This is a genomic window from Achromobacter sp. ACM02 (genome assembly GCF_014851605.1).
Lineage (GTDB): Bacteria > Pseudomonadota > Gammaproteobacteria > Burkholderiales > Burkholderiaceae_B > Achromobacter > Achromobacter aegrifaciens.
The window spans coordinates 1-454639 of the sequence record NZ_JACUZY010000004.1 but is presented as its reverse complement, the minus strand read 5'-3'; the positions used below and the strand labels follow the sequence as shown (position 1 = coordinate 454639).

Genomic DNA, 454639 nt, shown 5'->3' with positions numbered 1-454639 from the left:
CCGGCCTTGCGCAGCGCCTGCGCCATCACCACCGGCTGCGCCGACAGCGTACCGACGTCGGTCGCGTGCATGACCAGGATGGGCGTGTTGTCGTAGCCCGCTTCCTTCAGCAGCGCCTTGGCCTTCTCGATGTTGGACGGCACCACCATGTCCTTGCCGATGTCGCTTTCCAGCGGCGTGCCGCAACCCCACAGCGAGGCGCAGGTCTTCCAGTACTTCGGATTGCCGACCAGCGCCTTCATCACGTCTTCCTGGCCGATGGCGTACATCGCGGCCTGGCGCACCTTCTTGTTGTTGAAGGGCGGGTACTTGAAGTTGAAGCGGTACATCGTGAAGTAGCCGACCGGGCTGAGCGACTCTTCCTTCAGATCCTTGTTGCCTTCGATCATCGGCAGCAGGTCATACGGGAACTGTTCGACGAAGTCGATCTCGCCGCCCAGCAGCGCGTTGGCGGTGGTCAGCGCATCCGGCATGACGTCCCATTCGACCTTGTCGACGTTGACGACCTTGCCGCCGGCCAGGCCGCTTGCGGGTTCCTTGCGCGGCACGTAGTCGGCGTTCTTGGCGTAGACGGTCTTCACGCCCGGCTTGAATTCGATGACCTTGAACGGACCCGAGCCGGTCATGTCGGTGATGGGCTGACCGATGGCCTGTTCGGCGATGCGCTTGGGCATCATGAACGGCGCGGTGCCGGTGGGCTTGGACAGGGCGCGCAGCGCCAGGTCCGTGGGTTCCTTCATGACGATGCGGAAATTCTTGTCGTCGATGACTTCGATCTTGTCGGTGAACTTCAGCAGCGTGCGGCCCATGCCGTCGCCGGCGGCCCAGCGTTTGATCGAAGCGACGCAATCCTCGGACGTCACCGGCTTGCCGTCATGCCATTTCTGGCCGTCGCGCAAGGTCATGGTGTAGGTCTTGCCATCGGGGGAGACTTCCCACTTTTCCAGCATCTGCGGCTGGATCTTGTTGTCGGCGTCGGTGGCCAGCAGGGTGTCGTAAATCATGTAGCCGTGCCACGTCGTGATGTACGCGGTGGTGGCATGCGGGTCGGTCAGGCGCAGAGGCGAGTGCATCACCGACTTGATGACGGTCTCGGCGTAGGCGCCGTGAGCCATCATCATGGTGGCGCCGGCCAGCGCGGCCGCTCGGACGTACTTCAGCATGAATGTTCCCCTTGATGCGTGGTGAGCGGCGCCATCGCGCCGCTGCGTCGTTGGTCCGCCGCGCGGTGGCGGCGTGCGAGCTTCAGGCGGTAGCGGGCCCGCCCGAAAAGACAGGTCCGCAAGGCGCCATTCTGATGCCGGGACGCAACCGTGTCCATGGTTGTTTTGCCGCATCCATCAGCATGGAACCCGGGGCCGCGCATACCAGGATCTTTTCTGCGATGCCGGTGAAATCCGCGCGGAAGTGGGCGGAGCTCTTGACCACCAGGATCGCTGCGCGTTGCGGTTCCACGCCGGCGAAGCGGAACATCTCCTGGTCGGCCATCTGCACCTTGTTGGAGGCGACGATGATGCGTACGCCGCCTACGCGCAGGCAGGCGCTGGGGCCCAGGTCCATATGGAAGCCGCGATAGAAGGCGCCGTGCGTATCGAAGCGTCCATCTGAAGTTTTCTCGACGATGAACTCGGTGTCCAGCGGTTCATCGTCGGGAATACCCGAGTGTCCACCCAATGCAATACGTACCTTGTTTCCAGCGCCCGCGCGATGGGCCGCCAGCGCGGCCGCGGGGTCGACGATGAGGCCGATGGCGGTGTCGCGCGCATCGTGCCGGATCAGGGCGCGCAAGACGCCGGTGGTGTCCGAGCTGCCGCCCGCGCCCGGGTTGTCCTGCGCGTCGGCGATGACCACGGGTTTGTGCGCGTCGCGCGCCAGGCGCATGGCTTCCTGCACGGCTTCGTCGGGCGTGTAGAGCCTGCCGCCGAAGTCGCGTTCGGCGTTGAGCACGGCGCGCGCCATTTCGTCGGCAGCGGCGTCGGCGTCGGCTTGGGTGGCGCCATAAGCCCAAACGGTGGGCGCGCACTCGGGGAAATCGGCTGCGGGAAAACCCGTGGCGAACGACAGGCTGAGGGCGCCACGCGCTTCGATGTCACCCACCATCTGGTACAGGCTGCGCGAGGGTTCGATGTCGGTGGACTGCCAGCACAGCGAAATCAGGTAGGGCAGCGCACGCAGGGCCACGCAGGGACGCGGCGCGCCCGCCAGCCGCGCGGCCAGCAGTTCGGCTGCGCGCTGCCCGGTTTCGGCCATGTCGATGTGAGGATAGGTGCGATAGCAGACCAGCGCGTCCGCGTGGCGCACCATGGCGCGGGTGACGTTGGCATGCAGGTCCAGGCTGGCCACGACAGGCACGTCCGGACCCACCAGCTCGCGCACGCGCTTGAGCAGTTCGCCTTCGCCGTCGTCCAGGTGTTCCGTGACCATGGCGCCGTGCAGGTCCAGATAGACGCCATCCAGCGGCAGCGCCTGCGACAGCCCCTGCAGGATCATCGCGCTGATGCGTTCGAACGCATCCTTGGTGACCGGACCCGAGGGGCTGGCCGCCGCCCAGGTAGCAGGTACCAAGGTGTGCCGTCCCATGGCTTCGATGAAGCCCGCCACCGGTATGTTGGCGCCCGCCACCGCCTGGAACATGGCGGGCCCGCTGACCAGCTTGGGCCAGCCCCCGCCTTTCTCGGCAAAATCTTCCCACGCCGCGCGCGAAGGCGCGAACGTATTGGTCTCATGCTGAAAGCCGCCTATCCCGATGCGCATCAGGATTCCCCTTGTCGTTTTTGATATGAGGAAGGCGCGGCTACGCCGCGCCCGTTTCAGTTCCCGCTGCAAACGGGCACAACGCAACTAACTGGCAAGATCGTCCCAAGCGGGGTCGCGCGGATCCGGCTTTGCCGGTCCGCAGCGACGCCCCCTTGAGGGGGGCCCGCCTGAGGGGGAAGCGCGCAGCGCTTCGGGGGTGGGCTCACTTCGCTACAGGCATGGTGAACTCGGCGCCCTTAGCGATGCTGTCAGGCCAGCGCTGCATCACGCTCTTGTAGCGCGAATAGAAGCGGATGCCTTCTTCGCCGTAGGCGTGATGGTCGCCGAACAGCGAGCGCTTCCAGCCGCCGAACGAATGCCAGGCCATGGGTACCGGGATCGGCACGTTGATGCCGACCATGCCGACCTTGATCTGGCGCGCGAAGGCGCGCGCCACGCCGCCGTCGGACGTGAAGCAGGCCACGCCATTGCCGAATTCATGGGCGTTGATCAGTTCGACTGCCGAGGCGAAGTCCGGCACGCGCACCACGCACAGCACAGGCCCGAAGATTTCTTCGCGGTAGATGTTCATGGCAGGCTTGACGTTGTCGAACAGCGTGCCGCCGAGGAAGAAGCCCTTTTCGTTGCCAGGTACCTTCAAGCCGCGGCCGTCGACCACCAGCGTGGCGCCGGCGGCGATGCCGTCTTCGATATAGCCCACGACCTTGCCGCGATGCTGCGAGGTGACGAGCGGGCCCATCTCCGCATCGCCTTGCATGCCGTCCTTGACCACCAGCGCCTTGACGCGCGGCGTCAGGCGTTCGACCACCTTGTCGGCCACGTCGCCCACCGCCACCGCCACCGAGATGGCCATGCAGCGTTCGCCGGCCGAGCCGTAGGCCGCGCCCATCAGCGCGTCGGTGACCTGGTCCAGGTCGGCATCGGGCATGACCACCATGTGGTTCTTCGCGCCGCCCAGCGCCTGCACGCGCTTGCCGCGGCGGGTGCCTTCGGCGTAGATGTATTCGGCAATCGGCGTCGAGCCGACGAAGGACAGGGCCTCGACGTCGGGATGCGCGATCAGCGCGTCCACCGCCTGCTTGTCGCCGTGCACGACGTTGAACACGCCTTCGGGCAGGCCGGCTTCGGCCAGCAGTTCGGCCAGGCGCACGGACGCCGACGGGTCGCGCTCGGAAGGCTTGAGCACGAAAGTGTTGCCGCAGGCGATGGCCACCGGGAACATCCAGCACGGCACCATCATGGGGAAGTTGAACGGCGTGATGCCGGCCACTACGCCCAGGGCCTGGCGCATGCTCCAGTTGTCGATGCCGCCGCCGATCTGGTCGGAGTACTGGCCCTTCATCAACTGCGGAATGCCGCAGGCGAATTCGACGATTTCGATGCCGCGCGTGACCTCGCCCTTGGCGTCGGAGAAGACCTTGCCATGTTCGCGGGTGATCAGTTCTGCCAGTTCGTCCTGATGCTTGTCCAGCAGCGCCTTGAAATTGAACAGGATGCGTGCGCGCTTGAGCGCGGGCGTTTCGGACCAGGCCGGAAACGCGGCCTTGGCAGCGGCCACGGCCAGCGCGACTTCGTCATTCGACGCCAGCGGAATGGACGCGGTGACTTCGCCGGTGGCGGGGTTGAAGCCGTCGGCGTAGCGGTTGCTGCGGCCGTCGTAGTGCTGGCCATTGATGAAATGCGGGATCTTCTTCATGGGAACGCTCGAATCTGGGGCTTTGAAAAATGCCACAGGGCGGCCGTCGGCCGCCCAGGCGAAAAACCGCCCCTCGCGGGGCGGCGGACGATCAGGCGACTTCTTTCAGGATGCGGCCGATCTGTTCGAAGATCTGGCCGATCTGCGCCTCTTCGATGATGAGCGGGGGCGAGATCGCGATGATGTCGCCGGTGTACCGCACCATCAGGCCGCTGTCGAAGCACTTCTGGAAGACTTCGGCGGCGCGCGCGCCGGGAGCGCCCGCGCGCGGCGCGAGCTCAATGCCGCAGACCAGACCCAGGTTGCGCACGTCGATGACGTGCGGCGCGCCCTTCAGGCTGTGGGCGGCTTCCTGGAAGGCGCCGGACAGCTTGCGGGCGCGGCCGAACAGGTCTTCGCGGCGGTAGATGTCCAGCGTGGCCAGGATGGCGGCGGCGGCCAGCGGGTGCGCCGAATAGGTGTAGCCGTGGAAGAACTCGATGCCGCCGGCCGGGCCGTTGACGATGGCGTCATGCACTTCGCGCTTGACCGCGACCGCGCCAGCCGGCACGGCGGCGTTGCTCACGCCCTTGGCCATGGCGATGATGTCCGGCGTGACGCCGAAGAACTCGGAGGCCGTGGCGGCGCCCAGGCGGCCGTACGCGGTGATGACTTCGTCGAATATCAGCAGGATGCCGTGCTTGGAGGTGATCTCGCGCAACTTTTCCAGATAGCCCTTGGGCGGGATCAGCACGCCGGTCGAACCCGCCATGGGTTCGACGATGACCGCGGCGATGGTGGACGGGTCGTGCAGGGCGACGATGCGCTCCAGTTCGTCGGCAAGGTGCGCGCCCCAGGCCGGCTGGCCCTTGGAATAGGCGTTCTGCTCGATGTTGTGGGTGTGCGGCAGATGATCCACGGCGGGCAGCAGCGCGCCGGAGAAGGTCTTGCGGTTGGTCGAGATGCCGCCGACCGAGATGCCGCCGAAGCCTACGCCGTGGTAGCCGCGCTCGCGGCCGATCAGGCGGGTGCGCTGGCCTTCGCCGCGGGCGCGGTGATAGGCCAGGGCGATCTTCAGGCAGGTGTCGACGGATTCGGAGCCCGAGTTCGTGAAGAAAACCCGGTCCAGGCCCTGCGGCATCATGCTCGCGACTGCGGTCGCGGCCTCGAAGGCCAGCGGGTGGCCCAGCTGGAAGCCCGGCGCGTAGTCCATCACGCCTGCTTGTTTGGCGATCGCGGCGACGATTTCCTCGCGGCCGTGGCCGGCGTTGACGCACCACAGGCCGGCCGTGCCGTCCAGGATCTGGCGGCCGTCGGTCGAGGTGTAATACATGCCCTTGGCGGTCGCCAGCATGCGCGGGTGTGCCTTGAACTGCTTGTTGGCAGTGAAGGGCATCCAGAGGTGGGACAGGTCGGGCAGTTTGTCGGGGGCGTTCATGGCGGCTCCAGGGGACGGACAAGCGCTGGACTTGGGCGACGGTTGTGCAGCCAGCGGGATTGAAACGATTCTGGTGCGTCCGGATAGGAATGAAAATATACGATCCGCGCAAATGCGGCTAACTGTATAGTTATGAACGACACAACTGTACAGTTATCTCCGTGATCGATTTCCAGCCCAACCGCGCTCGCGGCCAGGCGCCGACCCTGGTCGAGCAGCTGGTCGCCGCCATCCTGCGCGCCATCGAAGAACAGACACTGCGTCCGGGTATGTCCCTACCCTCGGTGCGGGAGTTTGCTCGCCTGTATGACGTCAGCACCTTCACGGTGGCCAGCGCCTACAGCCGGCTGGTATCGCTGGGCTGGCTGGCGGCGCGGCCGGGCGCGGGCTATCGGGTCGCGACGCCGGACGCGCCGGCGCGCCCCGCCCAGCCGCCATCCTGGGAGCCGCCGCGCCTGAACGCCGGCTGGCTGCTGTCGGATATCTTCGCGGACCATTCCATCCCCATCAAATCGGGCTGCGGCTGGCTGCCGGGCGAATGGTTGAACGAAGAGGGGCTGCACATGGCCCTGCGCCATATGGGGCGGGTGCCGGCCATGCGTATCGCGAACTACGGCCATCCCTACGGCTACGCGCCGCTGCGCGAGACCATCGCGGCCAGCCTGAGCGCGCAGGGCATGGAGGTCGAGGCCTCGCAGGTCGTGCTGACCCAGGGCGTGACGCACGGGCTGGACATGGTGATACGCACCCTGCTGCGGCCGGGCGACACGGTGGTGGTGGAACAGCCCGCCTACGCCAACCTGCTGCAGATGCTGCGTCTGGCTGGCTTGCGGGCGGTGTCCGTGCCCCGCACGCCGGACGGGCTGGACTGCGAGGCGCTGGAAGCGGTGGTGGCTCGCCACCGGCCGAGAGCGCTGGTCGTCAACACCGCCTTGCAGAACCCGTCGGGCGCCAGCATCAGCATGGCCAATGCCTTCCGCATCCTGCAGGCGGCCGAGCGGCATGGCCTGTGGGTGGTGGAAGACGATATCTCGCGCGAACTTGCGCCCGGCGTAACGCCCATGCTGGCCGCCCTGGATGGGGCGCGGCGCGTGGTTTACCTGGGCGGCTACTCCAAGGTTATCAGTCCATCGGTGCGGGTGGGCTACGTGGTGGCGCATCGCGATCTGGCGCGCGACATCGCGCGCACCAAGATGGCGGTGGGCCTGACCTCGCCGGAGATCATGGAGCGCATCGTCCACCAGGTCATCCGCGAAGGCCGCTACCGTGCCCACATCGCCCGCACCCGCGAACGGCTGGCAGAGGCCCATGCCGGCGTGGGCGAGCTGATGGCGCAGCATGGCTTCGAGATATATGGGAGGCCGCAAGGCGGCCTCTTCCTGTGGGCCAAGGTGGCCGGGCAGTGGCGCGAACGCGGCGCCAACGGACTCGCGGAACTGGCGCTGAAGGACGGGATCTGGCTGGCGCCCGGTTCCTATTTCGAGGCGGACGAGGCCGATACGCCCTGGGTGCGTTTCAACGTCGCTTACTCGGAGGCGCCAGCGCTCTGGCGCTTCATGCGAAATGCCGGGGCGGCGGCCTGAGTCACTGGCGCTCGTAAGTCACGAAATCGTATTCGTAGCCGTTTTCGGCCGGCTGCGCTTCGCGCGCCGTTTCCTTCCATTGGAAGGCGGGCAGCAGGGGGAAGAAGGCGTCGCCTTCAACCTCGGCGCGGACTTCAGTGGCCAGCACGCGCTGGGCCAGCGGCAGGGCTTGCGCGTAGATCTGCGCGCCGCCGATCACATAGGCCGCATCGATGTCGCCGCAGGCCTGGATCGCTGCTTCGAGCGACGGCACCACGATGGCGCCCGCAGCGCTGAAATCGGGGTTGCGGCTGATCACGATGTTGCTGCGGCCGGGCAACGGCCGACCCAGCGAGTCCCAGGTCTTGCGGCCCATGATGATGGGGTGGCCCAGGGTGCTGCGCTTGAAATGCGCCAGATCGCCCGGCAGTTTCCAGGGCAGGGCATTGTCGCGTCCGATGGCGCGATTGGTGGAGTAGGCGACGATGAGGGTAAGGCTGGCGGGCATGCGGGGTCGGGACGGTAGGGGTTCGGCCGGTTGGCTACGGCAAGCGTAGCAAATTTGCGCGGCGGCTTGCGCCGCGCGGGCCGCTCAGTCGACCGCGTGTTCCAGGAATTCGGTGGCGGGCATGGGTTTGCCCAGCAGGAAGCCCTGCAGCGAATCGCAGCCCAGGCCCGTCAGGAACTTCTGTTGCGCCGGCGTTTCCACGCCCTCGGCGACGATGCGCAGGTTGAGTTGCTGCGCCAGCGCGACGATGGCCGAGACGATGGCGGCGTCCTCGTTGTCGTTCTCCAGCTGGTTGACGAAGCCGCGGTCGATCTTCAGCTCGGTGGCCGGGAGCCGCTTCAGATAGAGCAGGCTGGAATAGCCGGTGCCGAAGTCGTCGATCGAAATCGTCACGCCCAGGTTCGACAGGCGCTTGAGCACCGCCAGGCTGGCCTCGGCGTCGCGCATGGCGGTGGACTCGGTCACTTCCAGGGTCAGGCAGGCCGGCGGCACGCCATGGCGGTCCAGGGCCGAGCGTACCGTTTCCACCAGGCTGGCGTGGGCGAACTGCAGGGCCGAGATATTGACGGCGACGGTCCAGTGGCCCTGGCCGGCGTTGATCCATTCCCGCATCTGGCGGCAGGCCTCGTTGATCACCCATTCGCCGATGGACAGGATCAGGCCGGTCTTTTCCGCCGTGGGGATGAACTGGTCCGGGCCCACCAGGCCGCGGGTCGGGTGGTTCCAGCGCAGCAGCGCCTCGGCGCCGATGATGGGGCCGGCGGGCGCTTCGTACTTGGGTTGGTAGTGCAGGACGAGCTGGTTGCGCTCCTGCGCCAGGCGCAGGTCGTGCAGCAGTTCGATCTGCTCGTGCGCGTCCGCATTCATGGACGGTTCGAAGAAGCTGTAGCCAGTGCCGCCCAGGCGCTTGGCGTGGTACATCGCCGCATCGGCGTTGGTCAGCAGGGCGTGGGTGTCCTGGCCGTCGTTGGGATAGATGGCGATGCCCACGCTCGAGGTCACCATCACCTCATGCCCGTAGACAGTGACGGGTCGCGCGATGGCGTCGATGAGGCGGTCGGCGACGTTGGCTGCGTCGGTGGGTTCGATCACTTCGCTCAGCACGATGAACTCGTCGCCGCCCAGGCGCGCCACGGTGTCCTGCGTGCGCAGGGCCTGGCGGATGCGCTGCGCCAGGTCGATCAGCAAAGCGTCGCCGGTGTGGTGTCCGTAGGCGTCATTGACCGCCTTGAAGCCGTCCAGGTCGAAGAACAGGACTGCGAAGTAGCCCTTGCGGCGGCTGGCGCTTTCGATCGCCTGCTCCAGCCGGTCTTCCAGCAGGATGCGGTTGGGCAGCTTGGTCAGCGTGTCGTGCAACGCCAGTTGCACCAGTTCTTCGTTGGCCTCGGCCAACGAAGAAGCCAGGGCCGAGGTGCGCGCCTCCAGCCGGTTGTCCAGCACCGCGACCAGCAGGGCGATGGCCAGCACGCTCAGGGTCACCGCGGTCACGGCGATGGCCAGCCAGCCGGCCGAAATGCCGCTGTTGGCCGCCATGCAGATACTGCCCGCGGGGAATCCGGCGGCGGCCATGCCGGTGTAGTGCATGCCGACGATGGCGATGCCCATGATCACTGCCGCCAGCGGCCGCGACCAGACCACGCGGGGGCCGCCGTGGCGCAGCCGGTAGGTGATCCACAGCGCCGCGCCGGAGGCGGCCACGGCAATCACGATGGACAGCGCGAACCATTTGGCGTCATAGACGATGCCGGGTTCCATGAGCATGGCGGCCATGCCGAGGTAGTGCATCGCCGCGATGCCGGCTCCCATGAGCAGGGCGCCGATCATCAGCCGTCGCCGCGGCAGCTCATCCTTGCTTACGGTCCATAGCGCGAAGGCGGAGCAGCCGATGGCAATGACCAGCGACAGGACGGTCAGGGGCAGGTCGTAACCCATGGCAATGGGCAGGCTGAAGGCCAGCATGCCCACGAAGTGCATGGACCAGATGCCCACGCCCATCGCGAACGCGCCGCCCGCCAACCAGTAGCGCGCGCTGGGCAACCCGTGCGAGGCCCTGACGCGGTTGGCCATGCCCAACGCCGTGTACGACGCCAGGATGGCGACTCCTAGAGATACGAGGACGAGCGAAGGGTTATAAGTTCCGACGAGCATTTGTAGGGTCCTGTCCTTGGCGCATGCTGCCGCCGCGCGGGCTTCATATCAATTCAATTGGTAGTCTATGGTTGCAAGTCGGTCGCAAGACAGAATTCGGCGGTCGACGCTGGTGATACACGTGCTCTCTTTTTGGGAAGGGGAGTGCGGCTGAGCAACGCCTGCGGACGGCGCTGCCGGGCGGACTGCCCGGGTCGCGGCGAGCGACAGGCACGGCGCGGCAGGTGCCGGTCGGAAGCAATGGCGCGCGGGCATTTCTGGACGCGCGTCCATGGCTAAGGGATGGGTTATACCGAAAACACGCTTCCAGATGCTCACCAATCTTCACCTGCGGCCATGAGCACGCAGGCTGCCACGGTCTATACGGCCATGGCGGCGGTGAGGGGGGCGTGGTGGGTGTAGCCCGACAATGAAAAGTCGCTGGGTTCCACCTTCTCCAGCCATTCGGGCTCATAGCGTCCGGTGACCGCGAAATCGGGAATGCGGTCCGACAGCACCAGCGTGGGCGCTTCGTAGGGCTCGCGCGTGAGTTGCTCACGCAGCATCGGCAGGTGGTTTTCGTAAATGTGCGCGTCGCCGATGAAATAGGTGAACCAGCGCGGCGTGTAGCCAGTCAGTCGGCCGACCAGATGCAGCAGGGCCGCACCTTCGGTGAGATTGAATGGCGTGCCCAAACCGACGTCGTTGGAACGGATGTACAGGCACAGCGATATCTCGCGGGTCGTCGCGTTCGGCAGGAATTGGTAGAGCAGGTGACACGGGGGCAGCGCCATTTCCTCGATCTGCGCCCAGTTCCAGCCGTGGAACAGGATGCGGCGGTCGCCGGGCCGCTCATGGATGGTGTCCAGGCATTGCCGCAGCTGGTCCACCGCCTTGTAGAGCAGCACCTTGGGCACGCCGCCTTCCTCCAGATCGGAGACCTTGGCGTAGCCGCGCGACAGGGCGTCGGCGATCTGCGCCGAGCGGCTGGCGTCCAGCATCTTGTAGGCCGGCCACTGGCGCCATTGCACGCCGTAGACCGGGCCCAGGTCGTCGGGTCCTTCCCGGTACGGGTTGGCCAGCCACTGGCTGTTCTCGTTGGCATTCTGGTCCCAGACCTTGCAGCCAAGCTCGCGGAATTCCGCTGCGCTGCGCGAGGCGCGCAGAAAACCCACCATTTCGCCGATGGCGGACTTGAAGGCCAACTTCTTCGTGGTCACTGCGGGGAACCCTTTTTGCAGGTCGAAGCGCAGCGATGCGCCCGGCATGCTCAGGGTGCGTATGCCCGTGCGGTTCTCCTGCCACGCGCCGGTGTCCAGGATGGATTGAACGAGGTCCAGGTATTGTTTCATGGCGGTCCTTGCGCACGCTCGCCCGGCGGGTGACGCAGACAGCCGCCGCGAACGGATCGCGGCGGCTCTTATAAGTTAGGAATAGATGAATTACACCACGCGGGCGCGGTTCAGGCGGCGGCCGGCGTTTCCTGCGTGTCGACGATCTCGACCGAGAAGGTCAGCGCCGCAGTCTTCTCCAGCATGGCCGAGGCCGAGCAGTATTTTTCGTGCGACAGCTGCACCGCGCGCTCGACCGCGGCGCGCGGCAGGTTGTGGCCGGTAACGGTGAAGGCGAAATGGATGCGGGTGAAGACCTTGGGGTCGGTATCGGCGCGGTCGGCCTGGAGCTTGACGCTGCAGCCGCTGACGGCATGGCGCCCGCGCTTGAGGATCAGTACCACGTCATAGGCGGTGCAGCCGCCGGTGCCGGCCAGCAGCATTTCCATGGGACGGGGGGCCAGATTGTGCCCGCCGCCGTCCACGGCGCCGTCCATCACGGCCACGTGGCCGCTGCCGGTGCTGGCGGTGAAGAGCATGCCGTTCGGGCCGCCCCAGTCGATCGTGCATTCCATATTGTCGTGTCCTTGAGCTTGAGCGCTGTCAATGGCTGATGATACCTGTTGCGTACAATTCCGGGCATGAGAGCCCCGCCCCGCATCAGGGGTGTGTGCGCCAGCCTTGCCGAGGAGTTGCCCTATGTCCACCGCTCTGTCACGCCCCAGCCCCGTTTCCTTCCTGCGCCGCATCAGCCCCGTGGATGCCCTGCTGGCCGAGGCCGACCGCGCGTTGCGGGTGCTGTCCGGCAGCGCCACGGCCGGCCGTCCGTATCCGGCCACCGCCGATGAGGCGCCGCAAGCCCTGTCGGCCCAGGAAAAGCGCCACGCGGCCGGCTTGATGCGGGTGAATCATGTCGGCGAGGTCTGCGCCCAGGCGCTGTACCGGGGCCAGGCTTCGGTATGCCGCGAACCCGCGCCGCGGGCATTGCTGCTGAACGCGGCTTCCGAGGAAGTGGATCATCTGGCCTGGTGCAATCAAAGGCTGACGGAACTGGGCAGCCGCCCCAGCCTGCTGAACCCGGTTTGGTACGCGGGTTCGTTTGCGCTCGGCGTGCTGGCCAGCTACGCCGGCGTGCCGCGCAATCTGGGTTTCATGGCGGAAACCGAAAAACAGGTCGAAGCGCATCTGGAAGAACATCTGCGCACCTTGCCGGTGCAAGACGAGCGGTCGCGCCAGATCGTGCAGAAGATGAAAGAGGACGAGGCGCAGCATCGCGCCAGCGCGGAAGCGGCGGGCGGCGTGCCCTTGCCGGCGCCAGTGAAGGCCGCTATGCGGGCGATGTCCAAGGTCATGACGACTACCGCTTACTGGGTCTGAAGCAGTTGGAAAGGGAAATGTTGCAATGCGCAAAAATAGCTGCAACTTGGTGCCGCCCGCACCGTTCTGGTGCGAAATCCAGAGCGGGATAACCCGATGATGGCTAGGGTAAGCCCCGGGTGGGTTTACCCATCCGGCAAAAACCCTGTTTTTGGAACAGGCATTGATTGGCGCGGGTTTCCAGAGGAATGCTTGGGGTGTTGCGGCAAATTTGCAACGCAAAAAATCTCTTGTGCGGCAGACTAAAAAAATTCTTGCATCGCACAAAAAACCTCGGTACTATTCATTCATCGGATGTTGAAACGCAGTCGGCGCGGTGCAAAACCCCGAAAGCGTAGCGAGCAGAAGGCCAGCTCCCAACATGCCACGGTTGTCTCCTCCACCCTCCTCCTTTGGTGGATTTAGCCCGAGATCTCACGATCTCGGGCTTTTTTTTCGATGTTTTAAGTCTGTCCCCATTTAACTGGAACCGAGCATCGACCGTAGCCCTTCATGGCACTTATGCCAGGGGGCGGTCTGCGCGTTTTCCCTTGGATATTTCGCGTGCGCCAGGGCGGAAAGTTCTACAATCGTTCCATGAAATCCCTATTTCCGCGCCTGCGCGGTTTCGCCTTGGCGATCGAGCCAAATGGCAGTTCCAAGCTGGTGCTGCCGGCATGGCGCAATGCGTTACGTTCTGTGCCGGTGAATTGCACTTCCTTATTCCTCCCATATATGGGCGTTACACCTGCCTCCGATAATGGCGGGCCTGTCTCGATAGACCAACCAGAGGTGACTCGGTGACCTGGCTGTACATTTGCGTGGTCGCATTCATGGTGGGGGGACTCATCGTGGCGTCGGAGCGCTGGCATGGCGCCTTCACCGGCGACAGCGACCTCAACAAGCCCCAAGCCAACCATTCCCGCGCCACGCCCCGCGTCGGCGGGCTGGCGGTGCTCGCGGGCACGCTGGCGGGCCTGCTGGTTCTTGGACCCAGCAACATGACGCTGACCTGGCTGTGGCCCGCGCTATTCGTCGCGGCGCTGCCCGTGTTCGTGGCCGGCCTGCTGGAAGACATCACCAAGGACATCGGCGCCAGCAAGCGCCTGCTGGCAGCCTTCCTGTCGGCCGCGATCGCCTGGTGGCTGCTGGGCGGCGTCAGCCGCGTGGGCATGGCGCCGGTGGATTACGTGCTTTCCTACTGGCCGGTGTCGCTGCTGTTCACCATGTTCGCGGTGGGCGGCTGTACGCACGCGCTGAATATCGTTGACGGCATGAACGGCCTGGCCGGCATGGTGGCCACGCTGATGGCCGTCTCGATCAGCCTGGTGGCGCTGCAAGTGGGCGACGTGCCGATTTTCCTGGTGGCGGCGGCGCTGGCCTCGGCCACGCTGGGCTTCCTGGTCTGGAACTTCCCGTTCGGGCGCGTGTTCCTGGGCGATGGCGGCGCGTACTTCCTGGGCTTCATGCTGGCCGAGCTGGCCGTGCTGCTGGTGGTGCGCAATCCTTCGGTGTCGCCGTTCTACGCGCTGGCGGTGTTGTTCTATCCCGTCTTCGAAACCGGTTTTTCGATCTGGCGCCGCCGCTTCAAGCGCGGCGTGCCGGTGGACCAGCCGGATGCGCTGCACCTGCACCAGCTGGTGTTCCGCCGTCTGGTGCGTGTCACGTTCAGCCGCGGCCGGCGGCATGCGGTGCCGGCGCTGTGCAATGCGCTGGCCTCGCCTTACATGTGGGTGCTGGCCCTGATCGGCCTGGTGCCCGCGACCATCTGGTGGGACAACGCCTGGGCGCTGTGCGCCAGCCTGGTGGTGTTCGCCGCCGTCTATATCTGGCTGTACTCGCGGCTTGTGTCCTGGCGTCGTCCAGGCTGGCTGCTGCTGCCATCCGTTTTGCGGACTTCCGATTAGTTTTGGGCGCCCCGGCGGCTGCCGCCGGGGGCTCGGTAATCTTTTTCTAATCACCCGACCATATTTGAAATGCCGTAATCGTTCTACGGTGAAGGGAGAGTTATGTTGCGAATTCAGGATGTGAAACTCGCTGTTGTCGGCCTGGGCTATGTCGGCCTGCCGCTGGCTGTGGAGTTCGGCAAGAAGCGTTCGGTCATCGGGTTCGATATCAATACGCGCCGCATCGACGCGCTCAAGGCGGGCCACGACCATACGCTGGAAGTCAGCGATGAAGAGCTGAAGGAAGCAACCCAGTTGAGCTACACGGCGGACCGCGCCGTGCTTGGCCAGGCCAACGTGTTCATCGTGACCGTGCCGACCCCCATCGACGAGTACAAGCAGCCGGACCTGACCCCGCTGGTCAAGGCCAGCGAGACCATCGGCGCCGTACTCAAGCGTGGCGACATCGTCATCTACGAATCCACCGTCTACCCTGGCGCCACCGAAGAAGACTGCGTGCCGGTGCTGGAGCGCGTGTCGGGCCTGAAGTTCAACGTGGACTTCTTTGCCGGCTACAGCCCCGAGCGCATCAATCCGGGCGACAAGGACCACCGCGTCAGCACGATCAAGAAGGTGACCTCCGGTTCGACGCCCGAAGTGGCCGAACTGGTCGACCAGCTTTACAAGCAGATCATCACCGCTGGCACCCACAAGGCCTCCAGCATCCGCGTGGCCGAGGCCGCCAAGGTCATCGAAAACACGCAGCGCGACGTGAACATCGCGTTGATCAACGAGCTGGCCCTGATCTTCAACAAGATGGGCATCGACACCGAAGCCGTGCTGCAGGCGGCCGGCACCAAGTGGAACTTCCTGCCGTTCCGCCCGGGTCTGGTCGGCGGCCACTGCATCGGCGTTGATCCCTATTACCTGACTCACAAGGCGCAATCCATCGGCTATCACCCCGAGATCATCCTGGCGGGCCGCCGCCTGAACGACTCGATGGGCAGCTACGTGGTGTCGCAACTGGTCAAGGCCATGACCAAGCGCCGCATCCACGTGCAGGGCGCCCGTGTGCTGGTCATGGGCCTGGCCTTCAAGGAAAACTGCCCTGACCTGCGCAACACCCGCATCGTGGACATCGTGAAGGAACTGGGCGACTACAACGTCGATGTCGACGTGTACGACCCGTGGGTCGATTCCGAAGAAGCCATGCACGAATACGGCCTGACCCCGGTGGCCAAGCCCGAGGAAGGCAAGTATGACGCCGTGATCCTGGGCGTGGCGCACAATCAGTTCAAGGCGTTGGGTGCGGAAGGCATCCGCAAGCTCGGCAAGCCGCAGCACATCCTGTATGACCTGAAGTACGTGCTTTCGCCTTCCGAATCCGATCTGCGCCTGTAAGGACTGCCCATGACCACCCGCTTTGAGACCATCAAGAAGGAACTGTCGGCCGCGCCGCGCAAGTGGCTGGTGACCGGCTGCGCCGGCTTCATCGGTTCGAACCTGCTGGAAACCCTGCTGAAGCTGGGCCAGACCGTGACCGGCCTGGACAACTTCGCCACCGGCCATCAGCACAATCTGGATGAAGTGCGCGACTCGGTCACGCCCGAGCAGTGGGCGCGCTTTACCTTCATCGAAGGCGACATCCGTGACCTGGAAGCCTGCCGCCGCGCGGCTCAGGGCGTGGATTTCGTGTTGCACCAGGCCGCGCTGGGCTCGGTACCCCGCTCGCTGAAGGATCCGATCACCACCAACGAGGTGAACATCGGCGGCTTCCTGAACATGCTGGTGGCGGCGCGCGACGCCGAAGTCAAATCCTTCGTCTACGCGGCCTCCAGCTCGACCTACGGCGACCACCCGGCGTTGCCCAAGGTCGAGGAAAACATCGGCAACCCCCTGTCGCCGTATGCGGTCACCAAGTACGTCAATGAGCTTTACGCGGACGTCTTCGCGCGTTCCTACGGCTTCGAGTCGGTCGGCCTGCGCTACTTCAACGTGTTCGGCAAGCGGCAGGATCCCAACGGCGCCTATGCGGCCGTGATCCCCAAGTGGACGGCCGCGATGATCCAGAACGAGGACGTCACCATCAACGGCGACGGCGAGACCAGCCGCGATTTCTGCTTCGTGGAAAATGCCGTGCAGGCCAACATCCTCGCGGCCATGGCCGCGCCGGAAGGCCGCAACCAGGTCTACAACGTGGCGGTCAGCGGCCGCAGCACCTTGAACCAGCTGTTCGGCTTCCTGGTGCAAGCCCTGGGCAACCAAAACGTGGTTTATGGCAAGAAGCCGGTCTACGCCGACTTCCGCGCGGGCGACGTGCGTCATTCGCAGGCGGATGTCAGCAAGGCGGGCCGGTTGCTGGGCTACGAGCCTACGCACACCGTGCTGCAAGGCCTGGAAGTGGCCATGCCCTGGTACACGCAATTCCTGCGTTGATTTGAAAGCACTCGTCAGAAAACTCGGCAGCATCCACCCGGACCACCAGCGCATCTTCAAGGGCGCCTTCCGGGTGGCGGTGTTCCTGCTGCTGGGCAAGGCCGCCGGCGCCATCAAGGAGATGGCGGTGGCGTACCGCTACGGCGTCAGCGACGCCGTGGACGCCTACCAGTTCACGATGACCATGGCCACCTGGCTGCCGGTCACCATCGTGGGCGTGCTGTCGGTGGTACTGATCCCGGTGCTGGTGCGGCTGCGCCGCGCCGATGTCGCCGAAAGAAATCTGTTCATCCGCGAGCTGCAGGGCTGGGTGGCCGCCGCGGGCATTGCGCTGGCGCTGCTGACCTGGTTCGCCTGGCCGCAGGTCGTCGGCGTGCTGGGCCAGGGTTTGTCGGCCCGCGTGGGCGACATGACGGGCCAGCTGCTTGTCGCCTTCGCGCCGGTGTCGGCGCTGCTGCTGGTTGCCGGCATCAGCGCCGCGCGGCTGCGGGCGCAGGAAAGACACGTCAATACCCTGCTGGACAGCGTGCCGGCCGTGGCGACGCTGGCCTGGGTGATGCTGGCCGCCAGCGCCGACGGCGTCGGGCCGCTGCTGTGGGGCACGCTGGTGGGTTACGCGATCCAGACCGTCTGGCTCGCGTGGCTGGCTGCGCGCGCCGATGGCGGCTTCTGGGGCGCGCCCCGGCTGACGCTGCAATCGCCGCACTGGCCCGAACTGCTGGGCGCCGCGGGCGTGATGTTGATCGGCCAGGTGGCCATGAGTTTCGTCGGTCCGCTGGACCAGTACGCCGCCGCCAATCTGGGCGCGAACGCCAACGCCACGCTGGGCTATGCCAGCCGGCTGCTGTCGCTGGTGCTGGGGATTGGCGCCGTGTCGGTGGGGCGCGCGGCCTTGCCGGTGCTGGCCGATGTGCAGGCGCGCGGCGACACCGCTCGTGCGCGAGGCATGGCGCTTAAATGGTCGGTGCTGATGGTGGCCGCAGGCGCCGTCGCCGTCGCCGTGGGTTGGATACTGGCGCCGTGGGGCGTTTCCGTGCTTTTCCAGCGTGGCGCCTTCACCGCCGAGAATACCCAGGCCGTGGCGCATGTGTTTCGCTGGGGGCTGCTGCAACTGCCGTTCTACTTCGGCGTGCTGATCCTGGTGCAATTGCTGGCCAGCCAGAACCGCTACCGCGTGATGGCGGCCATTGCCGTCGCCAATTTCGCCCTGAAGGCGGTGTTGAATACCGTGCTGGCGCCCAGGATGGGAGCTGCCGGCATCATGCTGGCGACCAGCCTGATGTATCTGTTGTCCTTCGCGTGCTACCTGCTGGTGGCAATGCGCAAGCCTGAACCCAAAGAGGCCGATTGAATGCCCGTGACCGATACCGGCCCGGCGCCGCGCGTCCTGCTGTTCATCCACTCCCTGCATGGCGGCGGCGCGGAGCGCGTGGCCGCGGACCTGAGCGCGCACTGGGCGGGCATGGGCCGCGAGGTCATGGTCGTGACGCAGGCCAGCGCCGAGGGCGACGTCTACACGCTGCACCCCAAGGTGCGCCGCGAGGTCCTGCATACGGCGGGCGAGGGCGGTGGCCTGCGCGGCATCTGGAGCAATGTGCAACGGGTGCGCGCCTTGCGCCGCGTGGTCAAGTCGTTTCGCCCGGACATCGTGCTGGGCATGATGACGACGGCGTCGGTACTGTCGGTACTGGCCTGCGCGGGCCTGTCCTGCCGGGTGATCGCCACCGAGCATACCCATCCGCCTTCGCAGACCCTGTCGGGCTTCTGGCAACGTCTGCGCCGCCTCACATATCCGCGCGCAGCCAGCGTGGTGGCGCTGACCCGCGGCACGGCCGACTGGCTGGCGCAGCACGTGCCGGGCAGCAAGCTGGCCGTCATTCCCAACCCTGTACACTTTCCCCTGCCTCGCGCTGAACCGGTCTTGACGCCGGTGTCGGGCGACGGCCGCAAGCGCCTGCTGGCGGTGGGGCGCCTGCACGCCGACAAGGGTTTCGACCTGCTGATCCAGGCCTACGCGAAATTGGCGGCGTCGCATCCTGGCTGGGATCTGGTTATCCTGGGCGAGGGCGACGAGCGCCGCGCCTTGGAGGCGCAGGCCCGAGAGGCCGGCCTGGCGTCGCGGATTTTCATGCCGGGGCGCGCAGGCAACGTCGGCGACTGGTATGACAGCGCCGATCTGTACGTACTGACGTCGCGCTTCGAAGGGCTGTCCAATACCCTGCTCGAATCCATGGCAAGCGGGCTGGCCGCAGTGTCGTTCGATTGCGACACGGGGCCGCGCGAGATCATCCGCGAGGGCGTGGACGGCGTGCTGGTGCGCCCCAATGGCGACGTGCCCGCGCTATGCAAGGCGCTGGACGCCGTCATGCGCAATGACGCGGACCGTGTACGCATGGCGCAGGCCGCGACCGACGTGCGCGACCGTTTTTCGGCCGCGCGCGTGCTGCAGAAATGGCAAGAACTTTTTGACGGTGTGCGCGGAACCGGCCGTTGAGGCCGCGCGTCGCGCCGTTGCTACAGTGACAACGAGAACTTCATCATGTGCGGAATAGTCGGGATTTGGGGCCCTGTCGGGAACAAGGAGCGGGTGTTGGCGGAAAGCTGCCGCCGCATCCGCCACCGCGGGCCGGACAGCAATGGTTTCTGGGAGGATCCCGAGGCCGAGCTGGCGCTGGCGCATGTGCGCCTGGCGATCCTCGACCTGACCGAGGCCGGCCATCAACCCATGACGTCGGCCTGCGGCCGCTATGTCATGGTGTTCAACGGTGAAATCTACAACCACCTCGACATCCGCAAGCAGCTCGAACAATCGGCGCTGGCGCCGTCGTGGCGCGGCCATTCCGATACGGAAACGCTGCTGGCGGGCTTTACCGCCCTGGGCATCGAGGCCACCTTGCAGGCCGCGGTGGGCATGTTCGCCATCGCGTTGTGGGACCGCGCCTCGCGCAAGCTGATGCTGGCGCGCGACCGCATGGGTGAAAAGCCGCTGTACTACGGCTATTCAGGCGCCGAGCTGGTGTTCGCGTCCGAACTCAAGGGCCTGATGCCGATTCCGGGCTTCGGCCGCGAGCTCAACCGCAACGCGCTGGCGTCGTTCATGCGGCACAACTACATCCCAGCGCCGCAGTCGATTTACCAGGGTATCGCCAAGTTGCCCCCGGGCGCCTGGGTCGAATTCACGGCCGATGACACCCGCAGCCGCCGCATGCCCGAGCCGCGCGTGTACTGGTCGGCCCGCGAAGCCGCGGACACTTCCGCGCAATCGCTACTGTCTTTCGAATCCGACGCGCAGGCCACTGACGCGCTGGAAGGCGTGCTGTCCAAGGCGGTCGGCGGCCAGATGCTGTCGGACGTGAGCCTGGGCGCCTTCCTGTCCGGCGGCATCGACTCGTCCACCATCGTGGCTCTGATGCAGGCGCAAAGCTCGCAGCCCGTGCGCACTTTCGCCATCGGCTTTCACGAGAAGGGCTACGACGAGGCGCAGCATGCCAAGGCGGTGGCCACGCATCTTGGCACCGACCACACCGAACTGTACGTGACGGCAGAGGACGCGCTGGCCGTGGTGCCCACGCTGGCCGACATGTACGACGAGCCGTTCGCGGATTCGTCGCAGATCCCGACCTCACTGGTCACCCGCATGGCGCGCCAGCACGTCACCGTGGCGCTGTCCGGCGATGGCGGCGATGAACTCTTCGGCGGCTATTCGCGCTATTTCCGTGTGAACAACTGGTGGCAGCAATGCGAACGCGTCCCGGCGCTGCTGCGCAAGCCCGCCGGCGCGTTGTTGAGTGCGTCCACCCATCTGCCCGGGCGCGGCGCCTGGCGCGGCAAGGTCGGCAAGCTGGGCGAGCTGCTGCGCACCGATACGCGCGGCGAGTTCTACCGCCATTTCGTGTCGTACTGGGCCGATCCTTCCAGCGTGGTGAAGGGCGGGGTGGAGCCGGTGTCCGAATTCGCCCGGGCGATGCAGGGTTCCACTTTCGAAGCCATGATGAAGCTGGACACGGTGACCTACCTGCCGGACGACATCCTGGTCAAGGTGGACCGCGCCGCCATGGCCGTCAGCCTGGAAACGCGCGTGCCGCTGATCGATCACCGGGTGTATGAGTTCGCCTGGAGCCTGCCGCACCAATACAAGGTGCGCGGCAACACGGGCAAGTGGCTGCTGCGCCAGGTGCTGCACCGTCATGTGCCGCAAGCGCTGGTGGACCGTCCCAAGCGCGGCTTCGCCGTGCCGCTGGCCGCGTGGTTGCGCGGCCCGCTGCGTGAATGGGCCGATGCGCTGCTGGACCCGGCGCGCCTGCGCCAGGAGGGCTGGTTCGAGCCCGAGCCCATCCTGCGCAAATGGCGCGAGCACAGCTCGGGCCATCGCAATTGGGACAGCCATCTGTGGGGCGTGTTGATGATGCAGGCCTGGCTTGACCGCTACCGCGGCGGCAAGGAACAGGGAGGATCGGTTGGGAGTCTTTGACGCATGAAAATCTTGATGCTGGTCAGTTCCATGCACGCGGGCGGCGCCGAACGGGTCGCCGCCACGCTGGTCAACGCATGGGCCGAACGCGGGGATTCCGTCATTCTGACGCCCACCTACTCGTCCAAGGGCAGCTGCTTTTATCCGCTGTCGGACAAGGTCGAACTGGCCTGGCTGGCGGATCTGGCAGGCACGCGTGCGTCGGGAGCCATGGCCGCATTCAAGCGTCTGCTCGCGCTGCGCAAACACATCTGCGATTCAAAACCGGACGTGGTGGTGTCCTTCCTGACCAACGTCAATGTGGCCGCCATACTGGCTTCCCTGGGATTGAAGGCGCCGCTCATCGTTTGCGAGCGCACCAATCCGGTGGCCGAAACCACGACGGGAACGGTGTGGCGCAAGCTGCGCCGCATCCTGTATCCCCGCGCCGACATGGTGACGGTGCAGGCGGAGGATACCGCCGGCCCGTTCGCGCGGCAGGTGCCGGGCATCAAGCGTCTGGCCGTGATTCCCAATCCTTTGCCCGCGCCCTTGCTGGATGCGCCGCTGGTGCCGCAACGAGAAGACGGTGGTCCACGCGAACTGTTGGCAATGGGACGCCTGGTCACTGATAAGCAATTCGACCTGTTGATCGACGTGTTCGCACAATTGGCGCCGGACTTTCCGGATTGGAATCTGCGCATCTGGGGCGAAGGCCCTGAACGCGGCGCGCTGGAAGAGCAGGTCGCACGCCTGGGCCTGCAGTCGCGCATCAGCCTGCCCGGCCGCACCGAGGCGCCTTGGGAGGAACTTGCGCGCGGTCAGGCATTCGTGCTGAGCTCGCTGGTGGAAGGCTTCCCCAATGTGCTGCTGGAAGCCATGTCGTTGGGCCTGCCCTGCCTGGCGTTCGATTGTCCCAGCGGACCGCGCGAGATGACGCGCAACGGCGAGGACGCCCTGTTGGTGCCCGCCGGCAATCGCGATGCCCTGCGCGAGGCCTTGCGCCGCTTGTTGGGCGATGCCTCCCTGCGTCAGCAACTGGGCATGCGCGGCGCTGCCGCGGTGCGCCAGCGTTATGCGCTGGCCAGCGTCCTGGCGGAATGGGATGAATTATTCGATGCCGTGCGGGAGGGACGATGAACGCCCGGCGGCTGCGTGTCCTGCACATCATCACCGGCCTGGGGCAGGGCGGGGCCGAATCCGTGCTGTTCCGCCTGGCGACCTATCCCGGGGCTGACGTGGAGCATGTCGTCGTGTCGCTGACGGACGAAGGCATCTATGGCGAGCGTCTGCGCGCGGCAGGCGTCGCCGTGCATACGCTGGCCATGAAGCGCGGACGAGTCAGCCTGGGCGGCTTCCTGGCGCTGCGCTCGCTGATCGCGACGACGCGTCCCGATGCGGTGCAGACCTGGATGTACCACGCCGATTTGATCGGCGGCCTGGCGGCGCGCCTGGCGGGCGTGCGCGCCATCGCCTGGGGCATCCGCAATTCGGGCGAACACCTGGAGCGCAGCAGCCGCTCGGCTCGCCTGGTGCTGCGGGCCTGCGCGCTGCTGTCGGGCCGCATACCGAAGGCCATCGTGTGCGCCGCCCAGAAGTCGGCGCAGCGCCATGCCGACAAAGGCTATGACCGCGAACGCATGGTGGTCATCGCCAATGGCTATGACTTATCGCGCTATGCGCCGAATGATGAAGCCCGGCAGCGGGTGCGCGCGCAATGGGGTTTGCCGCAGGACCTGCCGGCCATTGGTTGCGTGGCCCGCTGGGATCCGCTCAAGGACCACGCCAACCTGCTGCGCGCCGTCGCCGCGCTGGTGCGCGACGGACGCGATGCGGGACTGCGCTGCGTGCTGATCGGCCGCGGCATGGATCCCGCAAACACCGAGCTGGCGTCCTTGATCGACAGGTTGGGCCTGCGGGACCGGCTGGTGCTGGCGGGACCCAGCGATGATGTGCCCGCCGCAATGAACGGGCTGGACCTGCATGTCCTGTCCAGCTGCGCGGAAGGCTTTCCCAACGTGGTGGCCGAAGCCATGGCCTGCGGCGTCTACTGCGTCGTGACGGACGTGGGCGACGCGGCCTTTATCGTGGGCGACGCCGGCGTGGTTGTGCCGCCGGAGCAGCCCGAGGCGCTGGCCCGCGGCATTGAGACGGCCCTGTGCGAAGTGGCCTCGCGCGGCCGCATGCGCGCGGGCGAAGCGGGCCGCGCCCGCGTGCTGGAAAATTTCGACCTGGCTCGCATGGTGCAAAGCTATATCGCGGTGTGGCGCCGCATCTCGGGAGTTAAAGCATGAGCGCAGGGCGCCGCCTGCTGTTTGTCGTCAACAATCCGGCCTTCTTCATGTCGCACCGCGTGCCCGTGGCGCTGGCCGCGCAACAGGCGGGCTACGAGGTGCATGTCGCCACCATGGACGGTCCGGCCGTGGCCGACATCCAGGCGCTGGGCATGACGCATCACGCCATACCGATGACGCGCAGCGGCAAGCATCCCTTGCAGGAGCTGGGTACGCTGCTGGCCCTGATACGGCTGTTCCGGCATCTGCGGCCGCAGATCGTGCATCTGGTCACGATCAAGCCCGTGCTCTATGGCGGCATCGCTGCCCGTCTGACGCGCGTGCCGGGCATGGTCGCGGCGATTTCCGGCCTGGGCTTCGTGTTCCTTTCCAATTCGCTGAAGATGAAGCTGGTGCGCGCCGTGGTGGCGCGCCTGTATCGGCTGGCGCTGGGCCATCCCAATAGCCGCGTGATCTTCCAGAACGCCAGCGACCGCGATTTGCTCAAGTCGCTGGGAGCGGTGCGCGACGCCCAGGTCGTCATGATCCGGGGCGCGGGCGTGGACCTGAATGAGTATCGGGCCCAACCCGAACCGCCGGCGCCGCCGGTCGTGGTCACCATGGTGGCCCGATTGCTGCGCGACAAGGGCGTGCAGGAATTCGTGCAGGCTGCAAGGCTGCTGCGCGAGCGCGGCTTGCCTGTCACGATGCAGCTGGTCGGCGGCGTGGACGCAGGCAATCCGGCCTCGGCGACGCAGGACGACGTGGACGCCTGGCAGCAGGAAGGCTGCGTGCGCGCACTAGGCGAACGTTCCGACGTGGCCGCGTTGTACGCCGCCTCGCATATCGCCGTGCTGCCTTCCTATCGCGAAGGCCTGCCCAAGTCGCTGATCGAGGCTGCGGCCTCCGCGCGCGCGGTCGTGACCACCGACGTGCCGGGTTGCCGCGATGCGATCGAACCGGGCGAAACCGGACTGCTGGTGCCGGTGCGCGATGTGCAGGCGCTGGCGGACGCCATTGCCCGTCTGGCCGAGGATCCGGCCTTGCGGCAGTCCATGGGCGCCGCCGGCAGGGCGCTGGCCGAGCGCGAGTTCAACATCGATCGCGTGGCGCGCATCCACGTGGAAATCTACGACGCGCTCAGCGCCTGAAATGGAAGCACCGGCGCCGGCAAGGCGCCGGTTCGCGCTTAAGGACGGCGCGTGATCGCGTCGATCCAGTAGCGGGTGGAGGGATCCTGCTGGCTGGCTTGCTGCGAATTCAACTCGTGCATGATGCCCTTGGCCAAGGCCTTGCCGAATTCAACGCCCCATTGGTCGAAGGGATTGATGCCCCATACCACGCCCTGGGTGAACACCTTGTGTTCGTACAGCGCCAGCAGCGCGCCCAGGGTATAGGCCTCCAGGTGGGGCAGCACGATGAGCGAGGAGGGCCGTCCGCCCGGATGGACGCGGTGCTGCGCCAGCAGCCGGGCGCGGTCGGGATCGCTTTCAATCGCCGAGGTTTCGGCCAGCGCTTCCTCGAAGGACTTGCCACGCAGCAGCGCGGAACGCTGTGCCAGGCAGTTGGCGATCAGCAGCTCGTGGTGGCGCGCGTAGGCGTGGTCGGGTTTTTCGCACAGGATGAAGTCGACGGGAGCGCCCCGGGTGTCCTGGTGCAGCCACTGGAAGAAGGTGTGCTGGCAATCGGTGCCCGACATGCCCCAGACGGCCGGGCCGGTGGGCACGCCGGCCGGGCTGCCGTCGGCGGTGGCGACCTTGCCCAGCGATTCCATTTCCAGCTGCTGGGCCCAGGGCACGATGTGATAGAGCCGCGAATCGTAGGGTGCAATCACCAGTGAATCGTAGCCCAGCACGCTGCGGTTTACGACGCCGGCCAGCGCCAGCTGGACGGGCGCGTTTTCCTCGATGGGCGCGGTGCGGAAATGCTCGTCCATGGCGGCGGCGCCCGCCAGTAGTTGGTCAAAGGAGTCTGTGCCCAGCGCCAGTGCGACCGGCAGGCTGATCGCCGACCATAGCGAATAGCGTCCGCCCACCCAATCCCAGATCTGGAAAATGTGATCGGGCAGGATGCCCAGGTTCAAGGCCGCCTCGACGTTGGCGGTGACCGCCACGACCTGTCTGATCGGATCCGCCACGCCGGCATCGCGCAGCCAGTTCATGGCGACCTCGGCATTGGCCAGCGGCTCAGTGGTGGTGAACGACTTGGAGGCGACAATGACCAAGGTGTCGTGCGGATCCAGGCGGCTCATCGCGTCCGCGACCGAATGCGAATCCACGTTGGAGGCGAAACGCACTTCGCGCCGCGCGCCGCCGTGGCGCAGGGCGCGCGTGACCAGCCGGGGCCCCCAGTCGCTGCCGCCTATGCCCAGGTGCAGCACGCTGCCATAGCGCCCGGCCGCGTCGGCCTGGCGCACGAATTCGCGCATGCGCTCGCGTTCGCCGAGGACGGACTTGGCCACCCTGGCGGGCGGCTGGGGGGCGCGTAGCGCGGTGTGCCAGGCGGCGCGTTGTTCGGTCCAGTTTGCGTTGCCGCCGTCGAACAGGCAGGACCGGGCAGCGTCGAAACCCTGTTGTTCAAGTAGGGCTGCCTCGGCCTTTTGCAGGTCCGGTGAATACGCCTGCGCGCTCAGGTCCAGGCGTAGGCCGGGGGCATTGAGGACACGCAATTGTTCGCCGCTGCGCGGCGCGGCGTGTGTGGCCGCGAGGAACTGTTGCCAGGCTGGGCTGTTCGATAAGGACATAGGCAAAACTAGAAAGGCAGATCGGCTTGCGGCGCGAGTTTGCTCAGTTCGCGGCGGAAGTCGGCTTGTATGCGTTCCAGCGCGGCGGGCGTTTGCGCTTCGAAACGCAGCACGACCACCGGCGTAGTGTTCGAGGGGCGCGCCAGGCCGAAGCCGTCAGGATATTCCGCGCGCACGCCATCAATCGTGATCACGCGATTCGCGCCGGGGAATTGCCCTTGCTCCTGCAAGGCCTGGACCAGGGTGAAGGGCTGGCCTTCCTCCATTTCCAGCTTCAGTTCGGGGGTGGAAACGTCTTGCGGCAGGGCTTCCAGCACGGCGCAGGGATCGGCGTCGCGCGACACGATCTCGAGCAGGCGCGCGCCAGTATAGAGCCCGTCATCGAAGCCGTACCAGCGCTCCTTGAAGAAGATGTGGCCGCTCATCTCGCCGGCCAGCGGGGCGCCGGTCTCGGCCAGCTTCGCCTTCACCAGCGAATGGCCGGTCTTCCACATCAGCGGCACGCCGCCGGCGGCTTCGACCGACAGGCCCACGTGGCGGCTGCACTTCACGTCATAGATGATGGTGGCGCCCGGATTGCGGTCCAGCACGTCGCGGGCGAACAGCACCAGTTGGCGGTCCGGCCAGACAATCTGACCCGATTTCGTCACCACGCCCAGGCGGTCGCCGTCGCCGTCAAAAGCCAGGCCCAGTTCGCAGTCGGTCTCGGCCACGCACTTGATCAGGTCCTGCAGGTTCTTGGGTTCGGCGGGATCGGGATGGTGGTTGGGGAAGGTGCCGTCCACTTCGCAGAACAGCTCGGTGACCTCGCAGCCCAGGGCGCGGAACAGCGCCGGGGCGACCGCGCCGGCCACGCCGTTGCCGCAGTCGATGGCGATTTTCATGGGCCGCGCCAGCTTGATGCCGGACGCGACGCGCGCGATGTAGGACGCCACCAGGTCCAGCTGGCGGCGCACGCCGGGCCGGGCCGCCGGGGCGCTGGCAGGGCCGTTCATGCTGGCAGCCAGCGCCTGAACGTCCTCGCCGTAGAGCGCGCGGCCACCCATCATCATCTTGAAGCCGTTGTACTTGGGAGGATTGTGGCTGCCAGTGATGGCGACGCCCGATCCCGTCTGCATGACGTTGGCGGCGAAATAGACCAGCGGCGTGGGCACCATGCCGATGTCCAGCGTGTCCACTCCGCCTTCCAGCATGCCTTCCTGCAGCGCCACCGACAGCATCTCGCTGCTCAGGCGGCCGTCGCGGCCGACGACCAGGGTCTGCACGCCTTGTTCGCGCGCGCGGGCTGCCAGCGCCACGCCCAGGGCGCGGGCGAAGCGGGCGTCGATCAGGTCGGGCACGGTGCCGCGGATGTCATAGGCCTTGAAGACCGAACCCGGAAATTGCGTGTTGTTGCCCACGACGGTTCCTTGGATGTTGGGTTCCAGCTCGGGTTCTGAAGCGGATTCTGGTAAACCCGCATATCAAAACGCGCCTGGCTAGGGATTAAACCGGAATTATCCCCCATTGGCGCTCCCCCTTCATCCGGCAGACGGCGTAGGGCTTTTTCCCTTCTTGCACCGTGGCGGGACGTCCGCCCCGATCTGGTGCGCCCACGGGCTCCCACGCGTGTTTCCGGTGCGGCGGCAGGCCGCGCTACGGGGTTTGCCCAGTGGGCTGGGCATGGCACAAAACTTGCTCGTCCTCCGAAGGTGATACGCTTGCTATGCAAGCAGAAAGACCGGGAGGGGCCATGGGCGCCAAAGTTTCTACTGTCATGTCATCCAGGGGCGCCTCAAACCGGCGGGGCCCGCCCACGGATCACGCCGGACCGGCCGCAGGCCGCGAGCGCCGGCTCGACATTCACGTGTTCGTTTCCGAGGCGGGCGGCCTGGCCACGGGCCGCGCCTGGGAACGCTGCGTATGGCGCGACGCCCGCGTGCTGATCGCCGAGTGTCCGGCGCCTCATCTGCCGGTTTCCGTGGAAAGCGCGTTGCGCGCCGTCGCCGCCGACGTGGCGCGGGATCGCGGCTGGCAGGGCATGGGCACTGTCGCTTTCGCGCTGGACGATCGCAGCGGCGTGTTCCGCGTGATCGACGCCCAGGCGCAGGCACATGCGGGCACGGCCGTGCATGACTGCGAACCGGTCGCTGCCCATGCGCTGGAACTGCGCATCGATGGTTGCGTGGACCGCCGCCTGCCATGCACGCGGCTGCTGGTGTGCGGCGCGACCCGGGGCGAGGTCCTGCGCCGCGCCTACCGCGCGCTGTCGGAAATGCCCGGCCCCGCGGGCGTCGACCGCGCTTTTCTCATGAACCGCATCGCCTCGCGGGCCTATTGTTCGGGCCTGACGGGTACGCGGCTGGATCAGGCCGTCGGCTGAAAGGCTCTGCCGGCGGGTGCGGCATGCCCGCCGTGCTGTGACCCGGGCGCTCACCCCCTACAATAGACCGCACACTCCCAGCCTGGGCTCGCCCCAGGCGCTACTTGTGCCGCGCTATGACCTTGCTGAGCGATCTACAGTCCCTTCTGGGCGCATCCCACGTGCTGACGGGCACGGACGCCGACACGTATGTGCTGGATTGGCGCCGCCGTTATCGAGGCGCCGCGATGGCGGTTATCCGTCCCGGCTCGACCGGGGAAGTGGCGGCGGCCGTGAAACTGTGCGCTACCCATGGGGTGCCGGTGGTGCCGCAAGGCGGCAACACGGGCCTGTGCGGAGGCGCCACGCCTGACCTGTCCGGCAGCGCGGTGATCCTGTCCACCACCCGCCTGACAGCGGTGCGCGCACTGGATACCGACAACGACACGATCACCGTGGAAGCGGGCTGCGTGCTGCAGGCCGTACAGGAGGCCGCAGCCGCGGCGGGCCGGCTGTTTCCACTGAGCCTGGCCGCCGAAGGCAGCTGCACCATAGGCGGCAACCTGGCGACCAATGCCGGCGGCACCCAGGTGCTGCGCTACGGCAACACGCGTGAACTGACTCTTGGCCTGGAGGTCGTGACCGCCGAAGGCGAGATCTGGCACGGCCTGCGCGGCCTGCGCAAGGACAACACCGGCTACGATTTGCGCGACCTGTACATCGGCAGCGAAGGCACGCTGGGTATCATCACCGCAGCCACGCTGAAACTGTTTCCCAGGCCCGTGGCTTCATGCACGGCATTGCTGACCCTGGACGGCATCGATCAGGCCGTCGAGCTGCTGTCGCGCGCCCGGGCGGGCTTTGGCGCGGCGCTGACCGGCTTTGAACTGATGAGCGGTGCCTGCCTGCAGTCGGTCGTTCGACTATTCCCGCAGCAGCGCCTGCCCTTCGAGGGAGATTCCGCCGCATCGCCATGGTTCGCCCTGCTTGAGCTGTCCGACAGCGAAAGCGAGGCGCACGCGCGCGAACGCTTCGAGACCGTATTAGGCGAGGCCATCGAAAGCGGGCTCGTGAACGATGCAGCCATTGCCGCGAATGTGGCGCAAAGCAAGGCGCTGTGGCACTTGCGCGAAAGTATTCCGCTGGCCGAAGCGGAGCTGGGCAAGTCGGTCAAGCATGACGTGTCGATCCCGATCTCTGCCATCGCCGGCTTCGTGCACAAGACCAACGCCTTGCTGCAGGCGCGATTTCCTGGCGTGCGCCATGTGATCTTCGGGCACCTGGGCGACGGCAATCTGCACTACAACGTGGCCCATGCGCCGGGGCAGACCGAGGCCGAGCTGCTGGCGCTGCAAGGCGACATCTACGGCGTGGTGCACGACAGCGTGCACGCGCACCATGGTTCGATCAGCGCGGAACATGGCGTCGGGCAGCTCAAGATCGACGAACTGCCGCGCTACAAGAGCGCCATCGAACTGGATCTGATGCGCAGAATAAAGCGAGCGTTGGACCCGCAAGGGCTGATGAATCCGGGCAAGGTACTGCGGGCCTGAGGTGGCGCGCACGAAAGGGAATCGCAACCATGGCAACCAGTCCCGCGGCGGGCGCGAATTACAGGGTATTGATCGTCGAGGATGATCCGGTCATCTCGGGCAATCTGTACACCTTCCTGGAAGCGCGCGGCTTTCTGCCCGATGCCGCCTACTCGGGGCCGGCCGCGCTGGAGCGGCTGAAGGAGCAGCGCTTCGACGCCCTGATCCTGGATATCGGCCTGCCGGGCATGGACGGAAACGCAGTGCTGCACACGCTGCGAAACGACATGCGCGCGGATGTTCCGGTGCTGATGCTGACGGCGCGCGACAGCCTGGAAGACAAGCTGGCCGGGTTCTCGCATGGCGCGGACGACTACCTGACCAAGCCTTTCGCGCTGCTGGAAGTGGAAGCGCGCCTGGTGGCGCTTATCCAGCGCGCAAAGGGCGCGACAGTGGACTCGGTGCGGGCCTTTGGCCCCCTGTCCTACGATACCCGCAACCGTGCGGTGTCGGTCAACGGCAGCCCCGTGCACCTCACACGCAAGGCCAGCCTCATCATCGAGGCGCTGCTGCGCGATCCCGGCAGGGTGGTGTCGCGCGAGGAGCTGGAGTCCACGCTGTGGGGCAACGAGCCGCCTTCGTCCGATGCTTTGCGCAGCCAGGTCCACTTGTTGCGGCGTGCGCTGGCCGATGCCGGTTTCGACGGTATCGAAACCATTCACGGCACCGGCTGGCGCCTCACGCTGGAAGCCGGGGCGACAAGATGAGCGGCATTTCGTCGGCGTCTGCGGGGGGTACGCTGACCCAGCGCGTGGTCTGGGCGTTGACCGGAACCGTGGCGTTGTTCGTGACGGCGCTGGCCCTGCTGGCCTACCTGACCTTCGATCAGATGGAAGACGATCTGGTCAACGACATCCTCAACACCGAAATGGACCGGCTGGTGCAGCACGCCCGGGTCAGCGACGGTTTCCTGCCGCGCGAAGGTGTGCGCGAACTGGGCGGTTCGATGCGCGCCTGGGTCAGCTTGGACGGCAATCGGCCCGCCGACATGCCGCCGGAAATCGAGTCTCTGGATAGCGGCCTGCATTTGGTGGAGCCGGGCGCCTACACCTGGCACGTGATGGTGGCCGAAACAGGACGGGCCAAGGTGTACCTGCTGTACGACGCCACCGAGAACGAAGGGCGGGTGCATGACTTCGGCCTGATCGTGCTGGGCGTGGGCGCCATTTGCGTGGTGGGCGCCTATGCGTTGTCACGGCGCGTGGCGGCCATCGCGGTCGGTCCGTTGCTGGACCTGACCGACCGGCTGGCCACCTGGGCGCCGGGGTCGCCCGATATGGCAGTGACGCGCGACGACGAGGCGGGCCGGCTGATAGAGGCCTTCAACCGGGTGCAGAACCAGGTGGACAGGTCGATTGCGCGCGAGCGCGAATTCGCGGGCAATCTCAGCCACGAGGTGCGCACGCCCTTGGCCGCGATCCGCTCGGACAGCGAGTTGATGCTGCTGACCCAGGTATTGACTCCGGACCAACGCCAGCGGCTGACTCGCGTGGTGGACAACGTGGACGATGTGATCGTGTCGCTGGAGAGCGCACGCTCCATGGCGCGGGACGAACTGCGCCCGGCGGAGTCCGTCGATCTCGGCGAATGCATGGACAACGCCTGGCGCGGGTACGAAACCCAGGCGGGGTTGACCGGGCTCGGTTTCGAAAACCGGATCGCCGCCGGTCAGGTTCGCATGCTGGATCGCTATGCCTTGTTGACCGTGTTGCGCAACCTGATCCGCAACGCGGTGGAACACGCCGCGCCCGCGACGCTGACCGCCAGCATGGCGGCCGACGGCGCGCTGGAGCTGCGCGACGATGGCAAAGGCATTGCCGCCGACGATCTGCCCTTCCTGTTCCGCCGCTATTACAGCGGCCGCATGCGGGATTCGGGCGCGGGCGGCCCCGACGAGACGGCGCGCGGTCTGGGACTGGCGATCGCCAAGCGCGTCTGCGATATGCAGGGCTGGTCGCTGACGGTCGATTCTTCGCGCCAGGGCGAGCAGCGCGGCACCTGCTTCACGCTGCGTTTTGAGGCCGCTGAGGGGCATGCGATGGCGGCGGCCGGTGGGGCGCAAGGTCAAATTTGACGAAAGTTTGACTGTCGGCGGCCTAAGCTGCCCGTTTGCCTGACGGACATCCTGTCGCCACCATGCCGCCTTTATCGCCGCCCGCGTTGCGCAAGCCGACGCCGGCATCGTATCTGTCGATCCATGTCTTTGCGATCACGCTTGCGCTGGCCTGCCTGGCTTGGTGGGCCAATGTCTCAGGATTGGATATGCGCATCGCCCGAGCGCTGTTCGATCCGGCGCTGGACGATTTTCCGCTGCGTCTGAACCGTTGGCTGGATCTGATCGGGCATCGCATGGTGTTGGCCCTGCCTATCGGGATAGGACTGGCCGCGGTGGGCGTGGCGGCGGCAAGCTATCGCATTCCGGCCTGGCGGCCGTGGCGCGGGCCGGCGCTGGCGCTGGCGGCAACTTGCCTGACCGGGCAGGTGCTGGTGAACCAACTGAAGCACTACACGACGCTGCCCCGTCCCTATGATCTGGACTCCCTGGGCGGCTACACCCCTTATCCGTCTTACTGGTGGACCTGGGTGCGGGCAGGAGGGGGCGGCGCTTTGCCCAGCGGTCATGCGGGCGCGGGCTATTCGATGTTGACCCTGTATTTCCTGGGCTGGGCGCTGGGGCGTCCGGCATGGCGCTGGTGGGGGCTGGCAGCGGGTATCGCGGGAGGAGTGGGTTTTTCCACGGTGCGTATCTTGCAGGGCGCCCATTTTCTCAGTCAGACGCTCTGGTCCGCTACCTTGATGTGGTTCCTGGCGGCCCTGTTTTTCTATCCCCTCATCGTTGCGCGTCCGGCCGTCCCGGGCTTGAACCATTAGCCATGGGACTTCCGGGACGGTTGCTCCGGGCGAAACGGCGGCATGCTGCGCGTCGCCGGCGCCATTCTGGAGCGCGGGACTCGATACCGGCCCAAAGTACAATGAGCGGCGACGCTCGGTCCCCGGCCGCGCTCAACTGTTTTCGGATCCTAGCCAATGAATGTTCCCGCCGATACTCCCGTCACGCCGCGGCGTCGTCCCCGGAACCTGGCTCAGGGGCTGGTCGAGAGCATCACGGAACGCATCCGTGGCGGGGACATCCGGCCCGGCGAAAAATTGCCGACGGAATCCGAGATCATGCGCCAGTTCGGCGTCAGCCGTACGGTGGTGCGCGAAGCCCTGTCGCGACTGCAGGCTTCGGGCCTGGTAGAGACGCATCACGGCGTGGGGACATATGCGCTGGAGCCCAGCGGCGGCGGGGATTTCCGCGTGGATCCTGCCGACATCGCCACGGTGCGCGATGTGCTGGTGCTGTTGGAGCTGCGCATCTGCCTGGAAAGCGAGGCTGCCGGCCTGGCTGCGGCCAGGCGCAGCCCGGAGCAGTTGCATGAGATGCGGCGCGCGCTGGAGGCCTTCAAGAGCGCGCTGGAAAACGACGGGGACACCGTCACGCCGGACTTCCAGTTCCATCTGCTGGTCGCGCAAGCCACGGACAACCGCTATTTCGCGGATCTGATGTCGCATCTGGGTTCGGCCATCATTCCACGCACGCGGATCAATTCGGCGAAGTTCGCACACGAGGACCGCGCCGCCTACCTGGCGCGTGTGAACCTCGAGCACGAAGACATCTACAGTGCGATCCAGCGCCAGGACGCGGAGGCCGCGCGCGCAGCCATGCGCACGCATCTGAGCAACAGCCGCGAGCGGCTGCGGCGCGCCCAGTAAGAGCGGCCGCGGGATCGTCCCAAACCGCGTTAACCTTTGCGCGTTTTCCAATTTCGAACCACGAGGCGGCATGGCTCTGCTCGGCATATACAGCGGCATTCTTTCATCTGAGCAGGCGTTGCGGCGCCAGGGGGAGGTGCTCGCATGCGCCGTCTGACTCTGCGGTTCATCATTGCGGTCCTGGCGCTGCTGACGCTGTCGCGGCTGGGGCTGGCCTTCTGGATGTGGGACCGGGTGGAGGCGGCAGGGGGGCTGGGGCCGCTGCTGCTGGGCGGCCTGCGCATCGACGTCTGCCTGATGTCCATGGTGATCGCGCTGCCGGCGGTGTTTTCGCCCTGGTTCGGGCATCGGCCGCTGGGCGCCCGCATCACCGCCTGGTGGTTCCGCGCCTGGTGGATGCTGTTCGTGCTGCTGGAGGTTTCCACGCCGCAGTTCATCGCGGAATACGATACGCGGCCAAACCGGCTTTATTTCATCTATCTGCTCAATCCGAAGGAAGTCGGTTCGATGCTGTGGCAGGGCTACAAGGGCGTGCTGCTGGCGGCCTTTGTGGTGCTGGTGCTGGCGGCCTGGCTGTCGGTCCGCCTGTTTCCGACCCGCACGCGCGATCCCTTCATGTCGTGGTGGAAACGGCCGGTGGCTTCATTCGTGATCCTGGCGCTGGTGTTCCTGGGCGCGCGCGGCACGCTGGAGCATCGTCCGATCAATCCGGCCAAGGTTGCCTACAGTTCGGACGCCATGGTCAACGCGCTGGCGCTGAATTCGCTGTATAGCGTGTTCGATGCCGCCTACCGCATGCGCGATGAGCGTTCCTCGGCCGCGATGTATCCCAGGATGGCTGTGGACGAAATGAATGCCATTGTGCGTGAGAAGGCGGGACTGACGGGGGCGCCGCTGGATGCGCGCTATCCCAGCCTGCATGAGCAGAAGGCGACGGTGCGCCGGGACAAGCCGCTGAATCTGGTCATCATCCTGCAGGAAAGCCTGGGCGCGCAGTATGTGGGCAGCCTGGGCGGGCGTGACCTGACGCCCAATATCGACCGGCTGGGCAAGGAAGGCTGGATGTTCCACCGTGCCTATGCGACGGGCACGCGTTCGGTGCGGGGCATCGAGGCGGTGACGGCGGGGTTCCTGCCCAGCGTGGCCGACGCGGTGGTGAAGCTGCCGCGTTCGCAGACGGGTTTCTTCACGCTGGCGCAGGTGTTGGGCAAGCATGGCTACCATTCGCGTTTCGTGTACGGGGGCGAGTCGCACTTTGACAATATGCGGGCCTTTTTCCTGGGCAACGGTTTCGACGAAATCGTGGATCGTCCCAAGTTCGTGAATCCGGTGTTCGAGGGGTCGTGGGGAGCGTCGGACGAGGACATGTTCAATCAGGTGGACCGGCTGCTTCGCGCGGATGGCGACAAGCCGGTGTTCACGCTGGCATTCTCGGTGACGAACCATTCGCCGTGGGAGTATCCGGAAGGGCGCATCAAGCCGGTGGGCGATCCGGCGACGGTGGATAACACTGTGCGCTATGCGGACTGGGCGCTTGGGCAGTTCTTCGACAAGGCGCGCAAGGCGCCGTACTGGGACAACACGGTGTTCCTGGTGATTGCTGATCACGATTCGCGTGTTTACGGTTCCATTCCGGTGCCGGTGCGGCATTTCCAGATTCCTGCGCTGATTCTGGGGGCGGGGATTGCGCCTCGGCAGGATGAACGGTTGGTCAGCCAGATCGATATGGCGCCTACCATGCTGTCCTTGATGGGCCTGGACAACGTGAATCCGATGCTGGGCGTGGACCTGACGCAGCGGGATCCTGATCGGGCGATGATGCAGTACGCGGATAATTTCGGGTATTTGCGGGGGGATCAATTGCTGGTGCTGGAGCCTTCGAAGGCGCCGCGGCAGTTCAGGTATGAGGCTGCGCCTGTGGGGCGGGATGAGGTTTATGCGCCGGTGGAACCTTTGGATCCTCGGCTCTCGGAAGAGGCTTTGGCGCATGCTTTGTGGGCTAGTTGGGCTTATCGGGAAGAGCGGTATCGGTTGCCTTGATGGCGGCGTGGTTTGTGCGGGATGCTGCTGGTTCTTAAGACGCTTGGAGCGTTGGGGGCCTGGGGCGCGCGGGGCAACGATTGCGGTGCGGAGCCTTCGCTCCGGACTTCCCCGTCGTCATCTTCGTCAAGGCCTTCGGCCTTTCCTTCAGATTCCCTCGGGCTTATCGACGCCCCGCACGCCCCAGGCCCCCAACGCCCCAAGCTTCGGTTTTTGAAACTTTACCGTCGCGGGGGTGGGTGGTTTGCTTGGCGTGCTTGCCGCGGGCGACGGGGCGGTGGAAGATTTTGCGGTGCCCGCTCGATCAGGCCGCCCGGGCGGCCTGATCGAGCATACGCGGTGTCTTGCGCTGTGTTGCCGTTGGTGGTGGCGCTGTGCGCTGTGCGCTGATCGTGGCTTGATTCTGCGCAAGTCGAGTTTTTGCTGAAGGTAGGAAACTGGCGCATGACTTTTCCTGAATCGTCTTCCGGGGCTGGCCGCGCTGCGCCTGCCCAATCAAACAAATCCAGTGCTCGCGCGCCTGCGCGCCGTCGCGTGTTGCCATTGCCGCGTGGACGTTTCGCCTGGGTGACGGGCGTTATCAGCACCGTCTGGCTGGCGCTCAACACGGTGTTCTGGTGCCTGCTGCTGTTCCCGCTGGCCTTGTTGAAGCTGCTGCTGCCATTCGCGGCGGTCAGGCGGGGTGTCGATCCCGTGCTCAACGGCATTGCCACGGCCTGGGTGTCCTGCAACGCCGGATGGCTGGCGCGGATCCAGGATGTGCCCTGGGATGTACAGGGCAATGACGGCCTGCGCTATGCGGACTGGTATCTGGTGAACTGCAATCACCAGTCCTGGGTGGATATCTTCGTGTTGCAGCAGTCGCTGAACCGGCGTATTCCGTTGCTGAAGTTCTTCCTGAAGCAGCAGCTGATCTATGTGCCGGTGATCGGGCTGGCGTGGTGGGCGCTGGATTTTCCGTTCATGAAGCGCCACGGCAAGGCGGCGTTGCGCCGCAATCCGGATTTGGGGCGGCAGGATCAGGAGACTGCGCGGCGGGCCTGCGCGAAGTTCTCGCTGGTGCCGACCAGCGTGATGGTGTTTGCTGAAGGGACGCGTTTCAGCCCTGCCAAGCGCGCTGCGCAAGGATCGCCGTATCGGCATCTGCTCAAGCCCAAGGCGGGCGGACTGGCGGTGGCGTTGAATGCGATGGGCAAGCGGTTTCGTTCGATGATAGACGTGACGATCGTCTATCCGGATGGTGCGCCCAGCTTCTGGGATCTGGCCTGCGGTCGTGCGGGGCAGGTGCTGGTGCGCATGCGGCAGTTGCCGGTGCCGCCGGAGTTTTGCGAAGGCAACTATTCCGGCGACAAGGCGTTCCGTACGACCTTTCACCACTGGCTGGGCCAGCAGTGGCAGGCCAAGGACGATGAGATCGAGGCGTTGACGGCGCCCGCCAGGGCGGGCGCCGGCGCGGACTAGGCGCGGATCAGGCGCGGGCGGGCAGCACGGTGCCGGAGCAGGCGCCGAAGCCTATGCGCGGATAGCCTGCCTTCACGCATTCGGCGCGGATGATGACCTGGTCGCCATCCTGCAGGAAGGTGCGCTTTTCGCCCCAAGGCAGGTCGATGGGATTCTTGCCGCCGTTGCACAGTTCCAGCAGCGAGCCGGCTTCCGAAGGTTGCGGGCCGGACAGGGTGCCGGTGCCCAGCATGTCGCCGGGTTGCAGGTTGCAGCCGTTGACGGTGTGGTGGGTGATCAGCTGCGCCACGTTCCAGTAGGCATCGCGGAAGTTGCTGCGCGACAGGAAGGCCGGCGGCTGCTTGTCGGCGCGCGATTTTTCGGTGGTCAGCAGGACTTCCATCTGCACGTCGAAGGCGCCCTTGGCGCGGTTCGCATCGGATGCCAGGTAGGGCAGGGGCTGCGGTTCGGACGGGCCGCGCATCCACTGCGTGCGGAACGGTTCCAGCGCTTCCATGGTGACGACCCAGGGCGAGATCGTGGAGGCGAAGTTCTTGGCCAGGAAGGGGCCCAGGGGCTGGTATTCCCAGGCCTGGATGTCGCGCGCCGACCAGTCGTTCAGGATGCACAGGCCGAACACGTGCGATTCGGCGTCGGCCAGGGGGATGCGGTCGCCCTGGGCGTTGCCGGTGCCGACGAAGATGCCCAGCTCCAATTCGTAATCCAGGCGGGCGCAGGGGCCGAACTGCGGCGCTTCGCCTTCATTGGCGGGACGGGTCTGGCCGACGGGGCGGGGGAACTTCTGATCCACGCCGATGCTGGAGGCGCGGCCGTGGTAGCCGATGGGCACCCACTTGTAGTTCGGCAACAGGGGATTGTCGGGGCGGAATTGCTTGCCCACGGCGGTGGCGTGGTGCACCGAGATGTAGAAGTCGGTGTAGTCGCCGATGCGGGCGGGCGTGGTGTATTCGGCGTCGGCTTGCGCGACGAGCAGGGGCTCGACCGTGCCGCGCAGGGCAGCGCCTTCGCGCAATGCGCGCGACAGCGCCAGGCGCAGGGCGCTCCAGTGGGCCTGGCCCAGGGCCATCAGGGCGTTCAGGCTGTCCGTGGCGCACGCGGCCAGGGCTTCTGCTGCTAGGCCCTCGAAGGGCTGTTTGGCGGCCAGCGCGGCCAGGTCCAGGATCTGGTCGCCGATGGCCACGCCGGGGCGGAACGACTCCGTCGAACCCTTGCGGCGGAAGGTGGCATAGGGCAGGTTCTGCACCGGGAAATCCGACTCGCCGGTGTTGGCGCTGGCGATCCAGCTCTTCAGGGACGGGTCGTGGGTTTCGTTGATGGTGGTCATGGCTGCGTGTCTCTTTCAGTGTGGTTATGCGGTGGCCGGGCGTCAGGCGCCGGGAATTACAAATGCCAAGCGGCGATGAGCTTGCGCTCATCGCCGCGGGCGTGGATGGCAGAAGGCCTGCGCGTCACGCCTTGCTGGGGTCGAAATGCTTGGCGATGCCCTGCCAGCACCGGTAGTAGTCGCCTTGCAATTCTACCGAGGCCAGCGCCTGCTCCGTGGGGCGGATGACGCGCCGCGTCTCGAACATGAAGGCCATCGTGTCGCGGATGTAGTGGGCCTTGCTGGTATCGGCGTGCGAGGCCTTTTCGAAAGTCTCGGCGTCGGGGCCGTGGCCGCTCATGCAGTTGTGCAGGCTGGCGCCGCCCGGCGCGAAACCGTCGGCCTTGGCGTCGTAGACGCCCTGGATCAGCCCCATGAATTCGCTGGCGATGTTGCGGTGGAACCAGGGCGGACGGAAGGTGTTCTCCATGGCCAGGATGCGCGGCGGGAAGATCGCAAAATCCATGTTGGCCGTTCCCGGGGTGTCCGACGGCGCGGTCAGCACCGTGAAGATCGAGGGATCCGGATGGTCGTAGCTGATGGAGCCGACGGTGTTGAAGTTGCGCAGGTCGTACTTGTACGGCGCGTGCGTGCCGTGCCAGGCCACCACGTTCAACGGCGAATGGTCGATGGAAGCGCGCCAGAAGCCGCCCGTGAACTTGGCGATGAGTTCGAAGTCGCCTTCGAGGTCTTCGTACCAGGCCACCGGGGTCTTGAAGTCGCGGGCATTGGCCAGGCAGTTCGAGCCGATGGGGCCCAGCTCCGGCAGGCGCATGGCCGCGCCGAAGTTTTCCAGCATGTAGCCGCGCGCGTTGCCGTCCAGCAGTTCAACGCGGAAGCGCACACCGCGCGGGATGACGGCGATTTCCAGCGGTTCCAGGTCGATCAGGCCCAGCTCCGTGGCCAGGCGCAGGCGGCCTTCCTGCGGCACCAGCAGCAGTTCGCCGTCGGCGTTGTAGAAGTAGCGCCCTTGCATCGAACGGTTGGCCGCATACAGGTGGATGCCTACGCCGCTGAGTTCGTCGGGGCCGCCGTTGCCGCCCCAGGTCTTCACGCCTTCCAGGAAGTCGGTGGGGGCGGCGGGGATGGGCAACGGGCTCCAGCGCAACTGATTGGGCGTGACGGGACCTTGGCCGAAGGTGCTTTGCCAGCCGGCGGCGCCGTCAAAGGCCTCGAACGGCTTGTGCTGCGCGCCGGGACGGATGCGATAGAGCCAGGAGCGGCGGTTTTCGCTGCGCGGCGCGGTGAAGGCGGTGCCGGACAACTGCTCGGCGTACAGGCCGTAGGGGCATTGCTGCGGCGAGTTGCGGCCCAGCGGCAGCGCGCCGGGCAGGGCTTCGGTAGCGCAACTGTTGCCGAAGCCGGTCTGGTATTGCAGTTCCATGGATTCCTCCTGAGCGGCGGCGCGGTGCTTGGCCGCGCGGCCTGGTGCGGGTGGCTCGTGCGGAAGGTTTCCGGAGCCCATATGGCATTGTCGGAAAAAATCCCCGCTACGGCTATGGGAATGCAAAAATAGAGACTATAAATTTTGTGAATAGTAGGGGGGCGTATGGCCGAGCTGCGCGATGTCGATCTGAACCTGCTGCTGTTGTTCCAGCATCTGCTGGAGGACCGCAATCTGTCGGCCGTGGCGCGGCGCATGGACCTGTCGCAACCCGCGGTCAGCAACGCGCTGCGCCGCCTGCGCGAAGCATTCGGCGACGATCTGTTCGTGCGCACGGCGCAGGGCATGCTGCCCACGCCGCGCGCGCAGCGCCTGGCGGGCCCAGTCAGCGAGGCGTTGACCATGTTGTCGCAGGCCCTGAAAGACCAGGACGTCTTCGATGCCGCCACCAGCACCCGCCGCTTCCGGGTGGCGATGACGGACGTGGGCGAGATCCACTTCATGCCGCGCCTGATGGAAGTCTGCGTGCAGGTGGCGCCGCAGGTGCGCATCGATTCGGTGCGGGTGCAGGGACCGGATCTGCCTCGGGAAATGGAGGCGGGGCGGGTGGATCTGGCGATCGGCGCATTCGATGAAATGGGGGCGGGTACGCTACAGCGCATGCTGTTCCGCCAGGGCTATGCGACCCTGTTCCGGCAGGCGCATCCGACGGCGCACGCCGGCATGAGCCTCAAGGCCTTCCGGGCCGAGCGCCACCTTATCGTGTCGCGCGCGGCGCCCTATGGGCAGGTCAACCAGTCCATGGAACGCGCCGGCGTCGATCTGGCCGAGCATTTCAGCGTGCCGCATTTTTCGGCCGTGCCCTACATCGTCAGCGCGACCGACCTGCTGGCCACCGTGCCCGAAAAACTTGCCGCCAGCGCCGCGCCGCCATTCGGCCTGCGCTACATGACGCCGCCGGTAAGAGTGCCGGCGCTGCAGACCAACATGTACTGGCAGCGCCGGGTGGACCGCGACAGCGGCAACCAGTGGCTGCGCGCGTTGATCGTCAATGCGTTCGCGGTCGGGGCGTGAAGGGAACTACGGCGCCACGGACGCCCGCGCTTGCCGCAGCGCCTCGCGCAGCACTTCCATGTCGCCCAGGTGGTTGGCCAGCAACAGGATCAGCGCCGCGTTGAGCTCCTGGCTTTGCTCGTTGGTGAGGTCGCGGTGGGTCTCGATCAGCGCTTCGTAGAAGTCGTCAGGCGAGACCAAGTTGGTTTCGGTAATCAGCATGATGGAGTGATCTCGAAGTTCAGGCCCGGCCCGTGGCGCGGCTGACGGCCGCGGTGACGGCGCCGGCGTCGAAGGCGCGCCAGCGGGCGGTGATGTGCTGGTCGGGGCGGATCAGGTAGGCCGTGCCGGCTTGCGCGTCATAGCGCTTGCCCAGGCAGCCTTCGCGGTCCGTGACGGACGCCAGCTCGTTGGGCAGCGCGGACAGATCGCATTGCGGGCTGGCGACCAGCACGGCCTTGACCGGCACAGGCGCCATGCGCAGCGCCTGGAGGGCAAGCAGCGTGTTGCGGTCGGGCAGGGCGTCGCCACAGAAGAACGCCAGCACGAATTCACCGTCCAATTGCGCCAGCCACCAATCTTGCGCGTTCACGGGCGCGTCCAGCGCCACCGCGCCCGGCACCATGCGGCCGCTGAAGGCGTCGGTGTCCGGCGTGTTCAGCGGCGAACCGGTGTAGGTCGCGGGCAGCGACAGGCGGCCGCTGTTGACCAGCGAGCGCGCGAACGGATGGGTCTTGGCCAGGTTCAGCACCGCGTTGCGGAAATTGCGGCTGATGTCGCTCTTGGGCGTGATGAAGTCGGTGGCGCGCGATGAATTCAGGATGTTCTCGTCGGCGGCGTATTCGCGTTCGACGGCGTAGCTGTCGATCAGTGTCTCGGGCGCCTGGCCGGCCAGCACCAGCTTCAGTTTCCAGGCCAGGTTCTCCGCGTCCTGCACGCCGCTGTTGGCGCCGCGGGCGCCGAACGGCGATACGCGGTGCGCGGAGTCGCCGGCGAAGACGACGCGGCCGTGGCGGAACTTGTCCATGCGTTCGCACGCGAAGGTATATACGCTGACCCATTCCAGCTCGAAGCGCGCGTCGGGGCCCAGCAGTGCGCGGATGCGCGGCAGCACGTTTTCAGGCTTGACGGCCTCGACCGGGTCGGCGTTCCAGCCCAGCTGGAAGTCGATGCGCCAGACATTGTCGGGCTGGCGGTGCAAGAGCACGGACTGGTTGGGATGGAAGGGCGGGTCGAACCAGAACCAGCGCTCGGTCGGGAAGTCCGCCTGCATCTTGACGTCGGCGATGAGGAAGCGGTCGCGGAAGATGCGGCCGTGGCTTTCCTGGCCGATCAGCTTGCGCACCGGCGAACGCGCGCCGTCGCAGGCGATCAGCCAGTCGGCATGCAAGGCATACGCGCCGTCCGGGGTTTCCACGTTCAGGACCACGCCGTCATCGCGCTGCTCCAGGCCGACAACTTTGTTCTTCCAGCGCAGATCGATGTTGGGTTCCTGGCGCGCCTGCTCGTACAGATAGCCTTCGGCGTAGTACTGCTGCAGGTTGATGAAGGCCGGGCGGCGATGGCCGGGTTCGGGCAGCAGGTCGAAGCGCCAGACTTCCTGCTCACGGAAGAAGACCTTGCCCACGTTCCAGGACACGCCCTTGTCGATCATGCGTTGACCCACGCCCAGGCGGTCCCAGATCTCCAGCGTGCGCTTGGAGAAACAGATGGCGCGGGAGCCGGTCGACAGGCGGAAGTCGTCGTCCAGCACCACCACGCGCACGCCCTGGCGCGCCAGGTCCAGCGCCGTGGTCAGACCGACCGGGCCGGCTCCCACCACCACCACCTGATGGCGCGCCAGCTCGCTGGCGGCCTGGTCGGCGTGTTTTTCATAGGCGAATTCCATCGCCTGAAAGTCGATGTCTCCCACGGTTGTCTCCTGTGTGGGTCATATTGTTTTTATGTCACGAAGCCGCGCGCCGCCTTGCGGCGCGCGATTCCGGTTGGTGCTCGGATGGGCCGTTGGCGGCCCGCCGGGATCAGCCTTCCAGCTGCGCCCACATCTCCAGATCGCGCTTGTCGGTCCAGATGCGCGGGTGGGTGTAGCCGGTGGCCTCGTCATAGGCGCGCGACACGTCGAACGGCATGCAGTGGTCGAAGATCACCCAGTCGCTGTAGCGCGGCTTCATGAAGTCGTAGACCTCGCGGTAGATGGTCTTCAGGTCCTTGCCCTCGGCCACGCCGCGGTTCACCGCGCCGTACAGGTCGGTCAGGAAGGCGCGCGTGCCGGCCAGGCCCTGGCGGACTTCGGTGGCGTTCTTCAGCGCGGGGCCGCGGCCCGGGACCATTTTTTCGGCTTCGAAGCCAGACAGCGCGTCCAGCGTGCTGGGCCAGTCGCGGAAGTAGGCGTCGCCGCAGTAGGGGGTGGACTGGTATTCGACCAGGTCGCCAGCGAACAGGATCTTCTGCTCGGGCAACCAGGCGATGGTGTCGCCCTTGGTGTGGCCGCGGCCCACTTGCAGCAGCTTGACTTCCAGGTTGCCCAGGTTGACCGTCATTTCGCCCTTGAACGTCATCGTCGGCCAGACCAGGCCCGGCGGAATCGATTCGGCGTTGCGGAACAGGCGGGGGAAGCGGCCGATTTCGCTGGCCTTGTCCTGTTCGCCGCGTTCGGCGATCAGGTCGTAGGTGTCGCGGCTGGCCAGGATTTCCTGGGCGTTGTAGGCCGACGCGCCGAACACGCGCACGGCGTGGTAATGCGACAGCAGGATGTACTTGATGGGCTTGTCCGTGACTTCGCGGATGCGGCGGATCACGTCCTGTGCCATGACAGGGGTGGCCTGGGTGTCGACCACCATGACGGCCTCGTCGCCGATGATCACGCCCGTGTTGGGATCGCCTTCGGCCGTGTAGGCATAGGCGTTGTCGGACAGTTTTTCGAACGAGACGACCTTGTCGTCCAGGTCGGCGTGCGAGGCGAATTGCTTGCTCATGGAGGCTCCTTCCACTTTTATAGGAATAGGGTGTGTGGAAGGAATATAGCTTGACGTTAGTTTTCGTGCAATACGTTTGCTATAAACAAATGGTCTTGTTTTTACAGGGATTTCCCGTGGATTTCCGGGGCGGCAGCGGTCAATTCCTTTGGCATTTCGGGCAATAGTAGGTGGCGCGCTGGCCTTGGACGATGCGCCGTATCGGGGTGGCGCAGACGCGGCAGGGCAGACCCTCGCGTTCGTAGACGGCGGCGTGGATCTCGAAGTAGGCGCCTGGTTCGCCGGTGGCTCCGACGTAGTCCCGCAGTGTGCTGCCGCCGGAGGTCAGGGCATCGGCCAGGGTGGCGCGCACCATGTCGGCCAGGCGCTCGCAGCGGGCGGGCGACAGTTTGTTGGCTGGCGTCTTGGGATTGATGCGGGCGCGGAACAGGCTTTCCGACGCATAGATATTGCCCACGCCCACCACCGCCATGCCGGCCAGCAGCACCTGCTTGATGGCGGCGCTGTGGTTCTTGAAATGGCGGTGCAGCCAGGCGCCGTCGAACCGTGGATCGAAGGGTTCGATGCCCAGCTTGGCCAGCAGGGGGTGGGCTTCGATGGGGCCGTCGGATTCGGGGTGCCACAGCACCGCGCCAAAGCGCCGCGGGTCATGCAGGCGCAGCACGGCCTGTTCGAAGATCCATTCGACATGGTCGTGCTTGCGCAGGAATTCACCAGGCGCGACGCTGCGCAGCGACCCCGACATGCCCAGATGCACGATCTGGGTGCCGTGTTCGAATCGCAGCAGCAGGTACTTGCCGCGGCGCGCGCATTCCAGCACGGCGCGGCCAGCGACCAGCGACGGCAGATCCTGCGGGATCGGCCAGCGCATGCGGGATTCGTGGATGACCAGGCGCGTGAGCGTCCGGCCGGTGATGACGGCGTCGATTCCCCGACGCGTGGTTTCGACTTCAGGCAGTTCCGGCATGAGCCAGTGTAAGATCATTAATTGCGTGTACGAAGATTGTGCCATCAACCGGACGGGCCGCGTGAAGTCGTCTTTCAAACCTATAAACATCGGGATCGCCGCGCTAGCGCTTGCGCTGGCAGCAATACTGACCCCGCCGGCCCAGGCCGCCGACAGCCGGACGCGCGATGCGACCGGGCCCAGGATGGCGCCCCAGAGCCGCCACCCTGAAACCGAAGTCATACGGCTGCGCCCCGGGCAGTTGCCCTATGTCTCGCTGACCGCGGACATTTTTTATCGCGTGCTCGCCTCCGAGATCGCCGCGCAGCGCGGCATGTACGGTTCCGCGGCTACCACCATGCTGGGCCTGGCGCGGGATACCGGCGATCCACGCCTGGCCCGCCGTGCCCTCGAATTCCAACTGGCCGGCGGCAACCTGCCCGGCGCCCTGGACGCCGCGCGGGTCTGGGCGCGCCTGTCTCCCAACGACGTCGAGGCCAGTTCCACCGAGCTGGCGCTGGCCGCCGCCAACGGCCAGACCAAGGGCCTGTCGCAGGCCCTGCGCAACCGCATCGATTCCTCGCGCGACAAGCCAGCCGCCATCGGCCAGGCCCTGGCCGTGCTGAGCCGCCTGAACGACCGCCGCCTCGCCCTGCGCATCCTCGACGAATCCCTGAGCGACAGCGTGCGCAAGCTGCCGGCAGCGCACCTGGCGCTGGCTGACGTGGCTTCCGCCTCGGGCGACTACACCCGTGCCGCGCAGGAGTCGCGCGCGGCCCTGGCGGCGGATCCCAAGTCGGAACCCGCGGCCCTGCGCGTGCTGGAATACGGCTACAAAGTGGACCCGCAGCGCGCGCAGACCGAGGCGCGCGCCTATATCGCCCGCAATCCCAACGCCCGCAAGGTGCGCCTGATGCTGGCCGGCCAGTTGGCCGACAGCGGCGACTACAACGGCGCGCTGGCTGAATTGCAGGCCATGTCGCGCCGTTCGCCGGAAGATTTCGACCTCCTGTTCATGCAGGCGCAACTGGCCTACAAGGCCGGGCAATTGCCGCAGGCCAAGAGCCTGTTGCAACAGTATCTGGACGTGCAGCAGCAACGCCAGCGCGCGACCGTCCCGGGCGCAACCGATGCCGGCGCCGCCGCGGCCGACGCCCATGTCTTGCTGGCCCGCATCGCCGAAGACCAGGGCCATTACGACGACGCCATTGCTGAACTGGGCCGTATCGACGATCCGACGCTGCGCTACTCGGTGCGCATGCGCCAGGCCGCCTTGCGCGCCAAGAGCGGTCGCATTGACGACGCGCTGGCCATGATCGACGCCGCCGGACCGCAGGACGAGGAAGAGCGTACGCTGGGCGTATTGACCAAGGCCCAGATCCTGCGCGACGCCGACCGCGTGCAGCAGGCTGTGTCGGTATTGGAAGCGGCCGATCAGGCGCTGCCCGACACGGTCGAGATCAAGTACGAACTGGCCATGCTGTACGAACGCCAGAACCGTCTGGCCGACCTCGAACGCATGCTGCGCCAGGTCATCGCGCTGGACCCTGATCATGCGCATGCCTACAACGCGCTGGGCTACACGCTGGCCGATCACAACCAGCGCCTGCCCGAGGCCCTGGATCTGATCACGCAAGCGCTGGAGCTCGCGCCCAACGATCCGTTCATCCTCGACAGCATGGGCTGGGTCAAGTACCGCATGGGCGATTCCGCAGCTGCTGCCGACTACCTGCGGCGCGCCTACAGTGTGCGTCCGGAAGCAGATATCGCAGCCCACCTGGCCGAGGTTCTCTGGACCCAGGGCAAGCGCGACCAGGCCGTCGAGTTGCTGCGCGCCGCGGTGGCCAAGGATCCCAAGAACAAGACTGTTCAGGACGTGGCCAAGCGCCTGGGGATCAGCCTGTGACCGCAGTGTTTCAACGTGCGCTCGGCGCCGCCGCGCCGCTGCGCTGGTTCCTGATGGCAATGCTGGCGGCGACGCTGGCGGCCTGCACCACGCCCAAACCGATCGAAGGCGCCAGCGCCGACGCGTTCTCGCGCATCGGCCGCTTCGCCATTACCGTCAACGAGGAAAGCGGCAAGCAGAACGCGGTGCAGGGCGGCTTCTCGTGGTCGGACGATGGCCGCCACTATGTGCTGGACCTGACCAACCCGCTGGGTTCGACCGAGGCTCGGGTGGAAGGACGGCCCGGCGCGGCCAGCCTGACCAAGGCCGACGGCACCCGCCTGGTCGCCGACAATCCCGATGCCCTGGCCGCGGAAGCGCTGGGCAGCAGCATGCCCGTGTCCGGGCTGCGTGACTGGCTGCGTGGCAAGCTGGCGGCCACGCCCGAAGCGACCGAAGTGTCGCGCGACGAACTGGGTCGCCTGGCGGCTTTTGAGCAGGGCGGCTGGCGCGCGCGGCTCTCACGTTACGACACGCTAGGTCCCCAATTGCTGGTGTTGGAACGCCAGGAGCCGGGCCGGCGCATCATGTTGCGTCTGGTCGTCAATCAGCCTTGAATGGCGGGCCGTCTTGGCCCGGAATCAGCGGTCGCCCGGTAAAATCGGGCGACCGCTTTTTTTTGTTTGTTCAGCCGTGACTCTCTACGACGTACCCGCTCCCGCGAAGCTCAATCTGTTCCTGCACGTCGTAGGCCGGCGCGCCGACGGCTATCACCTGCTGCAAACCGCCTTCCGCTTTATCGATCTGTGCGACACCTTGCATTTCGATGTGCGCGCCGACGGCGTCATCAGCCGCGCCACGGAGCTGCCTGGCGTGCCCGAAGAGCAGGACCTGACCCTGCGCGCGGCGCATGCGCTGCAGCGGGCCACGGGTACGAAGCAGGGCGTGCAGATCGGCCTGGAAAAGCGCATCCCGCAAGGCGGCGGCCTGGGCGGCGGCTCCAGCGATGCGGCATCGGTGCTGATCGCGCTGAACAAGTTGTGGAATACCGGGCTGTCGCGGCGCGAACTCATGGAGCTGGCCTTGCCTCTGGGCGCCGATGTGCCCGTGTTTGTCTTCGGTCAATCCGCATTCGCCCAGGGTGTAGGCGAAGACCTGACGGCGGTGACGCTGCCGGATCGTGCATATCTGGTGGCGCAGCCGGACGCCAGCGTGCCCACGCCACAAATATTTTCCGCACCTGATTTGACAAGAGATTCTTCTTCCATCACAATAGCGGTCTTTCTTGCTTCGCCTACTTCCCGCTTCGGCAGGAATGATTTGGAGCCGGTGGTCTACCGCCTTTACCCAGAAGTGCTTGGGGCATCGCGGTGGCTTGCTGAGCAGGAGGTCCTTCGTGGAACTCCAGTTCGCATGTCGGGATCTGGTGCGTGTTTATTCGCCGAATTTTCCGAACTCTCCGAAGCCGTTTTGGCAGAAGCAGAAATATCCGCTATAATGCGCGGCGCTGATAAAACATTCAGCCAAACGCATCCACGGTTTCGGTTAGTGCAGGCATGTACTGGGTTAGCTGAACATCCGTTGCGGAATTGGATTGCAAGATAGTTGGGGAGTCGCCAAGCTGGTTAAGGCACCGGATTTTGATTCCGGCATGCGAAGGTTCGAATCCTTCCTCCCCAGCCAACCGAATACATAAAAAAGCTGTTGAACACGCCTGTAAGACACTGGCCCGGGTTCAGCAGCTTTTTTATTTTCCGGGTCCGCTGGTGCATTACCTCGCATCATCTCGTTAGTGTCTTAAAACGACCATCGCATCATCCATCATGGCAAACGATAGCTTCATGATTTTCACGGGCACCGCCAATACTCGGCTGGCCGTGGACGTAGTCAACCACCTCGATATGTCCCTGGGCAAGATGACCGTCGGTCGCTTCTCGGACGGCGAAGTGATGGTCGAGATCAACGAGAATGTGCGCGGCAAGGACGTCTTCGTCCTGCAGCCCACCTGTGCCCCCACCAACGACAACCTGATGGAAATCATGGTGATGGTCGATGCCTTGCGCCGCGCTTCCGCTGGCCGCATCACCGCCGCCATTCCCTATTTCGGCTATGCCCGCCAGGACCGCCGCCCGCGCTCGGCGCGCGTGGCCATCTCGGCGAAGGTCGTGGCCAACATGCTGCAAGTGGCTGGCGTCGACCGCGTCCTGACGATGGACCTGCACGCCGACCAGATCCAGGGTTTCTTCGATATCCCCGTGGACAACATCTACGCGGGTCCGATCCTGCTGGGCGACATCTGGCGCCGCAATTTCTCGAACCTGGTCGTCGTGTCCCCGGACATCGGCGGCGTGGTGCGGGCCCGCGCGCTGGCCAAACAGCTGGAAGCCGATCTGGCCATCATCGACAAGCGCCGTCCGCGCGCCAACGTGTCGGAAGTGATGAACATCATCGGTGAAGTCGACGGCCGCACCTGCATCATCATGGACGACATGGTCGACACCGCCGGCACGCTGTGCAAGGCGGCCCAGGCCCTGAAGGACCGCGGCGCCGGCGCCGTTTACGCCTATTGCACGCACCCCGTGCTGTCGGGCGGCGCCATCGACCGCATCGAAGCGTCGGAACTGGACGAACTGGTCGTCACCGACACCATTCCGCTCTCCGAGCAAGGCCAGGCCAGCGGCAAGATCCGCCAGCTGTCGTGCGCCGCGCTGCTGGGCGAGACCATCCTGCGTATCTCGAACGCGGAATCGGTCAGCTCGCTGTTCGTCGATTAAGACGTAGCGGCCCTCGGACGGGTAGTCCGGATACAGAGTTTTGCGCCTTGCTGGTCGCGGCAAGGCGCAACAAACACGGCGCGCATTTCGCGTGCCGTGCACTAATCGGCGAAGTCTCTTCGCCATTTATTGTTTTTGGAGTTTTCCATGAAATTCAATGCCACTGCGCGTAGCGTCCAGGGTTCGAGTGCGAGCCGCCGCCTGCGCCGCGCGGGCCGCGTTCCCGCCATCGTTTATGGCGGTACGGCTGCCCCCCTGAACATCGAACTCGACCACAACGAGATCTACCACGCCCTGCGCAAGGAAGAATTCCACGCGTCGATCCTGCAAATGGCGCTGGAAGGCGCAGCCAAGGAAGAGCAAGTCCTGCTGCGTTCGGTTCAATGGCACGCCTACAAGCCGCAAGTCCTGCACGTGGACTTCCAGCGCGTGGACGCCAACCAGGCCCTGCACACCAAGGTCCCGTTCCACTTCATCAACGCTGAAGTCTCGCCGGCCGTGAAGCTGGGCGGCGCCATCATCAGCCACGTCCTGACCGAACTGGAAATCACCTGCCTGCCGGCAGCGCTGCCCCAGTTCATCGAAGTGGACCTGAAGGATCTGCTGCCTGGCGCTTCGGTCCACCTGGCCGACATCAAGCTGCCCAAGGGCGTGACGTACGTGCCCCACGGCGGTGACGCCAACCCGCTGCTGGCCGCCACGGCCGTGGTCAAGGGCGGCGCTGCCGCCGACGAAGGCGCTGCCGAAGCTCCGGCCGCCTAAGTCCTGCCGGAAAGCCCTCGGGCTTTCCACGGCTGGTACCCGAAACCCTGCGTGTGCATTTGCATGCGCAGGGTTTTTTGGTTTAAACACCCCCCATCATGTCTACTCCTATACGCCTCATCGTCGGACTGGGTAATCCCGGCCCTGACTACGAAACGACCCGGCATAACGCCGGCTTCTGGCTGGCCGACCATCTGGCGGACGACTTGCGCGCTTCTTTTGCGCTGGAGAAGTCCTTTTTCGGCATGGTGGCCAAGTCCCGTCTGGGCGCCGACAACGTGCTGCTGTTGAAGCCCAATACCTACATGAATCGTTCCGGCCAGGCGGTCGGCGCGTTGGCTCGTTTCTACAAGCTTGTGCCCGAGCAGGTGCTGGTGCTGCATGACGAGTTGGACCTGATGCCCGGCCAGGTGAAACTGAAGCAGGGCGGCGGGCACGCCGGCCACAATGGCTTGAAGGACATCCAGGCGGCCTTGGGCAGCCCCAACTTCTGGCGCCTGCGCATCGGCATCGGCCATCCCCGCACGCTGGGCCTGGCCCAGCAGGTGGCGGACTTCGTGCTGCATCCGCCGCGCCGCGAGGAACAGAAAGAGATCGAAGCGGTGATCGACCGGTGTCGCGCGGTCGTGCCGGCGATGCTGGCCGGAGATTTTCCCCTGGCGACACGCCAACTCCACAGCGGCAACGAGGCCTGATGACGGACCAGCGGCAATCGGCTTTGCTATCTGGCGGAAAACTTCGCTTTCGCAGCGAAGTTGCGGATTTCTGGCGTTTCATCCGGCACCCGCATCCGGCTTCGCGCCTGCCGGGCCGCGCGTCCGCGAGCGGGCTGGTGGCCGACTGGTGGCCGGGCCTGGGGCCTGGACGCCTGCTGGCCTGGGCCGCGCTGCTGTGGGCCGTGAACCTGTTCGCACTGGGGCCGGTGGCGGTGGCCGCCGCCGGGCTCGGCGGCGTTACGCATCGGCTCGATCCCGCCAACATCCCCTGGCTGACCGCCGTCATCTGGGCGCCCCTGGTGGAAGAGATACTGTTCCGCTATGGCCTGCGCCGTCCAAGACAGGCGCTATGGCTGATCCCGGCGATGGTGCCCGTGGTGCTGTGGGGGCCCAAGGTCTGGACCGGCCTGCTGCTGGCTGCATTCGTCATCCTGGCCTGCTGGGGCGTGCGCCAGCGTCCCGAACTGCTACGAGGCTGGGACACCACCTGGCGGCGCTATTACTTGCAGCATTTCGGCCTGGTGTTCCACCTGGTCGCGCTGACCTTTGCCGCGGTGCACCTGACCAACTTCGTCTACGGCAAGACGCCATACTGGCTGCTGCCCCTGCTGGTGCTGCCGCAATGGCTCACGGGCCTCGTGCTGGGCTGGATGCGCGTGCGTCGCGGAATCGGCGCAGCCATATTGCTGCATTCCGCTTTCAACGCTGGCCCCATTTTGATGATCTGGATCATCATGCGCTGGGTTCCCGCCGCCGCAGCCTGACCGGGGCCGCAACGGCGGCCCGGCCGGCGGGGCCTGAGCGCCCAGCCGGGGTAAACTAGAACGTTAACGATCAATACCGTACTTACACAGGATTCCCATGGCTCTGCAATGCGGCATCGTCGGCCTGCCCAACGTAGGCAAATCGACCCTCTTCAACGCTCTGACCCGCGCCGGCATCGCCGCCGAGAACTATCCGTTCTGCACCATCGAACCCAACGTCGGTGTGGTCGAAGTGCCGGATCAGCGTCTGCAGAAGCTGGCTGAAATCGTCAAGCCCGAACGCATCCTTTCCGCCACCGTCGAATTCGTCGACATCGCGGGCCTGGTCGCCGGCGCGAGCAAGGGCGAAGGCCTGGGCAACCAGTTCCTCTCGCACATCCGCGAAACCGACGCCATCGTCAACGTGGTGCGCTGCTTCGAAGATCCCAACGTGATCCACGTGGCCGGCAAGGTCGATCCCATCGCCGACATCGAAGTCATCGAAACCGAACTGGCCCTGGCCGACCTGCAGACCGCTGAAAAGGCCCTGCAACGCCACCAGAAGACCGCGCGTTCGGGCGACAAGGAATCGCAGCGCATCGTGGCTGTGCTGGAAAAGTGCGTGGCCCAGCTGAACGAAGCCAAGCCGATCCGTGCGCTGGACCTCTCCACCGAGGAAAAGGCCGACATCGCCCAGCTCTGCTTCATCACCGCCAAGCGCGCGATGTACGTGGGCAACGTGGCGGACGACGGCTTCACCAACAATCCGCTGCTCGACCGCCTGACCGAATTCGCCGCCGCGCGCAACGCGCCCGTGGTCGCCATCTGCGCCGCCATTGAATCCGAGATCGTCGACCTCGACGACGCCGACCGCCAGGCTTTCCTGTCGGACATGGGCATGGAAGAGCCCGGCCTGAACCGCCTGATCCGCGCCGCCTTCAAGCTGCTGGGCCTGCAGACCTACTTCACCGCCGGCGTTAAGGAAGTGCGCGCCTGGACCGTGCCGATCGGCGCCACCGCGCCCCAGGCCGCTGGCGTCATCCACACCGACTTCGAACGCGGCTTCATCCGCGCCCAGACCATCTCCTATGACGACTACATCACCTACAAGGGTGAGCAGGGCGCCAAGGAAGCGGGCAAGATGCGCGCGGAAGGCAAGGAATACATCGTGCAGGATGGGGACGTGATGAACTTCTTGTTCAACGTCTAAGCGAAACAGCACATCCCGCGAAGCACCCCAAAGATCGGACCTGGGTCCGATCTTTGGGGTGTTTTTTGTGGTGAGGCGTCAACAGCGATGCGCGCCGCTCCAGGAAGGGCTTTGCGAGAACGGTATGAGGGATGAGAAACAATCGGTTGCGGCGAATAGCGGGATGACTGGCAGCGGCCGGGTTGGACCGCATCAGCAGATGGTGTGATCGCACAGACGCAGGTTTTCAAGCGGCACCCAGCCCGTCTCTCCATCCCCAAGCCTGACCGCCCACACCCACCCATTCAGTTCGCGCTCTCCGCGCAGCATTTCGCCTTGCGCGACATCCAGCTCCTTGTTGGTGAAATCCTCCAGCATCGTGGCGCTGCCGTCGGCGTGGCGGTCCAGGAATTGCGCCGGCACGAAGCCGGCTTGTTGGCCTGCTGGCGTGCACAGATACCAGTCGGGCCAGCCCTCGGGGCCATCGTACCGCTCGCCGACGGTGACGCGATCTCCCTTGCGCACCAGCATGGGTTCGGGGAACTCGCTGGCGTGGGCGTGGATGACGAGGTAGCGGCGGTCGGAATTCATGGGCATTGATTGTCCGTATTGCGGTCACGGACGGAACTATGCCATGCGCTCCAGCAGCCGCGGCACCGCCGAGGCCAGCAACGCGACTCCGGAAGCCGTCAGCAGCCCCAGCACGATCTGCCGGAAGCGCGCCTCGCTGATGCCTATGTAAAGCTTCGCGCCCAGCAACACCGGCACCAGCATGGCGGCGGCGACGATGGCGAACATGGGCAGCATGGCGCGCGTGACGATGCCGCTGGCCAGATACGTGCCCATGGTCGCCAGCAGCATGGACAGGTTGAAGTTCTGGATGATGGCGCGTTGCGCGTCCTTGTCGAATCCGCGCAGGGTGCACCACAAGGTGGGCAGCGTGCCTGTGAAGCCGCCTATGCCGCCCAGCACGCCGCCGGCCATGCCGACGGCCGCATCGGCGGCGCGCCCGCCTGCGGCGATCTTCGGCAGGTTCTTGGCCAACAACATGGCGGGACACCAGATCACAAGCAGGATGCCGAGTATGGTCTTGAACCAGTCCATGTCCAGGCGCGGCAGCAGCGCCACGCCCAGCGGAATGCCGAACAGGCCGCCGATCACGAAGGGCAGCAATCGCCGCAGATCGAAGCCGCGGCGCACGGTGATGGCGGCGAGGATCTGCCCGACCAGGGCGCCGAAGACCGCGAGCGTCGCGGCCAGGCGCGGGTCCAGCACCCAGGCCCAGAACGACATCGCCACCAGGCCGAAGGCAAAGCCTGACAGGCCCTGCACGAAGCCCGCGATGACCGCACCCAGCGTCACCACCAAATACACCGAATCCATTGCCGCCTCTTTGTTCTTATGTGGGGGAGTCGGTTTGTATTCTGGATGATCCTTGTGGCTCGCGAATCGTGTTTTGCTATGGGCCGATACCGTACTTCTTATGGCGGCGGAGCCTGTGCTAGCTTGGCGCCTTGTCCGCCGCCCGCAGGAAATTCGCTTCCAGCACGCTCAGCACGCGATTCAGGGTGTCGATATCGCCGGCCGAAAGACCCTTGAGCGATTCTTCGAAGAAGGCCGCCCGCTTGGGCAGGGCTTCATCCACCACGGCCTGGCCGGCCGGCGTGAGACTGGCGTTGGTCAGGCGGTTGTCCTGCGGATCCACTGCGCGCGCGATCCAGCCCATTTTTTCCATGGCCTGCAGCTGCCGTGTGAGCGACGCGGGATCGAGCCGGCAGCGTTCGGCCAGATGCTTCTGCGAACATTGGCCGCACTCATGCAGCGCCAGCAAAATGCGCCAACGGGGCAGGGCGTGGCCGACGGTGCTGCTGAACGCGCTCTGCATGCCGCGGTAGGCCTGTCCCATGTGCTGGATGACCTGCAAGCCTTGTTGTTGTTTGGGCAAAAGCTATTCTCCGACGCCGGCCGGCTCTGGTGTGGAAGGGCGGATCAACTGGACCGGCGGCACGCGGCGCACGCACCAGAGCGCGAACACCGCAACCGCCAGGGCTATGAGTTGCCCTTCGTGGATGGCGCCGACGAGCGCGACGCGCGCGATCTCGATCAGCGAGGTTCCGTCCTGGCCTTGATGCGCCAATTGTGCCAGGAACTGCGTCTGGGCCTCGGGATTGACGAGCATCTGGGGATCATTCAGCTCTGGCAGCCAGCGGGCGGAAGCGCCGCGCAGCGTGGATTCGACGCCGCTGAAATAGCTGTGGTTGATCATGGTGCCGACGATCGCCGTGCCCAACATGCCGCCGATCATGCGCAGGGATTGCAGCAGCGCCGTGGCGATGCCCAGGTGGCTGCGGCCGGCGGTCTGCTGCGCGAAGACCGTCAGGTTGGGCATGATGAAACCCATGCCCAGCCCGGCCATCAGCATGTATGCAGCGATGAGCGCATGTGACGTATAGCTATGGGTGGTAACAATGCCCAGGCACGAGAGCGCCATCAGGATGAAGCCCGCATACAGCATGCGGTTGGGATTGCGGATGCGGGTGATGATGCGGCCGTTGACGATGCTGCCCACCGTGATGAAAACCACCATTGGCGTGATCAGCAGGCCGGCGTCCTGGGGCGACAGCCCGAAGCCGCCTTGCAGCAGCAGCGGCGCGTAGAACAGCAGCGAGTACATGGTCACGCCCACCAGCAGGGCCAGCGTGAAGAGCATGGCGAGGCCGCGGTTGCGGAACATGTCCAGCGGCAGCAGCGGGTGGGGGCAGCGCCGTTCCCACCAGAACAGCAGGGCGAAGGCTACCGCGCTGCCCGCGCCCAGCAGCAGGATGGATGCGCTAAGCCCTTCCTTGGGCAACAGTTCGACCAGCAGTTGCAGGCTGCCCAGCGCCACGGCGATGAGCAGCGCACCCTGCCAGTCCAGCCGCACGCGGCCGGTCGTGTGGTTGCGCAGATGCGGCAGATAGCGGGCGACGAACCAGAGTCCGAGGAGGCCAATGGGCAGGTTGACGTAGAACACCGAGCGCCAGCCATAGTGCTCGGTCAGCGCGCCGCCCAGGGTCGGGCCGATGGCGTTGGCGATGCCGAAGGCGGAACTGAGCATGACTTGCCACCGCAACCGCACGTGGGGATCGGGAAACAGGTCGGGGATGGACGCGAACGCCGTGCCTACCAGCATGCCGCCGCCTATGCCTTGCAGCGCCCGCGCCAGGACCAGCGTGAACATGCTGTCGGCCGCGCCGCATAGCGCCGAGGCCAGGGTGAACAATACGATGGCTGCCACCACGAACGGCTTGCGCCCGTAGTAGTCGCCCAGGCGGCCGAAGATAGGCACGGTGATGACGGAGGTAAGCAGGTAAGACGTCGCTACCCATGCATACAGTTCGAAGCCTTTGAGTTCGGCCACAATGGTCGGCAGCGCGGTGCCGACCACGGTCTGATCGATGGCGACCATCATCATGACGAAGCACATGCCCAGCATGGCAAGCAGGGTTTGGCGGAAAGGAAGCACTTGGCCGGGCGAGTGCGGGGTGCCTGTAGCGGGGGCGGACATTGTTGGATCTATCAATGATTGATGTATCAATCATTCTAGCCCTACAATCCGCGAGACAGAAAGTTGTCAGGTCCGAGGCCGGATTTCGAGACTCCGCATCGATACCGATAGTGTTGATTTTGCGCGGCCGCGCCCGGCCATCCGCGCGAAGTCGGCCCGATTTGTTACGATAGCGCTATCTGTACGCTGGCTCGGCTGGCGTCTTCATCAGGCTTTCCTTGGCAGATTCCATTTTCGGCGCCGCAGCCCCAGGCTCGGCAAGAGAGCGGGCACGCCCTGAAAGGCCGTGGCTACATGGGCCTGGCGGTTTTTCCGCAGCTAAAGCACCTTCCGCGCGCCCGGCGCAGCGGACGGCATTCAAGGATTTCCAGTCGAGGTACCGACGGGGCAGCAATGAAAACGTGGTTCAAGCGCATTTTGATAGGCCTGGTAGTGTTGGTTGTCGTGGCCGTCGTTGGCCTGGCCATCTTCTTGCTGACATTCGACCCCAACGCGTACAAGTACAAGCTGGAAGAGCTTGTCCAGCAACGCTACCAACGCACGCTGACGATAGACGGCGAGATCGAGCTGTCGCTCTTCCCGCGCATCGGGCTGTCGGTGCAGGGCGTGTCGCTGTCCGAGCCGGACAGCTCCGAAACCTTCGCCTCCATCGATAGCACCCGTCTGGCGGTCGCGGTGTGGCCGCTGCTGTCCAACAGCTTCGTGGTGGACCACGTCGCGATCACCGGTTTCAAGGCCCGTGTGGTGCGGGACAAGCAGGGCCATTTCAATTTCAGCAATCTCGTGGGCGGCACCGCGCCGATCACGGCGGCGCCGGCCAATCCGGCTGAAGCCTTGGCGGGCGCGGCGCAGAGCGCGGTGCAGGCCATCGCCAACGGCAACCTGCCGCAGCCGCGCAACAACATGCAGATCGACATCGCCGGGCTGGACCTGAAGGACGGCCAGGTGCAGCTGCAGGACGAGATCACGGGCATGGCGGTGGCGGTCACCAAGATCAACGCCAACACCGGCCGCGTCACCTTCAATCAACCGTTCGATGTGCGCATGACCGCACGCGTCGAGGGTGGCGATCCGCGCGTGGACGCCAATTTGACCGGCCAGGCCCTGCTTACGCTGGATCCGTCGGCCAAGCGCTACGCTGCGCAGAAGCTGGACCTGCGCATGGACGGCAAGCTGCCGGGGGCCGAAGCCAAGAGCCTGGCCATGCGCGGCAATCTGGCCTTCAACGGCCAGAAGTCGGCGTTGGACATCGCCGGCCTGGAAGTCGTGTTCCAGGGCGACGTCACCGATCCCGCTGCGCGCGCGACCAATGTGGATGCCAGCGTGGCCATCCCCAAGCTGGCGATCGACCCGCATAAGAGCCAGCTGCAGATCGAGAAACTGGCGATACGCGCCAAGGGCGGCGTGGCCGATGGTCCCTTCGAATTCGCCGTGGACGCGCCCGCGCTCAATATCTCTCCGGCGTCGGCCACGGGTGAGGCGCTGACGGGCCGCGTGCGCATCAGCGGCCTGGACGCGAGTTTCGGCTTGAACGGCATCAGCGGCAACGCCGGTGAGCTGGAGATCAAGGAAGCCAAGCTGGACAGCACGTCCAAGAATGGCGAACGGATCGTCAAGCTGAACTTCGCCTCGCCGCTGTCCTTGAACCTGTTGCAGCGCAGCGGCGGCCTGTCTGGCTTGCGGGGCGACGTCAACATCACCGATCCCGGACTGCCCAAGGGCAGCCTGCAGATCCCCGTGATCGGCAGCGTGACCGCGGATCTGCTGAAGGATCAGGCCACGAGCAAGATCAACGCCGTGCTGGAAGGCGGCAAGTTCGATTTGAGCGCGGACATTACCAAGCTGAGCGATGCGCCCAAGGTGAATTTCGCGCTGGTGGTGGATACGCTGGACCTGGACAAGCTGGTGCCGCCGGTTGCGGCAACGCCCGCGCAGCCGGCGCCCAAGCAGCCGGCCGAAGCCAAGAAGGAAGACGGCAAGCCCGCGCAGCCTGCAGCCCCTGCGGCGCCTGCCAAACCTGCCGACGACACGATCGACCTGTCTGCGCTGATCGGTCCCAGCGTCAATGGCACGATCAAGGTTGGCAAGCTGGTCGTGCGCGGCCTGAAGGCCGACGACGTCGGCGCCGCGGTCAAGCTGGACAAGGGCAAGCTGGATATCTCCAGCCTGACTGCCGGCCTGTACGGCGGCAAGCTGGCGGGCACTTTGTCGGTGGACGCCGCGCAGGGTAACCAGCTGGCCACCAAGATGTCGCTGGCCGGTATCGCCATCGAACCGTTCCTGATGGATCTGGCGCGCCAGAACGTGCTGAGCGGTACGGGCAGCCTTGCGCTGGACCTGAAGACAGCCGGCGCCAATGCCTACGCCATGAAGAGCGGCCTGGGCGGCACCATGCAATTGCGCCTGCGCGATGGCGCGGTCAAGGGCATCAACCTGACGCAGACGCTGCGCGAACTGAAGGCCGCCTTCAAACCGGAATCGCAGAATGAAACCGTCGCGTCCGACACCAGCAAGCAGACGGAATTCTCCGAGATGGACGCCGACCTGGCCTTCACCAAGGGCGTGGCCGCGGTCAAGCGCCTGAACGTGGTGTCGCCCCTGTTGCGCGTGACGCAGGGCGATCCGGCCACCATTGACTTCGTCAAGAGCGAATTGGACCTGGTGGCGCGAGCCCGCGTCGTCAATCCGGCAGCCGATCCGGAAGGCAAGGAACTGCTAGACCTGAAGGACGTGACCATCCCCGTGCACGTCAAGGGACCGTTCGACAAGCCGACCTATACCGTGCTCTGGAAGGACGCCATCGGCGGCATTCTCCAGCGCAGCCTGGAAAACAAGCTTCGCGAAGCGGTGACGGGCAAGGGCAAGGGCGGCGCTGCCGTCGACAAGGCTTTGAAGGGACTGCTGGGCAAATGAACGCCGAGAACTTCCAACCCGTGGCCGAGTGCGGCGTCACCACGCAGGCCGAGGCCGCGGGCTATCACCGGCAATGGCTGGTCGCCAACGATTCCGGGCAGTGGCTGAACCGCAGCCTGTGTCCGCGGCTGGCCGACGTTTCGGTCGAGCTGCGGCTGGGCTACCTGGTGCTGAAGGCGCCTGGCATGCTGCGCATGGACATTCCGCTGGACGTCATCGAAGACGACGACAGCGTGCGCTACAGCATGAAGGTGGGCGAGCAGGTGGTGGACGTGATCGACGAAGGGGAACTGGCCGCGGCCTGGATTTCCAACTTCGTCCAGGTGCCTTGCCGCATCATGAAGGTGCATCCCGATACGCCCGTGGCCGCCTGGCCGGCCTGAGCGGGCCGGGCGCAAGGGCCGTTCAAGCCTGAGCGCCAGAGCGCTTGAATTCGAAAGCCGCGTGGGCCAGCAGGCCTGCCAGAAGGCCCCAGAAGGCCGATCCGATACCCCAGAAACTGAAGCCAGATGCCGTGGCCAGCAGCGTGATGAGCGCGGCTTCGCGGCGTTGCGGGTTGGCCATGGCCGCGGCCATGCCGCCCATGATGGTGCCCAGCAGCGCCAGCCCGGCCAGCGCGGCCAGCAGGGCGGCGGGCAAGGCCTGGAAGAACACGGCCACGGCGCCGGCTACGACGCTCAGCACGACGTAGCCCAGGCCGTAGGTGGCCGCGGCGATGTAGCGCTTGGACGGGTCCGGATGCGCTTCGGGACCGGTGCAGATGGCCGCGCTGATGGCGCCCATCGTGACGCTGTGCGCGCCGAAGGGCGCGGCCAGCAGGCCCAGCAGGCCGGTGGCCGCCACCAGGCGCGAGGCGGGCGGCTGGTAGCCCGCCGCTTGCAGGATGGCCAGGCCGGGAAGGTTCTGCGAGGCCATCGCGACCACGAAAAGCGGAATGCCCAGGCTGACCGCGGCCTGCGCGCTGAAGGCGGGCGTGGTCCAGACGAATTCGGTGAGGCGCCAGTCCAGCAGGTCCAGCTGGATCAGGTTCAGGCCGAAGGCGATGGCGATGGCCACCAGCATGACGACCAGCACCGCGTAGCGCGGCGCCCAGCGCCGGCACAGCAGATAGGCGACGCACATCGCCAGCACCAGCGCGGGCTGCTGCTTGATGTTGCTGAAGACGCCCATGCCGAAGTTGAGCAGCACGCCCGCCAGCATGGCCGCGGCGATTTCGCCGGGGATGCGGCGCAGGATGGGATCGATCCAGCCGAACAGGCCGCAGGCCAACGTCAGCGCGGCGGCCAGGATGAAGGCGCCGATTGCCTCATTGAAGGGAACGCCGGCCAGCGCGGTGACCAGCAGCGCCGCGCCAGGCGTGGACCAGGCCATGACGATGGGCAGGCCCGTGCGCAGGCTGTACAAGGCGCCGCCCAGGCCGAACGCCAGGCTGAGCGAGCCGATCCAGGAGCCGATGTGCGCCGAATCCAGGCCCGCGGTATGGCCTGCCTGCACCATCAGCACGGCGGTGCCGCCGAAGCTGACCAGCACGGCGACGAGGCCGGCGGCGATGGCCGATGCGGACAGGTCGCGGCGGGCGTGGTGGCGGGAAGGAGGGAGGTTGATGCTGGACTGCGCGGCGTCGCTCATGCGGCACCGGTCAGGCGACGGTATTTGGCCATGAGCTGTTCCTGGCCTTCATTCCATTGCGGGTGCAGCTCGATGCACTCCACGGGGCACACGACCTTGCATTGCGGCTCGTCGTGATGGCCCACGCATTCGGTGCACCGGTCAGGGTCGATGACGTAATAGTCCTCGCCCATGGAGATTGCTTCGTTCGGGCACTGGGGCTCGCAAACGTCGCAATTGATGCATTCTTCGGTGATGGTCAGGGCCATGGCGGGCTGCGGTATGGGGCGGGTAGGGCTAAGCGCATTGTACCGCCGCTGCGCGCCCGGGCCGCGCAGCGCAAGAAGGGCGCTTTGCGCGCCCTTCGAGGGTGGAGCAATACCTGCGGCGGGGCTCAGCCCGGCCAGGACTGTTCGCGGCGTTCCTTGGCTTTTTCCTGGAGCCAGCGCTCGACGGACGGGAACACGAACTTGCTCACGTCGCCGCCCAACTGCGCGATCTCGCGCACGATGGTGCCGGAGATGAATTGGTACTGGTCCGAGGGCGTCATGAAGAGCGTTTCGACGTCGGGCAGCAGATGGCGGTTCATGCCGGCCATCTGGAATTCGTACTCGAAGTCGGACACGGCGCGCAGGCCGCGCACGATCACGCGCCCGCCCTGGTCGCGCACAAAGTCCTTGAGCAGGCCGCCGAAGCTTTGCACTTCCACGTTGGGATAGTGTCCCAGCACTTCGCGCGCGATTTCCACGCGCTCGTCGATGCTGAAGAAGGGCTTCTTGTTGCGGCTAATGGCGATCCCGACCACGACTTTGTCGAAAAGCGTGGCGGCACGGCGGACCAGATCCTCGTGGCCTCTGGTCAGCGGGTCGAAAGTGCCGGGATATACAGCGGTGATCATACGAGCTCCGTACCGTTATTTGTGGTTTACACCATCCTCCGAAGCTCGGATTATTGACCTATTTGCGCAATGCAGCAAATTCCAGCAGGTGGTAGTGGACCGCGCCTGCCTTGTCCTGCCGCAAGATCGTGAATCCTTCGGGGGCTTCGATGGGGCTTTCCGCCTCTACGTAGACTAGCCCATGCTCGGTCAGAATGCCCGGCAGAATCGGCCACAGGCGCGGCAGCCAGCCCTGGCCGAAAGGCGGATCCAGCAGGATCAGGTCAAATCGGGACGCATCCATGCGCTCGGCGACCTGCATGGCGTCGCCCACGTGGATGCGTATCATGTCGGCTTTGAGCTTGTCGCGCAGTGTCCGCAGCGCGGACGCGGCGGTCTTGTCCCGCTCGACCATCTGTACATGCGCCACGCCGCGCGAGGCCGCCTCGAAGCCCAAGGCGCCGCTGCCGGCGAATAGATCCAGCACCTGCTTGTCGGCGAACTCACCGCCCCACAGGTGATTGAGCCAGTTGAACAGCGTCTCGCGCACCCGGTCGGGCGTGGGGCGCAGCGTCTCCACGTCGGGCACGGCAATGGGGGTGCGTCTGTATTGGCCCCCGACGATACGAATATACTTGTTACCCATGTTTAGCCGCTTCTTCAAGAAAAAATCCCCTCCGCCCGCCGCGCCGGTTCAACCCGCGCCGCCGCCGGAGGCTGCAGACGCCGTAGCCGCGCCTGCCGAGCCCGCCGCCGTCCCGGTCACTCCCGCGCCGCCGGCGCCTGTGGCCGCCGAACCGCGCCGCGAACCGAGCATTGACCCGGGCGTCGCCGCACCGGCGGCACCGCCCGTTGTGGCGCCTGTTGCTGCGCCGCATGAGGCGCCGGCCGTGACGCCCGCGCCGGTTGCGCCGGCACCCGCTACGGTATCGGCGCCAGCGCCTGTTCCGGCGCCAGCGCCTGTTCCGGCGCCAGCGCCGGCCCCGGCATTGGCCCCCGCTCCTGTCGCGGCGCCCGCGCCGGTGGTGGCAACGCAAGCTCCGATCGCCGCTCCCGCGCCGGTTGCGGCTGCGGCGCCAGCCCCAGCCCCCGAGCCCGCCGCTGAAGCCCCCAAGAAGGCTTCCTGGCTGTCCCGCTTGAAGCAAGGCCTGTCGCGTACGGGCCAGAGCATCGGCGGGATCTTCATCGGCGTGAAGGTCGACGAGAACCTGTTTGAGGAACTCGAATCGGCGCTCATTATGGCCGATGCGGGCCTGGAGGCCACGGAAAAGCTCCTGACGGCGCTGCGCGCGCGAGTCAAGAAGGAACGCATCGAGGACCCCGCCAAGGTCAAGGCGGCCTTGCGCCAACTGCTGGCCGACCACCTGCGCCCGCTCGAGCGCGCCTTCGACCTGAAGCGCACGCAACCCCTGGTCGTCATGATCGCCGGCGTCAACGGCGCCGGCAAGACCACTTCCATCGGCAAGCTGGCCCACACCTTCCAGCGCCAGGGCGCCAGCGTGCTGCTGGCCGCGGGCGACACGTTCCGCGCCGCCGCGCGCGAGCAGCTCATCGAATGGGGCAGCCGCAACAACGTGACGGTGATCTCGCAGGACGGCGGCGATCCGGCGGCTGTGGCGTTCGATGCGGTCAACGCCGGCCGCGCGCGCGGCATGGGCGTGGTGATGGTGGATACCGCGGGCCGCCTGCCCACGCAGCTGCACCTGATGGAAGAGCTGAAGAAGATCCGCCGCGTCATCGGCAAGGCGGATGCCGCCGCGCCGCACGAAGTGCTGCTGGTGGTGGACGGCAATACCGGCCAGAACGCCCTGGCGCAGATCCGCGCCTTCGATGCCGCCATCAATCTGACCGGCCTGGTCGTGACCAAGCTGGACGGCACCGCCAAGGGCGGCACGCTGGCAGCCGTGGCCGCGGGCAGCCAGGGCGTGCGCCCGATCCCGGTGTACTGGATCGGCGTGGGCGAAAGCCTGGAAGACCTGCAGCCTTTCGTGGCCGACGAGTTCGCCGGGGCTTTGCTGGCGGATTGAGGTCCGTGGGTCCGGCGCGCATGCGCCGGAAAAAACAAAGGGACGGCGCATGCCGTCCCTTTTGCGTTCAAGCCCGCGTCACTTCCAGAATGGCTTGCTGGCGGCCAGATCGTCGAACGCTTGCTGCGCGTCGTCCGCCAGTTCTTCCAGGCGGGCGCTGATCCAGCCCAGGGCGAACCAGGCTTGCGGATGGGTGGCGGTACACGACTCGTAGTAGTCCTTGGCCACTGCCAGGTCGTTGATTTCGCCCAGCACGTCCTGCACGCGCGACAGCAGCTTGCGATAGCCGCGCAGTTTGCCCGCGGGCAGCAGCGACTCGGCGAATGCCAGGCTGTACCGCAGCCGTTTGCCGCGCTTGCGCAGTTCGTGGCGCGTGGGAATGTCGAGCGTCGCGAATTGCGTGCCCTGGTCAGCCACCTTGCTATGCCAGCGGTGCAGGCGCCGCGCAAGCTGCTTGTGCAGGCGCTGCGGATCGGGTTCGGGCGCCAGCATCGGAATGATGGTGGGTTTGACGCTGGGCGCCGCCACGCCGCCTTCCAGCCGGATGGCGGGCTCGGGCGCGGCGTCGCTGGGGGTGCCGTTGGCTATCGTCTGGCCTTCCGCGGACGGCAGGGCCGGCGGCACGTCCAGGCTCCATTCCAGCAGCTCCAGCATCCAGGCCTGGAAGGCCTTGCCGCCGGCGATGCTGCGCGCGTCCTGTTCCGGGGGCGCGGCTTCCATAGGGATGACCGGCATGCCTGCGCGCATCAGCGCGGGCGCCACGGTTTCGTTCAGCACGTCCTGGTCGCGGTTGGCGCCGAAGGCGGCGAAGTGCGTGCGCACGCCTTGCAGCAGAGTGTCTGGAATCGGCGCGATCCAGCCGTCGAACAGCTTCCAGGCCGAACGCAGCCGGCGCACGCCCACGCGCAGCTGATGCACGTGTTCGGAGTTGCCGGCGCGGTAGACGCCCTCGGTGTCGACCTCGGCCAGCACCGAGGCGTTGCGCGCGATCTGGTCCAGGCATTCCGCCGCGATGCGCGCCATGGCCTGGGGCGCCGTCATGTCTTCGCGCAGCTTGACCGATGCGGCGCCGCGCGGCGCCCAGAACTGGGCGATGGCTTGGGCGCGGCGGGCTTCGAGGTCATCGCCCGGAATGGCGTCTGCATCTGCCAGGCGCTGAGCCAACTGGGCCAGCGCATCGCCGCGTTCGGACTTGCTGCGCGGGTCCAGCACCAGGCTGTGGCGCTGCTGCCAGCCGCGAGCCGCCGCGAAGATAGCGGCGGGGCGGCCCGACACCAGTTCGAATTCCAGTTCGGAGATGGGCAGCTCCAGCGCGCCGGCGCGCAGGATGCCGGTGTCATAGGCCAGTTCCACCGTGCCGTAGCGCGTGCGGACCTTGCGCAGGAGCCGCTGCACATCGGTTTCATAACGCAGGCCCAGTTCGCCCTTGATGGCTGCCAGCGCGGCTTCGACCTCGGTGCCGGCATACACCGACAGGTCCAGCACCGGGCCCGGCCGCGGGTGATTGAGTTCGATGCGCGTGATGGCATTGATGCCAGGCATCTTCAGCGTCTGCACCCAGTCGCGGCCTTCCTGGCGCAGCCGGATGGCGATGCGCGCCCGCGCAAGTTCGCGTTCCGGCGTATCGAAATACATGGCGTGCAGGCGGATGCGGGTCGCCTCGCGCTGCTTGACCTCTCGGAGCACCGCCTGGCGCGAGGCCGCAGGCACGTGCAGTTTCAATTCCTGTTCCGACATGGCGGCGGGCGTCCAACGGCAAAAGCCGAGATCTTAATCAAACGGGGCGGGCGATTTGATGACCGGTCATATTTATTTCACATGGAGCATAAACGTGTTTGCGGCGCATCAACAACCGGGTGAGCAGCCTTGCCCGCAAGCCAGGGGGAGACGCTGGCAGCCGCATGCCGAAGCGTTGGCCGGCTTCGTTCAATTACCAAGTTTCAGTGATATGCAATGTTACGAATCGCTTTTCTAATTGTAATTGGCGGGTAACGCGCTTCGCGGCCCCGGCTTCTACCCGCGTCTGCCCGGCAACTGTTCGTGCGGGCCCCGATTACATAAGAGCCCAATGAATCATACGTATCGCATCGTCTTCAACCGCAGCGCAGGCTTGTGGAAAGTGGTAAGTGAAAATGCTCGCGGGCAGGGCAAGGGCGGTTGCCGCAGGGGGCGATCCGCGCGCGGAAGCCTGCCGTTGATGGCGATGTTGCTGGTTGCCCTGGGCACGGTCAGCGAAACACAAGCGGGGCCGCTGGTCTCCTTCACGGGCGATACCACGGTCGGATCCATGTCAAGCCCGAAGATTACGGTCTTCGTCCCGCTCTCCGTGGGTATATTCGGCGTGGGAACAGTGACTATCGCCGATGGCGGCGAGCTGTTGATGTCGCTCGGCAACACAGTGTCTCTGGCCGACTCGGCCTCGGCGGACGGCACGATCAACATCGGCGCGGCTCCCGGCGCCGCGCCCGCGGGCGCTGGTTTCCTGGTAACGCAGCGACTCGCGTTCGGCGCGGGTACCGGCACGCTGAATTTCAACACCAACAACCTCTACGACTTCGGCGCGGCGCTGGTCAGCAGCGCGGCGGGCACGCACCAGCTCAATCACTATGCCGGCTCCACGCGGCTGTCCGGTAATAGTTCAGGCTTCGTCGGCAACACCACCGTCACGGGCGGGAACCTGCAGATCCTCAACGTTCTGGGTACCGCGGAAGGACGTATCGATGCCGGGCAAGCTCCCGGCGCCACGGCCCGGGTCAGCGTGTTCAGCCCCGGCTCGACCTGGGCACTGACGGACAACCTTTTTGTCGGCGGCGCCGGACCCGGAGAGCTGAGCATCTTCAGTAGCGGCACGGTCTCGAACCAGTTTGCGACGGTGGATGCCCGGCAGAACGACGCGGCGAAAGTGACGGTTTCCGATGTCGGGTCGCTCTGGAGCAATCGCGCGGTGCTGCTGGTTGGTTCGGAAGGCGGGAGGGGCAGCGTGTCGATCCTGGCGGGGGGATATGCGACCAGCGTCGATGGCGTTGTCGGGCGCATCCAGAACGGCAATGGCGCCTTCCTGGTGTCGGGGCGCGGTTCAACCTGGATCAATAACGGCGAGCTCAGGGTGGGCGATGTGTCCGGTCAGGGCACACTGACCATCGAATCGGGGGGCTTCGTCTCGAACAAAGACAGCTATGTGGGCAGCATGAGCGGTAGCGGCAACGTTGTTGTCCGCGGCGCCGGCTCCATCTGGGACAACAGCGGCGCGATGACCCTGGGGTTCGGCGTGGGAACGGCGGCGGGTAGTGTGACGATCGCGCAAGGCGGCACCGTGAACGTTGGCGCGAGCGGCGGAGGGGCCGTGTCCCTGGCGCAGGACCGGTTTTTTATCTTTCCCACCACCGGCACGATCAATATCGGCGCGGCGGCTGGGCAGCCGGCCGTAGGCGCCGGCACGCTCAACGCCAGCGCAATCCAGTTCGGCGCCGGCATTGCCACCGTGAACTTCAACCATACCGAGTCCGCCTACACGTTTTCGACGCCGCTGTTGAGCACAGGCGCCGGTTCACATAGTCTGAACCAGATCGCCGGCACCACCTTGCTGACGGGCGCGAATAGCGCATTCAAGGGCAGGACCACGGTGTCGGGCGGCAAGCTGGTGGTGCTGGGCCAGCTGGGAGGTTCGGCCGCCGTTACAGGCGGGGTCTTGCAGTACGGAGACGGCGCCACGGGCGAGGCCAACACCCTGAGCGGCAACCTGAATGTCTCAGGCACCGGCAGCACGCTGGCGGTGCATCGGGGCGCCACGCTGGCGGTCACGGGCGACATGGAAATGGCCGATGGCACCGTGCTGGACTTGATGGCCGGCACGGGCAGCCCGCTGTTGCAGGCAAACAAGGTCACGCTGGGCGATGGCGTGGTGTTCAGGCTGAGCGGCATCGGCGACAAGAACGCGCTCGATACCGTGTTGATCGAGGCGCCCACAGGCGGCATCGACGGCGATTTCGGCGCCGTCAACGTGGGCGGCTTTACCGGAGAGGTCGACTATCTCACCGTCAACACACGCAAGTCCGCGGACAACAAGCAGTACCTCGCCACCTACGGCCTGAGCTGGACCGCCAACAGCAACCTGGCCCATGGCACTTTCACGCTGGCCGATGCGTCGAACCGGTTCACGCTGGGGGTGCCGCTTTCCGACCAGGCAGCCAATGCCGCCGCCGGTTGGGACGGCAAGAGCTTGACCAAGGCCGGCGCGGGCACGCTGGTGCTGCAAGGCGCCAACACGTACAGCGGCGGCACGGCCATCCTGGGCGGCACGTTGCAGGTCGATAGCGATGCCAACCTGGGCGCAGCTGTCGGAGGCCTGCATTTTGGCGACGGCACGTTGGCGACCACCGCAAGCTTCGACACCGCGCGCGCCGTCACGCTGGCGCAGAGCGGACGTTTCGACGTGGCGGCAGACACCACGCTGGGCCTGACCGGCGCGGTGTCGGGTGCGGGAGCTCTCGTCAAGAGCGGCGCGGGCACGATGGTCTTGAGCGGCAGCAATAGCCACGGCGGGGGTACGACGATCGCCAGCGGCACGCTGCAGATCGACCGCGATGCCAACCTGGGGGCGACGGCCGGCGGCCTGGCCTTCGGTGACGGCACGCTTGCGGTGACGACCACCTTCGACATCGCGCGCGGGGTCGCCCTGGCGCAGTCGGGGCGATTCGAGGTGACCACGGGCGCCACGCTGGGCCTGGCCGGCTCGGTGTCGGGCGCAGGCGCGCTGGCCAAGAGCGGCGGCGGCACGCTGGTCTTGAGCGGCAACAACAGCTATGGCGGCGGCACGCAGATTTCGGGCGGCCGCTTGCAGGTGTCGAGCGATGCGAATCTCGGCGCCGCGTCCGGCGGCCTGAGTTTGAACGGCGGCGCCTTGGCGACCATGGGCAGCTTCGATACCGCGCGGGCGGTCGCGCTGACGCAGGCAAACAGTTTTGACGTGGCCGCCGGCACGACGCTGGGGCTGGTCGGCGCCGTCACGGGCAGCGGCGATCTGTTCATGTCGGGCGCAGGCACGCTTCGCTTGGACAACGGGGCCAACGCCTACGGCAATACCTGGGTGCGGGCCGGCACCCTGGTCGGCCACGCCGGTTCGATCTCGGGCAACGTCGACATCGGCAGCATTGGCACGCTGGCGTTCGAGCAGGCCGCCGATGCGCGCTTTGCCGGCGCCATCTCGGGCGACGGCGCGCTCGTAAAGAAGGGCGCGGGCACGCTGAGCCTGGCTGGCAACAGTTCCTCCTACTTCGGCAAGACCACGGTGTCCGGCGGAAGGCTCGTGGTGCAAGGTTCGCTGGGCGGCTCGGCCGAAGTCACGGGCGGCGTCCTGCAATATGGCGACGGCGTAGCCGGCGCAGCCAATAGTCTGACAGGGGACTTGAACGTCGGCGCAGCGGGCAGCGCCTTGTCGGTGCAGGGGCCGGCGTCGCTGGCGGTGGCGGGCAATGTCAATCTGGCGGATGGCACAGCCCTGGATATCGCAGCCGGCGCGGGCGGCCCGTCCTTGCAGGCGGGCGGGCTGACGCTGGGCGAGGGCGTCGCCTTCGCCCTCAGCGGCATAGGCAGCGCCAGCCAGCTCGACAAGGTGCTGATTGACACCCGTGGCGGCATTCGCGGCGACTTCGGGTCGGTGCGCGTGGGCGGCTTCAGCGGCGCGGTGGATTACCTCACGGTCAACACGCGCAAGTCGGCCGATGGCCTGCAATACCTCGCCAGCTACGACCTGAGCTGGACCGCGGGCAACAATCTGGCGCACGGCACGTTCACGTTGAGCGATGCCGCCAACCGGTTCGTAGTCGGCGCGGATCTGGCAGACCAGGCGGCCAACGCCGCGACGGGCTGGAATGGACGGTCGCTGCTCAAGGCCGGCGCCGGCACGCTGGTCCTGAGCGGCAACAACACCTATAGCGGCGGCACCACGATAGCCGGGGGCACGTTGCAGGTTGCAAGCGATGCGAACCTGGGCGCGGCTTCTGGCGGCGTGGCATTCGGTGGCGGCACACTGGCGGCATCGGCGTCCTTCGATACCGCGCGTGCCATGACGCTGACCCAGGCCGGGCGCTTCGAGGTGGCTGGCGGCGCAACGTTGGGGCTGGTCGGCACAGTCTTGGGCAACGCCGACCTGATCAAGACCGGAGCCGGCACGCTGCGACTGGACAACGCGGGCAACGCCTACGGCAATACCGTCATCCAGGAAGGCATGCTGATCGGCGATGTCGGGTCGATCCGGGGCAATGTCGACAACAATGGCTCCTTGGTGTTCGAGCAAGGCGCGAACGCAACGTTCGGCGGCGCCATCTCCGGTGGCGGCGCGCTGGTCAAGAGCGGCGCGGGGACGCTGGCGCTGAGCGGCGACAGCTCGGGCTTTACCGGCAGCACCACGATTCAGGGCGGCCGGCTGGCCTTGAACGGCAAACTTGGCGGCGCGCTCAATATCGGCCAGGGCGGCGTGCTCGGAGGCCGCGGCATAGTGGGCTCGGGCGCTGGCTCGGTGGTGACCGTGGCGGCCGGCGGCACGCTGGCGCCAGGGAATTCCATCGGCACGCTGACCGTCGACGGCGATCTCGTCATCGAGAGCGGCGCGCGCTACGCCGTGGAAACCAATCCGCAGGGCGCCGATGCCGACCTCATCCATGTCACGGGCAATGCCACGATCAATGGCGGCTCGGTCGCGCATATCGGTATCGGCGGCGACTACGGGCTGCGTTCCGTCTACACGATACTGGCGGCCGACGGCGCCTTGTCCGGCCGGTTCGATACGGTGACGTCCGACTATGCCTTCCTGACGCCGAAACTCGGCTACGACTACGGCGCGGGCCGAGTGTCGCTGGAATTGGCGCGCAACGGCACCGCGATGACCACGGCCGCCGACACGCGCAACCAGCGCGCGGCGGCGGGCGCCATCGACAGCATCGGCATGGCGGCGGGCAATGGGCTTTACGACGCGTTCGCCGTGCTACCGGACGACAAGGGCTTGCTGCGTTCCAGCTTCGACCAGCTATCCGGCGAAATCCACGCGTCGGCCAAGACCGTGCTGCTCGAAGACAGCCGCTATGTGCGCGACGCCGCCAGCGAGCGCCTGCGCTCGGCCGCGGGCGCGGTCGGCGCGTCGGCGACGCCGGTGCTGGCGTCCGCAGGGGGCGGCGCCCGCCTGGCTCCGGCAACGGCGATGGGGCCCGCCAGCTGGATACAGGGCCTGGGTTCCTGGCGCCAGACCGACGGCGACGGCAATGCTGCCCAGGTCAAGAGCTCGACCGGCGGCTTTCTGCTGGGCGTGGATGCGCCGGTGTCCGATGCCTGGCGGCTGGGCCTGATGGCGGGCTACACCCGCACGGATTTCGACGTGCGCGATCGCGCGTCATCGGGCGACAGCGACAACTACCATCTCGGGGCCTACGGCGGCGGCCAGTGGGGCGCGGTGGGCCTGCGCGGCGGGCTGGCCTACAGCTGGCACGACATCGCGACTCGGCGCTCGGTATCCATGCCCGGCTACTCCGACAGCCTCAAGGCCAACTACGACGGCCGCACCGTCCAGGCGTTTGCCGACCTCAGCTATCGCATCGACACGCGCATCGCTGCGCTGGAGCCGTTCGCCAACCTGGCCTACGTCAACCTCAAGACCGACGGCTACAGCGAGAGCGGCGGCGCGGCGGCGCTGCGCGCGAACAGCCAGACCACCGAGACCACGTACACGACACTGGGTTCGCGGCTCATGTCCAGCTTCGAACTGGGCGGCGCGCAAGCCACGGCTCGCGGATCGCTGGGCTGGCGCTACGCCTTTGGCGACTTGAAGCCCACCGCCACCCAGGCTTTCGCGGCGGGCGATGCCTTTACCGTGGCCGGCGTTCCCATCGCGAAGAACAGCGCGGTGCTGGAAGCGGGGCTGGACGTGCAGGTGTCGCGCAAGGTGTCGTTCGATCTGTCCTACCAAGGACAGCTCGCCAGCGGGGCGCAAGATCACGGCGTCAGGGCAGGGGTGAGCGTGCGGTTCTGATATGTGGGCGAAAAAAAACCGCCCGTTTCCGGGCGGAGCAAAGGAACGCTGTAGGGATCCGCGGACGCGTCAGAGGATGCGTTTGCGGACCTGGGTGATGATGATTTCGGCCACGACCACCACCGCGAAGATGGCAGCCAGCACCAGCGCCACGCGGTCCCACTGGAACAGGTTCAGAGCCGTGTCCAGTGCCATGCCGATGCCGCCGGCGCCCACCAGGCCAAGTACCGCCGATTCGCGCACGTTGATGTCCCAGCGCAGCAGCACGATGGACCAGAAGGCGGGGCGGATCTGCGGCCAGTAGGCGTACCAGATCACGGATGCCTTGCTGGCGCCGGTGGCGGTGACGGCCTCGATCGGGCCGCGCTGCGCTTCCTCGATGGCTTCGCCCACCAGCTTGCCGACGAAGCCGATGGAGCGGAACGCAATGGCCAGCGTGCCGGCCAGCGCGCCGGGCCCGAAGATGGCGATGAACAGCAGCGCCCACACGAGCGAATTGACCGAACGGCTGGACACCAGGATCAGCCTGGCCAGCATGTTGACGGTCTTGCTGGGCGTGAGGTTGTTGGCCGCCAGCAGGCCCACCGGCACCGCCATCACCACGGACAGGATGGTGCCCAGCGTGGCGATGTGCAGCGTTTCGATCAGCGCGCCGTGCACGCCTTCCGGGTAGTAGGCCCAGTCTATCGGCCACATGCGCTGGAACAGATCGGCCATCTGCTCGGGCGCGTCGTACAGGAACTCCGGAATGATCTCGACGCCGCGGATCGCCTGCACGATGGCCGCGACCACCAGCAGGTAGAGCGCGAAGCGCAGCAGGCGCTGGCCCATGCTGTAGCGTTGCCAGACGCGCGGCGAACCCGGTGGATTGAAGGTGGATGCGTGGGCGTTCATTCGTCCACCTCCGCACGGCGCTTGACCGGAGTTGCGCCGCTGCCGATGCCGCGCGCTCCCGCGAAGCGGCCTTGCAGGATGCGTTCGAATCCCAGGTTGTCCAGGAACACGGCGCGCACGAAGCCGGCCAGGATTTCACCCAGCATGATGATGGCGATCAGGGTCAGCAGGATGGCGCTGACGAAATCGTAGTCAAAGCGCTGGAACGCCGAGAACAGCGTGCCGCCCACGCCGCCCGCACCCACGATCCCCACCATGGTGGAGTTGCGCAGGTTGGAGTCGAACTGGTAGGTGGCAAAGCCGATGAAGCGGGCGAATACCTGCGGCAGCACGCCGAAGATGATGACGTTGGCGAACGAGGCGCCCGTGGCGCGCACGGCTTCCACCTGCTTTAACGAAATCTCTTCGATGGCCTCGGTGAACAGCTTGCCGATGAAGCCGACCGAGGCGACCGTCAGCGCCAGGATGCCGGCCAGCGCGCCAAAGCCCACGGCCTTGACGAACAGGATGGCGACGATGACGGGATGCAGCGCGCGGCACAGGGCCACGATGGCGCGGGCGGGCCACGATACCCAGGTGGGCATCATGTTGCGCGCGCCCAGCAAACCGATGGGCAGCGCGATGATGATGCCAAGCACCGAGGCCAGCACCGCGATCTCCAGGCTTTCCGCGATGCCCTTCCACAAGGTGGCGGGCTTTTCGAAGTTGGGCGGAAACATGCGCGCCAGGAACGTGGACGCGTGCCCCATGCCGGTTTCGAAACGCGCCCAGCTGAAGTCCAGCTGCGCGCCGGCATACAGCGTGTAGGCCAGCAGCAGCAGCACGCCGGCCTTGGCGCGCCCGGACATGGCGAAGGGGCGGGCGCCCTTGGGTGGGATCATTCCAGCCAAGACTCGCCTCCGTAGATGGTCTTGAGCATGGCGGCGTCCAGCCCCTGGCCGTCGCCGTCATAGACCACATGGCCGCCGGACATGCCGACGATGCGCGTGGCGTAGCGGCGGGCGAGTTCGACGTCGTGGATGTTGACGATAACGGGAATGCCCGTGGCGCTGCCCTGTTCGGACAGCAGTTCCATGATCTCGACGGAGGTCTTGGGGTCGAGCGAGGACGTGGGCTCGTCGGCCAGCAGCAGCTGCGGGCGCTGCATCAGCGCGCGGGCAATGCCCACGCGCTGGCGCTGGCCACCCGACAGCGCATCGGCGCGCTGGTCGGCGAAACCCGCCAGGCCCACGGTGTCCAGCAGCTTGTAGGCGTGCTGGATGTCCTCGGGCTCGAAGCGGCGCATCCAGGCCTTCACGGCGGAGGTGTAGCCCAACCGTCCGGTCAGGAGGTTTTCCATGACCGTCAGGCGTTCGACCAGGTTGTATTCCTGGAACACCATGCCGATGCGGCGGCGTGCGCGGCGCAGCGACGCGCCGCGCACGCGGGCCAGGTCCACGGACCCGTCCTTCGACTGCAGCACGATCTCGCCCTTGGTGGGTTCGATCAGCCGGTTGATGCAACGCAGTAGCGTGCTTTTACCGGTGCCCGAGGGGCCGATGATGGCTGTAAGCCCCTGTCCCGCGATCTGCAGGTCGATGCCGTTGAGTACCGGCCGGCCGGCCCGGTATTCCTTCACCAGGCCGGAAATGCGTAGCGACGTCGTCATACGGAATTACTTCTTGCTCTTGGCGGATTCGCGGTCGTAGGCAGCGCGGTTGAAACTCTCGCCGCCGGATTCGGCGACCTGGCGCACGATGGCCCAGTCCTTCTCGTAGGTCACCGGGTAGAAGCGGTCGGCGCCGTCGAAGGCCTTGGACATTTCCGCGGGGAAGCGGTAGTCGTAGAAGCACTTGAGCATCTGGTCGCGGAACTTGGGCTCCAGGTCATGCGCGTAGGCGAACGACGAGGTCGGGAATTTCTCGCTCTTGTAGATCACGCGGAAGTCGGCTTCCTTGACCTGGCCGCGCTCGACCATGCGCTTGAACACGTCCGAGGCCACGGCAGCGGCGTCGTAGTCGCCGGAGTTCACGCCCATGACGGACTGGTCGTGCTTGCCGGAGAAGATGACCTTGTAGTCCTTGTCGGGAGTCAGGCCTTCCTTGGGGAACAGCGCGACCGGCGCCATGTGGCCCGAGTTCGACGAGGGGGCGGTGTGCGCGAGCTTCTTGCCCTTCAGGTCGGTCAGCTTCTGGTAGGGGCTGTCCTTCTTGACGATGACGATCAGGTTGTAGCCCTGGAAGCCGTCGGCATAGCCCTTGACCGCGAACGGCACGGCGCCCGCGATGTTCACGGCGAAGGCGGTGGGGCCGGTCGAGAAGCCGCCCACGTGCAGGCGGCCCGAGCGCATGGCCTCGATTTCCGCGGCATTGCTCTGCACCTGATAGAACACCACGCGCTTGCCCGTGCATTCGGACAGGTGCTTGGTGAAGGGCTTGAAGATGTCTTCGTAGACCGCCGGGTCTTCCACCGGGGTGTAGGTGAACACCAGGGTGGACGGGGTCTTCAGCTTGGCTGGATCGGTGGGCGTGTCGGCCACCAGGTCCTTGTTGGCGTCGCAGTACATCTGGTCCAGGTCGCCGCGGTTGGTGCAGGCGTCGGCGGCTTGCGCGGCGGACGTGCCCAGGGCGAAGGCGGCCAGCGTGGCCGCTTGAAGCAGGCGCAGAGCTTGCATCTTGTGTCTCCTCTTTCTTTGTTTGTGTGACGTGTCACTTAATTCAACCTGAATTCAAACATGGAAGAGGAGGGGACGCACTCGGGAAAGTCCCTGTGTTTCTTTTCGGCTTTTGTTCGCTTTGTTCGATTTATGTTCGTTTTTGCGCGAAATTCGCCGTTTGGCTCAGCTCCGGTAACCGAGCTTGCGCGAGATTTCCTGCGCGCAGGCCAGCAGCGGCCGGGCGATGGCGCCGTCCCAGGCCACATCGAACAGTCCCGTGGGGCCCAGGCTGGTCAGGGCCAGGGCGATATTGCCGGTGTTGTCGAAGACCGGCACCGACAGCGCGTCCACGCCTGGCAGCGGGTTGCCCAGGGCGCGCGCCATGCCGTGCACGCGGATGTCGGCCAGTTGCGCCTCGATGTTGGCGCGGGACGCCTTGCGCGGCGGTGGCATGCTGGCGATGACGGCCGTGTCGCCTTCCTCGCGCGCGATGTAGTGCTCGCTGACCTTGGGCGGCAGCCAGGCCGCGAACACCAGGCCGGTGGCCGTGTGCAGCATGGACATCACCGTGCCCTTGCGCATGTTCACGTGGACCGGGTAGCTGGCTTCGGTCATGTGGATCATGGTGGGGCCGTGCGAACCGAGCACGGCAATGCCCAGCGTGTGGCCGATTTCCGATTGCAGCTTGGCGATTTCCGGCATGGCGACGCGCACGGGGTCCAGGCGCTGCAGGCTGACCAGGCCCATCTGCAGAGCGAAGGGGCCCAGTTCGTACTGGCCGGTGATGGCGTCCTGCTGCACCAGGCCGACGCGGATGAAGCTGACCAGGTAGGGGTGCGCCTTGGCCGAGGTCATGCCGGCGCCCGCGGCCAGGTCGCGCAGGGTCAGGGGCTTGCCGGCGTCGACCAGGGCGGCCAGCAGGGGCACGCCCACCTCGATCGACTGGATGCTGCGGCGGCCGTCGTTGGCGGCCGGAGAGGAAGCGGAAGGGGATGTCGCCACGGTATGCGGACCTCAGGCCGGCTGTGCTTGGGTGGACCGCGCGGCCAGCAGCCGGTCGGCCATTTCCACGAAGCCCGCGCCGCCATGGTAGGCGGCGACGAAGGCGGGACGGTGCGTCAGGCGATGCAGCTGGGCCTGGATGTTGGCCACGCCGACCGAAATCGGGAAGTAGGCGAACATGGGTTCGTCGTTGGGCGAGTCGCCGATGAACAGGGTGCTGTCCAGGGCGCCGGCCACGTCCGCGCCGAACTCGCGCTGGAACATGGTGCGCGTCATGGTGAGTTTGTCGTAGTCGCCGAACCAGCCGTTGACGTGGATGGAGCTGACCTTGGCCTGGGCGCCGGCTTCCTCGAAGATCTGGACAATCCGGGTGATCGCTGTATCGGGCAGGGCGGGCACGTCCTCGCAGAAATCGATGGCCAGGTCGGCCACGCGGTAGTCCTGGTCGCTGGCCACGGCGGCGCCGGGCACTTCGGCCAGGACGCGGTCGCGGATGGCGTCCAGCTTCCGGCGGCTGGCCTGGCGCGAGGCGGCGTCGGTCCAGTAGTGGGTGGTCATGCGGCGGGCCTGGCGGTCATAGGCGTAATAGAAGGCGCCGTTTTCGCCGACCACGGCGCGCACCGGCCACATGCGGGCGATGTGGTCGCACCAGCCGGCGGGACGGCCGGTAATGGGCACGACCTGGATGCCGGCCTGTTCCAGGCGCTCCAGCGCCGCATAGGCGTCCGCCGGCAGGCGGCCCTCGGTGGTCAGCGTGTCGTCGATGTCGGTCAGCACGACGCGGACGGCCGCCGCGACGGTCAAAGGCATGGCCGCAAGGGCTTGCATGTGGGGTTTCCTTGGCTCGGTTTTTTAGGGGTGGTCTCCGGGCGAAAGTTTACCGGACACCCCCGGCCGGCGGGGCTGGCAGGGCCGGATAGGGGTTCCGCCTCCAGGGGCGGTAAAATCCGGGCTTTCCCGCCTGGTTTACGTGCCCGCCATGTCCGTCCAGTTGTCCCCTTTGCCCGGCTCCGAGCCGGAATCCTTCGGCATCGCCTCTGTTGCCGAAATCATCGCCGAGCTGCGCGCCGGCCGCATCGTCATCCTGGTTGACGAAGAAGACCGTGAAAACGAGGGCGACCTGGTCATGGCCGCCGAATTCGTCACGCCCGAAGCCATCAACTTCATGGTGACGCACGGCCGCGGCCTGGTGTGCCTGACCTTGACCGAAGAGCGCTGCCGCCAACTGGACCTGCCCCTGATGGCGGCCCGCAACGGCACGCGCTACGGCACCAACTTCACCCAGTCGATCGAGGCCGCCGAAGGCGTCGAGACCGGCATCTCGGCCGCCGACCGCGCCCGCACCATCCAAGTGGCGGTGGCGCGCGACGCCAAGCCCGCGGACCTGGTCCAACCCGGCCACATCTTCCCGGTGCGCGCCGTGCCCGGTGGCGTGCTGGTCCGTGCCGGCCACACCGAGGCGGGCTGCGACCTGACCGCCATGGCCGGCCTGACGCCCGCCGCCGTGATCTGTGAAATCCTCAAGCCGGACGGCACCATGGCCCGCCTGCCGGACCTGGTGCAGTTCGCCCGCGAACACGGCCTGAAGATCGGCACCATCGCCGACCTGATCCAGTACCGTAGCGAACACGAATCCATCGTCAAGCGCGTGGGCAAGCGCACCATGCAGACCGCCTGGGGCGAATTCGAGGCCGTGGCCTATGAAGACGCCGCCACCGGCTCCGCCCATTTGGCGCTGGTGCATGGTAACGTGACTCCCGACGCCGAGACGCTGGTGCGCGTGCACGAGCCGGCCTCCGTGCTGGACGTGCTGGACACCGGCGCCAGCCCGCACAGCTGGGGCGTGGCGCAGGCCTTGCAGGCCATCGCGGCCTCGCCCGCCGGCGTGCTGGTGCTGATGAACTGCCAGTCGTCCACGGAACACCTGTTTGGCCAGATCGCTGGCTGGAACGACTCCAAGGCCCAGGCCAACCCCGGCAACGCGGACCGCTACGGCCTGCGTACCTACGGGATTGGCGCCCAGATTCTGCGCGACCTGAACGTAGGCCAGATGAAGCTGCTGGCCCGGCCGCGCAAGATGCCCAGCATGGCGGGCTTCTCGCTCACCATTACGGGTTACGATTGCGACCCTCCGAATACTCCCGCAACACACTGAAGGCCGACCTATGAACCCTTACATCCTTACCCCCGACCTGAACGGCGAAGGGCTGCACATCGGCATCGTACGCGCCCGCTTCAATGAAGAAATCGGCCAGGCCGAACTCGAAGCGTGCCTGAAGGAACTGGCCGAACTGGGCGTGGACGAGCGCGACGTGATGGTCGCCACCGTTCCCGGCGCCCTGGAACTGGGCGTGGCCCTGTCCCATATGGCCGAAACGTTTGAATTCGACGCCCTGATCGCGCTGGGCGCGGTCATCCGCGGCGAGACCTATCACTTTGAAGTGGTCAGCAATGAAATGGCCACTGCAATCACCCGTATTTCCCTGGAAACCGGCATCCCCGTCGCCAACGGCGTGCTGACCGTCGACACCGACGAGCAGGCGCAGGCGCGCGCGGCCGGCAAGGGCCGCGATTGCGCCCAGGTGGCCGTTGAAATGGCCAACCTGGTGGCGGCCCTGGAACCCGAGGAAGAAGACGAAGACGACGAAGACGAGGACGAAGATTTTGACGACGAAGAAGACGACGACCAGCGCTGATAGCGCGGCGCAGGCCCGCGCCAACGCGCGCAGCGCGCGCCGCCGCGCACGCGAATTCGCCCTGCAGGGCGTGTACGCGTGGCTGCTGCGCGGCGGCGAAGGCACGCAGGACGCCGGCGAGATCGACGCCCATCTGCGCGACACCGAGGATTTTTCCGAGGCCGACGCGCAGTGGTTCAAGACCTTGCTGCATGGCGTGCTGCGCGAAGCGCCCGCGCTGCGTGAGCGTTTCACGCCCTACGTCGACCGTCCGCTGGCCGAACTGTCGCCTGTCGAGCATGGCATCCTGCTGATCGGCAGCTTCGAACTGATTCATCACGTCGAAGTGCCGTACAAGGTCGCCATCAATGAAGCCGTCGAACTGGCCAAGTCGTTCGGCGGCACCGACGGCTTCAAGTTCGTCAACGGCGTGCTCGACAAGCTGGCGGCCGACGTCCGCGCCCACGAAGTCAACAAGAGGTAGCTTCCTCTCCCCCCCGAAGCGCTGCGCGCTTCCCCCCCAGGGGGGCGCCGCTGCGGACCGGCAGAGCCGGATCCGCGCGGCCCGGATTTGGGGGGCACCTGTTTCTTGCCGCGTGAGGAGTGGGTTGGGGTTTCTTCCTGGTTGTGCGGGGCGCCGCATGATTTGTGGGGGCGGCAAGCCCCCGTAGGTTTCAATGCCGGCCTGCCGTGCCGGACTGCGGAGTTGCCTTGGCGTCCGAATTTGATCTGATCGCGCGCTATTTCACCCGCGCGGCCCCTGCCGGCCTGCTGGGCGTGGGCGATGATTGCGCCCTGTTCCCGGTCCCGCCCGGCGAACAGGTGGCCACCAGCACGGACCTGCTGCTGGAAGGCCGCCATTTCTTTCCCGATGTGGATCCGCAAGCGCTGGGGCATAAGGCCCTGGCGGTGAACCTTTCCGACCTTGCTGCAATGGGCGCACGCCCCATCGGCTGCGTGCTGGGCCTGGCCTTGCCGCGGCTGGACGAGCCCTGGCTTGCGGCTTTTGCCGCAGGCTTCCATGCGCTGGCTGCAGCTCACGGTTGCCCGCTGATCGGCGGCGACACGACGCGCAGCGCGCATGACCTTGCCATCAGCGTCACTGTGTTCGGCGCCGTGCCGGCCGGGCAGGCCTTGCGCCGCGATGGCGCCCGGGCTGGCGACGACATTTGGGTGTCCGGCGAGCTGGGGGCGGCCGACGTGGCCTACCGCCTGCTGGACGGGCAATACCCCTCTGACGCGGCGCTGCTGGCGGCGACGCGCGGCGCGCTGGAATGGCCTGAGCCTCAGGTCGCGCTGGGCCTGGCCTTGCGCGGCATCGCCCATGCCGCCATCGATATTTCCGACGGACTGCTGCAGGACCTGGGTCATATCCTGGCTGCCAGCAGCGTGGGCGCCATGCTGCATTACGCCGCGATGCCTGTGTCGCCCGCCCTGGCTGGCTTGCAAGAAGCGCCGCTGCGCCGCGCGGTGCTGGGCGGCGGCGACGTCTACCAGCTATGCTTCACCGCGCCCGCCTCCCGGCGCGAGGCCGTGCTTGCGGCGGCGGCTGCGGCCGGCGCGCGCGTGACCCGCGTGGGGCAGATCCAGGCGCAGCCGGGCCTGTCCGTGCTGGACGGCCAGGGCCAGCCTCTCGCCGAGCTGCCGGCCGGTTTCGATCACTTTCCCGCGGCCTGATCCGCCGCGTCCCAACCCGCATACCCATGCCGTCGACCGACAACCGTCCCACCTCCATGCGCGACCGAGCCCGGACCGCATACCCGCCGCTGTCCTGGGTCTGCCGCGATCCGGGCCGGCTCATCGCCTTTGGCTTTGGCAGCGGCCTGATCCGGCCGGCCTCCGGTACCTGGGGCACGCTGCTGGCCTGGGCGATCTGGGTCGCCGCCGCGCCCGCAGCCTCGGATTGGGCGATCGGCGCATTCCTGGCGCTGGCTTTTTTGTATGGCTGCTGGGCCTGCCATCGCGTCGGGCGTGAACTCCAGCAGTCGGATCATGTCGGAATGGTCTGGGACGAGATGGTGGCGTTCTGGCTGGTGCTCTGGCTGACGCCCGCGGGCTGGTTGCCGCAGGCGCTGGCGTTCGTGCTGTTCCGCACGTTTGACATCGTCAAGCCGCCTCCCATCAAGTTCTTTGACGCCCATATCAAAGGCGGTTTCGGCGTGATGTGGGACGATATCGTGGCGGCTGGATACGCCCTGCTGGTCATGGCGCTGGTCGTGCGCACAGGAGTCTTGGGATGAGCGGACAACAAGAAGGCACCCGGCCCAATCTGTCGGCCGAACAACTGGCGCAAGCCACTTCGCTGGCGCTGGTTGAACGGCTGGGCGAAACGCTGCGGCGCAAGGGCTGGATGCTGGGCACGGCCGAATCCTGCACCGGAGGCCTCCTGGCCGGCGCGATGACGGCGGTGGCCGGTTCCAGCGACTGGTTCGAGCGCGGCTTCGTGACCTACAGCAACGAGGCCAAGGTTGCTGAACTGGACGTATCGCCCGACGCCTTGCACCACTTCGGCGCCGTCAGCGAACCGGTGGCGCTGGAGATGGCCAACGGCGTGCTGCTGGCGTCTCCCGCCGCGCATGTGGCGGTGTCCACGACCGGCATCGCCGGGCCGGGCGGCGCGACGCCGGGCAAGCCGGTGGGCATGGTGTGCTTCGGCTTTGCGCAACGTTCGGGCGAAGGCATCAGCAGTCGCGCCGTCACGCACGTGTTCCCCGGCGACCGTGCGCAGGTGCGCCAGGCGGCGGTGGACTACGCGCTGCGCGGGTTGCTGGAATTGTTGGGCGCGCCGGTCAACCGGCGCTGAGAAACGGATTGCGCGGCAGGGGGCTGCCGGCCCCCATGCCCCGGATCAGCGCACTGCGTTGATCGCGTCGCGCAGGCCCTTGGCCGCCGTGCCGGCGGCCTCGCGCCAGTCGTCGCCGCCGCTGGCGTAGATGATGGCGCGGGACGAGTTGATCATCATGCCGCTGCGGGCCGCGTTGGCGCCGGCGTTCACGGTGGCGGTGATGTCGCCGCCCTGGGCGCCGATACCTGGCACCAGCAGGGGCACCGCGTCGCCGATGCGTGCGCGCACCGCGGCCAGCTCATTCGGGAAGGTCGCGCCCACCACCAGGCCGCACTGGCCATTGGCGTTCCACTTGTCGGCGACCAGGCCTGCGACGTGCAGGTACAGCGGCTCGCCATTGTCCATCTTCAGGAATTGCAGGTCCGAACCGCCGGGGTTGGAGGTGCGGCACAGCACGATCACGCCGCGGTCGCGCCACGCCAGATAGGGCTCGACCGAGTCCAGGCCCATGTAGGGGCTGACCGTCAGCGCGTGCGCCTGGTAGCGTTCGTAGGCTTCGCGGGCGTAGTTCTCGGCGGTGGAGCCGATGTCGCCGCGCTTGGCGTCCAGCACGATGGGCAGGTCAGGGTGTTTTTCGCGGATGTGCTGGCACAGCGCTTCCAGCTGGTCTTCGGCGCGATGGGCGGCGAAGTAGGCGATCTGCGGCTTGAAGCTGCAGGCATAGGGCGCGGTGGCGTCCACGATGTCGCGGCAGAACTGGAAGATGGCGTCGGGCTTGTCCTGCAGTTCGCGGGGGAAGCGCTGCGGGTCGGGATCCAGCCCGACTTGCAGGAGCGAGTTGCTGGTGGTCCAGGCGTGTTCGAGTTTTTGCAGGAAATTCATGGGAGTTCAGTGCAGTTTGACCCGCGGGCGCGTGCGCCGCATGAGCAGGCGGGCCAGGGCAAGGGAGGCGGTACGCGAGATGCCGAGCACCGCTTTGTGGTGCATCAGGTGCAGGCTCATGTACATCAGGCGTGCCAGTGTACCGCTTACGAACAGTCCCCGTCCGGCCAGCTTGCCCATCAGGCTGCCGACGCCAGCGTCCTGGCCCAGCGACACCAGCGAGCCATGGTCCTCGTAGACATAGGGCGTGGTGGGCTCGGGCGTATGGCGCAGGCGCGCGGTGAGTTTCTTGGCCAGATAGTCGGCCTGCTGGTGCGCGGCTTGCGCGCGGGCGGGCACGCTGCGGCCGTCGCGCCACGGCGCGGCGCAGCAGTCGCCCAGCGCCAGGATGTGCGGATCGGCGGTTTCCAGCCGTTCGTTCACCTCCACCTGGCCCACCCTGTTCAGCGGCAGGTCCAGGCCGGCCAGCAGGGCCGGGCCCTGGATGCCTGCCGCCCACATGCAGAGCTGGGCCGGGAACTCGCGGCCGTCGGCCGTCTTGACGCTGTCGGCGGTGACTTCCGAGACCCGGCAGGACGCTTCCACCCGGATGCCCAGTTCCGTCAGGCGGTTGGTGGCCGCGACCGAGATCTTCTCGGGCAGGGCCGACAGGATGCGCGGGGCGCCTTCCACCAGGGTGATGGCCAGATCGCGTTCGGCGCGGAAATTCGGCAGGCCGTAGGCGCTGACCACGTGGCTGGCCTCGACCAGCTCCACGGCCAGCTCGACGCCGGTGGCCCCGCCGCCCACGATCACCAGATCCAGGCGGGCCGAGGGATTGCGCACCTTGGCCTGATCCACCAGGGCCATGGCCTTGAGCATGGTCAGGCGGAACTGCTCCGCGTTTTCGGTGGAATCCAGCGTGACCGCATGTTCGGCCGCGCCGGGCGTATTGAAGAAGTTGGACGTGCTGCCCAGAGCCAGGACCAGCGTGTCGTAGGCGAGCTCGCGGCGTGGCAGGACTTCCTGGCCTTGCGCGTCGTTCACCGCGTCCACGGTGATGCGGCGGTGCTCGCGGTCGATGTGTTCCAGGCGGCCCTGCGCGAACGAAAACCCGTTCATGTGGGCCAGCATCAGGTAGGACAGGCCTTCCTGGTGGATGTCCAGCGTGCCGGCGGCCGCTTCGTGCAGCGAGGGCTTCCAGATATGGAAGGGGCGGCTGTCGACCAGCGTGATGTGCTGCCGGCCATGCACGCGGCCCAGCTTGGCCGCCAATTCCAGGCCGCCGGCGCCGCCGCCGACGATGACAATGCGCTCAGAGGAGTCGGGCGTCGATCTAGGCATCATGGCTTCCAGTATAAATAGCGGCGCATCTCCCGGGAGATGACTAGCGGTGTCAATGCATGACGAAACGGCTGATGGCCACGCCCACCCAGACCGTCCCGGCGAAGATCAGCAGCAGCATCACGGCGGCGCTGCCCAGGTCCTTGGCCCGCCCCAGGAGCGGGTGCGATTCGACGGAAAGCGCGTCGGCCAGCGCCTCGATGGCGGAGTTCAGCAGCTCCGCCGCCAGCACCATGATGACCGTGCCCACCAGGAAAAACACTTCAACCGTCGTGCGGCCGAGGAAGAACGCGGCCGGGATCATCAGGACGGCCAGCGCCAGCTCCTGGCGGAAAGCCGCCTCGTATTTGATCGCGGCCTGCAGACCCTGCAGGGAGTAGCGCAGCGCATTCAGGATGCGGCGCAGGCCCCCGGTGCTTTTGTAGGGCGAATGATGCGGATTCTGTGACATGGGTGCGGAAAATGGGCTGGGTGTGGCGGCTTTTTAACAGATATGCATTGCCCGCGAAGCCATCGCACGCATCTTTGGGCAAACCCTAATTGTGACGTATCCGGCGCGGGCGCAAGATTTGGTCAATTGGTAAGGCCACTTTACCTTTTGGCCTGAATTTTCGACTGACGCCACCGTAGTCCATGCCCATTCAGACCATCGAACCCCGCCGCCTGTATCGCCAGATCGCCGACCAGCTGCGCCTGCTGATCGAGTCGGGCGAGTTCCCCGCCGGCGCGCGTCTGCCGCCCGAGCGCGATCTGGCGCTCAAGCTCGGCGTGTCCCGCCCTTCGGTGCGCGAGGCGCTGATCGCGCTGGAGGTCGAAGGCTGGGTGGAAGTCCGCATGGGTTCGGGCGTCTATGTGCAAAGCCTGGCCGGCGGGCCGCGCGCCAGCCTGACGGCAGAGAGCCCGCTGGAAACCATACGCGCCCGCCAGGTGATCGAAGGCGAGCTGGCCGCGCAGGCCGCGTTGCGCAATACGCCCGCGCTGGTGGATGGCCTGGCCGAAGCCGTCGGCACCATGGAAGACGAGGCGCTGGCCGGCAACGTGCCGATCCGCGGAGACCGGCTGTTCCATCTGCGCGTGGCCGAGATGGCGAACAACGCCGTGCTGGTGCGCGTGGTGAGCGAACTGTTCGACGAGCGCCACAATCCGCTGTCCGTGAAGCTGGGCGACTACTTCGAGAATCCTTCCAGCTGGGCGGCCGCCATCGCCGAGCACCGCAAGGTGATCGACGCCATCCGCGCCGGCGACGACCGCGGCGCGCGCGCCGCCATGCACCACCATCTGGCCTGCTCGCACGACCGCCTCACCGCAAGCTGGCCCGGCGCGGACGTGTCCGGTCAGCTCTTGGATAGCCGGGAGCAGACGGAATCATGAGCATCGCACGCAGATGCCCGATGTTCGGAACGCCAAGGAGCAAGTCGCCATGACGCTGGCCTGTCGCATCCACGGGGCGCGCGACCTGCGCCTGGAACCGGACGAAGTTGCGCCGCTGGCGCCGCACGAGGTAGAGCTGAGGCTGGGCGCCGCGGGCATCTGCGGATCCGACCTGCACTATTTCCTGCATGGCCGCGTGGGCGCCTTCGTCATCCGCGAACCCCTCATCCCCGGCCACGAGGCTTCGGGCGTGGTGCTGCGCACGGGCGCTGCCGTGCGGTCGGTGGCGCCGGGCATGAAGGTCGCCATCAATCCTTCCCACCCTTGCGGCGGCTGCGATTACTGCCGCGCCGGCCGCGACAATCTTTGCCGCAACATGCGCTTTCTCGGCAGCGCCAGCATCTATCCGCATGTGCAAGGCATGTTCCGCGAGCGCTTCGTGATGGGCGAACGCCAACTCACGCCGGTGCCGGAAGCAGACGTTACGCTGGGCGAGATCGCCTGTGCCGAGCCGCTGTCCATCGGCCTGCATGGCGTCAACCGGGCGGGTCCCATGATGGGCAAGCGCGTGCTGGTGACGGGCGGCGGCACCATAGGTTGCATGACCGTGCTCGCCGCCAGGCTGGCGGGCGCGGCCCACGTGACCGTGGCGGACGTGGCCGACCGGCCGCTGGACATGGCGCGCCAGGTCGGCGCCGACCTGGCCGTGCGCAGCGACCAGCTCGCGCCCGCCGATCTGGCCGATATCGCCGACATCAGCATCGAGGCCGCCGGCAGCCCGGCGGCGCTGGCGACCTGCCTGACGGCGACGCGGCGCGGCGGCCGCATCGTGCAAGTGGGAACGTTGCCCGCCGAGGGCATCGCGTTTCCGGCCAACAACATCATGGCGCGGGAGCTCGACTACGTCGGCGCGTTCCGCGCGGGCGTGGAGTTCGATTGGGCCGTGTCCTACCTGCGTACGCGCAAGGTGGACGTGCGGCCCCTGATGAGCGCGCAGTTGCCGTTGTCGCAGGCGTTCGAGGCCTTCGAGCTGGCGGCGGATCGCAGTCGCAGTACCAAGGTGCAACTTGTAGTTGAAGCGTGACCCCGCTGGCGGCTCACCATGGGCCGCCACGCCGGGCATTCAAAAAACAACGAGGAGACGACATGAACCTAGGCAACGCCGTCAAGGCGCTGGTTGCCGCCCTGGCGCTCGCCGCCAGCGGCAGCGTAGTGGCGCAGACCAAGCTCAAGTGGGCCCACGTGTACGAGACATCCGAACCCTTCCATACCGCCTCCGTCTGGGCGGCGCAGGAAATCGGCAAGCGCACCAACGGCCGTTACCAGATCGACGTATACCCGGCCTCGCAGCTGGGCAAGGAAAACGACATCAACCAGGGCCTGACCCTGGGCACGGTGGATATGATCATCTCCGGCTCCAGCTTCGCGGCCAAGAGCTTTCCCCGCATCGGCGTCACGTACTACCCCTACATCTTCCGCAATCCCGAGCACCTGATCGCCTACACCAAGAGCGATATCTACAAGGAGCTCACGCGCGGCTACGACGAGAAGAGCGGCAACCACATCGTCGCCACCACCTACTACGGTACGCGCCAGACCACGTCCAACCGACCCTTCACCAAGTGTTCCGAAATGAAGGGCCTGAAGATCCGTGTGCCTGACGTGGCCGCCTATCTGGCCATGCCGCGCGCCTGCGGGGCCAACACCGCGCCGATCGCCTTCGCCGAGGTCTACCTGGCTTTGCAGAACGGCACCGTTGAGGCGCAGGAGAACCCGCTCACCACCATCGAGGCCAAGAAGTTCTACGAAGTGCAGAAGAACATCATCCTCACCGGCCATATCGTCGATCACCTGAACACGGTGATCTCGGGCAAGCTGTGGAAGAGCCTGTCCGACGAGGACAAGAAGATCTTTGCCGAAGTGGCGCAGCAGGCGGCCGAGAAGGCTTCCGCCGAGGTCGCCGAAAGCGAGAAGAAGATGGTCGAGGTGTTTCGCAAGCGCGGCCTGAACGTGGCGGAGGTGAACGTCCAGGACTTCCGCGACACCGTGCTGGAGAAAGTGCCGTTCAAGCAGTACGGCTACGAAAAATCGGATTGGGAACGGATCCAGGCCGTGAAGTAAGCGCGCCCGGGGCCGCCCCGCGGCCCCGCATCGACCCGTCCGACTCCGCACAAGGGGAACGCCATGCATTCCGATGCCAAGGCCGCCGTGATGGCGGCCGCCAGCAACAACCCTGTCCATCCCGCGGGGCACCAGCCGCCCGCCACGGCGCAGGAGATCGTCCAGAGTTTCGAGGAAGCCGATCATCACGAGGTCAGCCTGGCGGGCTACCAGCCCGAGGACTGGATCTGCCTGGGTATTTTCTGGACCATGGCGCTGCTGGTCTTCCTGCAGTTCTTTTCGCGCTATGTGCTTAACGACTCCTACGCCTGGACCGAGGAACTGGCCGTCTATTGCCTGATCGGCGTGGTGTTCATAGGCTCGGCCATGTGCGTGCGCGCCTGCCGCCACATCCAGGTGGATTTCCTGTACCGCTACCTGCCGCGCCCTGTCGGTCGCACGCTGGCCACCGTCATCGACCTGCTGCGCACGGCGTTCTTCGGTTATGCGGTGTGGCTCACCTACCGCTACATCGCGCTGGTGGGCGACGAGCCCATGACCACGCTGTTCTGGAACAAGGCCTATGTCTACTGGATGGCGTTGGCGGGATTCGTCCTGATGTTCCTGCGCTCGGTGCAGGTGTCGATCTGCAATTGGCGCCAGGGCTACTCCATCCTGGAAAACCCCGCGGCCTACGAGTCGCAGGACTAGCCGGGGCGGCCCCGGAATCCGACAACGACAACCGGAAGCGAGACATGGGCATACTGATCGGAACCTTTCTGCTGTTGATGATCTTCGGCCTGCCGGTGGCGGTGGCCATGGCAGGCGCATCGCTGCTGTTCGTGCTGATTTCGGGCAGCGTGCCCGACGTGGTGGTGGCGCAGCGCATGATCGCGGGGGTGGAGTCCTTCCCCCTGCTGGCCGTGCCGTTCTTCATCCTGGCCGGCAACCTGATGAACATCGCGGGCATCACCGGCCGCATCTATAACTTCGCGGTTGCGCTGGTGGGCTGGATGCGCGGCGGACTGGGGCAGGTGAACATCATCGGTTCGGTGGTGTTCGCCGGCATGTCGGGTACGGCCATTGCCGACGCCGCGGGCCTGGGCACCATCGAAATCAAGGCCATGAAGGATCACGGCTACGAAACCGAGTTCGCGGTGGGGGTGACGGCCGCCTCGGCCACGCTGGGTCCCATCATTCCGCCGTCGCTGCCCTTCGTCATCTACGGCATGATGGCCAACGTGTCGATCGGCTCGCTGTTCCTGGCCGGCCTGATTCCCGGCGCAGTCCTGACCGTGCTGATGATGCTGACCGTGGCCTATTACGCGCGCCGCAACAACTGGGGCGGCGACGTGTCCTTCGACTGGAAGCGCCTGGGCGCCGCCGGGCTGGAAGTCGGCATCGTGCTGGCGTTCCCGCTGGCGATCTGGCTCATGACCGAGGCCGGCATGTCGGCGAACCTGGCAGCAGGCATCGCCTTTGCCGTGTTGCTGGCGCTGGACTGGCGCTACAACTTTTCGGCGGTGATGGCGCTGATGGCGCCCGTCATCCTGATCGGCGGCATGACGCTGGGCTGGTTCACGCCCACGGAGGCCGCGGTGGCCGCGGTGATATGGGCGTTGTTCCTGGGACTGGTGCGCTATCGCTCCATGACCTTGCGGACCTTGGCCAAGGCGACTTTCGACACCATCGAGACCACGGCGTCGGTGCTGTTCATCGTCACCGCAGCCTCGGTGTTCGCCTGGTTGCTGACCACCACCCAGGCGGCCCAGGCGCTGACCGACGGCATACTCAGCGTGACCCAGAACAAATGGGTGTTCCTGCTGATGGCCAACGTCCTGATCCTGATCGTGGGCTGCTTCATCGACACTATCGCCGCCATCACCATCCTGGTGCCTATCCTGCTGCCCATCGTGCTCAAGCTCGGCATCGATCCGATCCATTTCGGCCTGATCATGACGCTGAACCTGATGATCGGTCTGCTGCACCCGCCCATGGGCATGGTGCTGTTCGTGCTGGCGCGCGTGTCCAAGCTGTCGGTGGAACGGACCACGGTCGCGATCCTGCCATGGCTGGTGCCCCTGTTCGTGGCGCTGATCGCCATTACCTATATCCCCCAGATCACGCTCTGGCTGCCCACCGCCATGGGCATGGCCAAGTAAAGAGGAAAACGTCATGACTGGAAGGCTGCAAGGCAAGACCGCCGTCGTCACCGCCGCGGGGCAAGGCATAGGCCGCGCCGTGGCCGAGGCCTATGCCCGCGAAGGCGCCGACGTGCTGGCGCTGGACATCAACGGCGGGGCGCTGGAGACGCTGGCGGGATGCCGGCGCCGCGTGCTGGACGTGACCGACGCCGCCGCCATCGGCGCGCTGGTCGCCGAGGCGGGGCCGGTGGACGTATTGTTCAACGGCGCCGGCTTCGTGCATGCCGGAACCATCCTGGACTGCGATGAAAAAGCCTGGGACTTCTCGTTCGAACTGAACGTGAAGTCCATGTACCGCATGATCCGCGCCTGCCTGCCCGGCATGCTGGCGCGGGGCGGGGGCTCCATCGTCAACATGGCCTCGGTGGCGTCCAGCATCAAGGGCGCGCCCAACCGCTGCGTCTACGGCGCCACCAAGGCAGCGGTGATCGGGCTGACCAAGTCCGTGGCCGCGGATTACGTCGGGCAGGGCATACGCTGCAACGCCATCTGCCCGGGCACGGTGGAATCGCCTTCGCTGCGCCAGCGCATCGAAGCGCAGGCCAGCGCCGGCGGGCAGACGCTGGCCGTGGTGGAGGCCGCCTTCGTCGCCCGCCAGCCCATGGGCCGCATCGGCAGCGCCGAGGAAATCGCCCTGCTGGCGGTGTACCTTGCCAGCGACGAGTCCGCCTTTACCACCGGCACCGCCCAGGTCATCGACGGCGGCTGGTCGAACTGAACATTTACTACACACATGAGGAACATGCGATGAAACTGTTGCGCTATGGTGCGAAAGGCGCGGAGAAGCCCGGAATGCTGGACGCCCGCGGGCAGGTGCGGGACCTGTCGGCGGTCCTGCCGGACATAGGCGCCGCCACGCTCACGCGCGCCGGCCTTGCGCCGCTGCGCGCGCTGGACCCGGCCAGCCTGCCGCCGGTGGATCGCCCGGGCCGCCTGGCTCCGCCCTGGAGCGGCATGGGCAAGTTCATCTGCATCGGTCTGAACTACGCCGACCACGCAGCGGAGTCGGGCCTGCCGGTGCCGGCCGAGCCTGTGGTCTTCATGAAGCCAACCTCGGCCGTGGTCGGCTGCAACGATCCTGTGGTGCTGCCGCAGGACTCCGTCAAGACCGACTGGGAAGTCGAGCTGGGCGTGGTGATCGGCGAGCGGGCCCGCTACGTCAGCGAGGCGGACGCCATGAAGCACGTGGCCGGTTATTGCGTGGTCAACGACGTGTCCGAGCGTGAATACCAGATCGAGCGCGGCGGTACCTGGGACAAGGGCAAGGGCTGCGATACCTTCGGCCCGGTCGGCCCGTGGCTGGTCACCGCCGACGAGATCGCCGACCCGCAGGCGCTGGACATGTGGCTGGACGTCAATGGCAAGCGCTATCAGAACGGCAGCACCCGCACCATGGTGTTCGGCGTGGCGCAACTGGTGTCCTACGTCAGCCGCTTCATGACCCTGTACCCGGGAGACCTGATCAGCACCGGCACGCCGCCGGGCGTGGGCATGGGCCAGAAGCCGGCGCCCGTGTACCTGAAGGCCGGCGACGAGATGCGGCTGGGCATTGCCGGCCTGGGCGAACAGCAGCAGCGCGTCCACGCCTGGGATCCTGCGCTGATCGACGGTTAGCGGCGCGAGAACGCCAGGAGGCATTCATGTCTGAAACCGATACCGCCGTCATACGCATCCACCCGGCGGACAATGTGGTGATCGCCAGGCGCCAGCTGGCCGGCGGCACGCGCCTGGCTGGCGAAGACGTCGTCGTGCGCGGCCTGGTGCCGCCAGGGCACAAGGTGGCAACGCGCGCCATCGCCGCGGGCGAGCCGGTGCGCCGCTACAACCAGATCATCGGTGTCGCGCGCTGCGACATCGCGCCCGGCGCGCATGTCCACACGCACAACCTGGAGTTCTCCGACTTCGAGCGCGATTACGCCGTGGGCGTCGACGCGCGCGCCACCGATTACGTCGACGCGCCCGCGCAGTTCGACGGCATCGTGCGCGCCGACGGCCGCGTCGCCACGCGCAACTACATCGGCATCCTCACCAGCGTGAACTGTTCGGCCACCGCCGCGCGCGCGATCGCCGACCATTTCCGTCGCGATATCCATCCGGACGCGCTGGCGGCCTATCCCAACGTGGACGGAGTGGTGGCGCTGACGCATGGCGCCGGCTGCGCCACGGGCAGCGAGGGCGAACCGCTGCGCCTCTTGCGCCGCACGCTGGGCGGCTACGCCCGCCATCCCAATTTCGCGGGGCTGCTGGTGCTGGGCCTGGGCTGCGAAACCAACCAGATCGGCGGCCTGATGGAGCAGGAGGGGCTGCGCGAGAGCGGCTTGCTGCATACCTTCAACATCCAGGAGACCGGCGGCACGCGCAAGACCGTGGAGCATGGCATTGAACTGGTGCGCGCCATGCTGGCGCAGGCCGACCGCGTCCAGCGCCAGCCCGTGCCTGCAAGCATGTTGACCGTGGGCCTGCAATGCGGCGGGTCCGACGGCTATTCGGGCATCAGCGCCAATCCGGCGCTGGGCGCCGCAGTGGACCTGCTGGTACGCCATGGCGGCAGCGCCATCCTGTCGGAGACGCCGGAGATCTATGGCGGCGAGCACCTGCTGACCCGGCGCGCCGCCACGCCCGAAGTCGCGGCCAAGCTGCTGGCCCGGCTGCGCTGGTGGGAGGACTACTGCGCCCGCAACGATGCGGAAATGGACAACAACCCCTCGGCCGGGAACAAGGCGGGCGGGCTGACCACCATCCTGGAGAAATCCCTGGGCGCCATCGCCAAGAGCGGCACGACCCGCCTGGCCGACGTGTACGAATACGCCGAAACGGTGAGGGCGCGCGGGCTGGTGTTCATGGATACGCCGGGCTACGACCCGGTGTCCGCCACCGGCCAGGTCGCGGGCGGCGCCAACCTGATCTGCTTCACCACCGGCCGCGGCTCGGCCTACGGCTGTGCGCCCGCGCCGTCCTTGAAGCTGTCGACCAACACGGCGCTGTGGCAACGGCAGTCCGACGACATCGACATCAATTGCGGCGAAGTGGTTGACGGCGCGCAAAGCGTGGCCGGCATGGGCGAGCGCATATTCCGTCTGATGCTGGAAACAGCCTCGGGCCGGCGCACGCGCAGCGAGGAACATGGCTACGGCCAGAACGAGTTCGTGCCTTGGCAGTTGGGCGCGGTGATGTAGGCGCCCGGCGTCGGCCAGGGGTTTCCAGCATTCCACAGGACTATCCATGAAGATTACCCAAGCGCGCGTCATCGTCTGCAGCCCCGGCCGCAATTTCGTTACCTTGAAGATCGAAACCGATGAAGGCCTGTACGGCATCGGCGATGCCACGCTCAATGGCCGTGAGCTGGCCGTGGCGGCCTACCTGACCGAGCACGTGATTCCCTGCCTCATCGGCCGCGATCCGCAGCAGATCGAGGATATCTGGCAGTACCTGTACCGCGGCGCATATTGGCGGCGCGGTCCGGTCACCATGTCTGCGATCGCCGCCGTGGACACGGCCTTGTGGGACATCAAGGCCAAGGCCGCAGGCATGCCGCTGTACCAGTTGCTGGGCGGCAAGAGCCGTTCGGGCGTCATGGTCTACGGCCACGCCAATGGCCGCGACATCGACGAAACCGTGGACGAGGTGCTGCGCTACCGCGAGATGGGCTATCTGGCCATCCGCGCGCAAAGCGGGGTGCCGGGCCTGAACTCGGTCTATGGCGTGGGGCGCGGCCGCATGTTCTACGAACCCGCCGACGGCTCCCTGCCGTCCGAGCACGATTGGTCCACGGAAAAGTATCTGGACCACGCGCCGCGCCTGTTCCAGCGGGTGCGCGACGCAGTGGGCTGGGACACCCATCTGCTGCACGATGTGCATCACCGGCTCACGCCCATCGAGGCCGGCCGCCTGGGCAAGTCGCTGGAGCCCTACCGCCTGTTCTGGATGGAGGACGCCACGCCCGCGGAAAACCAGGAAGCCTTCCGGCTGATCCGCCAGCACACGGTCACGCCGATCGCGGTGGGCGAAGTCTTCAACACCATCTGGGACTGCAAGGACCTGATCGAAAACCAGCTGATCGACTACATCCGCGCCACGGTGGTGCATGCGGGCGGCATCACGCATCTGCGCCGCATTGCCGATCTGGCCGCGCTCTATCAGGTGCGGACCGGCTGCCATGGCGCCACCGACCTGTCGCCAGCCTGCATGGGAGCCGCTCTGCATTTCGACCTGTGGGTGCCGAATTTCGGCATCCAGGAGTACATGCGGCACACGGACGAAACGGACGCAGTGTTTCCCCACGCTTACAGCTTCAATCAGGGCATGCTATACCCTGGCGACGCGCCGGGCCATGGTGTCGACATCGACGAAAAGCTCGCCGCCAGATATCCCTACCAACGCGCCTACCTGCCGGTCAACCGGCAGGCGCATGATGGCGCACTATGGCACTGGTAATCCATGCTCGAACGTTTGAATTCGGAGTCCCTGGCGCATCTGCCCGAGGACGTGGAATCTCCCGCCTATGACCGCAGCCGGGTCACGCCCGGCATTGTGCATCTGGGCATAGGCGCTTTCCACCGCGCCCACCAGGCGGTGGTGACGGACCTGGCCATGGCCGCCAGCGGGGACCTGAGTTGGGGCATCGTGGGCGTTTCGCTGCGCAGCCCCGCCACGCGCGACGCGCTGACGCCGCAGGACGGCCTGTACACCCTGGCGCTGCGCGACGCCGGCCCGGATGGGCAGTTGCGGGAACAGTTGCGGGTGGTCGGGTCGGTGTTGCGGGTCGTGGTGGCCGAGGAAGATCCCCAGGCGGTGCTGGAGCGCATCGCGTCCGCCCAGACGCGCATCGTCAGCCTGACCGTCACCGAGAAGGGCTACAGCCACGAACCGTCCACCGGCCACCTGCGCTGGGATGACCCGGACATCGTGCACGACCTTGCGCATCCGGTCAGGCCGCGCAGCACCATCGGCATCCTGGTGTACGGCCTGGCGCTGCGGCGCGAACGCAGCTTGCCCCCCGTCACGCTGCTGTCCTGCGACAACCTGCACGCCAACGGTGACACGCTGCGCAGCCTGGTGCTGGCCTTCGCCTTGCGGGTCGACGTGGGCCTGACCGCATGGATCGACAACAACTGCACTTTTCCGAATTCCATGGTGGACCGCATCGTGCCGGGCACGCAGGACGAAGACCGCGCGCGCGTGGCAGAGCGCCTGGGATTCGAGGACGCCTGGCCGGTGGTGGGTGAACCCTTCCTCAACTGGGTCATCGAGGACAAGTTCGCGGCCGGCAGGCCTGCCTGGGACGCGGCCGGCGCGAACTTCGTGCGCAACGCGGCGCCATACGAACGCCTGAAGCTGCGCATGGTCAACGCGCCGCATTCCGCGTTCGCGTACCTGGGCTCGATGCTGGGTCTGCGCACCAATAGCGAAGCCGCCGCGACGCCGGCGCTGCGCCGCTATGTGGACGACATGATGCGGCTGGAGCTTGCGCCCACGCTGCGCGGCGTTCCGGGATCAGGGCTGGATGAGTATCGCCAGCGCTTCCTGGCGCGCGTGTCCAATCCGGCGCTGCCTCACCTCACCCGGCAGGTCGCGATGGATGGTTCGCAGAAGGTGCCGCAGCGCCTGCTGGCCGCCATCCGCGACCGCAAGCAACGGGGCGACGATTTCAGCCGGCTGGCCATGTCCGTAGCCGCCTGGCTGCATTACCTGCGCGGATACGACGAGCAGGGCAACACTTATGCCATCCAGGATCCGCTGGCCAGCGCGCTTGCCAAACTGCTGGCGCGCGCCGAGGTGGCCGCAACGGCTTCGGCCCCTTCCCAGGCAGCGCATCGGCGAGCCACTGTGATGGCGGGATTCCGGCCTGTGTTCGGCGATCTGGGCAGCAAGCCCGCTTTTGTCGAGGCGCTGGCCCTGCAGCTGGAACGCCTGCGCACGCTGGGCGTGCTGGGCGCGCTGGAGGCCCTGGAGCAGGACGCGGCGAGGGAAGACTCGGCGCAGCCCGTGCCGGCCGCTTGACCGCTGGCGGCGCGCCGCCAGCATCCATAAGGAGCGCAGCATGGCAAGGTCGGAAGGCGTGGGCGCGGCGCATTGGCAGGAATGGGGCGAAGCGTGCTTGCGGGTCCTGGATTTCAATGAAGACGACGGCCACTGCCTGGCGTCCAGCCTGGCGCAGACCAGCCTGTGGGGCATTGACTCGCATGGCATCGCGCGGCTGCCGCACTACCTGAACCGGGTCGTCCATGGCTCCATCCTGGCGCGGCCACAAATCCGTGTCGAGCAGAGCGGGGCGGCTTGTGCGCAGGTGCATGGCGGCAGGGGCCATGGCATCGTGGTGGCGCACCGGGCCAACGAGACGGCCATGGCGCTGGCGCGCGAGGCGGGCGTGGGCGCCGTCGGCGTCAGCGACTCTTCGCATTGCGGAGCCATCGGCCTGTACACGCGCGCGGCCGCTCGGCAAGGGCTGATCGGCATGGCCTACACGCATTCCGATTCCATTGCCGCGCCGTTCGGCGGCCGGCAACCGTATTTCGGCACCAACCCCATTTCCTTCGCTTTCCCCAGACAGGATGGCGAGCCGCTGTGCCTGGACATGGCGACGACCTCAATCCCATGGAATCGCGTCATGAACGCGCGCCGCGACGGCGCAGAACTGCCCGGAGGCGTGGCGCTGGACGCCGAGGGACGTAGCGTGACCGACGCGCGGCGTGTCCGCGCCTTGACGCCCTTGGGCGGCGACTACGGCCACAAGGGCTACGGCCTGGCGATGATGGTCGAACTCTTGTGCGGGCCGCTCAACGGCAATCCCCATGGACCGCACATCGGTCCCATGTACGAGCAGCTGGATCGTCCACGCGAACTCGGGGCGTTCTTCATCGTCATCGATCCCGCCCGGTTCGCGGGCGGCGCGACGTTGGCCGCCGTGGTGGCGGGCATGGCGGCCGAACTGGCGGCGCAGCCCGGTTCGCCACGCATGCCGGGCGATCCCGAACTGGCCTCGCAGGCGCAGCGCCAGGCCGCGGGGATTCCGGTGCCGCCGGCCTTGAAGGCCGAAATGGCCGAATGGAGCGCCAGGTTGGGGCTTGCGCTGCCGCCGTTCACACCGCTGGACGGCCAGGCCTGAGCGCAGCCGTCCCGCTACGCAGGAAGCGTCAGCGGACCAGGCCGAAGAACTCCATCGTGTTGCGGCTCAGAATCTTCTGCTGCACGTCCGGCAGCAGGCCAGCGTGGGTCACCAGCTTGCCCACTTCCTGTTCGCCCAGGGGATAGGGGTAGTCGGATCCTAGCAGCACCCGGTCTTCGCCCATTACGTCGATCAGCAGGCGCAGCGCGCGCGGGTCGAACACCGCGCTGTCGGTGTAGAAGCGGTCGGTGTACGAAGAGGGCAGCTGCGGACAGTCCTGGCGGATGATGTCGCGATGGCGCCAGGCATTGTCCACGCGGCCCAGCAGGAAGGCGAAGCTGCCGCCGCCGTGCGCGAAACAGAGCTTCAGGCTGCGCGGGATGCGCTCGAACGCGCCGGACAGGATCAGCGACAGGATGCCCAGCTGGGTTTCAGCGGGCATGGAGACCAGCCACGGCAACATCCATTTCTTCATGCGGCCGTCGGTCATCATGTCCCAGGGATGCACCAGCACCGGGATGTGATCGTTGGCGCAGTGGATCAGGAACTGCACCAGGGTCTCGTCGTCCAGGTCGCGCGGGCCGACGTGGTTGCCGATCTGCACACCCAGGTGGCCGGCGGCGCGGGCGCGCGACGCTTCCTTGCAGGCCAGCTCCAGATCCTGCAGCGGCACCTGCGCCAGCGCCTTCAGGCGCGCTGGCGCATGGGCGCAGTGTTCCAGCGCCAGGTCGTTCATGCGCGCCGCCCAGTCGGCGGCGGCCCGGGCCGGATAGGAGTAGCCGAACATGATGGGCGTCGCGCAGAGGATCTGCAGGTCTACGCCGTTGCGGTCCATCTGTTCCAGGCGCAGGGCCGGGTCCCACAAGGTGGCGTCCACCGGGCGGAACGGGCGGTCACCCGCCATGATCTGGCCGCTCGAACCGTCGCCGTCCAGCCGCAGCCAGGGCGCGTTGACGGGGTCCAGTGCCGCCGCTTCCTGCCGGGTGATCGGCGGGAAGAAGTGCGCGTGCATGTCGATTTTCTGGGTCATGTGCAAAGGAAAAGAAGTCGGTCGGGCGCGTGGCGGTGTGGCGCAAGATTGGGCAAAAGGAAACGCCCCTAGGCCGGGGCCGCCTGCGCGGAGGGCGCATGCCCCTTGCCCGGATGGATCTCGCCGCAGCTGGGACAGGTGCGTTTCTCGGTGCTGGAATAAAAGGCCTGGAACAGCGGCGGCAGGTCGGTCACGATGCTCTTGAGCTGTACCTCCACGCGGTGCACCAGGCTGCGGCATTGCGGGCAATACCATTCGAAGCCGTCCAGCAAGCCTTCAGGGCGCTGGCGTTCGATGACCAGGCAGGCGCTGTCGGTCTCGGGTCGTTGCGGCGAATGCCGCACGTGCGGCGGCAGAAGGAAAATATCGCCTTCCTTCAGATCCACGCGCTCGGGCTTGCCGTCCACCCACAGCGACAGCCAGGCGTTGCCGCGCAATTGGTAGAAGAACTCTTCCAGCGGGTCGTCGTGGTAGTCGGTGCGGTGGTTCGGGCCGCCGACCACGGTGACGATGAAGTCGGCGTCCTGCCAGATCTGCTGGTTGCCGACCGGTGGCTTGAGCAGGTGCGCGTGGTCGTCTATCCAGCGCTGGAAGTTCAACGGCGGGCCATAGGCAGGCATGCGGATCTCCGGAAGTCTGGGGGGCGGACCGGGGCTGCCCCATAGCCCGCAGTCTAGGCGGGACCTTGCGGGCCTGCACAATAGAAATTACGCCGCCGGGTATGCGGCTTGTCTATGGCGGGATAACCCTGACCTGTCTGTCAACCGACGGCTTCAGCGCGCTGCGCCGCGATCTGCTTCAGATGGTCCACCAGGCGCTGGCAGGCCGGCGTCAGCGGGCGGTCCGCGCGCACCGAGTAGCCCACGTCGCCGAATGCGCCGAAGGCGTCGGTGGGCAGGCGCGCGAGCATGCCCGTGGCCAGGAACGGCGCTGCCGCGTCGTAAGGCAGCAGCGCCAGCGCGTCGCTGTGCATGAGCACGCCGATATTGGTCAGGAGCGATAGCGATTCGACATGCCGGGCCGGCAGGCGCAGGCCGGCGTCCAGGAAGCTGCGCTCGATCGAAGCGCGCAGCGGCGAGCTGGCGGCGGGCAGGATCCAGATGTGATCGGTCAGCGCGGCCAGCGGTGCGGACGGCGCGCCGGCCAGGGGATGGGCGGCGCGCGCCACCAGGCACAGCTCCTCGCGGTACAGCTTGTGATGGTCCACCGCCACGCCGGAGATCGATGCCATGTCGGCGCCGGGCAGGCGGCCCACCACGATGTCCAGGTCGCCCGTGGCCAGCGCCGGCAGCAACTGGGAGGTCGGCCCTTCGCGCACGCTGACCTGGATGCCGGGGTGCGCGGTCATCAGGCGCGCAATCGCCTCGGGCAGCAGCTTGGCCGACGCAGCGATGAGCGTACCCACCACCACATGGCCGCTGGCCCCGCCCAGCACCGCGTCGATGTCGTCGGCCATGTAGCGGATCTCGGCCATCATGGCCTGGACCCGGCGGCCCAGCACCACGGCCAGCTCGGTCGGCGTGACGCCGCGGTTGGAACGGTCGAACAGTGACGCGCCGAAGAAGGTCTCCAGTTCGTGGATGGCCTTGGTGACGGTGGGCTGGGTCAGATGCAGCTCGCTGGCGGCGCGCGACAGCGAACGGCATGCCAGCACGCGCTCGAACACCTGCAATTGGTGCAGCTTCAGCTTGCGGCTGAGCGCGTTGGGCGTGATGCGGAAGTCCGACATGCGCCGCTAGCGCACTTGCGGCTTGTAGGCGACCGCCTTGATCTCGATCAGCAGCTGCGGGTGCGGCAGCTGATGCACGGCGACGGTGGTACGGGCCGGACCGTCGGAGTCGAAGTACTCGCCGTACACCTGGTTGTAGCCGCCGAAATCATTCATGTTGACGAGGAAGGTGCTGATCTCGACCACGTCGGCCAGCGTCGCATCGGCCGTGGCCAGGATGTCGCGGATGTTCTCGATGACGGCGCGCGTCTGCACCCGGATGTCCAGCATGGCGGTGCCCATGGCGTCGACCTCGGCGCCCGCGATGCGGTTGTCGGGCAAGCGGGAGCTGGTGCCGGAGACATACAGGAAATCGCCGGCGCGCTTGATGTGCGGATACTTGCCGCGGGGCGTGGCCTTGCCGGCGACGACGGTGGCGCTGACGCCGGGCTGGGGTTGGTTCATCGCGTCTTCCTTTGCGTGGGGTGGTCAGAGCTTAATGCAGACATTGGTGGGTTCGGTATAGAAATGCAGCGAATGGCGTCCGCCTTCACGGCCGATGCCCGATAGGCCGCTGCCGCCGAACGGCGTGCGCAGGTCGCGCAGGAACCAGCAGTTGACCCAGGCCAGGCCGACCTTCATGGCCTGCGCCACGCGGTGGCCGCGCGTGAGGTTCTGCGTCCAGACGGCCGCAGCCAGGCCGTAGCGCGTGTCGTTGGCCAGTCTGATGGCTTCTTCTTCGGTGTCGAAGGGCGCCACGTGGCAGACCGGGCCGAAGACTTCCTCCTTGATGCAGCGGGCGGTCTCGGGCAGGCCGGTCCAGATCGTGGGCTGCACGTAGGCGCCTTCGTCGCGCGCATCGCCGAATATCGGCACGCCGCCGCCGGACACCACCGTCGCGCCTTCCTCGCGCGCCAGGGCGAAGTACGACAGCACCTTCTCGCGATGCTCGCGCGACACCAGCGGTCCCATCTCGGTGGCCGGATCCATGGGCCAGCCGATGCGCAGGGCTTCCGCGCGCGCCGCCAGCGCGGCGACGAAGCGCTCATAGATCGGGCGTTCGACGTAGACGCGCTCGGTGCACAGGCAGACCTGCCCGCAGTTGGCGAACACCGATTGCGTCACGCCGTCCACCGCGGCATCGAAATCCGCATCGGCGAACACCAGCGCCGCGTTCTTGCCGCCCAGCTCGAACGACACCGGCTTCACGCCCGGCGCCACGGCTCGCATGATGGCCGCGCCCGTGGCCGACTCGCCCGTGAAGGTGATGCCGTCGATGTCCGGATGGGTGGTCATGAATTCGCCCGCCGAGCCAGGTCCGAAGCCATGCGCCAGGTTCAGCACGCCGGCAGGCAGTCCGGCCTCATGCGCGACCTCGGCCAGCAGCGTGGCCGTGGAGGGCGTGACTTCGGACGGCTTCATGATCACCGTATTGCCGAATGCCAGCGCCGGCGCCACCTTCCAGGTCAGCAACAGGAGCGGCAGGTTCCAGGGCGAAATCACGCCCACCACGCCCAGCGGCTTGCGGTAGGCGTAGTTCAGCGCCTGGCGGCCATCGGGCGTATCCGTCATGTAGCTTTCCATGTCCAGCGTGCGCGCCAGTTCCGCGAAGGCGCGGAAATTGGCGGCCCCGCGCGGAATGTCGATCTTGCCTGCCCAGCCCACCGGCTTGCCGGTGTCTCCGATCTCGGCCTGCAGGAAATCGTCGAAGCGCCGCGTGATGCCGTCGGCCAGGGCCAGCAGATGATCGGTGCGCTCGGCCACCGACAGCGCCGCCCAGGCGGGCAGGGCTCGGTGCGCCGCCGCCACCGCGCGGTCGATCTGGTCGCGGTTGGCTTCGTGGACCTGGGCGACCAGGCGCCCGTCCACCGGGCTGTGCTTGTCGAAGGTGGACGCGCCGTCTTCGAAGCGGCCGTCGATGTAGTTGCGCAATTGTCGGATCGTCATGTGCAGGGCTCGGTCTGGATGCAAAATAAATACGTATACGTACTATATTGGCGGATCCGGAGAAGCGCAAGGTTTCCTCGCCATCTCCGACTTTGCGCACGCCTGCGCCTACAATCGCCAGGCGTATTCCTTGGAAGCCCGATGACCGCCAACGCCAGACCCGCCCGTGCCAAGCAGGCCGCACCCCAGGCCCTGCAGGCGTTCGACCTGACCCAGGTCGCATCCCATCTGCTGCGCCGGGCCCATTTCCGGGCCGAAGCCCTGTTCGCCCAGGCCTTTCCCGACGAAGACCTGACCCCGCGCCAGAAGGCGTTGCTTATCACCGTCTATCAGAATCCGGGCGCGACCCAGAACCGCATCGCCGAACTGATCGCGCTGGACCGCAATTCCTTCGCTGAAATGATCGCGCGCATGACCAAAAAGGGCTACGTGCGCCGTAAGCGCTCGGCCCAGGACGGGCGCGCCTATGCGCTGGAGATCACGGAAGAGGGCATTGCTCTGTTGGCGCGCATTCTGCCGCAGGATGCTGCGGTCGAGGCGGAGGTCCTGGCGCCCATCCCTGAGGATTTGCGGCCCGTGTTCCTGAAATGCCTGCGCCTGATGGCGGGGCTGGAGCAGCAGGACGATGCCTGAGCGCGTCTGATTCAGGCGTCCGCTGCAGGCGCCGAGTCCGACGCGGGCGCGCTCTTCCTGCCGAAGCGCAGCGCGAACTGGCGCGTGAACACCGCACCGAAGAAGAAGATCTGCGCCGAATAGTAGATCCACAGCAGCAGCGCGATCAGCGACCCCGCCGCGCCGTAGGCCGACACCGCTGCGCCCCGGCTGAGATAGACGCCGATGCCCCACTTGCCCACCAGGAACAGCGCCGCGGTCACGATGGCGCCCGGGATCACGTCCGGCCACGAGATCTTCGCGCTTGGCAGCAGCTTGTAGATGACCGCGAACAGCGCCACCACGATGGAGAAGGAAAACAGGCTGGAAATCCACTCCGCCACCAGGGCGAAGGACGAAGCCGTCCAGAGATCGCCGTAATAACCCCGTGCGGCTCCGAGCGCGGCGTTCACCGTCAGCGATATCAAGAGGAATAGCGCCAGCACCAGCACCAGGCCGAACGACAGCATGCGGCTGCGGACCATGCCGTGCAGCCCGCCTTTCTGGTTGGCGGAGACTTCCCACAGTTCGTCCAGGCTGGCCTTCAGTTCCGCGAAGGCCGTGGTGGCGCTGAAGATCAGCACGAAGATCGATATCAGCGCCGCGATCCAGCCCTTGCCTGATTCATGGGCGCTGGCCAGCACCGTCTGGATGACTTCAGCGCCGCGCTCGCCGGTCAGCTCGCGCAGTTGTGAGAACAACTCCGAGCGCACCGCGTCTTCGCCGAAGAACGCGCCCGCCACCGCGATCACCAGGATCAGCATGGGCGCAAGCGAAAACACCATGTACAGCGCCAGCGCCGCGCCCTTGCTGGAGGCGCGATGGGTGGACCACTGTTTGGCCGAGTCCATCAACAGCCCGCCGATTTCGGACGGACGCAGGGCGCGCAACAGGGTCGGGGGCAAACGCATGGGACTCGGCTCGTTCTGAGGGAGCCTTCATTGTAGGGACGCATGCGCTGCGGCGAAACCCGCAGATTGTGCGCAAACGTGTTCTTTGGCGAGGCCGCGTTGCGGAAAAAAGAAAAACCCCCGGGGCGAAGGACCGGGGGTTTTTCGGGATACTGCATTCCCCGGCCGGAGCCGGGGAGGCCTTGCAAGGATGGCGGGACTTAGAAGTCCATGCCGCCCATGCCGCCCATGCCGCCGGGCATGGCCGGAGCAGCGGGCTTGTCTTCGGCCAGTTCGACCACGGCAGCTTCGGCGGTCAGCAGCAGGCTGGCGACGGAAGCGGCGTTCTGCAGGGCGGTGCGGGTCACCTTGGTGGGATCCAGCACGCCTTGCTCGACCAGGTCGGTGTACTCGCCGGTCGCGGCGTTGTAGCCGTAGTTGCCCTTGCCGTTCAGCACGGTGTTGACGACCACGCTGGCTTCTTCGCCGGCGTTGGTGACGATGGTGCGCAGCGGCTCTTCCACAGCACGCAGGATCAGCTTGATGCCGGCGTTCTGGTCAGGCGTGTCGCCCTTCAGGTCAGCGATGGCTTGCTTGGCGCGCAGCAGAGCAACGCCGCCGCCAGCCACAACGCCTTCTTCCACTGCAGCGCGGGTGGCGTGCAGGGCGTCTTCGACGCGAGCCTTCTTTTCCTTCATTTCGACTTCGGTGGCAGCGCCAACGCGAATCACGGCAACGCCGCCGGCCAGCTTGGCCACGCGTTCTTGCAGCTTTTCACGGTCGTAGTCGGACGTGGCTTCTTCGATCTGGACGCGGATTTGCTTGACGCGAGCTTCGATCGACTTGCTGTCGCCAGCGCCGTCGATGATGGTCGTGTTTTCCTTGCCCACTTCGATGCGCTTGGCTTGGCCCAGTTCAGCCAGGCCGGCCTTTTCCAGCGACATGCCGGTTTCTTCGGAGATCACCGTGCCGCCCGTCAGGATGGCGATGTCTTCCAGCATGGCCTTGCGGCGGTCGCCGAAGCCAGGAGCCTTGACTGCGGTCGTCTTCAGGATGCCGCGGATGTTGTTCACAACCAGGGTAGCCAGGGCTTCGCCTTCGACGTCTTCAGCGATGATCAGCAGCGGACGGCTCGACTTGGCAACTTGTTCCAGCACGGGCAGCAGGTCGCGGATGTTGCTGATCTTCTTGTCGAAAATCAGGACAAACGGATCTTCCAGAGCGGCAACTTGCTTGTCCGGGTTGTTGATGAAGTAGGGCGACAGGTAGCCGCGGTCGAATTGCATGCCTTCGACGACGTCCAGCTCGTTTTCCAGCGACTTGCCGTCTTCGACGGTGATGACGCCTTCCTTGCCGACCTTGTCCATCGCGTCAGCGATGATCTGGCCGATGGAGGTGTCGCTGTTGGCGGAGATCGAGCCGACCTGGGCGATTTCCTTGCTGGTCGTGACCGGCTTGGATTGCTTCTTCAGTTCAGCGACGGCGGCGGCGACAGCCTTGTCGATGCCGCGCTTCAGGTCGATCGGGTTGAAACCGGCGGCAACGTACTTCAGGCCTTCCATGACGATGGCCTGGGCCAGCACGGTGGCGGTGGTGGTGCCGTCACCGGCGTTGTCGGAGGTCTTGGAGGCAACGTCCTTGACCAGCTGGGCGCCGATGTTTTCGAACTTGTCCTTCAGTTCGATTTCCTTGGCGACGGACACGCCGTCCTTGGTCACGGTCGGGGCGCCGAACGAGCGCTCCAGCACGACGTTGCGACCCTTGGGGCCCAGGGTGGTCTTGACAGCGTTGGCGAGAACATTCACGCCGCGGACGATGCGCACGCGGGCGTCGTCACCGAACAGTACTTGCTTGGCAGCCATTTCTTAGCTTCCTTCGAAAATTCGTTTGAGGCGGGGTTTACTGGACCACGGCGAGGATTTCGTCCTCGCGGATGACGAGCAGCTCTTCGCCGTCAACCTTCACGGACTGGCCGGCGTACTTGCCGAACAGCACCTTGTCGCCAGCCTTCAGGTCGACCGGCAGGATCTTGCCGTCTTCGGTCTTCTTGCCGGGGCCGACGGCCACGACTTCACCCTGGTCGGGCTTTTCAGCGGCGCTGTCGGGGATAACGATGCCCGATGCAGTCTTGCGCTCGTTTTCGAGGCGTTTGACGATCACGCGATCGCCCAGGGGACGCAAGGCCATGAGGAACTCCTGTTGCAAAAAAGAGAAGGAAATGATCGGTTAGGCCCGGGAATGCTTGTTAGCACTCACCGGTGTCGAGTGCTAATTATAGGGATGATGTTCTAGGGTTCAAGGGGGAGGGGGGGGGTTGTTACATATTGGGGAGCTGGATGGCGTCTAACTTCATTGAGGCCGAAGTTAGACGAGCAGCCGGCAAGCACGGCGACAAAGGACAGGCGTGCAAACACGGGGAGGGAAACAGCCCCAGTACGCTGTGATAGCAGCCATAATCAATTCAACCTGGCCTCGAGTGAAGGCAGGAGTTCAGGTTTGGCTCCCACATAAACCGGTAGCGGGTGGGCCGTAGCGTACTCAGTGCGGAATATCTCAATGATGACACCGGAAACGCCAGGCGACGACGCGGTACGGACCCGCAACCACGGGCCACTGCCCCAGGGTTTTCGGGCTGGATTGATTACGGCCATCACGGTATTGCTGGGCTTTTCGCTGGGTTTCCTGCGCTACTGGGGCTTCGACGCGCCGGGCGATTGGAGCGCGCTGTCCGTGCTGCCCGGCGTGTCCCTGTTGCTCGCCAGCCTGCTGCAGATAATTGCTCTCTACCGCGCCTTGCGTCTGGAGGATGAAGCCGAGAATGAATACCGGAAAACCGTGCGGTGGTTCATTACGTCGGCGATGCTGCTGTTGCTGGGTGTGACAGCGGCGTTGTGGGAGGTAGCGTGATACGCCGCCCGTGCCGCTGGAAAATTAGGGTAATCCGGGATTCTTTAAGCCTAAACTTTTGTGAAGAATGAGCGGCAGACGCGGGATCGCCGCCGCATGAGGCATCGAGGCGGTTCTCCGTGGTGCGGCATGTGACGCACCGTACGCGGGATCGCGGGGTGAGCCCCCATAGGGAGAATCGAATGCTGTTGCGTAGACGTTGTCTGGCCATGATGGTGCTGGCGCTGACTGGCTGGGCCACGGGCAGTCATGCGCAAACACCATCTCAGGCCTGGCCCGTCAAGCCCGTGCGCCTGGTCGTGGGGCTGGCGCCCGGAGGGCTGGTCGACGTGCTGGCACGCACGGTGCAGCCGCACTTGGCCGAAGCATTGAAGCAGACCGTTATCGTGGAGAATCGGGGCGGTGCGGGCGGCAACTTGGCGGGCGCCGAGGTTGTGCGCAACGGTGGAGACAACCATACCTTCCTGCTCAATCCATCGACGACCGAATCGGTCAATCCACTGATGTTCGCCAGCATGCCGTTCGATCCGCAGCGGGACCTGCGGCCGGTTGCCTTGCTGGCCAACAGCCAGTTGTTCCTGTTTGTCCGGTCCTCGCTTGGCGTCGATACGCTCGAAGAATTCGTGGAATATGCGCGCAAGCAGCCCGCTCCTCTCAATTACGGTTCGGCCGGAAACGGCACGACGCCGCATCTGGCCGGCGAGCTGCTCAAGCAGGCTACTGGCATGCAGGCTACCCATGCGCCTTATCGCGGCGTGGCGCCGGCGATACAAGACCTGGCAGCGGGCCAGATCGACTTCGCGTTTGGACCCGCCACGGTCTTTCCCATGGTGCAAGCGGGCAAACTGAAGGTACTTGCGGTGGCAAGCCGGCAACGCGCTGCCGTGGCGCCCGACATACGAACCTTTTCCGAGGTCGGCATCGACGGTGTTTTCGCAGACAGCCTGTTTGGCGTGTATGCCGCCGCTGGCACCCGCGATGACGTGGTCGATCGCATGAACGCCGAAATCAATAAAGTGCTTGCGAGGCCGGAGATCCAGGCGCGCTTTCTCGATGCGGGCGCCGAGGCGCTACCGCTGCGTGTGGCGGACTATGCCGCGCGCGTGCAGGACGAAAAGAAATTGTTCGCCCCGTTGATGAAGTCGTTGGGGCTGAAGGAACAGTAGATAGAACAACGATAAACGCTCTGCCTGCGCAGCTCATTCGACTCTACGGCGTCATCCTTCCTCGCGCGAGGCAATCTCCGCGGCAAGCTCGGAAAGCGATACCGCGCCCAAGCGTTGCAGCAAGGCATGCTCGCCTTCGCGCAGGGAATCCGCCACCAATTGGTTCGCGGCTCGTTCCACGGGGCAGGCAGGATTGTCGTCGGCTGGCCCGATGGTAAAGACCGTGCCATGGGCGATGGCTTCATGGACATCGCGCGCGGTGATGGTTTCCAGTCCCCTGGCCAGTACCCAGCCGCCGTTGCGCCCGCCCGTGGAGGTCACCATGCCGGCGGTACGCAGCGCCGCCATGGATCGGCGCACCACCACCTCATTCGTATGCAGCATCTGGGCCAGCGTTCCAGAAGTGGTCGTGCCGCCGCGCAAATGCATGTGGATCAAGACATGCAGCAGACGGGCAAGGCGGGTGTCATTGGCCATGGGATCAATTACCGTAACTACAGATGTTACGGTATTCTAGCTGCACCGGATACTTCTTGAGAGCTTGCCCGATGATCGACCTTGAAACACGCGATGTGACCGTCAACGGCATCACGCTCAATGTCACGGCCCAGGGCGAAGGTCCACTCGTCGTGCTGTGCCACGGCTTTCCCGAGACCGCTTATGCCTGGCGCCATCAGCTGCCCGCCCTGGTCCGTGCGGGATTCCGCGCCGTGGCCCCGGATTTGCGCGGTTATGGCGCCAGCGACAGTCCGGCGGATGTGGCGGCGTTCACAACATTGGATGTCATCGGCGACCTGGTCGCGCTTATCGAAAGCGAGGGGGCCGATGATGCGGTGATCGTGGGGGGCGATTGGGGCGCCAGCATCGCATGGCAGGCAGCCCAACTGCGTCCGGACCGCTTTCGGGCCGTCGTCGCCCTGGGCGTTCCCATGATGCGCAGAGCGCCGGTTGCACCCAGCCGCCTCTTCCCCAGAACCGAGTCCGCTGCGTTTTACACGCATTACTTCAACGAGCCGGGAGTTGCTGAAGAGGAGTTCGAGCGCGACATCAGCGCGACCCTGCGCGCCATCTACTTCGCGGCATCGGGCGACGCCGGGACGCGTGACGACCCCGCCACGCCCAATCCGTTTGGCATGGTAGCCGCTGGCCGTGGCCTGCTCGATTCGCTGCCTGTCCCCCAGACGTTGCCGGCCTGGCTTACTCCATCGGATCTGGCGACCTTTGTCCAAAGCTACACCGCCAGCGGTTTTCGTGGCGGCCTCAACTATTACCGGAATCTGGACCGCAATTGGGCGCTGCAGGGGGCCTTTGAGGGAAAGACGGTGGATGTGCCTGCGCTTTATCTCGTAGGGGAAAGGGATACGGGCCTGGCGATTCCCGGCATGGACCAGATCATCGCGGCCATGCCGGCCCTCGTTCCCCAACTGCGCGCTGCTGAAGTCATTCCCGGCGCGGGGCATTGGTTGCAACAGGAAGCCCCCGAGGCAGTCAACAAGGCGCTCGTCGATTTCCTGAGGAGCCTTTGACCGTGCGAAGAAGCCATACTGCAATATCGCGTTGAAACTGCGCCAGCTAAAATCCCGCATGCGCGCTGACGGCTGTCACGGATAGACAACCTCGACGCATTGCTTTTCACCGTCGCCCCGCGCGACCACCGCAGCTCACCTTCGAAGCACAGATGAAAAATACGCTGATGGCCACGCACCTGCGCCTGGTCGGCATGGCCGCGCTCTGGGGCGCGTCGTGGTCCTGGGGCAAGGTCGTCGCCCAGGCCATGGCTCCATTGGCCGCGGCCAGCCTGCGGTTCCTGTTCGCCAGCGTGGTGCTGGTTCTGTGGATGCATCGCGCCTCGGCGCTGCGCGGCCTTAAGTCCCTGACGCGCAACCAATGGCTTGGCCTGGCCGCCGCCGCGTTGGCGGGCGTCTTTGGCTACTCCAGCTTCTTCATGTTGAGCCTGCAGCTGGTGCCGGCCGGCAAGGCCGCGATCGTGGTGACGCTGAACCCCGGCGCGACGCTGTTGCTGGCGGCGATCCTGTTCCGCGAACATCTCAATCCAGCCATCCTGGCCGGCATGGTCCTTTCGGCCATCGGTGCGTATATCGCCATCGGCGGCGGGGTTTCACAAGCAGCCGCCGGCTCCGGCGTAGGCATCGGCGAACTGCTGCTGCTCGGTTGCGTGGCCTGCTGGGTGGCCTACACCCTGATCGGCCGGCTGGTGCTCAAAGGCGTGGACGCCCTGACCACCACCACGGTGACCACCGTGATTGGCGCGCTGATGCTGCTGCTCACCAGTCTGATCGTGGAAGGCGTTCCCGCCTGGCAGAAGCTGGGGCAGGCGCCGGCCAGCGCCTGGGGCAGCCTGCTGGCTTTGGCGTTCGGGGCGACCGCGATCGCCTACGCCTGGTACTTCGAAGGCGTGAAGGCGCTGGGCGCCGGCGCGGCGTCGGGCTACATCACGCTGGTGCCCGTCTTCGGCGTGCTGTTCTCCAGCCTTTGGCTGGGCGAAGCCACGCCCGCGAATCTGTTCATCGGCGCCGCCCTTGCGATCTCGGGCATGGCCATCATGCACGTCGGCCGGCGTCGCGCCGAGGCGCGACAGCGCCGATAGGCGGACCTTCCATGCAGCCCTATACCCACGACAACATGCCGGCCCAGGAAACTTGGCTGGACTGCGCGACCGCCGACGGAGGCCGGCTGCGCGTGGTGCTGCTCGCAGCCGATCAGCAGGCGGCGGCGCCGCTGCTGGAGCGGGCCCGCTCGATCGCTCAAGCGCTGGCGACGCACCGCGACGCCGCGTTGCAATTCCTCTGGCAGGCGGGACGCGACACCGGCGACCCCGAAGATCCCCCTGTGACGTTCCTGGAACACTTCACGCCATCCGACCTGATCGTCGCGGCCGACGGGGGCTACGTGCTGCACCTGGCGCCGCGCGACGCGACCTGGTTCATGGATGGCTATTGGCCGGCCGTACGCTTCGCGGCGGATGACCGGCCTGCGGACTGGATCTGCGAATCCTGATCCGAGCCACCGTATCCAAAGCGGCCTCTTGGCGCTTGGAGGCAATGCCGCGTCAGGTTCCGCACAGGCGCATGATTACACTCTGATCGTGACACGTGCGTCATTCACGGAGAAGTCGACATGGAATTGGCTCAAACATGACTAGCAACGACGGGATTCAGGTCTCGGTCTATACCCGATGGCACCAGTTGTCGGTGCCGTTGGCCTTCGCCCTGGCGGCGGGCAGCTTCATGCTGGTGGTGTTCAACCGTGGGCCGATTGTTCTGGCGGTTGTGCTGGCGGTGCTGGGGTTGCTGGCGCCGCCGCTGGTGGCGTTCAAGGGCTTTCCCACACGCAATACCGTCAAGGTGACGTCCGAAGGGCTGGAGTTTTCGCGCCGCTCCGCCGTCGCCTTCGCCCAATTGTCCCGCTGGGGCACCGACGATTATCTCAAGCTGGTCCGTCCCGGCCTGCCGACGTTGCTGGTCAGTGCAGTGGACCGGCCCACACGTGAACGTCTGTTGCGCGAGTTTGAGCAGGCCTTGGCGGCGTGGCATACGCGCCAGCCCGCCGGTACGCAGGCGGCGCGCCGCACACATTTCTATGGTTCCACGGCAGGACGCCTGGTGGGCCTGTTGATCATCGTGCTGGGGGCGGGTGTGGCTGTCATGGCGCTGAGCTTGCGCGAACCGTCGATGTCGCTGGCTATCGTTGGCGGGCTGGGAGCGCTGTTCGGATTGGCGATGCTGTTTGGCCGGCGGGGCTGAACGGTCATGGCGGCCAGGCAGGTCGAGGTGTGTGCGCAGGTCGTGGAAGCGCTTGCCGCCGCAATCAAAGATATAGTGGTGCGCTTTCAAGGCTCCCGCTTTCGCGGCGAACCAGGACTTTTCTTAGCTTCAGGATGCTTGCATGACCATGACCGCCGAACAGTTTCATCAACGCATGTGGGAAATCCTGGATCCCGTGGACACCGAGCATTTCGAGGTCGTGGCCGCGCCCGCGCCCGATGCGGAGGCGATCGCCGGGCTGGAAGCCGCTGTAGGCTTCCCGCTGCCTTCGGCGTTTGCGGCCTTCTGCCAGCGTACCAACGGCCTGTGCGTGATGGTGCGCGAGGAAGTCTGGCCGCATGCGAAGGAATTCGAAGTCGGCCCCGCCTGGACTTTCTGGCGCGGCCTGGTGCTGTTGGGCATCGATGCGCCGGAGTTGCCCGAATGGGCCAGCATCTCGGCGCAGCAGCGCCAGCTTGCCGAGGCCGGTTTGCCCGGCATCCTGCCCGTGCTGAAGGTCGTGGGTGACGGCAGCCGGATCTGGGGCGTGGATCAGGCGGGGACGGTCGTGGCGATCGATGACTTGACCGATGTGGAGCCGCTGACCGGCGACCTCACCGACCTCTACGCCGAGCAGATAGCCGATCTGCTGCAGCGCCAGCAGGATATGGCGCGGCGGCTGGCCGAACGTGCGGCGCGCAAGCAGCGCAAGCTGCCGGGGTAGCATGAGCGCAATGCTGCAAGTCACGGAAGAACCCCTGGCCGATGAGGACATCGTGCTGCTGCGCCGTGGCCGTCGCGGCAGATTCCTGACGGCCGTGTTCGCGGGGCTGATGTTCCTGCTGCTGGCGAGCAGCGCGATCATGTTCGTCGTGCTTGGCGCGTCCGATCGCAGCCTGCGCCGCGGCGCTGACGGCGTGGTGATCCTGTTGTGCACAGTGGCGATGACTTGCTTCGCGGTCTTTCTTGGACGCAGGTTGCTGCGCCTGCCGCAAGCCTGGCGCCGCTTCAATCGGGTGTTGAAGGGGCGTGTACCCAAGCAGATCGTTTCCGGGCACCTGACCGGTTTTGGTCCGGCCGGGAGTCCCGGCATCTGCTACGTCTTCGGCGAACAGCGCGTGGACGTAGCTCTGCCGTTTTGGAACGAGATCGCCAGGGACACTCGAGAAGGTTTCCGGCCTGTGACGGCCGTGGCGCTGACGGACCTACCCGTGCGCCTGCACTTGCTGACGCTGGACCCCGACGCGCCACCCGTGCTGTTGCTGGCCGAGTACCCGATGAGCGCGCAGGCCTGGAATTCGGTCGAGGAAGTCAGCAATTCCGACCGCGAGGCCGTGCGCAAGGAAGAATTGAGCCTGCGCAAGTTCTTCTACGTGCTCGCCCTGGCCCCGCTGGTCGGCAGCCTGTTCCTGGGGCCCTTGATCCTGCTGGCCGCATTCTTCGTTCTCACGGGATTCGTGCTGGGCATGCGCAGCCCCAGGCTGAAGCGGGCCCGCTACAAGCACGGGGTACGCGGCTTGGTCGAGGAAGTCGTGACCTATCGCGTGCGCGCGTCCAACTCGAACATTTCCACGCTGGTTCACAACTATCGCATCGGGGGCGTGATGTACCGGGTCGAGCATTTAGGGCAAGCTGCCGCGCCGGGCCAGCGCGTTGCCTTCGAGTATCTCGACGGAACGGGCATCATGGGGCCGAGCGCCTTGTTCTTTCGAATCGAAGACGAGCCGGTCATGACGCTATGAGCGCGGCGCGCTGCCCGCCGCATTGAACCCTGCCGGGATCTCTGCGGGCGGCGCGGGCCGAGCCGGCGACTTCATGCCTGTGCGCAACACGCTTGAGTGCTTGCGTTGTCGCCAGGCGCGTGGCGGCCATGCCCGGCCTCGGCCGGCGCCATGCCCGCAACCGTGCAGTTCCGTCCTCGTCGCTTCGCCTCGTAAAGCAGGTCGTCTGCCCGTTTCAACGCGCTGGCGAAAGGTTCTCCTGCCTGCACGACGGTCACTCCCATGCTTGCGGTGAAACAGGAATCTGGAACCTGTGGCGTCCAGCGCTGCGCCACGAAACTGGCACGGATCTCTTCGGCGATTGCGGTGGCGCTTTCCAGGCTTGCCGTGGGCAGCAGCAGCAGGAATTCTTCTCCTCCCAGCCGGGCCGCATGGATGCGGGTGTCCGTTAGCGGCCTGAGCAGGGCGCCGAATCGGGCAAGCACCATGTCGCCAAACGCGTGGCCGAAGACATCGTTGATGCGCTTGAAGTTGTCGATGTCGGCCATGATCAGCGCGGTCGGCGTTGCCGCATCCGAGAATGCGCGCCCGGAGGCAAGCAGACTATCGAGTCCTTGGCGGTTCAGCAGGCCCGTCAAGGCGTCGGTATGGGCGTGGCGACGGTACTTCTCTATGGCGTCGTAGCTCGTCGCGATGAAGACCGCGAAGGTCAGGACTATGCTTCCGAGCAGTCCGGTGTATTGGATCAGGATGCCCCAGACCGACGTTCTCCATTCGCCCGTTGAGAGCGGCGGAATCGGGGCGGCAATGTACAGGATGCACTGGCCCGTCAAGACGAGGGAGATGAAGAGGAACGCGGCGGTGAGCACCCTGTCCGACGTGGTCACGGCATGCCTGGCGAAGGACAGCGTGGCCCGCCAGGTCACGAGCGCGCAACAGGCTTGCACGAAGAACGTTTCCAGCTTCGCACTGGCAAACAGCACTACCGAGACAACTACCATCGCCGTCGAGGCAAGCAGGACCGCAGCATCGAAGTAGGGGGGAACCTGGCTGCGCCTGCGGCTCTGGAGGGCGCGACAGGCGAGGATGACGCCGCCCAGAATGAAAGCATCCTCGACAACCTGTTTATATGGGGAAAGTGCGCTGGCCTGCACCAGCATGATGGCGTAGCCTGCGCCCAGGCTGGCCAGGGCGCAGCCCCACCGGAGCGTATTGAAGCCGATGAAGCGTGCAGCGCAGAGTCCGATGGCGCACATCAGGATCGCTGCAGGCACGGACCATTCAAGAAGGGTTGCGGGCATGGTCAGGCGAATACTTGGAACGGTACACAGTCGAGCGCATGTTCGGCCGACACAATTTGTATGGAAAAAGATTACAGTGTGTTGCAATGTATCGCCAGGCCTCAACAGTCAAGGATTGTCAAGCGATGCGGCCAGCTTCGCCGGGAAGGGAAAGCCGGTATCTGCCGGACGTTGAACAGCTGGCGAGAGACGCGGCGGCTGTCAGCTGGCCGACAGGCGGGCGCGAGGGGCGCCAGCTACACTTCCGGCATCCCGCGCCAATGTCCGCCGGACCGGTCCCGTGCCCTGTGGCAAGGCGGCGGATAGGCGGCCGGTCTCCCATTCTCCCGCCATGTCGCAACCCGATTCGTTCAATCTGAAGCAGATCGCCGTGCCGGCGTTCGGCCCGTCGCTACTCTATGGCATCAGCAACGGCGCCATTCTTCCCGTGATCGCGCTCACCGCCCGCGATCAAGGAGCGTCGATAGCCACCGCCGGCCTGATAGCCGCCCTCATCGGGGTTGGCTCGCTGCTTTCCAATATTCCGTCCGCGCTGATCACCCATCGCTTCGGCGAGAAGCGCGCCATGGCTGGCGCGGCGGTGTTGAGCGTGGTCGGCCTGCTGCTCGTGATTGGCGTGCCCAACCTCTGGGTGCTGGCGTTGGCCATGCTGATGCAAGGGTGCGCGCAGTCGGTGTTTCAGCTGGCGCGCCAGAGCTACATGATCGAGGTCGTGCCGCTAGCGTACAGGGCGCGCGCCCTGTCCACGCTCGGCGGTACGACGCGGATCGGTACTTTCTTCGGCCCGTTCGCGGGTGCGGCCCTGATTCATTTCGTGGGGCTGGATGGCGCCTATTGGATTGCCATCTGCGCCATGCTCGGCGCAGGACTCATCGCCATCAAGGCGCCTGACATCGAGCCTTCGGCGGGCGCGAGCACGGGCGCGCCGCGCGCGCGCATGGGCGAGGTTGCGCGCGACCATCGCGGCGTGTACGCCACGCTCGGCGTGGGCGTGATGCTGATCAGCGCGCTGCGCGCGTCGCGCCAGGTGGTGATTCCCCTGTGGGCAGACCACCTGGGCCTCGACGCCGCCACCACTTCGCTCATCTACGGGCTGGTCGCCGCAGTCGATATGTCGGTGTTCTATCCGGCGGGCAAAGTGATGGACCAGCGCGGCCGCTTGTGGGTGGCATTGCCTTGCACGCTGCTGATGGGGCTGAGCCTGATGGCGATCCCGCTTACCGACGGGGTGGCGAGCTTCATCCTGGTGTCGGCGCTGCTGGGCTTCGGCAACGGCATCGGATCGGGCATCGTCATGACGTTGGGCGCCGACGCCGCCCCAGCGGGCGCGCGCACGCAGTTCCTCGGCATCTGGCGTTTCATGGCCGACCTTGGCTCAAGCGGCGGACCCGTGGCGCTGTCGGTGCTGACCGCCCTGGTGTCGCTCGGCGGCGCATCGTTCGGTGTCGGCACGCTGGGGCTGGTGGCGGCCGGCGTGTTCTGGCGCTGGCTGCCGCGCCGCGCGCAGGCTTGAGGGTCTTGCTCCAGGGCTCGCACGGGTCATGGGAGCCGCCCGCGTCTCCGTAGGGAAACGGAAGATACGGTGTCGGATTGAGCTTTCGCGCCGCAGTTTGTAGTCTGGCATCATATTTTTTGCGGAATGGCCGCCCCGGAGGCGCTGATGCCGACTCTCTCCTATGCAATCCTCGAAGCCCCTTCCACGCTAGGCTTGGCGACCGACGGTGTGGAATGCCTGCCTGATCAGCTGCTGGCCCACGGCCTTGCTGAGCGCATCCGTGCACGCCGCGCCGGGCGACTTGCCGTGCCTCCCAAGAATCCGACGCCGGATCCCGAGACCGGCACCCTGAACGCCAAGGCCATTGCGGCGTGGTCGCCCAAGCTTGCCGACGCGGTGGGCGCGCTGCTTGATGCGGGCGAGTTTCCGGTGCTGCTAGGCGGCGATTGCACAATCCTGCTGGGTTCCATGCTCGCGTTGCGCAGGCGCGGCCGTTACGGTCTGCTCTTCATCGACGGCAACGCGGACTTTTTCCAACCGGAGGCGGAACCCAACGGCGAAGGCGCTTCGATGGATCTTGCCTTCGTCACCGGCCATGGTCCGCCGTTATTGGCCGACATCGAAGGGCGCGGGCCGTTGGTCCGCCCTGAAGACGCCGTTGCGTTCGCGTATCGCGATCATGAGGACCAGGAAGAGTACGGCAGCCAGCCGCTCCCTGAAGCGCTCAAGACGCTTGATCTCCCCGCAGTGCGTTCGATGGGCATCGAGGCTGCTGCGCGGCAGGCAGTCGATCATCTGACGCGAGCAGAGCTGGATGGTTTCTTTATCCACCTCGACGCAGACTGTCTTGACGACGCCATCATGCCGGCCGTCGATTTCCGCGTGCCTGGCGGCTTGTCGTGGGAAGAGCTGACGGCCACGCTGCGGATTGCCCTGTCGAGCGGCAAGGCCGTTGGCCTTGAGATCACTATCTACAATCCGCGTCTTGATGAAGATGGCAGGGCCGGGCGTGGCCTGGCCGATTTGCTGGCCGCAGCCCTTGGAACAGCTGCGTCATCGGTGTAATCGTGGTGTCCGGCGGCACGCAGTCGCATCGAGTTTGCGTGCGGCTGCGGAATGCCTTTGATCAGCGCACCGCGAACCAGTCTCCCTCCAGGCTGCCGTTCATGCCGCAGAACGGCGGACCGAAGCCGTCTTTCTCGACCCCGGCGGGCGGCGTTTCTCGCACCACCAGCACAGCGCCGCGGCGCGTCAGGTCCAGCGTCCACGGCGGCCCGTCCTGATAGGTGACGATGATGCTGTCGCCTACGGCGACAGCCTTGCCGCTCAGATCGCAGACCCAGCGGCCGTTGTAGGGCTGGGCCGAATTGGCGGCCACGAGCAGTTGGCCGTCGGCGCCGCGGGTGATTTCAATTTCACCTTCGACGTTCTTCCACTTGCCGACAAAGCCGGCAGGCGGCTGCGGATCGATGGACTTCAGAAAATTCAGGCGGTAGCGCATGCCGGTGCCGATCTCCTTGACCGGCGTGCTGCCCGAAAAGGGCTCGGCATAGATATTGTCCCGCACGCCCAGGAAATAACGTTGGTCGGCGGTCAGTGATTTGACTGCCTCGGCGTCGAGCTTGCCGCGTACCGCCTTGTACTGCTGCGCGATGGCCGCGTCCTGGTCGGCCAGCGCCGGGTGGGCGCAAATGGCTTTTTCGACCGGAGTCGCGGCCTTGGCGCAGTTGAAAGAGGGGGCTGCCACGGCGCTGCCTGCCACGGCCAACGATGCTGCAAGGACCAGATGACGGATCATCTTGTGTAGCTCTCCAGGGTTATATAAGCGTTCGATGGGCCTGTCGGCGCCGAGAGGACTGCGCAGTTTACCGGCGGGGACTGTGCTTGGGGACGCCGGGATGGCCTTGTCGCTTCTGCCAAGCGCGCCCGCGCTGGCGACTTCCAAACCGAGGCCGCAGAATTTTGCGTTGGGATGTCAATCAAAAAAATATAAGCCTTTGATTCTTATTGAATTGCGTGCCAATTCGAGCGGATTCTGGCTGCGGACTCCTGATTTCTTGGCGAACGGTGCTTTCTTGAATATATAATTCATCTGATAAGCATTCGCATTTAGATATCGGAACGATGAATTGTGGCCAAGAAAACTCAGTTGACTATCTCGCTGTGCGTCCAGTGCTTTAGCCCGGCAGTCGCGCTGTCCTTGATTCTTCCCGCCAGCGCCGCCGCCCAGAACGCGGCGCAAACCACGACGCTGCAGCCCGTCACCGTGACCGCGGGTTCGGTCTCGGAGGAAGACTTGCCCGCGCCCTATGCCGGCGGGCAGGTGGCGCAGGGCGCGCGCCTGGGCCTGATGGGCAATCAGGACGTGATGGATACGCCATTCAACGTCACCAGCTATACCTCCGAGCTGATCCAGAACCAGCAGGCGCGCACGTTGGCGGACGTGATGGCCAACGATCCTTCCGTGCGGTTCACGACGTCGAGCGGACACGCCTACGAGAACTTCCGCATCCGCGGCTTCGACGTCAACCAGAACGACGTGGCGATCAACGGCATGTATGGCCTGGCGCCCATGGGGCGCACGCCGCTGGAGTTCGTCGAGCGGGTGGAGGTGCTGAAAGGCCCGAACGCCTTGTTCAGCGGCATGGCGCCCAGCGGCGCGGTGGGCGGCACGATCAACCTGGTTCCCAAGCGGGCGGAAGACACGCCCAATGCCACCTTCGGCGTGAACTGGCAGGCCGACGGCCAGCTGGGCACGACCATCGATGCCGGCCGCCGTTTCGGCTCGGCCAATGAATGGGGCGCGCGCGTCAACGGTTCCTTCAGCGACGGCGCCACCACGCTGGACGGCCAATCCAGAAAACGCGAGTTCCTGTCCGCCGGCCTGGACTATCGCGGCAGCGCCCTGAGCGCGTCGATAGACGCCTACCATAGCCAGGAGTCGTTTTCGGGCGGCACGCCGGCCATGTTCTGGTTCGGCGGTTCGGTCGTGCCCGAAGCGCCCGATCCTCGCATCAACCAGTTCAGCACCGGCTATGGCAGCATCCAGAGCAACGCCGTCATGGCGCGGGCTGAATACCGCTTCAATGACAGCGTATCGGCCTTTGCCGGTGTGGGCAGGCGCGACAGCCATCAATCGGGCCTGATCAATGGCACCCATGCGCGGCAGATCGACGCCAATGGCAATTTCACCGGCTCCATCATCGGCCAGCGCGCCTACACGGATGCCACCTCGGCCGAGGGCGGGCTGCGCACGCGGTTCAACACGGGCAGCGTACGGCACGAGCTGGTGCTCCAGGCTTCCTTGCTGAAGCTGGAGGACGGGTCGGCCACCGGGCCGGCATCGACTTTCAAGTCGAATATCTACGACCCGATCACGCCGGTCATGCCTGCGGTGCCGGGCAGCGCGCCCAAGACGGCGGAGAACACGCTGTCCAGCCTGGCGCTGGTGGATACCATGTCCTTCTTCGACGACAAGCTGCTCCTGACCGGCGGCCTGCGCAACCAGCGCGTGAAGACGACGAACTTCGACAAGACCGGCAAGACGACGGCCCGCTATGACGAGGACGCCGTGACACCGGCTGTCGCCATCGTCGTCAAACCTTGGGGACCGGACGTCTCGCTGTATGCCAACTACGTGCAGGGCCTGAGCAAGGGCGATAGCGTCACGGACACCAGCGCCAGCAACTATGGCCAGGTGTTCGCGCCCTACAAGACCAAGCAGCAGGAGCTGGGCGTCAAGTGGAATGCCGGCACTTTCACCAATACCCTGGCATTCTTCCAGATAGACAAACCCATGCTGGTGACGGAGGGCTCTACGGCCAAGCCCACGTATGCGGACGGCGGCGAGAAGCGTGTCCGCGGCGTGGAGTGGAATACCTTCGGCGAGTTGGCTGCGGGCGTGCGCGTGCTGGGCGGCGTCACTTACACGCAAGGCACGCAGGTCAAGACCTCGTATGGCCGCTATGACGGCAATACCGCGGTGGGCGCGCCGCGCTGGCAGGCCAATGCCGGGCTGGAATGGGACACGCCGTGGGTGCCCGGCGTGACGCTGAGCGCGCGCGTGCAGGCGACTTCGAGCCAGTACGCGGATGCGGCCAACAAACTGCAGATCCCGGGCTGGGGCCAACTGGACCTGGGCGCCCGCTACGCCACGCAGATCAACGGCCGGGACGTCGTGTACCGGCTGAATGTCAACAACGTGTTCGACAAGCACTATTACGCCGGCAGTTTCAGCGACACGACGCCTATCGTGACGCTGGGGCCGGCGCGCACCGTAACCGCATCCGCCAGCATCAGTTTCTGAATGCGGGATGTTTTGCCGGTCCCTGTTCCGGACAGTCGATTCGGAGCAGGGATTGGCAGGCAGGTCTCGGGCAATTCATCCTGGGGTGACCATGGAAGTCCTGATTCTTTTCAGCCTGGCGAGCCTGTTCCTGGGCAGCTTCTGTATCTATCGCGCTTCGCCCAACCAGCGATGGGGCGCCACGTCCTGGCCGGTCCTGCCCGCCCGCGTCGCTGGCATTCTGCTGCTCGCGCTGGGCGGCTGGGGTTGCCTGCGCGCATTCTCTGCCGTCGCGGCCGTGTTCGTTTTCTGCACCGCCTTGATGTTGTTCTTCAGCCTCATGCCGTACCTGGGCGTACTGGCGGGCCTGCGCGGTAGCGATACGCATGAAGCCCGTTAAGCCCGCGCCGATCCGGCGCGACTGGATATCGAAGAGCCTGGCGGGCGCATTGCTCGGCTTCGCGCTGGCCATGGGCGCCAGCGCAACGCTGGCCGCATTGACTGCCGGCATTCCGTTGGCGACGCGTTCGCAGTTGGCCATGTGGCTGGTGCCGCCCGTCTGGCTCGGCGTCGCGAGTACCGTCTACTTTTTCGCCAGCGGCCTGCGCGCGTGGATCTGGCTGGGCGGAGCCTGCGTGCTGCTCTATGGCGGACTGCTTGTCGCCAAGGCGATCTGAAGGGAGTCCGCGATCATGAGAGCCGACTACATACGCATCTACAAATCCGTCCATACCTGGACGGGCATCCTGACCGGCATGGCGCTGTTCATCGCCTTCTACGCCGGTGCGCTGACCGTATTCAAAGAGCCGCTGACCCGTTGGGCTACGCCGCCCGCAGCCGTCGCGCCCGTGCCGCTGGAAGACGCGCCCGACCTTATCGCCAGAACCCTGCAAGCGCGGCCGGATGTGGCCAAGGGGTTCAGCATCCATCTGCAGGACGCCGAGCACGTGCCGGCCCGTATGTCCTGGGAAGTCCGTGACGGGCAGGCCGACGATCACGATGAATCGTCGATCCGCCACCATGTCGCCTATCTGGATGCGCGCGGCGAGCTGCGGTTGGAGGAGGCCGCGCCCAGCGGGCTGATGCCGTTCATCGATGTGCTTCACCGCGTGGTGGGCCTGCCTGTCGACAGTGATCCCAACCGCTGGTTCATGGGCATCGTCGCATCGCTCTATGCAATTGCCCTGGTGTCGGGAGTGATCGTGCTGCTGCCGTCGCTGGTCAAGGACTTTTTCGCGTTGCGGGTTGGGAAGAACCTGAAGCGCATGTGGCTGGATGCGCATAACGTGGTGGGCATTGTTTCGCTGCCATTTCACATCGTCATGGCGCTGAGTTCCGTCGTGTTCGCGTTCCACGACGGAATCTACGATCTGCAGGACAAGCTCATGTACGAAGGCAAGCTGGAATCCGTCTTCCAGCGGTCCGGCGGCGGCGCGCCGGCTGGAGAGGTCCGGAATCCTGCAGACATGCTGACGCCGGCGAAACTGCTGGCCCAGGCGCGCGCCCTCGCCCCGGGCTTCGAGCCTTATGGGTTGCAGTATCAACAGGTCGCCAGCCCGCGCGCCATCGTACGCGTCTGGGGCAAGGACGACAGTGCGGTATCGCCGCGGGCGCGAGGCGGCTTCGTGGCGCTCGATCCCTACAGCGGGAAGGTGCTCAACCGCGACTATCTGCCGGGCGGACAGGACGCGCCCAACCTCTGGGTCAGCAGTTTCTTCGCGCTGCACATGGCTTCCTTCGGCGGCGCGGCAGTGCAGTGGCTTTATTTCCTGCTTGGACTGGCGGGCGCATGGCTGTTCTATAGCGGCAACCTGCTGTGGATAGAAACCCGCCGCAAGCGCGCCAACCGGCAGACGGGCGAGATTCCAGTGCAGCGCTTGGACACGCGGCTGATGGCGTCGGCGACAGTGGGCGTCTGCCTGGGATGCGTGTGTGGCATTTCGTTGATGATGGTCGCGTCCAAAGGGTTGAGCGGGCACGTCGGCGATCTGAATGCCTGGCTGCGGGCGCTGTACTACATGGCGTTCTTCGCCAGCCTGGCCTGGGCCTTCCTGCGCGGAGGCGCGGCGGCAGGGGTGCATCTGCTATGGGTCGCGGCAGCATTGACGCTGGCGATACCCGCGGCCTCGCTCGTGGGCGGGCTGTTTCCTGCCTCCGGGCTTTGGGCGCACACGTCGGCCGCGGCGCTGGCAGTGGACGCGACGGCCCTGGCGGCAGGGCTGGGATTTGCCTGGATGGCAAAGGCCAGCGCGCGCAGGATCGGACGGGGCGACGCGGACAGCGTATGGGCGCCCAGAAGGCTCGCCGCGCGCGAGGGATAGCGGACCGCCGCGAACGGGCCGTGAACAAACGAATGGATGAACATGCGTAAAAAGAACAGATTGGAATGGCGGGATTGGATGTCGTCGGCTGCGCTGGCGGTGTCGATGATAGGCGTGGCGCCGGGCATGGCCGCGGCGCAGTCCAGGCAGGGCGCCGTCACACCCGAGGCCCATGTGGACGAACGAATTTCGCTACAGAAGGGAGAGTTCCTCGCGGGCACCTGGGCCGCCGAATCCGGCGTGACCCTGGATCTTCTGGACAGCGCCGGGCAGCACGTACGCCGGCTGAGCGACGGCGAAAAGCCGGCCGGAGCCCTGATGCTGGTGGCGCCGGAAGATGGCCTCTACACCGTTCGCGCGCAGGGCCAGGGCCTGTTCCGCTGGGCCGTGACGGAACGCCTGCCCCTTGCGGAACAACGTGCGCCCGCGGCGGCGCTCGACAGCCCGCGCCTGACCGCGCTGGCGGCGACGCTGGCCGCGGGCGGCACGACGGATGCCTTTTGGGATGAGGTGGCGCAGCAAGGCACGCCGCTGGTCGAGGCCGTGGACGCCGGACATGACCGCGTCACATTCCTGTGGCGTGGCGCCGAACGCAATGTGCGCCTGTTCGGCGGGCCGTCGTCGGACCATGCTCAGTTGGCGCGGCTGGGCAACTCCGATGTCTGGCATGCCAGCTTCGTCGTCCCCAGGTCCACGCGCCTGTCATATCGCCTGGCGCCCGATGTGCCCGAGCTTCCAGGCTCCGGCATGGCGCGGCGCCGCGCGATCCTGGCCACGGCGCAGGCCGATCCGCACAATCCCAAGGCATACCCGGCGCGCGGCGTCGACGCGTACCAGACCTATTCCATGCTGGAACTGGCGGACGCGCCGCAGCAGCCCTGGGTCGAGCCCCGCGCGGGCGTGCGGCAGGGAACGGTGGAGACCATGGAGCTGCGCAGCGATCTCATGCGCAACACGCGCAAGATCCACCTGTACCGTCCTGCTGGCTGGCAGTCTGGCGCAGCGGACAATCACGTGCTGGTGCTGTTCGACGCCGGCGCCTATCTGGGCCGCGTGCCCACGCCCACCATTCTGGACAACATGATCGCCGCAGGCGTCATTCCTCCGACGGCGGCGCTGCTCATCGACAACCCTACGGCGGAATCCCGCAGCCAGGAGTTGCCGCCCAACCCGGACTTTGCGGACTTCCTGGCGAAAGAGCTGATGCCGTGGGCGCGCAAGCAAGGCATCAGCGCGCCTGCCGCGCGCACCGTCATCGGCGGTTCCAGCTACGGCGGATTGGCATCGGCCTATGCGGCGTTGCGCCACCCCGAAGTGTTCGGCAACGTGCTCAGCCAATCAGGTTCCTATTGGTGGTCGCCGGCGGGCGAGGAGGACCAGTGGCTGACGCGGCAATTCGTCGCGGTGCGCAAGCTGCCGGTGCGCTTCTTCCTTGGCGCCGGCCTGTTCGAGTCCGGACGCGGCGGCCAGCCGGGCATCCTGGAGACCAACCGGCATCTGCGGGATGTGCTGCGTGCCAAGGGCTATCTGGTTACGCACCGCGAGGTGGCGGGCGGACATGATTACCTGGTCTGGCGCGGGACCTTGTCGGATGGCCTGCTGGATCTGATCGGCACTGGCAAGCAGGGGGGCGGATAGTCCCGGCTTGAAAGCTGGCAGGCCTGCTCAGGAGGCGTCTTCGGACGCCTCGCCGTGCTCATCCCACCAGTCGCCCAGCGCATCCAGCAGCGGCACCAGCGTCTTTCCCGATGGCGTGAGCGCGTACTCCACGCGCCGCGGATAGCCATCGAAATCAGTGCGCTGGACGATCCCGGCCAACTCCAGCTTGCGCAGCTCCAGCGTCAGCATCCGATGCGAGATGGTCGGATTGTCGCGGCGCAGATCGCTGAAACGCTTGGTGCCTTCCTTGAGGTAATAGACCAGCAGCGTCGGCCATCTGCCGCTCAGTATCTGCATGACTTCCTCGATGGGGCAACGCGAAACCAGGTCTTTCATGGGCGGGTCATGGTGACAAAAATGTGCGTAATTTACTTAGCCTAGCAGATCCGTAGAATTCAATCCGCTGCGCAGCGTGACCCTCATCTACGGAGAAAGAAATCTTGGAACCCATTCTTGTTTATGGCTTTCCGCTGGGAAGTTCCATGGGGCTCGTCGCTGCGCTGGAGTGGCTGGGCAAACCCTATCGCCTGTGCCGCGTGGACATGCTGAGCGAAATGCGTCTGCCCTCCTATGCGCGGATCAACGCGCGCCACGAGACGCCTGCATTCGTCAGCGAACAGGGCGCGGTTTTCACGGAAACCATGGCGATTGCGCGCTGGATCGAAAACCGTGATGACGAGCGCAGGATCAGCTTTGACCCGCTGTCGCCGGAATCCGACCGCATGCACCAGTTCATGGCTTTTCTGAACACTGGTTTCACCGCCGCCTTCACCCCGCATTGGGTCGCCCTGGAAATGGATCCGCCTGATCCGGCCTTGCAGAAAACGCTGCGGGAGTGGGGGGCGCAACGCGTCATAGAACGCCATGACAAGCTCGAAGCGATGCTGGGCGAGACGCCGTTCCTGATGGGCGATCGTCCGACTCTGGCGGACGCCGTGCTGGTGGGCGTTGCGCGCTGGCTGGATTTCCATGAGGTCGCTGCCCAGTCCCGCTGGCCCAGGCTGGCGGCGCTGCGGCAGCGGCTGGAAAGCGACCCGGCGGTCAAATATGCGATCTCGTTGGAAGAGGGAGCAAGCCCCGGTTATCCGGGACTGTGCCAGGGCCATGTGCCGCTGGAAACGCTGATCGCGACGTATGGAAAGTAGACGGCCGGCCGCATCCGGCGCACGGGCGGCAATGCCCCGCCGCTGTCCGTGCGCCGTCCTCGGGTCTTTGCCCCAGTAAGACCAAAGTCCCATGCGCGGCCCGCGGACGGTAGCTATCCTGCGGGCTTGCTGCCAAGGGCAGAGCACAGGAAGGGGTGGCTCATGAGTCTGATTCTGGGTAGGACAATACTGGACAAGGTGGAGACAAATCGGGTGCGGAGCAAGCCGGAGACGCTGGGGCAGTTCTTTTCCAAACCCGCCCCGCCGGTAGGTTGGCGCATAGGCAAGCTGAGGCCAGGCCAGTCTCTCTTGCTCTGGTCGTACAACCTCCAGGGCTTGATGGTCTGGATGGATAGTGCCGGTCCCGGCAGCCTGGGGTCCGTTCCGGGCACAGAGCGTTACGTTTCGACCTTTTTCGAGTACCGGCGCGCGCCCGAGAACGCGACCCTGCATGGCGCGAAGAACGTGGCGAAAGTCTGCTATGCCGCCAGCGTCGGGCTGCTTGTGGCCGAATGCCGCCAGTTGGTGCACCGTGGGGAGTTTCTGCCGGCCAGCCACTTGAGAGCTCTGCGCGAGGAACGACCTGCGAGGGACATGGGCATGGCGCGCTCCTGCCTGCTCGTGACGAAGCGGGAACCTGTTGCCAATGCCGCAGCCGCCACTCCAGAGGCCAATGAATTCGTTTCCACCACGGGCAACCCGAAGGAAATTGTCGAGAAAATCCAGTGGATGTCAGCACAGCCCTCGGGAAATTTTCTGGCAAGGACACGCTCCCCCGCGAAGCCGGGCTGACGCGGGTCGGGCCCGCAGTTTCAAGGTTGCGCCTAAGCCATTTCTCATCCAAAAGCAGGATGGAAATTTCTGATAATTTCAAAATACTACGACTAAAGTCCGATGTAGCCCCCGAAGGCCGGCGCTATTGTTCGCACCAGCAAAGCGCAGCGCTCGCTGTGCGGTACGAGTGGTTTCTTCGGAGAGGGTCATGTCCAATAGCTTGCAGAAATGGGTGGGCCGCAACCGCCCGCCGCGGGTTCAGATCACGTATGACGTTGAAACCGGCGACGCGATCGAGAAGCGTGAATTGCCGATGGTGGTGGGCGTGCTGGCGGATCTTTCGGGTCAGCCGGCCACGCCGCTGCCCAAGCTGAAAGAGCGCCGCTTCGTCGAGATCGACCGCGACAATTTCGACGAAATCCTGGGCAAGATCCGCCCGCGCCTGGACCTGTCCGTGCCCGACACCGCCAAGGGCGAAGGCAATCTGCGCATTGAGCTGAACTTCGAGAAGTTCGCCGACTTCCATCCCGAATCCCTGGTCGAGCAGGTGCCGCGGTTGTCCAAGCTGCTGGAGGCGCGGCATCAACTGCGCGACCTGCTGGCCAAGCTGGATGGCAATGACGAGCTGGACTCCATCCTTGAGCGCATCGTGCGCAGCACCGAGGAGCTCAAGGCCGTCAAGAGCGAAGCGCAGGCTGGCGGGACGGCCGGCGATGTGGCCGAACCGGCCGCAACGGCGCCGTCGGCCTAACGCGGACAGCAACGTCAGCGCGCGCAGGGCAGGCCTTGCGCCGAAGCCGCGCGCGGGCAATTTCAATTCTCAGGGTGACGAACATGGCAAGCAAACAGACGGCCGATACGGCGGCGGTTGGAGGCAACGCAACGCAGGAAGCGGCGCAGGCGGGCGAACTCAGCCTGCTGGACCGCATCGTGCAGGAAGGCAATATGGCGGTGGAGCCGTCGCAGAATTCCTACGCGAAGAAACTGCTCGGGCAGCTGGCGTCCCAGATCCTGGACGAAGGCATGCGCACCAGCCCGGACAAGTCGGTGGTGGCGATGATCAATGAGCGCGTGGCGGAAATCGACCGTCTGCTGACGGATCAGCTGAACGCCATCATGCATGCGCCGGACTTCCAGGCGCTCGAAGCATCGTGGACCGGCTTGCACGATATGGTCCATGGCACCGAGACGAGCTCGCGGCTGAAGCTGCGGCTGTTGAACGTCAAGAAGAAGGAATTGCTGAAAGACCTGGAGTCGGCCGTCGATCACGACATGAGCCTGCTCTTCAAAAAAGTCTACGAAGACGAGTACGGCACGTTCGGCGGCAGTCCGTATTCCGTGCTGATAGGCGATTACGCATTTGGCCGGCATCCGCAGGATCTGGCGCTACTGGAACGCATCTCCAAGGTCGCGGCCGCCGCGCACGCGCCGTTCATCGCCTCTGCCGCGCCCAGCCTCTTCGACCTGAAATCGTACACGGACCTCGGCGTCACGCGCGATCTCTCCAAGGTCTTCGAAAGCGCCGAGCTCGCCATGTGGCGCAGCTTCCGCGAGTCGGAGGATTCCCGCTACGTGGCGCTGGTGCTGCCGTCCTATGCGGCGCGCCTGCCCTACGGCGCCAAGACCAAGCCGGTCGATACGTTCAACTTCGAAGAGGACGTCGACGGTTCGGATCACAGCAAGTATCTGTGGGCGAATTCCGCCTACCAGCTGGGTCTGCGCATCACCGACGCGTTCGCCAAGTACAGCTGGTCGACCGCGATCCGCGGGGTGGAAGGCGGCGGCAAGGTGGAGAGCATCGCCGCGCATGCCTACAAGACCGATGAAGGCGACATCGCGCTCAAGTGCCCGACGGAAGTGACGATCACGGACCGCCGCGAAAAGGAACTCAGCGACCTGGGGTTCATTGCGTTCGTGAACGCCAAGGGCTCGAACCAGGCCACGTTCTTCGGTAGCCAGACGGCAAACAAGCCCAAGGTCTACAACAAGGATGCCGCCAATGCCAATGCGCAGCTGTCATCACGCCTGCCGTTCGTGCTGGCCGCGTCGCGGTTTGCGCATTACATCAAGGTGATGATGCGCGACAAGGTGGGCAGCTTCCAGTCGCGTACGGACGTCGAGAACTATCTGAACAACTGGATTGCGGACTACGTGCTGATCAACCCCTCGGCCTCGCAGGAACAGAAGGCCAGCTATCCGCTGGGCGAGGCGCGCGTCGACGTCACGGAGGTGCCCGGAAAGCCCGGCGCGTACCGCGCCACCTGCTTCATCAAGCCTCATTTCCAGATGGAAGAGCTGACCGCGTCCATCCGCCTGGTGGCAGACCTGCCGGCCGCGGCTGCCTGAACTTTCGAACCGTGCGCCGCCAGCCGGCGGCGCACGCCAACCGAATCCTCTTCGAACACGGAATTCCATGGATACCATCCTGCTCAAGATCAACAACATCAAAGGCAACTCCACTCTGGACGGCCATGCCGACGCGATCATCCTCTTGGGCGCCTCGCATGGCGTGATGTTGCCGATGTCGATGGACATGGCCAACACCGAGCGCGCCCTGGGCCGGCCCAGCTTCTCGGAAATGGCGTTTACCAAGGTAATGGACCAGTCCACGCCCGCGCTATACAACGCGTGCGCGTCCGGCGCCAAGCTGAACGACGCGACCATACTCATCGGCCGCAACGAGAGCGGGTCGTTCCTGTTGCACGTGAAGTACGTACTGGGCAATGCGATGGTCTCGTCCATCAACTCCGCGCTGGGCGAGGGCGGCGGCAGCGACAGCTTCACGTTGTGCTTCAGCAAGCTCTCCATCGAATACACCCAGCAGGCCACCGCCGGCAACAAGGCTGGCACGGCATCGTTCGGCTGGGACCTGGCGACGAACAAGTCCACCGCCGCGCCCAAGAAGTAATGCCGGACGCCGCTCCCGCATGGGCGGGAGCGGCGCCGGTGCACGTACAGGAACGCCCGCAACATGCCGACCGATACCCTTTATTCGCCCGTGCCCTTGTTTGACCGCCTGGCGGCTGATGCGGAGTCGCAACTGGCGGGGGCCGACGCGCAGAGACTGGCGGTGGCCAGGGACCTGGAGCGCCTGCTGAACACGCGTTCGCGCCTGGATTTCGAGGCCTTTTCACGCTCGGCGGCAACGGTGGTCGACTACGGCGTGCCCGACTACTCGGCGCGGTCGCCGGTGTCGGCGTCGGATCGCGAGGCCGTCGCTGCTGTAGTCAAGCAGGCCATTGCCCTTTATGAACCCCGCCTGTCCAATGTGTCGGTGGACATGGCGCCCGCCGCGAACGGGATAGGCCCATGCCGGCTGGAGATCCGGGCCGACATGCGGGTCGGCGGCGCGGTGAACCACGTGGCATTCGAACTGCTGGCAGGCGCGCAGAGCGGGACGGGGGGCGGGTCATGACCGATCTGGCGTCCGATGGCATCCTGCAGTACTACAAGCGCGAGCTGTCCTATCTGCGCAATCAGGGGGCGGACTTCGCGCTGCGCTATCCCAAGGTGGCATCCCGGCTGGCGCTGCACGGCACGGAATCGCCAGATCCGCATACCGAACGCCTGATAGAAGCCACTGCGTTCCTGGCGGCCCGGGTGCACCGCGACCTGGATCAGGAGTTTCCCCAGATCGCCGCCGCGATGCTGGACAACGTCTGTCCGACGCTGGTGCAGCCCATCCCGTCGATGACCGTGGTGCAGCTGGCTCTGGACGGCAGCCAGGGAAAAGTGACGGCCGGACTGCCCGTGCCGCGGCATAGCGGCCTGGCGGCGCGGACCGAGGCCGGCGAACTTTGCCGGTTCCGCACCGCCTGGGATGCCACGCTGTGGCCCTTGAGGATAGGAAGCGCCGGCTTCTCTGAAGACCAGGCTTTGCGCCTGGAGCTGGAAAGCGATTCCGGCGTGGAACTGTCGGAGCTGGAAATCCGCACATTGCGCATCCACCTGCAGGGCGACTGGATGGTGACGATGCCGCTGTACGAGTTGCTGGCGGCGGGCGTGGCCGGCATATCGCTCTATGCCGAAGGGGGCGGCGTTGTGCCGCTGCCGTTGACGGCCTGGCGGGAAGTGGGATATGCGCCGGAAGAGAGCGTATTGCCGCAGCCGCCGAATGGATTGCCGGCGCACGGCCTGATGCAGGAGTACTTCGCATTTCCGCGCAAGTTCCATTTCTTTGACCTGGATTTGCCGCGGGGGCTGCCGTTCAAGGGGCGCCGTTGCCAGATCGCGCTGCACCTGGACAGGCAGGCTCGTGGCCTGGGCGCGATAGGCGCCCAACATTTCCGCCTGGGTTGCACGCCGGTGATCAACCTGTACGCGCAGACCAGCGAACCGGTCACGATCGACGATAGCCATTACGAATATCGCCTGGTGGCCGACAAGCGCCGTGACGAGACGACGGAAGTGCATTCGGTGCTGTCCGTGATCCTGTCCGATCCGGCGGCCGAGCGCTCGATTCCCGTGCCCAGCTATGCGGAGGTCGAGCACGCGGACGCCGCTCGCGGTACGTTGTTCTGGTCTGCCCGAAGGGAACACAGCCTGCGTGACCGCGTAAGCGGCACCGACATGTTCTTGAGCTTCGTGGATGCCCGCAACGAGATTCGCCGGCCCGTTGAACCCGTGGTCTACGCCAATCTGCTTTGCACCAATCGGCGCCTTGCCGAGCAGGTGCCAGTGGGCGCCCGCATGGTGTTCGAGCGCGTGGCGCAGAACGTATCGGTGCAATGCCTGTACGAGCCCACCGCGCAGCGCAACCCGCCCTTGGGCGGCGACGCGCTGTGGCGCCTGGTGTCGCTGCTGACGTTGAATCAGCAGTCGCTGGTGGAGTCATCGACCGGACACAAACGCCTGCAGCAGATCCTGCAGTTGTTCGCGTCTGGCAGCACGCGTGAGCAGGATCTGATCCGCGGCCTCAAGGGCGTCAGTGCGCGCCCAGTCACGGCGCATGTGGGCAAGGAGGCCTGGCGCGGCTTCTGCCACGGCATGGAAGTCACGGTGGAGTTCGACGCCGATGCGTTCGTGGGAGGATCGCCGCTGCTGCTGGGCGCAGTGCTGGCGCGGTTCTTTGCGATGTATACATCGGTCAATTCGTTCGTGCGGCTGGCGGTGCGCCGGGGCGACGAAATATGGAAGCAGTGGCAGCCCATGACGGGCTACCAGCAATCGCTATGATCGCCCGGCTGCTCTCCCGCCCGCAACGCTACAACCTGTTCCAGGCGATCGCCCTGCTGGAGCGCGCGACGCCAGCGGCCGCGCCGCTGGGCCGCGGAAATGGCGACGGCGAGGCTGTGCGCCTGCATGGGCATGTGTCGGTCGCGTTCGAGGCCAGCGACGTGCGTGCCATCGCCCGGAAACAGGACGCGGGGCGTTGGGGCCAGGCCATGCAGACACGCTACGCCTTGACTACGCCGGTGATGACACTTGCCGGCGCCAGCAGTCCGCTGCCCTTGGCGTACACCGAACTGGTGCTGCAGCGCCGGGCGTCGCGGGATCACGCCACCGCAGATTTCCTGGATATCTTCAACCACCGCTTCCTGTCCTTCTTCTACCGAAGCCGCAAGAAGCACGCGCTGGGCCTTAACGCGTCCGCGCCGCATGCGTCGGCGCTGGTGGGCTGCCTGGATGCGCTGAGCGACCTGGGCTATGCCCGCGACGAGGCCGGTCCGCAAGGCCAGCGCCTGTGGGTCAGGCACGCCGGTCTGCTGGGCGTGGCGACGCGATCGATGACCGGGCTGCTGGCGTTGCTGGCGGACCGCCTGGGCTTGAAGGTGCTGGGCCGGCAATTCATCGGGCAATGGCGGACGCTGGACGCGAAGGATCATTCGCGCCTGGGCGGAAAGGGGTTGGCGTTGAATGCGTCGCGGGCGCTGGGCCGCCGGGTATGGGACCAGGGGGCCGGGATCCGTATCGAATTCCTGGACCTGAGTCCCGCCCGGTTCGAGCGCCTGTTACCCGGGGGCGCGGACCACGAACTGGCGCTGTGGCTGATCCGCAGTCACCTCCGGAGAGACCTGAACGTGGATTTCGTGCTGCACGCGCAGCCGCGCGCCGGTGCGTGCGTGCTGGGCGGCGCGGCAGCAGCCCGGCTGGGGTGGACCAGCTGGGCCACCGCTACGCGGCAGACCCTCGCTCCGGCGCCGGTGCGCCTGACGGCGCGCATGGCGTCCGCTTCCCCATTGGCCAACCGTACATAAGGCAAATCCGGCATGGATATCGACATCCGCACGCTGCTGGCCCGGCTCAACCCGGTCTGCAAGCACGCGATGGAACTGGCGGCGCAGCAGTGCGTGCGCCAGACGCATTACAACGTGGATGTCGAGCACCTGCTGCTGACGTTGCTGGAAACCGCCGCTCCCGATCTGAAAGCGGTGCTGGATCATTACCAGATCCGGGCGGAAGACGTGTCGGCGCAATTGCAGCGCGCGCAGGAGCAATTCAAGCGGGGCAACGGCCGCACTCCGTCCTTGTCGCCGAATTTCCCTCCCATGTTCCAGGAGGCATGGCTGCTCAGTTCGATGCTGCTGGGGCAGCAGCAGATCCGGTCCGGCACCCTGCTGCTGGCGTTGCTGGAGGTCGACAGCCTGCGCGGATTGCTGCTGGAGTCGGCGCCGGGATTGCTGAACATCTCCCGGGCCGACTTGCGAGCGGCATTGCCGTCCATCCTGGCGGGCAGCGCGGAAGACGCTGGAACCTCGTCTCCCCCGTCCGGGCTGGGAGCCGCGGGCTTGCCCGCCGGCGGCGCGCCTGTCATGCCGACGCCGGGCGAGGGCGGGACGCGCCAATCGGCGCTGGAGCTGTATACGATCGACCTGACGGCCCTGGCGCGCGAAGGGGCGATCGACCCGGTGCGTGGCAGGGATGCGGAAATCCGGCAGTTGGTCGACGTGCTGCTGCGCCGCCGGCAGAACAATCCCATTCTTACGGGCGAGGCCGGCGTGGGCAAGACCGCCGTGGTCGAGGGCTTTGCGCAGCGCATCGTGCAAGGCGACGTGCCTCCGGCCTTGTGCAATGTATCGGTCCGCTCCCTGGACCTGGCGCTGCTGCAGGCCGGGGCGGGCGTGCGCGGCGAATTCGAGAACCGGCTGAAATCGGTGATCAGTGAAGTGAAGGCGTCGGCGACGCCGGTCATCCTGTTCATCGACGAGGCCCACCAGTTGATAGGCGCGGGCGGCAGCGAAGGGCAGGGCGACGCCGCCAATCTGCTCAAGCCGGCCTTGGCGCGCGGCGAATTGCGCACCATCGCCGCCACGACCTGGGCCGAATACAAGCGTTACGTCGAGCGGGATCCGGCGTTGGCAAGGCGCTTTCAGGTCGTCAAGGTGGAAGAACCCACCGAGGCGGCGGCCGTCGAAATGCTGCGCGGCATGGTGCAACGGCTGGAGGCCCATCATGGCGTCGAGATCCTGGATGCCGCGGTCAGGGACGCCGTGAAGCTGTCGCACCGCTATATCTCCGGCCGGCAGTTGCCGGACAAGGCGATCAGCGTGCTGGATACGGCTTGCGCCAGGGTGGCGATCGGCCAGAGCGCGGAGCCGGAAGAAATCGAGGCCCTTGGGCGCGCTATAGAGGCGGCCGAGAACCAGCTGCGCATACTGCGCCACGAGGCCGCCACGGGCACGGACCGTCATGACGCGATCGCGGCGACGCAGCGCCAGATAGAGGATCAACGCGAACAGCACCGCCGACTGGGAGAGAAGTTGGCAGCCGAACGCAGCGCGGTGGCTGAAATCCTGACTTGGCGTCGCCGTATCGCCGACCGCGTCGTGGCCGGCAGCGACAAGGCGGCGGACGAAGAGGACCTGGACGCGTTGACCGCCAATCTGACCCGCCTGGAAAAAGGCCTTGAGGCAGTGCAGAACGACGAGCCCATCGTGCCGGTGTGCGTGGACTCTTCGGTCGTGGCGAAAGTGATTTCCGGCTGGACCGGCATTCCGGTGGGCCGGATGCTGGCCGATGAGCTGCACACCGTGCTGTATCTGCAGGAGAAACTGTCCGGACGCATCGTGGGACAGGACGAAGCCCTGGACGCCATCGCCCGGCGCATCCGCACTTTCCGCGCGGACCTGGATGATCCTGGCAAACCGGTGGGCGTGTTCCTGCTGCTGGGTCCCAGCGGCGTCGGCAAGACCGAGACCGCGTGCGCGCTGGCCGATACCTTGTACGGCGGTGAGCGCAACATGATCACCATCAATATGTCGGAGTTCCAGGAAGCGCATAGCGTTTCCGGCCTGAAAGGCGCGCCGCCAGGATATGTGGGATACGGCCGCGGGGGCGTGCTGACCGAAGCGGTGCGGCGCCGTCCCTACAGCGTCGTGCTGTTGGACGAAATGGAGAAGGCGCATCCCGACGTGCTCGAGCTCTTTTTCCAGGTGTTCGACAAAGGGACCATGGAGGACGGCGAGGGCGTTTCCATCGACTTCAAGAACACCCTGATCCTGTTGACGTCGAATGCGTCGCAGGACGTCATCACCGATGCCTGCCGGGACGGGGCGCGGCCCTCCCCAGAGGCCCTGACCGAGCGTTTGCGCGCCCCGTTGTTGCGGCAGTTCAGCCCGGCGTTCCTGGGCCGCCTGGTGATGGTTCCCTACTACCCGTTGGGGGATAGCCAGATCAATGCCATTGTCAATCTGAAGCTGGAACGCCTGGCCCGGCGTTTCGCGCGCAACCACCACGCGAACCTGAGCTGGGACGACGCCGTGGCGCAATCGATCGCGGCGCGTTGCAAGGAAGTGGACAGCGGGGCGCGCAATGTGGACCATATCCTGACGCAGGCGGTGTTGCCGGAGCTGGCGCGCCAGGTGCTGGAACGCATTTCCGTGGCCGCGCCGTTCGGCGGCGTCCATCTGGGCCTGACGCCCGCGGGTGCGATCGATTTCCGATTCCGCGACGCGGAGACCGGATAAGCCCATGGCCGCCGATCAGACCCAAGCCCACTGGTTTGCCTCGGTATCCACGCCGTTCGGCAAGGACGTCCTGTTGCTGGAATCCTTCAGCGGGCGCGAGGCGATGTCGGAGCTGTTCCGGTTCGATCTCAGGATGAGGTCGGCCAACAAGGCGCTGGATGCGAGAGCGATCGTCGGCAAGGCCGTCACGGTGACATTGCAGCGCCCGCGTCAGCGGCCTCGGCACTTCAACGGAATCGTCACGCGCTTCGTGCACCTGGGCGCGGACCGCGGGCATGCCTACTACCTGGCAGAACTGCAGCCGCGCCTGTGGCTGCTGACGCTGGGGCGGGACCGTGCCATACACCAGAACAAGACCGCGTTGGACATCGTCAAGGAAACGCTGGGACGCTACGAGGTGGCATTCGAGACCCGGCTGGGAGCGGGCGCCTATCCGCGGCGTCCCTATTGCGTGCAGTACGACGAAAGCCCATTCGACTTTATTTCCCGCCTGATGGAAGAAGAGGGAATCTTCTATTTCTTCGACGGCGCCGATGGCAGGCATACGCTGGTGCTGGCCGACAGCCCCGCCGCGCATTCCGTGAATGCGCATGCCGCCCGCCTGCAGTGCGCGCTGGACAAGGACGATGGGGCGGACCCGGACCGCGTGCATGCGTTCGAGATGGCGCACGGCATCGTGGCGCCGGGGCATGTGCTGGCGGACTATGACTATCTCACGGCGAGCACTTCCCTTGCCGCATCGCGCAAGCCGGCGCTGTTGCCCGACGCCCGGCACTATGTCTATCCCGGCAAGTACGCCGACGCCGCGGACGGCGACCGCAAGGCCGCCATCAGGCTGGCCGCGCAACAGGCCGACGGGCAGGTGGGCAGCGGCGTCAGCGGATGCCATGGCCTGTCGGCCGGTTCCCGCTTTGAACTGGCCGGTCACCCGGACAGCGCTCTGAACGTGTCCTACGTTCTGCGGGCCGTCACGCACGACGCGACCCAGGAGGGATACCGGAACCGCTTTGACGTGCTGCCGGAGGCCGTGCCGTTCCGTCCCAGGCCTGTGACGCCCCGACCCATGGTCACCGGGACGCATACCGCCCAGGTGGTAGGGCTGGCGGGTGAAGAGATATGGACCGACGCGCATGGGCGGGTGAAGCTGAAGTTCCATTGGGATGACGGCCCCGCGCGCGACCAGGACAGCTCCTGCTGGGTACGGGTATCGCAGAGTGTGGCGGGGCAGGGGTGGGGGCATTGGTTCCTGCCCCGAGTCGGCCAGGAGGTGGTGGTGAGTTACGTCGACGGCGACCCCGACCGGCCGCTGGTGACGGGTACGGTCTACAACAAGCAGCAGACCTTGCCCGTGCAGCTGCCGGCGGAGCAGACGCAGAGCGTCATGCGGTCGCGCTCGTCCAAGCGGGGCGTGGCGGGCAATGAGATCCGCATGGAGGACAAACTCGATGCGGAAGAACTGTACTTGCATGCGCAGAAGGACATGCGGGTCGTCATCGAGGACGCGCTTGAGACGGAGGTTGGCGGTAATGAAAGCCGCATCGTCAAGCGGGGAGACCGCCGCATCGAGGTACAGAAGGGTAAGGAATCGCATGTGGTGCAGGGTGCGCGCAGCGTCGAGGTCCATGGCGAGGAAACGCACGCCAACGGGGCGGCATTTACTCAGGACGTGGCCGGCAATTACACGCTGAAAGTCAGCGGCAATCTTGTCATCGACGTCACAGGCTCCATCAGCATCAAAAGCGCGTCGACGCTGACCGCGCAAGCCGCAACCACGCTGAGCAACAAGGCGCTGACGATCGAACACAAGGCGACGGCGACGCAGACCGTCGATGGCGGCGGCCTGCTGGCGCTCAAGGGCGGCCTGGTCAAGATCAACTGAGGCGCGCCATGCATAGCTCCGATACCTCCTTGCCCGAGATCCAGATCATGGAAGAGCTGGACGAGGCCGGCCGCCTCTCGGCGCGCAGTTCCTGGCAGGCCGGCGTGGCGCAAGGCCCGATGACGCGATATGGCGCTGACGGAGAAGTGTTGCTGCAGGCGGAGTTCCGGCAGGGCCGCCTGTCCGGCTCGCTGCGGATACACGACGAATTTGGCGCGTTGCTGCGTGTAGCGTCTTACGCCGAGGGCAGGTTGCATGGCGAAGCGCTGTCCTATCGCGATGGCAAGCTGGCGTCGCGCCAGCAGTATGAGCTCGGGCTATTGCACGGACCTTGCGTGGCATATGCGCAGTCGGGCCTGGAGACGTTGCGGCAGACCTACCTGATGGGCAGGCTCGATGGCATGGCCGAATACCTGCAAGATGGTGTCGTGGTCCGCCGCGAAAGCTATCGCCTGGGCCTCCTGGATGGCGAAACGCGTGACTACGCTGCGGACGGCACGCTGTTGGCAGCGTCTCCGTACCGCGCGGGGGTATTGCACGGCATCGCCCGCCGTTACGCGCCTGATGGCGCTGCGCTGGCCGAGCGCCGTTACGTGAATGGTGCGCCGGAGCAGCCTTGGCGCCGCTTGGAGCCGGCAGACTCCGAACCGTCATCTCCCACTTTCGGCGCGCGCCTGGAAAAGTGGATCAGAGGATAGCCATGGCCCTGCAAGTGACCACGGGTTCGGCCCTGATGTGCAGCTTTGGCGCGGCGCCGTCCGTGCTGAATGTAATGCCTGCGGGCGTGCTGGCGGGGGCGTTGCCCGCTGCCACGATCATGGACCATGCGCCAGTCGCCAATGTGGCGCCTTTCGGCATGTGCAGTTGCCTGGGCAATCCGGCGGTTGCCGCGGCCACCGCCGCGGCCTTGGGCGCCTTGACGCCCATGCCCTGCATGCCCGCTACGCCCGGCCCCTGGCTGCCCGGTTCACCCACCGTGCTGATCGGCGGCAAGCCCGCCTTGCAGGACGCGTCGATGCTGCTCTGCACCTGGGGCGGACTGATCCGGATCACGGCGCCCGCGCAGGTCACGACTTTGGTTCCCTGAGGATGTGAACGCATGTCTTACGTATTCTCCCTGACTCCCCGCATGTTGACCGTCACGCTGGCCTGCGCCGTCCTGCTCTGCGTACTGCTGTTCCTGCTGGGCTTCCAGATCGGAGCCCGCCTGTCGGAACCGCCAGCCGCGCCGCCGGGTATCGCCGCCGCCGCGCCCGCCACGGTAGAGGCCGCGGCGCCCAAGGCGGACCGCCATGACTGAGTTCCCCGCTTCTTCCTTTTGGCTACTGACAGGCCGGAGCCTTGCATGTTGCACCTATTGAAAACCCTGTTCCGGTCCGTTCGTCTCGCCGTGCTGGCGACGTTCTTCTGCGCGGCATCGGCCATGTCCTGGGGCGCGGCCGCTCAGGCGCAGACCGGCGTGGTGCGGATGGACAACGGCGCCCTGCTGGCGCCTGAGTTTGCCCGGATCATCAACCGGGGGGAACTGGTGGTCGCATTGCTGGGCGTGGACCAGCCGCCGTTCTTCGAAGAACGGAATGGAAAGCTGAGTGGCTTTGACGTGGATTTCGCGCGGGAGATCGCGCAGAAGCTGGGAGTGCGGGTGCGCTTCAACCGCCAGGCCCAGACGTTCGACGGCGTGGTGACCCTGCTGGCCGAAGGCCAGGCGGACCTTGCCATCAGCAAGCTGTCGCGCACGCTATCGCGGGCGCGGGTCGTCAGCTTCAGCGCGCCATACCTGTCGCTCAAGCGCGCCCTGCTGCTCAACCGCGTCAAGTTCGCGCAACTGGCGCGGGGCCGCTCGGTGCCGGAGGTGATACGCGCCTATACCGGCACGATCGGCGTGGTGGCCAAATCCTCTTATGCCGATTACGTGACGGCCAACTTTCCGCAGGCCGATGTGCGGCAATACCCCACCTGGCAGGCCGTGCTGGCCGCGCTGGACAGCGGAGAGGTCACAGCCGCCTATCGTGACGAATTCGAGGTCAAGCGCGTGCTGAAGATCGATCCCACGGCTTCGCTGCGGTTGCGGGTCGTGACGCTGCAGGATCTGGAGGACACGCTCGGCATGGCCGTCAATGCGTCGGATCAAGCGCTGCTGGGCTTTATCAACCTGTACCTGGCGGACCGCAGCGAGCGGTTCGACGTCAACGTGGTCTTGCAGGCCACCAATCACTGAGGCAGGCGCAAGCTGGACCATCATGACTCTGAAACGACTCTACGCGATCGTCCTCAATCCCTGGCTGGTGCTGGGCAGCCTGGTGCTGGGCGGCCTCGCCGGGCTTTACCTGCCGGCATTTTCCCGCAGCCTGTCGCTGATCGGCGAGGTGTACGTCGATTTCCTGAAGATGACGACCTTGCCGTTCATGATCTCGGCGGTGATATTCAGCCTGCAGCGCCTGTTTCGCGACGGCGGCGCATCGCGTCTTTTTCTGCGCGTGCTGGCGGTCTTCGCCGGCACCGCCGCGCTGGTGGCCTTGGTCGGGGCGGCCGTGCTGCTCATCCTGAACCCCGGCGCCGACCTGTCCAGCGCGACATTGCAGGCATTCGGCCTCATCGTCGGCAGCGATTCCGCCTCCAGCGTCACTGTGATGAATCTGTACGGCGCCGATGTGCCCGCCAAGACGTTGACCCTGGCCGACCTGCTCGGCAGCCTGGTGCCGACCAATATCTTCGCCGCGCTGGCCAGCGGCGACGCCTTGAAGTCGCTGGTGTTCGCGTTGCTGTTCGGGATCGCGGTGGGCTATGTGCCTGAGCGCATTTCGGTAGGCTTGAGCCAGGTGCTCGAGACCGTGTATTGCGCTTGCCAGAAGCTGATGCACTGGCTCAGCCTGCCCCTGCCTCTGATCCTGTTCTGCATGAGCGCCTCGCAGATGGCCAAGTCTGGCATCGAGCCGCTGCAGGCGATGACACAGTTCGTTCTGGCCTTTTTTGCGGTGGCCGTGCTGCTGTTGTCGCTGGCGGTGGTGGTCATCTGGAAGCGTTCGAACCAGCCGCTGTCCGTGACGCTGGAAGCCCTGCGCGCGCCGTTCGCGCTGGCGCTGGCGACGCGCAACAGCGCGGCCTGCATGCCTAGCATGATCGAAAGCCTGGCCGACAAGCTCGGATTCGCCCGGGCTCGGGTGGAGCTGCTTGTGCCTTTGGCCGTGTCGTTGCTGCGGGTCGGGCCGATGGTCTATTACGTCTGCGCGACGCTGTTCATTGTGCAGCTGTATGGACGCCCGCTGGGCGTGGGCGAGGTGGCCACGGTGTTGCTGGTGTCGGTGCTGGCCGGCTTTGCGTCGGCCGGCATGACGGGCTTGGTGACCGTGTCGCTCATCGGGATCACCTGCGCCTATCTGGGATTGCCGTTCGAGGCCGCCTTCATTCTCTTCCTGGCCATCGATCCGCTATGCGACATGTTGCGCACCCTGATCCTGGTGATCGGCAACTCGGCGGCGGTGTCTGTCATTTGCCCGCGGCCGCTGCGGGTATAGGAGGCCGCGATGACGATGATCGGAGTGCTTGGGGGCATGGGGCCATTGGCGACGGTCGACTTCATGGGACGCATTGTTCGCCTGACACAGGGCGCGCGCGACCAGGATCATCTGCCCATGGTGGTGGCGAACCTGCCGCATACGCCAGACCGTTCTTCCGCGATCCTGGGGGATGGCCTGGATCCGTTGCCGGCGTTGTACGCGGGCGTGGACCTGCTCAATCGCAGCGGCGTCGGATTGCTGGTGGTGCCGTGCAATTCGGCACACCACTGGTACCAGCAAATGCAGCGGCGCAGCGCGGCGCCCATGCTGCATATCGGCGAGGTTTGCGCCGACGCCGTGCCGCAAGGTGGCAAGGTCGCGGTGCTGGCCACGCGCGGCACGCTGGTGTCGGGCTTCTACCAGGCGAGCCTGCGCGAACGAGGTATCGATTTCCTGGTGCCGGGCGCCGTGGAGCAGGCGCGGATCACCGCCTGCATCGCGCAGGTAAAGGCGGGAGACCTGGCGGCGGCTGCGAGCCTGCTGGAACTGGCGTTGCGGCAGCTCGAAGCCGGCGGGGCGACGGCGGCCGTGATGGGGTGCACCGAGATTCCGCTGGCTGCGGGGGCGATCGCGCACGCGCCCATGCCGCTGATCGACAGCACGCAGGAGTTGGCGGCGGCAACTGTCCGCTATGCGTTGACGCGCGGTTGGAACGTGTCCGCATGAGCGCCTTGAACCGCCTCTCCGGCAGCACCGTATTGCTGGCCTTCTGCATGGCGACCGGGGCGTTGGCGGGCGTCATGGCGCAGCCGTTGGGGCACGCCGCCTACCTGGTCGGCAAGCTCTACCTGGTGGTGGTGAACATGGCCGCCATGCCCTTGCTGGTGGTGGCGATCTTCTTCGGTTTGCGCCAGGTGCTGGATATGCCGCGCCCGGGCAGGCGGATTGCGCTGACCGCGGCCCTGGCGGTGGCGCTGGTGGGCGCGTGCGCCGTGAGCGGCACCCTGCTGGGCGCGGCCGTCATGCCGGGCAAGCACCTGAGCCCGCAGGAACATGCCCAGCTGGGCGAGCTGGTCTGGAGCGAGGGCAATGCGCTGTCCGAGAACAGCGTCAGCCTGATGGAATCGCCGGATGCCGGCGCGGCAATGGGCGATGGCGCATCGCGGCGGGAGAGCGTGATGCGTGGGCTGCTGCCCGACAACTTCTTTCGCGTGCTGGCGCAGGGGAACACGCTGGGAATTCTCGTGGCGACGCTGCTGTTCGGGTTGGCCTTCGCTTCGTTGTCGCGCGAGCGTACCGCGTTGCTCGATGGAATCTTTGAAAGCTCGTACCGGGCGTTGGGGATCATCATCGACCGGGCAAATCTGCTGATTCCGGTCCTGGCGTTTGGCGCCAGCGCGTATCTGACGTCGAACGCGCAGGCGGCCACGCTGGGCGCCATGGGCGGCTTCCTGTTGTGCTTCATGTTGTCGGCGATCGTGCTGTCGATCGCGGCGATGGCCGTCATATCGGCCCGCGCAGGCCTGCCGTTCCTGTCCGTGTTGGCGGAGATGAAAGGACCGCTGCTGGTCGGGCTGGCCTCCGGCAGCGCGACAGCGCCAGTTCCGCACGCCATCGAAGTCATGAGCGCGCGCCTGGGATTCAGCCGCGGCGTGGCTGAGCTTGCCTTGCCCTTCGGTGCGGTATTCCTGAGGGGCGGGGCGGCGCTGTATTTCGCGCTGGTGACGCTATTCGTCGCGAATCTTTACGGCAGGCCTTTGGGCGGCGCGGAGCTTGTGCTGGTGGCGGCCGGGTCGATGGCGGCGGCCTTCGTGTCGGCAGGACATGGCGGAGCGGCGAACGTGGCGTTCGCGGGCTTGACGCTGGGGCTGCTCGAGCTGCCGGTGGAAGCTGCAGGCGTGTTGTTCGTGGCCATTGACCTGTTGTGCGACGGATTGCGGACGGTGCTCAGCCTGCTATGCGTGTGCGTGGTCGTGGCCTGGGTGTCGGACGGCCTTTCGTCCGAGCGGGCGGCCGGGCGCGACGGGACGGCGGGGCGCGCTCCTTTGCAACTGGCCTTTTCCGGCATGCAGCTGATGCTGATGGGAAGTTGCATGGTGCTGGCGGGATTGCTGATCGTATTGTTGGGTATCGGGTTGGGAGCCAGGTGATGAGAGCGACGGGGTGGGCATGGCGCGCTGCGCGAGGCGGGGTATTGATGCTGATGGCGGCCCTGACGGGATGTTCCGCGTTGGGGTTGGACTATTTCAAGGGCGAAAAGCCGGCGTGGAAGCAGGTGGTGGTATCCGCGGCCACGGACGCGAATGGCGATAGTCCGGTGGCGGTCGACCTGGTGCTGGTCAGGGACGAAACCCTCTTGGCGCGCTTTGCCGAACTGACGGCAGCCAAGTGGTTCGCCGGGAAGGACGACCTGCTCAACACCTATCCGCAGGGGTTGCGCTATGAAGGTTGGGAGGTGGTTCCGGGCCAGCATCTGAGCGTACCCGGAGACAAACTCGAAGGCCCGCGCGTGGCGGGGGCATTCGTGTTTGCGCGCTATGCGGCGCCGGGCGCTCATCGGGCGCGGGTGGACGCGTTCAGCGGCCGGCTGCTGATCCGCCTGGAGAACAAGGGATTTACCGTGACGGCGGGCCAATGATGAATAGGTTTCGATTCTTGCCCGGCGCGCCCGGTGCGCATGCCAGGAGGGCCGCCGCATGACCCGCCTTCAAACTGTGGTGACGGATGCCGTGGAATGGCATGAAGGCATGCTGCTGGCGCCCCAGCACTTCCAGTTGCTGGCCTCGCGCGTCGACACGCTGGTGGCGTGGCAGATGCTGGCGGCGGCGCCCTTCAGCTGGGGCGTGCGCCGGCTGGTGCTGGACAGCGGACTGTTGCCCGCGGGCATCGTGCGGGTTCTGGAGCTGGAAGCGATCATGCCGGACGGCACTGCCATTGCCTATGCCGCGCGAACGGACACGGCGGAAAGACTGGAACTGGCGCTGGATTCCCATGCGGCGCAATTGGCCGACGGTCCGATCGACTTTTACGTGACCTTGCCCGTCGCGACCCTGGCCCGACGCGAAGGGCAAGTCCGCCGATTCCGTTCCGTGGCCGGGGCGCCGGTAGAGGACCAGGTGTCCGACGCCCCTGCGGCGGATATCTCGCGCCTGCTGCCCAACCTGGCGTTGTCCGCCGGGGACGTGCCTGCCGCGCAGTTCGTGGCGCTGCGCCTGGGATCGCTCTACAAGGACAATGAGGTCGTCAGGGTTGGCGAACGCCTGCCGCCGCTGCTGGAAGTGCAACACGACAACCCGCTCTGGGTCGCGGCCTCGGCGTTGCTGGGCCAGTTGCGCGGCAAGGCTGCCTTCATCGCCCGGCAGACGGCCAATCCATCGTCCCGGGTGGATGACCGGCTGACCCAATTGGAGCTCAGGGACAGGCTGCGCAGCCTGCTCGCAGGCTTGCCTATGGCCGAGGCCGTCCTGCGCACGCCGCATCTGCACCCCTGGACCTTGTATCTGGCGCTGGCGTCCCTGGCGGGATCGCTATGCCTGCTCAAGCCTGGCGCGATATCGCCGCCGCCACCCGACTACGACCATGCGGATCCGCTTTCCGTCTTTACGCCCATGCTGCGCTTTCTGCGGGAAGCAAGCTCCGAGATCAACGAGGATTTCCGCCAGTACAAGTTCGACTTCGACCACGGCGCCTTCGCGCTGAAGCTGCGCCCGGAATGGATAGGGGAGCGGCTCGTGATCGGCGTGCGGGGCCAATCGGACCGCGACCTGCTGGCGTGGATGGCAGGGGCGGTCATCGGGTCCCAGCCTGTCTATCCATCGTTGCGCAGCCGTCGCGTGCTGGGGGCTGTACGGCGCAATGTCGAGTACGCCGAAGAACTGGGCCTGCGTTCGGGCTCGGGATACCTGTTGTTCGAGATCCAGGCCGCCTCGGGCCTGGTGCAGGGCGATGAGCCATTGCTGATCGCCAATTCCAACGAGGGCGAAAGTGCGCAGCGGCCCCAGGAAATGCTGTTGTTCGTGAAGGGCTGAGGGAAGGGAGATCATGGCGAATCTGACACGCAATCGGCCCGATGGGGACGAAGACGACCTGGTGACCAGCCAGTTCCGCGGGTTTCTGGACGAACTGGAGAGAGTGCGGATGCGGGTGTCGGCAGGCGAGGCGCCATCGGCCGAGGCTGCGGCGCAGGAGCTCAGCCGGCACATGCTGAGCCTGCTTGAGATCCAGACATTGCAGGCACGCCGTGACAGCACCCGGTTCGACGCCGAGAACCTGGCCGACGCGCGCTACCTGAAGGCGGTCCTGGCCGATGAGATCCTGTTGAATGCCGAGTGGGCGGGCCGTGACCGCTGGACCGCCTATCTGCTCGAATCCAACTTGTTCCGCACCAACGTGGCGGGCGATCTGGTTTTCCAGCGCATCGAGCAATTGTTGTCGGGGCGCGAGCCATCGCGCCGCAGCATCGCCCGCCTGTACCTGTTTGCGCTGGCGGTGGGGTTTCAGGGCCGCTATCGCGGTGCGGATGCGGCGCAACGGCTGCGCGGCTATCGCGAGGAATTGTACGAATTCGTCTATCAGCGGCGGGCGGACCTGGGAGGCCGGGACCGGGTCCTGGCGCCGGCGGCGTACTCCAACATCCTGTCGCACGTCGCGCCGCGCAAGCTGCCGACGGTCAGCCGATGGACCTTCATCTTTCTGCTGGGCATGGCGTCGCTGCTGGCCGTGTCGGAGATCGCCTGGCTTTGGCAGTCATGGCCGGTGCGTCAGGCGCTGCACGCCGATGTTGCCCGGGACTGACGCCATGCAGATCATCCGTGACGTGATCCAGGGAGCCTTGCCATGCTGACGAGCAATCTGTTCCTGTTGTCGGTCGTCGTGCTGACCCTGGTTGTGTTTGCCGTGCTGGGCATAGTCCTGTACTTCGCCAGGCATGGCGCCCATAAGAAACCCGAGCAGGACCGCAAGGTCGTGCGGCTGCGCTCCGATTCCTTGCGCAATGCCTTCCGCCAGGCGGTCGAGCTGATCGAGGCCAACATCGCCGCGCGCGGCGAACGCTACCGCATACCGTGGATCATGGTGCTCAACGAGGGGGACGGCAGCGGCGGACTGCCGATAGCCCAGGCGGGTGTACCCAGCGTGCTGGGCTCGGAAGCCGCGGGGCCGACGTCGACGCAGGGGATTTCATGGAATTTCTTCGACCGCGGCATTGTCATTGATATCAAGGCGGCCTATCTGGACGCGCCGGGGCAGGACAGCAACGAAAAGCCCTGGGACGAATTCCTGGGTTTGTGCCGGAATTATCGTCCGCAGCGGCCCTTTGATTCGGTGGTGATCACGGTGCCTGCTGGCATGCTGCTGACCGCCGACACGGACTCCCAGCTGGAACTTGCCCGGCGGGCCAAGCTGGCGCATCGGCGGCTGTGGTTGGCGCAGAACCGGTTCGCCATGCGGTTTGCCGTTTATGTGGTGGTGACGGACTGCGAAGCCCTGGAGGGCTTCAGCGAGTTCGCGGGAGCTTTGCCGGAACCGCTGCGGGCCAGCATGCTGGGCTGGTCTTCCCCCTACGACCTGTCCACCACATATCAATCGGATTGGGTGGAGACGGCGATGCGCTCCATCACTGGCGCCGTGTCGGACGCCAGCGCGGAACTGTTCGCGGTCGACGCGGGCGTCGCGGACGCGCGCGGCTTCCTGCTGCTGCCGGCGCGCATCCAGGCTATGCAGGCGCAGCTGCAGCTATACGTGGACGAGCTGTTGCGGCCCAGCGCTTATCACGAGCCTTTTTTCTTTCGCGGCATTTATCTGACCGGAGACAGCGGAGAGCTGGCGGCGCGCACGATCGGGCGGCAAGCCGAGTCGGGGCCGCGAGTGGATGCCGGTGACGCCGAACCGTACCTGGGCGACGGCCGTGAGGCCGCGAATCCGGCGCTGGCGGACCTGTTGCGCCAACCGGCCTTCCTGCGGGACCTTTTCGAACGCAAGATCTTCCAGGAGTACGGACTGACCCGGCCTTCGCGCTCGCAACATCTGACCCGGCCCGTGCTGCACCGGGCGGTACGTTGGGGCGGCATCGCCTTGCTCGGGGTGTGGGGCGGGGGATTGATCATCGCCACGGTAGAACTGGGACGGCACAACGCGCCTCTGGTCGCAGCGCTGGAAGATACCCGGCGCGATGCGCGCGAGCGCGCCGTGGCGTTGCAACAGGGCCAGGAGCTGCCGGCGGAATGGTACCGGCGGCGCGCCCTGGCCTTGCTGACGCTGGATCAGGGGCTGCAGGTGGATTCCGGGTGGGCCGTCTTCATGCCGGGATCCTGGTCGCGCATCGACGATCTGACTCCCCGCGTGCGTGCACGCTTTGCCCGAGAGTTCGGCGAAATTGCCGTGACGGCTATCCAGCGTGAGCTGGCCGCGCGCGCGTCGCAGCTGACGGGGGTAGGACTGGACCCGGTGAGCGGCTTGCTGGCGTCGGACGGCATATGCGCTCCGTCCGCCAGTCTGGAGGGCGATGAAAGCAGCGCCGGCAGTCTGAGCATCGATGAACAGCCCGAACTGCGAGCATTGCAACGGTACGTGGCGGGCGCCGACCAGTTCGATGCGGCGCTGCGGGCTTTTCAGCATCTGCGCCAGCCGGGCGGCGGCAACGCCGACGCGCTGCGGCAGGTGGTCCGCTACGCGCTAGGCGCCGATCTGCAAGGCGATCTGGGTAACGTGCTTCCGTACTTCAGCCGCGGCCACGATCGAAACGTGCTCTACGGCATGACGCCGACGGCAGAGCAGGGCTTGGCCAGCTTGCAGCAGGCATTCGGCTGCGCGTTCGAGAAGGCGTCGGCGCAGCTGAACCGGCGCCTGTTTGCGAATAATCCGCTGCTGCTCACGGAGCGCGCCGTGGCGCAGTCCACGCGCCAGATCACGGACGCCGCCATGAACGCGGAAGACGCGGCGCAGGTGAGCGGCAGCTATCGCAGGCTGGTTACCGCGATCACCGCTCAACAGGATCTGCTGGCGGCCGGCAAGGGAGGATGGATGCGTCAGGCCGCGTTCACGCCAGGCGCCGCCTATGACCGCGCGATGGCTCGCGCTGCCCAGAACCGTCTGCTGGGGCCGGAGGCCGCAGCGGCGGCGCGCGAGCGCGACCGCGCGGACTTCGAGGGATTCAAGAGCGAAAGAGCACTGCGTCTGGACGGGCCGGACAGCGGCCTGCTGTGGCAGGACAAGGAGGCGCGCTATGTGTTGTCTCCTTCCCGGTTGGCGTTGCGCGACGCGTTCGCGGGTCTGCTGGCGCAGCCTTTCATGGCCCCGCCACGCGACCTGCAGCCGCCCGTTCTGGACGGCGGCGCGGTCATCGTCTGGAACCGCGTGCAGCTGGATCAGGCCCTGGCGTTGGGCGAGGTGCGCAAGCGCTTTCTCGCGGACGGGATGAAGAGCGTGCCGCCCACCTTGTCACCGGTGGTGGAACGGACGCTGGACGTGCAGTTCGGCAGGCTGGTGTTCGACCAGACCATGGCAGCGGCCACGCCGGCGCAGGCCGATGCGGGAGAAGACAGCGCTGCTTTCACGGCGGCGCGCAATCGCTTGCTGCGGATCCGCGCCTTGTTGGCCGAGTTGGGCGCGACGCGGCAGTCGGACACGCTGGATGCCCTGGTGTCCCGCGACGCGATGGAGCATTTGCGCCAGGTGGATCGGCGCCTGCAGCGTTCGGAGCTGTACGCGACCCGGTTCGATGCGGAAGCCGCCGCGCCGGCCGTGCGCACTTCCGTGCTGGCGATGTTCGGCGTCGCTGACGCCGCCGGCCTCGGACCCTATCTGGACCATCAGTCGGCGCGCGCCCTGACCTTGGGCGCCGAGGCCGGGGTGTACCTGGCGGCGCTGGATCCCATCAGCGCGGCCTCGCCGCTGGCTCAACGGTGGCGCGCCATCAATCAGGATCTGGAGCGGTATCGGTTGCGCAATCCAAACAGCAGCTTGCTGCGCCTGGAACAGTTCGTGCAGGCAGTGGCGGACCCGGCTTCGGGCGGCTGCAGGGCGCGCCCCGCGGGTCCGCCGCCGGCCGGCGGCGACGATTACTTCGGCGCCGTGTATGCACGTCTGTACAGCGCGCTGGAGGGACGTTGCAATCAACGGTATGTGTCCGACCTGCGCCAGCAGTGGGAGGATTTCTCCGCGACCTTCAACGTGCTGGTGGCGGGCCGCGCGCCGTTCAATGCGGGCGCGGTGGGTGCGGTTGCGCGGTATGCCAGCGTGGGAGCCATTGCCGCACAAGGCTCCGCGGGGCTGGCGTCGGCGGATTACGGGCAACTTGGCCAGACCTTGAAGCGTTATGACGGAGTGGCCGGAACATACCGGGATGCGGACGGCGAAGCCAGGGGCGCGACTCCATCCGGATCGGTCATGAGGTTCATCGACAATTTCGCGCAGGTCCGCGCCCTGTTCGCGCCCTTGTACCCGTCCGAGGATGCCGGGGTGGCCGGCTATGACCTGAATGTGGAGTTCCGGGCCAACCGCAGTGATGAATTGGCCGCCAACCAATTGATCGACTGGACGCTGAACATAGGGGGGCAGAGCCTGGCTCTGGGCGACGCGTCCAGGACCCTGCACTGGAATTACGGCACGCCGGTCACGCTGACGCTGCGGTTCGCCAAGGATTCGCCGCTGATCGCGATGGCGGACCCGCGGCAGCCCGCCCTGACGACCGACGGGCGAATCCTGACGTGGCAATTCAGCGATCCTTGGGCCTTGATCTCCATGATGCAGCGCCACCAGGCCGCCGACGCCGGGCCACGCGGAGCAGGCCCGCTGCTGCGCTTCGATTTTCCATTGGGAATGGCCAACGCGGCTGGAATGGCGCGGGTGCCGGACCTGGAAGAGGGGCGGGTGTTCCTGCGCATCGCCCTGATGCCGGCAGGCAGGAAGACGCCGCTGCAATGGCCGAACAGTTTTCCGGCGCGCGCGCCGGAATGGAGCGCGCAATGAGCAAGCACGAAGCAATGCCGCTGGAGGGGGCGGTACTGGAAGCCCTGCTGGCGCCGTTGCCGCTGGAAGGCGGCGCGGGTGCCGCGCTGCGCTATGCACCCGTGTACCAGCAGATCCAGGATGCGCGCCGGCATGACGACGCCAGTCTGCCGATGGGCGACTGGGACCGTCCGTTGCAAAAAGCGGATTGGCCGCTGGTAGCCGCGTTGTGCCAGGAGGCTCTGGCAACGCAGGGCAAGGACCTGCAGGTGGCGGCATGGCTATGCGAAGCCTGGACGCGCTTGCATGGCCTGGAAGGCCTGGCGGCGGGGATCCGTGTGCTGGACGGCCTGCTGCAGCGTTATTGGGAAACCGCCTGGCCGCGGATGGAAGACGAGGACGCGGCCGACGCGCGTTGTGCGCCGTTCATCTGGCTGGACACCACCCTGTCGCTGGCCTGCACGCTGCATCTGCCGTTGCTGCGCGCCGAAGACAGGGAGCCGCCCGAGATCAATCTCTATGATTGGGAGCGCGCCTGCAATACGTCCCGTGCGATTTCCGGCATCGAAACGGATGCGGAATCTGAATCTGAACCTGCCGAGCCTGCGCTCAGCCGGGATGCCTTGATGCCGTATGCGGCGCTACCGGCCAACCGTGCGGGACTTCAGTCCATGGTGAGGTTCGTCGACGCGGCCGCAGCTGCATGGGAAGGGCTGGAACGCAGATTGGACGAACGGCTGGGGCGCGACGCGCCGGGGCTGCGGCGTACTCCCGATGTATTGGCCCGGCTGGCGCGCGTGGCCGGCGGCCTGCTGGCCGAACACAGCATCCGGTCAGGGGGAAAGGGCGAAACCATCGCCGGCGATGCCAGGAAAGCGCCGGCGCTGACAATGCCCGGCCGGGCGCATGCGGATCAGGAGGCCGCGGCCATTCATGATCCTGTGGACGCCGGTGTCGTGGCGTCGTTGGGTCCGCTGACCAATCGCGCGCAAGCCTACCGCCAGCTATCGCGCATCGCCGATTACCTGGCGGCGATCGAACCGCACAGCCCCACGCCCTACCTGTTGCGAAAGGCAGTGGCCTGGGGCGGCATGTCATTGGCGGACCTGATGCAGGAAGTCGCGCAGGAAGAGGGGGGAATGGCGCGGTACCTGTCGCTGTTGAACGAATAGCGGAACGGTTACTTGGGTTTGCCCAGCAAGCCGCCCCGGCGCGCCAATAGTGTGGCCTGCGTGCGGTTTTGCACGCCGAGCGCAGACAGGATGGCGGTGATGTGAGTTTTGACCGTTTTCTCGGCCACGTCCAGTTGCAGCGCAATCTCGCGGTTGCCTATGCCGGCGCATATCAGGCGCAGCACGTCGCTTTGCCTGGGAGTCAATTCGCTGAGCAAGGCAATTTCATCGGTCATGGCCGCGCACGGTATGGCCGCGGCGGTGGGCGGCTGCGCGCCTGTTCCTTGCGGCGATTGCATTTCCTCCAGCGCTGCGAGCAGCATCTGGCTGCTTGCGGACTTGTGCAGGAAGCCGCGCGCGCCTGCCATCAGCGCGCGGTCGCGGTCGTTCTGGTCTTCGGAGGCGGACATCACCAGGATGCGTATGCCGGGGCGCAATTGGCGCAGGCGCTTGAGCAGCGCGCTGCCGCCGATGTCCGGCAGGTAGTAATCCATGATCACGCAACTGATATCCGCACGGGCTGCAAGCATCGCGATGGCCTCGTTGCCGTTCGATGCCAGGCAGATTTCAAGGGAGGGCGCCAGCCGTGCAATGGTCAGTTGCAGACCCTCGCGAAACATTGCGTGGTCGTCGACCATCAGCACAGCCGTCATGGGAATCTCCGGGTAGGGTGGCCAGCTGCCGGCGGGGGCGGTGCTGGCTCCGGAGCGCCGCGGAGCACCCTGCGCAGGGCAATTCGGCGATGACATAATTTGTTAAGAAATTATCAAAATATGACGTCGCGGTCAATGCGTAAGCGCGCCCGCGACAAGGGGCGGACGCCCCTTGCCTGGCCGGGCCCATGGATGCTCTTGGCGTATGGCTACGTGCGCGGCGCTTCGCCTTCCTCGCGCGCCTCCAGCTCGTTGCCCAGCACCTCGGCCGAGTCCTCGCCACGCGGCGCGGGTTCCAGCGGGCGCCGGGTGTGGCCGGCGGCGCGGGCGTCCTCGCCTTCGTCGGGCCGCTCGGCTTGCACGAAGACATTCGCCGGCGGCGCATAGCCCCGCTTGTCCTGGCCGAAGTACACCACGGTGTGCGGGTAGGGCAGTTCGATGCCGGCGGCGTCGAAGTGCTTCTTCAGCAGGCGGTTGTAGCCGCGCTGCACGGCCCACTGCATGCCCGGCGTGGTCTTGATCAGGATCCGGATGGTCACGCCCTTCTCGTTGACCGCGGTGACCCCGGCGACCGTGATGTCTTCCAGGATCTCGGGCCCAAGCACCGTGTCGGTCATCAGCTCGGCGAAGGCCGCGCGCAGATGCACGATGGCGTCGTCCACGCTCTCGCGATGCGCGATGGTGTATTCGCCCAGGTGGTACGAGAAGTCCCGCATGTGGTTGGCGACGACGTCCACGGACGAGAACGGCACCAGATGGTAGCCCCCGTCCAGCGTGCGGATGCCCACCGAGCGTATCGTCATCTTCTCCACCGTGCCGAATACGCCCGCGACCTGCACCACGTCGTTCTCGTTCATGCCGTTTTCAAGCTGGATGAAGACGCCCGTGATGATGTCCTGGACCAGCTTCTGCGCGCCGAAACCGATGGCCAGGCCGACCACGCCGGCGCCGGCGATCAGCGGTCCGACGTCGATGCCGATCTGCGACAGCAGCACCATCAACGTCATCGTCACGATGACGATCAGCGCCGCGTTGCGGAACAGCGCCAGCAGGGTGCGCTCGCGCGCGCTGGGCATGCCGCGACCTTCGCTCTGGCTGAGGCGATGCTCGATGATGCTGGCGATCACGGTCCAGGCCAGCGCCGCGATCAGCAGCACGATGACGATGTTCACCGTCATCCGGATGGCGGCGCCGCCGGCATCCGAGGCCAGCCAGCGCGACAGGTCGAAAGCGCGCCACGCGTCCAGGACCAGCAGCACCAGCACGATGCGAATGATCAGGCCGACCAGCTTCAAGGTGGCGGGCACATAGGCGTTGACGCGCGCCTCCAGCAGCGGCAGGCGCTTGCGCAGGTCGTCCGGCAGTCTGATGGGTTTGGCCAGCACGGTGTTCAGCAGCAGGATCAGCAGGCTGCCCACGCCGATGACCAGCAGGGTCTGCGCGGTGGCGCGGGCCATGAAGGGCAGGGCGTTGGTCGGGTCTACCTGGCTGACGACCAGCAGGATGGTGAAGTAGCCTATGCCCAGCACATGCCACACGCGCGCCAGAATGTGCAGCCGCGAGCCCATGAACGTCGTCGCGCTGGCGGCGCGCCGGTCGAGGTGCCCGCGCACGGTCTGGCGGTTGCGCCAGATGACGCGCACCGCATACACGTACACGGCCAGCATGATCAGCAGGTTGGCCAGCCGCCCCAGCGCGGGCGACAGCGAGGCCGAGACCACGGGATCGATCAGCAGCGTGCCGTAGCCGGCCGCGGTGGCGATGCGCAGCAGCCACGCATTCCAGTACCTGGCGTTGTCATCCGTCATGGGCAAGAGGCGCAGGTGCGGATGCTTGACGGCGAACACCGTGCGGACCAGCACCTTGACGATTTCCACCGAGACGAAGGCGCGCAGGAATACCGCGGCCAGCGTGTCCAGCGTGCCGCGGCCAGGCGTGCTCCACAGGGCTGCGGCGCCGCCTGCCATGGCGGCAAGCACCACCACGCCGGCATCGATGGCCAGCGCGCCCACGATGGCTCCGGCGCGCCGGTACAGCACCCGCATGGAGGCAGGCGCGCCGCGTTTGGGCGGCGCTTCGGGAGCGTGGCGCTGTTCGGCGACCCAGCGGTCGATGCGTCCGTAGACGTACATGGCGATCATCCGCAGCAGGATGAAGGCGAGGATGGTGGCGGCCGCGGCCAGGGCGAGAGGCTTCAGGGCATGGCCCGCGGCGTCGCCGTCCATGCGCAGGCTGCTGCCCGAGGCCAGTGCGCGCATGTCTTCCACGCCCTGCCCCATGTCGGTCGCAAGGCCGGTCAGGAAGCGCTGGACGTTGTCGGCCATGCGTTCCTGCAACCCGGGTTCGGCGGGCTGCGCGGACGCAGGGGCCGCGCCTGCGGGACGGGAAGCGGCAGGCTTTGCGCCGGTGGCCTGCGCGCGCAACTCATCCACCAGCGCCTTGCGCGCTTCGGGATTCTCCAGCAAGTCCGCCAGGGCCGCCGGAGTCAGCGCCGAGGAAGACGCCGCCGCGGCTTGCGGCTGTAGCAGCCCCGCGGCCTGGGCTTGCCAGGAAAGGGCAAGGCAACACAGCATTGTCGCCAGCAGGGCCGCCAGCCAGGGCCTGGGCCGTCGGCGCCGCCGCAATGGGGCTGCCAGGACGGCAGGCGGGAAATGAACCGATGCTGTCGTTGCGGATCTAACCACTAGTGAATCTCCTGTGCGATCTGGGCAAAAAATTGGGGGCGAAGTCGTGCCGCGCTTAAGAAATCCGGCGCGTCGCCGTTAGTGCAGATGGCTCAACTCTGGTCTGGAGCTTTTTCATGACCTCCAAATTTGTCCTCCCTGCGTTGGGACTCTTGCTTGCAGGCAGCATCGGGCTGGCGGCCCAGCAGGCAAAGTCCGCGCCGCTTGCGCCGATGCTCGTGCGCTTCACGGTTCCCAGCCTCTGCACGGTCAGCCAGGGACCGGCTCGTCCCGCGGTGCGATGTTCCCAGGGAACTCCCTGGCATGCGCAGCGGGCGGGGGGCGACCAATACTGGACAGTGGTGTTCTGACCCTCAGAATTCGATGGTCGCGGTCACCACGTCGCTGTATTGCCCGGGGGGTGGCGCCGTCTGCGCGGGCACCCGTCCATAGACTTGCACCTGCTGGATGTTGCCGGTTCCCGTGCCGGTGACGAAGGCGGTGCCCGCGGTGCCGTCGCCCCAGGGGATCGTGCGGTCCGCCGACGTGTGCAGGTCATACCTTACCAGCCGCGTGCCGGTGGCGTCTCGCAGGTAGCGCTGGCTTACGGTGCCGTTCTGGCCGCCATTCAGGCGTATCCGGTAGGCGTCGTTGTTCGTGCAGCGCACCGCCAGCGTCGTATTCGCCAGGCGCGCCGAGCGAAAGTCAGCCATCGACCCGAAGTTCAACGGGGAGGCGGAAATGGTGCAGTTGTTGGTCACGTTGGCGCGTACCGTGAAGTTATAGCTGCCGCGAGTGGTCAGCGACGAGCAGGCGGGCCGGACCAGGATGGAGAATCCGTAGTCGAAGGTTGCCACGCCGGTGAAAGTTTCCGAGTACGCGGTCGTGGCGTTGTTGGCTGTGGGTACCGTGTATTGGCCTGACAGGATCTGCCCGGTAATGGGCTGGTTGACGGTGGCCTGGCTGCCTAGCAGGGGCTGGGTGAGGTCGATGATGACGGGCGTGGATCCGTTGGCGGCCGAGCCCCACAGCGGGCTCATGGAGGAGTTCGGCGATAGCCGGTATTGCAGGCGATTGACGCCATTGGCCATCTGCCGCGGGTCTTGCACGGTCGATCCGCCGCCGATGCCCAGATTCACGCACACGCGGGCATATCCCGGGGTAAGCAGGCCCCAGGTGCAGGTCGCCGTCAGCGTGCCGGTCTGCGTTACCGATGCGCCGAGCACCGGATTGAAGTTCGGAAACGTGATGGGTGTCATGGACACGGTGCAAGTTTGCGCATGCGCGCCGTTCCCGCCCAGCCACAGGGCCGCCAGCAGCAATGCGGCCATCAGTGTTTTCATGGCCGGGCCTCCACGCATGCCACCGGCCCCAGGCGCGGCAGGCTGCCGTCGGCGGGGGCCTGGAAGTCGAACCGCGCCGTGCAGGCAAGATCCGGACCTTGGACGTCCAGATGATTGCGCTTGCCCAGGTTGCGCACGAAGGTCTGGCTGCCGTAGCCCACCACGCCCTCGGACCCGCTCTCCCTGTGCACGACCCGCGCGCCCACCGGCAGCGGCTTGCCGTTGCCGTCCACGAGATCGACGGTGGCCGCGGCCTCGTGGGTGATGCCGAACTCCGCCAGCACGCCGGATCGGGACTGGGGCACGACGTCGAGCGCATAGGCCGACACCTGCGCGTTGGGTGGCAGGTCCATGCCGTCGAGTTCCAGCGTGTTGGTCTGGTAGCTGTTCAGGTCCGGCACCACCAGGCGGCCGTTCGAGCCCGTATGGCCGATGACCCGGTTCTGATGCAGGATGGGCAGGCCGGGTTCGCCGGTGGAGACCAGCGCGAAGCCGTCGTCGATGCGCCGGGACGCTTGCGCCGCGCCATCCATGAACACGAAGGCGCCATTCACGTCGAGCTCTCCCGTGGTGCGTCCGTCGTAGCGCTGCGCGCCCAGCGTGATCTCGCCGTAGCGTCCCAGGTAGCGGCCCCAGCCTTGCTCGTAGCGGCCCGCCTCGTAGGTGCCGGCCTGCACGCCCCAGCCGAATCCGCCGCCGTAATCGGGGCTGCGGATTGCGCTGGCGTTGGTGTATGAGCCGCCGTCCTGGCGTCCGGCCATGGCATTGAACGAGGTTTCGCCCAGGGTGATGCCCAGGCTGAGGAACGCGCCGCGGCTGTCGCTGTCGTTGAAGTCCTGGTAGGCGCTCACGCTCAACGTGGCGCGGTTGCCCAGCCGCGTGGTGTAGGCCACTGAACCGATGTGGGCGGCGTCGACGCCCGGATAGCGTTGGCCGATATAGCTCAGCGATACGGTCTGCCCGCCGCCCAGGGGCACGGCCAGCGTCGCCCTGTCGCTGGCGCGCGATACGGGGATGCCGTCGTTGGCCGCCAGATCGGCGTAGTCGGAAATCGCGCGCAGGCTCTGTATGTCGATGGAGTAGCGCTCGTCCACGTACTGATAGCCCAGGCCCACCTGCAGGCCGCTGTTCCTGCCCAGGCTGCCGGCCAGCGACGCGTTGACGACGCCCGCCATGCCCAGCTTGGCCAGCATGCCGGCCCCCGCGTTGTACAGGCCGGCGCTGGCTTCGCCATGCGCTTCAACGGTCAGTGCGTTCGAGACGCCGTATTGCCAGGTGCCGCTGAGGGCGGGATCGTCCTTGTAGTCGAACGAGCGCCAGCCATACGCGCGGCGCAGAAAGCCCGCTTCGACCGAATAGCTGGACATGCCTTGCGCCAGCAGCCGCGTATCGATGTAGATGGGCACCGACTGCGACACGGGCCGGCCCAGGGCGTCGCGCGTGATGACGTTTGCCTGCCCGAAACCCGTGATGCCCGCGACGTTGTCGACCACGAAGGGGCCGCTGGGGACGTCACCCGAATAGCGGCGGATGTTGTTGATATAGACATCGACGGAGGACGGCACCACGGCGCTGCCGGCGAAGTCCGGCATGGGGAACGTGACCAGGTCGGGCCGCAATGAGAAATTGCGCCGCCATTGCAGGCCGCCCATGCGTATGGAGCGCGACCAGGCCAGCGATCCGGAAATCGTGTCGCCCACCTGGGTGGCCGTCAATGTGGCGGGGTCGGAGTGGGTCCAGCTGGAGTCGAAGCGGACATAGCGCCGCAGGTCGCGATACAGGTAAGCCGTGCCTGTATTGCTGAAGACCCCATATTGGTCGAAATAGCGTTGTTCGCTCCAGATCGCCAGCGGATTGTCGCGGTCGGTGCGTGCATAAAGATCGTAATTGATGAGCAGGCCGCGATCCGCCGTGGCCGCTGCGACGGGATTCAAGCCCCGCGCATCGATACGGTTCGCGATGCGGTACCGGTCCGGCAGGTCGAGATCGACGTCTTGCGCGGCCGCGTCGTAGCGGTACTTCAGGCCGGGGATCTCTTCCAGGGGAATCCGTGCATCGTCTGCTATTCCCAAGGCATGGGTATCGATCCCCAGGCTGCGCAAGTCCGCGCCGCGAGCCGACAGGCGGCCATGCTCGTCTTCGAATCGCGCGATCCGATGGCTGGGCTGGCCGCCGATGCTGACGTTCAGATAGACGTCGATGGCCGCCAGTCCCACGGCGGTCTCAGGGGCGGATTGCGCGCGCGCACCGCCATGGACCGCTGCGGCGGCGAGCATCAGAGTCAGCTGCATGGCGCGCGTGCAATGTTTCACTTCCCTGTATCGGCTTGCACGTCGGCCTGGACGGGAACGCTGTTCACCCGCGCGTTGACCGTGACCGCCCCGTGCACGGCGGGCTGGAAGGGCAGGGGCCACTGGCGCGCGCTGCCGCCCAGGACGTAGCCGAGCAGGCCGTCCCGCAGGCTGCGGCGCTGGCCGTTGAATACCAGTGCCACGTCGCTGAGCTGCGCGCGGTGCGTGCCGCTGTTGTCGACGCGCAGGGCCCAGTCGGGACCGTTGCGCACCAGGGTCCAGGTCAGGTGCCGCTGCGCGGGAGTTTGCGGGGCCGCGCCCACGAACACAGGCACCGAATAGCGCAGCCGCACTTGCACGCCCGTTGCGCGCAAAGGATCGGGTGGCGCGATTTCGTCGATGATCAGGCGGTACGACGCTTCGCCGGGCCGCTTGGCGGCCTCGGGCTGCAAGAGGCGCACGACTTGCGTGCCGCCCGGCGCGATCTGGATCATCGGGGGGCTGGCCACCAGGTCCGAGGTCTCCTGCAGCACGTCTTCGGTCGTGGTCTGGCTCCATGCGTACACGCGGACCTGGCCATAGATCGGTTCGGCGCCTTCGTTGCGCAAGGTCATGCTGGCGGCGCGTTCCGCGCCGTCCAGGTTCAGGATTACCGGCGAGATCTGCAGGCTGGCGGCATGCGCTTGCAGCGCCATGCCGAACAAACAGGCCCCCGCCGCCTGGCGTACGATCCCAAGCGTCGTCATGTCGATCCGCGGTCAGAAGTAGACGGTGGCCGTGACCGTCGACTGGTACATATCCGGCTTGGGGGCGGCCTGGGGCGGCACCCTGCCGTAGACGGTCAGCGTCTGGGCCGCGCCCGTGCCGGTGCCGCCCACCGTGTCCGTGCCTTGCGTGTTGCCCCAGATCGTCGTGCGGCCTGCATTCTGGTAGAGCTGATAACCCACGCTGGTGGTGGTGTTGCCTGGCGCGGTGCCCACGAGCAGGCGATTCGCGATCGTCGAGCCCGCCGCCGTGCCGGCGTCCAGGCCTACGTTGTAGGGCGTGGTGTTGGTGCAGGTGACCCTGACTGTAGTTTCCTGATTCACCGCGGCGCTCAAGAGGCCGGTAGAGGGAAAGACCAGCGGATCGGCCGCAATCGTGCAGTTTGCCTGCACCGTCAGGGAAACATTGAAAGTCGCCGTCGCGGTCCCGTTCTGGTAGACCTGAGCGGGGGCCGCGGCGGGCAGGGATAAGCCGATAGTCGCGGACAGAATCGCAGCAGAACCGATGGCCTTCATGCTCGCTCTCCTCCAAGTCAATGGCTAGCTCGACCTTAGCGGAGGGGGTAGTGCAATTTATTTCGCATTATTTCTAACTTCTTCGGTTGCTGTCTCGACCGCTGATTTTCTGCGTATTCGCCACCCTGTTGGCGTCACTGTCGCGACATGGCGGTTCTTTGTTCCGCTATTCGGTCAAAATCGAAATTAATAGACACAACTTCAAGACCTGGCGTGGGAGTGCCAAACCGGCGGGGCAAGGCCGTTCCGGCGCACAGCCCCGCATCAGCCGAAAGTAAAGGCGTAGGCTTCAACGCCCGGGTCCAGGAACTCGATCTGAAACACGCGGTCCCGGTCCGGCGTCTGTTGCCGCACCAGCTGATAAAGCTTGTGCCCCTCGATGACGCCCTCTCCCTGCTCATTGATGTCGGCCCCGTGATCCGCCAGCGGCGGCCGGCCGTCCAGCGTGACGCGGAATCGCACCGGCCGGCCGTCCGCCGCAGGGCCCAGCACCATGTGCAGGTCGCGCGCATGAAAGCGCTGGATGACGCGGCCGTTGGCGCCTGTGGCCACCGCAAGTTCCGGCTCCAGCCGCCATGATCCGGCCAGCGTCCATTGGTTGGCGCCCAGTTCGCCCGCGGGCTGGTAGACCGCGTCCTTATGCTGCCTGATCGGCGTGCCGCCCGGCGCGTAGCTCGTGGCCTTGCCATAGCCCAGGTAGCTTTCGCCCGAACGCAGCGTCGACCACTGCGGCGGCGCTTCCACGCCGCGCGCCGCGGGCCGGGCGGCATCGGCGTCGGGCAGCGTCCGGCCCGCTTCCGCAAGCAGGCGCTGGATCACGTGTTCCGTCTGCTGGTAAACGTGCTCGCCCGCGACCGTGTACCGCACGCGGCCCTGGCCATCGAGCAGATAGAAGGCGGGCCAGGACTGATTGCGGAACGCTCTCCAAATCCGGAACTCGTTGTCCAGGGCGACGGGGTACTGAATGCCCAGGTCCGCGACCGCCCGGCGCACATTGGAGGCGCTCTTCTCGAAAGCGAATTCAGGCGAATGCACGCCTATCACTTCCAACCCGGCATCCTTGTACTTGTCGTGCCAGGCCTTCAGGTAGGGGAGCGTGCGCAGGCAGTTGATGCAGGAATAGGTCCAGAAATCGACCAGCACGATCTTGCCATCGAGATCGGCGGCGTCCAACGGTCCGGAATTCAGCCAGCCGTTGGCATCCTGCAGGGATGCCAGCGGACCGTTCGCGGCTGCGAACGTCTTGGCCGGATTATTCGGGCGTAGCTGTTCGACCAATTGCTGCTCCAGCCGCGCTGCGCCCGAGGCAGAGGCGCTGGAGAGAAGCGCCGGGTTCCATCCGAGCGCGGACACGGCAACTGCGGCCATGACGGCGGCGCCGGCCACCCTGCGCAGGCCTTGGGCCGCAGGCAGGAAGCGGTGCAACGTCGCGGCCATGCCGCGTCCGAGCCAGAGCGCCGCGGCCAGCGCCACCGCCGCGCCGCAGGCGAATGACAGCAGCAGCAAGGAAGTCTGGATGTTCGCGCCGTTGAGCGCCGCGCTGGTAAGCAGCAGTCCCAGGATGGGGCCGGCGCACGGCGCCCACAGCAGGCCGGTGCCCAGGCCCAGCCCGATGGAAAGCAGCCCGGCCGCGCGCGGCGAGCCGGGAGGCGCTCCTGCCAGGCGATTGCCCAGCGCAACCAGCGGCCGGCTCATCCAGTCGCCCACGGCGGGCAACAGCAACGCAAGTCCGAAGAGCGCCAACAGTGCCATCGCGGCGTAGCGCGCGCCCTCATTGAGCGTCACGACCCAGGCGCCACCGAACGCCGCCAGGCTGGCGACCGCCGCGAATGCGACGGCCATGCTCGCGAGCAGCGGCAAGGCATGGGTCCGGAATGAACCTGATCCGCGTGCGAACACGAAGGGCAGGATGGGCAGGATGCAGGGGCTCACGATGGTGAGAACGCCGCCAAGAAAAGCTACAAGAATGATCAGCATGGGTAGGCACCGCGACGCAAGGAGAGAGGGGCGCGAGAGTCAGGACTCGCGCTTTTGCCGGCGCGCGCCGCTGTCGTTGCGCGCCGTGATGGTCTGGCAGCTCAGCGGGTTGCGCAGCTCATGCGCCAGTCCGCCGGCAAACAGGATGAGTACGAGCAGGAGCTTGCGCATGTCGGTTCCCCTTCAGGCCGCATGGACGTTGAGGGTCACATCGATGTTGCCCCGCGTGGCTTTCGAGTACGGGCAGATTTCATCGGCCGCGTGGGCAATCTGCTCGGCCAGCGCCTGGCCCAATCCGGGCAGGAACACGTTGAAGCGGGCTTGGAGCAGGTAGGCGCTGCCCGCCATGCCCAGATCCACTTCCACGTCCACCGCGCGATCGTTCGGCAGTTGCACCTTCATCTGTTTGGCAATGACGTCCAGCGCACTGGTGTAGCAGGCGGACCAGGCGCCCGCGAAAAGCTGCTCGGCGGTCGGATGCGGCTGGATGTCTTCGAAAGCCTGGACCAGGCCCGGGTTGTTGGGAGTCGAAAGACGGATATCGAGCCGTTCCTCGCCGCCCTGGGAGACATAGTTGCGAGAGAGGGTCGTATGGGTCTTGCCGGTCAAAAGGACTTTCTGGATACGGGCGGGCATGGGGAACTTCCTTGTCAGTTGGAATTTAAATCGGATTCGATTAAATCGAATGCGATTGAAGCGCATGGTAAGAAGCGCGAGTCCCGGCGTCAAGAGGCTGAAGCGAGGAAATTCGTATCAAATCGTTTACGACTGCATCGCATGCGATGTAAAGTGGCGCCATCAGGCAGACCAGATACCGAGGTGCACATGAAGCCCAAGACCCCAAACGATCCATCCCAGAGAAAGCTGGCGGAATTCCTCTGTTTCGCGGTTTATTCGACCAACCTGGCGTTCGGCCGCGTGTACCGCCCCATCCTCGACGCGCTCGGGCTCACCTACACGCAGTACGTGACGATGATTGCCCTCTTCGAAGAGGACGATCAGACGGTCGGCAGCCTGGGCGAAAAGCTCTTTCTTGAATCCAACACCCTCACGCCGATACTCAAGAAGCTCGAAGGCATGGGCTATCTGGAACGCGTGCGCGACTCGGTGGACGAGCGGCTGGTCCGGGTGCGCGTGACCGACGAAGGGCGGCGCTTGCGCGAGAAGACCGCAAGCATCAACCTGAGCGATGCTTGCGGTCTCACGGGCGATCAGTTCGCGGCGTTGAGGGAGCAGGTTGTCGCGCTGCGCGACAACCTGGTCGAGGCGGCGCGGCCGGACGGCGGTTGAACGCAGGTGGACACCTTCAACTACATGCGCGCCTTCCGGCGCATCGTCGAACTGGGCAGCCTGGCCAAGGCGGCCGAGGCGCTGGATATGTCGTCCGCCGGGCTCAGCAAGCAGTTGCGGGCGCTGGAAGCCCACCTGGGGGCCGTGCTCATCCAGCGGACCACCCGCAAGATGAGCCTGACCGACACGGGCGCGGCCTATTACGCCGAATGCTGCCGGCTGCTGGACGAACTGGACGCCCTGGAAAAATCCGTCAGGCGCGAGTCCCGCCTGGTGTCGGGGCGGCTGCGCGTGAACGCGCCGGTCTCGTTTGCCTTGAGCGTGCTGACGCCGCTGCTGGCGCGCTTTCTGCGCCAATATCCGGAACTGCGCCTGGACCTGGCGATGGAAGACCGGCTGGTCGATGCGGTGGGACAGGGCTTTGACGTGTCCATACGGCTGCGCGCGCAACTGGACGATTCTTCGCTGATTGCGCGCCGGCTGGCGTCGCTGACGCAGGTGCTGTGCGCGGCGCCGTCCTACCTCGACAGCCGCGGCACTCCGGAAAGCGTGGACGCGCTGCGCGGGCATGACATCCTCAGCTATACCTTGGCCGAAAGCCCTGGCGCGGTTGCGGACGAGGATGCAGGCCAGCAGGCGGATCCGTTGGCCGGACCCGCGCTGGTGCAGGTCAACAACAGCCTGATGCTGCGGGACCTGCTGGAAGAGGGGCTGGGCATAGGCGCCTTGCCGTCGTTCCTGGCCGCGCCCGCCATCGCCAGCGGCAGGCTGGTGCGCGTTTTACCCCAACAGCCCGCCGCGCCTCGCCATGTCTACGCGGTCTATCCGACCAGCCGCCACTTGCAGCCCAAGGTCAAGGCCTTTGTGGATTTCATGGCGGACCATCTGCCGGCGGCCATGCGCGGCGATTGTTGACGCGCAGCGAATAAAGTCCTGCCGGCGGACCCCTTATTCTCGCGCCGGCCCGTCCTTAAGCTGGCGTCCATTGAAACGAGATGGACGCCATCATGACTTCGACCTCCAATTACGCACCCGCCGCGCCGCTGACCGTGGACTTCTTCCATGACGTGGTTTGCGGCTGGTGCTATGTCATGTCTCCCCGCCTGCGCCAGGTCGCGGCCGAACTGGGCATTGCCGTGCGCCAGCGCAGCTTCGTGCTGCAGGAATCGCCTGAACAGATGTGCCAGGTGTTCGGCTCGATGCCGCGCGCCAAGCAGGTGATCCTGGGCCATTGGGAAGCCTGCGCCCGCCATGAAGACCTGCCCCGCATCGACGTCGAGGGCATGCGCGCCGAATCATTCGATTACCCCAGCGGGATGGCCGGCGCGCTGGCTTGCCAGGCCGCGCATCTGCTGGCCGGCGACGCGGGCCATTGGGACATGTTCGACGCGATTCAGCATGCCCACCTGAGCGAGCACCGTAATGTCGGCGATCACGCCGTGCTGTTGGACATCGCAGCAGGGCTGGGCCATGACCGGGCCGAATTCGCCGCCCTCATGCAGGGCGACGAAGCCCTGCTACGCGTGCAGGCCGATCGCGCCGCCGCCGCGCGGCTGGCCATCGACTCCATACCCACGTTGATAGCCGGGCCGCACCGGGCCCGTCTGCACACCATGTCCACGGCCGATCTGCGGGACAGGCTGCGGGCGCTGATGCCCGCCGCGGTCGAGGCCTGATCGCCGGGTATCGGCGCGTCGCCCACGTCTTCCTTCTTTCCATTTTTCCGTCCGCGGGACGGAAGCCAAACGCACAAGGTGCATCATGACTACCCGTTACACCCAAAAATTGCTCGGCCTGGCGCTGGGCGCCGCCCTCAGCTTCAACGCGCTCGCGCACGGCGCGCCCGCCCGGGCGCCGGCCTCCGGACAGGAGGTGGGCATCAGCCCCTGGGGACCGGACGATGAGATCGGCCGCCTCAACCTGATCACGCCCGAATCGCGCGCCGCGGTAATGTCGCGCGTGGCTGGCGGCAAGGTCTATGACCTGGCCACGGAATACTACGTGGGCATGCCCAGCTGGCAGGACGCGGGCGATCCGCACTACCAGTTCTGGATGACGCACACGCCGCGCGGCACCGAAGTCGACGATCCCATGGGCGTGGGCCGCGACATGAACGCCATGCGCAGCTACACCGGCACGGCGTTCTCGATGTACAGCCACACCGGCACGCATATCGATGCGCTCAACCACTTCGGCATCCATGGCAAGATCTGGAACGGCTTCCGGGCCGACGAGCATCTGGGCGACCGCGGCTGGAAGCGCACGGGCATCGAGAAATTCCCGCCGCTGGTGGCGCGTGGCGTGCTGATCGACGTGGCCGCGCTCAAGGGCGTGGAGATGCTTCCCGATCAGTACCGCATTACCCGGCAGGACCTGAAAGCCGCGCTGGCGCGCCAGAAGACCGAGCTGCGCGAAGGCGACATCGTCCTGATCCGCACTGGCCGCATGAAGCTGTACAACGATCCGGCGGCCTACATGGCCAAGCCGCCGGGCATGGGCCTGGACGCGGCGCGTTATCTGGTCGAGGAGGGCGGCGCCATGATTCTGGGGGCGGACAACCTCAGTTTCGAGACCTTCCCTTCAGAGGTGTCCGACGACTATGTGCCGTTGCATACCTATCTGCTGGCGCAGAAGGGCGTGCCCATCATCGAGCTGGCGGCGCTGGACGAGTTGTCGCGCGACCAGGTCTATGAATTCGCCTTCATCGGCGGGCCGCTGAAGATCCGCGGCGGCGATGCGGCGCCGCTGCGTCCGGTGGCGATGCCGCTGCGCTGATTCACTTGCTGCGTTTGACCATCGCCATGATGGTATCCATCAACTCGTCGCGCGCCTGATCCACGCTGATGTCCTGAGCCACGGCCGCGTGCGCCAGGCCGTCAGCCGCGCCCAGCATCGCCCACATGCTGGCCGGCGATATTCCCGCGGATCCGGCGTAAGGCGCAAGTATGGATTGGCATTTCTTGATGAAGGCCTGCTGGTATTGATGCTTTACTGCAGTCAGTTCCGGGGAGCCGCCCAGCGCGGCCAGCACGCCGGGAATCTCGCGGCCCTGCGTCATGACGCATTCGATGTAGCCCGCTGCGATGACCCGGGCCTTTTCTTTCAAGGCCGGCTTGCTGGCGGCGATCGCGGCGTCGATGAGCGCGGTCTGGCGGACGTCGAAGTCCTGGTACAGCGCCACCAGCAGCCCGTTGCGCGTGCCGAAGTGGTCATAGGCCACGGGCTTGGTGATGCCGGCTTCCGTGGCCAGCCGTCCCAGGGTCAGGGCGTCCGTGCCTTCGTCGCTGATCAGCTTCCAGGCGACGTCCAGCAACTGGCGTTGGCGCTCGTCGCGCGACAGGCGGCGCTGCGGGTTGGCTCTGGCGGGGCTTGGCATCTTTGCGGTCATGATTGTTGGACTTCCTCCTCGTGGATTACAGCACGCGAGGAGAAAATCTTCTGGCCTATCGTCCGGGCGGCGTCGAGATGGGCGGCGGGAAAGCCCGCGTCGGAGGGCAGCAGCAATTCCGAGGTGGCGACGTTGGCGCCGCAGTAGCCGAAGATGCCGTGGTCGATCTGCGTCTTCATGGCGCCGAAGTAGCCGTGCCGCGCATAGGTGCGCTGGTTGGCGCCGCCCAGAGCGACCAGATGCACATTGAGGCGTTGCAGCTTCTTGACCAGCTTGCCGTCCGCATCTTCGTAGGCCCAGCCTTGGGTGAACACCCGGTCGATCCAGCCCTTGAGCAAGCCCGGGAAGGACCACCAGTACACGGGGTAGACCAGCACCAGAGCATCGGCGCGTTCAAGCCGCGCATGTTCCGCGGCGACTTCCGGCAGGGGCTCCCCCTTGCCCATGGCCAGCGCGACGTCCGGCTGGGTGAACCTAGGGTCAAAACCTTCGGCGGCCAGGTCTGCGACTTCGAACGTATGCCCGGCATCGGCAGCGGAAATTCCTTCAGCGACCTGTCGCGCCACCGCGTGGGTCAGCGACGCGGGATCGGGATGTGCAACAACGATTAGCGCATGCATGGCGTCTACACTCCATCAAAATAATTAACCTACCGATAGTAACTTACTTTTGGTAGGTTGTGATTTTGACGTGAGTAGCGAGGCGGCTCCCTGGGAAGACCGACAGCCCGGCGCAAGGCGGGGAGCTTTCTAATGGCTGGGGATTTGGGCCAGCACCAGCTGCGTGGTCTGGCGCAGGTGCTGGGCCAGCAACTTGGCGGCGGTATCGGCGTCGCGGGCAAGCGCGGCTTCCAGCAGCTTGCGGTGTTCGTCGGCGACGTTGCGTTCCTTGCCCTTTTTCGAGCCGGAGGCGGCTTTGGTCCCGGAATTCAGCTGCACCGACAGGTAGCGGTAGCGCGCGGTCTGGTCGCGCAGCAGCTCGGCGATGGCGATGAGCGACTTTGAATCGCTGCCGCTGATCAGCGCCGAATGGAAAGCGGAATGCGCTTGTTCCCATTCAGCCGACAAGCCGGAGCCGTCCGTAGCGTGCAGGGGCAGGCGGCTCAGACGGTAGTGCGCGCCGGCCAGCCGCTCTTCCCAGTCCAGACTGCCGAGCGCGATAGCGCGGCGCAGCGCTTCGCATTCGATGTGGATCCGGGTTTCGGTGATGTCCAGCAGTTCTTCCGCCGACACGTCCGCCACGCGGAAGCCGCGCTGGTCTTCCGCGACCACGAATCCGCTGGTGGCCAGGCGCGAAAGCGCCTCTCGCAGCGGGATCGCGCCGCTGTCGTAGCGTTCGCAGAGATCCTTGATGCGCAGGCGTGCCCCCGGGGGCAGGCTGCCCGTGATGATGTCTGCGCGGATGTCATTGGCCAGGGCCGATGCCGCAGTCCGGAAAGGTGTGGAAACGGAGGTCATGCGAAACGATAAGGTTTTTATCTATGAAGCTCAAGTTATCCAGGGAAAACCAGAATATATATATTTTTATGAATTACATATTCTTCGTTCAACCCTCATCCATCAGGAGATCACGTGAAACTGGCCACCCTACAAATCGACGGCGCGCCTCGCGCCGCCGCACTCGTGCAGGGCCGCCTGGCGCTGCTGTCCGCTCCAGGCGTCGATCTGGGTACGCTGCTGCGCCAGGGCAAGACGCTGGCCGATCTGGAGCGCATGGCAGCCGCGGCCACGCAGTTCATCGATCCGGCTGCCGCGACCTTTCTGTCGCCGTCGATCGAACCTCCCAAGATCCTGTGCGTCGGCCTGAACTATGCCGACCACACCAAGGAAAGCCCGTACGACCAGCCCGATTACCCGACGCTGTTCCTGCGCGTGTCGACCAGCCTGGGCGCGCATGACGCGATGGTGGAGCGTCCGGCCATCAGCGATACGCTGGACTACGAGGGCGAAATGGTCGTGGTGCTGGGCAAGGGCGGACGCCGGATCGCCAAGGAACAGGCGCTGGACCACGTGTTCGGCTACGCCGTGGGCAACGAAATCTCGGTGCGCGAATACCAGTTCAAGTCGCCGCAGTGGACGGTGGGCAAGAACTTCGACGGCACGGGCACCTGGGGGCCATACGTGGTCACGGCTGACGAACTGCCGGCGGGCGGTAGCGGGTTGCGGATCGAGACCCGCCTCAATGGCGAAACCATGCAATCGTCCAACACCAGCGACATGCTGTTCGATGTGGCTACCGTGATCTCGACCGTCAGCGAGGCCATTACCTTGCAGGCCGGCGACATCATTTTCTCCGGCACCCCCGCCGGCGTGGGCTTCGGGCGCACGCCCAAGCTCTACATGAAGGACGGCGACACGGTAGAGGTGGACATCGAGCGCATCGGTACGCTGCGCAACCGCATCCGCGACGAGGCGCCGTCCGCCTAGGTTTCTCACCACGCATCCAGCGGCCCCGGCGCCATCCGCGCGCCGGGGCGCACGGCCACGATCTACTCTTGGAACTCCAGACATGCGAATCGCAACTGCTTTTGTGAAGTCGTCCGTGAGCAATCCCGCCCGGCGCCGTTGGGCCAGGCTGTTGCTGGCCGCAGGCCTGGCGTCCAGCCTGGGCGTGGCCAGCGCGGCGGATTGGCCGGCGCGGCCGGTGAAGATCGTGGTGCCGTTTGCCGCCGGAGGAACCACCGACCTGATCGCGCGGCTGATCGCAACGCCCATGTCGCAAGAGCTGGGGCAGCCGGTGGTGGTCGAGAACCGTCCGGGCGTGGGCGGGCTGCTGGGCGCCGATGCCGTCGCCAAGGCGGCGCCCGACGGCTATACCGTATTGATGGCCAACATCTCCTATCCGTTGGCCGCCCTGGTGGCGCAGGGCGCGAAGCGGCTGAACTTCGATCCCTTGGCCGACCTGCGCAGCGTGAGCGTGGTGGCCAACGTGCCGCTGGTCATCACTTCCACGCCTTCGGTGCCGGCCCGCAACCTGAAGGAATTCGCGGAACTGCTCAAAAAGAATCCTTCGACCCACTACGCCTACGGTTCCACGGGACCCGGTTCGTACATTCACGTGTTCGGCATGTGGTTCCAGGAACAGACGGGCGCGTCGATGACGCACGTGCCCTTCAAGGGTGCTGCGCCCTTGAAGGGCGAAATGCTGGCGGGCCGCATCCAGATGGGCGGCGACCAATTGTCTTCGTCGCTGAGCGACATCCGGGCCGGATCCTTGACCGCGCTGGCGGTCACCTCGCCGCAACGCTCGCCGTCCCTGCCGGACACGCCCACTGTCAGCGAACTGGGTTTTACCGGCATCGATACCGAGGGCTGGAACGGCTTGCTCGCCCCGGCGCAGACGCCCGACGCCGTCGTGGCGCGTATCGGCCAGGCGGTGTCCAAGGCCGTTCAGCAGCCCGCCATCCGCCAGCGCCTTGCCGAACTGGGCGCCGAGGCCAGCGGTTCCAGTCCCGAGCAGATGAGCGCTTTGCTGAAAAGTCAGTTCGTCCAGTTCGGCCCCATGGTGTCGCGCCTGCAACTTGAGTGATGCCGTGGCGGGGATTCCAGATCCCCGGCAGCTTTGGCTTTCCAACGAGTCCAACCAGAAAGGCCTGCAATGAAAGCACTGCGTAGCGGCGTGGCCGCGAGTCTGCAGTTCCTGATCGGCATCCTGGCGTGCGCGAACGCGCAAGCCCAGGCCGACGCGCCGCCCGTCTCCATCGTCGTTCCGCAGCCGGTGGGCAATCCCACCGACGGCGTGGCGCGCAAGCTGCAGCCGCTGCTGCAGGCCGCGCTGGGCAGGACCATCATCGTCGAGAACCAACCCGGGGCGGGCGGTTCCATCGGCACGCAACGGGTGCTGAATGCGCCAGCGGACGGACGCATGCTGTTGATCGCGTCCCAGACCGAACCCATCCTGACCCCGGCCACGATGCAGCATGTGAAGTACCGGGCGGAGAACCTGCGCGCGGTGGCGGTGGTGGCGCGGCTGCCCTACATCCTGACCGGCGGCAACGCGGTCGCGGCCAAGAACCTGGGCGAACTGACCCAACTGGCGCAGGCCCAGGGAGACAAGGGACTGAACTTCGGACATATCGGTCCGGGCTCGATGATCCACCTATTGGGCGAGCAATGGGCGCGGCAAAGCCAGTTCAAGCTCAACCACGTCGTCTACCGGGGCGTTCCGCCCGTCACGCAGGACCTGATGGGCGGTCAGATAGAACTGAGCTTCCTGCCGCTGGGCGGGTCGACGCTGGACCTGATCGAGTCCGGCCGCATACGGGCCTACGCGACGACCGGCGCCGCACCTAGTCCCAAGCTGCCCCAAGTGCCGCCCTTGTCCGCATCCAGCGAAAAGTTGCGGGATTTCGTGTACGGCACGTGGATCGCCTTTCTGGTGCCGGCCAATACGCCGGACGCGACCGTTGCCAGCCTGAACCGCGCGATCGTCCAGGCCATGGAAGACGCCGCGTTTCGCGAGTATGTTGTTTCCACGGGTATGGAGCTGGTGGCGCAGAACTCGGTGGCGGACATGCGGGACTTTTACCAGACGGAGACGGCGCTGTACCAGGGTCTGGCGCAGAAGGTCGCCGTCGAGCAATGAGCGCAGGGCAGCCTGCCGCAACCAGAACAAGATTCTTGGAGACAGACATGCAATCCAATGCGCAGACAGCGCCGCTCGCCGTGCACTCGGTGGACGAGTTCGTGTTCAGCGTTCCCGATCTCGAAGAGGCCAGGCGCTTTTATTCGAGTTTCGGCCTGGACGTGCGGGATGAGAACGGCTGCCTGGCGTTGTACACCCATGGCCATCCGCACCGCTGGGCGCGCATCTTGAAGGGCGTACGCAAGCGTCTGCTGTGGGTGAGCATGGGGATCCACGCGGACGACCTGGAACGGTTCGCCGTGCATCTGGACCGCCTGGGTATCGCCCGCCGCGACGCGCCGCAGGACGCCGACCCCGCAGGGCTCTGGATTGAGGCGCCCGACGGGCTGGCTCTGCAATTGCGGATTGCAGCCAAGTCTTCACCGTCGGCCCCCGCGCCGCAAGAGCCGCCACAGGCCAGCGGCGGCGCCGGCCGCGCGCCCGCGCGCAGCCAGGTGCGGCAGGTGCGGCCGCTGTATCTGTCGCACATCCTGTTGTTCAGCGCCGACGTGGTTCGGGCCACGCGCTTCTACGTGGATGCGCTTGGACTGCGCGTGTCGGATACCTCGGGCGATGCCATCGCCTTCATCCACAGTCCGCACGGCAGCGACCATCACCTGATCGCATTGGCCAAGTCGCATGGCCTGGGCCTGCATCACAGCAGCTGGTGCGTGCCGTCCATCGATGCGGTGGGGCAAGGCATGGAGCAGATGGGCGCGGCGGGGTATGGGGACGGCTGGGGCGTGGGCCGGCACGTGCTGGGTTCAAACTATTTCCGCTACGTGCGCGATCCCTGGGGCAGCTACGCCGAGTATTCGTACGACATCGACTTCATCGCCGAAGGACAGAAGTGGCCGTCGGGGGATTATCCGCCGGAGGATTCGCTTTATGTGTGGGGCCCGGCGTTGCCGCCGGACTTCATCACCAATCATGAGCGGGATGGCTGAGGGCTGGCGCTCCGCCCGTCAGGCTATCGCGTTCATCCCCAGGATCTCCCGCCCCGCGATCAGCGTCTGGATCTCCGTCGTGCCTTCGGGAATCATGCCGCCGCGCGTATCCCGGAAGATGCGCTCGATCGGATATTCCTCCGAGTAGCCCAGCCCGCCATGCACTTGCAGCGCCATGTTGGCCACTTCGTGGGCGGCCTCGGTGGCGTAGAGCTTGGCGATGGAGCAGGCCTGGCGCACGTCCTTGCCCGCTTCCAGCGCATGGGCCGCGCGCATGCCCAGGGCGCGCGCCGCTTCGACGCGGACCGTCATGTCTACGACGTGCTTCTGCACCAGCTGGAAGCTGCCGATGGGGCGGCCGAACTGTTCGCGCTGTTTCGCGTAGTCGATGGACATGTCCAGGGCCGCCTGCGCGGCGCCGACGGCGCCCATGGCGATGTTCAGGCGCGCGGCATCCAGGCCCTTGAGCGTGCCGGCGAGGGCCGCGCCTTCGACGCCGACCAGGTTTTCCTTGGGGATGCGCACGTCGGCGAAGCCCAGTTCGGCCGTGCCGGTGCAGCGCAGCACCATGGTGTCGAGCTTGCGCACGTCATAGTTGGCCAGGGCGCGTTCGACGATGAAGGTCGACAGCTTGCCCTCGCAGGTGGGGCTGTAGGTGCGCGCCACCACCATGGCGAAGTCGGCGTCGCAGCCGTTGGTGATCCACAGCTTGCGGCCGTTCAGCACCCACTCGTCGCCGACCAGGTCGGCCCGCGTCTGGATGCCGGCGATGTTGGAGCCGGTGTTCGGCTCCGTCAGGCCTGTGCAGGCCTTGAGGCGGCCGGCCATCAGCGGCTTGAGGTACTTCTCTTTCTGCGCCGGTGAACCGTGGGCGGCCAGGCGCTTGATGGAGCCGTTGGTGATGTTGACGATGGTGCGCAGCGACAGCCAGTGGTAGCCCAGCTCTTCCATCATCATGGCCCAGGTGGGCATGTCGATGCCGTGTCCGCCCTGGTCTTCGGGCAGGTTGCCGCCCAGGTAGCCCAGCTCCGCCAGCTTGGGCATGAGTTCGAACGGAAAGGTCCGCGCCTTTTCGTGCTGCGCGACGATGGGCGCCACTTCCGCCAGCATGAAGCGGCGGATGCTGTGCTGCAGCTCCTGTTGTTCGGGCGTCAGGTCGATGTTGCTCATGCGTTTACTCCAGCTTCAGGTTGGCGCGTTCCACCAGGTCGCGGGTGACCTCGCGGTGCTCCGCCCAGAATTTGGCGAACGCTTCGGGCGAACTGCTGACCAGCGGGGTGGCGATGCGTTCGAAGCGTTCCTGCACGATGGGCATGGCGGCGGTTTCTTCCAGCGCCCGGGCCAGCTTGTCGATGATGGGCTTGGGCGTGCCGGCGGGGACGACCACGGCCTGCCAGGTGGTGACCTTGAAGCCCGGGACGCCGGACTCGGCGATGGTGGGCAGGTCCGGCAGATCCTTGACGCGGGTGGCGCCGCTGACCGCCAGGGGGCGCAGCATGCCGTCCTTGATGTAGGGCAGGGAACTGGAGCGGCTGTCGATCATGAAGGTCAACCGTCCGGCGACCAGGTCCTGCAGCGCGGGCGCGCTGCCCTTGTACGGCACGTGCGTGAGCTTGGTGTTCAAGGCCAGCGCGAGCGAGGACGCCGCGGTGTGCGCCGAACTGCCGTAGCCCGGCGATCCGTAGGTGATCGTCGCCTGCTTGTCCGCCTTGATCGCCTTGATCAGGTCCGCCATGGTCTGGTAGGGCGAATCCTTGGGCACCACCACCACCAGCGGCGAATCGGTCAGTTGCGCGACGGGCGCGAAGGCCTGGGCCGGGTCGATCTTCAGGTCCTTGTACAGGTACTGGTTGACGGCGATGGTGGCCGCATTGGTCCAGAGGATGGTGTAGCCGTCGGCGGGCGCGCTGGCCGCGGCCAGCAGCGAGAGATTGCCGTTGGCGCCAGGCTTGTATTCCGGGATGACGGGCTGGCCGAGCTTCTTGCTCAGCTCGTCCTGCATCATCTTGAACGCGATGTCGGAAGGTCCCCCGGGCGCAAAACCGATCACCGCGCGTATCGGCTTGTCCGGCCATTCCGCGGCCGAGGCCGCCGTCGCGAATCCCGCGGCCAGCAGGGCTGCCGCAACCATCTTGCTGAACTTCATTCCTGTCTCCTGTTTTTCTGGGTTGAGCGCGCTTGCGTTGCGCGGACGGATTCTTGGGTGATCCGTTTGTTATTCGCATTGCGAATTAATAATTCGTTTAATGAATTGATGATACTGCGGCCTCGGGAGCGCCGCAATAACGGGCTTGCGGCCCGATGCCAGATCTGTTCGCGCAGGCGCATGAAAAATCCCTGCCGCGCGCAGGGCGGGGCAGGGATGCGAGGGGTGTGGAACGGCCCGTTGGCACGGGCGGGAAATCAGGCGGAATCGACCATGCGCATGAAGCGCTCGCTGGCCTGCACGCATTCCCGCTGCAGCCGCAGGACGATGCTTTCCACGGGTTCTATGCCGCGGGCAAAGCCCACCGCCGGACCCATGGACAGCATGCCTTCTTCATGCTGGCCCGCCTGATAGGCGAGGGCCTGGGTGCGTTCGCCGCTGATCAGTTCGCCGAAGTCCGCGTAGCTGCTGGCGCCCGCCTGTTCCAGCGCGGCGACCTTGCGGGCGTTTTCGTTGTCGAGGATGCGCCAGGTGTCGCCCAGGCTGCCGAGCACGGCGCGGGTACCGTGCTCGCTGGTGTCGACCACGCGCTGCTTGTACGCGGCGTGCGCCGGGGTCTCCTGCGCTGGCGTGAAGACGCTGCCCATCACCACGGCGTCGGCGCCCAGGGCCAGCGCCGCGGCGATCTGCCGGCCGTGGCCGATGCCGCCGCCCAGCGCCAGCGGAATGCGCAGCTGTTCCAGGGCATAGGCGCCGTTGAGGAACGTGGGCAGCTGGTTGCTGCCGGGGTGGCCGCCTTCTTCCATGCCGACCAGCGTGACTGCGTCCACGCCCATGTTCTGCGCCGCGACGGCATGGCGCACATGCGCGCACTTGTGGATGACGATGGCGCCAGCCTCGCGCAGCGCGGGCAGCAGCGGCGTGGGCGGCAGGCCCGCCGTTTCGAACAGGCGCACGCCCGCGTCGAGCGCGATGCGCAGCCGCGTCAGCATGGACTCGTTATTGGCCGCGCGGCGCGACAGCGTGAGGTTGACGCCGAACGGCAGGCCGCCCGTCAGTTCGCCGCAATCGCGCAGCGCCTGCCGGAAGTCCTGGTCCGTGCGTGAGCTGCGCGCGGTCATGAAACCCATGCCGCCTGCGCGCACCATGGCGGCGACCAGCCGCGCATCCGACAGCCACATCATGCCGCCCAGCAGCAACGGCCAGCGTATGCCCATCAGTTCGGTGATGCGGGTGGGCCAGCGTTGCGGAATGGCCGGAGCAAGAGGCAGGGTCACACGTGCCTCCCCATCAGCAGGATGGGCTGCAGTTCATGCGCCAACTGCCGTAGCGTGGGCCCGGCTTCATCGAGCATCAGTTGCCGGGGCAGCAGCGCCGCCGGGCCGCCGCAGCTGACCACGTAGCGTTCGCCGGCTGGCAGCTCGATGGCGGCGGCGACGGTGTTGATCTGATAGGCGGGGCGCTCGTGATAGACGAAGCCACGCTCCGGATACCGGGCGATGGCGTCGGCAATGGCCTGTTGCTCCGTGGCATCGCCGGCCTTGCCGGATGCGCGGGCCTCTTGCAGCAGGGCCTCGCGTTCCTCGGGCGAGCAGCAGGCCAGGTAGGCCCAGCCGATCGCGCTATGGAACAGCGGTATGCGCGAACCCACGCGCAGATTCATCAGCAGCGGCGAATTTCCCTGGCAGCGCAGCAGGTAGACGATGCTGTCGCCGTCGCGCCGTCCCAGCGCCACCGCGACCTGATAGCGGTCGGCCAGCGCCTGCAACATGGGCCGGATGATGTCCAGCGCTTCCTGCCCCGCCAGCGCCGCGCCGCCCAGCGCGATGGCGGCGATGCCCAGTTGCAGCTTGTCCTTGCCTGGCACGGCGGTCAGGAATCCCGTCTTTTGCAGGGTATGGCACAGCCGCCAGACCGTGGGCTGGGCCAGGCCGGTCAGATGGGCCAGTTCCGTCGTGCCCAGCATGCGCCGTTCGGCGCTGAAGCAGCGCAGGATGTCCAGCCCGCGGGCCAGCGCGGTGACGAATTGGCGGTCGGGTTCCGCGGAATCTTCGGTGGCGTCGTTCTTGGGCGCGCGAGGCGAGGCTCTTGACATGGGCAAGCTCCTTTTTTATGATCAATTCACTAAATGAATTATAAATTCGCATAGCAAATTATGCAAGATCAGGAGGACGAATGAGCGGTCAGCAGGATTGTGCGCCACAGGCCCAGGGCGTGATGTCCTGGCCTGGCGTTTGCCATTGGGGCGGGAAGGCCCTGGCCAGAACCTTGGCGGCCGCGGGCGCACGCCTGCGCCTGCCGCTGGTGGTGACCGATGCCGGCACCTGGGGCGCAACGGGCGCCGCGGTCGAAGCGGCGCTTGCCGCCATGCCGGGACTGCAATGGCATGTCTATGACGGCGTGGTGCCCAATCCCGCCATGGACCAGGTGCGGGCCGCGCTGCACATGGCGCGCGAGCAGGGCTGCGCCAGCGTGCTGGCGGTGGGCGGAGGCAGCGCCATCGACGTGGCCAAGGCGGTCTACGCCTGCCTGGCGGGCGGGTTCGATGCCGACGAATTGCAGGCGCCGTGTGGGCAAACCTGGCTGAACGCCGCCGCCGAGCCCGCCGATCCGCTCTTCATCGCCGTGCCCACGACTTCGGGCACCGGCAGCGAAAGCAGCTCGGCCGCGCTGATCCAGGGCGACGACGGGCGCAAGCGCCTGTACCGTTCCTTGCGCGCCCGTCCGGCGCTGGTGGCGCTGCAACCGGAACTCACGCTCAGCCTGCCGCCGCGCCCCACCGCGCAGGGCGGCTTCGACGCCGTGCTGCATGCGCTGGGCGCCTGGATCAATACCGATCCTTCCCCTGTCGGCAAGGCCATGGCCTTGCAGGCCCTGCGCCTGTGCATGCGGGCGCTGCCCGACGTGCTGCGCGCCCCGGACAGCCTGCGCGCGCGCGCCGACATGCAGATGGGCGCTTATATGGCGGGCCTGGCCATCGGCATGAGCAAGGTGGACGCCGTGCACGCCATGTGCACGCCGCTGGAGTCGCGCGTCCACGTGGCGCATGCGGAAGTGCTGGGTCCGATCTTCAGCGTGGTGGCGCGCCACACGGCGCAGACCGCCGCCGCGCCTTACGCCGAGGCCGCCCGCGCGCTGGGCATAGCCGCGACGGGCGACGAACAACAGGACGCCCTGGCCCTGATCGAGGCGGTCGAGTCGCTGGCGCGGCTGGCGGGCATTCCCCTGCGCTTTTCCGGCTTGGCGCTGTCTGAGCAGGACGCCGCTCAGCTGGCCAGCCAGGCCATGCTGAGCGCGTCCATGCCCATCAATCCGCGCGTACTCGCGCCGGAAGAAATCCAATCCCTATACCTGCAAATGGCCGCGTAAGGAGCGCCCGCATGGATGTCATCGATTCCCGCCCCTATGAACTGCTGATCGGGGAAAACTGGCGCGCTGGCGCCGAAGGCCGCACGTTCGATACCTGCAACCCGGCCACGGCGCAGGTGCTCGCCAGCGTGCACGAAGCCTCGGCGGCAGATGTGGACGCCGCCGTGCAGGCTGCGCACACCGCCTTTGAAACGCACTGGCGCAAGACCACGCCGGCGCAGCGCGGCAAGCTGCTGCGGCGCCTGGCCGACCTGTTCGAGCGCGACCGCGAAAAGCTCGCCTGGATCGAAACGCTGAACGTGGGCAAGCCCATTACGCATTCGCTGGATTCGCTCAAGGGCATGCCGGCGTCGCTGGAGTACTTCGCGGGCATCATTCCGGCCCTGCGCGGCGAGACCATACCGGTGGGCAATGCCGACGTGCTCAATTTCACGATACGCGAGCCGCTGGGCGTGTGCGCGCTCATCATGCCGTGGAATTACCCGATGACGCTGACCGTCAACAAGCTCGGTCCGGCGCTGGCCGCGGGCAATACGGTGATCCTCAAGCCCTCGGAAGTGACGCCGCTGTCCAGCATGGCGCTGGCGCGCTTGTTCGAGGAAGCCGGCTTTCCGCCCGGCGTGATCAACGTGGTCAACGGTCCCGGCGCCACGGTGGGCGAACGGCTGGTCACTCATCCGCTGGTATCACGGGTGTCGTTCACCGGGGGCACCGTGACCGGCGCGCGTATCCAGGCGTCCGCGGCCGCCGACGTCAAGCGCGTCACGCTGGAGCTGGGCGGCAAGTCGCCGCTGATCGTGTTCGAGGACGCGCCGCTGGACAAGGCGGCGGCCGTGGCCGCGGGCGACATCATCAAGAATTCCGGCCAGGTCTGCATCGCCTGCACGCGCCTGCTGGTACAGGATTCCGTGCGCGAGGAATTCCTTGGCCTGCTGCAGCAGCGCCTGGACGCCGTGCGCATCGGCTCGCCCGCGGACCCAGCGACCGAGATGGGCCCCCTGGTCAGCGCGGCCCAGAAGCAGCGCGTCGAGAAGTACGTGGCGCTGGCGCGGGAAGAGGGCGCGCAGCCCGTCCATTACGGCAACATGAAGCTGGAAGGCGACACGGCCAAGGGCTACTTCGTGCCGCCCACGCTGCTGCTGAACTCCCACGCGCGCATGCAGAGCGCGCAGGACGAGATCTTCGGCCCGGTGCAATCCGTGATCGGCTTTCGCGACGAAGCCGACGCCTTGCGCATCGCCAACGACACGCGCTACGGGCTGGCCGCGGTGCTGTACACGCGCGACGGCGGCCGCGCCCTGCGCATGGCGCGCGGCCTGCAGTCGGGCAGCGTGGCCATCAACACCGGCCTGCGGACGTCGTTCGATGCGCCGTTTGGCGGCTACAAGCAGTCTGGCATCGGCAAGGAACGCGGGCTGGAAGCCATCTACGAAAACACCCAGCTCAAGAACGTCAAGTACGACACCACGATCTAGCGTGGCGCCCACAGGAGACAACATGAAGTTCATCGTCAAGCTGGCCTCGGGCCTGGCCGCCTGCATGCTGGCGGCCGGCGCGCACGCGGAATGGCCCGACCGTCCGCTGCGCATGGTCATCGGTTTCGCGCCCGGGGGCGCTTCGGACATCGCGTTCAAGATGGTGCAGGACGAGCTATCCAAAAAGCTCGGCCAGCCCGTGGTGCCGATCTACAAGCCCGGCGCCAACGGCAACATCGCCAACCAGGCCGTGGCCACGGCCGAACCCGACGGCTACACGGCGCTGTGGGCCAACGTCGGGCCGCTGGCCATCAACACTTATCTCTACAAGGGCGTGCAGGTCGATCCGGGCAAGGCCTTTGTGCCGGTCACGCAATTGACCGATTCGCCGCTGGTTGTGGTGGTGCCGAAGTCTTCGCCATTCCAGACCATGCAGGACCTGGTGCAGGCGGCGAAGAAGCCCGACGCGGGGTTGTCGTACGGGTCCGCCGGGCACGGCAGTTCCATGCACGTGGCGGGCGCCGCGCTGTCGCTGGCCCTGAACGCGCCCATGACGCACGTGCCTTACAAGGGCAGCGCGCCCGCGCTGCAGGACCTGATCGCCGGGCGCCTGTCCTTCATGGTGGACAGCCGCTCCACCACCGCGCCCTTCATCAAGGAAGGCGCGCTGCGCGCCCTTGCCGTCAGCGGCGACCAGCGCGTGGCGGACATGCCCGACGTGCCCACGGTGGCCGAGTCCGGCGTGCCCGGCTTCAAAGTGACGACCTGGCAGGCCGTGGTCATGCCGGCAGGCACGCCGCAGCCCATCGTCGACAAGTTCTCCAGCGCGCTGCGCGAAACGTTACAGATGCCGGAGGTGCAGGAACGTTTTGCGCGCATCTACACGCCATTGGTGGGCAGCACGCCCGAAGCGTTCGCGGCGTTCTGGGCCAAGGAAAGAGCCGGCGCCAAGGCGCTGGTGGAGCAGGCGCGCCTGCAGGTCGATTGAACGCCGGGCCCGGGCGGGCCCGGCGTGGCAGGAACATTGAAACTCGAATGGAATGGCATCATGGATCTGGAACTGAAGGGTTGCACCGCTTTCATCACGGGCGGCGCGGGCACGCTGGGCATGGCAATGGCCAGGCGCTTCGTGCAGGAAGGCTGCAATGTGGTGGTGTGCGACGCCAATGAAGAGGCGATCGAATCCGCCTGCGCCGAACTGTCTGCCTTGGGCGGGAACGTCCTGGGCGTGCGCGCCGACGTGACCAACAAGGACGAGGTCGGCCGCGCCGTGCAGCAGGCGGTCGAGCGCTGGAAGAAGGTGGACATCCTGGTCAACAACGCGGGCTTCGCGCGCGACCGTTATCTGACCAAGATGTCCGAGGAAGATTGGCACGCGGTGCTGGACGTGACGCTGCAAGGGGCATTCCATTGCTCGCGCGCAGTGCTGCCGCTGATGATGGAACAGCGCTTCGGCCGCGTCATCAACATTGCCTCGCGCGCCCATCTGGGAAATCCCGGGCAGACCAACTACTCGGCCGCCAAGGCCGGGCTGATCGGCTTTACCCGTTCGTTGGCGCTGGAGTCCGGCAAGTTCGGCATCACCGCCAACGCGGTCGCCCCGGGCGTCATTTCGACGCCGCGCATGCAGAAGCGCCCCGACTACCAAGAGCTGACCGAACGCGCCAAGACCAACACGCCGGTCGGCCGGCTGGGCGACCCGGCCGATGTGGCCGCGACGGTTGCCTTCCTGGCATCGCGCCTGGCCGGCTTCACCACGGGCGAGACCGTGCACGTGACGGGAGGGCGTTACGCATGAGCACGCCATTCGATCTGGACGAACACCTGGGCCGCCGCCTGTACTTCGAGGACCTGGCGTCCGGGCAGTCCTGGGAAAGTCCGCGCCGCACGATCACCGAAGCGGATGTGGTGCAGTTCGCCGGGCTGTCCGGCGACTACAACGCGCTGCACACGGATGCCGTATTCGCCGCCAGCCATCCCTTCGGCCAGCGCGCCGCGCACGGCATGCTGACCCTGGCCATCGCGTCGGGCCTGACCACCCGCATGCCGGTGTACCGCCTGATGGACGGCACCCGGCTGGCGCTGACCGAACTGCGCTGCGTGTGGCGCAAGCCCGTGCTCATCGGCGACACCATCCATGTCGAATTGGGCATAGGCGAGAAGACGCTGTCGCAGAAGCGCCCCGGCACGGGCCGCGTGACCATGCTGCGCACGGTGAAGAACCAGAACGGCGAGGTCGTGGTGGAGTCGGAATGGACCACCCTGATGAAATGCCGCCCGGAGGCCGCATGAGCGCCAGTCCTTCCCAGTTTGATCCCAACGTCCGCTTCGACGATCTGGTGGAGCTGACGCGGCCGCGTTCGGTCATGATCGTGGGCGCCTCCAGCAAGCCTGGCACGCTGGGCCATACCACCGTGGTCAACGTGCTGGAGCACTCGGATTTCGACGGCGAGGTGCACCTGGTCAACCCCAAGGGCGGCGAACTCTTCGGCAAACCCTTGCATGCCAGCGTGGACGCGGTGCCGGCGCAAGGCATCGACGTGGCCTTGCTGCTGGTGCCGGCCGAATCCGCCGTCGCCACGCTGCGCGCCTGCGCCGCCAAGGGCGTGCGCTACGTCATCGTGTTCACGGGCGGTTTCGCCGAGCTGGGCGTAGCGGGGCGCACGGTCGAGGCCGAGATGCTGGCGCTGGCGCAGCGCAGCGGCATGCGCCTGTACGGTCCCAACTGCGCGGGCATGACCATGCTGGCGCCGCGCCTGGGCCTGACCTTTTCCACCGAATTCCGCAACGACGGCAGGACGGGAAAGCTTTCGCGCATCGGCCTGGTGACGCAGGGTGGCGGCCTGGGCCGTTCGCTCATGCAGGGCAACGAGCGCGGCGTGTGCTTTTCGCGCTGGTTCTCCACCGGCAACGAACTGGACCTGGACAGCGCGGACTTCATCAACTGGCTGGCGCATGACCCGGGAACCGACCTGATCTGCACCGTGATGGAAGGCATACGCAGCGGCCCGCGTTTCATTGCGGCGGCGGCGGCCGCGCGCCGCGCGGGCAAGCCGCTGATCGCGCTGAAGATCGGCCGCTCGGATTTCGGCAAGAAGGCGGCGCAATCGCATACTGCCTCGCTGGCGGGCGAGGATGCCGTCAACGACGCGGTGTTCTCGCAGTACGGCGTCATCCGTGTCGAAGACCTGGACGAACTGCTGGACGTCGCCAGCCTGATATCGCGCGTGGGCGTGCGCCGCCTGCGCAACATCTGCGTGTATTCATCGTCGGGCGGCGCGGGCGTGCTATCGGCCGACAAGGTGGGCGAAGCCGGGCTGGCCATGGCCGCGCTGGCGGATGAAACCGTGGCCGAGATGGCGCGGCACGCGCCCGCCTACGCGGCCCTGACCAATCCCGTGGACCTGACCACCAAGGCGCTGACCGACCCGGATCTGGCGCGACGCTGCCTGGCGCCGCTGTTTGCGGACCCGGGCGTGGACGCCGTGCTCTATCCCATCACCTCCAATTATTCGGCCAGCACCGAAGGGCTGGTGCGCAACATGCTGGCGGTCGCACAGGGCGGCGCCAAGGCCTTCGTGCCCGTCTGGATGAGCAGCCGCCGCGGGCCGGCGCACGACCTTCTGATCCAGGAAGGATTCGCGCCGGTCTACAGCCTGCGCAACGCCATGCAGGCGCTCAAGCGCGTCAGCGCGTACGCGGACCTGGGGGCCGACGAGGCGCCGGACGCTCCGCCCGCAGGCCTGCCGGCGGCCGCGCCTGTCGTAACGCTGCCCTGCAATGAAGCGCAGGCCAAGGCGCTGCTGGCGCAGTACGGCGTGCGCGCGCCCCGCGAATCCCAGGCGGCCACGGCGCAAGAGGCGGCGGCAGCCGCGTGCGCCATCGGTTTTCCGGTGGCGCTCAAGCTGGTGGCCGACGGCGTGCTGCACAAGAGCGAGATCGGCGGCGTGCAGCTGCGGCTGCGCGATGAAGCCGAAGTGCGGCAGGCTTTCGAGAACATTGTCGCGAACGCGGCGCGGCATCAGGTACCCGTCGCGGCCATCCGCGGCGTGCTGGTGTCGGAGATGGTGGTCGACGGCGTGGAAATGCTGGTGGGCCTGCATCGCGACGAGGTCTTCGGCCCGGTGCTGAGCGTGGGCGCGGGCGGCGTGTGGGTGGAGGTCGAGGCCGACGTGGCGCGCTGCCATCTGCCGGCCAGCCGCAAGCAGATCGAGCGCGCGCTGGACCAAACGCGCATCGCGCGCCGCCTGGCCAGCCATCGCGGCCTGCCGGCGCGCGACAGGGCGGCCCTGGTGGATGCCGTGCTGCGCATCGCGGCCTTGTTCACGGCGCTGGGAGACGACGTGCAATCGCTGGAGGTCAACCCGCTGGTGGTATTGGACGAAGGGCGCGGCGTGGTGGCGCTGGACGCCGTCATCGAATAGCAGGCCGGCGCAGCGGCCGTCCGCTGCCCGGAAAAAAAACACGGAGATTTCAGATGTTCGACAGCAAGATCGGAGGCGGCGACGCCCATACCATCCTGGTGCGAGGCCATGACCTGGTGCAGGACCTGTTCCAGCGCGATTTCATCGACGTGCTGGCCCTGGAGCTGCTGGGCGAGTTCCCCACGCCGCAGCTCAAGACCATGCTCAACCTGTTCCTGGTGAGCGCGACCGACCATGGCCTCACGCCCAGCGCCTTGTCGGCGCGGCTGACCCTGCACGGCGCGCCCGAGGCCATGCAGGGCGCCCTGGCGGCGGGATTGCTGGGCGCAGGCAGCCGCTTTCTTGGCGTGATCGAATACGCCGCGCGCTTTCTGCGCGACGCCCTGCCCAAGCAGGATAGCTACACGGACGAGGAACTGCGCCGCTATGCCGAGGAATGCGTCGCGGCTAACAAGGCGGCCAAGCGCAAGATTCCCGGCGTGGGGCATCCCATACACGTGGACGGCGATCCCCGTTGCGAAAAGATGTTTGAGATCGCCAGGGACTGCGGCTTTTACGGCAATTACTCGCGCTTTGCCGTCGAGTTGGCCGCGGCGGCCGCCCGCCAGTCGGGCCGCAAGATTCCGCTGAATGCCACTGGGGCCAAGGGCGCCATCGTGCTCGATATGGGCCTGACGCCGGAGTTGGGCAAGGCCTTGACGATGATCGGCCGTTCGGTGGGCCTGATGGCGCACATCATCGAGGAACAGAAGAATCCCATCGCCCAGAAGGTGTGGGACATGGCCGCCGGTAACGAGTGACGCGTCTGCCGGCCCGGGGTCAATCCCGGTCCGGCGCGCCCAGCGGGAACAGCGGCCGGTACGGCCGCGCTTCTTCCACGGCCCGCGCGAACGATGGACGCGCAAGCAGCCGCGCCCGATAAGCGCGCAGCACCGGATACGATTCGGCGATGCGGTGCGTCCAGTCGCCATAGAACAGCGAGGGCGCGGCGGCGCAGTCCGCCAGGGTAAAGTCCTCGCCAGCCGCCCAGGTCTTGCCGGCCAGATGCGTTTCGAGCCATGCATAGGCGACTTCCAGCTTTTCCACCGCCAGGGCCAGCGTTTCCCGCCGCTTGTTCTCGTCGCCCGAGAGCGCGCCACCTACCGCATGCTGCGTCCAGTTCATGACGTGCAGGTCGAAGAACCGATCCAGGAAGCGCACCTGCAGCGCTGTCCTGGGATCGGCGGGCAGCAGGCGCTGCGGCCCGGGATGATCCAGCTGCAGATGCTCGATGATGATGCTGGTCTCGGCGATGTTGCGGCCGCCGTCTTCCAGCAGCGGGAACTTGTGCAGGGGCCAGCGGCGCAGCCATTCGGCCGCGTGCTCTGGCGTGTCGGGGCCGATGCAGCGGAACTCGAATGGAGTGCCGTTTTCGTACAGCGCGATCAGCACCTTCTGCGTGTAGGAGGAGAAGGGATGGCCGTAAAGGGCGAGCGACATGGCGGGGGTCTCCGGGCGGAATCGCGATGGACGACGCCTAGCGTCGCCGAGACGAGAAACAATCGCAACAAATAATTTCAAACCTTTTGTGTCAGCGATCCGAGCGCCCATGCGAGGCGGCGCGGCAGTACGGGGGAGCCGCGGCCCCGCCGTTATTGGCCTGGCGGCTGCGATGCATGGCCGGGCGCTTGCGCGGGTCTGCATGAACGCCGGATCGGAGCCGGCCGGCGTGTGTTTCAGCCGCTATGCAAGGATTGCGATCTGGCCCCGAGCCAGTAGTATGCGCGCTCAACCGACCGATCCCGCTCATACCAAGGACTGATCCATGACCCTGACGCGTCCGCGACTTGCCCTGTCCGCCCTGGCGCTCGCGCTGGCCCTGTCTGGCTGCGCGCCTCATCCGTTCCTGAGCGCCGAAGGCACCAGGAACGATCCGCGCTATGCCCAGCTGCTGGATCTGATCGACGCGGCGCTGAAGGACGATATGGCCGTGGTGCTGGTGGCCGACATCATGCCGCATCGTTCGCTGAGCGACGCGTTGGAAATGACTAAATGGACCTCGCGCGTCATCTGGATGTACGAAAAGGATCCGCGCATAACTTTCAGCCGCGGCTTTCAGACCAACTCGCTACAACGGGACAAGAAGACGACCTATCTGTTCCAGGCCTTCGAGGTGCATATCCTGCCGCCGGGCAAATATCTGCTGACCGGTGGCGACGACTACAAGCTGAATGCCTTGCTTGACCAGGTCGGCGCTGCGAGCGGCAAGGAGGGTTCGGGCCGCGGCGCCAACGGCACCGCCTATCTGTCGCCCGAGCTCTATCGCGAGTTCTACCGGGAAACCAACTGGCGCGACGCTACCTATGGCACCGAGACCAAGACGCGCACGGTCTGCACCGCCGTGCACGCGGCTTCGGGCGCCTGCGTGAGCTGGGGCGAGCAGCAATACAGCGAGACCACGCAGCTCGGTGCGGCCGGCTATCGCGAAGAGACCGATTCCCGCGATATCCCCGCGATCAAGGTGCAGGCCCGCATCCCCCCGCAGCAGGCGCTGGCAAGTTTCACGCTCAAGGGCGGCCAACTGGTGCTGAGCCAGCGCATGCACCTGAAGACGCCGAGCTACAAGTACCGGCAGTCCGCCTGCCGCGCGGTCGATCCGAAGATGATCGAATGCCCGCTCGAAGATCTGACCGTCTATACGCGTCCAGCGCCCATGGAGTTCACGCAGAAGTACATCGAGCGGCTTGAGAACCTAAGCGCGGAACACCGTCAGCTTCTGGCCAGGATGACACCGATGCAGATCACGCCCTTGGGCAAGCAGGGCATGGAAGACCCGATCTGGGGTGTGCCGCTGTCGCTGCGCAAGGGCAAGTAGGCGACGAGCCTCGGGGGGCGCTGGAAGGGCCGCCCGTCATCGTAGAGAACAGGGCGGGCGCTGGCGGATTGACAGGCAAAATCCGCTTCCCGATCCAGAGCGGAACTGGAATTAGCGTTATCCTGCCGCCAGACTAGATCGTCGGCTGCCATGCCTACCGGGATGGCGCCGATGCCGCGACCGGCGAGGACTGCGCACTTGAAGCAAATCCGGCACTACCTGTTTGGCATCATCGTCTCCTTCCTGCTGGCGGGACTGCTGGCGTTCCTGGGCATCGTGTTCGTCTCCAGCCCCAATCTGGGCTGGGGCGCGCAGGCGCTGTTGAGCTATGGCGTGTTGTTCGGCGGGCCTCTGGCCCTGGTGCTGGCGCTGTGCTGGATCATCTACATGGTGCGCGATAAAGGCCAGGTGCCGGGGCGCGTCCACGCGTTGATGTTCCTGCCCACGGTGTTGGCACTTGCCATCGTGCCCGTCAGCGACTCCATCGAGCAGGGCAGGTGGGACCGTTTCCAGGCGTCGCACCCAGCGATCGAGGAAGCGCATGTCAATCTGAGCGGGCGCACGATCTGGACGGACCGGAGCGGCGGGAGCGTGTCGTCGGGCTCGTCGCCGTACCTGGAGCCCGGGTCGGTGGCTCAACACATGTTTTCGCGCTTTCGCCGCTATCCGAACCAGGGGGCCGCGGCCAGCGAGAATTTCCCCTACGACGGCGCGCGCCTGAAGGACGGCGTGGATCGCTACGTGTACTCCAGCCAGGACGGAACGCCAGGCGCGTCCGTGCCGCTGAAACGCCAGCCGTATCCGGATATGGGCAAGCTGCCCTCGGCGTCCGCGCAGGGCGAAGCGGAGCTGGTGGTTTATCACTATTACCACTATGCCGATCACGTCGAGGTGGCGCCGGGCATCGCGCGCTTCGCTGGCACCACCGACGACCGGATGGAGGCGGCCGGGATGCCCGGGGTGGCGATTTTCAGCCTGCAGAACTTGACGCCGCAGACCATCGCCCGGGTGGAGATCAACGGCCAGGCCTATGACATGGGCTCGCAGGCGGCGCGCAGCGTGCTGCGGCAGCCTTGCGATCCGGTGCGTGGCGGTAGCCCGGTCCTGCTCGATCTGGAGCAGCCCTTGCGGGTGCGTTGGCAGACGCTGGAAGAACCCGGGACCTGGCGCGAGGCGACAGTGAACGTCCCGGCCTTCAGCGCGGCGAGCGGCAAGGACCCAGGCAAGGGCCTGCAGCGCGTGCGGCTGTACTTCCTGCCGGATGAGACGGTGGCTGCCGAACGCTACAGGGAGATCCGCGCGCGCGGCGAACTCTCCGTCCGCGCTACCGGCCTGCCCGCCGCCGCGCAAGCCTATACGGGCTGCGGCGGCGCGTATTCCGGCTACAACCCGCAGACGGTGAAGCTGCTGGGCAACTGAGGCCTGCGCGCGCTACACGTCTTCGATGCGCTGCGAGGGCGCAAGGGGCGTACCGAGGTCCAGCATGGCGTAGATCCGCTGCGTGAAACGCTGCCGCCGCGTGGGCCTGCCCATGCGCCAGCGCGTGTCCAGCCATAGCAGGGGCAGGGCGAAGCCCAGCCACACGATGAAGAAGAGCGCCAGCAGGAAGACGGCCAGTTCGGGAAAGTCCCGGAACGAACCGTCGTCCGGTCCGGCGAAAAACTGCAGGCCGACCACGAACAGCCAGGCCGTCAGCATCAACGCGCCTATCAGCTTGAGCAGGCGCGCGCGCTGGCTCATGCCCACGCGGATAGGCGTGTCCCTGCCTTGCTCGCCGCCGTAGTAGCGGTGGCACATATAGCAGCGGCCATCTTCCAGATTGCGCAGCGCATAGACGGCGCGCCGGCCATCCTGGTGGACGGAGGCCGTGCGCACTGCCAATTCGACGCGGTCGCCCTCGGCCAGGAAGGGCAGCGCGTCGCCGAACGCTTCCTGGGCGATCATCGCGTAGTCCACGCCGTTGACCGTGTAGCGGTAGATGCCATAGTTCGGCCCTTTGTGAACCTGGCGCATCTCATGCGTGAGGCCGGTAAGGCGGCCCCGCACGTACCCGATGGGCGGTTCGCCCTCGTCCTGCGTCGATAGCGGCTCCAGGCGTGGCGGCTCGGGCGGCGGGGCAGGTATGCCGGCAACCGGCTTTTGCTCGGGATCGAAAAGCGCTTCGGTGGCCAGGATCAGCGGGCGGTGGCGGCGGTTGTGCCAGAGGCCGTGCATGGCCGAACCCGCCACCACCAGCGCCACCAGGGCGACGACCAGCGAGAAGACCATCAGGAACACGCGTGTGAGGCTGGCGATGCCGAGCAGCCAAGCCAGCCACACGAACGCCGCGCAGACCGCGCCGCCGATGACGACCTCGCGCCAGCCGCGCCGTTTCAGGGTTTGGTAGTAGCGCGGCGGGATGGGCTCTCCACGCGCTGGAACCGCCCAGGAGAAGACGGCCGGCCCCTCTTCGCCGTCCATCACACCCAGGCGCGCCGGCATGCCCTGCTGATGCAGGCGCTGCAATTGATTGATCTGCGGCGCTTCCAGCCCGGCGGCGATCACGCTTTCTGTTCCTACGCGCAGGAACGCATCGTGCCGCACGAGCGGCACCGCGAGGCGGATCTGGTCGATGGTTCCTTCGAGTATGCGGGCGGAGGGCTGCGCCATGACGGGGTTGGAGGATGAAAACCGTCAAGGATAGCGTAGCCGCCTGCGTGAGCTACCAAGCGTCCGGCAAAGTCCCAGGCCCTTCATGCGTGGGGAAATGCGGCAGCACTTCCTCCGCCAGTTCCTGCAGCACGTCCGCCGCGGGCCGTTGCGAGAACTGGATGCCCAGCGCGGCGTGATTGACGCCGGCCTCCTGCCATTCTTCCAGCAACGCGATCAAGCCTTTCCTGCCCGTGCGCAGCACGAAGCCGTTATGCAAGGGCGTGCGGGGATGGTCGGGGTCTTCGGCCAGGTCCAGCCATTCATTGGTCATGTGCGGCCGGAAGCCGCCGTCGGGAATCTGGGCGCGCCAGGCACGGATCTTGGCCCCCAGGCGCTTGGGTCCTGTCGATGTATCGGTGGCGTCGGGATAGGTCAGCCAGCCATCGGCGTGTTCGGCGATCCACGGCAGCGACTGCCCCGACGAACCGGTGACGATGAGTGGAATGACGCCCGCGGCGGGCTTGGGCAGGAATTCCGCGTTGCTGAAGCGCCCCAGCGGCGAATCGATCTCCAGGCGTCCTGGGCGCATCAACTGACGGAAGTACGAAACCGCCTCGGCGAAACGCGCAGCGCGTTCGTCGTGATTCAGCCCATAGGCAGGAAACTCGACCGGACGGTCTCCCGACGCAATCCCCAGCACCAGCCGGCCGCCCGACAATTGGTCGATGGTTGTCGCCGCCTTGGCCAGATCGATGGGGGGGCGCAGGGAAAAGATCGCGCTGCCCGTGGCCAGTGCAATCTTCTTCGTTTGCGCCGCCAGAAAGGCCAGGTAGGTGAACGGATCGAAGACCTGGCCGGCATCGCCGAACGAAGGGGAGTACAAGGGTACGTCGCGCACCCAGACGGCGGCAAACTCCTGCCGGTCGATCTGCCGCACAAGTTCGGCCTGCCCCGCAAGGACCGCCATGCTGCCTTCATAGAAGCGCAGCGGCAGGAAGATGCCCAGCGTCAGGCGGTCGGGCGCGAACATCCGCCGATAGCCGGGGTGCGCGGAAAAAGCGAAGTACGACGCTCCCGTCGTGCCATGGAGAGAGAGGGTGGTGTCCATTCCGACTGTCCTTGTTTCCTTCAAGCGCCCGTTGCCGGCGCGGGCAGGGTGATGCCTTTGGCGACCGCGGGCCGCGCTGCCACGCGTTCGTGCCATGCGCTCAGGTGCCGGTGATGGCTGAAATCGAAATCGATGATCCGTGCGATGTGGCTCCAGCCGAAATGCGCGATATCTGCGATGGAGTAGGCGTCGCCGGCAAGGTAGGGCTGATCGGCCAGCCTGCGGTCCAGCACCGCGAGCGCATCCTCGGTCAGGCGCTGGTAGCGTTCGAGCGCGGCGGGGTTGCGCGCCTTGTCGAACACCTCGAAGTTCACGCGTTGCCCGATGATGGGACCGACGCTGCTGGAATGGAATTGCAGCCACTTGATCGCTTCCCAGCGGCCTTGGATGTCCGTGGGCAGCAGCCTCCCGGTCTTTTCCGCGAGATACAGCAGTATGGCCGCCGATTCGAACAGCGCCACGCCGGTTTCATCATCGGTCAGTACCGGAATGCGGCCGTGCGGATTCAGGGCCAGAAAATCCGGCTGGCGGTGCTCGCCCTGCGCGATGCGCACATGGTGCAGGCGGTAGGGCAGTTCCAGTTCTTCCAGCGCGATGGTGGCCTTGTAGCCATTGGGAGAACTATCGGTGTATAGATTCAGCATGGGCTTGCTCATTTAAGATTAGCTAAATATTCAGGATCCGCGGCGGCATTGAAATTTTCTTTGTTGAGCGGGATCCGGTACAGCGATCATTTCTCACTTTTAAATTTAGGAAATCTAAAATGACGGCAACGCTTCCCCTGCAGGCGCTGCGCACTTTTGTCGAGGTAAGCCAGCGCGGCAGCATCACCGCGGCGGCGCAGGCCTTGCATGTCACGCCGGGCGCCGTCAGCCAGCAGATCCGGCTGCTGGAGGACCGGCTCGGCATCGCCCTGCTGTTGCGCGAACGCCACGGCATGCGCATGACGGAGGCGGGCGCCGAGGCGTATCCGATGCTTAGCGCGGCGTTCGCGCAGATCGACAAGGCAGTGGACATGCTGGCCGCGAAGCAGGCGCGGCAAAGCCTGACCGTCAGCACCGTGGCGACGTTCGCGGCGTCTTGGCTGGTTCCACGCCTGGGGCGGTTCAAGGAACGGCATCCGCACATCGAAATCCGGGTAGAGGCGACGCCTGCCCTGGTCGATCTGCGGCGCGACCACGTCGATGTCGCCCTGCGCCACGGGCTGGGCGACTATCCGGGACTGGATGTGGTGCCGCTGATGGCGCCGGTGCTCGTGCCGGTGGCCGCGCCAGGCTTCGCAGCGGCGCTGGCCGAACCGGCGGACTGCCTGGATTACCCGCTGCTGCACGATGCGGACCGCGCCGATTGGCCGCTGTGGCTAAGCGCGCATGGCGTGGCCCAGGATGCCCGGGCGCAGCGCGGCAATGCGTTCGATGACGATTTCCTGCTGATCCGGGCGGCGGAAGCGGGCCAGGGACTTGCGCTGGTGCCCGCCGCGCACGCGCAGGAAGAGATCGCGGCCGGACGCCTGGTCCAGGCGCTGGACAAGCCCTGGCCCGCGAGGTTCGCCTACTACGCCGTCAGCAGGCCCGGCGCGGTCCAGCGTCCGGAAGTCCGCGCCTTCATCGACTGGATCGTCGAGGAGGCCAGAGCGTGACCGCTACGGCTGCTTACGCGGCAAGGAGCTTTCAAGCCTGGAAGCGCCGCGCAGCCTGAAACAGCTGGCGCTCGCTGCCCGCGCGACCCAGCAGTTCCAGGCCGACGGGTATTCCGCTGGGCGTGAAGCCGATGGGCACGCTCAAGGCCGGCAGTCCGGTCACCGCCGCGAGCAGCCCATTGCCGCCGCGCTGGGCCTGGCCCAGCAGTGCCGGCGCGCCACGCACGCTGGGATAGGCCAGCAGGTCCAGCTGGCCTTGGTCCATGGCAGTCAACAATTCGTCGCGCAGCGCCTGGGCGCGGGCCAGCACCGCGAGGCGCGCGCTGCCGTCGGGATCGCGCAGCGCATCGCGCTCGCGCAGCAGCGGCGCGACTTCCGGGTGGGGATAACCGCCGTCCAGGATGTCGGTCAGGCTGCGCACAGGCAGACCCGCATCGCGCAGGCACAGGGCCAGCGCGTCGCGGAATTCATGGCCGGTGACGTTGGCGGCGGTCAGGCGCGCGTCTTCCAGCGCCAGCGCGACTGGCTGGATCTGTGCGCCCTCGGCTTGCCAGCCGGCGAGCGCCGCGCGGACGTGGCGCGACACCTCCAGTTCCGCGCCGGCTGGGCCGAAGAATGCTTCCAGCGTGCCGATGCGCCAGGCCCGGTCCGCGCCGCGCGCGTCTTCGCCTTGTCCCGCCATCACCGACCACAGGGCTGAGATATCAGCAAGGCTGCGGGCCATCGGGCCGACCGTGTCGAGCGTCGGCGACAGCGGCACCACGCCGGCGTTGCTGTAGCGTCCGGCCGTGGGCCGCAGGCCCCAGACCTGGTTGAAGGCCGCGGGGATGCGGATCGAGCCGCTGGTGTCGGTGCCTATCGCGGCCGCCGCGAAGCTGGACGCCACCGCGACGGCGCTACCGCCGCTGGATCCGCCGGGAACGCGGGCGGCGTCGTAGGCGTTGCGCGTGCGGCCGGATAGTGAAGAAACGTTGGTGATGCCGCAGGCCAGTTCGTGCATCGTGGTCTTGCCCAGCACCACGGCGCCGGCTTCGCGCAGCCGGCGCACGACGTCGGCGTCGCGCTGCGGGCGGCGGCCGGCCAGCGCGAGCGAGCCAGCGGTGGCGGGCATGCCCACGGTATCGATGTTGTCCTTGAGCAGAAGGGGAATGCCGTGCAGCGGCCCCAGCGCCGCCCCGCGCTGTCTTTCCCTGTCCCGATCGGCGGCCTCGGCCAGCGCCTGGCTGTTCAGCGCGATGACCGCGTTGAGCGCTGGCCCGGCCTGGTCGTGCGCGGCGATGCGCGCCAGGTAGGCGCGCACCAGGTCCATGGCGCTGAGCGCGCCCGCTGCCATGGCCGACCGCAGCTCGGCGATGCCGCGGCCAAAGACCGGGTCGCTGCCCGGCAGAGGACCCGCCAGCAGGCGCGGCGCGCTCATCGGAAGTGGCACGCCACCCAGTGCTGCCCGGCGTCCGAGCCGTCTGGCCGCTGGGTCAGGACCGGCTGCTTCTCCTTGCACACTGGCTGCGCCAGCGGGCAGCGCGTGTGGAAGCGGCAGCCGCTGGGAGGATTCGCCGGGCTGGGCGGATCGCCCTGCAGCAGCTTGCGCTGCGCGGGCTTGTGCGGATCGGGAACCGGGACGGCCGACAGCAGGATTTCCGTGTACGGGTGCAGCGGGCGCGAGAACAGCGTGTCGCGGTCGGCGACCTCGACGATGCGGCCCAGGTACATCACCGCCACGCGATGGCTGATGTGGCGCACCACCGCCAGGTCATGCGCGACGAACAGGTAGGCGATGCCCATCTCTTCCTGCAGGTCCATCAGCAGGTTGATTACCTGCGCCTGCACCGACACGTCCAGCGCGGACACCGGTTCGTCGCACACGATCAGCTTGGGCCGCAGGGCCAGCGCCCGCGCGATGCCCAGGCGCTGCCGCTGGCCGCCGGAGAACTCGTGCGGGAACTTCTTCATCGCCTCCGGACGCAGGCCGACCTTGGAGAACAGCCAGGCGATCTCATCGGCGCGTGACCGGCCGCCCGAGGTCGGGAAGTTCTGCAGCGGTTCGCCGACGATGTCGCCTGCCGTCAGCCGTGGATTCAGCGACGCGTACGGATCCTGGAAGATGATCTGCATGTCGCGCCGGCGGCTGCGCATCTGCTCGGCCGACAGCGCCAGGATTTCCTCGCCTTCCAGCCGTACGGATCCCGAGGTCGGCTGGATCAGGCGCAGCACGGACTTGCCGGTGGTGGTCTTGCCGCAGCCGGATTCGCCCACCAGCGCCAGGGTCTCGCCGCGGGCGACAGAGAACGACACGCCGTCCACGGCCTGGATGACCTTGCGGCGCGGCTTGAACCAGCCGCCCGCGCCGGGATAGTGCATCTTCAGGTCGCGCACTTCCAGCAAGGGCGTGGTCGGGGCGGCGGGCTGGTTGCGGGCGCTCATGCTTGGACTCCAGTCAGGGCGGCGCCGGGGGGCGTCGAAGCGGCCGCCTGCGGGGCCGGTTGCGCGGCGACGCGCGCCGCTTCGTGGCAGGCGACCACGTGGTCGCTGCCATGTTCCAGCAATTGCGGCGCTTCGGCCCGGCAGCGGTCGGTGGCGTAGGCGCAGCGCGGCGCGAAGCTGCAGCCTTTGCCCAGCTCGCTGGGCGCGGGCACCATGCCGGGGATCTCGGCCAGGCGTTGCGTCGACGCGTTCATCGACGGCATCGACGCCATCAGCGCCCGCGTGTACGGATGCAGGGGGCGGTCGAACAGTTCGGTGACGGGCGCTTCTTCCACCTTGCGGCCTGCGTACATCACGGCCACGCGGTCGCAGCATTCGGCCACCACGCCCAGGTCGTGGGTGATCAGCACGATGCCCATGCCCAAGCTCTGCTGCAGGCTGCGCAGCAGGTCCACGATCTGCGCCTGGATGGTCACGTCCAGCGCCGTGGTCGGTTCGTCGGCGATCAGCACTTCGGGATTACAGGCCAGGGCCAGCGCAATCATCACGCGCTGCCGCATGCCGCCGGAAAGCTGGTAGGGGTACTCGTGCACGCGCCGCTCGGGTTCCGCGATCTGCACCAGGCGCAGCATTTCCTCGGCGCGGCGGTAGGCCTCGCGGCGGCCGAGCTTTTGATGCAGCATCACCGTTTCCGCGATCTGCCGGCCCACTGTCAGCACGGGGTTCAGCGAGGTCATCGGTTCCTGGAAGATCATCGAGATCCGGTTGCCGCGGATCTGGCGCATCTGCTTTTCGGTCAGGCCCAGCAGGTCGGTGCCGCGGTAGCGGATCTGGCCGCCGGCATAGCGCCCGGGCGGCGTCGGGATCAGCCGCAGGATGGACAGCGCGGTGACGCTCTTGCCGCAGCCGGACTCGCCGACCACGCCCAGCGTGCGGCCTGCCCGCACCTGGTAGGACACGCCGTCCACCGAGCGCACGGTGCCGGACACGGTATCGAAGTAGGTGCGCAGGTTGTCGACTTCGAGCAGCACATCGCCAGGGGCGACGGCGGCGGGAGAGATTGCCATGGCGTGCTCCTAGCGTTGGTTGGTCAGGCGGGGGTCGAGCGCGTCGCGCAGGCCGTCGCCCATCAGGTTGATCGCCAGCACGGTGACGGCCAGCAGGATGCCCGGATACAGGATGGTGTAGAACGCCACCGCCACGTAGTTGCGGGCGTCGGCCATCATGTTGCCCCAGCTGGGCACCTGGGCCGGCACGCCTACGCCCAGGAACGACAGCACCGCTTCGGTCAGCACCGCGGTGGCGGCAATGAACGTGGCCTGCACCACCAGCGGCGTGACCATGTTGGGCAGCACGTGGCGCCGCAGGATCACCGGCAGGCGCGTGCCCACGGCGTGGGCGGCTTCGACGTAAAGCTGTTCGCGCAGCGTCAGCGCCAGCGAACGCACCAGGCGCACCACGCGCGGCACCTGCGGAATGGCGATCGCGATGATCACCGTGGTCAGGCTGGCGCGGATCACCGCCATCAGGGCGATGGCCAGCAGGATGTCGGGAATGGCCATCATGCCGTCCATGATGCGCATGATGATCGCGTCGGCCCAGCGCACGAAGCCCGCCATCAGGCCCAGCACCACCCCGACCGCGGTCGCGATCAGCGCCACCACGATGGCCACCACGAGCGACACGCGGCCGCCCCACACCACGCGGCTGAACACGTCGCGGCCCAGCGCGTCGGTGCCGAAGTAATGTTCGGCCGACGGCGGCTTCATGCGTTGCAGCGGATTGATGCTGATAGGGTTGTGCGTGGCGATCCAGGGCGCGGCGATGGCCAGGCCCGCCACGATCAACAGCAGCGCCAGGCCCAGGATCAGGGTGGGGTGCTTGCGTATCCAGCGCCAGCGGCGGCCGCTGGCGCTGAGCGCCTCGTGCAGCACCACGGGCGGGCTGGTGGAAATCGAGCTTTCTGACATGATTCTTTCCTGCGGCGGCTCAGTAACGGATGCGAGGATCGAACAGCCGGTAGCTGAGGTCGATCAGCAGATTGATCAGCACGTAGGTGCCGGCCGATAGCAGCAGCACGCTCTGGATCACCGGATAGTCATGGTGCTGGACCGCGTCGATGACCAGCCGGCCGATGCCGGGAATGGCGAACACCGTCTCGGTCACGACCACGCCGCCGATCAGCAGCGCGATGCCCACGCCCACCGTGGTGGCAATCGGGATGGCGGCATTGCGCAGCGCGTGCTCCAGCACAGGCAGCACCGCCAGGCCCTTGGCGCGCGCCGTGCGGATGTAATCCTCGTGCAGCACTTCCACCACGGTCGCGCGGGTCATGCGGGTGATCAGCGCGATGTACACCAGCGCCAGGTTGATACAGGGCAGGGTCAGGTTGCGCAGCCACGGGCCCACGCCCTCGGACAGGCTGACATAGCCCTGCACCGGCAGCCATTGCAGCTTGATGGCGAAGCCGTAGATCAGCAGGTAGCCGACCAGGAACACCGGCACCGAGAACGCCAGCACGGCGAACAGCATCACCAGGCGGTCGATCCAGGTGCCGGCGCGGTAGGCGGCCAGCACGCCCAGCGGCACGGCCACGATGATGGAGACCAGCATCGTGAGCGCGGCAATGGACAACGTGGGTTCCACCCGCTGCGCCAGCAGCTGCGTCACGGGCACGTGGGTGAAGATGGACGTGCCCAGGTCGCCTTGCAGCAGCTTGCCCGCCCACAGCCCGAACTGCCGCCAGAGCGGCTCGTCCAGGCCCAGCGCCACGCGCAGCTTGGCGATGTCGTCGGCGGAGGCGAAATCCCCGGCGATGAGCGCCGCCGGGTCTCCCGGCGACAGGTGGATCAGCAGGAAGACGATCACCGCCACCACTGCCATGACAGGCACGATGGCAAGCACTCGCCGGATGATGTAACCCATGGTTGTCTCGCGTATCGATTAGGCTGGCTGCGGATTACTTGTCCAGCACCCACAGGTTCGGCAGGCTCCAGATCTTTTCCGCATTCTTCAGGCTGTTGTGCGAGGCGAATGCCCGCGAATACTGGCCCACCGAGATTGCGGGGAAAGCTTCATAGGCGCGCTCCTGGAACTGGTCCAGCACGCGCTTGCGCTCGTCCGAGCTGGTGGCCGCGATCCACTGGGCGCGCAGTTCGTCCAGCTTCTTGTCGCAGGGCCAGCCCGGCAGGCTGTTGCCGCACACCGCGCCCAGGTAGGTGTTGCTGATGGGCGAGTCGACGTTGAACTCGGAAGCGGCCGACAGGAAGATGTTCCAGCCGCCCTTGTCGATGGGTTCCTTGCGGGCCCGGCGCGCGGTCAGCGTGGCCCAGTCCATGGACTGGATGTCGAGGTTGACGCCGATGTCCTGCAGCGCCTGGATGGCGACCAGCGTGGCGGAGTTCAGGTAGGCCAGGTCGGTGGGCAGCAGGATCGCGACCTTCTCGCCCTTGTATCCGGCTTCGGCCAGCAGCTTCTTGGCCAGGGCGGGATCGGGCTTGGCGTAGGGCGCCGCGCCGGCAGTGGTGTCGTTGGGGCCGCCGCAGATGAAGACCGTGGCGCAGTACTTCATGCGCAGGTCGTCCGGGTAGCCCATGGCGGCGGTGAACTTGTCCTGGTCCACCAGGTGGGCCACGGCCTGGCGCGCCTTCTCGTTGTTGAACGGCGGCATGGACTGGTTCAGGATGATGTAGCCCTGGGCGCGCTCCATCACGCCGATCTTGACGTTCTTGTTGCCGCGCAAGGCGTCGATGTAGTCCGCCGGCGCCTGTTCGATCATGTCGACTTCGCCGTTGGTCAGCGCGGCCGTGGCGCTGTTGGAATCGGGCAGCACGCGCCATTCCACGCGCGGGATGTGCGGGGTCTTGTTGCCGGCCAGGCCGTCGGCCTGGGCCTTGGGGCCGACGTAGTTCGGATTCTGCTCGAACACGATCTTGCTGCCAGGCACCCATTCGGCGCGCTTGAAGAGGTAAGGGCCGGAACCTACGACCTCGGTCAGCGGGCGGTCGGCCGGCTGCGAGGCCAGGCGCTGGGGCAGGATGAACGCGGGATAGCTGGACACCTTCGCGAGGCCTTCGAGCACCAGGTCAAACGGCTGGTCCAGCGTCAGCTTGAAGGTGTTGGCGTCCACGGCTTCCCACTTGCCGCCGGCGCGCGTGATGGCCTGGCCGATGTTGTCGCGCGCGGACCAGCGCTGCAGCGACGCGATCACGTCGGCGGTGGTCAGCGCCTGGCCGTCGCTGAACTTCAGGCCAGGCAGCAGCGTGAAGGTCCAGGTCTTCTTGTCGTCGCTGGCCGAATACTTTTCCACCATCTGCGGCTGCGGCTTGCTGTGCGAGTCCATCGCGAACAGCGTGTCGTACACCATGTAGCCGAAGTTGCGCGTGATGTAGGCGGTGGTGAAGGTCGGATCCAGCACCTTCAGGTCGGCGTGCGGCACGATGCGCAGGGTCTTGGCCTGCTGCGCGTGCGCCGGCGCGGCGCCAAGGGTGAAGGCCAGGCCGAGGGTGGCCGTCGAGAACAGGCAAAGCAGGCGTTTTTTCATCGCGCTAGGCTCCCATCTTGTTGGTGGAGGCGCCGGCGTCCGCGCGCCGGCAGGTTCTTAGAGCGGCCACTTGGGCAGCCGGATATTGCGGTACGTGAGCGTTTTCCAGTCGGGAGTGGCGACGCCCTTGCCGCCGACATAGATGATGTGGCGCGCGACTTTCGAGAACGATGCATGGAAGTGCTGCGCGGACTTGACCACCACGATCTTCCTGGAAGAAAGATCGCAGCCCAGCTGCGTGAACAGGTCCATGTTGATGGCCTGGTTGCGCAGTGAGGTCAGCACGATCTCGATGCCCTGGGTCTCGACCAGCGCGCAGTCCCCCATCGCTGCCGGCGCGCCGGACAGGCCCGTCATGATCATGTCGGCCTGGATGGCCTTGACCGTGCAGCGCAGGTCCAGAGGGTCGCCGGACAAGGGACCGACCTTGCCGCCAATGCGCAGGTCCAGCACCGCGCCGGGACCGGCGTCGAACGCAATGCGCGCCGAAACCGGATCCCACATGGGACCCAGCGCCGCGTTCGTCACGCCGCGTTCCAGCATGCGGCTCAGGACAAACGTGGCGTCGCCGGGCGCGCCGCTGCCGGGATTGTCGGGCCGGTCGGCCAGCACCACCGGACCGTCGCCGAAGGCCAGCGCTTCGTCCAGCGCCTGGTCCACGCTGCGGTAGGGCACCATGAGCTGCTCGCGCATGCCGATGAGTTCATCGGCCAGGCGGCGCGCCAGCGCTTGCGCGGCGCTAGCGTCGCCATCGGCGTAGACCAGCACCTTGGTGCCCATTTCCGGCACGTCGCCGGTGGCGAAGCCTTGCGCCGCCGAGATCGACAGGATGCCGTCGCGGCCTTCCAGCGCCTTGATGCGGCTGACGAAGCCCTGCGCCGGTTCGCGCGTGGTGTGCATGGGCACGATCATGTCGCAGTCGACCAACGCCGCGACGGGTCGCGTGCGGCCGGCCTGCGCGTCCAGGCACAAGGCCAGCAGGTCTTCCGCGCGTTCACGGATGTCGGTGTGGGGATATTCCTTGAACAGGACCAGCACCGTGGCCTGTTCCACCATCAACGGACTCAGGTGCGCATGGGGATCCAGTTCGGCGCCCACCACCACATCGGGGCCGACGATCTCGCGCACGTGGCGCAGGATGTTGCCCTCGCAGTCGTCGTAGCCGTCGGCCACCATGGCGCCGTGCAGGCCCAGCAACACCATGTCCACCGGCATCGCCGCGCGCAGGTCGGCCAGGATCTGGTCGCGCAGCGTCTCGTAGGCGGCGCGGGTGGTCGTGCCGCCCGGCTGCGCGGACGTGACCAGGCCTTCGGCCAGCGTCCAGCCGGCCTCGCGGCCGCGCTGCCGTGCCACGTACAGCGGCGCGCCTGCAAAGGTCACCGAGTCCGGATGCGTGCCCGCCGGATAGTAGTCGCGGTCCTGGAAGGAGGCGAGGCTGGTGGGCATGGGCGCGAAGGTGTTGGTTTCCGTGCCCAGGCCGGCGCTGAAGATCTTCATGGCCGGGCCTCCGGACAGGCTGCTGCATGCGCCGCGGCGCGCGCGGCGGTCCAGGTCGACGACATAGTTTTCCCCTTGTATGGATCGGATGTCCGTCACTGCCGCCACATGAGAGAGGCACTGCGTTCCGTATCGCGGATGATCGGCGGCACACCAGCGAGGCACAAATAGCTAACGTGTTCCCATGGATAACCCAAGGTTATGGTGTGCGCTTTTTCGGGGAAAATCGCGGCGAAAAGCGCGCAGATCGGCTGCTTTTAAGGGAAAACGATAGGCCGGCCGAAAGCCTTTCCGCGCGCATATGAAAGGTTATGGACAGTTCATGATTTGGAATTTGTGGGCGGGTCTGGCGGCGCTCAGAATCTGGAGCTGTTCCTGGCCGGCGGGCAAGCCGCAAGGCCGTCGCCTTTCAACCGCTAGCGGCGCGCCGCGCCCTGGAGTCGCCCCATGCGCATATTCACCGGCGCCCTCGCCACCGAAACCAATACGTTCTCGCCTTTGCCTACCGGCCTCGCAGCGTTCAAGTCGCGCGAGTATCTTCCCGGCGGCACGCATCCCGACCATATGACGTTCTACGCCGGACCGCTATGGGTTGCGCGCCAAGGCGCAAGCGCAGGAGGCTGGACGCTGGTCGAAGGGCTGGTGGCTTCGGCCCAGCCGGGCGGCACCACCACGCGCGCGGCCTACGAAACCTTGCGAGACGAGTTGCTGGCCGACCTGCGCGCGGCGATGCCGGTGGACATGGTGTTGCTGGGCCTGCACGGCGCCATGGTGGCCGACGGCTACGACGACTGCGAGGGCGACATCCTGCGCCGCGTGCGCGAGATCGTCGGCCCCGACGTGGTGGTGGGCGCGGAGCTGGATCCGCACGCGCATCTCACGCCGCTGATGGTGGAGCAGGCCACGGTGCTGGTCTTGTTCAAGGAATATCCCCACACCGATGTACTGGAGCGCGCCGAGGACCTGCTGGCCTTGTGCCTGGACGCGCAGGCCGGGCGCACGCGACCCGTCGCGGCGTTGATCGACTGCGACATGATCGTGCCCATGCACACCACGCGCGAACCGGCGCAGGGCTTCGTCAGCCGTATCAAGGCGCTGGAAGGCCGCGACGGCATCCTGTCGATCTCGGCGGCGCAGGGCTTCGCCACCGGCGACGTGCCGGAAATGGGCACCAAGGTGCTGGTCTACGCCGATGGCGACGCTAGCGCCGCGCAAGCGCTGGCGCGCCGCCTGGCCGATGAACTCATCGGCATGCGCGAACAGCTCATGGTGCCCTACCGCAGCGTGGACCAGGCGCTGGATGAAGCGCTGGCCCATGGCGACGGGCCGATCGTATTGGCCGACCGTTCGGACAATCCCGGCAGCGGCGCAGCCGGAGACTCCACTTATCTGCTGGCCAGGATGCGCGAGCGCGGCATACGCAATGCCGCCATCGGTCCCTTGTGGGATCCGGTTGCGGCGCGCATTGCGTTCGACGCTGGCCTCGGCGCGGAGCTGGACCTGCGTATCGGCGGCAAGGTCGGTCCGTTGTCCGGCAGCCCCGTGGACGCGCGCTGCCGGGTCGTGGCGACGCATGCGGACATGTACATGACGGGTAACTCCAACACCCGCATCGCCTTGGGCGACTGCGCGCTGGTCGACGTGGACGGCATCCTGGTCGTCCTGGTCTCGCTGCGTACACAGGCCTATCACACGGACCTCTTTACCCAGCTGGGCTGCGACCTGACGGCGCAGCGCCTGATCGTGGTGAAGTCCGCGCACCACTTCCACGCCAGGTATGCGCCCTTGGCCAAGGCGGTGTTGTACGTGGCCGCGCCCGGTTCCGCCAGCCCGGACTGGAGCAGCTTGCCGTACCGCAAGGCCAGGCTGCCGAAATGGCCGATTGCGTAGCGGGATTGCCATTCCGGCAATGGGCCGCGCGGCCGGCCCTCAGCCCTTGGACGGCTTTCTTTCCTGTCCGGGGACGCGCTTCTTGGGCGCGGCGGCGTCGGACCGCGGGGGGCCGTTATCCAGCATGGCGAGCAGGCCGATGATCAGCGCCTGCATGCCTTGGTCCAGTTCCACTTCCATCTCGGATTCTTCCGCCGCGCGTTCCGCCTCCACGACCGGCTCCAGGCCGGCGACCGAATACACCGTGTCGGCCACCGCCATGCCGTGAAAGGCCACCGTCGCCAGCAGGATGCGGGACTGTTCCCTGGAAATTCCGTAGGCCTTGGCGATGTGCCGCTGTTGTTCGTCGATCTTGGCGAGCATGGAAGGCGTCGCAGCCAGCCTGCGGATCACGTAGGGCGTGACGCCTGGGTGCGCCTTGACGAACTCGCGCACGGACGCGGCGAAAGTGGTCAGGTATTCCTTCAGTTCGCCGCGGTCGTTGCTACAGGCTTGCGGTATCTGCCAGCGCTTGAAGATCTCCTCGGCGACCAGGCGCTTGAGTTCCTCCAGGCTGGGCACGTGCTTGTACAGCGCCATATGGCTGACGCCCAGTGCCGCCGCGAGCCCGACGAAGGTGATGTTCGGCAGGCCCATCGCTATGCCGGCATCGGCAATCCGCTCCCGGGTGATGGTGGGAGGGCGTCCCCGCGCTGGTCGGCGCTCTGGCGGTGTCATGGCTGTTCCTGGTTCCTTGGCGTCATTCAGCCTTCACTTTAACCCGGCCCGATTTATTTAGTTTATTGCAATGAAACTAATTAGAGAATTTAGTTTATAGTGATGCAAATAATTATCACCAACATCTGGGTAAGTCGATTTCATGAGCAGTTCAGGAGCAGCCGCGGCCAAGCCTGGGAAACCCGGTCCGCTAGGCTTGGTGCTGGCCCCCGTACGCGGGCAATTGATGGCCGCCGCAGCGCTGGCCGCGGTGGGCACCATGCTTACCCTGGTGCCGCTGGCGGGGATCGCGCACATTGCCCGTATCGTCCTCGCTGGCGCCGAGCCTTCCGCGACCGCTCAAGCCTGGCCAGGAATCTGGTGGACTGTCGTCGCCAGCCTGGCGTGCATGTTCGCCGGCATGGCGCTGATCTCGGCCGGCGAATTGACGGCTCATCTGGCCGATAACCGCCTTACGCATCGACTGCGCCTGGCCGCCGCGCAGCGGCTGTCGCAGGTGCCGCTGGGCTGGTTCACCGGCAGGGCGTCGGGCGAGGTCAAGCAGGCGATGCAGGACGACATCGGCACGCTGCACAGCCTGGCCGCGCATTTCTACACGGCGGTGGGGCGCGCCGCGGGCGCTATTGCGATTTCGGTCATCTACCTGTTCGCGCAGGACTGGCGCATGGCGTTGGCGGCGTTGCTGCCGTTCCCCGGCTTCTTCCTGTTTCTGCGCCGGGCCATGAAGGCCGGCGGGGCGAACATGCAGGAATTCGTCGAGCGGCTTGGGCGCCTCAATGGCGCAACGGTCGAGTTCGTCGGCGGCATCCCCGTGGTCAAGGCATTCGGCGATGCAGGCAAGGCGCATCGCGGCTATCGCGAGGCCGTCGACGCCTTCGCCGAGGCGTTTGCCAGTTTTACCCGTCCGCTGGTGGCGGCGATGGCGCATGCCCATGCAATGGTCGCGCCGGTCACGGTGCTGGGCGTGGTGCTGGGTTTTGGCGCCTTGTTCGTCGGGCTGGACTGGATGGCGCCGGTGGATGTGCTGCCGTTCGCGCTGGTGGCGCCGGGAATATGCGCGCCGGTGCTGTTGCTGCATACGCTGCTGCACGATCTGGGCAGCGCCGCGGGCGCCGCGCAGCGCGTGCAGGCGCTGCTGGAGACGCCGGTGCTGGAACCGCTGGCGCCCGGCCAGGAACAAATCCCCGAGGGCCATGAAGTCCGGTTCGAGAGCGTGGGTTATTCCTATGGCGGGGAGCGCCGGACGCTGTCGGGCATCAGCTTCACGCTGGAACCCGGCACGGTCACCGCCATCGTCGGGCCCTCGGGCGCGGGCAAGTCCACGCTGGCGCGGCTGCTGCTGCGATTCTTCGACCCCGACGAAGGGCGCATCACGCTGGGCGGCGCCGATCTCAGGCGGATCGCGAGCGCGCAGCTCTACCGGCGCGTGGGCTTCGTATTGCAGGAAGTGCGCCTGATCCATGCCAGCGTGCGCGACAACATCGCGCTGGGCCGGCCCTCCGCGACCCAGCAAGAGATCGAGGACGCCGCCCGCACCGCCAATATCCATGAGCGCATCCTGGCGCTGCCGCGCGGCTACGATTCGGTGATCGGCGAGGACGCGCAGCTTTCCGGCGGCGAACTCCAGCGCGCCAGCATTGCGCGCGCCGTGCTGCTGGATCCTCCCGTGCTGGTGCTGGACGAGGCCACGGCGGCGGCCGACGCCGGCAACGAGGCGGCGGTCCAGGGCGCGTTGTCGCGCTTCGCCCGGGGGCGCACGGTGATGGTGATCGCGCACCGGCTGGATACGGTGATGCACGCCGACCGCATTCTGGTCGTCGAGGACGGCGCCGTCGTCGAACAAGGCCGGCATGAGCAGTTGCTGGCGCAAGGCGGCAGTTATGCCCGGCTGTGGGCGCAGGGCGGCTACGAAAACTCCGATGACAAAGAGGTGGCCGCATGCTGAAGACCTTCATGCTGTTGCTGGGCCAGGACGCGCCTGTCCTGCGCCGCTACGGCTGGATGGCCGTGGCCTACGGAGTGCTTTGCGGGCTGACTATTACCGCGCTGGCGCCGCTGCTCACGCATCTGCTTGAAGCGGACGTGAAGGCTGCCGCCCCGTGGCTGGCCGCGCTGCTGGCCGGGGTAGCGGTCTGCTGGGGCCTGCGGCGCCATGTGGAGCGGGCCGGCGTGCGCGTGGGCGTCGCCATCCTGCAAGACGCCCGCCATCGCCTCGGCGACCATGTGGCCAGCCTGCCCATGGGTTGGTTCACGCCGCAGAATACGGCTCGTCTCGGGCACGTCGTCACGCAAGGCATGATGTCTGTGGCCCAGCTCCCCGCGCATGTCTTCACGCCCGTCATCGCCGGCGTGGTGACGCCAGCGGTGCTCGTCGTCGCACTGTTTGCGCAGCACTGGCTGTTGGGCCTGATCGCATTGGCGGCGCTGCCGTTGCTGGCAGGCTTGCTGGCGCTCACGGCAAGACTGGCGCGGCGCGCGGATGAGGCTTTCCAGCAGCGCTTTGCCGATGCCAGCCAGCGCATGGTCGAATTCGCGCAGGCCCAGTCGGTGCTGCGCGCGTTCAACGGAGCTGGCGGAGGCACGCGACTGCTCGAACAGGCAGTGGAACAACAGCGCGCGTCCGGGGCGCGGGTGATCTGGCTGTCGGCCGGGGCGGCCGTTCTCAACGTCTGGGCCGTGCAGGCCGTCTTTGCCGTCCTGCTGGCCGCCTCAGCCTGGTGGCTCGACGGCATCCTGGGCAACCCGCTGGCAACCGGACAGATCGTGGCCGCGATCGTCGCGCTGATGCTTGCGGTCCGCTATATCGATGCGTTGCTGGAGGTGGTCGGCTATGGGGAGGTGCTGCGCGGCGCGCGTGGGCAACTCGACGCCATCGAAGCGCTGTATGCCGTCCCGCCGCTGCCGGAGTCCGATGCGCCACAGGAACCGCGCGATGCTTCGATCGAGTTGCGCAATGTGCATTTCCGCTACGCGGATCACGCGCCCGAGGTGCTGCAAGGTGTGAATCTGCGTATCGAACCGGGCAGCATGGTTGCCCTGGTTGGCGCGTCCGGCTCCGGCAAGACCACGCTGGCGCGGCTGATTGCGCGTTTCTTCGACGTGAACCAGGGCGGCGTGCTGGTCGGTGGCGTGGACGTGCGGCAGATTTCCAGCTTGAGGCTGGCCGGCCAGATCAGCCAGGTCTTCCAGGACAACTATCTGTTCACGGGATCCATCGCCGAAAACATCCGCGCCGGCAGGCCGGGCTGCAGCGATGCCGAGTTGATGGATGTCGCCAAACAGGCCGGCGTGGACGGCATCGCCGCGCGCCTGCCGCAAGGGCTGGACACGCCGGTAGGCGAGGGCGGCGCGCGGCTGTCCGGCGGCGAACGCCAACGCATCGCCGTCGCCCGCGCGCTGCTCAACCCTGCGCCCATCATGCTGGTGGACGAGGCGACCGCGGCGCTGGACGCGGAGAACCAGGCCATCATCACCGGGACGCTGGCGCGGCTGCGCGGGAAGCGCACGCTGGTGGTGATCGCGCACCAGCTTTCCACCGTGGCGATGGCCGACCAGATCGTGGTGATCGAGGACGGACGGATCGCCGAGCAAGGCACGCCCGCAGCTTTGCGTGAGAGCCAGGGGCGGTACGCGCAGTTCCTGGATCAGCGCAAGGCTGCCCGCGGCTGGCGCATTGCAGGGGCGCACGCCTGATGCGTGCCAGCCTGGTCGGCCTGTTCATCGTACTTTGCGGCGCGTCGCTGCTGGTGGGCGCGCGCCAGATCGCCTGGCCGCAGCTGTACTCGCTGTCGGGCGATGCCTGGCTCACCTTGACCGCAAGCCGGCTGCCGCGCCTGGCGGCGCTGGTGCTGACGGGCGTCGGGCTGGCCGTCTGCGGCGTAATCCTGCAGCACATCGTGCGCAACAAGTTCGTCGAACCCGCCACGTCGGGCGGACTGGATGCCGCCAAGCTGGGCATCCTGGTGTCGATGCTGTCGATGCCTGCCGCCGGGCCGGCGGCGCGGATGCTGTTTGCGCTGGGCTTCTGCTTCGCGGCCAGCCTGCTCTTCGTCGCAGTCGTCCGCCGCATCAAGTTCAAGAATACGGTGCTCGTGCCCGTGATCGGCCTGATGTATGGCGGCGTGCTGAGCGCCCTGGCGGAGTTCTACGCGTATCGCAACAACATCATGCAGAGCATGCAGGGCTGGATGTTGGGCGACTTTTCCAAGATCGTGCAGGGCAACTACGAGATCATCTACCTGATCCTGCCGATCGTCGTGTTGACCTATCTGTACGCGCACCGCTTCACCGTCCTGGGCATGGGCGAAGGCATGGCGGCGAGCCTGGGCCTGAACTATCGGGCCACCGTGGCGCTGGGGCTGATCCTGGTGGCCGTCACCGTGTCCGCCACGGTCATTACCGTTGGGGCTATTCCCTTTGTGGGGCTGGTCATCCCCAATCTGGTCGCGCTGCGCTACGGCGACAACCTGGGTCGCACCTTGCCCGTCGTCGCGCTGGGAGGCGCGACGCTGCTGCTGGCCTGCGACATCCTGGGCCGCCTTCTGATCTATCCGTTCGAAGTGCCTATCGGCCTGACCGCGGGCGGCGTGGGCGGCATCCTGTTCCTTATGCTGATCTTCTGGAGGCACCGGTGATGCGCGCGGTTCCCCGGCAGGCGGCATGGGTGACGGTCATCGCATTGGCCCTGGCTTTCCTGCTGTTCCGTTCCAACCTGGACTTCGACTACATCATTCCCAAGCGGCTTGCCCGGCTTGCGGCCATGCTCGTCGGCGGGATCTGCATCGCGTGGTCTTCCATCGTGTTCCAGACCATCACCGGCAACCGGATCCTGACGCCGGCCATCATGGGCTACGAAGCCGTCTACCTGTTGCTGCAATCCCTGATGGTCCTGGCCATGGGGGCGCAGAGCCTGGTCCTGCTGGGCGCAAACGGCAACTTCTTCCTGTCCGTGCTGCTGATGCTGGGCTATTCGTGGATCATCCACCGCTGGCTGTTCCGCGATGGCAGGCAGAACGTGTACTTCCTGCTGCTGGTGGGGCTGGTGCTGACGATGGTGATCGGCACCTTCACGCAGTTCGTGCAATTGAAGACCAGTCCTGGCGAATTCTCCATTCTGCTCGGCTTCACCCAGGCTTCCTTCAACAAGGCGGAGCCGGGCCAGTTGCTGGTTTCCGCGATCGTCGTCGCGGGCGTGTGCCTGGCTGGAGTCAAGACGTTGCCGGCGCTGGACGTGATCTCGCTGGGACGCGATCAGGCCATCTCCCTGGGCGTGGATTATCAGCGCGTCTTGCGGCTGCATCTGGCGCTGATTGCGGTGCTGGTCGCGGTGTCGACCAGTCTGCTGGGACCCACCGCCTTTATGGGCATCTTCGTCGCCAACACCGCCTATGCCCTGACGCGCACGCGCCGGCACCGCGCCACGCTGTCGGCCGGTTGCGCTATCGCGGTCGGCATTTTCATCCTGGCGCAGCTTGCGGTCGAACATCTCTTCAACTACCGGACCAGCGTCGGCATCCTGGTCAACCTGGTTTGCGGCGCCTGGTTCCTGGCGCTGATGGCGCGCTCGCGAGGCACCGCATGATCACGATCAAGAATCTCTCGAAGAGCTATGGCCCGAAGACGGTGCTGCGCGATGTCTGCTTGCAGTTCCCCGCCGGGCGGATGACCTCGCTCATCGGCCCCAACGGCGCGGGCAAGACCACCTTGCTGATGATGGCAGGGCGGCTGCTGGAACCGAGCGAGGGCGAGATCCTGATCGAGGGCGCCAGGGCATCGGGTATCCGTATCGGCGATTACGCCAAGCGCGTGGCCACGTTGCGTCAATCGCCCGATTTCAATCTGCGCCTGACGGTGGAGGATCTCGTCGCCTTCGGGCGGTTCCCATATAGCCGCGGCGCGTTGACGCAGGAAGACCAGCGCGTGATCGACGAGGCGATTGCGTTCCTCTCGCTGGAACCGCTACGCGCGGCCTATCTCGACGAACTCAGCGGCGGGCAGCGCCAGATGGCGTTCCTGGCCATGACGATCGCCCAGCAGACGGACTGCCTGCTGCTGGATGAACCGCTCAACAACCTCGACATCAAGCATGCGGTCCAGATCATGCGCGCGTTGCGCCGCCTGTGCGACGAGCACGGCCGCACCGTGATCCTGGTGGTGCACGACATCAACTTTGCGGCCAGCTATTCCGACCACATCGTTGCAATGAAGGCCGGGGCGGTGCATTGCGCCGGCAGCGTGCCCGAAGTCGTGACCGAGGACCGGTTGCGGGAACTTTATGGGCTGGACTTCGAGATCACGCAAGGCGCACGCGGACGCCTGTGCAACTACTTCAATCCATCAGGAGAACTGAAATGATCCTCAAGCACGGGCGCAGGGCATGGGCGCTTGCCCTGCTGGCCGCCACGACGGCCGTGATGCAGGGCTGCGGGCAGGAGGCGGCGGAATCGTCCAAGGCGGCGCGGCCGGCCGCCACCAGCCCCGCGGCGCAAGGGGCATACCAACCCGTCTCTGTGCAGCACAAGCTGGGAACCACGGTGATCGGCAAGCTGCCGCAGCGCGTGGTCGCGCTGGACATGAACGAGGTGGATTTCCTGGATCAGCTGGGCGTTCCGGTCGCCGGCATGCCGAAGGACTTCGTGCCTCACTTTCTGGAGAAGTACAAGAACGCCGCGGATGTGCAGGACACGGGCGCGATCGTCCAGCCCAATCTGGAACGGGTGCACACGGCCAAGCCTGACCTGATCCTGATCACCTCGCTGCAGGCGAACCACTACAAGGAGCTGAGCGAGATCGCGCCGACGATCCACTTCGACGTGGACTACCGCGACAGCGAAGCCAATCACATCGAGATCATCAAGGATCACCTCATCACGCTGGGACGGATCTTCGAGAAGGAAAGCCTGGCACGCGACAAGGCCGCCGCGCTGGACGCCAAGGTTCAGGAGGCGAAGCGCCTCATCCAGGACCGCCCCGAAAGAGCGCTCATCGTGCTGCACAACAACGGCGCCTTCAGTTCCTTCGGCGTCCAGTCGCGCTACGGCTTCATCTTCAGGGCCCTGGGCGTGAAGCCTGCGAGTCCCGACGCGGAGGCCGGCCTGCATGGCCAGCCGATATCCAGCGAATTCATCCAGCAGGCCAACCCCGACATCATCTACGTGGTGGATCGCACTGCCGTGATGGAGCGCCGGCCAACGCTGAACGCCGAGAGCTTGAGCAATCCGCTCTTGCGCCAGACCGCCGCCTGGCAGAACGGCCGCGTGGTCTTCGCCGATGCGCAAGCCTGGTACGTCATGGCTGCCAGCGCACAGTCGCTGGCGCTCATGATCGACGACGTTCTCAAGGCCTATCAGAACTGATGCAGTCCGGGGATCGGGGGAAATTGCCGGTCCATATGTAAATGATTCCCAGTCGCCTTATTTTGCAGGCGGCCCCAAGCTCAACCGAACGGAGCACTTCATGAGCAAACGTCGCCATAACGGCCGCGCCGCACGCCTGCCATCGCGGGTGCGGTACGCGCATTCTGGCTTTTCCCTCAACCATCTCGCCGCGGCGCTGCTCGGACTGAGCGTCGGCGCGGCATCGCCGGCGTGGGCCCAGCAGGCGGCCGAGGCAGGAGTGAAAACACTGCCGGCAGTGACTGTCACGGGCCAGGCCGAAGCGCCCGCCGCGCCCTATGCCGGCGGACAGGTGACCTACGGCGGCCGCGTGGGCTTTCTAGGCGACAAGGATTCGATGGAGACGCCATTTTCCGTCATCAGCTACACGGAAAAGTACATCGAGGACTTGCAGGCGCAGGACATCACCGACGTAATCGCCCGGACCGATCCTTCGGTGTTCAGCAACGGCGTGACCGGCGCCTGGAGCGAAAACTACTCGATCCGCGGCTTCAGCTCCAGCACTACCGATATTTCGTTTGGCGGACTGTTCGGCATGGCGCCGTACTACCGGACCACGCCGGAAATGTTCGAGCGCATCGAAGTCCTGAAAGGTCCGTCCGCCTTGCTCAACGGCATGCCGCCAGGCGGTTCCGTCGGCGGTACCGTCAACCTGGTGCCCAAGCGCGCGGGCGCTGAGCCCCTGACGCGCCTGACGGCGACCTACATGTCGGACTCGCAGTTCGGCGGGCACATAGACCTGGGACGGCGCTTCGGCGAGAACCAGCAGTTCGGCCTGCGCTTCAATGGTGTGTATAGGGACGGCGACGGCCCGGTCGACAACCAGAAGAAAAAGGCGCAGCTGGCCGCGCTGGGCCTGGATTGGCGCGGCGAACGCGCGCGCGTTTCCATCGACATGTATGACAGCGATGAGCGTGTGGACGGCGTGACCCGAGGGATCAATCTGGCGCCTGGCATAGGCGTGCCCAAGCCGCCCAAGCCTGAAACCCTGTTGAATCCGGACTGGGCCTATGTGAAGAACCAGGACAAGGCAGCCATGATCCGCGGCGAATTCGATGTCAGCGATAACCTGATGGCCTACGCCGCCATCGGTACCAGCCGGTCCGAATACACCTACAACGGCGCCATGGTGGCGCAGGTGTTCAATGAGGCGGGGGACTATCGCACCTCGATGGGCCAATTGAACATGAACGTGAAAAAGACGTCCGGAGAAGCCGGTTTGCGCGGCAAATTGCAGACCGGCGGCATCAAGCACCAGTGGGTGTTGAATGCCACGTACTACTCGGACAACCAGCGGGACTACGGCCGCAGAACAGTGCCGGGGGCGGACTGGGTCACCAACATCTACCACCCTGTGTGGGGGCCGGCCCCCGATACCAGTTGGCCGCCGATCCTGCACAGCAAGACGCGCCTGGTGAGCTACGGCCTGGCGGATACCTTGTCCTTCGCAGAGGACCGGGTGCAGCTGACGCTGGGCGCGCGGCGGCAGGAAGTGCGCACCGACAGCTACAGCGTCACGACCGGGGCGCGGACCAGCCGCTATGACGCCAGCGCCACGACGCCCGCCGCCGCGCTGCTGATCAGGGCGACCGACAACGTTTCGGTGTACGCCAATTACATCGAAGGCTTGAGCAAGGGCCAGACCGCGCCGGTCACCGCCGCCAACGCGGGACAGGTGTTCCCGCCTTACAAGACCAAGCAGACGGAAGTCGGCGTCAAGGTCGATCTGGGGGATTTCACCCATACCGTGAGCCTGTTCGAGATAAAGCGGCCCAGCAGCTATACGGACCCCGTCACCAACGTCTTCTCGTTCGGCGGCGAACAGCGCAACCAGGGCGTGGAGTGGGGCTTTTTCGGCGAACCGATGCGTGGTGTGCGCCTGATGGGCGGTGTGGCGTACATCGACCCCAAGGTCACGAAGACCGCCATCGCCGCCAACGAGGGCAAGCAGGCGACCGGTGTTCCCAAGCTCCAGGGCAAGCTGGGCGTGGAATGGGATGTGCCGGCGGTGCAGGGACTGACGTTGACGGCCAATGCAACCGCCGTGTCCAAACAGTACATCAGCGCCGACAATTCGCTATCGGTGGCGGGACGCACCACCTACGACGTAGGCGCGCGCTACGCCACCAAGGTGGCTGAGCGCCCGATCGTGCTGCGAGCCGCCATCAACAATCTGACGAACAAGGCCTATTGGGGCATGCCGCAGTTGTCGAGCCTGGCGCTGGGCGCGCCGCGCACCTTCATGCTGTCTGCCTCGATGGAGTTCTAGGCGGGCGGCTGAATGGCGGGCGGCGCTGCCGCCCGCTTCAGGCTTCGATGGTCACGATATCCCCGGCGTGCCGCGCATACTCCAGCGCATAGGCCATTTCGCTGCGGGTCTGCGCATGGAGATAGAGCCAGGGCTGCCCGCGCGCGACTTCATCGCCCAACCGCGCGTGCAGCGACACGCCGGCTGCAGGCCGTTCCGGCGCGCCGGCCAGCTTGGCCAGGCGCGACAGCTTGCGGTTGTCGATATGGGTCACGCGGCCGGCTTGCAACGCGACCAGAGGTTCGACGTGCGCGGCCTGCGGCGGTTCGCGCAGGCCGCCCTGGGCGGCGCAGATGCGGGCGAACTTCTCCCAGGCCTGGCCGCTGTCCAGGGTCCGCAGCGCCAGCGCAATGCCTTGCCCGGGCGGCGCCGCGCCGCCGATTTCGAGCACGGCGCCCGCAACCAGAGCGGCGCGTTCGCGCAGGTCCTGCGGCTGATCGGCGTCGTTGCGCAGCACGGCCAGCACGTCGCGGGCTTCCAGCGCGGGGCCGATGCCGCGGCCGACGGGCTGGCTGCCGTCGGTATACAGGCAGCGCAGGGTCAGGCCGAAATGCGCGGCGGTTTCTATCAGGTGGCCGGCAAGGCGTTCCGCAGCCTCGCGGCTGCGGACCTTGGCGGTGGGCCCGACGGGGATGTCGATCACCACATGCGTCGCCCCGGCGGCGATCTTCTTGGATAGCACCGAGGCGATCAGCTGGCCCTCGGTGTCGATGTCCAGTTCGCGTTCCACCCGCACGAAGATGTCGTCGGCCGGGCTCAGGTGCATGGCGCCGCCCCAGGCGATGCAGCCGCCCTCGGCCTGGACCACCCGTTGCAGCTGCTCGATGCCCAGGTCCACCGGCGCCAGCATTTCCATGGTGTCGGCCGTGCCCGCCGGCGAAGTGATCGCGCGCGACGAGGTCTTGGGCATGACCAAGCCGTTGGCCGCGGCGATGGCGACCACCAGCGGGGTGGTGCGGTTGCCGGGCAGGCCTCCCACGCAATGCTTGTCCACCACGATCGGCGCCTGCCAGCTCAGGCGGTCGCCGACTTCGACCATGGCTTTGGTCAGGAAGATGGTCTCGTCGACGCTCAGCGGCAGCGTGGCCGTGGCGGTGAGAAAGGCCGACAGGTGCACGTCGGTGTAACGGCCGCGCACCACGTCGCGGACAATGGCGGCAAGATCCTCTTCGCCCAGGCGGCGGCCATAGATGCGCTGGCGCACGCCGGCCAGGGACTCCAGCACCGGCGGGTGGCGGACCTGCACGCTGTCGCCGTCGCGTATGTCCAGCGCGTCCCAGGCTTCCTCGGACAGCGCCACCTCGTCGAGCGCGAGCAGGTCGCTGTCGATCTGGTAGAGCTGGGCCTGTACTTCGTGGCCGTTCGAGGTGATCAGCACTTGCGAACGCGACGCCAAACCTTCGGAACGGCAGACGTGGCAGTCCGCGCGCATCAGCGCTATCGGCTGATGCTGCGCGTGCAGGCGCATGCGCGTGGCGCGCAGCGCGGGCGGCTTCAGTTCCGGCACGCTGCTCACAGCTCGTACCTCTGGTCCTGCAGCGGGACGGTGACATGCCAGCTGAGTTCGCGCTCGATGCGTTCGCGCAGCGCTTCGGAGGCCTCGGGTTCGCCATGGACGATGAAGACCCGGCGCGGCGCTTCCTGGAAGCCGGACAGCCAGCGCATCAGTTCGTCGCTGTCGGCATGCGCCGACAGCATGGGCAGTTCGGCGATCTCGGCATTGATGGGCGTCCACTGGCCGTAGATCTTGGTTTCAGTCGCGCCATTGAGCAGCTTGCGGCCGCGCGTGCCGGCGGCCTGGAAGCCGGAGAAAAGCAGGATATTGCGATGGTCGCTGCCGAAGGCGGCGATATGGTGCAGCACCCGGCCGCCGGTGGCCATGCCGCTGGCCGAGATGATGACCTTGGGATAGCGGTTGGCCGACAGCGCCTTGGATTCTTCGACGTCGCGCACATAGGTCACGGCCGAGCAGGCGGCCTCGTATTCGCGCGGGGAGAGCTTGTGCTCGCCGGCATGGCGGTCCAGCAGTTCGGTGGCGCTGGTGGCCATGGGGCTGTCCAGGTAGACCGGGATGTTCTGCAGCCGGCCGGCCTGGCGCAGCTTCCACAGCGCATGGATCAGGGTCTGCGCCCGCCCGACGGCGAACGCTGGAATGACGACCGTGCCGCCGCGCTGCACCGTGCGTTCGATCACGGCGCCCAGGGCTTCGACGGGATCGGCCGGGTCGTGACGCCGATTGCCGTAGGTGGACTCGATGACGATGTAGTCGGCCCGTGGCACGGGCTCGGGATCGTGCATCACCGGATCGTTGTAGCGGCCCAGGTCGCCCGAGAACACCACGCGCATGCCGCCGATATCGATCTGCGCGGTCGTTGCGCCCAGGATGTGGCCGGCGCGGCGCAAGGTCAGCTTCGCGCCGCCGGGCAAGGCGGTTTCCTGGTGCAGCGCTACATCGGAAAAATGCGTCAGCGCGCGTTCGGCGTCGACCACGCGATAGAGCGGCAGCGCGGGTTTGTGCTTGGAAAAGCCCTTGCGGTTGGCGAAGTCGGCGTCCTTTTCCTGCAGATTGGCGCTGTCCAGCAGGATCAGCTCGGCGACGTCGCGGGTTGCGGGCGTGGCGTGGATCTTGCCTTTGAAGCCTTCGGCCACCAGCCGCGGCAGATAGCCGCAATGATCCAGATGCGCGTGCGTAAGCACCACCGCATCGATGTCGGCGGGCGACAGCGGCAGTCGCTGCCAATTGAGTTCGCGCAGGTTCTTCAGGCCCTGGAACAGGCCGCAGTCGATCAGCAGGTGCGTGTCGGCGTGGCTCAGGAGGTGCTTGGAGCCGGTAACGGTGCCGGCTCCACCCAGGCAGGTCAGTGTGAGCATGGTTTCCTTGTGCAGCATCAGAATGATCAGGCGAGGTCGGCGGGATTGCCCTTGCCGTCCAGGGCTTGCAGGCGCGGCGCGTCCAGCACGTCTACGCGGCGCCAGCCCGCGACGGCAGCGGCCGCATCTACTGCATGCGCCCAGGTGCAGCGGTTGGCGTACAGCATGCCGGCCACGTCCAGCGTGCCGCCGCGGCTGATGTAGCCCAGCGCCCGGGTGCGGGCCGGGCCGCCGTCCAGCCGGCGCAGCACGCCCAGCATGGGTTCGGGGCGCGTATGGCACAGCAGCACGCGCGGCAGGCCGGGCGGGAAAAGCGCGTGGACGGCTTCGTCGGACAGGACAAAAGCGGATTCGAGCTCGTCGCGCGGTGTGCGCAGTCGGCCAGGTTCCAGCACCACGGATACGCAGGATTCGTGTCCCTGCCGCGCCAGATGGGCGCGGGCTTTCAACGCCTCTTCGAGCTGGTACGCGCCGATGGCGACGAACTGCAGCACGCTGGTCTTCGGGTCGCCGGCGACGTGCGCGGCGCCCTGTTCGATCAGCGTCTGCGCGGCCTGGGCGTCGAAGCGCTGCGTGCCCTCGCGCTTGGACACGACCATGCAGGCCACCTGCGCGCGCTGCGCGTAGACCGCGCGCAGCGCCGCCGCGGCGCTGTTGCCGTCCACCGGAAAGAGCACGCGGGAGGTATCGGACATTTCACCCAGCAGGGCTTCGCCTATGGTGGGATCCTGGTGCGATTGCTCGTTCTTGGCGTTCTCCCACGTATGGGAGGTGACCACCAGCGGCACTGACAGCCAGCCCGGGGATTGTCCCAGTTCCTTCTGGCGGCGCGCGAAGATGATTTCCTGGCGCAGCAGGCCCAGCATCTTCACCGCGAAGGCCTCGTAGCTGACGATGAGGTTCAGGCCGCCCTTGTTCGCCAGCGCGGCGGCGGCCACCGCTTCCTCGTTCAGGGCGGTGATGACGGCGCCGTGCTGGTCTTCGGCCACGCCGGCCTCCGGATGGTCGACGCGGTGCTTCAGCAAGGCCAGCGTGCCGCCCATCTTGTTGCTGGCCAGTTCATCCGGATTGCCGATGCGCACGCGCAGGCGCGGATTGGCCCGCACCAGTTCGACGAACCAGCGGTCCAGCGCCGCCATGGCGCTGCCTTGGGCGCCTGCGGTTTCCCAGGCGGGTTCGGGCAGGGCAGGCGCATCGGGATGCCGGTGCGCCATGGGGTGTCCGCTTTCCAGCGGGCGTTGCTGCGCTCCGTGATTGGCCAGCGCCGCCAGCGCCGCGTCCAGTTCCGGCCCCGGGACGAACAACCGGGCCGCGCTGGCGTTGAAAGCGTCGCGGGCCGCGCTGTCAGTATGAGGGTTGCCGCCCAGCGGCAGGTTGTGCGCGGCGTTGGTGCCGGCGCCGGGAAAGCCGAATCCCTTTTCGGTTTCGGCGATGACGTAGGGTAGCCGGGCGGGGTACTGGAAGCCTGGCGCCGCGAGGCTTGCGGCCAGCGCGTCTTCCGCCGCCAGGATGGCCCAGGCGATGGCCGCCGGATCGCGGCCGTCGACGATGAGCGGATCGAAGCCGTTGTGGCGCAGGTCCTCGGCCAGCCAATGCGCGCCGCCTTCCTGCACGATCTGCGTGCGCTGCTCGATGCGGCGGCCATTGAGGATCATGACCGGCACGGCCTGGCCGCAATCCTCGGCGCGCCACCAGCGCGTGGCCCAGTCGGAGCCGCGCTGTTCTTCGAACGCGCCGTCGCTCAGAAAGGCCACCAGGTTTTCGCCCGGCAGCGGCATGTGCACGTATTGCAGGCCGGCGAAGCCCAGGTAGCCGCCTTCCGACACGGCGCCCGCCGTGTTGGGGCCGGCGTGGCTGCCCAGCGGCACGGCTGGCAAACCCCGGGCGTCGATGGCGTAGGAATAGAAGTCCGTGATCAGGCGTCCCAGCCCGGCTTCGCTGCGGTCATAGCGGCCGCGCTGCGCAGGCGACACGTCGCCGGTCAGGGCGTTGACGGCTTCGATGGCGGCCACGCAATGGCCCTGGCCCATCAGCCAGCCGCGGGTCTTGCCGCTCAACGCGTTGGCCAGCAGGTAGGCGACGAAGGCGGGCGCCATGTTCAGCGAACCGCCCGTATGGCCTTCGGGGTTGGGCTTGAAGTCTTCGGCGGCCAGCGGCGCGCCGTTCAGGTCGATGCGGCGTGCGTAGGTCATGTGCGCCACCACGTTCATGGCGGCGCAACTGAGGCGGTCGGCCGCGGCCAGCATGGCGTAGGCATCGTCCGCGCTGGCGATGCGGCCGCTGGCCGCCAGGCGTTGCACCAGCGCATCGATGCGCTCGACGGTTTCAGCGCGGTGCTGGATGGGGCCGTGGCCAGATAGCCAATGCTCGCGTAGCGTCATCGCGGGTTCCTTTCAAATCGGGTGATCAATCGCGCAGGTCGCGCAGAAGTGCATTGGCCAGCAAGGGCGCGAGTTCGATGCGGTTGCTGGGATGGGGCACCGCGTCGGTGGAAACGACGCGTTCAAAACAGGCGGATACCTGGGACCAGGCGTCCTCGGCGAAGAGCGCATGCACCACCACGCATTGCGGCGGCCGCATGCCCGCCAGCTTGCCGGCGGCCGTCACCAGGGTGCGGCCGGACGAGGCGATGTCGTCCACCAGCACCGGCGTGCAGTCGCGCCAGGCGGAGAGGTCGGGCGCTTCGATGTCGACCTGGCGGTCGCCGTGACGGGTCTTGCGCAGCACCACGTGTGGCGCGCCAATGCGCGCGGCGATGGAGCCGGCCCATTGCTCGCTTTCCTCGTCGGGGCCGACGATCAGCGGCGCTTGCACATTGCCGGCGATCCAGCTGGCCAGCCGCGGCGCGGCATGCAGCGTGGTGGTCGGGATGGTGTACAGCGCCGCCAGCGACGGATGCCGGTGCAGATGCGGATCGACCGTCAGCAGGCGGTCGAAGGTCGACGACACCAGGCGCGCGAACGACAGCGAACTCACGCTTTCTCCGTCCTGGAAGCGTTTGTCCTGGCGCATATAGGCCAGATAGGGCGCGATCAGGTTGACCTCTGTGGCGCCCAGGTCGCGCGCAGTGTCGGCCGCGAAGATCAGGCCGAGAAAGCTGGGATCCGGCCGGGCCAGCGTGCAGACGATGTCGACGGCGCGTCCGCGCGGGTCGCCATGCAGCCGTACGTAGCTTTCGCCGTCAGGAAAACGGCGGGTCTCGACGGCGCCGAGTTCACCTTGGCACAGGGCGGCAAGGCGCTTGGCGAATCCTTCGTTGCCGGGGAGCGGGAGGATAAGTCTTTGCATGAATGCCGGGTCCGCCTGATCGAGGTAAGGGAAACCGAAGAGGCCGGGTGGGCCCCGCGCAGCCCCAATGGGGCCGCGGCATTCTGATTATGGCGCAGGGGCGGCGTTTGCCGGCGTTGTCGGCCGGTCAAACCTTGATGTAACTCAAAGGTTTTATGTATGCCGCCGCGCCAGCCAGATGTTGGCGCCGCCGCAGGTCGTATCGCCTTCCACGTGGCGCACCACTTCGAAGCCGGCCTGGCGCAGCAATTCGCGGTACGCCGCGCTGTCCAGGCTGCCGTGATAGAGCGGTTGGCCTTCGAACCGGCCGATGGCTTCCCCCAGATGTGTCCCGCTGGTGTACATCAGCGCCGCGCCCGGCGCGGCAAGGCGTGCGAAGGTCTGGAACATGGGCCGCTGGTCTTCAGGCCGCAGGTGAAAGAAGCTGTGCCAGGCGATCAGCCCCTGGAAGGGCCGCAAGGGCGGCAGGCTGCGCATGTCCGCTTCAATCCAGCTGTGTCCTGGGAACGAGGCTCTTGCCCTCGCCAGCATCGCGTCCGAGGCATCCACGCCGGTCAGCCTGCAGCCGCGTTCGATCAGATGGCGGGCGATGGGGACGCCGTTGCCGCAGCCTATGTCCAGCACCTGGGGAGCGGGGCCGGGCAGCAGATCCAGGAACGCGTCCAGCCAGGCGCGTTCGGCCAGCTGCGTGCCGCGCAGTTTCTCGAAGGCGTCGGCATGTTCGCGATACAGCGTGATCACGTTGTCGGCGGGGGAGGTGGACATCGCGGCGTTCCCTAGTAGAGTTGCAAATCCCGATAAGCGAGCAACGCCCGCGTTGCACAAGGACTTCCATGAGCAAGATCGAGCGCCTGCGCCTTCCCGATGACGATCCCGCCTTTGGCGCCAACCGGATCTTCGACCTGTTCCAGTACTCGCCTGCGGTCACGGCCAATGGGCTGGTTTTCATCGCCGGGCAGATCGGATTGCGCGCTGACGGTTCCGTGCCCGAATCGGCTGCGGAGCAAGCCGACGTGGCGTTCCGGCGCATCGCCGCGGTGCTCGGCCATCTGGGCCTCGATTTTACCGACGTGGTCGAAATGGTCTCGTATCACGTCGACATCGGCGCGGACCTTGCCGGGTTCCGCGCGGTGAAGGAAAAGTACATACGGTCCGAGTTCCCGGCCTGGACCATACTCGGCGTCGCCGCGCTGGCGCGACCCGGTCTGGCGGTGGAGATCAAGGTGGTCGCGGCGGTGCGCGATTCGAAATAGGGGGGCCGGAAGCGGCGACTCGTCAGCCGGGATGGTTGATTCGTCATCTTGGACTTGTACGGCGCGCGGTGAACGGCGAATTTCTCAATTTGCCCAATTCCGCCGCTGCAGCCATGATCTCCCCGCAAGATATTCCAAAGCCCGGCCGCAACGGCCTGCGGCTTTCCAGGCTGGCATTGCTTTTGCATGCGGGAATCTCCGCCCTCTACGTCTTCGGGCGGCCGGCGTTCTCCCAGACCGCGCCGCTGTCCTATCAACTGCGCGGCGCCGACGGCGCCTGTTGTTCCAGCGGCAATCATCCCAACAATGGCCATGACGGCCAATGGGGCCAGCGCGACTTCGTGCAGACGGACCGCAACCAGCGCATCAGCGCCAATGGGGCCGGCCAGACCGGCATCCTGATCGACGTCAGCGGCGGCCATGGCGGCAACGGCAGGGATGCCAACCAAAATCACTGGGGGGGCAATGGCGGCGGCGGGCGGATCATCGACTACATCTTGTCGGCCAGCACGGTCAACGCTGCTGGCCGCGGAATAGACTTGTATTCCGCGGGCGGCAATGGCGGCCTGTGGGGCAATGCGGACGGACCCAATGGCGGTTACGGCATCGGCGGCGACGGGCATCAGGCGCGCATCACGCTCGACAACGCTACGGTAATGGGCACGGGGTTCGGCGTCGCGGTCCAATCCTGGGGCGGCGCGGGGACTGACAGCGCCATCGCCGACGGCTTCAGCGGCGCTTACACGTCCGGCCACGGCGGCAGCGCCGGACTCGCGTCCGTGATACTGCAAGGGACGAGTTCGGTGACGGCGCGCGGACCGGGGCCGGGTGATGTCAGTGCCGCGGTGGGTCTGATCTCGTCGGGCGGGCCCGCGGGCGCGGCCGAGCACACGGGCGATTTCGGCGGGCATAGCGATGCGGGCCGGGGCGGCGATGCCTCGACGGTCATGTTCACGTCCTCGGCCGGAACGTCAGTCAGCGGCCACGGCGACGGCGTGTACGGCGTGATCGCCCGTTCCATCGGCGGCAATGCGTCGACGTCCAATGGCGTTGACACCAAGGCCGCGGCGGGCGGCAATGCCGGCCAGGTCAGCGTGACCAACGGCGGCGCCATCAGGACCGACGGCAACCGGGGGATCGGCGTCTATGCGCTGACCCAGGGGGGCAATGGCGGCAACGGCGGCAACGGTTCGTGGTCCGGCGGACACGACGGCGGCGCGGGCGGATCGCCTGGCGCCATCTCGATCGTCAATACGGGGAAGATCACGGCTGGCAGCAACGGCAGCGTCGGCGCGAAAGGCATCGTGGCCAGCGTGCTGGGCGGAGAAGGCGGCCCCGGGGGCGCCAGCGGCGCTTTTGGACGGGGCGGGGACGGCGGCGCGGGCGCGGTTGCGGGCCAGGCGATCTCCATCACCAATGCGGGCGTCATCAGCACCTTCGGCAACGATGCGGCCGCCGTCATTGCCAACAGTGCGGGCGGCGGCGGCGGGCTGGCTTCGTCCAGCAACGGCATCATCGCCGTGGGCGGCGGGCATGGCGGCACGGGCGGCGCGGGAGGCGGCATCGCCATGGCCAACAGCGGCGGCATCGACACCTCGGGCGACAACAGCGCGGCGGTGCTGCTGCAGAGCATAGGCGGAGGCGGCGGCGTGGGCGGCGACGCCAACAGCACCGGCGTGATCGCGTCGGTCGCCATTGGCGGCACGGGCGGCGCGGCGGGCAACGGCGGCCTGATCCAGTTTTCCTCGCAAGGCAGGATTCTGACCCGCGCGGGCAATGCTTCGGGCGTGATCCTCCAGAGCATAGGCGGCGGAGGCGGCAGCGGCGGTTCGGCCAATGCGGTCGGCGTGGGCGTGGGGCTGAACGTGACGGTGGCGACGGGCGGCAAGGGCGGCAGCGGCGGCTCCGGCAGCACCGTGTCATTCACGCAAGCCCGCCAGGGCACGATCACGACCATGGGCGCGCACAGCAATGGCGTGCTGGCGCAAAGCATAGGCGGCGGGGGCGGCAGCGGCGGACTGGCGAATTCCCGCGTCGTCACGATCGCGCCTCAATTGGGCGACAACCCGAGCGGCGCGGTCACGGTCGCGGTATCCAACGGCGGCGCGGGACAAGGGGGCGGTGATGGCGGCTCGGCGTTGGTCACGAATGAGGGCGGCATCCGCACCTCGGCCGCGCAAAGCAACGGCGTGGTGGCCCAGAGCATAGGCGGGGGCGGAGGCAATGGCGGGGGAGTCCTGGCGCCGGTCAAGACGCCGGTCATCGGCAATTCGCTGATCGATCTGCAACTGTCCGTGCGGCATGGCGGGCAGAGTGGGCAAGGCGGCAGCGGCGGCCGGGTGCAGGCAGCGAACGCCGGCACCGGCGCCATTGCCACGGCGGGGGCCGGGTCGGCGGGCATCGTCGCGCAAAGCATAGGCGGGGGTGGGGGCAATGGCGGCATCGTCCAGATGCACGACGCTGCCAGTTTCAACGACATCCTGGGCGCGCCGGGTAGTCTCGCCGGCCTGTTGGAGAAGGCGGCGGACTGGCTGGAAAAAGGGCCGCAGTTGGCGTTCAGCAAGGCCGTCAGCCTGTCCGTCGGGGTCACGACCGGCGGCAGCGGCGGCGCGGGTAGCGCTGCCAGCGCATTCGACGTGCGCAACGATGGCGCCATCGCGACGGCGGGAGACCAGGCGCCGGGCATCCTGGCGCAGAGCATCGGCGGTGGTGGCGGCAATGCCGGGGCGATAGATTCGGCTGGGGCGTCCACGCTGCTGTCCAGCATCGATGCGCTGATCAAGGCCGCCGAGTCCGGCGCGCAGGACCTGTTCACGGTCGCGTTGCCGCAGACCAGCATCACCCACCAGACCGGCGGCAACGGCGGCGCGGCGGGAGCGGGCGGAGGAAGCGCGTCCAATCCGGCCATCGTCACCAACACGGGAACGATCGCCACGCAAGGCAGCGGCTCGGCAGGCATCGTCGCCCAGAGCATCGGAGGTGGCGGCGGCCGCAGCGCGGCCAGCGGCCAGGACCTGCAGGCGGTGGTATCGGCCGGCGCCGGCAGCCAGGCGCCCGAGATCATCGACAAGATCACCCGCATCGTCGGCATCCTGGGAACCAAGGGCGGATCGCTGCTGGGATCCCTGATCAATGTGCGCAACGGCGGCGTGGCCGGGGCCAGCGGCGCGGGCGGCGCGGTCACGGTCGACGCCGGCGCCTCGGCCAGCCGGATCAGCACGCAGGGCTATCAGGCGCCCGGCATCCTGGCCCAGAGCGTGGGCGGCGGCGGCGGCATATCGATGGTCGACCAGCCCTTGTTCCTGTGGAGCCAGACCGCCGCCACCGTCGCATTGGGGGCCACGGGCGACTCGTGGCAGAGCATGACGACGAGTATGGGCGGCGCGGTCAACGTCAGCCATGGCGGGACGCTGGCGACTGGCGCGGGCGGCTCCGCCGGGATCATGGCGCAGAGCGTGGGGGGAGGGGGCGGCGTCAGCACGCTCGCCTTGCGCAACGCCAGCCTGGCCGCGATCCAGCAGAACGCGTCCCTGTCGATCACCTTGGGCGGCGATTATCCGTCGAACAACAGCAGCGGATTCGGCCTGGCCCAAGTTGCCGGCGGCACGGTCAGCGTCGCCAACAACATCGGCCGCATCGCCACGCAGGGGTGGTTTGCGCCGGGAATTCTGGCGCAAAGCGTGGGCGGCGGGGGCGGCATGGCGGCGGTGTCGTCCAGCGCGGCGCTTAGCGGCGTCGATATCCGGCTGGGAAGCGCGGCGACCGATACGGGTGGCCCTTTTTCGAGCAGCGTGAACGGCGCGGGCGGCACGGTTGCCGTGTCGAACCTGGGCGGCAGCATCGCGACCCACGGCGCGCTTTCCTTCGGCGTGCTGGCGCAGAGCGTGGGCGGCGGCGGCGGCCTGGTGACGATGGACAACGGCTCGGGGCCCGCCTCGAGCGTGGCGAACATCACGTTCGGTTCCAGCGCGCCGATGGCCGGCCCCGGGGGAACGGTCAGCGTGACGCAGGACGTGGGCGGAAGCATCGTCACCGCTGGCGTAAATTCGCACGGCATCGTCGCGCAAAGCATAGGCGGCGGGGGCGGCATCGCCGGCCTGGCAACGCGGCCCGGGCTGGTGACCTTGAAGCCCGTCTCGTCTCCCGCGCAAGGCGGTGACGGGAACGTCGTCAGCTTGTCGATCGCGGGCCGGATCGTCACCTCGGGCAGCGGCGCCGCCGGGATACTGGCGCAGAGCGTGGGCGGCGGCGGCGGGCTGGCGGGCGACCAGTCAGCCGCGCACTACACGACCGGTCTCATACAGAACGCCGGCCTCACTGGCGGCATGGGCAATGGCGGGGCCGTCAACGTGGCCATCGGCACGGGAGGCACGGTCCAGACCTCGGGCGCGAACGCGCCTGCGATCCTGGCGATGAGCGTGGGCGGGGGCGGCGTGTTCAAGGACGGCAGCCTCTATCAGTACAGCACTCCCGGCAACGAACCGGCCTATGGCGGGCCGGTAAGCGTGGACATCGGCTACGCGGCGCAGGTGGTCGCCACCGGCGCCAATTCGCCGGCCGTGGTCGCCATCAGCAATGGCGCCTATGGCGGAGGCCGGGCCATCTCGATCAACCTGGGTCAGAACGCCCTGGTCAGCGCCAGCAGCGCATCCGGCACGGGCATCCTGGCGATCGCGCCGCTGGCCAGCGCCACCATCACCAACGCCGGCGTCATCCAGGCGCAGACCGCCATAGACGTGGCCGGCGCAGCCGTCGTCAACAACAACGGAACCGTGGCGGGCGACGTGCTCATGGGCGGCGGCAGCCTCTTCCACAACAACGCGGGCGGCGCCTTGTACAGCGGCGCCCGCTTCCAGGGCGACCTGGACAGCGCCGGCCTCCTGAATCCGGGCGGACCGGGCGTGTACACGACCACGCGCATCACGGGCGCGCTGAACCATACGGGAACCTACCGGCCCGATCTGAATTTCGGCGGCCATAACAGCGACTTCATTTCGGTGACGGGCGCATCGACCTTCGCAGGCACCGTCAAGCCGGTGCTGCACAATCCCGTGAAGAATGTATGGCTGGGAATAGGCCATTTCGCCGCCGCGCAAACCAGCATGCCCGCGACCGCCAGCGACAGTCCCTTGTTCAGCTACGCGCTGAAGAACAATGGCGCGGGCGCCCTGCGCGATCCGCTCATTTCTGTGGATGCCAACTTCACGCCCGCGGCGTTGCCGCTTTCCGCGGATCGCGCGCGGATCGCGAATTCCCTGCAGACGCTGTGGGACCAGGGGAAAGCGAGCGATGCGTCCACCTTCGACAAGTTCACGGGAGTCCAGAACGCGGACCAGTACCGCGACGCCCTGAACCGCATCGCCCACGACGGCCAGTTCGCCCGCGCCGCCAACCAGATGCATGCCTCCTACGCGTCGATGAACCGGATGATGAGCTGCCCGACTTTCGTCGGCGAAAGCACGATCCTGCGCGAGGGCGATTGCGTCTGGACCCGCCTGGACACGAACTGGACCGAGCGCAAGGCCACCTCGGACGACGAGGGGTACCGCGTTCGCCAGAGCACGCTCACGCTGGGCGCGCAACGCGAGTTCGCCACCAATTGGTTCCTGGGCGGTTCGCTGAGCTATGCCTATGGCAAGACCACGTCGGCCGCCGACTTCTCTGGCAACAGCGATACCTACGCGGGCGGCCTGGCCTTGAAGTACAACAATGCGCCGTGGCAGGTCTCGCTTGCCGTGCACGGCGGCGTGGAGAAGAGCAGGATGTCGCGCGGCACGCTGGACGGCACGGCCAGGAGCAAGCCGGAGTCGTCCTTTCTTGCGGCCAGGCTGCGCACCGCCTACGAGTTCAGCCAGCCGTCCTGGTACTTGCGGCCCTACGTGGATCTGGACGTGAATCATATCCGGCAGGACGGCTATAGCGAACAGGGCGCGGGCGCCTTGAACCTGAAGGTGCGCGGCAACGACACGACCTCGTTCATGGCTTCGCCCATGATCGAGCTGGGCGGGCGCAAGGACCTGGCCAACGGCGCGACCTTGCGCTCATACGTGGCCGGCGGGATGAGCTTTCTGAGCGGCGGCGACGTGGTCACGACGATGCAGCTCAATGGACCGGGCGCGACGCCCTTCACGTTGCGGTCGGGCATGCCCAGGACCTACGGCAACCTGTCAGCCGGCCTGGAATACGTCACGCCCAAGGGCGTGGAATTGAAGACGGAATACGCCTTGCGCGGCAACGGGGAATACCGCGACCAGTCCCTGACCCTGCGCGCCGCCTACCGCTTCTGAGCAAGCGGCGCGGCAGGGTGGAAGGCTACTTGCGGACCCAGCGGCCCAGGCCGTTGTCGTCGTAGAACTTGATGTCGAAGCCCTGGGCCCGCCCCTGGTCCATCTTGAAGACGATGGACGCCAGCGAGGCGACCAGTTCGGCTTCGCCCGCGGGCGAGAAGGCGTAGGTATCGCCGTCCCAGTGCCGCAAGGGGAAGCGCATGCCCTTGGGCCCCAGCACCAGGGTCAGCGCGCCGTTGGCCTCCTGGATCTCGGCCGGGCCGTAGTAGGGATTGTCGAACCTGCCGGTGTACTGCGACAGCGCTTTCGACGCCGCCGGCTTGGCGGGATCGGCCTGTCCGGACAGATCGGCCTGGGGTTCGAAGAACGCCTTCATGGCGCCGTTGTAGGCCGCGAACCAGTCGCGCGTGGGCTTGCCGTACAACGCAGTGTCTGTGAACGATGCCGCGACGGATTCGGCCGCGCCCACTGGCGCGCCATTGGTCAGCACCACGATGCCGATGCCGGCGGAAGGGACGATGCGGAAGGTTGTTCCCGTTCCCATCAGGAAGGCGCCGGAATGTCCCATCGAAGGACGTCCGCCCAGTTCGGTGTTGACGTTGAAACCATAACCGTAGAAGCCGGAGCGCGAGTCCAGGTCATGCGCACGGGCGCTGTATGCCTGGGGCGACAGGGCCGGCAGCAGGGCGCCTGGGGCGATCAGGGTCTTGCCCTGGTATTGCCCGTCGGCGAGCAGCAGCTTCAGCCACTCCGCCAGGTCGACGACGGTGGAGGACACGCCGCCCGCGGGCGCCTGCTGGTCGGCGTCGCGCTGGCCCGTGGGAACGAAGCGGCCGTTCTGGTAGGCGTGCAGCACGGCGCGATTGCCGCGCGCCTCGAAGTCGCCGTAGCGGTAGCTGGTCGACTTCATGCCCAATGGTTTGAAAAGCTGTTCGTCGGCCAACTGCTCCCAAGGGCGTCCGGCGGCCTTGGCCACAGCCTGGGCGCCGATGGTGGTGCTGAAGTTGGCATAGTGGTAGGACGTGCGGAAGGCGTCCAGCGGCAGCAGGCGCAGGCGGGCGATCACGTCGTCGCGGCTGAAACCCAGGTCTTCGAGGTCGTCGCCCGCCGTGCCCGGCAGGCCGGAGCGGTGCGCGAAGAAATCGCCGATCGTGGCGCGTTCGGACACGTAGGCATTGCTCAGCTTGAAGTCCGGCAGGTAGCGCGAGACCGGATCGTCCCAGGCTGCGCGGCCCTTGGACACTTCAATGGCAGCCACCGTCGCCGACAGCGACTTGGAGATCGATGCGATCTGGAACACGGTCTGCGCATCCACCGGCGCCTGTTTGCCGGCCTCGCGCGTGCCGTAGCCCTGCGCCAGCACGGTCTTGCCGTCGATGACCACGGCCACGGCCATGCCCGGAACCTGGCTGCGCTGCATGATGTCCGCGATGATTTGCGGCAGTTCCCGCAGCGCGCGTTCCTTGCTGCCTGCAGGGATGGCGACGGCGTCCGCGGGCGGATTCGGCGCGCTGGCGATGGGCACGGACTGCGACCAGGCTGCGGTGGCGCTGCCCAGCGCAAGAAGGATGACTCCGGTGACGAGCGTGTGTTTGCGGTTCATGATGGCCTCAGAATCCTGCTTGGTAAGCGATGCGGAAAACGCCCTGGTTGATGCGCAGGGCCTGGTCGCGCTGATGCGTGAGCCCGGCCTGCACGATGAAGCCCATGGGCGTGACGTAGGTGACCGCGCCTGAAATGCCCCAATCCGTATCGTCCAGCAGGCCGTACTGCGCCAGCTTCTGGCCGCTGCCGGAAAGCTTGCGCACGGCTGCTGTCGCGGTCAGCTGCCAGCGGTCGCGCGACAACGAGACCGAGGTCACGCCGTTGCCGTTGGACACGGGGGCGCCGCGAAAGGCGCTGGAATAGGTGGCTTCGTTGAACCAGCTCAGGTTCCACGAGTTGGCCAGCGGCGCGTCGTAGCGTAAGCGGGCCGATACCGTGTTGGCGCTTTTTCCTTGATCCGGATCCAGATGCAGCCGGCCCGCGTCCACCCCGCCCGACCATCCTTCCAGTCCGGGCAGATCGCGGAAGTCGTAGGAGAGAATGAAGGACTTCAATTGGTCGCTGAAGATCGGCGGCTGATCGGGCCCGATGAGGCCGCCGTCCAGGCTGAAGCGTCGGTTCATCGCGGTGTTGTCGCGCTTGAACAGCATGGCGGCCACGGAGTGCGTTCCGCGGCCCGCGGTATCCAGGGTGTAGCGTCCGCCCACCCCGATCGAGCCGCGGAACTCCGAGTTCTCGTTGAAACCCGTGTACAAGCCGTCGACCACGTGCCAGGCGTCGCCAAAGCCCAGGTCCATCTTGCCGCCGTACAGCGCGTAGTTGTCCGCCGTATAGGCGGCGAACAGGTTGTCCAGGTCCACGCCCAGGTCGGAAAACGCATTGTCCTTGGTGTCGTTGGTGGACGAGTTGAAGGTCGCCTTGGTGCGGATCGAAAACTGCCGCGTCAGTTGCAGCACCAGGGCCGCCTCCGCCGTGGGCTGCACGCTGCTCCAGTGCGAGCGGGGAAGCTGGCCGTTGTCGTCCTGCACGCCAAAGAAGCCGGTGTAGCCGGTCATCAGCAGGAAGCGGCCGTTGAGCCGTGGATAGCTTTCACCGCCGTCGCCCAGCTCGCTGTAGGGCGTGAGGAAGATCTCCGTTTTGAAGATGTCCCGGGCTTCCTGCGCGCATGCGCCTTGCGCGGCCATGCTCAGCAGCGCGGCCGCTGCGGCCTGGCGCAGCGGCCGGCAGAATCCGTTCACCGCGCCAACTCGGCCGCCAGTTCACGCACCTGGGAATGGATGTTGTTGAACATGGCGAAATTCACGCGGCTGGCGACGACGAACACGCCCAGCCCGCGGTTGGGCGACAGCACGGCGTAGGACATGAAGCCGCCCAGACCGCCGCTCTTGCCCAGCAGCAAGGGCGTGCCGTTGCGCGGCAGGGTCACCACCCAGCCCAGGCCCATGCCGTCGGCGTCGGTGACTTCCGTGCCTACGACAGACTTCAGTCCGTCATAGGGCAGCCACATCGTGTGCGCCAGCAATGACGCCTGCTTCGATTGTTTGGCGCCGTCCAGGTGCCAGCGCATCCAGCGCGTCATGTCGTCGGCGGTGGAGTAGATGCCGGCGCTGGCGTACATCACGTCCGGCACCGGCGCGTTCGGATCGGGTTTGTCGAAGGGATCCAGGCCGGTCATCAGGCGCTTTTTCTGCGCGTCGGTGAGCGCATTGGTGGTGTCGGTCATACCGGCGGGTTTCAGCACCTCGTCGGCCAGCACGGTCGAATAGTCCGCGCCGCCGGCCTTGGCCAGCGCATCGCCCAGCAGGCCGAAGCCCAGGTTGGAGTACAGCGTGGTGGTGCCGGGCACATAGGCCGGCTTGTGGCTGCCGATCCATTTCCAGTAATAGGCGCGGTCGAACGCGGCGAACGGATTGTCGGAGGGCTTGGCGTCAGGATTGGGCAGTTCACGCGGCAGGCCGGCCGAATGCGTGGCCAGGTCCAGCAGCGTCAGCGGGCGGCCGTTGGTTTCGACCTTGGCGTTTTCCGGCGCATATTTGGCCAGCGGATCCGTCAGCTTGAGCTTGTCCTTGGCTGCCAACGCCGCCAACACGTCGCCAGCGAACACCTTGGATACTGAAGCGATCCTGAAAATGGAGCGGCCATCCGGCTCCACGCCGCTGCCCGGCGCGGTTTCGCCATAGCCCTGAATCACGACCTCGTCGCCGCGCACGGCCGCGATGATCATTCCTGGCGCACCCGAGTTCAGGTACAGCTGCATGCCGGCCATGGAGACGGCATCCTGCAGCGCCAGGTCGGCCGCGCGGACCTGGCTGGCGCCCAGTGCGCAGGCGGCGCTCAAGGCTAGGGAGGTGATGCGCGGCAGTATGCGGGACGTCAGCATGCGGTTCTCTCTGCGGGACTTTGGGAACGGATGTTCCTTCGCCTGCGATGATCCCAAAAACTCGTTGCGCGGCCACTTGCGGCAGGACGAAACAACATGCCGGCATGACGAACTGCATATTTCAGAGGTGCGCCGGGTTCAGATGCCCATGCGTTCGCGCAGCGGCTTGCGGTAGGAGCGCGACACCGGCCAGGTCTCGTCCACGGCCCGCATCCGGATCAGCCACTTGTCCACGCTGCGGCGGTCCACGTCCATGACATGCAACGCGTTCGCAATGGCGGTGCGGTGCACCCGGAAGAAGGTCTGTTCCGGCAGCAGGGTCGACCATATGCCCAGCGCGCGCGAGTCCAGCACCATCGACCCGTCTTCCAGCCAGATTTCGCTGTAGTTGCCCGCCGAGCGCACGCCTACGATGGTTTCAGGCTGCACGCCGCGGACCACGCCGCGCATGCTGAGATAGATCACCGATGTGGCGCTGTCGTAGCGCGGCGCGCGGCCGCGCTCGCGGCTGTTGCCGTATTTGGCCTGGCCTATCAGGTTGGCGCATTGGTAGAGGGCGCGGACTTCGGCGGCGGACCAGGCCCGGTGCCGCACGGTGGTGTCGAAGCCGATGATGCCGTAGAGCTTCCCGTCATGGAAAACCGGCACGCTCAGCACGCTCTTGTTGCCCTGGCGCTGGAATTCGACCTGGATGGCGCGCGCGGTGCGGGGCAGGTCGTTGACGTCGTGGATGGCGACCGCCTGGCCTTTGACCATGAATTTGTGCAGCCAGGCGATCAGCGTGGTCGGCACGTCCTGGAGTTCGGCGACGAAGGGTTCGGTCTTTCCGCGGCACCATTCATGGGTATTGCGCAGGCGCAGCATGTCCGGGCGGTACTCGATCATCCATGACCGGTCCACGTCCGAGGTCTCGCCCATGTAGGCCAGCTGTTCGGAGATCGCGTCGTCGGCGGGGAGCTTGAGCAGGCTCATCGCGCAGTGGTAGAGCCAGTCCGACGAGGGATCGGGTTCAAGCAGGGTGGCGGGGTGAGTCTGGTACTGGACTGCATCCTTCACTTGCGGTTCCCCCCTGCGGCGACATGGCGCTTGGCGCGCTCGCGGGCCGGGCCCCGCGGCTAGGCTGGATTTTCCCTCTGGTAACGAGGGATGACAAGATCTGAAATCATCATCGCACCGTGGTCGGCGTCGCCGCCTGGGAGGCCTGCGTCGGCATGCGGCCCACGCTGAGCGTGCCGGGATCCTCTGCAGAGGGGCGCACCACCGCCGCCTTGTTGGCGTCGTTGGCGCCGAGCTTGGGCAGGTCGATGGGGCGCGCGGCCACGGTTTCGAAGGGGCCGCCGCCGGCCGATGGCACGCCCTCCAGGGTCACGCCGCGGGTCCAGTTGCCATCGTGGCGCGACAGCACCTCGTAGCGCTGCGGGGCGCCGGTGGCGCGGGCGACGATGTAGAGCGTGCCATTGACCAGATTGAGCGCAGGCGGCGAGGCGGCCTGGGCGTCGAGCTTGGACGGCCTGCCGTGTTCCACCAGCCACAGTTGTCCGCCGGCGCGCTCCAGCACGGCAATCATGACGTTGCCGCCGGCGTCGGCGCTAATGGCCGGGCGGCCGATATAGGGCACGCCCATGTCGGTCGGCGCGCTCCATTCCATGTCGAGATCGGTGGTGTCGCCGGTCTCCATCAGGCGGGTCAGATGGTTGTTGCCGCGCTGGCGGAAATAGAGTTCGACGCGGTCCTGGTGATTGCGGATCGCTGCCAGGCCGCCGGCGGCCTGGGGCGCGGGCACGCGGCGCCAGTCCTGCCATTCGGGGAGCTGGCCTTTGGCGGCCGGCAGTTGGCGGGTGTAGTGGAGCTCGCCGGTCCCGGTGAGCGCGAAGATGATGTAGCGTCCGTCGCCGCCCAGCGCCGCAGCGGGGGCGCCGGTCACGCCCTCCAGCGGCGGCAGGTCCTGCCAGGCGCCCCAGCTGCCGTCGACGCCGGAGGGCGTGATCCAGTGCAGCAGGCCGTCGTAGCCCAGCGCCACGGCGGCGGCTTCGCCGCGCGGCGCAACCGCCGGGATCTGGGTCACGCGCAGGCCGCCCAAGGCCTGCCAGCCTTGCCAGGTGCCGTCGTGGCGCTGTTTGTTGGCCCACACGCCGCCCAGCGGGTCGCGCGCCATCAGGCCGGCCGTGCCGTCGGTATGGGTGTACGACACCAGCGGGCCGTTGGTGCGCCCGCCCAGGCTTTGCCAACGCCGCTGGTCCGCGTCCCAGCGGTTGACGGCGCCATTGGTTTCGCCGGCAGCGAACACCACCAGGCCGCCGCGCCCGTCCGGGTAAAGCTGCGGCGCGATGTCCTGGCGCGACACGTAATAGGCGCGCTGCACCCAGGCGGCCGCGGGGCCGGCGGGCTCCTTGCAGCCGGTGGGGCCGGCGCAATAGTGGTAGTCGTTCCAGGCGTAGTGCTGGAAGGTCAGCGACTTGCTGGCGATTTCGGCCTGAGTCAGGTTGGTGGCGCGCTCCTGGCTGGGGTAATCGACGTAGCCCATCTCGGCGTAGTTGCCGGGCGCGCGCAGCATGGCTTCGCGCGCCAGCCGCGCGCTGGCGATATGGTCGGGATGGCCATGGCCGGCGCAGCGCCAGCACAGCTGCGTGTAAGGCACGGCGATCGTATCGTCGAGATGGCGTACCGTGGTCGGCGCGTACTGGCGGATCAGGTCGGCCAGCGTGTCGATCAACTGTTCGCGCGTGTAGGACTCGGCATAGGGGCCGAGCGTGTCGACGTTCTGGCCGGGTACGGATTCAGTGCGGCTCAGCGGCGTCAGGCTGCCCCAGCCCTTGCCCAGCCAGGGATCCTTCAGGCGCATGTGCCAAAGCTGCACGCGCGGATTGCCCTTGAGGGTAAAGCGCGCGATGTGCCGTCCGCCCGCGATGCCGGCGTCTTCCTTCCATTCGTCCGGTTGATGCGCCATATAGGCATAGGCGGAGCGCACGCCGCGCTCGCGTCCCAGCATGTAGGTATCGCCTTCGCCGGCATCGCTTGCGGTCAGGTAGACCAGCCGCACGCAGCCGCCTGCCTGGATGTTAGAGGCGATGTCCGGGTTCATGAACAGCAGGTCGTCGTCCAGGTGGGCGACGAAAGCCATGTCCTTGATGCCATGGCATTGCGCCAGCGTCGGCGGAGCGGCGAACGCTTGGGCGGAGAGCAGAGTGGCGACGGTACAGAGTAGCGCCCGGCCAATGGGGCGCAGCATGGCCAACAAGACGTGCATAACGGGGCGCAGCAGAAAAGGCGCGGCGCGTAAGGGGTATTGAGGTGGGACCAGTATAGCGGTGCGGGATGGCGGTAAATGGGGGCGGTACAGACGGCCCCGTGGCCCTCATTCCGGCATGGCGCGGCCGGTCCGCCCGCGCTAGCGGTTGGGCGCGGCCATGGCCTTATCGCCCTGGTACGGGCTGAGATCCAGCCCCGCCTGCTGGAAGCGCCGCACGATTGCCGGCAGTTGCTTGCTTTGGCTTGCGCCGTCGACGGCCTGGATGGCCTGGCGGCATGTTTCGATGTCCTTCGGGCAGCCGTGGCCGGGCGCCAGCAGGCTGGCGTACACCGATATGTTGACGGCCAGCTGGGACACCTGGACGGCGGTCGGCTTGCCCAGGTAGAAGTCGTCCAGGTCGCGCTTGAGGCGGGCAGTCTCCTCTTTGCCGGCAAGCGCGCCGTCGCGGCAGTCCATGAAGGTGGGTGACTCGTCGATCAATTCCATGCGGCTGCATGCCAAGGCCAGGCGTGGAGCGGGCAGGAGGCCCGCCGGCAACTGGGCCTGGACAGTCGGCGATCCCGAGGTGGCGAACGACACTATCCGTCCGTTCGTGCGCTTGCCGGCATCGACCGGGCCGGCGATCAGCATGGTCACATCCAGCGACGCAGGAAAGCGCGCAGTCGGGCCGTTGGCATAAGCCCGGGACACGGTTTCGGCGGTCGCGGCGGGCAGGCCGAGCCTTGCGCCGATAAGGCTGTTGCCGCCTTGCAGGTAGGTGTCGAGCTCGTCGCGCAGCACGGCTTCCAGCACGGCCGCCTCGGTGGCGGAAAGACTGTAGGCGGCGCTGGCCAGCGTGGGGACCAGCAGGCCCAACATCGCGCAGAGCTTTTTCATGGATACGTTGCGGCAGTGTGGTTCGGCGCGCAAGGGTAACCGGTTTGCGCGCGCAGCGTGGAGGGCGTCAGTTCGCGCCGGCGCTGGCCAGCAGCCAGTCGCGCAGGCGTTCATGCGCGGCGTCGGCGCGGACCGCATCCTTGCGCAGGCACAGGCTGAAGGCCGCGCCGCTTTCGATGAAGCCCAGCGGCGCGGCCAGCCTGCCTCGGTGCAGTTCGGCCTCCACCAGCACCGCCGGCGCGATGGCCACGCCCAACCCGGCCGCGGCGGCCTCCAGCATGTGGCCCAGATGGTCGAACTCGCGCCCCGCTTGCCGTGGCGTCAGCGCGATGCCTTGGCGCGCCGCCCAATCCTTCCAGGCGTCGGGCCGCGAACTGGTGTGCAGCAGCGGCATATCCAGCACGTCGGCCGCATCGCGGATATGCGCGGCCAGGGTCGGGGTGCAGACCGGGCCTATGGTTTCGGCGAAGAGCGGGGTGACGCCCCATTCTTGCGGCCAGGCGCGCCCGGCCAGGATCAGCGCATCCACGCGCTGCGTGTTCAACAGGGCGGCATCTGCGGCTGTCTGCAGCCTGATGCGGATGTCCGGATGCAGGGCTTCGAATTGTTCAAGCCGCGGGATCAACCAGTTGGAAAGAAAGCTGGCGGGCGCACCCACCGCCAATTCGGCCGGCTGCGTGCCGCGCCTGAGTTCGTCGCAGCGGCGCTCCAGCAGGTCGAAGGCGTCATGCGCCGCGCGCTGCAGGTCCAGGCCCGCCGCGGTCAGGTGGACGCGCCCCGCGCGCCGCTCGAACAAGGCGCAGCCCAGCCATTCTTCCAGTTGCCGGATCTGCTGGCTGACTGCGCTATGGGTCACGCAGAGTTCCTTGGCGGCCAGCGTGAAACTCGCCTGGCGGGCCGCGCTGTCGAAGAATCGCAGGGCATTGAGGGATGGCAGACGTCTCATGACTGTTAGCTGAGCTTACATATATGGGAAATAAATCATTGATTCAAATAAGTATTTTGTGACGATAGCATAAGGAAAATCCTACTCATCCTGTCACGGAAAACCTATCCATGCCACTCGCCATCCATCCGGCCGCGCCCGACAGCCGAGGCCAATTCGGCCCCTACGGCGGCCGCTACATGCCCGAAACGCTGGTCCCCGCCCTGGACGAACTTGAACGCCAGTTCAAGGCGGCGCTGGCGGACGAGGACTTCTGGCAGACCTACCGCGGCCTGCTGGCCGACTATGTGGGCCGGCCGAGCCCGCTGTTCCTGGCGCGGGGCGTTTCCGGGGAGTTGGGCGGCGCGCAGGTCTACCTCAAGCGCGAAGACCTCAACCACACCGGCGCGCACAAGATCAACAACTGCCTGGGGCAGATCCTGCTGGCGCGCCGCATGGGCAAGCGCCGCATCATTGCCGAAACCGGCGCGGGCCAGCATGGTGTGGCGACTGCCACCGTCTGCGCCCTGTTCGGCCTGCAGTGCGTGGTTTACATGGGCGCCGAAGACATGGAGCGCCAGTCCATCAACGTGCGCCGCATGCGGATGCTGGGCGCCGAGGTGCGCGCGGTGCACGCCGGCACCGCCACCCTGAAGGACGCGATGAACGAGGCCTTGCGCGACTGGATCGCCCATCCCGCCGACACGTACTACCTGCTGGGCACCGGCGCCGGACCGCATCCTTATCCCTGGCTGGTGCGCGAGTTCCAGAAGGTGATCGGGGAGGAGACGCGCCAGCAGATCGCGGCCAAGACCGGCCGCGTGCCCGACGCCATGGTGGCCTGCGTAGGCGGAGGCTCCAACGCGATGGGGTTTTTCTACCCCTTTCTGGAACTGGCAGACGTGCGTCTGTACGGCGTCGAAGCCGGCGGGCTGGGCCTGGCCAGCGGGGCGCACGCGGCCAGCATCAGCGCGGGCCACGAGGGCGTGCTGCACGGCTGCCGCAGCTATTACCTGCAGGACGAAGACGGCCAGATCGTCAACGCGCATTCGATATCGGCCGGCCTCGACTATCCGGGCGTCGGGCCCGAACACGCCTTGCTGCATGACCGCAAGCGCGTGGACTACGTGTCGGTCACGGATGCCGAGGCCGTGTCGGCCTTCCATTGGCTGACGCGCAAGGAAGGCATCCTGCCCGCGCTGGAAAGCGCGCATGCGCTGGCCTATGTGCGCAAGCTGGCGCCGCGGATGGCGCGCCACGAGATTCTCGTCGTGTGCCTGAGCGGACGCGGCGACAAGGACATGGACACGGTGACTCAATTTGGCGAGGTGGCGGCATGACCCGGCTTGATCGAACCTTGGCGGAGCTGCGCCAATCTGGACGCAGTGGGCTGGTGACCTATTTTGCGGCGGGCGATCCCGATCCTGCCGCATGCCTGGAGCTGCTGCGCGGCTTGCGCGCGGCGGGCGCGGACGTGATCGAACTCGGCATGCCGTTCAGCGATCCGGTCGCGGACGGTCCTGTGCTGCAGCGGGCCAACGTGCGTGCGCTGGCCGGCGGCCAGACCCTGAAGCGCACGCTGACCCTGGTGCGCGATTTCCGCGAGGCGGACGCGCATACGCCCTTGGTGCTGATGGGCTATCTGAATCCCATCCTGCGGCATGGGGTTGAAGGCTTCATCGAGGACGCGGCCGCGGCGGGCGCGGACGGCCTGATCCTCATTGACCTGCCGCTCGAACATGCCGACGAGATCAGCCGCGCGGCGCGCGCGCATGGCCTGCATCTGATCCGGATGTCCGCGCCCACGTCCGAGGACGCGCGGCTGGCGGGCTTGCTGCGCGACGCCAGCGGGTTTGTCTATCACATCATGCTGGCCGGCACGACGGGTGCGGACTTGCCTGACGAGCGCCGCATCGCGCAGGATCTGGACCGGCTGCGCTCGCATACCAGGCTGCCGGTGGCTGCGGGCTTCGGCGTGCGTTCGCCTGATGAAGCCCGGCTCGTCGCGCGGCATGCCGATCTGGTGGTGGTCGGCTCGCGGCTTGCGCAAGTGCTGGCGGAGCAGGGCGTGGCGGGCGCGCTGGGCGAGGTGCGGGGGCTGGCGGCGGCGCTGCGTCCCTGAGGTAACTCGTTACGTTCGTTGCGACTTGGCGTGTATAGCTTTCCTGTCGTGGAATATCATCAAATGGCCGCGCCTCGCCAAGCAAGGATGGCACGCGCGACCGTATCTGTTCCACAAAAATAGGAAGGGCCGTGACACCCGAGTCAAGTCTGGAATTTTTGCCCGAACGCGGAGAAATGGCGCAGCGGCTGCGCGAACTGGACTGGAGCAAGACTGCGCTGGGCGAACCCGGCGCGTGGCCGCAGAATTTGCGCACGGCGCTCAGCCTGTGCCTCAGTTCGCGCTTTCCCATCCTGATCTGGTGGGGCGCGGACTTCCGGATACTCTACAACGACGCCTACATCCCATTCCTGGGTGCCACCAAGCATCCGGCGGCGCTGGCCCAGCCCGGGCAGATTTGCTGGAGAGAAATCTGGGGCTCCATCGGCCCCATGCTGGAAGGCGTGTATCGCAGCGGCCAGGCAACCTGGTCGCATGACGCTCAGTACTTTTTCGATCGCAGCCTGCCGCACGAGGAAGTCTACGTCACTTTCACGTATGGCCCCATCCTGGCGGCTGACGGGGTGACGGTGGAGGGCGTGTTCTGCCCATGCACCGAAACGACGGAGAAGATCGTCAGCGCAAGACGGCTGGAGATTCTGCGCAAGCTCGGCGCGCAGCCGCTGCGCGGGCTTGGCATCAAGGCACCGGCCGAAGCCATATGCGGGGTGATGTCCGAGAGTGGGATGGACGTGCCATTCTGCCTCATCTACCGCTGTGGTGACCTTGGCCCGGAGCTGCTCGCGGCCACCGGCGTGGATGCCCCGCAAGCGCTGACGCCCGCGGCCTGGCCTCTGGGTGCTGTCGCGCAGGCGGCTCAGCCGCAGACCATCGCGCTGGCGCCGTTGGACTTGGAGCTGCCCGGCGGTCCCTGGGAGGACCTGGCCTCATGGGCCCGCCTGGTGCCCATCAGCTGGACGGCCGACGGATCGGTGTCCGGCATCATGGTGCTGGGCGTGGGTTCGCGCCGGCCTCTGGACGAGGCATACCGGGATTTCCTCGATCTGGTCGCCCATCACGCAGCCAGCGCGATCGCCAACGCGGCGGCCTATGAGCAGGAGAGCCGGCGGGCCGAGGCGCTGGCCGAACTGGATCGGGCCAAGACGACGTTCTTCTCCAATGTCAGCCATGAGTTCCGCACGCCCCTGACTCTGATCCTGGGGCCTCTGGAACAGGCGCTGGGCGAACAGGGGCAACCCCTGGACCCGGAGTCGTTACAGATGCTGCACCGCAATGCGCTGAGGTTGCAGAAACTGGTCAACTCCTTGCTGGATTTCTCGCGCATCGAAGGCGGCGCCATCGTGGCGCGGTCCAGCCCAACCGATTTAGTGCGAGCCACGACGGAGCACGCCAGCGCGTTCCGTTCCATGATAGAGGCGGCCGGCCTGAAGCTACGCGTGCAATGTGACGAACTGCCAGACGCGGTGTGGCTCGACCGCGACCTGTATGAAAAGATCTTGCTGAATCTGCTGTCCAACGCATTCAAGTACACCTTGCAGGGCGCGATCGACGTCATCCTGCGCGATTGCGGAGCCAGCGTTGCGCTGTCGGTGCGCGATACCGGCGTCGGCATCGCCAGCGATGAACTGCCGAGAATTTTTGAACGTTTCCATCGTATCGAAAACGCGGCGGCTAGAACCCATGAAGGCACTGGGATAGGGTTGGCGCTGGTGCGCGAACTGGTCGCGCTGTTGGGAGGCGCGATCGAGGTGGAAAGTCAACCGGGCGTGGGCAGCGTCTTCACTGTCACGCTGCCCAAGGGCGAGATGCCTGACCTGGCCGCGCCGGCACACGCATCGCCGTCCACGGATTCGGATGCCGGCGCATCCTTTCTGCAAGAGGCGGCGCGCTGGGGAGCGGCAGCGCCTGATGCGATGGCACGGCTGGCGCCGCAGGAGGCGGGAGGCGGGCGGCCCGCAGTGCTGTGCATTGACGACAACGCCGACATGCGCGACTACCTGCACAGCTTGCTCGCGCCCAGATACGCGCTGCGGTTCGCGAGCGATGGCGCATCCGCGCTGCAAAGCGCGCGCCGGGAACCGCCGGACCTGGTCATTTCCGATGTGATGATGCCGGGAATGAACGGGCTGAGCCTGCTGCAGGCTTTGCGCGCCGATGACCGGACCCGTTCGGTCCCAGTGATCCTATTGTCGGCTCGGGCGGGAGAAGAAGCCCGCGTGGAAGGCATGCAGGCGGGCGCGGACGACTATCTGGTCAAGCCTTTTGCCGCGCGCGAGCTGCAGGCGCGTGTCGACGCGCACCTGCGGCTCGCTCTGCTGCGCCGGGAAGCTTATACCGCGCTGCGCGCCAATGAGCGCCGACTGCGGGCCATCCTCGATCAGTTGCCCGTCGGCGTGGGCGTCTGCGATGCCAGCGGTGCGTGGATGCTGGCCAACGCGCTGATGGAGCGCTGCTCGCCGTGCACCGTGCCGTCGGCGCGGTCCGAACAGGCGGCGCGCTGGCGCGGCTGGGACGAGCACGGCGAACCCGTGCCACCCGAGAACTGGCCTGCCAGACGTGCGCTGCGCGGCGAGATGGTGGTGCCGGGAACCGAAATGCAGTACATGTCTGAGGACGGCGAGGAGCGCTGGATGCGTGTCAGCGCCGCGCCCTTGCGCGCGGATGATGGCGAACTGGTCGGCGCCTGCACCGTGGTGCAGGACGTTACCGAGCTGATGCGCGCGGAGCAGGAGCTGCGCTTGGCGCACGATCGCAAGGACGAATTTCTGGCTGTGCTGGCGCACGAACTGCGAAACCCGCTGGCGCCGTTGCACAATGGCCTGCAGCTGCTGCGGCTTTCCGGGACGGGCGACGAGCAGACGCGTCGCCTGCACGACATGCTGGCTCGCCAGGCCACCCACATGGCCCGCCTGGTGGACGACTTGCTGGATATCGCGCGTATCACCAACGGCAAGATTCTGTTGCGCAAGAACCCGGTGGATCTGACTGAAGTGCTACTGAACGCGCTGGAAACCTGCCGCGAGGCGATCGAGGCGCAAGGGCATGAACTCTGCATGGATGTACCCGAGCAGCCTTTGATGGTGGAGGCCGATGGCATGCGGTTGGCGCAAGTGGTCTCCAACCTGCTGAACAATGCGGCCAAGTACACCGATCGGGGAGGAAAGATCCGCGTCCGCGCCTATCGCGAAGCCGACGGAAACCTGCTCGTATCGGTGCGGGACAATGGCCACGGCATTCCGGCAAGCATGCTGGCCCTCGTGTTCGAGCCGTTCGCGCAAGTGGACCGCGAGCGCGGCGCGGGAGGCTTGGGCATCGGCCTGACGCTGGTCCGCCGCCTGGTGGAACTGCATGGTGGCACGGTCGAGGCGCGCAGCGAGGGGCTTGGAGCGGGCGCCGAATTCCTGGTGCGGCTGCCGGCCTCGGCACTTGCTGCGGCCGCCCCGCCGCAAGTGCAACCTGTGGCGGCGACCCGGTCGCTGGGCCGCATCCTGGTGGTGGACGACAGTCCCGACTCGGGGGACACCACGGCGCTGGTGTTGCAGGCTCTCGGCGCGGAAGTGCGCAGCGCTTGCGACGGGGCGGCAGCGCTGGCCCTGCTGGATAGCTTCCGTCCCCAGGTCATGCTGGTGGACATAGGTATGCCTGGCATGGACGGCTACGAGGTCGCGCGCCGGGTTCGCGCCGGTTCACCGGCCGGAGGCATTGTCCTCATCGCCATGACGGGCTGGGGCCAAGAGGAAGACCGGCGCAAATCCCGCGAGGCGGGCTTCGATCATCATCTGGTCAAGCCCATGGATTTCGACCGCCTGGAGCGCTTGTTGAACGATCTGCAGCACAAGCGCATCGAGACGGGATGAAGGCCGGCGCGCCGTTCTCAGTTGGCCTTCAGGTCGATGTCCCGGGCTACCTCGCCCAGGCGGTCGAAATCGGCCTGAGCGCGTTCTCGCGCCTGTGCAGGCGTGTTGGCGACGATCACCCAGCCCAGCTCTTTGAGCTTGCGCTCGGTGTCAGCAGTCCTCAGCCCCTGCACGAGCGCATCGTGAAGCTTGTCCACCACCGCATCCGGCGTGCCCTTGGGCGCGGCCAATCCGAACCAGCCCGCAGGCACCAGGCCGGTGATGCCCAGCTCCTTGGCCGTGGGGACCTTAGGATAGGCGTCGAAGCGGTAGTCGCTGGTGACGAAGAGCGCCGTGGTTTTGCCCGAATTGACGTACGGGATCTGCGAGGCGGCGTTGTCCATCATCGAATCGATATGACCTCCCATCAGGTCGTTGACGGCGGGCGCGGCGCCCTTGTAAGCCACGATGTTCAGGTTCAGTCCGGCCTGTTTGGCGAAGGCGGCCTGCGTCAGATGGGCCTGCGTGCCCAGGCCGGCATTGGCTGAAGTCAGGCCGGCCGGCTTTTGCCGCGACAGCGCCTGGAAGGCAGCGTAGTCCTGCGCCGGGAAAGCCTTGTTGACCACGAACACGAAGGGCACTTCCACCGCGACGGAGATATGGGCCAGATCGTTTACGGGCTGGTAGCGCAATTTGTAGATGTGAGGATTGACGGCGATGGTCCCACTGGCCGACAGCAGCAGCGTATAGCCGTCAGGCGCCGCGCGCACCACGTGCTCGGTGGCGATGGAGCCGCCCGCGCCGGGCCGGCTTTCCACGATGACGGGCTGGCCCAGTTGCTTCTGCAGCGATTCCGCGATCAGTCGCGTCAGGGTGTCGGAGGCGGACCCGGGCGCATATGGATAGACGATGGTGATGGGCTTGGCGGGATAGGCGTCCGCCGCGTGCACGGCGGCGGGGCCGATGCACAACAGCAAGGCGGCGAAGTGGCTGCGTAGGCGCTTCATGATTTCCCCTCATGGTTTTGGGTGGTTCGAATAATGTCTTGCACGACGGGTATGGCCAGCGCCGAGTACCAGGCCAGCTCCGCGTACATGTCGCGCCGGTACCAGCCCGCCTGATGCAGCAGGTTCAATGAGCCTAGCGTCCGCCCGTTCCAGCGCACCGGCACATTGACCGCGCTTGCGCAGCCCAGCGATGCAATGAGTTCGTGGTCGGGAAAGGCTCGCGCGCAATCTTCGCGGTCCAGGCACAGGCGCGGTTCTCCTTGCTGCACCACCGCAACGTAGAACTCGCTGTCCTCCCGTATCGGTTTGCTGCCGCCGGGGGGGTAGGCCCCAGGCTGAGTCGAGAAGCAGCGGCGGCTCAGTCCCGCTTCCCAGTCCAGCACCAGCACCGTGAACAGGCGGTAGCCGATGCGTTCCTGTAGCGCTGCGCTCAGCGCGGTCAGGCCGCTGGCGGGCTGGCCGTCTTGCGCCAGCCCGCGAACCACGGTGTTCAAGGACGAAAGGGAAGAGAAGCTTGCTGGCATGGGAGCGTGAGGTCGATTCGAGAGGTGCCCATTTTGTGCGTGAACCCCATAGACAGCCAATGAATAAACCTGAGATATCCATTACCATTTCCGCATGATTGCGCCCCTTACCGAACTGCTCTGGACGCGGCGCTTGAAGCTGCGCCATCTGGAAGTGCTGATCGCCCTGGAAAAGGCCGGAACCGTCACGGCCGCGGCCAAGGCCATGCACATGACGCAGCCAGCGCTGTCGCACTGGCTGAGCGATATGGAAGACATGGTCGGCACGCCCTTGTTTGCGCGCGGCAGGACGCTGGCCCTGACCGAGGCGGGACGCGCGCTGTGGCGTTACGCGACCCGCGTGCTGGGCGACACCGCGCGCACCGGCGAAGAGATCGAGGCGGTCAAGGCGGGCGTGGCCGGACGGCTGCATATCGGCACCATTCTGTCGGCCGCGCCAGTGCTGCTGCCGCGCGCGATCGCCACGCTGCACCAGCGCGCGCCCGACGTGCAGATCGAACTGGTCGAGGGGCTTCTGGATCCGCTGATCGAGCGTGTGGCGCGCCACGAGATCGATCTCATCATCGGGCCGCTGGATCTGCGCGCAAGCCGTTCCGGCCTGTGCGGGCAATGGCTGATGACGGACAGCTTCAGCCTGGTGACCCGGCGCGGGCATCCGCTGGCCGGGCTGGCTGCGCCTACGTGGGCGGACACGCAGGGCTATCCCTGGATCTTGCCGCCGCCCGGTGTGATGTCCCGGGTCAGGCTGGATCAGGCCCTGGTGGATGCGGGCCTGGCGCCGCCCAAGCCTGCGGTGGAAACCAGTTCGCTGGTGGCCTTGCTGTCCTTGTTGCAGGACAGGGAGTATGTCGCGACGCTGGCCAGCTCCGTGGCCCACATGTATGAGCGGCTCAATCTGATCAGCATCGCGCAGGCGCCCACGCGGCTGGAGTTCGGCCCCATCGGCATGCTGTGGGCCGCGGATTCGCCCAGCATTGTGCTGCCGTGGTTGCGCGAGATCCTGCGCGAGGAAGCGCAGAGCCTGGCGCAGGAAGGGGCCGGCCAGCCTACCTGACGGTGGCGTACTCCAGCGTCTTGGGCGTGCCGGTCAGCACGCGTGGCGTATCGCCCACCACCACCGTATCGTCCAGGCGGAAACCGCCGATGCCGTAGGCATAGATGCCCGGCTCGGCGGAATACACCTCGTTGGCCAGCAGTGGCCGCTGGCAGAACGCCATGTCCTCCGGATACTCGTGGTGGATGATGCCGACGGCGTGTCCGGTGCGGTGGCGGATGAAGCCGGCGTAGCCCGCCTTTTCGATCTCAGCCTGCGCCGCGGCGTCCATCATGCAGACGGGGTTGCCGGTGCGGGCGGCGGCGATGGCGGCTTCGTTGGCGGCCTTGGCCGCGGACCAGAGCCTGGCTTGCTCCGTCGAGGGCGTGCCGCAGAACCAGGTGCGTTCGTTCTCGATGGTGAGGCCATTCAAACGCGGGATGACGATGTTGACCAGCACGTCGCCTTCCTTGATCCGCGCGCCGCAAGAGGCGCCATCGCCATGCGGGGACGCTGAAGCCGGGCCGCTCAGCGTCCAACAGCGAATGACCTCGAACTGTTCGCCGGGGAAGCGTTCGGCGGCCTCCTGCACGAAGAGCGCGGCCATGGCGCAATCCAGTTCCTGTACCAGCCTGCCGGGCCGGATGTTCTCGCGGTACCTGTCCTGTATCCAGTCGGAGATCGATGCGGCGGCCGCCATCACGGCGATTTCCTCGTCGTGCTTCTGCCAGCGCAGCGAGCGGCATTCGGCGGTGGCGCGGCGCAGCGTCAGCTCTGGCAGCAGATGGCCCAGCTGCGCCAGCACCGGGCTGCCGCCTTCGACAGCGATGCGCGAGCGCGCCAGCCCGGCCTGCCGCAGTCGTTCGGACAGGACTTCCGGAAGCTGCGTGATCAGCGGCAGGCGGTCCGTGACGCGGGGATGTTCGGCGTAGTAGGTGATGTCGGTGATCCAGACCTTGCCTTGTTCCTGCGAGAAGCGCATGTGATGCGTCGACAGCTCGTTCATCACCAGAAAGGGCGTGCCGTCGCGCGGCACCACCGCGAAGATGGGACGCTCCCAGGGCAGGACGTCGGTGTGGAAGTTGGTGGCGAACTGGAAGAAATCCGCCGAGGTGAACACGATGGCGTCGACGGCAAGGTCGTCCATCAAGGCAGTCATTTTTTCGTGGCGATAGCGCCAGACGGCGTTGCTGAGCTTGGGCATGTCTTTCCTTTGAAGGTGGCGGTCAGTCGTTGTTCAGGCCGAGTTGGCGTATCAGCGGCCCCCAGGCGGCGCTGTCGCGCGCCACGGCTTGGGCGACCGCTTGCGGCGTGGACGGCAGCGGTTCCAACTGCAATTCCTGCAGGCGCGCCTTGACCGCGGGATCTTCGAAGAAACGCCTCGTTTCGGCATTGAGCCGTTCGATGGCGGCCGGCGGCGTGCCCTTGGGCGCGACCAGCGCATACCAGCCCGGCAGCGGAAAATCGGCAATGCCCAGCTCGCCCAGCGTCGGCACGTCCGGCACGCTGGCCGCGCGGCTCGCACCCACCACCGCTAGCGGAACCACCTTGCCGGCCTTGGCCTGCACGGCGGCGGTGTTCAGCACGTCCGCCATGAGCTGCGTCTGGTTCGCCATGACGCTGGTCAGCCCTGCGGCGGCGCCGTTGTATGGCACATGGGTCAGCCGGAATCCCTCGCGCTGTTCGAGCATTTCCACCACCAGATGCGTGGAATTGCCCTTGCCCGCGGAGGCGAAGTTCAGGCTCTCGGGATCGGCCTTGGCCTTTTCGACCAGGTCCTTGAACGAACGGATGTCGGCCTGCGGACTGGCGACGAGCAGAAAAGGAGTGTTGACCAGCAGGCTGATCCCGTCGAAATCTTTGGCCGGGTCGTAGGGCAGGTTCTTGTACATGTGCGGGTTGAACGCCAGGTACGAAATGCCACTGATCAGGACGGTGTAGCCGTCGGCCGGCTGCTTGGCGACATGGCTGGAGGCCAGGATGCCGTTGGCGCCCGGGCGGTTCTCGACCACGATGGCCACATTCAGGCGCCGCGACATGTAGTCGGCCCAGAGGCGGCCGATGACGTCGGTGCCTCCGCCCGCAGCTTGCGGCACGACCAGTTTGAGCGGCTTGTCCGGATACTCGGCCGCCGTGACTGCCGCGGCCGTCAGCAGCCCGCAGGCAAGCCCGGCTGCGCGCAGACAGCGGGCCAGCTTGGTTCGCAACATGTGCATTTTCCCATGGAATCGTTGAATGGCGCCGCTATTGAGCGGCGTGCCTCGATGGCATCCAACGGATTATGGGGAAGGGACTTATTAGTGCCCAATGAAAAAATCTGAGGGCACCATAAGCGTTACTGCATGGCCGCTTGCGGCGCATCGCCGCCGGAAGCGCCGCGGCCGCGCGATTTTCCATACAGCAGGCGCGCGCACAGGAACGCGCTGAGCGCGCCGGGCGCCGCGCCGACGGTCAGGGGGAAGCCCAGCTCTTCCAGCCAGGGCCTGCCCTGGGAGATAAAACCCGTCAGGAAAACGAAGCCATAGACGGCGCCGACCAGCGCCATCGCGGCATAGGCGCGCCAGGACGGATGCGCCGGCCGCAACGCGCCGGCCACGATGCCGCACAGCAGGGCGGGCACGAAGCCGAAAATGTAAAACCAGGGCAGGGCGTAGACCAGCATGAGCAGGTTCTCGGGATCCCGGGTCACGGCCGTCAGCGCGATGATGACGCCTGCGCCGCCGATGGGCGGCGCGGCCACGCCGTAGAGCGCGCCGCCCGCGACCAGATCGCTGCCCAGGCGCCGGCCGGCAGTGCCCATTGTGTGTTGCCGCCTGCGGCGGTAAGCGATGGCGGCGAGAGCGCCTAGAAGCAGTATGCCGGCCGAGATATAGGGGGTCATCGCGTCATGCAGAATGTGGGCGGGAGTGGCATGGCCGGCTTGCCGCGAGAAAGCGGCAAGCCGGCGCAACAGGCCTGATGATACCGTGGCGGCCGGCCAGGTTTTCCTGCGCGCGCCGCGCCCGCATCGCACGCAGCGCCATTCTGCGGCGGCGCGGCGCTCAAGTCGGGTCGTTGCCGGCGCGCGCGTCAGCGGCGCCGGCGCTGTCGTTCAATGAGCTGGCCAGCGCGGGGGCGGCCTCGTCCGCTGCGGGCTGTTGCTCCGTGCGCCGCATCAGCCGTTTGCTCACCATGGCGGCGACGAAGGCATTGCGTTGGGCCGCGTTGTAACCGGGGTGGCTGAGTTCGCGTACGTATTCGTTGATCACGGGTTTCATGGATGTTCTCTCGTCTTGAGGCCAGGCAGGGGCCGGGCGTGTTGGCTTGCATCGGCGCGGACGGCTTGCAGCAGGCGCGCCATGGTGACTTCGGCGCCGGTGTCGGCGGTAAAGAGCGCGCGGCTCCAGCGGCGCGCGCGCTGATCCGGCGCGGGCGCCGGAAACTGGACCACGAAGCGCAGCCGCCTCAGGAATGCGCTGTCCAGGTTGGACTTCAGGCTGGCGGCCCGCGACGCCAGGCCGCGGTAGGACTGCATGGGTTGCAACAGGTAGCTGACCTCGATATTGGCGTAGCGGTCATGGCTGTCCTTGACGTTCGCGCGCTTGCCGAAGAGAGCGTCGGCTTCGTCGAAGTACAGGACCGCGCCGCGCTGCTCGACCGACTCGAACAGGCGGCTCAGGTTTTCCTCGGTTTCGGCGATGTATTTGCTGACGATCCTGGACAGGTCGATGCGATGCAGCGCCAGCCCCGTATCGCGCGCCAGTTCCTCGGCAGCCTCGAAGGCCTGCGCCCGAGCGCGCGGGCCATGTTGGACGCCGGTGTCCCAAAACGCGAGGATGCGCGGTTCCGTGGGCGCGTTCATGGCGGACTTCCTTCCGTTTGCCCGGCGCGTTGCTGGACCCGGATGACCACGAACTCGGCCGGCCTGAGCGGAGCGAATCCCACCAGGATGTTGACCATGCCGCGATCCCTGTCCTGTTGCGTAGTGGTCTCGCCATCGCACTTGACCAGATAGGCATCGCGGGGCGTGCCGCCCTGGAAGGCGCCCTGGCGGAACAGTGCATTCATGAAGGCGCTGACGTTCAGCCTGATCTGCGCCCAAAGCGGCTCGTCGTTGGGCTCGAACGCGGCCCACTGCGTTCCGCGCAAGAGCGATTGTTCCAGGTGCAGCGCCAGGCGGCGCACCGGCACGTACTTGTATTCCGAGGCGAAGTGGTCCGTGCCTTGCAGGGTCCGCGCGCCCCAGCAGACCGCGCCGCGTCCGGCAAAGGTGCGCAGGCAATTGACGCCCAGGGTATTCAGGTTGCGGCTCTCGTCGTCGCTGACCGCCGCGGCCAGGGACAGGACGCCAGCGAGGCCCGCGTCGATGCCGGCTGGCGCTTTCCAGACGCCGAGGTCGGCGTCGGTGCGCGCATACAGGCCCGCGATCGTGCCGCAAGGCGCGGTCAGGCGCGGCAGGCCATTCTTCAGCGGGTCGGCCGCGCGGGTCCAAGGGAAATACAGCGCGGCATGATCGGACCTGGGCAGCGCCGCACCCATGACTGCGGCCGCCATGGAGGCCGCATCGGCCGCCGCGGGCGGCGCATCGATGATCATGAAGGCGTGCAGCTCTTTGCAGTAGGACACGGCATCGGCCAGCACGATGCTGTGCGTGATGCCGGGCAGGCATAGCAGGTTGAAGGCATGGGCATCGTCCAGCGCGTAGAGGCCCCGGCGCTGCGCGCGCTGGCCGATGAAAGCGGCATGCGCCTCCAGCGGATCGTTCTGCGCAGGCTGCGCCACGCGCACGACCCAGGCTTGAGCGCCGCCGTTCAGGAAGAATTGAAGCACCGCGTAGCCGAGTTCGCAGCCCTCGGCCAGCCCGCCGAACTCGCGTTCGTAGTCGGCGAAATCCTGGATGTGGACGGGATGGTTGAGCGGTCCGCGCATGGCCGTGCCCAGGAACGCGGCAACCGAGGTCGGCGCGCCTGCAATGGTGCGCACGCCTGCGGGAATTTCCTGGACATACACCCCGGGATGAGTCAGGGCAGGGACCATGAACTGCTCCTTTCCACGGCGACTTGATGGCGTGAACCTGCAGCAGGAGAGTCTTCGCGGGACGGCCGAAGCGCCGCGGACAGAGGGCCGGGCGTGGGCGCGACACGCCGTAGCGCGGGCGTCTGGCGGGCGTTGCGCCGCGCTTCTAGTTGGATTGCAGCGGAAAGGCAATCGGGCATAAGCAGCAGCCCTGATGAGATGTTTTATAGAAGGTCTGATAAAAGCGGGCAATAGCTTTTCAGCGGTGTTAACGTTCTGTTGCTTATTCAGAAGCCGGCCCTTGCAGGACGCCTTGCAGGCAGGCCGGTCGAGGCTTGGCCCGTAGCGGCGGCGCTGCGGGAAATCAGAGTGGCCGGGGGCCCGACTGGCGGCCGCGGCCCTCAACGAGGAGCGCGAGATGTGTAGCCTGACCCGACTGTGGCGCGTGCATGTTTTCCCGACAACATCGTCAGCGCCCGCGGACCCGCCCGGGCGCCTTTCTCGCCTCGCTCTCGCCCTTGCCGTGGCCGGCATGGCTGCCGGCGCGGGCCTGACGCCAACCGGCGCGGCGCAGGCGCAAGCCCAGGGACAGACCCCGGCGCAAACGGCGCCCGCCCAATCTGATGCGCAGGAAGAGGCCGCGCGTTCGCTGCAATGGCCGCGCAGTTTCGAGGCCGCCGACGGCACGCGCGTGGAGCTCTATCAACCCCAGATCGATACCTGGACTGCCGACCGCATTACGGGCCGCATGGCGGTGGCGGTTGGCGCCGCCAAGGGCAATCCCACCTACGGCGTGGCAGACTTTTCCGCCCGTGCCGAGGTCAACAAGCCGGCGGGTTTGGTGCATCTGTCGGACATCCGGATCGAGCGCGTGCAGGTGCCCACCTCGCCGGAAGCCGCCGCCAAGCTGCGCAGCCAGCTTGAAGCGCGCCTGCCGGCCAAGGGCGTGGTCACGCGGCTTGATGCACTGCAACTGAGCTATACGCTGTCCCAGAACAACCCGGCCACGAAAACCGTCCCGGTGGACAACGCGCCGCCGCGCATCATCTACCGCACGGTGCCGACCGTGCTGGTGCTGATCGACGGCGGACCTGTATTGGCCGAGGTGCCTGATGCCGCAGGCTGGCGCCGGGTCGTCAACACGCGCGCGTTGATGCTGGCGGACAACGCGGGCCGCTATTTCCTGCAGGCCGCTGGCCATTGGTACGAAGCGCGCACCGCCACCGGGCCGTGGACGGACCTGCCGCAGCCGCCCGAGGCTCTGCTGGCCGCCGCTGTTGCGGCGCGCCGCAAGGCCGAGCCGGACCCGATGCTGCCGCATGGCGGCAAGGCGCCGCACCGCGCGCCCGCCATCGCGGTGTCCACCGCGCCGGCCGAGTTGCTGGTGACCGTCGGCCAGCCTGAAATGCGGCCGGTGCCAGGGACTTCGCTGCTGTCGGTGGCCAATGCCGATCATGCCCTGTTCATGAATCCGGGCGACAACCGCTACTACGTGCTGGTGTCCGGCCGCTGGTTCCGGGGCGCCAGCCTGGACGGCCCCTGGTCCTACGTGCCGGGAAAGCAGCTGCCGCGCGATTTCGCCAAGATTCCGTCAAAGGATCCGCAGTCGGGCGTGCTGGCTTCGGTGCCGGGCACGCCGCAGGCCAAGGAGGCGCTGATTGCCTCCACCATTCCGCAGACCGCCACGGTGTCGCGCAGCGCGGCGAAATTGCAGGTGGAATATGCCGGCGGCTCCCCGACGCTGCGGCCCATCGAGGGTACGGCGCTGTATTACGCCGCCAATTCGCAGGTGCCGGTGATACAGGCCGAAGGCCGCTACTACGCGTTGTCGCGCGCTGTCTGGTTCGTATCGGATTCGCCCATGGGGCCGTGGCGCGTGGCTGACCATGTGCCGGCGATCATCTACGCCATACCCGTCAGCTCGCCGCTGCACTACGTCACCTACGTGCAGGTGTACGGATCCACCCCGCAGAGCGTGGTGTTCGGCTACACGCCGGGCTACATGGGCGTGGTGGCCAGTCCCGACGGCACCGTGGTGTACGGCACGGGTTACGCGTATCCGCCGGTCATCGTGCAGGACACCTGGGTGGGCTATCCGCCCAGCTATGGCTACGACGCGGCCTTCGCCACCGCGACCGGTTTCGCCTTCGGCTTCGTCGCTGGCGAGACCTGGGGCGGCGCGGCGCCCTATTGGGGGCCATACTGGGGCGCGCCTTATTGGGGCGGCGTCAACGTGAACCAGGTCGACGTCTATGGCGCCTGGGGCGGCTCCGGCGTGGTCACGCACGCGGCCGGCTGGAACGGCTGGACCGGCACCGAATGGCAGGGCACCCACGCCGAGGGCTACAACCCGCAGACCGGCGCAGCCTTCGAAGGCACGCGCGGCGCGGCCTATAACGAGTACACCGGCAATGCGGCTGCCGGGCGGCGCGACGCCTATACCAACCCGGCGACCGGCGCTTCGGGCGCTGGCAGGGCGGGCGTGGTCGCCAACGACGACGGCCAATGGGCTGCCGGCCGCCAGGACGTGCGCACCAATGCCAACACCGGCCGCAGCACCATCTCGTCGGCCACGGCGACCGGCACGGCGGGCGACGGCGTCAGCAGCGTGGACCGGCGCGGCGCCACGTACGACCGCAACACGAACAGCGGCATGGCATGGAACAACGGCAACGTGTACGCGGACCACAACGGCAACGTCTACGAGCACAACGACAACGGCTGGCAGCAGCACACCAGTTCGGGCTGGCAGCCCGTGCAGCCCAGCGCGCAGTCCGGCGGCAATTACCTGAACGGCCAGCGCCAGGCGCGCGACTATTCCGGCGACCGCATGGGCGGCATGGAGGGCGGCGGTTGGCAGGACCGCGGAATGCAGGGCGGCGGCTGGCGCGACCGCGGCATGGGGGGCGCGGAAGGCGGCGGCTGGCAGGGGCGCGGCATGGGCGGCCGGGGAGGCTGGGGCGGCGGCTTCGGCGGATTCCACGGCGGAGGTTTCCGCCGCTGAACGGCAGGCTGCCGGACCGGGCGGTACGGAAAGAGGGCGTGGCGCGCCTGCGGGCCCGCCTTCCATTCCGGCCGCATTTGCGCAGCCCTGGCGCCGCGGTCTAGACTGGCCGCTTTCCCTTCTTTCACGCACTCCGCCATGGCGCTGCATAGCTGGCTCATCTACCTGGTCGCGGTCATTGGGCTGTCGATAACTCCCGGACCGAACACGCTGCTTGCGCTCACGCATGGCGCGCTGCATGGGCACCGCAAGGCGTTGTGCACCATCGCAGGCGGCGCGGTGGGCTTTGTCGCGCTCATCGCCTTGTCCATGCTGGGCATCAGCGCCTTGCTCAAGGCCTGGGGTCCTGCGCTGACGGTATTGAAGTGGGCGGGCGGCGCCTATCTGATCTGGCTCGGTATCCAACTCTGGCGTGCGCCGGGCGTGCAGTTGCAGCCGGCCCCCGACATGCCGCGCATACGCGGCATGCGCATGTTCAGTCAGGGCCTGTTGTCGGCGATCTCCAATCCCAAGGCACTGCTGTTCTACGGCGCCTTCCTGCCGCAATTCATCGATCCGGCCCGCAGTCTGTACACGCAGTTCGCGATCATGGCCGGCACCTTCGTGGTGGTGGAGTTCCTGGTCGAGTACGTGTTGGCGCGCCTTGCGCATCGCGTGCGCCCCTGGCTGGAGCGCGCCGGCCGGCGTTTCAACAAGGTGTGCGGCGGTTTGTTTGCCGCCATGGGGGCGGCGCTGCCGGGGTCTTGATCGCCGGCGTGCTGCGTTGCCGCTTCAGTCCTCAGCGAGCCACCGCCCGGATTTCGGATCGATCGCCGCCCGGGCTCCATCCATCCGCACTTGTTCCTCATCCAGCCGCGCGGCGGTAGCCGGATCGACATCGAAGGCGATGCCGAGCGCGCTTGCGATGCGGGCGTCTTCAATAGGCAGTTCCCACGTCAGGAACAATTGCGCCAGGTCCAGGCCGGCCGCGAAGTCGGCCTCGCGAAAACCCTTGCCGTCGCGCGGGATGACGGCATGCGGCTGGCAGGTATCGAAGATCATGGCGGTGCCGCGCACGAGCGGAATGCGCAGGCCGGCGGCCGGGAAGTGCACGTCCAGGCCCCGGTCTTCGCTCAGGAACAGATTGCAGAAGGCGGCGCCGCCATATTGGCAGCCGTCATGGTGGTAGCGGGCGCCGCGGCAGGCCATGAGGGCGATGTCGGCGCTCGCCAGCACGTCGGACAGCCCCCGGTCGTGCGCCCAGTCGCGCATGGCTCGCAGGCATAGTCCGTATTCGGGCCAGCGCGCCTGCGTGCGCGCCAGCGGCATCTGCTCCACGTCCCCGGGTTCCAGATACAGGCGCGTGGCCATCTCGCGCTCCCAATCCGACAGCACGCGCGCGGGCGGCACGGGTACGTCCAGCGTGGCGGTCAGCACCGTGCCGCTGACGCTGCGGCTGCGCATGGCGTCGCCGCTCCAGTAGAAGGATGTCAGGTGGCCGGGCGTGTGGCGCGGGTGCGGAACGTGATTCATCGGACCGGAGGATACTGGAGGGCGGGATGCGCCGCGCCGGAACCCGCAAGGGAAGCGGCTGTGGAAAGCCGCTATGTTAACGGCCCTGTAGCCCACAGCCCATCATCGGCGCCCCATCGGGCGGACACCCTTACGGCGACGCTAGTTCCGCATCAGCGCGGCCAGCCGCTCGACCTCGACCGCCAGGCGGTAGGCGCGCTTCAGGTAAAGCTGGGCGTCGTGCTCCCAGGAGAAACCGATGCCGCCGTGCACTTGAATGGAGAGCTTCACCGCGCGCCGCGCCGCGCTTGCGGCCAAGCGGGCGGCCAATGCGGCAAGCTCGGCATCGGCCGAGCCACGCGCGGCCAGCAAGGCCTCCACAGCGTAGCGGCTGTTGTCGAGCCCGGTCCAGGCGTCGACCAGGGCGTGCTTGATCGCCTGGAATTGCCCGATGGGCCGGCCGAACTGTTCGCGTTCCTTGGCGTAGGCGATAGCCAGGTCCAGCGAGGCGCTGGCGGTGCCGACCAGCTGCGCCAGCAGGAAGGCCAGATGATTCTGCAGCGCGGGCAGAGCCAACGTCGAGGGCAGCGCGGCCTGCGCAACCGCGGGTCCGCACAGGCGGGCCAATGCCGTGGTGGGATCCAGGCCCTGTACGGATTCGAGCATTGCCGGGTTGTAACGCGCCAGCAGCCAGCCCTCGTCCTGACGGGTGAGGCGCAGGTACTGGGCCGTGGACCCGTAGGCGTCTATCCAGCCTTGTTCGTCGCCGGCACGGTCGCAGCGGAGGCTGGCAGGATGTGCCGCCAGGTCCAGCACGACTTCCGACAGGGCAGGCGCCTTTTCCAATAGCGCGCTGGCGAGGAATGCCGACGCGCCATAGGGTAGGGTGAGCAGCGCGCGTCCCGCCCATTCACCCATGAGCTGTGTGCCTGGGCCGTATTCGGCCTGGAAGGCTTCCGATCCCGCTTCCAGCCAGCCGCCCTCGGCCAGCTCCTTCCACAGGGCGCGCTGGGCGGCGTCGTCCGCAGGTAGCGCGCGGCGGGCGTAGGCGGCGGGATGCTGTTGTTCCAGCAGGCGGCCGAAGGTGGAGGACAGCAGTGTCCTGATTTCGCTATGCATGTTGTCCCCTGTCCTTGGGCAGGCCGAGCAGGCGTTCGCCCACGATATTGCGTTGGATTTCCGAGGTGCCCGCGACGATGGTCTCGGCGCGCGACCACAAAAATTCGCGCAGCACGCAAGCCGTGGCTGCATGCGGCGCCGCGGCTTGCGGGCCCAGGATGGCGGCTTCGTCCAGCAGCTCCAGGCGCTGTTCCCAGATGCGCTGGCGGGTTTCGCTCCACAGCAGCTTGAGCATGGCGCCGTCGATACCGGGCGTGTCGCCTGCGGCGACCTGCCGCAGCACGCGGTCCACGCGCCAGCGTATGACCTGGCACTGGTCCGCCAAGTCGCGCACGCGGCGCGTTTGCACGGCACGTTCGTCTGCGTCCAGCGGGGTCTGCGCCAGCGCCTCAGTCAGTTGCCGCAGTTCGTCCTCCAGCTGGACGACGCGCGGCAGGAAGTAGATACCGCGCTCATACTCGGCGGCGGCCATGGCGATGCGCCAGCCTTCGCCGCACTCGCCCAGGATGCGTCCTTCCGGCACCGGCGTCGCGTCGAACAGCACTTCGTTGTAGTCGGCCTCGCCCGTCATCTGGCGTATGGGCTCTACTCGCACGCCCTGGGCCTGCATGTCGATGAGCATGAAGCTCAGGCCGCGGTGAGCCTGGCTATCGGGATCGGTGCGCACCAGCGCGAAGCACCACTTGGCCAGGTGCGCCTGCGTGGTCCAGATCTTGCGGCCGCTGACGCGCCAGCCGGAGGCATCCGGCTTGGCGCGGGTGCGCACGGACGAGAGATCGGAACCGGTCTGGGGTTCGGAGTATCCCTGGCACCAGATCTCGCTGCCGTCGCGGATGCCGGGCAGGAATTGCGTCTTTTGCGCGGGCGTGCCAAAGCGCAACAGGGTGGGGGCGAGGATGGCGTGCGCGATGCTGTTGATGGGCTGCGGCGCATGCAGGCGCGCGCACAGTTCGTGGAAGGCGATCAGCGTGGCGGTGCTGAGTTCGCGCCCGCCGTACTCGCGCGGCCAGGTGAGCGCGATGAGGTCGGCCTCGCACAGCATGCGGTTCCAGGCCTGGCGGCATTCCTGGGTGTGCGAGGCGGTGACCGGATACCGCTCGCGCAGCTGGACCAGCGCGGTGCGCAGCCATGCCTCGGCGTCTTCGAGAAAATGTTCGGTGCGTATCATGGTTGGGAACAATCAGAAGTTGGGATGGAGGACGCGCGGCGTGTCCTCGATGCGGACGGGCGCATCGATCCAGCGGTTCAATTCGGAGGGCGCCAGGCCGTCCACCAGGGCGAGCGGCACAAAGGCCCCGCCGCGCACGTCGAAGATGCCGATGTCTGCATAGACGCGTCCGACCACGCCCGCGCCGGTCAGGGGCAGGGCGCAGCGGCCGCGAAGGCGCGGCGCGCCCTCGCGGGTCAAGGCTTCCATCATGACCCAGACGTTGCGCGCGCCCACGGCCAGGTCCATGGCCCCGCCCACGGACGGCATGGGATCGTCCACGCCCAGCGACCAGTTGGCCAGGTCGCCCTGGCAGGAGACCTCAAACGCACCCAGCACCGTGATGTCGATGTGGCCGCCGCGCATGATGGAAAAGGAATAGACATGATCGAAGATGGCCGCGCCTTCGGTGAGGGCGATCGACTGCTTGCTGGCGTTGATGAGATCGCCGTCGGCGGTCTCGTGGTCTTGCAGCAGGCGCATGCCGAGGATGCCATTCTCGCTGTGCAGCTGCACGCCGCGCGCGGGGTCGAGGCGGTCGGTGACCATGGTGGGCATGCCTATGCCCAGGTTGACCACGGCGCCGGCGGGCAGGTCGGCGGCCACCAAGGCGGCCAGTTGCTCGCGTGACAGTCGTTTCATTGCGGACTCCCCAACAGGCGGTGCACGAACAGGCTGGGCGTGACGATGGCGTCGGGATCGAGCGCGCCGCAGGGCAGGATCTCTTCGACTTCGACAATGGTGCGGCGGGCCGCCATGCACATGACGGGACCGAAGTTGCGCTGGGCGCGGCGGTAGACCAGATTGCCCAACTGGTCGGCCCGATGGGCGCGGATGAAGGCGTAGTCCGCGCGCAGGGGCTCTTCCAGCACGTAGCCGCGGCCGCCGAATACGCGGGTTTCGCGGCCCTCGGCCAGCGGCGTGCCATAGCCCGTGGGCGAGTAGAACGGTCCCATGCCTGCGCCGCCCGCACGGATGCGTTCGACCAGGGTGCCTTGGGGCATGACCTCCACGGCCAGGGTGCCCGCCTGCGCCCGCTCACGGATCACGTCATTGCCCGGCATGCGCGGATAGGAGCAGACGATGCGGCTGACGCGTCCCGAGGCCACCAGGGCCAGGAAGCTGGCTTCGCCCGCGCCGGCATTGTTGTTGATCAGGGTCAGGTTATCCACGCCTTGCTTGGCCAGCAGGCCGGCCAGCAGGCGCGCGGGAATGCCCGAGCCGCCGAAGCCACCGACGAAGATCACGGCGCCGGATTCGATGCCGCGCAGCGCTTCTTCCACGTTTGCACAAGTCTTGTCTTTCATTGTTCCTCCTTGGCCCAGGCTGCGCGGCCCTGGGCGCACAGGCCGCCGGCCTGATGGCAGGCCAAGGCCATGCCATCAGGCTGACGCCATAGCGATACCGCCACGTCCAGGCCGGGATAGGCCGGCGCCATGAAGCGCAGGTCCAGTTCGCCCAGTCGCAGGCCGGGCAGCTGGCCCAGGCAGGCTTCCAGGGCGCGGTTGACCATGCCCAGCAGCGCCGCGCCGTGCAGGATGGGGCGGTCATAGCCCGCCCGCCGGGCGCTGGCCGGATCAACGTGCAGCGGATTGCGGTCCGCGTTCAGGCGGTACAGCGCGCCTTGGTTGCGGCTGGTGGGCAGGACGATGATGCTGTCCGGCGGCGTCGCGGGAGGCGCGGGGATCGGAGCGGCCAGCGCGTCGCTGAGCGCGGCGTCGCCGCCCGAGTAGCCGCCGTCGCCGCGACAGATGTTCAGTTGCTCGATGACGGCGAATTCCTGTCCGGTGGCCGCGTCGCACAGCGTGCGCCGCGTCACGACGAAGGCGCCGGGACTCTTGTCGGCGATGCGCGCGACTTCCATCTGGCACAGAACCTCGCCGTGCGGCGGCAGGCGCCGCGGGAAGCGCATGCGCTGTTCGCCATGCACGACCTGGCTCCAGTCCAGGCCGTGGCGCGGATCGCGCATCCAGAAGCCGGGATAGGCCAGCACGCAGGCCATGGCGGGCAGGGCGCGCAGGCCCTGTTCGTAGATGAACCGGGTTTCGTCGCCGACAGGGTCGTCTACGGCCAGGCCCGCGCCCACGCCCAGGGCATAGAGGATGCAGTCGTCCTCGCCGTAGGCCTGGCGTTCCGGCGCGAAGGCATGGGCCTTCAGGCTGCGGTAGTCCAACGCCATGGGAGCCTCAGACCGGATCCCAGGCGAATACCTGGGCGGAGGTGTCCAGCGGCATGAAGGAGGCGCGCAGCGCGGCCATGCCGTGTTCGGCAATGCTCTCGGTGGTCCAGCCGTCCGAGCGATGCACCGAGCGTATCGGGCGCGACTGGCTCATCAGGAAAATCTCGTTCAGACGGATGGCAAATACTTGTCCGGAGACATCGGCGGACGCATCGGAGGCCAGGTAGCAGATCAGCGGCGCGATGGTTTCGGGTCCCATGCGGCGGATCTTCTCGACGTGGCGCGCCTGTTCCTCGGTCTTGGCCGGGATGGTTTCGGTCATGCGGCTCCAGGCCAGCGGGGCGATGCAGTTCGAGCGTACGTTGAAGGCGGCCATGTCCAGCGCCATGGCCTTGGACAGGCCGACGATGCCGAGCTTGGCCGCGCAATAGTTGGCCTGGCCGCGGTTGCCGATGACCGCCGAGTTGGAGGTCATGTTGATCAGGCTGCCACTGCCCTGCTCGCGGAAGTGCCGCGCAGCGGCATGGCTGAGGTTGAAGCAGCCGTAAAGATGCACCTTGACCACGGCGTCGAAATCCTCGGGCGTGAGCTTGTGGAACATCTTGTCGCGCACGATGCCGGCGTTGTTCACCACCGCGTCCACGCGGCCATAGGTGTCCGCGGCGGCCTCGATGATGCGCTGCGCGCTGGCGTACTCGGCCACCGATTCGCCATTGGCGATGGCCTCGCCGCCGGCGGCGCGGATCTCTTCCACGACCTGCGCCGCCGTGCTCTGCGAGGCGCTGGTGCCGTCCAGCGATACATTCAGGTCATTGACCACCACCCGCGCGCCCTGCGCGGCCAGCGCCACCGCCGCGGCGCGGCCGATGCCGTTGGCCGCGCCGGTGACGACCACTACTTTTCCTTCCAGCATGTCGAATCTCCTTCAGTCCATCCAATTGGTCAGCACGGTGGTGGCCTGGGCGCTCAACACCCCGCCATTGCCGTGCACGAGCGCCGTGCGCGCCTGTTTAACTTGCCGTTCGCCGCATTCGCCGCGCAGCTGGCGCACCGCTTCCACCAGGCCGAACATGCTGTACATGCCGGGATGCACGCAGGACAGCCCGCCGCCGTTGGTATTGACAGGCAGCTCGCCGCCGGGAGCGATGCGTCCTCCGGACACGAAGGCGCCGCCTTCTCCCTTGGCGCAGAACCCCATGTCTTCCAGGAACAGGATGGGATTGATGGTGAAGGCGTCGTAGAGCTGCACCAGGTCGATGTCGGCCAGCGCCACGCCGGCGCGTTCGCGCGCCAGGTCGGCGCTTTGGCCGGCGACGGTGCGTGTCAGGTCCGCCATGCAGGCGATCTGCCGGTGCGAGTGCGCCATGGCCGTGCCTTGCACATACACCGGCCGGGCGGCATCGGCGCGGTCCGCCGCCGTCACCACGATGGCGCCCGCGCCGTCGGTCACCAGACAGCAGTCGCGCGCGGTCAGCGGCGAGGAGATCACGCGCGCGCCCAGCACATCGTCGATGGACAAGGGTTCGCGCTTATAGGCTTCCGGGTTCAGCCGCGCCCAGGCGCGCGCGGCCACGGCGACCTCGGCCAGTTGCTCGCGGGTGGTGCCGTATTCATGCATGTGGCGGCGCGTCGCCAGCGCGTAGCTCGTCGGAGGGTTGAAGGGCTGGAACGGTTCCTCGTAGGGAAACGGGTCCAGCCGCGCGCGGGCGCCGGAGGTCGCCGAGACGCCGTTGCCGCCGCGCGGGGCGGCGCCGTATGCGATCACGATGTTGCGGCACAGGCCGGCCTGGATCGCCGCCGCGGCGGTCAGCAGGTGGCCGACGAAGGACGCGCCGCCGATCTGGGTGCTGTCCATGAAGCGCGGGTACAGGCCCAGGTACTCGGAAAGTTTGTTCAGCCACATCGACGAAGACAGGCTGGCGCTCATCAGGCCGTCGATGTCCTCCATGCGCAAACCCGCGTCGCGTATGGCGGCATGCACCGCCAGCGAGGTGACCTCCAGGTCGTTCAGGCCGCCCGCATCGCCGATGCCGGCCGTGGCGCAGCCGGTGATGGCGATGGCGCCGCGCAGGTTCTTGTTCCAGTCCGTCATGGCGCTTCCTTTCCGAATACTACGCGGGCGCGCTGCGGGTCGGGTCGGGCCGTCAACCGCATGCCGATGCGCGGCTCGCCTTCGTCCAGCAGCGTGGACATCATGCGGAAGCCTTCGTCCATATCAGCCAGGATCACGTTGCGCGCGGGCGCCTGCGGCGTGGCCGGAATCTCGGAATAGGAATAGAGCGTGGCGCCGGCGCGCATGGGCCGCCAGGCGTATTCCTGCGAGCGGCAGTGGGTGCAGTGCGTGCGCGGGAAGAAGAACGAGAGCCCGCAGCTGCGGCACACCTGGACCTCCAGGCGTCCCGCGCGCAGCGCCTCGGCAAAATAGGCCTCCGGCGACAGTGAGCCGATGCGGACCTCACTCATCCTTGACTCCGGCCTGGTTGATGACGGCCTGCCATTTGTCCATCTCGTCGCTGACGAACTTCTGGTACTGGGCCAGATCCATGTCGCCGGGCTCCGACCCGGTGGAGCGGATGTAGTCCTGCGTGGCGGGCTGCATCACCGACTTGCGGATCTCGCTGTTCAACGTCTGCACGATGTCGGCGGGTGTGCCGGCCGGAGCATAGACGCCCACCCAGGTGCTGAGGTCGAAACCTTTGTAGCCCAGCTCGTTGAGGGTAGGCACGTCCGGGTAGCGCGGCTGGCGCTGCGCCGAGGCGATGGCCAGGGGCACGATCTTGCCGGACTGCAGATAGGCGTTGGCGGTCACGGACTCGGCCATGCCGAAGGGCACCTGGCCCGACACCAGATCGGTCATCGCCGGACCCGCGCCGCGATAGGACACGTGCATCAGCGGCAGGCCGCTCTGCGCGCGCAGCAGTTCGCCCACGATGTGCGGCGCGCCGCCAGCGCCGGCCGTGCCATAGGGCACCGAGGCCTGCTTCTGCGCATAGGCCTTGAAGTCGGCGAAAGTCTTGATGCCCTGGTTGGCGTTGACCAGCAGGAAGTTGGGGCTGACGGCCAGCAATGCCACGGGAGCGAAGTCCTTGCGGGCGTTGTACGGCAGCTTCTTCATGGCGGGGTTGATCACGTGGCTGGTCGCGCCTACCAGGATGGTGTAGCCGTCCGGCTTCTGTCGCGACACGTACTCGGTGGCGATCTGGCCGGTTGCGCCCGGCTTGTTCTCGACCACGAAGGGCTTGCCCAGGCGGGTCTGCAGATCGGCCGCGATGCGGCGCGTCAGGATGTCGGTCATGCCGCCCGGGGCATAGGCCACCACCAGGGTGACGGGCTTGGCCGGATAGGTGTCGGCGGCGGCAATGGCGGGAAGGGCGGCCAGCAGCGTCAGCAGCTGCTTCAGGTCAGGCTTGAGTTTCATGTCGGAGGTCTCCTCGTCCTGCGGGCTGGTTTGCCCTGCTTGGTTATGGCGTCGAGGTGACCTTCCGGATGGCGCGTAGGGCGGTGTGCCTCGACGCGCTAATGATGGAAGCGGCCCATCATGCAAACAATTGATTAATTGTCATGAAGGCATTCAAGAAAGAGATGAATGGCCGGCGGCAGCGGGCTGCCCCTGCTCTGCAAGATGGGCTTCGAAAGCAGCGAGAAATGCGGCAGCGGCGCGCGACAGCCGGTAGTCGGCACGGCGCAGGACGGACAGTTCGTGCAGCGCCTGGGGCCGGTCGGCGATGCACAGCGCCTTCAGCCCCATTTCCTGGCAGACATGGCGCACGTAGCCTGGCATGACCGTGATGCCCATGCCGCCGCGGATCATGGCAAAGGCGGTGGTCAGGCTGCCGGTCTGGGCCACGCTGCGCACCGTCAGCCCCTGGTCCCGCAGGATCTGGTCCATCTTGCGGCGCACGGTGTAGCTGCCGCGCAGCAGGATGTGCGGGTAGCGCGCCAGTTCGCGCCAACGCGCCTCTTCGTGCAGCGCCAGCGGGTGGTTGGCCGGCACTACGGCATACATGGGGCCGCGGTAGACGACGCGGCAGTCCAGCCGCGGATCCTGGCTTTCCAGCGCCACCAGCCCCAGATCGGCCTTGCCGTGCAGGACATGCTCGGTGGCCTCGTCGCCGGTGAGCTCGTGCAGGTCGAAGACGATGTTGGGATGACGCGCATGGAATTGCGCCACCACGGGCGCGATCAGCGTGTGCATCATGATGGGCGAGGCCGCGACGGAGACCTCGCCGCGCTCCAGCCCGGCCAGGCTGCTCAGGCTGCGTTCGGCCGCGCGCAGCGATCCGAAGGTTTCCTGCGCGTAGGCATACAGCTCGGCCGCGCCCTCCAGCAGCTCGACGCCGCGCGCGGAGCGCTCGAACAGCGCCATGCCTATCGTCTTCTCCAGTTCGGAGCAGAGCTTGCTGACGGTGGACTGCGTCAGGTTGAGCGCCTCGGCGGCGCGGGTGAAGTTCTTCAGCTCGTACACGGCGCAGAAGGCCCGGAGCTGGCGCAGCGTGATACCCATGGTGCGACTCCCGCAAGAGGCGGCTATCGTACCCAAGCCGCCCGTGCTTCGGTATTTATTCCATTCCAGACTTATTTCATGAAAATTACTCGTTTGTTGTGATGAAACCTCGCCCTTAGCATCGGTGACGATAACCCTAGCTGGAGTTTCCATGACCGCGCCTGTTCCCGCCTTTTCCCATGCCCTCGTGACCCGCGACGAGCGCGGCGTCTACACCTTGCAGATCCACGATGCCAAGAGCCTGAACATCCTGGCCTCGGCGGTCACGTTGAGCCTGACCGAGGCCGCCCGCTGGATTGGCGCGCAGGACGATGCCCGCGCCGTCGTCATCCGCGGCTCGGGCGAGCGTGCCTTCGTGGGCGGCGCCAACATCTATGAAATGGCCGAACTCGACCCGCAGGGCGCGCGCGAGTTCATTACCCGGCTGCGCGACCTGTGCGACGCCGTGGCCGCGATTCCCGTGCCCACCATTGCCCGCATTCCCGGCTTCTGCCTCGGCGCCGGCATGGAGCTGGCCGCGGCCTGCGATATCCGCCTGGGCTCGGCGGACGCGGTTTTCGGCATGCCCGAGGTGCGCGTGGGCATTCCGTCCGTGATCCACGCCGTGCTGCTGCCGGCCATCATCGGTCCCGGCCCCACCAACTGGCTGCTGCTGACCGGCGAGACCGTGGACGCGACCCAGGCCCGGCAGTGGGGCTTCCTGGAATTCGTCAGCGAGGCCGGCGCGCTGGACGCCCTGGTCGAACGCACCGTGGCGCCCATCGCCGAAAGCGGTCCGATCGCCGTGCGTTCGCAGAAGGCCCTGCTGCGCTACTGGAGCGAGTCGACTGTCGAAGCCGGCCTGGATCGCAGCGTGGCGGCGTTCGGCGAGGCCTTCACCACCGACGAGCCGCGCCGCTACATGGCGCCCTTCGTCAATCGCAAGAAGCAGCAGGAGGCCAAGTAATGGCCGGTCCGCTCGCGGGCGTGCGCGTCATCGACCTGACGTCGGTGGCCATGGGGCCGTACGGCACGCAGATCCTCGCCGACATGGGCGCGGAGGTCATCAAGGTCGAGGCGCCCGAAGGCGACGTGTTCCGCAGCTCGGCTCCGGCCGCGAGTCCGGGCATGGGGCCGGCTTACCTGAACCTCAACCGCAACAAGTACAGCGTGACGCTGGATGCCAAGACGCCGGCCGATCGCGAAAGCCTGCTGCGCCTGATCGATGGCGCGGACGTGTTCGTGTCCAACGTGCGTCCGGCGGCCCTGGCGCGCCTGGGCCTGGACGCGGACACGCTGCGCGCGCGCAACCCGCGCCTGATCCATTGCTCGGCCGTGGGCTTCGGCCAGGACGGCCCCTATGCGGCGCGGCCGGCCTTCGATGACATCATCCAGGCCATGAGCGGCCTGGCCGATTTGCAGGGGCGCAACAGCGGCGCGCCGGCCTATGTGAACACCATCCTTGCGGACAAGGTGGCGGGCCTGACGCTGGCCTACGCCATACCCATGGCGCTGTACGAGCGCGAGCGTTCGGGTCAGGGGCAGGCGGTTGAGGTCCCCATGTTCGAGACCCTGGTCTCCTTCACGTTGATCGAACACATGAGCGGCCACAGCTTCGTGCCGCCGCGGGGACCCATGGGCTACAGCCGCGTGCTGTCGCCGCAGCGGCGTCCCTACCGTACTCGCGACGGCTACCTGGCGCTGCTGCCCTACACCGACGCGCAGTGGCGGCGCTTCTTCGCCCTGGCCGAACGTGCGGACCTGGCGGCGGACGCGCGCTATGTCGACGCAAGCGCGCGCGCGCGGCACTTCGACGAGCTCTATCAGGACCTGGCGGACATCGTCGCCTTGCGCGGTACCGAGGAATGGCTGGCGCTGCTGGCGGACGCGGACATTCCGCACTCGCGGGTGAACACGCCGGAAGCCCTGTTCGAGGATCCGCACCTGAAGGCGACGGGCTTCTTCCAGCGCGTGGAACATCCGACCGAAGGGCCGCTGGTGGCCGCCGGCATCCCGGTGCGCTTCTCGCGCACGCCGGGCGAGATCAGGCGCCAGGCGCCGCGCCAGGATGCCGATCGCGATATGCTCGAGCCTGCGCGCTGAGGCCGGCATGGCCGGCGGCGCCTGGCGGCGACTTCGACCATGAACATCACTCTCAAGCAATTGCGCGTGTTTTGCGCGCTATACGAACTGCGCAGTTTCACGGCGGCCGCGCGCGCGGCCTTCGTGACGCAATCGGCCGTCAGCAAGCTCTGCGCCGAACTTGAGGCCGAGGTCGGCCAGCCGCTGTTCGAGCGCTCCACCCGCAGCGTCACGCCCTGCGACGGCGCGGCGGATTTCTACGCCTATGCCCAGGAAATCCTGGGCACCGTGCGCGCCGCCGAGCGCAGCATGTCGGGCCTGCGCACGCTGGAGCGCGGCACGGTGGGCGTGGCCACTTCGCCGCTGATGATGGTGGGCCTGCTGGGCGAGGTGGTGGCCGACTATCACCGCGCCCATCCCAGCGTGAAGCTGGATTTGTTCGAACTTTCCACCGACGACACCATCGAGCACGTGCGCAACGGCCGCGCCGACTTCGGCATCGTCTCGGTCGAAATCCCTTCGGAAGAACTGGCCACCCGGGTCATCTATCGCGACACCATGTACGCGGTGTGCGCGCCGCGCCATGCGTTGACGCGCAAGCGTTCAGTGTCGTGGGCCGACGTGGCCGCCCATGATCACATCATGCTACGCAACGTGTATAGCGTGCGGCGCAGCCTGGACCGCGTGGCGGCCGACCTGAACCTGGAATTCCGCTACCGCATCGAGGCCGGCATGCTGACCTCGGCGTTGAAGCTGGTCGGCGCGGGCCTGGGGATAACGGTCGTGCCCGGTTATGCCTGCGATCTGGCGCGGCAGTTGGGCCTGCGCATCCTCGCCATAGACGGCGCTCGCAAGCACGGGCACGAACTCTGGCTCATCCAGCGCCGCAACGCGCGGCTGTCGCTGGCGGCTTCAGCCTTCCTGCAGGCGACCGAGGAATATCTGCGGCAGCGCCAGGCTTCAGAGAATTAATCCCAGTTTGGAATAAGTCTATGAAAATTAGTCCCTTGTTGGGATAAACGGGTCGCAAGCATCATACGGTCAGAGTTCAAGAGGCCGACCCGCGGCCCCTCACAGGAGACAAGCATGATCCGACCGTTCGGCGTCCGCCGCCGCCTGCTGGCCGCTGGCAGCCTCACCGTCCTGACCGCGCTGGCTGGCGCACTGCCGTCCGTGGCATTGGCGCAGGGCGCCTATCCTGACAAGCCCATCACCATCGTCGTGCCGTTCTCTCCGGGCAGCGCCACCGACACCAGCGCGCGCATCATTGCCGAGAAGCTCGGCCCACGCCTGAACGTGCCTGTCGTCATCGAGAACAAGCCCGGCGCGTCCGGCACCATCGGCGCCTCGTTCGTCGCGCGCGCCCAGCCCGACGGCTACACGCTGATCCTCACCAGCAGCTCGACGCACTCGGCCACGCCGGCGTTGTTCCGCAAGCTGCCGTTCGATCCCACCGGCGACTTCACCCACGTCGTGCGCATCGCCACCATTCCGATGATGCTGGTGGTGCGCGAGGACGCGCCCTACAAGTCGCTGCAGGAACTGGTCAAGGCCACGCAGGCCAAGCCCCTGAACTACGCGTATGGCTCGCCCACCAGCCAGATCGCCGGCGCCACCTTCAACACGGTGGCGGGCGCCGCGGCCAACGGCGTGCCGTACAAGAGCCAGCCGCCGGCCGTGACCGACCTGCTGGGCGGCCACGTCGACTACCTGTTCGCCGACCTCTCTGTCGTGACCTCGTTCATGCAGGCCGGCAAGCTGCGCGGCCTGGCCTACACGGGCCATGAACGCGCCAAGGAGTTCCCCAGCGTGCCGACGCTGGCCGAGCTGGGCTACCAGAAGTTCGACCTGGTCGTGTGGGTCGGCGTGGCCGTGCCGGCCAAGACGCCCGACGCCATCGTGCAGAAACTGAACCAGGAAGTCGCCGCCATCCTGCGCGAGCCGGACGTGCTGCAGCGCTTCGAATCCCTGGGCATGCAGGTCTCGCCCAACAGCGTGGCTGAACACCAGGCCTTCGCGCAGTCGCAGCGCCAGGTCTGGACCCAGCGCGCGATCGACGCGAAGATCGAACCGCAGTGATCGAACCGCAATAAACGGCGGGAAACGAACAGGGCGTCCGACGGGCGCCCTTTTTCCATGAGACGGGGTGACCGCTCCTTGGCCGCGCCCCGTGCCGGCCGCCGCCAAAACGAATAAAGTGCCAGACAGCGTCCGCCCGATCGCGGCGGGCAATCATCAAGACACGGAGACAACATGGATACGGCAGGCAAGGGCGCCAGCGTGCGCGAACAGGTCAGCGCGACGGAATGGGAGGTCCGCAAGGATCTGGCGGCGCTATACCGTTTGGTGGCGCTGTTCGGCTGGGACGATCTGATCTTCACCCACATCACGGCCAAGGTGCCGGGGACCGAACATTTCCTGATCAACCCCTACGGCATGATGTTCGACGAAATCACGGCATCGAGCCTGGTCAAGATCGATCTGGACGGGCGCAAGGTGATGGAGTCGGAGTACGACATCAATCCAGCCGGCTTCACCATCCATAGCTGTATCCACGCGGCTCGCAAGGACGCGATGTGCGTGCTGCATACGCACTCCATCAACGGCGTGGCGGTGTCGGCGCAGAAGGCCGGCCTGCTGCCGCTGTCGCAGTTCGCGTTCATCGTGCTGCGTTCGCTCAGCTACCACGACTACGAAGGCCTGGCGCTCAATCCCGAGGAACAGCCTCGCCTGGTGCGGGACCTGGGCAGCAACAGCTATCTCATCCTGCGCAACCATGGCCTGTTGACCGTGGGGCAGAGCATGGCCGAAGCCTTCCAGGCCATGCACCGGCTGGAGGCCGCCTGCATGGTGCAGGTGCGGGCCCAGGCCGGTGGCGAACTGACCTACATTCCGCCTGACATCCTGAAGAACGCCACGGTGGAATCGCAGGCCGACCGCGCGCACAAGGCCATGCTGGCCTGGCCGGGACTGCTGCGCCGCCTGGACCGTCGCAACCCGGGCTACGCGGAGTAGCCGCCGGGCGCGGGCCCCAATGGCTTGGGGCCCGCTGAAACGGATCAGTACTTGCCCATGTAATCGCGCTTGCCGATTTCCACGCCGTTGTGGCGCAGGAGGTCGTAGGCCGTGGTCACATGGAAGAAGAACTGCGGCAGCCCATAGTGCAGCAGATAGGCGCTGCCGCTCAGTTTCTTTTCCTTGGGCGTGCCGGGGCGCAGCACGATTTCGCGCGCTTCGCTCTGCGCGAACTGTTCGGGGCCGAACGAAGCCAGGTGCTCCAGCGTCTTGGCGATCAAGGCTTGCAGGCCCGCGAAGGTGGCTTCGCTATCCGGCCACGAAGGCACTTCCGCGCCAGCCAGGCGCGAGGCGATGCCCTTGGCAAAATCCGCGGCGATCTGCACCTGGCGCGACAGCGGGAACATATCGGGGAACAGGCGGGCGCCCAGGTAGGCGTCCGGATCGATGTTCTTTTCCGTGGCGTGGGCTTCCGCTTTCTTCAGCACGTCGGACAGGGCCGACAGCATTTGCGTCAGGACGGGAACGGAGGCGCTGTGCATGAAATTGCTCATATCGTGTCTCGCTTGAGAGTGGCGCCGGCGCGGAAGGCGCCGGGCAGGCCTGCGAAGACTACCAGTTGCCGGCGTCGTCATCCGTAATGCATGTTCGCCCTTGCGTCATCATGACATCATGATGTTATGATGATTTCATGCAAAACGACACCGAATACGCTCCTCTTTATGCCCGGGTGGAAATGGCCCTGGCTGCGGAAATCTCGTCCGGCAGCCTGTCGCCTGGCGACCGGTTGCCGACGGAAGACCAACTGATCGAGCGCTTCGCCGTCAGCCGCAGCACGGTGCGCAAGGCGGTGGAAAACCTGGTTGCGCGCGGGCTGGTGGAAATCCGGCGCGGCAAAGGCACGTTCGTCACGGAGCCCAAGCTGATGCAGCCGCTGACGGCCCTGAGCGGTTTCGTCGAGGACATGACCGCGCTCGGCCGCCGGGCGACCGCGCGCCTGCTGGACAAGCGCCCGGTGCCGGCCACGGAAGACGTCGCCCGCCAACTGGGCGTGGCGCGCGGCGCGCTGGTCTATCGGATCGAGCGAGTGCGGCTGGCGGACGGCGTGGCCATGTCGTTTGATGAAACCTATCTGCCGCTGGACGTGGGCGAAAAAGTCGCCAGCAACGACCTGGAGGCCGAGCCGATCTTCGACCTGCTGGAGCTGCGCTACGACTTGCCTCTGATCGAGGCCGAGTACCAGCTGGAAGCGGTGACGGCAGACGAACGCGTCGCGCAGGCGCTGGGCGTCGCCGCGGGAAGCCCGATCTTCCTCATCGAGCGCACGTCCTACACCGAGCGGCAGCGGCCCGTCGACTACGAAAAGCTGTACTACCGCGGCGACCTGATCCGCTTCAGTACCCGCCTGGCGCGCCAGCCACGCAAGCCGGCCTGAAGCGGCGGCCATGGAGACCTCGACGATCTTCTGGCTGTTCGCCGCCGCCTTCGGCGCCAGCGCGCTGGGCGGGGTGCTGGGGATGGCCAGCGGCATCTTCATCGTGCCCATCCTGACGCTGCTGTTCGGCGTGGACATCCATGTCGCCATCGGGGCCAGCATCATCTCGGTGATCGCCTGTTCCTGCGGCAGCGCCGCGCCTTTCCTGAAAGGGCGGCTGACCAACGTCAGGCTTGCCATCGTCCTGGAGACGGCCACCACGTTGGGCGCGCTGACCGGCGTGTTCCTCATCGGGATCGTCTCGACCGGATTTCTCTACGGCCTGTTCGCAGTGATCCTGGCGCTGTCCGCGCAGCAGATGCTGGCGCGCCGGCGCGAGGCCGTGGCGATTGCGCCCGGCGCCGCCAGCTGGGCCACCGCGTTGCGCCTGCACGCAAGCTTCCCCGACCGCGCGCTGGGCCGGGAGGTGCACTATCAGGTGGACCGCGTGCCGCTGGGCTTGTCGCTGATGTATGGCGCGGGGCTGATTTCGGCCTTGCTCGGAATAGGCTCGGGGGTGCTCAAGATTCCGGCCATGGATGCCGCGCTGAAGCTGCCCATCAAGGTCTCGTCGGCGACGTCCAATTTCATGATCGGCGTGACCGCCGCCGCCAGCGCGGGCGCCTATTTCGTGCGCGGCGACATCGACATAGGCATCGCCGGACCGGTCGCGCTGGGCTCTGTCGCGGGCGCTTTGCTCGGCGCCCGCCTGCTGATGGGCCTGCCGGCGGACAAGCTGCGGCTGTTCTTCGTGATCGTGCTGTCCCTGCTGGCGGTGCAGATGCTGCTGAGCGCGTTGGGCGTGCATATCCCGGGAGGCCCGGCATGACGCAGACGGTGGACAAACAGGCGCGGCGCGACCGCGCCATCGCCGGCTTGCTGTGGTACGGAACCTGGCTCGCCTCGGCCCTCATCGCCGCCGGCATGGCTGTGGATTTCCTGCTGCCCGCGCATGGCGGCCTGCGGGACCTTGGACTCGTCAAGGTCGGGGTGGCCCTGTTCATCCTGCTGCCAGTGGCGCGGGTGGCGCTGATGCTGGCCATTTTCCTGCGCGAGCGCGACTACGCCTACACGGCGATTTCCGCGCTGGTCCTGCTCATCATCGCCGCAGGCGTGGTGTCCGGACTGCGGTGAGGCCGCCGGCTTTCCTATAATCGGAGCGCGGTGCGATGGCGCATCGTCGCATACTCTCCCCAGGACTTTTCATGCTTGCCGTTACCAGCCAGGATGTCTACGTGAACACCAGCCAGGGCCGCCTTTTCGCGCGGCGCTGGGATCCCGCCGGTGAGACCGCTGCCGCAGCGCCCATCGTGCTGTTCCATGATTCGCTGGGTTGCGTGGAGCTGTGGCGCGATTTCCCTGAACAACTGGCGCAGGCCACCGGGCGCAGCGTCATCGCCTATGACCGCCTGGGCTTTGGCCGGTCCGATCCCAATACCGCCGTGTTCGAACCCGGCTTCGTGGAAGAAGAAGCGCAGGGCGGATTCCGAAGCGTGCGCGCAGCGCTGGGCATCGGCCCCTACGTGGGGTTCGGCCATAGCGTGGGCGGTGGCATGGCTGTCTGCTGCGCCGGCGTGTATGCCGACGATTGCCGGGCGCTGATCACCGAGTCCGCACAGATGTTTGCCGAAGACCGCACACTGGAAGGCATACGGGCCGCCAAGCAGAATTTCGCAGAACCCGGCCAGCTGGACCGGCTGAAGAAGTATCACGGCGAGAAAGCCGAATGGGTGCTGGGCGCGTGGATCAACACCTGGCTGTCGCCCGAGTTTGCCGCCTGGAACCTGGACGAGCAATTGCGCCAGGTGCGTTGCCCCGTGCTTGCCCTGCATGGCGAAATCGACGAATACGGTTCCCCCAAACACCAGGAAAAGATCGCGGCGCTGGCCGGCGGCCGCCCTGTGCTGCTGGAGAACTGCGGGCATGTGCCGCACCGCGAACAAAGCCGCATCGTGCTGGATGTGGTGAGCGAGTGGTTGAGGGCGGTGCCGTAACCAATCGGGTGCGCACGTACACAGTCCGCGCTTAGAATCGGACTAGCCCTTTCGCGCCGCCGCGCTCGCTTTCTTGAGGTCCCCGATCCGATGTCTGACCGTCAGCCCCTATCCCAAGCCGTCCACAATACGACGACCCGCCACGCGATTTTCATCGTGGCCACCCTCAATGAAGGCGCCGCCGCCGCCGAAACCGTGCGTGGCTGGTGCGCCGATGTCGCCGCCGTTGTCCGCACGGTGGGCACGCGCGCGCCCGAGCAGAATCTTTCCTGTGTCACCGCCTTCGGCTCCACGGCCTGGGACACGCTTTTCGGCGCGCCGCGTCCCGCCGCGCTGCACCCTTTCCGCGAGTTCGGTTCCGGCGAGCGCCTGGCCATGGCGACGCCGGGCGACCTGCTGCTGCACATCCGCGCGGACTCGATGGATTTCTGCTTCGAACTGGCCACCTTGTTGCTGGGCGGATTGGGCGATGCCGTGACGGTCGTGGATGAGGTCCATGGCTTTCGCTACTTCGACCGCCGCGCCATCATCGGCTTCGTCGACGGGACCGAGAATCCGGAAGGGCAGGAAGCATTCGACTTCACCGTCATCGGCGACGAGGACGCCGAGTTCGCCGGCGGCAGCTACGTGCTGGTGCAGAAGTACCTGCACGACATGAAGGCCTGGAATGCGCTGACGGTCGAAGGCCAGGAAGGGGTCATCGGCCGCCACAAGTGGTCCAACGTGGAACTCGACGACGACATCAAGCCCTCGTCCTCGCACAGCGCCCTGACGACCATCGAGGAAAACGGCCAGGAACTGAAGATCCTGCGCGACAACATGCCGTTCGGCCGGCCGGGATCCGGGGAATTCGGCACGTACTTCATCGGCTACGCGCGTTCGCCGCGTCCCATCGAGCTGATGCTGGAGAACATGTTCGTCGGACGTCCGCCCGGCAATTACGACCGCCTGCTCGACTTCAGCCACGCGGTCACGGGCGGCCTGTTCTTCGTGCCGTCGTCCGAGTTGCTGGAAGCGCTTGCCGAGCGCAGCCCGGCGGCCTGTGCGGACGCGGGCGAGCCTGCGGCGCAGGCGTTGGCGTCGGCGGGCAAGGCGGGCTGAGGCACAGCCACGAGCGGCCTTGGCCGCTACCGGGTAGCCGGAATTTCTGGCGCGGCCGCGACGATGGCCGCGCCAGTTTTCATTCTGGCGCGCCATTCGACAAGCTACCCGGCCGGCCGGGCGGTCTGCCTGCAACCAGCTTGCGTCCCCAAAACGATACGGACGTCCAGCAGGTGATGCTTGGTTATTCAATAACGCACCTGAGAATTGTTTGCATTACACTTTCTTCCCATTAGAAGTTTCAACATGGGAAAGGAAGCCAACATGCAACACCCCGGGCCCGCCGGCCGCACTCGTTCCGTTCGTCCACGCCTCGTCCTGCGGCGCACGCCTTGCCTGGTGCTGATGGCACTGGCCTGCGGCACTGCCACGGCTCAGGACGAGGGCGTGGCCACCTTGCAGTCCGTACAGGTGATCGGCAACGCCGACAGCACCACCACCGAGGGCACCGGTTCGTATACGCCGCGCGCCACCGCCGCCAGTACGGGGCTGCCGCTGACATTGCGTGAAACGCCGCAGTCGGTCACGGTGGTCACGCGGCAACGCATGGACGACGAGAACATGCTTTCGCTGGTTGACGTGATGGCGAGCACGCCGGGTATTTCGGTGCAGAACTATGACAGCGAGCGGTATTCGTTCAATTCCCGGGGCTTCAGCGTCAGCAACTACATGTATGACGGAATTCCGACGAGCTTCGACACCGGCTATGCCGCGGGCGAGTCATCGCTCGATCCCATCATCTATGACCGGGTCGAGGTGGTGCGGGGCGCCACCGGCCTGCTGACCGGCGCGGGGAATCCGTCCGCGTCGATCAACCTGGTACGCAAGCATGCCACCAGCCGCGAGTTCAAGGCGGACATGAGCGTCAGCGCTGGCAACTGGGACACCTATCGCGGCACGGTGGATCTGTCCACGCCGCTCAACTCCGCCGGCAGTGTGCGCGGACGCATCGTCTCGGCCTATCAGGACAATCACTCCTACCTGGATGGCTACCAGAACCGCAAGAAGGTGTTCTATGGCGTGGTGGACGCGGACATCACCTCCCGCACGACGCTGAGCGTGGGTTTCAATTACCAGGACAACGACCCGAAACGCAGCAGCTGGGGCGGCTTCCCGCTCTGGTACGCCGACGGCGGCCGCACGGACTGGAGCCGTTCGCTGAACACCGGGGCGGACTGGAGTTCGTGGGGTAGCACGACCCAGGGCGCTTTCGCCAGCCTGGAACACCGCTTCGACAATGGCTGGACTGTCAACGCGGTGGGATCGCATTCAAAGAACGAGATGGATGCCAAGCTTCTCTATCTCTATGGCTGGCCCGACCGCGACACCGGCCTGGGTGTGAACGCATCGCCGGCGTGGTACGTGGGAGACCGCAAGCAGAACAGCCTGGACGTCAAGGCATCCGGTCCGTTCACGCTGTTCGGCCGCCGCCACGAGGCTGTCGTGGGCGCCAGCTTCAACCGCCAGCACGGCGACTTCGACTACCGCTCGGCCCTGTCGAGCGCGGCCGTGGGCAATTTCCTCGACTGGGACGGCTCGTATCCGGAGCCGGAATGGAGCAGCGATTCGGTCACCGCCAATCGGTACACCACCAAGCAAACGGGCTGGTACGGCGCCTTGCGCTTCAATCTTGCCGATCCGCTCAAGCTCATCGTGGGCGGCCGCTACAGCACGTGGGAAACGGATTCGGTCGGCTTTGGCGGCGGCAGCCGCCAGTCTTTCAAGAAGAACGAATTCACGCCCTATGCCGGCCTGCTCTACGACATCAACGAGACCTACACGGCCTACGTCAGCTACACCGGCATCTTCAATCCGCAGAGCTATCAGGACCGCAGCGGCAACTGGCTCGATCCGCTCGAGGGCAAGTCTTACGAAGCGGGCATCAAGGGCGAGTTCCTGGACGGCAAGCTGAACGCCAGCGCCGCGGTGTTCCAGATCGAGCAGGACAATGTGGCCCAGGTCGATCCGGGCTACATGGTGCCGGGCACCATCAACCAGGCCTACACCGCTGCGCAGGGCACGCGCAGCCGCGGTTTTGACCTGGAGGTTTCGGGTGAAGTGATGCCGGGATGGAACCTTGCCGCGGGCTGGTCGCACTGGACTGCGCGCGACGGCGATGGCAATGCCATACAGACCGACCAGCCGCGCAGCCTGGTGCGCGTGTTCACGACTTATACGCTGCCTGGCGATTGGAACCGTCTGACGGTGGGCGGCGGCGTCAACTGGCAAAGCCATGTGTACACGATGGCCAGCGGCCCGAACGGAGAAGAGCGAGTCGGTCAGGGCAGCTATGCGATCACCAATCTGATGGCTCGCTACCGCTTCAATCGCAACCTGAGCGCCCAGCTCAATGTGAACAACCTGTTCGATCGCAAGTACTACAGCCAGATCGGGTTCTACAGCCAGGGCGCGTGGGGGGCGGGACGCAGCGCCATGCTGACGATGCGCTACCAGTACTGACGCGTGCCAGGACGGGGGGCGCAGGCGCCGCGCGCCTAGCGCTCCTGCTCCAGCGTCGCCTTCATCCGCACCATGCTCTCCTGGCTGACCATGATCACGCCGCTGGCTGGCTGGTCGATGTCCAGGATGAAGGTCAGCACCAGGGAAATAAGCGTGGCGAACAGGCCGGTCGAGATCAGCCGCCTGCGCTTGTGCAGCCCGGTGCCGTAGGCGATGAAGCCCATTGCGCCGCCGGTGACGATGAAGAGCAGATAGAAGACGGGCTCGGGTACGTGGTTTTCCAGCGCGACGCGGCGCTTTTCATTGACCTGGGCCATTTCGTTGATGGCCTGGATGAACATGACCGTGGATATCGACGGCGGGTTCTCCAGGACGCTCGCAGCCGTGCTCCGGATCTGGCGCTCGATGCGCCGCGACGTCACGCTGGCCGCGGCCAGGCGCTCCTTGTCGTTGTCGGCGTCGCTGAACTCCAGCGCCGTCGTCGTGTATTCCAGCAAGAGCTTCGCGATGGGATCGCGGGCCGCGGGAGGCAGCAGCTGCGAGCGCCAATAGGCGTTGCCGATGGCGTTGGCCTCTTCCAGCACCAGGTTCTTGCGCGTTTCGAAACGCGTCACCGACATCGCGAAGGTAAAGCCCAGCAGCAGCGCCAGCAGGCCCAGCAAGGCGGTCTGGAGCGCGCCGATATGGGTCTTGGCGGCGTCGTCGGAAGCGCGGCGGTGCCTGCGCCCCAACCGGAAGCCCAGCTCGATGATGGCCAGGCAAGCGATTACGCAGATGAAAAACACGTAGGTTTCATCAATTTCGCGCAGCACGTTGATTTCCGGTGGTTATTTGGGGATAGAGCGTATGCCGAGTGCGGCGCGGCGGGCAAGGGGCGAATAACCCGCAGCCGCGGATCGTTGCCAGGTATTTGAAAAGCTTCTTGGAGTAAGGTGTCGCTTCCCTAGTAAGCGACACCGCACGGAGCAGAAATTGAAATACCGCAAACTCGGCCGTACCGACCTGGATGTCAGCCTGATCGGACTGGGCACCATGACCTGGGGCGAGCAGAACACCGAAGCCGAGGCGCACCAGCAGCTGGACTACGCCCTGGAGCGTGGCATCAATCTGGTTGACGTCGCCGAAATGTATCCGGTGCCGCCCAAGCCCGAAACGCAGGGCCTCACCGAGACCTATATCGGCACCTGGCTGGCGCGCAGCAAGCGCCGCCAGGATATCGTGCTGGCCAGCAAGGCGGCGGGCCCCGTGCGCGACGCGAAGCGTCCGGGCCACATCCGCGACGGCAAGACCCACCTGGACCGCAAGAATCTGACCGCGGCCCTGGATGCCAGCCTGAAGCGCCTGCAAACGGACTACCTGGACCTGTATCAGCTGCATTGGCCCGACCGCACGACGGCCACCTTCGGCAAGCTGTCCTATCCCTGGGTCCAGGACGAGTACACCGTGCCGATCGAGGAAACGCTGGAGGTGCTGCAGGACTTCGTGCGCGCCGGCAAGGTGCGCCACATCGGCGTGTCCAATGAAACGCCCTGGGGTGTCGGCCAGTTCCTGCGGCATGCCGAGAACAAGAGCTTGCCGCGCATCGCAACCATCCAGAACGCCTACAGCCTGCTGAACCGCGTCTACGAGATCGGCCTGTCTGAGTACTCGCACCACGAAGGCGTGGGCCTGTTGGCCTATTCGCCGCTGGCGATGGGCATGCTTTGCGGCAAGTACCTGGACGGAGCGCGCCCGGCCGGCGCCCGCCTGACGCTCTACACGCGCTTCACCCGCTACAGCAATGAGCAGGCCGAGGCCGCCACCCGCGCCTACGTCGAACTGGCGCGCACGCACGGCATTTCGCCCACCCACCTGGCCCTGGCCTGGGTCAACCAGCGCCCCTTCGTCACCAGCAACCTGATCGGCGCGACCACGCTGGAACAGCTGAAGGAGAACATCGACAGCGTGGACGTGACCCTGTCGGCCGAGGTGCTGGAGGCGATCGACAAGATCCACGCCCGCCAGCCGAATCCGGCGCCGTGATGCGCTGATCGCCCCGTCAGCCATGGCGGCAAGAACCCATGACGCTTTCCGGGCGTCATGGGTTTTTTCATGGAGGACGCCGACCCGGCCACGGATACACTTTTTTTCCTGGCGGCTGTCGATTTCGACTGGCGCGGTTCGTCGTGTGGATGGAGCATGCAAGTTCCATCATCCACACAAGGAGACCGAGATGCGATTCATGGTTCAAGTCAGGGCCACCGCCGATAGCGAAGCAGGGGTGATGCCCACCCAGCAACTGCTGGCCGACATGGGGCGGTTCAACGAGGAACTGGTCAAGGCGGGCGTGATGCTGGCGGGCGACGGCCTGAAACCCAGCTCCAAGGGCGCACGGGTGCACTTTTCCGACAGCAGCCGGCAGGTGATAGACGGCCCCTTTGCGGAAACCAAGGAGCTGATCGCCGGCTACTGGCTCTGGGAGTGCGCCTCGCTGCAGGAGGCCATCGAATGGGTCAAGCGCTGTCCGAATCCGATGCCCGGCCCGTCTGACATCGAGATCCGCCCGCTGTACGAGGCCGACGACTTCGGCGAGGAGTTCACGGCGGAGCTGCGCGCCCAGGAGGAGCGGCTGCGCGATCAGTTGGAAAAAGCGTCCAAGCAGTGACCGCAGGGCCAGAGCGGCATGGGGAAGTTCGCAGTTATTAATATAATTGCGAATCAGTCTTATTTATAAGAAGTCGACATTTCTTCCCCTCCCGCTCTGGAGAATTCAACGTGGTCCGTCCCGCTTCCGCCAGGAAGTGCCGCGCGCGCAAGCACGCGCGGCATGCCGTTGCACCCTATGCCCTAGCCCTGACCCTGGGCATCGTTCATTCCGGGGGCGTCCAGGCCCAGGCCGCCGGCACGCCGCCGCCGACGGTCGGGGGGGATACGCAAGGCGTGGCCCAGTTGCCGGCAGTGACCGTCAACGCGACCTCGCTGGACGACACGCTGGAGCATCTGTCCGCGCCGGTGAACAGCGGGGCGCTGGGCAACCGCAGCCAGCTGGAGACGCCGTTTTCCACGGCCGTGGTCACCGCCGCGGATATCGAGGAGCGGCAGGTCCGCAAGCTGGGCGACGTGTTCGCCCTGGACGCATCCGTCACCGACAACAGCGCCTCCTACGGCGCCTGGGCCAGTTATCTGAGCGTGCGCGGCCTGCCGCTGGATTGGCAGAATTCCTACCGCATCGACGGCAAGCCCTTCCTTAGCTACGTCACCACCTTGCCTTACGAGCACTTCGAACAGATCGACCTGCTCAAGGGCGCATCCGGTTTCATGTACGGCTTCGGTTCGCCGGGCGGACTGATCAACTATGTCACCAAGAAGCCGACCGACGAGCCGGTGCGCAGCATCGAGCTGGGCTATGTGTCCAAGGGCCTCCTGCGTGAACACGTCGATCTGGGCGGGCGCGTGGGCGGCGACGGCCGCTTCGGCTATCGCCTGAACGCCACGCATGAAGAGGGCAATACCTATAACGGCGGCTCGCTGTATCGGGATTCGGTGTCGCTGGCGCTGGACGCGCGCCTGACCGACAAGCTGACCTGGGACTTCCAGTCCATCTACCAGAACCGCAAGGCGATCGGGCAGGAGCCGACCATCTACGCTGGCCAGATGGCGGGCTCGGAGCTGCCGTCGCCGGTGCGCAACGACAACGGCAGGCTGGTGGGCCAGGGCCCGTATGCCGACAATAAATTCCGCTTCTATTCGACCGGGCTGAAGTACCAGCTGTCGTCCGATTGGTCAGTGCGCACCGACTACAGCTACAGCTCCACTCGCACCCGCCGCAATGAATCGGTGCTGTTCCTGCAGAACCAGGCGGGCGACTACCAGGACTATCGCTCGGATTACGGTGAAGCCTATGCCTACAACCAATGGCAGGGCATGCTCGAAGGCAGGTTCAGCACCGGCCCGCTGAAACACCAGGTGGTGGCGGGCGCGTCCTGGCAAAAGCAGAAGAACGACTACAGCGCCAACGGCGTGTACCAGCTGCAAGGCACGGGCAATCTGCGCACGCAGAACACCAACACCTATTACAGCGAGGGCAGCCTGGACCTGTACCGCGCCGCCGAGATCACGCAGAAGGCGCTGTTCGCAAGCGACACCATCGACCTGACCGGCGGCTGGTCCGTGCTGGGCGGCCTGCGCTATACCGACTACGAACAGGTCGGTTTCGACGCCGCGGGCGTGCGCAATTCGCGCTACGACAAGAACGGCGTGCTGACGCCGACGGTGGCGCTGATGTACAACATCACGCCGCAGACCATGGCCTATGCCAGCTACATCGAGTCGCTGGAGCCGGGGTCGTCGGTGGGCAATACCTACGCCAACTTCGGCGCGCTGCTGGACCCGCTCAAGAGCAAGCAGTACGAACTGGGCATCAAGACCAACCAGGACGGCTGGGCTGCCACGGCGGCGCTGTTCCGCATCGAGAAGAAGGCGGAATACACCAACGCCGCCAATGAGCTGGTGCAGGACGGCAAGTCGATCTACCAAGGGCTGGAGCTGGGAGCCTCCACGCGCATTGCGACGAACTGGAATGTGGGCGGCAGCCTGATGTTCCTGGATTCGGAATACAAGAAGGGTTCCAGCTTCACCGGGAACCGGGTGGCGGGCGCGCCCAAGTTCGTCGCCGCGGCTCAGGTTGCGTATTCGGTGCCGCAACTGCCGGGTCTGAAACTCAGGGCCGACGTGAAGTACACCGGCAGCACCATGCTGGGCGCTTCGAATGCGGTCCAGGTGTCCGACTACGCCATCGTCAATATCGGCGCCACCTACGACACGCGCATCTACGGCTACGAAACCACGTTCCGCGCGGGCATCAACAATATGGCCGACAAGCGTTACTGGCTATACCAGTCGCCGGACTACGTGAAGGCGGGCGACCCGCGCACCTACGCCTTGAGCGCCAGCCTCAAGTTCTAGACGCCGTCACGTCCCACAGGCGGTCAGGCGCAAAGTCCTGCTGTTCGCCCTTCTTGGCGTAGCCCAGCGGATTGGCCACGATGCGGCAGCCATTCTTCACATAGTCCTGCGGACAGTGGAGATGGCCGTGCATCCAGACGTCGGCCAGGGGCAGCAGGGCGTCCAGCGCATTGCAGAACCCTGCTGTGCCGGGGGTGACGCCGTAACGCGGATCCGCGCTCGCCAAGGTGGGGGCGAAGTGGGTGATGGCCACGGTCGGCCCGTCGTGGGGCGCGCGCAGGGCGTCTTGCAGCCATTGCTGGCATAGCAGCCCCTGCTCGCGCATCTGCTCGGCCATGAAGGGCGCGCCGTTGCGGCGCATTTCGGCCTTTTCCAGATAGAAGTCCGCCGCGCGAAACGCTTTTTCGCGCTTTTTCAGGGCCGCGCCGACGGTGTCGCCGGGCGCGGCCAGCGCGTCGAAATCCGTCCACAGCGTGGTGCCGACAAAGCGCACGCCATCGATGACCAGCGTCTCGCGTTCCAGCCAGTGGATGCCGAGTTCGCCGCAAAGCTGGCGCAGCCGTGCGTGGGTCTCGTCGAAATCGACGTTGTCGTATTCGTGGTTGCCGGGGACATACACCACGGGCGTGGGCCAGCCCTTGCTCGGCGCATAGCTGCCCAGGCCGAAGTCGTCGCCCGTCATGAGCGAACCGCGGCGGTATGAGCCTATGTCCCCGGCCAGCACGAGCAGGTCGGCGCCGGGTGCGGGCCGGGCCAGGAAATCCGGGTCGGTTTCAAGGTGCAGGTCGGAGAGCAATTGGATCTTCATAGCCGCCATCTTAGGCCACTGGCGGCGCAGCCGCCGCTGCGGGAGGCCATTGTTCCATGCGACACTTTCCTGGTTCACCAGCCACACAGGAGGAATTCCATGCGTATCGCCATCATGACCGCCGCTGCCGCGCTTGCGCTGGCCGCAAGCGCGCAGGCGCAGCCGCTGGATTGCGGCAACGCGGCCACGCAGACGGACATGAGCCTGTGCGCCGACCAGGCGTACCGCAAGTCCGACGCCGCCTTGAACGCCGCCTACAAGGAAGTGACCGCGCGCCTGAAGAACGACCGGGACGCGACGACCCAGCTGCATGCCGCCCAGAAGGCCTGGCTGTTCTTTCGCGATGCGGAGTGCGCCTTCGCGTCCAGCAGCACGTCCGGCGGCAGCGCGTATCCCATGACGCTGAGCCTGTGCCTGGACAAACTGACGCAGGCGCGCACCAAGGAACTGCAGGCCTACCTGAAGTGCGAGGAAGGCGACCTGAGCTGCCCGGTGCCGGGCAAGCAGTAAGCCGCCGCATGAAGACCGATGAGATGAACAAGAACGATCCGGGCCTGATCACGGACGAGCAGGGCGTGGCGCGCTGCTTCTGGCAGCCGTCCATGCCCGACTATCACGACCATGAGTGGGGCAGGCCGGTGGCGGATGACCGCCGCCTGTACGAGAAGATCTGCCTGGAGGGTTTTCAGGCCGGCATGGCCTGGATCACGATCCTGCGCAAGCGCGAGGCGTTCCGCGCGGCCTTCGATGACTTCGACTTCGAGCGGGTGGCGCGCTACACGGAGCGCGACGTCGAGCGCCTGATGGGCGACGCGGGCATCGTGCGCAACCGTAGCAAGATCGTGTCCGCCATCAACAATGCCAGGCGCGCACGCGCCCTGGCCGACGAGACGGGTTCATTGTCGGCCTGGCTCTGGAGCCATGAGCCGCCGGCCCAGGACCGTCCCGCGACCGTGGACCTGGACTACTGGAATGGCAATCCGACCTCGCCGGCGTCGGCGGCGCTGTCGCGTGACCTGAAGAAGCGCGGCTGGACCTTCGTGGGCCCGACAACCATGTACGCCTTCATGCAGGCCGTGGGCATGGTCAACGATCACATGAGCGGCTGCGTCTGCCGCCAGACGGTCGAGGCCGCGCGCGCGGGGTTCAAGCGGCCGAAATAGGCCGCGGCAGCGGCTGGCGCGAAAAATGTTGAATTGGTTGCGATCCGCAAGTATATTGGTTGCGAATCGCAACTTTAAGGGCGCGCCATGGATCTGATCGATACCCCCATCCAGTCCCGCGATCAGACGATCCGGGATTTGCGGGAGTTCTCACGCAAACTGGTGCGCGAGCTAGGCTTCATGCGCAGCTCGCTGGCCGGCAGCGAGCTGGCCCCGTCCGCCGTCCACGCCATCATCGAGATCGGCCTGCAGCCGGGCATCCAGGCGCGCGATCTGGCGGCCATCCTCAGGCTGGACAAGTCCAATACCAGCCGTCAGGTCGCCAAGCTGGAGTCAGCCGGGCTGCTGACGCGCGAGGCCGACAGTGACGATGCGCGCTCGTCGCGGCTGTACCTGAGCGAAGCCGGCACCCGGCTGCGTATGCAGATAGACCAGTTCGCCACCGGCCAGGTTTCGCGGGCATTGCGCCAACTGGCGCCCGAGGACCAGCAATCGCTGATCCGCTTTCTTTCCCTTTACGCCGACGCCCTGTCGCACGAGAACCCCAACACCGCGCTCGTCACAGACGGCATCGCAGAGCAGATCCACGCGGGCTACCTGCCTGGCTGCATCGGCGACGTGGCCAGCCTGCATGCGCGCTATTACGCGCAGGCCTCGGGATTCGGCGTGTACTTCGAACGCAAGGTCGCGAGCGAGCTGGCCGAGTTCGCCGAAGGCCTGCCCGCCACCGGCAAGAACATCTGGCTGTACGTAGACAACGGCAGGACGCTGGCTTCCATCGTCATCGATGGCGATCTTGCCGCCCGTGACGCGCACCTGCGCTGGTTCATCGTCGACGAGTCGCTGCGCGGCATGGGCGTGGGCCGCGTCCTGCTGGAGCGGGCCATGGCGTTTGTCGACGCCCACTACGACGAGACGTACTTGTGGACCTTCAAGGGGCTGGATGCAGCCAGGCATCTCTACGAGGCTGCCGGCTTCACGCTGGCCGAGGAGTCCGAAGGCCGGCAGTGGGGCAGCGTGGTGGTCGAGCAGCGCTTTGTCCGCCGCAGCCGGCGCGCTTCAGATCACGCTGATGCGCAATTCGGCCAGTAGGGCTGCCGCCTGAGTCTTGGATATGGTGGCGCCTGCCAGGCGCGCGGCCGAATTCAGGTCCAGGCCGCCCAGGTCGGCTTCGCGCAGGTCGGCGCCTTCGAAGCGGACATTCTTCAGGATGGCGTTGCGCAGGCTGCCGCCATGGAACACGGTGTCGCGGAAATCGCTGCCGGTCAGGTCGGCATCGGAGAAGTCCAGGTGCCGCACGTCGGTCTTGCGAAACGACACGCCGCGCAGCAGCGCGCCGACCAGCAGGCATTCCTCCAGCGACCAGCCCAGGCAGGCGATGCCGTCGAAGTCGCTGCCGGTGAGCTTGCAGCCCTGGAAACGGGCGGCGGCCAGCCGGGCGCGGCGCCAGTTGGCATTGTTGAGGTCGCAGTTTTCAAAGACGGCATCGCTGGCGTCGCATGAGGCGAAATCCACCTGGCCGCCGCGGCAGCGCAGCCAGACGGAGTCCGCCAGCGTGGCGCCCTGAAAGGAAGCGCCAGCGATCGCGCAAGCGGTCATTTGCGCGCCGCGCAGATCCAGGCGCGAAAAATCCGCGTCCTGGAAGTCGCAGTCATGGAACGACAGCGGACGGCCGGCCGACTGTTCGATCAAGCCCTGCATCAGCTTGCGGTCCACTTCCTGGCCCGCCACCGTCTCGATTGCTTTTTGCGTCATGCTGCGCGTTCCTGCCTGAATTCCCGGAAAACGGACAGCCTACTGGAAGATTTCGCTTTCGACGCAGAAGGCGATCAGTTCCTGGTCGGTGCGGACGTTGAGCTTGCGCATGGCCGAGATCTTCTGGCCGCTGACCGTCTTGACGCTGCGCTTCAAGGCCTCGGCCACCTGCATCATGGATTCGCCGCGGATGAAGTGGCGCAGCACTTCGAATTCCTTGGGCGACAGGCTGTTGATGCGTTCGCCGATGAACTTGCTGCGCTCATCGGCCGCGCCGTCGCGCTGGAAGCCGGGCGGATAGTACTTGCGGCCGGCATGCAGCGTTTCCAGCGCGGTCATGATTTCGGTGAGGTTGTCGCGCTTGAGCACCACGGCGGCCACCCCGGCGTCGTAGAGCGCCGAGATGATCATGGAGTTCGACACCATGGTCAGCACCACGATCTGGACGTCCGGATAATGCCGCGTCAGGTATTTGACCAGGCGGATGCCGTCGCCATAGGTGTCGTCGCCGGGCATGGAGTAGTCGGTGATGACCACGTGCGGCATATCGCGTTGCAGGTGCTGGATCAGCGCGGTCGGCCCGGGCAGGGTGGCCGTGACCTCGAAGTTGAGGTCCTTTTCCAGCAGGTCGCGCATCCCCATCAAGACCAGGGGATGGTCGTCGACCAGGACGATGCGGAGTCTTTCCATGCGGGGGAGTGACTTCAAGCGAGCCCTTGCTTCAAGTGGAGAGAAGGCGGGCGGACTCAGGGTTGGGGGCGGAGGCAAACCCATAGCGTAGTGGTTTTTGCGTAGCGGCGCGCCCCGCGCCCGAGAACCGGGGCGGGGACCTATGCGGAATAGGGATATCGGCGGCCTCAGCCGGCCGCTTCTTCCTGCAGGCGGCCCAGCACGAAGCCGTCGACCGCGCTGGTGCGGCCGCGCCACAGCGTGGGCTGTCCGGCGATGGGGGTGCCGTCGGCAGTGAAGAACAGGGCGTCGGCGAGATGGATGTAGTTCGGCAGCGGGTCAGCGGGTTGGGGCACGCGGAAGACGTCGCCCAGTTCCGTCAGCGAGGCATGCACGGCCTTGCGAGTGGCGTCGTCCACCTTGTCCAGGGATCCCGTGAAGCTGGCGGCGAAGCTGTCGAAGTACTCTGCCCCGGACACGATGGAACCCGACACCAGCATGCCGCCCATCTGCAGGGTGACGCCGATGCTCTCGATCTGGCTGCCGTTGTTCACCAGGTTGACGAGGAATTGCAGGAAGGCGTCGGCGTCGGGAACGTTGCTCATGGCGTGATTTCTGGAAATGTTTGGAAAGCAGCCAAGATACTCGAATCGCGGGCGAAATACACAGAATGGGATAGGCCGAAAAACAGCCAAATCCGACCGCTATCCGCGCGCTTTGGGAACTGCCATTTTTTCCAGGCTGCGCCCCAGCCGTTCGCTGGCCAGACGCAGGCGGTCCTGCAGCGCCGCAGGCGCCAGCACCTCGAATTCGACGTCCAGCGCCATCAGCCAGTACACCAGCGCGTCCAGGCTGGGCACGGCGCATTGCAGTACGCAACGTGCTTCGTCCAGCGCTTCGATCTGGCCGGCGCCCGGCGGGATGCGCGTGGCCATGACGGCGCGCGGCGCGTGCAGGATCACGCGCGCGGGTTCCTGGTGCGGCGCCATGTTGACCGACCGCGAGACATAGGCGCGCAGATCGCCGCCTTCGGGCGGAGGGCGCGGCGCGAAATGCGCGCCGACTTCCGGGGCGCCCGCGATGCGGTCGATACGGAAGGTGCGCCAGTCCTCGCGCGCGGGATCCCAGGCCACCAGGTACCAGCGGTATCCGGTATGCGCCAAGCCTTGCGGCTCCACCAGCCGGGTGCTTGCCCGGCCCTTGCCGTCCGCATAGTCGAAGCCGACCCGCAATTGGTCGCGGCAGGCGGCTGCCAGCGTGGCCAGCAGGGTGGCGTCGACGGCCGCGCCGTCGCGCGGGATCGGCACGATGGCCGATCGCAGCGCGTCGACCCGGTGGCGCAGGCGCTGCGGCATGACCTGCTCCAGCTTCACCAGCGCCCGCAGCGCGGTTTCCTCGATGCCGCCCACCGTGCCCGTGGCCGCCGTGCGCAGCGTGAGCGCCACGGCCAGCGCTTCATCGTCGTCCAACAACAGGGGTGGCAGCGCCTTTCCCGCGCGAAAGGCGTAGCCGCCGGCCACGCCGCTGCTGGCATGGACGGGGTAGCCCAGTTCGCGCAGCTTGTCGATGTCGCGCCGCAGGGTGCGGGGGTGGATCGCCAGCGTCGCGGCCAGTTCGGTCCCGGCCCAATGGCGGCGGGTCTGCAGCAGCGACAGCAGGCGCAGGAGGCGGTTGCTGGAAGTAAGCATGGCGGCACGATAGCGCGTATCGAGGGCGGAATCTGTCCTCAATGGATTCTACAGTGGCCCCCGTAGTCAGCGGCAGGGGCCGCGACGCACATCCCTTGATCGAATTGGAGATTTGCCCATGTCTATCGTTTTCTATTGGCACCCCATGTCCAGCGCAACCCCGGTTGCCAGCGCGCTCGCTGAACTGCAAGTGCCGCATGAACGCATCAAGGTGGACATCAGGACGGGGGAACAGCATCGCCCCGAATTCCTGGCGCTCAATCCGAACGGGAAGGTCCCCACGCTGACAGTGGACGGCGCTCCCTTGTTCGAAACCTTGGCGATACAGCTATGGCTGGGAGAGCGCTACGGCGTGGAGCGCGGCCTGTGGCCTGCCGCCGGCACGCCCGAACGCCTGCTGGCGATGTCGTGGTGCGTCTGGTCCTATGTCAGCTACGGCGCGGCGGTGATGCGCCTGTATCTCGCCACGCAGGGCGCAGACGCGCCCGGCGGCGCCGAGGCGGAACGCGTATTGGATGACGTGGACGCGTTGCTGGCCGTGCTGGACGGCCATCTGTCGCGGCAGCCCTGGATGTTGGGCGCGGCCTACTCATTGGCCGATCTGGTGGTCGGTTCGGTGGTCGGCTACAGCGCCTATCTGGGCGCCAGGGTGGCGTCGCATCCGCATGTGCGGGCATGGATGGACCGGGTCCAGGCCCGGCCCGCCATGCAGATCGACGCTTAGCGCGCGTGGGCGGGCGCCGCGGCTTACCAGCCCCAGCAGGTGCCGGTCGCGGGCTTGCCGCAGTTGCGGTAGTTCACGGCGAACCACAGCTTGCCTGCGCCCCGCGGACTGCCATCGTTCTTGGCGTCGTTGCGCGGCAGTTCTTCCAGGGTGTCGCGCGCCTTCTTGGTGGGCGAGCCGCTGGCGGCGTCGGGCGACAGCGCGATACGTCCCAGGCCGGCAGCGTCGCGGTCATCGAAGACGATGTCGGCGTCCTTCAATGCGCTCATCTTCAGGGAGGCGTCGCGCACCGCGGCGGCATAGCTGTCATTGGCGCCGGCAGGCGCCAGGCTCTTGTCGAGCGTGCTGACAGCGAGGATCTGCGCCGGCGCGGCGGGCGCCATCATCTTGTACTGGTCCAGGCCCGGCAGCTGGCCGCCCGCGGCCTGGCGGCGCAGCCAGTCGCCCCACAGGAACTCCGCGAACTCCGGCAGGTTGCCATTGCTGTAGGCGATGTCGCGGGTGAAGTACACCAGCGAGCGGTAGCGGTCCTCTTGCATGCCGCCGGCTTCCTGGGCGCTGGCCAGCCCCAGGCGGGCGGGCAACTGGTCCACGGTGATGGGTTGGTTCTGGCCGTCGCGCAGCCAGGCGCGGCGCTCGTCGACCATGCGCTGCCAGAACGCCGCCGCATTGGGCAGGGTGCTGTAGTTGGCGTCGACCTTGACCCAGACCGGCAGCTTGGGGCCGCCATCGGCGATTTCGCGCAGCGACGAGAAGGTATGGTGGCCGTCGGTCAGATACAGGTTGCCGTCCCAGCCGACCACCACCGTCTTGAGGTTGGCCGCGTTGGTGCCCGGGGCGTTCTTGCAGGCATAGGTGGCCGGCTGGTCCAGGCGGGCGGCGCGCGCCTCGGCGATGCTCTGGAATTCCTGCGCGCGCTCGGCGCCGCCCATGTCTTCGCAGTAGTCGTCGAACTTCTTGCCGACCGTGCGGTTCAGGTAGTCCAGCTGCAGTGCCGGCTTGTCCGCCCAGGTCGGGCGTTCGAAGTCCCCTTGCCAGCGGCCGAGCTTGTAGTAGATCTGGTCGTAGCCGATGGCGGCCTGGGTGGGATGCAGTTCCTCGATGCGGACCTGGATGACGTCGCCCGGCTTGGCCTGCAGATAGGCCGTATTGCGCGGCGGCTGGGATTCTGCGGGGGGCGTTTCTTCGACGGGAGGCGGCGCGACGGTGACGGGTTCGTCGTCATGGTCGTCGCCGCCGCCGTTGCAGGCTGCGAGGGCCAGCGGCAGCAAAGCCGCGGCCAACGCATGCAACAAACGTTGCCGGCGGGCGGGAAAAGCGCGACGCGCGGGAAGAGAGGTAGAGGGCATGGTCCGTTTCAGGATCTGGTTTCAAAGATAGCCGATCATGAGGGACGCGTGTTTCCTGCAGATTGCACCGGAACGGGTTGCCACGCATGCAGCCTGTCCATCAGGCCGCGCACGACGGTGGCCTGACGGCGGATTCTGGCGGCTGCGGCGGCGGACAGGCCTTCTGCCAGTTCTTCTTCCAGCGCCTCGAAGTGCGAGGCTGGCGCGCGCATCTGCAGGGCCAGCAGCGCGCCCTGTATGCGGTGCAGCATCTGGGCGGTGGCAAGGGCGTCGGGTTTCTCGGCGGCTTGCTCCAGCGCATCGAGATCCTGGGTCATGGTGTCCTTGACCAGTTGCCGGTGATCCGGCGCCAGCGCGGCGTATACCGCGAGCGTACCCGCGGCGGGGAAAGCAGAAGTATGGGGGAGCGGTTTGTGCATGAGAGCCTCCTGGACGTACATGCGGATGACGTCAGGCTCTCGGGCGATATTAAAGAAGCCCGATACCAGGGGGCTTCGAATCGGACGGATTCGCCGACAGCGGAGCGGCCCCGCAGCCGCTCCGCTGACTTGCTTAGAACGTGTGGCGCACGCCGACGCCGGCGGCCGTGCTCTTCAGGCCGTCGATGAAGGCATAGTCCTTGCCGTACGAACCATAGGCGTACAGGTTGGTGCGCTTGGACAGGTCGTAGGTGTAGCCCACGCTCCAGACGTTCATGTTGGTGTCGCCGCCGGTCAGCTTGTCGTTGTTCGGCGACACGTGTTGCCACGACGCGAACAGGCTGCTTGCGCTGCCCAGGGGCAGAGTGGCGCCCAGCATGTAGGAGTTGGCCTTGAAGCCGTCCACGAAGCGGTTGGTGCCGAATTCATCGCTGAAGGGCGTGCCTGCCGGCAGGTCCTGGCCGACGAACCAGCCGTCGGTGGTGCGGCCGTAGGCGGCGGCGAGCTTCACGACCTCCAGGTCGTAGGACACGCCCAGCGCGTACTGGCGCGGCGTGGCGTCATGGTCGATGGAGCCGCGGTTGGAGCCGTTGAGCTGGTCGTAGGTCAGCGCGACGTTCAGCGGACCTTGCACGTAGCGCAGGCCGAAGGTGATGCCGCGGGTATTGTCGGCGGTGCGAAAACCCGTCTGGTCGGCGGTCGTGTCGTCCGCATTGAACGAGTAGCCGATGCCAAGTTCGAAGCCGTTCACCGAAGGCGTCTTGTACATCACCATGTTGTCCCAGCGCATGGTGTTGGCGGCGCTGAAACCCAGGCCCATGTTGGACTGGGTGTAGCTGGTGTAGAAGGGGTCGATGTCGGCAAGGTAGTTCGAGCCCACCGTGGCCTGGCGGCCGAACTCCAGCGAGCCCCAGGCGTCGTTGGCCAGGCCGATGGTGGCCTGGCGGCCGAACAGGCGGCCGGACTGTCCGCGCTGGCCGTTGGCCGAGTCGAATCCGCTTTCCAGCTTGAACGTGGCGCGCAGGCCGTCGCCCAGATCTTCGGCGCCGCGCAGGCCCCAGCGCGAGCCGGCCTGGATGCCGTTGATCATGCCTATCTTGCTACCGTCGTATCCATCGCCTTTGATCTTGTTGTAGCCGATGCCGGTGTCGATGACACCATAGAGAGTTACCGACGATTCTGCCTGAGCAACGCCTGCAAAAGTCGTGAACATTGCGGCGGCGAGCAGCGTCTTTTTCATCCTTGGGGACTCCTGGTTGAGGGGTGGAAAAAACAAAAGGGAACAGCACGCGAGCATGTAGCTCAGCGCTGTTCCCAGCCCTCATTGTAGGACACCGGCCGCAGCCGGCGGATTCAGCCCTTGCGGCGCGCGCGCTTTTCCTCGCGCACGAAGATGAAAACGCCGACCAGCACCATGGCTGCCAGGGCGTACCAGGTGATGGCGTAGCTCAGGTGATTGTTGGGGAAGTTCAGCACCGTCAGGCCGCCGACGGGAGCGGTGCGCCCGCTGCCGTCCTTGCCCGTCGCATCGGCGTCGATGAAGTAGGGGGCCACGTCGGTCAGGCCGCGCGCCGCGGCGATGGCGGGCAGATCGCGCGAGTACCAGAGGTTGGTCGCCGGATCGTTGTTGCGCAGGAAACCATGAGGGGGCTCGCCCATGCGCAGCAGGCCGGTGACGGTGGCTTCTTCGGGCGTTTGTTGTATGGCCGACTTGCTTTTGCGCCATTCGGGCAGCACGAAGCCGCGGTTGACCAGCACCGTGCCGCCTTCGGGCAACTGCAGCGGAGTCATGACCCAGTAGCCGCTGCCCAGCTCGGTCGCGGCCTGCACCAGGGTCTGGCGGTCGTACAGGTAGGTGCCCTTGGCGGTGACGCGGCGGTATTCGGCGTTGTCGGAAGTCAGCGCGGGCCATTCGGCCTGGGCCGGCGCCGGCGTGGGCGCCGCATGGGCGCGTTGTTCGACCTGCGCGATCAGGGTGCGTTTCCAGGCCAGCCGGTGCACCTGCCAGGTGCCCAGGGCGCAGAGGCCCGCAAAAATGGCAACAGCAAGCACCCCCAGGATGACCAGGGTAACTTTGCTGCGCGGATTACGGGAGGAGGTGTCGCGGGAAGTGGAGTCGTTTACTGCGGCCATCAGGGCATTTTCCGCATGTCGTGTGTGGACATGGGCATCATATTGGAGTCGAGGTGGTACATGATCCAGATGGATCCGCTGAGCGTGATTACGACCAGCACCAGCGTGAATATTAACGCCAACATGTTCCAGCCGCTTTCGGACTTGGTGTCCATGTGCAGGAAGTAGATGATGTGGACCACGATCTGCACCGCGGCGAACGCCAGGATCACCAGCGCGGTGGTCCGGGACTGAGAGAAGACCTGGTTCATGACCAGCCAGAACGGGATGGCGGTCAGGATGGCCGCCAGCACGAAGCCGGTCATGTAGCTTTTGAAGGTGCCATGGGCGGCGCCGTCATCGTCGTCGTGGTGGTCGTGGCCGCCGTGGCCGTGATCGGCCGGATGATCCAGGTGCGCGGTCATGGCAGCACTCCCATCAGGTACACGAAGGTGAAGACGCCCACCCAGATCAGGTCCAGGAAGTGCCAGAACATGGACAGGCACATCAGGCGGCGGCGGTTTTCGGGGATCAAGCCGTGCATCTGGACCTGGATCATCATCGTCACCAGCCACACGATGCCGAAGGTGACGTGCAGCCCGTGGGTGCCGACCAGGGTGAAGAAGGACGACAGGAAGGCGCTGCGCTGCGGGCCGGCGCCCTGGTGGATCAGGTGCGCGAATTCGTACAGTTCCAGCGACAGAAAGCCCAGCCCCAGGATGCCGGTCACGGCCAGCCAGAGCTGGGTGGCGCCGACGCGGTTGCGCCGCATTTCCAGCATCGCGAAACCGTAGGTGATGGAAGACAGCAGCAGCAGCGCGGTATTCACCGCTACCAGCGGCAGGTCGAACAGGTCCGCGCCGGAAGGGCCAGCCGCATAGTTGCGTCCCAGCACGCCATAGGTGGCGAACAGGCAGGCGAAGATGAGGCAATCGCTCATCAGGTAGACCCAGAACCCGAGCAGGGTGCCGTTCTTGGGGTGGTGTTCGCCCGGGACGTGGAACATGGGCTCCGCGGGCGGCGCGGCGCCGCCGGGCAGGTTGGGGGCCAGGGTATCAGACATTTTTCGCTAGCAACCTTGTGCGGGCGTCTTCGGCGCGCACGACCTCTTCGGCCGGCACGTAGTAGTCGCGCTTGTAGTTGAAGGTGTGAATGATGGACACCAGGATCAGCGCCGCGAACGACAGCACGGCCAGCGGCCACATATGCCAGATCAAGGCGAAACCCATCACCACGCTGATACCCGCCAGGACGATGCCCGCCCAGGTGTTCTTGGGCATGTGGATGGGAATGAAGCCCTGCTGCGGCCGCAGGTAGCCGTGCTGCTTCATCTGCCACCAGGCGTCCTGGTCATGCACGCGCGGCGTGAAGGCGAAGTTGTAGTTGGGCGGGGGCGACGATGTCGACCATTCCAGCGTGCGGCCGTCCCAGGGGTCGCCGGTGTCGTCGCGCAGCGACTCGCGGCGGCGATAGCTGACCACCAGCTGGATCAGGAAGCTGGCGATGCCGCAGGCTATCAGCAGCGCGCCGAAGGCCGCCACCTGGAACCAGATCTGCAGGGACATGTCCTCGAAGTGATTCACGCGCCGCGTCACGCCCATCAGCCCCAGCACATACAGCGGCATGAAGGCGACGTAGAAGCCCACCAGCCAGAACCAGAACGAGCACTTGCCCCAGAACGGATCGAGCTTGTAGCCAAAGGCCTTGGGAAACCAGTACGTGATGCCGGCCATCAATCCGAACAGCACGCCGCCGATGATCACGTTGTGGAAGTGCGCGATCAGGAACAGGCTGTTGTGCAGGACGAAGTCGGCGGGCGGCACGGCCAGCAGCACGCCCGTCATGCCGCCGATCACGAAGGTCACCATGAACCCCAGGGTCCACAGCATGGGGACCTCGAAGCGGATGCGGCCGTGGTACATGGTGAACAGCCAGTTGAAGATCTTGGCGCCCGTGGGGATCGAGATGATCATGGTGGTGATCCCGAAGAACGAGTTCACGCTTGCCCCTGATCCCATGGTGAAGAAGTGGTGCAGCCACACCAGGTACGACAGCACCGTGATCACGACCGTGGCGTACACCATGGACGCATAGCCGAAGAGGCGCTTGCGGCAGAAGGTGGAAACCACTTCGGAGAAGATGCCGAAGGCCGGCAGGATCAGGATGTAGACCTCGGGATGGCCCCAGATCCAGATCAGGTTCACGTACATCATGGCGTTGCCGCCGAAGTCCGCCGTGAAGAAGTTGGTGCCCACGTAGCGGTCCATGGAGAGCAGCGCCAGCACCGCCGTCAGCACCGGGAAAGCCGCCACGATCAGCACATTGGTGCACAGCGCGGTCCAGGTGAAGATGGGCATGCGCATCATGGTCATGCCCGGCGCGCGCATCTTGACGATGGTGACCAGCAGGTTGACGCCGGAAAGCAGTGTGCCTACCCCCGCTATCTGCAGGGCCCATATGTAGTAATCGACGCCCACGTCGGGGCTCTGGAGGATCCCCGATAATGGCGGATACGCCAGCCAGCCGGTACGCGCGAATTCACCGACGAACAGCGACATCATGACCAGGATGACGCCGCCCGTGGTCATCCAGAAGCTGAAGTTGTTCAGGAACGGAAAGGCCACGTCGCGCGCGCCGATCTGCAAGGGCACGATGTAGTTCATCAGGCCCGTGACCAGCGGCATGGCCACGAAGAAGATCATGATCACGCCGTGCGCGGTGAAGATCTGGTCGTAGTGGTGCGGCGGCAGGTAGCCCATGGAATCGCCGAACGCCACCGCCTGTTGCAGGCGCATCATGATGGCGTCGGCGAAGCCGCGCAGCAGCATCACGATGCCCAGGATGACGTACATGATGCCGATCTTCTTGTGGTCGATGCTGGTGAACCACTCGCGCCACAGATAGCCCCATTTGCCGAAGTAGGTGATGGCGCCCACCACCGCGATGCCGCCGATGGCGACCGCGATGAAGGTGAAGAGCAGGATCGGTTCGTGGTAGGGAATGGCTTCCCAGGTCAACTTACCGAAGATCAGCTTGGTGAGGTCTGGTTGATCAGGCATCTCGATTCCAGCAAAAAGACCGCAATTTCACGAAGCCCCGTGCGCCAGCGATCCGCTACAGGACCAGTCCTTCGGTGGCGGTGCACATCGCGCCCACATACTTGCGCGGCGCGCCGGTCAGGCCCAGGCGCTCGCGCGTTCCGGCGTCCAGCGTGGTGACATTGAGCGCGCCGGGTATGCCCATGCCGCCTTGCGCGTCGATCGCCATCGCGTCGCGCATGCACATGCGGTTGGGTTCCACGCAGCGGTTGACGATCGCCTCGAACAGGCCGGGCGCGCTGGACGCATAGCGTTGCACCGGGTTGCGTTCGCTGGGTTGCTCCAGCTTCAGGTAGGTTTCGCGGCTGAGCGTGGCGTTGGAGGCGCGGGCGTCAGCCACCCATTTGTCAAAGCCCTGCTGATCCACGCCGTGGAACTTGAAGCGCATGCCGGAAAAGCCCGAGCCGCTGTAGTTGGCGGACAGGCCTTCGTATTCGCCGGGATGGTTGATCACCGCGTGCAGGGTGGTCTGCATGCCCGGCATGGCGTAGATCTGGCCCGCGAGCGCGGGCACGAAGAAGGAATTCATCACGGTGGACGAAGTGATCTTGAACTGGATGGGACGGTCCACCGGGGCCGCCATTTCGTTCACCGCGGCGATGCCCTGTTCGGGATAGATGAACAGCCACTTCCAGTCCAGCGCCACGACCTCCACGACCAGCGGTTTGGTGCCGGCGGGCACTTCGCGGCCCTCGGACAGGCGCACAAGCGGGCGGTAAGGATCCAATTGGTGCGTGCTGACCCAGGTGAGCGCGCCCAGCGCGATGATGATCAGCAGCGGCGCGGCCCAGATCAGGAGCTCCAGCATGGTGGAGTGATTCCAGTCAGGGTCATAGTGCGCTTCCTTGTTGCTGGCCCGGTAGCGCCACGCGAACACGAAAGTCAGGAGGATCACCGGCACGATGATCAGCAGCATCAAGCCGGTGGAAATGATGATCAGGTTGCGCTGCTGCAAGGCGATGTCGCCCGAGGGCGAGAGCAGGACTGCATTGCATCCGGCGAGCAATGGCAGCGCGGCAACCAGGACCAATCCGCGGAACCTTGGGAAGGACGGCATGACCATACCCCGAAACGTAACCGTGGGAAGTAAACGCAACACTACGCTGGAAGCCGCGAAAAATCTAGGGTAAAAAGAACAAAAATGTGCAGGGCGACGCGCGCAGACCAGGGCTGCATCCCAATGACGGAGCGGCTCTGCGCGATATGGGCTGCAGGCGCGCGGGTGTGTTTCAGGATCTGTTCCGAACCTCCTTTCAGCGAGCATTCACATGGCGACCACCACGCAATATCCCGGTCATGCTCCCTCACTCCCCGCGGCCGGCGGCGGTAGCCACGCCAAGGTGGCGCCAGGGGAAATCGCGGTGGGCGTGGTGGTGGGGCGCGCTTCCGAATACTTCGATTTCTTCGTCTTCGGCATCGCCTGCGTGCTGGTTTTTCCGCAGGTCTTCTTCCCCTTCGAACCGCGGCTGGAAGGCACGCTCTGGTCCTTTGTCATCTTCTCGTTCGCCTTCATCATGCGGCCCATCGGCACGGCGCTGTCGATGGCGGCGCAGCGGCGCTGGGGGCGTGCGACCAAGCTCACCATCGCCCTGTTCCTGCTGGGAACGGCTACGGTGGGCATGGCCTTCCTGCCGGGCTACAACGTCATTGGCGCGCATGCGATCACGCTGCTGGCGGTGTTCCGCTGCCTGCAAGGGCTGGCGCTGGGCGGGTCATGGGACGGCTTGCCGTCGCTGCTGGCGCTGAATGCGCCGCCCAACCGCCGCGGCTGGTATGCCATGCTGGGGCAGCTTGGCGCGCCCGTGGGCTTCATGGTGGCCAGCGCGCTGTTCCTGTTCCTGCACGTGACGCTGACCGAAGCCGATTTCCTGGAATGGGGCTGGCGCTATCCCTTCTTCGTGGCGTTTGCCATCAATGTGGTGGCGCTGTTCGCGCGGCTGCGCCTGGTCGTCACCGAGGAATACACGCAGCTGCTGGAAGAGGGCGAACTCGAACCGATCAGCGTTGCGCAGATGGTGCGCGAGCAAGGCTACAACCTCTTCATCGGCGCATTCGCGGCGCTGGCCAGTTATGCCTTGTTCCATCTGGTCACGGTGTTTCCCCTGTCCTGGATCGCGGTCAGCGCTACCCAGCAGATCCAGGACGTGTTGATCGTGCAGATCGTCGGCGCGGTGCTGGGCATACTGGGCACCATTGCCTCGGGCTGGCTGGCCGACCGCATCGGACGGCGCACCACGCTGGGCCTGCTGGCCCTGCTGATTGCCGTGTTCGCGCTGTTCACGCCCTGGCTGCTGGGCGGCGGGCCCAAGGCGCAGGATGCGTTCATCCTGGTGGGCTTCGTGCTGCTGGGGCTGTCCTATGGCCAGGCTTCGGGCACTGTCACCGCGAACTTCACGCGGCGCTTCCGCTATACCGGCGCTGCGCTGACCTCCGACATGGCATGGCTGATCGGCGCGGCATTTGCGCCGCTGGTCGCGTTGGGCCTGTCCGCGCGTTTCGGGCTGGTGGCGGTCAGCGTCTACCTGTTGTCGGGGGCTGCCTGCACGCTGCTGGCGCTGCGTATCAACAAGGTGCTCGAAACGCGCGACTGAAAGCGTCTGCCGTTCAGCCTGCGTAGCCTTCCAGCACGTTGGCGACGTTGACGCCCACGTCCGCCACGGCGTAGCCGCCTTCCATCGTGAACACCGCCGGCAGGCCCAGGCCTGCCAGCAGGCGGCCCACGTGCAGGTAGTCGGCGCTCTTGAGCTGGAACTTGGAGATGGGATCGCCTTCGTAGGTGTCCACGCCCAGCGCGATCACCACTGCGTCAGCCTTGAAGGCGCGCACGGCGGACAGCCCTTGTTCCAATGCCCGCGTCCAGGCGGCGAAACCGGTGCCGGCGGGCAGCGGCAGGTTCAGGTTGGCGTCCAGGCCAGCGCCTGCGCCGCGCTCATCGGCGTAGCCCAGGTAGAAGGGGTACTCGGTGGTCGGGTCGCCGTGCACCGATACGGTCAGCACGTCGGCGCGTTCATAGAAGATGCTCTGCGTGCCGTTGCCGTGGTGGTAGTCGACGTCCACGATGGCAACGCGTTCGGCGCCGGCTTCCCGCAGCGCTTGCGCGGCCAGCGCCGCGTTGTTAAGGAAGCAGTAGCCGCCAAAGAAGTCAGGGCCCGCGTGGTGGCCGGGCGGGCGCGTGAGCGCCATGGCGACGCGAGGGCCGCTCGCCGCCGAAACGGCGCGCGCGGCGTCGATGGCGCAGGCGGCGCCTGCGGTGGCGGCCTCCCAGGTGCCCGCGGTCAGCGGGCAGCCGCTGTCGAACGAGAACAGGCCGACCCGCGCGGCGAAGTTGGTCGGTTCGATGTCGTGGCGGAATCCGCGCACGGGCCAGACCGAAGGCAGGATGTCGAGGCCGGCATTGGCCGGATCCAGCGCCACCCAGTCGCGCCAGGCCGTTTCCAGGAAGTCCACGTAGCGCGGGGCGTGCACGCGCTTGACCAAGCCCAGGTCCGCCGCCGATGGCGTGCGCAATGCGCCGATGCCGCGCTGGTTCAGCGCTTGCAGCACGTACTCCAGGCGCGCCGGGGTTTCGTGACAGGGCACCAGCTTGCCGCGGAACATTTCCTGTCGGCCAGCGTGTTTTTCGTGGACAGGGTTGTGGAAAATCAGCACGGCGGGGGTGTCCTCGGACGTAGAGCCTGGTGGGCGGAAGCGCAACTATAGCGGCCGCGGCGTTTGCGGCGCCATTGCGCAGAGGGGGAATTTCGGGGGGATTGGCGCCTTAGCGGCCAGTCCGCGCGGCGCATGTGGCGCCCTTGGCGCCGGGATGCGGAATCTTGCGCTCCGATTCGCCTACGCGCCGGGTCCAGGAAATGATCCGCGCCGAGCCGTCCGGGCACACCCGGTACTGCTCGAAGCCATAGGTGTCGGCGCTGTAGCGGCACGCCACGGAAATAATGGGCTTGGCCGCGTCGAATTCGGGATTGACGAAGCCGCGGCATGGGCTGGCCACTGCATCGGGATACGGGATCTCCTGGTAGCGCCCGTCCTGGGGGCGGTACAGGAAGATGCGCGAAATCGCTTGCGTACTGCCGCCAGTCTGCCCGATGACGAAGTCGAGGTAGCCGTCATGGTCGACGTCCACGTCCTGGAACTGGTCCACCTCCTCGTCGCCGGAGATGTCCGCGATTTGCTGAGCGGACCCGTCCCCCACGCGTACGCTCAGGCGCTGTTGCGGCAGCTCGGTAATGGTCACCACGGCAGGCAGGCCGGGCCGGACAGCGTACGAGTAGTCGCGCGCGGCGGCATCCTGGCCGGGCATGAAGAGCGCGGCCAGTGCCGCCAGCGACAGGAATCCTTTCATGCGGGCGCCCTCCGCGCCGTGAACTCGGTGAGGCATTATGCCGCAGCGGCTTGCGGGGAAACCAGGACTTGCCGCCCGGCGGGCGGCGCAGGATCCTGGGTAGAATTCCAAGATACGCAAGATTGCCGCGACGCGCTCCGCCCGCCATGAATTTTCCGTTTCCCATCCGCCAAGAATGTCCGCCGGGCGCCTGTATGTGTGACCGTGACCGGCTGCTGGCCGATCCGTCTGCCGACGTCCGCGTGTTGCGGCTGACCAAGGAAGAGGAAAAGCGCCTTGTGGCGCGGTTGGAGAACATCTCCAGCCTGGAGGACCTGCGCGCCATGCAGGGACGCATCCATGCGCAATTGGGCATCGTGATCCACATCACGCCCAGCGAGAACGAGGTGCGCACCTCGCGCGGCATTGCGATCCAGCTGGAGGACCAGCTGGGGTTGTGCCGCAAGACGCGCACGGCGATTCCCGCCGCCATCCGCCGCGGTTTCGATAACCGGCCCGAGATCGTCTATGCGCTCTTGAACGAGCGCGACCTGCTCAGCGGCACCTGAACGCGTTCAGGATTTCTTTGCTCCGGCGGCCGCGCCGCAGGGCGCCAGCGGCACCACGTCGGCCGGCGTGCGGCCGGCATCCGGGCGCGTCGCGTCGCGCTTCTTGCCCAGGGTGACGGGGTAGATCAGCAGCACGGCGCTCCCGGCTTCCAGCTTGGGATCCTGTTTGGTGCCATAGGCCACTGTCCAGCCGCGTACGGCCAGCGGAGCCAGGGTGTATTGCAGGGCTGAGCCCGGCGAAACGTGCGCCACCTTGCCGGCGAACAGATCCTGCTGGTGGGTTTCCGCGCCATTGGCGGTGACATAAGTGGCGATGCTGACCAGCGCGGCGCCATTGCCGGGACGTCCCAGCACGGCAGTCTTGTACTTGCCGGCAGGGATGTCGGTCAGATTGACGGTGAGAGGACCGGCCGCGTGGCCGCTGGAATCCAGGCTGACGCCGTTGACTTCGGCGCGGGCCAGGGGCGCCGTGCCGGTGTTGCGCACGCGCACGCTGTATTCCCCGGAAGTACCCGTGACCGTGCAGACCTCGACGCCGTAGGCGGAGCGCACGGGGTGCGCCTGCGCCGCCGTGGCGGCCATGGCCAGCAGGGCCGCCAGCAACAGCTTCGGGGCAGGGGAATGAACGGTGGGCACGGCACGCTCCTCTTGTAAGGGGCAGCGCGCCGGGTTGCCGCGTTGCCTGCCCTATTACACCACTTGGCGGCCGGGCGCCGCGGCTTGCTCGCGCTTGCCGGCCAGCCAGTGGAGGATCAGCGCCAGCACCAGCAGGCCGACGATGATGAAGCCCCAGAAGATCCAAGCCAGTACGGAGATCAGCGTGCCGAGGCTGCCGGCGAAGGGCAGCATCTGGTTCAGGCCCTGTGCGGCCCAGACCAGGCCGCCCTGCAGCGTCTGCAGCCAGGCGGGGTCGACCCAGGCCGCCGCCCAGGCGGGCGGAACCCATTGCGAGGTATCCAGCGCCGTGCCGGGAACCTGGGTCGTGGCGATGGTCGACAGGACCCAGTTGGTCAGCTGCAGCGTCAGCGCAACCAGCCCGGTCCAGAGTGCTGCAAGCACGGCGAAGGCGAGCCAGATGATCTTTTTCATTGAGGTGGTACTCCGATGTTTCAAAAGAGGGTCCACGATAAGGCGGATTCTATTTCTGAAAAACCAGCGTGGTTGTGACAAACATTAAGAAAAAACCGAAGTTTTTGCCTTGGCGAGCACGATCTGGACCAGCGGATGGTGCTGCCCCCGGCGATTGCGGATGGCGTGGATTTCCTCGTGCACGTCGTCGCAGCGGGCCAGGGGACGCAAGCCCCGCAGCACACCGATATCGCCGCCGCCCAGGCGGCTGAGCGGAAACACGCCCAGGCCGCGGGCCGCGAATACCGACATCAGGGCGCTGTCCTCGAATTCGCCGACCACGTTGGGATAGATGCCTTGTTCGGAAAACCAGCGGTCCAGCGTCTGGCGCAGCACGGAATGGCCGGTGGGCAGCAGCACCGGCAGGCGTTCCAGGCAGCGTGGAAAGTCCAGGGTGTCGGCCTTGCGCACCAGCTTGGCGGGACCGTACCAGTCCACTGGCGACGAGACCAGGCGGTCGCTGGTGAGGCGCAGGTTGGGGTTGGCGGGCGCGCCCTGGCCGGCCAGCACCAGGTCCAGGTGATGCTGGGCAAGTTCGCCCAGCAGTTCCTCAACCTCGCCTTCGTGGCAGGTCAGGCGCAGGTCCGGCGTGTGCAGCACCGGGCCCAGCAGGGCCTGTGCGGCCAGCTTGGAAATGCCGTCCGACAGGCCCACCGACAGCCGTATGACGGGCTTGGTGGCGGCGGCGCGGACTTCCTGGGGCAGCATCTGGCCGATCTGGAAGATCTCTTCGGCGCGGGCGAAGGCGGCCTCGCCCGCGTCGGTCAGCGCCACGCCGCGCCCGGCCGGCTTGAGCAGCTGGTGGCCCAGGTTTTTTTCCAGTTCGCGCACTTGCGCGCTGATGGTCTGGATGGCCATGTCCAGCCTTTCGGCGGCGCGGGAAAAGCCGCCTTCCTTGGCAACCATCCAGAAGTAATACAGGTGTCGATAATTGAGCATGGCAGGAATCACTTCGGTTTTTTCGAACCTTAACTCACTTTCAGGCTGATTTCTCCATCGGCCCCGGATCCGGATCATGAGCCCCTTCGAACACAAGCGGGAACATCATGGACACCTTGCTCACCTTACTCTCTGCCGATTTCTTCGGCACCCCGGCCTGGAGCTGGCTGCTATTCATCGGCATCGTGGTCGCCTTGCTGGCCTTTGACCTGGGCGTGCTGCACAAGGAAGACCGTGAGATCGGCGTGCGCGAGAGCCTGTTGCTTTCGGCTGGCTACATCACCGCGGCGCTGCTGTTCGGCGCCTGGGTCTGGTGGCAGATGGGTTCCGCCAGCGGCATGGCCTACTACACGGGCTTCATGATCGAGAAGTCGCTGTCGATGGACAACGTCTTCGTGATCGCGCTGATCTTCAGTTTCTTCGCGATTCCGCGCCAGTACCAGCACCGCGTGCTGTTCTGGGGCATCCTCGGCGTGATCGTGCTGCGCGCCATCATGATAGGCCTGGGCGCGGCGCTGGTCAGCAACTTTGGCTGGCTGCTGTATCTGTTCGGCGCCTTCCTGGTGTTCACCGGCATCAAGATGTGGATGATTGCGGACCAGACGCCGGATATCGCGTCCAATCCGATCCTGAAGTTCCTGAAGCGCCGCATGCGCGTCACGGAAGGGCTGCGCGGCAACGCGTTCTGGGTGATGGAGACCGATCCCGCCACGTCGAAGAAGGTGCGTTGGGCTACGCCGCTGTTGCTGGCGCTGGTGTTGATCGAGTTTGTGGACCTGTTGTTCGCGGTGGACTCCGTGCCGGCGATCTTCGCCATCACCACTGACCCGTTCATCGTCTACACCAGCAACATCTTCGCCATCCTGGGCCTGCGTGCGCTGTACTTTGCGCTGGCTGCGATGATCCACCGCTTCCATTACCTGAAGTACGCCCTGGCTCTGGTCCTGGTCTTCATTGGCGGCAAGATCTTCCTGGTCGGTTTCATCGGCAAGGTGCCGGCTGCCTTGTCCCTGTCGGTGACCTTCGGCCTGATTGCTGGCGGCGTGTTGTTCTCGCTGTGGAAAACCCGCTCGGACGCCTCCAAGCAGGAACTCGCGGCTGAATAATCCCGCGACCAGAGGCAAAGCGCCCGCCATATCCAACGGATATGGCGGGCGCATTTTTTGGGATTTGTCGCGCCTGTGCGGCGGGCGTAGAGTGCTGGACAGTCCAAAAGCCGCAAGGAGCCGTCATGACCAGCTGGTCCGCCAAACAGTATTCCGCCTTTGAAAACGAACGCACCCGTCCGGTGCGGGACCTGGTCGCCGCCTTGCCCAACCAGGACGTGAAGCGCGCCGTGGACCTGGGCTGCGGCCCCGGCAACTCCACCGAAGTGCTCGCCAGCCGCTACCCCGACGCCGAAATCAGCGGCATGGACAGCTCGGAGGACATGCTGCAGTCGGCGCGAAAGCGCCTGCCGGGGCTGCAATTTGAACTGGCCGACATCGCCACGTGGAATCCGCCCGAGACCTACGACGTGATCCTGGCGAACGCCGCGCTGCAATGGGTGCCGGACCACGCGACGCTGTATCCGCGCCTGGTCGGCAAGCTGGCCCCGGGCGGCAGCCTGGCGGTGCAGACGCCGGATAACCTGGAAGAGCCGGCCCACCGCCTGGCGCGCCAGGTGGCAGGCGAAGCGCCCTGGGCCGCCGCCATCGGCGGATTCAAGCATCCGCCGCGGCACAGCGCGGCCTGGTACTACGAACTTCTCAAGCCGCATTGCGGCCTGCTGGACGTGTGGCGCACGACCTACCATCACCCGCTGGCAGGCGCGGCGGCGGTCGTGGAGTGGTTCAAGGGCACGGCGCTGCGGCCCTACCTGGACCGGTTGGACGCCGCCGGGCAGGCCAGTTTCCTGGCCCGCTACCAGTCGCTGATCGAAGAGGCCTATCCGGCGCTGGCCGACGGCACGGTGCTGCTGCCGTTCCCGCGGCTGTTCATCATCGCGGGGCCGAAGCAGGGCTGAGACCCGCAGCGGGCGGTTCCCAGCCGCCGCCCAGCGAGCGGTACAGATCCACCAGCACCAGCGACACCGCGGCCTGGGTCGACACGCGGGCCTGGTCGCTGGCCAGCACCGCGTTCTGCGCGCTGAGCACGTTCACGAAGTCCGACGCGCCCGCGGCATATTGGCGTTGCGCGTTGAGCAACGCCTGGCGGGCGCTCTCGGAGGCGCGCTCCAGACTCACCCGGGTCAGTTGCTGCGCCTGGTAGGCGGTCATGGCGTTGTCGACTTCATGCCAGGCATTCAACACGGTCTTCTGGTACAGCAGCGCGGCTTCCTGAGCTTGCGATTCGCGCAGCCGCAGCCGGCCTCGCAGCCGGCCGCCCTGGAAAATGGGAATCTGCAACGCGGGGCCGACGCCGAAGACGCCGGCATTGTCGGAGTCCAGGTCTCGCAACTGCAGGGCCTGCAGGCCGAGGTTGCCCGATAGCGTGATGCGCGGATAGAAATCGCCCTCGGCCACGCCGATGGCTGCGACGGCCGCATGCAGATTGGCCTGGGCGCGGCGGATGTCGGGCCTGCGTTCGGCCAGTTCGCTCGGCAGCCCGACGGGGACTTGCAGCGGGCCGCCTGGTATCGGGCCCACCGCCGCCAGGCGCGGTTGCAGCGCGCCGGGCGGTTGCTCCAGCAGCAGCGCCAGCGCATTCATCAGCTGTTCGATGCGCAGCACGAGCGGCGGCACGCCGGCTTCGATGGAGGCGGCCTGCGCATCGGCTTGTGAAACGTCCAGTTCGGTGGCGACGCCTTCGCGCTGGCGCAGGCGGGTCAGCGCCAGGTTGCGTTCGGCATTGGCGAGCGTCTGGCGCAGCACGTCCAGCTGGTTCTGCGTGCCACGCAGCAGGATGTAGTTGCGCGCCGTTTCGGCGCGGATGGCCAGGACCACGCCGCGCTGCGCCTCCAGCGCCGCCTGGGATTGGGCGCCGGCCTGTTCGACTTCGCGCCGCACGCGGCCCCACAGGTCCAGTTCCCAGCTGGCGTCCATGCCCGCTTGCCACAGGTTGAATGAGGACTTGCCGCCGTGGCCCGAAGGGTCGGCCAGGCCGACCTCGCTGTTCTGGCCGCGCTTGTAGCTTGCGCCCGCACCGACGGCGGGCAGGCCGTCGGCTTCGGTCACGCGCAAGGCCGCGCGGCTTTGCAGCAGGCGTTCGTGGGCGATACGTATGTCCAGGTTGGCCTCGGTCGCTTCGGCGATCAAGGCGCTCAGGGTGGGATCGCCGAAGCTGTCCCACCAGGACGTGTTCACATCTTGCGGCACGGGGACGCTGTCCGCGGCGGAGGCGTCGGGTACTCGCCACTGCGCGGGCAATTGCGCCTGGGGAGCCTGAAAGTCGGGGCCCACGGCGCAGCCTGCCAAGGCGGAAAGTGTGCAGGCCAGCATGGCATTGAGCAAGCGGCGCGGGATCATTGCGTGGACTCCTCTGCCGCGGCGCCGGTATCGACCACGGCTTCGACGGACATGCCGGCGCGCAGCGGCGGCGCGCCTTCGGCCGGCGCATCCAGCACGATCTTGACGGGCAGGCGCTGCGCGACCTTGGTGAAGTTACCGGTGGCATTGCTGGGGACTACCGGTGAAAAGCTCAGGCCCGTGGCTGGCGCGATGCTCTGGACGCGGCCGCGCAGCGGCGTATCCGGATAGGCGTCGACCGTGATGGTCGCGAGCTGGCCCGGACGCATGCGGGTCAACTGCTTTTCGCGGAAGTTGGCCACCACATAGGCTTGCTGCAGCGGCACCACTGCGAGGATGGGCGTGCCCGGGCTGACGTAGGCGCCCACGCGCAGCGAGCGCCGGCCGACGATGCCATCGATAGGGGAGACGACCTGGGTATGCGACAGATTGAGTTCCGCGCGGTCCTTCAGGGCCTGCGCGCGCAGCAGCCCGGCCTGTGCCGCCTCGCGGTTGGCTTCCAGCACGTCGCGCTGCTTGCGAGCGGCTTGCAAGGTAGCTGTGTGTTCGGCTTGCCGAGCCTGCGCCATGTCCAGCCGGCTGCGCGCCTGTTCATAGGCTTGCTGGGTGCCCGCGCCCTCGCTGGCCAGCCTGCGGTGGCGTTGGGCCTCGCTTTCGGCATAGCGGATGTCCGCCAGGTCGGCGCGCGTGACGGCGACGGCCTGCTCGATCACGGCCTGCTGGCGTTCCAGGGTGGCGGCCGCGTCCGAGAGGCGCGCCGCCGCCACCGCGAGCTCGGCGCTTGCGGCAGCCAGCGCGGCCTGATGGTCGCGGTCGTCGATGCGGGCAAGCAGTTGGCCCTGCTTGACGGCCTGGTTGTCTTCGACCAGCACGGCGTCGATGAAGCCGGACACCTGCGGCGCGACGATGGTGTGATCGGCGACGACGGTGGCGTCGTCGGTGGATTCAGCGGCGCCGGTGGCGGACCATGACCAGCCCGCATAGGCCAGGAGGACCAGGGCGCCCAGAGCGCCGGCGCGGGGAAGGGGAGAAGTCAAAAGAGGGAATGGCATGATATGGACTCGATTTCAGGCCGCGGCGCGCGGAGGGTAGATCCGGGTCGCGACGAAGGGGATGAGCAGGATGAGGAGCACGGCCACGCCGGCCATGCACAGATAGAGGTCGGCGGAGGTCAGCACGGCGGCCTGCTCCTGGATGCGGCGGGACAGCGCCGCAGCGTTTTCGCCGGCCGTGCTCAGCGGAAAGTTGCCCAGCTGGTCGGCCAGCATGCTGGAGTGGTAATTGCGGCGCGAGGTGGTCAGCGCGTCCAGCAGGCCGGTGGCGGCCACTGCGGCAAAACCCTTGATGGTGTTGAACCACGATGAGGCCCAGGGGCCGTCCTGCGGCGCCAGGCCGCCCGTGGCCAGCATCAGCAGCGGGATCACGGCCATGGGCTGGGCGAAGATCTGCACGGCTTCGAGCAGATAGAACTGCTCGCGCGACCAGACGGGCGTCAGCTGCGACCCCAGCAGGCAGGATACGGCCAGCAGCCCGAGGCCCGAGGCCAGCACCCAGCGGCAATCCACCTGGCGCAGGTTGCACAGCGCCGCGACCAGCGGCAGCGCGATCAGCTGCGGCAGGCCCATGGTGAGCAGCACCGGCGCCGTTTCCAGCGGCCGGTAGCCGCGCAATTGCGCTAGGAACGACGAGGGAATCAGGATCACGCCCAGCAGCACGATCAGCACGCCGCCCAGCGTCAGCAAGGCATGGCTGAGATTGCGGTGGCGCAGGAGCTGGATCTTGAAGAACGGCAGGGGATGCGACCATTCGTTGACCATGAACAGCACCATCAGCACGCCGCCGCCGCCCAGCAGCACGGAGATCAGCGGCGAGTTGAGCCAGTCCAGCCGGTCGCCCTGCAACAGGCCGATGACCAGCATGGACAGCGCCGGGGCGCCCAGCAGCAGGCCGCGCCAGTCGAACAAGCGCAAGCGCTCGAGCTTGAGCGGATCCTGGGGCAGTCCGCGCCAGACGGCCCATGCGGCGAGCGCCGCGGGAGCGACGATCAGCCAGAAGGCCCAGCGCCAACCCAGCACCTCGGTGCAGAAGGCCGCCAGCGGTATGCCCAGGCTGGGCGCGAAGGTGGCCGTGAGGGCGTAGCCGCCCAAGCCGTAGAGCTTGATGCCTGGCGGCAGGAAGCGCAGCGCCACCGTCATGAGCATGGGCGGCAGCGCGCCGCCCGCGAGGCCTTGCAGCGTGCGCAGGAACAGCAGCACGGGCAGGTTGGGCGCAAACGGGCAGAGCGCGCCGAACAGCGCGAAGGCGGCCAGCGCCGTGACCGTGAAGCGGCGCAATGAAAACGTGACCGAGCACCAGGGCGCGAACGCCATGGCGCATACCGACGCCGCCGCGTAGACGGCGACGAACCAGGTGCCCTGGTCGTAGCTGATGCCCAGCGCGCCGCGGATGTCGGGCAGCGCCATCTTGGTCACGTTTTCGTTGAGCCCGGCGAGGATCACTGCCAGCAGCACGCCGAGCAATCCGGTCAGGATGCGCCAGCCGAAGGCCGCAGCAGCGGGCGGGGTGGGGGGAGCGGCGGCCGTCATGATCGTGGGCCGCCCCTGCCCGGAGATGAGGAAGACAACATGGAATAGCGTCCTTGGATAACAGGAGCTATTCAGTCTAGGTAGATGCGGGGGGCGGAAAAACCATCCCTGGATCAACCCACCCTTGCGCCCGACGCAAGGGTGCGTGGGGTGCTGCGCGGGTGTGCGGCGAGGCTTGCGCGGCGGGCAACCTTCGATTGCGCCGCGCGGGATTTATCCCGGCGGGCAGGCGAACGAATATTGCAGCACTCGTTAACCGCAGAGGATTTCATGAATACATTTCGACTCTCCGTCCTGGCGCTGAGCATGGCGCTCGTCGGCGCCGCCGCGCATGCCGAAGGCAAGACCCGTGAACAGGTGCGCGCAGAACTGATGGAAGCCAAGGCCGCCGGCCTGGTGACTTACGGCGAACAGCAATACCCGGTGGATCTGCCTCATGTCAGCACCAAGACCCGCCAGCAGGTGCGCGAAGAACTCGACGCCGCGCGCGCGGCCGGCCTGGTCACGTATGGCGAACAGGATTATCCGCCCGCGCTGCCGTCGCAATCGGACAAGACCCGGGACCAGACGGTCGCGGAACTGCGCGAGGCGCGCCTGCGCGGCCAGATGAAATCGGGCGAACTGGACTATCCGCCCGCCGTCAATTGATACCGTCGGCCTTGTCCGCGAAGTAGCGGGCAGGCGTCTTGCCCAGCGTCTTGCGGAACATGGTGATGAAGGCGCTGACGGACTCGTAGCCCAGGTCTTCCGCCGTGCGCTGCACCGAGATGCCCGCGGACAGGCGCTGCAAGGCCTGGATGATGTGCATCTGCTGGCGCCAGCGGCCGAAGCTCATGCCGAGCTCCTGCTGCACCAGGCGCGCCAGCGTGCGTTCGCTCATGGCGACGCGCCTGCCCCATTGCGCCACCGTGCTGCGGTCGGCGGGATCGGCGTGCAGGGCATCGGCGATTTCACGCAGGCGCGGGTGTTCCGAAATGGGCAGGTGCAGTTGTTCGGCCGGCATGCGCGCCAACTGCTCGACCAGCACTTCAGCCAGCTTCCGGTTGGAAGGCGTGGCGGTGTCCTGCGGAGCCAGGTCGGCCAGATAAGCGACCAGTTCGCGCACCAGCGGCGAGATCGCCAACGTGCAGCACTGTCCAGGCAGGCCCGCGGCGTCTGGCGGTACGAACAGGAAACACACCCGGCCGTTCTGCGTGACGCGGTTGCTGTGCGGCACGCCGCCAGGAATCCAGACGCCGCATTGCGGCGGCACCATCCACAGGCCTTGCGGCACGGAGCAGGTCACCCCGCCCTGCAAGGACAGCACCAGCTGTCCCATTGCGTGCCGGTGCGGCGGGGATTCCTGATCGTTCTCGTCCGCGTGCACGCGCATGGCATAGGTCCATTGCGAGTCGATATCGGGGTTGAAGAACGGGGCGGGATCGTCCAGGCGGTGCATTGAATATCACCTTGACCGAATTTAGGGATAATTTGTCATTATGTCGAAATTCGGCGAAGGCGGCGATGCTTAAGCTGATGGCATGAATTCGCATCCCCTTACTTCCAAACGTCCCGCCGGCCATCCCGTGTTGCTGATCGCCGGCATTCTTTGCATGTCCATGGCGCTGCGCGCGCCCATTACCGGCGTGCCGCCGCTGACCGGCATGATCCGCGAGCAGCTGGGGCTGAGCGCCACCGCCGCGGGCATGCTGATCACCTTGCCCCTGCTGGCCTTTGCCGTGGTGTCGCTGTTCGCCGCGGGCCTGGCGCGCCGCCACGGGCTGGAGCGCAGCTTGTTTGCCGCCATGCTGCTGGTCGCGGCGGGCATCGTCGTGCGCACGCTGGGGCCGGCCTGGAGCCTGTTCCTGGGCACCGTGGTCATCGGCGCCGGCATCGCCATCGGCAACGTGCTGTTGCCCAGCCTCTTGAAGCGCGATTTCCCGCAGCAGGTCGCGGGCCTGACCTCGGCCTACGTGCTGACCATGAGCCTGGCCGCGGGGCTGGCGTCCGCCATCGCCATCCCGCTGGCCGGCCTGTCCGACGCGACCTGGCGCTTTTCCTCGGGCTGCCTGCTGGTGGTGCCCGTGCTCAGCGCCTTGCTATGGCTGCCGCAACTGGCCAACCACACCGCGCCTGCGGCATCCACGGCGCATGCGCCGCACGGCCCCCGCTTGTGGCGTTCTGCGCTGGCGTGGCAGGTGACGCTGTTCCTGGGCATCAATTCCTTCGTGTTCTATGTGGGCGTAAGCTGGCTGCCGGCCATTTTGCGCGATGCCGGCTACACGGCGGAACGCGCCGGCGCGCTGCATGGCCTGCTGCAGCTCATGTCGGCCGTCCCGGCCCTGTTCCTGGCTCCGGTGGTGCGGCGCCTGAAGGACCAGCGCGGCGCGGCGTTCTGCTCGGCCGTGGCCTCGTTTGTCGCGTTTGCCGGCCTGATCGTCGCGCCTGGCTGGGCGACGCTGTGGATCGTCCTGATGGGACTGGGCACGGGCGGCGGCATCATCCTCGGCCTGGCATTCGTGGGCCTGCGCGCCAGCCATGCGCAGCAGGCGGCGGCGCTGTCGGGCATGGCGCAATGCGTGGGCTATCTGTTCGCGGCAAGCGGCCCTGCGCTGGCGGGCACGCTGCATGACACGCAGGGAGACTGGAGCCTGGCGCTGGCCCTGTGCGCGGTCTTGTGCCTGGCGATGGCGGCTACCGGCCTTTACGCGGGCCGCGCCATCCAGATCGGGCAATACCGGGACGCCGCGCTCAAGGCTGTCCGGCCCGGCTTTTCCACAAGCGCACCAGCGGCTCGGGCGCGTCGGTCTCCGGCACGTCGAAGCTGATGTCCGCGACGCCGTCGCCTTCGTACACGACCTCGACGTGGAAGTAGCGCTGGTCGCCGCCCGCCGGTGCGCAGCGCGGAACGGCCACCGGCGCGGCGCGTTGCAGGGCGTCGCAGACCTCCTGCCGCAGGTCCGGCGGGCAGGTGACGAGGTCGATGCTGCGAGGCTGCGCCAATGCGGGCACATAGGCCAGCCCGCCTTCGCGGGTCAGGCGCACCAGCATGGCAAGGTCCAGGGACGGCAGCTCGATCATGTCTGGACTCCCACGCCGGCCCACGCCCGGGCGACGGCGTCGCGCACGGCGGCCTCATGGCGTTCCGCCGCGACGGCCAGTGTCAGTTTCGCGAACTGCACGAAGTCGGCGTCGTGGCGCAGGCGCTTGTCGCACAGCGCGTCGTACCAGACGCGGCCCGCGCCGGCCCACGCGGGGCCTTCCAGCGCTGTGGCCGCCAGATAGAAGGCGCGGTTGGGAATGCCGGAATTGATGTGCACGCCGCCGTTGTCGTTTGGCGTGTCCACGTAGTCGCGCATGTGCGCGGGCTGCGGATCCTTGCCCAGCAGGGGATCGTCGTAGGCGCTGCCGGGCTCCGCCATGGAGCGCAGCGCGCGAGCGCGGATCCTGGGCTTGAACAGCCCGGCGCCCACCAGCCAATCGGCGTCGCGCGCGTGCTGGCCCAGCGTGTGCTGCTTGACCAGCGCGCCGAAGACGTCGCACAGGGATTCGTTCAGGGCGCCGGACTGGCCCTGGTAGAGCAGGGCGGCCTCGGCGTCGATCACGCCATGCGTGAGCTCGTGGCCGATGATGTCCACCGCCACCGTGAAGCGGTTGAACACTTCGCCGTCGCCATCGCCGAACACCATCTGCGCGCCGTTCCAGAAGGCGTTGTCGTAGTCTTCGCCGTAATGCACGGTGCCCACCAGCGGCAGGCCCTGGCCGTCGATGGAGTGGCGCTTGTAGACATCCCAGAACAGCTTGTAGGTCGAGCCCAGATGTTCATAGGCTTCGTCCACTGCCACGTCGCCGCTGGCGGGGGCGCCTTCGGCGCGCACCAGCTTGCCAGGCAGCGTGGTGGTGTTGGCGGCGTCGTGCACGGCGCGCTGGGGTGTGCCGGCGGGCGCCGCCTTCTTGGGGCGGGCTGGCTTGGCGCGCGGCGGCTGCACCGCCATCTCGCGCAGGCTGCGCTGCTGCTGGTCGATGATCAGCGTCTTGACCGCGGGCATGCTGACCCGCGCGTCGGCGTGTTGCGCCAGGCGATCGAGCATGTAGGGGGGGATCACGCCGATCAGCGGCGCGGACTCGGAAGGACGTGGCATGCGCGGTCTCCGTCGTGGGCGCCGGGCCAGGGCCGCGGCGCGAGGCGATTCAACGGTAGCAGATAGATCCGCGGCAGGGACGTAACAGTGTGCGGCCTGATGCTAGGAACTATGGACGCCGCGTGGCGGCGTCCATGACGCGCGGCGCCTAGTTGAACACGCCCGTGAGGACGTCCGCGACGACGGCGGTGGCGATGGCCACGAGGATCAGGTCGCTGCCCGCGACGCGCCATTCGTAGCCCGGGTGCACGGGCAGGCGCGCCAGCATGGGGCCGGGCACCATCTTCTTGGCGATGCCCGGAGGCAGGGGCTTGCCGCGCGCCAGGTTCTTGCGTATGCCCGGCGGCAGCGAGCCATAGCCCGTCGCCCCGGCCTGCACGGCATAGCCGCGCGCGGTGGAAACGGTGATGCCCGCGGTGCTGAGCGTGACGCTGACCCCGCCGTCCTGGCTCTGCTGGCCCTTGTTCTTGCCATTGCTATTGCCGTTACCGTTGCCATTGCCTTGGCCCGCGTGATCCGGCTTGCCTTTGCCCTCGGGCGGCGCGGCCTGGGCTGGCGCGCCGAGCGCGGCGGCACAGGCAAGGATGGCAATGATCATTGAGGGTGTGCGGTGCATGGTTGCGGCTCCTGCAGTGTAGAGGTGCCTAGCGTAGCGCTGTCGTTGGACTCGCGCCACTGTCTGTTGCCGTCGCCATCGCAACAATCGCCACAATTCGTTTGATGTTCCACTCGCGATAGAATCCCCTGCTTATTTTCCGGGGGGGAACGCACGATGAGGTATTTCCTGATCTTGGTTGGGGCGGCCGTGGTCGCTTATTTGCTGGCGCGCGGCATCGCCGCCGTGCTCTCGGACCGTAAACGTTCAAAATCAGAAAGGGATTCGAAGTGAAGCCGACAGATATCCAGATGGTCAAGACGATTGGTGCCGTAAAGCCGCGTAGTTTCAAGATCGCGTTGATCACGGCGGTGTTGTTTTTGCTGATCCTGTTCCTGGCTTTCGATTCCTGGTTCCAGGTCGATCAGGGCGAGCGCGGCGTGGTGCTGCGCAACGGCAAGCTGGTGCGCGTGTCGGAGCCGGGCCTGGACTTCAAGACGCCGTTCATCGACAACGTGATGACGGTGTCGGTGCGCGACCACACGTTCGTGTTTGAAAAGCTGGAAGCCTACAGCTATGACCAACAGCCGGCCACGCTACGCGTGTCGGTGACCTATCGCGTGCCGCCCGAGCACGTGGCCGAGCTGTACTCGGAGTACGGCACCATCAGCAATCTGCAGATGCGCGTGCTGGAGCGCAAGACGCCGGATTCGGTGAAGAACGTGTTCGGCCAGTACACCGCGGTGCGCGCCATCCAGGAACGCCAGAAGCTGGGCCAGGACGTGAACACTGCCGTGCTCAAGACGATGGAAGGCGCGCCGGTGCAGGTGGTGGGCGTGCAGATCGAGGAAGTCGGCTTCTCGCAGGCCTATGAGCATTCGATCGAACAGCGCATGCTGGCGCAAGTGCAGATCGAGACGACCCGCCAGCAGAAGGAAACGGCGATGATCAACGCCGAAATCCAGGTGGTGAAGGCCAAGGCGGAAGCCGACGCGCGCCGCCAGCAGTTCACGGCCGAGGCCGACGGCATCCGCATGCGCGGCGACGCCGAAGCGGCCGCGATCCGCGCCAAGGCCGAGGCCCTGGCCGCCAACACCAATCTTGTGAGCTTGAACGCGGTGGAGAAGTGGGACGGCGTGCTGCCGACCACGCAGGTGCCGAACGCGGCCCTGCCGTTCATCGGCATCAAGTAGGCGCCGCGGGCGCAGGCTGCGCCCGCAGCGGCGGTGCAGCCTGACGCTGCCGCGCGTAGTCCATGAGGCTGTCGCCCGACAATGCCTTGCTGTAGTACCACCCCTGCACGACGATCTCGGCGGGGGATTCCAGCGCCATCAGCTGCTGGTCCGTTTCCACGCCTTCCACCACGATCTGCAGGTTCAGCGCTTCGCAAAAGCGCAGCAGGCCGTTCAGGACCAGCGCGCCGCGGGCGCTGTCTTGCGCCACGACGAAGCTGCGGTCGATCTTGACCGCGTCGATTTCGAACTGGTGCAGATAGCTCAGGGCGGAATAGCCGGTGCCGAAATCATCGATGTAGATACGGGCGCCTATTGCGTGCAGGCGGTCGAAGGCGGTGTGCAGCGCCTGCGTGTCCTCCACCAGCGCGTCCTCGGTCAGCTCGACCGAGACCTGGCCGCCAGCCTGCGCCAGCACCTTGATCAGTTTCTCCAGGTAGTCGCCGGACGTCAGCGTGCCGGCCGTGACGTTGATGGTCATCGGCAAGGCGAAGTCGCGCTTGCGCCATTGCAGGCATTGCTGCACGGCCTGCCTGGCCACCCACAGGTCCACCTCCCGCATCAGGTCGGCCTGCGCCAGCCAGCGCAGGAATTCCACCGGCGTTTGCCGCGCGCCGTCGGGGCCGGTGGCGCGCAGCAGCGCTTCGCAGCCCGTGCACAGGCCACTGCGCAATGACACCTGCGGCTGGAACTCCAGATGGAAGTCGTATTGGCTGATGGCGCGGATGCGGGTGTTTTCGGCGTTGCGGCGCGCGCGGTCGGCATAGGTCTGCACCACGGGATCGTGCGCGTACAGCAGCGATTCTTCTTGCAACCGGGTGAAGGTCGTGTCCAGCGATTTGAAGTAGACGGTGGCGCTTTCCTGGCGCTGTCGCTCCAGCGCGACGACAAAGGGCGCGTACAAACACGCGCCCAGCGCCACCAGCACCAGCTGCAGCGCCACGCCGCCCAGGCTGCCGCCGGCCGCGATGTAGGCGTTGAACAGCACCGGCGAGGTCAGCGGCAGGGTCGTCGTCGCGGAAGGCAGCCAGCCCAGCTGCACGACGGCCAAAGCGAGGATGGCGTTGGTCACCGGCGCCAGGATGAACGGCGCCAGCAGGCGCGGATTCAGGATCAGGGGCAGCCCGAACAGCAGGATTTCATTCACGTTCAGCAGCGCCACTGGCAGGCTGGCCAGCGCCAGCAGGCGCAGCGATTCGCCGCGCGCAAACACCAGCATGGCCACCGCCAGCGACAGCGTCGCGCCCGATCCGCCGATGAAGACGAAAGCGCCCAGAAGGGTGCTGTTCAAGGCATACATGCCTTCGTAGCCGGCGGACTGGGTGGCGGCATTCAGCATGACCGCCTGGTCCATGACGCTCATCAGGGGAGCCAGCGCGTGGTAGCCGTGTATGCCGAAGAACCACAGCAGGGAATTCAGGCCCGCGACCAGCGCGCCCGAGGTGAAGGGGCTGTCCAGCGAGGCCAGGCTCAAGGGGATGTTGAATTGCGCCACGGCGGGAATCTGCAGCGCGGCGGACAACGCCAGCACGACCAGGGTGGCCGTCAGCAGGCCCGGCACGACCATGTTCAGCGTGTCGCGGACGTTTTCGCTGATAACGCCGTCGGGCGCCAGCTGGGTCCAGCGGCGGCGGTGCAGCCACGCCATCAATGGCACGGTCAACAAGGGCGAAACGATGGCGATGAACAGAACCAGGGTGGCGGCGGCCTGGGGGTAGGGCGCCATCAGGCCGTCGGCGATCATCACGTAGGACAGGCACAGGAACGCGGTGGGCAGATGCGGCACCCGGTGGCGGAACGACAGCATGTAGCCGATGGATGTGCCGGCCAGGATAGGCATGAGGTTCGTCAGCTTGTCGTGGACGGCGGTCAGCAGTTCCACGACGGTGGCTGGCAGGCCCAGTTGCCGGGCGACGACGGACAGCACCAGGAACAGCGCCGTGACCAGCAGGCACGGCAGGGTCCAGAGCAGGCCCTCGCGTATGGCGCGCAGCGCGCTCGCGCCCGCCAGCGCAGCCAGCCGATCTTTTGGATAACGCATCAGGGCCAGTTTCGGCATGGCGGTTCGCCCAATAGTCCGTGCAAGCGAAGACCCCCCCGCTCCCGTGTTTGTAAGAATATTTTGCTACATCCTAGCCCCGCTTTTCCCGGTTTAGCAATCGACGCCTAACAGAATGTCAGGGATTCCCCTCTATCAAGAATTGCAAAGCGGGCGCAAGGTGGCAGCACAGGCACACGGGGACGCTATACGATCAAGCGTCGTTCGCCCGGTGGCGGGACTACAAGCTTCAGAAAGAGGAGACGTGGATGTCTCAGTTGGATTGGACGTCCGGCGATACCAAGCCGGACCGGCAGGGGTACTACGAAACGCGATACGACACAGGATGCACGGCCATCACGCTGTACAGCGTGCTGGGTTGGATGCCGGTGAAAACGCCCGGCAACATGGTGAGCTGGCGCCCTTTGCCGCCAGCCGTCGAAAGACAGGAAGCCGAGCGCCACATCCAGGAACTGCGAGAGGCGCAAAGCCACGTTCCCATGGATTACTGACGGGATAGGCAGGCCTGTCCGCTACCAAGCATTACCCGTGCGGCGCCTGGCATGCCGCTGTAGCCGCGGGCGCGTCCATGGCGGGCGGGGGGATACGCTAGAATATAAATAGTTCCTATTTATATTCTATAGCCAGGTGCGCCTTGCCTACGTCTGACTCGCCGCCCGCCGATCCCGTCGCGCAACTCTATCGTGACCATCACGGCTGGCTGTCGGCCTGGTTGCGCAGGAAGCTGGGCAATTCTTTCGACGCGGCGGATCTGGCCCACGATACCTTCGTGCGGCTGATGGCCGGGCGGCGCAGGACGGACGCGGGCGCCGAGCCGCGCGCGTTGCTGACCCACATTGCGAAGGGTTTGGTGGTGGACCACTGGCGCCGGCGGGCGCTGGAAGAGGCCTATCTGGCCGCGCTGGCGCAATTGCCCGAGCAGCAGGCGCCTTCGCCCGAAGCGCGCGCCCTGATTTTGGAAACCTTGCGCGCCATCGATACGGCGTTGCGGACGCTGTCCGCCAAAACGCGCGAGATCTTCCTGATGTCGCAGTTCGACGGCATGGGCTACGACGCGATCGCGCAAAGCCTGGGCGTGTCGCTGTCCACGGTCAAGCGCCATGTGCAGGCGGCGCTGGCCGCATGCCTGATCGCAAGCCAGGCCGACGCGTGATCGATCCCGCCATCCTGAAGGAAGCGGCCGGCTGGCTGGTGCGCTTCCAATCCGAGACCTTGTCGCCGGCGGACTGCGAGTCCTTCGACCGCTGGCGCGGCCGTAGCGCCGCGCACGCCGCGGCTTGGCAGCGTGCCGAAGAAATGCTGCGCGGATTCGGCCAGGTGCCGCCGCGTGTCGCCGCCGATACCTTGCGGCGGCTGGATCGCCCGCGACGCCGGCAGGCGCTGCGGGCGCTGGCTGGCCTGCTGGTGCTGGGACCGGCGGCCTGGCTGGCCGGACGCGAGCTGCCCTGGCGCGAATGGAGCGCGGATGCGCGCACTGCGACGGGCGAACAGCGCCGCATGAACCTGACCGACGGCACGCAGCTGGTGCTCAACACGGCCAGCGCGGTCGATATCGAATACACCGCCAGGCAGCGCACGTTGTGGCTACGGGCGGGCGAAATCCTGTTGACCACGGGCCGCGACTCGCCACAGCTGCAGCGGCCCTTTGTCGTCCAGACCGCGCAAGGCGCGATACGCGCGCTGGGCACGCGGTTCCTGGTGCGCGACGAAGGCGACGCCGTGCGCGTGGCGGTGTTCGAGGGCGCAGTGGAGATCCGGCCCAAGTCGGCGGGGGCCGGCGCCACGGTGCTGCCGGCCGGGCAGCAGACCGTCTTCAATGGGCGCGAGGTGCGGCCCCAGGCGGCGGTGGACGCCACGGCCGCCTCATGGGAGCAGGGCATGCTCGCCGTGCGCGACTGGCGCCTGGCGGACCTGGTGGATGAGCTGGGCCGGTATCGCCGCGGCGTGTTGCGCTGTGATCCGGCGGTGGCAGGGCTGCGGGTATCGGGGGCATTTCCCTTGAACGACACCGATGCCAGCTTGCGGTTGCTGGAAAAGACCCTGCCCGTGAGAGTGAGCCGGATCACGCCGTACTGGACCACGGTTGCCGCCCGCGCCGGCGTTACAAATTAATCTCAGTCGGGCTGAACCTTTTTTCCGCTTCGTCCGGTGTACCGGGTGAACCGCCGCGTATCGCGCGCCACCCAGACCCTTACGAAGGATAGCTTCATGGTTTCCCGAATCTCCCGTCCGCCATGCCCGGCCCGTGGAACAGCTGTCCTGCCGCCGCTGGCGGCGCTGCTGCGGGCCGCCGGCATGGGCTTGGCCCTGCTGGCTGGGGCGGGGACCACGCCGCCAGCGCTGGCCGCCGACGCCGTCAGCGCGGCGGCGCGCAAGTCCTACGCGATCCCGGCAGGCCCGCTGGGCGATGCGCTGGCCCGGTTCGCCGCCGTCGCGGGCGTGCCGCTGTCGTTCGATCCGGCCATGGTGGCGGGACTGCACAGCAACGGACTGGACGGCGACTACACCGTGAAGGAAGGCTTTTCCCGTTTGCTGTCGGGGTCGGGCTATGGCTTGTCGGAGCAGGGCGGCGGCGCCTATTCGCTGCGCAAGCTGCCGTCGGGGTCCGACGAGTCCGCCACCGTGCTGCCCGCGGTCACCGTCGCCGGCGCCGCTGCGGCTCCCTTCGCGCTGCCGGCGGAGTACGAGGGCGGCCAGGTGGCCAGGGGCGGACGCCTGGGCCTGCTGGGCAACCGCGACGTGATGGATACGCCGTTCAACGTCACCAACTACACCTCGGACCTGTTGGCGAACCGTCAGGCGGTCACGCTGGCCGACGCGCTGAACGTTGAACCCTCGGTGCGTTTCACCGGACAGATCGGCGGCGTGACCGACTCGTTCTACATCCGGGGCTTTCCCATCGGCGAAGGCAACTTGGGCGAAATCGCCTTTGACGGGGTTTATGGCGTGGCGCCCAACTATCACGTCTTCACCGACTACATCGAGCGGGTCGAAGTGCTGAAAGGGCCGGCCGCGCTGCTGTACGGCATGTCGCCCAACAGCGGCGTGGGCGGCGTGATCAACATGGTGCCCAAGCGGGCGCTGCCGCAGGACCTGAGCCGCGTGTCCGCCGACTATGTGGGCGACTCGCAATTCGGCGCGCGCGCGGACCTGAGCCGTCGCTTCGGCAAGGACGGGGAATGGGGCGTGCGCGTCAACGGCATGCACCGCCAGGGCGATACGCCGCTGGACAATCTGTATTCGCGCACCGACATCGGCGCGCTGTCGCTGGACTACCAGGGCGAGCGGCTGCGCGCCTCGCTGGACCTGCTGACGCAGAATGAAAAGATCGACGCGCCCACGCGGCCGTTCCTGGTGGCCGCCGGCATCGACGTGCCGCATGCGGCAGATGGACGGCGCAACGCCACCCAGCCCTGGGGCTGGTGGAAGTCAGACGGGCAATCGGCCCTGCTGCGGGTCGAGTACGACATCAGCGACCGCTTGACGGTATTCGCCGACGCGGGCGGCTCGGACACGAACGTGGCGCGCCTGTCGGACCAGACGCCCACCATCGTCAACGCGGCGGGGGACACGGTGGTCACGCCGAACAACTTCAGGTTCGAAGTCAACCGCAGCACCTACAACGCAGGCCTGCGCGCCAAGCTGGACACAGGCCCGGTGCGCCATGCCATCAGCTTTATGGGCAGCCTGTACAGCGACCGGAATTCGCAGGCCAGCGTGACGGGTACGCCGCTCACGTCGAACATCTACCATCCGATCACGCGGCCGCAGCAAGATATCCCGGCGCCGGCCAACGTGCCCAAGATTTCCTCGTCCGATCTTTCCGGCCTGGCGCTGGCCGATACGCTCAGCATCCTGGACGAGCGCGCGCAGCTTACGCTGGGCGTGCGCCAGCAGCGCATCCAATCCCGCAATTTCAATGCCACGACCGGCGCGCGCACCGTCAGCTATGACGAAAGCGCGACCACGCCGCTGGCGGGCATCGTCATCAAGCCCTGGAGCAATGTCTCGCTGTATGCCAACTACATCGAAGGCCTGAGCAAGGGCGACGTGGCGCCGGCCACCGCCTCCAACGCTGGCCAGGTGTTCAAGCCCTACAAGGCCCGGCAGAAGGAAGTGGGCGTGAAGGTGGACCTGGACAGCGCCATGCTGACCCTGAGCGCGTTCGAGATCACCAAGCCCAGCGGCCAGTTGACCAACGGCGTGTACGGCGCGGACAGCGAGCAGCGCAATCGGGGCCTGGAACTGAACCTGGCCGGCGAACCGTGGCGCGGCCTGCGCCTGCTGGGCGGCGTGACCTGGCTGGACGCGGAGCTGACGCGCGCCGGCAATAGTGCTTTGGTCGGCAACCGGCCGGTGGGCGTGCCCAAGGTGTCGGTGAACCTGGGCGCGGAATGGGATACGCCTTGGGTCGCGGGCCTGACCCTGACCGGCAGCGTGATGCACACCGGCAGCGAATACATCAATCAGGCCAATACCCAGTCGGTGCCATCGTGGACCACCTTCGATCTGGGCGCACGCTATGCCACCAAGGTCTATGGCAAGGACCTCACGCTGCGGGCCAACGTGGTGAACGTGTTCAACAAGGCTTACTGGTCGGGAGTGGCCTCGTATGGCACGATCTCCCAAGGGGTGCCGCGCACGTTGATGCTATCCGCGTCGATGGACTTCTGACCGGCGCTAGGACGCCAGCAGCCCGCTGATGCGGGCCAGGTTGTCCAGCGTGCTGCGCAGGTGCTCCGCCAGCTGCGCCGCGGCCTCTTCGTTGCGTTCGTGTTCCAGCAGGTCCAGGATGGCCAGGTGCTGTTCGCAATGCTGCTTGTAGCGGCTGCGGTCTTGCATGGATCGGTACGAAAGCAGCCGGCGCACGCGGTTCACCCGCTTGATCGCGTCGATGAAGAAGGGATTGCCCGAGGCCTCCACCAGAGATTCATGGAAGCGTACGCCGCGCTCGTGCAGCTGGTCGGCGGTGTCGGTGGCGATGCCGCCGTCCAGCAGGTGCTTTTCGGCCGCGCGGCAACGCGCCAGCACCTGTTTGTCGATGTGAAATCCCGGTTCGAGCAGCGCGGCCGGTTCCAGCGCCAGCCGCAGGCGGTAGGACTGCAGCAGGCTGTCAGGGGTGGTCATCATGGATGAAAATTCCCAGCCATAGCCGGGCCGCCGCTCTGCCCAGCCTTCCTGCGCGATGCGGCCCAGCAGGGCTTGGGTCTGCGCCGCCGTCAGGCCATAGCGGGCGCGCAGCAGCGCTTCGCTGCATTGCATGGGCAGTTCGCCGCGCAGCAGTTCATCGGCCAGCTTGAAGTAGCTGTGCGTGACGATGTCGTCGACGGAGGGCGGCGCCAGGTCCCCGTGCAAGTCCGCCAGCGCGGCGTGATCCCGTTCCAGGAAGTAGCCGCGGTTGGGCTTGCGCGAGACGATGCCGCGTTGCTCCAGGATGCCCAGCGCGTCGTTGACCGGCGAGCGCGACAGGCGCAGCCGGTCGGCGATCTTCTGCGCGGTCAGGTGCGCGCCCGCGGGCAGGCGGTCTGCCTGGATCAGCGCCAGGATTTTCGCGGCGGTATTGGATTGGGCGCTCATGCGTTGCGGACGGCGGAATGGATGGTGTCCGAGAGGATAGCGGGAATGACGCCGCCCATGCGCAGCAGCCTGACTTCCAGCCGGGTCTCGACCGCCGCCGTCGCCTGTAGCGTCTCGGCGGCGCCGCCGGCGCGCATTAGGCGCACGGCCACGGGCATGCGCGGCGTCAGCGCGGCGGCCGGGGCATCGATCTCGATCCGGTCGCCGGGCCGGATGCGCAGTGTTGCCGGCGTGACGCCGGCGGGCAGGCGCAAGGGCAGGATGCCCATGCCGATCAGGTTGGAGCGGTGGATGCGTTCGAAGCTGACCGCCAGCACGCAGCGGATGCCCAGCAGGCGCTGTCCTTTGGCGGCCCAGTCGCGCGAGGAACCCGTGCCATAGCGTTCGCCTGCCACCAGGACCACGGGCTGGCCGGCCCGGGCGTAACGGCCGGCGGCCTCCCAGATCGGCTCCACCCGGCCGCTGGGCGCATGCAGGGTGTGGCCAACCGGCGCTTCGGGTATGAGCAGATTGACGAGGCTCTTGCTGTAGAACGCGGCGCGCAGCATGACCTGCCAGTTGCCGCGGCGCGATGCGAAGACGTTCAGGTCGTTGCGGTCGTCGCCGCGTTCGACCAGGAAGTCGGCGATCAGGCTGTCCGGCGGAATGGCGCTGGCGGGCGACAGGTGATCGGTGGTCACGTCGTCGCCCAGCACCAGCAGGGGATGCGCGGTGTAGCGGCCCAACTGGCCGGCCGCTTCGGTGCTGGCGAACGGCGGGCGGCGCAGCGCGGTGGAGGCGGGGTCCCAGGGAAAGCGCGCCGAGTCCGGCGATTGCAGCGCATGCCATGCCGGGTTGGCGCTGGCGATCCGGAAGGCCTGGCGGTAATCGGCGGGCTGCTGGCCGGCGGCCAGCGCGGCGTCTATCTCCGCGTCGTCAGGCCAGAGCTCGCGCAGATGGACGGCGCGGCCGTCGGGGGCGGTCTGCACGGGTTCGCAGCTCAGGTCGCGTTCGGCGTCGCCCGCCAACGCGTAGGCGATGACCAGCGCCGGCGACATGAGAAAGCCCAGGTCCAGGTCCGGATGGATGCGGCCAGCGAAATTGCGGTTGCCGGACAGCACCGCCACGGGATGGACCGCGCCCGCCGCCATGGCCGCGCGCACAGGTTCGGGGAGGGGGCCGGAATTGCCGATGCAGGTGGTGCAGCCGTAGCCCACGATGTCGAAGCCCACGGCGGCCAGATCTTCCAGCAGCCCGGCGCGCGCGAGATACGCCGCCGCCGCGGGCGAGCCGGGAGCCAATGAGGTTTTCACCCAGGCGGGCACGCGCAGGCCGGCCTGGCGCGCCTTGCGGGCCAGCAGGCCAGCTGCGGACAGCAGCCGTGGATCCGAGGTATTGGTGCAGCTGGTGATGGCTGCGATCGCCACGGCGTAGCGGGGCAGGCCGCGCGCAGGGACTGCCGGCGCGTCCGCCAAGCCGGCCAGGATGGCCTTGGTGTGTCCGTAGGGATGCAGGTCCTGCGGCCGACGCGGACCGGCCACATGCATCTGCACGCGGTCCAGCGCGATGTCGACGACGCGGGTGTAGCGCGGCTCGGCAGCGGGGTCATAGGCGATGCCGGCGCGCTCGGCGTAGGCCTGTACCTGCGCGATCAGCGTCTCGGGCCGGCCCGTCTGGCGCAGATAGGCCAGCGTCTGCCTGTCGATGGGAAAGTAGCCCGTGGTGGCGCCGTACTCGGGCGCCATGTTGGCCACCACGCAGCGGCTGCCGGCCGGCAGCGTGGCCACGCCGGGTCCGAAGAACTCCACGAATTCGCCGGACACCTGGATCTCGCGCAGGCGCTGCGTCACGGTCAGCGCCAGGTCGGTCGCGCTGACTCCCGCGCTCAGCGCGCCGGTCAGCCGCACGCCGATCACGTCCGGAATGCGCAGCAGCGTGGGCATGCCGAACATCACCGTCTGCGCCTCCAGGCCGCCCACGCCCCAGCCCAGCACGCCGATGCCGTTGACCATGGGCGTGTGGCTGTCGGTACCTATCATCATGTCCGGATGCAGCGCGATGCCGTCGGCGTCTTCCTGCCCGCAAACCACGGTCGCCAGCTGTTCCAGGTTGATGGTGTGCATGATGCCGGTGCCTGGCGGATGGATGCGCACATTCGACAGGGCTTTGGAGGCCCAGCGCAGGAAGCGGTAGCGCTCGGCGTTGCGGCGCAGCTCCAGGTCCAGATTCAATTCCGCGGCGTCGGCGCGCGCATAGGACTGCACCGCCAGCGAATGGTCTACCGACACGTCCACGGGCAGCACGGGATTCAGCGCGGAAGGATCCACGCCGCCCTCGGCCAGCGCGTCGCGCATCGCGGCGATGTCGACCAGGGCCGGGGTGCTGGTGGTGTCGTGCATCAGCACGCGCCCGGGCTGGAAGGCGATCTCGGCTTCGCTGGTGCCGTGCTCCAGCCAGCCAAACAGCGCCGCGGCGGCCGCGTCGCGCTCCGCGTCGTGCATGTTGCGCAGCGCGTTTTCCAGCAGCAGCCGCAGCACTACGGGCAGGCGGAAGTACTGGGCGCCGTACATGCCGGGCAGGTCCAGGCAGGTATGGAGGACGCCATTGAGGGTGAAGGCGGCGTGGCGGGGCGTGACGGCAGGGATATGCATGACCGTCATTTTGCATATTGAATTGTCAAAATGCAATTATAGAAAACTGGGACGGATGGTTTGAGGTTCCGCGCCGAAGTCGCCTGGAGCCCGTCCGTCGCGGGCTCAGCGCATGACGGCGTCCAGTGCGCTCGGCGCCGGCGGGATCATGGCCCGCCGTTGCGGATCAGGTCTGTCGGAATTTGATGCCGGGCGAGCCTCCTGCGTCGCGCAGGAGGCCTGCAGTATGCTTACCGGCTTCATGGACATTCCCGACGTTGCTGCAATGACTGATTTTCCCTTCGATGCCGTGCTGTTCGACTGCGACGGCGTCCTGGTCGATTCCGAACCCATCACCAGCCGCGTGCTGACCGACATGCTCAATGAGTTGGGCTGGGGCATCACGCATGCGGAAACCATGCAGATCTTCACGGGCAAGGCCGTCAGGGACGAACTGCCGCTGATCGAATCGCGCACGGGCGCCACGATCACGCCGGATTGGTTCGATCAGTTCCGCCAGCGCCGCAATGCCGCGCTGGACCGCGACCTGGTCGAGATCCCCGGCGCGCCGGACGCGGTGCGGGCCTTGCACGTGGCCTTGGACGGCCGCATCGCCGTGGCCTCGGGCGCGGACCGCCGCAAGGTGGAGCTGCAGCTGGCCAAGGTCGGCATTGCCGACTGCTTTCGCGAGCGGGTCTTCAGCGGCCACGAAATGCCGCGCAGCAAGCCCTATCCGGACGTGTACCTGGCCGCTGCGCAGGCGCTGGGCGTGGACCCTCGGCGTTGCGCCATCGTGGAAGACACGGTGACCGGCGCCACGGCTGGGGTGGCCGCCGGCGCTACTGTGTTCGGCTACAGCCCCGATGCCAATGGGCATAGCGGCGCCGAAGCCTTGCGCGGCGTGGGCGTGGCCCACGTGTTCACCGACATGGCCGCCTTGCCCGGTCTGCTGGCGGGCTGGCGCCAGGCCGCCTAGGGCCAGACATGCGGGACGGGCTTCAACGCGCGTACTGCTCGCCGCCGTCCAGGTCTATCACCGTGCCGCTCAGGTAGCCCGCGCGCGGCGAGGCGCCGAAGACGATCATGTCGGCCACCTCACCGGGTTCCATCAGGCGTCCGAAAGGCAGGTCCGACAGCGTCTCCTGCCAGCGGTTTTCGTCGCCCCAGCGCGCCTGGGCGCGCTGCTTGGCCAGCGTCAGCACGCGGTCGGTGCGGGTGCGCGAAGGATTCACGCCGAAGACGCGCACGCCGTGGCGCGGCGCATCCCCGCCCAGGGCGCGAGTGAAGGCGATGAGCGAGGCATTGCCCGCCGCGCCGCAGATGTAGTCGGCGCGCGGCGCGGAGCCCGCCATGCCGATGATGTTGGCGATGACGCCCGCGCCGGCGTCGCGCATGCGCGGGTAGTAGTGGCGGGCCAGGTCGATGTAGCCGTGGACTTTCAGTTCCCAGCCCGCGCGCCAGCGCTCGTCCTGCACCTGGTCCAGCGCGCCGCCCGGCACCGCGCCGGCGTTGTTCACCAGGATGTCGATATCGCCCGCTTCCTGGCTCAGGCGTTGCGCCGCGCCGGATTGGGCCAGGTCCAGCGTGACGGCCCGCGCCTGCTTCCCGGTCGCATCGCGTATGGTCTCGGCCGCCGTGCGCAGCGCCGCATCGTCGCGCGCCACCAGTATCGGTTCGGCGCCTTCGCGGGCGAAGGCCAGCGCGCAGGCCAGGCCTATGCCCTTGGATGCGCCCGTGATGAGCACGCGTTTACCGTCTAGCTGCAAATCCATGTAACCCTCCGGTCGTTTCCGTCCGCGATGCCGCGCGACGCCAGGTCGGTTGTAAACCAGTTGTGCCCACATGTGCCAGTGCGTGCGCAGTATGGCAGCCGTCGCGCGGCGCCTGCTATGCTGGTCCGACCATTTCCCATGAGGGGACGGCGATGACGGAAATCTGGCTGGAAATCTGGTCCACCGTGCGCAGCGAATTCGCCGACATCCCCGATGTGGGCGAGGCGACCCGCATCGTGCTGCGCCTGGGCATGGCCATGCTGCTGGGCGGCCTGTTGGGTTATGAGCGGGAGCGCAGCGGCAAGGACGCCGGCTTGCGCACCCATATGCTGGTGGCGCTGGGGGCGGCGATCTTCGTGCTGGTGCCGCTGCAAGGCGGCATGGAAGTCGGCGACCTGAGCCGCGTGCTGCAGGGCGTGATCGCCGGCATCGGCTTCCTGGGGGCGGGCGCCATCATCAAGCTGAGCGACGAGCGCGAGATCCGCGGGCTGACCACGTCGGCAGGCATCTGGATGACGGCGGCGATCGGGGTGGCGGCGGGCATGGGACGCGAAGCCACCGCCGTGGTCAGCACCGTGATGGCGCTGTTCGTGCTGGCAGTGCTGCGGCGCGTCGAGGCGCGCATCGCCGCCAGGCACGAGCACAAAGTCATTGCTTCCGACGCCAAGCCGTAGCGGCGTTTCAATTGCCGCCGGACACCTCGATGAACGAACCGCTGGTGTAGCCGGCCTCATCCGAGAACAGCCACATCACGGCGCCCGCGACTTCTTCGACCGTGCCGCCGCGACGCAGCGGAATCGCGCCCTTCAGGCGGTCGACGCGGCCGGGTTCGCCGCCGCTGGCGTGCATGTCGGTGTAGATGGTGCCGGGACGTACGCCGTTGACGCGGATGCCTTCAGGCGCGACTTCCTTGGACAGGCCGATGGTCATCGTGTCCATGGCGCCCTTGGAGGCGGCGTAGTCCACATACTCGTTGGGCGAGCCCAGCCGGGCGGCCACGGACGAGACGTTGACGATGGCACCGCCCTGGCCGCCATGGCGCGTCGACATGCGGCGCACTGCCTCGCGGGCGCACAGGAAGGCGCCAACCACATTGGTGGACAGCACGCGCAGCAGGCGGTCGGCGCTCATCTGGTCCACGCGCATCTGCTGCTCCAGGATGCCGGCGTTGTTGACCAGCGCGTCGATGCGGCCCAGCTGCTGGTCCAGTTCGCCGTACATGCGCAGCACCTGGTCCTCTTGCGAGACGTCGGCCTGCAGCGCGACGGCGCGGCCGCCGCCCCGCACGATTTCCTCGACCACCGCGCGCGCGGCGTCGGCGTTGGAATGGTAGTTGACGCCTACCGCGTAGCCGCGGCGGGCAGCCAGCCTGGCGACGGCGGCGCCGATGCCGCGGCCGCCGCCGGTGACGAGCATGATCTTTGACATGGCTTGCTCCTGATGGGATTACACCTTAGCAGATGGCGGCGGGCTCAGATCCAGACGTCGTTGGGAGCGCTGCGCTCGCCGCCCTGGTCGCCGGTGTTGCGCACGCCGCGCGGCTCGATCAGCAGCATTTTGACTTCCTCGGGCGCACAGGGCTTGTGCTCCACGCGCTTGGGGACCACGGCCATTTCGCCAGGGCCCAGGTCGATGTGGCCGTCGCGCAGCTGGATGCGCAGACGGCCCTCGATGACGATGAAGGTCTCGTCGGTGTCGGCATGGCTGTGCCACACGAATTCGCCCTGTATTTTCACCAGCTTGAACTGGTAGTCGTTCATCTCGGCGACGACTTTGGGCATCCAGTGTTCGGAGATCAGCGCCAGTTTGTCGGCGAAGTTGATGGTGCGGATTTCGGGCATGGGGAGGACTGTCGCATAGGGTTGAGCAAACCCCAGCATAGAAGGCTGCGCCGACGCCGTCTTGTACGATCGAGCAGCTTTGCGCGAATCCGCGTTCAGCGGCGCAGCATGCGCCGCCAGCGGTCGGGCGCCATGCCGTAGGTCTGGACGTGGCGGCGCGTCAGGTGGCTCTGGTCGGTGAAGCCCGACGCGGCGGCCGCTTGCGCCAGCGGCATGCCCGCGGCGATCAGGCGCCGGGCCTGGTCCAGGCGGCGCAGCATTACGTAGCGGTAGGGGCTGGTGCCGAACAGCGCGCGGAAGTCGCGCGACAGGCTCCAGCGGTCCGTGCCTGCGGCCGCTGACAGCTGTTCCAGGGTGATGGACCGTTCGAGCGAGGCGTGGATGTATTGGCGGGCGCGCTCGGCCGCGGCGTAGTCGGCGCTGCGGCGGCCGGGCTTGCCGCCAGCCGCGGCGCACAGGGCATGGCTCAGCTCGTACAGCGCGTCGTCTTCCTGCAGCGGATCGATCGGATCATGCGTGTCCTGCAGCAGGCTGGCGCTGGCGGCGTACAGGCGTGGATCGGCCGAGATGCCGCCCGGGATGAATGGCAGCGGCCGTCCGCCCAGGATCTGCTGGATGAGCGCCGGCTCGACGTAGATCATGCGGTAGTGGAAACCGGCCTCGGTGCCGGCCTGGCCGTCGTGGACTTCGTCGGGATGCAGCACGATGGTGCCGCCGGGCAGGCTGTGCCGCAGTCCGCGGCGGTAGTGAAAGCTCTGCACGCCTGACAGCGTGCGGCCGATGGCGTAGGTGTCGTGGCGGTGCATGCCGTAGCCTGGACCGCCGAAATAGGCTTCGATGCGCTCCAGCTGGCCCGAGGGCGCGGCTCGCAATATCCAGTCTTGTTTCAATCCGCCTCCCGCAGCAGCCTCAATCCCACCAGAGGATAGCGCGTTTCCTGCGTGTTCCAGTTGCGGTAGGAGGCGCGCGTGTACAACGCCCAGGTATGCCAGGAGCCGCCGCGCCGTACGCGCACGTTGCCGCTGGCGGGGCCTTGCGGGTCGTCCACGGGTGAATGCGCGTAGTAGTCCTCGCCATACCAGTCCGAGACCCATTCCCAGGCGTTGCCGTGCATGTCGTACAGGCCGAAGGCATTGGGCGCATAGCTGGCGACCGGGGCGGTGAAGGCGTTGCCGTCGGCGCGGGCGGAGGCATGCGCCTGCCATTTGGGCCAGAGCGGCGCGGCGTCGGCGTCGAAGCCGTTGCCGACGTCGGGCATGGCGGCGGGATCGTCGCCGTTCTGGTAGCGGGTGCGCGCGCCGGCGCGGCAGGCGTATTCCCATTCGGCTTCGGTGGGCAAGCGGTAGACCTTGCCTTCGGTCTGGGTCAGCCAGCGGGCCAGCGCCGTGGCGTCGTTCCAGCTGATGTTGACCACGGGATGGTCATCGCCTTGCGCGAAGCCTGGATTGCGCCAGGAATAGCGGCGGTCGCGGCCTTCGAAGGCGTCGCCGCGCTCGGATTTGTCGGGGTCGTACTGCGGGTTGTAGCCATAGCCGCCGGTGCCGTCGGCCTCCGACTCCGGCACGTAGCCGGACGCCTCGATGAAGCGGCGGAACTGGCCCACGGTGACTTCCGTGCGTTCCAGGTAGAACGGACGGGTGATGCGCACCGTATGCACCGGCGCTTCATCGAACAGCTGGGCGTAGCGGTCCGGCGGGTAAAGCGGATAGTCGCGCGCCAGCGCCTCGGGCGTCTCGTCGCTGCCCATCTGGAAGCTGCCGGCCGGCACGCGGACAAAGGTCATGCCCAGCGAATTTTCGATCAGGGCGGGCGGTTCATCCGACCAGGAAGGCGCCGATACGAGGGTGCAGAGCAAAGCCAGGGCGGTGCGTGTGCGCATGGGAATCCGGTAGGCGGAGCATGAGGGGTGCGCAATAGTAGAGCCGCCGCTTGCGCCCGGCCAGACGCGGGGAACCCTCATGCCGCGCTCAGCCGGCGCGGCGGATGGTGAAGTTGATGCGCTGGCTGCCCAGCCGCGGATGCGGCAGGTCCTTGATGGGCATGATGCCGTGGTAGCGCAGCCGGTCGACCCCGCCCCACACGGCCACGTCGCCATGGAACAGCGGCGTGCGGCTGGCCTTGTCCGCGCGCTGGTCGCCGCCGAAGAGAAACATGGCGGGCATGCCCAGCGATACGGAGACGATGGGCGCGCCGTAGTCGCGTTCGTTCCTGTCCTGGTGCAGCGACAGCCGCGAGCCCGGCTCGTAGCGGTTGACCAGGCAGGCGTCTGGCTCGAAGCCAGGAAAACCGGCTTCGGCCGCGGCGGCCTGCGCCAGCTGCATGAAGGCCTGGGGCATGGCGGGCCAGGGCTGGCCGGAGAGCGGATCGATGCGCGCATAGCGGTAGCCGCGCGCATCGCTGGTCCAGCCCAGCTGTCCGCAATTGGTCAGCGCCACCGACATGGTGTAGCCGCCGGGGGTTTCCATGTGCCGGAAGGGCGCCTGCGCGGTCACGGCATCGACCCCCGCGAGGAGCGCGTCCACCAACGGCAGGGCAAAACCGCGCAGCACCACGGATTGCGGGCCGAGCGCGACGCGTCCGCCTTGCGCGGCGCCGTCGTCGCCGTCCTCCCCAAACAGGTCCAGGTTGGTAGCCATGCCGGCCTACAGCAGCGGTTCCAGCGGCAGCAGCGACACGAACCAGACCGACAGGCGTTGCCACACGGTCGTGCCGGGCTCCGTGTCGTGGCGGATGGTGTCGCCATTGCGCTGTTCCAGCCAATAGAGCTGGCCCTTGTCGTCCAGGCAGACGCGGTAGGCGGCTTTGGGGATGTCCTTGTCGAAGGCGTCGGCGATGTGGCGCGCCAGCGTGGGGCTGTCTATGACGAAGCCCAGCTCGGTGTTGAGCTTGGCCGAGCGCGGGTCGAAGTTGAAGGAGCCGACGAAGATGCGCCTGCCGTCGACGGCGAAGGTCTTGGCGTGCAGGCTCGAGCCCGAGCTGCCGAAGGGGCCCATGCTCTTGTTGCGCTCGACTTCGGCGCCCATGCGCTTCATTTCGTAAAGTTCCACGCCGCTGGCCAGCAGATCCTTGCGGCGCTTGGCGTAGCCGGAATGCACCACGGCGACGTCCGTGGCTTCGAGCGCATTGGTGAGGACCTTGACCTTGACGCCGCTGCGCGCCATCTGTCCGAAGGACTCGGTGCCGACGGCGGTAGGCACGAAATAGGGCGACACCAGTTCGAGATCGGTGGTGGGGGTGCCGATGATTTCATGCAGCTGATGCGGCAGCATCGCCTCGGGCGGCGCGGTGCCCAGCGTCTTGCGCGGATCGTCGCTGACCATGCGCGTGTCGGCCCATTCCAGCGTCAGCTCGCCGCGCAGCAGCTGCTGGATGAAGGGCAGCTTGCGCATGGCGTCGGCATAGGCGGCGGCTTCGGGAGAGCGCTCGACCCGGGCGGCGGCCTGTTCCAGTTCGTCCAGTTCGCCGGGGTCGGTTTTCTTAAGCAGCCGGTCGACCGGGTAGGCCGAGTCGCTGGCCCAGTAGCGGTCGAAATCCGTCGACACGTCATTGACCGCGGCGCCGATGGCCAGCACGTCCAGGTCGGTGAAGAGCACGCCGCTGGCCGCGCCGAAGTACTCGTCGCCGACGTTGCGCCCGCCGATGATGGTGGCCTGGTTGTCGGCGGTGAAGGACTTGTTGTGCATGCGGCGGTTCAGGCGGCTGAAGTCCGTCACGTAGCCCAGGGGCTTGGGCCAGCGCAGCACGAAGGGGTTGTACAGCCGCACTTCGATGTTGGGATGCGCGTCCAGGGCGGACAGCTCCTCGTCCAACCCCGAGGTGCCGTTGTCGTCCAGCAGCAGCCGCACCCGCACGCCGCGGTCGGCGGCTTCGTGCAGGGCCTCCAGCAGCATGGTGCCCGTCATGTCCTTGTGCCAGATGTAGTACTGCACATCCAGGCTGCGTTCGGCGGCGCGCGCCAGCAGCATGCGGGCGGCGAAGGCGTCATAGGCGTCGGGCAACGGGTGGATGCCGGACTTGCCCGGGTGCTGGGCAGCAAGCGGCGCGATGGCCCGGCCCAGCGGGGTGTCCTGCGATGCCTCCGGCGTCAGCGCATGGGATTCGCTGCGGTTATCCAGCGGCGGCAAGCCGCAGCCGCTCAGCAGGCTCAGGCAAAGGGCAGTCATCATCAAGGGTTTGGCCAGGTACATGACCCGTATTGTGCCGAAATCGCGGCGCGGGCCGGTTCCGGCAGCCACCTTCCCCTGGGAAGCTTGACGATTTTCCGTATTTGAGAGAAATTCTCTCATATGGAAAACAACATCACCGCCGAGGCCGATCTGGACGGCCGCATCGCCGCCCGGCTCAAGGCGTTGCGCCAGGAGCGCAACTGGTCGCTGGACGAGCTGGCCGCCCGCGCCGGTCTCAGCCGCGCCACCCTGTCCCGCCTGGAAAACGCCGAAGTCAGCCCGACCGCCAGCGCGCTGGGCAAGTTGTGCGCGGCCTATGGCCTGACCATGTCGCGCCTGATGCTGATGGTCGAGGATGACTTCGTGCCGCTGGTGCCGCAGCAGGCGCAGGCCGTGTGGGTGGACGGCAGCGCGGGATTCCGCCGCCGCTCGGTGTCCCCGCCCGCGCAGCAATTGGCGGGCGAGGTGCTGGCGTGCGAGCTGGAGCCTGGTACGCGCATCGCCTACGAGCGGTCGCCCCGGCCAGGGCTTGAACACCACCTGCTGATGCTGGACGGCGAGCTGGCCATCACCGTCGATGGGCAGGCGCACCGCCTTTCCCAGGGCGACTGCCTGCGCTACCAGCTATTCGGCGCGAGCGAATTTTCAACCCCGCCGCATTGCGGCGCCCGTTATCTGCTCTTCATCGTCTGAGCCTGCCATGTCCCATCCGAATCCTGAATTGATCCTGCTGTCAGCGGATGCCGCCGACGCTCTCGTGCCCGAGCTGGGCGAACTGCTGCGCGCCTGCGTGCAGGGCGGCGCCAGCGTCAGCTTCGTGCTGCCGTATTCGTCGGACGACGCGCAGGCGTTCTGGCGGGCCAAGGTGCTGCCGGCGGTCGCCGGCGGCAAGTCGGCGCTGTGGGTGGCGCGGCAGGACGGACGCGTCGCGGGATCGGTGCAGCTGGATTGGGACACGCCGCCCAATCAGCCGCACCGCGCCGAGGTGCGCAAGCTGCTGGTGCATCCGGACTTCCGCCGCCGCGGCCTGGCCCGCGCCTTGCTGGCCGAAGCGGAAGCCATGGCGCGGCGCCAGGGACGCAGCCTGATCACGCTGGACACGCGCACGGGCGATGGCGCCGAGCCGCTGTACGCGTCGCAGGGCTATCAGACCGTGGGAGTGATACCGGGATTCAGCCGCGATCCGCATGATGCCGCCAAGCTGGACGGCACCACCATCATGTACAAGCAGCTGTAGCGGACGCTGCCGCCGCGGGCGGCAGCGGCAGGGCTTTAGCCCAGGGGCTTGATGCCCACGCTGTAAGGCGGGGCATTGCCGCGCGCCGGAGCCTTGATCTTCAGCATCGAGCCGCCGGGGGTGAATTCGAATTCCTGGTACGGAACCTCGAACCACTGGTGAAAGCTGGTGCGCGAGAATTCCGGCACCCAGACCTTGGCGCGCTTGGGATCGCAGTGGAACTCGACCAGCGTGCGGTCTATGCCCAGCGGGCGGGTATTGCCGATGCGGTAGCTGACTTTGAGTTCGGCGCGCTCGGTCGAGCCGGGGCGCCAGGCCAGGCCGACGGATTCCATGAATTTTTCGATCGCCTCGATACCGCGATGCATGACTGACTCCGAATGCGGGCGGGCACGTGGCCCGGAAAAACTGTGCCGTTCCCCGCGGCGCCGCGGGAAACACCCGAATTATCCGTCATTCCAGCTGCGGGCGCTTCCAGGCTTGCATGCCGTCAATCGGCGCCATTGAACAAAGCAAATGGACGGCGCGCGGCCAGGCCCGCACCATGGCATCCATGTCCTCTATAAGACCTGCGCGGCCCGCGCCGGTCCGGACGCGAAATCCTAGGAGTCATCATGGCAAATTTCATACTGGCATTGGTCAACGCGGAACTCTCTCTCTTCGGCGTCGAGACGCCTGGCGCGGCGCAGGAACCGTCAGCAGCGCCGCAGGCGGCAAGCGCGCCCGCATTCGACAGCGAACACTACCGCAGCGCGCTGGGCTGAGCGCCAGCGGAACACACCGTTGCAGGAATAGGCAGGATTCACGCAAGAACGAGCCTGTACGCGCAGGCTCGCGATTCTTACCATCTCTTCCAGGGTCGAGACGGCGTGTCCATTGCGGATGCGCTGGCTCTGCCACGCTGCCGGGCGCATTGCCGGCAGCGCACGCAAGGGAAGGGAATCGCATGAATACCGAAAAAATCTGGTTGGTGACGGACGCATCCGCGGGGCTGGGCCTGGTCCTGGTGAAGATGCTGCTGGACTTGGGCCACAAGGTCGCGGCGACCTCGCAGGACGGCGATGCGCTGCTGGACGCGGTGGGCGCCAAGCTGGAGGGGCAGTTCCTGCCCCTGACGGTGGACCTGGCCGACGAGCGCAAGGTGCAGCGCGCGGTGGATGCCACGGTGGCCGCCTTCGGCGGCCTGGACGTGGTGGTGAACAACGCGGGCCATGGCCTGCGCGGCGCGCTGGATAGCCTGCCGGACGAGGACCTGAGAGGCACCTTCGACATCAATGTGTTTGCCACGCTGAACGTGATCCGCGCGGTCCTGCCGCGCATGCGCGCGCAGCGCAGCGGGCACGTCTTCAACATCTCGTCGATCCTGGGCTTCGATGGCGGCAGGGCCGATTGGGGCGCTTATAGCGCCGCCAAGTTCGCCGTCAGCGGCCTGACCGAAGCCCTGGCCGCCGAGGCCGCGCCATTCGGCATCCGGGTGTCGCTGGTCTACCCGGGCGCGTTGCGCACGGCGGACGGCGAGCAAGCGCCCGAACTCGCGGCGCGCAATGCGCAGGCGCGCGACGCGGACGGCGATCCGGCCAAGATGGCGCGCACGCTGATCAATGCGGCGCAGGCGCAATATGCGCCCCTGCACCTGTTCCTGGGGCGCGACGCCTTCGACCAGGCGCGCGCCAAGATCCAGTCGGTGCAGCAGGAACTGGCGCGCTGGCGCGAGATGTCCGTGTCCATCGGCTTCGTGGACGAAAGGCGGATGGCCGCCTGACGCTCCGGCTGAGAGCCGGGCTCAGGCCGTCCAGCCCTGCACCGCCTGGTAGGCGCCCAACAGCGCCAGGCTCACCATGAAGCAGCGCTTGAAGGCCTGCGCCGACATCCTGCCGCGCAGCCATGTGCCCAGCGCCATGCCGGCCAGCGCCGGCAGCAACATCAGCAGGGACGCGCCGGCGGCTTCGGGCGTGTAGCCGCCGGTGACGCCCAGGCCGATCGCCAACGCCACGGTGGACACCGTGAACGAGATGCCCATGGCCTGTATCAAGCCGTCCTTGCCCAGGTTCAGGGCTTGCAGATAAGGCACCGCCGGGATGACGAATACGCCGGTCGCCGCGGTGATGACCCCGGTAATGGCGCCGACCGATACGCCCACCAGCCCTTGATGGCGCTGCGGCGCCCTGGGCGGCGAGCCGAACAGGCCCCAGGCGGCATAGGCCACCAGGGCCAGCCCCAGGCACACGCTGGCCCAGTGTCCCGAAGGCGGACCCAGCCATAACGCGCCGCCTATCGTGCCCGCGCAGACGCCGGCCTGCATCGCGCCGATGCGGCGCAGCACCTGGGGCAGCGTGACCCAAGGCCGGGCCTGCCAGAGGTTGGTGATGAGGGACGGCACGATCAGCAATGCCGCGGCCTGGGCGGGAGCCATGACCAGCGCCAGCATGGCCATGGAGATGGTGGGCAGTCCCAGCCCCACGACGCCCTTGACCACGCCGGCCAGGATGAACACCGATACGGTGACGGCAAGCAGCACGGGCGTGCCGCCGGGAAACAGGTCCAGGAGGTTCATGCGGGCTCGCAGCGGACGGTGAGGCCGTCGCGCGGACGGCCGAACAGGGCGTAGGCGACGTCGTCCGCGCCCTTGCCGTCCTGGCGGGCGGCGCGCAGCAGCCACCGCCGTCCCTCGCACAGGTCGGCGCGCAGGGACTCACCGTAGAGCGTCGGGCCGCCCAGCAGGGCGATGCCCAGCATGCGCTGCGCGGGCGCGTGGCCGTCGCTGGCGGCCGCGCGCAGCCACTGCGTCATGGCGGCATAGTCGCCCTGGGTCTGGGCTTCCAGCGCCAGCGCGTATTTCTGCGCTGGCGTGGTGTGAGGGTCCAGGCTGGCGGCTACGGCCAAACCTGAGCCTTGCAGGCTCAGGACCAGCAGGGCAAGAGCGGGCCAATGGACCCGGGGGCGCCGCGATATGATGGTTTTCATGGGATTTCCCTGGATTGGAAGGGCGGGAGTTCATTGTCATCCGCAGCGCCTTGGATCTTGTATCGGGATCTTGCGTAGTTGTCCTATGGCACAGCCTGAGGCTTGCCGTGCTACGCTTTTTGCATGCGATTCGACCTCACCGATCTGCGGCTGTTCCTCAACGTACAGGAAACCGGCTCCATCACCGCGGGGGCCAAGCGCTCCCACATGACGTTGGCATCGGCCAGCGAACGCATCCGCGGCATGGAGGACACGCTGGGCGTGCCGCTGCTGCTGCGCGAGCCGCGCGGGGTCGAGCCCACGCCGGCGGGCCGCACGCTGGCGCACCATGCGCGCGTGGTGCTGGCGCAGATGGATCGCATGCGCGGCGAGCTGGACCATTACGGCCTGGGGCTGAAAGGGTTGGTGCGCGTGCTGTGCAACACCACGGCCCTGAGCGAATACCTGCCGCCGGTGCTGGGCGCATTTCTCAAGGACCATCCCCGCGTCTCGGTGGACCTGGAAGAACGCTTGAGCCACGAGATCGCCGACGCGTTGCGGGCAGGCGCCTGCGACATCGGCGTGCTGGCCGATTCGGCCGATCTGCACGGCCTGCATACGCAGACCTTCCGGCATGATCCCCTGACGTTGATCGTGCCGCCGGACCACGCGCTGGCCGGCCGCCAGTCGGTGCTGCTGGCCGACGTGGCCGATCAGGAATTCGTCGGGCTGGTCGAGGGCAGCGCCTTGCAGGAACACATCGCCCATCACGCGCGGCGTGGCGGCAAGGCCTTGTCGTACCGCGTGCGGCTGCGCAGTTTCGATGCCGTGTGCCGCATGGTGGGGCAGGGTGTGGGCATTGCCATCGTGCCGCGCGTGGCGGCGGCGCGTTATGGCCGGGCCGCGGGCGTGCGGCGCGTGGCGTTGGCCGACGATTGGGCCGCGCGCGACCTGGTGCTATGCGTGCGCGACACGCTGCCGGCCTACGCGGCAGCGCTGGTGGAATACGCGCTGCGCGACGCGCCTGCGCGCCCGGACCGCTAGGAGCGCGCGAACAGCCGGCGCCAGCCCTGGACCGGGCGGTCGAACCAGGAGCCCGACGCGACGGCGCCCAGGATGACCAGGCCATAGACGCACATCGCCAGCGCCGCGATGGCGAAGAACAGGCTCAGCGATCCCGTCAGGCGCAAGACAATGGCGCCGGCGCCGATGCCGAGCAGCAGACGCAGGAATCCCGCGATCAGCGGCCATTTCAGGCGGCCGGCGCCCTGCGAAGCGAAGTACATCGAGAAACCCAGGGCGAAGAAGCCGTAGACCGGACCGACGGTGCGCAGATAGCTGGCGCCGGCTTCCAGCATGTGGTCCTGCGCGCCGAACAGGCGCAGCCAGGCCTCGGGGAAGAACGCCGCCGCCAGTCCGATGGCCTCCGCCAGCACAAAGGCCATCGCGCCGCCGGTCAGGGCGATGCGCAGCGCGCGTTCGGGCTGGCCCGCGCCGATGTTGGACCCCACCATTGCCACCATGGGCGCGCCCAAGCCGAAGGCGATGGGCATCAGCAGGTACTCCAGGCGCACGGCGATGCCATAGCCGGCGACCGCTGCGGTGCCGGCATAGGCGCCGACCAGGGCCGCCGTCAGCGCCACCAGGGCATTGGTCAGGAGGGGATTGATGGTGGCCAGGGCGCCCACGCTGAGGATATTGCGCATCAGGCCCGGATAGAGGCGGCTGGGCACCAGCCGCGCCGCGTTGCGTCCGCTGGCGCAGTACAGGCCCAGGATCAGCGCGCCCAGGGCGTAGTAGATCACCAGCGCCCAGCCGCCGCCGGCCACGCCCAGCGCGGGAAAAGGCCCCCAGCCGAAGATCAGGCACGGAGACAGCGGGATCAGCAGCAGGGCGCCGCCGCAGATCACGGCGCCAGGCACCAGCATGTTGCCCGTGCCGCGGATGGCGCTGGCGAACGCGTTCATCAGCCACATCAGGACGATGCCGCCGAAGATGACGTCGGAATAGGCCAGGGCGGCCTCTAGCGCCTCTCCCTCGGCGCCCAGCGCGCGGTAAAGCCACGGGCCGCCAAGCAGCAGCAGTGCGCAAAACGCCAGGCCCAGCAGGCCGTTGAGCACCACGGCGTGCAGCACCAACTGGTCCGCCTCGCGCTGCCGGCCGCCGCCCAGCGATCTTGCGACCGCGGCCGAGATGCCGCCGCCCATCGCGCCTTGCGACATGTTCTGCATCAGCATCAGCACCGGCACCACCAATGCCACGCCCGCCAGCACCGGCGTGCCCAAGCGCGCCAGGAACCAGGTCTCGATCAATCCGGTGGAGGACTGCGCCAGCATCATCAGGATGTTCGGCCACGCCAGGCGCGCCAGCGTGGGGGCGATGGGCGCATGCAGCATGGCCTGCAGGCGCGCATTGGCGGGACGGGGCGGCGGTGGCGCGGACATGGGAAGGAACCCTTGGGTGGCGTTCGAATATTTACGTGCATATGCCAATAAAAGTCAAGATTGCGCTAGACTCGATTCCACGCCGGCGGTAGCGTTGAGTCCTCGCCGTCCTCCACTTCTTGCGCCTGCCATGCCCGACGAACAGCCTTCCGTTTCCGCCGCTTCCGTTGCACCCGATCCGCTCATCTGCAACGGCGCGGCGCTGCGCAAGGCGACCCGGCGCGTTTCGCAGCTGTACGACACGGTGCTGGCTCCCTGCGGCCTGAAGGTGTCGCAGCATTCCATCCTGGTGCATATCGCGCGCGCGGGCACGCCGTCGATGACCGACCTGGCGCGCAACATGGTGCTGGACCGCTCGGCGCTGGCGCACAATCTCAAGCCGCTGGAGCGCGACGGCTACGTGCAGATGTCGCGCGACCCGCTGGACGGGCGCAGCCGCCGCGTGGCGTTGACAGACGCGGGACGCGCCAAGCTGGCGGAGTCCAAGCGTCTGTGGAAAGACGCGCAGCGCCGCTTCGAGGCGGCCTACGGGGCCGAACGCGCCGCCGCGTTGCGGCGCTCGCTGGCCGATATTTTTTCCGACGAGTTTGCGCTGGCCTTCAGCCGCGGCTAGGGCCGCTGGGGGCGTCGTCGGCAGCGGCTGCGGGTCCGGCGGGTAGCCGCTGGCCGCGCGAGCGCAGCCCGGACCCGCCCAGCGCCAGCACCGCGCCCAGCACGCAAGCCATGCCGGCCAGCTGCGCGGGAGCCAAGGATTCGCCCAGCAGTCCGGCGGCCAGCGCTATCGCCGATACCGGCGCCAGCGCGGTGAACAAGGCGGCTTCGGCGCCGTTGACGCGGGCCGCGCCCGCATACCAGAGCAGGAAGCCGCCCACGGTGGGCACCAGCGCGTAGTAGGCCACCGCGGCCACCGCCGAAGCGGGCAAGTTCAGATCCCACGGCGCTTCCGCCACGCATGCCACGGCCGAGAATGCCAGGCCAAAGCCCGTCATGAGCGTCGATAGCGCCAGCGGCGCCACCGGCTGGCGCAGCCGCTTGTTCAACAGGATGAATAATCCTTCGCACAGCACCGCGCCCAGGATCAGCGCGTTGCCCGCCAGCGAGCGCGCGCCGCCTTGACCGGCCGAATGGCGCATCATCAGCCAGACGCCGAAGGCCGCGGCGACGATGGCGGCCAGCGTGGCCTTGCCCGGGCGTTCGCCCAGCAGCAGGATGGCGATGGCAGCCGAGACCAGCGGCAAGGTGCCCAGGATGATGCCGCCGTCCACCGCCGACGCACGTTGCAGCCCGGCGATCAGCAGCGCGGTGTAGCCGACGCTGCCGGCGATGGCCTGGACGGCCAGCAGCAGCCAGTCGCGCGGCGCCAGCCGCGGCAGGCGCGCGCCGGTCAACGCCATCAGCAGGGCGAAGCAGGGCAGTGCGATGGCGAAGCGCAAGGCCGTCGCGGTGAAGGGCGGCAAGCCCGTGCCGATGATCTTGCTGGCGGCTACCGTGCTGCCCACCAGCGCCATGGCGGCCGCCAGATAGCAATAGCCCTGCATCCGATTGTTCATTACCCGACCCACGCCTGTTCAGAGAGAGGCGCCCAGGCTAAGCGGCCGGGCGCGGCCGGGTCTTGAATGAAATTGCAGGGCTCAGCTTGCGGCCAGCGCGTAGCGGCGCGGCGATACGCCGTAGGCGCGCACGAACAGCCGGGTCATGTGGCTCTGGTCGGCAAAGCCGACCGCGGCCGCGGCATCGGCCAGGGCCGAGCCTTGCCGGATCAGGCTGCGCGCCAGCAGCAAGCGCCGCTGCACCTGGTAGGCGTGGGGCGTGAGGCCGGTGTCGCGGGCGAACGCCCGCAGCACCTGGTAGCGGCTCAGGCCGCTGGCCGCGGCCAGGTCGGCCAGCGACAGCGAGGCCGCCGGGTCGTCGTCGATCAGCGCGCGGGCATGGCGGATGGCGTCTGGGGCGGCGCGCGCGGGCCGGGCCAGACGCTCGGCATCGCGGTCGCGCGCCTGCGCCAGGATGCGCAGCAGCAGCGCATCGCAGGCCAGCGGCGCCGCGCCGGCAGTGGCCTGGGCATACAGCGCCAGCACGTCCCGCGCCAGCGCGGGGCGGTCCTGTGCTGGGTGCTCGAATTCGTAGCCGAGGCCGCTTGCGTCCAGTTCGGCTGCGGCCTGTGCCACCACCTCGGGGTCCAGGTACAGCATCTGCCAGGCGCGTTCGCCATTGCCGATGGGGGCGCCGTCATGCACTTCGCCGGGGTTCACCGTGATGACGTGGCCGGGGCCGGCCTCGACCTGGCCGCGGCCGCTATGCGAGACCTGGGCGCCCTGGCGCATGACGCCGATGCCGAACTGCTCGTGCGTGTGGCGCGCGAACGCATGCCGGCTGTGCGCGGCCACGGCCTGCACGCCGGCGAGGGCGCTGCGCTGCATGACGAACTGGCCTGAGTTCATGGGGAGTCTGGGGCAAGGGGCTTGCAGGCAGTATCACCCGCCCGCCCCGGCGCGATCAAGAGGCCAGCGGCCCGGCGCTCAGGCTATTGCAGCCCGTTCCAGCGTGCCACCGCGGGCTCGGCCGCGGCCCACTTCCACTGGCCGCCAGGCTGCTGGCAGATCATGCTGGAGTAGGCGGGCGCGGGTGCGTCCTTCTGCTCCACCGTGAACAGCACCTCGCGGCAATGGGTCAGCGGCGTGGCGATGTCGCGCACCACCTGGATGCCGCCGCGCTCGTTGCCTATGGACAGCGGTTGGCGGATTTCCCACTGGCGCACCTGGCCGATGGGCAGGGCGCCCGCCGCGTTGGCCATGACGTTCTGCTGGTCGTTCTTCCACTCGCGCAGCACGTATTTCACCGTGGCATCCACCGCCGCCTGGACCGTGACGCCAATGGCGTAGCCCGCCACCGGATTGGCGGTGGCTGCGCCGCTGACGGTGCCGACCACGGCGCCCGCCGCGCCGCCGATCGAGGAGCTCTGGCAGCCGGCCAGGCCCAGGCAGGCGGCCAGCGCCAGCAGGCTTGCGGCGCGCCTCACTGCAGCGAGCCCCAGCGGGCCGTGGCGGGCTCGGCGCTGGCCCAGCGCCAGTGCTCGCCGTCGCGGCACACGGTGGTGACGTAGAACTCGCGTTGCGGATCGACGCCAGCCTTGTCGGCCGGCGTGTCTATGGAGAAGACCACTTCCTTGCATTCCAGGTTCACGCCGCCGATCAGCCGGCTGACCGTGACCTGGCCCTGCGCGTCGCTTTCGATGGGCAGCTGGTGCTTGACCTGCCAGTTGGCCACCTTGCCCACCGCGAGCGGACCGGCGGCCATGGCGATGGCGTCCTGTTCTTCGCCGCGCGTCTTGCGCTGGGCGTAGGCCAGCGCGGCCTTGGCGCCGGCCTGCACGCCCAGGCCGATGCCGGTGGCGACGGTGGCGTTGTCAGTGACCTTGTTGGCGATGGCGGTGCCGGCGATACCGGCCGCGGCGCCCGTGCCTTCGTTCAGCAGCGAATTGCAGCCGGACAATCCGGCAAGCGCGGCGAGGGTGAGGAGGGCGATTGCGCCGCGGCCCGGGTTGATAGGCGGAAGTGTGAACAAACTGCGTGCCCTCCTGCTTGTTGCTTGGCGCGGGAAGTATAGGAGGGCGCGCCGCCGCGGCGCGAGCGTATTTGCATTTGTTGGCAATTTTCCTGCCGCGCGGATCAGGCGGGCAGGCGCGCGCCCTTGGTGTAGGCCTCGCGCAGCGCGGCGGCGAACAGCGCGTCGACGTTGCGGCGCAGGCCCTCGGCGCGCGTGAACAGCGCGATCGGCGGCAGGGTCCAGTCGAAGGAATACGGCACGATGGCGGCGCCGGCGATGCGCACCAGCTCGTCGGCGATGTCTGCGGGCAGGATGGCGACGGCGCGGTCGCTGGCCACGATCATTTCGCCGATCAGCTTGGACGAGTCGCTTTGCACCGACGGCGTCGGGGGCGCCAGCCCGGCGCGCAGGAAGATCTCGGACACCTGTTCGCGGATCGGGCTGTCCGGCGTGCCCAGGATCCAGTCCAGGTCGGCCAGCCGGTTCCATTCCAGCCGCGAGCGGCCCAGGCGGGCCGCCAATCTGCGGCTGGCGATCAGGCGCGGCTGCTGGTGGTACAGCACCTCGAAGCCCAGGTTGTCCATGTCCACCGAGGGAGTGGCCCAGCCCACCACCATGTCCAGCGTATGGTCGCGCAGCTGGCGCAGCAGCGCCGGCCCCTGGCCTTCGTGGATGGTGGCGGTGATGCGGCGGCCTTGGGGCAGGGTGCGGCTGATGGCGGACGACAGCATCTGGCCGGACACGAAGGGGATGACGCCGATGTGCAAATGGGCGGCGTGGCCGGCCGCCACGGCCTCCATTTCCTGGACCAGATGCCCCAGGTCGTGGACCAGGGCGCGGGCGCGGGCCAGCACCACCGCGCCCAGCGGCGTGGGCGTCATGCCGCGCACCGAGCGTTCGAACAGGGGCACGTCGAACATGCTTTCCAGTTCGGCCAGGGCATTGGTCACGGCTGGCTGGCTGGTGGCCATGTGCTCGGCCACCCGGGTCAGCGAGCCGTGCTGCTCGATCTGCAGCAGCAGCACCAGGTGGCGCATCTTCAGCCGCGAGGTCAGTTTCCGGATAACCAGGTCCGGATCAAAGGCTGTCATAGGCGATGCATAAGGTAAAGATTATGGGACGATATTAAAGTTGAATGATCTGCTTATGTATTGGAGCCTAGAATTTTTCCTATATCAAGACTAGGAGGCTCAGCCCCATGAATACGCAATCGGATCGCCAGGCAGCACTGGACTATCACGAGTTCCCCACCCCGGGGAAGATCTCCGTCGTGGCGTCCAAGCCGCTGGTCAACCAGCGCGACCTGGCCCTGGCGTACTCGCCTGGCGTGGCGGCGGCCTGTGAAGAAATCGTGGCCGATCCGGCCAATGTGTACCGGTACACCGGCCGCGGCAACCTGGTGGGCGTGATCACCAACGGCACCGCGGTGCTGGGCCTGGGCAACATCGGCGCGCTGGCCTCCAAGCCGGTGATGGAAGGCAAGGCGGTGCTGTTCAAGAAGTTCGCCGGCCTGGACGTGTACGACATCGAAATCAACGAGACCGACCCGGACAAACTGGTCGAGATCATCGCGGGCCTGGAAGCCACCTTCGGCGGCATCAACCTCGAAGACATCAAGGCGCCGGAGTGCTTTACCGTCGAGCGCAAGCTGCGCGAGCGCATGAAGATCCCCGTCTTCCATGACGACCAGCACGGCACGGCCATCACCGTTTCGGCCGCCTTCATCAACGGCCTGAAGGTCGTGGGCAAGGACATCAAGCAGGTCAAGGTGGTGACCTCGGGCGCAGGCGCGGCCGCGCTGGCCTGCCTGGACCTGATGGTGGACCTGGGCCTGCCGCTGGAAAACGTCTGGGTCACCGACATCGAAGGCGTGGTCTATGAAGGCCGCACGGTGCTGATGGATCCGGACAAGGCGCGCTTCGCGCAAAAGACCGACGCCCGCAAGCTGGCCGAAGTGATCCAGGGCGCCGACGTGTTCCTGGGCCTGTCGGCGGGCGGCGTGCTCAAGCCCGAAATGGTCGCGGCCATGGGTCCGCGTCCGCTGATCCTGGCGCTGGCCAACCCCACGCCCGAGATCCTGCCGGAAGTGGCGCAGTCGGTGCGCGACGACGTGGTCATGGCGACCGGCCGTTCGGACTATCCGAACCAGGTCAACAACGTGCTGTGCTTCCCGTACATTTTCCGCGGCGCGCTGGATGTGGGCGCCACCACCATCACCCGTGAAATGGAAAAGGCGGCGGTGTACGCCATCGCCGAGCTGGCGGAAGAAGAGCAGAACGAAGTCGTGGCGGCGGCCTATGGCACCTACGACATTTCGTTCGGCCCTGAATACCTGATCCCCAAGCCCTTCGATCCGCGCCTGATCGTGCGCATCGCCCCGGCGGTGGCCAAGGCCGCGATGGAAGGCGGCGTGGCGACGCGTCCGCTGGCGGACCTGGAAGCCTACGAAGAGCAGCTGCAGCAGTTCGTGTACCACTCGGGCGCCTTCATGAAGCCGCTGTTCTCGGCGGCCAAGCGCATCGTGCGCGAAGGCGGCAAGTCTCGCATCGTGTTCACGGAAGGCGAAGACGAGCGCGTGCTGCGCGCGGTGCAGGTGATCGTCGATGAAGGCCTGGCCCGTCCCATCCTGGTGGGCCGTCCCGCGGTCCTGCTGTCGCGCATCGAGAAGTTCGGCCTGCGCCTGCGCCTGGGCGAGGACGTCGAAGTCACCAACCCGGAATATGACGAACGCTTCCACCAGTACTGGACCACGTACTGGGAACTGATGTGCCGTCGCGGTATCACCAAGGAAATGGCGCGCGTGGAAATGCGCCGCCGCCTGACCCTGATCGGCGCGATGATGGTGCACCTGGGCGACGCCGACGGCATGGTCTGCGGCACGGTGGGCGCGTACCACGACCACCTGCGCTTCGTGGACGAGGTCATCGGCCGCCGTCCCGGCCACAACGTGTATGCCGCCATGAACATCCTGCTGCTCAACGAGCGCACGGTGGTGCTGGTGGACACGCACGTCAACGATGAACCTTCGGCCGAGCAGATCGCCGAGTTCACGGTGATGGCGGCGCAGGAAATGGCCCGCATGAACCTGGCGCCCAAGGTCGCGCTGCTGTCGCGCTCGAATTTCGGTTCGGGCAGTTCGGCCTCGGGCGCGAAGATGCGCCGCGCGCTGGAACTGGTGCGCCAGGCCGCGCCGGAACTCGAGATCGACGGCGAAATGCACGGCGACTGCGCGCTGGACGAAGCGCTGCGCATGCGCATCCTGCCTTCGTCTTCGCTCAAGGGCGAGGCCAACCTGTTGGTGTGCCCGAACGTGGACTCGGGCAACATCGCCTACAACCTGTTGAAGACCGCCGCAGGCGGCAACGTTGCAGTGGGTCCGTTCCTGCTGGGCGCCAACGCGCCGGTGCACATCCTGACCTCCAGCTCCACCGTGCGCCGCATCATCAACATGACCGCGATGACCGTGCTGGACGCCAACCGCGTCGAAGCCTCGGCCTGATCCAGCTTGCGCGCCGTTGCGGCGCGCAGACAAGGCGAGAAAAAACGCGCCGCTCCATCCCGGGATGGAGCGGCGCGTTTTTTATGCGCTCGGGCGCTGGAATCCGGCACGCTTAGTTGCTGCTGGCCTTCCAGGTGCCGTCCGGCTGCTTGCAGAACCAGAACTGCCATTTTTCCGTGGTGGCGCCGCGGGCGAAATCTCCAACCAGGAAGCGGCAGACGCGGTCGTCCTTGACCTTGCTGGTTTGCGTGGGGGTTAGCTGCACCGTGATGGGAGGCGCCTTGCGCGGCTGGTGCGTGCTGCTCCACTGGGTGCGCTGGCCGTCGGCCGAGCTGTTCAGCGACTGTGCCACGGCTTCATGGAAGGAGGGCTGATCGGCCTTGGGGATCTGCGTGATGATGGCATTGTTCAGCATCACCGGAGGCGCGGCAAAGGCCGGCGCGGCGATGCCGCAAGCCACCAGCAAAGAGGCGAGAACGCGGGTGTGTTTCAAGATGGGCTCCCTGTTGAGTCGTAGTGTTATGCCTGATCTTGGGGCGATAGTACGCGAACGGATGGAACAGTGCTTTGCGGGGGGCGTTGAAACTCGCGGTTTTTACCCTTGGGCCACACTTGAGCCCGGAGCGTCCCGCCACATGAAGCGCGGCCGGCGCTTTCCGCACAGGCGAAAAAAAGCCGCCAGACACTGGCGGCCAAGGTACAACAAGGGGAGGGGTAAATCTGCGTGCGCTTAGTTGCCGTGGTAGACGCCTTGGAAGGGCACGTTGTTCGGTTCCACATCGGCCATCTGGCCGGCGGCGCGGGCGGCGGCCAGTTCGGCGCGCACTTCAGCGCGGGTCTTGCCGGTGTGGGGCGTGCCGTAGACGCCTTGGAAAGGCACGTTGTTCGGTTCCACTTCAGCCATCTGGCCGGCAGCCTTGGCGGCGGCCAGTTCAGCCTGCACCTGGGCGCGGGTCGGGCCTTCATAAGGGGTACCGTAGACGCCTTGGAACGGGACGTTGTTGGGTTCGATGTTGGGCGAGGCGGCGTAGGCGCCGGCGCTTAGCGCGGCCAGGGACATCATCAAAGCGGTAGCGAGGGTCTTCATGGTAAATCTCCGATTTCAAGAGCTTTGGGAGCGAATCGGCGGCCTATCCGTCTGGTTCGTTGCTGTTTCCCGATGGCTCAATAGTGCGCTGAATCGGACTAGGGATAAACCCGTATATTGGTAAAAGATATTCCCATCAGTGGAAAGATAGCGAATTTCTTAGGATATATTTTCCATTGATGGAACTGGGGACGGACTATCAGGCGTGCGCAAGCCTGGAATACGGCGATTCCATGCGGTTTGGGGGCTTGGAGAGAAGGGCAGCGTGGATGCGCCGCCAGTACCGCAGGCGCAGCGTCAGTAGTGCGGCGGTATTTCGTCGCGCAGGCTGCGGAAGGGCGCGCCGCCCTCTGGCGCCTGCTGTCGCAGGTCGGCCACTTCGCGCATCAGCCGGTCTATCTGCTGTTGCTGGCGCACGATGATCTGGTTGAGCTGTTCCAGCATGTCGTCCGAGAAGCTGGCCTTGACCTCCAGCTCCAGCAGGCGGCGTTCGATGTCTTGCAAGTTATCCATGGCGGGTATTAGAACCGATTCCCGCCGCGGCCCCTACAGGAGGCGTGTTTGACGCAGCGGCGATGGTGGCGTACGGGCGTGGGGCATTGGGCCGTGCATGGCCTGCTGGCGTCGTTTCCGGCCGGAACTGCCTGGGCCCAGGAGGCTGAGCCGCTCTTGCCTGCGGTAGTGGTGACCGGCACGCGCCTGGGCACCGCGGTGCTGGACACGCCCGCTTCGGTCAATGTGGTGGAGGGCGCGGCCATGCGCCTGCAGCAGCCGGGCATCAACCTGTCGGAGGGCCTGGCCGGCGTGCCCGGCCTGCAGATCCAGAACCGCCAGAACTACGCTCAGGATTTGCAGATCTCCAGCCGCGGCTTTGGCGCGCGTTCCACCTTCGGCGTGCGCGGCGTGCGGCTGTACGTGGACGGCATTCCGGCCACCATGCCGGACGGCCAGGGACAGACCTCGAACATCGACATAGGCTCCATCGGCAGCGTCGAAGTGCTGCGGGGGCCGTTTTCAGCGCTGTATGGCAATTCCTCGGGCGGCGTGATCCAGGTGTCGACCGAGGATGGCGTGGCGCCGCCGTCGCTCACGGCCAGCGGCTGGGCCGCCAGCTATGGCACCTGGCGCTACGGCGCCCGCGCCAATGGCGCCAGCGGCGGACTGGACTACGTGCTGGACCTGACCCGCTTCACCACCGACGGCTACCGCGACCACAGCGCCGCCCGCAAGAACCTGGGCAACGCCAAGCTTGGCCTGCAGCTGGACGACGCCAGCCGGCTGACCCTCGTGGCCAACAGCGTGGACCTCAAGGCGCAGGATCCGCTGGGCCTGACCTATCAACAGTTCCAGGACGACCCGCGCGCGGCGCCGCTGGCCGAGCAGTACGACACCCGCAAGACGGTCAGGCAGACCCAGGGCGGCGCGATCTACGAGCGCCAGGTCGATAGCCGCAATAGCTTGCGGGTGATGGTCTATTACGGCCAGCGCGATACCACGCAGTACCAGGCGATTCCCCCTGCCGCGCAGATGGCGCCCACCCAGGCCGGCGGGGTCATCGACCTGAAGCGCCAGTACGGCGGCGCGGACCTGCGCTGGACCTCCGAGCTGGCGATGGCAGGCCGGCCGCTGACCCTGATCGGCGGCTTTGCCTACGATTCCATGCGCGAAGACCGCAAGGGCTACCAGAACTACACCGGCACGGGCGCCAGCCGCCAACTGGGCGTGCAGGGGGCGCTGCGGCGCGACGAAACCAATACCGTCTACAACGCCGATCCTTATCTGCAGGCTTCCTGGCAGGTGTCGCAACGCTGGACGCTGGATGCGGGCCTGCGCTATAGCACCGTCAGCTTCGATTCCAGCGACCACTACATCGCGCCGGGCAATGCCGACGACAGCGGCGACGCGCGCTATCGCAAGGCATTGCCGGTGGCGGCCATCCGCTATGCGCCGAACGCCGACCTGAGCTTCTACGCTTCATATGGCCGGGGCGTCGAGACGCCGACGCTCAACGAGATCTCGTATCGGCCCGGCGGCCAGCCCGGCCTGAATTTCGGGCTGGCGCCCGCGCTCAGCACCAACCTGGAAGCGGGCGTAAAGGCCAACCTGGCTGGCGGCTTGCTGACGGCCGCGGTGTTCCATACCGGCACCGACGATGAAATCGTGTCCGCGGGCAGCTCGGGCGGAAGGACCACGTACCAGAACGCCGGCCGCACGCGGCGCGACGGCGTGGAACTGGGCTGGTCCGGCGAATTCGCCCGTCACGGCCGTGCGCAGTTCGCCTATACATGGCTGAATGCGCGTTACGCCGATGACGGACCCGGCGACATCCGCGCCGGCAACAAGATCCCCGGCATCGCAGCCCAGGCCGCCTTCGCCTCGCTGGCCTGGGCGCCGCCCGAGGGCTGGCAGGCCACGGTGGAAGGGCGTTTCCTCAGCAAGATCTACGTGAACGACGCCAACGACGGCGATGCGCCCGCCTACTTCGTGGCCGCATTGAGCGCGGGCTATGTGTTCAAGGCGGGGGCCTGGGAACTGAACGCCTATGGGCGCGTGGACAACCTGTTCGACCGCCGCTACGCCGGCTCCGTGATCGTCAACGAGACCAATGGGCGCTACTACGAACCGGCGGCAGGGCGCAGCCTGGGAGCGGGCCTGGGCGCGACGTACCGGTTCTGAAGCCGGACTTCAGTCGGGCATTTCCGGATAGCAGATGCCATGGTCCTCGCAGGCCGGACAGCCCGGTGCGGCGGCCGGCGGCAGGCCCGCCTGTTCACAGGCGGAATAGGCCAGGAACTGCTTCCAGCGCAGGTTGCGCACATTGCGCACCACCAGTCCCGGATAGTGGCGCGCCAGCAGGAAAGTCACGTCCTCGCGGCCGGACAAACCCAGGTCCCGCCACAGATGGTCGGGCCGCAGACAGGCCTGGGTCAGCACGCTGCTGACCCAGGGCGTGGTCCCCGCGCCGGGGGAGGCCCAGGTGTCCAGCAGCGCGCGCAGCAGGCGCGTGAATTCGGTTTGAGCCGCATCCATGGCGCGGGCCGGGTAGATGGCGGCTTGCTCGCGCAAGGCGGCGAGCGCGGGGTCATGGCCCGTCAGCGCGCCGGGAAAGAGGCGCGCGATCAGGCCTTCCAGTTCCCGGAATGACAGGCCGCAGCGTCCCAGGTCCCCGCAGGCCAGGCTCTTGCCGATGACCGTGGCGAAGAATCCCGCGTCGGGATGACCGGGCGGCGCATGGCGCAGCAGCGCGTCGGCGAACCGCAAGGTGGGACCGGCGCTGTCGGCCGGGGGGGCTGCGGAGGCGATGGAAACGACGTGCATGGTTGGGCCAGGAGCGGTAATTAAACTGTTAATGAAATCGTTATGGTGTTGAATATATAACGAAATGCCTCCGCAATCCTTGCCTGGCCGCAAGGCTGGCCCCACAGGCCGGCGCACAAAAAAAACAGGCGCCCGCAGGCGCCTGTCTTTGCTTCAACGGCAAGCCGTCATTACATGGCGTGGCCCATGTTGACGTTCATGTTGTACAGCACCCATGCCGAACCGCCGACGATGATGGCGATGATCATTACGGTGAAGACAAACGTGGCCAGGTTGTCGCGGGCCGACTTCGATGCGCCCATGTGCAGGAAGTACACCAGTTGCACCAGCAACTGGAGCACGCACAGCGCAACCACGCCGGCGATGGTGATGGTGTGGGACAGTCCGCCGTTCATCACCAGGCCGAAGGAGCCGAAGGTGAGAAGCAGCGAAAGCACGAAACCGATGATGTAGGACTTCAGGCTGCCGTGGTCGGCGGCGTGATCGTCGTGGCCGTGTGCGGCCGCAGCGGAGTGCGACATCAGATGGCTCCCATGAGATAGACGAAGGTGAAGACGCAGATCCAGACGATGTCCAGGAAGTGCCAGAACAGGCTCAGGCACGCCAGACGACGCTTGTTGATCGAGTCCAGGCCATGGCGGCGGATCATGTCCAGCAGGACGATGATCCAGATCAGGCCGAAGGTGACGTGCAGGCCGTGCGTGCCGATCAGCGTGAAGAATGCCGACAGGTACGCGCTGCGGCCCGGGCCGGCGCCGATCGAGATCAGGTGATGGAATTCATAGACTTCCATCGCGATGAAGCCCGCGCCGAACAGGAACGTCACCATCAACCAGCCCATTGCGCGGCTCTTGTTGTTGGCGTGCACGTTCAGGTTGGCCATGCCGAAAGTGAAGCTGGAGAACAGCAGCAACAGCGTTTCGACCAGCACGAACTTCAGATCGAACAGTTCCTTGCCCGTCGGGCCGCCCGCGGTGGCGTTGAACAACACCGCGAACGTGGCGAACAGCACCGAGAAGATCAGCAAGTCGCTCATCAGATAGACCCAGAAACCGAATACGGTCTTGGATCCATCGTCATGATGCGCGTGATCGTCGTGACCCGCGTGGGGGTGAGTGGCTACGGCTTGAATCATGGCTCAGGCGGCCTTCTGCATTTTGTCAAAGTGAGCGTTTTCGATGCGTTCGACTTCCGCGGCCGGGACCCAGTAGTCGACGTCGCGGTCATAGGCGCGGACGATGAACGAACCGATCATGCCGACGAAACCGACGATGGACAGCCACCAGATGTGCCAGATCAGCGCGAAGCACATGACCAGGCCAAAGGCGCCGATGAATACGCCGGCGGCGGTGTTCTTCGGCATGTGGATGTCTTCGTACTTGGCCGGGCGCTTGTAGGCCTTGCCGTTCTGCTTGTCTTCCCAGAACTGGTCCAGCGAGTCAACGTGCGGCACGTGGGCGAAGTTGTAGAAAGGAGCGGGCGAAGAGATGGCCCATTCCAGCGTGCGGCCATCCCAGGGGTCGCCCGTGATGTCCTGGTTCTGCTTGCGCTGGCGGATCGAGACGAACACTTGCTGCAGCAGGAACCAGATGCCCAGCATGATCAGCGCGGCGCCAGCCAGGGCGACCAGCAGGTACGGCTGCCATTCGGGGTTGTCGTAGTGGTTCAGGCGACGCGTCATGCCCTTGAAGCCCAGGATGTACAGGGGCATGAAGGCCAGGAAGAAGCCGACGAACCAGCAGTAGAACGAGTAGCGGCCCAGGCGCTCATTCAGCTTGAAGCCGAAGGCCTTGGGGAACCAGTAGGTCATGCCGGCGATGCAGCCGAACACCACGCCACCGATGATGGTGTTGTGGAAGTGGGCGATCAGGAACAGGCTGTTGTGCAGCACGAAGGACACGCCGGGGATGGCCAGCATCACGCCGGTCATGCCGCCGATGACGAACACGATCATGAAGCCCAGCGTCCACAGCACCGGCGTGGTGATGCGCAGGCGGCCGCGGTAGATGGTGAACAGCCAGTTGAAGATCTTCGCGCCCGTCGGGATCGAGATGATCATTGTCGCTATGCCGAAGAAGGCATTGACGTTGGCTCCCGCGCCCATGGTGAAGAAGTGGTGCAGCCAGACCAGGAACGACAGCACGCCAATGGCGGCCGTGGCGTAGACCATGGACTTGTAGCCGAACAGGGTCTTGCGGGCGAAGGTGGCGACGATTTCCGAATACACGCCAAACGCCGGCAGCACCAGGATGTAGACCTCGGGGTGGCCCCAGATCCAGATCAGGTTCACGTACATCATGACGTTGCCGCCCATGTCGTTCGTGAAGAAGTGCGTGCCCAGGTAGCGGTCCATCGTCAGCAGCGCGAGCGTTGCAGCCAGCACGGGGAAGGCGGCGACGATCAGGACGTTGGTGACCAGCGAGGTCCAGGTGAAGATCGGCATCTTCATCAGGCTCATGCCCGGCGCGCGCATGCGCAGGATGGTCACGATGAAGTTGATGCCGCTAAGCGTGGTGCCCAGCCCGGATATCTGCAGTGCCCAGATGTAGTAGTCCACCCCCACGCTCGGGCTGTAGTCCAGTCCGGAGAGCGGCGGATAGGCGAGCCAGCCGGTCGCGGCGAATTCACCCACGAACAGCGAGATCATCATCAGCGCGACGCCGGCGCCGAACAGCCAGAAGCTCAGCGAGTTCAGGAACGGGTACGCCACGTCGCGGGCGCCGATCTGCAGCGGCACCACGAGGTTCATCAGCCCGGTGATGAAGGGCATCGCCATGAAGAAAATCATGATGACGCCGTGGGCGGTGAAGATCTGGTCGTAGTGGTGCGGCGGCAGGAAGCCGGCCGAGTCGGCGGATGCGACCGCCAGCTGGGTACGCATCATGATGGCGTCGGCGAAGCCGCGCAGCAGCATGATCAGGGCGACGATGATGTACATCACGCCAATGCGCTTGTGGTCGACGGTGGTCAGCCATTCCGTCCAGAGGTACTTCCACTTCTGGAAGTAGGTGATGGCGCCGAAGACCGCTAGGCCTCCCAGGCACACGGCGGCCAGCGTAACCATGACGATGGGTTCATGGTACGGAATGGCCTCGAGGGTGAGTTTCCCGAGCATTGTTAGTTAATTCCTGCGATCAGATTGTTCGACGTGGGGGTGCACGTGGCGGAGTCCACGCCGGCCATCTTGGTCATGGTGCTGCCAAGAATGAAATCAAACATGGCGGGGGGCGCCGAGGAGTACTTGACGACCGGGTTGTGCTCGCTGCGCTTGGTCAGCTCTGCATAGACCTCGGGGGTCAGCGCGGTCGGGGCAGCCTTGGCTTCCTTGACCCAGTTGTCGAACCCGTCCTGGGACATCGCGATGGCCTTGAAGCGCATGCCGGAGAAGCCGGCGCCGCTGTAGTTGGCCGAGATGCCGGCGTAGGTGCCGGCTTCGCGCGCGTTCAGGTGCAGCTTGGTCTCCATGCCGGCCATCGAGTAGATCTGGCTGCCCAGCTGGGGGATGAAGAACGAGTTCATGACCGTGGCCGAGGTGATCCGGAAATTGACCGGAACATCGACCGGGAAGGCGATCTCGTTGACCGTGGCGATGTCGTACTCGGGGTAGATGAACAGCCACTTCCAATCCAGCGAAACCACCTCGATGGTCACCGGCTTGTGTTCGGACACGAGCGGCTTGTAGGGATCCAGCGCGTGCGTCGAGCGCCAGGTGATCACGGCCAGGATGGCCACGATGATACAAGGGACGGTCCAGACCACGATTTCGATCGCCGTGGAGTGGGCCCACTTGGGCTGGTAGTCAGCTTTGGTGTTGGATGCGCGGTATTTCCAGGCAAAAACCAGGATCATGACGATGACCGGAATCACGACGATGAGCATGAGCCCGGTCGTCGTGAACAGCAAAGTCCTTTCCTGGATGCCAATATCTCCCTTGGGGGAGAGGATTTCCATGTTGCAGCCGCCAAGCAGCATGACCGCGCCGACGCTGAGAATGCGCGTAAGGGTCGCAAGGAGGGGGTGTTTCACGTACAGCCTTGGATGGAAGGTGGAAAATGCTGCATAGCAGCAGACTGGAATGCTGCTAGGCAGCAACGTCCATCCTATCGGCTTGATATGGGTCAAGCATGCGACGAATGGTCGCATTGCCTGGGAGGATTCCGCCCCAAGGGGAGCAGATACAGGGTTTTCCTAGGGGGGCAGGGGCTTGCTGCAAGGTTCCAGGGTGCGACGATATGTCGCACCCGCACATGCAGGGTATGCGACGATTTGTCGCATCTGCACAAATCAGTCGATGAGGACTTCGCGTTCCGGCCCCGGTTTTTTGGCCAGTTTACGCTGCAGGGAGCGCCGGTGCATGCCCAACAGGCGCGCCGCCGCCGAAACGTTGCCGCCGGTTTCGTGCAGGGCCTGGTGGATGTGCTCCCATTCCAGGCGGTGCAACGGCGTCATGGTGGTTTCGATCGTAACGTTTTCCGGCTTCACCAGGCCGAGGGTGCGCAGGATCATTGGCGCGGTGGCGGGCTTGGGCAGGTAGTCGTCCGCGCCGCGCTTGATGGCCTCGACCGCGGTGGCCACGCTGGCGTAGCCGGTGACCAGCAGGATCCGCATGTCCGCGCGCAGGGCGCGCAGCGGGCGGATCAGGGTCAGGCCGGAGTCTTCGCCCAGGCGCAGGTCCACCAGGGCGAAGGCGGGGCGGATTTCCTCGGCCACGCGCAGCGCCTCGGCGATGCCGGTGGCGGTTCGGGTTTCCAGGCCGCGACGCGACAGGCTGCGCTGCAAGGTGCGCACATACAGCTCGTCGTCGTCGATCAGCAGGCCAAGATCGGTTGGGTTCATTGCACTCAAGTCCCGGTACTCCCCAGCGGGAGGTAAAAGCGGATACGCGTGCCGCCGTCTTCGGCGGCGGTCATGGTCATTTCGCCGCCCATCTGTTCCACCGTGGCGTGCGACAGCGCCAGGCCCACGCCCAGCCCTCCCGGCTTGCCGCTGTTGAACAGGCTGGTCGCCGGCAGCAGGGTCTGGTCGGGATCGAAACCCCGTCCGTAGTCCCTGACTTCGCCGCGCAGGGCGCCATAACCGTATTCCAGATGCAGGTCCACGCGCGGGACATCGGCGGCTTCGCCGGCGTCCGCCGCGTTGTTCAGCAGGGCCTGCAGCAAGTGGGCGATGGCCGGATCGACCCGCAGGCTGCCGGGCAGGGTGCCCGAGCGCTGCAGATCGATGGTCGGCCGGATCAGACGCCATTGCCCCACCACGCGGACCAGGTCCACCGCGGTTGGGACCGCCAGATTGCGGATACGTTCCCGGCACAGGGCCAACAGTTGGCTGAGCGTGGAAACGTCGGCGCGCAGGTCTTCGTCCTTGACTTCGGCGGCGATCTCGTCGGCCAGCAGGGTCATGGTCGCCAGCGGGGTGTTCAGTTCATGCGCCATCGCCGCCGCGTGGGTGGCCAGGGCGACGATGCCTTCGTTGCGGGTGAAGCGTTCGCGCAACCGTGCCAATTCGCGCTCGCGGTCGCGCAGGTCCGAGGCCAGGCGGGTCGAAAACACCAGCACCACCACCACCGAAATCAGGAAGTTGGCGCCCATGCCCCACAGCAGCAGGGTATGGGTGTCGACGTCGCCGCGCAGGGGCTGGCCGAAGATCGCGGCCGCCACGTAGCCCGAGATGCCTGCCACCGCCGCGGCCAGCGCCCAGTTGCGCGGCAGCGCCAGGGCCGCCAGCGCGGTCAGGATCAGGAACATCATGCCGAAGGGATTGCTGATGCCGCCGCTCCAGCCCACCATCCAGGCCAGCACCGCCATGTCCACGAACAGGTGGCCGAAGGCGGTGGCGTGGGACAGGTCGCGGCGGTGGCGCAGGCGCAGGCTGGCGTAGACGTTGAAGCCGATCAGGGCGCCTACGCCGATCCACAGCGGCTCCAGCGGCAGGGCCAGGCCCAGGACGCTGCTGGCCAGCAGGATGGTGGCGGCCTGGCCCGCGATGGCGAGCCAGCGCAGGCTGCAGAGGGTACGCAGGAATGAAAAGGCGGAACTACCGGGCATATCCAGACACAGAGGTGCCGGCAGGCTGCCGGCGGGTACGCGCCCGGCTGCGCGGAACGCTGGCATCCGGGGCGCGGCGCTGGGAGGCCGGCTGCCCCGCCGCGCCTTCAGGCTGGCCGGCGGTGGATGTGCAGGCATTGTATGGCGAATCAGGCGCCGCCGCCGGTCGGCGGGGAATTGGTGTGTCCCTGATATTTGGGCGCGACGCCCGGATCCGCCGCGGTTGCAGCCTCTGTATTAATGGATGTCAGAGGTGCCGCTGTGGGCCATCGCGGGAGGAGGGTAGTCTTCCTGGTCGGATGCCATCTGCCCCTGGATCTGCGCCTGCTGCAACTCCTGTTCAACCTGGGCGCGGGTTTCAGACTGGTGCGACATGACGGGGGGTGGATAGTCCTCGTCGCCGAACGTGTACTGGCCGTTGGCCTTGGCCTGGGCCAGTTCGGCGCTGACCTGGTCCGCCGTCTTGGCGGCGGGGGCGGCATAGGTGACGCGCCAGTCGCCATAGAGGTCGTGGGTGTACTGCGTGGTCTGGGCCTGGACGGCCCCGGCGGCTGCAATGCCGGCGCATAGCAATAAGGTCTTGCTGAGGGTCTTCATGAAACGCTCCTGGCAATCAAAGCTTGCGGCCGTTGCGGGCCGCGCCTACGCCCGCGATGCTGTCCGCGGGCGATTCCTGGATGCGGGAAAGCCTGGCCCGGCGCGCCGCGATGGCGCGCGCCGGACCTTTTCCAATTCGACCCGGCGCGCGGCGCGGCGTTGCACGCAGGACGGCCTTGTTGCAAGGAAGCTGTTTCAGGCGTGCAGCACAGCTGTCAAGCCACTTTCATGGGGACGCCGCGGGCTCAGTGGCCGTGGCCGGCGGCCGGGGCGGCTGCCGCGTTCAGCGGACGCGCCACCGCGTCCACCGGCACGCGCCGCTGGCGTTTGTCGGCATCCTCGACGATGAGCGTCAGGGCGACGTGCTCGCCGGGCGAGATCTGGCCGGCCAGGTCGATCAGCATCACGTGATAGCCACCGGGCTTGAGCTCCACGGCCTGGCCCGCGGGCAGGGCGATGCCCGGTACCTGGCGCATCTTCATGACGTTGTCCTGCATCGCCATTTCATGGATTTCCACGTGTTTGGCCGCCTGCGATTCCACGCCGACCAGGCGGCCGCCGGCGACGGAGGTCAGGCGCATGAAGACGCCGGTGGCGTGCTGGCTGGGCACGGTGGAGCGCACCCAGGCGTCGTCCACCTTCAGGGCGGCGTCCTGGGCCAATGCGGCGGGGCTGGCGCCGGCCAGGGCGCAGAAGGCCAAGGCGGCGGCCGCCAGGGATTTGATCGCGGTGTTTTTCATGAGGGTTGCCTCTCTATATATGGATTCAGGTCAGAGCACGGTGCGCAGGTCGTCCACGCATTCCTGCGCGCTTTGCTGATGGCGCAGGGCGATGCGCAGCTTGCCGCTGGCGTCGATGACGTAGGTCAGCGCGGTGTGGTCCATGGTGTAGGACGAACCGGTGGCGACCTTCTGGTAGAAGACCTTGAATGACTGTGCGGCGGCGCGCGTCTGTTCGGCATCGCCGCGCAGGCCGACGAAGTCCGGGTCGAAGGCCTGGGTATAGGCGCGCAGGATTTCCGGCGTGTCTCGCTCAGGATCGACGGTGATGAAAAGGACGCGCAGCTTCTTGGCGTCCGCGCCCAGCAGGCTCTTGATCTCGACGGCGCGGGTGAGCGCCGTGGGGCAGATGTCCGGGCATTGCGTGAAGCCGAAGAACAGCATGATCGGCTGGCCGGCGTAGTCGGCCAGCTTGCGTTCGCGGCCCTCGGTGTCCTGCAGCTGGAAGTCGCCGGACGGCATGCCGGAAAGATCCATGCCGTGCAGCTTGGGCGCATCGGGGCCGCAGCCTGCCAGGGCCAGCAGGGCGAAAGAGGACAGCAGCAGGCGGCGCCGCGGATCGGGCGCATGGGAGCGCGCCGCGCCGGCGGGCGCGCGCAGAAGGGGGGAATGCATGAAAACCTCGTCGCTTGACGGTTCGTCCAGGGGCGCGGCGGAGCCGCGCGTTGTGGCGGAGTCAGACGAGGCGTGGCGGGGCGCGCGAACCCAGCGGCGGACCCGCGGCGGCGGGCGCGGGCGGGGTGGCGCTGGCGGGCGCGGGCAGTGCGTGCCGGTCAGCGGCCAGCAGCAGGGGAGTGAGCGCGGGGGCAGGTGCGGGCGCCACGTGCGCCAGCAGGCCGAAGGGGCAGAGCGCACCGGCATCGGCGGTGTCGTGGCCGGCCTTGCCCTTGTCTTCGGGCGACAACGCCAGCGCCAGCGTCGAGACATCGCCGGCGGCCGAGCAGAACGTGACTTCAAGCCGGCCGTCGTGCAGCGCCCGGGCGTCGGGCATGTAGCCCGCCGGCACCAGCGCGCGCAGCGCCAGGGCCAGAAGCGCCAGCCACAGCACGCCCCGCGCGCGTGCGGCGCTGCCGAGGTGCTGGAGGCGGATCAGGCGGGTCATGGCGGCATTCTATCCCGCGCGACGGGCGCAAGCATCTGACGCCAGCGCCCATGGCGCGCCAAAATCTTGGTACCCTTGAACGCACTCAAATCCCCGACATCCCACTCAGTGCCCCAGGTTTCAGTGCTTTCCTCGTCCGCCCAGACCCTGCCTCTTCCCACGTTGCCCGCCGTCGTCCGCCAGGGCAGGCCGTCCTTCCGCCTGTGGATGTGCGTGCTGGCCGTGGCGCTGCTGGCCCTGCTGTCCGCCTGCGGCACCACCAAGGTCCAGCCCGGCTACTACCGCGTGCAATCGGGCGACACGCTGACCCAGATCGCGCGCAAGCAGGGCACCAGCGTGAGCAATCTGGTGCGCTGGAACAAGCTGTCGAATTCCAATTCCATCGAAGTCGGACAATTGCTGCGGGTCGAGCCGCCGGCCGGGCAGGCCAGCACGTCCACCGCGCCCAGCAAGGCGCGCGGCAAGCCTGCGCCTTCGCCCAAGTCGTCGACCTCGACCGCCAAGCGCCGCACCGCGCCGCCGGGCGCAATCTCGCTGGTCTGGCCCGCCCAGGGCAAGGTCACGCGCGGCTACGACGGATCGGGTTCCAACGGCATCGTCATCAGCAATTCCTCCGGCACGCCGGTGGTGGCCGCGGCACCGGGCACAGTGGCCTATTCCGGCAGCGGCCTGCGCGGCTATGGCCACCTGGTCATCGTCAAGCACAACGCCAGCTTCCTGAGCATCTACGCCCACAACAGCAAGCTGCTGGTCAAGGAAGGGCAGCGCGTCAGCCAGGGGCAGAAGATCGCTGAAATGGGCAATAGCGACAGCAAGCAGGTCGGGCTGTATTTCGAGCTGCGCTATGACGGCCAGGCGGTCGATCCGGCGGGGTCCCTGCCGCCGAAGTAGGCTGATCTACAGCGCGGCTTCCTGCGTCAACGTCGAGATGAACGCCGCCGTGCGCGGGTCGGCCGGCTGGCTGAACAGCGTGCGCGAATCGCCGGATTCGACCACCGTGCCGTCCAGCAGGAATACCACCTCGCGCGACACGCTGGCCGCCAGCCGCAGGTCGTGGGTGGCCATCAGCATGGTCATGCCTTCGGCGGCGAGCTGGCGCAGCACGTCCACCACTTCGGCGGCCAGGCCCGGATCCAGCGCCGAGGTCGGTTCGTCGCACAGCAGCACGCGCGGCGCGGGCGCCAGCGCGCGGGCGATGGCCACGCGCTGCTGCTGTCCGCCCGACAGGTTGGCGGGCCAGGCGTCGCGCTTTTCCAGCATGCCGACCTTGCGCAGCAGTTCCTCGGCGCGGGCGCGCGCGCGGTCCTGCGGCCACTTCTGCACGGTCAGCAGGCCTTCCATGACATTGCCGATCACGGTCTGATGCGGGAACAGCTGGAAGTTCTGGAACACCATGCCGGTCTGCTTGCGCACGCGCTGGACCTGATCGCGCGAGAGCTTGTGGCCGGGTTCGAAATGCACCGTTTCCGGGCCGATCTCCAGCGTGCCGCGGTCCGGCACTTCCAGCAGGTTCACACAGCGCAGCAAGGTGCTCTTGCCGCTGCCGGACGGGCCGATCAGGGCGGTGACGCTGCCTTCGGCGATGCTCACGTCCACCTGCTTGAGCACGGGATTGCCGCCGAACGCCTTTTCTATCTTTTCCAGGCGGATCATCGGTTTTTCTCGGTAAAGACCGCGTGCTGGCCGAAGCGCCGTTCCAGGCGCACCTGCGCGGCGGACAGGACGGAACTGAACACCAGGTAGATCAGCGCCGCCTCGGTGTACAGGATCAGCGGTTCATAGGTCACGGCGGCAATGCGCTGCGCCGCCTGGAATATCTCGGGCACGGTCAGCACCGCCGCCAGCGAAGTGTCCTTGACCAGCGCGATGAAGGAATTGGACAGGGGCGGCACCGCCACCCGCGCCGCTTGCGGCAGGATGGTCCGGCGCAGCGCCTGCGCCCGCGTCATGCTCAGCGAGTACGCCGCTTCCCACTGGCCCTTGGTGATGGACTCGATGGCGCCGCGGATCACTTCCGAGTTGTACGCGCCCACGTTGAGAGTGAAGCCGATGAGCGCGGCCGGCAGCGGATCCAGCACGATGCCGACACTGGGCAGGCCGTAGAAGATCACGAACAGCTGCACCAGCAGCGGCGTGCCGCGGATCAGCCAGACGTAGAAACGCACCACGGCCACCAGCGGCGCCGGACCGAACAGCCTGATCAGCGCGACCACGAAGGCCAGCGCCAGGCCCAGCGCGAACGACATCAGCGTCAGCGGAACCGTGAACACCAGCCCCGCGTGCAGCAGCGGCCAGAACGAGTCCAGCATCAGCTGCACCCAGGCCGGCACCGCCCAATTGCCAAGTTGCGCCAGCAGCCAGTCGGGCAGGACGGATTGCAGCCAGGGGGGTAGCGTCATTTGCGCTCCGCTCGCTTATTGCGCCGACAGGTCCGTGCCGAAATACTTGACCGAGATGGTCTTGTAGGTGCCGTCCGCCTTGATGTCGGCCAGCGCCTTGTTGATGGCGGCCTGCAGTTCGGGGTTGCCCTTGCGGATCAGCACGCCCGAATTGCTGAACTCGGCGGTCTTGTCGGTGGCGGCAATCTTTACCTTGGCATTGGGCTTCTGCTTCTTGAAGTCCAGGAACGACAGGTTGTCGTTCACCGTGGCTTCGACGCGGCCCGAGGTCAGCAGGTCGATGGCTTCGTTGAAGCCCTGCACAGCAATCACTTCCGCGCCATGCTGTTGCGCCAGCTTGCCGAAGTTGCTGGTCAGCGTGTTGGCGGACTTCTTGCCCTTCAGGTCGTCGAAGGATTTGATGCTGGTGTTGTCGTCGCGCACGATCAGCACGGCGGCCGACGAGATGTAGGGATCCGAGAAGTCGTACTTGGCGCGGCGCGCGTCGGTGATGCCGACCTGGTTGATCACCGCGTCGTAGCGCTTGGCGTCCAGGCCGGCGATCAGGCCGTCCCATTTGCCTTCGACGAATTGCGCCTTGACGCCCAGGCGTTCGGCGATGGCGCGGCCGATGTCCACGTCAAACCCGGTAAGCTGGCCGGATGCGTCATGGAAAGTGAAGGGGGCGTAGGTGCCTTCGGTGCCGATCTTGAACACGCCGGCGGATTTGATCTGGTCCAGTCCGGATTGGGCATGGGCCGCGGACAACGCGGCGACCTGGACGAGGCCGGCGACGAACAGCGTACGGAAGAGTTTCATGGCGGTGCTCCACGGATGGCAGATATCTCGGGTGGAGAGCATCCGTGCCTGCAATGCCCTCCGGCGTAGCCGCACTCTAACAACGCGTCTATTTTTCCACAAAGCATAAGGAATAGTAAAAATATAGCGGCAAGTCATATGGCGATACCCTTGCTCCGGCGCGTGCCGCCGGGGTCCATCCAGGCAGGACTTCAGTGGAGATCGGTGTGGAACAGCAATGGAACAGGCGGGCTTTCATGATGGCGGCCGCCGGCGCGGCAGCAGCAAGTGCAATGCCTGCCCAGGCCGCGGACGGTACGCGGCTGATGCCGGGCAGCGGCAGCATCACGCAGGTGGCGGGCTTGCGGGTGGGGCACTACACCGATACGCGCCGGCCCACGGGCTGTACGGTCATCATCGCCGAGGCCGGCGCGACCGCCGGCGTCGACGTGCGCGGCGCGGCGCCGGGCACGCGCGAGACCGACCTGCTCAATCCCGTCAACATGGTGGAGAAAGTGCATGCCGTGGTGCTGTCCGGCGGCAGCGCCTTCGGCCTGGATGCGGCCTCGGGCGTCATGCGCTATCTGGAGGAAAAGAAGATCGGCTTCGACGTGGGCGTGGCGCACGTGCCCATCGTGCCTTCGGCCATCCTGTTCGACCTGGGCGTGGGCGACGCCTCGATCCGGCCTGACGCGGCCGCGGGCTACCAGGCCTGCAAGTCGGCCACGGACGCCGCGCCACAGGAAGGCAACGTGGGCGCGGGGGCGGGCGCGACGGTGGGCAAGCTGTACGGTCCCAAGCGCGCCATGAAGGGCGGCATCGGCAGCGCCTCGCTGACCGTGGCGGGCGTGACGGTGGGCGCCATCGTCGCGGTCAATGCGGTGGGCGACGTGGTGGACCCGGTCACCGGGCGCGTCCTGGCTGGCGCGCGCACTGCCGACGGCAAGATGTTGCTGGATACCCGCGCGGCGATCCTGGCGGGCGATCTGCCCAAGTCCATGCGCCCGGGCACCGCCACCACCATAGGACTGGTCGCCACCGACGCCAAGCTCACCAAGGCGCAGGCGCAGAAGATCGCCGGCATGGCGCACGATGGCCTGGCACGCACCATCAATCCCATCCACACCATGCTGGATGGCGACACCATCTTTGCGCTGGGCACGGGCACGTCCGGCAAGCCAGGCAACGTCATGCTGCTGGGCGTGATGGCGGCCGAGGGGATGGCGATCGCGGTGCAGCGCGCCATCCTGTCGGCGCGCGCGCTGGAGGGCTATCCGGCGGCGGTGGACTTCGTTTCCTGATGGCCGCGTGGCCTGACCTCGGCCTGTCACACAAGGGCGCCATCATGGATGGCGCCGGCGCGTGGCCGGCTGGCGGAGGGCGTGCATGTACAAGGGCGAACGATTCAACGGCGCGACGCACCTGGCCGGCCTGGCGCTGGCGGTGGCCGCATCGGGCGCCCTGATCGCCCGCGCCGCGGAACTCAAGGTGGATACGCGGCAGGTCATCGCCTGCGCCGTGTTCGCCGCTTCGATGATCGCCGTCTATGCCTCGTCGGTGCTGTTCCATTGCTCGCGCGGCCGCCGCAAGGCCTGGTGGGCCAAGGCCGACCATTGCGCGATCTACCTGCTTATCGCCGGCACCTACACGCCGCTGGCCTACGGGCCGGTGGAGCACGGCTGGGGCGCGGCCATGGGCGTGGCGATCTGGCTGTTGGCGGCGGTGGGCATCAGCCGCGAGCTGTGGTGGGCGCGCGGCGCGGCGCCGGCCCTGCCGTTGTATCTGGCGATGGGCTGGCTGGGCGTGATGTTCGCCGCGCCGATCGCGGGCGCCTTGTCCGCGGCCGGACTGGCCTGGCTGCTGGCGGGCGCGGCGGTCTACACCGCCGGCACGCTGTTCTACGCCAACGACCAGCGCTGGCCGCATGCCCATGGCATCTGGCACCTGTTCGTCATGGGCGGCACCGCCTGCCACTTCGTGACGGTGTTCGGCTTCCTGCGGCTGAGCCCGGCCTGAGCGGGGCTTCAGCGGGCCGCTAGCGCCAGCTTGCCAGCGGCAGCATGCCGCCGCGGTTCTTCACTTTGCGCATGACGATATGCGAGGACAGGTTCCGCACGCCCGGGATCTTGCTGAGCTTGTCTTCGACGAACTGCGAGAACGCCTTCAGGTTGCGCGTGCACACCGTCAGGATGTAGTTGGAGGCGCCAGTCACGATGCTGGCCTCGGTGATCTCGTCATGCAGGGCGATGCCGGCCAGGAATTCTTCATGCCAGCCCGGACGCGACTGGTCCAGCGACACGTGGACGATGGCCTCCAGCTCGAAACCCAGTTTTTCGGCGTCCAGCACGGCGCGATAGTTGCGGATCAGTCCGCTTTCTTCCAGCGCGCGCACCCGCCGCAGGCAGGCCGAGGGCGACAGCGCCACCTGCTCGGCCAGGTCCTGGTTGCTGAGGTGGCCGTTCTCTTGCAGCCGGTAAAGAATGCGCTGGTCTATGGCGTCGATCTGCATGATGCAATCAAATTCCAAAAAAGTTGATTATGTGCAATTCAATGCGGAAACCTAGGGTAATCCGCGCCTGAATTTGCAATTTATCAGCCTGATCGCGCTGATAGTATGTATCCAGAATATAGCCCCCCGGAGCACAAAATGAACACCCGTGAAGCCTGCGTAAATGCCGACCGCCAGGACCCCCTGGCGCCCCTGAAGGACCGTTTCGACCTGCCGCCCGGCGTCCTCTACATGGACGGCAACTCCCTGGGCGTGCTGCCCAAGGAGGCCGCCGGCCGTGCTGCCGCCGTGATCGGCCAGGAATGGGGCGCGGGCCTGATCCGCAGCTGGAATACCGCGGGCTGGTTCGAACTGCCCACCCGACTAGGCGACAAGCTGGGCCGCCTGCTGGGCGCGCGCGAAGGCGAACTGGTCGTGACCGACACGACCTCGCTGAACATCTTCAAGGCGCTGGCCGCCGCCCTGCGCATCCAGCAGCACCAGCACCCCAAGCGCCGCGTCATCCTGTCCGAACGCGACAACTTCCCCACCGATCTCTACATGATCCAGGGCATGATCGACCTGCTGCAGCAGGGCTATGAAATGCGCCTGATCGACGATGAACTGCCGCTGGAAAAGGCGCTGGACGAGTCCGTGGCGGTGATGCTGCTGTCGCACGTGAATTACCGCAGCGGCCAGATGCACGACATGGCCGCCGTGACCGCGCTGGCGCACGAGCGCGGCGCGCTGGCGATCTGGGACCTGGCGCACGCCGCGGGCGCGGTGCCGGTGGACCTGAACGGCGCCGACGCCGACTTCGCCGTGGGCTGCACCTATAAGTACCTGAACGGCGGCCCCGGTTCGCCCGCCTTCATCTGGGTGGCGCCGCGCCACACCAAGGACTTCTGGCAGCCGCTATCCGGCTGGTGGGGCCACACGCGGCCATTCGATATGACCGTGGCCTACGAGCCGGCCGGCGGCGTGCGCCGCTACCTGTGCGGCACCCAGCCCATCGTGTCGCTGTCGCTGGTGGAATGCGGCCTGGACGTGGCGCACGCCGCCGACATGGCCGAGGTGCGCAAGAAATCCCTGGCGCTGGGCGACCTGTTCATCGCGCTGGTCGAAGAGCGTTGCGCAGGCCATCCGCTCACGCTGGTGACGCCGCGCAAGCACGCCGACCGCGGCAGCCATGTCAGTTTCCGCCACCCCAACGGCTTCGAAGTGATGCAGGCCCTGATCGCGCGCGGCGTGATCGGCGACTATCGCGAACCCGAGGTGCTGCGCTTCGGCCTGACGCCGCTGTACTTCGGCTACGCCGACGTCTGGGATGCCGTGGATATCCTGAAGGACGTGCTGGACACGCGTTCCTGGGACAAGCCGGAATTCAAGCACCGCGCCGCCGTGACCTGAGCGCCGCAACACAACCCCATTGCGCGGGCCAAACCGGCCCTACATCCACAAAGAGAGCGCAGGACCTGGAGGAGACAATGCAACAACAAAAAGGATTCGGCCAGATCGCCGAACGCGAGCAGGGCCTGAAGCGGCGGCTGACGTCGGGGCAGATGAGCATGATCGCCATCGGCGGCGCCATCGGCACGGGCCTGTTCCTGGGCAGCAAGTTCGCCATCGGCTTTGCCGGACCCAGCGTGATCATCAGCTACGCCATCGGCGGCCTGATCACGCTGCTGCTGATGGGCTGCCTGGCGGAAATGACGGTGGCGCATTCCACCTCGGGTTCCTTCGGCGCCTATGCCGAGCACTACGTCGGCCCGCTGGCGGGGTTTCTGGTGCGCTACGCGTACTGGTCCTGCGTGGTGCTGGCGGTAGGCACCGAAGTCACCGCCGTGGCCGAGTACATGAAGTTCTGGTTTCCGGACGTGCCCGGCTGGCAGTGGGTCTGCCTGTTCTCGGCCGTGCTGATCTTCATCAACGCCATGAGCGTCAAGACTTTCGGCACGGTCGAGTACTGGTTCTCCACGATCAAGATCACCGCCATCGTCGCCTTCATCATCCTGGGCGCCTACGTGGTCTGGGGCAATCCGCAGTACGGCACCGCCCTGTACACCTCGCACGGCGGGTTCTTCCCGAATGGCGTCTGGGGCATGTGGATCGCCGTGGTCATTTCGATCTTCAGCTACCTCAGCGTGGAGATGATTGCGGTGGCCGCGGGCGAGGCCGAAGACCCCGAGCGCGCGGTCAAGCAGGCGTTCCGCGCCACCATCGTCCGGCTGGTGGTGTTCTACCTGCTGACGCTGGCGCTGATCCTGGCCATCGTGCCCTGGGACGAGGCCGGCAAGGGCGGCAGTCCCTTCGTCAAGGTGATGCAGGCGCTGGAGATTCCGGGGGCGGCGGGCGTCATCAACTTCATCGTGCTGGTGGCGGCGCTGTCGGCCATGAACAGCCAGCTTTACATCACCACGCGCATGATGTTCAGCCTGTCGCGCGCCGGCCATGCGCCGTCCGCGTTCGGCAAGCTGACGCGCAGCGGCACGCCGCTGAACGCGCTGCTGCTCTCGACCAGCGGCATTGCCATCGCCGCGGTGCTGAACGTGCTGTACCCCGAGACCTCGTTCACGCTGATGATGGCGATTTCGATGTTCGGCGCGCTGTTTACGTGGATGATGATCTTCGTCACCCACTACTGCTTCCGCCGCCGCTGGGCGCGCGAAGGGGGCGGTAAATTGTCGTTCCGCATGCCGGGCTTTCCGGTGCTGACCCTGCTGGGCGCGGGCGCGATGCTGGCGATCCTGGCCACCACCTACTTCACCAGCGTCTTCAAGATGACGCTGGTGTTCGGTGTGCCTTTCCTGCTGGTGCTGGCCGTGCTTTATCAACTGCTGTTCCGTCGGCGCGGCGAAGCCGTTGCGCTGACCCCGCGCGGCCAGCGTTCCTGACATAGCTGCGCCCGGTTCAGACGCGGGCCTGAGGCGCAAGCCTCAGGCCCGTATTCCATGGCCGGGCTTCAGGCGCTGGCCAAGGCGGGCGCAGGCTGTTGCGCAGCCTGTTCCTGCGGCGCCGGCGCGAACACGCGCAGCCGGTGGCCGTCGGGATCCAGCGCCACGAAGGTGCGACCGAAATCCATATCGGTGGGCGCCTGCAGGATGGGCAGGCCGCGCAGGCTCCAGTCCAGGTGGCGGCGGTCCAGCGCCTGCGCGTCCGAAACGGTAAAAGCGAGTTCGGTCGCGCCGCCGCGGCCGGCAGCGGCCGGCTCCACGGTATAGCGCGACCACAGGCCCAGCATCAGGCCGGAATCCAGCCTGAACAGTGCGAAGGTGGGGGAGCTTTCGAGGGGCGGACGCTGCAGCAGGGCGCTGTAGAACGCGGCGCTGGCGGCGGGCTTTTCGACGTAGAAAATCACGAAATTGGTGTCTGACATGATGCGCTCCGGGTGGTAGACGCGCTCATCTTAGACAGGGGTGCTGTCAGTTTTTGGCAGTAGCTTTTATCTGCATTTTCATCCGCATTGCTTGGGCGATCGGTCGATCGCGCGCCACTCCTTCAGCAGCGCATGGCGGCGCTTGGGATAACGCTCACCGGGCGTCAGCGTGGCGATGCGATCGGTGCGGAAATGGCGGAAGTCCTGGCGCAGTTCGCACCAGGCCATGACGATGCGCACGCTGTCGAAAAACCCCAGCGCGAACGGCCAGATCACCCGCGCGGAATCGGCGCCCTTGTCGTCGCGGTACGTGATGTCGATCTTCTGTTCGCAGCGTATGGCGTGGCGGATCAGCGACAGGTCCACGCGGTCCACCACCTGCATCGCGCTGGGCCCGACCAGCAGCGGTATCGCATCCAGCCCGTCGCGCATTTCCGCCGGCAGCACTGCGCCGATCTTGGCCAGCGCGTTGCTCGCGGCCTGCGCCAGCCGCGGGTCGGCCCGGTCCGCGACCCAGCGCGTGCCCAGCACCAGCGCCTCGATCTCCTCGGTGCTGAACATCAGCGGCGGCAGCATGAAACCGGGCCGCAGCACGTAGCCCACGCCCGGTTCGCCCTCGATCTCGGCGCCCTGCGATTGCAGGGTGGCGATGTCGCGGTAGAGCGTGCGTATGCTGACGCCCAGGTCGGCGGCCAGTTGGCGGCCGCTGACGGGGCGGCGATGGCAGCGCAAGGTCTGCATCAGGCCCAGGAGGCGTTCGGTGCGGGACATGGGGGCGGGCGGGGATGGAGGATCCATAATGCTGCCACGAAATGGCAGCAGGCGGGGCTCCGTCCGCAGCGGGATTTCAGGCCGGCGGCAGGGTCATCAGCCACTCGTGCACGCGCGCGGCCAGGTCCAGGCTGTTGCGGTCCATCATCAGCATGTGCGAATTGCCGGCGATGCCCAGCTCGGGCAGCGACAGCAAGGTGACGCAGGGATGCCGCCGCGCGAAATCGCGCACCCGCTCGCGCATGCGCGGCCAGCGCGGGTCCGTGTCCATGTTGTCGCCCATGAGGACCAGGGTGGGCGTGCGGTAGCCGGCGTCCAGTTGCGGGATGCTGGCCGGCTCCAGCGCAACCACGGCGCGCACCAGATCGGGCCGGGCGGCGGCCGCGCGGATGCCGAATACGCCCGCCTGCGAATGGCAGATGACGATCATGCGGCCGACCCGCTCCAGCAAGGCCAGATAGCCGCGCAGGACGGCGGCGTCGGTGTGCACCCAGCGCGGCACCATCTGCGCGGCCAGCTCGCCGAAGGCTTGCACCGGGAACTGCGTGTTGCCATAGGCGCTGCCGGGGCCGGGGCGCGTGCCCGGGCGGCCGATGCGAAAGCGCGTGTAGCAGTCTTCCTGCGCCTGCACGATGGGCCCTTCCGGCCAGATCTCGGGGACCGGCGCGTAGCCTGAGCGGCCGCGTTCCACGGCATCGCACAGATAGGCGTCCCAGCCGCGGCGCAGGAAGGCATGGAGCCAGCCCTGGCGGCCATCGGGCGTGGTCTCCCACGCCGCGCCGGTCATGCCGCCGCCATGCCAGAAGGCCAGCGGCGGGCGGCCACTGGCCGGCTCGGCCAGGAAGTACTGCGCATACATCTGCTCGACGCGGTAGGTGCCGTTGGGGTCCAGCGCGACGGGCTGGCCGCCTTCGGCCATCACCACCTCGCGCCGCGGCAGGCCCGACAGGCTGACCTCGCGTCCGCCCACGTGGAAGGCGCCCATGTCGCGCAGCCGGATCGGCGCGAGCGCGTCCGATCCGTCGCGGCCGGGTTCGTCCGTCATCATTCGGCCCGGATGCGGTTGGCCTGGATCACGTCTTTCCAGCGCGCGGTCTCGGCCACCACAAAGTCGCCCAGCGCCTGGCGCGGCCCGGCGGCAGTCTCCACGCCCAATTCGCGCATCTTGGCGGCGACCTCCGGCGCCTGCAAGGCGTCGTTGAAGGCTTGGTGCAGCGCGGCCAGCGTGGCGTCCGGCGTGCCGGCCGGCGCCATGATGCCGAACCAGGGCGTGATCAGGAAATCGGCCACGCCGGCTTCGGCGAAGGTCGGCACGTCTGGAATGGCCGGCGCGCGCTTGGCGCTGGCCACGGCCAGCGCCCGCAGCTTGCCCGCGCGGATGTTCGCCAGCGAAGCCGGCAGGTTGTCGAAATACATGTCGACCTGGCCGCCCAGCAGGTCGGCCGCGACCTGCCCGGCGCCCTTGTAGGGAATGTGCGCCACATCGATGCCGGTGCGCAGCTTCAGCAATTCGGTGGCCAGGTGGGCCGAGCCGCCCACGCCCGACGAGGCCGAGTTCAGCTTGCCCGGATGGGCGCGGGCGTAGGCCAGCAGCTCGGCCACGGTCTGCGCTGGCACCTTGGGATTGACGACCAGCACGCTGGGCACCGTCCCGACCATGGCGACGGGCGCGAAGTCCTTGACGATGTCGTAGGGAGCGGGCTGGTAGAGCGAGGGCGCGACCGTGCAGCCGAAGGCGCACATCAGCAATGTGTAGCCGTCGGGCGCGGCGCGCGCCACCGCCTGCGCGCCGATATTGCCGCCGGCGCCGGCGCGGTTTTCCACGATCAGAGGCTGGCCCAGACGCTTGGCCAGGCTGTCGCTGAGGATGCGGGCCAGGATGTCGGGCGTGCCGCCGGCGGGGAAGGGCACCACCAGCGTCACGGGACGTTCGGGAAAGCCCGCCGCAGCGGCCGGCTGTGCGGCGCCCAGTAGCAGCGCAGCTCCGGTGAGCGCGGCCGCCATCCAGCGGCGGGGGGAAGCGCGCCAGCGCGCGGCGGTCAGGCCCAGGGGGATCATTGCGGCAGTCTCCGGAAAGTCGGGTCGGGTGCGAAAGGCCCCGATCTGCCGCGGACTGTAGCCAAGGCTGACCGCCTTGCCCAATGCTGGCTGCGCAAGCTGTATATGTCGAAAACGGTATGGAATTTTCAATGCATGCATTTCAGGCATAGTATGGGCGGCATGAGCGACGCCCAATCCTTGCCCTATCTGCGCCGGCTGGACATGAACCTGCTGCTGACGTTCGACGTCCTGATGCGCACTCGCAGCGCCACCGCCAGTTCAGCCCTGCTGCATAAGACGCAGCCCGCCATCAGCCGTGACCTGGCGCGCCTGCGCCGCCGGCTGGAAGATCCCTTGCTGGTGGTGGTGAAGGGCCGATTCATTCCGACGGAGCGGGCGCTGGAACTGCATTCGGCGGTGCATGACGCGCTGGCGCAGATCGAAGCGGCGCTGCGTCCGGCCGAGGCTTTCGACCCGGCCAAGGCCAGCGGCGTGGTTAATATCGGCACCGGCGCGCATAGCGAGATCCTGCTGGCAGCGCCGCTGATCGAGCGTCTGCACCGCGCCGCGCCAGGCATCACACTGCGCTTCCAGTCGGTGCACGGAGACTTCGTGCCGGACGATCTGGACGCGGAGCGGTTGGACATGGCCATCGGCCTGTTCGGCAAGGTGCCGGCGCGTTTTCATCGCGATACGCTGCTGAAGGACCGGCGCGTGTGCGTGGTGTCGGCGCGGCATCCCTGGGCAGGCAAGCGCGCGCTGGCGCTGGCGGATCTGCCGTCCATCAAGTGGTTCGCCTTCGCGCACATGTATGGCCGGGAAACCAACTTCGACCGCGCGCTTAAGCCGGATGCCAGCCGGCTGGAATTTTCGGCCTACCTGTCCGGCTTCGGCATCACGCCCTATGTGCTGCTGGACACTGATTACGCCACCACCATGCCGGCCAGCGTGGCGCAGGTGCATGGCCGGCATTTCCCGCTGGCGACGCTGGAACTGCCTGCCAGCCTGCGCAAGATCGAACTGGTGATGGTGTGGCCGCGGCGCCTGCATACGTCGCCGTTGCAGGCCTGGCTGCGCGGGCAGATCCGCGAGGTGCTGCGGGAACGCGTGGACGCTCCCGCAGCCCGTGCGGCTTAGGAACCGACCTTCTTGCCAGTCGCCACGTCGATGGCCGAGCCGTCTTCCAGGCTGACGCGGTAGATCTCGCGCACCACGTTGCCGGCGAAGCCGATCTCGACGATGGACACGTCCTTGAAGGTGGTGTTGATGCCGTCCGGCAGCACGGCGTTGAACTTGTCGGACTCCTGCTTCATGGCGTCCTGCAGGCGCGTGTCGTACATCGCCATGCTGTAGACCAGGGTGGTGTGCGGATTGTGCGCGCGCACTTCCTTGCCGTCCTGCATGATGTTCACGCCGCTCACGCCCATGGTCTTGACCAGGTCTTTCCCGGCGTCGCCCATCTTGGCGTAGACCGGGCCGGTGACGCGCGGCAAGGGGCCGTCGCGCAGCGGCGCCAGGGCGGCGGTGGCGACGGTGTTGTAGCGCATCATGTCCTCGAAGCCCTGGCCGCTCTTGACCACGCCCAGGTCCAGCCACCACGGATGGCCCGCGCCCTTGGCGGCTTCGGTGGGATAGAAATTCTTCAGCGTGACCTGCAGCGGGGCCGGCGGCTTGGGCAGGGCCTTGAGCATGCGGGCGGGCGTTTGCGGGTCGGCGCTGTGGATGTGCACCACCGTCACGTGCGGCATGTTGGGCGTTTCGGCCTCGGTCTTAAGGCCCAGCTTGAGCAGGTCGGCTTTCAGCGTGCCATTGATCTTGGCGTCCAGGATGGCGTTGACGTCCTGTGGCAGACGGTAGACCACGCCATAAGTTGCCTTGTGTTCTCGAAACCCGGTCTGGTCCAGGGCGCTGTTGTCGATGGGGGCGGCGGCATGCGCGGCCGAGGCGGATACGAACAGGCCGAGGGCGGCCAGCTGGAAGACACGCTTGATCATGGAGATTCCTTTTGTTTGTGTAGGCCCGCGAGAGTCATCCGCAGTGTGGCCAGCGCGGATGTAATGCGTATTGCACCAAGCAAAAGAATTCCGATACCAGCCTGCGCATGCCCGATAGCTGGCGGGCGCCGGCTGATATCCGCCTACGCAAAAAAGACGATGGCCACGATGGCGATGCCCAGCAGCAGGTTGATGCCGACCCAGCGGCGTATGCCGCCCATGGCCTGGCCGCCCTGGGGCCAGTCGGATGCGGCGACCGCCGCCCGCAACTGCGGGTAGAGCACGAAGCGGATGTAGGCGTAGATGGCCGTCATGACCAGGCCGCCCGAGGCCATTAGGGTCCAGCTGCGCGGCATGAAGAAGGAGCCGCCCGTCTGCGCGGCCTGGCTGGCTTCCTGGCCGATCATGAGCGCGCCGGAAAACAGGATCAGCACGATGGCCGCCAGCACGGCATTCAGGAATGGCCCCAGCACCGACGCCATCAACCGCAGCCGGACCGGCGGTTCCAGTTGCGCGGCCGCCGGCCGCAGGAAACAGTGCGCGAACAGCATGCCCCCGACCCAGAGGATCACGGCCATCAGGTGGATGAATTTGAGCGCGGCATAGAGCATGGGGCAGGCCTGTAGGGAGGAATCCGTCCCCATCATATCGCCGTCAAGCGCGGCGCGCGGACTTGACCGGAATCATGGTTTTGCATTTAGAATGAGATTGATTTCTATTTGTGATTGAAAGTTCAGGGAGCCACCCGTGCCGAATCCCGCGGTCGCCGCCAGCGACAACGTCCAACTGCTGTACCGCGCTCATCACGGATGGCTGCATGGCTGGCTGCGCGCCAAGCTGGGCAACAGCTTCGACGCGGCCGATCTGGCGCAGGACACCTTCGTGCGGGTGCTGCGCCACCGCCATGAACTGGACGCCCTGCGCGAACCGCGCGCCTATCTCACCACCATCGCCAAGCGCCTGCTGCTGAATCACCACCGGCGGCGCTCGGTGGAGCAGGCCTATCTGGAAGCCCTGGCCCTGATGCCAGAGGCGCTGGCGCCCTCGGCCGAACAGCGCCTGATCATCCTGGAAACGCTGCAGGAAATCGACGAGATGCTGGCTGGCCTGTCCCTGCCGGCCCGCCAGGCCTTCCTGATGGCGCAGCTGGAAGGACTGAGCCATGGCGAAATCGCCGCCCGCCTCAACGTGTCGCTGCGCACCGTGCACCGTTACATCGCCAAGGGATTCGAACAATGCATCATGGCGTCGATCTGAGCGCCCAGGCCGAGGCGGCGTCCGAACTGCCCGCCGTCGAACGCAGCGTGGCGCGCGAGGCCGCGCGCTGGCTGCTGCGGCTGAGTTCGGGCCGCGCCACCGACGCCGACCAGCGGGCCTGTGAACTGTGGCGCGCCAGCAAGGCCGAGCACGAGCACGCCTGGCAGCGCGCGCAGCGCGTGAACGAACGCTTCGGCCTGATCCCGGCGGCGCTGGGTATGGCGACCTTGAACCGGCCCGAGCTCAGAAGCCGCCGCGCCGCGCTCAAGACACTGATTGCGCTGGTGGTGGCCGGTCCTGTCGGCTGGGCCGCCTGGCGCGCCGATCCGCTCGACTGGACCGCGGACTACCGCAGCGCGCCGGGCGAGCGGCGCGAAGTGGCGCTGGCGGATGGATCCACGCTGCTGCTGAACACAGCCAGCGCCGTCGACGTGATGTACAGCTCCACGGCCCGGCTGGTGCGCCTGCGCGCCGGCGAGATCGCGGTGCATGCCGTGGCCGACACGGCGCCTGCGCCGCGGCCCTTCGTGGTGCGCACGAGCCAGGGAGACATCGAGGCGCAGTCCTCGCGTTTCTGCGTGCGCCAGGAAGGCGGCCTGTGCCGCGTCAGCGTGCAGGAAGGGCGGGTCCGCGTCGGCAGCGCCGCGCATCCGCGCAGTCTGATCAGCCTGGAAGCTGGCCAACAGAGCAGCCTGACGGAAGAGGGCGCATCGCCGCCATCCCCCGCGGACCCGCATGCCAGCGACTGGCAGCGCGGCGTGCTGTACGCCAACCGCATGCGGTTGGACGCCTTTGCCGCCGAACTGGGCCGCTACCGTTCCGGCATCCTGCGTTGCGATCCCGAGGCGGCGCATTTGCGCATCTCGGGCGCGTTCCAGGTGCGCGACACCGATGCGGTCCTGGCGGCACTGCCCGCGACCTTGCCGGTGCAGGTGCGCTATCGCACGCCTTACTGGGTGACGATCACCTTGCGCGCGGCAGCCGAGGCCTGAACCCGCGCTGTTACAAAAAAGTGGAGGGCCAGCTGTCCGATTCGGATTTCACGAGGGTCATGGTCTGTAGAGGCAAACGAATGCCGACACCTTTTGGATCGAAAGGACGACCATGGCTTATCTCCCCGCCGGCCGCGCAAGCGGCTCCCGACCAGCCCGAGGCCTGCAATGCCGCATGACGCATCTAGCCGCCGCCGTGCAGGCCGCCCTGGCGCTGTCCGCGCTGTCCGCCGCCTTGCTGCCCGCAAGCGCCGCGTGGGCGCAATCCGCGCAGCAGACGCAGGCGCGCGGCTATCGCATTCCCGCGGGCACGCTGGCCGAGGCGTTGCCGCGCTTTGCCGACAGCGCGGGCGTGACGGTGCTGTTCGACGCGGCGCTGGTGGGCCAGCGCCGCACGGCGGGGCTCGATGGGGTCTATTCCGTGAATGAGGGCTTTGCGCGCTTGCTGGCGGGCAGCGGCCTGGGCGTGCAGGAGCGCAGCGCCCGCGTCTACGTGTTGCAGGCAATGCCCGCGGATGTGACGCAGTTGGCGCCCGTCCAGGTGGAAGGCGAGGGCGCGCCGGTCGCGCCGGCCTGGGAAACCAGCACCGACCGCAAGCGCCTGGACGAACTGCAGGTCAAGAACTGGAGCGATTTCGGCAAGCGCGCCGAGCCCGGCGTGAGCTTCAACCGCACGACCAACAGCATCAACATCCGCGGCCTGGATCAGGATCGCGTGCTGACGCGCGTGGACGGCATCCGCCTGCCGTGGCTGGACGACGGCGCGCGCGGCCTGAAGGGCGGGCTAGAAGCGGTGGATTTCAACAGCCTGTCGCGGCTGGACATCGTGCGCGGCGCCGACGCCAGCGGCGGCGGTTCCGGCGCGATTTCCGGCACTGCCGACCTGTACACGCTGCAACCGTCGGACCTGCTGACAGACGGCAAGACCTTCGGCGCGCTGGCCAAGACCGACTACGACACGGCCGACAGCAGCTGGGGCGCCAACGCCGCCCTGGCGGGCCAGATCCACAGCAATACGTTCTGGCTGGTGCAGGCGGGCGTACGCAACGGCCATGCCCTGGACAACCGCGGCGACGTGGGCGGCTACGGACCCAAGCGCAGCGAACCCAGCCCGGAAGACTACGACCAGCGCAGCTTCCTGCTGAAGCTGCAGCAGCGCGTCGAAGGCGGCCACCGCTTCGGCCTGACCGGCGAATACTTCAAGCGCAACGCCGACATCGACAATATGTTCGAGCAGGGCGCGGGCACCAGCTATCTGTACGGCGAGAACAGCACCCGCAAGGAAACCGAGCGCCAACGGGTGTCGCTCGATTACTCGTACAAGGCGCCCGGTGCGGACAGCCTGATCGACACGGCCACCGCGGTCGTCTACTGGCAGCGCCTGCAGCTGGACAGCTCGCTGAGCGGCGTGCGCAGCGTCGATTCCCGGGCCTACGCCATACCGGGCGATCCGTTCCGTTACGGCTATCCCAGTGGGCCTTATGGCCGCAGCAACTCCATCCGGCAGACCATGTTCGGCGCCAATGCCGAAGTCACCAAGCGCCTGGCGGGCGCCTCGGTGTCGCAGTTGTGGACCGTAGGCGGGGAGTGGTATGGCAACAAGACCGAGCAGTATTCCGGGGGCTACGACAATTGTCCCGTGATCCCTCCCGGCGCACCGCGGCCGATTTTCGGCCCGCGCCTGTGCGACATGCTGCACACCAACCAGGCCGATGTGCCGCAATCCAAGGGCAATCAATGGGCCCTGTGGGTGCAGGACGAATTCAGCTTCGCCGACGGCCGCTACACCATCATGCCGGCGCTGCGCTACGACCACTACGAACAGAAGCCGCAGTCCACGGCCAGCTACGAAAGCAACCCGAACGCAGGCGCGCTGCCGCCGTCCAACAGCGGCAGCCGTTTCTCGCCCAAGCTGCTGGCCACCTGGAAGGCCGCGGATGAGCTGAGCCTCTACGCGCAATACGCCTACGGTTTCAAGGCGCCCAGCCCGACCCAGCTCTACACCAACTACGGCGGCCCCGGCACCTACCTGCGCGTGGGCAATCCCTATCTGAAGCCCGAAACCAGCAAGGGCTGGGAGCTGGGTGCCAAGATCGGTTCCGATTCCCTGGGCGGCGCGGTATCGTTGTTCGACAACCGCTACCAGAACTTCATCGATGGCGACGTGCCGCTGAACGCGTCCTCGCCCCAGTGGCAGCCGGGCTGGGCCGGACAGTATCCCTTGGGCGTGACCGGCAACGTCAATCGCGCCAAGGTGCGCATCTATGGCGCCGAAGCCAGCGCGCACTGGAAGTTTTCGCCAGGCTGGCGCACCTGGGGCTCGCTGGCGTGGGCCGTGGGCAAGGACGAGAGCACGGGGCAGTACCTGAACTCGGTGGCGCCGCTGAAGGCGGTGCTGGGCCTGGGCTACGGCCGCGACGTGTGGGGCGTGGACGCCATGCTGACTACCGCCCTGAAGCGCGACAAGGTCGAGTATCCCGAGGCCACGGCCACGGCGCGCAATCCCGATTTCCAGGCGCCCGGCTACGGCGTGGTGGACCTGATGGGCTATTGGCGTCCGGCCGCGGTGAAGGGGCTGCAGGTGCAGGCAGGCGTTTTCAATCTGTTCGACAAGAAGTATTGGGAGGCCATCAACGTGCCGACCGCCGGCGCCATCGCCATTCCGCGGCCGGTCGATTGGTACACGGAACCGGGACGCAGCCTGCGCGTCTCACTGACATACCAGTATTGATCCTGACCCGCCGCCGGTCCGGGCAATGCCGGGACGGCGGCGGTCTACGCAAACCTTAGCAACGGCCGGAGGGCCCACGATGAGCAACACCGATTTCATGTCCCGCGCCCAGGAACTGCGCGCTCGCAACGAGGCCCTGGCCGCCTCGCAACCCAAGCTGCGCGCCCGCAACCTGGCGCAATCGCTGGGAGTGTCCGAAGCCGAGTGGGTCGCGGCCGAATGCAGCGGCCTGAAGGCCACCGCCCTGCACGGCACGCCCCAGGAGATCTTCCGCGAACTGGGCACGCTGGGCCCGGTCATGGCGCTGACGCGCAACGACTGGTGTGTGCACGAGCGTCACGGCGTGTATGAGGACATCCAGGCCGACGGTCCGGTAGGCCTGGTGCTGGGGCCGGACATCGACCTGCGCGTTTTCTTCACGGCCTGGAAGTCGGCCTGGGCGGTCGAGCAGGACGGCCGCCACAGCCTGCAGTTCTTCGACGGCGCGGGCGTGGCGGTGCACAAGGTCTACCGCACCGACGCCACCGATGCCTCCGCCTACGATGCCCTGGTCGCCAAGTTCGCGGGCGAGGCGCAATGGCCCGAGACCCAGCCCTATGCGCCCGCCGCCGACGCCGACCGGGTCGAGGACGGCGCGCAGTGGCGCGAGGCCTGGCTGGGCATGCAGGACACGCACGAATTCTTCCCCCTGCTGCGCAAGTTCAAGGTGTCGCGCCTGGCCGCCCTGGCGGCCGCGGGCGAGGACCTGGCGCAGCAGGTGCCGGCCGATGCCGTCGAACGCATGCTGGAATCCGCGGCGCAGTCCGGGCTGTCCATCATGTGCTTCGTGGGCAACCGCGGCATGATCCAGATCCATACCGGCCCGGTGCAGCAATTGCGCCGCACCGGCCCCTGGTACAACGTGCTGGACCCCAAGTTCAACCTGCACCTGGACACCACCGCCATCGCGTCCGCCTGGGTGGTGAACAAACCGACCACGGACGGCTGGGTCACCTCGCTGGAGCTGTATTCCGCCACCGGCGACCTGATCGCGCAGTTCTTCGGCGAGCGCAAGCCCGGCAAGCCGGAGCTGGCGCAATGGCGCGAACTGATGATCAGCCTGTGCAGCGTGCCGCTGGCCGCCTGAGCCCATAAGGACGTAGCGATGAAAAAATGGTTGGCAATGGCGGCGGGCTGGGCAATCGCGCTCGGGGCGTACGCGGAGCCGCCCGCCCGGGTGGTGACCCTGGGCGGCACCGTGACCGAGATCGTGTATCAGCTGGGGCAGGGCGACAAGCTGGTGGGAGACGATCTCTCCAGCCTCTATCCCGAGGCCGCGACCAAGCTGCCGCGCGTCGGCTACTACCGTTCGGTACCGGTGGAAGGCGTCTTGTCGCTCAAGCCCGATCTGGTGCTGGCTTCCGAGCAGGCCGGACCGCCGGACGCGCTCAAGCGCCTGGCGGACGTCGGCGTGCGCGTCGTCACCGTGTCGGACGCGCCGTCGGTGGATTCGCTCAAGTCGCGCATCCGCGGCATTGCCGATGCGCTGGGCGTGGCGCCGGCGGGCGAACGCATGGTGGAAGACGTCACGCGCGAGCTCGCGCGCGCCGAGGCGGTACCCGCGACGCGCGCGCGGGCGCTGCTGCTGATCAATCGCACAGGCTCGCCGCAAGGCGCCGGCCGCGACACCGCCGCCAACGAAGTCATGCACCTGGCGGGGCTGGTGAACGTGCTGCAAGACCAGCATGGCTACAAGCCCTTGTCGGCCGAGGCCATGGGGGCGCTGGCGCCCGACCTGATCATCGTGACGCAGGCATCGCTGGACGCCGGCGGCGGCATGGACGCCTTCCTGCGCATGCCTGGCATCGCATCCACCCAGGCGGCCGCGAAGCGGCGCGTCGTCGTGATGGACGACCTGCTCATCCTGGGCATGGGACCGCGCCTGCCGCTGGCGCTGACCCAGCTCAAGCAGGAGGTTGCGCATGTCATGGCGCGTTAGCGCGCCGCTGGCGTTGGGCCTGCTGGCAGCGGCCCTGATGCTGGCCGTGGTGGCCGCCACCGCCAACGGCGCGGTGGCGATCCCCTTGCGCGAGCTGCCGACCCTGCTGTGGGGCGCGCCCACGCCGGAGACTGCCCTGTGGCGCAATGTGCTGATCGATATCCGCTTGCCGCGCGTGCTGTTCGCGCTGGTGGCGGGCGCGGGCCTGGCGGTGTCTGGCGCGGCCATGCAGGCGCTGTTCCGCAATCCGCTGGCCGAACCCGGCCTGATCGGCATCTCGGCGGGCGGCGCGCTGGGGGCGGTGGCCGCCATCGTGCTGACGTCCGGCGGCTTCTGGATCACCGCGCCTGCCGCCTTCGCCGGCAGCCTGCTGGCCACGCTTTGCGCCTACGCGGTGGGCCGGCGCGTGCCGGGCGTGGCGGGCCTGTTGCTGGCAGGCGTGGCCATCACGGCCATGGCGTTCAGCCTGATCGGCCTGTTCACCTTCGTCGCCACCGACGCGCAGCTGCGCGACCTGACGTTCTGGAACATGGGCAGCCTGGGCGGCGCGAACTGGAAGGTGCTGGCCTTCCTGGGACCCTGGGTGCTGCTGGTAAGCCTGTGGCTGATGAGCCAGTGGCGCGTCATGAACGCGCTGCTGCTGGGCGAGCGCGAGGCCCAGCATCTGGGCTACACGCTCAAGCGCGTGCGGGCCAGGCTGGTGCTGGCCAGCGCGCTCATCGTCGGGCCCCTGGTCGCCGCCACGGGCACCATTGTCTTCGTCGGCCTGGTGGTGCCGCACCTGGTGCGCATGACACTGGGCGCCAATCACCGCTGGCTGCTGCCTGCGACCATCCTGGCCGGCGGCCTGGCGCTGATCCTCGCGGATTGGCTGGCGCGTACCGTGGTGGTGCCGGCGGAGCTGCCTATCGGCCTGGTGACGGGCCTGGTGGGCGGGCCGTTCTTTCTGTGGCTGCTGGCGCGCGGACGGAGGATAGGATGACGCTAACCGCGCAAAACGTGACGGTGAATCGCGGCGCAGCGCGCATTCTCACCGATGTATCGCTGGACATTCGTCCGGGAGAAGTCGTGGGCCTGCTGGGGGCCAACGGCGCCGGCAAATCCACCTTGCTGGGCGTGTTGTCAGCCGAATTGCCTGCCGATGCGGGCCAGCTGAGTCTGGGCGAAACCTCGCTTGCCGCCATGCCGCACCGGCAGCAGGCGCGCCGCCGCGCCGTGCTGCCGCAAAAGCCGGGGCTGACCTTCGACCTGAGCGTGCGCGAGGTGGTCGCCATGGGCGCCTATCCGTTCCCGGAGTTGGCGCCATCCGTGGTGGACGCGCTGGTGACGCAAACGCTGGGCGAGGCCGACGCCGCGCATCTTGCCGGGCGGCGCTATCCCGAGCTGTCCGGCGGCGAACAGCAGCGCGTCCAGTTCGCCCGCGTACTGGTTCAATGCCATGCCGCGCGCGAACGCGACGAGCCGCGCTACCTCTTGCTGGACGAACCCACCGCCAGCCTGGATCCCAAGCACCAGGGCGACCTGCTGCGGCGCTCCTGGGAGCTGGCCCATGCCGGCAATACGGGTGTACTGGTGATCCTGCACGACATGAATCTGGCCGCCCGCTGGTGCGACCGCCTGCTGCTGCTCAGCGGCGGACGCGGCATCGCCCAGGGGACGCCGGCAGAGGTCCTGACGCCGGCCAATCTGTATCTGGCCTACGGTATCGACGCGCAGGTGATCGCGCATCCCCTGCAGGCCGGCCGCCTGCTGGTGCTGATGGCGTGACTCGGGCTGTGGGGCCGGTAAAATAGGCGTTACGCTGGTATTCGCCTTTTTCAACATTTACCCAACAGGACCCCGTGTCATGCCTACTTTTGACGTCGTCTCCGAAGTCGACAAACACGAACTCTCCAACGCTGTCGATCAAGCCAACCGCGAACTGGCCACCCGCTTCGATTTCAAGGGCACCGACGCCAAGTTCGAGCTCGACGAATTTGTCGTGACCCAGGTCGCTTCCAGCGCCTTCCAGCTCAAGCAGATGCTGGACATCCTGCGCGGCCGCCTGTCGGCCCGCGGCATCGATGTGCGCTGCCTGGACGTGGCCGATCCCCTTGAAAACCTGGGTGGCGCCCGCCAGAAGGTCACCATCAAGCAAGGCATCGAGCAGCCGGTGGCCAAGAAGCTCATCGCCGCCATCAAGAACGCCAAGCTCAAGGTGGAATCGCAGATCAACGGCGACAAGCTGCGCATCAGCGGCAAGAAGCGCGACGACCTGCAGACCGCCATCGCGCTGCTGAAGAAGACCGACGTCGACCTGCCGCTGCAGTTCGAAAACTTCCGCGACTGATCCGCCCCGCGCCAGGGTGCCGCGCACCCTGCGGACCTGGAGGGGCCATGGGACATTCCAACGAGTTGCAGCTGGTCGTCGAACTGGTGCGCGCCGGCGGCATGTCCGCCGCCGCCCGCGAGCTGGGCGTCACGCCGGCCGCGGTCAGCAAGCGGCTGGCCCAGATCGAGGCGCGGCTGGGCGTGCGGCTGGTCAATCGCAGCACGCGACGCCTGAGCCTGACCGCGGAAGGCGAGGTCTACCTGGAGAACGCCCGCCGCATCCTGGGCGAGATCGAAGACCTGGACCAGTTGATCGCCAGCCGCCAGGACAGTCCGCGCGGCCTGCTCAAGATCAACGCGCCGCTGGGTTTCGGCCGCAGCTACATCGCGCCCGCGATTGCGGAGTTCGCTCGGAAATATCCCGAGGTGTCGCTGCAATTGCAGCTGACCGACAGCCCGGCCGACTTCGTGCAGGACGCCGTCGATGTGGCCGTGCGCTTCGGCGACCTGCCCGACACCCGCCTCATCGCCCGCAAGATCGCGCCTAACCGGCGCCTGGTCTGCGCGTCGCCGGGCTACCTGAAGGCCCACGGAGTGCCTGCCACGCCGCACGACCTGGCGCGGCACCAGTGCATCGTGCTGCGGCAGAATGAAGCCGCGTACGGCCTGTGGCGTTTCACCAAGGGACGCCGCAGCGAGACCGTGAAGGTGCGCGGCAACCTCAGCAGCAATGACGGGGAAGTGACGCTGACCTGGGGCCTGGCCGGCCTGGGCATCCTGCAGCGCGCCGAATGGGATCTGGCGCGCTATCTGCGCAGCGGCAGGCTGGTGCAGGTGCTGGAAGACTACGCCTTGCCGCAAGCCGACATCTACGCTGTCTTTCCGGAACGGCACCACCTGTCGGCCAAGGTGCGCGTGTTCGTGGACTTCCTGGTGGCGTATTTCCGCAAGGGCGCGGAAGACCAGTGGTGAACCCGGGCCGCGCTCAGGCCGTCCACAGGTGCTGCGCCGCGTATGCGCGCCAAGGCCGCCAGGTTTCGGCGCGGGCCAGCAATTGAGCCGGGGTATAGGTCCGCGCTTCCAGTCTTTCGAGTCCGCGGATCAGGCCGATGTCGGCGGACGGAAACGCGTCCGGCTCGCGCAATTGGCGCAGCGCGATGTATTGCGCCGTCCATTCGCCCACGCCGCGTATCGTGCACAGCCGGCGCACTGCGTCTTCCAGGCCGCCGGCGGCATCGAACAGATGCTTGTCCGCCACTGCCGCCGCGGCGACCGCCGACAAGGTGGCCGCGCGGCTGCGCGGCATGCCCAGCGACGCAAGCTCCGCCGGCGCCACGGCTTCAGGCAAGGGGAACACATGCGTCAGCGCGCCTTCGGGACGGGTCATGGCGGCGCCGTGCGCGGCCACCAGCTTGCCGGCCAGGCGTATGGCCGCAGCCACCGTGATCTGCTGCCCGAGCACGGCGCGCATGGCCAGCTCGAAGCCGTCCCAGGCGCCAGGCACGCGCAGGCCGGGCCGCGCGCGGATCAGTTCGGTCATGACGGGATCGCTGGCGAACTGCGCGGCGATGGCGACCGGATCGCTGGCCAGATCGAAGACGCGGCGCAGGCGCGCGATGATGGCCGGCAGCGCTTGCAGCCGGGGAAAGCGCACCGTGGCCTCGAGCGCATCGCCGCGGCCCGGGCGCACCGTCACCGTGCCCTGGCAGCCGTCCAGCAGGACAGTGCGCGCATAGCTGTCGTCCGTGACGTGTTCGATGCCGGGAATCGCGCGCAGCCGCAGGAAAGCCAGCATGGCGTCCCAGTCATAGGGCGGACGGTAGCGCAGCAGCAACTTGATCTCGCCTTCCTGCGCCGCGGAAACTTCCGGCTTGCCGGAGCGCCGCAGCTCGCCCGGGGCGCGCGCGAACAGGTCATGGAAGATCTCGTTGAAGCGGCGGATGCTGCCAAAGCCCGACGCGAAAGCGATCTCCGCCATCGGCAGCCGGGTTTCGTGGATCAGCTGCTTGGCCAGCAGCACGCGCCGCGTCTGGGCCACGGCCACGGGCGAGGCGCCCAGGTGCTGGCGGAACTGGCGCCGCAACTGGCGTTCGCCCACGCCCAGGCGCTGCGCCAGCGCGTCCACCCCGTCCTCGTCCAGCGCGCCCAGTTCGATCAGTTGCAGCGCGCGCGCCACGCTGTCGGGCAGTTCATGCCCGGGTCCGACTTCCGGCGCGGTCTCGGGTCGGCAGCGCAGGCAGGGGTGATAGCCGGCTTCCTGCGCCGCCGCCGCGGTGGCGTAGAACGTGACGTTCTTCGACAATGGCGTGCGCGCGGGGCAGACCGGGCGGCAATAGATGCGCGTGGTCTTCACTGCCGTGAAGAAGCGGCCGTCGTAACGGGAGTCGCGCACTTGGATGGCGCTGTAGCAGGCGTCGTGGTTCAGGTCCATGGAATCATGCTAACGCCGCGGCGGGCGTCGGATCTAGCGGTTTTCGGACAGTGTTGTGGATGCGGCATTCCTGTCCGAAAACCGCCAGCGCATGGCTTGCTCCCCAGCCTATATTGTTTGCGTCGATCATCGCAGGAGGCCATCCCATGCCAGCCCGTACCCAGACATTTCTGCTTGAACGCGTACCCACGCCCATCGGCCTGATGCTGATCCTGAGCGACGAGCAGCGGCGCCTGCGGGCGGTCGACTGGGAGGACTACGAAGCGCGCATGCATCTGTTGCTGCGCAGGCAGTACCGCCATCAGAACGTGGAGCTGCGCGATGCGGCCCAGGCCTCGCCCGCGCGGCGCGCGCTGCTGGATTACTTCGACGGCGACGTGCGCGCCATCGACGCGCTGGATGTGGCCACGGGCGGCACGGACTTCCAGCGGGAAGTGTGGCGGGCGTTGCGTGAAGTGTCGGGCGGCCAGTCGATCAGCTATGGCGCGCTGGCGCATCGCATCGCGCGTCCCGCAGCCGTGCGAGCGGTGGGCGCGGCCAATGGGGCGAATCCCATAGGCATCGTCGTGCCTTGCCACCGCATCGTGGGCGCTGACGCAGCCCTGACCGGTTACGGCGGCGGACTGCACCGCAAGCGCTGGCTGCTGGATCACGAGCAGAGATGGCTTGAAAATTCTTGTGACAGGGTTGAATAGATTTGTAGCTTGTTAAGCATCTGATGGGCATATCATGCGTCCCCTTCAGAGCAACCCGCAACAGGAAACAAAGATGTTTATGCCGCGCCCCTTGCGCATGTCCGCAGTTCTGGCCGTCACGCTGGCGCTCGCCGCGTGCGGCGACGATAGCGCCAAGAAGGAAGCGAAAGCGCCCGAGGCGGCCACCGCCCAGGCCGAGATCACCAAGTACAACCAGTACGTCGACACCGCCAACAGCATTTCCACGACTTTCGAGCAGGCGCTGGAACGCTACGAGGCCTATGCCGTCCCGGCGCTGAAGGAAGGCAAGCCGCTCAAGGATTTTGTCATCAGCAATGATTCGACGATCCAGCGCACCAAGGAGAAGCTTGACCGCGCGCTGGCGATGACGACGCCCATCGCCGAGATCGACGGGCCGGCCAAGGAATTCTCGGATGCGTTGGGCAAGCTGGCGCCGCTGAGCCACGAACTGCAGAACTATGCCGCAGCCAAGACCTTCCTGTCCGACAACGGCGCACTGGCGCGCGAGAAGAGTCCGGCCTATGTCGCGGCGCTGACCGAAGTCGTGAAGGCGGAGAACGGCTTCTACCGCGGCATCTCCATCAAGGACACGGCCAACACCAAGGAAGCCTTCGAGAAAGCCAAGAAGGACACGGTCGCCTACTACCGCGCCGGCATGGTCTATTACGGCAAGGCCACGATGGACAAGGCCTCGGGCGTGTTTGAGGGCAAGGGCCTGGGCGCCGACCAGGACGCGTTCAAGCAGGAGCTGGACAAGATGAACGAAATGGCGCTGGGCTTCGACAAGAAGACGCGTGAAGCCGACGCCAAGGGCTGCTCCGGCATGATGATGAACGTCAACGGCTTCCTGGCCTCCGGCCGCAAGATCCTGGAACACACCAACAATGGCCGCTACAAGGAAGACGCCGCGCGCACCGGCGCGTTCAAGATGATGCGTCCCACCATCGAAGACGACGCCAACAGCCTGCGCCAGAACTTCAACAACCTGATCTCCGACCTGAACATCGGCCGCTGCTGATCGCAGCGCGCCCCGCGGCTGGTTCATGGCCGCAACCTGACACAGCGCCCCATGCGGGCGCTGTTTTTTCATGTGCGTCAGGTTTCTCCGTCTGCCACCTTCAACTCCAGGTAAAAGATGTTGTGAATTCCACGGCGCCCGCAGGCCGCGGGCCTCAGTACAGTGCCGACAGCATCTCACCAGCAAGGAGCCCAGTCGGCACATGAAGACCTATCGCATCGCAACCATCCCCGGCGACGGCATCGGCAAGGAAGTAATACCCGCCGGACAGCGCATCATGCAGGAACTGGCCCGGGACGGCGGCCTGAGTTTCGAGTTCGAGGATTTCGACTGGGGCGGCGACTACTACCGCAAGCACGGCGTGATGATGCCGGCCGACGGCCTGGATGCGCTGCGCGGCAAGGACGCCATCCTGTTCGGTTCTGCCGGTGATCCGCACATTCCCGACCACATCACCCTGTGGGGCTTGCGGCTGAAGATCTGCCAGGGCTTCGACCAGTACGCCAACGTGCGTCCGACGCGCATCCTGCCCGGCATCGACGCGCCGCTCAAGCGCTGCGCGCCGGGACAGCTGGATTGGGTCATCGTGCGCGAGAACTCCGAAGGCGAATACTCCGGCGTGGGCGGCCGGGTCCACCAGGGCCATCCGCTGGAAGCCGCGACCGACGTGTCCATCATGACCCGCGCGGGCGTCGAACGCATTCTGCGCTTCGCCTTCAAGCTGGCGCAATCCCGTCCGCGCAAGTTGCTGACGGTAGTCACCAAGTCCAATGCGCAGCGCCACGCCATGGTCATGTGGGATGAGATCGCCATGGAGGTGAGCCGCGAGTTTCCGGACGTGACCTGGGACAAGGAACTGGTCGACGCGGCCACCGCCCGCATGGTGAACCGCCCCGCCTCGCTGGACACCATCGTCGCCACCAACCTGCACGCCGACATCCTGAGCGACCTGGCGGCGGCGCTGGCCGGCAGCCTGGGTATCGCGCCCACCGGCAACATCGAACCGGAACGCCGCTATCCCTCCATGTTCGAACCCATCCACGGATCGGCTTTCGACATCATGGGCAAGGGCCTGGCGAACCCGGTCGGCACCTTCTGGTCCGTGGTCATGCTGCTGGAGCACCTGGGCGAAACGCAGGCCGCCGCGCGGCTGATGCAGGCGATCGAAAGCGTGACTGCCGATCCTTCTCTGCACACGGGCGACCTGGGCGGAACCGCCACCACGGAGCAAGTCACGGCGGCCGTGTGCGCGAAGCTGGCGGCTGCGGACAGGGCCAAGGCCGCATAGGCGAAGCAAACCCGAAGCGGGATCGGGGCGCAAGACCCCAGGCCCGCTGCGGGATCCACGAGAACAAGCGAATTCCATTCGTACCGAGGAGACAAGCATGCACAAGAGAACGAACCCTGCGCGCATCCTGGCGCTGGCCTGCCTGGCGGGCCTGTCCTTCGCCGGCGGCGCGCAGGCGCAGGGCTATCCGGCCCGGCCCGTGAACCTGGTCGTGCCGTTTCCGGCCGGCGGCACCACCGACGTGCTGGCGCGCGCGCTGGGCCAGGAGCTGGCCAAGAGCCTGGGCCAGCCGGTGGTGGTGGAGAACAAGCCAGGCGCGGGCTCGACCCTGGGCGCGGACTACGTGGCCAAGGCCGCGCCCGACGGCTACACGCTGCTGATGGGCGCCGTGCACCACACCATTGCGACCAGCGTCTACAAGAGCCTGCATTACGACTTCCAGAAGGATTTCGCGCCGGTGACCACGGTGGCCTTGGTGCCCAACGTGCTGGTGGTCAATCCCAAGCTGCCGGCGCAGGACGTGAAGTCCTTGCTGAAACTGGCGCAAGGCCAGCCGGGCAAGCTGACCTATGGCTCGAACGGCATGGGCACGGGGCAACACCTGATTGGCGCGCAGTTCGAAAAGGAAGGGCATGTGCAGTTGCTGCACGTGCCCTACAAGGGCAGCGGGCCGCTCACCACCGACCTGCTGGGCGGCCAGATCGACATGTCCTTCGACACGGTGACGCCGGTGCTGGCCCACATCCAGAGCGGCAAGCTGCGCGCGCTGGCTGTCACCACCAATCAGCGTTCGGCCGCGTTGCCCGATGTGCCGACCATGGAGGAGGCCGGTCTGAAGCCCTTCAACATGGGGACCTGGTTTGGCGTGCTGGCGCCGGCGGCCACGCCTGCGGACGTGGTCGGGCGCCTGAATGCCGAGATGGTCAAGATCATCCGTTCGCCCGACTTCTCGCGGCGGATGGCCGAGATCGGCGCTGTGCCTATCGGCGATACGCCAGCCGAGATGAAGGCGCGCATCGGCACGGATACCGAGAACTACGCCAAGCTGGTCAAGGACGCCAAGGTCGCGATCAACTGAGCGCGGCGTTCGTTCAGGCGCGGATCCAGCCGCGCGCGATCGGCAGGGCCAGGACCTTGCGGTACAGCCCCTGCGTGAGGCCCGTTAGCGGTTCGCCGCAGCGGCGCCACGCCATTGCGGTCAGCGCGGCGGCCACCGGCGCCAGCAGGAGTCCGCCCAGGATGTCCAGCGGGAAATGCACGCCCAGGTAGACGCGGGAAGCGCCCACCAGCACGGCCGCGGCCAGCGCCAGCCAGCCCCAGCCGGCCCAGCGCCGGTCATAGATCAGCGCGAACGCCAGCGTGGCGATGATGATGGTGTGGTTGCTGGGAAACGACGACGTCGCCTTGTGCGGGAAGAAGGCGTGTCCCAGGCCGATGACGAAGGGCCGCGCATGCGGCCACAGCGCGCCGCACAGGTAGCTTGCGAACAGCGCCACGGCGATGCTGGCCAGCGCCTTCAGCGCGACCTCGCGCTGCGGCCGGCCGCCCCACAGCCACAGGGCGGCCAACACGACCGGCACCAGCAGGATCAGCCGGTTCGCCACCAGCATGGCGGCGTGGATCTGCCAAACCGGAGTGGCCGGGTCGGCGTTGATCGAGAGAAAAAGGGACTGGTTGAGGCTTTCAAGGGAATTCATGACTTGTCATCGCGGCGTAATGAAACGATTGCCGCGATGGTAATGATCCCAGCCGTCAGTCCGCTTACAAAAGGCCGCGGACTGCGTCCTTTTACTTCTGGATGCGTTTGCCCTGCGCGTCGATCACGGCTTCGCCGTCTTCCTTGGCGAAGGCGCCTTGCTGCGGGGCGGGCAGGATGTCCAGCACCAGTTCCGACGGGCGGCACAGGCGCGCGCCCAGCGGCGTAGCGACAAAGGGGCGGTTCAGCAGGATGGGGTGCTGCTCGATCGCGTCCAGCAGCGCGTCGTCCGAGAGGGAAGCGTCGTCCAGGCCCAGTTCCAGGTAAGGCGTGCCTTTCTCGCGCAGGGCCTCGCGCACGCTGACGCCGGCCTTCTTGAAGAGTGCCTTCAAGGTGGCGCGCGAGGGCGGCGTTTCCAGGTAAAGCACGACCTCCGGTTCGATGCCGGCGTTGCGGATCATGGCCAGGGTGTTGCGCGAGGTGCCGCACTTGGGGTTGTGATAGATGGTTACGTCGGACATGGAAGCTCCTCTTTCCGGTAGATCGTCATGCAAGGCTGTGAGCATAGTGCATCCGCGCCGGCGCTTCAGGCCCGCAGCTTCTTGCCCAGCCGCCGCCAGCCTATCACCGCGCCGGTCAGGCTGAGCGCCGCGCCGCCCAGGCTCAGGAACACCAGGAGGGCGTCCCACAGCGGACGGCGCGACAAGAGGCCGGTCCAGTCCCAGCTATGCAGAAAGGCAAACAGCCAGCGGCTGGTGCGCGAACCGCTGTCCTGCCGGCTCACGATCTGTCCCGTGCGCGGGTCCAGATAGACCCAGGTCGCCTGCGGATCGTCATAGGTCAGCCGCCATACGGGCAGCGGCTTCTCGACATGGCCAAGCATCGCGTGCTCGTCGCGGGCGTAGTAATAGAAGTCGTAGGCCTGCAGCGTTTCGGCGCTGGCGAGCCGGGCGCCGGGGACCAGCCGGGCGGCGGCGGCGCGCAGGGCCGCCGGGTCGAACGTGTAGGGCTGCGCGTTGCCGGCCGACAGCACCAGCGGGGCGCCTGCGGCGCTGCGCGCCAGCACCACGTCCTGGCCGTCGGCGCGGGCCCAGCGCAATTCGCGCGGGGCGGCGGGCAGGGCTGCGATCAGTTCCCCGGGCGTGGCCAGCGTGTTCCCGGGCGCCCCGGCATAGGCTCCCTGGGCCAAGGGCGGCGCTCCGCTGCTGAACAGCTTCCACGGATTCATCGACATCAGTCCGCTGAAGATCCAGGTGATGGTGATGGCCGCGAACAGCAGGCCGCTCAGGTGGTGCCAGCGCATCATGTTTTCGCGGTAGGGCGAACGGCTGCCGCTGGCATAGGGCCGCGAAAAGCGCCAGCGCAGGATGCCGACCCCCGTGCCCGTCACGGCCAGCAGCACGCCTGCGACCGACAGCCACACCACGATGTCGTGCCACCAACCGTCCAGCGCATTGCCGCGGAACGGATACAGCCAGTGGATCCAGGCGCCCGCGTAGTTCCAGACGCGTTCGGCGCGGGTGGCGTCCAGCACCACCATGCCCGTGGCGGACGAGATGTAGAGCCGCGTATGCGCGGGATCGTCCAGGTCCACCCGGTGCAGCGGCCGGTCGGGGCCGAGCGCGCGTGAATGGGTGTAGGCGTCTTCGTCCACGGTACCCAGGTAGCGGGCGGCATACTGGCCTGCCGACCAGGCGCGGGCCGTGGCCAGCGCGGTCGCGGCATCGGCCGGGGGCAACAGAGCGCCGCTGGCGGCGTCCACCATCCTGGGCGCGCGGCGCGCCTCGCCGGGAATCACGTAGACCGGCGCGCCGCCGCGGGCGGCGGCCAGCGCCATGCCGGCGGCGTCCTTGGCGCCCGCCGCCGCCAGCGCCTGCGCGGGTGTGACACTGATCGCCCCGGAATCCAGCGCGGGCAAGTGCGTCAGGCGTTCCTGCGGCGTGAGCTTGGGATAGCCCACGTACATCATCACCACGCCGGAGATGAACCACATGGCGAAGAACAGGCACAGCACGATGCCCGCCCAGCGATGGATCAGGTACAGCCAGCGCTTGGCGCGCGCCGACAGCAGCGGCCCGGCGCGATGGCGGGCGGAGGAGGGTAGCGTCGTGTTCATGGCAGTCTGTCCTGGCGCGCCGCTCAGAAGCGGGCCTGCAAGGTGAGCTCGAACGAGCGGGGCGCGCCCAGGTAGTACATGGTCGGCGTTGCGTTCGCGGCATAGACCTTGTCGGTCAGGTTGCGCACGCGCGCCGTCACGCTGAGGTTGCGGTTGATCCGGTGCGACAGCGCCGCGTCGAACACGGTGTAGGACGGCGTCCAGACGCTGTTGGCGGCGTCCGCGTACATGCGGCCCACGTAGCGCGCGGCCATGCTGGCGGTCCAGTCGGGCAGGAAGGCATAGTCCAGCCAGACGTTGGCCAGGCGGCGCGGAGTGTTGGTGGGCACGTTGCCGTTGCGCGAGACCGCCACGCCGCCCACGGACTGCGAGAAGTCGTCGTACTTGGGATCGACGAAGGCGACATTGCCCTGCAGGGATAGCTGGGAGGTCAGCTGCAGGCCGCCGGCAAGCTCGATGCCGCGCGCCGATTGCGCGCCCACGGGCACGCTGACGCCGGGATTGTTGGGGTCCGAGGTCGCCATGTTCTTGCGCTTGATCTCATAGAGCGCCACGGTGGCTGAACCGCGGCCGTCCCAGAAGTTGAACTTGCCGCCCACCTCGGCCTGCCTGCCGGTGGTGAGCTTGTCATTGTTCAGCACGTCGGTGAACGAGGCGGTGGCCAGGATGCCCGAGGGAGGATCGGCCGCGGTGGCGTACTGCGCGTACAGCGAGGCCTCCGGACTCAGCTCCCAGTTCACGCCCAGCCGTCCGGTCAGCGGCGAGTAGCTGCGCTGCGCGCTGGCGGGCGAGGCGGCGGTGACGGCGCGGCGATTGGTCAGGTCCATGTCGATGAAGTCCTTGCGCAATGCCGACACGATGGCCACGCCCGGCAGCACCGTGGTGCGGTTCTCCATCGTCAGCGCCAGCGTGCGGATGCGGTTGTCGCGGTCGGCGACGTGGCCGCGCTTCATGCCGGGGATGTCGTAGAAATCGCCGGCCGAAAAGTCGTAGGGATCCACTGCGTCGACCTGGCCGGGCAGGCTGGTCGGATAGCGCGTGATCTTGTTCTGGCTGACGTCCACGCCGAAGGACCAGTCGCTGGGCAGGCCGGCCAGGGTGGAGCGGTACAGGCCCTCGACGCGGTTGCCTATCAGGCTTTGTTCGTGCCGTTGCAACAGCGCTCCGGAACGCAGCACCAGGCTGTTGCCCGCGTTCAGGCGGTAGTTCTCCAGGTTGCGGTAATCGCGCTCGGCGCGATAGTAGTAGAGCGTGTTCTTGAAGGTCAGATTGGAGCCGGCGCGCCATTCGGTCAGGGAGCGCGCCCACAGCACCGACTGCTCGTACAGGCCATCGTTGACGTTGTAGTTCTTGAAGCGCGTGCCATCCAGGATGCGGCCCGTGCCTTGCACCACGCCGTTGGCGTCGGTTTTCAGCGGCGTGCCCCAGTAGGGCCGGTCCACCTGTTCGCGCTGGTACTCGAAGGCAAAGGTCTGGGTCACGTCGGCGCCCAGGTCGGACAGTAGCGAGGCGGCCACCTGGCTGGCGCGGGAATGGTTGCCGTCGACCCAGCCGTGGCTGGAGCCGGTGTTGGCATCGATGCGCAGATAGTGGCCGCGGCCGCCGGGCTCGCCCGCCAGTTGCTGGTTCAGCCCAGCTGACAGTTGGCGGCTGTCGAACGAACCCACGCGCAGCTGGCCGTCGTAGAAGGTGTCGCGTTCGGGCAGCTTGGTGACGTAGTTGATGGCGCCGCCGACCGCGCCCGCGCCGAACAGGAAGGTGGAGGGACCGCCGATCGCTTCGACCCGGTCGTAGATCCAGCTATCCACCGGCCGCGCCGCGATCGAGTCGTACTGCACGGAAATGCCGTTAAACAGTTGCGAGACCTGGCCGCCGGAGAAGCCGCGGTAGCTGACCGCGCCCGCGTTGCCCGGCGGCGAGGCGTTGTCCACGCCGGGGATGCCGCGGGCGATCTCCTGCGTGTTCAAGGATCCGCGCGCCTCGATCTGTTCGCGCGAGATCACGGTGACGCTGGCTGGCGTTTCACGCAGGGTCAGGCCCAGGCGGCTGCCCGTGCTGTCGCGCACGTTCAGGTCGATGGGGCCGTTGGGCGCGGGCTCTTCGGAGGCGGCGCCGTGCACGGTGGTGGGCGCCAGGGTGGGCACGGCGGGTTCCGTGGTCAGGGCCTGGGCGGAGCCGCTGGCGAGCGCGCCCAGCAGCAGGGTGTAGGTCGTGGTCTTCTTCATGTCTGGAACCGGTGGTCCGGCCCGCGCGCTCGGCGGCCCTCGCAAAGCGGGCGGGGCTGGCCGGGACGCATGAGCCTGAATGACGGCACGCATCCGGGCGCGCCGGGAGGCGCGGACGGAACGTGGCGGCGGGATAACAGCGGTGGACGCAAACCGGCCGCCGTCAGGCGGCGGGGCGCGCCGGCTCAGACCGCGGGCGGTGCGCGCGGCTGGGCCGCGCTCCAGGCATGAAGAGGATGGGCCGCGAGGAAGAACAGCGGCGGATACGTGATGGCGCGGCCGAGAGGGGCTGGCACGACGGGAACGGGCGCGGGCAGAATGCCCACGTCAGCGTTGGGGTTGCGGCAAAGCGGGCAATGATGGCTGTCGCCGTGATCGTCCGCCTGGGTGCCGTCATTGCTGCCGCCCGGCACCTCCAGGGTCAGGGATGCTTGCCCCGCGCCTTCGCTGGTGCAGAAGTCGACGCTGATGCGATGGGCGTTGTGGCTGGCCGGAGACAGGCTCAGTGCATGCGCCAGCGACGGCGCCAACGACGCCCACAGGATCGCGACGAGCGCGATCCACACGGCGGGGCGGGTCAGGTAGGCAGCGGAGCACATGGCGCCCGATTATATCGGAGCAGATGGGGCTGCCGTCCAGCGTTTGCCAGGAATAATCGAGGTCCGGCGCGGACCCTAAACCGACAGATGCCGCCGCACATCCTCGCCGTCGATGGCGTCGCGGTCGCCGCGCGCCACCACGACGCCGCGCGACAGCACCACGAACTGATCCGCCAGTTCGCGAGCGAAGTCGAAGTACTGTTCGCACAGCAGGATGGCGATGTCGCCGCGCTGGCGCAGCATGTGAATGACTCGGGCGATGTCCTTGATGATGGACGGCTGTATGCCTTCGGTGGGCTCGTCCAGGATGATGAGCTTGGGCTCGGCCACCAGAGCGCGGGCGATGGCCAGCTGTTGCTGCTGTCCGCCGGACAGGTCGCCGCCGCGGCGCGACAGCATGGTCCGCAGCACGGGGAACAGCTCGTACACCTCTTCCTTGATGCAGCGCGCGCGCGCCGCCGGCTTGGTCGCCATGCCCATCAGGATGTTCTCTTCCACCGTCAAGCGGGCGAAGATGTCACGGCCCTGGGGTACATAGGCCATGCCGCGCGCCGCGCGCTGGTGCGGCGCCAGGCGCGTGACGTCCGCGCCGTCGAAGGCGATGTCGCCGCGCGCCACCGGCAGCACGCCCATCACGCATTTGAGCAATGTGGTCTTGCCCACGCCGTTGCGTCCCAAGAGCGCCAGGCATTCGCCCTGGCGCACGGACAGCGACACGCCGCGCAGCGTATGGCTGCCGCCGTAGTATTGGTCGATCGTGTTCACGTCCAGCATCTCAGCGCCCCAGATAGACTTCGATGACCCGCGGATCGGCCTGCACCTTGCTCATCGGCCCTTCGGCCAGCACCGAGCCTTCGTGCAGCACCGTGACCTTGCCGTCGCCCGCGATCTGATTGACGAAATCCATGTCGTGCTCCACCACCATCAGCGAATGGCGTCCGCGCAATTCGTTGAGCAGCTCGCCGGTGCGTTCGGTCTCGGCATCGGTCATGCCCGCCACCGGCTCGTCCAGCAGCAGCAATTGCGGCTCCTGCATCAGCAGCATGCCGATCTCCAGCCACTGCTTCTGGCCGTGCGACAGCAGCCCCGCGGGCAACGCCGCTTCGGGCCGCAACCGGATCAGGTCCAGCGTCTCGCCGATCTTGTCGGCCTGTTCGCCGCTCAATCGCGCGAACAGCGTGGGCCGCACGCGCTTGTCGGTCTTCATCGCCAGCTCCAGGTTTTCGAACACGCTGTGCTGCTCGAACACCGTGGGCCGCTGGAACTTGCGGCCGATGCCGGCATGCGCGATCTGCGCTTCGTTCAGCGTGGTGAGGTCTATGCTCTGGCCGAAGTAGGCCGTGCCCGAAGTGGGCCGGGTCTTGCCGGTGATGACGTCCATCATGGTGGTCTTGCCAGCGCCGTTGGGGCCGATGATGCAGCGCAGTTCGCCCACGCCTATGTCCAGCGTCAGGTCGTTCAAGGCCTTGAAGCCGTCGAAGCTGACCGTGATGCCTTCCAGGTAAAGGATGGCGCCGTGGCTGGTGTCCAGGCCCTTGGGGCTGACGCGGCCGTAGCCGGCATCGCCGCTGGGGCCGCCGTCGAGCGCGGCGGATTCGATGTGCGTGCTGCTCATGCCTTGTTCCCCTGGATGCGGGCGCAGATGCGGCGCGCCAGGCCGACGATGCCGGTGGGCAGGAACAGCGTCACCAGCACGAAGATCAAGCCCAGCGCGTACAGCCAGAATTCCGGCAGCACGCTGGTGAACCAGGTCTTCAGGCCGTTGACGGCGCCCGCGCCGATGATGGGGCCGACCAGCGTGCCGCGTCCGCCGGTGGCGACCCAGATCACCATTTCAATCGAGGTCTCTGTGGACATCTCGCTGGGGTTGATGATGCCGACCTGCGGCACGTAGAGCGCGCCGGCGATGCCGCAGAGCACCGCGGACAGGGTCCAGACGAAGAGCTTGAAGCCCAGCGGGTCGTAGCCGATGAAGCGCAGGCGGCTCTCGGCATCGCGCACGGCGGTGAGCACGCGGCCCAGTTTGCTCTGCGTGACCGCGCGCGCAAGGACCAGCGCGCCTGCCAGCGCGGCCAGCGTGATCCAGTACAGCGCGGCGCGCGTGCCGGGCGCGGTGATGTCGAAACCCAGGATGCGCTTGAAGTCGGTGAAACCGTTGTTGCCGCCGAAGCCCGTGTCGTTGCGGAAAAAGAGCAGCATCGCGGCGAAGGTCAGCGCCTGCGTGATGATGGAAAAGTACACGCCCTTGATGCGCGAGCGGAAGGCGAAGTAGCCGAACACGAAGGCCAGCACGCCCGGCACCAGCACGACCAGCAGCATGGCGTACCAGAAGTGCTCGGTAAAGGACCAGTACCAGGGGTAGCTCTTCCAGTCCAGGAACACCATGAAGTCGGGCAGGTCGCTCTGGTAGATGCCGTCGCGGCCGATGGCGCGCATCAGGTACATGCCGTGCGCATAGCCGCCCAGCGCGAAGAACAGGCCATGGCCCAAGGACAGGATGCCGGCATAGCCCCACACCAGGTCCAGCGCCAGCGCCGCCATGGCGTAGCACATGAACTTGCCCAGCAGCGCCACGGCATAGGCCGACACATGCAGCGCATGGCCGGGAGGGAAAGCGAGATTCAGCAAGGGCAGCAGCGCCAGGAGCGCCACTGCCGCGGCCAGGGCCGCCCACACCCGTCCCGAGTACAGCGGGCGGCGGGTCAGCAGATTCAGCTCAGTCAGCGCGTTCTGTTTCATTCGACGCTCCGGCCGCGAGGGGCGAACAGGCCTTGCGGCCGCTTTTGGACGAACAGCACGATGAGCGCCAGGATGGTGATCTTGGCCATGACGGCTCCGGCATAGGGCTCCAGGAACTTGTTGACGCCGCCCAGGCCCAGCGCGGCGATGACGGTGCCGGCGAGCTGGCCCACGCCGCCCAGCACCACCACCATGAACGAATCGACGATGTAGCCGCGGCCCAGGTCCGGCCCCACGTTGCCCAGCTGCGACAGCGCCACCCCAGCCAGCCCGGCGATGCCGGAGCCCAGGCCGAAGGCCAGCATGTCGACGCGGCCGGTGGGCACGCCCACGCAGTCGGCCATGCGGCGGTTCTGCGTGATGGCGCGCACGAACAGACCCAGGCGGGTATGGTTCAGCAGCGCCCAGACCAGGAACACCACGAAGAAGGCGAAGCCGATGATGACCAGGCGGTTGTAGCTCAGCACCAGTCCGCCCAGTACCGTGACGCCGCCGGACATCCAGCCGGGATTGCTCACCTCCACGTTCTGCGCGCCGAACAGCGTGCGCACGCCCTGCATCAGGATCAGGCTGATGCCCCAGGTGGCCAGCAGCGTTTCCAGCGGCCGGCCATAGAGCCAGCGTATGACGGTGCGTTCCAGCGCCATGCCGACCAGCGCCGTCACGGCGAAGGCCAGCGGCAACGCGGCCAGCACATACCAGTCCAGCCAGCCCGGCAGCCAGGCGCGGAACGCCGTCTGCACTACGTAGGTCACATAGGCGCCTATCATCAGCAGTTCGCCGTGCGCCATGTTGATGACGCCCATCAACCCGAAGGTGATGGCCAGGCCCAGCGCCGCCAGCAGCAGCACGCTGCCCAGGCTGATGCCGTAGAACAGGTTGCCGGCCCATTCGATGGTGGCCAGGTGGCGGTCGATCTGCTTGAGCGCGTGGCCCGCGGCCTCACGCACGCCGGCGTCGGGTTCCGCGTAGGCGCCGTCGCGCTCCTCGGCCAGCGCGGCCAGGGTGGGACGGAATGCGGCGTTGCGGGTGGCGCCCAGCACCTCGACCGCATGGCGCCGCTTGGCGGGATCGCCGCTTTTCAATTCCAGGTTGGCCTGCGCGATCAGCAGCGCGTCGCGCACGGCTTCGTTCTTTTCGGACGCCAATGCCTTTTCCAGCATGGGCAGGCGCGCCGGGTCTCCGGTCTGCTGCAGACGGCGCGCCGCAGCCAGGCGCTCGGCGGGCTGCTCGGAATACAGGCGCGAACCCGCCAGCGCCGCCTCGATGGCGCGCCGCAGGCGGTTATTGATGCCGATGGCGCCTGCGCCTGGGGGCAGCTCGGCGGCGGCGCCCGTCGCCGCATCGATGGCGCGCGCGCCGCCGTTGCCGATCAGCACGCGGCCGTCATCGGCGGCGTAGAGCCGGTCCTCGCCCAGCGCCTGCAGCACCGCTGCCGCCTCGGGTTCGGGCAGCTGGCCCAGCGCGGCAATCGCCTGGAGCCTGGCGTCCGTGTCGTCGCCGGCCAGCGGCGCAAGCAAGGCCGGGTCCACGCCGCTTGCCGCCGCCGGGGCGGCCGCGAGCGGCAGGGACACCAGCCATGCCAGCAGGAAACGACGCAAGTAGAGTGCGATTGCCGCGATGCGCATGGCTGCTTGTTCCCGGTGCGTTAGAGACCTTGCTTGCCTTCGTTGCCCGGGATGTACGGGCTCCAGGGCTGGGCGCGGATCGGACCCTTGCTCTTCCACACCACGCTGAACTGGCCATCCGCCTTGATTTCGCCGATGTAGACCGGCTTGTGCAGGTGGTGGTTGGTCTTGTCCATCTCGATGGTGTAGCCGTCGGGCGCGTTGAATTTCTGGCCGCCCATGGCTGCGATCACCTTGTCCACGTCAGTGGTCTTGGCCTGCTCCACCGCCTGCTTCCACATATGGATGCCGATGTAGGTGGCTTCCATCGGGTCGTTGGTCACCACCGTATTCGCGTTGGGCAGGTTCTTGGCCTTGGCATAGGCCTTCCATTTCTGGATGAAGGCGTCGTTCACCGGGTTCTTGACCGACTGGAAGTAGTTCCACGCGGCCAGGTGGCCCACCAGCGGCTTGGTATCCACGCCGCGCAATTCCTCTTCGCCCACCGAGAAGGCCACCACCGGCACGTCGGTGGCCTTCAGGCCGGCATTGCCCAGCTCCTTGTAGAAGGGCACGTTGGAGTCGCCATTGATGGTGGAGATGACGGCTGTCTTGCCGCCCGTGGCGAACTTCTTGATGTTGGCGACGATGGTCTGGTAGTCGGAATGGCCGAAAGGCGTGTAGACCTCGTCGATGTCGCTGTCCTTGACGCCCTTGGAATGCAGGAAGGCGCGCAGGATCTTGTTGGTGGTGCGCGGGTAGACGTAGTCGGTGCCCAGCAGCACGAAGCGCTTGGCGCCGCCGCCGTCTTCGCTCATCAGGTATTCGACGGCGGGTATGGCCTGCTGGTTGGGCGCTGCGCCGGTGTAGAACACGTTCTTCTCGAGCTCCTCGCCCTCGTATTGCACGGGGTAGAAGAGCAGGCCGTTGAGTTCCTTGAACACCGGCAGCACGGACTTGCGCGACACCGAGGTCCAGCAGCCGAAGACAACCGCCACCTTGTCCTGGGACAGCAGCTGGCGCGACTTCTCGGCAAACAGCGGCCAGTTCGACGCCGGGTCCACCACCACGGCTTCGAGCTTCTTGCCCATCACGCCGCCATTGGCGTTGATCTCGTCGATGGTCATCAGGGCCACGTCCTTGAGCGACGTTTCCGAGATCGCCATCGTGCCCGACAGCGAATGCAGGATGCCGACCTTGATGGTGTCCTCGGCGGCGAGTACCTGCGGCATCCATCCGGACATGGCCAACAGGCTCACGGCGGTCAGTTGCTTAAGGGCTAGTCTGCGTTTCATGGTGACTCCTGATTGGAATGTGCCGGCCGTGCCGGCGAGAACGATCTGAAAACACACGACAACGAGGACCTAAAAGCAAAAGGCATGCCAACCGCGCGGGCACGTGCAGTCCGCTATATGAAAGGGGGGTAGACGAAGGGCGCGCCACGGATGACGGCGCGCCAGGCGGCACGGGCCGATCTGGTGCCGCGTGCACAACATGGGTGCGCGCGCCGCCCGCTGGCGGTGCGCGCATGTGGCGCCGCGGCGATGGCTTCGTGCCGCAGGCGGCCCCTTGCCGCAGGGAATCGGGGCAGGCGCGGGGCGGCGTCCGACATGGCACGCCGATTGCTTGGGAATCCGTACTTGTATACAAGAAAGGATTCCAGCATGAACGCCGTAGCAACGCACAAAGGCCCCGTCGCCTGGACGATCGCGCAGTGGCAGGCCGCCTATCGCAATGAGGGCGCCACGCCCGAGACCTTGTTGGCCGCCTGGGCCGAACGCGGCAACGCGCCAGACAATGCCTGGATCAAGCGCGTGGACGGCGCCATGCTGGCGCGGCAGCTCGACGCTCTGCAAGGGCTGCTGGAAGCGGCCAACGGCGACCTGACGCGGCTGCCGCTTTATGGCGTGCCGTTCGCCATCAAGGACAATATCGACGCCGCCGGCTGGCCCACCACGGCGGCCTGCCCGGAATTCGCATACACGCCCGAGGAAGATGCGACCGTGGTCGCCCGCCTGCGCGCGGCCGGCGCCATCCTGGTGGGCAAGACCAACCTGGACCAGTTCGCCACCGGACTGGTGGGCACGCGTTCGCCGCTGGGCGCGGTGCCCAATACGTTCAATCCGGACTACGTCAGCGGCGGCTCCAGTTCGGGTTCGGCTTCCGTGGTGGCGCGCGGCCTGGCCGCTTTCTCGTTGGGCACCGACACTGCGGGCTCGGGCCGCGTGCCGGCGGGGTTCAACAACATCGTGGGCCTCAAGCCCACCAAGGGGCGGCTCAGCGCGGCAGGCGTGGTGCCGGCATGCCGCACGCAGGACTGCGTGTCGGTGTTCGCGCTGACGGTGGACGACGCCGAACTGGTAGCCGACATCGCGGCGGGTTGGGACGCGCGCGACCCCTATTCGCGCGCTCAGCCTGTAGGGAGCGCAAATCCTTGGCCGGCGCAACCCAGGCTGGCGATTCCCGCGCAGCTGGAATTTTTCGGCGATGCGCAGGCCGCGGCGGCGTTCGATCAGGCCGTGAGCGACCTGAAGGCCAGCGGCGCAACGGTCGAACCCATCGACTTCACGCCATTCAGCGAGCTGGCGGCGCTGCTGTACCAAGGGCCCTGGGTGGCCGAGCGCTTTGCCGCCGTGGAAGCGTTGTGGAAGCAGAACCCCGAGGCCATCCATCCGGTGGTGCGCGGCATCGTCGAACAAGCCGCCAACTACAGCGCGCTGGACGCGTTCAAAGCCGAGTACCGGCGCGCCGAGCTGACGCGCGGCATCCATCAGACGTTGGCGGGCTTTGATGCGCTGGTGGTGCCGACTACGCCCACGATCTACACCATCGCCCAGCTCGAAGCCGATCCGGTGACGCTGAACTCGAGATTGGGGATCTACACCAACTTCACGAACCTGGCCGACCTGTCGGCGCTGGCGCTGCCCGCGGGCATGCGCGGCGACGGCCTGCCCGCGGGCATCACGCTGATCGGCATGGCTTGGCAGGACCATGCGCTGGCGCAGTTCGGACGCCAGTGGCAGGCGCGTCTGGCGCTGCCGCTGGGCGCCACCGGTGCGCCGCTGCCCGCAGCCGAGCATGCGGTCCTCCCCGCGCGTGACACGGTGCGCGTGTCGGTGGTGGGGGCGCACCTGCGCGGCATGCCGCTGAACCACCAACTGACCTCGCGCCGCGCCGTGTTCGTCGAAGCGGCGCGCACGGCCGGCGATTACCGCCTGTACGCCCTGGCCAACACCACGCCGCCCAAGCCCGGACTGGTGAAGTCCGCGAGCGGCGCGCCCATCGAGGTCGAACTCTGGGACGTACCGCTGGCCGCCTTCGGCGCCTTCGTGGCCGAGATCCCCGCGCCGCTGGGCATCGGCACGCTGGAGCTGGCGGACGGCCGCCAGGTCAAGGGATTCATCTGCGAGCCGCGCGGCCTGGAGGGCGCGCGCGACATCACGGAGTTCGGCGGCTGGCGCGCCTACCTGGCCAGCCTGGCCTGATCTCCGCTTTCGATAACCCGCAAGACACCAGGGAGTCGCACCGTGTTCGATACCGTTCTGATTGCCAACCGCGGCGAGATCGCCGTCCGCGCCATCCGCACCCTCAAGCGGCTGGGCATCCGCAGCGTGGCCGTTTACTCCGACCCGGACCGCAATGCCGCGCACGTGCGCGCGGCCGACGTAGCCGTGGCGCTAGGCGGTGAAAAAGCCGCCGACAGCTATCTGCGCATGGACCTGTTACTGGCCGCCGCCCGCGAGCATGGCGCGCAGGCCATCTACCCCGGCTACGGCTTCCTGTCCGAAAGCGCCGAGTTCGCGCAGGCCTGCGAGGACGCCGGAATCGCGTTCGTCGGCCCCACGCCCCTGCAGATCCGCGAGTTCGGGCTGAAGCACCGTTCGCGCGAATTGGCAGCCGAGGCCGGCGTGCCGATGACGCCGGGAACCGGTCTGCTGGACAGCCTGGGCGCCGCGCTGTCGCAGGCCGAACGCATCGGCTATCCGGTGATGCTGAAGAGCACGGCGGGCGGCGGCGGCATCGGACTTTCGCGCTGCGACAACGAGGCCGAGCTGACCGCGGCCTTCGATAGCGTGCAGCGCATGGGCGAGCATTTCTTCAGCGACGGCGGCGCCTTTATCGAGCGCTACGTCGACAACGCGCGCCACGTCGAGGTGCAGATCTTCGGCGATGGCGCTGGCCGCGTACTGGCCCTGGGCGAGCGCGATTGCTCGGTGCAGCGCCGCAACCAGAAGGTCATCGAAGAGACGCCCGCGCCGCTTTTGCCCGCCGCCACGCGCCAGGCGCTGCACGCTGCCGCCGTGCGGCTGGGCGAGTCGGTCAACTACCGTTCCGCCGGCACCGTGGAATTCATCTACGACCCGGCGCGCGACAGCTTCTATTTCCTGGAGGTCAATACCCGCTTGCAGGTAGAGCATCCCGTGACGGAAGCCGTCACCGGGCTGGACCTGGTGGAATGCATGCTGCGCGTGGCCGCGGGCGAAGCGCTGGATTACGCCGCCATGTCGCGCGCGCCGCAAGGCGCATCCATCGAGGTGCGCCTGTATGCCGAGGATCCGCTGCGCCAGTTCCAGCCGTCGCCTGGCGTGTTGACCGACGTGTTCTTTCCAGAAGGCCTGCGGGTGGACGGCTGGGTCGCGACCGGCACCGAGGTGCCGGCGTTCTACGACCCCATGCTGGCCAAGCTGATCGTACATGCCGGCACGCGCGAGGCCGCGCTGGACAAGCTGGCGCACGCGCTGGCCCGCACGCGCCTGCACGGCATCGCCACCAACCTGGACTATCTGCGGCAGATCGTGGACGACGCGCGTTTTCGCGCAGGCGAGCTGTCCACGCGCTTTCTTGAAACCTTTGCCTACCGGCCCGCGGCGATCGAGGTGCTGGCGGCAGGCACTTACACCAGCGTACAGGACTACCCTGGGCGGGTGGGCTACTGGGACATCGGCGTGCCGCCCTCGGGCCCGATGGACGACTATGCCTTTCGCATGGCCAACCGCATCGTCGGCAACGCGTCCGACGCAGCGGGCATTGAGGCCACGCTGGTCGGCCCGACCTTGCGCTTTCACGGCGATGCCATCGTGGCGCTGACGGGAGCGGCCTGCGCCGCCACCCTGGATGGCGAACCCGTGCCCATGTGGACGCCGGTGGCCGTGCGTTCCGGCCAGGTGCTGGCGACCGGCCGCGCGCTGTCGGGCTGCCGCAGCTATCTGGCGGTGCGCGGCGGCCTGGACGTGCCGGTCTACCTGGGCAGCCGCTCCACCTTCGTGTTGGGCCAGTTTGGAGGGCATGCCGGCCGCACCTTGCGCGTGGGCGACATGCTGCCGCGGATCCGTCCTGAGCGGGACTGCGGTGCCACCGCACCTGTGTCCGAACCGCAGGCCGCGCCCGCCGGCTTGGTTCCGGCCTATGGCAATACCTGGCAAATCGGCGTGCTCTACGGCCCGCACGGCGCGCCGGATTTCTTCCGGCCCGAAGCCATCGAGGCCTTCTTCGCCGCGGACTGGGAAGTGCACTACAACTCCAACCGGCTGGGCGTGCGCCTGATCGGCCCCAAGCCAACTTGGGCGCGCGAGGACGGCGGCGAGGCGGGCCTGCATCCGTCCAATATCCACGATTGCGAATACGCCATCGGCAGTATCAACTTCACCGGCGACAGCCCCGTGATCCTGACGCGCGACGGCCCCAGCCTGGGCGGCTTCGTCTGCCCCGTCACCATCGCCCGCGCCGAACTGTGGAAGGTCGGGCAGGTCAAACCGGGCGACCGGATCCGCTTCGTGCGCATCGACTATCAGCAGGCGGTGGCGCTGGAGGCGGCGCAGGACCGTTGCGTGGCCGAACTGGCGGCGCCCGCGCAGCCCGCGCAAGCCTTGGCGCCCGCCGCCGTGCCGGAACCCATCGTGGCGGCGCTGCCGGCGCAGGGCGCGCGGCCTGCGGTTTCTTACCGCCAGGCGGGCGACGGCTACCTGCTGCTGGAATACGGCGACAACGTGCTGGACCTGGCGCTGCGCATGCGCATCCATCTGCTGATGGAGGCGCTCAATGCCGAGCCCATCGCCGGCGTGATGGAGTTGTCGCCTGGCGTGCGTTCGCTGCAGATCCGCTACGACAGCCGTGTCATCCTGCAAGGCGCGTTGATCGAGCGCCTGCTGCGGATCGAGAGCGGCCTGGCCGACGTGGCCACGCTCAAGGTGCCCACCCGCGTGGTCTACCTGCCCATGGCGTTCGAGGATTCGGCCACGCTGGGCGCAGTGCAGCGCTACCAGGAAACCGTGCGCGCCAGTGCGCCGTGGCTGCCGAACAATGTGGACTTCATCCGGCGCATCAACGGCCTGGCCAGCCGCAAGCAGGTCCGCGATATCGTGTTCGACGCCAGCTATCTGATCATGGGCCTGGGCGACGTGTACCTGGGCGCGCCCTGCGCGGTGCCGATAGATCCGCGCCACCGCCTGCTGACTTCCAAGTACAACCCGGCCCGCACCTACACCGCCGAAGGCACGGTAGGCATAGGGGGGGTCTACATGTGCATCTACGGCATGGATTCGCCTGGCGGCTATCAGCTGGTCGGACGCACCTTGCCCATCTGGAACAAATTCCTGAAGAACCCGGTGTTCCAGGACGGCAAGCCCTGGCTGCTGCGCTTTTTCGACCAGGTGCGTTTCTATCCGGTGACGGAAGCCGAACTCGATGCGTTGCGCGAAGACTTCCGCGAAGGCCGGGCCACGGTCCGCATCGAGGAAGAGGTGTTCGACTTTGCCGCGCACCAGCGCTTCCTGGCGGAAGAGGCCGACAGCATCGCCGCGTTCCAGACGCGCCAGAAGAGCGCCTTCGACGCCGAAGTGGCCTTGTGGAAAAGCGAGGATGCGGCGGTGGAGCAAGTGGCGGCCGACCCCGAACCCGACGCCGAGGCGGCCTTGCGCGAAGGCGAAAGCCTGGTCAGCGCCGACATGTGCGGCAACGTCTGGAAGATCCCGGTGCAGGTGGGTCAGAGCGTATCGGCGGGGGACACGCTGGTGGTGGTCGAGGCCATGAAGATGGAGCTGTCCGTCATCGCGCCGGCGTCGGGGACCGTGGTCGCGATCCGCTGCGTGCCGGGCAAACCGGTGAACGCGGGCGACCCGCTCATCGTTCTGGCCGAAGACGCGACCTGCCCCGTGGCCTGACCATGCGCCTGGAATCCGCGCTGGCCGCTCCCGCCATCCGCCAGACGCCGGCCTTGGCCGGTTCGCTGGCCGACCAGGTCTATCAGCGGCTGAAAGACGACCTGTTCGACTTCCGCGTGCTGCCGGGCGAGCGCTTCACCGAGGCCGAGGTGGCGGCGCGGCTGGGCGTCAGCCGCACGCCGGTGCGGCTGGGACTGGCGCGGCTGGAGCGCGAAGGCTACGTGCTGCCCCGTCCGCGCAGCGGCTGGCAGGTGCGGCCTTTCGACTTCGAACGCTTCGAGGCGCTGTATGACGTGCGCGTGGTGCTGGAGCAGGCCGCGGTGGAACGGCTGTGCGCGCGCGAGCACATGGACGAGGCAGGCATGCTGGGCGCGCTGAAGGACGTGTGGCTGGCGCCGCCGCGCCAGCGCATTCTGGACGGCCGGCTGGTGGCGCAACTGGACGAGGCTTTTCATTGTTCGCTGGTGGCCGCTGCCGGCAATCCCGAAATGGCGCAGATCCATCGCGACGTGACCGAGAAGATACGCATCGTGCGGCGGCTGGACTTCACCAAGGATTTCCGCGTGGACGCCACTTATGATGAGCACGCCGCCATCCTGCGCGCGGTGCTGGCGCGGCGGGCCGACGAGGCCACGCGCATGCTGCGTTCGCATATCGGCATGAGCCGCGCCGAGGTGCGCAAGATTACGCTGCACATGCTGCACCAGGCGCGCGAGCACGCGGGCGGCCGGGGCCTGGCGCTGCCCGACTAGCCCTGCAGCTGCTGGTAGACCTCCTGCGACACGCGCAGCAGCTCGTCGCGGCTGACTGCGCCGGACAGCGCATAGCCGAACTGTCCTTCGACCCAGTAGAACACCCGCACCGGGCCTTCCTGGGTGAACTGGAATGCCGTCTGCCCGCCCGCGGCTTCGCGGGTGACGTACAGCGTCAGGCGCTGGCCGTCGGCCGCCCCGTACATGAACAGCGCGACCGGTCCCGCGCCGCCGGGCAGCAGGCGGCCTCCCACCAGTTCATAGCCGGCCTGCGACAGGGATGGCGGGCGCATGGTCGCGCCCATGCGCTTGGTCAGCCAGGTCACCAGGCCTTTTTCGTTATCGGCGCCGACTTCCACGGGCCGGCCCATGTCGGGCGCGTAGACCGCGTGGGCGATGGCGGCGCGCTGGGCATAGCCGCCCGCAATGCGTTCGGGCGCGGCGGTCGCCAGTGCGGCCTGCAGCTGGCGGGCGTCCATGGCGCCGCGCGTGATCCAGGCGGCGCTGGCGCTGATGGCGGCGATCGCCACGCCGGCGGCCAGGGCCCGCCAGGGCCAGGGGTTCGAGGGCCGCGCCAGGGGCAGGCGCAGCGGCAGCGGCTCGTCCAGCACCGGGTCCAGCATGGCGTGCAGCAGGCGCCGTTGGTCGCGCCATTCGTCGACGCGGGCCTGGTCTTGCGGATGGGAGGCCAGGAATGCTTCGACCTCGGCGCGGCGCGTGGGCGGCAACTGGCCGTCCGCATAGGCATGCAGGTCGGCTTCGGTAATCGGGGTGCCCGCGCCGGGCACCGCATGGAGGCGTTTCTCGTTCATGTCATTTCACGCGATGGAGCTTGCTGACGGTGTCGCGCGCCTGCATCAGCGCGCCCAGTTTTTCGCGGGCGCGCGACAGGCGCGACATGACCGTGCCCATCGGCACGTCCAGTATCCGGGCGGTGTCCTGATAGGACAGGTCTTCCACGCATATCAGCAACAGCACTTCCCGCTGTTCGGCGGGCAGGGCTTGCAGGCAGCGGTCCAGGTCGCGCACCTCCAGGTGGTCTGTCTGCGTGGCGCGCACCGGGGCGTCGGGCAGTTCGCCCGGGGCGGTCTGTTCGGCCCGCCGGTTGCTGGCGCGCACGCCGTCGATGAAATGGTTATGCATGATGCCGAACATCCAGGCGCGCAGCTCGCCGCGCCGCTGCCAGCGCGAATAGCGGCTCCATGCGCGCTCCAGCGTGTCCTGGACCAGGTCGTCGGCCCGGTGGGGGTCGCCCGTCAGCCCGCGGGCATAGCGCCGCAGGCTGGGGATGCAGGCCAGGATCAGGGCTTCGTCTTCGGCGCGCATGGGTTGCTGCGTGTGATGGCGGACACCGTATCAGGGCTTGGCAACGTGCCAGACTTCCTTGAAGTTGTCGCCGGTCTTGTCGCCCGCCTTGGCGTCCTTGGCATAGGTGTACAGCGGCTTGCCCTTGCTGGCCCATTGCTTGCTGCCGTCGTCGCGGGTGATGACGGTCAGGTCGCCCATGGGCTTGGCGTCGGCGCTGGCCATGACGGGCGGCCAGATCTTGGCGCACTGGTCGTTGCAGGCGCTCTTGCCGCCGGCATCCTTGTCGAAGGTGTAAAGCGTCATGCCGGCGCTGTTGACCAGCATGCCGTCCTGGGTCTTGACGGCCTGGGCCTGGGCGCCGGCCGAAAACAGGGCGGCGGCGGAGATGGCCAGGGCTGCGGCGATGTGTTTGCGCATGGTGTGCCTCGTACGTAGATAGGGAAAGTGGGAGACTGCCCCCTACAGACGCTGCCGGTCCCGGCTTTATTCCAGCCGGGCTGAAAGAAGTTGCAAAGGGTCAGCCGGCCGGCCGGACCGCGCCGGGTTCGTGACGCATTTCATATTCCAGGTCGGTTTCCTCCACGGGGATGAAGCCCAGCGCTTCATAGAGGCGCCGGGCAGGGTTGCCCTTGAGCACGCTCAGGGTGACGGGGACGCCCTCGGCGTCGGCCTCGTCCAGCACGCCCTCCAGCAGGCGGCGGCCCAGCCCGCGGCCCTGGAAGGCGGGATCGATCTGGATCTGCACGATGCGCCAGCCTGCCGGGTCCCGGCCGTGCTTGAACAGGCCGGCGGGCCGGCCGTCCAGCCAGACGATGCGGGCGTCCTCGAAACGGTAACGGATGCGGGCCAGATGGTGGTCGTCATCCAGGGGAGCGCCCGCGCGCTGCAGGTGTTCCTGCATGGTGGTCTTGCGCAGGGTGAGCAGGAAGGGCAGGTCGTCTTCGGTGGCGGGTTGCAGCGCCAGGGAGCAGGTCTGGGTCATGGATGCGGGGAAATTGGGGGCGTCCGGCTGACGCGCCGGCGCGATTATCAGGTTATAGAGCGGTTGCGCCGCGGACGCCAGTCCGCCGCCTGGCGCTTTCAGCCCGCTCCTTGACGCCGTTGCGTCAACCCGCGCTGCCGTTGCGCGCGCACTCCCATCCCAGCTCGGCCAGCGGTTCCACCTTGGCGCCCATGGTCCGGGCGTCGTCGGCTGCGGCATTGCCGCCCGAGGCGCGCGCGGCAACCCCTTGCAGGATGGCGGCCATGCGGAAGAAGCTGTAGGCGAGATAAAAGCCCCAATCGGACACCCCCGCAAGCCCGCGCGCCCGGCAATACGCGGCCACGACTTCGTCCTCGCCGGGGATGCCCAGCGCGGCGAGGTCGGAGCCGGCCACGCCGCGCCACAGCTGCGGCGATACGCGCCAGCACATGCTGTAGTAGGCCAGGTCCGCCAGCGGGTGGCCCAGTGTCGAAAGCTCCCAGTCCAGCAGGGCCAGCGCGCGGGGTTCGGTGGGATGGAAGATCAGGTTGTCCAGCCTGAAATCGCCATGCACCAGGCGCGTTTCGTCGCTGGCGGGAATGTTGCGCGGCAGCCAGTCGATCAGCGCTTCCATGGCGGGCAGGTCGGCCGCCGGCCGGCTTTCGCGGTATTGCCGCGTCCAGCGTGATATCTGGCGCGCGTAGTAGTTGCCTGGACGGCCATAGCTTTCCAGGCCCAGGGCCGCGTAATCCAGTTGATGCAGGGCCGCGAGCACGCGGCTGGTTTCCGCGTAGATGGCGGCGCGCTCGGCCGGCGCGAGGCCCGGCAGGGCGGGGTCGACGAAGCTGCGTCCCTGCACGTAGTCCATCAGATAAAAGGGCGTGCCGAGCAGGCTGTCATCGGCGCAATAGTCCAGCATGCGCGGCACGGGCACGTCGCTGCGCTGCAGCGCCCGCATCACCTGGAATTCCCGGTCGATGGCGTGCGCCGAGGGCAGCAGCTTGCCCGCGGGCTGCTTGCGCAGCACGTACTGGCCTTTGTCCGTGGTCACGACGTAGGTCGGATTCGATTGGCCGCCGGCCAGGCGGCGCAGCGCCACTTCCTCCGCCCGTCCCGCATACCCTGCGCGCACCAGGTAGGCGGCCAGCGCGTCCTGGCCGTCGATGGCGTCCGCCGCCGCGCCCGTCACGATTGCGCCCCGGCCGCGTCCTGCGCCTGCCAACGCCAGAAGTCGTCGCCTTCGTCCATCAGGAACCGAGCCAGCACCATCTTGTGCACTTCCGAGGCGCCGTCGACCAGCCGGGCCTGACGCGCGTAGCGGTAGATCCAGGCCAGCGCCGTATCGCGTGAATAGCCGCGCGCGCCGGTCAGCTGGATGGCGGTGTCTACCGCCTTGTGCAGCGTTTCGGAGACGACGATCTTCGCCATCGAGACTTCCTTGCGTGCGTAGCTGCCCTGGTCCAGGGCGACCGCGGCGCGCATCGTCAGCAGGCGGCCGATTTCGATCGCCATGGCGCATTCGCCCAGCATCCATTGCACGCCTTCGCGTTCGGCCAGCGCGGTGCCGAAGCTCTGCCGGGTCGCCACGTACTCGCGCGCGATCGCCAGCGAGCGGCGGGCCAGCCCCAGCCAGCGCATGCAATGCGTCAGCCGTGCGGGCCCCAGGCGGATCTGCGTAACCTTCAGACCGTCGCCCACGCCGAGCAGGCGGTTTTCGTCAGGGATCTCCAGTCCGTCGAACACCAGTTCGCAATGGCCGCCGTGTTCCTCCGGGCCCATGATGGGAATGCGCCGCTCGATGCGCCAGCCGGGCTGGTCCGCGTCGAACAGAAAGGCCGTCAGGCCCTTGCGCGGATCGTCCGAGGTCTTGGCCATCAGGATGAAGTGCTGCGCCACGCCGGCGCCGGTGATGAACCATTTCTTGCCATGCACCCGCCACTTGCCGTCCTGCAGCGTGGCGGTGGTGCGCATCATGGAAGGGTCGGAGCCGCTGCCGGGATGCGGTTCGGTCATGGCGAACGAGGAGCGCACCTTGCCGTCCACGATGGGTTGCAGCCAGCGCGCCTTCTGCGCCTCGGTGGCGACCTTTTCCAGCACCATCATGTTGCCGTCGTCGGGCGCCGCGCTGTTGAACACCACGGGTCCGAAGATCGACACGTTCATTTCCTCGTAGCAGGCCGCCATGCCGACGCGCGACAGGCCCTGGCCGCCGCGTTCGCGCGGCATCTGCAGGGCCCACAGACCGGCTTCGCGCGCGCGGCGGCGCAGCGGCTGCAGGACTTCCTCGCGGATGTTCTCGTGTTCGTCGTAGGAGGACGGATCCGCCTCCACCGGCAGGATGTGCGTCTCGACAAAGTCCTTGATGCGCAGGCGGTAGCTTTCGATTTCTGGCGTGAGGCTGAAGTCCATATTGCGTCCCGGATTCAAAGCGTGGAAATGAGGTGTCCGCCGTCCACCACCAGGACCGATCCGGTCATGAAGGAAGAGGCGTCGGAAGCCAGCAGCAGCAGGGGAGCCGACAGCTCCCGCGCCTGCCCGAGCCGGCGCTGCGGCACGCGCCGGATCAGCGCCTGCCCCGCGTCGCTGGCGAAGAATTCGCGGTTCAGGTCGGTTTCTATGTAGCCTGGCGCCAGCGCATTGACGCGGATGCCGTGGCGCGCCCATTCCAGCGCCAGGGCCTGCGTCAGCTGGATCAGCGCGGCCTTGGAGGCAGCGTAGGCGGGAACCTGCTGGGCCACCCGCAGCCCCAGGATGGAAGCGATGTTGATGATGCTGCCGCCGCCGTGCGCCTGCATGTGGCGTCCGGCTGCCTGCGCCACCCGCCAGGTGCCGTTGAGGTTGACGTCGATCACGTCCATCCAGTCGGCTTCGCTGTGTTCCAGCGCAGGGCGCGCGGTGGTAATGCCGGCGTTGTTGACCAGGATGTCGATGGCGCCGCCCAGGCGCTCGGATGCGGCATCGAACAGACCCGCGACGCTGTCGGGCTGGGTCACGTCCAGCGCGATGGCGCAGGCCTGCCGGTCGGCGGCGGCCAGTTCCGCGGCCAGCTGCTCGCCGGCCTGCAGCCTGCGCCCGGCCAGAGCCACGTGCGCGCCCGCGGCGGACAGGGTGCGCGCGAACTCCGCGCCCAGTCCGCCAAAGGCGCCGGTCACCAGGGCCCGCTTGTTGCGTAGGTCCTCGAACATGCTCATCCTCCTTCCGGCGATGCCGCCGCGCGGGTCATGCAGGCTTGTACGCCGACGCTTCCACTTCGATCAGCCACTCGGGCCGCGCCAGGGCGCGCACCACGACCAGCGTCGCGGCGGGACGGGCTTCGCCCAGATAGGCCAGCCTGACGGGGCCCAGCAGCGGCAACTGGCTTTCATCCGTGATGTAGGTCACGACCTTGACCAGATCGCCCGCATTCATCCCCGCAGCCTCCAGCATGGCCTGGATGTTGCGCCAGGCGGCATGGGCCTGGGCTTCGAAGCCTTGGGCGAGTGCACCCTCCGACGATACTCCCACCTGGCCGGCAATGTGCAGCCAGCGTCCGGGGCCTTCGGTCAGCACGCCCTGGCTGTAGGGGCCCAGCGGAGCGCAGACGCTCGCGGGATTGAGTGGTTGGCCTGCCATAGGGACTCCTCGTGAAAGATCAGGCCCGGCCCGCGCCGGGCAGCAGCAGATCGAGCGTCTTGTTGAACAGCGGATAGCTTCCGCCCGCGAAATCGGTCAGCAGATCGAAATGGTTGCGCTGCGGCACCACCAGGTTCTCCACCTCGTGGCCATGGCTGGCGCAATGCTGCGAGAAATCCCGGCTCTGGCCGCGAAAGCCCTCGGTTTCCAGCGCGCCGGCGGCGAACACCATGGGCACTTCGTACAACGCGACGCGTTGGTACAGCCCCAGGCTGCGGGCTTCGGCCGCGCTCATGTGGAGATCGCGGTTGATGGAAGTGCGCAGCAGCGGCTCCAGATCGAACAGTCCGCTCAAGCCCACGTAGCCGCGTATCCTGCCCGCCAGGGCGGGCACCAGGTCCCGGCACAGCGCGCGGGCGGCCATGTGCCCGCCGGCGGAATGGCCGGACAGCACGATGCGGCTGGCGTCGTAGCCGTGGCGCTCTCCCTGCGCGGTCAGCCAGGAGACGGCCGTACAGGCTTCGTCGACGATCTCGGAGACGCTCGCGTGCGGCGCCAGCGTGTAGTTGGGCAGCGCCACCGCGACGCCGCGCGCCAGGTACTCGTCGGCGATGAACGAAAAGCCGTGCTTGTCCAGGGCGCGCCAATAGCCGCCATGGATGAAGACCAGCAACGGCGGCGCTGGCACGTGGTCGGGAACGAACAGGTCCAGCACGCTCGAGGGCCGCTCGCCGAAGCGCAGGTCCAGGCGCGCCTCGCGCCGGCTGCGCGTGTCGGCGCTGCGGCGCGCATAGGTAAAGTAGATTTCCTCGCGTTCGGGGTGCCGGGCGCGCAGGTTGTACTGCGCTTCCTGCTCCGGATCGATCGCCTGCTCCTGGGAAGAACACGTCATCGCTTCACCTGTCTCCTGTCAGGCGCCCAGATAGGCGGCCTGTACCCGTGTATCGTCGCGCAGCGCCTGGGCGCTGCCCGAATACGCCACCCGGCCTTCCTGCAGCACGTAGCCGTAGTCCGCGGCGCTCAAGGTCAGCCTGGCGTTCTGTTCGGCGATGAACAGCGTCAGTCCTTCCTGCTTGAGCCGCCGCAGCGACAGGAAGATGTCCTTCACGACCAGGGGCGCCAGGCCCATGGACGGTTCGTCCAGCATCAGCAGGCGCGGGCTGCTCATCAGGGCCCGGCCGATCGCGACCATCTGCTGTTCGCCGCCGGACAGCGTTCCCGCAGCCTGGCGGGCGCGCTCGGACAGCCGCGGGAACAGGTCCAGGACGAAGTCGAGGTTGCGGCGGAACTCGGATTGGCGGCGTTGCTTGAGCAGTTTGTAGCCGCCCATTTCCAGGTTTTCACTGACCGACAGCGGTGCGAAGACGCGCCGGCCTTCGGGCACCAGCACGATGCCGCGGTCGACGATGCGGTCGGCGGGTAGCGCCTCTATCGCTTCGCCCTCGAAGCGCACGCTGCCGCGCAGGGGGCGCAGCAGGCCGCTCAGGCTGCGCATGACCGTGGTCTTGCCGGCGCCGTTGGCGCCTAGCAGGCAGCCTATCTGCCCGGCGGGAATCTCCAGGCTGGTTTCCCGCAGGACGTCGCCGGCCCCATAAGAGGCGCACAGATTGGTGATTTCAAGCATCGGGCATGTCCTCCCCGAGATAGGCCTTCAGGACCAGGGGATCGACGCGCACCGCGTCGGCCTGGCCTTCGGCGATCTTGCGGCCGTAGTTCAGGACCAGGATGTCGTCGCACAGCTGCATGACGAAGCTCATGTTGTGCTCGACCAGCAGCACGGTTACCCCGCTGGCGTTCACTTCGCGTATGACCTGGGCCACCTGCGCCACTTCGGCATGCGGCACGCCCGCGACGGGTTCGTCCAGCAGCAGCAAGGTGGGATCGGCGGCCAGGGCGCGGGCGATTTCCAGGATCTTGGCCTGGCCGAAGCTCAGGTCCGCAGCCAGCACATCAGCCTGGCGGGCCAGATGCAGCTGCTCCAGCCGTTGCATCGCGATGTCGCGCATCTGCCGCTCGTCGCGGCGCTGGCGGGGCGTGCGCAGCATGCAGGCCCACAGGCCGGAGCCGAAGCGCGCATGGCAGCCCACCATGACGTTCTCCAGCACCGTCAGGTCCTTGAAGATCTGCAGGTTCTGGAAGGTCCGGGCGATGCCCAGCCTGACGCGCTGGTGCGGCGGCAGGCCCCGCACCGAGCGGCCGCGAAAGCAAACGTCGCCGTTGCCGGGCTGCAGCAGCCCCGCGACGATGTTGAACAAGGTGCTCTTGCCCGCGCCATTGGGACCGATGAGCCCCTTGATCTGCCCTTGCTTCAGATCGAAGGACAGGTCGGCAAGCGCGGCCAGTCCGCCGAAATTGATGCCCAGGTCCCGCACCGACAGGAAATCGTGATCAGCCATGGCGCACCTTTCCCTTCGTTGCCGCCACCGGGGATGCGGGCAGGCTTGCGGAACGCCGGCACAGCCGCTGCGCCAGTCCCGCCAGCCCGCCCGGGAAGAACATCAGGACCAGGATCATGCCCAGCCCGAACAGCAGCAGCTCCACGTCGTGGAAGGCGCGCAGCAGTTCGGGCGCGGCGGTGTAGACCAGCGCGCCGAACAAGGGCCCCCAGTATTTGCCCCAGCCTCCGACCGCGACCATGACCAGCAGCAGCACCGATGCGGAGAAGCTGAAGGTTTCCGGCGATGCGAACTGGTTGAAGTGGACATAGAACGTACCCGCCAGGGCCGCCACCGCGGCGCAAAGCACGAACACCGCCACCTTGAGCGCATAGGTGTTGATGCCCAGGCTGGCCGCGCCGACCTCGCTGCCGGCCACGCTGATCATGGCGCGGCCGATGCGCGAGCGGGTCAGGTTGAGGAAGCCCCACATCAGCAGGAGGCCCGCGGCCCAGGCCAGGTAGAAGAAGCGCCGGTCGGTATCGAAGGCATAGCCCGCGATGGTGATGGGCTCGACTCCCGACAGGCCGTTGGGGCCGCCGGTGTAGTCCACCAGTTCGACGAACAGCACCGACAGGATGGCGTTGAATCCCAGCGTTGCCATCGCCAGGTAGTGACCGCGCAGCCGCAGCACGGGCAGGGCGATCAACAGCGCCGCCGTGCTTGCGACCGCCAGCGCGGCCGGGATGGAGGCGAGTGCGGGGAGGCCGTACTTGGCCGACAAGGCGCCGCTGACATAGGCGCCCAGGCCGAAGAAGCCGGCCTGGCACATGGATATCTGCCCGCAGTAGCCCATCAGCAGGTTGAGACTGGCGATCAGCATCAGGTTGATGCTGAACGTCACCGCCAGGCCTACGGCATAGCTGTTCGGCGCCACCAGCGGAAACAGGAGGAACAGGCCCCACAGCGCCAGCAGGATGCGCAGGTCGTGGCGCGCGCCGTCCCCGGGCGGATGGATTTCGGATTTCATCGTCACCCCCTTCAGACCTTGTTGATTTCGGCTTTGCCCAGCAAGCCCTGGGGACGGTAGAACAGCACCAGCAACAGCACGATGAAGGACAGCGCGTCCTTGTATTGCGAGGAGATCAGGCCGCCTCCCAGCGCCTCGATCACGCCCAGCAGCACGCCGCCAAGCAAGGCGCCCTGCAAACTGCCCAGCCCGCCCAGCATGGCCGCGCTGAAGCCCTTGAAGCCGAGCATGGTGCCGTGGTCATAGGAGGTGAAGGTCAGCGGCGCGATGATCACGCCCGCGATGCCGCCGGCCAGAGCCGCGAGCACGAAGGCCACCGTCACCGAGCGCCGCACGTTGATGCCGACCAACGCGGCGGCGTCTCGGTCGATGGCGGTCGCGCGCAAGGTCTTGCCCAGCAGGGTGCGTTCGAAGAAGAAATGCGTGCCCAACATGAAGAGCAGCCCCACCCCCATCACCCAGAAGCTCTGCGGCGGAATCTGCGCGCCCGCCAGCGGCACCGGCGTGTCGCCCGAGAATGCGGGATAGCCCATCGGCGTTTTGCCCAGCCCCAGCATCACCAGGCTTTTGGTACAGATGGCCAGGCCGATGCTGAGCAGCGTCACCAGCAGGGGCGCGGGCTTTTTCAGCGGATGGATCACCAGGCGTTCGGACAGGCCGCCCGCCAAGGCCACCAGGGCCACCGCCGCCAGACAGGACAGCCAGAGCGGCAGTTCGGCGACCGCATAACAGGCGGCCGCCACCATGCCGCCCATCATGACCCATTCGCCCTGGGCGAAGTTGATGGCGTCGGTGCTCTTGAATATGACGTTGAATCCCACCGCCACGATGGCGTAGATGCTGCCGGTGGTGATGCCGGCGACCAGCAGTTGGATGATTTGCGCGGACATGTCCATGGCGAAGCCCCGGCGCCGGCTCAGTTGGGACGGCGCGAGGTGAGCGCGATGCCGGGCAGTTCGACGCCGAACTCGGCCAGGCGCCGCGTCACCGTCTCCAGGTACGACCACAGGACCTCATACTCCCGGTCTGCGGACGCAGCGCCCAGGCCCGCTTCGGCCGTCAGCGCGTTGGCACGGCTTTCGGCGCCGTCGGGCTCTGCCAGCCAGGGGCAGTGGTAGCCGCGCAGTTCGACCTCGTTCAGATAGCCCGACACGGCCTGCGCCACGGCGGCGCGGTCGGCGTCGGACCAGGCCGCGGCGCGTTCGGCCACATAGAGCCAGCCGAAGGTGGCGTGACGCTCCTTGGCCTGCACGCACTGTTCCAGGATGCGGCGCGCAACGGGTTCCCGGGCGTTCTCCAGGTAGGCCCGGAACAGTTCCAGCTCCAGGCCGTCTTCCACCGCAGCGTGCGTGGTGAAGAAGGCGTCGGCATGGCAGGCGGCATCCAGTACCTGGCGGTGCCGGCATTGGTTGAAGATGGCTTCCTGCTGCGGGCTGGGCGGGCGGTTCAGGTAGCCGCCCAGCAAGGTGGCGTAGCGGTGGAAGCACTCGATCTGCCAGGCTTCCTCGGTGTTGCGCACGGTGAGAAAGTACTTGGGGTCGGACTCGCGGCCGCTCTCCAGGCACAGGCGCACCAGCAGCGCCGGCGTTTCGCTCAAGCCGGCGTATTCCACCCAGGCGCGGCGGCTCCAGGTCAGGCGCGCCGCATCGCGGACTTGCGCGTCGAGGGCGCCTGGATCCAGGCTGGCCCAGGGAATATCGGTCTCCGGCGCCCAGCGCTGCTGCTTGCCGGTTTCGTAAAGTTCGCGGATCGAGGTGATGGACTGCTTGAGCGTCAGCGGGAAGCGGCGCTCAACGGGAATTCTGGTCGTGGCTGCGTTCATGTCGGGTTTCCTCGCGTTCAGAATTCGCCGATCTTCGGGTGGTGCAGCAGGGGCAGATGCACGCCCCAAGGCTCCATCTGGCGGCGCACGCGCTGCACGGTTTCAACGAACAGGGGCTTCTCCAGTTCTTCGACCGTGGAACCCAGGCCGGCTTCCCAGGTGAGCCGGTCCACTTCCATTTCGGCGCGAGAAGCCGGATTGTCGGGCGCCAGCCATGCGCTGTGATAGCCGTTGAGCTCGACCTTTTCCATCATGTTGATCACGGCGTTTTCCACCACCTTGATTTCGGCGGCGGACATCTGCGGAATGCGGTGGTCGAGAAAGCGCCAGCCGAACGCGCAGTGCCGAACCTCGTCGCGCATGATGCGGGCGCAGATCTGCTTGGCGACGGGATCGCGGGTGATTTCCACCAGGTGGCGGAAGACGTCGAATGCGATTTCCTCGGCGGCGCAGACCAGCGCCGCGAGAATGGCCTCGACCGACACCTCGGGATCCAGCGCCATTTTGCGCACGCCATGGGTGGCGACGGAACCCTGGTAGGCGGCCTGGGCCGGCTGCTCCATGTAGCCGCCCAGCGCCTCGGCCATGCGGTAGCAGGCTTCGGCGTGGCGGCTTTCCTCTTGTGAGCGGATGGTGAAGAACAGCCGCAGGTCGGGTTCGCACTTGTCGTGGCAGAAGCGGATCTGCAGGGCAGGGCTTTCCGAGATGGCGCCGTATTCGCTCCAGGCCCGGCGGCTCCAGTACTGGCGGGCCGCGTAGCGCTGCTCGGGCGTGTACTGCGAGGCGTCGAACAGATGCCAGTCGATGTCGGTGCGCGGGTCCCACTGCTTGACCGTTGCCAGGTGGTAGAGGTCGCGGATCTTGGGGATCCGGGTGTCCAGGTCCAGCGGAAAGATGCTTTCCGGATCGTCCAGGATCGTACGCGGCTCGGCGCTTGCTACGTTCATGACTGCACTCCCTGGTTTGCAGCGCCCGCGGCGCGCGTGAGTGGAGGTTGCGGAGATGGAACTGCTTTACTTGTAGTCGGCCAGCCGGAACTGCCCGTCGCGGTAGCCCAGCATGACGATGTCGTCCTTATCCAGGCCCGAGTGGCGCTGGGGCGAGAAATTGAAGACCCCGCCCACGCCCTGGTAGCCGGTGATGGCGGTCAGCTGTTCACGGGTCTTTTCCTTGTCGCCGCCGCTCTTGTCCAGGGCGGCGCGTGCCAGCATGATGGCGTCGTAGGTCTGGGCCACGAACTGGTTGGGCTTGCGCTTGTAGCGGGCCTCGAAGCGCTTGCTGAGGTCCACGATGCGCGTCTTGATCGGGTCGGCGTCGGGCAGGTCCTGGCCCACCGGGAACTTGACGCTGACCAGCAGCAGGTCCTTGACCGAGTCGCCGGCCAGCTTCATGTAGCGCTGGTCGACGAAACCGTAGCTGTGCACCAGGGTGAGCTTGTCCAGGCCCAGCTGCTGCGCCTGCTTGATGAACACCACGCCAGCCGGGGTGACGGTCCAGCAGATGATGGCCTGCACCGACGCATTCTTGATGCGCGTGAGCTGAGGCGTCAGGTCGGTGTCGGCGGGGTTGAAGGATTCATACGTGATGTCGATGCCGCGCTTGGCGGCAAGCCGCTTCATCTGTTCGACGGCGCTCTGGCCGAAGCCGCTGTTGTCGGCCAGCAGGGCGGCGCGCTTGATGCCTTTCTTGTCGAAGTAGTCCAGCACCCGGTCGATCACCTGGTCGTCGTCCACGGTGCTCTTGAACACGTACTTGCGTTCGGCCACCGGCATCACGATCTGCATCGAGCCTTCGGTGGAAATGAAGGGCGTGGCGGCCTTGTCCACCATCGGCACCATGGCCATGGCGATGCCGCTCATGTTGCCGCCGCCGACAATGATGTCCACCTTGTCCTGGGACAGCAGCCGCTTGGTGGCGTTGATGGCCTTGGCGGTCTGGCTTTCGGCGTCGTAGAACACCCATTCGACTTTCTTGCCGCCGATGCCGCCGGCGGCATTGATGTCGTCGATGGCCATTTCCATGCCGGCCTTCATGTCTTCGCCGAGGAAGGCGGCGGGACCGGTCACGGACAGGATGGATCCTATCCGCACCGTATCCTGCGCGCTGGCGGCGTGCATGCCCAGCATCAGCGCGGCGGCCGGCAGCGCGATGGCCGCGCGGCGCGAGAACTCCAGAAACGTCTTTAAGCAAGTCATGGTGCTACTCCTGTGCCTGATGCGGGATTTAAGGGGGTGCAGCAACTTCCACGAACAGCGAAAACGTAGTCGGCTAGGCCTCCGCCACGCCGGGTGGGTTGCGGAACTCGAGCGAGTCCGACACCTGGTCCGTCTTGCCTGCGCCGTTCTGCAGCGGTACGCGCACCGAGTACCGGACCTGGTCCGCGCGGTAATGCGACAGGCCGGACATGACCGGCCGGTCCTGCTTGTCGAAATACACCAGGTGCCGCGTCAGGACGGGATCGCCGGGCAGGAGGCTGAGGTAATCGGCATGTTCGGCCTGCACCGCGCCGCCCTCGATCTTGAGGTTGCCGTAGGCCAGTTCGACCTGGCGGCCGATCAGCTCCAGCAGGGAGCCCGCCTCGGCCTGGCGGGCGTCGATGTGCGGGATGCGGTCGGTGCGCACATAGCGGTAGTCGATCGAGATCGGCACCTGCTGGACCGTGCGCAGGCGCAGGATGCTCCAGACCGGGGTGCCGGGCGCCACGTCCAGTTCGCGCGCCACGACGGCCGAGGCCGGTTCCTGCGCGCAGTGCAGCACCCGCAGGCTGAGGGGACGGCCGTGTGCGGACCACTGGTCGATGAAGTCCATGGCCGGGCTGAACTGCTCGTCGATCTTGGGGGCGCAGACGAAGGTGCCGGAACCGCGGACCCGCCGCAGATAGCCTTCGTCCACCAGTTCCTGGATGGCCTGGCGCACCGTCATGCGGCTGACGTTGAATTGTTCGCTCAGCTCGTGGTCGGTGTGGAAGCGGTCGCTTTCCTGCTGCCAGTTCAGGATCATCATCAGCACGCGCCGCTTGATCTGCACATAGAGCGGCAGAGGGGAGTCGCGGTCCAGCGCCACGGGGCTGCTGGAGACGGGGGACTCGCTGCGGACGTTCGTAAGAGTGGACATGACAGCTGGTTTCCGGAATATGTATATAGGATTTGTATATTTGTCTAGTTAACTAGACTTTATGATATATTGATTTCGAAAGTCAAGTACGGATTAGCGATATGAATATTTCTACGCTCGACCTTGCGCTGGCGCTCCCGCCCCACAGCCTGGATGCCGTTCTGTCCTTTGATCAGCCCGCCTCGCTGGACCGGGCGGACGTGCTCATATGGAATCCCGCCGGCCTGTACCCCGCGCTGGAGGCGGCCTGCGAACGCGCCGATCCGCCGGTGCTGGGGGTGGGCGCGTCGGAATGGCTGCTGGCCACCAGCCGCCATTGGCGCGAACAATTCAAGCGCCTGCTGGCCGCGGGCGGCACCCTGGTGGCGTTGGTGCCCGCGCCGCGCACGGTGGGCGTGCATACCTTGCAGGACATTCTTCCTTACGACTGGTCCGATCCGCTCTGGCCGCGGCGGGTGCGCAGCCAGCCGATCGACGGCGCTGCGCTGCCGCGCCAGGCGGGCGAGCCTTTCCGCACGCTCTTCACCGAAGCCGCGCGCTGTTTCCAGCCCTGCGCGACTCTGGCCGAGGCGCCGGGCGCGGGCATACTCGAGGACGGCCAGGGCATGACGCTGGCAAGCTACGCCAGTGAGCCGCCGGGCCGCCTGCTGCTGCTTCCGGCGCTGGCGCCGGATCTGGCGCAGGACGAAGCGGGCGCGGCGCTGTTTCTGCAGGAGCTGCGCCGCTGCATCGAACGCCTGGGCCAGCGCAGCGGCGTGCGCCTGGCGGGGTGGCTGGATCTGCAGCGCGGCCCGGCAGACGAGCAATTGCACGCCCGTCGCGCGCAATGCCTGCGCGAGCGCCATGCGCTCGACCTGGAATTGCAGGAACTGGACCGCGCCATGGCCGAGCGCGACTTTTTCAAGCAGCTGCTAGCTGGCGAAGGCCTGGGAGCGGGGCTGGCGGCCGCGGAAGTCTTCCGCCGCAAGAGCGCGCCAGTGCATGCGGACTGGGTCGAGAAAGACCTGCACATCGTTGAACTCGATCAACGCAACCTGCTGCTCAAAGTGCGGCTGGCGGATGAACCTCTGGATGCCGCGGCGCTACGCCGGCTGGAAGAGGCCCGCGTGCGGGTGGCGGATTACTTTTCCAGGCCGACTTCCATCCTCGTCGCGGACTGCGCCGACAATGCCTTGCCGCCGTCCGCGCGCGCGCCGCGCCAGCATGCCGTGCTGGAAGGCCTGGACGATGCCTATGTGCTGAACGGGCTGCACCTGTATGGCTGGCATCTGGAGACTCCCGGCGACAGCCCTGACCGCCTGCTGCAGCGTTTGATGCAGGCGGATGCGGACCTGAGCGATTCCCTGCTGCGCGCGACGCTGCGCGGCCTGACCCCGCCAGCCGACGCCTGAAGGGCGTGGTGAGCGTTTCGCTACTGTGAGACTCCGATGCCCGCCGACACCCCCGACCTGCAAGTCCTGGATATCGAACGCAACAGCGTCAACCATCTGGCGCTTTCGCCGCTGACCTTCATCGAGCGCGCGGCGAAGGTCTACCCGGAACGCACTGCCATCGTCCATGGCGCGCTGCGCCAGAGCTGGCGCGAAACCTATGCACGCTGCCGCCGGCTGGCCAGCGGGCTGGCGCGCCTTGGGGTGCGGCCCGGCGATACGGTGGCCGTGATGGCGCCCAATATCCCCGCGCTGTACGAGGCCCATTTCGGGGTCGCCATGGCGGGCGCGGTGCTCAATGCCCTGAACACCCGGCTGGACGCCGAAACACTGTCCTTCATCCTGGATCATGGCGCCGCGGTGGTGCTGCTGACGGACCGGGAGTACGCGCCCGTCATGGCGCAGGCCTTGGCCAAGACCCGCAGGCGCATCCGCGTGGTGGACATCGACGATCCCGAATACGGCGGGCCGGGCGAACTGCTCGGGGAAATGAACTACGAAGCCCTGCTGGAGACGGGCGACGCGGCGGCCGGGTTCCCCTGGCCGGCGGACGAATGGCAGTCGCTGTGCCTGAACTACACCTCCGGCACCACCGGCAGCCCCAAGGGCGTGCTGTACCACCATCGCGGCGCCTATCTGAATGCGATGGGCAACGCCCTGGCCTGCGATATGCGCCAGCATGCGGTGTATCTCTGGACCTTGCCGATGTTCCACTGCAATGGCTGGAGCTTTCCCTGGACCATCGCGCTGCTGGCGGGAACCAATGTCTGCCTGCGGCGGGTCGAGGCCGGCGCCATTTTCGACGCCATCCAGGCGAATGGGGTCGATTATTTCTGCGCCGCGCCGGTGGTGCTGGGCATGCTCATCAACAGCCCGCCCGAAATCAAGCGGCGCGCGATCCGGCCGGTGCAGGCGCTCACCGGCGGCTCTCCGCCTCCGGCCGCCGTCATCGCGGCGATGGACGAACTGGGCATAGACGTCACGCATCTGTACGGCCTGACGGAGAGCTACGGTCCGTCGATCAGCTGTGCCTGGCACGAGGCCTGGAGCGATCTGCCGCTGGATGAGCAGGCTGCGCTGAAGGCCCGCATCGGCGTGCGCAAGCCCACGATGGAACAGGTCCGCGTGCTGGATCCCGCCACGCTGGCGCCCGTGCCGCCGGACGGCGTCACCGTGGGCGAAATCATGATGCGCGGCAACACGCTCATGAAGGGCTATCTGAAGAACCCGCAGGCCACGGCGGAAGCCTTCGCCGGAGGCTGGTTCCATACCGGCGATCTGGCCGTGGTGCATCCCGACGGCTATCTGCAGGTCAAGGACCGCGCCAAGGACATCGTGATATCAGGCGGAGAGAACATCTCGACCGTCGAGGTCGAGGATGCGTTGTACGGGCATCCCGCCGTATTGGAAGCCGCCGTGGTGGCGCGGCCGGACGCCAAGTGGGGCGAGACGCCTTGCGCCTTCGTCACGCTGAAGGATGGCAGCGCCGCGACGGCGGAAGAACTGACCAGCTTCTGCCGGGGCCGCCTGGCCGGTTTCAAGGTGCCGCGCACTTTCGTGTTCGGCCCGTTGCCCAAAACCGCCACGGGCAAGATCCAGAAGTATCTGCTGCGCGAACAGGCGCGGCAGCTGTGAATTCGCCGCCGCCGGCGCGGCCCTAAGCGCGCGGCAGCAGGTCCAGCGCCTGCGCATCAAAGCGCCGCAGATTGGGGAACACCAGCCCCAGATCCTCGCGGCTGGCGCCGAACCAGCCGCCCAGGGACGCGCCCAGCTGATCCACGGCCAGGGTCGGCAAGAGGCGGCCGTTGTCGACGAAGCCGGGGCCGTCCAGGGCGATTTCCGGATGGCTGCCGTAGTAGCGGCCGCCCTTGACCGCGCCGCCCAGTACAAAGTGATGCGAGCCCCAGCCGTGGTCGGAGCCGTTGCCGTTGGAGCCCAGGGTGCGGCCGAATTCGGATGCCGTGAACGTGGTCACCTGGTCCGCCACGCCTATCGCGGACAGCGCCTGCTGGAACGCGGCCAGCGCCTGGCCCAGTTCCTTGAGCAGGGCGGGGTGGGTGTCGTTCAGTCCGGCGTGGTTGTCATAGCCGTTCTGCGAGACGAAGAAAACCTGGCGGCGTGCGCCCAGCGCCTGGCGCGCCGCGATGATGCGGGCGACGATTTTCAGCTGCTGCGCCAGGGGGGACGAGAACTCGCCCGGCACGGCCACGTCCGCGAGGGCTGCGCGCAGGCGTCCGTCGGCGTCGATGGACTGCGCGGCGATGCGCGACATCTCGCGTTCCATCAGGTGCTCGCGCGGCTGCGTGATGAGCTGGCGCAGCAAGGCCGTGCAGGCGCTGGAGCCATACATGTCGCGGCCCAGCAGGTCTATCTGCGTGGAGCCGTTGATGCCCACGCGGTATCCGGCGATTTTGCGTCCGGCCAGCAGCACGCTGCTGCCGCCCGCGGTGATGCCCGTGAAGGTGCGCTGCGCGTTGGCGTCCGCGAACAGGTCCGTCAGCCTCCCGGCCCAGCCCGACGCCGCGCCTTCCGGCGCCAGCGCCTGCCAGTACGACTGCTGGTCGTTGTGGGAAAACAGCTTGGGCGGCAGTGGCACGCGCGCGCCTATGTATTCCTGCTTGGAGGTGGGCGCAACCAGCGGACCGATGTTCAGCAGCACTGCCATGTCGCCGCTTTCATACAAGGGCTTGAGCGGAGCCAGCGATGGGGCCAGCGCAAACTGGGCGCCGCCGGAGGCGGGTTCCTTGCCGCGCAGCGCCGTGGCCTGCAGGGCGTTGCGCGGCAGGGCGATGTCGGTGCGCGCCTGGGCATAGGCCTTGTAGGCGGCCGTGTCGTAGGGAACCAGCGAGTTGTAGGGGTCGTTGCCGCCGTACAGGAACACGCAGACCAGCGCCTTGTACGAGGAGGCTGGCGCTGATTGCGCCGCAGCCGCGCCCAGGGCCGCCAGGTTCAGCGCCAGTGGCGCGGCGGCGCCCGTGGCGCCCAACGCGCAGGCGCGCAGCAGGAATTCGCGGCGGCTGGTTTGCGCGGCGTGGCGGGAATTCTTCATTTCTGCACCAGGTATTCGGGGCTGGCGGCCACCAGCATGATGGCGGCGCGCACGCGGTCGCGCGGCCGGCCCGCCGGTATCGTGGCCACGGCGCGCGCGATGCTGCCGGCGGTCTCGGCGGAATAGGCATCGCCCGCCAGCAGCAGCGCCACCCGCGCCACCAGCGCGGACGGATCCTGCGCCAGCGCGATCTCGGCGGCGTAGGGCGTCTGCAGATCCTCCCACCCCCGGTCCACATAGATGGCCAGGAAGTTCAGGTAGCCGGCAATGCTGGTCTCATCGGTGATCTGCAGTTCCGGCGCCACCAGGTTCCTGCGCGCCAGCTCGGTCACCGGCGGCACGTAGCGCGGACGGAAGAAATTGAAGACACTGGCGGATCGCATCGGGCTCTGGGCCAGCCGGATCGTGTTGTCAGTGGTGTCCGGCATGGCCCAGGCGCCGTTGTTGGAGGTCGCCCCGAAAGCCCGCGCCCAGGCCGCGAAGCGCACGATGGGTTCGCGCACCTTGCCCCAGCCGGGCGCGGCCAGGTCGGGGTTGCGCGCCTCCGGGTCCAGCAGGACGGCGCGCACCACGGCCTTCAGGTTGCCGCGCTTGCCGCTGCCGTCGTCGTTGAAGGCGGCCGACACGCGCGCGACATAGGCGCGGCTGGGATTGCTGGTGACCAGCCGCTGGATCAGCTGCGTGCCGATGAAGGGGCCCACGTTGGGATGGGCGCAGATCACTTCCATGGCGCGCTTGAGCGACAAATGACCGTCGGTGCCTGCCGGCACAACCGCGCCCAGAAAGCGCTTCTCGGCCAGCGAGTGCAGCGCATTGTTCAAGGCCATGGGGCGGCGGTGGAATTCGACGTCGGTTTCGGGGCCGTTGATGTCCCAGCCGGTGAAGACCTTGGCCAGCCCCTGCACGTCCGCGTTGGTATACGTTTCCACGGGCGCGCCGTTGACCATTCTTTTGGCGCCGTCCGGTTCCAGCTCCAGCAGTCCGATGCTGAACAACTGCATGACTTCGCGGGCATAGTTCTCGTCGGGATGGCGGCCGGTCTTGGGATCTTCCTTGCGGTTGCCGCGATAGGTCAGCATGCAGCCCATGGACAGGTTGCGCGTGACGGCCGTCAGCAGTTGCTGGTAGTTGCCCAGGGCATGCTCGGCCAGCAGGTCCATGAAACCCGCGGCGCCGAACAATGGCCAGGACGCGGTGATGGACGATACGCCCACCACGAAGATCTCCGACAGGGCAAACGCGACCCGCGTGCGGACCTGATCCGGGGCCGAGATGAACTTGCGCCACAGCGTGGATTCCAGGGGCGCGTTGATGCCGTTGCCCTTGAACTCCTCGGTGTTCTTGCGCTGCTGCAGCAGCCAGTCGAAATGGGTCTGCGACGGCGGCATGGCCAGCTGCGCGTCCAGCCAGGCCGCGTAGCCGTCGCGCACCACGGCGTCGATCTCGGCGGGCGTGGGGCCGAACGTGGCCTGCGCCAGGAAACGCGAGGCCTGGCCCGGGGTCGGTTTTGCGTGGGAAGTATCGGCGGACTGCGGCGCAGCCGCTGACGGCGTAGCGGACATGCGCGGCACCTCGTCGAATGCGAAAACCTACGGTACTGAAGCCCCGGGCAGGCTTCAATACCGTCATTCGGACGAGAGACTAGTCCTAAAGCATGAGCTTCAGACCGAACGCGTGATGCCGCCGTCGATGCGGATGTTCTGGCCGGTGATGTAGGAAGAAGCGTCGGATGCGAGGAATGCGATCAGGTCGGCGACTTCTTCGGCGGTGCCGTAGCGGCCCATCGGAATGCGCGTGCGGCGGTCTTCCTTTTCAGGCAGGCTGTCGATGAAGCCCGGCAGCACGTTGTTCATCCGTACGTTGTGTTCGGCGTACTCGTCGGCGAACACCTTGGTGAAGGCGGCCAGCCCGGCGCGGAACACGCCCGAGGTCGGGAACAGCGCTTCGGGTTCGAAGGTGGCGTAGGTCGAGATATTGACGATGGCGCCGGACTTCTGCTGCTTCATCACCGGCGCGACCAGGCGCGCGATGCGCACCACGTTTAGCAGGTAGAACTCCATGCCCAGGTGCCAGTCCTCGTCGCTGATCTCCAGCAGCGGGCCCTTGGGGCCGTGGCCGGCGCTGTTGACCACGGCATCGATCCTGCCCCATTTTTGCTGCGTGGCGTCCACCAGCCTCGCCAGGTCTTCGGGCGAGCGGTTGGATCCCGTGACGCCCAGGCCGCCCAGTTCCCGCGCCAGCGCCTCGCCCTTGCCGGAGGAGGACAGGATGGCTACGCGCCAGCCGTCAGCCGCCAGTTTGCGCGCCGCCGCCGCGCCCATGCCGCTGCCGCCGGCGGTGACGATTGCCACTTTTTCCGTGCTCATGCTCACTCCTGGTCTTGAATTATTTGGGAGCGGCCATTGTAGAAGCGGGAGCGACCCGCCACACCACATTGCCGACGTCGTCGGCCGTCAGCAGGCCGCCCTGGCGGTCTATCGCCACCCCTGCCGGCCGTCCCTGGGCTTCGCCGCTTTCGTTCAGAAAGCCCGTCAGCACGTCGCGCGCCGGCCCGTCGGGCTTGCCGTCGCGAAACGGCACGAAGATGACCTTGTAGCCGCTGCGCGGATCGCGGTTCCACGAACCATGCTGGCCCACGAACATGCCGTCCGTGTAGGGCGCGGGCAGGCGCGACCCGCCCGACCAGGCCAGCCCCAGCGAGGCGGTGTGCGGGCCCAGCGCATAGTCGGGCACGATGGCGCGCGTCACCAGGTCCGGACGCGGCGGCTGGACCCGGCTGTCGACGTGCTGGCCGAAGTAGCTGTAGGGCCAGCCGTAAAAACCGCCATCCCGCACCGAGGTCATGTAGTCGGGCACCAGGTCGCTGCCCAGTTCGTCGCGCTCGTTGACGGCCGTCCACAGCGTTTTGCCGTCGGGCGCCCAGGCCATGCCCACGGGGTTGCGCAGGCCGGTCGCGTACAGGCGTTTGTTGCCGCTGGCCACGTCGATTTCCCAGATGGCGGCGCGGCCCTCTTCGATGTCCATGCCGTTTTCGCCGACATTGCTGTTGGAGCCGACAGAGGCGTACAGCTTGCTGCCGTCGGGGCTGGCCAGCAGGTTCTTGGTCCAGTGGTGGTTCAGGCCCGCGGGCAGGTCGGTGACCTTCACGCCGGGGGCGGTGATCCGCTCCTGGCCGGTTTCGTAGGGAAAGCGCAGCACGGCGTCGGCGTTGGCGACGTATAACTGATTGCCGATCAAGGCCATGCCGAAGGGCGAGTTCAGGCCGTCGAGCAATACGCTGCGCGTTTCGGCGATGCCGTCGTGGTCGGCATCGCGCAGCAGGGTGATGCGGTTTGCGCTGGGGGTCCTGGCGCCGGCGCGTTTCATCACCAGGCCGGCGACCCAGGCCTTGAAGCCGCCGGAAGCCGACTCGGGCTTGGGCGGCGCGTTGGTCTCGGCCACCAGCACGTCGCCGTTGGGCAGCACGTACAGCCAGCGCGGATGATCCAGGCCGCTGGCGTACGCCGTTACCGACAGCCCGTTGGCTGCGACGGGCTGTGCGCCCGCGGGCCAGCCCACGGCCTTGGCTGTCTTCACGGTGGGTATGGTGGTGGGATTGGGGGCGGGCAGTTGGGGCGACGGGCCCATGCCGGCTTCGACCGGCAAGGTGGCCATTTCGCCGCAGGCGTTGAGAGTGGCGGCGGCCATCGCGGCGGCCAGCAGAATGCGGGGGGTGGGCATGACGCATGCTCCGTGGGCGGTGAGGTCCATCATACGCTTGGACCTCCGTAGCCCCGGCGCGCTCAACGCATCTGGAACGCCTCCTGATGCCAGCGCACGGGCTTGGCGCCCAGCTTGCGCAGGCCGCGCCTGAGGGCGTCGGCCAGGCCGGCAGGGCCGCAGAACCAGACGTCGGCGACGCGGCCGGCGGCCACCTCGCCCTGCGCCAGTACTCCAGCCGTCAGCGTATCGCCATCGTGCGCGCTATGGATGGCGAGCGTCACGCCGTCCAGCGCGGCGCAGCGTTCCTTGAGCAGCGGCACGAAAGGATCTGCCGAGGCATCGCGCACGCAATAGTGCAGCCACACGCGCGGCGTTGGCGCTTGTCCTTCCTGCAGGGCTTCCAGCCATGCGAGGAAAGGGGTGACGCCTATGCCGCCCGCCACCCAGACCTGCGATGTTGCGGCAGCGTCCGGCTCCAGTTGAAAGCGCCCATAGGGGCCTTCGACGGCGACCGGCTGGCCGATGCGCAGCGTGCGCGCCAGACCGCGGGTGTAGTCGCCCAGCGCCTTGATCTGGAACGTGACGCGAGGTTCGCCCGCCACGGGGGCGCTGGCGATGGTGTAGGGATGGGCGCCTTCCTTGCGGTCGAACGTGACGAAGGCGAACTGTCCCGCCTGATGCTCCCGCCAATTGGCGTCGAGTTCGCAGCTGACCTCCAGGATATCGCCTGGCTGGTGCGCCAGCGACACGATCCTGCCTTGCGCGCGGCGGCCGCTGCCCACGCGTCCCAGCAGCGCCACCAGCGCGGCATAAGAACCGGCGGCCAGCAGCGGAATCAACAGCAGGCCGACCGGACCGCTCCAGTAGCGCGCGGGAGCCAGCGCTGCCGTGTGGAACGCCAGCGCCAGGAACAGCACAGGCATCGCGCGGTGCAGGAGACGCCAGCCCCGGTAGGGAAAGCGCCGCCACAAGGTGATTGCGAGCATCGCCAGCAGCAGGTAGATCGACCACTCGCCCAGGTCCTTGGCCAGGCCGCGCGAGCTTTCGAACAGCGTCAGCACGACGTCGCGGGCGGGGCGGTTGCCCGCGTCCGCCAGGCTCTTCAAGGGGCCGCTGGCCAGCTTCAGCAACCAATGCGCGGCGCCGGCTGATACTGCGAGGATTCCGGCCCATTTGTGCAACCGGTATATCTTGTCCATGCCGCCCAGCGGGCGTTCCAGCCACGCGGGCCGCAGCGCCAGCAGCATGATCAATGCCATCAGTCCGATGGACCAGACGCCGGTGAGGTAGAGGCCTTGCTGGCGCGCCACCCAGTACCAGGCGCCGGTGGCCGGCGGCTGCAGGATGAACGCGTCCAGGCCCCAGGCCAGGGTCAGGACTAGCAAAAAGCCGCCTATGGCGGCGCCGGTTCCTATCGGTTTCATGATGGGGTCCATGTCGGGACGCTCGGCCCGCCGGATGCGGGCGGAGCGGGGTAGGCGCGTAGGCGCCGGCGCTTCAGTCCTTGATGCGGCTGCGCAGGACGGCGCCGCTCTGGGCGTCGACCCGCAGCTTCACGCGCTGGCCTTGCGCGTTGTCGGCCTTGACGTCGTAGCGGCCGTGCTCGAGCTCGATCTCGGTGATGTTGCGATAGCCCGCGGCGGTCAGCGTGTCGTAGATCTGGCGCACGGTCAGCGTCGCGTTGGCGGGGGCCGTGGCGGCGGGCTGGGCCGGCGCCGGGGCGGTCGTCTGGGCGTGCACGGCGGCGGCGCCGGTCAGGGTTGCGGCGCCAAGCGCCAGGGCGGCCAGGGTGTTGCGGATTGCGGTCATGGAATGGCTCCTAGGTTGTTGCGGGTTGCCGGAATGGCGACCATGACCGCATTATTCGGGTGTGCGGATGAACCAATTCTGAAGCTGCCGTTCACGTGCCGTTCATTTTTCCGGCGCTATAACTGGGCGGACAATCGCCTCTTATGGCGGACCCCGAATGCGAAAGAAACCATGACCCGAGGAACCCGTACCCGAATCTGGCTGTCCTGCGGCGCGCTGATGCTGGCGCTGGCCGCAGGCCCCAACGCAGGCCTGGCCGATGAAAGCGACCACGAACAAGCGCGCCAGGCCTTGCAGGCCGGCAAGGTGCTGCCCCTGCGTTCGGTGCTGGACATCGTCGAACGCGACTATCCTGGGCAGGTGGTCAAGGTCGAGTTCGAAGAGGACGACGGCGAGTTCATCTACGAGATCCGGCTGCTGCAAAGCGGCGGCCGGCTGGTCAAGCTGAAGATCGACGCACGCGACGGCAAGGTGCTGGGCGTGAAGGGGCGCGACATCCAATTCCGGGACAAGCACTGATGCGCATACTCGTGGTTGAAGACGAGCCGACCCTGGCCACGCAGTTGGCCGATGCCTTGCGCCAAGCGGGCTATACCGTCGACACCGCCGCGGACGGCGGAACGGCCCAGTACATGGGCGCGGTCGAGACCTACGACGTGGTGGTGCTGGACCTGGGCCTGCCGGTCATGGACGGCCTCACCGTGCTCAAGCAGTGGCGCGCGGGCGGCCAGGGCATGCCGGTGCTGATCCTCACGGCGCGCGACAACTGGCACGAGAAGGTCGCCGGCATCGATGCCGGCGCCGACGATTACCTGACCAAGCCCTTCCACATGGAAGAGCTGCTGGCGCGGGTGCGGGCGCTCTTGCGCCGCTCCAGCAACCACGCCAGCGCGCAATGGCGCTGCGGTCCGCTGATGCTGGACACGCGGCAGGCCAAGGTCACGGTGGACGGCCAGGCGCTGTCCCTGACCAGCCATGAATTCAAGGTGCTGGCCGTGCTGATGCAACGCGCGGGCGAAGTGATTTCGCGCAGCGAGCTGACCGAGCACGTCTACGCCCAGGACAATGACCGTGACTCCAACACCATCGATGTGTTCATCGCGCGGCTGCGCAAGAAACTGCCGCCCGATACCATCGAAACCGTGCGCGGCCTGGGTTACCGCCTGGCCTGCGCCGCATGATGCCGCAGCGCGCGCGCGCGCCCGGCTCGCTGCGCTGGCGCCTGCTGGCCGGCACGCTGGCCTGGATCCTGGTCACGGTGGTGCTGGCCGGCTGGGGCTTGGGCAGCTTGTTCCGCCAGCACATCACCGAGCAGCTGCGCGCCGAGCTGACCCTGCACCTGAACCAGCTGACGGCCGCGGTGAACACGGCTCCGGACGGTCGCCTGGTGGTCTCGCCGCCCCTGAGCGATCCACGCCTGGAGCAACCGCTATCAGGCCTGTATTGGCAAATCGACCGGCTCGACGAACAGGGCCGTCCGGCGGCCGTGGGCGCGGCGCGCTCGCGTTCGCTCTGGGATCAGGTGCTGGAGTTGCCCGCCGCGGACAGCGCCGACGGGGTGTATGAAATCGCGGGGCCGGAAAAGCACAGGCTGACCGCCTTGACGCGCACGCTGGAACCGGCCGAGACCGAGGCAGCGCCGTTGCGCCTGATCGTGGCGGCCGACAGCCAGGTGCTGGCGGAGCCGATCGAGCGCTTCAATCACATGCTGTTGATTTCGCTGGGCGCGCTGGCGGCAGGCTTGACGCTGGCGGCCGTGGTCCAGGTCCTGGTCGGGCTGCGGCCGCTGGCCAGGCTCAGGCGGCAGCTCGCCGGGCAGCACGGGGGCGCCAGCGTGCGCATCGAAGGCCGCTTTCCCAGCGAAATCCAGCCGCTCGTCGACGACTTCAATCGCGTCCTGGACGTCAATGCCGACATGGTGCAGCGCGCGCGCACGCAGGCCGGCAATCTGGCGCATGCGGTGAAGACGCCGCTGACGATTCTGGGCAATGCCGCGGCGCGCGAGGAAGGGCCGCTGGCGGCGCTGGTACAGGAGCAGGTCGGCATGGCGCGCCGCCAGATCGACTATCACCTGGCGCGCGCCCGCGCCGCCGCCGCGTCTGGCGCGGCCGACAGCCGCACACCGCTGCGCAAGCCCATCGAGGGGCTGCTACGCGTCATGCAGCGCTTGTATGCGCAGCGCGGACTGCTGCTGGAAATGCCGGAATTTGCCGAGGGCCTGGTATTCCGCGGCGAAGAACAGGATCTGCAGGAGATGGTCGGCAACCTGCTGGACAACGCCTGCAAATGGGCCGAGCGCCAGGTGCAGGTCAGCGCAAGCGCCGCCGGCCAGGGCCAGTTGCTCATCCAGATCGACGATGACGGCCCGGGCATCGCCGACGAGGAACGCGAGCGCATCTTCCTGCGCGGCGTGCGCATGGACGAGCAGCGTCCCGGATCGGGCCTGGGCCTGGACATCGTGCGCGACCTGGCCAGCACCTATGGCGGCCAGGCGCAAGCCGAGCGTTCGCCGCTGGGCGGCTTGAGGGTGTCGTTGTGGCTGCCGGCCGCCTGAGGCCGGCGCCCGGGGTTCACTTGACCAGCGTCACCGGCGCTTCGGCCAGTTGCAGCACCTGATTGGCGACCGAGCCGATCAGGATGTTCGTCAGCGAGCCGTTGCCGCGCGTGCCCATGACGATGCGGGCGCAGCCGTGGTCCTGGGCGTAGCCGGCGATTTCCGTGGCCGCGTGGCCAAACGCCACGTGGCTGGTGTAGTCGGCGCCGGTCACGTCCAGCAGTTTGCGCGCCTCGTCCGCGGCCTCCTGGCCTTCGCGCAGGTAGAACTCGTCGATCATGTCCTGCGTGATCAGGCGTGACAGCCCCGCGCGGCCTTGCACGGGCGTCTGGACGTTGAGCAGATGGATGCGGGCGGCGCCGGCGCCTTGGGCGAGCTGGCGGGCGTACAGGACGGCGCGGTTGGCGTTGTCGGAGCCGTCGACAGGGACCAGGATGTTCAGCATGGATGCTCCTTGACGGTTACTTGACCAGGGTGACGGGCAACTCCGTCAGATGCAGGACGCGGGTCGCGACCGAACCCAGGAACCAGGACGACACCGAGCCCAACCCGCGCGAGCCCATGTAGATTTCGTCTGCGCCGGATTCGCCGGCTACGCGCACGATGGTTTCGGCGGCGGCGCCTATTTCGATGTGGGTCTGGAAGGGCACGCCGGCCTGGGTCAGCAGTTCGCTGGCGGCCTGCAGCGCGTTGCGGCCTTCTTCCTCGTGATAGGCGTCGATCTCGGCCTGCGACAGGCCGCGGCCGATCTTGCCGGCTTTCAGGGGGATCTGGACCGTGAGGAGCTCCACGCGTTCGATGGGGTCGTAGCTGCGGGCGTCGAGCAGGGCTTGGACCGCATGGACGGCGGGCTGCGAGCCGTCCACGGGGATCAGGATGCGTTTCATGAGCGTCTCCTTGTGCGCGCCGCGGGCGGCGTTGTAGTCCACTGTATCCGAATTATTCGCCGAATCGGACAGGCGCGTCATGCGCAGGATCAAACCGGGCGCAATCAGCGCGCGCCGCCGGGCGGCGGACTCGGCGCGGGATCAGCGCCAGCGCGGCTCCAGGACGTGCGCGGCCGGGGCCTGCCCGAGCAGCCGTGCGGCGAGAATGCTCAATGCCTCGGCCGAGCCGCTGGTCTCCAGGCGCAATCCGCCCGGACCGTCGGCGCGCAACAGGCCGCGTTCCTGCAACTGGTGGCGCAGCCGGCGCGCCACGGGCGCGCCCGTCTCCAGCAGCGGCACGTCGGCGCCAGCGGCCGCCTGGATCGCGTCGCGCAGGAAGGGAAAGTGGGTGCAGCCCAGCACCAGCACGTCGGCGCCGGCCTCGCGTAGCTCAGCCACGGGAGCGCGCACCGCGGCTTCGGCCTCGGGGCCGCTGAGCACGCCGTGCTCCACCAGCCGTACCCACTCGGGGCAGGGCCTGAACAGGATGCGGACTTCGGGCGCCTCGCGCCGGACCAGCGCGGCGAATTTGGGGCTGGCCAGAGTGCCGGTGGTGGCGAATACGCCGACCACGCCGCTCGTGGTCAGGTGCGCGGCGGGCTTGATGGCCGGCTCCACGCCGATGATGATCAGTTGCGGATGGCGCAGGCGCAGCTGGGCGATGGCGGCCGCGGTGGCGGTATTGCAGGCCACCACCATGGCCTTGGCCTGGCGCGACACGAAGTAATCGGCAATCGTGCAGGCGCGCTGCTCGACGTAGTCCTGCGTTTTTTCGCCATAGGGCACGTGGGCGGAGTCGGCCACGTACAGCAGGGATTCGTGGGGCAGGGCGTCGCGGATGGCGCGCAGCACGCTCAGCCCGCCGACGCCGGAGTCGTAGATGCCTATGGGTGAATCTGGGAACATGGCTGCAATGCGGAGTGCGGGGTGCCGGGCAGTGTAGCGCTGCGCGCTCAGGCCGGCGATTCCTCGCGCTGCCGCCGCGCCTCGCCGATCAGCTTGCGGGCCGCGCCGGAGAGCGCTTCGTCGCGCCAGATCAGGTTCAGCGGCGCGCGCAGTTCCGCGGGCTGGGCCAGGTTGACGTAGACCACGCCTTCGATGTTCACGCGGCGCAGCGACGCCGGCACCAGCGACACGCCCAGGCCGGCGGCCACCAGGCTCAGGGTGGACAGCATGCGCGGCGCTTCCTGGGCCACGCGCGGGCTGAAACCGGCGGCGCCGCAGGCCGCAATGATGGCGTCGTACAGGCCTGGCCCGCTGTGGCGGCGGTAGAGGATCAGCGATTCGTCGGCCAGTTCCGACAGCGCGATGCGCTTGCGCGGCCGGCCTTTGACGGTTGGGTGGTCGGCGGGAAACGCGGCCAGCATGGGCTCTTCCAGCACGGTTTCCACCACCACGCCCGGGCCCAGGCCATAGGGACCGCGGATGAATGCCACGTCCACGCGGCCCGCGCCCACGGCCTCCATGAGTTCGCCGGTGCTGCTTTCCTCCAGCACCAGCCGCACATTGGGCGCCGTTTCGCGGAAGCGGCGGATGACGGACGGCACGAAGGGATGGAACGCCGCAGACCCGGTGAAGCCCACGGTCAGGCGCCCGGCCTCGCCCTGCGACACGCGCCGCACGCCTTCCACGGCCTGGTCCACCAGGGCCACGATATTGCGCGCATCGTCCAGCAGCGCGCGGCCGCTTTCGGTCAGCTCCATGCCGCGCGGCAGGCGGTGGAACAGTGTCACGCCCAGTTCCTGCTCCAGCACGCGGATCTGCTGGCTGAGCGGCGGCTGGCGTATGCCCAGCCGCGCCGCGGCCTTGGTCAGATGGGATTCCTCGGCCACGGCCAGGAAGTAGCGCAACAGCCTCAAGTCTACAGATGCCATATTCAACCGATATGAATATATAGATAGTCATATATTAGACATTATCCAAGGCGAAGAGTAGGCTGCAATCTCGTTGTCCTTCCCTGGTTCCACTCCGCGCCGCTTCGGCGGCGCCGGCATGAAAATGATGAACGCAGCACCTTCCACCTCCGAGGCCGATCTGCGGCCTCCGCCCACGTGCGGGCAATTGTTCTATGGCTTCCTGATGCTCGGCCTGACGGCCTTCGGCGGCGCCTTGCCGCTGGCGCGCCGCATGGTCGTCGAAAAGCACCGCTGGCTCAGCGGCGCCGAGTTCACCGATCTGCTGGGCCTGTGCCAGTTCCTGCCCGGCGGCAACATCATCAACCTGTCGGTGGCGCTGGGCATGAAGTTCCGCGGGCCGCGCGGCGCGTTCGCGGCGCTGATGGGCCTGATCCTGGCGCCGTCCGCCATCGTGGTGCTGCTGGGCATGGTGTACGACCGCTTCCAGAACGATCCGCACATCCAGCACCTGTTTGCCGGTCTGGCGGCCGCGGCCGCGGGCCTGTTGATTTCCATGGCGGTGAAGATCGGGGTGCCGGTGGTGAAGCGCCGCGACTGGCTGGCCGGCGTGGTGGCCACGGCCTGCTTCATTGCCATCGCCGTGCTGCGCATTCCGCTGCTGCCCACCATGGCGGTGCTGACGCCGCTGAGCATCCTGATGGTCTGGAGGCAACGTCGATGATCCACACACTGATCGCCCTGGCCCTGATCTTTTCCGAACTGTCCGTGCTGGCGTTCGGCGGCGGCAACACCATCCTGCCCGAGATGCAGCGGCAGGTGGTGGACGTGCATGGCTGGATGACGGCGGCGGACTTTTCCGCGCTGTTCGCCCTGGGGCAGGCCGCCCCGGGTCCCAATTTGATGGTGGTCACGCTGGTGGGCTGGCATGTGGCGGGCGGCCTGGGCATGCTCGTCACCACCATCGCCAAGTTCGGCCCGTCGTCCATCATCACTGTGATCGCGCTGGGCCTGTGGGAACGCTTCAAGGACCGGCCCTGGCGCGGCGTCATCCAGGCGGGCATCTTCCCGATGACGGTGGGATTGGTCGCGGCCAGCGCGGCGCTCATCACCGAAGCCTCGGTGCATACCTGGCTGCTGGGCGCCATTACCGCTGTGGTGGCGCTGCTGGGCAGCTTCACCCGCATCCATCCGTTGTGGCTGCTGTTTGGCGGCGCGCTGGTCGGTTTGCTCGGCATCGGTTAGCGTTAGGGCTGCTCACACCAAAAGGAGCAGCCGCATGCCGCCGCTCAAGGATTTCGAGCCCGAGGATGACTCCGCCGCTGGCGCCGCCCTGCCGTTTTTCCATGCGCATCGTCGCCTGGTCGGATGCGCTGGTTTGCTGCTGGTGACGGCGGGCGGCCTGTATGCCCTGGGCGTGCCCTGGGTGCTGTCGCTGCTGCTGGGATTCGATGCGGGGGCGCTTGTGTTTCTGTTGATGACGGCGCGGGTGTTCGGCCGCACCAGCGCGGCGGCCATGCGCCAGCATGCGCAGCAGCAGGACGTGGGGCGCACCGGCGTGCTGTGGAGCAGCGTGGCGCTGTCCTGCATGGTGATGATGGCGTTGTGGGTCGAACTGCGGGGGAAAGGCGGCGCGGGCGACGTGCTTGCCATGTTGGCCGCCGCCGTCACCATCATCCTGTCATGGCTCTACATGAACATGATCTTCGCGCTGCACTACGCGCATGGCTATTACGGCCACCGCAACGCCATGCACAAAGGTCTGGATTTCCCGGGTACCGATGAACCCGACTACTGGGACTTCGCCTATTTCGCGCTGGTGCTGGGCATGACGTTCCAGGTGTCGGACGTGCAGATCGTGAACCGGCGAGTGCGCCGCACAGCCCTGACGCACAGCGTCATCGCCTTTTTCTTCAACGTCTTCATCATCGCCATCAGCGTGAACGTCGCGGCGGGGCGGGCCTGAAGCCGCGCCCCGGGGGCTTGCGCCAGGCCGGGCCGCGCCAGGCCGGGCCGCGCCAGGCCGGGCCGCGTCAGGCCGGGCCGCGTCAGGCTGCGCCCAGGCGCCACAAGGACGTGACTTCCTTCGAACGGGCGGCATGCAGCGGGTCGCTCGCGTCCTGCGCGCGGCCGTGCGTGGGACGGGTGTCGATGCGCTCGATCACGCGCAGGCCGGCCTGGCTGATCATTTCCAGCAGCGCTTCGCGGCTGCGCAGGCCCAGGTGTTCGGCCAGGTCCGACAGGATCAGCCAGCCCTCGCCATTGGGCGTCAGATGCGCCGCCAGCCCATTCAGGAAACCGCGCAGCATGCGGCTGTCAGGATCGTAGACCGCATGCTCGACGGGCGAGCTGGGGCGGGCGGGCAGCCACGGCGGGTTGCACACGATCAGGGAGACCCGGCCTTCGGGGAACAGGTCCGTTTCTTCGACGTCGACCTGCTTGGACAGGCCCAGCCGCTCCAGGTTTTCGCGGGCGCAGGCCAGGGCGCGCGGATCGGTGTCGGTCGCGATGACGCGCTTGCCGCCGCGGCGCGCAATCACGGCGGCCAGCACGCCTGTGCCGGTGCCGATGTCGAAGGCCACGCTGCCACGCGGCATCGGGGTGCGCGCCACCAGGTCGACGTACTCGCCGCGCAGCGGCGAGAACACGCCGTAGTGCGGATGGATGCGGGCATTCAGGGCGGGAATTTCCACGCCCTTCTTGCGCCATTCGAAGGCGCCGATCAGGCCCAGCAGCTCGCGCAGCGACGCGACGTAGGGCTCCTCGGCGGGGCCATGGGCCTCTTCGCAGGCGAGCCGGGCGTCGGGCGCGCGGCGCAGCGGAATGCCGTGGCCGGCGTCGAACGGAATCAGCAGCATGCCCAGGATGCGGGCGCGCTGGGACTGGATCTGGCGGTGCTGGTTGAAGGCGTCCAGCAGGCTGTCCACGGGCTTGCGGGGCCGCTTGTCGACCCGCCGCGTGATGGCCTGCAGCAGTTGCCGCGCGTTCTGGAAGTCGCCGCGCCACAGCAGGCCGACACCTTCGCAGGCCTGGCGGTAGGCCATGTCGGCGGTCATGGTGTCGTCCGCCACCACTACGCGCTTGGGCGGCGCGGCGCCGGATTCGGAGCGCCAGCGGGCGGCGTGCGGGGTCTGGTTTTCTTCCCAGCGGATTTCAGGGACGGTCAACGTGTCGCTCCAGCAAGGCGGGGCGCGCGGGGCAGGGTGGTCATGGATAAAGCAAAAAAGAAGGGGCGCGGGCTGCCAATGTAGCAGCTTCGCGCCCCGTCGCGGCGTCCGCTTGGGCTCAGTGGAACAGCACCACCGCCTTCTGCAGCGTGATCCAGATGCCCCAGGCCAGGGGGATGCCGACGCAAGCCCAGGCAAACACCACCAGCGCCGCCGGCGTGCGGAACGCGGATGTTCCGACCCCGTGCGTTTCCGTGGCGACGGCGCGTTCGTGGGCCAGCGCCTTCTCGCGCGCCAGTTCCTCGTCATTCATGAAGTACTTGGGGTTCACGGGCCGGATCGCCAGGTTGCACAGAAAGCCCAGCACCAGCATCCCGGCCAGGATGTACATGGTGATGTCGTACACCTGGGCGCGCGGCACGCCGATGGACAGCTGGTATTCGCGGATGTAGTTCACCAGCACCGGTCCGAAGATGCCCGCCGCCGACCACGCCGTCAGCAGCCGTCCATGGATGGCGCCGACCATCTGCGTGCCGAACAGGTCGGCCAGGTACGCCGGCACGGTGGAGAAGCCGCCGCCGTACATGGACAGGATGATGCAGAAGGCGGCCACGAACAGGGCCAGCGCGCCGATGTGCGCGGTCCAGGGGATGGCCGAATACAGCGCGAAGCCCAGCACGAAGAAGATGAAGTAGGTGGTCTTGCGGCCCAGCTTGTCGGACAGGCTGGCCCAGAAGAAGCGGCCGCCGATGTTGAACAGGCTGAGCAGGCCGGTGAAGCCGGCGGCGATGGCGGCGATGGCCGCCAACTGGCTCTTGTCCAGTTGCGAGTAGCCCAGTTCAGGCTGGTTGATCAGGCCGCCGCCGAACACTTCCTGCAGCAGCGGCGAGGCCATGCCCAGGATGCCGATGCCGGCCGTGACGTTCAGGCACAGCGCCCACCACACCAGCCAGAACTGCGGCACGCCCCAGACGCGCTGCACATGGACATGGCCCTTCGTGATCATGGCGTTGCCGGCATGCTTGGCCGGGGCGGTCCAGCCCTCGGGCTTCCAGCCGGTCGGCGGCACGCGGTAGCCCAGCGCACCCGACATCATGAAGACGAAGTACACCGCGGCCATGGTCAGGAAGGTCTGCCAGACGCCCGGCGATTCAGGCGTGGCGAAGTGGCGCATCAGCAGGTCGGCCAGCGGCGCGCCTATCATGGCGCCGCCGCCAAAGCCCATGATGGCCATGCCAGTGGCCATGCCGCGGCGGTCGGGGAACCACTTGATCAGCGTGCTCACGGGCGAGATGTAGCCCAGTCCCAGGCCGATGCCGCCGATGACGCCCGAGCCCAGCCACAGCATCCACATCTGGTGCAGGTACACGCCGATGGCCGAAATGACCAGGCCGCCACACCAGCACAGGGCCGACACCACGCCCGCCTTGCGCGGGCCCGCGCGTTCCAGCCAGCCGCCCCACAGCGCGGCCGAGCAGCCCAGCAGCACGAAGAACAGGGTGTACATCCACCCCATGGTCGAGATCTTCCAGTCGCAGTTGGTGGCGAACAGCTCGGCTGCGAGGCTCATGTCCGCGGGGCAGGCCAGCGGCTTGGCGCCGCCCACGACCTTGGACAACGGCAGCCAGAACACCGAGAAACCGTAGGCCATGCCGATGCACAGGTGGATGGCCAGGGCGGCCGGGGGAACCAGCCAGCGCGAGAAGCCCGGTCCGGCGATGGTGCGTTCCTTATCGAAAAAACCCGGCTTCGAACCGGGCAGGTCCAGCGTGGCAGTGCTTTGCATGTTGTCTCCTCTTTGGGGGCCGCTCGTTGGCGCGCGTGGTCCGGCATCCGGCCGGTCCCGCCGCCTTTTCTTGTGATTGTTCCTGCCGTCTTGCCTGCCGCCGACGCGTTACGCCACGCGGGCCAGCGGTGTGAGGCGCTGGCGGTTCTGGGTGACCGCTTCCAGCACCAGCGGGTGCAGTCGTTCCCCGCCGGCGTCGCCGTCGGGGTTTTGTTCGAGAAAGTTCAGGAGCTCATTGCGCATGCGCGGCTCCCAGAACTTGTGGATATGGTTGGCCACGCCCTCCAGGGCCTCGGGCCGGTCGGGCATGGCTTCGAAGAATTGGCCGATGCGGTTGGCCATGCGGATCAGGTTGCCGATTTCCATGCTTGCGAGAAGTCCGGTTCAGGAGATGATGCGTTGGGGGTGTGAGTACAGTGTGGCGTCGTCGCCGCGTAGAAAACCCAGCAGGCTGACGTTGGCTTCATCGGCCAGGCGGATGGCGAGCGCGGTGGGTGCGGAGACGGATGCCAGCACCGCGACGCCGGCGGCGGCGGTCTTCTGCACCATTTCGAAGCTGGCGCGGCTGGACACCACCACGATGCCGTCGCCAGCATGCATGGCCTGGCGTGCCAGTGCACCTATCAGTTTGTCCAGCGCGTTGTGGCGGCCCACGTCCTCGCGCACCAGCGCGACGGCGCCATCGGCGCCCGCCCAGCCGGCGGCGTGGGTGGCGCCCGTGATGTCGTGCAGCGCCTGGCGCGCCCGCATGTCGCGCATGGCGGCCAGCACGGCCTGGATGCGCACGGGCGAGCCGTTGGTGACGGGCGCGACAGGCCGCAGCACTTCGGGCAGCGTTTCCACGCCGCACAGGCCGCAGCCGGTGCGCCCGGCCATGGCGCGGCGGCGGGACTTCAGCCGCACTTCACAGGCAGTGGAAATTTCCAGCTGGACCACGATGCCGTCGCATTGCGGCAGCAGGTCGATGCCGCGCACGTCGCTGATGCCGTCGATGATGCCTTCGGACAGCGCGAAGCCGACCGCGAAGTCTTCCAGGTCGGCCGGCGTGGCCAGCATGGTGGCGTGGCTGATGCCGTTGAACTCCAGCGCCACCGGGGTTTCCTCGGCCACGGAGTCGGTTTCGACCTCGGGGACCAGGGCGCCGCCCCGCACGCGGGTGACCTGTACCTGCGTGCAATCGGGGCGGGAAGGCGGTGGCGTGGGCATGTCGGCGTCCTGGCGTTTCGGGCTGGCGGTTATTTCCCGGTCAGCGCCGCCTCGCTTTCTCGCGAACGCTCGCGCAGCAGCTTTTGCTGGATGTCCGCAAAGCGCGACCACTGGCGTTGCCACTCCGAAGGCTGCGACACGCGCGTGACCTGCACGGCCGTCACTTTGTATTCGGGGCAGTTGGTGGCCCAGTCGGAGCTGTCGGTGGTGACGACGTTGGCGCCGGACTCGGGAAAATGGAAGGTGGTGTATACCACGCCCGGCTGCACCCTGTCGGTCAGCGTGGCCCGCAACACGGTCTCGCCCGCGCGGCTCTGGATGCCGACCCAGTCGCCGTCCTTCACGCCGCGGTCCTCGGCGTCCTGCGGATGCAGTTCCAGCACGTCCTCGCCATGCCACATGACGTTGGGGGTGCGCCGGGTCTGCGCGCCCACGTTGTATTGCGACAGGATGCGGCCCGTGGTCAGCAGCAGCGGGAAGCGGCGCGTGCTGCGCTCGTCCGTGGGCACGTACTTGGTGATCATGAACTTGCCCTTGCCGCGCACGAACTCGTCGATGTGCATGATGGGCGTGCCATCGGGCGCTTCTTCGTTGCAGGGCCATTGCAGGCTGCCCTGCTTGTCCAGCTTTTCGTAGCTGACGCCGGTGAAAGTGGGCGTCAGGCGCGCGATCTCGTCCATGATCTCGCTGGGATGCTTGTAGTTCATGGGGTAGCCCAGCGCGTTGGACAGCGCCACCGTCACTTCCCAGTCGGACTTGCCGTTCTTGGGTTCCATGACCTTGCGCACGCGCGAGATGCGGCGCTCGGCGTTGGTGAAGGTGCCGTCCTTTTCGAGGAACGAGGAGCCGGGCAGGAACACGTGGGCGTACTTGGCCGTTTCGTTCAGGAACAGGTCCTGCACCACGATGCATTCCATGGCAGCGAGGGACGCCGCCACGTGCTGCGTGTTGGGGTCTGACTGCACGATGTCTTCGCCCTGGCAATACAGGCCCTTGAACGAACCGCCCAGCGCAGCCTCGAACATGTTGGGGATGCGCAGGCCGGGTTCCGGCTGCAGGGTCACGCCCCAGTCCTGTTCGAACTGCGCACGCACCGTGTTGTCGGAGATGTGGCGGTAGCCCGGCAGCTCATGCGGGAACGAGCCCATGTCGCACGAACCCTGCACGTTGTTCTGCCCGCGCAGCGGATTCACGCCCACGCCTTCGCGGCCGATGTTGCCGGTGGCCATGGCCAGGTTGGCGATGGCCATGACGGTGGTGGAGCCCTGGCTGTGTTCGGTCACGCCCAGGCCGTAGTAGATCGAGCCGTTGCCGCCGGTGGCGTACAGGCGCGCCGCGCCGCGCACCGCCTGCGCCGGCACGCCGGTGATCTCTTCCATGGCTTCCGGCGAATTCTCTGGCAGCGAGACGAAGTCGCGCCATTCCTTGAAGGCCTTGGCTTCGCAGCGCTCGGCCACGAAGTCCTCGGCGATCAGGTTTTCGGTGGCGATCACGTGGGCCAACGAGGACAGCAGGGCGGTGTTGGTGCCGGGGCGCACCTGCAGGTGGAAGTCGGCCTTGATGTGCGGCGAACTGACCAGTTCGATGCGGCGCGGATCGATCACGATCAGGCGCGCGCCCTGGCGCAGGCGGCGCTTCAAGCGCGAGGCGAACACCGGATGGCCGCTGCTGGGGTTGGCGCCCATCACGATGACCACGTCGGTGTGCATGACGGAATCGAAGGTCTGGGTGCCGGCGGATTCGCCCAGCGTCTGCTTCAGGCCGTAGCCCGTGGGCGAGTGGCAGACCCGCGCGCAGGTGTCGACGTTGTTGGTGCCGAAGGCCGCGCGTACCAGCTTCTGCACCAGCCAGGTCTCTTCGTTGGTGCAGCGCGAAGAGGTGATGCCGCCGACCGCATCGCGGCCGTACTGACCCTGGATGCGGCGGAACTCGGAGGCCGCATAGTTGATCGCCTCATCCCAGGACACTTCCTTCCAGGAGTCGGTGATGTGCTTGCGGATCATGGGCTTGAGCACGCGTTCCTTGTGCGTGGCATAGCCCCAGGCGAAGCGGCCCTTGACGCAGGAATGGCCGCGGTTGGCCTGGCCGTCCTTCCAGGGCACCATGCGCACCACTTCCTGGCCCTTCATTTCGGCCTTGAAGCCGCAGCCCACGCCGCAATAGGCGCAGGTGGTCACGACCGAGTGCTCGGCCTGGCCCATCATGATGACGGTCTTTTCCTGCAGGGTGGAGGTCGGACAGGCCTGTACGCAGGCGCCGCAGGACACGCATTCGCTATCCAGGAAGGGCTGGTCCTGCCCCGGCGACACGCGCGATTCGAAGCCCTTGCCGGAGATCGTCAGGGCGAAGGTGCCCTGGGTTTCCTCGCAGGCGCGCACGCAGCGGTTGCAGACGATGCACTTGGAGGCGTCATAGGTGAAGTACGGATTGGACTCGTCCTTTTCGCTCTTCAGGTGGTTGGCGCCGTCGTAGCCGTAGCGCACGTTGCGCAGGCCCACCACGCCGGCCATGTCCTGCAGTTCGCAGTCGCCGTTGGCCGGGCAGGTCAGGCAGTCCAGCGGGTGGTCGGAGATGTACAGCTCCATCACGCCGCGGCGCAGGTCGTGCAGCTTGGGGGTTTCGGTGTAGACCACCATGCCGTTCTCGGCGGGGGTGGTGCACGACGCCGGATAGCCGCGGCGGCCTTCGATCTGCACCAGGCACAGCCGGCACGAGCCGAAGGGCTCCAGGCTGTCGGTCGCGCACAGCTTGGGAATGTTGATGCCGGCCTCGGCGGCCGCGCGCATCAGCGAGGTGCCTTCGGGCACCGTGATTTCCTGGCCGTCTATGGTCAGGGTGACGGTTACGGCGGACTCGCGCGCCGGCGTGCCCAGGTCGCGATCGCGCTTGATGACGGTTTCTAGCATGTCGGTCTCGGGTTCAGGCCGCGTGCGCGGCAGACTGGGAGGACTCGATGCCGAAGTCCTGCGGGAAGTGGTTCAGCGCCGACAGCACCGGGTAGGGCGCCATGCCCCCCAGGGCGCACAGCGAGCCGCCCAGCATCGTGTCGCACAGGTCGCGCAGCAGATGCACCTGCTGCTCGCGGCCGGGGCCGCCCGCGACGATCTTGTCTATGGTTTCCACGCCGCGGGTGGAGCCGATGCGGCAGGGCGTGCATTTGCCGCAGGATTCGATGGCGCAGAACTCCATCGCATAGCGCGCCATGCGCGCCATGTCGACGGTGTCGTCGAAGGCCACCAAGCCGCCATGGCCGACCATGGCGGATATCTGGATATAGGCCTCGTAGTCCAGCGGCACGTCCCATTGCGATTCCGGCAGGTAGGCGCCCAGCGGGCCGCCCACCTGCACCGCGCGCAGCGGCCGGCCGGAGGCGCTGCCGCCGCCGAAACCGTACAGCAGGTCGCGCAGGCTCAGGCCGAAGGCCTTTTCGACCAGGCCGCCGTGCTTGAGGTTGCCGGCCAGCTGGAACGGCAGCGTGCCGTGCGAGCGGCCCACGCCGTAGTCGCGGTAATAGGCCGCGCCCTTGGCCAGGATGATGGGTACGGTGGCCAGAGAAATCACGTTGTTGATGACCGTGGGCTTGCCGAACAGGCCGGAGATCGCCGGCAGCGGCGGCTTGGCGCGGACCACGCCGCGCTTGCCCTCGATGCTTTCCAGCAGCGAGGTTTCCTCGCCGCAGATGTAGGCGCCCGCGCCCTTGCGCACTTCCATGTCGAAGCGGCGGCCGCTGCCGTGCACGTCATCGCCCAGCCAGCCCACGCTGCGCGCCCGCGCGATGGCGGCTTCCAGCGTGTCGATCGCTTGCGGATATTCCGAACGCACGTAGATGTAGCCGTAGGTGGCGCCCACCGCCAGGCCGGCGATGGTCATGCCTTCGATCAGCACATAGGGGTCGCCTTCCATCAGCAGGCGATCGGCGAAGGTGCCGGAGTCGCCTTCGTCGGCGTTGCAGACGATGTACTTCTGGTCGCCGGGGGTGCCTGCGACCGTCTTCCATTTGATGCCGGTCGGAAACGCCGCGCCGCCGCGGCCGCGCAGGCCCGAAGCCACCATTTCGTCGACGATCTGCCCGGGCTCCATGGCCAGGGCGCGTTGCAGGCCCTGCAGGCCGCCATGGGCGGCGTAGTCCTGCAGGGACAGCGGATCGGTCACGCCGACGCGGGCGAAGGTCAGGCGTTCCTGGTGCTTCAGGTAGGGGATTTCTTCGGTCAGGCCCAGGCGCAGCGGATGCTCGCCGCCGCTCAGCCAGCCGGCGTCGAACAGCGCGGCGACGTCTTCGGGCTGCACCGGCCCGTAGGCGATGCGGCCTTGCGGGGTAGTGATTTCGACCATGGGTTCCAGCCACAGCAGGCCGCGCGAGCCGTTGCGCACGATCTGCACGGACAGACCGCGGGCGTCGGCGGCGCGTTCGATGTCGCGCGCCACCGTGTCGGCGTCCATGGCCAGCGCCGCGGCGTCGCGCGGCACGTAGATGACAATGGGGGAGCTCATGATTGCGCCTCCCGCGTGCGGGCCAGCAGTCGGTCGAGCTTTTCCGGCGTGACGCGGGCATGGGGCCGCCCGTCGATCATCACCGCCGGCGACTGGGCGCACAGGCCCAGGCAGTACACCGGTTCCAGGGTGAAATCGCCGTTCTTGCTGTTGGCGTGGAAATCACAGCCCAGCGCCGTGCGCGCATGGGCGGCGAGATGTTCGCCGCCCATGGCCTGACAGGCTTCGGCGCGACAGACCTCCAGGGTGTGGCGCGCCGCGGGTTCGCTGCGGAAATGCGGATAGAAGGTGATGACGCCGTGGACCTCGGCGCGGGACAGGTTCAGGGCCTCGGCGATGGTCTCCACCGCCGCGGCCGGAATACAGCCCAGTTCATGCTGGACCGCGTGCAGCACGGGCAGCAGCGGGCCGGGCTGGTCCTTCAGCCGGGCGAGTATGCGGGCGGTGGCCGCGATGGCCGGGGTGTGGGACGCCTGGGCCGCGTCCAGGGCCATCTGGCCGCCGCGGGCGCCGCCGCTGGACGCCAGATCGGATGTTGCCTCGCGCTGATGCACGTCGGTCTCCTCCTGTGTTGCTGTTGTGCCGGGCTGGATGTTGTTCGGTTTTATATGTTTTAAAAAACATATAAAACTCCCTCCAACCGCGTTATTTGTGTACTCTAACGGGGTAATTCACCGTCTTCAATAAGAAATAAATGACATATAAGTTCCGTATCGGCCTGCGGCCGCAATGGACCCTGGGCGGAGACGACGACCCGGCACCCGTGCCATTGCAGGATATGCTGGCGCTGCTGTCCGCGATCGATGCCACTGGCAATATTGCCGGGGCCTGTCGCGCCTGTGGCCTGTCGTACCGGCATGCCTGGGGCGTGCTGCGCCGTTTCGAGGCAATCTTCGGTACGCAGTTGCTCATCACCAACCGCCGCCAGGGCACGCAGCTGGCGCCGTTCGCGCAGCGCCTGCTGTGGGCCAACCGCCGCATCGAGGCGCGCCTGATGCCCACGCTGGACAGCATGGCCTCGGAACTGCAGGAAGAGCTGGAGCGCCTGCTGCCCGAGAGCGGCCCGCATCTGCGGCTGCATGCCAGCCACGGCTTCGCGGTGGAGTCGCTGATGCAGCACATGGGCAACCGCAAGCCGGGCCTGGAGTTGCGCTACCGCACCGCCATCGAGGCGCTGGCCTCGCTGGAGCGTCGCGAGTGCGACCTGGCGGGCTTCCAGGTGCCGCTGGGCGATTTCGAAGCGCCCATCATGGAACGCTACGCCCAATGGCTGCATGCTGACGAGTACATGCTGATCCACCTGGCGGTGCGCAATGCGGGCCTGTTCGTCACCGCCGGCAACCCCAAGCACATACGCGGCATGGCTGACCTGGCGCGGCCCGACGTGCGTTTCGTCAACCGCCAGATTGGCTCCAGCACGCGTTATCTGGTGGGCCTGATGCTGCAGCGGGCGGGGGTCTCGATCAGCGAGGTCCAGGGCTACGAAACCAACGAGTTCACCCATATGGCCATTGCCGCGCACATCGCCAGCGGCATGGCCGACACGGGCGTAGGGGTGGAAACCGCCGCCTGCCGCTTCGGGCTGGACTTCATCCCGCTGGTGCGGGAACGCTATTTCTTCGCCATCCGCAAGGCCTCGCTGGAGACGCCGGCCATGCGCGACCTGCTGTCCATCATGCGCAGCCCGGACTACGTCGGCTACGTCGGCCAGCTGGCGGGCTACGACGCCCGCGACACCGGCAGGCTGCAGTCGCTGCAGGAGGCCTTTCCATGAGCGCGAAACGCGATGCGCCGGGATATGATGCTCCCATGAGCAAAGTGATCTTTCTTGCCGATCGCCGCAGCGGCCCGCTGGCGCCCGGCGAACTGCCGCCGCACGGACAGCCCGCGCTGGACCAGCGCGCGCGTCCCTTGCGCGACCTGCGGATTTCGGTCACGGACCGCTGCAACTTCCGCTGCACCTACTGCATGCCGCGCGAAGTCTTCGACAGCAGCTACACCTTCATGCCGCATTCGGCGCTGCTGTCGTTCGAGGAAATCAGCCGCCTGGCGGGCATCTTCACGCAATTGGGCGTGGAGAAGATCCGCCTGACGGGCGGCGAGCCGCTGCTGCGCAAGCATATCGAGAACCTGGTGGGCCAGTTGGCCGACCTGCGCACGCCCGCCGGCCGCCCGCTGGACCTGACCCTGACCACCAACGGCAGCATGCTGGCGCGCAAGGCCGAGGCGCTCAAGAGCGCCGGGCTCACGCGTGTCACCGTCAGCCTGGATGCGCTGGACCCGGCCATGTTCCAGGGCATGAGCGACAGCGGCTTCACGCCCGACGACGTGCTGCGCGGCGTCGACGCCGCGGCCGAGGCCGGGCTCGCGCCGGTCAAGGTCAACATGGTGGTGCGGCGCGGCCTGAACGACGGCCAGATCCTGCCCATGGCTGAACGCTTCCGCCATTCCGGCCACATCCTGCGTTTCATCGAATACATGGACGTGGGCAATACCAACGGCTGGAATCTGGCCGAGGTGGTGCCCAGCCAGGAAGTGCTGGACCGCATCGGCGCGGCCTATCCGCTGGAACCCGTGGCCAGCGGCGAAATGGGCCGCGTGGCCGAACGCTGGCGCTACCTGGACGGCGGCGGCGAGATCGGCGTCATCTCCAGCGTCACGCACGCCTTCTGCGGCGGCTGTACGCGCGCGCGCCTGTCGCCGGAAGGCAAGCTCTTCCTGTGCCTGTTCGCGCACGACGGCTACGACCTGCGCGCGCCGCTGCGCGACGGGGCCAGCGACGCCGAACTCGCCGGCATCATCGCGGGCATCTGGGCGGGGCGCAACGACCATTATTCCGAGCTGCGCGGCCGCAACATGGCTGATCCCGCGCGCAAGATCGAGATGAGCTACATCGGTGGCTGAAGCTCGTGTCAGCAAGGGAGTTGCCGGCCTGATCCTCGCGGGCGGCCAGGGCGCGCGCATGAACGGGCAGGATAAGGGGCTGGTCATGCTGCGCGGCGAGCCCATGGTGGCGCACGTCGCGCGCCGGCTGGCGCCGCAGGTGTCGCGCCTCATCATCAGCGCCAACCGCCATCTGGATCTCTATGACCGCTACGGCGAGGTCGTGCGGGACGGTGAAGCCGATCTGGGCGCCTGGCAAGGGCCGCTGTTGGGTATAACCGCGGGCCTGGCGGCCGCGCAGCAGGAAGCCTGGCTGGTGGTGGCGCCCTGCGACACGCCGTTTTTGCCCACGAACCTGGCGGCTCGCCTGGTGCGCGCGGCCGAGTCCGCCAATGCGCCCATGGCCTATGCGGTGGCGGACGGACAGCGCCATTCGGCCTGCATGGCCTTGCGCACGTCGCTATTGCCCGATCTGCTGGCGTACCTGCGGGCCGGGGACCGCAAGGTGGGGCTGTGGCAGGCGAGGATGGGCGCGGTCGAAGCCTGCTTCGACGACGCGCCCGATGCCTTCATGAACGTCAACACGCCAGATGAACTGGCGCGGGCCGAGCGCTACGCCAGCCAGTGACGCAGGTCGTAGTAGGCGACCCGGTCCTTGTCCTGCACTTGCACGTCGGCCGGCAGTCGGGCCAAGCCCGTCGCCCAGGGCAGCGAGCTGATCACCCCGGAACCCTGATGGCCGTAGGGCACCAGTTCGGCGCTGCCGTCGTCGGCCAGACGGCGCTGCACGCGCAGGAATTCCTCGCGGCTGTCCTGGCGCGGATGCTCGGTGCGCAGCGGCAGCAGGCTGGTCGGCGGGAACAGGGTTTCGCGGCCCTGCATGCGGCGCATCAGTGGCGTCACCAGCAGGGTGAACACGGCGTAGGCCGACACCGGGTTGCCGGGCAGGCCGACCACGGGCTTGCCGTCGATCTGCGCCAGCGCCACCGGCTTGCCCGGCTTCATGCGCACCTTCCATAGCGCCAGTTCGCCGCCCAGCGAGGCCAGCGCGGGCTTGACCAGATCGCGTTCGCCCACCGACACGCCGCCCACGCTCACCACCAGGTCGCAATCGGCCAGCAGCGTCTTGAATGCGGCGTGCAGGTCGGCCTCGGTGTCGCGGGCGTGCAGCACGTGCACGGGCAGGGCGCCCATGCCGCGCGCCAGGGCGGCCAGCATGGGGCCGTTGGAGTTGTAGATCTGCTCGGCCGCGCGCGGCTGGCCGGGCAGCACCAGCTCGTCGCCGGTGGTCAGGATGCCCACGCGCAACTGGCCGAAGACTTGCACGCGGGCCAGGCCTTGCGAAGCCATCAGCGCCACGTGGGCGGCTTCAAGTACGGTGCCCGCGGCCAGCAGCGGCGCGCCGGCCATGGTGTCTTCGCCGCGGCGGCGGATGTGCTGGCCGGCCTTGGGCGCACGCGAGATTTCCACCTGGCCGTCGGCTTCGGTGGTGTCTTCCTGCATGACGACCGTATCCGCGCCTTCGGGAATCAGGCTGCCGGTGAACAGGCGGATGGCGTGGCCAGGCTTGAGCGGTTCCGGCATTTCCCCCGCGTAGCAGCGCTGCTGGATGGGCAGGCGCACGCCGGCGCCCCAGTCGGCCACGCGCAGCGCATAGCCGTCCATGGCGCTGTTGTCGGCAGGCGGTATGTCCACGGTGGCGGTGAGATCGGCGGCCAGCACGCGGCCGGCGGCATCGGCCAGGCTCACCTCTTCGCTGCGTTGCAGCGGCCCCGCGGCGTTGGCCAGCAGGGTCTGGGCTTGATCAAAATCCAGCATGGGTCAGTTGTCTTCTTCGCGTTGCTTGAAATGGGTGGCGAAATTGCAGGGACGGTGACTGCTGTCCAGCTGCTCGCGGATGATCTGCGCCCAGGCGGTTTCGCAGGCGTTGTTCGAGCCGGGCAGGCAGAAGATCAGCGTCTGGTTGGCCGAGCCGGCAAAGGCGCGCGACTGGATGGTGGAGCTGCCAATCTCGGTATAGGAGATCTGGCGGAACAGCTCGCCGAAGCCGGGAATCTCGCGGTCCAGCAGGGGCACGATGGCCTCGGGCGTGTGGTCGCGATGCGAGAAGCCCGTGCCGCCCGTGGTCAGGATCACCTGCACCTCGGGATCGGCGATCCAGTCGCTCATGATGCGGCGGATCTGATAGATGTCGTCCTTGACGATGTCGCGGCGCACGCACTGATGGCCGGCATGCGCGAGGCTATGGGCCAGCAGATTGCCGGAGGTGTCGTCGCCCGCGCTGCGGGTGTCGCTGACCGTAAGCACGGCGCAGGCCAGCGAAACAAGGCTTTCGTCGCTCATGGATTTTCCTCCTCTAGGCGGTGGTGTCTTCATCCCAGGACTGCGTGCGGTCCTGGTCGGATTGGCGTTGCTCCACCCAGAAGCTGCTGCCGCCCGCGAGGGTTTCGCGCTTCCAGAAGGGCGCGCGCGTCTTGAGCGCGTCGATGATGTATTCGCAGCCGCGGAAGGCGTCGCCGCGATGGGCGCTGGCCGCCGCGACGAAGACGATCTGGGCATTGCGGTGCAGCGCGCCCACCCGGTGCACGATGACCGTGCCGGCCAGGTTCCAGCGCGCGCGGGCGGTCGCGGCGATCTCTTCCAGTTCACGTTCGCACATGCCTGGGTAGTGTTCGAGAAAGAGCGTGTCGGTGGGCGTGTCGGGCGCGTAGTCGCGCACATAGCCCACGAACGTGACGATGCCGCCCACGCCCGGGCCGGCGCTCTCCCGCAGCGCGGCCGTGAGCGCGGCGCCGTCGAAGTCGGCTTCCTGGACGCTGATCATGGCGTTCAACCTCCGGTGACGGGTTCGAATACCGCGACCTCGTCGCCCGCGCGGATGGGCGCGGACGGCTTGGAGTGGGTCTGGTTGATGGCCAGCTTCAGGCGCGCGGAGGGCGCCAGCTGGGGGTAGCGTTCGCCCAGCGCGGCAAGCAGCTGCGCGCCGGTAGACTCGCCTTCCAGTGGCCAGGCTTCGGAGCGCTTGCCGACCAGTTCGGCCACGCGCGCGAAGTAGAGAAGATTAATCGTTGCGCCATTCACCGCTTTTTCCTCCTGCCTTGTACTTAAGGCGAACTTGCTCGATGACGATGCCCTTGTCGGCAGCCTTGCACATGTCGTAGATGGTCAGTGCGGCGACGCTGCAGGCCATCATGGCTTCCATTTCCACGCCGGTCTTGTAGCTGGTGCGGCAGGTGGCTAGCACGTCGATGCGGTGTTCGGCGTCGTCCAGCGCGAACTCGACGCCGACGAAGGCCAGCGGCAGGCTGTGGCACAGCGGGATGGTGTCAGCACAGCGCTTGGCGGCCAGGATGGCGGCGACGCGGGCGGTGTTGAGGACTTCGCCTTTGCCCTGGCCCGGCTGGGTCAGCAGGCCATAGGCGACGGCGTTCATGCGCACGCTGGCGGTGGCGATCGCCACGCGCTCGGTGTCGGTCTTGGCGATGACGTCGACCATGCGGACCTGCCCGGCTTCATCCAGGTGGCTCAAGGTTGGGGTGGGCGTGGACATGGGAATCGGGAGCGATAATTGTTAATGATTGAAAAGGGCGGTCCCGGCTGGCCGGATCGGCCCATCGATACGCCTATGATAGACGAGCGGTGCAGGGGGCGCGATAATCGCGCCTGTAGTCATTAGAAGGACGGAAACGCTCGTCCTTCAATTCGTATCAGGAGACGCGCAATGCCCTTGCGGATGCCCAAGCTTCGGTTAACCCGCCGGGTCGGCAAGATTCTTCTGGGTATTGCGGCATTCGTACTGATCCTTTTCGGGGTTGCCGCCTGGCAAGTCCCCAAAGTGCTGCACAACGTCCTGGTGCAGGACGTCTCCAAGATGATCGGGCGGGACGTCTCCGTCGGCGACATCAGCTTCAATCCCTTCACGCTGACCGTCCGCGCGCGCGACCTGGCCGTGGCCCAGCCCGATTCGCAGACGCCGCTCTTGACGCTGGCCGAGCTGGACGTCAGCGCGGCCTGGACTTCCCTGTTCTGGTTTGCGCCGGTCGTCGATCGAATGACGCTGCGCGAGCCTAACATCGCCATCGTCCGCGAGGACGTCACGCGCTTCAATTTCTCTGATATTCAGCAACGAGTGGCCGAATTGACGGCCGCCCAGCCCGAAGAACCGCCCAAGCCGGACGAAGGGCTGCCGCGCTTCTCGCTGAACAATATGGTGATCGAGAATGGCACGATCACGCTGGATGACAAGGTCACCGGCCGCAAGCAGGTGGTCGACGAGCTGGGCGTGGGCGTGCCGTTCATCTCCACGTTCGGCTACGCCACCGACATCGATGTGCAGCCGCGCGTGCATCTGCGCATCAACGGCAGCCCCTTTGATCTGAACGGCGTGGCGCGCCCCTTCGACAAGGTGCCCTCGTCCACGCTGCGCGTGGCCTTCAACGGGCTGCAGCTGGAAAAGTGGGCGGACGTCTGGCCCATGCCGCTGCCGTTCAAGGTGGAAAGCGCGCTGCTGGATTCCAACCTGCAAGTGGTGTTCGAGCAGCCCAAGGACGCGCCGCCCAAGATCCGCGTGGTCGGAGACCTTGGCCTGCGGCGGCTGGACCTGCGCGACACCGCTGGCGCAAATCTCGTCGCCTGGAGCGCGCTGACGGTCACCCGCCTGGAACTGGAGCCCATTGCGCGCCACGCCTATGTGGGCGAGGTGGGCCTGTGGGCGCCGCAGATCCATGTGCGCCGCTACGCCAATGCCAACCTGAACTGGCTGGACGTGGTCGCCGGGTTGAAACGATTGGGCGGCGTGGAGCCGACCGCCACGCCGGTGGCCGACAAGCTGCGCAAGGCCAGCGGCCTGGACCCGACCAAGGCGGGCGGCAAAGCCGGTCCCGCCGCGGCCCCGGCCCAGCCCCAGGCCCAGGGCGCGCCGGCCGCAGCGGGCGCAACCTCGGACCCCTCCGCCAAGGGCGCTGCGCCTGCAGCAGCGGCCGCCGCCGCGGGAGCGCCCGCCGCGGGAACGCCCGCCGCTCCGCCCGCCACGACTCCGGCAGGAACCCCGGCCGTGGACGCCGCCGCGCCTCAGCCGGCGCCCGCGCCCGCTGAATGGAAGGTCGAGCTGGATGCCTTCAATCTGCACGAAGGCGAGGTCTACGTCACCGACGCGGTCAGCAAGCTGGACTACGTGATGACCGGCCTGGCCGCGACGGTCGAGGGCGTGGCCCTGCCGCAGGTGTCCGGCCAGCCCATCAATTTGTGGCTGACCATGGACAACAGCACCGACGGCGGCTGGCTGCGCGCCAAGGGGCCGCTGGTCCTGAAGCCGCTGTCGCTGGAACTGGGCGTGCGCTTGGGCAACATTGCGCTGGCGCCCCTGGCGCCGGCCGTGCGCAACGCGGCGCCGATCGCGCTGCTGGATGGCCGCCTGGCCGCCAGCGCGCAAGTTCATGTGAAGGAAACGAACGGCGCGGTGGATGCATCCGCCAGCGCCGTGCAGGCCGACCTGACCCAATTCAAGGCCCGCGACGAATCCCTCAAGCCCGCCGTGGACATCGCGCTGCAAAGCCTGCGCGTGACCGCCGACCGCCTGGCCATGGGTCCGGGCCAGAGCAATTTCACCCTGGCCGCCGCCGGCATCCAGGGCAATGGCAAGCTCGATCTCAAGGGCGCGTTCACGCCGCAGCCGCTGACGGTGAAAACCTCCGTGGACTTGTCGGAACTGAACGTCGCGTCCTTTGCGCCCTATGCGGCCTCCAGCCTGAACGCCACGGTGCGCGCCATCACGCTGGGCGCCAAGGGCAACGCGGAGTTCGCCGCCGCGGCCGGTTCGGCGCCGATGAAGGCCAGCTGGAAGGGCGGCGTCGAAGTCACCGGCGTGGACCTGCAGGACCGAGTCAACAAGGATGACTTCCTGAACTGGAAGCGCCTGGGCTTTACCGGCATGGACATCTCGGTGGCGGGCGACAAGATCGGCGCCAAGCTGGGCGACATCGCGCTCGAGGATTTCTACGGCCGCGTGCTGCTCAACGCCCAAGGTCGCCTGAATGTCATGGACCTGGTGGCGGCTCCCGGCCAGGCCGGGGGCTCCATCACCCAGGACACCCAGACGCCTGGCCGCAGCGCCGCGCCGCCACCCGCCGCGCCCGCCGCCAAGGGGGGCGGGGGCATGCCGGACATCTCGGTTAACAGCGTCACCTTGAACCGCGGCCGCATGACCTTCACGGACCGCTTCGTCAAGCCCAACTACGTGGCCGAGCTCTCCAGCATCGAAGGTTCGATCACGGCGGTGTCGTCCACCAATCCCCAGCCCGCCAAGGTCAAGGTTACCGGGCGCGTCTACACCACCGCGCCGCTGTCGATCAGCGGGGTGGTGCAGCCTTTCGCCAAGTACCTGTCGCTGGACCTGAAGGCTTCGGCCAAGGGCGTGGACCTGCCGCGCTTCAACACCTATTCGGCCAAGTACGTGGGCTACCCCATCAAGCGCGGCAAGCTCTCGGTGGACCTGGAATACAAGATCAAGGACCGCGCGCTGCAAGCCACCAACCATGTGGTGCTGAACCAGCTGACCTTCGGCGACAAGACCAACAGTCCCGACGCGACCAAGCTGCCGGTGCTGCTGGCCGTGGCCTTGCTGAAGGACTCGCGCGGCAACATCGACATCAACCTGCCGATTTCCGGTTCGCTGGACGATCCGGAGTTCTCGGTGGGCGGCATCGTGGTGCGCGTGCTGCTGAACCTGGTGGTCAAGGCGGTGACTTCGCCCTTCAGTCTGCTGGCCTCGGCCTTCGGCGGCGGGGAAGAACTGTCCTACGTGGAATTTGCGCCGGGCAGCGCGGCGCTGACCGAGGACAGCCTGCAGCGCATCGACACGCTGACCAAGGCGCTGACGGACCGTCCGGCCCTGAAGATGGACATCAGCGGCCGCGCCGATCCCAAGACCGACATGGAAGGCCTGCGCCAGGCCTGGGTCGACGCCAAGATCCGCGCCGCCAAGGCAGCGGACGTCGCGCCGCGCGGCAAGAAGCCGAACCCGGCCGGCGTCGAGGTCTCGGGCGCGGAGCGCGCCAAGTATCTGGAAGAGGTCTACGACGACACGGACATCAAGGACAAGCCGCGCAACTTCATCGGCATGTCCAAATCCGTGCCGGCGGCGCAGATGGAGGAGATGCTGCGCAGCGTGGCGCCGGTGGGCGACGAGCAGTTGCGCCAACTGGCCGATGCGCGCGCGCAGGCGGTTTATGAGAAGCTGCAAGCCCAGGAAGGACTCGCGGATCGCGTGTTCATCGTTGCGCCGCAACTGGACGCGGATGGCATCAAGGACGAGGGGCAACCCTCGCGCGTGGACTTCTCCCTAAAGTGAACCAGGCTGGTCCGGAAGGCGGCGTCCAGCCGCCCCTGCCAGCTTTTTGCCAGGAGATTCTCGATGAATGACCAGGACGCGCACTTCGACAGCCTGCTTCCGCCCCTGCGGTTGAACCGGCGGGGTTTCATGGCCACCACGGTGGCGACGGGGTTTTCGCTGGCGGCCGGACAGGCCGTGGCGCAGACCACGATCACCACGGACGTCAACGGCCTTGTCGCCGGCAAGGTGGACATCCCGGTCAAGGACGGCAAGATGCCGGCATACCGCGCGGCGCCCAAGGGCAAGAAGGACCTGCCCACGGTGCTGGTGGTGTCGGAGATTTTCGGGGTGCACGAGTACATCCAGGACGTGTGCCGGCGGCTGGCCCACCAGGGCTATCTGGCCATCGCGCCCGAGCTGTTCGCGCGCCAGGGCGATCCGTCCAAGTACACCGAGATCCCCAAGTTGCAGGCGGAAATCATCGGCAAGGTCCCGGACGCGCAGGTGATGTCCGACCTGGACTCGACCGCGGCCTGGGCCACGTCCAACGGCGGCAATCCGGACCGGCTGGGCATCGTGGGCTTTTGCTGGGGCGGCCGCCAGGTCTGGCTGTATGCGGCCCACAACCCGAAGCTCAAGGCCGGCGCGGCCTGGTACGGCCAGTTGGGCGGACAGCCTTCGGAACTGAAGCCCAAGTCGGTGCTGAGCCAGGTGAACGACCTGAAGGCGAAGGTGCTGGGGGCGTACGGCGGCAAGGACGCCGGGATTTCGATGGCGGACGTGGACAAGATGCGGCTGGAACTGGCGCAGGGGCCGGCGGCGGCGAAGGCTTCGCGGATCGATGTGTATCCGGACGCGCCGCATGCGTTTCATGCGGATTATCGGCCTTCTTATCGGAAGGCTGAGGCGGAGCAGGCTTGGACGCGGATGTTGGATTGGTTCAAGCAGAACGGGCTGTGATCTTCGTGGGTTCGTTTGGGTCTTCTTGGGGCTTGTTGGGCGCTATGAGTGCGCACGAGTCTTCGTAGGTCCCACGAGTCTTCGTAGGTCGCCCGTCGTCGCGGGCGGCGTGGCGGCTCGCGCCCACGATTGCGGTCCGGAGCGTTCGCTCCGGACTCCCCCGTCGTCATCTTCGTCAAGGCCTTCGGCCTTTCCTTCAGATTCCC

The 454639-nt window shown here is 66.9% G+C and carries 421 protein-coding genes, 1 tRNA gene and 1 pseudogene (1 of these 423 cut by a window edge); 198 read left to right on the top strand and 225 right to left on the bottom strand.

Annotated features, from left to right (window positions below; genetic code table 11):
- From IB258_RS14650 to IB258_RS14635, 4 genes are all read right to left on the bottom strand, one after another.
- A protein-coding gene (locus tag IB258_RS14650; protein WP_054451985.1) for an ABC transporter substrate-binding protein crosses the window boundary here: on the bottom strand, positions 1-1163 show its 5' portion. It extends 403 nt beyond the left edge of the window; the window shows 1163 of its 1566 coding nt (coding positions 1-1163); it begins with the start codon at positions 1161-1163; its stop codon lies beyond the left edge, outside the window.
- Positions 1164-1245: 82 nt separating this feature from the next.
- Entirely contained in the window at positions 1246-2754 is a 1509-nt protein-coding gene (locus IB258_RS14645; RefSeq protein ID WP_192329364.1) for a M81 family metallopeptidase, read from the bottom strand.
- 205 nt (positions 2755-2959) lie between these two features.
- The gene (locus IB258_RS14640) at positions 2960-4453 is read right to left on the bottom strand and encodes a CoA-acylating methylmalonate-semialdehyde dehydrogenase (RefSeq protein WP_054451983.1); all 1494 of its coding nucleotides are present in this window, start codon (positions 4451-4453) and stop codon (positions 2960-2962) included.
- Between the two features lie 91 nt (positions 4454-4544).
- On the bottom strand, positions 4545-5870 hold the full coding sequence (locus IB258_RS14635) for an aspartate aminotransferase family protein (protein WP_175180591.1): 1326 nt from the start codon (positions 5868-5870) through the stop codon (positions 4545-4547).
- A gap of 161 nt (positions 5871-6031) precedes the next feature.
- On the opposite strand from IB258_RS14635, the gene IB258_RS14630 reads away from it, so the two are divergent.
- Positions 6032-7453 (top strand): PLP-dependent aminotransferase family protein, encoded by a 1422-nt coding sequence (locus IB258_RS14630; RefSeq protein ID WP_054451981.1) that lies wholly within the window; start codon positions 6032-6034, stop codon positions 7451-7453.
- Position 7454: 1 nt separating this feature from the next.
- Here IB258_RS14630 and IB258_RS14625 read toward each other — a convergent pair whose 3' ends face one another.
- From IB258_RS14625 to IB258_RS14610, 4 genes are all read right to left on the bottom strand, one after another.
- Entirely contained in the window at positions 7455-7940 is a 486-nt protein-coding gene (locus tag IB258_RS14625) for a dihydrofolate reductase (protein ID WP_054451980.1), read from the bottom strand.
- An 84-nt stretch (positions 7941-8024) separates the two neighbouring features.
- Positions 8025-10088: a bifunctional diguanylate cyclase/phosphodiesterase gene (locus IB258_RS14620; RefSeq protein WP_054451979.1), complete on the bottom strand. Its 2064-nt coding sequence runs from the start codon at positions 10086-10088 to the stop codon at positions 8025-8027.
- A gap of 359 nt (positions 10089-10447) precedes the next feature.
- A complete protein-coding gene (locus IB258_RS14615) occupies positions 10448-11419 on the bottom strand; it encodes a thymidylate synthase (RefSeq protein ID WP_054451978.1) in 972 nt (323 codons plus the stop codon).
- Positions 11420-11529: 110 nt separating this feature from the next.
- Complete coding sequence (locus IB258_RS14610; RefSeq protein WP_119450316.1) at positions 11530-11973, bottom strand: OsmC family protein; 444 nt, start codon at positions 11971-11973, stop codon at positions 11530-11532.
- Between the two features lie 124 nt (positions 11974-12097).
- Between IB258_RS14610 and coq7 the strand changes: the two genes are divergently transcribed.
- The 10 genes from coq7 to IB258_RS14560 all read left to right on the top strand — a co-directional run bounded on the left by coq7 (position 12098) and on the right by IB258_RS14560 (position 24950).
- A complete protein-coding gene (gene coq7 / locus IB258_RS14605) occupies positions 12098-12775 on the top strand; it encodes a 2-polyprenyl-3-methyl-6-methoxy-1,4-benzoquinone monooxygenase (protein ID WP_013396216.1) in 678 nt (225 codons plus the stop codon).
- Positions 12776-13554: 779 nt separating this feature from the next.
- Positions 13555-14661, top strand: coding sequence for a glycosyltransferase (locus tag IB258_RS14600; protein WP_192352773.1), 1107 nt, complete (start codon positions 13555-13557; stop codon positions 14659-14661).
- Positions 14662-14763: 102 nt separating this feature from the next.
- Entirely contained in the window at positions 14764-16041 is a 1278-nt protein-coding gene (gene tviB / locus IB258_RS14595) for a Vi polysaccharide biosynthesis UDP-N-acetylglucosamine C-6 dehydrogenase TviB (RefSeq protein ID WP_054451976.1), read from the top strand.
- A 9-nt stretch (positions 16042-16050) separates the two neighbouring features.
- Positions 16051-17076, top strand: coding sequence for an SDR family oxidoreductase (locus IB258_RS14590; RefSeq protein ID WP_054451975.1), 1026 nt, complete (start codon positions 16051-16053; stop codon positions 17074-17076).
- A gap of 1 nt (position 17077) precedes the next feature.
- The gene (gene murJ / locus IB258_RS14585) at positions 17078-18427 is read left to right on the top strand and encodes a murein biosynthesis integral membrane protein MurJ (protein ID WP_192329362.1); all 1350 of its coding nucleotides are present in this window, start codon (positions 17078-17080) and stop codon (positions 18425-18427) included.
- Positions 18428-19570 carry a glycosyltransferase family 4 protein gene (locus tag IB258_RS14580; protein WP_175161336.1) on the top strand — a complete coding sequence of 381 codons (1143 nt, stop codon included), beginning with the start codon at positions 18428-18430 and terminating at the stop codon, positions 19568-19570.
- A gap of 45 nt (positions 19571-19615) precedes the next feature.
- Positions 19616-21547 (top strand): asparagine synthase (glutamine-hydrolyzing), encoded by a 1932-nt coding sequence (gene asnB, locus IB258_RS14575; protein WP_175212606.1) that lies wholly within the window; start codon positions 19616-19618, stop codon positions 21545-21547.
- Positions 21548-21550: 3 nt separating this feature from the next.
- Positions 21551-22666 (top strand): glycosyltransferase family 4 protein, encoded by a 1116-nt coding sequence (locus tag IB258_RS14570; protein WP_192352772.1) that lies wholly within the window; start codon positions 21551-21553, stop codon positions 22664-22666.
- Positions 22663-23820 (top strand): glycosyltransferase, encoded by a 1158-nt coding sequence (locus tag IB258_RS14565; protein ID WP_175161342.1) that lies wholly within the window; start codon positions 22663-22665, stop codon positions 23818-23820. Before IB258_RS14570 ends, IB258_RS14565 begins: the two co-directional genes overlap by 4 nt.
- Positions 23817-24950 (top strand): glycosyltransferase family 4 protein, encoded by a 1134-nt coding sequence (locus IB258_RS14560; protein ID WP_192352771.1) that lies wholly within the window; start codon positions 23817-23819, stop codon positions 24948-24950. Before IB258_RS14565 ends, IB258_RS14560 begins: the two co-directional genes overlap by 4 nt.
- A 38-nt stretch (positions 24951-24988) precedes the next feature.
- Here the strand turns inward: IB258_RS14560 and pgi are convergent, their stop codons facing one another.
- Together pgi and IB258_RS14550 are read right to left on the bottom strand one after the other, a co-directional pair.
- Complete coding sequence (pgi, locus tag IB258_RS14555) at positions 24989-26542, bottom strand: glucose-6-phosphate isomerase (RefSeq protein ID WP_175180601.1); 1554 nt, start codon at positions 26540-26542, stop codon at positions 24989-24991.
- An 8-nt stretch (positions 26543-26550) separates the two neighbouring features.
- The gene (locus tag IB258_RS14550; protein ID WP_054451967.1) at positions 26551-27942 is read right to left on the bottom strand and encodes a phosphomannomutase/phosphoglucomutase; all 1392 of its coding nucleotides are present in this window, start codon (positions 27940-27942) and stop codon (positions 26551-26553) included.
- Positions 27943-28274: 332 nt separating this feature from the next.
- Here IB258_RS14550 and IB258_RS14545 point away from each other — a divergent pair, with 332 nt between their 5' ends.
- From IB258_RS14545 to IB258_RS14510, 8 genes are all read left to right on the top strand, one after another.
- Complete coding sequence (locus IB258_RS14545; RefSeq protein WP_054451966.1) at positions 28275-28904, top strand: BPTD_3102 family carboxylase-like protein; 630 nt, start codon at positions 28275-28277, stop codon at positions 28902-28904.
- Positions 28905-29020: 116 nt separating this feature from the next.
- A complete protein-coding gene (locus IB258_RS14540; protein ID WP_192352770.1) occupies positions 29021-30436 on the top strand; it encodes an FAD-binding oxidoreductase in 1416 nt (471 codons plus the stop codon).
- 29 nt (positions 30437-30465) lie between these two features.
- Positions 30466-31182, top strand: a complete 717-nt coding sequence (locus IB258_RS14535) for a response regulator transcription factor (RefSeq protein ID WP_119450305.1) — start codon at positions 30466-30468, stop codon at positions 31180-31182.
- Positions 31179-32549 (top strand): HAMP domain-containing sensor histidine kinase, encoded by a 1371-nt coding sequence (locus tag IB258_RS14530; RefSeq protein WP_175161351.1) that lies wholly within the window; start codon positions 31179-31181, stop codon positions 32547-32549. The genes IB258_RS14535 and IB258_RS14530 overlap by 4 nt, the downstream gene beginning before the upstream one ends.
- Before the next feature lie 62 nt (positions 32550-32611).
- The gene (locus IB258_RS14525) at positions 32612-33346 is read left to right on the top strand and encodes a phosphatase PAP2 family protein (protein ID WP_175161353.1); all 735 of its coding nucleotides are present in this window, start codon (positions 32612-32614) and stop codon (positions 33344-33346) included.
- Positions 33347-33502: 156 nt separating this feature from the next.
- A complete protein-coding gene (locus IB258_RS14520; RefSeq protein WP_054451961.1) occupies positions 33503-34231 on the top strand; it encodes a FadR/GntR family transcriptional regulator in 729 nt (242 codons plus the stop codon).
- Positions 34232-34375: 144 nt separating this feature from the next.
- Positions 34376-36271, top strand: coding sequence for an LTA synthase family protein (locus IB258_RS14515; protein WP_192352769.1), 1896 nt, complete (start codon positions 34376-34378; stop codon positions 36269-36271).
- A 444-nt stretch (positions 36272-36715) separates the two neighbouring features.
- Entirely contained in the window at positions 36716-37732 is a 1017-nt protein-coding gene (locus IB258_RS14510; RefSeq protein ID WP_175161357.1) for an acyltransferase, read from the top strand.
- 7 nt (positions 37733-37739) lie between these two features.
- Here IB258_RS14510 and fahA read toward each other — a convergent pair whose 3' ends face one another.
- Entirely contained in the window at positions 37740-39056 is a 1317-nt protein-coding gene (gene fahA / locus IB258_RS14505) for a fumarylacetoacetase (RefSeq protein WP_125472697.1), read from the bottom strand.
- A gap of 124 nt (positions 39057-39180) precedes the next feature.
- Entirely contained in the window at positions 39181-40479 is a 1299-nt protein-coding gene (gene hmgA, locus IB258_RS14500) for a homogentisate 1,2-dioxygenase (protein WP_054451958.1), read from the bottom strand.
- Positions 40480-40644: 165 nt separating this feature from the next.
- On the opposite strand from hmgA, the gene IB258_RS14495 reads away from it, so the two are divergent.
- Positions 40645-41553 carry a LysR family transcriptional regulator gene (locus IB258_RS14495; RefSeq protein ID WP_192352768.1) on the top strand — a complete coding sequence of 303 codons (909 nt, stop codon included), beginning with the start codon at positions 40645-40647 and terminating at the stop codon, positions 41551-41553.
- A gap of 6 nt (positions 41554-41559) precedes the next feature.
- On the opposite strand, the gene IB258_RS14490 is transcribed toward IB258_RS14495, so the two are convergent.
- From IB258_RS14490 to mutM, 4 genes are all read right to left on the bottom strand, one after another.
- Positions 41560-41754, bottom strand: a complete 195-nt coding sequence (locus tag IB258_RS14490) for a DUF2783 domain-containing protein (RefSeq protein ID WP_054451956.1) — start codon at positions 41752-41754, stop codon at positions 41560-41562.
- Positions 41755-41773: 19 nt separating this feature from the next.
- Positions 41774-43444, bottom strand: coding sequence for an FAD-dependent oxidoreductase (locus IB258_RS14485; RefSeq protein WP_175180607.1), 1671 nt, complete (start codon positions 43442-43444; stop codon positions 41774-41776).
- Between the two features lie 109 nt (positions 43445-43553).
- Positions 43554-44507 carry an MBL fold metallo-hydrolase gene (locus IB258_RS14480; RefSeq protein ID WP_119449627.1) on the bottom strand — a complete coding sequence of 318 codons (954 nt, stop codon included), beginning with the start codon at positions 44505-44507 and terminating at the stop codon, positions 43554-43556.
- A 139-nt stretch (positions 44508-44646) separates the two neighbouring features.
- Positions 44647-45474 carry a bifunctional DNA-formamidopyrimidine glycosylase/DNA-(apurinic or apyrimidinic site) lyase gene (gene mutM / locus IB258_RS14475; RefSeq protein WP_054451953.1) on the bottom strand — a complete coding sequence of 276 codons (828 nt, stop codon included), beginning with the start codon at positions 45472-45474 and terminating at the stop codon, positions 44647-44649.
- Between mutM and IB258_RS14470 the strand changes: the two genes are divergently transcribed.
- The 9 genes from IB258_RS14470 to ychF all read left to right on the top strand — a co-directional run bounded on the left by IB258_RS14470 (position 45473) and on the right by ychF (position 53543).
- Positions 45473-47359 carry a lipopolysaccharide assembly protein LapB gene (locus IB258_RS14470; protein WP_054451952.1) on the top strand — a complete coding sequence of 629 codons (1887 nt, stop codon included), beginning with the start codon at positions 45473-45475 and terminating at the stop codon, positions 47357-47359. The two genes, mutM and IB258_RS14470, sit on opposite strands and share 2 nt — an antisense overlap.
- A gap of 53 nt (positions 47360-47412) precedes the next feature.
- Positions 47413-47955, top strand: coding sequence for a lipoprotein insertase outer membrane protein LolB (lolB, locus tag IB258_RS14465; RefSeq protein ID WP_192352867.1), 543 nt, complete (start codon positions 47413-47415; stop codon positions 47953-47955).
- 76 nt (positions 47956-48031) lie between these two features.
- Positions 48032-48943 (top strand): 4-(cytidine 5'-diphospho)-2-C-methyl-D-erythritol kinase, encoded by a 912-nt coding sequence (ispE, locus tag IB258_RS14460; RefSeq protein ID WP_082400801.1) that lies wholly within the window; start codon positions 48032-48034, stop codon positions 48941-48943.
- A 1-nt stretch (position 48944) separates the two neighbouring features.
- Positions 48945-49021 (top strand) — tRNA-Gln (locus IB258_RS14455).
- 140 nt (positions 49022-49161) lie between these two features.
- Positions 49162-50112, top strand: coding sequence for a ribose-phosphate pyrophosphokinase (locus tag IB258_RS14450; RefSeq protein ID WP_006227587.1), 951 nt, complete (start codon positions 49162-49164; stop codon positions 50110-50112).
- Between the two features lie 147 nt (positions 50113-50259).
- The gene (locus tag IB258_RS14445; RefSeq protein WP_042797362.1) at positions 50260-50874 is read left to right on the top strand and encodes a 50S ribosomal protein L25/general stress protein Ctc; all 615 of its coding nucleotides are present in this window, start codon (positions 50260-50262) and stop codon (positions 50872-50874) included.
- 98 nt (positions 50875-50972) lie between these two features.
- Positions 50973-51569, top strand: a complete 597-nt coding sequence (pth, locus tag IB258_RS14440; protein WP_054451950.1) for an aminoacyl-tRNA hydrolase — start codon at positions 50973-50975, stop codon at positions 51567-51569.
- Complete coding sequence (locus IB258_RS14435; protein WP_192352767.1) at positions 51569-52354, top strand: type II CAAX prenyl endopeptidase Rce1 family protein; 786 nt, start codon at positions 51569-51571, stop codon at positions 52352-52354. The genes pth and IB258_RS14435 overlap by 1 nt, the downstream gene beginning before the upstream one ends.
- Positions 52355-52451: 97 nt before the next feature.
- A complete protein-coding gene (gene ychF / locus IB258_RS14430; protein ID WP_054451948.1) occupies positions 52452-53543 on the top strand; it encodes a redox-regulated ATPase YchF in 1092 nt (363 codons plus the stop codon).
- A 192-nt stretch (positions 53544-53735) separates the two neighbouring features.
- On the opposite strand, the gene IB258_RS14425 is transcribed toward ychF, so the two are convergent.
- The 4 genes from IB258_RS14425 to IB258_RS14410 form a co-directional block, all read right to left on the bottom strand.
- Entirely contained in the window at positions 53736-54113 is a 378-nt protein-coding gene (locus IB258_RS14425) for a ligand-binding protein SH3 (RefSeq protein ID WP_192352766.1), read from the bottom strand.
- A 36-nt stretch (positions 54114-54149) separates the two neighbouring features.
- Complete coding sequence (locus tag IB258_RS14420; RefSeq protein ID WP_192352765.1) at positions 54150-54905, bottom strand: sulfite exporter TauE/SafE family protein; 756 nt, start codon at positions 54903-54905, stop codon at positions 54150-54152.
- 118 nt (positions 54906-55023) lie between these two features.
- Positions 55024-55467, bottom strand: a complete 444-nt coding sequence (locus tag IB258_RS14415; protein WP_119449623.1) for a MarR family winged helix-turn-helix transcriptional regulator — start codon at positions 55465-55467, stop codon at positions 55024-55026.
- Between the two features lie 3 nt (positions 55468-55470).
- Positions 55471-57069: an MDR family MFS transporter gene (locus IB258_RS14410; RefSeq protein WP_175161366.1), complete on the bottom strand. Its 1599-nt coding sequence runs from the start codon at positions 57067-57069 to the stop codon at positions 55471-55473.
- Positions 57070-57462: 393 nt separating this feature from the next.
- On the opposite strand from IB258_RS14410, the gene IB258_RS14405 reads away from it, so the two are divergent.
- Together IB258_RS14405 and IB258_RS14400 are read left to right on the top strand one after the other, a co-directional pair.
- Positions 57463-59982, top strand: a complete 2520-nt coding sequence (locus IB258_RS14405; protein WP_175161368.1) for an AsmA family protein — start codon at positions 57463-57465, stop codon at positions 59980-59982.
- Entirely contained in the window at positions 59979-60365 is a 387-nt protein-coding gene (locus IB258_RS14400) for an MOSC N-terminal beta barrel domain-containing protein (protein ID WP_054451940.1), read from the top strand. The genes IB258_RS14405 and IB258_RS14400 overlap by 4 nt, the downstream gene beginning before the upstream one ends.
- Positions 60366-60387: 22 nt before the next feature.
- Here IB258_RS14400 and IB258_RS14395 read toward each other — a convergent pair whose 3' ends face one another.
- The 4 genes from IB258_RS14395 to rsmD form a co-directional block, all read right to left on the bottom strand.
- Positions 60388-61611, bottom strand: a complete 1224-nt coding sequence (locus tag IB258_RS14395; protein ID WP_175161370.1) for a benzoate/H(+) symporter BenE family transporter — start codon at positions 61609-61611, stop codon at positions 60388-60390.
- Positions 61608-61859: a YfhL family 4Fe-4S dicluster ferredoxin gene (locus tag IB258_RS14390; RefSeq protein ID WP_042795127.1), complete on the bottom strand. Its 252-nt coding sequence runs from the start codon at positions 61857-61859 to the stop codon at positions 61608-61610. The genes IB258_RS14395 and IB258_RS14390 overlap by 4 nt, the downstream gene beginning before the upstream one ends.
- Positions 61860-61984: 125 nt before the next feature.
- Positions 61985-62488, bottom strand: a complete 504-nt coding sequence (gene coaD, locus IB258_RS14385) for a pantetheine-phosphate adenylyltransferase (protein WP_013396175.1) — start codon at positions 62486-62488, stop codon at positions 61985-61987.
- 58 nt (positions 62489-62546) lie between these two features.
- Positions 62547-63113, bottom strand: a complete 567-nt coding sequence (gene rsmD / locus IB258_RS14380; RefSeq protein WP_054451938.1) for a 16S rRNA (guanine(966)-N(2))-methyltransferase RsmD — start codon at positions 63111-63113, stop codon at positions 62547-62549.
- Here rsmD and ftsY point away from each other — a divergent pair.
- Entirely contained in the window at positions 63112-64494 is a 1383-nt protein-coding gene (gene ftsY, locus IB258_RS14375) for a signal recognition particle-docking protein FtsY (RefSeq protein ID WP_225590385.1), read from the top strand. The genes rsmD and ftsY overlap by 2 nt on opposite strands.
- Positions 64495-64572: 78 nt before the next feature.
- Here ftsY and IB258_RS14370 read toward each other — a convergent pair whose 3' ends face one another.
- Complete coding sequence (locus IB258_RS14370; protein WP_119449619.1) at positions 64573-66231, bottom strand: CYTH and CHAD domain-containing protein; 1659 nt, start codon at positions 66229-66231, stop codon at positions 64573-64575.
- A 331-nt stretch (positions 66232-66562) separates the two neighbouring features.
- On the opposite strand from IB258_RS14370, the pseudogene IB258_RS30605 reads away from it, so the two are divergent.
- Together IB258_RS30605 and IB258_RS30370 are read left to right on the top strand one after the other, a co-directional pair.
- Positions 66563-66691: pseudogene (locus tag IB258_RS30605) on the top strand (ESPR domain-containing protein); the annotation flags it as partial.
- Between the two features lie 153 nt (positions 66692-66844).
- Positions 66845-72514 (top strand): autotransporter domain-containing protein, encoded by a 5670-nt coding sequence (locus IB258_RS30370; RefSeq protein ID WP_370539836.1) that lies wholly within the window; start codon positions 66845-66847, stop codon positions 72512-72514.
- A 69-nt stretch (positions 72515-72583) separates the two neighbouring features.
- Here IB258_RS30370 and phnE (IB258_RS14335) read toward each other — a convergent pair whose 3' ends face one another.
- The 6 genes from phnE (IB258_RS14335) to IB258_RS14310 all read right to left on the bottom strand — a co-directional run bounded on the left by phnE (IB258_RS14335) (position 72584) and on the right by IB258_RS14310 (position 77873).
- Positions 72584-73408, bottom strand: a complete 825-nt coding sequence (gene phnE / locus IB258_RS14335) for a phosphonate ABC transporter, permease protein PhnE (protein ID WP_119449618.1) — start codon at positions 73406-73408, stop codon at positions 72584-72586.
- The gene (phnE, locus tag IB258_RS14330) at positions 73405-74289 is read right to left on the bottom strand and encodes a phosphonate ABC transporter, permease protein PhnE (RefSeq protein WP_054451934.1); all 885 of its coding nucleotides are present in this window, start codon (positions 74287-74289) and stop codon (positions 73405-73407) included. Before phnE (IB258_RS14330) ends, phnE (IB258_RS14335) begins: the two co-directional genes overlap by 4 nt.
- The gene (gene phnC / locus IB258_RS14325; protein ID WP_054451933.1) at positions 74286-75056 is read right to left on the bottom strand and encodes a phosphonate ABC transporter ATP-binding protein; all 771 of its coding nucleotides are present in this window, start codon (positions 75054-75056) and stop codon (positions 74286-74288) included. Before phnC ends, phnE (IB258_RS14330) begins: the two co-directional genes overlap by 4 nt.
- Before the next feature lie 6 nt (positions 75057-75062).
- A complete protein-coding gene (phnD, locus tag IB258_RS14320; protein WP_054451932.1) occupies positions 75063-76061 on the bottom strand; it encodes a phosphate/phosphite/phosphonate ABC transporter substrate-binding protein in 999 nt (332 codons plus the stop codon).
- A 165-nt stretch (positions 76062-76226) separates the two neighbouring features.
- Positions 76227-77045 (bottom strand): IclR family transcriptional regulator, encoded by an 819-nt coding sequence (locus IB258_RS14315; protein ID WP_054451931.1) that lies wholly within the window; start codon positions 77043-77045, stop codon positions 76227-76229.
- A 12-nt stretch (positions 77046-77057) separates the two neighbouring features.
- The gene (locus tag IB258_RS14310) at positions 77058-77873 is read right to left on the bottom strand and encodes an HAD-IIB family hydrolase (protein WP_192352763.1); all 816 of its coding nucleotides are present in this window, start codon (positions 77871-77873) and stop codon (positions 77058-77060) included.
- A gap of 151 nt (positions 77874-78024) precedes the next feature.
- Between IB258_RS14310 and ribBA the strand changes: the two genes are divergently transcribed.
- From ribBA to IB258_RS14280, 6 genes are all read left to right on the top strand, one after another.
- Positions 78025-79200, top strand: coding sequence for a bifunctional 3,4-dihydroxy-2-butanone-4-phosphate synthase/GTP cyclohydrolase II (ribBA, locus tag IB258_RS14305; protein ID WP_054451929.1), 1176 nt, complete (start codon positions 78025-78027; stop codon positions 79198-79200).
- Between the two features lie 10 nt (positions 79201-79210).
- The gene (gene ribH, locus IB258_RS14300) at positions 79211-79741 is read left to right on the top strand and encodes a 6,7-dimethyl-8-ribityllumazine synthase (protein WP_006391339.1); all 531 of its coding nucleotides are present in this window, start codon (positions 79211-79213) and stop codon (positions 79739-79741) included.
- Complete coding sequence (gene nusB, locus IB258_RS14295) at positions 79710-80204, top strand: transcription antitermination factor NusB (RefSeq protein WP_054451928.1); 495 nt, start codon at positions 79710-79712, stop codon at positions 80202-80204. Before ribH ends, nusB begins: the two co-directional genes overlap by 32 nt.
- Positions 80205-80431: 227 nt before the next feature.
- Positions 80432-81397, top strand: a complete 966-nt coding sequence (gene thiL / locus IB258_RS14290; RefSeq protein WP_119451993.1) for a thiamine-phosphate kinase — start codon at positions 80432-80434, stop codon at positions 81395-81397.
- Positions 81398-81453: 56 nt separating this feature from the next.
- Entirely contained in the window at positions 81454-81960 is a 507-nt protein-coding gene (locus tag IB258_RS14285; RefSeq protein ID WP_054452311.1) for a phosphatidylglycerophosphatase A, read from the top strand.
- Entirely contained in the window at positions 81957-82523 is a 567-nt protein-coding gene (locus tag IB258_RS14280; protein ID WP_175212592.1) for a CinA family protein, read from the top strand. The genes IB258_RS14285 and IB258_RS14280 overlap by 4 nt, the downstream gene beginning before the upstream one ends.
- Positions 82524-82568: 45 nt before the next feature.
- On the opposite strand, the gene pyrF is transcribed toward IB258_RS14280, so the two are convergent.
- The 3 genes from pyrF to IB258_RS14265 are packed head-to-tail and all read right to left on the bottom strand — an operon-like array spanning position 82569 to position 85161.
- On the bottom strand, positions 82569-83387 hold the full coding sequence (gene pyrF / locus IB258_RS14275; protein ID WP_054451925.1) for an orotidine-5'-phosphate decarboxylase: 819 nt from the start codon (positions 83385-83387) through the stop codon (positions 82569-82571).
- Between the two features lie 6 nt (positions 83388-83393).
- Entirely contained in the window at positions 83394-84713 is a 1320-nt protein-coding gene (locus IB258_RS14270) for an NAD(P)/FAD-dependent oxidoreductase (RefSeq protein ID WP_125472476.1), read from the bottom strand.
- A gap of 49 nt (positions 84714-84762) precedes the next feature.
- A complete protein-coding gene (locus IB258_RS14265) occupies positions 84763-85161 on the bottom strand; it encodes a diacylglycerol kinase (RefSeq protein WP_054451923.1) in 399 nt (132 codons plus the stop codon).
- Between the two features lie 182 nt (positions 85162-85343).
- Here IB258_RS14265 and IB258_RS14260 point away from each other — a divergent pair, with 182 nt between their 5' ends.
- From IB258_RS14260 to IB258_RS14210, 11 genes are all read left to right on the top strand, one after another.
- The gene (locus IB258_RS14260) at positions 85344-86081 is read left to right on the top strand and encodes a FadR/GntR family transcriptional regulator (RefSeq protein ID WP_192352762.1); all 738 of its coding nucleotides are present in this window, start codon (positions 85344-85346) and stop codon (positions 86079-86081) included.
- Between the two features lie 49 nt (positions 86082-86130).
- Entirely contained in the window at positions 86131-87165 is a 1035-nt protein-coding gene (locus IB258_RS14255) for an L-idonate 5-dehydrogenase (protein WP_192352865.1), read from the top strand.
- 62 nt (positions 87166-87227) lie between these two features.
- Complete coding sequence (locus IB258_RS14250; RefSeq protein WP_054451920.1) at positions 87228-88202, top strand: sialic acid TRAP transporter substrate-binding protein SiaP; 975 nt, start codon at positions 87228-87230, stop codon at positions 88200-88202.
- Positions 88203-88265: 63 nt separating this feature from the next.
- Entirely contained in the window at positions 88266-88892 is a 627-nt protein-coding gene (locus IB258_RS14245) for a TRAP transporter small permease (RefSeq protein ID WP_125472475.1), read from the top strand.
- 44 nt (positions 88893-88936) lie between these two features.
- Positions 88937-90343 (top strand): TRAP transporter large permease, encoded by a 1407-nt coding sequence (locus tag IB258_RS14240; protein ID WP_175160381.1) that lies wholly within the window; start codon positions 88937-88939, stop codon positions 90341-90343.
- Positions 90344-90356: 13 nt separating this feature from the next.
- On the top strand, positions 90357-91103 hold the full coding sequence (locus tag IB258_RS14235) for an SDR family oxidoreductase (RefSeq protein ID WP_175160379.1): 747 nt from the start codon (positions 90357-90359) through the stop codon (positions 91101-91103).
- A 29-nt stretch (positions 91104-91132) separates the two neighbouring features.
- Positions 91133-91999 carry a fumarylacetoacetate hydrolase family protein gene (locus IB258_RS14230; protein ID WP_192352761.1) on the top strand — a complete coding sequence of 289 codons (867 nt, stop codon included), beginning with the start codon at positions 91133-91135 and terminating at the stop codon, positions 91997-91999.
- A 26-nt stretch (positions 92000-92025) separates the two neighbouring features.
- A complete protein-coding gene (locus tag IB258_RS14225) occupies positions 92026-93561 on the top strand; it encodes a UxaA family hydrolase (protein WP_119451998.1) in 1536 nt (511 codons plus the stop codon).
- A 46-nt stretch (positions 93562-93607) separates the two neighbouring features.
- Positions 93608-94819, top strand: coding sequence for a D-mannonate dehydratase ManD (gene manD, locus IB258_RS14220; RefSeq protein WP_054451915.1), 1212 nt, complete (start codon positions 93608-93610; stop codon positions 94817-94819).
- 3 nt (positions 94820-94822) lie between these two features.
- On the top strand, positions 94823-96385 hold the full coding sequence (locus tag IB258_RS14215; RefSeq protein WP_192352760.1) for a mannitol dehydrogenase family protein: 1563 nt from the start codon (positions 94823-94825) through the stop codon (positions 96383-96385).
- 40 nt (positions 96386-96425) lie between these two features.
- Positions 96426-97490 (top strand): Ldh family oxidoreductase, encoded by a 1065-nt coding sequence (locus IB258_RS14210; RefSeq protein WP_192352759.1) that lies wholly within the window; start codon positions 96426-96428, stop codon positions 97488-97490.
- A gap of 28 nt (positions 97491-97518) precedes the next feature.
- Here the strand turns inward: IB258_RS14210 and IB258_RS14205 are convergent, their stop codons facing one another.
- The 5 genes from IB258_RS14205 to IB258_RS14185 all read right to left on the bottom strand — a co-directional run bounded on the left by IB258_RS14205 (position 97519) and on the right by IB258_RS14185 (position 102175).
- Positions 97519-98520 carry an amidohydrolase family protein gene (locus IB258_RS14205; RefSeq protein ID WP_125472468.1) on the bottom strand — a complete coding sequence of 334 codons (1002 nt, stop codon included), beginning with the start codon at positions 98518-98520 and terminating at the stop codon, positions 97519-97521.
- Positions 98521-98588: 68 nt separating this feature from the next.
- Complete coding sequence (locus IB258_RS14200) at positions 98589-99140, bottom strand: 3-hydroxyanthranilate 3,4-dioxygenase (RefSeq protein ID WP_119452003.1); 552 nt, start codon at positions 99138-99140, stop codon at positions 98589-98591.
- A 140-nt stretch (positions 99141-99280) separates the two neighbouring features.
- Positions 99281-100249 carry a LysR substrate-binding domain-containing protein gene (locus IB258_RS14195; protein ID WP_175160369.1) on the bottom strand — a complete coding sequence of 323 codons (969 nt, stop codon included), beginning with the start codon at positions 100247-100249 and terminating at the stop codon, positions 99281-99283.
- 6 nt (positions 100250-100255) lie between these two features.
- On the bottom strand, positions 100256-100693 hold the full coding sequence (locus IB258_RS14190; protein ID WP_054451909.1) for a RidA family protein: 438 nt from the start codon (positions 100691-100693) through the stop codon (positions 100256-100258).
- Positions 100694-100717: 24 nt separating this feature from the next.
- Complete coding sequence (locus IB258_RS14185; protein ID WP_192352758.1) at positions 100718-102175, bottom strand: 2-hydroxymuconic semialdehyde dehydrogenase; 1458 nt, start codon at positions 102173-102175, stop codon at positions 100718-100720.
- Positions 102176-102316: 141 nt separating this feature from the next.
- Between IB258_RS14185 and IB258_RS14180 the strand changes: the two genes are divergently transcribed.
- Complete coding sequence (locus IB258_RS14180; protein ID WP_119452006.1) at positions 102317-102808, top strand: MarR family winged helix-turn-helix transcriptional regulator; 492 nt, start codon at positions 102317-102319, stop codon at positions 102806-102808.
- A gap of 11 nt (positions 102809-102819) precedes the next feature.
- On the opposite strand, the gene IB258_RS14175 is transcribed toward IB258_RS14180, so the two are convergent.
- The 3 genes from IB258_RS14175 to groES all read right to left on the bottom strand — a co-directional run bounded on the left by IB258_RS14175 (position 102820) and on the right by groES (position 105903).
- On the bottom strand, positions 102820-103737 hold the full coding sequence (locus IB258_RS14175; RefSeq protein WP_054451906.1) for a YihY/virulence factor BrkB family protein: 918 nt from the start codon (positions 103735-103737) through the stop codon (positions 102820-102822).
- A 200-nt stretch (positions 103738-103937) separates the two neighbouring features.
- The gene (gene groL, locus IB258_RS14170) at positions 103938-105578 is read right to left on the bottom strand and encodes a chaperonin GroEL (RefSeq protein ID WP_054451905.1); all 1641 of its coding nucleotides are present in this window, start codon (positions 105576-105578) and stop codon (positions 103938-103940) included.
- A gap of 37 nt (positions 105579-105615) precedes the next feature.
- Positions 105616-105903: a co-chaperone GroES gene (gene groES / locus IB258_RS14165; protein WP_006221616.1), complete on the bottom strand. Its 288-nt coding sequence runs from the start codon at positions 105901-105903 to the stop codon at positions 105616-105618.
- A gap of 369 nt (positions 105904-106272) precedes the next feature.
- On the opposite strand from groES, the gene IB258_RS14160 reads away from it, so the two are divergent.
- Together IB258_RS14160 and IB258_RS14155 are read left to right on the top strand one after the other, a co-directional pair.
- Positions 106273-106623, top strand: a complete 351-nt coding sequence (locus IB258_RS14160) for a hypothetical protein (RefSeq protein ID WP_054451904.1) — start codon at positions 106273-106275, stop codon at positions 106621-106623.
- Positions 106624-106805: 182 nt separating this feature from the next.
- Positions 106806-107789, top strand: coding sequence for a tripartite tricarboxylate transporter substrate-binding protein (locus tag IB258_RS14155; protein ID WP_192352757.1), 984 nt, complete (start codon positions 106806-106808; stop codon positions 107787-107789).
- A 51-nt stretch (positions 107790-107840) separates the two neighbouring features.
- Here the strand turns inward: IB258_RS14155 and IB258_RS14150 are convergent, their stop codons facing one another.
- Positions 107841-108266 (bottom strand): Rrf2 family transcriptional regulator, encoded by a 426-nt coding sequence (locus tag IB258_RS14150; protein ID WP_054451902.1) that lies wholly within the window; start codon positions 108264-108266, stop codon positions 107841-107843.
- A 71-nt stretch (positions 108267-108337) separates the two neighbouring features.
- Here IB258_RS14150 and IB258_RS14145 point away from each other — a divergent pair, with 71 nt between their 5' ends.
- The 6 genes from IB258_RS14145 to IB258_RS14120 all read left to right on the top strand — a co-directional run bounded on the left by IB258_RS14145 (position 108338) and on the right by IB258_RS14120 (position 113295).
- The gene (locus IB258_RS14145; protein WP_192352756.1) at positions 108338-109315 is read left to right on the top strand and encodes an alpha/beta fold hydrolase; all 978 of its coding nucleotides are present in this window, start codon (positions 108338-108340) and stop codon (positions 109313-109315) included.
- Positions 109316-109467: 152 nt separating this feature from the next.
- Positions 109468-110397 carry a DMT family transporter gene (locus IB258_RS14140; RefSeq protein WP_054451900.1) on the top strand — a complete coding sequence of 310 codons (930 nt, stop codon included), beginning with the start codon at positions 109468-109470 and terminating at the stop codon, positions 110395-110397.
- An 11-nt stretch (positions 110398-110408) separates the two neighbouring features.
- The gene (locus tag IB258_RS14135) at positions 110409-110807 is read left to right on the top strand and encodes a hypothetical protein (protein WP_192352755.1); all 399 of its coding nucleotides are present in this window, start codon (positions 110409-110411) and stop codon (positions 110805-110807) included.
- A 137-nt stretch (positions 110808-110944) separates the two neighbouring features.
- Complete coding sequence (locus IB258_RS14130; RefSeq protein ID WP_192329320.1) at positions 110945-111553, top strand: hypothetical protein; 609 nt, start codon at positions 110945-110947, stop codon at positions 111551-111553.
- Between the two features lie 142 nt (positions 111554-111695).
- The gene (locus IB258_RS14125) at positions 111696-112277 is read left to right on the top strand and encodes an SMI1/KNR4 family protein (RefSeq protein ID WP_192352754.1); all 582 of its coding nucleotides are present in this window, start codon (positions 111696-111698) and stop codon (positions 112275-112277) included.
- 1 nt (position 112278) lies between these two features.
- Entirely contained in the window at positions 112279-113295 is a 1017-nt protein-coding gene (locus tag IB258_RS14120; protein ID WP_192352753.1) for a hypothetical protein, read from the top strand.
- 71 nt (positions 113296-113366) lie between these two features.
- On the opposite strand, the gene IB258_RS14115 is transcribed toward IB258_RS14120, so the two are convergent.
- On the bottom strand, positions 113367-114575 hold the full coding sequence (locus tag IB258_RS14115; RefSeq protein WP_175212577.1) for a GGDEF domain-containing protein: 1209 nt from the start codon (positions 114573-114575) through the stop codon (positions 113367-113369).
- Between the two features lie 331 nt (positions 114576-114906).
- On the opposite strand from IB258_RS14115, the gene IB258_RS14110 reads away from it, so the two are divergent.
- Both IB258_RS14110 and IB258_RS14105 read left to right on the top strand, forming a co-directional pair.
- On the top strand, positions 114907-116088 hold the full coding sequence (locus tag IB258_RS14110; protein ID WP_192352752.1) for an MFS transporter: 1182 nt from the start codon (positions 114907-114909) through the stop codon (positions 116086-116088).
- Between the two features lie 147 nt (positions 116089-116235).
- On the top strand, positions 116236-117135 hold the full coding sequence (locus tag IB258_RS14105) for an arginase family protein (protein ID WP_175212576.1): 900 nt from the start codon (positions 116236-116238) through the stop codon (positions 117133-117135).
- A gap of 61 nt (positions 117136-117196) precedes the next feature.
- Here the strand turns inward: IB258_RS14105 and IB258_RS14100 are convergent, their stop codons facing one another.
- On the bottom strand, positions 117197-117868 hold the full coding sequence (locus tag IB258_RS14100; protein ID WP_192352751.1) for a lysozyme inhibitor LprI family protein: 672 nt from the start codon (positions 117866-117868) through the stop codon (positions 117197-117199).
- 333 nt (positions 117869-118201) lie between these two features.
- Between IB258_RS14100 and IB258_RS14095 the strand changes: the two genes are divergently transcribed.
- The 5 genes from IB258_RS14095 (at position 118202) to fes (ending at position 124314) form a co-directional block, all read left to right on the top strand.
- The gene (locus tag IB258_RS14095; protein WP_175180635.1) at positions 118202-120376 is read left to right on the top strand and encodes a TonB-dependent siderophore receptor; all 2175 of its coding nucleotides are present in this window, start codon (positions 118202-118204) and stop codon (positions 120374-120376) included.
- A 91-nt stretch (positions 120377-120467) separates the two neighbouring features.
- Positions 120468-120755 (top strand): hypothetical protein, encoded by a 288-nt coding sequence (locus IB258_RS14090; RefSeq protein WP_054451891.1) that lies wholly within the window; start codon positions 120468-120470, stop codon positions 120753-120755.
- Entirely contained in the window at positions 120742-121032 is a 291-nt protein-coding gene (locus IB258_RS14085; RefSeq protein WP_192352750.1) for a hypothetical protein, read from the top strand. Before IB258_RS14090 ends, IB258_RS14085 begins: the two co-directional genes overlap by 14 nt.
- Positions 121033-121047: 15 nt before the next feature.
- The gene (locus tag IB258_RS14080) at positions 121048-122676 is read left to right on the top strand and encodes a PepSY domain-containing protein (protein WP_192352749.1); all 1629 of its coding nucleotides are present in this window, start codon (positions 121048-121050) and stop codon (positions 122674-122676) included.
- Positions 122677-122718: 42 nt separating this feature from the next.
- The gene (fes, locus tag IB258_RS14075; RefSeq protein WP_225590382.1) at positions 122719-124314 is read left to right on the top strand and encodes an enterochelin esterase; all 1596 of its coding nucleotides are present in this window, start codon (positions 122719-122721) and stop codon (positions 124312-124314) included.
- A 27-nt stretch (positions 124315-124341) separates the two neighbouring features.
- On the opposite strand, the gene IB258_RS14070 is transcribed toward fes, so the two are convergent.
- Positions 124342-124671 carry a helix-turn-helix domain-containing protein gene (locus tag IB258_RS14070; RefSeq protein ID WP_054451887.1) on the bottom strand — a complete coding sequence of 110 codons (330 nt, stop codon included), beginning with the start codon at positions 124669-124671 and terminating at the stop codon, positions 124342-124344.
- A 104-nt stretch (positions 124672-124775) separates the two neighbouring features.
- On the opposite strand from IB258_RS14070, the gene IB258_RS14065 reads away from it, so the two are divergent.
- The 22 genes from IB258_RS14065 to tssA all read left to right on the top strand — a co-directional run bounded on the left by IB258_RS14065 (position 124776) and on the right by tssA (position 150654).
- Positions 124776-125480: a glutathione S-transferase family protein gene (locus IB258_RS14065; protein WP_054451886.1), complete on the top strand. Its 705-nt coding sequence runs from the start codon at positions 124776-124778 to the stop codon at positions 125478-125480.
- 162 nt (positions 125481-125642) lie between these two features.
- The gene (locus IB258_RS14060; RefSeq protein WP_175160341.1) at positions 125643-126272 is read left to right on the top strand and encodes a hypothetical protein; all 630 of its coding nucleotides are present in this window, start codon (positions 125643-125645) and stop codon (positions 126270-126272) included.
- A gap of 190 nt (positions 126273-126462) precedes the next feature.
- On the top strand, positions 126463-127005 hold the full coding sequence (gene tssB, locus IB258_RS14055; protein ID WP_054451884.1) for a type VI secretion system contractile sheath small subunit: 543 nt from the start codon (positions 126463-126465) through the stop codon (positions 127003-127005).
- A gap of 83 nt (positions 127006-127088) precedes the next feature.
- Entirely contained in the window at positions 127089-128600 is a 1512-nt protein-coding gene (tssC, locus tag IB258_RS14050; RefSeq protein WP_054451883.1) for a type VI secretion system contractile sheath large subunit, read from the top strand.
- 67 nt (positions 128601-128667) lie between these two features.
- Positions 128668-129162: a type VI secretion system tube protein Hcp gene (locus IB258_RS14045; protein ID WP_054451882.1), complete on the top strand. Its 495-nt coding sequence runs from the start codon at positions 128668-128670 to the stop codon at positions 129160-129162.
- Positions 129163-129225: 63 nt separating this feature from the next.
- Positions 129226-129669 (top strand): type VI secretion system baseplate subunit TssE, encoded by a 444-nt coding sequence (gene tssE / locus IB258_RS14040; protein WP_175212572.1) that lies wholly within the window; start codon positions 129226-129228, stop codon positions 129667-129669.
- A complete protein-coding gene (tssF, locus tag IB258_RS14035) occupies positions 129666-131429 on the top strand; it encodes a type VI secretion system baseplate subunit TssF (RefSeq protein WP_225590381.1) in 1764 nt (587 codons plus the stop codon). The genes tssE and tssF overlap by 4 nt, the downstream gene beginning before the upstream one ends.
- Positions 131426-132451, top strand: coding sequence for a type VI secretion system baseplate subunit TssG (gene tssG / locus IB258_RS14030; RefSeq protein WP_225590380.1), 1026 nt, complete (start codon positions 131426-131428; stop codon positions 132449-132451). Before tssF ends, tssG begins: the two co-directional genes overlap by 4 nt.
- Before the next feature lie 12 nt (positions 132452-132463).
- Positions 132464-135160 (top strand): type VI secretion system ATPase TssH, encoded by a 2697-nt coding sequence (gene tssH, locus IB258_RS14025; protein WP_192352748.1) that lies wholly within the window; start codon positions 132464-132466, stop codon positions 135158-135160.
- 4 nt (positions 135161-135164) lie between these two features.
- Complete coding sequence (locus IB258_RS14020; protein ID WP_192352747.1) at positions 135165-137039, top strand: type VI secretion system Vgr family protein; 1875 nt, start codon at positions 135165-135167, stop codon at positions 137037-137039.
- An 8-nt stretch (positions 137040-137047) separates the two neighbouring features.
- A complete protein-coding gene (locus tag IB258_RS14015) occupies positions 137048-137737 on the top strand; it encodes a toxin-antitoxin system YwqK family antitoxin (RefSeq protein WP_119451865.1) in 690 nt (229 codons plus the stop codon).
- A 2-nt stretch (positions 137738-137739) separates the two neighbouring features.
- Entirely contained in the window at positions 137740-138126 is a 387-nt protein-coding gene (locus IB258_RS14010; protein WP_054451876.1) for a DUF4280 domain-containing protein, read from the top strand.
- Between the two features lie 12 nt (positions 138127-138138).
- Positions 138139-138339, top strand: coding sequence for a hypothetical protein (locus IB258_RS14005; protein WP_119451867.1), 201 nt, complete (start codon positions 138139-138141; stop codon positions 138337-138339).
- Positions 138340-138384: 45 nt separating this feature from the next.
- Positions 138385-139257, top strand: a complete 873-nt coding sequence (locus IB258_RS14000; protein ID WP_225588892.1) for an ABC transporter substrate-binding protein — start codon at positions 138385-138387, stop codon at positions 139255-139257.
- Between the two features lie 22 nt (positions 139258-139279).
- Positions 139280-140554: a dicarboxylate/amino acid:cation symporter gene (locus tag IB258_RS13995; RefSeq protein WP_192352746.1), complete on the top strand. Its 1275-nt coding sequence runs from the start codon at positions 139280-139282 to the stop codon at positions 140552-140554.
- A gap of 9 nt (positions 140555-140563) precedes the next feature.
- Positions 140564-141262, top strand: coding sequence for an aspartate/glutamate racemase family protein (locus tag IB258_RS13990; protein WP_119451868.1), 699 nt, complete (start codon positions 140564-140566; stop codon positions 141260-141262).
- Positions 141259-142686, top strand: coding sequence for a dicarboxylate/amino acid:cation symporter (locus tag IB258_RS13985; protein WP_054451873.1), 1428 nt, complete (start codon positions 141259-141261; stop codon positions 142684-142686). Before IB258_RS13990 ends, IB258_RS13985 begins: the two co-directional genes overlap by 4 nt.
- Before the next feature lie 47 nt (positions 142687-142733).
- A complete protein-coding gene (locus tag IB258_RS13980; protein ID WP_125472444.1) occupies positions 142734-143174 on the top strand; it encodes a hypothetical protein in 441 nt (146 codons plus the stop codon).
- A 58-nt stretch (positions 143175-143232) separates the two neighbouring features.
- A complete protein-coding gene (tssK, locus tag IB258_RS13975) occupies positions 143233-144564 on the top strand; it encodes a type VI secretion system baseplate subunit TssK (protein ID WP_192352745.1) in 1332 nt (443 codons plus the stop codon).
- A 22-nt stretch (positions 144565-144586) separates the two neighbouring features.
- Positions 144587-145330 carry a DotU family type IV/VI secretion system protein gene (locus IB258_RS13970; RefSeq protein WP_054452301.1) on the top strand — a complete coding sequence of 248 codons (744 nt, stop codon included), beginning with the start codon at positions 144587-144589 and terminating at the stop codon, positions 145328-145330.
- A 42-nt stretch (positions 145331-145372) separates the two neighbouring features.
- Positions 145373-149503, top strand: coding sequence for a type VI secretion system protein (locus IB258_RS13965; protein ID WP_192352744.1), 4131 nt, complete (start codon positions 145373-145375; stop codon positions 149501-149503).
- Positions 149500-150654, top strand: a complete 1155-nt coding sequence (gene tssA / locus IB258_RS13960) for a type VI secretion system protein TssA (protein WP_225590379.1) — start codon at positions 149500-149502, stop codon at positions 150652-150654. Before IB258_RS13965 ends, tssA begins: the two co-directional genes overlap by 4 nt.
- Before the next feature lie 8 nt (positions 150655-150662).
- On the opposite strand, the gene IB258_RS13955 is transcribed toward tssA, so the two are convergent.
- Both IB258_RS13955 and IB258_RS13950 read right to left on the bottom strand, forming a co-directional pair.
- Positions 150663-151307, bottom strand: a complete 645-nt coding sequence (locus IB258_RS13955) for a response regulator transcription factor (RefSeq protein ID WP_192352743.1) — start codon at positions 151305-151307, stop codon at positions 150663-150665.
- Positions 151308-151516: 209 nt separating this feature from the next.
- Positions 151517-153880, bottom strand: a complete 2364-nt coding sequence (locus tag IB258_RS13950) for a mechanosensitive ion channel domain-containing protein (RefSeq protein ID WP_192352742.1) — start codon at positions 153878-153880, stop codon at positions 151517-151519.
- Positions 153881-154107: 227 nt separating this feature from the next.
- Between IB258_RS13950 and IB258_RS13945 the strand changes: the two genes are divergently transcribed.
- Positions 154108-154341, top strand: a complete 234-nt coding sequence (locus IB258_RS13945; protein ID WP_054451866.1) for a hypothetical protein — start codon at positions 154108-154110, stop codon at positions 154339-154341.
- Positions 154342-154344: 3 nt separating this feature from the next.
- Here the strand turns inward: IB258_RS13945 and IB258_RS13940 are convergent, their stop codons facing one another.
- The 7 genes from IB258_RS13940 to IB258_RS13915 all read right to left on the bottom strand — a co-directional run bounded on the left by IB258_RS13940 (position 154345) and on the right by IB258_RS13915 (position 161497).
- Positions 154345-155313 (bottom strand): spore coat U domain-containing protein, encoded by a 969-nt coding sequence (locus IB258_RS13940; protein WP_158598584.1) that lies wholly within the window; start codon positions 155311-155313, stop codon positions 154345-154347.
- The gene (locus IB258_RS13935; RefSeq protein ID WP_119451913.1) at positions 155310-157589 is read right to left on the bottom strand and encodes a fimbria/pilus outer membrane usher protein; all 2280 of its coding nucleotides are present in this window, start codon (positions 157587-157589) and stop codon (positions 155310-155312) included. Before IB258_RS13935 ends, IB258_RS13940 begins: the two co-directional genes overlap by 4 nt.
- Before the next feature lie 32 nt (positions 157590-157621).
- Positions 157622-158350, bottom strand: a complete 729-nt coding sequence (locus IB258_RS13930) for a molecular chaperone (protein ID WP_192329309.1) — start codon at positions 158348-158350, stop codon at positions 157622-157624.
- A 12-nt stretch (positions 158351-158362) separates the two neighbouring features.
- Positions 158363-158884, bottom strand: coding sequence for a spore coat U domain-containing protein (locus IB258_RS13925; RefSeq protein ID WP_192352741.1), 522 nt, complete (start codon positions 158882-158884; stop codon positions 158363-158365).
- Between the two features lie 264 nt (positions 158885-159148).
- Positions 159149-160861, bottom strand: coding sequence for a redoxin domain-containing protein (locus IB258_RS13920; RefSeq protein ID WP_192352740.1), 1713 nt, complete (start codon positions 160859-160861; stop codon positions 159149-159151).
- 39 nt (positions 160862-160900) lie between these two features.
- Positions 160901-161032: a hypothetical protein gene (locus IB258_RS30505; RefSeq protein WP_255423697.1), complete on the bottom strand. Its 132-nt coding sequence runs from the start codon at positions 161030-161032 to the stop codon at positions 160901-160903.
- A 12-nt stretch (positions 161033-161044) separates the two neighbouring features.
- Positions 161045-161497: an Ohr family peroxiredoxin gene (locus IB258_RS13915; RefSeq protein ID WP_175212561.1), complete on the bottom strand. Its 453-nt coding sequence runs from the start codon at positions 161495-161497 to the stop codon at positions 161045-161047.
- A gap of 189 nt (positions 161498-161686) precedes the next feature.
- Here IB258_RS13915 and IB258_RS13910 point away from each other — a divergent pair, with 189 nt between their 5' ends.
- From IB258_RS13910 to IB258_RS13895, 4 genes are all read left to right on the top strand, one after another.
- A complete protein-coding gene (locus IB258_RS13910; protein ID WP_054451854.1) occupies positions 161687-162151 on the top strand; it encodes a MarR family winged helix-turn-helix transcriptional regulator in 465 nt (154 codons plus the stop codon).
- Between the two features lie 6 nt (positions 162152-162157).
- The gene (locus IB258_RS13905) at positions 162158-163066 is read left to right on the top strand and encodes a LysR family transcriptional regulator (protein ID WP_054451853.1); all 909 of its coding nucleotides are present in this window, start codon (positions 162158-162160) and stop codon (positions 163064-163066) included.
- Positions 163067-163146: 80 nt separating this feature from the next.
- A complete protein-coding gene (locus IB258_RS13900) occupies positions 163147-163827 on the top strand; it encodes a DsbA family protein (protein WP_199728347.1) in 681 nt (226 codons plus the stop codon).
- A gap of 85 nt (positions 163828-163912) precedes the next feature.
- Positions 163913-164926 (top strand): cyclase family protein, encoded by a 1014-nt coding sequence (locus IB258_RS13895; RefSeq protein WP_054451852.1) that lies wholly within the window; start codon positions 163913-163915, stop codon positions 164924-164926.
- A gap of 1 nt (position 164927) precedes the next feature.
- Here IB258_RS13895 and IB258_RS13890 read toward each other — a convergent pair whose 3' ends face one another.
- The 3 genes from IB258_RS13890 to IB258_RS13880 all read right to left on the bottom strand — a co-directional run bounded on the left by IB258_RS13890 (position 164928) and on the right by IB258_RS13880 (position 166996).
- Positions 164928-165539 carry a TetR/AcrR family transcriptional regulator gene (locus IB258_RS13890; RefSeq protein ID WP_192352739.1) on the bottom strand — a complete coding sequence of 204 codons (612 nt, stop codon included), beginning with the start codon at positions 165537-165539 and terminating at the stop codon, positions 164928-164930.
- Entirely contained in the window at positions 165536-166159 is a 624-nt protein-coding gene (locus tag IB258_RS13885) for an NAD(P)H-dependent oxidoreductase (protein ID WP_119451884.1), read from the bottom strand. Before IB258_RS13885 ends, IB258_RS13890 begins: the two co-directional genes overlap by 4 nt.
- A 129-nt stretch (positions 166160-166288) precedes the next feature.
- Entirely contained in the window at positions 166289-166996 is a 708-nt protein-coding gene (locus IB258_RS13880; protein WP_054451849.1) for a GntR family transcriptional regulator, read from the bottom strand.
- A gap of 114 nt (positions 166997-167110) precedes the next feature.
- Between IB258_RS13880 and IB258_RS13875 the strand changes: the two genes are divergently transcribed.
- The 4 genes from IB258_RS13875 to IB258_RS13860 all read left to right on the top strand — a co-directional run bounded on the left by IB258_RS13875 (position 167111) and on the right by IB258_RS13860 (position 171109).
- Complete coding sequence (locus tag IB258_RS13875; protein ID WP_192352738.1) at positions 167111-167965, top strand: fumarylacetoacetate hydrolase family protein; 855 nt, start codon at positions 167111-167113, stop codon at positions 167963-167965.
- Positions 167966-168047: 82 nt separating this feature from the next.
- Positions 168048-169067, top strand: a complete 1020-nt coding sequence (locus tag IB258_RS13870) for a tripartite tricarboxylate transporter substrate binding protein (protein WP_119451885.1) — start codon at positions 168048-168050, stop codon at positions 169065-169067.
- A 69-nt stretch (positions 169068-169136) separates the two neighbouring features.
- Complete coding sequence (locus tag IB258_RS13865; protein WP_192352737.1) at positions 169137-170123, top strand: tripartite tricarboxylate transporter substrate binding protein; 987 nt, start codon at positions 169137-169139, stop codon at positions 170121-170123.
- A gap of 47 nt (positions 170124-170170) precedes the next feature.
- Positions 170171-171109 carry a VOC family protein gene (locus IB258_RS13860; protein WP_192352736.1) on the top strand — a complete coding sequence of 313 codons (939 nt, stop codon included), beginning with the start codon at positions 170171-170173 and terminating at the stop codon, positions 171107-171109.
- An 18-nt stretch (positions 171110-171127) separates the two neighbouring features.
- Here IB258_RS13860 and IB258_RS13855 read toward each other — a convergent pair whose 3' ends face one another.
- The 4 genes from IB258_RS13855 to IB258_RS13840 form a co-directional block, all read right to left on the bottom strand.
- Positions 171128-172279, bottom strand: a complete 1152-nt coding sequence (locus IB258_RS13855; protein ID WP_192352735.1) for an acyl-CoA dehydrogenase family protein — start codon at positions 172277-172279, stop codon at positions 171128-171130.
- Between the two features lie 4 nt (positions 172280-172283).
- The gene (locus IB258_RS13850; protein ID WP_054451843.1) at positions 172284-173255 is read right to left on the bottom strand and encodes a tripartite tricarboxylate transporter substrate binding protein; all 972 of its coding nucleotides are present in this window, start codon (positions 173253-173255) and stop codon (positions 172284-172286) included.
- Between the two features lie 257 nt (positions 173256-173512).
- On the bottom strand, positions 173513-174532 hold the full coding sequence (locus IB258_RS13845; protein ID WP_192352734.1) for a nitronate monooxygenase: 1020 nt from the start codon (positions 174530-174532) through the stop codon (positions 173513-173515).
- On the bottom strand, positions 174529-175350 hold the full coding sequence (locus IB258_RS13840; RefSeq protein WP_192352733.1) for an IclR family transcriptional regulator: 822 nt from the start codon (positions 175348-175350) through the stop codon (positions 174529-174531). Before IB258_RS13840 ends, IB258_RS13845 begins: the two co-directional genes overlap by 4 nt.
- Positions 175351-175430: 80 nt before the next feature.
- Between IB258_RS13840 and IB258_RS13835 the strand changes: the two genes are divergently transcribed.
- The 7 genes from IB258_RS13835 to IB258_RS13805 are packed head-to-tail and all read left to right on the top strand — an operon-like array spanning position 175431 to position 183323.
- A complete protein-coding gene (locus IB258_RS13835) occupies positions 175431-176624 on the top strand; it encodes an iron-containing alcohol dehydrogenase family protein (RefSeq protein WP_192352732.1) in 1194 nt (397 codons plus the stop codon).
- Positions 176625-176635: 11 nt separating this feature from the next.
- Positions 176636-178099, top strand: a complete 1464-nt coding sequence (locus IB258_RS13830) for an aldehyde dehydrogenase (protein ID WP_175160293.1) — start codon at positions 176636-176638, stop codon at positions 178097-178099.
- A gap of 22 nt (positions 178100-178121) precedes the next feature.
- Positions 178122-179087, top strand: coding sequence for a tripartite tricarboxylate transporter substrate binding protein (locus IB258_RS13825; RefSeq protein WP_192352731.1), 966 nt, complete (start codon positions 178122-178124; stop codon positions 179085-179087).
- Between the two features lie 60 nt (positions 179088-179147).
- A complete protein-coding gene (locus IB258_RS13820; RefSeq protein ID WP_054452294.1) occupies positions 179148-179897 on the top strand; it encodes an SDR family NAD(P)-dependent oxidoreductase in 750 nt (249 codons plus the stop codon).
- A complete protein-coding gene (locus IB258_RS13815) occupies positions 179894-180391 on the top strand; it encodes a MaoC/PaaZ C-terminal domain-containing protein (protein WP_192352730.1) in 498 nt (165 codons plus the stop codon). Before IB258_RS13820 ends, IB258_RS13815 begins: the two co-directional genes overlap by 4 nt.
- A complete protein-coding gene (locus tag IB258_RS13810; protein ID WP_119451915.1) occupies positions 180388-182523 on the top strand; it encodes an acetate--CoA ligase family protein in 2136 nt (711 codons plus the stop codon). The genes IB258_RS13815 and IB258_RS13810 overlap by 4 nt, the downstream gene beginning before the upstream one ends.
- Positions 182524-182576: 53 nt before the next feature.
- A complete protein-coding gene (locus IB258_RS13805) occupies positions 182577-183323 on the top strand; it encodes a citryl-CoA lyase (protein WP_192352729.1) in 747 nt (248 codons plus the stop codon).
- Positions 183324-183342: 19 nt separating this feature from the next.
- On the opposite strand, the gene IB258_RS13800 is transcribed toward IB258_RS13805, so the two are convergent.
- Positions 183343-184002, bottom strand: coding sequence for a glutathione S-transferase family protein (locus tag IB258_RS13800; protein ID WP_192352728.1), 660 nt, complete (start codon positions 184000-184002; stop codon positions 183343-183345).
- A gap of 325 nt (positions 184003-184327) precedes the next feature.
- Between IB258_RS13800 and IB258_RS13795 the strand changes: the two genes are divergently transcribed.
- Complete coding sequence (locus tag IB258_RS13795) at positions 184328-185377, top strand: hypothetical protein (RefSeq protein WP_192352727.1); 1050 nt, start codon at positions 184328-184330, stop codon at positions 185375-185377.
- A 198-nt stretch (positions 185378-185575) separates the two neighbouring features.
- Positions 185576-186796 (top strand): hypothetical protein, encoded by a 1221-nt coding sequence (locus IB258_RS13790; protein ID WP_192352726.1) that lies wholly within the window; start codon positions 185576-185578, stop codon positions 186794-186796.
- 12 nt (positions 186797-186808) lie between these two features.
- Here the strand turns inward: IB258_RS13790 and IB258_RS13785 are convergent, their stop codons facing one another.
- The 3 genes from IB258_RS13785 to IB258_RS13775 all read right to left on the bottom strand — a co-directional run bounded on the left by IB258_RS13785 (position 186809) and on the right by IB258_RS13775 (position 189760).
- A complete protein-coding gene (locus IB258_RS13785; RefSeq protein ID WP_192352725.1) occupies positions 186809-188026 on the bottom strand; it encodes a hypothetical protein in 1218 nt (405 codons plus the stop codon).
- Positions 188027-188078: 52 nt separating this feature from the next.
- Entirely contained in the window at positions 188079-189038 is a 960-nt protein-coding gene (locus IB258_RS13780) for an LLM class oxidoreductase (RefSeq protein WP_208949719.1), read from the bottom strand.
- Between the two features lie 98 nt (positions 189039-189136).
- On the bottom strand, positions 189137-189760 hold the full coding sequence (locus IB258_RS13775) for a glutathione S-transferase family protein (RefSeq protein WP_054451831.1): 624 nt from the start codon (positions 189758-189760) through the stop codon (positions 189137-189139).
- A gap of 119 nt (positions 189761-189879) precedes the next feature.
- Here IB258_RS13775 and IB258_RS13770 point away from each other — a divergent pair, with 119 nt between their 5' ends.
- Entirely contained in the window at positions 189880-190755 is an 876-nt protein-coding gene (locus IB258_RS13770) for a LysR substrate-binding domain-containing protein (protein WP_192352724.1), read from the top strand.
- 31 nt (positions 190756-190786) lie between these two features.
- On the opposite strand, the gene IB258_RS13765 is transcribed toward IB258_RS13770, so the two are convergent.
- From IB258_RS13765 to IB258_RS13735, 7 genes are read right to left on the bottom strand one after another with little or no spacing between them, the layout of a single operon-like run.
- A complete protein-coding gene (locus tag IB258_RS13765) occupies positions 190787-192172 on the bottom strand; it encodes an amidase (protein ID WP_192352723.1) in 1386 nt (461 codons plus the stop codon).
- Positions 192169-193176, bottom strand: a complete 1008-nt coding sequence (locus tag IB258_RS13760; RefSeq protein WP_119451898.1) for an ABC transporter ATP-binding protein — start codon at positions 193174-193176, stop codon at positions 192169-192171. Before IB258_RS13760 ends, IB258_RS13765 begins: the two co-directional genes overlap by 4 nt.
- Positions 193173-194243 carry an ABC transporter ATP-binding protein gene (locus IB258_RS13755; RefSeq protein ID WP_054451825.1) on the bottom strand — a complete coding sequence of 357 codons (1071 nt, stop codon included), beginning with the start codon at positions 194241-194243 and terminating at the stop codon, positions 193173-193175. The genes IB258_RS13760 and IB258_RS13755 overlap by 4 nt, the downstream gene beginning before the upstream one ends.
- 9 nt (positions 194244-194252) lie before the next feature.
- Positions 194253-195146, bottom strand: a complete 894-nt coding sequence (locus IB258_RS13750; protein ID WP_054451823.1) for an ABC transporter permease — start codon at positions 195144-195146, stop codon at positions 194253-194255.
- A 19-nt stretch (positions 195147-195165) separates the two neighbouring features.
- On the bottom strand, positions 195166-196101 hold the full coding sequence (locus tag IB258_RS13745; protein WP_054451821.1) for an ABC transporter permease: 936 nt from the start codon (positions 196099-196101) through the stop codon (positions 195166-195168).
- 34 nt (positions 196102-196135) lie between these two features.
- Complete coding sequence (locus IB258_RS13740; RefSeq protein WP_175212543.1) at positions 196136-197719, bottom strand: ABC transporter substrate-binding protein; 1584 nt, start codon at positions 197717-197719, stop codon at positions 196136-196138.
- A 57-nt stretch (positions 197720-197776) separates the two neighbouring features.
- A complete protein-coding gene (locus IB258_RS13735; RefSeq protein ID WP_192352863.1) occupies positions 197777-199216 on the bottom strand; it encodes a M81 family metallopeptidase in 1440 nt (479 codons plus the stop codon).
- A 447-nt stretch (positions 199217-199663) separates the two neighbouring features.
- On the opposite strand from IB258_RS13735, the gene IB258_RS13730 reads away from it, so the two are divergent.
- The gene (locus IB258_RS13730) at positions 199664-201106 is read left to right on the top strand and encodes a M81 family metallopeptidase (protein ID WP_192352722.1); all 1443 of its coding nucleotides are present in this window, start codon (positions 199664-199666) and stop codon (positions 201104-201106) included.
- A gap of 39 nt (positions 201107-201145) precedes the next feature.
- Here the strand turns inward: IB258_RS13730 and IB258_RS13725 are convergent, their stop codons facing one another.
- The gene (locus tag IB258_RS13725; protein WP_119451901.1) at positions 201146-201823 is read right to left on the bottom strand and encodes a TetR/AcrR family transcriptional regulator; all 678 of its coding nucleotides are present in this window, start codon (positions 201821-201823) and stop codon (positions 201146-201148) included.
- A gap of 142 nt (positions 201824-201965) precedes the next feature.
- On the opposite strand from IB258_RS13725, the gene IB258_RS13720 reads away from it, so the two are divergent.
- The 7 genes from IB258_RS13720 to IB258_RS13690 all read left to right on the top strand — a co-directional run bounded on the left by IB258_RS13720 (position 201966) and on the right by IB258_RS13690 (position 211486).
- Positions 201966-203768 (top strand): ABC transporter ATP-binding protein, encoded by a 1803-nt coding sequence (locus tag IB258_RS13720; RefSeq protein WP_192352721.1) that lies wholly within the window; start codon positions 201966-201968, stop codon positions 203766-203768.
- Positions 203762-205516 carry an ABC transporter ATP-binding protein gene (locus tag IB258_RS13715; RefSeq protein WP_192352720.1) on the top strand — a complete coding sequence of 585 codons (1755 nt, stop codon included), beginning with the start codon at positions 203762-203764 and terminating at the stop codon, positions 205514-205516. The genes IB258_RS13720 and IB258_RS13715 overlap by 7 nt, the downstream gene beginning before the upstream one ends.
- Complete coding sequence (locus IB258_RS13710) at positions 205516-206457, top strand: ABC transporter permease (protein WP_192352719.1); 942 nt, start codon at positions 205516-205518, stop codon at positions 206455-206457. The genes IB258_RS13715 and IB258_RS13710 overlap by 1 nt, the downstream gene beginning before the upstream one ends.
- Positions 206457-207404 carry an iron chelate uptake ABC transporter family permease subunit gene (locus tag IB258_RS13705; protein WP_192352718.1) on the top strand — a complete coding sequence of 316 codons (948 nt, stop codon included), beginning with the start codon at positions 206457-206459 and terminating at the stop codon, positions 207402-207404. Before IB258_RS13710 ends, IB258_RS13705 begins: the two co-directional genes overlap by 1 nt.
- A complete protein-coding gene (locus tag IB258_RS13700) occupies positions 207401-208177 on the top strand; it encodes an ABC transporter ATP-binding protein (protein WP_192352717.1) in 777 nt (258 codons plus the stop codon). Before IB258_RS13705 ends, IB258_RS13700 begins: the two co-directional genes overlap by 4 nt.
- On the top strand, positions 208174-209178 hold the full coding sequence (locus IB258_RS13695) for a siderophore ABC transporter substrate-binding protein (RefSeq protein WP_192352716.1): 1005 nt from the start codon (positions 208174-208176) through the stop codon (positions 209176-209178). Before IB258_RS13700 ends, IB258_RS13695 begins: the two co-directional genes overlap by 4 nt.
- Before the next feature lie 100 nt (positions 209179-209278).
- Positions 209279-211486, top strand: a complete 2208-nt coding sequence (locus IB258_RS13690) for a TonB-dependent siderophore receptor (RefSeq protein WP_192352715.1) — start codon at positions 209279-209281, stop codon at positions 211484-211486.
- A 37-nt stretch (positions 211487-211523) separates the two neighbouring features.
- Here IB258_RS13690 and IB258_RS13685 read toward each other — a convergent pair whose 3' ends face one another.
- From IB258_RS13685 to IB258_RS13665, 5 genes are all read right to left on the bottom strand, one after another.
- Positions 211524-213041 carry a thymidine phosphorylase family protein gene (locus IB258_RS13685; protein ID WP_054451799.1) on the bottom strand — a complete coding sequence of 506 codons (1518 nt, stop codon included), beginning with the start codon at positions 213039-213041 and terminating at the stop codon, positions 211524-211526.
- On the bottom strand, positions 213038-214396 hold the full coding sequence (locus IB258_RS13680; protein ID WP_192352714.1) for an MBL fold metallo-hydrolase RNA specificity domain-containing protein: 1359 nt from the start codon (positions 214394-214396) through the stop codon (positions 213038-213040). Before IB258_RS13680 ends, IB258_RS13685 begins: the two co-directional genes overlap by 4 nt.
- A gap of 26 nt (positions 214397-214422) precedes the next feature.
- Positions 214423-216777 (bottom strand): xylulose 5-phosphate 3-epimerase, encoded by a 2355-nt coding sequence (locus IB258_RS13675; RefSeq protein WP_192352713.1) that lies wholly within the window; start codon positions 216775-216777, stop codon positions 214423-214425.
- Between the two features lie 25 nt (positions 216778-216802).
- The gene (locus tag IB258_RS13670) at positions 216803-217684 is read right to left on the bottom strand and encodes a ribose-phosphate pyrophosphokinase (protein ID WP_054451796.1); all 882 of its coding nucleotides are present in this window, start codon (positions 217682-217684) and stop codon (positions 216803-216805) included.
- Between the two features lie 153 nt (positions 217685-217837).
- Positions 217838-218449, bottom strand: a complete 612-nt coding sequence (locus tag IB258_RS13665; RefSeq protein WP_192352712.1) for a class I SAM-dependent methyltransferase — start codon at positions 218447-218449, stop codon at positions 217838-217840.
- 68 nt (positions 218450-218517) lie between these two features.
- Here IB258_RS13665 and IB258_RS13660 point away from each other — a divergent pair, with 68 nt between their 5' ends.
- Positions 218518-218937, top strand: coding sequence for a RidA family protein (locus IB258_RS13660; RefSeq protein ID WP_192352711.1), 420 nt, complete (start codon positions 218518-218520; stop codon positions 218935-218937).
- A gap of 113 nt (positions 218938-219050) precedes the next feature.
- On the top strand, positions 219051-225224 hold the full coding sequence (locus IB258_RS13655; RefSeq protein ID WP_192352710.1) for an autotransporter outer membrane beta-barrel domain-containing protein: 6174 nt from the start codon (positions 219051-219053) through the stop codon (positions 225222-225224).
- Positions 225225-225249: 25 nt separating this feature from the next.
- Here the strand turns inward: IB258_RS13655 and IB258_RS13650 are convergent, their stop codons facing one another.
- From IB258_RS13650 to IB258_RS13620, 7 genes are all read right to left on the bottom strand, one after another.
- A complete protein-coding gene (locus IB258_RS13650; protein ID WP_192352709.1) occupies positions 225250-226827 on the bottom strand; it encodes a serine hydrolase in 1578 nt (525 codons plus the stop codon).
- Between the two features lie 7 nt (positions 226828-226834).
- Complete coding sequence (locus tag IB258_RS13645; protein ID WP_370539831.1) at positions 226835-228007, bottom strand: hypothetical protein; 1173 nt, start codon at positions 228005-228007, stop codon at positions 226835-226837.
- Positions 228004-229149 (bottom strand): D-alanyl-D-alanine-carboxypeptidase/endopeptidase AmpH, encoded by a 1146-nt coding sequence (ampH, locus tag IB258_RS13640; RefSeq protein WP_192352708.1) that lies wholly within the window; start codon positions 229147-229149, stop codon positions 228004-228006. Before ampH ends, IB258_RS13645 begins: the two co-directional genes overlap by 4 nt.
- Before the next feature lie 138 nt (positions 229150-229287).
- The gene (locus IB258_RS13635; protein WP_233564540.1) at positions 229288-230205 is read right to left on the bottom strand and encodes a GAF domain-containing DNA-binding protein; all 918 of its coding nucleotides are present in this window, start codon (positions 230203-230205) and stop codon (positions 229288-229290) included.
- A gap of 109 nt (positions 230206-230314) precedes the next feature.
- Positions 230315-232396, bottom strand: a complete 2082-nt coding sequence (locus IB258_RS13630) for a PIG-L family deacetylase (RefSeq protein WP_192352707.1) — start codon at positions 232394-232396, stop codon at positions 230315-230317.
- A gap of 141 nt (positions 232397-232537) precedes the next feature.
- On the bottom strand, positions 232538-233275 hold the full coding sequence (locus IB258_RS13625; protein ID WP_125471237.1) for a hypothetical protein: 738 nt from the start codon (positions 233273-233275) through the stop codon (positions 232538-232540).
- A gap of 67 nt (positions 233276-233342) precedes the next feature.
- Positions 233343-234221: a LysR substrate-binding domain-containing protein gene (locus IB258_RS13620; RefSeq protein ID WP_125471236.1), complete on the bottom strand. Its 879-nt coding sequence runs from the start codon at positions 234219-234221 to the stop codon at positions 233343-233345.
- A 110-nt stretch (positions 234222-234331) separates the two neighbouring features.
- Between IB258_RS13620 and trpB the strand changes: the two genes are divergently transcribed.
- The 3 genes from trpB to IB258_RS13605 all read left to right on the top strand — a co-directional run bounded on the left by trpB (position 234332) and on the right by IB258_RS13605 (position 240179).
- A complete protein-coding gene (trpB, locus tag IB258_RS13615) occupies positions 234332-235540 on the top strand; it encodes a tryptophan synthase subunit beta (RefSeq protein ID WP_192352706.1) in 1209 nt (402 codons plus the stop codon).
- A complete protein-coding gene (trpA, locus tag IB258_RS13610; protein WP_192352705.1) occupies positions 235537-236322 on the top strand; it encodes a tryptophan synthase subunit alpha in 786 nt (261 codons plus the stop codon). Before trpB ends, trpA begins: the two co-directional genes overlap by 4 nt.
- A 131-nt stretch (positions 236323-236453) precedes the next feature.
- A complete protein-coding gene (locus tag IB258_RS13605; protein WP_370539830.1) occupies positions 236454-240179 on the top strand; it encodes an ATP-binding protein in 3726 nt (1241 codons plus the stop codon).
- A 17-nt stretch (positions 240180-240196) separates the two neighbouring features.
- On the opposite strand, the gene IB258_RS13600 is transcribed toward IB258_RS13605, so the two are convergent.
- Together IB258_RS13600 and IB258_RS13595 are read right to left on the bottom strand one after the other, a co-directional pair.
- A complete protein-coding gene (locus IB258_RS13600) occupies positions 240197-241165 on the bottom strand; it encodes a tripartite tricarboxylate transporter substrate binding protein (RefSeq protein WP_119450114.1) in 969 nt (322 codons plus the stop codon).
- Positions 241162-241650, bottom strand: coding sequence for a GAF domain-containing protein (locus IB258_RS13595; protein WP_233564543.1), 489 nt, complete (start codon positions 241648-241650; stop codon positions 241162-241164). The genes IB258_RS13600 and IB258_RS13595 overlap by 4 nt, the downstream gene beginning before the upstream one ends.
- Positions 241651-241783: 133 nt before the next feature.
- Here IB258_RS13595 and IB258_RS13590 point away from each other — a divergent pair, with 133 nt between their 5' ends.
- The gene (locus tag IB258_RS13590; RefSeq protein WP_088159130.1) at positions 241784-242743 is read left to right on the top strand and encodes a LysR family transcriptional regulator; all 960 of its coding nucleotides are present in this window, start codon (positions 241784-241786) and stop codon (positions 242741-242743) included.
- Here the strand turns inward: IB258_RS13590 and IB258_RS13585 are convergent.
- The 6 genes from IB258_RS13585 to IB258_RS13560 all read right to left on the bottom strand — a co-directional run bounded on the left by IB258_RS13585 (position 242736) and on the right by IB258_RS13560 (position 247738).
- A complete protein-coding gene (locus IB258_RS13585; protein ID WP_119450112.1) occupies positions 242736-243926 on the bottom strand; it encodes a Xaa-Pro peptidase family protein in 1191 nt (396 codons plus the stop codon). The genes IB258_RS13590 and IB258_RS13585 overlap by 8 nt on opposite strands.
- Before the next feature lie 22 nt (positions 243927-243948).
- A complete protein-coding gene (locus IB258_RS13580) occupies positions 243949-244932 on the bottom strand; it encodes a tripartite tricarboxylate transporter substrate binding protein (protein WP_119450111.1) in 984 nt (327 codons plus the stop codon).
- A 125-nt stretch (positions 244933-245057) separates the two neighbouring features.
- Positions 245058-245522 carry a hypothetical protein gene (locus IB258_RS13575; protein ID WP_119450110.1) on the bottom strand — a complete coding sequence of 155 codons (465 nt, stop codon included), beginning with the start codon at positions 245520-245522 and terminating at the stop codon, positions 245058-245060.
- 241 nt (positions 245523-245763) lie between these two features.
- On the bottom strand, positions 245764-245979 hold the full coding sequence (locus IB258_RS13570; protein WP_147400236.1) for a hypothetical protein: 216 nt from the start codon (positions 245977-245979) through the stop codon (positions 245764-245766).
- Positions 245976-246563, bottom strand: a complete 588-nt coding sequence (locus IB258_RS13565; protein ID WP_192352704.1) for an ATP-binding protein — start codon at positions 246561-246563, stop codon at positions 245976-245978. Before IB258_RS13565 ends, IB258_RS13570 begins: the two co-directional genes overlap by 4 nt.
- Positions 246560-247738 carry a phage tail sheath subtilisin-like domain-containing protein gene (locus IB258_RS13560; RefSeq protein ID WP_192352703.1) on the bottom strand — a complete coding sequence of 393 codons (1179 nt, stop codon included), beginning with the start codon at positions 247736-247738 and terminating at the stop codon, positions 246560-246562. The genes IB258_RS13565 and IB258_RS13560 overlap by 4 nt, the downstream gene beginning before the upstream one ends.
- A 511-nt stretch (positions 247739-248249) precedes the next feature.
- Between IB258_RS13560 and IB258_RS13555 the strand changes: the two genes are divergently transcribed.
- Positions 248250-250721: a carbohydrate-binding family V/XII gene (locus IB258_RS13555; RefSeq protein ID WP_225590376.1), complete on the top strand. Its 2472-nt coding sequence runs from the start codon at positions 248250-248252 to the stop codon at positions 250719-250721.
- A 138-nt stretch (positions 250722-250859) separates the two neighbouring features.
- Positions 250860-251468, top strand: a complete 609-nt coding sequence (locus tag IB258_RS13550; RefSeq protein WP_054451758.1) for a LysE family translocator — start codon at positions 250860-250862, stop codon at positions 251466-251468.
- Between the two features lie 24 nt (positions 251469-251492).
- On the opposite strand, the gene IB258_RS13545 is transcribed toward IB258_RS13550, so the two are convergent.
- The 11 genes from IB258_RS13545 to IB258_RS13495 form a co-directional block, all read right to left on the bottom strand.
- Positions 251493-252233, bottom strand: coding sequence for a hypothetical protein (locus tag IB258_RS13545; protein ID WP_192352701.1), 741 nt, complete (start codon positions 252231-252233; stop codon positions 251493-251495).
- Between the two features lie 141 nt (positions 252234-252374).
- The gene (locus IB258_RS13540) at positions 252375-253331 is read right to left on the bottom strand and encodes an acyl-CoA dehydrogenase family protein (protein ID WP_192352700.1); all 957 of its coding nucleotides are present in this window, start codon (positions 253329-253331) and stop codon (positions 252375-252377) included.
- Complete coding sequence (locus IB258_RS13535; protein ID WP_192352699.1) at positions 253324-254499, bottom strand: acyl-CoA dehydrogenase family protein; 1176 nt, start codon at positions 254497-254499, stop codon at positions 253324-253326. Before IB258_RS13535 ends, IB258_RS13540 begins: the two co-directional genes overlap by 8 nt.
- Positions 254500-254511: 12 nt before the next feature.
- Entirely contained in the window at positions 254512-255180 is a 669-nt protein-coding gene (locus tag IB258_RS13530; protein WP_192329246.1) for a CoA-transferase, read from the bottom strand.
- A complete protein-coding gene (locus IB258_RS13525; protein WP_192352698.1) occupies positions 255177-255845 on the bottom strand; it encodes a 3-oxoacid CoA-transferase subunit A in 669 nt (222 codons plus the stop codon). Before IB258_RS13525 ends, IB258_RS13530 begins: the two co-directional genes overlap by 4 nt.
- Entirely contained in the window at positions 255842-256717 is an 876-nt protein-coding gene (locus IB258_RS13520) for a MaoC/PaaZ C-terminal domain-containing protein (RefSeq protein ID WP_192352697.1), read from the bottom strand. Before IB258_RS13520 ends, IB258_RS13525 begins: the two co-directional genes overlap by 4 nt.
- 7 nt (positions 256718-256724) lie before the next feature.
- Complete coding sequence (locus IB258_RS13515; protein WP_192352696.1) at positions 256725-257630, bottom strand: SDR family NAD(P)-dependent oxidoreductase; 906 nt, start codon at positions 257628-257630, stop codon at positions 256725-256727.
- Positions 257631-257642: 12 nt separating this feature from the next.
- Positions 257643-258809 carry an acetyl-CoA acetyltransferase gene (locus IB258_RS13510; RefSeq protein WP_192352695.1) on the bottom strand — a complete coding sequence of 389 codons (1167 nt, stop codon included), beginning with the start codon at positions 258807-258809 and terminating at the stop codon, positions 257643-257645.
- A complete protein-coding gene (locus IB258_RS13505) occupies positions 258806-259180 on the bottom strand; it encodes a Zn-ribbon domain-containing OB-fold protein (protein WP_013396006.1) in 375 nt (124 codons plus the stop codon). Before IB258_RS13505 ends, IB258_RS13510 begins: the two co-directional genes overlap by 4 nt.
- Positions 259173-260135 (bottom strand): tripartite tricarboxylate transporter substrate binding protein, encoded by a 963-nt coding sequence (locus IB258_RS13500; protein WP_192352694.1) that lies wholly within the window; start codon positions 260133-260135, stop codon positions 259173-259175. Before IB258_RS13500 ends, IB258_RS13505 begins: the two co-directional genes overlap by 8 nt.
- A 153-nt stretch (positions 260136-260288) precedes the next feature.
- The gene (locus IB258_RS13495; RefSeq protein WP_192352693.1) at positions 260289-261221 is read right to left on the bottom strand and encodes a LysR family transcriptional regulator; all 933 of its coding nucleotides are present in this window, start codon (positions 261219-261221) and stop codon (positions 260289-260291) included.
- A 151-nt stretch (positions 261222-261372) separates the two neighbouring features.
- On the opposite strand from IB258_RS13495, the gene IB258_RS13490 reads away from it, so the two are divergent.
- The 5 genes from IB258_RS13490 (at position 261373) to IB258_RS13470 (ending at position 266297) form a co-directional block, all read left to right on the top strand.
- The gene (locus tag IB258_RS13490; protein ID WP_192352692.1) at positions 261373-262167 is read left to right on the top strand and encodes an enoyl-CoA hydratase; all 795 of its coding nucleotides are present in this window, start codon (positions 261373-261375) and stop codon (positions 262165-262167) included.
- Complete coding sequence (locus tag IB258_RS13485) at positions 262167-263303, top strand: CaiB/BaiF CoA-transferase family protein (RefSeq protein ID WP_119449473.1); 1137 nt, start codon at positions 262167-262169, stop codon at positions 263301-263303. The genes IB258_RS13490 and IB258_RS13485 overlap by 1 nt, the downstream gene beginning before the upstream one ends.
- Before the next feature lie 39 nt (positions 263304-263342).
- Positions 263343-264254 carry a LysR family transcriptional regulator gene (locus IB258_RS13480; RefSeq protein WP_054451750.1) on the top strand — a complete coding sequence of 304 codons (912 nt, stop codon included), beginning with the start codon at positions 263343-263345 and terminating at the stop codon, positions 264252-264254.
- A 114-nt stretch (positions 264255-264368) separates the two neighbouring features.
- Positions 264369-265361, top strand: a complete 993-nt coding sequence (locus IB258_RS13475) for a tripartite tricarboxylate transporter substrate binding protein (RefSeq protein WP_054451748.1) — start codon at positions 264369-264371, stop codon at positions 265359-265361.
- Between the two features lie 174 nt (positions 265362-265535).
- Positions 265536-266297 (top strand): class II aldolase/adducin family protein, encoded by a 762-nt coding sequence (locus IB258_RS13470; protein WP_054451747.1) that lies wholly within the window; start codon positions 265536-265538, stop codon positions 266295-266297.
- A 44-nt stretch (positions 266298-266341) separates the two neighbouring features.
- On the opposite strand, the gene IB258_RS13465 is transcribed toward IB258_RS13470, so the two are convergent.
- The gene (locus tag IB258_RS13465; RefSeq protein ID WP_054451745.1) at positions 266342-266851 is read right to left on the bottom strand and encodes a DUF1993 family protein; all 510 of its coding nucleotides are present in this window, start codon (positions 266849-266851) and stop codon (positions 266342-266344) included.
- Positions 266852-266988: 137 nt separating this feature from the next.
- Between IB258_RS13465 and IB258_RS13460 the strand changes: the two genes are divergently transcribed.
- From IB258_RS13460 to fhuE, 6 genes are all read left to right on the top strand, one after another.
- Positions 266989-267732, top strand: a complete 744-nt coding sequence (locus IB258_RS13460) for a GntR family transcriptional regulator (protein ID WP_192352691.1) — start codon at positions 266989-266991, stop codon at positions 267730-267732.
- Between the two features lie 10 nt (positions 267733-267742).
- A complete protein-coding gene (locus tag IB258_RS13455; RefSeq protein WP_054451742.1) occupies positions 267743-268600 on the top strand; it encodes a sulfite exporter TauE/SafE family protein in 858 nt (285 codons plus the stop codon).
- Positions 268597-268905 carry a DUF1634 domain-containing protein gene (locus tag IB258_RS13450; RefSeq protein WP_054451740.1) on the top strand — a complete coding sequence of 103 codons (309 nt, stop codon included), beginning with the start codon at positions 268597-268599 and terminating at the stop codon, positions 268903-268905. Before IB258_RS13455 ends, IB258_RS13450 begins: the two co-directional genes overlap by 4 nt.
- A 71-nt stretch (positions 268906-268976) precedes the next feature.
- A complete protein-coding gene (locus IB258_RS13445; protein WP_192352690.1) occupies positions 268977-269765 on the top strand; it encodes an alpha/beta fold hydrolase in 789 nt (262 codons plus the stop codon).
- A gap of 90 nt (positions 269766-269855) precedes the next feature.
- Complete coding sequence (locus IB258_RS13440; protein ID WP_054451736.1) at positions 269856-270866, top strand: Dyp-type peroxidase; 1011 nt, start codon at positions 269856-269858, stop codon at positions 270864-270866.
- A 264-nt stretch (positions 270867-271130) separates the two neighbouring features.
- Positions 271131-273326, top strand: a complete 2196-nt coding sequence (fhuE, locus tag IB258_RS13435) for a ferric-rhodotorulic acid/ferric-coprogen receptor FhuE (protein WP_054452280.1) — start codon at positions 271131-271133, stop codon at positions 273324-273326.
- 35 nt (positions 273327-273361) lie between these two features.
- Here the strand turns inward: fhuE and IB258_RS13430 are convergent, their stop codons facing one another.
- A complete protein-coding gene (locus IB258_RS13430) occupies positions 273362-274138 on the bottom strand; it encodes a DUF4239 domain-containing protein (protein WP_054451734.1) in 777 nt (258 codons plus the stop codon).
- A 160-nt stretch (positions 274139-274298) separates the two neighbouring features.
- Here IB258_RS13430 and IB258_RS13425 point away from each other — a divergent pair, with 160 nt between their 5' ends.
- The 3 genes from IB258_RS13425 to IB258_RS13415 all read left to right on the top strand — a co-directional run bounded on the left by IB258_RS13425 (position 274299) and on the right by IB258_RS13415 (position 278270).
- Positions 274299-275348 (top strand): NADP(H)-dependent aldo-keto reductase, encoded by a 1050-nt coding sequence (locus IB258_RS13425; protein WP_054451732.1) that lies wholly within the window; start codon positions 274299-274301, stop codon positions 275346-275348.
- Positions 275349-275538: 190 nt separating this feature from the next.
- Positions 275539-275970 (top strand): YciI family protein, encoded by a 432-nt coding sequence (locus IB258_RS13420; RefSeq protein ID WP_192352689.1) that lies wholly within the window; start codon positions 275539-275541, stop codon positions 275968-275970.
- Between the two features lie 110 nt (positions 275971-276080).
- Positions 276081-278270, top strand: coding sequence for a TonB-dependent receptor (locus IB258_RS13415; RefSeq protein WP_192352688.1), 2190 nt, complete (start codon positions 276081-276083; stop codon positions 278268-278270).
- Here the strand turns inward: IB258_RS13415 and IB258_RS13410 are convergent.
- Positions 278260-279078, bottom strand: a complete 819-nt coding sequence (locus IB258_RS13410; RefSeq protein WP_119449479.1) for a metallophosphoesterase — start codon at positions 279076-279078, stop codon at positions 278260-278262. The two genes, IB258_RS13415 and IB258_RS13410, sit on opposite strands and share 11 nt — an antisense overlap.
- Before the next feature lie 99 nt (positions 279079-279177).
- Between IB258_RS13410 and IB258_RS13405 the strand changes: the two genes are divergently transcribed.
- The 3 genes from IB258_RS13405 (at position 279178) to IB258_RS13395 (ending at position 281333) form a co-directional block, all read left to right on the top strand.
- A complete protein-coding gene (locus IB258_RS13405; protein ID WP_119449469.1) occupies positions 279178-279588 on the top strand; it encodes a lysozyme inhibitor LprI family protein in 411 nt (136 codons plus the stop codon).
- 8 nt (positions 279589-279596) lie between these two features.
- Complete coding sequence (locus tag IB258_RS13400; protein ID WP_054451725.1) at positions 279597-280241, top strand: DNA-3-methyladenine glycosylase I; 645 nt, start codon at positions 279597-279599, stop codon at positions 280239-280241.
- An 87-nt stretch (positions 280242-280328) separates the two neighbouring features.
- The gene (locus IB258_RS13395) at positions 280329-281333 is read left to right on the top strand and encodes a helix-turn-helix domain-containing GNAT family N-acetyltransferase (RefSeq protein WP_192352687.1); all 1005 of its coding nucleotides are present in this window, start codon (positions 280329-280331) and stop codon (positions 281331-281333) included.
- On the opposite strand, the gene IB258_RS13390 is transcribed toward IB258_RS13395, so the two are convergent.
- From IB258_RS13390 to IB258_RS13375, 4 genes are all read right to left on the bottom strand, one after another.
- A complete protein-coding gene (locus IB258_RS13390) occupies positions 281301-281996 on the bottom strand; it encodes a pentapeptide repeat-containing protein (protein WP_125471218.1) in 696 nt (231 codons plus the stop codon). The genes IB258_RS13395 and IB258_RS13390 overlap by 33 nt on opposite strands.
- 39 nt (positions 281997-282035) lie before the next feature.
- On the bottom strand, positions 282036-282686 hold the full coding sequence (locus IB258_RS13385; RefSeq protein WP_054451720.1) for a response regulator: 651 nt from the start codon (positions 282684-282686) through the stop codon (positions 282036-282038).
- 167 nt (positions 282687-282853) lie between these two features.
- A complete protein-coding gene (gene gvpU / locus IB258_RS13380) occupies positions 282854-283270 on the bottom strand; it encodes a gas vesicle accessory protein GvpU (protein WP_175160217.1) in 417 nt (138 codons plus the stop codon).
- Between the two features lie 99 nt (positions 283271-283369).
- Positions 283370-284353 carry a YafY family protein gene (locus IB258_RS13375; protein ID WP_054451719.1) on the bottom strand — a complete coding sequence of 328 codons (984 nt, stop codon included), beginning with the start codon at positions 284351-284353 and terminating at the stop codon, positions 283370-283372.
- A gap of 118 nt (positions 284354-284471) precedes the next feature.
- On the opposite strand from IB258_RS13375, the gene IB258_RS13370 reads away from it, so the two are divergent.
- Positions 284472-285077: a glutathione S-transferase family protein gene (locus IB258_RS13370; RefSeq protein ID WP_192352686.1), complete on the top strand. Its 606-nt coding sequence runs from the start codon at positions 284472-284474 to the stop codon at positions 285075-285077.
- 23 nt (positions 285078-285100) lie between these two features.
- On the opposite strand, the gene IB258_RS13365 is transcribed toward IB258_RS13370, so the two are convergent.
- The 8 genes from IB258_RS13365 to cyoA (IB258_RS13330) form a co-directional block, all read right to left on the bottom strand.
- Positions 285101-286426 carry a ParB/Srx family N-terminal domain-containing protein gene (locus tag IB258_RS13365; protein ID WP_192352685.1) on the bottom strand — a complete coding sequence of 442 codons (1326 nt, stop codon included), beginning with the start codon at positions 286424-286426 and terminating at the stop codon, positions 285101-285103.
- A 35-nt stretch (positions 286427-286461) separates the two neighbouring features.
- Positions 286462-286845 (bottom strand): hypothetical protein, encoded by a 384-nt coding sequence (locus tag IB258_RS13360; RefSeq protein WP_054451716.1) that lies wholly within the window; start codon positions 286843-286845, stop codon positions 286462-286464.
- Between the two features lie 133 nt (positions 286846-286978).
- Positions 286979-288085, bottom strand: coding sequence for a porin (locus IB258_RS13355; protein WP_192352684.1), 1107 nt, complete (start codon positions 288083-288085; stop codon positions 286979-286981).
- A 113-nt stretch (positions 288086-288198) separates the two neighbouring features.
- Positions 288199-288978, bottom strand: a complete 780-nt coding sequence (locus IB258_RS13350; protein ID WP_119449462.1) for an SURF1 family protein — start codon at positions 288976-288978, stop codon at positions 288199-288201.
- Positions 288978-289382 carry a cytochrome o ubiquinol oxidase subunit IV gene (gene cyoD / locus IB258_RS13345; protein WP_054451713.1) on the bottom strand — a complete coding sequence of 135 codons (405 nt, stop codon included), beginning with the start codon at positions 289380-289382 and terminating at the stop codon, positions 288978-288980. The genes IB258_RS13350 and cyoD (IB258_RS13345) overlap by 1 nt, the downstream gene beginning before the upstream one ends.
- Positions 289379-290020, bottom strand: a complete 642-nt coding sequence (gene cyoC / locus IB258_RS13340) for a cytochrome o ubiquinol oxidase subunit III (protein ID WP_054451712.1) — start codon at positions 290018-290020, stop codon at positions 289379-289381. Before cyoC (IB258_RS13340) ends, cyoD (IB258_RS13345) begins: the two co-directional genes overlap by 4 nt.
- Positions 290013-292016, bottom strand: coding sequence for a cytochrome o ubiquinol oxidase subunit I (gene cyoB / locus IB258_RS13335; protein WP_054451711.1), 2004 nt, complete (start codon positions 292014-292016; stop codon positions 290013-290015). Before cyoB (IB258_RS13335) ends, cyoC (IB258_RS13340) begins: the two co-directional genes overlap by 8 nt.
- Positions 292017-292071: 55 nt before the next feature.
- Positions 292072-293112, bottom strand: coding sequence for a ubiquinol oxidase subunit II (gene cyoA, locus IB258_RS13330; RefSeq protein WP_054452277.1), 1041 nt, complete (start codon positions 293110-293112; stop codon positions 292072-292074).
- Between the two features lie 211 nt (positions 293113-293323).
- Between cyoA (IB258_RS13330) and IB258_RS13325 the strand changes: the two genes are divergently transcribed.
- Entirely contained in the window at positions 293324-294646 is a 1323-nt protein-coding gene (locus IB258_RS13325; protein ID WP_054451710.1) for an MFS transporter, read from the top strand.
- Between the two features lie 13 nt (positions 294647-294659).
- Here the strand turns inward: IB258_RS13325 and IB258_RS13320 are convergent, their stop codons facing one another.
- The gene (locus IB258_RS13320; protein WP_054451709.1) at positions 294660-295703 is read right to left on the bottom strand and encodes a histone deacetylase family protein; all 1044 of its coding nucleotides are present in this window, start codon (positions 295701-295703) and stop codon (positions 294660-294662) included.
- Between the two features lie 109 nt (positions 295704-295812).
- Positions 295813-296394, bottom strand: a complete 582-nt coding sequence (locus tag IB258_RS13315) for a hypothetical protein (RefSeq protein WP_119449460.1) — start codon at positions 296392-296394, stop codon at positions 295813-295815.
- A 146-nt stretch (positions 296395-296540) separates the two neighbouring features.
- Between IB258_RS13315 and IB258_RS13310 the strand changes: the two genes are divergently transcribed.
- Positions 296541-296942, top strand: a complete 402-nt coding sequence (locus IB258_RS13310) for a hypothetical protein (RefSeq protein ID WP_054451707.1) — start codon at positions 296541-296543, stop codon at positions 296940-296942.
- Positions 296943-296948: 6 nt separating this feature from the next.
- On the opposite strand, the gene IB258_RS13305 is transcribed toward IB258_RS13310, so the two are convergent.
- The 3 genes from IB258_RS13305 to IB258_RS13295 form a co-directional block, all read right to left on the bottom strand.
- The gene (locus tag IB258_RS13305) at positions 296949-297578 is read right to left on the bottom strand and encodes a hypothetical protein (RefSeq protein ID WP_119449459.1); all 630 of its coding nucleotides are present in this window, start codon (positions 297576-297578) and stop codon (positions 296949-296951) included.
- A 54-nt stretch (positions 297579-297632) separates the two neighbouring features.
- The gene (locus tag IB258_RS13300) at positions 297633-298031 is read right to left on the bottom strand and encodes a hypothetical protein (protein WP_054451706.1); all 399 of its coding nucleotides are present in this window, start codon (positions 298029-298031) and stop codon (positions 297633-297635) included.
- Positions 298032-298115: 84 nt separating this feature from the next.
- Positions 298116-299009, bottom strand: a complete 894-nt coding sequence (locus IB258_RS13295) for a LysR family transcriptional regulator (protein WP_054452273.1) — start codon at positions 299007-299009, stop codon at positions 298116-298118.
- Positions 299010-299116: 107 nt separating this feature from the next.
- On the opposite strand from IB258_RS13295, the gene IB258_RS13290 reads away from it, so the two are divergent.
- Complete coding sequence (locus IB258_RS13290) at positions 299117-300115, top strand: TerC family protein (protein ID WP_119449458.1); 999 nt, start codon at positions 299117-299119, stop codon at positions 300113-300115.
- A gap of 125 nt (positions 300116-300240) precedes the next feature.
- Positions 300241-301014, top strand: a complete 774-nt coding sequence (tam, locus tag IB258_RS13285) for a trans-aconitate 2-methyltransferase (protein WP_054451705.1) — start codon at positions 300241-300243, stop codon at positions 301012-301014.
- On the opposite strand, the gene IB258_RS13280 is transcribed toward tam, so the two are convergent.
- The 3 genes from IB258_RS13280 to IB258_RS13270 are packed head-to-tail and all read right to left on the bottom strand — an operon-like array spanning position 300989 to position 305040.
- Positions 300989-302455: an efflux transporter outer membrane subunit gene (locus tag IB258_RS13280; protein WP_192352683.1), complete on the bottom strand. Its 1467-nt coding sequence runs from the start codon at positions 302453-302455 to the stop codon at positions 300989-300991. The genes tam and IB258_RS13280 overlap by 26 nt on opposite strands.
- Positions 302452-303507 (bottom strand): HlyD family secretion protein, encoded by a 1056-nt coding sequence (locus tag IB258_RS13275; protein WP_082400784.1) that lies wholly within the window; start codon positions 303505-303507, stop codon positions 302452-302454. The genes IB258_RS13280 and IB258_RS13275 overlap by 4 nt, the downstream gene beginning before the upstream one ends.
- Positions 303508-303522: 15 nt before the next feature.
- Positions 303523-305040, bottom strand: coding sequence for an MFS transporter (locus IB258_RS13270; RefSeq protein ID WP_054451702.1), 1518 nt, complete (start codon positions 305038-305040; stop codon positions 303523-303525).
- A gap of 270 nt (positions 305041-305310) precedes the next feature.
- Here IB258_RS13270 and IB258_RS13265 point away from each other — a divergent pair, with 270 nt between their 5' ends.
- Positions 305311-305688: a DUF4148 domain-containing protein gene (locus IB258_RS13265; protein WP_054451701.1), complete on the top strand. Its 378-nt coding sequence runs from the start codon at positions 305311-305313 to the stop codon at positions 305686-305688.
- Here IB258_RS13265 and IB258_RS13260 read toward each other — a convergent pair.
- Positions 305681-306478: a helix-turn-helix domain-containing protein gene (locus tag IB258_RS13260; RefSeq protein WP_054451700.1), complete on the bottom strand. Its 798-nt coding sequence runs from the start codon at positions 306476-306478 to the stop codon at positions 305681-305683. The two genes, IB258_RS13265 and IB258_RS13260, sit on opposite strands and share 8 nt — an antisense overlap.
- An 82-nt stretch (positions 306479-306560) precedes the next feature.
- On the opposite strand from IB258_RS13260, the gene IB258_RS13255 reads away from it, so the two are divergent.
- Positions 306561-307847, top strand: a complete 1287-nt coding sequence (locus IB258_RS13255; RefSeq protein WP_192352682.1) for an MFS transporter — start codon at positions 306561-306563, stop codon at positions 307845-307847.
- Here IB258_RS13255 and IB258_RS13250 read toward each other — a convergent pair.
- The 3 genes from IB258_RS13250 to IB258_RS13240 all read right to left on the bottom strand — a co-directional run bounded on the left by IB258_RS13250 (position 307771) and on the right by IB258_RS13240 (position 309777).
- Positions 307771-308100, bottom strand: a complete 330-nt coding sequence (locus IB258_RS13250) for a protealysin inhibitor emfourin (RefSeq protein ID WP_119449453.1) — start codon at positions 308098-308100, stop codon at positions 307771-307773. The two genes, IB258_RS13255 and IB258_RS13250, sit on opposite strands and share 77 nt — an antisense overlap.
- Positions 308097-309161 (bottom strand): M4 family metallopeptidase, encoded by a 1065-nt coding sequence (locus IB258_RS13245; protein WP_192352681.1) that lies wholly within the window; start codon positions 309159-309161, stop codon positions 308097-308099. The genes IB258_RS13250 and IB258_RS13245 overlap by 4 nt, the downstream gene beginning before the upstream one ends.
- Positions 309162-309309: 148 nt before the next feature.
- Positions 309310-309777: an anti-virulence regulator CigR family protein gene (locus tag IB258_RS13240; RefSeq protein WP_192329206.1), complete on the bottom strand. Its 468-nt coding sequence runs from the start codon at positions 309775-309777 to the stop codon at positions 309310-309312.
- A gap of 290 nt (positions 309778-310067) precedes the next feature.
- Here IB258_RS13240 and IB258_RS13235 point away from each other — a divergent pair, with 290 nt between their 5' ends.
- Positions 310068-310949: a prohibitin family protein gene (locus IB258_RS13235; protein ID WP_119449450.1), complete on the top strand. Its 882-nt coding sequence runs from the start codon at positions 310068-310070 to the stop codon at positions 310947-310949.
- Here IB258_RS13235 and IB258_RS13230 read toward each other — a convergent pair.
- Positions 310942-313047, bottom strand: coding sequence for a PTS sugar transporter subunit IIC/EAL domain-containing protein (locus IB258_RS13230; RefSeq protein ID WP_054451694.1), 2106 nt, complete (start codon positions 313045-313047; stop codon positions 310942-310944). The two genes, IB258_RS13235 and IB258_RS13230, sit on opposite strands and share 8 nt — an antisense overlap.
- 248 nt (positions 313048-313295) lie before the next feature.
- Between IB258_RS13230 and IB258_RS13225 the strand changes: the two genes are divergently transcribed.
- From IB258_RS13225 to IB258_RS13210, 4 genes are all read left to right on the top strand, one after another.
- Positions 313296-313538, top strand: coding sequence for a hypothetical protein (locus tag IB258_RS13225; protein WP_054451693.1), 243 nt, complete (start codon positions 313296-313298; stop codon positions 313536-313538).
- 143 nt (positions 313539-313681) lie between these two features.
- Entirely contained in the window at positions 313682-314200 is a 519-nt protein-coding gene (locus tag IB258_RS13220; protein ID WP_192352680.1) for a sigma-70 family RNA polymerase sigma factor, read from the top strand.
- Positions 314170-315159 (top strand): FecR domain-containing protein, encoded by a 990-nt coding sequence (locus IB258_RS13215; protein ID WP_175180710.1) that lies wholly within the window; start codon positions 314170-314172, stop codon positions 315157-315159. The genes IB258_RS13220 and IB258_RS13215 overlap by 31 nt, the downstream gene beginning before the upstream one ends.
- Positions 315160-315255: 96 nt before the next feature.
- Positions 315256-317721 carry a TonB-dependent receptor gene (locus IB258_RS13210; protein ID WP_175160189.1) on the top strand — a complete coding sequence of 822 codons (2466 nt, stop codon included), beginning with the start codon at positions 315256-315258 and terminating at the stop codon, positions 317719-317721.
- Between the two features lie 6 nt (positions 317722-317727).
- Here IB258_RS13210 and IB258_RS13205 read toward each other — a convergent pair whose 3' ends face one another.
- Together IB258_RS13205 and acnA are read right to left on the bottom strand one after the other, a co-directional pair.
- The gene (locus IB258_RS13205) at positions 317728-318624 is read right to left on the bottom strand and encodes a GntR family transcriptional regulator (RefSeq protein WP_175160187.1); all 897 of its coding nucleotides are present in this window, start codon (positions 318622-318624) and stop codon (positions 317728-317730) included.
- Positions 318621-321254 (bottom strand): aconitate hydratase AcnA, encoded by a 2634-nt coding sequence (gene acnA, locus IB258_RS13200; RefSeq protein ID WP_192352679.1) that lies wholly within the window; start codon positions 321252-321254, stop codon positions 318621-318623. Before acnA ends, IB258_RS13205 begins: the two co-directional genes overlap by 4 nt.
- Before the next feature lie 265 nt (positions 321255-321519).
- On the opposite strand from acnA, the gene IB258_RS13195 reads away from it, so the two are divergent.
- Positions 321520-322209 carry an HAD family phosphatase gene (locus IB258_RS13195; protein WP_175160182.1) on the top strand — a complete coding sequence of 230 codons (690 nt, stop codon included), beginning with the start codon at positions 321520-321522 and terminating at the stop codon, positions 322207-322209.
- 22 nt (positions 322210-322231) lie between these two features.
- On the opposite strand, the gene IB258_RS13190 is transcribed toward IB258_RS13195, so the two are convergent.
- Positions 322232-323005, bottom strand: coding sequence for an SDR family oxidoreductase (locus IB258_RS13190; RefSeq protein WP_054451684.1), 774 nt, complete (start codon positions 323003-323005; stop codon positions 322232-322234).
- Between the two features lie 152 nt (positions 323006-323157).
- Here IB258_RS13190 and IB258_RS13185 point away from each other — a divergent pair, with 152 nt between their 5' ends.
- Positions 323158-323679, top strand: a complete 522-nt coding sequence (locus IB258_RS13185; RefSeq protein ID WP_054451683.1) for an MgtC/SapB family protein — start codon at positions 323158-323160, stop codon at positions 323677-323679.
- Positions 323680-323686: 7 nt separating this feature from the next.
- Here the strand turns inward: IB258_RS13185 and IB258_RS13180 are convergent, their stop codons facing one another.
- The 6 genes from IB258_RS13180 to IB258_RS13155 form a co-directional block, all read right to left on the bottom strand.
- On the bottom strand, positions 323687-324433 hold the full coding sequence (locus tag IB258_RS13180; RefSeq protein ID WP_054451682.1) for an SDR family oxidoreductase: 747 nt from the start codon (positions 324431-324433) through the stop codon (positions 323687-323689).
- Positions 324434-324477: 44 nt separating this feature from the next.
- A complete protein-coding gene (locus IB258_RS13175) occupies positions 324478-324846 on the bottom strand; it encodes a cupin domain-containing protein (protein WP_192352678.1) in 369 nt (122 codons plus the stop codon).
- 95 nt (positions 324847-324941) lie between these two features.
- Positions 324942-325736 (bottom strand): AraC family transcriptional regulator, encoded by a 795-nt coding sequence (locus tag IB258_RS13170; protein ID WP_119451084.1) that lies wholly within the window; start codon positions 325734-325736, stop codon positions 324942-324944.
- Entirely contained in the window at positions 325733-326725 is a 993-nt protein-coding gene (locus IB258_RS13165; protein WP_156337327.1) for a formylglycine-generating enzyme family protein, read from the bottom strand. The genes IB258_RS13170 and IB258_RS13165 overlap by 4 nt, the downstream gene beginning before the upstream one ends.
- A gap of 88 nt (positions 326726-326813) precedes the next feature.
- Positions 326814-327482: a DNA oxidative demethylase AlkB gene (gene alkB / locus IB258_RS13160; RefSeq protein WP_192329200.1), complete on the bottom strand. Its 669-nt coding sequence runs from the start codon at positions 327480-327482 to the stop codon at positions 326814-326816.
- Between the two features lie 6 nt (positions 327483-327488).
- Positions 327489-329033 carry a phospholipase D family protein gene (locus IB258_RS13155; protein ID WP_119451081.1) on the bottom strand — a complete coding sequence of 515 codons (1545 nt, stop codon included), beginning with the start codon at positions 329031-329033 and terminating at the stop codon, positions 327489-327491.
- Positions 329034-329132: 99 nt separating this feature from the next.
- On the opposite strand from IB258_RS13155, the gene IB258_RS13150 reads away from it, so the two are divergent.
- Both IB258_RS13150 and IB258_RS13145 read left to right on the top strand, forming a co-directional pair.
- Positions 329133-329705, top strand: coding sequence for a helix-turn-helix domain-containing protein (locus tag IB258_RS13150; protein ID WP_054451678.1), 573 nt, complete (start codon positions 329133-329135; stop codon positions 329703-329705).
- 7 nt (positions 329706-329712) lie between these two features.
- Positions 329713-330249 carry a GNAT family N-acetyltransferase gene (locus IB258_RS13145; protein WP_192352677.1) on the top strand — a complete coding sequence of 179 codons (537 nt, stop codon included), beginning with the start codon at positions 329713-329715 and terminating at the stop codon, positions 330247-330249.
- A 35-nt stretch (positions 330250-330284) separates the two neighbouring features.
- Here the strand turns inward: IB258_RS13145 and IB258_RS13140 are convergent, their stop codons facing one another.
- Positions 330285-330617, bottom strand: a complete 333-nt coding sequence (locus IB258_RS13140; RefSeq protein ID WP_054451676.1) for a hypothetical protein — start codon at positions 330615-330617, stop codon at positions 330285-330287.
- Between the two features lie 246 nt (positions 330618-330863).
- On the opposite strand from IB258_RS13140, the gene IB258_RS13135 reads away from it, so the two are divergent.
- Positions 330864-331013, top strand: a complete 150-nt coding sequence (locus IB258_RS13135) for a hypothetical protein (protein ID WP_165867857.1) — start codon at positions 330864-330866, stop codon at positions 331011-331013.
- A 182-nt stretch (positions 331014-331195) separates the two neighbouring features.
- Positions 331196-332011 carry an SDR family NAD(P)-dependent oxidoreductase gene (locus IB258_RS13130; protein ID WP_119451080.1) on the top strand — a complete coding sequence of 272 codons (816 nt, stop codon included), beginning with the start codon at positions 331196-331198 and terminating at the stop codon, positions 332009-332011.
- A 21-nt stretch (positions 332012-332032) separates the two neighbouring features.
- Here IB258_RS13130 and IB258_RS13125 read toward each other — a convergent pair whose 3' ends face one another.
- Together IB258_RS13125 and IB258_RS13120 are read right to left on the bottom strand one after the other, a co-directional pair.
- On the bottom strand, positions 332033-332803 hold the full coding sequence (locus IB258_RS13125; RefSeq protein ID WP_054451674.1) for a sulfite exporter TauE/SafE family protein: 771 nt from the start codon (positions 332801-332803) through the stop codon (positions 332033-332035).
- The gene (locus IB258_RS13120) at positions 332800-333213 is read right to left on the bottom strand and encodes a sel1 repeat family protein (RefSeq protein WP_192352676.1); all 414 of its coding nucleotides are present in this window, start codon (positions 333211-333213) and stop codon (positions 332800-332802) included. The genes IB258_RS13125 and IB258_RS13120 overlap by 4 nt, the downstream gene beginning before the upstream one ends.
- A 123-nt stretch (positions 333214-333336) precedes the next feature.
- Between IB258_RS13120 and IB258_RS13115 the strand changes: the two genes are divergently transcribed.
- On the top strand, positions 333337-334236 hold the full coding sequence (locus tag IB258_RS13115; protein WP_054451672.1) for a LysR family transcriptional regulator: 900 nt from the start codon (positions 333337-333339) through the stop codon (positions 334234-334236).
- On the opposite strand, the gene IB258_RS13110 is transcribed toward IB258_RS13115, so the two are convergent.
- The gene (locus IB258_RS13110) at positions 334233-335636 is read right to left on the bottom strand and encodes an MATE family efflux transporter (protein WP_192352675.1); all 1404 of its coding nucleotides are present in this window, start codon (positions 335634-335636) and stop codon (positions 334233-334235) included. The genes IB258_RS13115 and IB258_RS13110 overlap by 4 nt on opposite strands.
- 130 nt (positions 335637-335766) lie before the next feature.
- On the opposite strand from IB258_RS13110, the gene IB258_RS13105 reads away from it, so the two are divergent.
- The gene (locus IB258_RS13105; protein WP_054451670.1) at positions 335767-336249 is read left to right on the top strand and encodes a MarR family winged helix-turn-helix transcriptional regulator; all 483 of its coding nucleotides are present in this window, start codon (positions 335767-335769) and stop codon (positions 336247-336249) included.
- On the opposite strand, the gene IB258_RS13100 is transcribed toward IB258_RS13105, so the two are convergent.
- The 5 genes from IB258_RS13100 to IB258_RS13080 all read right to left on the bottom strand — a co-directional run bounded on the left by IB258_RS13100 (position 336236) and on the right by IB258_RS13080 (position 340270).
- Positions 336236-337186, bottom strand: a complete 951-nt coding sequence (locus IB258_RS13100; RefSeq protein ID WP_192352674.1) for a DMT family transporter — start codon at positions 337184-337186, stop codon at positions 336236-336238. The two genes, IB258_RS13105 and IB258_RS13100, sit on opposite strands and share 14 nt — an antisense overlap.
- Before the next feature lie 81 nt (positions 337187-337267).
- Complete coding sequence (locus tag IB258_RS13095; protein WP_054451668.1) at positions 337268-338074, bottom strand: AraC family transcriptional regulator; 807 nt, start codon at positions 338072-338074, stop codon at positions 337268-337270.
- Positions 338075-338157: 83 nt separating this feature from the next.
- The gene (locus IB258_RS13090; protein ID WP_119451074.1) at positions 338158-338652 is read right to left on the bottom strand and encodes a hypothetical protein; all 495 of its coding nucleotides are present in this window, start codon (positions 338650-338652) and stop codon (positions 338158-338160) included.
- A complete protein-coding gene (locus tag IB258_RS13085) occupies positions 338649-339197 on the bottom strand; it encodes a hypothetical protein (protein WP_125473827.1) in 549 nt (182 codons plus the stop codon). The genes IB258_RS13090 and IB258_RS13085 overlap by 4 nt, the downstream gene beginning before the upstream one ends.
- 104 nt (positions 339198-339301) lie before the next feature.
- On the bottom strand, positions 339302-340270 hold the full coding sequence (locus IB258_RS13080; protein WP_054451666.1) for a LysR substrate-binding domain-containing protein: 969 nt from the start codon (positions 340268-340270) through the stop codon (positions 339302-339304).
- A gap of 107 nt (positions 340271-340377) precedes the next feature.
- Between IB258_RS13080 and IB258_RS13075 the strand changes: the two genes are divergently transcribed.
- Complete coding sequence (locus tag IB258_RS13075) at positions 340378-342678, top strand: NADP-dependent malic enzyme (protein WP_054451665.1); 2301 nt, start codon at positions 340378-340380, stop codon at positions 342676-342678.
- 112 nt (positions 342679-342790) lie between these two features.
- On the opposite strand, the gene IB258_RS13070 is transcribed toward IB258_RS13075, so the two are convergent.
- From IB258_RS13070 to IB258_RS13060, 3 genes are all read right to left on the bottom strand, one after another.
- Entirely contained in the window at positions 342791-343171 is a 381-nt protein-coding gene (locus IB258_RS13070) for a hypothetical protein (protein ID WP_054451664.1), read from the bottom strand.
- 237 nt (positions 343172-343408) lie between these two features.
- Entirely contained in the window at positions 343409-343765 is a 357-nt protein-coding gene (locus tag IB258_RS13065; protein WP_054451663.1) for a DUF4148 domain-containing protein, read from the bottom strand.
- Between the two features lie 297 nt (positions 343766-344062).
- Entirely contained in the window at positions 344063-344278 is a 216-nt protein-coding gene (locus tag IB258_RS13060) for a SlyX family protein (protein ID WP_059377677.1), read from the bottom strand.
- 78 nt (positions 344279-344356) lie between these two features.
- On the opposite strand from IB258_RS13060, the gene IB258_RS13055 reads away from it, so the two are divergent.
- Positions 344357-346441: a TonB-dependent receptor gene (locus tag IB258_RS13055; RefSeq protein WP_192352860.1), complete on the top strand. Its 2085-nt coding sequence runs from the start codon at positions 344357-344359 to the stop codon at positions 346439-346441.
- A 9-nt stretch (positions 346442-346450) separates the two neighbouring features.
- Here the strand turns inward: IB258_RS13055 and IB258_RS13050 are convergent, their stop codons facing one another.
- The 11 genes from IB258_RS13050 to IB258_RS13000 all read right to left on the bottom strand — a co-directional run bounded on the left by IB258_RS13050 (position 346451) and on the right by IB258_RS13000 (position 355551).
- Complete coding sequence (locus IB258_RS13050; RefSeq protein WP_192352673.1) at positions 346451-347083, bottom strand: nitrogen fixation protein NifQ; 633 nt, start codon at positions 347081-347083, stop codon at positions 346451-346453.
- Between the two features lie 170 nt (positions 347084-347253).
- Positions 347254-347604 (bottom strand): cytochrome o ubiquinol oxidase subunit IV, encoded by a 351-nt coding sequence (gene cyoD / locus IB258_RS13045; protein WP_192352672.1) that lies wholly within the window; start codon positions 347602-347604, stop codon positions 347254-347256.
- Positions 347604-348218: a cytochrome o ubiquinol oxidase subunit III gene (gene cyoC, locus IB258_RS13040; protein ID WP_042794897.1), complete on the bottom strand. Its 615-nt coding sequence runs from the start codon at positions 348216-348218 to the stop codon at positions 347604-347606. Before cyoC (IB258_RS13040) ends, cyoD (IB258_RS13045) begins: the two co-directional genes overlap by 1 nt.
- 3 nt (positions 348219-348221) lie before the next feature.
- On the bottom strand, positions 348222-350198 hold the full coding sequence (gene cyoB / locus IB258_RS13035) for a cytochrome o ubiquinol oxidase subunit I (protein WP_054451658.1): 1977 nt from the start codon (positions 350196-350198) through the stop codon (positions 348222-348224).
- Between the two features lie 2 nt (positions 350199-350200).
- The gene (gene cyoA / locus IB258_RS13030; protein WP_054451657.1) at positions 350201-351109 is read right to left on the bottom strand and encodes a ubiquinol oxidase subunit II; all 909 of its coding nucleotides are present in this window, start codon (positions 351107-351109) and stop codon (positions 350201-350203) included.
- A 258-nt stretch (positions 351110-351367) separates the two neighbouring features.
- A complete protein-coding gene (locus tag IB258_RS13025) occupies positions 351368-351919 on the bottom strand; it encodes a response regulator transcription factor (RefSeq protein WP_042794894.1) in 552 nt (183 codons plus the stop codon).
- 5 nt (positions 351920-351924) lie between these two features.
- The gene (locus tag IB258_RS13020; RefSeq protein WP_054451656.1) at positions 351925-353127 is read right to left on the bottom strand and encodes an ATP-binding protein; all 1203 of its coding nucleotides are present in this window, start codon (positions 353125-353127) and stop codon (positions 351925-351927) included.
- 237 nt (positions 353128-353364) lie between these two features.
- The gene (locus IB258_RS13015; RefSeq protein WP_054451655.1) at positions 353365-353724 is read right to left on the bottom strand and encodes a DUF4148 domain-containing protein; all 360 of its coding nucleotides are present in this window, start codon (positions 353722-353724) and stop codon (positions 353365-353367) included.
- A gap of 245 nt (positions 353725-353969) precedes the next feature.
- The gene (locus IB258_RS13010) at positions 353970-354464 is read right to left on the bottom strand and encodes a copper chaperone PCu(A)C (RefSeq protein WP_175164425.1); all 495 of its coding nucleotides are present in this window, start codon (positions 354462-354464) and stop codon (positions 353970-353972) included.
- Between the two features lie 30 nt (positions 354465-354494).
- Positions 354495-355118 carry an SCO family protein gene (locus IB258_RS13005; RefSeq protein WP_054451653.1) on the bottom strand — a complete coding sequence of 208 codons (624 nt, stop codon included), beginning with the start codon at positions 355116-355118 and terminating at the stop codon, positions 354495-354497.
- Positions 355119-355179: 61 nt separating this feature from the next.
- Positions 355180-355551, bottom strand: coding sequence for a DUF2946 family protein (locus IB258_RS13000; protein WP_370539829.1), 372 nt, complete (start codon positions 355549-355551; stop codon positions 355180-355182).
- Positions 355552-355812: 261 nt separating this feature from the next.
- Between IB258_RS13000 and IB258_RS12995 the strand changes: the two genes are divergently transcribed.
- Positions 355813-356496: a murein hydrolase activator EnvC gene (locus tag IB258_RS12995; protein WP_054451651.1), complete on the top strand. Its 684-nt coding sequence runs from the start codon at positions 355813-355815 to the stop codon at positions 356494-356496.
- 6 nt (positions 356497-356502) lie between these two features.
- Here IB258_RS12995 and IB258_RS12990 read toward each other — a convergent pair whose 3' ends face one another.
- The 3 genes from IB258_RS12990 to IB258_RS12980 all read right to left on the bottom strand — a co-directional run bounded on the left by IB258_RS12990 (position 356503) and on the right by IB258_RS12980 (position 358802).
- Positions 356503-357258 carry an amino acid ABC transporter ATP-binding protein gene (locus IB258_RS12990; RefSeq protein WP_054451650.1) on the bottom strand — a complete coding sequence of 252 codons (756 nt, stop codon included), beginning with the start codon at positions 357256-357258 and terminating at the stop codon, positions 356503-356505.
- Positions 357255-357935, bottom strand: coding sequence for an ABC transporter permease subunit (locus IB258_RS12985; protein WP_119451785.1), 681 nt, complete (start codon positions 357933-357935; stop codon positions 357255-357257). Before IB258_RS12985 ends, IB258_RS12990 begins: the two co-directional genes overlap by 4 nt.
- An 84-nt stretch (positions 357936-358019) precedes the next feature.
- Positions 358020-358802 carry an amino acid ABC transporter substrate-binding protein gene (locus IB258_RS12980; RefSeq protein WP_013395870.1) on the bottom strand — a complete coding sequence of 261 codons (783 nt, stop codon included), beginning with the start codon at positions 358800-358802 and terminating at the stop codon, positions 358020-358022.
- Positions 358803-358996: 194 nt separating this feature from the next.
- Here IB258_RS12980 and IB258_RS12975 point away from each other — a divergent pair, with 194 nt between their 5' ends.
- Positions 358997-360082 carry a P1 family peptidase gene (locus tag IB258_RS12975; protein WP_370539828.1) on the top strand — a complete coding sequence of 362 codons (1086 nt, stop codon included), beginning with the start codon at positions 358997-358999 and terminating at the stop codon, positions 360080-360082.
- Between the two features lie 85 nt (positions 360083-360167).
- The gene (locus IB258_RS12970) at positions 360168-360797 is read left to right on the top strand and encodes a hemolysin III family protein (RefSeq protein WP_054451648.1); all 630 of its coding nucleotides are present in this window, start codon (positions 360168-360170) and stop codon (positions 360795-360797) included.
- A 19-nt stretch (positions 360798-360816) separates the two neighbouring features.
- On the opposite strand, the gene IB258_RS12965 is transcribed toward IB258_RS12970, so the two are convergent.
- Positions 360817-361290 (bottom strand): Lrp/AsnC family transcriptional regulator, encoded by a 474-nt coding sequence (locus IB258_RS12965; RefSeq protein WP_054452258.1) that lies wholly within the window; start codon positions 361288-361290, stop codon positions 360817-360819.
- A gap of 138 nt (positions 361291-361428) precedes the next feature.
- On the opposite strand from IB258_RS12965, the gene kynU reads away from it, so the two are divergent.
- Positions 361429-362679, top strand: a complete 1251-nt coding sequence (gene kynU, locus IB258_RS12960) for a kynureninase (protein ID WP_054451647.1) — start codon at positions 361429-361431, stop codon at positions 362677-362679.
- 77 nt (positions 362680-362756) lie between these two features.
- Positions 362757-364163, top strand: coding sequence for an amino acid permease (locus IB258_RS12955; RefSeq protein WP_054451646.1), 1407 nt, complete (start codon positions 362757-362759; stop codon positions 364161-364163).
- Between the two features lie 68 nt (positions 364164-364231).
- Here IB258_RS12955 and IB258_RS12950 read toward each other — a convergent pair whose 3' ends face one another.
- From IB258_RS12950 to IB258_RS12935, 4 genes are all read right to left on the bottom strand, one after another.
- Positions 364232-364645 carry a VOC family protein gene (locus IB258_RS12950; protein WP_054451645.1) on the bottom strand — a complete coding sequence of 138 codons (414 nt, stop codon included), beginning with the start codon at positions 364643-364645 and terminating at the stop codon, positions 364232-364234.
- A 78-nt stretch (positions 364646-364723) separates the two neighbouring features.
- Positions 364724-365416 (bottom strand): YafY family protein, encoded by a 693-nt coding sequence (locus tag IB258_RS12945; RefSeq protein WP_054451644.1) that lies wholly within the window; start codon positions 365414-365416, stop codon positions 364724-364726.
- A gap of 76 nt (positions 365417-365492) precedes the next feature.
- On the bottom strand, positions 365493-366464 hold the full coding sequence (locus tag IB258_RS12940; RefSeq protein WP_192352670.1) for a hypothetical protein: 972 nt from the start codon (positions 366462-366464) through the stop codon (positions 365493-365495).
- Complete coding sequence (locus IB258_RS12935; RefSeq protein WP_119451776.1) at positions 366461-367474, bottom strand: tripartite tricarboxylate transporter substrate binding protein; 1014 nt, start codon at positions 367472-367474, stop codon at positions 366461-366463. The genes IB258_RS12940 and IB258_RS12935 overlap by 4 nt, the downstream gene beginning before the upstream one ends.
- A 162-nt stretch (positions 367475-367636) precedes the next feature.
- Between IB258_RS12935 and IB258_RS12930 the strand changes: the two genes are divergently transcribed.
- Complete coding sequence (locus IB258_RS12930; RefSeq protein WP_192352669.1) at positions 367637-368593, top strand: LysR family transcriptional regulator; 957 nt, start codon at positions 367637-367639, stop codon at positions 368591-368593.
- On the opposite strand, the gene IB258_RS12925 is transcribed toward IB258_RS12930, so the two are convergent.
- On the bottom strand, positions 368590-369450 hold the full coding sequence (locus IB258_RS12925; RefSeq protein WP_054451643.1) for a hypothetical protein: 861 nt from the start codon (positions 369448-369450) through the stop codon (positions 368590-368592). The two genes, IB258_RS12930 and IB258_RS12925, sit on opposite strands and share 4 nt — an antisense overlap.
- 143 nt (positions 369451-369593) lie before the next feature.
- Positions 369594-370061, bottom strand: a complete 468-nt coding sequence (locus IB258_RS12920) for a CopD family protein (RefSeq protein ID WP_054451642.1) — start codon at positions 370059-370061, stop codon at positions 369594-369596.
- Between the two features lie 136 nt (positions 370062-370197).
- Between IB258_RS12920 and IB258_RS12915 the strand changes: the two genes are divergently transcribed.
- From IB258_RS12915 to IB258_RS12875, 9 genes are all read left to right on the top strand, one after another.
- The gene (locus IB258_RS12915; RefSeq protein WP_054451641.1) at positions 370198-370707 is read left to right on the top strand and encodes a sigma-70 family RNA polymerase sigma factor; all 510 of its coding nucleotides are present in this window, start codon (positions 370198-370200) and stop codon (positions 370705-370707) included.
- Entirely contained in the window at positions 370686-371699 is a 1014-nt protein-coding gene (locus IB258_RS12910) for a FecR domain-containing protein (protein WP_119451778.1), read from the top strand. Before IB258_RS12915 ends, IB258_RS12910 begins: the two co-directional genes overlap by 22 nt.
- A 175-nt stretch (positions 371700-371874) precedes the next feature.
- A complete protein-coding gene (locus tag IB258_RS12905; protein WP_225590374.1) occupies positions 371875-374430 on the top strand; it encodes a TonB-dependent receptor in 2556 nt (851 codons plus the stop codon).
- A gap of 79 nt (positions 374431-374509) precedes the next feature.
- The gene (locus tag IB258_RS12900) at positions 374510-375556 is read left to right on the top strand and encodes a hemin-degrading factor (RefSeq protein WP_125471911.1); all 1047 of its coding nucleotides are present in this window, start codon (positions 374510-374512) and stop codon (positions 375554-375556) included.
- 18 nt (positions 375557-375574) lie between these two features.
- Positions 375575-376408 carry a hemin ABC transporter substrate-binding protein gene (locus IB258_RS12895; RefSeq protein WP_192352667.1) on the top strand — a complete coding sequence of 278 codons (834 nt, stop codon included), beginning with the start codon at positions 375575-375577 and terminating at the stop codon, positions 376406-376408.
- A gap of 37 nt (positions 376409-376445) precedes the next feature.
- On the top strand, positions 376446-377390 hold the full coding sequence (locus IB258_RS12890) for an iron ABC transporter permease (protein WP_225590395.1): 945 nt from the start codon (positions 376446-376448) through the stop codon (positions 377388-377390).
- Positions 377387-378175 carry a heme ABC transporter ATP-binding protein gene (locus IB258_RS12885; RefSeq protein ID WP_119451781.1) on the top strand — a complete coding sequence of 263 codons (789 nt, stop codon included), beginning with the start codon at positions 377387-377389 and terminating at the stop codon, positions 378173-378175. The genes IB258_RS12890 and IB258_RS12885 overlap by 4 nt, the downstream gene beginning before the upstream one ends.
- A gap of 79 nt (positions 378176-378254) precedes the next feature.
- Complete coding sequence (locus tag IB258_RS12880) at positions 378255-378737, top strand: YajQ family cyclic di-GMP-binding protein (protein ID WP_054451634.1); 483 nt, start codon at positions 378255-378257, stop codon at positions 378735-378737.
- Positions 378738-378784: 47 nt separating this feature from the next.
- Positions 378785-379690: a LysR family transcriptional regulator gene (locus tag IB258_RS12875; RefSeq protein WP_054451633.1), complete on the top strand. Its 906-nt coding sequence runs from the start codon at positions 378785-378787 to the stop codon at positions 379688-379690.
- Positions 379691-379703: 13 nt separating this feature from the next.
- On the opposite strand, the gene IB258_RS12870 is transcribed toward IB258_RS12875, so the two are convergent.
- Positions 379704-381149, bottom strand: coding sequence for an AlkA N-terminal domain-containing protein (locus IB258_RS12870; RefSeq protein ID WP_192352665.1), 1446 nt, complete (start codon positions 381147-381149; stop codon positions 379704-379706).
- Positions 381150-381295: 146 nt separating this feature from the next.
- Here IB258_RS12870 and ogt point away from each other — a divergent pair, with 146 nt between their 5' ends.
- The 4 genes from ogt to IB258_RS12850 all read left to right on the top strand — a co-directional run bounded on the left by ogt (position 381296) and on the right by IB258_RS12850 (position 385249).
- On the top strand, positions 381296-381844 hold the full coding sequence (ogt, locus tag IB258_RS12865; RefSeq protein ID WP_192352664.1) for a methylated-DNA--[protein]-cysteine S-methyltransferase: 549 nt from the start codon (positions 381296-381298) through the stop codon (positions 381842-381844).
- A gap of 73 nt (positions 381845-381917) precedes the next feature.
- Positions 381918-382883: a DUF3829 domain-containing protein gene (locus IB258_RS12860; RefSeq protein ID WP_054451631.1), complete on the top strand. Its 966-nt coding sequence runs from the start codon at positions 381918-381920 to the stop codon at positions 382881-382883.
- A gap of 202 nt (positions 382884-383085) precedes the next feature.
- The gene (locus tag IB258_RS12855) at positions 383086-384171 is read left to right on the top strand and encodes a tartrate dehydrogenase (RefSeq protein ID WP_192352663.1); all 1086 of its coding nucleotides are present in this window, start codon (positions 383086-383088) and stop codon (positions 384169-384171) included.
- Positions 384172-384268: 97 nt separating this feature from the next.
- Entirely contained in the window at positions 384269-385249 is a 981-nt protein-coding gene (locus tag IB258_RS12850) for a tripartite tricarboxylate transporter substrate binding protein (protein WP_119451784.1), read from the top strand.
- 13 nt (positions 385250-385262) lie between these two features.
- On the opposite strand, the gene IB258_RS12845 is transcribed toward IB258_RS12850, so the two are convergent.
- From IB258_RS12845 to urtA, 10 genes are all read right to left on the bottom strand, one after another.
- Positions 385263-385868, bottom strand: a complete 606-nt coding sequence (locus IB258_RS12845) for a phosphatase PAP2 family protein (RefSeq protein WP_054451628.1) — start codon at positions 385866-385868, stop codon at positions 385263-385265.
- A 91-nt stretch (positions 385869-385959) separates the two neighbouring features.
- Complete coding sequence (arsC, locus tag IB258_RS12840; RefSeq protein ID WP_054451627.1) at positions 385960-386388, bottom strand: arsenate reductase (glutaredoxin); 429 nt, start codon at positions 386386-386388, stop codon at positions 385960-385962.
- 65 nt (positions 386389-386453) lie between these two features.
- Positions 386454-387983 carry a PepSY-associated TM helix domain-containing protein gene (locus IB258_RS12835; protein ID WP_192352662.1) on the bottom strand — a complete coding sequence of 510 codons (1530 nt, stop codon included), beginning with the start codon at positions 387981-387983 and terminating at the stop codon, positions 386454-386456.
- A gap of 23 nt (positions 387984-388006) precedes the next feature.
- Complete coding sequence (locus IB258_RS12830) at positions 388007-390208, bottom strand: TonB-dependent siderophore receptor (RefSeq protein WP_192352661.1); 2202 nt, start codon at positions 390206-390208, stop codon at positions 388007-388009.
- A gap of 185 nt (positions 390209-390393) precedes the next feature.
- Positions 390394-390807: a DUF2946 domain-containing protein gene (locus IB258_RS12825; RefSeq protein WP_119449222.1), complete on the bottom strand. Its 414-nt coding sequence runs from the start codon at positions 390805-390807 to the stop codon at positions 390394-390396.
- Positions 390808-390882: 75 nt separating this feature from the next.
- Entirely contained in the window at positions 390883-391581 is a 699-nt protein-coding gene (urtE, locus tag IB258_RS12820) for an urea ABC transporter ATP-binding subunit UrtE (RefSeq protein ID WP_119449223.1), read from the bottom strand.
- A 1-nt stretch (position 391582) separates the two neighbouring features.
- Complete coding sequence (gene urtD, locus IB258_RS12815; RefSeq protein ID WP_054451622.1) at positions 391583-392422, bottom strand: urea ABC transporter ATP-binding protein UrtD; 840 nt, start codon at positions 392420-392422, stop codon at positions 391583-391585.
- A complete protein-coding gene (urtC, locus tag IB258_RS12810; RefSeq protein ID WP_192352660.1) occupies positions 392419-393546 on the bottom strand; it encodes an urea ABC transporter permease subunit UrtC in 1128 nt (375 codons plus the stop codon). Before urtC ends, urtD begins: the two co-directional genes overlap by 4 nt.
- Positions 393543-395174, bottom strand: coding sequence for an urea ABC transporter permease subunit UrtB (gene urtB / locus IB258_RS12805; protein WP_175164442.1), 1632 nt, complete (start codon positions 395172-395174; stop codon positions 393543-393545). The genes urtC and urtB overlap by 4 nt, the downstream gene beginning before the upstream one ends.
- A 20-nt stretch (positions 395175-395194) precedes the next feature.
- Positions 395195-396448: an urea ABC transporter substrate-binding protein gene (urtA, locus tag IB258_RS12800; protein WP_054451619.1), complete on the bottom strand. Its 1254-nt coding sequence runs from the start codon at positions 396446-396448 to the stop codon at positions 395195-395197.
- Positions 396449-396817: 369 nt separating this feature from the next.
- On the opposite strand from urtA, the gene atzF reads away from it, so the two are divergent.
- Genes atzF through IB258_RS12785 form a run of 3 tightly spaced genes read left to right on the top strand, consistent with a single transcriptional unit; the run spans position 396818 to position 403065 of the window.
- The gene (gene atzF / locus IB258_RS12795; protein WP_192352659.1) at positions 396818-398638 is read left to right on the top strand and encodes an allophanate hydrolase; all 1821 of its coding nucleotides are present in this window, start codon (positions 396818-396820) and stop codon (positions 398636-398638) included.
- A 42-nt stretch (positions 398639-398680) separates the two neighbouring features.
- Entirely contained in the window at positions 398681-402313 is a 3633-nt protein-coding gene (uca, locus tag IB258_RS12790; protein ID WP_192352658.1) for an urea carboxylase, read from the top strand.
- A 2-nt stretch (positions 402314-402315) separates the two neighbouring features.
- A complete protein-coding gene (locus IB258_RS12785) occupies positions 402316-403065 on the top strand; it encodes a GntR family transcriptional regulator (protein ID WP_119449228.1) in 750 nt (249 codons plus the stop codon).
- On the opposite strand, the gene IB258_RS12780 is transcribed toward IB258_RS12785, so the two are convergent.
- The 17 genes from IB258_RS12780 to IB258_RS12700 all read right to left on the bottom strand — a co-directional run bounded on the left by IB258_RS12780 (position 403062) and on the right by IB258_RS12700 (position 417287).
- Positions 403062-403877: an anti-sigma factor gene (locus IB258_RS12780; RefSeq protein ID WP_175212484.1), complete on the bottom strand. Its 816-nt coding sequence runs from the start codon at positions 403875-403877 to the stop codon at positions 403062-403064. The genes IB258_RS12785 and IB258_RS12780 overlap by 4 nt on opposite strands.
- Before the next feature lies 1 nt (position 403878).
- The gene (locus IB258_RS12775) at positions 403879-404391 is read right to left on the bottom strand and encodes an RNA polymerase sigma factor (protein ID WP_054451614.1); all 513 of its coding nucleotides are present in this window, start codon (positions 404389-404391) and stop codon (positions 403879-403881) included.
- Positions 404392-404421: 30 nt separating this feature from the next.
- Positions 404422-404790: a hypothetical protein gene (locus IB258_RS12770; RefSeq protein ID WP_054451613.1), complete on the bottom strand. Its 369-nt coding sequence runs from the start codon at positions 404788-404790 to the stop codon at positions 404422-404424.
- 100 nt (positions 404791-404890) lie between these two features.
- Positions 404891-405355 carry a GNAT family N-acetyltransferase gene (locus tag IB258_RS12765; RefSeq protein ID WP_054451612.1) on the bottom strand — a complete coding sequence of 155 codons (465 nt, stop codon included), beginning with the start codon at positions 405353-405355 and terminating at the stop codon, positions 404891-404893.
- Positions 405356-405479: 124 nt separating this feature from the next.
- On the bottom strand, positions 405480-406523 hold the full coding sequence (locus IB258_RS12760; RefSeq protein ID WP_175212483.1) for a phosphotransferase: 1044 nt from the start codon (positions 406521-406523) through the stop codon (positions 405480-405482).
- The gene (locus tag IB258_RS12755) at positions 406520-407743 is read right to left on the bottom strand and encodes an acyl-CoA dehydrogenase family protein (protein ID WP_054451611.1); all 1224 of its coding nucleotides are present in this window, start codon (positions 407741-407743) and stop codon (positions 406520-406522) included. The genes IB258_RS12760 and IB258_RS12755 overlap by 4 nt, the downstream gene beginning before the upstream one ends.
- 14 nt (positions 407744-407757) lie before the next feature.
- Positions 407758-408519, bottom strand: coding sequence for an SDR family NAD(P)-dependent oxidoreductase (locus tag IB258_RS12750; protein WP_054452248.1), 762 nt, complete (start codon positions 408517-408519; stop codon positions 407758-407760).
- 34 nt (positions 408520-408553) lie between these two features.
- Positions 408554-408946, bottom strand: coding sequence for a RidA family protein (locus IB258_RS12745; RefSeq protein ID WP_192352657.1), 393 nt, complete (start codon positions 408944-408946; stop codon positions 408554-408556).
- 19 nt (positions 408947-408965) lie between these two features.
- Positions 408966-409838: an alpha/beta hydrolase gene (locus IB258_RS12740; RefSeq protein ID WP_054451609.1), complete on the bottom strand. Its 873-nt coding sequence runs from the start codon at positions 409836-409838 to the stop codon at positions 408966-408968.
- Between the two features lie 18 nt (positions 409839-409856).
- Complete coding sequence (locus tag IB258_RS12735) at positions 409857-410570, bottom strand: ABC transporter ATP-binding protein (protein ID WP_054451608.1); 714 nt, start codon at positions 410568-410570, stop codon at positions 409857-409859.
- On the bottom strand, positions 410563-411342 hold the full coding sequence (locus IB258_RS12730; RefSeq protein ID WP_054451607.1) for an ABC transporter ATP-binding protein: 780 nt from the start codon (positions 411340-411342) through the stop codon (positions 410563-410565). Before IB258_RS12730 ends, IB258_RS12735 begins: the two co-directional genes overlap by 8 nt.
- Complete coding sequence (locus tag IB258_RS12725) at positions 411335-412351, bottom strand: branched-chain amino acid ABC transporter permease (RefSeq protein ID WP_054451606.1); 1017 nt, start codon at positions 412349-412351, stop codon at positions 411335-411337. The genes IB258_RS12730 and IB258_RS12725 overlap by 8 nt, the downstream gene beginning before the upstream one ends.
- A gap of 11 nt (positions 412352-412362) precedes the next feature.
- Positions 412363-413241 (bottom strand): branched-chain amino acid ABC transporter permease, encoded by an 879-nt coding sequence (locus IB258_RS12720; protein ID WP_225590373.1) that lies wholly within the window; start codon positions 413239-413241, stop codon positions 412363-412365.
- Between the two features lie 26 nt (positions 413242-413267).
- Positions 413268-414173, bottom strand: coding sequence for a hypothetical protein (locus IB258_RS12715; protein ID WP_054451604.1), 906 nt, complete (start codon positions 414171-414173; stop codon positions 413268-413270).
- A 17-nt stretch (positions 414174-414190) separates the two neighbouring features.
- Positions 414191-415120, bottom strand: a complete 930-nt coding sequence (locus IB258_RS12710; RefSeq protein ID WP_119449233.1) for a ferritin-like domain-containing protein — start codon at positions 415118-415120, stop codon at positions 414191-414193.
- A gap of 66 nt (positions 415121-415186) precedes the next feature.
- On the bottom strand, positions 415187-416368 hold the full coding sequence (locus IB258_RS12705) for an ABC transporter substrate-binding protein (protein ID WP_054451602.1): 1182 nt from the start codon (positions 416366-416368) through the stop codon (positions 415187-415189).
- Positions 416369-416441: 73 nt separating this feature from the next.
- Positions 416442-417287 (bottom strand): GntR family transcriptional regulator, encoded by an 846-nt coding sequence (locus tag IB258_RS12700; protein WP_054451601.1) that lies wholly within the window; start codon positions 417285-417287, stop codon positions 416442-416444.
- Positions 417288-417388: 101 nt separating this feature from the next.
- Here IB258_RS12700 and IB258_RS12695 point away from each other — a divergent pair, with 101 nt between their 5' ends.
- Together IB258_RS12695 and IB258_RS12690 are read left to right on the top strand one after the other, a co-directional pair.
- Positions 417389-418678 (top strand): hypothetical protein, encoded by a 1290-nt coding sequence (locus IB258_RS12695; RefSeq protein ID WP_192352655.1) that lies wholly within the window; start codon positions 417389-417391, stop codon positions 418676-418678.
- Between the two features lie 36 nt (positions 418679-418714).
- On the top strand, positions 418715-420352 hold the full coding sequence (locus tag IB258_RS12690) for an acyl-CoA synthetase (RefSeq protein ID WP_192352654.1): 1638 nt from the start codon (positions 418715-418717) through the stop codon (positions 420350-420352).
- A gap of 22 nt (positions 420353-420374) precedes the next feature.
- On the opposite strand, the gene IB258_RS12685 is transcribed toward IB258_RS12690, so the two are convergent.
- The 6 genes from IB258_RS12685 to IB258_RS12660 all read right to left on the bottom strand — a co-directional run bounded on the left by IB258_RS12685 (position 420375) and on the right by IB258_RS12660 (position 427277).
- Positions 420375-421766 (bottom strand): DUF1501 domain-containing protein, encoded by a 1392-nt coding sequence (locus IB258_RS12685; RefSeq protein WP_054451598.1) that lies wholly within the window; start codon positions 421764-421766, stop codon positions 420375-420377.
- Entirely contained in the window at positions 421763-423328 is a 1566-nt protein-coding gene (locus tag IB258_RS12680) for a DUF1800 family protein (RefSeq protein WP_175163728.1), read from the bottom strand. Before IB258_RS12680 ends, IB258_RS12685 begins: the two co-directional genes overlap by 4 nt.
- Positions 423329-423427: 99 nt before the next feature.
- On the bottom strand, positions 423428-424132 hold the full coding sequence (locus IB258_RS12675; RefSeq protein ID WP_054451596.1) for an SDR family oxidoreductase: 705 nt from the start codon (positions 424130-424132) through the stop codon (positions 423428-423430).
- 19 nt (positions 424133-424151) lie between these two features.
- Positions 424152-425486 (bottom strand): sorbosone dehydrogenase family protein, encoded by a 1335-nt coding sequence (locus IB258_RS12670; RefSeq protein ID WP_192352653.1) that lies wholly within the window; start codon positions 425484-425486, stop codon positions 424152-424154.
- A 62-nt stretch (positions 425487-425548) separates the two neighbouring features.
- Entirely contained in the window at positions 425549-426892 is a 1344-nt protein-coding gene (locus tag IB258_RS12665) for a ferric reductase-like transmembrane domain-containing protein (protein WP_225590372.1), read from the bottom strand.
- 73 nt (positions 426893-426965) lie between these two features.
- Entirely contained in the window at positions 426966-427277 is a 312-nt protein-coding gene (locus IB258_RS12660; RefSeq protein WP_119449242.1) for a PepSY domain-containing protein, read from the bottom strand.
- A gap of 219 nt (positions 427278-427496) precedes the next feature.
- Between IB258_RS12660 and IB258_RS12655 the strand changes: the two genes are divergently transcribed.
- Genes IB258_RS12655 through IB258_RS12645 form a run of 3 tightly spaced genes read left to right on the top strand, consistent with a single transcriptional unit; the run spans position 427497 to position 429831 of the window.
- The gene (locus tag IB258_RS12655; RefSeq protein ID WP_223283490.1) at positions 427497-427796 is read left to right on the top strand and encodes a PepSY domain-containing protein; all 300 of its coding nucleotides are present in this window, start codon (positions 427497-427499) and stop codon (positions 427794-427796) included.
- Entirely contained in the window at positions 427796-428458 is a 663-nt protein-coding gene (locus IB258_RS12650) for a response regulator transcription factor (protein WP_054451592.1), read from the top strand. The genes IB258_RS12655 and IB258_RS12650 overlap by 1 nt, the downstream gene beginning before the upstream one ends.
- Positions 428455-429831, top strand: a complete 1377-nt coding sequence (locus tag IB258_RS12645) for a sensor histidine kinase (protein ID WP_054451591.1) — start codon at positions 428455-428457, stop codon at positions 429829-429831. The genes IB258_RS12650 and IB258_RS12645 overlap by 4 nt, the downstream gene beginning before the upstream one ends.
- A 16-nt stretch (positions 429832-429847) precedes the next feature.
- On the opposite strand, the gene IB258_RS12640 is transcribed toward IB258_RS12645, so the two are convergent.
- From IB258_RS12640 to IB258_RS12625, 4 genes are all read right to left on the bottom strand, one after another.
- Positions 429848-430276 carry a universal stress protein gene (locus IB258_RS12640; protein ID WP_119449244.1) on the bottom strand — a complete coding sequence of 143 codons (429 nt, stop codon included), beginning with the start codon at positions 430274-430276 and terminating at the stop codon, positions 429848-429850.
- 16 nt (positions 430277-430292) lie between these two features.
- Entirely contained in the window at positions 430293-430718 is a 426-nt protein-coding gene (locus tag IB258_RS12635; RefSeq protein WP_054452244.1) for a universal stress protein, read from the bottom strand.
- 141 nt (positions 430719-430859) lie between these two features.
- Positions 430860-431663, bottom strand: coding sequence for a glutamate racemase (murI, locus tag IB258_RS12630; protein WP_192352651.1), 804 nt, complete (start codon positions 431661-431663; stop codon positions 430860-430862).
- A gap of 47 nt (positions 431664-431710) precedes the next feature.
- Positions 431711-432631, bottom strand: a complete 921-nt coding sequence (locus tag IB258_RS12625) for a LysR substrate-binding domain-containing protein (protein ID WP_119449246.1) — start codon at positions 432629-432631, stop codon at positions 431711-431713.
- A gap of 124 nt (positions 432632-432755) precedes the next feature.
- On the opposite strand from IB258_RS12625, the gene IB258_RS12620 reads away from it, so the two are divergent.
- The 3 genes from IB258_RS12620 to IB258_RS12610 are packed head-to-tail and all read left to right on the top strand — an operon-like array spanning position 432756 to position 434576.
- Positions 432756-433334 (top strand): chromate transporter, encoded by a 579-nt coding sequence (locus IB258_RS12620; protein WP_054452241.1) that lies wholly within the window; start codon positions 432756-432758, stop codon positions 433332-433334.
- Positions 433331-433855 (top strand): chromate transporter, encoded by a 525-nt coding sequence (locus IB258_RS12615; protein WP_054451587.1) that lies wholly within the window; start codon positions 433331-433333, stop codon positions 433853-433855. Before IB258_RS12620 ends, IB258_RS12615 begins: the two co-directional genes overlap by 4 nt.
- Positions 433856-433889: 34 nt before the next feature.
- Entirely contained in the window at positions 433890-434576 is a 687-nt protein-coding gene (locus IB258_RS12610) for a DUF1345 domain-containing protein (RefSeq protein WP_192352650.1), read from the top strand.
- 82 nt (positions 434577-434658) lie between these two features.
- On the opposite strand, the gene IB258_RS12605 is transcribed toward IB258_RS12610, so the two are convergent.
- From IB258_RS12605 to IB258_RS12575, 7 genes are all read right to left on the bottom strand, one after another.
- The gene (locus tag IB258_RS12605) at positions 434659-435777 is read right to left on the bottom strand and encodes a class I SAM-dependent methyltransferase (RefSeq protein WP_192352649.1); all 1119 of its coding nucleotides are present in this window, start codon (positions 435775-435777) and stop codon (positions 434659-434661) included.
- 118 nt (positions 435778-435895) lie between these two features.
- Positions 435896-437563: an OFA family MFS transporter gene (locus IB258_RS12600; RefSeq protein ID WP_054451584.1), complete on the bottom strand. Its 1668-nt coding sequence runs from the start codon at positions 437561-437563 to the stop codon at positions 435896-435898.
- A 108-nt stretch (positions 437564-437671) separates the two neighbouring features.
- The gene (locus IB258_RS12595; protein WP_054451583.1) at positions 437672-437929 is read right to left on the bottom strand and encodes a formate dehydrogenase subunit delta; all 258 of its coding nucleotides are present in this window, start codon (positions 437927-437929) and stop codon (positions 437672-437674) included.
- 18 nt (positions 437930-437947) lie between these two features.
- On the bottom strand, positions 437948-438769 hold the full coding sequence (gene fdhD / locus IB258_RS12590; protein ID WP_175163713.1) for a formate dehydrogenase accessory sulfurtransferase FdhD: 822 nt from the start codon (positions 438767-438769) through the stop codon (positions 437948-437950).
- 29 nt (positions 438770-438798) lie between these two features.
- Positions 438799-441675: a formate dehydrogenase subunit alpha gene (fdhF, locus tag IB258_RS12585; protein WP_054451581.1), complete on the bottom strand. Its 2877-nt coding sequence runs from the start codon at positions 441673-441675 to the stop codon at positions 438799-438801.
- Between the two features lie 13 nt (positions 441676-441688).
- Positions 441689-443260, bottom strand: a complete 1572-nt coding sequence (locus IB258_RS12580; RefSeq protein ID WP_054451580.1) for an NADH-quinone oxidoreductase subunit NuoF — start codon at positions 443258-443260, stop codon at positions 441689-441691.
- Positions 443257-443814 carry a formate dehydrogenase subunit gamma gene (locus IB258_RS12575; RefSeq protein ID WP_192352648.1) on the bottom strand — a complete coding sequence of 186 codons (558 nt, stop codon included), beginning with the start codon at positions 443812-443814 and terminating at the stop codon, positions 443257-443259. Before IB258_RS12575 ends, IB258_RS12580 begins: the two co-directional genes overlap by 4 nt.
- Before the next feature lie 140 nt (positions 443815-443954).
- On the opposite strand from IB258_RS12575, the gene IB258_RS12570 reads away from it, so the two are divergent.
- From IB258_RS12570 to mobA, 3 genes are read left to right on the top strand one after another with little or no spacing between them, the layout of a single operon-like run.
- Positions 443955-445034, top strand: a complete 1080-nt coding sequence (locus IB258_RS12570; protein ID WP_054451578.1) for a substrate-binding domain-containing protein — start codon at positions 443955-443957, stop codon at positions 445032-445034.
- Between the two features lie 35 nt (positions 445035-445069).
- A complete protein-coding gene (gene moaA, locus IB258_RS12565; protein ID WP_119449253.1) occupies positions 445070-446164 on the top strand; it encodes a GTP 3',8-cyclase MoaA in 1095 nt (364 codons plus the stop codon).
- The gene (gene mobA / locus IB258_RS12560; RefSeq protein WP_370539827.1) at positions 446157-446771 is read left to right on the top strand and encodes a molybdenum cofactor guanylyltransferase MobA; all 615 of its coding nucleotides are present in this window, start codon (positions 446157-446159) and stop codon (positions 446769-446771) included. Before moaA ends, mobA begins: the two co-directional genes overlap by 8 nt.
- Here mobA and glp read toward each other — a convergent pair.
- Genes glp through moaC form a run of 5 tightly spaced genes read right to left on the bottom strand, consistent with a single transcriptional unit; the run spans position 446756 to position 449693 of the window.
- Positions 446756-447961 carry a gephyrin-like molybdotransferase Glp gene (gene glp / locus IB258_RS12555; RefSeq protein WP_054451577.1) on the bottom strand — a complete coding sequence of 402 codons (1206 nt, stop codon included), beginning with the start codon at positions 447959-447961 and terminating at the stop codon, positions 446756-446758. The two genes, mobA and glp, sit on opposite strands and share 16 nt — an antisense overlap.
- A gap of 3 nt (positions 447962-447964) precedes the next feature.
- The gene (gene moaB, locus IB258_RS12550; RefSeq protein WP_192352647.1) at positions 447965-448486 is read right to left on the bottom strand and encodes a molybdenum cofactor biosynthesis protein B; all 522 of its coding nucleotides are present in this window, start codon (positions 448484-448486) and stop codon (positions 447965-447967) included.
- 13 nt (positions 448487-448499) lie between these two features.
- Positions 448500-448967 carry a molybdenum cofactor biosynthesis protein MoaE gene (locus IB258_RS12545; protein ID WP_054451575.1) on the bottom strand — a complete coding sequence of 156 codons (468 nt, stop codon included), beginning with the start codon at positions 448965-448967 and terminating at the stop codon, positions 448500-448502.
- A 5-nt stretch (positions 448968-448972) separates the two neighbouring features.
- On the bottom strand, positions 448973-449224 hold the full coding sequence (locus IB258_RS12540) for a MoaD/ThiS family protein (RefSeq protein WP_054451574.1): 252 nt from the start codon (positions 449222-449224) through the stop codon (positions 448973-448975).
- Entirely contained in the window at positions 449205-449693 is a 489-nt protein-coding gene (gene moaC, locus IB258_RS12535) for a cyclic pyranopterin monophosphate synthase MoaC (protein WP_042794830.1), read from the bottom strand. Before moaC ends, IB258_RS12540 begins: the two co-directional genes overlap by 20 nt.
- Before the next feature lie 171 nt (positions 449694-449864).
- Between moaC and IB258_RS12530 the strand changes: the two genes are divergently transcribed.
- Positions 449865-453491, top strand: a complete 3627-nt coding sequence (locus IB258_RS12530) for a DUF748 domain-containing protein (RefSeq protein WP_192352646.1) — start codon at positions 449865-449867, stop codon at positions 453489-453491.
- A 63-nt stretch (positions 453492-453554) separates the two neighbouring features.
- On the top strand, positions 453555-454433 hold the full coding sequence (locus IB258_RS12525) for a dienelactone hydrolase family protein (protein WP_119452207.1): 879 nt from the start codon (positions 453555-453557) through the stop codon (positions 454431-454433).
- Positions 454434-454639: the final 206 nt, after the last annotated feature.

What these genes read in the sequence shown, in the direction of transcription:
- IB258_RS12690 (WP_192352654.1), top strand. Translation starts at nt 418,715, where the DNA reads ATGCCCGCCGACACCCCCGACCTGCAAGTCCTGGATATCGAACGCAAC.
- IB258_RS12545 (WP_054451575.1), bottom strand. Translation starts at nt 448,967, where the DNA reads ATGATCAGCGTCCAGGAAGCCGACTTCGACGGCGCCGCGCTCACGGCC.
- IB258_RS13600 (WP_119450114.1), bottom strand. Translation starts at nt 241,165, where the DNA reads ATGAAGCGCCTACGCAGCCACTTCGCCGCCTTGCTGTTGTGCATCGGC.
- IB258_RS13060 (WP_059377677.1), bottom strand. Translation starts at nt 344,278, where the DNA reads ATGGATAACTTGCAAGACATCGAACGCCGCCTGCTGGAGCTGGAGGTC.
- IB258_RS13350 (WP_119449462.1), bottom strand. Translation starts at nt 288,978, where the DNA reads ATGGCCGCAGTAAACGACTCCACTTCCCGCGACACCTCCTCCCGTAAT.
- IB258_RS13245 (WP_192352681.1), bottom strand. Translation starts at nt 309,161, where the DNA reads ATGCCACGTCCTTCCGAGTCCGCGCCGCTGATCGGCGTGATCCCCCCC.
- IB258_RS14405 (WP_175161368.1), top strand. Translation starts at nt 57,463, where the DNA reads ATGAAAACGTGGTTCAAGCGCATTTTGATAGGCCTGGTAGTGTTGGTT.
- IB258_RS13950 (WP_192352742.1), bottom strand. Translation starts at nt 153,880, where the DNA reads ATGCTGTGTTGCCTTGCCCTTTCCTGGCAAGCCCAGGCCGCGGGGCTG.
- IB258_RS13995 (WP_192352746.1), top strand. Translation starts at nt 139,280, where the DNA reads ATGACTCTGAAACGACTCTACGCGATCGTCCTCAATCCCTGGCTGGTG.
- IB258_RS13180 (WP_054451682.1), bottom strand. Translation starts at nt 324,433, where the DNA reads ATGTCAAAGATCATGCTCGTCACCGGCGGCGGCCGCGGCATCGGCGCC.
- IB258_RS13695 (WP_192352716.1), top strand. Translation starts at nt 208,174, where the DNA reads ATGATCCTCAAGCACGGGCGCAGGGCATGGGCGCTTGCCCTGCTGGCC.
- urtE (WP_119449223.1), bottom strand. Translation starts at nt 391,581, where the DNA reads ATGCTGGACGTGAACACGATCGACCAATACTACGGCGGCAGCCATACG.
- IB258_RS13870 (WP_119451885.1), top strand. Translation starts at nt 168,048, where the DNA reads ATGCGAATCGCAACTGCTTTTGTGAAGTCGTCCGTGAGCAATCCCGCC.
- IB258_RS13575 (WP_119450110.1), bottom strand. Translation starts at nt 245,522, where the DNA reads ATGGGCACTGCCGGCCGGCGCCTGGGCAGCGATCTGGTCGCGGGCGGC.
- pgi (WP_175180601.1), bottom strand. Translation starts at nt 26,542, where the DNA reads ATGTCCTTATCGAACAGCCCAGCCTGGCAACAGTTCCTCGCGGCCACA.
- IB258_RS12595 (WP_054451583.1), bottom strand. Translation starts at nt 437,929, where the DNA reads ATGGAAATCGGCAACCTGATCCGCATGGCCAACCGCATCGGCCAATTC.
- IB258_RS13990 (WP_119451868.1), top strand. Translation starts at nt 140,564, where the DNA reads ATGACGATGATCGGAGTGCTTGGGGGCATGGGGCCATTGGCGACGGTC.
- IB258_RS13505 (WP_013396006.1), bottom strand. Translation starts at nt 259,180, where the DNA reads ATGAGTGAGGTCCGCATCGGCTCACTGTCGCCGGAGGCCTATTTTGCC.
- IB258_RS12965 (WP_054452258.1), bottom strand. Translation starts at nt 361,290, where the DNA reads ATGCAGATCGACGCCATAGACCAGCGCATTCTTTACCGGCTGCAAGAG.
- IB258_RS12885 (WP_119451781.1), top strand. Translation starts at nt 377,387, where the DNA reads ATGACGCTAACCGCGCAAAACGTGACGGTGAATCGCGGCGCAGCGCGC.
- IB258_RS12920 (WP_054451642.1), bottom strand. Translation starts at nt 370,061, where the DNA reads ATGCTCTATGCCGCGCTCAAATTCATCCACCTGATGGCCGTGATCCTC.
- IB258_RS12695 (WP_192352655.1), top strand. Translation starts at nt 417,389, where the DNA reads ATGAATATTTCTACGCTCGACCTTGCGCTGGCGCTCCCGCCCCACAGC.
- IB258_RS14270 (WP_125472476.1), bottom strand. Translation starts at nt 84,713, where the DNA reads ATGATGCCTAGATCGACGCCCGACTCCTCTGAGCGCATTGTCATCGTC.
- IB258_RS14540 (WP_192352770.1), top strand. Translation starts at nt 29,021, where the DNA reads ATGACCTTGCTGAGCGATCTACAGTCCCTTCTGGGCGCATCCCACGTG.
- lolB (WP_192352867.1), top strand. Translation starts at nt 47,413, where the DNA reads ATGGCAATGCTGGCGGCGACGCTGGCGGCCTGCACCACGCCCAAACCG.
- IB258_RS13250 (WP_119449453.1), bottom strand. Translation starts at nt 308,100, where the DNA reads ATGATCGAGCTGCCGTCCCTGGACCTTGCCATGCTGGTGCGCCTGACC.
- IB258_RS12770 (WP_054451613.1), bottom strand. Translation starts at nt 404,790, where the DNA reads ATGCGCAAACACATCGCCGCAGCCCTGGCCATCTCCGCCGCCGCCCTG.
- IB258_RS14640 (WP_054451983.1), bottom strand. Translation starts at nt 4,453, where the DNA reads ATGAAGAAGATCCCGCATTTCATCAATGGCCAGCACTACGACGGCCGC.
- hmgA (WP_054451958.1), bottom strand. Translation starts at nt 40,479, where the DNA reads ATGGAACTGCAATACCAGACCGGCTTCGGCAACAGTTGCGCTACCGAA.
- IB258_RS14195 (WP_175160369.1), bottom strand. Translation starts at nt 100,249, where the DNA reads ATGTCGGACTTCCGCATCACGCCCAACGCGCTCAGCCGCAAGCTGAAG.
- IB258_RS13935 (WP_119451913.1), bottom strand. Translation starts at nt 157,589, where the DNA reads ATGCTCGCCGCCGCAGCGGTCCATGGCGGTGCGCGCGCGCAATCCGCC.
- IB258_RS14255 (WP_192352865.1), top strand. Translation starts at nt 86,131, where the DNA reads ATGACGCTGGCCTGTCGCATCCACGGGGCGCGCGACCTGCGCCTGGAA.
- IB258_RS12750 (WP_054452248.1), bottom strand. Translation starts at nt 408,519, where the DNA reads ATGTTCGAGGACCTACGCAACAAGCGGGCCCTGGTGACCGGCGCCTTT.
- IB258_RS13560 (WP_192352703.1), bottom strand. Translation starts at nt 247,738, where the DNA reads ATGGTCCCTGCCCTGACTCATCCCGGGGTGTATGTCCAGGAAATTCCC.
- IB258_RS13010 (WP_175164425.1), bottom strand. Translation starts at nt 354,464, where the DNA reads ATGAAAAACACCGCGATCAAATCCCTGGCGGCCGCCGCCTTGGCCTTC.
- IB258_RS14105 (WP_175212576.1), top strand. Translation starts at nt 116,236, where the DNA reads ATGCCGACTCTCTCCTATGCAATCCTCGAAGCCCCTTCCACGCTAGGC.
- IB258_RS14400 (WP_054451940.1), top strand. Translation starts at nt 59,979, where the DNA reads ATGAACGCCGAGAACTTCCAACCCGTGGCCGAGTGCGGCGTCACCACG.
- IB258_RS12645 (WP_054451591.1), top strand. Translation starts at nt 428,455, where the DNA reads ATGATGCCGCAGCGCGCGCGCGCGCCCGGCTCGCTGCGCTGGCGCCTG.
- IB258_RS13465 (WP_054451745.1), bottom strand. Translation starts at nt 266,851, where the DNA reads ATGAGCAATTTCATGCACAGCGCCTCCGTTCCCGTCCTGACGCAAATG.
- phnE (WP_119449618.1), bottom strand. Translation starts at nt 73,408, where the DNA reads ATGAACGCCCACGCATCCACCTTCAATCCACCGGGTTCGCCGCGCGTC.
- IB258_RS13980 (WP_125472444.1), top strand. Translation starts at nt 142,734, where the DNA reads ATGCTGATGGCGGCCCTGACGGGATGTTCCGCGTTGGGGTTGGACTAT.
- IB258_RS13675 (WP_192352713.1), bottom strand. Translation starts at nt 216,777, where the DNA reads ATGACGCTACGCGAGCATTGGCTATCTGGCCACGGCCCCATCCAGCAC.
- IB258_RS13225 (WP_054451693.1), top strand. Translation starts at nt 313,296, where the DNA reads ATGTCTCAGTTGGATTGGACGTCCGGCGATACCAAGCCGGACCGGCAG.
- IB258_RS14115 (WP_175212577.1), bottom strand. Translation starts at nt 114,575, where the DNA reads ATGCCCGCAACCCTTCTTGAATGGTCCGTGCCTGCAGCGATCCTGATG.
- IB258_RS13885 (WP_119451884.1), bottom strand. Translation starts at nt 166,159, where the DNA reads ATGCATGCGCTAATCGTTGTTGCACATCCCGATCCCGCGTCGCTGACC.
- IB258_RS14445 (WP_042797362.1), top strand. Translation starts at nt 50,260, where the DNA reads ATGAAATTCAATGCCACTGCGCGTAGCGTCCAGGGTTCGAGTGCGAGC.
- IB258_RS13490 (WP_192352692.1), top strand. Translation starts at nt 261,373, where the DNA reads ATGACCGCGCCTGTTCCCGCCTTTTCCCATGCCCTCGTGACCCGCGAC.
- rsmD (WP_054451938.1), bottom strand. Translation starts at nt 63,113, where the DNA reads ATGGGTAACAAGTATATTCGTATCGTCGGGGGCCAATACAGACGCACC.
- IB258_RS13545 (WP_192352701.1), bottom strand. Translation starts at nt 252,233, where the DNA reads ATGAATCACGTTCCGCACCCGCGCCACACGCCCGGCCACCTGACATCC.
- IB258_RS13550 (WP_054451758.1), top strand. Translation starts at nt 250,860, where the DNA reads ATGGCGCTGCATAGCTGGCTCATCTACCTGGTCGCGGTCATTGGGCTG.
- IB258_RS14250 (WP_054451920.1), top strand. Translation starts at nt 87,228, where the DNA reads ATGAACCTAGGCAACGCCGTCAAGGCGCTGGTTGCCGCCCTGGCGCTC.
- IB258_RS12870 (WP_192352665.1), bottom strand. Translation starts at nt 381,149, where the DNA reads ATGGACCTGAACCACGACGCCTGCTACAGCGCCATCCAAGTGCGCGAC.
- IB258_RS13770 (WP_192352724.1), top strand. Translation starts at nt 189,880, where the DNA reads ATGACGGCAACGCTTCCCCTGCAGGCGCTGCGCACTTTTGTCGAGGTA.
- IB258_RS14210 (WP_192352759.1), top strand. Translation starts at nt 96,426, where the DNA reads ATGGCAAGGTCGGAAGGCGTGGGCGCGGCGCATTGGCAGGAATGGGGC.
- IB258_RS13775 (WP_054451831.1), bottom strand. Translation starts at nt 189,760, where the DNA reads ATGCTGAATCTATACACCGATAGTTCTCCCAATGGCTACAAGGCCACC.
- IB258_RS13825 (WP_192352731.1), top strand. Translation starts at nt 178,122, where the DNA reads ATGAAGTTCATCGTCAAGCTGGCCTCGGGCCTGGCCGCCTGCATGCTG.
- IB258_RS13585 (WP_119450112.1), bottom strand. Translation starts at nt 243,926, where the DNA reads ATGCCCAAGCTCAGCAACGCCGTCTGGCGCTATCGCCACGAAAAAATG.
- IB258_RS13815 (WP_192352730.1), top strand. Translation starts at nt 179,894, where the DNA reads ATGAGCACGCCATTCGATCTGGACGAACACCTGGGCCGCCGCCTGTAC.
- IB258_RS13920 (WP_192352740.1), bottom strand. Translation starts at nt 160,861, where the DNA reads ATGCTGATCATTCTTGTAGCTTTTCTTGGCGGCGTTCTCACCATCGTG.
- IB258_RS14160 (WP_054451904.1), top strand. Translation starts at nt 106,273, where the DNA reads ATGATGACACCGGAAACGCCAGGCGACGACGCGGTACGGACCCGCAAC.
- IB258_RS13455 (WP_054451742.1), top strand. Translation starts at nt 267,743, where the DNA reads ATGGAGACCTCGACGATCTTCTGGCTGTTCGCCGCCGCCTTCGGCGCC.
- murI (WP_192352651.1), bottom strand. Translation starts at nt 431,663, where the DNA reads ATGTTCCCAGATTCACCCATAGGCATCTACGACTCCGGCGTCGGCGGG.
- IB258_RS14020 (WP_192352747.1), top strand. Translation starts at nt 135,165, where the DNA reads ATGGCCGCCGATCAGACCCAAGCCCACTGGTTTGCCTCGGTATCCACG.
- IB258_RS14140 (WP_054451900.1), top strand. Translation starts at nt 109,468, where the DNA reads ATGAAAAATACGCTGATGGCCACGCACCTGCGCCTGGTCGGCATGGCC.
- IB258_RS12860 (WP_054451631.1), top strand. Translation starts at nt 381,918, where the DNA reads ATGTTTATGCCGCGCCCCTTGCGCATGTCCGCAGTTCTGGCCGTCACG.
- pyrF (WP_054451925.1), bottom strand. Translation starts at nt 83,387, where the DNA reads ATGAATTTCCTGCAAAAACTCGAACACGCCTGGACCACCAGCAACTCG.
- IB258_RS13400 (WP_054451725.1), top strand. Translation starts at nt 279,597, where the DNA reads ATGAAGACCGATGAGATGAACAAGAACGATCCGGGCCTGATCACGGAC.
- IB258_RS13855 (WP_192352735.1), bottom strand. Translation starts at nt 172,279, where the DNA reads ATGAGCAACATCGACCTGACGCCCGAACAACAGGAGCTGCAGCACAGC.
- IB258_RS13765 (WP_192352723.1), bottom strand. Translation starts at nt 192,172, where the DNA reads ATGAGCGCGCCGCGCCTGCTGGCGGGTCCTCTGCCGGGCAGCGACCCG.
- IB258_RS12970 (WP_054451648.1), top strand. Translation starts at nt 360,168, where the DNA reads ATGTACAAGGGCGAACGATTCAACGGCGCGACGCACCTGGCCGGCCTG.
- IB258_RS13175 (WP_192352678.1), bottom strand. Translation starts at nt 324,846, where the DNA reads ATGCCCGAAATCCGCACCATCAACTTCGCCGACAAACTGGCGCTGATC.
- IB258_RS13850 (WP_054451843.1), bottom strand. Translation starts at nt 173,255, where the DNA reads ATGAAGTTCAGCAAGATGGTTGCGGCAGCCCTGCTGGCCGCGGGATTC.
- IB258_RS13945 (WP_054451866.1), top strand. Translation starts at nt 154,108, where the DNA reads ATGACCTCCAAATTTGTCCTCCCTGCGTTGGGACTCTTGCTTGCAGGC.
- IB258_RS14145 (WP_192352756.1), top strand. Translation starts at nt 108,338, where the DNA reads ATGATCGACCTTGAAACACGCGATGTGACCGTCAACGGCATCACGCTC.
- IB258_RS12755 (WP_054451611.1), bottom strand. Translation starts at nt 407,743, where the DNA reads ATGGACTTCAGCCTCACGCCAGAAATCGAAAGCTACCGCCTGCGCATC.
- IB258_RS14530 (WP_175161351.1), top strand. Translation starts at nt 31,179, where the DNA reads ATGAGCGGCATTTCGTCGGCGTCTGCGGGGGGTACGCTGACCCAGCGC.
- IB258_RS13755 (WP_054451825.1), bottom strand. Translation starts at nt 194,243, where the DNA reads ATGGCAATCTCTCCCGCCGCCGTCGCCCCTGGCGATGTGCTGCTCGAA.
- IB258_RS14205 (WP_125472468.1), bottom strand. Translation starts at nt 98,520, where the DNA reads ATGACCCAGAAAATCGACATGCACGCGCACTTCTTCCCGCCGATCACC.
- IB258_RS12900 (WP_125471911.1), top strand. Translation starts at nt 374,510, where the DNA reads ATGAGCAACACCGATTTCATGTCCCGCGCCCAGGAACTGCGCGCTCGC.
- IB258_RS12740 (WP_054451609.1), bottom strand. Translation starts at nt 409,838, where the DNA reads ATGACGTGTTCTTCCCAGGAGCAGGCGATCGATCCGGAGCAGGAAGCG.
- IB258_RS14370 (WP_119449619.1), bottom strand. Translation starts at nt 66,231, where the DNA reads ATGTCGGAACAGGAATTGAAACTGCACGTGCCTGCGGCCTCGCGCCAG.
- IB258_RS14580 (WP_175161336.1), top strand. Translation starts at nt 18,428, where the DNA reads ATGCCCGTGACCGATACCGGCCCGGCGCCGCGCGTCCTGCTGTTCATC.
- moaB (WP_192352647.1), bottom strand. Translation starts at nt 448,486, where the DNA reads ATGAGCGACGAAAGCCTTGTTTCGCTGGCCTGCGCCGTGCTTACGGTC.
- IB258_RS14080 (WP_192352749.1), top strand. Translation starts at nt 121,048, where the DNA reads ATGAGAGCCGACTACATACGCATCTACAAATCCGTCCATACCTGGACG.
- IB258_RS14610 (WP_119450316.1), bottom strand. Translation starts at nt 11,973, where the DNA reads ATGGAATGCACGATCGACTGGGGCGGCCCGAACGGCATGCTCTTCACC.
- fdhD (WP_175163713.1), bottom strand. Translation starts at nt 438,769, where the DNA reads ATGCCCACGCCACCGCCTTCCCGCCCCGATTGCACGCAGGTACAGGTC.
- IB258_RS12990 (WP_054451650.1), bottom strand. Translation starts at nt 357,258, where the DNA reads ATGATCCGCCTGGAAAAGATAGAAAAGGCGTTCGGCGGCAATCCCGTG.
- IB258_RS13255 (WP_192352682.1), top strand. Translation starts at nt 306,561, where the DNA reads ATGAATTCGCATCCCCTTACTTCCAAACGTCCCGCCGGCCATCCCGTG.
- IB258_RS13735 (WP_192352863.1), bottom strand. Translation starts at nt 199,216, where the DNA reads ATGAAGATCTTCAGCGCCGGCCTGGGCACGGAAACCAACACCTTCGCG.
- IB258_RS13065 (WP_054451663.1), bottom strand. Translation starts at nt 343,765, where the DNA reads ATGAAGACCCTCGCTACCGCTTTGATGATGTCCCTGGCCGCGCTAAGC.
- IB258_RS13910 (WP_054451854.1), top strand. Translation starts at nt 161,687, where the DNA reads ATGAAGCCCAAGACCCCAAACGATCCATCCCAGAGAAAGCTGGCGGAA.
- IB258_RS12700 (WP_054451601.1), bottom strand. Translation starts at nt 417,287, where the DNA reads ATGTCCACTCTTACGAACGTCCGCAGCGAGTCCCCCGTCTCCAGCAGC.
- IB258_RS14390 (WP_042795127.1), bottom strand. Translation starts at nt 61,859, where the DNA reads ATGGCCCTGACCATCACCGAAGAATGCATCAATTGCGACGTTTGCGAG.
- IB258_RS14560 (WP_192352771.1), top strand. Translation starts at nt 23,817, where the DNA reads ATGAGCGCAGGGCGCCGCCTGCTGTTTGTCGTCAACAATCCGGCCTTC.
- IB258_RS13520 (WP_192352697.1), bottom strand. Translation starts at nt 256,717, where the DNA reads ATGGCGTTGGACTACCGCAGCCTGAAGGCCCATGCCTTCGCGCCGGAA.
- alkB (WP_192329200.1), bottom strand. Translation starts at nt 327,482, where the DNA reads ATGGCTACCAACCTGGACCTGTTTGGGGAGGACGGCGACGACGGCGCC.
- glp (WP_054451577.1), bottom strand. Translation starts at nt 447,961, where the DNA reads ATGCTGGATTTTGATCAAGCCCAGACCCTGCTGGCCAACGCCGCGGGG.
- IB258_RS12940 (WP_192352670.1), bottom strand. Translation starts at nt 366,464, where the DNA reads ATGATGACGGACGAACCCGGCCGCGACGGATCGGACGCGCTCGCGCCG.
- IB258_RS13590 (WP_088159130.1), top strand. Translation starts at nt 241,784, where the DNA reads ATGATTGCGCCCCTTACCGAACTGCTCTGGACGCGGCGCTTGAAGCTG.
- IB258_RS12670 (WP_192352653.1), bottom strand. Translation starts at nt 425,486, where the DNA reads ATGCCCACCCCCCGCATTCTGCTGGCCGCCGCGATGGCCGCCGCCACT.
- IB258_RS12715 (WP_054451604.1), bottom strand. Translation starts at nt 414,173, where the DNA reads ATGAACGCAGCCACGACCAGAATTCCCGTTGAGCGCCGCTTCCCGCTG.
- moaA (WP_119449253.1), top strand. Translation starts at nt 445,070, where the DNA reads ATGAGCAAAGTGATCTTTCTTGCCGATCGCCGCAGCGGCCCGCTGGCG.
- IB258_RS13930 (WP_192329309.1), bottom strand. Translation starts at nt 158,350, where the DNA reads ATGACGACGCTTGGGATCGTACGCCAGGCGGCGGGGGCCTGTTTGTTC.
- tssA (WP_225590379.1), top strand. Translation starts at nt 149,500, where the DNA reads ATGAGCAAGCACGAAGCAATGCCGCTGGAGGGGGCGGTACTGGAAGCC.
- IB258_RS14155 (WP_192352757.1), top strand. Translation starts at nt 106,806, where the DNA reads ATGCTGTTGCGTAGACGTTGTCTGGCCATGATGGTGCTGGCGCTGACT.
- IB258_RS13450 (WP_054451740.1), top strand. Translation starts at nt 268,597, where the DNA reads ATGACGCAGACGGTGGACAAACAGGCGCGGCGCGACCGCGCCATCGCC.
- IB258_RS14230 (WP_192352761.1), top strand. Translation starts at nt 91,133, where the DNA reads ATGAAACTGTTGCGCTATGGTGCGAAAGGCGCGGAGAAGCCCGGAATG.
- IB258_RS14635 (WP_175180591.1), bottom strand. Translation starts at nt 5,870, where the DNA reads ATGAACGCCCCCGACAAACTGCCCGACCTGTCCCACCTCTGGATGCCC.
- IB258_RS14110 (WP_192352752.1), top strand. Translation starts at nt 114,907, where the DNA reads ATGTCGCAACCCGATTCGTTCAATCTGAAGCAGATCGCCGTGCCGGCG.
- IB258_RS14310 (WP_192352763.1), bottom strand. Translation starts at nt 77,873, where the DNA reads ATGCAAGCCCTTGCGGCCATGCCTTTGACCGTCGCGGCGGCCGTCCGC.
- IB258_RS12655 (WP_223283490.1), top strand. Translation starts at nt 427,497, where the DNA reads ATGCTGGCGCTGGCCGCAGGCCCCAACGCAGGCCTGGCCGATGAAAGC.
- IB258_RS14495 (WP_192352768.1), top strand. Translation starts at nt 40,645, where the DNA reads ATGGCCGAGCTGCGCGATGTCGATCTGAACCTGCTGCTGTTGTTCCAG.
- IB258_RS13190 (WP_054451684.1), bottom strand. Translation starts at nt 323,005, where the DNA reads ATGGATTTGCAGCTAGACGGTAAACGCGTGCTCATCACGGGCGCATCC.
- IB258_RS13410 (WP_119449479.1), bottom strand. Translation starts at nt 279,078, where the DNA reads ATGAAGATCCAATTGCTCTCCGACCTGCACCTTGAAACCGACCCGGAT.
- IB258_RS13665 (WP_192352712.1), bottom strand. Translation starts at nt 218,449, where the DNA reads ATGTCCACCTCCCCCGCCGACAACGTGATCACGCTGTATCGCGAACAT.
- IB258_RS13620 (WP_125471236.1), bottom strand. Translation starts at nt 234,221, where the DNA reads ATGAGACGTCTGCCATCCCTCAATGCCCTGCGATTCTTCGACAGCGCG.
- tam (WP_054451705.1), top strand. Translation starts at nt 300,241, where the DNA reads ATGACCAGCTGGTCCGCCAAACAGTATTCCGCCTTTGAAAACGAACGC.
- IB258_RS13690 (WP_192352715.1), top strand. Translation starts at nt 209,279, where the DNA reads ATGAGCAAACGTCGCCATAACGGCCGCGCCGCACGCCTGCCATCGCGG.
- IB258_RS13955 (WP_192352743.1), bottom strand. Translation starts at nt 151,307, where the DNA reads ATGACGGCTGTGCTGATGGTCGACGACCACGCAATGTTTCGCGAGGGT.
- IB258_RS12905 (WP_225590374.1), top strand. Translation starts at nt 371,875, where the DNA reads ATGACGCATCTAGCCGCCGCCGTGCAGGCCGCCCTGGCGCTGTCCGCG.
- IB258_RS12705 (WP_054451602.1), bottom strand. Translation starts at nt 416,368, where the DNA reads ATGACTTGCTTAAAGACGTTTCTGGAGTTCTCGCGCCGCGCGGCCATC.
- IB258_RS13500 (WP_192352694.1), bottom strand. Translation starts at nt 260,135, where the DNA reads ATGAAACTCAAGCCTGACCTGAAGCAGCTGCTGACGCTGCTGGCCGCC.
- IB258_RS13230 (WP_054451694.1), bottom strand. Translation starts at nt 313,047, where the DNA reads ATGCCGAAACTGGCCCTGATGCGTTATCCAAAAGATCGGCTGGCTGCG.
- IB258_RS13135 (WP_165867857.1), top strand. Translation starts at nt 330,864, where the DNA reads ATGGCAAATTTCATACTGGCATTGGTCAACGCGGAACTCTCTCTCTTC.
- IB258_RS13050 (WP_192352673.1), bottom strand. Translation starts at nt 347,083, where the DNA reads ATGCACGTCGTTTCCATCGCCTCCGCAGCCCCCCCGGCCGACAGCGCC.
- urtA (WP_054451619.1), bottom strand. Translation starts at nt 396,448, where the DNA reads ATGAAACGCAGACTAGCCCTTAAGCAACTGACCGCCGTGAGCCTGTTG.
- IB258_RS14215 (WP_192352760.1), top strand. Translation starts at nt 94,823, where the DNA reads ATGCTCGAACGTTTGAATTCGGAGTCCCTGGCGCATCTGCCCGAGGAC.
- IB258_RS14240 (WP_175160381.1), top strand. Translation starts at nt 88,937, where the DNA reads ATGGGCATACTGATCGGAACCTTTCTGCTGTTGATGATCTTCGGCCTG.
- cyoC (WP_054451712.1), bottom strand. Translation starts at nt 290,020, where the DNA reads ATGTCTGATACCCTGGCCCCCAACCTGCCCGGCGGCGCCGCGCCGCCC.
- gvpU (WP_175160217.1), bottom strand. Translation starts at nt 283,270, where the DNA reads ATGAGCAACGTTCCCGACGCCGACGCCTTCCTGCAATTCCTCGTCAAC.
- ftsY (WP_225590385.1), top strand. Translation starts at nt 63,112, where the DNA reads ATGTTTAGCCGCTTCTTCAAGAAAAAATCCCCTCCGCCCGCCGCGCCG.
- IB258_RS14490 (WP_054451956.1), bottom strand. Translation starts at nt 41,754, where the DNA reads ATGCTGATTACCGAAACCAACTTGGTCTCGCCTGACGACTTCTACGAA.
- IB258_RS12850 (WP_119451784.1), top strand. Translation starts at nt 384,269, where the DNA reads ATGCACAAGAGAACGAACCCTGCGCGCATCCTGGCGCTGGCCTGCCTG.
- IB258_RS12730 (WP_054451607.1), bottom strand. Translation starts at nt 411,342, where the DNA reads ATGGCTGATCACGATTTCCTGTCGGTGCGGGACCTGGGCATCAATTTC.
- IB258_RS13805 (WP_192352729.1), top strand. Translation starts at nt 182,577, where the DNA reads ATGTTCGACAGCAAGATCGGAGGCGGCGACGCCCATACCATCCTGGTG.
- IB258_RS13840 (WP_192352733.1), bottom strand. Translation starts at nt 175,350, where the DNA reads ATGTCAAGAGCCTCGCCTCGCGCGCCCAAGAACGACGCCACCGAAGAT.
- IB258_RS13865 (WP_192352737.1), top strand. Translation starts at nt 169,137, where the DNA reads ATGAAAGCACTGCGTAGCGGCGTGGCCGCGAGTCTGCAGTTCCTGATC.
- IB258_RS13810 (WP_119451915.1), top strand. Translation starts at nt 180,388, where the DNA reads ATGAGCGCCAGTCCTTCCCAGTTTGATCCCAACGTCCGCTTCGACGAT.
- IB258_RS13165 (WP_156337327.1), bottom strand. Translation starts at nt 326,725, where the DNA reads ATGCGCACACGCACCGCCCTGGCTTTGCTCTGCACCCTCGTATCGGCG.
- IB258_RS14235 (WP_175160379.1), top strand. Translation starts at nt 90,357, where the DNA reads ATGACTGGAAGGCTGCAAGGCAAGACCGCCGTCGTCACCGCCGCGGGG.
- IB258_RS13300 (WP_054451706.1), bottom strand. Translation starts at nt 298,031, where the DNA reads ATGAAAAAGATCATCTGGCTCGCCTTCGCCGTGCTTGCAGCACTCTGG.
- trpB (WP_192352706.1), top strand. Translation starts at nt 234,332, where the DNA reads ATGCCACTCGCCATCCATCCGGCCGCGCCCGACAGCCGAGGCCAATTC.
- IB258_RS12650 (WP_054451592.1), top strand. Translation starts at nt 427,796, where the DNA reads ATGCGCATACTCGTGGTTGAAGACGAGCCGACCCTGGCCACGCAGTTG.
- IB258_RS12735 (WP_054451608.1), bottom strand. Translation starts at nt 410,570, where the DNA reads ATGCTTGAAATCACCAATCTGTGCGCCTCTTATGGGGCCGGCGACGTC.
- IB258_RS12620 (WP_054452241.1), top strand. Translation starts at nt 432,756, where the DNA reads ATGATGAACGCAGCACCTTCCACCTCCGAGGCCGATCTGCGGCCTCCG.
- IB258_RS13075 (WP_054451665.1), top strand. Translation starts at nt 340,378, where the DNA reads ATGAATACGCAATCGGATCGCCAGGCAGCACTGGACTATCACGAGTTC.
- IB258_RS13540 (WP_192352700.1), bottom strand. Translation starts at nt 253,331, where the DNA reads ATGCATAGCGAAATCAGGACACTGCTGTCCTCCACCTTCGGCCGCCTG.
- tviB (WP_054451976.1), top strand. Translation starts at nt 14,764, where the DNA reads ATGTTGCGAATTCAGGATGTGAAACTCGCTGTTGTCGGCCTGGGCTAT.
- IB258_RS13130 (WP_119451080.1), top strand. Translation starts at nt 331,196, where the DNA reads ATGAATACCGAAAAAATCTGGTTGGTGACGGACGCATCCGCGGGGCTG.
- IB258_RS13355 (WP_192352684.1), bottom strand. Translation starts at nt 288,085, where the DNA reads ATGAAAAAGACGCTGCTCGCCGCCGCAATGTTCACGACTTTTGCAGGC.
- tssH (WP_192352748.1), top strand. Translation starts at nt 132,464, where the DNA reads ATGGATATCGACATCCGCACGCTGCTGGCCCGGCTCAACCCGGTCTGC.
- ampH (WP_192352708.1), bottom strand. Translation starts at nt 229,149, where the DNA reads ATGCTGACGTCCCGCATACTGCCGCGCATCACCTCCCTAGCCTTGAGC.
- IB258_RS12910 (WP_119451778.1), top strand. Translation starts at nt 370,686, where the DNA reads ATGCATCATGGCGTCGATCTGAGCGCCCAGGCCGAGGCGGCGTCCGAA.
- IB258_RS12935 (WP_119451776.1), bottom strand. Translation starts at nt 367,474, where the DNA reads ATGATCCCCCTGGGCCTGACCGCCGCGCGCTGGCGCGCTTCCCCCCGC.
- IB258_RS13120 (WP_192352676.1), bottom strand. Translation starts at nt 333,213, where the DNA reads ATGAAAACCATCATATCGCGGCGCCCCCGGGTCCATTGGCCCGCTCTT.
- IB258_RS13395 (WP_192352687.1), top strand. Translation starts at nt 280,329, where the DNA reads ATGGATCTGATCGATACCCCCATCCAGTCCCGCGATCAGACGATCCGG.
- IB258_RS13580 (WP_119450111.1), bottom strand. Translation starts at nt 244,932, where the DNA reads ATGTTGCGAACCAAGCTGGCCCGCTGTCTGCGCGCAGCCGGGCTTGCC.
- IB258_RS13800 (WP_192352728.1), bottom strand. Translation starts at nt 184,002, where the DNA reads ATGTCGCTCGCCCTTTACGGCCATCCCTTCTCCTCCTACACGCAGAAG.
- fdhF (WP_054451581.1), bottom strand. Translation starts at nt 441,675, where the DNA reads ATGCTAGAAACCGTCATCAAGCGCGATCGCGACCTGGGCACGCCGGCG.
- IB258_RS12720 (WP_225590373.1), bottom strand. Translation starts at nt 413,241, where the DNA reads ATGTCCGCGCAAATCATCCAACTGCTGGTCGCCGGCATCACCACCGGC.
- IB258_RS14410 (WP_175161366.1), bottom strand. Translation starts at nt 57,069, where the DNA reads ATGTCCGCCCCCGCTACAGGCACCCCGCACTCGCCCGGCCAAGTGCTT.
- IB258_RS13445 (WP_192352690.1), top strand. Translation starts at nt 268,977, where the DNA reads ATGCTTGCCGTTACCAGCCAGGATGTCTACGTGAACACCAGCCAGGGC.
- IB258_RS12640 (WP_119449244.1), bottom strand. Translation starts at nt 430,276, where the DNA reads ATGCTGAACATCCTGGTCCCTGTCGACGGCTCCGACAACGCCAACCGC.
- tssK (WP_192352745.1), top strand. Translation starts at nt 143,233, where the DNA reads ATGACCCGCCTTCAAACTGTGGTGACGGATGCCGTGGAATGGCATGAA.
- IB258_RS13480 (WP_054451750.1), top strand. Translation starts at nt 263,343, where the DNA reads ATGAACATCACTCTCAAGCAATTGCGCGTGTTTTGCGCGCTATACGAA.
- IB258_RS14625 (WP_054451980.1), bottom strand. Translation starts at nt 7,940, where the DNA reads ATGCCCGCCAGCCTTACCCTCATCGTCGCCTACTCCACCAATCGCGCC.
- IB258_RS13115 (WP_054451672.1), top strand. Translation starts at nt 333,337, where the DNA reads ATGCGATTCGACCTCACCGATCTGCGGCTGTTCCTCAACGTACAGGAA.
- IB258_RS14090 (WP_054451891.1), top strand. Translation starts at nt 120,468, where the DNA reads ATGGAAGTCCTGATTCTTTTCAGCCTGGCGAGCCTGTTCCTGGGCAGC.
- IB258_RS12580 (WP_054451580.1), bottom strand. Translation starts at nt 443,260, where the DNA reads ATGAGCTCCCCCATTGTCATCTACGTGCCGCGCGACGCCGCGGCGCTG.
- IB258_RS13105 (WP_054451670.1), top strand. Translation starts at nt 335,767, where the DNA reads ATGCCCGACGAACAGCCTTCCGTTTCCGCCGCTTCCGTTGCACCCGAT.
- IB258_RS13280 (WP_192352683.1), bottom strand. Translation starts at nt 302,455, where the DNA reads ATGATCCCGCGCCGCTTGCTCAATGCCATGCTGGCCTGCACACTTTCC.
- IB258_RS12610 (WP_192352650.1), top strand. Translation starts at nt 433,890, where the DNA reads ATGCCGCCGCTCAAGGATTTCGAGCCCGAGGATGACTCCGCCGCTGGC.
- IB258_RS13940 (WP_158598584.1), bottom strand. Translation starts at nt 155,313, where the DNA reads ATGAAAACACTGATGGCCGCATTGCTGCTGGCGGCCCTGTGGCTGGGC.
- IB258_RS12765 (WP_054451612.1), bottom strand. Translation starts at nt 405,355, where the DNA reads ATGACCCAGACCTGCTCCCTGGCGCTGCAACCCGCCACCGAAGACGAC.
- urtD (WP_054451622.1), bottom strand. Translation starts at nt 392,422, where the DNA reads ATGAGCAGCACGCACATCGAATCCGCCGCGCTCGACGGCGGCCCCAGC.
- IB258_RS14480 (WP_119449627.1), bottom strand. Translation starts at nt 44,507, where the DNA reads ATGAGCAAGCAATTCGCCTCGCACGCCGACCTGGACGACAAGGTCGTC.
- IB258_RS12685 (WP_054451598.1), bottom strand. Translation starts at nt 421,766, where the DNA reads ATGAAGAATTCCCGCCACGCCGCGCAAACCAGCCGCCGCGAATTCCTG.
- asnB (WP_175212606.1), top strand. Translation starts at nt 19,616, where the DNA reads ATGTGCGGAATAGTCGGGATTTGGGGCCCTGTCGGGAACAAGGAGCGG.
- phnE (WP_054451934.1), bottom strand. Translation starts at nt 74,289, where the DNA reads ATGATCCCACCCAAGGGCGCCCGCCCCTTCGCCATGTCCGGGCGCGCC.
- IB258_RS13795 (WP_192352727.1), top strand. Translation starts at nt 184,328, where the DNA reads ATGACCCTGACGCGTCCGCGACTTGCCCTGTCCGCCCTGGCGCTCGCG.
- IB258_RS12930 (WP_192352669.1), top strand. Translation starts at nt 367,637, where the DNA reads ATGAGCGACGCCCAATCCTTGCCCTATCTGCGCCGGCTGGACATGAAC.
- IB258_RS13140 (WP_054451676.1), bottom strand. Translation starts at nt 330,617, where the DNA reads ATGCATCGCGGTATCGAGGCGATCGAAAAATTCATGGAATCCGTCGGC.
- IB258_RS13860 (WP_192352736.1), top strand. Translation starts at nt 170,171, where the DNA reads ATGCAATCCAATGCGCAGACAGCGCCGCTCGCCGTGCACTCGGTGGAC.
- IB258_RS13290 (WP_119449458.1), top strand. Translation starts at nt 299,117, where the DNA reads ATGGACACCTTGCTCACCTTACTCTCTGCCGATTTCTTCGGCACCCCG.
- fhuE (WP_054452280.1), top strand. Translation starts at nt 271,131, where the DNA reads ATGCAACACCCCGGGCCCGCCGGCCGCACTCGTTCCGTTCGTCCACGC.
- acnA (WP_192352679.1), bottom strand. Translation starts at nt 321,254, where the DNA reads ATGCATATCCCTGCCGTCACGCCCCGCCACGCCGCCTTCACCCTCAAT.
- IB258_RS13715 (WP_192352720.1), top strand. Translation starts at nt 203,762, where the DNA reads ATGCTGAAGACCTTCATGCTGTTGCTGGGCCAGGACGCGCCTGTCCTG.
- tssB (WP_054451884.1), top strand. Translation starts at nt 126,463, where the DNA reads ATGTCCAATAGCTTGCAGAAATGGGTGGGCCGCAACCGCCCGCCGCGG.
- IB258_RS12525 (WP_119452207.1), top strand. Translation starts at nt 453,555, where the DNA reads ATGAATGACCAGGACGCGCACTTCGACAGCCTGCTTCCGCCCCTGCGG.
- pth (WP_054451950.1), top strand. Translation starts at nt 50,973, where the DNA reads ATGTCTACTCCTATACGCCTCATCGTCGGACTGGGTAATCCCGGCCCT.
- IB258_RS14520 (WP_054451961.1), top strand. Translation starts at nt 33,503, where the DNA reads ATGAATGTTCCCGCCGATACTCCCGTCACGCCGCGGCGTCGTCCCCGG.
- IB258_RS13650 (WP_192352709.1), bottom strand. Translation starts at nt 226,827, where the DNA reads ATGAACCGCAAACACACGCTCGTCACCGGAGTCATCCTTCTTGCGCTG.
- IB258_RS13915 (WP_175212561.1), bottom strand. Translation starts at nt 161,497, where the DNA reads ATGCCCGCCCGTATCCAGAAAGTCCTTTTGACCGGCAAGACCCATACG.
- groL (WP_054451905.1), bottom strand. Translation starts at nt 105,578, where the DNA reads ATGGCTGCCAAGCAAGTACTGTTCGGTGACGACGCCCGCGTGCGCATC.
- IB258_RS12775 (WP_054451614.1), bottom strand. Translation starts at nt 404,391, where the DNA reads ATGCGCGCCGAAGACGAAGCCCTGATCCTGGCCTGCATCCCCAGCCTG.
- IB258_RS12945 (WP_054451644.1), bottom strand. Translation starts at nt 365,416, where the DNA reads ATGTCCCGCACCGAACGCCTCCTGGGCCTGATGCAGACCTTGCGCTGC.
- IB258_RS12955 (WP_054451646.1), top strand. Translation starts at nt 362,757, where the DNA reads ATGCAACAACAAAAAGGATTCGGCCAGATCGCCGAACGCGAGCAGGGC.
- IB258_RS12855 (WP_192352663.1), top strand. Translation starts at nt 383,086, where the DNA reads ATGAAGACCTATCGCATCGCAACCATCCCCGGCGACGGCATCGGCAAG.
- IB258_RS13780 (WP_208949719.1), bottom strand. Translation starts at nt 189,038, where the DNA reads ATGTTCGCGCCCGACCGCCTGACGCTGGGCATCTTCCTGCCGCTGCGC.
- IB258_RS12660 (WP_119449242.1), bottom strand. Translation starts at nt 427,277, where the DNA reads ATGACCGCAATCCGCAACACCCTGGCCGCCCTGGCGCTTGGCGCCGCA.
- IB258_RS12675 (WP_054451596.1), bottom strand. Translation starts at nt 424,132, where the DNA reads ATGAGCACGGAAAAAGTGGCAATCGTCACCGCCGGCGGCAGCGGCATG.
- IB258_RS13900 (WP_199728347.1), top strand. Translation starts at nt 163,147, where the DNA reads ATGGACGCCATCATGACTTCGACCTCCAATTACGCACCCGCCGCGCCG.
- IB258_RS13205 (WP_175160187.1), bottom strand. Translation starts at nt 318,624, where the DNA reads ATGAGCGCCCAATCCAATACCGCCGCGAAAATCCTGGCGCTGATCCAG.
- IB258_RS13745 (WP_054451821.1), bottom strand. Translation starts at nt 196,101, where the DNA reads ATGGGTTACATCATCCGGCGAGTGCTTGCCATCGTGCCTGTCATGGCA.
- IB258_RS13535 (WP_192352699.1), bottom strand. Translation starts at nt 254,499, where the DNA reads ATGATACGCACCGAACATTTTCTCGAAGACGCCGAGGCATGGCTGCGC.
- IB258_RS13365 (WP_192352685.1), bottom strand. Translation starts at nt 286,426, where the DNA reads ATGCCCTCTACCTCTCTTCCCGCGCGTCGCGCTTTTCCCGCCCGCCGG.
- IB258_RS13720 (WP_192352721.1), top strand. Translation starts at nt 201,966, where the DNA reads ATGAGCAGTTCAGGAGCAGCCGCGGCCAAGCCTGGGAAACCCGGTCCG.
- IB258_RS14185 (WP_192352758.1), bottom strand. Translation starts at nt 102,175, where the DNA reads ATGACGATCCGACAATTGCGCAACTACATCGACGGCCGCTTCGAAGAC.
- IB258_RS14045 (WP_054451882.1), top strand. Translation starts at nt 128,668, where the DNA reads ATGGATACCATCCTGCTCAAGATCAACAACATCAAAGGCAACTCCACT.
- IB258_RS13725 (WP_119451901.1), bottom strand. Translation starts at nt 201,823, where the DNA reads ATGACACCGCCAGAGCGCCGACCAGCGCGGGGACGCCCTCCCACCATC.
- fes (WP_225590382.1), top strand. Translation starts at nt 122,719, where the DNA reads ATGCGTAAAAAGAACAGATTGGAATGGCGGGATTGGATGTCGTCGGCT.
- IB258_RS12780 (WP_175212484.1), bottom strand. Translation starts at nt 403,877, where the DNA reads ATGAACGAGAAACGCCTCCATGCGGTGCCCGGCGCGGGCACCCCGATT.
- IB258_RS14000 (WP_225588892.1), top strand. Translation starts at nt 138,385, where the DNA reads ATGTTGCACCTATTGAAAACCCTGTTCCGGTCCGTTCGTCTCGCCGTG.
- cyoC (WP_042794897.1), bottom strand. Translation starts at nt 348,218, where the DNA reads ATGATTCAAGCCGTAGCCACTCACCCCCACGCGGGTCACGACGATCAC.
- IB258_RS14120 (WP_192352753.1), top strand. Translation starts at nt 112,279, where the DNA reads ATGAGCGCAATGCTGCAAGTCACGGAAGAACCCCTGGCCGATGAGGAC.
- tssF (WP_225590381.1), top strand. Translation starts at nt 129,666, where the DNA reads ATGACCGATCTGGCGTCCGATGGCATCCTGCAGTACTACAAGCGCGAG.
- IB258_RS13015 (WP_054451655.1), bottom strand. Translation starts at nt 353,724, where the DNA reads ATGAAGACCCTCAGCAAGACCTTATTGCTATGCGCCGGCATTGCAGCC.
- ribH (WP_006391339.1), top strand. Translation starts at nt 79,211, where the DNA reads ATGAACCCTTACATCCTTACCCCCGACCTGAACGGCGAAGGGCTGCAC.
- IB258_RS13835 (WP_192352732.1), top strand. Translation starts at nt 175,431, where the DNA reads ATGAGCGGTCAGCAGGATTGTGCGCCACAGGCCCAGGGCGTGATGTCC.
- IB258_RS14015 (WP_119451865.1), top strand. Translation starts at nt 137,048, where the DNA reads ATGCATAGCTCCGATACCTCCTTGCCCGAGATCCAGATCATGGAAGAG.
- IB258_RS14525 (WP_175161353.1), top strand. Translation starts at nt 32,612, where the DNA reads ATGCCGCCTTTATCGCCGCCCGCGTTGCGCAAGCCGACGCCGGCATCG.
- IB258_RS13315 (WP_119449460.1), bottom strand. Translation starts at nt 296,394, where the DNA reads ATGAAAGGATTCCTGTCGCTGGCGGCACTGGCCGCGCTCTTCATGCCC.
- IB258_RS13390 (WP_125471218.1), bottom strand. Translation starts at nt 281,996, where the DNA reads ATGACGCAAAAAGCAATCGAGACGGTGGCGGGCCAGGAAGTGGACCGC.
- IB258_RS14285 (WP_054452311.1), top strand. Translation starts at nt 81,454, where the DNA reads ATGCGCGACCGAGCCCGGACCGCATACCCGCCGCTGTCCTGGGTCTGC.
- IB258_RS13830 (WP_175160293.1), top strand. Translation starts at nt 176,636, where the DNA reads ATGGATGTCATCGATTCCCGCCCCTATGAACTGCTGATCGGGGAAAAC.
- cyoA (WP_054452277.1), bottom strand. Translation starts at nt 293,112, where the DNA reads ATGCCGTCCTTCCCAAGGTTCCGCGGATTGGTCCTGGTTGCCGCGCTG.
- IB258_RS12835 (WP_192352662.1), bottom strand. Translation starts at nt 387,983, where the DNA reads ATGAACACGACGCTACCCTCCTCCGCCCGCCATCGCGCCGGGCCGCTG.
- IB258_RS14515 (WP_192352769.1), top strand. Translation starts at nt 34,376, where the DNA reads ATGCGCCGTCTGACTCTGCGGTTCATCATTGCGGTCCTGGCGCTGCTG.
- IB258_RS13740 (WP_175212543.1), bottom strand. Translation starts at nt 197,719, where the DNA reads ATGAAAAAACGCCTGCTTTGCCTGTTCTCGACGGCCACCCTCGGCCTG.
- IB258_RS13375 (WP_054451719.1), bottom strand. Translation starts at nt 284,353, where the DNA reads ATGCTTACTTCCAGCAACCGCCTCCTGCGCCTGCTGTCGCTGCTGCAG.
- IB258_RS14620 (WP_054451979.1), bottom strand. Translation starts at nt 10,088, where the DNA reads ATGCTCGTCGGAACTTATAACCCTTCGCTCGTCCTCGTATCTCTAGGA.
- phnC (WP_054451933.1), bottom strand. Translation starts at nt 75,056, where the DNA reads ATGACGACGTCGCTACGCATTTCCGGCCTGGTGAAGGAATACCGGGCC.
- IB258_RS14435 (WP_192352767.1), top strand. Translation starts at nt 51,569, where the DNA reads ATGACGGACCAGCGGCAATCGGCTTTGCTATCTGGCGGAAAACTTCGC.
- IB258_RS13785 (WP_192352725.1), bottom strand. Translation starts at nt 188,026, where the DNA reads ATGGCGCAGCCCTCCGCCCGCATACTCGAAGGAACCATCGACCAGATC.
- IB258_RS12615 (WP_054451587.1), top strand. Translation starts at nt 433,331, where the DNA reads ATGATCCACACACTGATCGCCCTGGCCCTGATCTTTTCCGAACTGTCC.
- IB258_RS13525 (WP_192352698.1), bottom strand. Translation starts at nt 255,845, where the DNA reads ATGAAAGACAAGACTTGTGCAAACGTGGAAGAAGCGCTGCGCGGCATC.
- tssC (WP_054451883.1), top strand. Translation starts at nt 127,089, where the DNA reads ATGGCAAGCAAACAGACGGCCGATACGGCGGCGGTTGGAGGCAACGCA.
- IB258_RS13475 (WP_054451748.1), top strand. Translation starts at nt 264,369, where the DNA reads ATGATCCGACCGTTCGGCGTCCGCCGCCGCCTGCTGGCCGCTGGCAGC.
- IB258_RS13325 (WP_054451710.1), top strand. Translation starts at nt 293,324, where the DNA reads ATGGCGACCACCACGCAATATCCCGGTCATGCTCCCTCACTCCCCGCG.
- IB258_RS14420 (WP_192352765.1), bottom strand. Translation starts at nt 54,905, where the DNA reads ATGGATTCGGTGTATTTGGTGGTGACGCTGGGTGCGGTCATCGCGGGC.
- cyoD (WP_192352672.1), bottom strand. Translation starts at nt 347,604, where the DNA reads ATGTCGCACTCCGCTGCGGCCGCACACGGCCACGACGATCACGCCGCC.
- IB258_RS12570 (WP_054451578.1), top strand. Translation starts at nt 443,955, where the DNA reads ATGACATATAAGTTCCGTATCGGCCTGCGGCCGCAATGGACCCTGGGC.
- IB258_RS13080 (WP_054451666.1), bottom strand. Translation starts at nt 340,270, where the DNA reads ATGACAGCCTTTGATCCGGACCTGGTTATCCGGAAACTGACCTCGCGG.
- IB258_RS13240 (WP_192329206.1), bottom strand. Translation starts at nt 309,777, where the DNA reads ATGCACCGCACACCCTCAATGATCATTGCCATCCTTGCCTGTGCCGCC.
- IB258_RS14545 (WP_054451966.1), top strand. Translation starts at nt 28,275, where the DNA reads ATGGGCGCCAAAGTTTCTACTGTCATGTCATCCAGGGGCGCCTCAAAC.
- IB258_RS12890 (WP_225590395.1), top strand. Translation starts at nt 376,446, where the DNA reads ATGCTGGCCGTGGTGGCCGCCACCGCCAACGGCGCGGTGGCGATCCCC.
- IB258_RS13700 (WP_192352717.1), top strand. Translation starts at nt 207,401, where the DNA reads ATGATCACGATCAAGAATCTCTCGAAGAGCTATGGCCCGAAGACGGTG.
- phnD (WP_054451932.1), bottom strand. Translation starts at nt 76,061, where the DNA reads ATGCAAGCTCTGCGCCTGCTTCAAGCGGCCACGCTGGCCGCCTTCGCC.
- IB258_RS13495 (WP_192352693.1), bottom strand. Translation starts at nt 261,221, where the DNA reads ATGGGTATCACGCTGCGCCAGCTCCGGGCCTTCTGCGCCGTGTACGAG.
- IB258_RS14150 (WP_054451902.1), bottom strand. Translation starts at nt 108,266, where the DNA reads ATGGCCAATGACACCCGCCTTGCCCGTCTGCTGCATGTCTTGATCCAC.
- IB258_RS12600 (WP_054451584.1), bottom strand. Translation starts at nt 437,563, where the DNA reads ATGCAAAGCACTGCCACGCTGGACCTGCCCGGTTCGAAGCCGGGTTTT.
- IB258_RS14645 (WP_192329364.1), bottom strand. Translation starts at nt 2,754, where the DNA reads ATGCGCATCGGGATAGGCGGCTTTCAGCATGAGACCAATACGTTCGCG.
- IB258_RS14280 (WP_175212592.1), top strand. Translation starts at nt 81,957, where the DNA reads ATGAGCGGACAACAAGAAGGCACCCGGCCCAATCTGTCGGCCGAACAA.
- cyoB (WP_054451711.1), bottom strand. Translation starts at nt 292,016, where the DNA reads ATGCCTGATCAACCAGACCTCACCAAGCTGATCTTCGGTAAGTTGACC.
- IB258_RS13095 (WP_054451668.1), bottom strand. Translation starts at nt 338,074, where the DNA reads ATGAACTCAGGCCAGTTCGTCATGCAGCGCAGCGCCCTCGCCGGCGTG.
- IB258_RS14135 (WP_192352755.1), top strand. Translation starts at nt 110,409, where the DNA reads ATGCAGCCCTATACCCACGACAACATGCCGGCCCAGGAAACTTGGCTG.
- IB258_RS13470 (WP_054451747.1), top strand. Translation starts at nt 265,536, where the DNA reads ATGGATACGGCAGGCAAGGGCGCCAGCGTGCGCGAACAGGTCAGCGCG.
- IB258_RS13750 (WP_054451823.1), bottom strand. Translation starts at nt 195,146, where the DNA reads ATGTCAGAAAGCTCGATTTCCACCAGCCCGCCCGTGGTGCTGCACGAG.
- IB258_RS12925 (WP_054451643.1), bottom strand. Translation starts at nt 369,450, where the DNA reads ATGATCAAGCGTGTCTTCCAGCTGGCCGCCCTCGGCCTGTTCGTATCC.
- cyoD (WP_054451713.1), bottom strand. Translation starts at nt 289,382, where the DNA reads ATGACCGCGCACCTGGATCATCCGGCCGATCACGGCCACGGCGGCCAC.
- IB258_RS14510 (WP_175161357.1), top strand. Translation starts at nt 36,716, where the DNA reads ATGACTTTTCCTGAATCGTCTTCCGGGGCTGGCCGCGCTGCGCCTGCC.
- IB258_RS13405 (WP_119449469.1), top strand. Translation starts at nt 279,178, where the DNA reads ATGCGTATCGCCATCATGACCGCCGCTGCCGCGCTTGCGCTGGCCGCA.
- IB258_RS14225 (WP_119451998.1), top strand. Translation starts at nt 92,026, where the DNA reads ATGTCTGAAACCGATACCGCCGTCATACGCATCCACCCGGCGGACAAT.
- IB258_RS13185 (WP_054451683.1), top strand. Translation starts at nt 323,158, where the DNA reads ATGACGGAAATCTGGCTGGAAATCTGGTCCACCGTGCGCAGCGAATTC.
- IB258_RS13275 (WP_082400784.1), bottom strand. Translation starts at nt 303,507, where the DNA reads ATGCCATTCCCTCTTTTGACTTCTCCCCTTCCCCGCGCCGGCGCTCTG.
- IB258_RS13710 (WP_192352719.1), top strand. Translation starts at nt 205,516, where the DNA reads ATGCGTGCCAGCCTGGTCGGCCTGTTCATCGTACTTTGCGGCGCGTCG.
- IB258_RS13485 (WP_119449473.1), top strand. Translation starts at nt 262,167, where the DNA reads ATGGCCGGTCCGCTCGCGGGCGTGCGCGTCATCGACCTGACGTCGGTG.
- mutM (WP_054451953.1), bottom strand. Translation starts at nt 45,474, where the DNA reads ATGCCGGAACTGCCTGAAGTCGAAACCACGCGTCGGGGAATCGACGCC.
- IB258_RS14125 (WP_192352754.1), top strand. Translation starts at nt 111,696, where the DNA reads ATGACCATGACCGCCGAACAGTTTCATCAACGCATGTGGGAAATCCTG.
- IB258_RS12745 (WP_192352657.1), bottom strand. Translation starts at nt 408,946, where the DNA reads ATGGCAGGCCAACCACTCAATCCCGCGAGCGTCTGCGCTCCGCTGGGC.
- IB258_RS14190 (WP_054451909.1), bottom strand. Translation starts at nt 100,693, where the DNA reads ATGAACCAACCCCAGCCCGGCGTCAGCGCCACCGTCGTCGCCGGCAAG.
- IB258_RS13155 (WP_119451081.1), bottom strand. Translation starts at nt 329,033, where the DNA reads ATGTACCTGGCCAAACCCTTGATGATGACTGCCCTTTGCCTGAGCCTG.
- IB258_RS13570 (WP_147400236.1), bottom strand. Translation starts at nt 245,979, where the DNA reads ATGAAACCCGTGATCAACGAATACGTACGCGAACTCAGCCACCCCGGT.
- coq7 (WP_013396216.1), top strand. Translation starts at nt 12,098, where the DNA reads ATGTCCACCGCTCTGTCACGCCCCAGCCCCGTTTCCTTCCTGCGCCGC.
- IB258_RS12680 (WP_175163728.1), bottom strand. Translation starts at nt 423,328, where the DNA reads ATGTCCGCTACGCCGTCAGCGGCTGCGCCGCAGTCCGCCGATACTTCC.
- tssG (WP_225590380.1), top strand. Translation starts at nt 131,426, where the DNA reads ATGATCGCCCGGCTGCTCTCCCGCCCGCAACGCTACAACCTGTTCCAG.
- coaD (WP_013396175.1), bottom strand. Translation starts at nt 62,488, where the DNA reads ATGATCACCGCTGTATATCCCGGCACTTTCGACCCGCTGACCAGAGGC.
- IB258_RS13235 (WP_119449450.1), top strand. Translation starts at nt 310,068, where the DNA reads ATGGTCAAGACGATTGGTGCCGTAAAGCCGCGTAGTTTCAAGATCGCG.
- IB258_RS14590 (WP_054451975.1), top strand. Translation starts at nt 16,051, where the DNA reads ATGACCACCCGCTTTGAGACCATCAAGAAGGAACTGTCGGCCGCGCCG.
- IB258_RS13195 (WP_175160182.1), top strand. Translation starts at nt 321,520, where the DNA reads ATGACTGATTTTCCCTTCGATGCCGTGCTGTTCGACTGCGACGGCGTC.
- IB258_RS12950 (WP_054451645.1), bottom strand. Translation starts at nt 364,645, where the DNA reads ATGTCAGACACCAATTTCGTGATTTTCTACGTCGAAAAGCCCGCCGCC.
- IB258_RS14175 (WP_054451906.1), bottom strand. Translation starts at nt 103,737, where the DNA reads ATGCGTTTGCCCCCGACCCTGTTGCGCGCCCTGCGTCCGTCCGAAATC.
- IB258_RS13145 (WP_192352677.1), top strand. Translation starts at nt 329,713, where the DNA reads ATGTCCCATCCGAATCCTGAATTGATCCTGCTGTCAGCGGATGCCGCC.
- IB258_RS14425 (WP_192352766.1), bottom strand. Translation starts at nt 54,113, where the DNA reads ATGAATTCCGACCGCCGCTACCTCGTCATCCACGCCCACGCCAGCGAG.
- IB258_RS13760 (WP_119451898.1), bottom strand. Translation starts at nt 193,176, where the DNA reads ATGAGCGCCCGCAACCAGCCCGCCGCCCCGACCACGCCCTTGCTGGAA.
- IB258_RS14180 (WP_119452006.1), top strand. Translation starts at nt 102,317, where the DNA reads ATGACCGCCAACGCCAGACCCGCCCGTGCCAAGCAGGCCGCACCCCAG.
- IB258_RS12725 (WP_054451606.1), bottom strand. Translation starts at nt 412,351, where the DNA reads ATGAAATCCGAAATCCATCCGCCCGGGGACGGCGCGCGCCACGACCTG.
- IB258_RS12635 (WP_054452244.1), bottom strand. Translation starts at nt 430,718, where the DNA reads ATGAAACGCATCCTGATCCCCGTGGACGGCTCGCAGCCCGCCGTCCAT.
- IB258_RS13895 (WP_054451852.1), top strand. Translation starts at nt 163,913, where the DNA reads ATGACTACCCGTTACACCCAAAAATTGCTCGGCCTGGCGCTGGGCGCC.
- arsC (WP_054451627.1), bottom strand. Translation starts at nt 386,388, where the DNA reads ATGTCCGACGTAACCATCTATCACAACCCCAAGTGCGGCACCTCGCGC.
- IB258_RS13265 (WP_054451701.1), top strand. Translation starts at nt 305,311, where the DNA reads ATGAATACATTTCGACTCTCCGTCCTGGCGCTGAGCATGGCGCTCGTC.
- IB258_RS13360 (WP_054451716.1), bottom strand. Translation starts at nt 286,845, where the DNA reads ATGCACAAACCGCTCCCCCATACTTCTGCTTTCCCCGCCGCGGGTACG.
- IB258_RS13515 (WP_192352696.1), bottom strand. Translation starts at nt 257,630, where the DNA reads ATGCTGGAAGGAAAAGTAGTGGTCGTCACCGGCGCGGCCAACGGCATC.
- IB258_RS14010 (WP_054451876.1), top strand. Translation starts at nt 137,740, where the DNA reads ATGGCCCTGCAAGTGACCACGGGTTCGGCCCTGATGTGCAGCTTTGGC.
- IB258_RS13295 (WP_054452273.1), bottom strand. Translation starts at nt 299,009, where the DNA reads ATGCTCAATTATCGACACCTGTATTACTTCTGGATGGTTGCCAAGGAA.
- IB258_RS13385 (WP_054451720.1), bottom strand. Translation starts at nt 282,686, where the DNA reads ATGGAAAGACTCCGCATCGTCCTGGTCGACGACCATCCCCTGGTCTTG.
- IB258_RS13625 (WP_125471237.1), bottom strand. Translation starts at nt 233,275, where the DNA reads ATGAAAAAGCTCTGCGCGATGTTGGGCCTGCTGGTCCCCACGCTGGCC.
- IB258_RS13310 (WP_054451707.1), top strand. Translation starts at nt 296,541, where the DNA reads ATGAATTTTCCGTTTCCCATCCGCCAAGAATGTCCGCCGGGCGCCTGT.
- IB258_RS13110 (WP_192352675.1), bottom strand. Translation starts at nt 335,636, where the DNA reads ATGTCCGCGCCACCGCCGCCCCGTCCCGCCAATGCGCGCCTGCAGGCC.
- IB258_RS13025 (WP_042794894.1), bottom strand. Translation starts at nt 351,919, where the DNA reads ATGAACCCAACCGATCTTGGCCTGCTGATCGACGACGACGAGCTGTAT.
- IB258_RS12980 (WP_013395870.1), bottom strand. Translation starts at nt 358,802, where the DNA reads ATGAAACTCTTCCGTACGCTGTTCGTCGCCGGCCTCGTCCAGGTCGCC.
- IB258_RS12995 (WP_054451651.1), top strand. Translation starts at nt 355,813, where the DNA reads ATGTGCGTGCTGGCCGTGGCGCTGCTGGCCCTGCTGTCCGCCTGCGGC.
- ogt (WP_192352664.1), top strand. Translation starts at nt 381,296, where the DNA reads ATGCCAGCCCGTACCCAGACATTTCTGCTTGAACGCGTACCCACGCCC.
- IB258_RS13555 (WP_225590376.1), top strand. Translation starts at nt 248,250, where the DNA reads ATGGCTGCCGGCGCGGGCCTGACGCCAACCGGCGCGGCGCAGGCGCAA.
- IB258_RS13260 (WP_054451700.1), bottom strand. Translation starts at nt 306,478, where the DNA reads ATGCACCGCCTGGACGATCCCGCCCCGTTCTTCAACCCCGATATCGAC.
- IB258_RS12625 (WP_119449246.1), bottom strand. Translation starts at nt 432,631, where the DNA reads ATGGCATCTGTAGACTTGAGGCTGTTGCGCTACTTCCTGGCCGTGGCC.
- IB258_RS13925 (WP_192352741.1), bottom strand. Translation starts at nt 158,884, where the DNA reads ATGAAGGCCATCGGTTCTGCTGCGATTCTGTCCGCGACTATCGGCTTA.
- IB258_RS12880 (WP_054451634.1), top strand. Translation starts at nt 378,255, where the DNA reads ATGCCTACTTTTGACGTCGTCTCCGAAGTCGACAAACACGAACTCTCC.
- IB258_RS13880 (WP_054451849.1), bottom strand. Translation starts at nt 166,996, where the DNA reads ATGACCTCCGTTTCCACACCTTTCCGGACTGCGGCATCGGCCCTGGCC.
- IB258_RS13440 (WP_054451736.1), top strand. Translation starts at nt 269,856, where the DNA reads ATGTCTGACCGTCAGCCCCTATCCCAAGCCGTCCACAATACGACGACC.
- IB258_RS30505 (WP_255423697.1), bottom strand. Translation starts at nt 161,032, where the DNA reads ATGCGCAAGCTCCTGCTCGTACTCATCCTGTTTGCCGGCGGACTGGCG.
- IB258_RS14615 (WP_054451978.1), bottom strand. Translation starts at nt 11,419, where the DNA reads ATGAAACAATACCTGGACCTCGTTCAATCCATCCTGGACACCGGCGCG.
- IB258_RS12785 (WP_119449228.1), top strand. Translation starts at nt 402,316, where the DNA reads ATGCGCCTGGAATCCGCGCTGGCCGCTCCCGCCATCCGCCAGACGCCG.
- moaC (WP_042794830.1), bottom strand. Translation starts at nt 449,693, where the DNA reads ATGTCCACGCCCACCCCAACCTTGAGCCACCTGGATGAAGCCGGGCAG.
- IB258_RS13100 (WP_192352674.1), bottom strand. Translation starts at nt 337,186, where the DNA reads ATGAACAATCGGATGCAGGGCTATTGCTATCTGGCGGCCGCCATGGCG.
- IB258_RS14130 (WP_192329320.1), top strand. Translation starts at nt 110,945, where the DNA reads ATGACTAGCAACGACGGGATTCAGGTCTCGGTCTATACCCGATGGCAC.
- urtB (WP_175164442.1), bottom strand. Translation starts at nt 395,174, where the DNA reads ATGCGCATCGCGGCAATCGCACTCTACTTGCGTCGTTTCCTGCTGGCA.
- IB258_RS13705 (WP_192352718.1), top strand. Translation starts at nt 206,457, where the DNA reads ATGCGCGCGGTTCCCCGGCAGGCGGCATGGGTGACGGTCATCGCATTG.
- IB258_RS13670 (WP_054451796.1), bottom strand. Translation starts at nt 217,684, where the DNA reads ATGCAAAGACTTATCCTCCCGCTCCCCGGCAACGAAGGATTCGCCAAG.
- manD (WP_054451915.1), top strand. Translation starts at nt 93,608, where the DNA reads ATGAAGATTACCCAAGCGCGCGTCATCGTCTGCAGCCCCGGCCGCAAT.
- IB258_RS12825 (WP_119449222.1), bottom strand. Translation starts at nt 390,807, where the DNA reads ATGTGCTCCGCTGCCTACCTGACCCGCCCCGCCGTGTGGATCGCGCTC.
- kynU (WP_054451647.1), top strand. Translation starts at nt 361,429, where the DNA reads ATGAACACCCGTGAAGCCTGCGTAAATGCCGACCGCCAGGACCCCCTG.
- IB258_RS14565 (WP_175161342.1), top strand. Translation starts at nt 22,663, where the DNA reads ATGAACGCCCGGCGGCTGCGTGTCCTGCACATCATCACCGGCCTGGGG.
- IB258_RS14470 (WP_054451952.1), top strand. Translation starts at nt 45,473, where the DNA reads ATGAGCCAGTGTAAGATCATTAATTGCGTGTACGAAGATTGTGCCATC.
- IB258_RS13125 (WP_054451674.1), bottom strand. Translation starts at nt 332,803, where the DNA reads ATGAACCTCCTGGACCTGTTTCCCGGCGGCACGCCCGTGCTGCTTGCC.
- IB258_RS14450 (WP_006227587.1), top strand. Translation starts at nt 49,162, where the DNA reads ATGGCAAACGATAGCTTCATGATTTTCACGGGCACCGCCAATACTCGG.
- IB258_RS13020 (WP_054451656.1), bottom strand. Translation starts at nt 353,127, where the DNA reads ATGCCCGGTAGTTCCGCCTTTTCATTCCTGCGTACCCTCTGCAGCCTG.
- ychF (WP_054451948.1), top strand. Translation starts at nt 52,452, where the DNA reads ATGGCTCTGCAATGCGGCATCGTCGGCCTGCCCAACGTAGGCAAATCG.
- ribBA (WP_054451929.1), top strand. Translation starts at nt 78,025, where the DNA reads ATGTCCGTCCAGTTGTCCCCTTTGCCCGGCTCCGAGCCGGAATCCTTC.
- IB258_RS13370 (WP_192352686.1), top strand. Translation starts at nt 284,472, where the DNA reads ATGTCTATCGTTTTCTATTGGCACCCCATGTCCAGCGCAACCCCGGTT.
- IB258_RS13270 (WP_054451702.1), bottom strand. Translation starts at nt 305,040, where the DNA reads ATGACGGCCGCCGCTCCCCCCACCCCGCCCGCTGCTGCGGCCTTCGGC.
- IB258_RS13510 (WP_192352695.1), bottom strand. Translation starts at nt 258,809, where the DNA reads ATGACGGACTGGAACAAGAACCTGCGCGGCGCCATCGCCATCACCGGC.
- IB258_RS14070 (WP_054451887.1), bottom strand. Translation starts at nt 124,671, where the DNA reads ATGAAAGACCTGGTTTCGCGTTGCCCCATCGAGGAAGTCATGCAGATA.
- IB258_RS13565 (WP_192352704.1), bottom strand. Translation starts at nt 246,563, where the DNA reads ATGAACGCGCCCACGGAACCGCGCATCCTCGCGTTTTGGGACACCGGC.
- IB258_RS14005 (WP_119451867.1), top strand. Translation starts at nt 138,139, where the DNA reads ATGTCTTACGTATTCTCCCTGACTCCCCGCATGTTGACCGTCACGCTG.
- IB258_RS13630 (WP_192352707.1), bottom strand. Translation starts at nt 232,396, where the DNA reads ATGCACGTCTTGTTGGCCATGCTGCGCCCCATTGGCCGGGCGCTACTC.
- IB258_RS13965 (WP_192352744.1), top strand. Translation starts at nt 145,373, where the DNA reads ATGCTGACGAGCAATCTGTTCCTGTTGTCGGTCGTCGTGCTGACCCTG.
- fahA (WP_125472697.1), bottom strand. Translation starts at nt 39,056, where the DNA reads ATGACCACCATCAACGAAACCCACGACCCGTCCCTGAAGAGCTGGATC.
- IB258_RS12845 (WP_054451628.1), bottom strand. Translation starts at nt 385,868, where the DNA reads ATGAATTCCCTTGAAAGCCTCAACCAGTCCCTTTTTCTCTCGATCAAC.
- IB258_RS13655 (WP_192352710.1), top strand. Translation starts at nt 219,051, where the DNA reads ATGATCTCCCCGCAAGATATTCCAAAGCCCGGCCGCAACGGCCTGCGG.
- IB258_RS13530 (WP_192329246.1), bottom strand. Translation starts at nt 255,180, where the DNA reads ATGAAACGACTGTCACGCGAGCAACTGGCCGCCTTGGTGGCCGCCGAC.
- IB258_RS12875 (WP_054451633.1), top strand. Translation starts at nt 378,785, where the DNA reads ATGGGACATTCCAACGAGTTGCAGCTGGTCGTCGAACTGGTGCGCGCC.
- IB258_RS13730 (WP_192352722.1), top strand. Translation starts at nt 199,664, where the DNA reads ATGCGCATATTCACCGGCGCCCTCGCCACCGAAACCAATACGTTCTCG.
- IB258_RS14060 (WP_175160341.1), top strand. Translation starts at nt 125,643, where the DNA reads ATGAGTCTGATTCTGGGTAGGACAATACTGGACAAGGTGGAGACAAAT.
- IB258_RS14200 (WP_119452003.1), bottom strand. Translation starts at nt 99,140, where the DNA reads ATGCCTGCCTATGGCCCGCCGTTGAACTTCCAGCGCTGGATAGACGAC.
- urtC (WP_192352660.1), bottom strand. Translation starts at nt 393,546, where the DNA reads ATGAAACAGAACGCGCTGACTGAGCTGAATCTGCTGACCCGCCGCCCG.
- IB258_RS12895 (WP_192352667.1), top strand. Translation starts at nt 375,575, where the DNA reads ATGAAAAAATGGTTGGCAATGGCGGCGGGCTGGGCAATCGCGCTCGGG.
- IB258_RS13420 (WP_192352689.1), top strand. Translation starts at nt 275,539, where the DNA reads ATGCGATTCATGGTTCAAGTCAGGGCCACCGCCGATAGCGAAGCAGGG.
- IB258_RS14265 (WP_054451923.1), bottom strand. Translation starts at nt 85,161, where the DNA reads ATGTCACAGAATCCGCATCATTCGCCCTACAAAAGCACCGGGGGCCTG.
- IB258_RS14085 (WP_192352750.1), top strand. Translation starts at nt 120,742, where the DNA reads ATGAAGCCCGTTAAGCCCGCGCCGATCCGGCGCGACTGGATATCGAAG.
- IB258_RS14245 (WP_125472475.1), top strand. Translation starts at nt 88,266, where the DNA reads ATGCATTCCGATGCCAAGGCCGCCGTGATGGCGGCCGCCAGCAACAAC.
- IB258_RS14260 (WP_192352762.1), top strand. Translation starts at nt 85,344, where the DNA reads ATGCCCATTCAGACCATCGAACCCCGCCGCCTGTATCGCCAGATCGCC.
- IB258_RS13820 (WP_054452294.1), top strand. Translation starts at nt 179,148, where the DNA reads ATGGATCTGGAACTGAAGGGTTGCACCGCTTTCATCACGGGCGGCGCG.
- IB258_RS13150 (WP_054451678.1), top strand. Translation starts at nt 329,133, where the DNA reads ATGGAAAACAACATCACCGCCGAGGCCGATCTGGACGGCCGCATCGCC.
- IB258_RS12530 (WP_192352646.1), top strand. Translation starts at nt 449,865, where the DNA reads ATGCCCTTGCGGATGCCCAAGCTTCGGTTAACCCGCCGGGTCGGCAAG.
- IB258_RS12665 (WP_225590372.1), bottom strand. Translation starts at nt 426,892, where the DNA reads ATGAAACCGATAGGAACCGGCGCCGCCATAGGCGGCTTTTTGCTAGTC.
- IB258_RS12830 (WP_192352661.1), bottom strand. Translation starts at nt 390,208, where the DNA reads ATGAAGAAGACCACGACCTACACCCTGCTGCTGGGCGCGCTCGCCAGC.
- IB258_RS14570 (WP_192352772.1), top strand. Translation starts at nt 21,551, where the DNA reads ATGAAAATCTTGATGCTGGTCAGTTCCATGCACGCGGGCGGCGCCGAA.
- IB258_RS13215 (WP_175180710.1), top strand. Translation starts at nt 314,170, where the DNA reads ATGCCTGATCGCAAGCCAGGCCGACGCGTGATCGATCCCGCCATCCTG.
- cyoB (WP_054451658.1), bottom strand. Translation starts at nt 350,198, where the DNA reads ATGCTCGGGAAACTCACCCTCGAGGCCATTCCGTACCATGAACCCATC.
- IB258_RS13680 (WP_192352714.1), bottom strand. Translation starts at nt 214,396, where the DNA reads ATGCTCACACTGACCTGCCTGGGTGGAGCCGGCACCGTTACCGGCTCC.
- IB258_RS13890 (WP_192352739.1), bottom strand. Translation starts at nt 165,539, where the DNA reads ATGACCGCAAAGATGCCAAGCCCCGCCAGAGCCAACCCGCAGCGCCGC.
- IB258_RS13460 (WP_192352691.1), top strand. Translation starts at nt 266,989, where the DNA reads ATGCAAAACGACACCGAATACGCTCCTCTTTATGCCCGGGTGGAAATG.
- IB258_RS12710 (WP_119449233.1), bottom strand. Translation starts at nt 415,120, where the DNA reads ATGAACGTAGCAAGCGCCGAGCCGCGTACGATCCTGGACGATCCGGAA.
- groES (WP_006221616.1), bottom strand. Translation starts at nt 105,903, where the DNA reads ATGGCCTTGCGTCCCCTGGGCGATCGCGTGATCGTCAAACGCCTCGAA.
- IB258_RS13660 (WP_192352711.1), top strand. Translation starts at nt 218,518, where the DNA reads ATGAGCAAGATCGAGCGCCTGCGCCTTCCCGATGACGATCCCGCCTTT.
- IB258_RS13210 (WP_175160189.1), top strand. Translation starts at nt 315,256, where the DNA reads ATGGTTTCCCGAATCTCCCGTCCGCCATGCCCGGCCCGTGGAACAGCT.
- IB258_RS14535 (WP_119450305.1), top strand. Translation starts at nt 30,466, where the DNA reads ATGGCAACCAGTCCCGCGGCGGGCGCGAATTACAGGGTATTGATCGTC.
- IB258_RS13005 (WP_054451653.1), bottom strand. Translation starts at nt 355,118, where the DNA reads ATGCATTCCCCCCTTCTGCGCGCGCCCGCCGGCGCGGCGCGCTCCCAT.
- trpA (WP_192352705.1), top strand. Translation starts at nt 235,537, where the DNA reads ATGACCCGGCTTGATCGAACCTTGGCGGAGCTGCGCCAATCTGGACGC.
- IB258_RS14100 (WP_192352751.1), bottom strand. Translation starts at nt 117,868, where the DNA reads ATGATCCGTCATCTGGTCCTTGCAGCATCGTTGGCCGTGGCAGGCAGC.
- atzF (WP_192352659.1), top strand. Translation starts at nt 396,818, where the DNA reads ATGAACGCCGTAGCAACGCACAAAGGCCCCGTCGCCTGGACGATCGCG.
- tssE (WP_175212572.1), top strand. Translation starts at nt 129,226, where the DNA reads ATGCCGACCGATACCCTTTATTCGCCCGTGCCCTTGTTTGACCGCCTG.
- IB258_RS14395 (WP_175161370.1), bottom strand. Translation starts at nt 61,611, where the DNA reads ATGAGCGACGCCGCGCAGTCCAGCATCAACCTCCCTCCTTCCCGCCAC.
- IB258_RS13985 (WP_054451873.1), top strand. Translation starts at nt 141,259, where the DNA reads ATGAGCGCCTTGAACCGCCTCTCCGGCAGCACCGTATTGCTGGCCTTC.